Here is a 461,373-nt window from a genome sequence, read left to right on the forward strand (position 1 = left end):
ACTTTTCCCTGGTGTTGTGATCCCAATTACAGTTGGCAGGGATAAATCAATAAAACTAATCCGCGATGCCAATAAAGGCAGCCGCATGATTGGGGTGGTTTCGCAACAGGATGTGGGGATTGAAGACCCTACTTTTAACCAGCTTAACAAAGTTGGCACTATAGCACTCATTATAAAAATGCTGCAAATGCCTGATGGTAACACCACCGTTATCATCCAGGGTAAAAAACGTTTTTATTTAAAAGAAGAAGTACAGAGCGAGCCCTATATAAAAGCCACAGTTGAACCCTTCCATGAAATAAAAACCAAGGAAGATAAAGAGTTTAAAGCCATGGTATCATCCATTAAGGATATGGCCATGAATATTATCCAGCTTTCGCCAAATATCCCGAGTGAAGCAGGGATCGCAATCCGCAATATTGAAAGCACATCGTTCCTGATCAACTTCATATCATCAAATATGAACGCTGATATGACGGCTAAGCAACACTTACTTGAAATTGCCAACCTGCGTGAACGTGCCAACCTTGTGCTTGAGCATTTAACGCTCGACCTGCAAATGCTGGAATTAAAAAACCAGATCCAGACCAAAGTACGCGTTGACCTTGACAAACAGCAAAGAGATTATTTCCTTAACCAGCAGCTAAAAACTATACAGGAAGAGTTGGGCGGCAATACGCCCGACCTGGAAATTGAGAGCCTGCGCCAGCGTGGCATCAAAAAGAAATGGGCAAAGGAAGTTAAAGATCATTTTAACAAAGAGCTTGAAAAACTGAGCCGCACCAATCCCGCAGCCGCCGATTACTCGGTACAGATCAATTATCTTGAACTGCTGCTTGATTTACCATGGAACGAGTTTACCAAAGATAACTTTGACCTTAAGCGTGCACAAAGGATCCTTGATAAAGATCACTTTGGTTTGGATAAGGTAAAACAACGTATTATCGAATACCTGGCCGTGTTAAAATTAAAGCACGACATGAAAGCTCCGATACTTTGTTTGGTTGGCCCCCCGGGGGTTGGCAAAACATCGTTAGGTAAATCAATAGCCAAAGCTTTGGGCCGTAAATATGTGCGCATGGCATTAGGCGGAATCCGTGATGAAGCGGAGATCCGTGGCCACCGTAAAACATATATTGGTGCCATGCCGGGCCGTATTATCCAGTCGATAAAAAAAGCGGGCGCATCAAACCCGGTATTTATTTTAGATGAGATAGATAAAGTAGGCAACGATTTCAGAGGCGATCCTTCATCGGCCCTGCTTGAGGTACTTGACCCCGAACAAAACGGCACTTTCTCTGATCACTATGTTGAAATGGACTATGACCTTTCAAACGTGATGTTTATCGCTACTGCCAATTCGCTGAGCACTGTCCAGCCTGCTTTGTTAGACAGGATGGAGATCATTGAAGTGAACGGGTATACCATTGAAGAAAAAATTGAGATAGCCAAGCAACACCTTGTACCTAAACAGCGCGAAGCACATGGCTTAAAAATAAAAGATGTAAGCCTTAAAGCAGATGTGATCGAAAAGGTGATAGTTGATTACACCCGCGAATCGGGTGTACGTTCACTGGAGAAAAAGATTGGCTCGGTTGTGCGCGGAGTGGCCAAGAGCATAGCGATGGAAGAGCCTTACAATAGCGTTGTTAGTAAAAAAGATGTTGAAAAGATACTGGGCGCGCCTATTTTTGATAAAGATCTTTATGAAGGCAATGATGTTGCAGGCGTTGTAACAGGGCTGGCCTGGACTTCTGTAGGCGGCGACATCCTGTTCATTGAAGCCAGTTTAAGTCCCGGAAAAGGCCGCTTAACGCTTACAGGCAGCCTTGGCGATGTGATGAAAGAGTCAGTAACCATTGCCCTTGCTTACCTGCGCGCCCATGCTGCCGATTTTGACATCAACCCTAAACTGTTTGATCAATGGGATGTACACGTACATGTACCGGCAGGGGCTACGCCTAAAGATGGCCCGTCGGCGGGTGTTACCATGCTTACAGCGCTGGTTTCGGCATTTACGCAGCGTAAAGTAAAGCCTAATTTGGCCATGACGGGCGAGATCACCCTCCGAGGTCGGGTTTTGCCTGTAGGCGGTATCAAAGAAAAGATCCTGGCAGCAAAACGCGCCAACATAAAAGAGATCATCCTGTGTAAATCAAACCAAAAAGATATTCTGGAAATTAAGGAAGATTACATCAAAGACCTTAGCTTTCATTACGTTACCGATATGAGAGATGTGATAACCCTGGCCCTGCTTAATGAAAAGGTTAAAAATCCGATAAATCTTACCGTTAAAGAAGACGAAAAAACAGCCATTAATTAAAGCGGGGCTATTTCCCGGCATAAAACAAAAAAGTTTTACAGGTACACGCTGTAAAACTTTTTTGTTTTAGAAGTTCTTCATGACAAGGTATCAAAATATAATGCCCAACTTAAAATAGTGTTCGCGGCTTGAAGTTTAATTTTCACTTGTAATCTCAACCCCGTCCCTTATTGCCGCTTCAAGTATATCAATGTTTATATCTTTTAAATTATTGAACTTAATACAATACCCCGTCACGCTCGCTTTACCTATTTCTTTTCCATATGTTTGGGATAAATAATTTTTATCCTTAATACCAAGTATGTAGATAGAAATCCCCGTAGTGTTGGCGCTCATACCAACCTGAAAAAACTCCCTGATTGTTCCGTTAGCATATTTTATGGTGTAAGATCCATATCCCACATTAGGGTTGCTAACAACCCGGCCGTCAGTGTTTCTACCATCCTCAAACCATAATTTACATCCCGGTAATACTTGAAGTATGCGCCTATGCAAAATTTGCATATCACTACGTTTTGGTTCAGGTTGGCTGGTGATGTACTCTTCGGTTTGTTGCTGCACGTTCATATAAATATGGGATTATGGTTGCTTACTTGTCTTTTAAATTTCGTTTTATTTTTAGTAAAACCCTAATTCATTCTTTTACTTTTTATCGTTGTAATTTTCTCTTTGTTTTGATTCATCAGGCAAATTTTGAACTGAAACATTAGCTAAATTTATAACTGCTTTATTTGCATCGGGTTTTTTATATATTAGCGCACATATATACTATTATACTATATAAACCCCAATGCCTAATAAACTATTTTTAACACTGGTATGCCTGCTAAGCGCTACCTGTTTATTTGCACAAACCCGCGGTCATGAATTTGGTATCCAATCTGACAATGATTCATTCCTTGGTCAGGGATCTGACAGGTACTACACCAATGGTATTTTCTTTTACTACCGAAAGGCGTTAACCGTAAAGCCATCCGAAAATTCGCTCCAAAACAAAGTTTTAGGGTTCGAGTTAGGGCAAAAAATGTTCAATCCCCAATCGGGCTTTGTACGCGGGCCATTTGATATTGACAGGCCGTTTGCTGCATATACTTATTTAGGCTCAACCCTTAACTTACTGTACAAAAACGAAAGTAACCTGAAGCTTGGTGCCCAGATAGGCCTGGTAGGCCCGGCCGCAGGCGGCGAACCTGTGCAAAAGCTTATTCACAACACCTTTGGTTTTTACAAACTTAACGGCTGGCAATACCAGATCAAAAACGATGTGGAGCTCAACCTTTCAGCCGAGTATAATAAGCTGCTGGCCCGTGCCTCATGGATTGACCTGAGCTTTAGCTCGTATGCCAGCCTGGGTAACGGCTTTACAGGCGCGGGTGCCGGGGGTATCGTACGCCTGGGAAATTTCAACCAACTGTTCAATTCCATCAGTACCCAAAGTACGGTATCAACCGGCGGCGAAGAAAAATTACTGCACAAGCACGAGATCTTTTTTTACTACAAGCCTTTAGCTAATTTGGTTGGTTATGATGCAACCATCCAGGGCAGCCTGTTCCGCAAACATGACGACCCAAACAGTCTGGAAGTTGTTTCAGAAAAGAAACCGTTTATATTTAGCCAGCAGGTAGGTATAGCTTTTACAACCAGCCGTTTTGCGTTTGATATAGCAGCTATATTCCACACCAAAGACACTAAAGAAATGCTCCGCTCGCATCAATGGGGATCAATTACCGGATTTTATAGGTTTAAGTAATGTCGTAATTTGAAAATGCGTTGATTTGAAATTTGAAGATAGTCCTGCCATTTTTCACAGAATCGGTGGCTCAATTTAAGCTTACATATGCACTTTTCATTTTCAAATTTCCAAATTGGCGAATTTTCAAATTAACTACTCCCTAAAATCATTTTTCCTATTCTCCTTCTTTACCGATTGCATTTTCTTGCTGTCCAGCCTCGCAGCTTTGGCGGCTTTACTTACTTTAGTGGGTTTACGCATTTTGGGCTTTTGAAGGGCTTTTGTTAGCAGCGATGTTAACTTTTCAATTGCTTTTTCTTTATTGAGATACTGGCTTCGCTCTTCATCACATATTACCTGCACATAACCATCTTTGTTAAGCCGGTTTTGAAGTTTTTCGGTTAGCAGCAGCTTTTCCTCATCGTTAAACAAAGCGGACGAACCAATTGAAAATAACAGTTCAACCTTGCTCGAAACCTTATTTACATTTTGGCCGCCCTTTCCCCCGCTTCTTGATGTTTTGTAGCTCGTTTCCTTTTGGAGATCGGCTTTGTTAAAATTCATCTTCAAAAATAAGTCTTATTGACTTACCACTATCGGGCCATTTGCTAATAATTTACTATTTTAGCGGCTCTATGAACAACAATATCGTAGTAGCCATTGATGGTTATTCTTCGTGCGGGAAAAGCACCCTGGCAAAAGCCTTAGCAAAAGAGCTTCATTTTATCTATGTTGATAGCGGCGCTATGTACCGTGCCGTAACCTTATACTTTTTAAGGCATAACATTGACCTTGAAGATCATGCCCAGATAGCGGACGCGTTGCATAATATCCATCTTAATTTTCATACGCAAAACCATAAAACCTTTATTACCTTAAATGAAGAGGACGTGTCTGAAGAGATTCGCCAGATGCACGTAGCTGATAAAGTTAGCTCGGTAGCAGCTATAAAAGAAGTGCGCGCAGCCATGGTAAGGCAACAGCAGCGTTTAGGCCGCTCCAAAAATATTATTATGGATGGCCGCGATATCGGTACAGTAGTATTCCCGGATGCCCAGGTGAAACTGTTCATGACTGCCGATCCGAAGATCCGCGCCGAACGTAGATATAAAGAGTTGTCACCAACCAATCCTAATATTACTTTAGAAGAAGTTTTTGATAACCTTGCACACCGCGATTACCAGGACACCACGCGCGAGGAAAGTCCCCTTACCCGCGCCGAAGATGCCATTATATTAGATAACACCGACCTGAGCCAGGATGAGCAATTGATGTTTGCCATAAGCCATATTGAACCGTTTATTGCGGAGTAGCGGTTGGTGATTGGAGGTTAGAGATTGGAGATTAGTTTCTTTTCAGAGATAAGAGATTAGATTTACCCTTGAATAAAAAAGCGTCATAAGCAAAAACCTTATGACGCTTTTTTATTCAGAAACTGATGATTATATCAGAAGCCAATCTCCCCAATTAATCAGTGTAATCAAAAATCAATCGGTGAAATCTCGGAAAAAAATCAACGTAATCAAAAAAATCAACGGTTAAACTTCTCCGCCTTCACCCCAAACCTATTCAAAAAATCTACCCCCTCGTCGCTCGCTAAGCCTTTATATTCGGCATATGATTTATCATAATAAACCTGGGTAATCCCGGCCGAATAGATGAGCCTTGCGCAAGGCAAACATGGCGACAGCGTGGTATACAAGGTAGCGCCTTCAAGTCGCGCGCCATTTTTTACCGCATAAAGTATCGCGTTTTCTTCGGCATGCAATGCAAGTGAACAGCTGCCTTTTGAATCGCGCGCACAACCTGTCTCCGGCCATTCCACATCACAATTATGTGTACCCGCCGGCGGGCCGTTATAGCCTATGGAAATAATCCGCGTATCACGCGTTAAAACCGCCCCCACATGCGCCTTAACACAATGCGACCGCTCGGCCAGATCAGTGGCCAGGTTCATGAAAATCTGATCGAAGCTGGGTTTTGTCATCGGTGATCGGAGGTTAGAGATTTGAGATTAGTTAAAATTATTATAAAAAGAAAGAGGTTGAAAATTAAAGGCCTAACCTCTAATCTCCAACCTCTAATCTCTAAAAATATTAATGTCCGCCTTTAACTTCAACGTGGTCAAGGTCGATACCCTGATGACGGAGTTCGCGGCTAACTTTCCATGCAAAATAAGCAAGATATGCAAAGCCTAATACAGGTACTATGTAAGAGAAATGGATCCCGCTCATACCTGGTATAACATTACTTGCGCCATCGGCAACTTTGCCTTGCAACGGCGGGATGATAGAACCCCCTAAGATCATCATGATCAAAAATGCCGAGCCCTGGCTGGTGTATTTACCCAAACCTGTAATAGCTAATGAGAAAATTGATGGCCACATGATAGAGCAGCATAAACCACCGCTAATAAAAGCAAAGGTAGCTACCTTACCTGTAGTAAATAAACCAATAAGCATGAACGCAACGCCCAGCAAACCAAGTACAGATAAGGTACGGGTTGGCTTTTGCTGACCGATAAAGAAAGCAACGATCAGGATAGCTACGCAAATTGCATAAGCGTAAAGATGGCTTACATTAGCACCTGAAAAAATATTCACGAGCAATACTATGCCAAATGCAAGGAAAGGAATTAAAACATATAAAATGTACTTAACCGATTTTGAGAGATTGAACGCGTCGATAGATCCGGCAAAACGCCCGATCATCAAACTACCCCAGTATAATGAAATATACGGTGCAATATCCGATTCGGCGAAAGAACCAAACTCCGGGGTTTTCAATAATGAACCCATGTTACTTTGAATAGTTACCTCGGTACCTACATAAGTAAATATGGCCAGCATACCTAATATTAACTGTGGATATTGCATGGCGCCCCAGCCTTCCTTACTCTTTTTAGCGGCGAAAATAGTACCTATCAGTGTAAATACAATTATAGCTAACGAAGCATATACAAAATATTGGCTTGGTATGCCTATAGCTTTGCTGATAGGATCGGCTGCAAGTATCAAACAAAACGCTACAAACATCACCAGCAATGGTGTATTTGCTTTTGAGCTTGATTCGATCTTTTCATCGCTGGTAACCTTTGGCAGGTTCGAAAACCAGAAGAACAAAGCAACTGCTATGAACAAGCCTGCTAACAGATAATACAGGTTATTGATTGATGATATTTTAACATCAGCCGCGGCAGTTTTAGCCGTGGCCGAACCAAATAATACCACACTTACTACCACGGGGCCCAATAAAGCGCCAATGTTGTTGATACTGCCTGCAAAGTTTAAACGATTTGAACCGGTTTCGGGAGGTCCTAATGCAACAACAAATGGGTTTGCAGCTGTTTGCTGTAACGAAAAACCAACAGCGATAATAAAGAATACAGCCAGGATAAAACCAAACGCGCCAGAAGCTACGGCAGGGATCATAGCCAATGCACCAACAGCCGAAACAACGAGGCCTAAAATGATACCATTTTTGTAACCTAACTTGTTCATGATATCAACCTTGCTTGCCTGAGAAGCAAAGTAAAGTATCAATGAACCGATGAAATACCCACCGTAAAATGTAAAGTCGATAAGTTGTGATTCGAACTGGGTAAGGTGAAAGTGCTCTTTACAGAAAGGTATGAAAATACCATTGGAGGCGGCTAAAAAGCCCCAAAAGAAAAACACGGTAATCAGCGTATACAGGGCTGTACCGTAGTTCTTAGCATTGTTTTGTTCCATTTTAAAATAGGTTGTACAGATTTGATTTTTGAATTTCTAAACATAATTCAATTTTGGTAAAACTCTCTGGTCTTTTTTTAAATAAATTAAATCACAATTTTAACTTTCGTTGTTTATGAGATAAAATTGCATATTCGCAATGTTCAAAAAAGAACAAAGCTTAACTTAATGATAAAAGCCATTGTTTCGGGTATCGGGTTTGGATTAGTACTTACATTTATTACCGGCCCGGTTTTTTTTGCGCTCATTAAAACCAGTATCGAAAAAGGGTTTCATGCCGGTGTTTCGCTTGCCCTTGGTGTGGTTTGCAGCGATGTGGTTTTTGTAGGAGCAATCCTGTTTGGTTCGCAATATATCGATGTATCTGACCATACCAAAGTTATAGCAGGCGTTGTAGGCAGCGCCATATTATTCGCGCTTGGCCTATATTACATGTTCAAAAAAAGCGAGATCAATTATGAAAACAAAGTCCCATCAGGCGCCGACCGCTTTGGTTACGTACTTAAAGGTTTCCTGATGTGCATTTTTAACCCTACCCTCCTCTTCCACTGGACGGTAGTGATCGGCGCGGCCAGTACCACATTCCTGGTGGGTACCCCGCACAGGTCGTTTCATATAGCTGTTATGTTTTTAACCATACTGATCATCCAGTTTGGTATGGATACCCTCAAAGCCTTTTACGCCAATAAGCTCCGGGCACGCATTTCGGTTAAGTTTATCCACCGTTTAAATGAGGTTGCAGGTATTGCCCTTATTATCGCCTCGCTGGTGTTGATTGATAAGCTGGTTACCCATTTTGTATTTGCGGCACCGGCAGGATCATAGGAAACTTTTCTATCAGTATTCACTACATTTACTTTAAACCATAAACCTTATTGTCATGTTCCAGGAAAGCATTTATATACTTCTTTTTATTGCGGTTGATTTAGTTGTTTATTCAAAACTGAATAAAACCGGATGGGTAAATGCAAAACAATTCAAGCTATTTCTTATAGGCACTATATTATTGATTTTACTACATTTTTTCAACCTGCCATTCCTAATCCTAATGCCAATGCGTACTTTTTCAGGGCTTATTTTCTTTTCATTATTTCCCCTGTTCGCTTATTTCTGGTTTACTTATTTTGCGGTCAAAAGAATACACAGGATAACAACACCGCAAAACGAAAACTTTATTTCTACCGGCCTAAAAATATTCTCCTTCTTTTTTTTAAAGCTTGTTTATGCAATGACTTTGATTATGCAAGTATCGATTATCCTTTCACTCATAAAATAAAACTTTCGTGGTTGTTGGTATTGTCACTACGTGCGCTGTGACATATTTCTCGTCATTACCTAAACAATGATTTTCTTTTAAAACAAAAAAGGCGATGAAAAACTCATCGCCTCGTATATCATTCCCCCTTTAGGGGGTTAGGGGGCATTACATATAAGCTCTTTGGTTTTTACCTTCCATCCAGTTAACAAAGGCGCGGTTAACAACCTTGTTACCGCCCGGAGTTGGGTAATCACCACTAAAATACCAATCGCCAAGGTTATCAGGGCAAGCAATATGCAGGTTGTCTAATGTTTGATAAATTACCTGTACCTCGCAATTCACATTTTTAGGTGTGATGATCTGCGCAATACGGTCAGAGATCTGCTGATCGGTAAACAAGGCATAAATCTCTTTCACATAATTTTCAACTTCTTCCTTCGGCAGTTTCTGGCTGTCTTTACATTTTTGATAAACATCCAGGATCACATCTTCCCTGTCCATCTCTTTTAACAGGCTGATTGCTGCCTCAAAGGCCACAAACTCACCCATACGTGACATGTCAATACCATAGCAATCGGGGTAACGGATCTGCGGAGCAGACGAAACCACAACTACTTTTTTAGGGCCAAGCCTGTCAAGAATTTTCAGGATACTTTGTTTTAGTGTAGTACCACGAACTATAGAGTCATCCAATACCACTAAGGTATCGGTGCCTTTTTTGATCAATCCGTAAGTAGTATCGTATACGTGTGCCACCATTTCGCTGCGATCCGCGTCCTGGGTAATGAAAGTACGCAGTTTAACATCCTTAATGGCTATTTTTTCAACCCTTGGAGCTACCTGTAATATTTCGGTAAGCTTTTCTTCGGTAATGTCGCTTCCAAGCTCAAGCAGTTTTTCGTGCTGATATTTCTTTACATACTTATGCATGCCCTCAACCATGCCATAAAAGGCAACTTCGGCGGTGTTTGGTATGTAAGAGAATACCGTGTTTTTAATATCATGATTCACGAAATCCAATATCTGCGGGCAAAGCAGGCGACCTAATTGCTTACGCTCACGGTAAATGGCCGAATCGCTGCCGCGCGAAAAGTAGATCCGCTCAAAAGAACAGGCTTTCTTTTCTTTTGGCTCGCTGAACATATCCTCGGTTATCTTACCATTCTTTTTAACGATCAGCGCGTGGCCGGGCCTGATTTCCCTGATCTCCTCCATCGGCACGTTAAATGCCGTTTGGATAGCGGGGCGTTCAGACGCCGCAACAACGATCTCATCATTATAATAATAAAATGCCGGACGGATACCCACCGGATCGCGCATTACAAAAGCATCACCATGGCCCAGGATCCCGGCAATGGTATAGCCACCATCCCAGTTCTTTGCAGATTTACGGAGGATCTTGGCAACATCCATATCATTAGCTATAAGCTTACTGATCTCCCTGTTATCGTCCAATCCTTCGCGTTTGTACTGATCAAATAAGCCCTGGTTTTCGGTATCGATAAAGTGCCCTATTTTCTCGAGCACTGTAACCGTATCGGCTTTTTCTTTTGGATGCTGGCCTAATGCATACAGTTGTTGCAGTAATTCATCAACATTGGTCATGTTAAAATTACCGGCAATAACCAGGTTACGGGTCATCCAGTTGTTTTGTCTTAAAAACGGATGGCAGCTTTCAATGCTGTTTTTGCCATGGGTACCATAACGCAGGTGCCCTAACAAAACCTCGCCGGTAAAGCTAACATGTTCTTTAAGCCACTCAGCGTCCGCCATTTTTTCGGGGGTCTCTTTCTGAATGTCCGCAAATTTCTTTTGGATATATTCAAAAATATCGGCAACGGCATTTGAGGCCATTGAGCGGTGACGGCTGATGTATCTTTTGCCAGGTTCAATATCCAGTTTAATGGTAGCAACACCTGCGCCATCCTGGCCGCGGTTGTGTTGTTTTTCCATTAAGAGATAAAGTTTGTTCAGGCCGTACAGTGCAGTTCCGTACTTTTTCTGATAATAAGATAGTGGCTTTAGTAAGCGGATAAATGCCACACCGCATTCATGTTTAATCTGATCGCTCATGATTCGGAATGAGGCTGCAAAGGTATCATTTTAAAATGAAGTATCGGTAAAATCTATTGTCATAAATTAGTAGTTTATTGATTGCCAGGTTGATTTGGTGAATGGTTGATTTAGTGAGTAGTTATTACACTGAAAACCAACCATTAATCTAATCAACCCAATAAACCACACACCTATTTCTTAAACCCAACCATCTGGTGCAGCTTAACCGGGTCATAGATCCTGCCCTCTTTTATTACTACTGATACCTTCCTGATCTCCCTGATATTGCGCAGTGGATCACCATCGATAATAACAAGGTCGGCTTGCTTTCCCGCTTCAACCGAACCTGTTATTTTATCAAGCCCCATAACTATAGCAGGTGTTATCGTTGCTGTTTTGATAGCCTGCGCCGGGGTAAGACCGGCTTCAACATATAATTCAAGTTCGCGGTCAAGACTATAGCCGGGGAACCCCATATCTGTGCCCGCGACAATAGTAACTCCGGCATCATGCAATACCTTAACGGTTTTCTTCATGCTTTCATACAAGGGTTTCAGCCCAGCGGCCTTCTCCGGTTCTTCGCCCATGTTTTTAAACAATGCCTGGAGCGGCAACGGTAGGGTATAATAGTTAGGCTCCAATTTGGTTATATCATCCTTAACATTGCGGAACGCAAGCTCGAAAACACCTATGGTAGGATCAATTACCACGTGATGGTCTTTTATAAACTTAATAGCCGCGATACTTACCGAATCATCGAAAATAACCGATCTATCCTTATCCCGCTTCATTATGGAATACACATACTGAATATGGTTAACCATATTCATCCCCGAATCAACCCCTTGCTGCAGGGTCATCCCCTGCGGGATATGGCCTGTTACGGTTAAACCCAATCGGTGTGCCTCATCACAAATAACTTTAACTATAGCCGGTTTTACCGAACTATAGATCTTGATCTGCTGAAAGCCATTTTCTTTATAACGGTCTACTGCCTTTATAGCCTCTTCCTTAGTATCAGCCTGGATTATCCCCAATGCATAAGGCCCTTTGCCGTCAATAATGCCGGCTTTAATAATGTTAGGGCCAACGCCTTTGCCGCCATCAATAGCGGCTTTTATAGCATTAATATACCCAAATTCGTTGCCGCAATCGCGCACGGTAGTTACCCCTGCTGCAAGGTAGGCCGGCCCCCACTCGGCCTGCTCAAAGTGCGAGTGCATATCCCACAGGCCCGGTAAAATGGTTTTCCCTTTGGCGTCAATGAGCTTAGCCCCTGCCGGTATTTTAACCTCACCAACCTTGCCTGTTTGTTTGATAATGCCATTTTCTATCAATACAACAGCATTAGGTATGCTTATACCTGTATTTACGTCAATTAGATTGCCACCAGTAACAGCTGTCACTTTATCAGCCATACCTGGTGGTGAAGCTGCCTTGGCAAACAGTTCCATACCGTAGGTAGCCGCCTTGCTGATGAGCTGCGGTAACAGCTCTTCGTAAGGCACCCGCATCATTTCCAGTTTGTCGCCTTCGGCATCATTAGTGATCAGGCAAATAAGTTTACCTTCATTATCAGTCCAAACCAATTCGTTGCCCCAAACCAGTCCGCTTATGGTGAGCCGGTTAAGTGTAAGCGGTTTACCGTTAAACGTAAGCTGATCAATGCCTGCTTTTTTGATCTGTACCGCGCCAAATGGCAGTGTATGGATACTTGCAGGTTGTTTATGTTTATTCCAATATTGGATGAGCACCTGCTGCACAGTGCCCGGCGAATAGCCCGCTACCGGGAAGCTGAGCGGCAGTACTTTTTGTGTATAAGATGAATCATTAACCCTGATAGCTGCTTTAGATCCGCGAATGGTCACCTGATCATCAATGGTCGAAAACCTTGAAGTATTGCCTTTTATGGTCAATTCCAGCGGATCGGCTACGGGGTTCACCTTCAACTCGGCAGTAAGCGGCACCGGCGAACCGCGGTCAACGAACTTAAAATCGATATTATAATGAATAGCATCTTTATACTTGTGCACGTAATAGGTTTCCTTACCAATGTGTTGCTCAAACTTATGCAGAAAAAAGGTACCACTATCGGTTGGCAAATCGGTTTGGGCGTTGGCGTTTGTTATTAAGGCCGAAAAGGCGGCAAATAATAATAAAGGTGTTTTCATAAGGTCAGTAATGTTAATGTAAGATAGTGGTTTGTTTAGGATGTTACAAAACAGTTTTTTTGTGCAGAGATGCATAATTGCGCCTTCCGTTTTCCGACCAACCACATCATCAAAGCAGAAAATTTTTACCCAATTCTTCTAAACGTTATATTAATCCTTGCCCCCTGCATCCTGCTTGTTTTGGGTACCTGATGAAGCCAGTGATGCTGTGTTTGCCCCTGCATGATCAGCAGATCACCGTTGTTAAGTACGACAGAGGCTTTAGCATTCTTTTGCCGCTTATGTTTAAACTGAAAAACCCGCGAAGCACCAAATGATACCGAAGCTATGACAGGGTTATCGCCAAGTTCGCTTTCATCATCACTATGCCAACCCATGCTATCGCTGCCATCACGATAATAATTAAGCAGCGCTGTATTAAACCGGTGACCGCACTGCTGCTCCGCCGCCTGCTTAATGCTATTAAGCAGCGGACTAAACTTAACCGGCACATTTACCACACCTGAATATACATATACTTCATCGCGCTCTCCGTACCAGGCCGTAAGCCGCGGGAAGTTCACCTCCTTGCCATAGATCTTCATTTTATCCTGCTTCCATGGGGTTTCCTCAACCAGCCGCGTAAATACATCGTCCTTATAAAAATGGGGATAAAGCAATACCTCACCATTAAAAGGTAATAGGTTTTTTGGCGCACCAAACAGGTTCAGCTGGTCATTATTGAATAGATCCATGTTCAAATATCAGTAATACATAAATAAAACGCGATGGCCTGTCCTATTATCAGAATGATAAAACCTATCATTTTGATAGCTTTTCCTCATATTGATAAAATCTTTCTCATTTTGATAAACTCCTATAAAACAAGGCTCTAAATAAAACAAAAACGCTGTGGCATGCTTATTGGCCATGCGGCATTCACAGTACAAAATATAATTTACGATGGCATTGTTTATCGCTGCTACAACAAAATTCACAAAACGGACAATAAGTTCCTTCATTGCAGTTGGTATCATCTCCTCTTTTTCCCCTAACAATTTATACACTTCATGAATTCGCACGTTAAGCAACTCACTTTCGCGGGTATGATCGTTACCCTCGGTATTATTTTTGGCGATATCGGTACCTCTCCTCTTTATGTTTTTCAAACCCTGTTGGTTGAAGGCGGTAAGGTAAACTCCGCGCTGGTATTAGGCTCTATTTCCTGTATCTTCTGGACACTCACTTTGCAAACCACATTCAAGTATATCGTTATTACGCTGCAGGCTGATAACAAAGGCGAGGGCGGTATTTTTTCATTATATGCGCTGGTAAGGCGTTATGGCAAATGGCTGGCCATTCCTGCCATTATAGGCGCGGGTACTCTACTTGCCGATGGTATCATCACCCCGCCCATCTCTGTAACCTCGGCAATTGAGGGTTTAAATTTAGTACCGGCATTTTCAACCGTTATTGTCCCCGGCAATAACCTGATCCTCATTATTGTAATTACCATCATTTTATTGCTGTTCTTTTTTCAGCAGTTTGGTACCAAGGTGGTTGGCTCGGCATTCGGCCCGGTTATGCTGATGTGGTTTATCATGCTGGGTGTATTGGGCAGTATACAGGTAGCACATTTCCCCACTATTTTTAAAGCTCTCAATCCTTATTATGGCGCCCATTTACTGATGGACCATCCTAAAGGTTTCTGGCTGTTAGGCGCGGTATTTTTATGTACTACAGGTGCCGAAGCCCTGTACTCCGACCTGGGCCATTGCGGCAGGCGTAACATCCAGGTAAGCTGGATCTTTGTAAAAACAACCCTGATATTAAACTACCTGGGGCAGGGCGCCTGGGTGCTGTCACAAGCTCCGGATAAGAACTTTACCGGCGTTAACCCATTCTTTGAAATCGTTCCTCATTTCTTCTTATTACCCGCGATAGCTTTGGCAACATTGGCAACCATTATTGCCAGCCAGGCTTTGATCAGCGGCTCGTTTACGCTCATCAGTGAGGCGGTAAGCATGAACTTTTGGCCAAGGATCACCATCAAATACCCGTCAAATATCCGCGGGCAGATCTATATCCCCAGCATTAACTGGATGCTGTGCATCGGCTGCATCCTGGTATCGCTGTATTTCCGTACCTCAAGCGCTATGACAGCTGCTTATGGCTTCAGCATCACCATTGCTATGCTTAGCACTACCATTTTAATGTATTACTTTATGCGCTATGTAAAGCACTGGCCTGTATGGCTGGTTACCATTATCCTATGCTTATTTGTAACCGTTGAATTCTCCTTTTTTGTAGCTAACGCCGTTAAGATCTTAAAACGTTTGTTTTTTGTGGGATTTGAAGTTGGCCTGATCTTTACGATGTACACCTGGTTTAAGGCCCGTAAAATCAATAACCGCTTCCTTAATTTTACCGATATTAAGGAGAAACTGCCTTTACTAAATGCGCTGAGCAATGATACTACCATAAACAAATACGCTACGCATCTGATCTATCTTACCAAAGCCAATAATGGCAAACAAATTGAAGAAAAGATCATCTACTCCATCATGAGCCGCCGTCCTAAACGCGCCGACACCTATTGGTTTGTGCACATTGAACGTACCGACGAGCCATATACCATGGAGTACAGTGTTGACCAAATTGAGCCGGGCAAGGTGATCCGGATCGAGTTCCGCCTCGGGTTCAGAATCCAGCCAAGGGTAAACGTACTATTCCGCAAAGTGGTAGAAGATATGGTTGAGCGCGGCGAAGTGAACATTACCAGCCAGTACGAATCATTGAAGCAATACAATATGGCTGCCGATTTCAGGTTTGTGATCATGGAAAAATTCCTGTCGTACAATAACCTGTTCAATGTATCGGAAAGCTTTATCCTCAACAGCTATTTTGCCATTAAAAAACTGGCCCAGTCGGAAGCTAAAGCTTTTGGACTTGATACCAGTGAAACACGAATTGAAAAGATCCCGCTGGTGGTAAAACCGGTTAATAATATCCACATAAAAAGGGTTGACCCGGTTACGCATAAAGCGGTTGAAGGTATGGGTAAGAAAGTTTTTGCGTAGCGCTTTTGATTCACCCCCACGTCGCTATACTTATTAGGGGCTGTCTCAAATAGACTGCCCCTTTTTGCGCTCATTTTAAACGAGTGCTTATTGCGGCTGGGCAATTGTACTGCTTTTCGCGTTTTAAACGCCCCCTGTTAAACATTCGTTGCAAATGAGCGCGGGACGAATACTTCTAAAATGTCGCAATCATAACGGTATAATGTCGTGATCATGCCTTATTCTGCAGCCGCTGGGCCTGTAACTTTGTAATATCAATTTACCCTAAAACGGATCGGCATGAGAAAGTTAAAATTACAAATGAACCTTGCACTCAACAATAAATGGGACAGCGGAATGTCTGATTTCAGTATCGACAATCTTAAGAATGTGGACTGTATTTTACATGGACGAAAAACAGGTGAAGGTTTTATTCCCTATTGGACAGCAATAGCAAACAACCCCAATGACGCTGAATATAAGCTGGGAAGGCGTTTCGCGGATATTCCAAATGTTGTTTTTTCAAACACCCTCAAAGTAAGCCCATGGGACAACACAACAATTATAAGCGGCGACATAAAAGCGGCGATAGAAGCATTGAAAAAGAAAAATGGTAAAGACATCCTTGTTTATGGAGGAGATTCGTTTGTATCATCCTTAATTCAGCATGATTTGGTTGATGAGTTTTATTTGCTTGTAAACCCCGCTGAAATTGGTAACGGACAACAAACCTTTAACCCTTTAAAAAATGATTTAGAGTTAAAATTGGTGAATTGTAAACCATTTGCCTGTGGTGCGGTTTTGCTTTCTTATACAAGGGCGTAAAAAGAGGCTCACTCCTCCGCGCCCCATCTCAAGAGGAGATTTTTAAGTTTTTCTCCCCAATGGCGTCACGCTTACCATAATATCAGGGGGCGTGTATGCTCCTGTTAAAAAGTCATTCAAGCGTGGGCGCTTGAACCCGCGTTAATATTTTAAATTCCTCCCTAATCGAGTAGGAAGTAAGGGAGTGAAATTCTCCCTTACCGTCCGCTCACACCACCGTACGTACCGGTCTGGTATACGGCGGTTTGTCAGAATATAGATAACTGGTGTTTAGTTTTCCAAAAGTATCTGTTCTCGAACCCTGTGTATCCTAAGTTATTAAAGTACAGATTGTTAAGCGTGGTTTGCAGTATGGGGCTGTGGGCTACCCGACAGTATCCCTTACTGCTATTTCCCCACTCATAAGCTTTCCTTTTCTTAACGCCCAGCTTTATTAGCCGCTTCACCCTTGCTTTTGGTAGCTTCCATTGTTTCCATTGGCATATCCGTAAACGGGTTCGTACCAGTTCATCCAACATTCGCATCTGCGATTTTGCCGTGGCTATCCAAAAATAATTTATCCAGCCCATGATGACCGTCTCCAATTCTCTTATCTTTTCGGCTATTGGGTTCGGGTGCTTCCGCTCCGTATGCCGGCGAATCTTACCTTGAATCCGTTTTACCGTCAGATTCGATAGCCGTATCTCCCATTTTCCTTTGCTGCGATAGAAAGAGAAGCCTAAAAGCGTGCTTTTCGCCGGGGCGCTGACTTTCGTCTTTGTCCTGTTCACTTTTAGCTTAAGCTCCTTTTCTACGTACCGGATAATACTGCCTTCTACCCTATGAGCTGATTTCCAGTTCTTAAGGTAGATGCTGCAATCGTCGGCGTACCTCACAAAGCTGTGCCCGCGCCGTATAAGTTCTCTGTCCAGTTCATCTAACATAATGTTGGAAAGTAGAGGGCTAAGCGGTGAACCCTGTGGGGTGCCTTCCAATCGGACGCTTGAAACCCCGCCTTCCATAATACCGCTGCGCAGATAGCTGCCGATCAACGCAAGGATGCGTTTATCTTTTACCTTTCTTGATAGCGATCCCATGAGTTTGTCGTGGTTGACACGGTCGAAGAACTTTTCCAAGTCCAACTCTACTATCCTTGTTTTACCTTCATTGAGGTACTCCTGGGCCTGCATGACCGCCTGACGGGCGTTCTTGCCTGGCCTGAAACCGTAACTTGTTTTGGAAAACTCCGGTTCGTATTGCGGACTTAGCCATTGACTGATGGCTTGTTGAAGGAGCCTGTCGATTACGGTTGGTATGCCTAACATCCGGCGACCGCCTGTGGGCTTGGGGATTTCTACTTTCCGTACCGGGCTTGGTTGATAACTGCCCTCTAAAATACTTGTTTTGAGCGGACGCCAGTGCTCGTTCAGGTAGTCGCGAAGTTCATCGGTCTGCATACCGTCAACCCCACCAGCGCCTTTATTGCTCATTACCTGTTTCAGCGCTTTGCTGATGTTCCTGTAATCAAGTATTTCTTCGAGCATACTTCTTTTAAAAAAAAACATTTGTTTCCGGCTTACAGCCGCCTTGTTCGCATGTCGCACCTCAACTCCTCCTGCACTTTACTTTCGGCTTCCGGCCTATCCTCCTGCAGGCAGTTCGCTTATGGGGTTCCGTTGTTAGCGGTGACGACACAGAGCCATCAGCGTCTTGGCCAATTCTAACATGCAGTCCTTCATCCTTTTGTGAGACCTCTCCGCTTTGCGGAGCTCGTTTCGGAACTAATATGACGTTTGCTGACTTCTGCGCTTTACGAACTCGTCGTTACGCAGACCTCCCAGGGTAAGTGTGTCCGCTTTCCGTTCATGTAGCCTCTGCATTTACGTTATAGTATCCTGTACAGTGTCGGGCTTTTGCTTCTTTTGCAGCATCACCCATACTATCCCGCCTGATATGCAGTTTCTGTTCGTAGGCTCGAACTTTTGCCGCTGGCTTCCTTCAGATTTGTGTTCACACACTTTCTCCTTGCCTTAAGCTAAGACTTCCCACTGTAATGCGTCTTCGGGACTTGCACCCTATAGATGACACACGTGCCTGGCACACAAACAAAAAACCCGGCCTTGCGGCCGGGAGTTTCATTAGATTTATTGGATTGGTTGGAAATACTTGATTATAATTTTTCGCCGTGCTGGCTGAGGTCAAGGCCTTGTTCTTCTTCTTCGGCAGAAACTCTTAACGGCGAGATCATGTCGGTGATCTTTAACAATAATAATGAACCAAAGAATGCGAATATCGATACGCACACCAATGCTACCAACTGTACAAGGAACAGGTGCGTCTCGCCAAAAAACAAACCGTTGCCTGTTGTATTATTAGCATTTACATGCTGACTGGCAAATACACCGGTTAACAGCATCCCCACCATACCACCAACGCCATGACAAGGGAATACATCAAGCGTATCATCAATAGAAGTACGGGTACGCCATTCCACAACCAGGTTACTCACCACGGCCGATATGATACCGATAGCCAGCGAGTGCGGTACAGATACAAAGCCGGCCGCTGGTGTAATAGCCACCAAACCTACAACAGCGCCAATACAGGTACCCATTGCAGATGGTTTGCGGCCGAGCAGCATGTCAAAAAAGATCCAGGTAACACCTGCAGCTGCCGAAGCAGTGGTACTGGTTGCCAAAGCGGTAACGGCCAACGCGTTAGCCCCAAAAGCCGAACCTGCATTGAAACCAAACCAGCCAAACCACAACAAGCCCGTACCTATCATTACATAGGTAATCCGGGCGGGGGAATGATTAGCCTCGTTACGACGTTTTAAATATAAGGCCGATGCCAGGGCAGCCCATCCGGCCGACATGTGTACTACCGTACCGCCTGCAAAGTCAAGCACACCAAATTTGGCTAATATGCCATCCGGGTGCCAGGTGCAATGCGCCAGCGGCGAGAATATGAAAATAGAAAACAGTACCAGGAAAATAATATATGAGTTAAAACGGATCCGCTCGGCAAATGCACCGGTGATAAGCGCCGGGGTAATAATGGCGAATTTTAACTGGTACATGGCAAAAAGCAGTAAAGGAATAGTTGGCGCGGCTTTCCAGGTGGCGTTACCCAACATGCCCTTCATCATGAAATAAGTTCCCGGGTTACCGATCAGGCCATAAAAGCTATCGCCAAAGGCCAGGCTGAAACCAAAGATCCCCCACATTACCGTAATGATCACCATACAAATAATACTTTGCAGCATGGTGGAGATCACATTCTTCTTATTAACCATCCCTCCGTAAAAAAACGCGAGACCGGGTGTCATGATCAAAACCAGCGCCGTCGACATCAGCATCCAGGCGATATCACCCGTATTAAAATTCGGATGACCGGAGTCCTTAAAATCAACCGACGGAAAAATGAAAGTAAGTGAAAGTATAATTAAGATCAGGAAAAAAGGGAAATACCTCTTCATGTATTCAGAAAAAATATGTTTTAAATCAGCACGAAAGGTATGATTTTTTCTAAAAACAAAAGAAACTAATTAACTTTTGTTGAAAAAAACATCAACTACAGATATTTCAGGATAGAATTAGGGAGAATACCTAATAAAACAAGCAGAAAACTTATAACAATAGCCAAAACAAGCAAATTATAAGATCTTTCACTGGCAACTTCGGCGTTTTCTATTCTTTTCAGAAATAAATACAAAGGAATTTTAAGGTAATAAAATAACGATACTACCGTGGTTATGGCGCCCGTTATCATCAGCGACAACAGCCAGATACTGTGCGTTTGCTCATAAGCGCTATAAGCCGCCGAAAACACAAACAGTTTACCCGTAAACCCGGCAGTAACCGGGATGCCGGTTAAAGAAATGAGGATAATTACAAAACAAACCGACGCTACAGGGTATTTTAAGCCCAGCCCTTTGTAAGCTTCCACCTCTTCAGCGTTCACAATATTACTGAAGTACGATGCCAGTGCCAGCGCCCCAATATTGGCTAACGCGTAAACGGCAAGGTAATAGGTTAATGATGATAAGCCCTGTAAATTGAACGTAACTACCGCCATTAAAGCAAAACCGGTATGGCCGATGCTTGAATAGGCCAGCATCCTCTTTACATTACTTTGCAAAACAGCCGCAAAATTCCCAGCCATCATGGTAATAATACCAATAGCCGATAAAACGATCCCAAAATCAATCCCTTTCCAATCCGCCGAAAACAGGAACAAAGGCATCACATTTACCAGCAATGCAAAGGCAGCTATTTTAGGCACGGTTGACAGGTATGCAGTAACCGGCGTGGGCGCTCCCTGGTAAACATCGGGCACCCAAAAATGCATCGGCATAAATGATAATTTAAACCCTAAACCCATCATCACCAGCACCAAAGCAAATGAAACACTTACCGGGTTTACGTTGGGTAACTGTGCTACAATACCCGGCAGATCGAGCGAGCCGCTGAAGCCGTACAGTAAGGAGATTCCGTATAACATAACAGCCGATGATGCCGCGCCGAAAAGCACGTATTTTAAACCGGCTTCGGTACTTAAAGCAGTTTCAGACCGGTAAGCCACCATCAGGTATGACGCTATGGATACCATCTCGATGGCAAGATAAACAGAGAGCAGGTTAATAGCCATCGCCATTAAATGCAGGCCTAAAATGGATGCTATAGAAATGGTATATAGATCGGATAATCCTTTTGGATGGTTTTTCAGCTTGTCATCCCAGGTGAAATTTAATAACAGGATGAATGATAGCAGATCGATAATGATCTTGAAAAATACCGCCGACCTGCGCAGCAGTAACATACTGCCGAAAATAACATGATCGCCGTCAAGGATCAGGGCTACCTGCTGCAGATCTTTAAACAACACCAACAGCAAGCCGGCGCAGGCTACTATTTTACAAAGCTTTACAGATCTGCGCCCAAATATCAGGTCGGTTATCAGCACTACCAAAAACAGCCCGGTTAAATAAATTTCGGGCATAAAATAGGGTATGCTGCCAAAAACATTGGTTAACTGAACTGATATATGGGGGAGCAGATCGTGCATTTATATTTTATTGTACTATTACTGATTGATTTTTGGGGTATTTAACCTGATATTTTAGTTTCACCTTCTTTTCATCGAGCGAATTTAACATGAAATTCCATGAAACCCTACCTGTTGTTGCATCAGGTTTTGCGCCAGATGTTTCCTGCGCCTCTACTTCGATATCTTTATTTTGTGAAACCGGCACCTGGTCTTCCACCAATAAATTAACCGACTGGCTTTTCCTGTTTTTCACGTCGATTAGCCAGTTACGGGTTTCCTTTTGGTTGGAACCTGATGACTGGCGCATAGCGAAACCTTTCTCCAATGTACGGGTAACTACAATGTTTTTATCCATACCTAACGATAGGTTCAGCGTATCCGTAGTAGCATCGGTATTAATCAGCGACTTGCCAATGTATGTTCCTTCAAAAAACAGGTTGGCCTCGCCCGAAAGAAAACTGTATTTATTCCAGTTGGTAAGCTGCGCGGTAAGGAATACATCGGTACTCAATTTTGGCGCCACGTAATATTGATAAGTAGCATCGATATTATATTGGCTAATTTCAACCGCATATTGTTTGCCATCGCTTGGTACCGTATAAGGGTTGGCGATATTAAACTCGATATTGGTTTGGTTCTCTTCTTTTTTTACTTCGATAGGAACCGTGTTAATTATATTTTTATCTTGTATTCTCGCAACAGCGCCGGTCAAATCCCTTTTATATTCCGTGCCATAACCTGCAACAACCACCTCGTTAAGCTGTCGTGAAGACGGATTTAGCGCCACGTTGAGCATTGGCGCATTGGCCTGCCTTTCTAATGTTTCATATCCAATAAAACTGTAAGTAAGCACAGCATTGGCGTTAGGGATCTGGATGCTGTAATTTCCACCGGCATCACTTACGGCCCCTATTGATGTACCTTTTACCCTGATGCTTACACCAGGTATTGAGCTGTTATCATCCTTACTCACCACTCTACCCATTACTTTAGTTATTGGAACACCAGTACCTGAATAGTACATACCAAAGTTAAGATAGGTAGGCGTAAGCTCGGGCTTCGCCCCATTTACGCTTGGGTTACCGGTTGATAAGGTAAGCTTAGCGCTTTTCCAGTCCTCACCAGTTTTCTGCGACACGTTGGCTTTGTAAACGATAGTTATTGGACTGTTAACATTTTTAGCACGGATATCGTAGGTAGGGAACCAGCTCGCGTTTCGCACCAGATAACTTAAAGTAAAATTTGCCTGCAAGGCTACTTTTGCCGATACAGTGACCAAAACATTACTGGTTGTTTTAACACCTGCTTTGTTAATCTCTGCAATTTGTTTGTTATAATCTTCCAGCTGGTCGTTAAACAAATCTATCTGATCATTTACGGCTTGCTGATTCTTTTTGATCTCGTTTAAGCGAGCTGTCTGAAAGTCGAGTGTCTGTTTCAGCTTAACCGGATCCAGCGCAACATTAGTACCATTGCTCACCGGGTTTTTAGCCAGTGTATTAGCTTCTTCCTGGTAAATAGAGAGCACGTTGTTTTGCAAGGCTATTTTGTTTCTTACCAGCTTTGCCTTCGCTTCAATAGCCTGTATATTTTTTTGCCTGATGTCATTATCGGCAAAATCAAGTTCGTGATTAACCGACAGAATGGTAAAATCGCCGCCTGCATTTACCTGGATGCTCTGCACATCAATTCCAGGCGACAGGTTTTCAAACACCAGCGTTGATGTGCCGGGGCTGATATTGACCAATGCGGTACGACTTACCTGTGCCCCATTCAAAAACACAGTTACTTTCTGAACTTTGGAGGCTACTTTTTGGCCTTCATCGGCCCTGGTTGCTGCAGCAATAAAAAGCAATACTGCTGCGATAGATAATTTTCTTAACATAATTCCTTCGGTTAAATACATACCATCTGTTATTTCGCTTATGCCCGGGTTGCCGGGGGCAGCGTAAATAAAAGATGCAGGTGTATGCACTTTTCCATAAATGAATTTATGTTGAAACACTATTTTTTTATTTAGCCTGTAAAAACTGTATCAATGCCAGTACCGAATCATTGATTTTTCCAAATACCAACGATGGCATCAAACCTAAAGCAAGCGCCGCAGCAGCCATTGGTATCAATGCCAGCTTTTCGCGAATGCTTACATCGGTAAGTGCTATTTTCCAAACCTCGCCGCCTTTAAGAGATACTTTTCCGAAGAACATGCGCTGCAGTGTCCACAGAAAATAAGCTGCTCCCAACAGGATACCAACCGAACCGCAAACAGCCATCCAGTATGGCAGCAAACCGTTAACCGTTGGCGATTTAAATGTACCCGCCAGTGTAAATGCTTCGGCCACAAATGCCGAAAAGCCCGGCAAGCCTAAGGAAGCAAAAAAAGCCACCATAACAAAGGCTGTATATTGAGGCATCTGCATGCCCAATCCGCGGAAATGATAAATATCCCTGTCGTGCACGCGGTTATAAACCACACCCACTAAAAAGAACAGCATTGATGATAAAAAGCCATGGCTTACCATCTGCATCACTGCGCCGCTTACACCTTCGGCAGTTTGCGAGGCAATGCCCAGTAACACAAAACCCATGTGCGATACCGATGAGTAAGCGATCATCCGCTTCAGATCGCGCTGGGCCAGCGCGTTGCAGGCACCATATAATATCGAAACAACCCCAATCAACCCAAGCCAGAAAGCTCCGGATGATGCTATCTCCGGGAAGATCCCCAGGCAAATACGGATAATACCATAACCACCAATTTTAAGCAATACCCCTGCAAGAATGATAGATACCGGTGTGGGCGCTTCAACGTGCGCATCGGGCAGCCAGGTATGTAAAGGCACAACCGGTACTTTGATGACAAATGCAATAAACAATACCACAAAACCAACCGTACGCGCAGGCATCCCCAATATAGTTTGATGTGCCGCCACTGAAAATACCGAACCTTGGGCATAGTTAGCCGGGTTCATCATCTGGATAATATTAAAAGTATGGCTGCCTGTTGCCGGGTCGCTTACCGAAAGATATAAACCTACCATCACCAGTAACATAAATACGGAGCCAAACAGCGTGTAAAGGAAAAACTTGATGGCTGCGTATTCCCGGCGAACGCCGCCCCACATCCCTATCAGGAAATAAAGGGGCAGTAACATGAGCTCATAAAACAAGTAAAACAGGAAGAAATCCAAGGCACAGAACACACCCATTACAGCCATATCCAGCAGTAAAAACAACAGGAAGAAACCTTTGAGATTACTTTTGATCTCCCAGGAAGCCAGCGTAGCAACAACCATCACCAGTGCCGACATTACCAGCATTGTTACAGAAATGCCATCTATCCCTACAAAATAATCTATCTGCATTTTGCCCATGCTGCCCAGGTTAAGGGCAATCCATGGCAGTTTCTGTACAAACTGAAACTGATCTTCATGATTAATACCGGCCGTTGCCGCACCTGTTTTAAAGTTAAGGTAGATCACGATGCTGATACCAAGTTGTAAAAGCGTAGCCAGCAGGGTAATATATTTAAAACTCCCCCGAACCGACGATGGCAGCAATACGATCACCAGCGCAAACAGTACAGGTATGAATATGAGTAGGGTTAGTAGGTTCATTAAATTCAGATCAGTATTTTTAAAATAAAGAGTACCAACACAATGAGCAGCATGCTATACAGGTAGTACTGCACTTTTCCGTTTTGAAATTTACGTGCAAAATTGCCAATACTTTGCACTAATGCAGCCATCAAATGCAAAAATCCGTCGACAATATATTTATCACACCAGGCGGTAAGGTCTGCTATCTTCCGGCTCAGTCGTTCAATTGAATGGATTAGTCCGTCAATAATATTCCTGTCGAACCAGAAGCAGGTTTTACCCAGGCCAAGGATTGGTTTTACGATTACTTTTTTATAGATCTTATCCAAATACCATTGATTATAGGATAAGCGGTAAAAGAAGCCGGTTTGCGGAAACGAGAACGTATTTCTTTTTACGTAGATAGCATAGGCCGCGTACATTACAAAAACGCTTAAGATATTCACCCCTATCGGAATAATGGTATGGTAGATATTTTCGCGGGCCATGAATTCGGCAGGTTTTAAGCTTTCGAATAGCCAGGCTTTTTCATAAAAGAAAGGATTAAGCGAAAACAAGGGAAACAAACTACAAACCGCCAGCAGGATCAATGGCACACGATATTGCCAACCTCCATCGCTGATATGTAGTTTAATGTCAGGGTGATGTTTCAACAAGCGAAACTCTCCAAAAAATACTTTCACTATTAACCTTGATACATAAAAGGCAGTAAGCCAACTGGTAAATAATGCACCTGCCGGGATCAGTTTAAGCCATGCGCTTCTACCCTCGGTCCATTCAAACGCCTGGATCAGGATCCCATCTTTTGACAGATAACCCGATGTAAGCGGAATACCGATCAGCGCAAGCGAGCCAACAACCGCGACCATAAAAGTGAGCGGCAGCTTTTTACGCAAGCCACCCATATGCAGTATATTCTGCGGGTCGATATCCAGGCCATTTTCCTCTTTAATATGCTGCATTTCATGGATCACGATTCCGGCTACCAAAAACAGCAGGCATTTGAAAAAGGCATGCGTAGCCAGGTGGAATAACGACGAACCATAAGCCCCAACCCCCATCGCCAGGATCATGTAACCCAATTGCGATATAGTTGAATAAGCAAGTACACGTTTCAAATCGTTTTGCGTAAGCGCGATGGTGGCGGCCATAAAAGCTGTAAAGCAACCTATAACGGCAAGAACCGTTAACTCTGTATCGGTAAACAAAGGATAAACCCTGCCCAGCAGAAATACACCGGCAGCCACCATAGTAGCCGCGTGGATCAGCGCCGAAACCGACGTTGGCCCTTCCATGGCATCGGGTAGCCAGGTATGCAATGGGAATTGCGCCGATTTAGCCGCAACAGCCATAAATACACCAATGCAGGCCACATATTGCCATATAGCGGGGATCTGCCCTGAAGCAGAGATCCACAAACCATCATGAATAACGGATTTAAACACCAAATTATCGTTAATGAAAAGTGTGGCAATATCAAATGTATGGAACTGGGCAAAAAGGATGATGATGGCGCTCAGTAAACCAATATCGCCAATACGGTTCATGATAAAGGCTTTTTTATTGGCCTGTACCGCTTTATCCCTCGTAAACCAAAAACCGATAAGCAGGTATGACGAAAAGCCCACCAGCTCCCAGAAAGCGTAGAACAGCACCAGGCTATCCGCCACCACCAAAGCCAGCATACTGAAACAGAAAAAGCTGAGGTAAGTGAAATAACGACTGTATCGGTCGTCATGCTTCATGTACGCAGTAGAGTAGACATGTACCGGTAAAGCGACCAATGATACCAGCAGCAACATCATCACTGAAAGGTTATTAAGCAGGATGCCCGCGAAGACTTTGGTATTGCCTATAGTAAACCAAAGCTTTTGTGTATGCAACGGTTGCCGGTTCCAAACTGTGGCAAATACCATAGCCGATAATACACAACCCGCTAAAATAGCCAGCGTCGATATCCAGCCTGCTGCTTTACTTTTTACGGGCAGACAAAAGTTGATGAGCGAGGCCGCCAACGGTAAAGCCACAGCTGCAATGGTGTAGCTGATGATAGTTGGCTCGGTATATGGTATAGCGTTGTTCAATTATCTTTCTGTCTCTTTATTTTCTGTAGAGACACATGTGATGCGTCTCCAAATATGCAAATCTTATTATGATTGCTCGTCCTAAGGGAGACGCATGTGATACGTCTCTACAATATTTTAATCCCTCAAATTTTTAATCTCATCCGGATCAATGGTTTTATATCTCCGGTAAACATTCAGGATAATGGCCAGGGCTACTGCCGTTGTTGCTGCGGCCAACACAATAGCAAACAGGGCGAACACCTGTCCGCCGTTGTTTAGTTTATCATATTTACCGAAAGCCACCAGGTTTAAAATGGCAGCATTCAGCATCAGTTCAATACCTATTAATACCTGTATGGAGTTGCGTTTGGATACAATCATGTACATCCCGGTACAAAATAACAGGGCACCTACCAGTAAAAAATCGGTTAACGTGATCATGCCCTGCCCTCCTTACGTGATAAATGCGCCGCACCCACCAAAGCCATCAGCAGTAAAACAGAGATGGCCTCGAAAGGTAACAGGTAAGTGGTCATTAAATTAATACCGATATTTTCGGTCATCAAAGTAGTTGGTACGATCTCATTTTTTTGCGCGATGGACTGCTTTACCCATGGCAGGTTATCAGCATCGGCCTTAAGGATAACATTTATGATCACCGCAAAAAACAGTACAGCCAGTATAACAGCCGGCACTTTAGCCATATTAATGAATTTCCCTTTTTGCTGTTGGATCACATTCAAAGTTTCCCGACCGGAGAGCATAAATGCAAAAAGGATGAGCACCAGGATGCCTCCTACATAAATCACCACTTGCGTTACCGCCACAAAATCGGCAAGGGCCAATACATACAAGCCGGCCAGTGCAAACAACGTCACAAAAAATATAAAAATACTCCTTACCAGGTTCTTGCTTAATGCCGCATAAAGGGCCGAACTTACCGCAATAAAGCTCATCACATAAAACAACATACGCACTGAGCTCATGCCCCGCCCTCCTTTTGTTTCATGGCAGCTAATTTGGCAGCCTGTTTTTCGGCCTGTTGTTTGTCAAAAAGGGCACGCTTTTCGGCGGCATCTTCGGGTGTCATATCCGAAAACTGGTAAACCAGGTCGCTTAGCTGAAAAACAGTTTTATCATACTGGTTAGTCATGGTAATGCATTCGGTTGGACACACAATGGTACACAAGCCGCAATACATACATTTGGCCATATCAATATCAAATTTGGCTGCATACAAACGCTTGGTTGTACCGTCGGATGTTTGCCCGATAGCTTCCGTTGCCTTGATCGATTCAATATCAATACAATTAACCGGACAAACCTTGGCGCAAAGGTCACACACTATACAATCGTCCATTTCCACATCCAGTTGGTACCGGCCTACTTCGGGCACCGGCAACTGCTGTTTAGGATATTGAATGGTATTGGTGCCATACTCCAGCTGTTTAAAGTAATTGCTGTCGCTCACGGTCACGATCTCCCTTTTGCCGTTGCCCGCAAAAAGGTGGCGTACGGTAAGGCTTAAACCTTTCCATGCCGTTGTAAACGCGTTAATTACTTTCTGAACCATGATTTTTAGGATTTTAGGATTGCCAGGATATTGCCCTTTCTCTTCGTTAAATCCGTTATTTTATATTTTAATAAATTCTATATTTCAACTTTTCCAAATCCGAAATCGAACATCCGACATCCGAAATTAAAAATCACATTAACCACAACCTCCATACACCCGATATCAGCATACAGGCGAAAGCCAGCGGGGTTAATACTTTCCAGCAAAGGTTCATCAGCTGGTCTACCCGTAAACGGGGCAGTGTCCACCTGATCCACATTTGAACACCCACCAGGCTCAATGTTTTTATTACCACCCATAGTATCCCCCAGGCCACCCCGGTTGTCCAGGTTGCCAGCTTAACACCGCCAATATTAGGCAGCGGCGTATTCCAGGCCCCTAAAAACAATATCACCGCTATCATGGATACCAGGAACATCATCGAATATTCGGCCAAAAACACAAGTGCAAAGCGGATGCCAGTAAACTCGGTATGGAAACCGGCTACCAGTTCCGATTCCGCCTCCGGAATATCAAACGGAGCCCGGTTACTTTCGGCTAATGAAGCTATGAAATAAATTACGAATGCGATGAGCAAATGCGGCGCCCTAAAAACATTCCAACTAAATAAACCACCTATTTGAGATACATCCCAAAAACCGGCGAATTTTATCTTTTCAGCAGCCAAAATGCCCTGCTGGGCCGAGATCACCTGCAAGTCGAGCGTTTGAGCAATCATTACAACAGATATGATGGCAAAGCCCGCGGGAATCTCGTACGAAATGATCTGTGCCGCAGAGCGCATAGCACCCAGTATGGAGTATTTATTGTTCGATCCCCATCCCGCCATCAGGATGCCCAATGTCTCGATAGAGATAATAGCGAAAATATAGTAAAGACCAATATTTGTTTTTGAAGGGATAAGTCCGGGGGCCCAGGGTAGCGCGGCGAAACCAAGGTACACGGCAATAAATATCACCGCCGGTGCCAGCATAAACAACCACTTATCTGCCGCTGCCGGGACGATCAGCTCTTTCTGAAGCATCTTTAAAATATCGGCCAGCGTTTGCAGCGAACCATATTTTCCCGTTTCCGTTGGACCGAGCCTGTCTTGTATAAACGCTGATATTTTACGCTCGGCATATACACCGAATAAAGCGAAAAAGGCCGAAAAACTGAACAACCCAATTGCTGCAATAAAATATGTAAAATAATAGTTCAACAGGAATATTTGCTTAAGGGTGCAAACTTACTAAATGTTGAGTTATTTAGAATGATTAAATTATATATTAAGTTGATAGGGTTTGTTGTTTTTTGAGTTTGGTGAATGGTTGATTAGCTGAGTGGTTCTGATTTGTTCGTCTGAACTCGAATTTAATGAATTTCCGTTTTTTAGCGCAAGTCTTGTGTGACGGGATTAGGGTGGCTGACTTGTGCTTTTACACTCACTTGCAAGCCACCAAATCATTTGCCGATATAAACGTTGATTTTACCGGGGCCGAGAAGAATAGCGACGCGTGATGGTCAAAATCGGCAGTATCGTCGGTAGTGGTATAAAACTTATTTTCGCCATTCCGGCTCAGCTTTTGCTCAATTTCGGGATGGCGGTTTAAGTAATTAACCAGGCTTTGGGCAACTATATCGCCCTGGCCAACTACATTCACGCCTTCGGGTAAATGCGCTTTAATTTTTCCCTGGATGATAGGGTAATGTGTGCAAGCCAGTAAAATGGTATCGATGTTGGGCGATTGCGCCATGATCTGGTCCAGGTACAACTGCACAAAAAAATCGGCACCGGGTTTGTCATATTCGCCGTTTTCAATTAACGGCACCCAAAGCGGGCAAGCCTGTTGGTAAACTTTTATGTCGGGGAAAAAATTCTGAATCTCCAGCAGGTATGAGCCAGACTGTACTGTGCCCTTTGTACCAAGTACTCCAATTTCTTTGGTTTTAGTATAATCGCCAATAACCTCGGCCGTAGGGCGGATGACACCCAATACCCTTTTCGACGGATCACCTATCTGTTTAAGGTCCTGCTGTTGAATGGTACGTAATGCTTTGGCCGATGCCGTATTACACGCCAGGATCACTAAGGGGCATCCCTGGTCAAACATCCACTGTACGCATTCCCAGGTATACTGGTGTATGGTGCTGAATGAGCGGTTGCCATAGGGTGCACGGGCATTATCGCCCATATAAATATAATCATAGCCGGGCAGTTGCTCAATGATAGAACGGAAAACTGTTAACCCGCCATAACCCGAATCAAAAATACCAATTGGTTGATTTGACATATACAAACATAAAAAAAGCGCCCCGTAATTACGGGGCGCTTTTGTATAATTTACTTAAAGGTGATTTTATTTTAAACCCAATTTCAATTTCACGGCAGCCATCAGGTCGTCGCCTGCAGGAGATACGATCATGCTAACCTGTGATGAATCCAGTACATAAGCATAACCTTTTTCTTTAGCTACTGCCTGTACAGCCTGGCTAACTTTATCAATAATGGGTTTGCCTAATTCTTGTTTTTTAGCATCAACTTGTTGCTGAGCGTTGTTTTGGTAATCGTTCATGCGTTTCTGGATATCCTGCAATTCAGAAGTTTTTGCTGAACGGGCAGCATCTGTCAAAGTTGAACCGTTTTTTTCCAGATCGGCACCTTTGGTTTGTAACTCATTGTTCATAGTGGTTAACTGATCAATGAATGTTTTTTGATAGGCCTGTAATGTTGTAGAAACAGTTTTAGTTTCAGGCATCTGATCAATAACCTGGCTAAAATTAACATAACCTATTTTTGTTTGCGCTTTAGCGAAACTACCCACGAACAACATACCTGCTGCAACTAAGGCGACTTTAAATAGTTTTTTCATTTTGTTTTGTGTCCTGTGTTTAATAATGGATAATAATTATCTGTTTGTTTTTGTAACGTGTATCAGCAAATTACTTATGAACTAACCGCAGGAGAGCTTACAATGAACAGGAACATTTGACAGCTACCCTTACCCCGGCTAAAATAACAATGTGTAATTTAAATGGCAAACATAAAAAAAGCGTCCCGTTTAATCAGGGCGCTTTTTTTATGTCATTTGTATTTCTTATTTCAAACCTAATTTTAATTTCACAGCCGCCATCAGGTCATCAGCATCAGGAGATACCAATAAAGTGATCTGTGATGAATCCAATACATAAGCATAGCCTTTTTCTTTAGCTACAGCCTGTACTGCCTGGGTAGCTTTATCAATAAGCGGCTTACCTAATTCCTGCCTTTTAGCATCAACCTGCTGCTGGGCATTGTTTTGGTAATCATTCATACGTTTTTGAATATCGGTAAGCTCGTTTTCTTTAGCAGTACGTACAGCATCGGTCATGCTTGCCCTTTTTGACTGGTAGTCCTGGCCTTTTGTCTGGTACTCATTATTCATTGTAGTAAGCTGATCAATAAATGTTTTTTGATAAGCCTGTATCGAAGCAGTTACAGTTTTAGTTTCGGGCATCAGATCAATCAGCTGATTGAAGTTGATGTGGCCGATCTTAGTCTGAGCATTTGCAAAGCTGCCCGCAAATAACAAACCTACTGCAACTAAGGCAACTTTAAATAGTTTTTTCATTTTCCTTTTTCTGTGTTTAAATAATAGTTCGATTTATTTTAATTCAAATTATTTAGCAAATACCCCGGGTTTTAGTCCCAATCTGGTTATAACATCCGCGCTTTTATCATACCGCGGGTTAGCATATAACATAATTACCTCGCTGTTTTTATCAAAAATCATATCCAGGTTATCGCCTTCGGCAATTGCTTGTACAGCTTTAGACACCCTATCCTGAATTGGTTTAATCAGCGCTGTGCTTCTTTGTGAAAGCTCACCATCCGGACCAAACTTCTGGCGTTGAAAATCTTTCGCGGCCTTTTCTTTATCAACAATTTCGGCCTCACGGCGTTTTTTCATATCAGGGGTCATCAACACCTGGTCGGCCTGATAAGCTTTATACAGGCGGTCAATTTCCTGAAAACGGCCATCAACTTCCTTCTGCCACTGATCAGATAATGCAGCTAATTGCTTTTGTGATGAGGCATACTCGGGCATGTGCTTTAATATATACTCCGAATCAACATAAGCAAAACGTTGCGCATAAGCGCCTGCAAAAGCAGTTAACGTTAAAAAGGCCACTAAAATTATCTTCTTCATATATTCGGTACGCAAATTAATTAAAACCGCCGGATAAACTCTGAGAAATTGTAAAATGGAACTGGCCTTTATTTGCATCCGGTTGTCCCGGTATTTTATCAAAGCCATAACCATAATCTAACCCCAATAAGCCAAATATAGGCAAAAATATCCTTGCGCCCACACCTACCGAACGCCTTACGTTAAACGGATTAAACTGGCTAAACTGGTTCCACGCGTTACCGCCTTCGGCGAAGGCCAGCAAGAAAATTGTTGCCGACTGGCTTGCAATAACCGGGTGGCGAAGTTCCAGTGTGTATTTATTATAAATAGCGCTACCGGTGTTTGTATTTTGAGTTTCGTTTGAGCCTTCAGGTACAATTGAGAAGTTTTGGTAACCACGTAAACCGATGATCTCGCTACCCTGTAAAAACTGGTAGCTCTGCATACCATCGCCGCCTAATTTAAAGCGTTCAAATGGCGATGGGCCAACTTCATGATTATACTGGCCAAGGAAACCAAACCTTACCTGCGACATCAATACAAATTTGCCTACCAGTTTCGAGAACCACTGTGCATCGTATTTAAACTTATAGTACTCAACAAAATGGTAACGATCTTCGGGGGTTGCTATTTTATAATTGATGTTATTAAACAATGAGTATGGTGGTGTAGCCTGTACCGTAAATTTAATGTTTGAGCCCTGGGTTGGGAAAATAGGCGCATCTATTGAGTTACGTGTCAGCTCCTGGGTTAATTTAATGTTATAAGAGGTACCGTTGGTAAACAGGTAACCGGTATAGTTATCAAGGCTGTAATGATCAAAGTTAAGTGAGTAGTTTAACTGGAAATAGTTATCAGGCCATTTTAAGCGTTTACCCAACGTAACGCCCACACCGTTAATACGCAATTTGTTGTAGTATGGGCTTGTTTTTGGATAATACTGCCCTGTTGAACTTCCCTGTGTATAAGCCGACAATGCAAAGTAGATTGGTTTTTTGCCACCTAACCACGGCTCGGAAAATGTGAACGAGAAGTTTTGATAAGTACGACCGCTCGATTGCCCCCTTAAGCTCAGTTTCTGACCATCGCCTTTTGGTAGCGGTTTGTAAGCTTTAAGGTGGAAGATATTACGGATAGAGAAGTTATTAAAGGTTAAACCCAAGGTGCCTACCAACTGGCCGCCACCAAAACCACCCGAAAGCTCGATCTGGTCTGAAGGTTTTTCAACTACGTTGTAAACCAAATCAACAGTACCATCCTGCGGATTGATGTTGGTTGGTTTAGGTTCGGTTTTTTGCTCGTCAAAGTTGCCCAGCTGGCCAATTTCACGCGCACTGCGAATCAGTAGCTCTTTGTTGAACTTTTGACCCGGTTTTGTCTGGATCTCACGCATTACCACTTTATCGTTGGTAACGTCGTTACCTTTTAACATAACGCGGTTAATGGTATACTGAGGGCCTTCATAAATCCTAACATCAACATCTACAGTATCATTATAAACCCTTGTTTGTACCGGATCGGCATTAAAGGTTAAGTAGCCATCATTAAGGTAAAGCGATGAAACGTCATCGTTACCCGGAGTTGGGCCGCTTAAGCGCTTGTTCAATTCATCTTCGCTAAATACATCGCCTTTTTTCACATGAAGGATCCTGTTTAACAGATCAGTGGTATACTTGGCATTACCCGAAAACTTAACATTACCAAAGTAATATTTAGGGCCTTCGTATACCTTCAGCTTTACGTTTACGGTTTCATCGTCATGCTTCCAAACAGAATCGCTCAGGATCTCGGCATCACGGTATCCCCTGGCCTGCATTTTTTCAACGAGGTTCTGCTTATCTTCTTCGTATTTATCCTGTTTAAACTTCTTCGAACCAAACAGGTTATACCATTTACGCTTGCGGGTTTTACTTAAAAATCCGCGCAGGGTTCCGGTGCTAAATGCTTTGTTGCCTTCAAAAATAACGTCGTTAATTTTAACCTTGGTCTTTTTATCAATGGCAACATCCAATATAACGCTGTTAACATCGCCCTGATCTTTACGCTGGGTAATGGTAACGGTAGTGTTTAAGAAACCTTTTTCGTTAAAATGCTTTTTAATTATAGCTGTAGTTGTGCTGATAAGATTTTCATTTACGATCTTGCCTACACGGTCGTTCAATTTTTTCTGAACATCTTCAATTTCGCCTTTGCGAATGCCGGTTAAGTGCATGCGTGACAAACGCGGACGCTCCAACACAGCAATCTCCAAATAAATAGTATCCATATTAATTTTGGTGATGTTTAACTGAACATCATCAAATAAGCCCTGTTGATATAAGGTTTTAATTACCTCGGCATTACGTTCGCCCGGCAGGTTGATACGATCGCCTTTGGTTAATTTGGATAACTGGATCAGGATGTCTTTATCAAGATATTTTGCGCCACTAACAGAAATACCACCAATAATATAATCTTTAGGATTAAGATAACTTAAACTATCAGCAGGTATCGATTTTGTAAGCGTAGGCCTCGGCCCATTGGATATCTGGGCGAAAGCCGTAGTAGCCAAAACCGAGAAAAGAATAGCAAAAAGAAATTTATACATTCGAATATTTTAGTGGGCTAAAAATAATTTATACAGTTGTTAAAATTTGTTAAAAGTAAAAATTTAGTTCACCTGCTCACTTGTTAAGCCAAAACGGCGCTCGCGTTTCTGGAAATCGATCACTGCTTCATACAGGTCTTCTTTCCTGAAATCGGGCCATAATTTGGTTGTAAAATACAACTCGGCGTAAGCAATCTGCCATAATAAATAATTACTTATACGGTATTCACCGCTGGTTCTGATCAGCAGTTCGGGGTTTGGCATATCGCCTGTAAAAAGGTTTTGTTCAAAAACCTCTTCATTAATATCTTCCGCATTCAACTCGCCGTTTTTTACCTTTATGGCTATATTTTTTGCGGCCCGTACAATTTCGCGGCGAGAACTATAGCTTAAAGCAAGCGTAAGCACCACACCGGTATTGCCGGCTGTTGTTTCAATAGCATTATTAAGTTCGCGAAGGCATTTTTCGGGCAGTGTGTCCAGATCGCCGATGGCATTTAGCCTGATATTGTTTTTCATAAAGCCGGGAACCTCTTTATGAATAGTGGTTACCATTAACTCCATAATAGCCATAACCTCCAGCTTGGGCCGGTTCCAGTTTTCGGACGAAAATGTATATAAGGTGATATATTTAATACCTAATTTATCGGCCCCCTCAACAACATCCCTAACAGATGTTACACCGTTGTGATGGCCAAATATTCTTAATTTGCCTTTCCCTTTTGCCCAGCGCCCGTTGCCATCCATAATAATAGCTACGTGCTGCGGTAGTCTCGACAAATCAATCTGATCCAAATAATCCATATTACTCCTTATCAAAAGCCACCCTGTACAAACACAATTGTGTAAAATTTTTCATCAATACTATGGTCTGCGATATTCGGTTGTTAGACTAATCAATTATTAATTACCCGTATCTGCCATTTTTGCTACGCAAATTGACGGATTTTTCAGGGTACAAAGGTAAAACTTACTTTGTATTTTTTTAGTATCCCGTGTTAAAAGAAAATGTTATTGCGAATAATATATTAAAACTGCCTAAACAGCTATCAAAACAATGATTTTTCATAATATTTGGTTTAAAGCTTAAAAAAACAAGAAGCCGGCAGCCATTATCTGCCTGATAATGAAAGCTGCCGGCTCCGAAAAGCTGCCCGCAAATTTGCTTACAATTGCATCACACTATTATATCCCTTTTTGTTTAAGCGCATCAACATCGGCTGGCGCAATATCGACTATGGCATATAGCTGAATGCCGGTAATAGCCAGTTCATCAAGCGTACTCACCAAATTACTGTATTGCGATTTATCGCTTGGTTTTACCAATACTATCATACTCTTGCCTGAGCTACCGTGTACTTTTTTATTGGTTTCGATGATGGCCTTTCGAATGCCATTGGCACTAAAGTCGGTAACCAAGGGCGCGATGATGGGTTTCTGTAACTCGCCCAAAAAATACATGACCTTGTTATTTTTTCCTAAAACAACAGTTAAAGTGCGGCTCGCCGGAACAGGCAGCCCTGTATCGATACCCGTTTTATCCGGCATGGTCAAATCCATGGCCTTAGGTTTAGCCAGCGTGGTGGTCATGATAAAAAAAGTAATGAGCAGGAATGCCAGGTCGACCATGGCAGTAAGATCAACGCGGGCATTTATTTTTTTGCGTTTGTGCTTTCCGCCGCCATTTTGGGGAGATGAGTTTAATTCGGCCATGACTTTAAAAGATTTTAGGTTAATAATTAATTACAATACTAAATTAGCAAATACAACACAAAATTGAAATTAAATATCGTTTTTTAAATTTAAAACGAATTAAATATTGAATTATTACCTAAAGAGCAGCAATAATTCCACAGCATGTATTGCAGGCCTGGTGTAATTAGTAGTAGCAGTTTGCCGTTACAAAAGTAAACGAGATAGTAAAGTTGAGGAAGAAGTAGGTATCATGCGATTTAAAGTCGCCACGCTGAGAACCAACGGTACCGATATAATTACCCGTTTTTTCGCCCGAACGATCAGAAAGTAAAGCGCCGGCCGTGGTCATTTTACTTTTATCGGCATATACCCCGCTTACATCATCCAGGTAATCTGTAAATGCATACCGGTAACCCATATCGGCCATAACTGTAAACTTACCGGATAAATTATACTTGATACCTAACCCATATGGTATTACGACAGTGTTATTACCATAAGGCTTAGCCTGGCCTTCGGTTTTTAGCTGCCTTAAGCCAACCTCGTGCCCGTTAAAATCCTGTGCACGCGGCGCGTAAGATGTAATACCTATACCTGTAAATATATAAGGCGTGTATTTGTTTCGTCCGGCATCGGGGATATAGTTCATAAAGTTAAACTCGCCCACGAGACTTACCTCCCGCAATTGATCTTTAAAATTGAGATTACGATCACGAAACTGCTGATAGCCGGACCGGTTGTCATAAGCCGATATATTACCAACGCCGATATTCAGTTTAGCCGAAAAATAGCCATCAAAATTTCTTTTACCAAAGATACCTGCCGAAACACCGCTCACTTTAACAGGGTTATTAGGGTTAAGATCACCTATATACCCCGCGCCGCCTATCGATCCGCCTATTTCCCAGGTTTGGGCCTGCAGCTGATAAGTAAAAAACAAGAATATGGTAAGAAGTAGAAATTTAGGCATTAATCAAATTTAGTAATTACGGGCGTCAAGGCCCCAAAGCAGTTTATTCCTTAACGTAGTTAAATAGCTTTCATTACTAAGGCGAATTAAATTTAACTGAAAACTGGCTTTTTGAACATGAAACTTAACTGTTTGATCTAAAACTTCCGTCCGCGAATCGCAGGAGATGATATAATTAGCACTGCGGCTTTCCACCTCAAAACAAAGTTTGCTGGTATCAGGGATCACTATAGGCCGCACGTTAAGGTTATGGGGCGATACCGGGGTTACCACTATACTATTTGATTGCGGAAAAATAATAGGCCCCCCGCAGCTTAATGAATAAGCTGTTGAGCCGGTTGATGTTGAGATGATAATGCCATCGCCCCAATATGAATTTAAAAACTCATCGTTCAAAAACACATGGGTTATGATCATGGCGGCATCGTCGCGCTTATGGATGGTTACATCATTAAGGGCGAAATTATTGCTGCCAAAAACATTAGGGTCCGAGTCGACGGTAAGCAATTCGCGGCAATCGCAGGTAAACTGCCTGTTCACCACGGCATGAATGGCTGCCGTAATATCACTTTTATTAACGCTGGCCAAAAAGCCCAGGCGGCCAAAATTGATACCGATAACAGGGATCCCCGAATCACGAATCAAGGTAACCGTATCAAGCAGGGTGCCATCGCCCCCAAGCGTTATAAAAATATCTATAAAGCCTTTTAAGGTTTCGGCAGGGCGCAACACATTATATTGCACTGTGGTTAGTTTATCCTGCAAATATTCGTGGAGTTGCTGGTGTACATAAATATCAACACCGTGCTGTGCAAGGCTATCAAAAACCTGCTGTATAAAAGGTAAAACAGATGGCTCATTAAACGGCCTGCCGTAAACTGCTATTTTCATTTTTTAAAAAAGCGAATATCGAACTTTGAAAGTACATTAATGCAGCAAGGCATAAATAATTAATACCGGCATAAACTAAACATTACAATCCATCCATCACCATACATTTTTCTTATAATGGCAAATTGCGCACTATTGTTTGCTTATATTTCCTAATAAAGCCATTTTAATTGCTTTAACAGATAAATAACTTCAAAGTAAAATAATTAAGTTTAACTATTTTGGCCTACCTTACCAATATTAAACAACGGTTATTTTATTGATGGATAAAACTTTTACCCAAAAACTATCGGAGATACAATCAATAGCTGATGACCTTCCTTCTGCATTAATAATTCATGAGGTTGAAACGCTGCAGATAGTATATATGAATAGTGTAGGCCTCGATATACTGGGTACCACGCTCGATGAACTGCAGGCCATTGGCCCTGACGCTTATTACGTTAAATATTTTAACACCGAAGACAGCAACGAATACGTACCCAAAATTTTGCACCTGATAAAAAGCAAAACACAGGAGCAGGTATCCTATTTTCAGCAGGTACGTGTACCTGACAACCCCGAATGGCAGTTATTTGTGAGCAATACCAAAGTTTTTGCACGCAATGAAGCGGGCGATGCTGCATATCTGTTAACCATTGCCAGCAGGCTTGATCCTGTGCATCATATCACCACCAAGGTAAACAGGCTTATGAATGAGAACGCTTTTTTACGCCATAATAACCTGTTATTTTTAACGCTTACCCGGCGCGAAAAAGAAATTCTGAAATATATTGCCATGGGTATGAGCTCGGCGGAGATAAGCGCGAAATTGTTCATTGCCCCGGCTACGGCCGAAACGCACCGTAAAAACATCAAAAATAAACTGCACCTGAAAAATAATTATGATGCAGTGATGTTTGCGCAGGCTTATAATTTGGTTTAAATTATAAGTCGTAATTCGTAAGTTTTAAGTCTCAATATTTGGTAAAAATAATCCGTGATATCGACTTAAGACTTTAGGCTTAGGACTTAAAACTTCCGACTAAGACTTCGGACTTAATACTACAAATTAAGGTAATTCATGAGCGAATCATACCTGTCGCGGGTGGTATCGTTGATATCGGTATGATTAAAGGTAGCTTTGATATCATACTCATACCGAAGGAAGCTGGCAGTTATAGCCGAAATATCCTGCTTGTTGACCTTAAGGGTAACTTCCATCCGGGTTGAATCGGGAAAGGACTGAACATAAGAGCTCAGGATCTGCGCGTTGTCTGACTCAACTATTTGCGCCATGTGCGCAAGCGAATTATTTTTATTACTGATCTCCAGTACAATAATGCCTCCCGGTTGCGATACCGAAGTTATTTTTGCGAAATATTCTGTAATGGCGTTAATGGATATCAACCCAAGATAGTTGCTTTTAGCGTCAAGCACCGGTACAATCGTAAGCTGCTGCTCATAAAACAGGCGGATAACATCATAAATATGCTGATCTTCCAGCACGTAGGGATTAACCAATGAAAGGGCCAGCGCACCTATGGGTGTTTGATAATCACTTTCGGCTATCAGGTCATCCTCGGCAAGCAAGCCTAAAAACTGCTCTTCATTTACAATAGGCAAATGCCTGAGGCGAAACTCAATCATACGGTCAAGCACTTTCTGAATGGTATCAGAAGTGTGTACCGGCGGTATCGAGTCAGCTATCAGGTCAAGTGCTATCATCTATGCATTTACTTTGGTTTCTAATTTAGCTAAAAACTGCTTAAGTAAAGTATTAAATTCTTCCGGGTGCTCCATCATAGGTGCATGACCGCATTTATCAATCCAATGAAGTTCCGAATCGGGCAGCAGCTCATGAAATTCAACAGCTACCTCGGGCGGGGTGATCTTGTCATTTCGTCCCCATATCAAAGATACCGGGATAGTGATCTTATGCAGATCTTTTTTCATGTTGTGCCTGATGGCCGATTTTGCCATGGCAAGCAAGCGGATCACCTTATGCCTGTCGTTAATGGTCTGAAAAACATCAAGTACCAACTCATCGGTGGCTATAGCCGGATCGTAAAATGTAAATTGCACTTTTTCGCGCACAAAATCAATACTTTCCCTGCGCGGAAAAGAGCCGCCGAAAGCATTTTCATATAAGCCCGAGCTACCAGTTAAAACAAGGGCCTTTATGTTTTCGGGATGCGTGGTTAAATAAACCAGTGCCACATGCCCGCCAAGCGAGTTACCCAATAAGGTAATATTGCTAAGCTTTTTAAACTTTATAAACTTATGTACAAATTTCGATAAACTTTTTACCCCGGTGCTGATCAGCGGCATGTCATAAACAGGCAGCATGGGGATAATAACCCTGTACTTTGATTTAAACTCATTAATAACACCATCCCAATTGCTCAATGCCCCCATTAAACCATGCAGCAGTAACAGCACCTCTCCTTCGCCCTCATCGATGTAACTAAAACCGTGTTCCTCTTTAAGCACGAACTCCATATAAAATACTAAAAATTAATTTTTCAAACTTATCTTATACCAAAATCGCTTTCAGTACAAATTCCTGTTATTCCGCTGTAAAATTAGTTTATTACGAACGACATTTAGCAAGTATAGTAATTATTTACCAATGTAGTAATGTTAAGCTTTTATTAAATAAGATTAACATTAACATAACATTGCGCAAAAAAGCGCCGTACTAATTAAATGGTAAAAACTTAACCCAATAACTGTTTAACCACCTCTGATATTGTTTTACCATCAGCCTTGCCTGCAAGCTCTTTACTGGCCATACCCATTACGCGGCCCATGTCTTTTACCGATGTAGCGCCTATCCGGCCAATGAGCTCTTCAAGGTAGCCTTCAATTTCGAACTTGCTCATTTGCTGCGGAAGGTATTCTTCAATAACCAGCATTTCGGCTATTTCAACCTGGTAAAGGTCGTCGCGGTTTTGCTCCTTATAAATATCGGCCGATTCCTTACGCTGTTTTACCAGCTTTTGCAATACTTTAATTTCAGCTTCCTCGGTTAGTTCATCTGCAGCGCCTTTTTCGGTTTTAGCCAAAAGCAATGCCGATTTGATGGCACGCAATCCCTGTAAACGATCTGCCTGCTTGGCAAGCATGGCCAGTTTAATGTCCTGGTCTATTTGTGTAATTAATGACATATCTTTAATTAGTGAATTATTGATTTAGTGAGTTAATGAATTTTGATGTGCAAATTTCAGATATGCAAATGTGCAGATTATTAAAATTCACATTTTCAAATCTTCAAATTGGCAAATTATCAAATTAAATCTGCTCATCTGAAATTTGCACATCTGCACATCCACTACCCCCTGAATATTGTACCGGCATTTGCCTGTGCTGCAGGCATGATCACGAGGTCGTTAATGTTAACATGTGCCGGGCGTGATACTATGAACCAGATGGTTTCGGCCACATCTTCGGCCACCAATGGTTTAAAACCATCATACACTTTTTTAGCCCTTTCCTTATCACCCTTAAAGCGCACCTCCGAAAACTCGGTTTCCACAGCCCCCGGATGTATCGCCGTTACCTTAATACCATGAGGTAAAAGGTCAATCCGCATACCTTTATTTAAAGCATCAACGGCATGTTTGGTAGCGCAATATACATTTCCGTTGGCATAAACTTCCTTACCGGCAATCGACCCAAGGTTTATAATATGCCCCGTACCATTTTCTATCATCCAGTTTGATACTACGCGACTTACATACAGCAAGCCCTTAATATTGGTATCAATCATGGTTTCCCAATCGTCAATGTTTCCTTTTTGAATTGGATCAAGGCCCTGGCTTAAACCGGCATTGTTTACCAGCACCGTTACTCTTTTCCATTCGGCCGGCAAAGCTTCCAGGCTGTTAATGGTATCTTCGCGGTTACGCACATCAAATGACGAAACCGCAACTTCTACGTTATATTTATCATTCAGGTGTTTGGCCAGTTTCTCCAACCTGTCTAACCGGCGACCGGTTAATACCAAATTATATCCCCCACGGGCAAAAACGTGCGCGCATGCCTCGCCGATGCCGGCGGTAGCTCCTGTAATTAAGGCAATCTTACTCATAGGTATTGATAACTATAAACAGCGAAATTATGTTTTTTAGTTTAAAATATTGTCGGTTGTGGGTAAGGATGTTTTTGTATGGGGATTTTCACCGTTTGCGTTAAAAACGCAAACCCACTTTAAGCACTCATTATAAATGAGCGCAAGAAAACCCCAGGAAAGAAAAAGCTTTGCGCCTTTGCGAGAAATGCTCCTACTCAAAAATCAAACTAAACATAATGGTATGTAAGCCCAACCTGCTGAGGGGCGCCGAATAGGGGTTATACTCGCGCATCAGTACGTTGCCTAATGAATTGGAGATCTTAATCTCGGGCGAAAGCTTAAAAAATTCAAAATAGATATCACAACCAACGCCCGCCTCATACGAGGCAAAGCCACCTACATTTTTAACCAGCTTCTCTGAAAGGTCGAGATTGGCATCCGCGTTTTTCTTAGAGCCTATGGCCTGGGTATATTTCAGGCCGCCTACAACATAAGCCCTGAAATCGCCCAGCCTGTCTGATTTTAACTTCAATTGCAAGGGAACGTCTACCGAAGTGGTTTGTACTTTTTTATCCACATCTTCTGACGGATCTACATAAGAATAATGCAAAGCCCTGTCGGCAAAAATTAATGATGGTGTGGTGCGTACCTCCAAATGCTCGGTGATCCTGTACCGGGTTAAAAAACCTACTCCGAAAGCCGGTGAACTTTTTGAGCTGATGCTGTTAAGCGGTCCCTTAACCTGCACACCATTCTCATTTAAAAACGCGTCGCGAAAATTGGGCTGGTTAACAATTTTAAAATCAGTGCTTACATAAGTAAAACTGAAACCAAAGCTCAGATCCTGCTGATCGGCACCGCCACCCCATGCAGGTACACCCTGAGCAAACAATAAATTGCTGCTAAAAATAAGTACAACTACAAGCAGGTAACGGTTTATAATCATTTAATACCGGTGTATATTGAACAGATACCAAACGTTAAAGGCCGGCATTTGGTATTCTTAAAGCCCACTTTATCCATCAAACCCACAAAAGCCTGCCCATCCGGAAAAGCAGCTACCGACTCAGGCAAATAGCTGTATGCCCTTGCATCTTTACTAAACAGTTTACCAATCCCCGGGGTAATATAGCTGAAGTAAAAATTATACAACTGCTTTACCGGGAATACTTTAGGCTTCGAAAATTCAAGCACCACCACCTTCCCCCCAGGCTTTAGTACCCGGATTATATCAGCAAGGCCTTTTTCCAGGTTTTCAAAATTACGTACGCCGTAGGCAACCGTAACAGCATCAAACTCCGCGCCCTCAAACGGCAGTTTCTCCGAATCGCCCAGCTTTACAGCAAATTTATCGCTCAAACCCCGTTTTGCTATTTTTTGCTCCGCGATGTCAAGCATGCCCCTGGAAATATCTACACCAATAATTTTTTCAGGTTTCAGGATAGATAAAGCCTCAAAAGCAAAATCGCCGGTACCGGTAGCAACATCAAGTATCAGTTTGGGTTTATCCTTTTTTAATTCGTTGATGGCTTTTTTACGCCAGATGATATCAATACCAAGCGACATGAAATGGTTAAGGAAATCATACGTTTTTGATATATTGTTGAACATATCTGCCACCTGTTCTTTTTTGGTAGCCTGCTCGTCATGGTATGGTGTTATGGTTTTGCTCATCGCGGCAAAGATAATGATTGTATACCGAATGCATTAACACTAACAAGGGTGAAAAACGAATACTGAAACAGGGCTGACAAGTTAACTCACCCCGACTTCGCTACGCTCGCCACCCTTCTCTGCTTCGCAAAGAGGGGATTTTAATTTATATATTTTCTTACCCTCTTTATCCGAAGGATAGAGGAGGGTGGCCCAACGCAGCGCAGGCCAAATGGACCACCTATGCGTTACGCTGTAACTAAACCGATTTTATATTACTACAATTATGTAAATGTTAAGTCAATTCATTATTTTTAAAAACCAATTTCGGCCGGTAGTCCCGGCAAATCACATTTAAAATTTGTTTCCTTATCCTTATGAAAGACGAACAAGAATCCTCGCGCCGCAGTTTTATTAAAAAACTAACCACTGCAACCGCGGCCGTAGCTGCCGGATCGGGCCTTTTAGCCAGCCAAAGCCAGGCCAAAACTTTTTCCATCCAGAAACGCCTCATCGGCAACAGTCCTAACGACCAGGTAAACATCGCCCTCATTGGGGCCGGTGGTATGGGTACTCAGGATACCATCACCGCCCTGCAGGTGCCCGGTGTTAAACTGGTAGCTGTATGCGATTTGTATGACGGTCGCTTAAAAGATGCCAAAACCCGCTGGGGAGCCGACATTTTTACTACCCGGGTTTACAAAGAGATCCTGAACCGTAAAGACATTGACGCGGTAATCATTGCCACGCCTGATCACTGGCACCAGCAAATTTCTGTTGATGCCATGCACGCCGGTAAACATGTGTATTGCGAAAAACCAATGGTGCACGCCATTACCGAAGGTCCGGCGGTGATCAAAGCGCAAAAAGAAACAGGAATGATATTCCAGGTAGGCAGCCAGGGGGTATCATCATTAGGCAATGAAAAAGCACACGAGTTATTAAAAAGCGGCGCTATTGGCGAATTAAACTATGCCGAAGGTTTCTGGGCCCGCCGCGCGCCGCTTGAGGTTTGGCAATACCCCATCCCTGAAGATGCCTCGCCTCAAACTGTCGACTGGGAAACTTATATCAGCAATACCAAAAAGCGTCCGTTTGATGAAAAACGCTTTTTCCGCTGGAGAAATTATACCGACTATGGCACCGGCATGGCAGGCGACCTTTTTGTTCACCTTTTTTCAAGCCTGCATTTTATAGCCGATTCAGTTGGCCCTAACAAAATCTATGCATCCGGCGGCTTACGTTTCTGGAATGATGGCCGCGAAGTACCTGATGTACTTTTAGGCACTTTTGATTATGGTAAAACACAGGCACACCCGGCCTTTAATCTTTCCTTACGTTGCAACTTTGTGGATGGCACCAGCGGTACCACTTATCTTAAACTGGTAGGCAGCGAAGGCTCAATGGATATAACATGGGATAAAGTGACGCTTAAACGCAATAAAGTGATGGACTCTGATGATCCATTCTATCTTGATAAACTCAAAAAAGCAGGCAGCGGTTATGCCGAACGCAAAAAGATGCTACCTCCCGAAGAGATCACGTATGATGCCGAAAAAGGATACAAAGGTGGCCCATATGATCATATGGTGAACTTTTTTACTGCTATCCGCAATAAAGACAAGGTAACCGAAGATGCGATATTTGGCTATCGCGCGGCGGCCCCTGCCCTGCTGTGTAATGACAGCTATTACAATAACAGCCCCATGTTCTGGGATCCGGAAAAAATGCAGGTTGTCAAAAAATAACAGATCACAGCAAATACCTTATTATGAAACAACAGTTTAAAAAATTGGGTTTGGCACTGGCTGCTGCAGGCTTAGTTTGCGTACAAACGTCAGGGATTCCGGTTCATAACGCTAAACTTCCTAAACAGGCTACTCCTGCAAAAGGTACCTGGATAAATTTATTTGATGGCAAAACACTAAAAGGCTGGCATGGCTTTAATAAAAAAGGTCCGGTAAAAAACTGGACTATTATTGATGGTGCCCTGGTTTGCCTTGGTGCAGCGCAGGGCGATACCGGCGGTGATATAGTAACCGATAAAGCTTACACCAATTTTGAGCTTTCATGGGAATGGAAGATAGAAAAAGGCAGTAACAGCGGTGTAATATACCATGTGGTTGAAGATCCAAAATATCATGGCCCCTATGAAACCGGTCCCGAATATCAAATCATTGACGATGCAGGCTGGCCTGAAAAACTGGAAGACTGGCAAAAAACAGGCTGTGATTATGCCATGTACCTGCCAAACGCCTCAAAAAAGGTAGCCCCGGTTGGCACCTGGAACACCAGTAAAATTATTTTCAACAACGGCCATGTTGAGCACTGGCTCAACGGCAAAAAGATTTTAGCTTTTGAAGCCTGGACCAGCGACTGGAAAAGGAAAAAAGCCGAAGGTAAATGGAAAGATTATCCCGACTATGGCAACGCCAAAACCGGCTTAATCGCTCTGCAGGACCATGGGCATAAAGCTTATTTCAGGAGCATTAAAATAAAGGAATTATAAAATTTATAGTTTTTGCTTCGTACCTTCGCGCAACAGTTTTATCTTTATCAAAAAACTCATTGGGGGTACGAAGCAATCCTTAACAGCAGGCAACCATGCAATATCGCCGGCAGAGGACCGCTTCGCCGTTCCGCCTCCCAATGATCGGGAAAGATGAATTATCTTTTTAATCCCCCGTTGAATATATAACCCACAATGAGTTTTTTTGTTTGCTTTTTATCTGTTAATTAGCCAGTTGCAGTAAATTTTCTATATCCAACCTGCGGGTAAACATGGTCAAATTCCCTTCCTGATCTACAGGCCATTGTTCTTTGGGGCGATCCCAGTAGAGCTCAACCCCGTTTTGATCGGGATCGTTAAGATAGATGGCTTCAGATACACCATGATCAGATGCTCCTGTAATATTGTAACGGGCATCAATCAGCCTTTTAAGTATAATGGCCAGGTCTTTTCTTTCGGGATATAAGATGGCAGTATGGTATAAGCCTGATGCGTATTCCGGGGCCGGTGAAGCGCCTTTGCTATGCCAGGTATTTAAGCCAATATGATGGTGATAACCACCTGCAGATATAAATGCAGCCTGATCGCCGTACATCACCATTTTTTCAAAGCCTAACAAACCACAGTAAAAATCAAGAGATTTTTGCAGGTCGCTTACTTTTAAGTGTACGTGACCAATGTGGGTTTGGGCGGGTATTTTATAATCGTTCATATAATTGCATGTTTAAACATCAAACTTAATTATTATTGCGCTACTTTTTGTTTTCCTATTGTAAAACAAGCTTATAAATAAGCAATGGCTATTTACTCCATACTATTACCACAATGAACGCATTAAGTAAAAATACTACCTTTGCAGAATGATCGTAAAATCGGCCGAATTTATTTGCAGCAACAGCCAGGTAAGCAAGTTACCTCCACCCGTTAAAGCGGAGTACGCTTTCATCGGGCGCTCAAATGTGGGCAAATCATCCCTTATTAATACCTTAACTGGTAAAAAGGGCCTCGCTAAAACGTCGCAAACTCCCGGCAAAACGCAGCTGATCAATCATTTCCTGATCAACGAGAGCTGGTACATTGTTGATTTACCCGGTTATGGCTATGCCCGCGCATCAAAAACGGAAAAAGCCAAATGGGATAAGTTCATCCATACTTACCTGGACAAGCGCGAAAGCCTTCAATGCGTAATGGTGCTGATCGACAGTCGCCTCGAGCCACAAAAGATCGACCTTGAATTTTGCAACTGGCTTGGCGAAAAAGGTCTTTCATTTGTGCTGGTATTCACCAAAGCAGATAAACAATCGAGCATTAAAACAGATCAAAATATAGCTAAATTCAAAAAAGCCCTGCTGGCTACATTTGATGAAATGCCACAGTTTTTTGTCACATCATCAGAAACACAGCAAGGCCGCGAAGAGATCCTTGAGTTTATTGATGTAGTAAATCAAAATTTTGAAGTACCGGTTTTCTTTGGCTCCCCTCTTGAGAGGGGGCGCGAAGGATAGCGCGATGGCAGGGGTGTGTTGTGCAAGCGATAAGTAACATGCTTGAGAAACACACCCCTACACCCCTCTCAAGAGGGGAATCGCACGGGGCCTCGCTTTTGAAAAAATCAGAAAAGACAGTTCCCCTCTTGAGAGGAGGCGCGAAGGGATAGCGTGATGGCAGGGGTGTGTTATGCAAGCGATAAGTAACATGCTTGAGAAACACACCCCTCCCCCCCTCTCAAGAGGGGAATCGCACAGGGCAACGCTTTTGAACAAATCAAAAAAGAAAGCTCCCCTCTTGAGAGGGGGCGCGAAGGATAGTGCGATAGCAGGGGTGTGTTATACAAGCGATAAGCTCAGCAAATGAAGAAACACACCCCTACACCCCTCTCAAGAGGGGAATCGCACAGGGCCTTTTAATTATTTTTAATATTGAGCAATATGCCCCGCACAATCATTTCATACAATCCCCGGTTAAAAGAGCTGGCCCGGAAATTAAGGAATGACAGCACAATTGGCGAAATATTGCTTTGGAAAGAGTTAAAAGGCAAACAAGGTTATGGATATGATTTCCATCGCCAAAAGCCTCTGTTAAATTATATTGTAGATTTCTATTGTTTCGAACTAAATTTGATAATAGAGATCGATGGTCAATATCATAACCACGAAGAGACATATAAACTGGATTTGATACGTGAGCAAGAACTCGAAAAATACGATTTAACAATTATCCGTTTTACTGAACTGGAAGTAAGAAAAGACATGTTCAACGTTTTAAGAACAATTGAGCAACATATAGAGAAATTTAAAAACAACGAAGTAGATCACACCTCTTACCCCTTTCAAGAGGGTAGCCGAATATCATGAAAAAATATTTATCTTTAGTAACCTTTGCCCATACCATCTTCGCCATGCCGTTTGCATTTATCGGCTTCTTTTTGGCAGTAACTACAACCCAGTATCATTTCGACTGGCTAAAGCTGGTTTTGATGGTTTTATGTATGGTATTTGCCCGTAATTCGGCAATGGCCTTTAACCGCTACCTTGACAGGGATATCGACATTCAAAACCCACGTACCAAACAGCGCGATATCCCAGCCGGCCGGATCAGCCCAAAAGCTGCTTTAACATTTGTTATTATCAACTGCCTGCTGTTTATTACAGCTACCTGGTTCATCAACAGGCTTTGTTTCTTTTTATCGCCGGTAGCTTTATTTGTGGTAATGGGCTACAGCGCAACCAAACGTTTTACCGCGCTCTGCCATCTGGTATTAGGATTGGGTTTATCGCTTGCCCCTATCGGCGCTTATTTAGTGGTTACCGGTCAGTTTGCTATTACACCCATATTCTTTTCACTATCCGTACTTTGCTGGGTAAGCGGCTTTGATATTATTTACGCCCTGCAGGATGAAGATTTTGACCGAAGCCAAAACCTGCACTCTATCCCGGCGTACTTAGGTAAAGTGAACGCCTTAAGACTCTCCACGTTTTTACATGTGCTTTCGGCCGTTTTCATTATGATGCCGGCATTTGAAACTCAGGTAGGCTTCCTGTACTACATTGGTATCGCGTTTTTTTGCGCCATGCTTGTTTACCAGCACTTGCTTGTAAAACCAAACGACCTGAGCCGCGTTAACTTTGCTTTTATGACTACCAATGGCATTGCCAGCGTAGTATTTGCTGTATTGTTTTTGCTCGACAGGATATGGATTCACTAACCGCCCTCCAAAAGTTTCGGCAGTATTTTGAAAGATATGTTCCGCTTATCGACGGAGAGTGGCTGGCTTTATCGCAATATCTAACGGTAGATGCCTTAAAAAAGAAAAGGTTTTATGTAGAAGCCGGTAAAGTGTGCGATCATATCGGCCTTGTGGTAAAAGGATCCGTGCGCTATTACCACGTTAAAGACGGCGAGGAAATAACCGGCTATTTCAGCTTTGAAGATGAGATGTTAAGCTCATACAAAAGTTTCCTCACCCGTACCCCGGCAGCAAATTATATCCAGGCGCTTGAAGATTCGGTAATTGTGAATTTAAGCCACAAAAATCTGAAAGAAGCTTGCATGAATGAGCTGCTCGGTTTTAAGATGGAGCGTTTTGGAAGATTAACAGCCGAACACTATCTCATCTGTTACGAAGAACGTATTACTTCCTTTATCACCCAATCGCCCGAAGAGCGTTACAGCGATCTTTTACAAACAGGTGGCGAAGCATTATACCGCATCCCCCAGCATTATATTGCCAATTATTTAGGGATTACCCCGGTTTCGCTCTCGCGGATCAGGAGAAGGATCATGAAAATAAGCGCTTAAACCTCACCCCAACCCTCTCCAAAGGAGAGGGAGTAAAAACATAAATTTTAAAGTCCTCTCCTTTGGAGAGGATTTAGGAGAGGTCAATTCCTTATCTTTTGTTAACGTTTTGATTTACAAAGGGCACCTACCTTTGTTATACACAAAACGAAAAAAGTCATGCATACTATATTAGGAGCCGGCGGTCCGGTAGCAAACATCCTCACCAAAGAATTAATCAACCATAACGAAACCATCCGTTTAGTTAGCCGCAAACCGGTTAACACTACTAACGATAAAGTAACCTGGCAAAAAGCCGATCTGCTTAATTACGATGAAGTACTTGCGGCAGCAAAAGGATCGACAGTAATTTATCTCGTTGCCGGCCTGGTTTATGATAAAGACATCTGGTGGGCGCAATGGCCGGTGATCATGCAGAATGTGATCAATGTTACCAAAGCCACCGGTGCCCGCTTAATATTTTTTGATAACGTTTACATGTACGGGCTGGTTAACGGCACTATGACCGAGGATACTCCCTACAAACCCAATAGCGCCAAGGGCGAGGTTCGTGCAGCAATTGCCGAAATGCTGATGAACGAGGTTAAAGCCGGAAACATCCGCGCCACTATTGCCCGCGCTCCCGATTTTTATGGCACCGACTCAACCAATAGCTTCATTGATATGCTGGTATTGAGCAACTACGCCAAAAAACAAAACGCCAAATGGATTGGCGATCCTAATTGTAAACACAATTTTATTTATGTGCCCGATGCGGGTAAAGCCATGTTTTTGCTTGGACAAAATCCGGATAGCGACAACCAGATATGGCACCTCCCTACTCCGCCTGCCATCACCGGTAAACAGTTTTTAACTATTACCGCCGGGGTTTATCGGGTTGAGCCCAAATATTCACGCCTTAACAAGGTGATGCTTTGGCTGGCCGGTTTGTTTAAAAAAGTGATCATGAGCACCGTGGAGATGTATTACCAGTACGATCACGATTATATTTTCGACAGCAGCAAATTTGAAAAAGCGTTCAACTTTAAACCAACAAGCTATGAGGATGCGATAACTGAGATATCGAAAACGCTTCATAAGTCTTAAGTCAAAAGCCTTTAGTCTTAAGTTTTTTTAATTTATTAAAGTCCGCGAGTTGCTGTTGCTCCTTGCGGACTTTTTACTTTTCTTTTATCAAATAAAACACATTTAAACGTGTATTATTTGCACTTCTCCAACCATAATCTGCACATTTGCAAATACGCATATCTGCACATCTAAAAATCATGATCCACAAAAAAACGAGAACATATATCCCGGCTTCCCTTGATATTAAATGGGAAACCCTTGAACCTTTTTATAAAGAATTATTAGATCGTCCAATTCACTCAGTTGAAGAATTGGAGAAATGGCTGCGCGATAAAAGTGAGCTGGAAGCAGCTTTGGAAGAAGATTTCGCATGGCGCTATATCCGCATGACCTGCGATACCACCAGCGAAGACCTGCTTCAAAAGTTCCAGTACTTCGCTACCGAAATTGAGCCTAAAATTGCTCCATATAGTAACGAACTAAACAAAAAGCTGGTGGCCAGCGAATATGTAGATAAACTGGACGGCGAGAAATATTTTGTATTCCTCCGCGCTGTAAAAAAAGCGCTTGAACTTTTCCGCGAGGAAAACATCCCGGTACAAACAGAGATCCAGGTGGAGCAGCAAAAGTATCAATCTACCACCGGCGCAATGTCGGTTCATATCGATGATAAAGAGTTTACTTTAGAACAAGCTTCTGTATTTTTAAAAGGTACCGACCGTGTCAAACGCCAGGAAGTTTGGGAAAAGATCACCAGCCGCCGTTTACAGGATAAAGACAAACTCGATGAACTTTTCGACCATTTGCGCAAGCTTCGTCATACTGTAGCAACAAACGCCAATTTTGAAAACTTCCGCGATTATATGTTCCAGGCGCTTGGCCGTTTCGATTATACCCCGCAGGATTGTTATGCTTTTCATGCAGCCATCGAAACTGAGATTGTTCCAATCCTCAGGGCACAAGCCGAAAAACGCCGCGAAGCTTTAGGTTTATCTGTCCTTAAACCCTGGGATATGGACGTAGATATTTCAGGTAAACCAGCCCTCAAACCATTCCAAAATGGTGATGACCTGATCGAAAAATCTATCCAGTGCTTCAGCAATATCAACCGCTATTTAGGCGAGCGTTTGGAGATCATGAAAGATAACGGCCTGTTTGATGTGGAAAGCCGTAAGGGCAAAGCCCCGGGTGGTTACAACTATCCGCTGGCCGAAACAGGTGCGCCGTTTATTTTCATGAACTCGGCCAATACCTTCCGCGATTTAACTACTATGGTACATGAAGGCGGTCACGCGGTGCACACTTTCCTTACTGCCGATCTGGAACTGAATGATTTTAAACATTGCCCATCCGAAGTTGCCGAATTAGCCTCCATGTCGATGGAGCTGATATCGATGGATAACTGGAATGTGTATTTTGATAACGAAGAGGATCTTAAACGCGCCAAACGCGACCAATTGGTTGATGTACTGAAAACCCTGCCCTGGGTGGCTGTGGTCGATCAGTTTCAGCACTGGATCTATACCAACCCCGCCCATACCGATGCCGACCGTACAACCGCCTGGATCGAGATCTTTGAACCATTCGGCGCAGGCTTTGCCGATTGGAGCGAACATCGCGAAGCATTAGCAAATCTTTGGCAAAAACAGTTGCACATCTTCGAGGTGCCATTTTACTATATCGAATACGGCATGGCCCAGTTAGGAGCTATAGCTGTATGGAAAAACTACAAAGAAAATCCTGAAAAGGGCTTGCAGCTGTATCTTAATGCCCTTAAACTCGGTTATACCAAAACCATTAAAGAGATTTACGAAACCGCCGGCATCAAGTTTGATTTCAGCGCGACTTATGTAAAAGAGTTGGCCGAGTTTGTTAAAGCTGAACTGGATAAGTTGAATTAAAATTTTCTCCCATAAACAACAAAAGCGCCAAATGGCGCTTTTGTTGTTTTATAAAATCTGCCGCGGGTTTAGCGTAGCGTAACCCGTGGTTAGCTATGGTTAAAGCTTTCAGCTTAACCGCTTGGGCTGAAAGCCCAATTATGAATTACCACAGGTTACGCTTCGCTAAACCTGCGGCAGTTAATTTTACCCCAATACCCTATTATACAACTCCCAATAATCCTTCACCATTTTATCGCTCGAAAACTGCGAATTTGCCCAGTCGTAACAATCAGCCCTGCTAATCTGATCGAGCCAGTCAACTGCTTCGGCGGCTTCATCAACCGTATTAACCAAAAAGCCGGTCTGTGCGTTTTTGATTAATTCTGGCATCGAGCCGCGGTTAAAAGCTATGACCGGCGTACCGCACAGCATTGCTTCAGCCACGCTCAGGCCAAAAGGTTCATCAAAGCTAATGGGATGCAACAGTGCATAAGCTCTGCCTAAAAGTTCCTGCCTTTTATCAGGCCCGGCATGGCCTACATACTCCACATCGGCACAAAGCAATGGTTCTATCTTTTCCTTAAAGTACTTGGTATCCTGAACTATACCGGCTATAAGCAATTTTCGTTTACTTTTCCTGGCGATATCGATAGCTTCGGCGGTCCCTTTATCGGGATGGATGCGACCGAAGTACAACAGGTAATCATCCGGCTGCTCATAAAACTGAAAATCACGGGTATCGACGCCGTTGTATACCGTGGCTAAATAATCAAGTTCTGGACTACGGTCGGCATTGCTGATGGAAACGTAGTGCCCCCGGCTATTATATTTTTTATAAACCGGGATGATCTTTGATGATGAAAACCCATGAATGGTAGTGATCAGCGGCGTTTTAATCAGGCCCGAGTATGTGAGCGGCAAAAAATCAAAATTATTATGAATGATGTCGAACTGATCGGCCTTTTCCATCAGGTTACTGATATGCAGGCATTCCAGCACTTTGGCATCCTGTGTTCTGTCTTCCTCATAACCCGTATCACAAATAGCATCAAGTTTACCCGCCGTTATCGAATCACCCGTAGCGAAGAGGGTTGCCTCCGCGCCCATTTTGATGATCCCTTCGGTTATGTTTGATGCTATCTGCTCCCAGGGCCCGTAGTGCCTGGGCGGTGTGCGCCAGGCAACAGGGGCTAATACAGCTACCTTCATTTAACAGATCTGCATTTTCTGACCATATTTATTGTACTCGTATTCCAGCTCAAAAGCTTTCAACACCGTAAGGTGCGATATCAAATAAGCCAGTGTACTTTCGGCTCCCTGGTTACGGTTAATACCACTGGGCAATAAGCCATCGCAGCAACCTTTGGTTTCATGGTCATACAACGGCGCCCGCAAAGTATTTTCGCCCAGAAACCACTTATAGCTCAGGAACATTTTTTCGATATACTGCGGTATCCTGAAGATCTGGTATGCCTGGAAATGCATCAACACCATAGCCATGGTTTCAATAGCCTGCTGATCAAACGTAGGGAATGTACCGCCACGGTAATACCAGCCATCGTTACCAACAGGACTTAAATACCCGTTTGATAAAGTAAGCTGATCAAGGAAAGCCATGGTTGCCAAAGCTATTTTCCTGGCCTCTTCATTACCGGTGATCTCGCATGAGTGCAGTAAGGCCAACGGAAGAATAGCGTTATCGTAAGTCATCTTTTCCTCAAACCATTGCCAATCATCAGACTGGGTGTTGTTATAAGCATCAATCAATGGCTGGGTGAGGTTGGCTAATATTTTAACCATACCCTCATCTGTAGGATAAACCTGCAGGTAAAGACTGATACCAATTATAGTATTGGCCACACCCCTTAAATGTTTCAGCGCTGAAAAATGCGGCACCGATTTATGGAAGATCTCCAGGGCGAATTCACGGTATGAATTGCTGGCCGCGCAGCCAATCAAATGGCCAAGGGCCCAAATGGTGCGGCCAAATGAATCTTCCGACCCAACCTCGTCCAGGTAGCGCCTGTCAAAACTCAGGAAGTTGCGGAAATTACCATCATCTGTTTGCATATAGTGAATATAGCTCAGGTAAATGGGGAGCAGTTCAAATGCTTCACGGCTTCCGTTGCGTTGGTAGGCCATCAGCGCCATAATGAGCGCACGGGCATTATCATCCAAACAATACCCTTCTTTTAAATTCGGGATCCCGTATTTGGCATGTTGTACAATCCCGGTATCATCGGTTAGCCGCAGTACGTGGGTTAAGCTGAATTTCGGCAAGATCTCCGGGTCAACGATGCTGTTGCGCAGAATTTTATCGCTGAAATCAAAACGTACCAGTGATTCCCGGGCCACTTTAATAAATTCGGCACCGATAACCGGCCAGCGTAAATGCAGGCCATATTGGTAAGCGTTTTCTTTCAGTTCGTTCAGCACACGGTCCTGATCAAGCAATTCAATAACGGTATCGGCCAGCGCTTCCGAATTTTTAAAATCAAATAACCTGCCGCGCTTTTCGGCCAGCAATTCGGTAGCATGCCAGTATGGGGTTGATACCACAGCCGCGCCTGCACCTACCGCGTATGATAACGTGCCGCTGGTGATCTGTGCTTCGTTTAAATATGGTGTTACATAAATTTCGCAAGCTGTTAAATAATTTACCAATTCCTCTTCCGACACAAACTTGGCAATAAATGCCAGGTTCTTCGAAACCCCTAACTGCGCCGCAAGCGATTTCAAATGATCACGATATTCTTCGCCCGAGCTTTTGATAACCCCGGGATGTGTATTACCTAATACCACGTACATCACATCAGGGTGTTTCTCTACGATCTTGGGCAATGCTTTTATCACGGTTTCCAAACCTTTGTTGCGGCTTAGCAAACCAAAGGTCAACATCACCCTTTTGTTTTTAAAAGACGACAAGCTTTTAACCGGGTTTTCGGCAGGGGCTTCCACATCAGGTACGCCATGCTCTATGATCTGGATCTTATCGGCAGGGATCTCATAAATATCGGTCAGGAAATCTACAGCGCGTTTGCTCATCACCACAACTTTTGATGATTGCTCAGCAATTTCGCGGATAATGATGCGCTGCACATAACTCGGGTCTTTCAATACCGTATGTAAAATGGATATCAGCGGCTTTTCAAGACGATTGATCAGCGGTAAAATATAAATGCCGCTTTCGCCGCCGTAAATACCAAACTCATGCTCCATGATACACACATCGGCATTACTGGTGTTGATATAATTGGCCGCACGGATATAATCTTTCTGGTGATTTTGGCGAATAATATATTTTACCTCCTCCGGATATTCATACTCCTGCAGGTTTTCAGAATCATTGAGCGCTACAACGAAGCCATTTTGTGCTAAGGTGTGCCTTTCAGGAAAATTTGAACTGATGGCACGCATCAAATTATTATTAAATGTTGCAAGACCGCATTCGCGGGGGGGATAGGTTGATATATATGCTATTTTCATATGTAGATTGTGTATAGATGCTTTGATAGTCGTTTTACAACATTTAATTAATTGTAAAAGCAGGGTGACCTTAAAAAGATGCATCAGTGACCTTATTTATTGCCTTTAGAACACCGAAAGCATTGTTTTTATAGGCATTGCTATAAATACACAAACCATACCAATTTAACTCAAACTATAATCCATAAGAATCATGGAGGGGTTGTAACAGGCAATTTACAGGGAAGAATAGCGCAGGATCGCCCCGCCACCCAACGTCGATGCGCTTGCCGGCCATCTCTGCTTCGCAAAACAGGGAAAAAAATACTTGTTGGCATTTCGATAGCGCAGTAGTGGGATTGCGCGTTAGGCGAAAGAGAAACCCCATACGCCATCGAGGCTGGATTTGCATGGTTTCTGTTCGCAGAGGATTTCTCCCCATTCGACAAGGAGGAATGTTATATTTTTATTTACAGGTGTAGAAATCAATTGCTTCTATGATCACCCCACAAGCTTTCCTGATCTCGTCATGGGTAATGATCAAAGGAGGCGCCAAACGCATAGAGTTGCTGCAATGTAAAAACCAATCGGTTATTACACCATTTTCGATACAACGGTCAATTATCTTTTTATTAAGGTCGAAGTTTTCCAATTCGATGGCCATCATGAGGCCTTTGCCCCGTATCTGTTGCATAGCCGGGTTTACAAGCAAATCCCGAAACAAAGCTTCCTTTTCAGCTACGCCGGATACCAGGTTATTATCCAACAAAAACTCCAATGCGGCCAAACCCGCCGCGCAGCATACCGGGTGCCCGCCAAAGGTAGTGATATGACCAAGGATTGGGTTTTCCTTCAAGGCATCCATGATCTGGTTTGATGAAATAAATGCCCCTATCGGCATTCCACCGCCTAAAGCTTTTGCCAGTAACAGGATATCTGGTACGATACCAAAATGCTCAAACGCGAAAAGCTTTCCTGTGCGTCCAAACGCCGCTTGGATCTCATCCAGGATCAACAGCGTACCGGTTTCGGTACAACGGGCTCGTAAAGCCTGCACATATGCAAGATCCGGCACACGGATGCCGGCCTCACCCTGGATGGTTTCGATAATCACGCAGGCGGTTTCTTCAGTTATCAGCATAAGATCTTCCGGGTTATTAAAACGGATAAAATTTACGCCCGGTAATAAAGGACGATAAGCCTGTTTAAACTCCTCATTGCCCATAACACTCAATGCGCCATGTGTGCTGCCATGATATGAGTTAAGACAAGCCACAACCTGCTGCCTGCCTGTAAAACGCTTGGCAAGCTTTAATGTCCCCTCAACGGCCTCGGCACCCGAGTTGGTAAAATATACTGATTGGAGAGGTGCCGGTAATACCGAAACAAGCTTTTCGGCAAAGCGCACCTGCGGGGTTTGTACATATTCGCCGTACACCATCAGGTGCATATATTTATCAACCTGCTGCTTTATCGCATCAATAACATAACGATTGCTATGCCCAAGACTGCTTACCCCGATGCCCGATATCAGGTCGATATAGGCTTTGCCCTCCGCATTGTACATATAAATACCTTCGGCACGCTCAAATTCAAGCAATAAAGGAAAATTAGTGGTTTGCGCGTTATTGGCTAAAAAAAGCTGGCGAAGAGTAGACATAGCAATTAGTGAATTAATGAGTTAGTGAATTAGTGATTGCCTAATCGTCGCAAAATTCAACATTTCGTTCAATAAGCCACAAATAAAAAAGCGAACTTAAAATTCGCTAATTAAATAATTCACTAAATCACTAATTAATTCCCCGCTCTTTCGCTGCGTTCGCTGAGTTGTTTGATGAGTTCGTCGTTAAACTCCTGTTCGCTTTTGTACAGGATACTCACCTTTTCGGGCGGAAGGATCTTGGCAAAAGAATCGCGGTAGCGTTTACGGATCCCAACCAGCTGGCTTTCGTAATAAATTTCCTTATCTATTTGCTCGGTGCCGTTGGTTGATGAAGTGGAGTTATTTAAACGCTTCAGAATGCGCACAGCAGTAAGCTCCTGCTGGTACTGATTATAAAGCGGCCAGAATTTGTTAGCCTCTTCATCAGTAAGATCAAGCTGGCGGCTGATATACCTGTTACGGGCAGCCTCAAGTCTTTTACCCATAGCGCCCTTTTTGTTGCCATTAGGGCGTACCGGGTTAAGCTGGGGCCTTGAGGGCGTTTGAGCCGGAACAAAGCGGTTAACCTGTCCTACAGCTTCATAGCCTATTGCCATAACAAATAACACAATACAAATATGCCTGATCAATTTACTCATTAAATTTTTTCCTCTGTTTAATTATCTATATAATCCGACAGATCTTCGTCTGCATTACTTGTGTTGCTTTTTTGATTAGCATCTATCAGTGTACGGGTGTCACTTGCGTCCATGTGTAACTGAAGATAGTTTTTTATTTCATCAACCGGCACCGATGATACCTGCTCATGCAAGTAAGAATGATTATGATCCGGCGCCTGGATATCTCCCCTGAAAATAACACCTACACCTAATATCAAAGCAAAGCAGGCCGCTGTAGCATACCTGATGGTAGGCGACAACCAAAGCCTCCTCACCATACTTTTGTTCTGTACAGGTTTAGTTTTGTTAATGCTTACAACATTATCAAACTCCTGCTCCTCTTCAACTTCTGCATTAACAGTTTTATCCAGGATACGCTGGTTAAGCTGATTAAAGTAATCTATCGGTACAACAAAGCCTTCGTGCTCAGCATTCACTGCTTCCTCAACTGCTATACGGCTTTGAATGTTGACGCTTAGTTCCTCAAAATAATTTTCAGGAACAGTAAACCCTTCATCACCCATAACCTCCTCAACCGCTATACGGCTTTGGATGTTGCTGCTCAGTTCATCAAAGTAGTTTTCGGGTACGGTGAAGCCTTCATCAGCCAGGTTCATGGCCTCCTCCACCACTATGCGGCTTTGGATATTGCTGCTTAGTTCGTCAAAATAGTTTTCGGGCACCGTGAAACCCTCACCCGCATCCATGGCTTCATCAACCACAATACGGCTTTGAATGTTGCTGCTCAGCTCATCAAAATAATTTTCGGGAACGGTAAACCCCGAATCACCGGCGCTAAAAGCACGTTCAATATTTATACGGCTCCGGATATTGCTATTTAACTCGTCGAAGTAATTTTCGGGTACCGTGTACCCTGCAGATGGATAGTTCTTTAATCCCTCAAGCCTTATGCGTGTTGTTATGTGCTGCGCTAACTCTTGGAAATAGCCATCAGGCACTGTGAACGGGTTAGTTTTGCTAACCTGTTTCAGCGCGATGAAATCATCCAGCCATTCCCTATTGTCCATATCGCTTTTCATACACAACTATAGATTGGTATAGTGCTAAAAGGTTTAACGTAAATTAAAAAATTAATCCCTGCCAAGCAAATGGGCTTCTATCTTCTTGACTGCCAGGTGAAAAGAAGCCTTTAAAGCCCCCACACTGGTACCCAAAACCTGCGACATTTCTTCATACTTCATGTCTTCATAATATTTCATATTGAAAACAAGCCGTTGTTTTTCGGGCAGGGTAAGCAATGCTTCCTGTAGCTTACGCTGCGCCGCATCGCCGTTAAAATAGGTTGAGTCGGCCAGTGTATCGGCCAGCTCATAAGCAACATCATCCAACGAAACATTATTTTTTTGTTTTTTCTTATTCAAAAAAGTAATGCATTCGTTGGATGCTATCCTGTACATCCAGGTGTACAGTTGCGCGTCGTTTCTGAAACCGGCCAGGTTTTTCCAAACCTTTACAAAAACATCCTGAACCAGATCATCAGCATCGTCATGATCAACAACCATGCGCCTGATGTGCCAGTATATTTTTTGCTGGTATTTTTTCAACAACAGGTTAAATGCCTCATTCCGGGTTTTTTCGTCCTGAAACTTGCTTAATATCTCTGAATCTTCAACCTGTACCGACATTTTTAGAATTTTATTAATGTTAAAGGTTTAATTAACCTTTTTTGTTTTTTCTTTCTATCACCTTTTTCACCGCTGCCACAATATGATCGGCATCCAGGCCGTACTTGGTCATCAGTTGTTCAGGTGTACCGCTTTCGCCAAAGCTGTCATTTACAGCTACGTACTCCTGTGGTGATGGGTTGTGCACTGCAAGTACCTGTGCAACGCTATCGCCTAAACCACCCAAACGGTTGTGTTCTTCGGCAGTAACTACGCAGCCTGTTTTAGCAACCGATTTCAAAATAGCTTCTTCATCCAGTGGTTTAATGGTGTGGATGTTGATGATCTCGGCATCGATACCCTGCTCAGCTAAAATTTCGCCGGCAAGGATAGCCTGCCATACCAGGTGACCAGTAGCAAAGATACTTACATCGGCACCTTCGTTCACCATCCATGCTTTACCAATTTCAAATTTTTGATCAGGATCAGTAAAGATCGGAACAACCGGGCGACCAAAACGTAAGTAAACCGGGCCGTCATACTCAGCAATAGCAACAGTAGCGGCTTTAGTTTGATTGTAATCGCAGGTGTTAATAACGGTCATGCCTGGTAACATTTTCATCAGGCCAATATCTTCCAGGATCTGGTGGGTAGCACCGTCTTCACCCAAAGTTAAACCGGCATGTGAAGCGCAAATTTTAACGTTTTTGTTTGAATAAGCTACCGATTGACGAATCTGATCATAAACCCTGCCTGTTGAAAAGTTGGCGAAAGTTCCGGTAAATGGGATTTTACCGCCAATGGTCATACCGGCAGCAATACCGATCATGTTAGCCTCAGCAATGCCTACCTGTACAAAACGCTCAGGGAATGCTTTAATAAAATCGTTCATTTTTAACGAACCGATAAGGTCGGCGCAAAGTGCAACAACCTGGTCATTTTTCTGGCCTGCTTCCAGCAACCCGGCGCCAAAGCCCGAGCGGGTATCTTTTTTATCTGTGTAAGTGTATTTTTTCATGATGGGCGTCACCCTGCCCTCTCCAGAGGAGAGGGTTTTGGAATTTTTAATAATGATAATTAATTTGATGTTTTAACTCTCCCCCTTTGGGGGAGCTGGAGGGGGCTACGCTTAATAATCGCCCAGTGTTTCCTCTAACTGATCTAAAGCCAGTTTAAGCTGCTCATCATTTGGCGCAACACCGTGCCATTTGTGACTGCCCACCATAAAGTCAACACCGTAACCCATTTCGGTATGCATCAGGATCATGATCGGTTTGCCCTGACCTGTGCGGCTTTTTGCTTCTTCGAGCACCCTAACCACATCGGCCATATCGTTACCTTTCATATCCAATACATCCCAGCCAAAAGCTTCCCATTTAGCGCGAAGATCGCCTAATGAAAGTACCTGTTTGGTTGGACCATCAATTTGCTGACCGTTAACATCAATAGTTGAGATCAGGTTATCAACATGATTGTGCGGGGCAAACATCGCAGCTTCCCAAATCTGGCCTTCCTGGATTTCGCCATCGCCATGCAGGGTAAACACCAATGATTTATCACCGTTTAATTTTTTTGCCAATGCAGCTCCGATAGCTACCGATAAGCCCTGGCCCAATGAACCCGAAGCAATACGGATGCCCGGAAGGTGCTCATGTGTAGTTGGGTGACCTTGTAAACGCGCGTTCAGTTTACGGAAAGTTGCAAGCTCGGCTTTATCAAAATAACCTGCGTGTGCCAGCGTACTGTAGAACACAGGCGAAATATGGCCGTTTGACAGGAAGAAAATATCTTCGCCAACTGCGTCCATATTAAATTTAGGATCGTGGTTCATTACCGAAAAATACAATGCGGTAAAGAAATCGGTACAGCCCAATGAGCCGCCCGGGTGGCCTGATTGACAGCCATGTACCATGCGTACAATGTCGCGCCTGATTTGTGACGCGGTTTTTTCTAATGTTTGTAAGTCTGCTTTCATTAATGGAATTTAGGAACTGCTAAAGTAGCTATTTTAATTGTGTTTTCAACACTTATTTTACAAGATCGAGCACCTGCTGAGAGGAGGCCTTAGTATCAACCTTATTGATCACATGCGTAATAATCCCCTCTGCATCAATTACAAATGTGGTACGGGCTGTACCCATATATTTTTTGCCATACATGTTTTTTTCAATCCATACACCGTAAGCTTCAACAATTTTAAGCTCATTATCGGCTATTAAGGTAAATGGCAGGCTATATTTGGTTTCAAATTTTTTGTGCGATTTTTCATCATCCGTACTTACCCCTATCACCTCAAAACCTTTGCTTAAAAGCGATTGATAGTTATCCCTGAAATCGCATGATTCGGCAGTACAGCCGGGGGTATCATCTTTAGGATAAAAGTAAAGGATCACATTTTTCCCTTTGTAATCGGCAAGGGATACTTCTTTGCCGTTTTGATCTTTAGCGGTAAAAGCAGGAGCTTTATCGCCTTCTTTTAATGTTGCCATGTTTTATTTAGGTACTTATCTGTAAAAATCGGCGGAAAATTCCGAAAAATTATTCTTGTTATCAACTAAAGTCAACTTAAACACGTGTTTACCGGGTGCAATATCGCTATTAATGGTGTAACTTAATATTTTAGTTTTATAATCATGCTCCATTAGCACCCATTTACCGTCAATTGTACCTGTATAGCTCTTAATTCCTGATAAATTATCACTTATTCTAAAATTAACACTGCGGGCAGCCTTCATATTGCTCCCGTTTTTGATATTGAGCGGGCGAATAACCGGGGCTACCGTATCTACCTTGATATAATAGTCGCCAAAGGCACTCACCTGCGATATCACATAGCCATCTTTAAAGTAACCGCCCTGGCAGCCTCCCCATGAACTTACAATAACCGCCTTATCAGTGTACTTACCCAGGTCAACATCTGGTTTGATCCAGATCTCATAGCTATCATGAATAGGTGTTAGCCTGTTATGGATATGATGCATGGCTGAATATGCCCCTGCAGGTTTAGCCGAAGCCGAATATTGAAAATCCAGATCATCATACAAATTGCCAGGCATAATGATCACTTTCACTTTATCGTTGGCAAACTCGCTCCGCTTATCATAGTAAAACATAGTACCGCTAGGTTTTACAGGCTGGAGATTGGCAAATGGTGATGACTTTACTTTTAATTTCAACGAGGAGGTATTGCCCGCAACATCTTTCACCACATATTCCACATCATGCGTGGCATTATCGTCAAACGTAATAATACCATTATTTACCGATTGCGGATACAGCGAAATGCGGCTACCGGGCAGGATGAAACATTTCTGCATCCACCTGCGCGATGATTCAAATGCGGGGTAATCTATATAGGCATTAATAGCATGGGTTTGATCAAACGCGAAACGTTCAACAGCAAAGGTATAAACGATTTTACCGTCGAGTTTTAGTTCGATAGAGTAAACGCCATTATGATTAAACGACGTGCTATTCATATCGGTGGCATTGATCCCGAATCCGATATTACCGCTCAACTCCAGCGTTTGCGATTTAATGAGGTGATAATTACCGCCAGCTCCGGTAACGCCTAAAAACTCTTTAGGTGTTTTTTCGCTGAAAGGTTTCCCGTTCAAGTGATAGATCCCGATAGAAGTGATTGTTGGCGGTACTTTATCCGGAATAGTTAAACCAAACAGCTGCGCATTAATGGTTTCCTCTGTTTTAGTGTCCCTGATCTCAAAGTGCACATGCGGCCCGGCCGATGCACCGGCATTTCCTGAAATGGCTACAACCTCATCTTTTTTAACCGGCACCTGTGTTGATGTAAGTTTAAAATCAGCTTCGTAGGTTTGATGCTCATATTGATATTTCTTTACCAACTCAATAACCGCCGGACTAAAACTTTGCAGGTGACCATAAACCGTAGTATACCCATTGGGATGGGTAATATAAATAGCTCTTCCAAAACCGCCAAACTGTACACGTACCCTTGATATGTAGCCTTCGGCAGCGGCATGTACAGGGTAGCCGGTACGCTGGTTGGTTTTAAAATCGAGCCCGGAGTGGAAATGTGACGGCCTTAACTCGCCAAATGAACCGGCTGTAGTGGGGGGCGTAAGATCAAGCGGATACCTGAAATAACTTTGCGGGTATTGCCTGCTTTGTATAATATCACTTTGTGCAAACGCGTTTGAATAAAGCGCCAAACACATTGCACCTGTAACCAATAGTTTTTTAATCATGCTTATTTAACGTAAAAATCGAGCATTTTCTCATCTTCGAGGTATCCCTCAAGTTTGTCGCCGATTTTTACTTTTGATACACCTGGTGGGGTGCCGGTAAATATTAGGTCGCCCTTTTTAAGGGTGATGTATTTTGAAACAAAGGCGACGATGCTCTCAAACGAGAAAAGCAGATCGCGGGTGTTGCCCTGCTGGCGGGTTTCGCCGTTAATATCCAGCTTAAAGTTGATATCATACACTGATTCAAACTTTGTTTTAGGCACAAAAGTGCTGATGGGTGCCGAGCCATCAAAAGCTTTGGCCAATTCCCATGGCAAGCCTTTTTCCTTATGACGCGCCTGAACATCGCGTGCGGTAAAGTCAATACCTAAGCCAATTTCTTCATAGTAATTAGCGGCAAATTTCTCGCTGATGTGCTTGCCCTCTTTACTGATCTTCAAAACCAGTTCAATTTCATGGTGAACATCTTCCGAAAAATCGGGATGGTAAAAAGGCTTATTCTCTTTTAATAAAGCCGTGTCGGGCTTCATGAAGATAACCGGCGTTGTGGGTACCGGGTTATTGAGTTCTTTGGCGTGTTCGGCGTAGTTGCGGCCAATGGCAATAATTTTCATAAATGAACGCTATAATCGCCAAAGCTAAAAAATTTGATGGGTTTGGGGGAAGGTTTATAATGTTGTATTAATAATTTGACGTTCCCCTCAAGTAAAACTTACGCAGGCAAGTTGCGTACCTCTGGCACGCCCAAAATGGGGTTCATTCAATTGCTACAAACCTTTTGCCCCTCCGGGGCAGTCAAAAATGAAAAAATTAAGTTTAATCGATTTTAATTAATAACCGAAATCCTTTTAATAACGGATTCGGTACCGGCCACAACGCGCACAAAATAAAAGCCGCGGACCAGCTTATTGCTGATAGGGTAATTTAAATTATGATCGCCGGATTCAACCCTTTGCGAAAACAGGGTAGAAATATCGTTGCCCAACACATCCATTATTTTAATGGTTACGTTGGTATTGCGCGAAATGGAATATTTAAGGTTGATCTGGTCGGTTACCGGGTTAGGGTACAATTGTACATCGCTTAGCAACTTGTCATCCGGTCGGGATACATTCAATTTTACACTTGAAGTAACAGCGGGCTTTAACGGAGGAAGCGAAAGGTGCAGGCCATTCTTTAAATAAGACGTTTTGGCGGCTTTAGTTTTACCCCTAAGATACACGGTATCAGACTTTAGCGAATGGCCATCAGCAACAAAGGCGAAGTTCACGAAAATTGCCATCGCAATTATCACGACCCATGTGTAGGTATAAACATAAAAATATGTAAAATTTCGCCTCATTATTTAGTATGATTCTACAAAAGTATAAATAATGCCCTCATCCCATTAAATATTAATGTTTTTGTAAAACTTTTTAACAAATTTTAACAAAATGCACAGCCTTATTGTATAACAGACACATAATTTCCTTATACGTTTAATCATTGTAATGGTTTAACCAAAAAAATTAATATTTTTGCCATCTCTAAATCATAAAAGTGTCAAATCATAAAGATCTGCATAAACTGTCGGCCGCGGGCTTTCTAATCAGTTTAGGAATAATTTACGGTGATATTGGTACCTCCCCATTATACGTATTCAAGGCTATAGTTGGCCAGCGTCAAATTTCAGAAACATTAATTCTTGGAGGTGTTTCGCTCATTTTTTGGACATTAACCCTGCAAACCACTTTAAAGTATGTGGTGATAACCCTAAGGGCTGATAACAAGGGCGAAGGCGGCATTTTCTCGCTGTTTTCATTAGTACGGCGTAAAGCAAAATGGCTTATTATACCGGCGGTTGTAGGGGGCTGCGCCCTTCTGGCCGATGGCATTATTACCCCGCCAATTACCATATCATCGGCCATTGAAGGTTTGCAAACCTATTATCCTAATTTGCCTACTGTATATGTGGTAATGGCCATTATTACCGCTTTATTTATCATACAGCAATTTGGCACATCACTGGTAGGTAAGGCATTCGGGCCTATCATGTTCGTTTGGTTTACGATGATGGGCTTTTTAGGTGTTACCTACATTGTACATGATCCATGGATTATCCGCTCTTTAAACCCGTACTACGCAATTAAACTGCTTACCTCAAGCTCAAGCGATGGCGCGTTTATTATATTAGGTGCGGTTTTCCTGTGTACTACAGGTGCCGAAGCATTGTACTCCGATCTTGGTCATTGCGGTAAAGCCAATATCCGCGTAAGCTGGGTTTATGTAAAAATATGTCTTATCCTAAACTATTTAGGCCAGGCAGTTTGGTTGCTACAACGTAACGGCCACGTCATGGACCTTAACGCTCAAAACCCTTTTTATCAAATCATGCCAACATGGTTCCTGATATATGGCATCGGCATAGCTACAGTAGCGGCTATCATTGCCAGCCAGGCGCTGATATCAGGTTCGTTTACGCTCATTGCCGAAGCTGTAAGGCTTAACCTTTGGCCAAAAGTTAGGATCAACTATCCATCAGAGCAAAAAGGACAGTTATATGTGCCCAGCGTTAACTGGCTGCTTTGGGCCGGTTGTTTAGGTGTAGTGCTGATATTCAAACACTCGGACAAAATGGAGGCTGCTTACGGTTTAAGTATTACCGTAGCCATGCTCATGACTACCATACTGGTATCCAAATTCCTGAAACGCAAAAAAGTACCTAACTATATCATCAATACGTTTTTGGCGGTTTACCTGCTTATTGAAGGAACCTTCCTTACCGGTAACCTGCATAAGTTTTTAGATGGCGGTTGGTTTACACTGTCGATAGGTTTTGTGCTGTTTACTGTAATGTGGACCTGGCATACCGCCCGCAAGATCAGGAACCGTTATGTGAAGTTTGTTGAGATAGAAGATTATTTTGACATCATAAAAGAGCTAAGCTCCGACGAAAGTGTGCCTAAATATGCTTCGCAGTTGGTTTATTTAACCAGCGCCAACTTCAATTCTGAAATTGAATCAAAAATTGTTTATTCCATACTGCAAAAGCAGCCTAAACGTGCCGATGTTTACTGGCTGGTACACGTTGACGTAGTGGACGAACCTTACAAACGCGAATACGAAGTTGACCATTTAGTGCCAAACAAACTCATCCGGATTGACTTTAAGCTCGGTTTCCGCGTTGAACAGCAAATAAACCTGCTATTCAGGAAAGTGGTAGAAGATCTTGTTAAAAAAGGTGAGGTTGATATTACCAGCACTTATAAATCACTGAACAGGCACAAAATTGTCGGCGATTTCCGTTTTGTGGTGATCGAAAAGATCTTCTCACGCTCACACAACCTGTCCTTCATCGAAAGATTTATAATGGATTACTACAAGCAGCTTAAAAAAGTGAGCTTATCCGAAGAGCGCGGTTTCGGCCTCGACCTGAGCTTTGTAACGGTTGAGAAAGTACCGCTGGTGCTTGCCATACCTGAAGCAATTGAAATCCACAGGGTTAATTAAATTTCCCTTTCAAATATTGAAAGCCTTCCGAAAACGGGAGGCTTTTCTTTTTGCATTCTGCCGCGGGCTTCCAGCCCGTGGTGCGCTATGGTTTGAGCTTTCAGCTCAAGAGAAGTGTAAGCTGAAAGCTTACCTCATGTTACCCACAGGCTGAAAGCCTGCGGTAGTTTTAGTATTAGTTTTATTGCCCCGTTTCCCAGGCCATCCGCATATATTTCCGCACCTCATCATTAATATCTACCTTAAAATACATCCTGAAATAATGGTTGTATTGATCGGTGCCGGGCACTTGTTTTATTTTGCTGAAGCACAGGTTATCGTCATAAACCTGTTTAAAGGGAAATACCACATCAATAAAGTTTTTACCTAATTGGGTAACATAGGCAAAGTTTACCCTTGCTCCCAATGCGATCATGCTTTTGGTAGGATAAACTTTAATTTCGGCAATTTGCAGGTATTCGTCAACCAAATGATCAAACAGCGTTATCGTATGTGACGACTTACCACTTAGCGCTTCCGATAGCTCCCTGTCGCGGCATGAATGTACCTGGTTGGCAGCGGTAAATTCACGTTCGCATAAGGGGCAGGTCCACATAAGTTTACGCGGTTTTGGTTTCTTTGCCCAACACGCTGTTTTTATAGCTGTAGGTGGCATAAATTACCAAACCGATCACCAGCCATATTAAAAACCTGAGCCAATTGGTGTAGCCAAGCTCGGTCATGAGGTAAAAGCAGCTCATTAGCCCCAAAACAGGGATGAGCGAGAAGTTTTTAATAAAGCTATAAACCGCAATTACGATGATCAGGATAAAGAAGAGATAATTAGGGAAATTGTACAGGAAACCATCAAACCCTAAATAATATTTCTTGGCCTCGCTGATATCATTAGTTTGCCTTAGCGCAGTATTGAATTTATCCTCCTCTATATCCTTAAAATATTTTTTAGCCGAGTCGGGCTGGGCAGTTACATTAGCGTTATACAGCTGATTGGTAGTTTTAAGCAGGCTCAGCTTGTCATTGTTATCCATATTATCAATGATATCGCTACGGTCTTTTAGCTTCTTAAACTGCATCATTTCAACCTGCGCGGCCGGTTTAAACCAGGCAACCGAACCCAAAATCACCAGGGTGATAATTGGTATAATAAATTTACCATTCACATACGGTAAATGGAATTTGCCTTTAACGGCCTCTTCACGCGGCAGCAGCAGCACACCGCCGCAAACCAGTACAAATGCAAACAGGGTACCTATACTGGTCAAATCGGTTACTTCGGTAAGGTTCATGAACAAAGCAGGTATCGCCACTACAAAACCGGTTACTACCGTGGCAAAGGCTGGTGTTTGATATTTTGGATGGATACGTGAGAATGCTTTGGGCAATAAGCCATCGCGGCTCATGCTCATCCAGATCCTCGGTTGACCTAACTGGAAGATCAGCAATACACTTGCTGTAGCAACAACCGCACTGATGGAGATCACATAGCTTATCTTGTTTAAACCCACTTTTGCAAAAACAAAGGCCAGTGGGTCGCCAACCTGCAGGTCTTTATAGCTTACCATGCCGGTGAGCACCAATGCTATCAGGATATACAATACTGTACAAATCACCAGCGAATAGATCATGCCGCGGGGTAGGTCGCGCTGGGGCCTTTCACATTCTTCGGCTGTGGTTGAGATGGCATCAAAGCCGATATAAGCAAAAAACACCCCTGATACGCCTTTCATAACGCCACTGAAACCGTTAGGCATAAATGGGTGCCAGTTGGCAGGTGTTACATAAAAAAAGCCAACTACTATAACTGCTATAACAATCACTATCTTCAAAACCACCATAGCATTGGTGGCCTTTTTTGTTTCGCGGATACCAACATAAACCAGGTAAGTGATGATGATAACAATTAAAAGGGCCGGTAAATTGGCTATGAGTTTAAAACTGCCTATGCCCGGCGCCTGGTCCCAGGCCAGTGCTTCAACTTTTACTTTATCACTGATATCGGCAAGGCTTGCCCCTGCTGCCTGAACCTGCTCATGCCCGCGCAGGGCCGAAACATAGTCCATAGTCAGAAACTTGGGCATATGGATATGAAAACCCTCCAGCAGGTTTACAAAATATTCGCTCCAGGAAATGGCTACCGCGATGTTACCAATGGCGTACTCCATTAACAGGTCCCAGCCTATGATCCAGGCTATCAACTCGCCAAAAGAGGCATAAGCGTAGGTATATGCACTACCCGCGACCGGGATACGCGAGGCAAACTCAGCATAACAAAGGGCCGAAAAGCCGCAGGTAACGGCAGTTAAAATAAACAGGATGGAAACCGCCGGGCCGCCGTGAAATGATGCTTCACCAATTGTCGAAAATATACCTGCCCCCACAACAGCGGCTATGCCCATGAGGGTGAGGTCTTTTACGTTAAGTTCTTTTTTGAGTTGGGATGACGTTGTACCGGGATGCTCACTATCACTAAAACCACATTCAACATCATTTAAAATTTTTGCTACCGACTTTTTACGAAAGATACTTTTCGACATGTAGTTTAATTAATAAGTGCTAACCAATCTCAAAATTAATCATTTTTTTGCATTGAATAAGTATATGCTTACTTTGCAACATGAAGATAGGAATAAAAGACGTGTTGCACAGGATCCGCCCTTTTTTTATCCTTTACCTTATCGTTTTAGCCACCTGCCTGACTATCAAACTGCTATTTACCCGTGAAGCTATTTTTTTTACAGTAAATGGTTGGCACCAACCCTGGCTTGATACCATTGAGCCTTATGTTACAGATATCGGCGACGGCGCCACAGCCGTAATAGTATCACTTGCTATGCTTTTGTTCAGCTACCGCAGCTGGCTATTGATGGCCTCAAGCTATGCCATAACATCCATCGCGGCACAAATCCTTAAATACATTTATATAGCTCCCCGGCCAAAGCTATTCTTTGCCAGCCAGTGGACCAGGGTACATACCGTAGAAGGGGTTTATATATTGGAGAAATACAGCTTTCCGTCCGGACATACGGTGAGTGCTTTTTCTGCTGCACTGGTAATAACGTACCTCTGTAAAAACAAAGGCTGGGGAATCCCAGCCTTGTTTGTTGCCATAATGGTTGGCTATTCAAGAATTTATTTAACCGAACACTTTTATGAAGACGTGCTTGCCGGCTCGGCTATTGGTGTGTTTGTTACTATATTTTGGTTAACATGGCTTGATGGTAAGCAGTTCATCAATTCGGCCAAATGGAACAGGGGCCTGCTTGACAGCGTATTCAAAAAAGCCCCTGTCGCCAATTAAACTCCAGCTTCCAGTTGACTGTTTTTACGTTTGATCACGGTTAATACGATAATCAGTATGATAACGGCGCCGCCACCATAAATACCTATTTTGGCCGGGGCAGACATGCCTTTTGCGTCAGACAAATACTGATCGCGGCGATCTAAAGTAGGTGCGATTTTTATAGAACCCGAAAATTGTTTCAGTTCGGCCTTTGCCAGATCAAGTCTTTGCTCCGGATAGTTATATTCAAAAGTATAGGTTACGTCCTGGGTATATAGCAGAATAAAATTTCTTAACTCCGGAGATTCGCCGGTTGAACCGCTGTTATCAATCCGGAGGGTAAATACCTTTCCTTCCAGTTTGCCGATAGTGGTATCACGCGGATACATTACACTGCCATTAACAGATTGTTTTTGAATCCCTTTGATGTAGGTTTTAAATACATCCTTCAAGTCGCTCTCTTTATTTAAAGGTTTGGTATTGGCGTTTGGCACGCGTAAAACAAGAATATTACCTAATGATGCACTACCCTGGTAGATCTGCTGCCCTAATGTATCCTTCTTAGTAAAGCCTTCGGGTAGCGAAACCGTGACAAGGCTATCTATCTTTACAGGTTTGAGTGCCTGGCTAAAACCTGTAAGCGAAAACAGTACTATGCTTAAGCTTAAAATTATCTTTTTCATATTTATTTAACTTGAAAAAGAAGAATAAGTTTTAACTAATAATATATTATGAGATTTATATGAAAGTTAAATGACTTATAATCAACAATATAAATACGAGCTGAAAGCTTAAGGCTGAAAGCTTTTCAAACACAAAGCTTTTCGCTTTCAGCCTTCGGCTTTGCGCTTAAATAAAGGCTTTAAGCTTTTTTAAAAGCTCATCCAGGCATACTTCGGCGAAGGCAGTTGATGAGTCGGAAACACCGTATGGAATAATGAGCTTATTATTGTGCACAATAACCCCGCATGAATAAAGCACGTTAGGTACATAGCCTTCCCGCTCATCACTGTTGGGAATCAGCAAAGGCTCATGCAGACGGCCAATTTCAACCGTTGGGTCATCCAGTTTAAGCAGGCTTGCACCCAGTACATAACGGCGCATGGGGCCAACGCCATGAGTTATCATGATCCAGCCATCGGGTGTTTCAATGGGCGAGCCGCAATTACCTATCTGCACAAACTCCCAGCTAAATTTTGGCTGTTGCAGCATTACCGGCTTTTCCCAGATATTGATCTTATCCGAATACATGATATAGTTATTGCAGCCGTCTATCCGCGATATCATCACATATTTGCCATTCACCTTGCGCGGAAACAAGGCCAGGTTTTTATTCTGTGCGCCGGCACCGTACAAAGGCATGATCTTAAAGTTATAAAAATCAGTTGTTTGCAGTAGCTTAGGCATAATCAGCGAGCCATCGTAGGCTGTATAGGTAGCATAGTATAGTTTGCTGCCGTCATCGTTGGTAAACTGTACAAAACGGGCATCCTCAATACCCTTACGTTCATATTCGGATATTGGGAAGATTACCCTGTCGGAAATATCGGTATCCAGTGAAAAAACAATTTCATAATAGGAGTCTGCAAGCCAAAGTACCTTATCATACTCCAGCCGCTTCATATCGTCTTCCTGCAGTTTTTGCGAATCCATAATGATCCGGCGCAGGTTGGCGTACTCAAAATGATGATCGAGCTTTGATTCCAGCTCGCTTATAACATCAATATTGATTTGCGTGATGGCTGCTTTTTCAAAAAAAAGCTTTTTATTGTAAACGGCATTCCTCACAATTTCGGCCTCATCAATATAGCTGCCGGCAGGTTGTATGCTGATGTTGTTATCCTTATCTATCCAGGCCCGGCGAAAAGTTATGGAAGAGATATGCCCCTCGCCTACCGCCCGGAAGCTGATGATCACCCTGCGCTGGCCGTCTTCAAGCTCGGTTTGGTCAGGATCTTCTACTATCGAGGGATTAAAGAAAGCGGCCGATTCTATTGAATACTCATGCGTAAAATAAGAGCCAATGAGCAGCTTGCGGTAAACGGTAAGCGTATCAAAATCAATGTTCAGTTCTAAAAACAAGGGCTTAAGCTTGCTGCAATGCCTGTTGAGCACCCGGGTAATATTACGGTGCCTTTTGGAATACTCCTGCAGCAAGGGCGATACGATGCCAAAAGCATCATCCTCGCTGATTAGCATTACACGTTCAATAACCTCTTTGGCACGGTCGTTCCCATTAAAAAAAAATCTTGCTATTACACGTTTCGGATCTGGATTTACCCGGATGGGTTTGCGTTCGATAGAAAGTCTCATACAATGAAGTGGTAGCTTTTAGTTTGTAACACCAATCGGCGCAAATTGATTTGCGCTTTTTTAATTTAAACGCAAGATTTAAAAAATGACACTTTACAGGCCACTATAAAAACCTATCTTCATATTTTATTAATCTTTGGTACGGTACTTTGCCTGCCATGAATAATCTTGATCCTGTAACCCTTATTGATAGTTCCTGTAAATGCACAATTATGAACGTACTAATTGTTGAAGACGAAAAAGGCCTTGCGCTTGAGGTTGATGAATTTTTAAGCCACGAAGGTTTTACGGTTGAACATGCCCGCACCAAAAAATCGGCATCTGAAAAAATCTTCGTAAACAATTATGACTTTATCCTGCTCGACCTCGGCTTGCCTGACGGTGACGGCTTCGACCTGCTTAAAATGCTGAAAGGCATGAACGAGCGCGAAGATGCCGTAATTATTCTCACTGCCCGCGGCGCTGTTGACGACCGGGTATCGGGTCTTGAACAGGGTGCCGACGATTACCTGGCAAAACCATTTTCATTAAACGAACTATTAGCCCGCATGCACGCCATTACCCGCCGCAAACACCGCCTGGAGAGTAATGACATTAATGTAAAAGGCTTAAAGATCAACATACAGAACCGTACCGTTACCTACAACGATGAGCGCATAACCCTCACCAAAAAAGAGTTTGAGATTTTCAACTACCTGGTGCTTAACAAAAACAGGGTAATATCCCGCACTAACCTTACCGAACACGTTTGGGGCGATGTATTGGAAATAAATTCCGACTCCAACTTTGTAGATGTGCACGTTAAAAACCTGCGTAAAAAGCTATCGGTATATATTGCTATAGATTGGTTTGAAACCGTAAGGAGTATCGGCTACCGTATCAACATCTGAAATTACCAGCCTCATGAAATTACAGGTAAAACTGGCCCTTTATAATACGTTAACCAAATTAGCCATTATACTTTTCACTGGCCTGCTTATCCTGCTTTCTATCGAGAAGATCTCGTATAATCATGTAGAGCTCAGGCTTGAGGAAAATGAAAGGCAAACACTTAAAAACCTCAGTTCAAAAGAGATTAGTAGCAAGCTCGCTAATCAAAAGCCTTATACCGATTATAATATTTTAAAAGAGGAATTCATTATTATAACCCCTGTTAAATTTGAGCCCACCGAAACCAAAGCTGCAAAGTTCACAACCGAAACCCGTACCAGTGACCTGGTCACGCAAACTTATCGTATCCTAACTCACCAGTTTAATTTTAACAACCATACCTATCTGCTTGAAATTGGCGTGTCAGTTACCTCCATTGAAGAATTAAAATCCATCATTAAACGGTTTACCCTTTTAACACTGGTGATAGCACTCGCCCTCACACTGGTAAGCGACCTGGTGTTTACCAAATTTTTGCTTGCCCCCTTTTATAAGATCATCGACCGCAAACTGATCAAAGTAAATGATCCCATGAACTTTGATTATGAAAAGATCCAGACCACCACCCAGGATTTTGAACTGCTTGATGACAGTATCAGTACACTCATGAAAAAGATCAGTAACCTGTTTGCTCTGGAAAAACAGTTCATTGCCAATGTATCGCATGAGTTACTTACGCCCATATCAATTATCAGCTCCCGGCTGGAGAATATTTTATTGCAGGAAGAACTTAGCGAAGCCGGCGAAAACAAGATGCACGCTTCGCTGAAGACATTAAACCGGCTTAAATCTATTATTAACAGCCTGCTGCTCATCTCAAAAGTTGAAAATAATCAGTATGACAAGGCCGACGTAGTGATGATAGCAGGCGTAATTATGGAGATCCAGGAAGAACTGGAAGACCGCCTGGAGGAAAAGCACCTCACTTTTAACAACAACATCAAATATATTTACTCCATTATGGGTAACCGCCCGCTGATGCATACCCTGCTATTCAATCTCATCAACAATGCAATCAAATACAATAAACCCAAAGGCAGCATAACCATTGCCGATGAACTTAAGGATGATATTTATATACTTGAAATTACCGATACAGGCCCGGGCATGGACCAGCAACAAATAGAAAACGCTTTTAACCGTTTTGAAAAATTTGAAACTGAAGAAAAGGAAAGCTATGGCCTTGGTTTAGCCATTGTAAAAAGCATTACCGCCTTTCATAGCATCAGGGTAAAAATAGACTCGATAAAAGACCAGGGCACCAGTATATTCCTCATATTTGACCGCGGACCGGACTTCACTTAAACTTCATATTGTGCCCATACATTTACACAGTTTATTTTATAAGTAAATCCCCCTATTTAACTATAGAGGCCGTTATCCTGATGGAAACGGCCTTTTTTTTCAGAGACGCATCACATGTGTCTTACTAATGAATATCGGCGCCGCGTATTCGGAGACGCACATGATGCGTCTTAATAATGAAAATCGTGTTATATCATCTTATTGCGCTTAACCAGGTAGGTATTCAGGATATGATGATAGCCTTCATGAATATCAGCATCAACCAGGTCAATATGATACTGCGCACATTTTAGCTCCAACTGATGCCGGTATTCTTTTAACGATGCTTTATAAGCATCGCGGATGCGGGCCGGGTTTACCTTCAGCTCGTCGCCGCTTTCAATATCGACAAAGTGATGTGGGCGGTTATCAAAATTAAACTCAAGTTCTTTTTGCTTATCGGTAACATTAAAAATTACTACCTCATGCTTATTAAACTTTAAATGCTGAATTGCCGCAAATAAAGCTTGCTGCTTTTCCATATCCAGGTTATTCTCCAGCATATCGCTAAAAATGATCACCAACGAGCGCTGGTGAATTTCCTGGGCTATATGATGCAGTACATTGGTGATATTGGTTTGGGTATTTGCTTTAGGGCTGGCATACATTTTTTCCAGTTCGGCATATAAATAAAACAGGTGCGTAGTTGTTGATTTTGCCGCGCTGATCCAGTCTATTTTATCCGAAAAAAGGCAAAGTCCAAAAGCGTCACGTTGTTTTTTAAACAGGTACATGAGCGATGCTATGGCATAAACAGAAAACTGAAGTTTATTAGTACCCGTTTCAGGAAAGTTCATGGATGATGAAGTATCCAGCAGCAAAAAACAGCGAAGATTAGTTTCCTCTTCAAACTGCTTTACAAACAATTTATCGGTACGGGCCAGCAGCTTCCAGTCGATATTTTTTACCGATTCGCCATTATTGTACAAACGGTGCTCGGCAAACTCCACAGAAAAGCCGTGAAAAGGACTTTGGTGCAGGCCGGTGATAAAGCCTTCAACCACCTGTCGGGCCAGCAACTCGAGATTGGCCAGTTGCCTTATTTGCTGATCATCGTTTAATTTGGGCATAGGCTAATATAGGCATAAAAAAAGCGCTGCAAAATTGCAACGCCTTTTCAAAAAATATGTTGTGTTAATGCTACAATGTGTAGCATTAAATAAGCTTAAGGGTTATGCTAACTGTTTTACCAGTTTATCAGTTAATACTGATTTTGGCACAGCACCGATTTGTTTATCCACAATTTCGCCATTTTTGAAGAACAATAAGGCAGGGATGTTACGGATACCGTATTTTACAGATATGCCTGGGTTGTTGTCAACGTCTACTTTACCAACAACAGCTTTGCCTTCATATTCTTTTGCAATATCTTCAACTACCGGACCTACCATCCTACACGGACCACACCATTCTGCCCAAAAGTCAATTAATACCGGTTTGTCTGATTTCAGGACAAGCTCGTCAAAGTTTGCATCAGTTATTTCTAAAGCCATGATTTCTATTTTTTTAAATTTTGTACTTACAAATATATGCTATTCAAATTGCTTGCCACAAGTGTACTACTGACAATGTGACAATTATATTATTATAATCCATGCACTTAACTCGGGTATGACCATTTGTCGCATTTACACCCTCAAATACAGTTTTGCGACATGACGTATTAACACAAATTACCTGTTTCCGAACGATATTTACAACTACACCGGCGGGTTACTTTTTAACATTGGCGGTATTAATTAACATTAATTGTCTGAATCAGAATTTACAAAATTAAAAAATTAACAGAATGAACTGTTTAGTAAGGAAGCGACTTGTATAATTTGCTGAATCTGCTAAGTATTCTGAAAATTCACTAATTCTGTAAATTCTGATTCAGACAATCACGGCAATCATTAAATCAACAGATAATGACATGGGCGTTGCCTGCGGCCAGGCTATCCGCTCATACGCCTGCAGGCATTGCGCTCGTGGCCGGTATCCGCTACTATCCTTAACGCAAAAAAGCGATAAATGTAAATTCATCGCTCTTCTATTTTATATTTTATAAAGTCTCCCCTTCAGGGAGAGATTATTCGCAATTAATTTGTTTTGGTGCCCATGAGGGCTACGCCGTTTAGAGGGGGCTTATGCACCTTTCAAAGTGGCCATACCGCCATCTGCAATCAATTCAGCACCGGTTATAAATGTTGAATCATCAGAAGCGAAGAAAGTAACTGTTTTGGCAATTTCTTCGGCCAAACCAAAACGGCCCATCGGGATCTGTTTTATCAGTTCGGAACCCATGCCTTCTAATTGTTCCTGGGTTAAACCTAATTTATCGGCAGTATGTAAAGGTGTTACAACAGGGCCAGGGCTTACAGAGTTAACCCTGATGCGACGAGGCAACAATTCGGCCGAAATGTTTTTAGCTAATGAAAGCAATGCTGCTTTACTTGCTGCATAAACAGTTGCCCCGGCCATACCAATATGTGCGTTTATAGAAGTATTAAGGATGATAGAACCACCACCATTAATTAAAGGTAACAATTGCTGAATGCTGAAATAAGCACCTTTAAAGTTGATGTTCATGATATCATCAAACATCTGCTCGCTCATTTGCTCTGTTGAATTAAACTGACCGATACCTGCGTTAACAAATACGATGTCAATTTTTTCGGCAATGGCTTTTACTTTTTCGCCAAGTTGTTTTACCTGGTTCATGTCGCCGCTGTCGGCAATTACGCCTTTTGCATCGGCACCAAGTGTTTCAAGTGCTTCGTTGATTGATTTTTGATTCCTGCCGGTGATGATCACTTTTGCACCTTGTGCGATGAATTCCTGTGCTGTGGCCAGGCCTATACCACTGTTGCCGCCTGTTATTACTGCTGTTTTTCCTTGTAACTTTTTCATTATCTTTGTTATTGATACATCAAATGTACAGTGAGTTACAGCTCCCCACAAGAATGCACCATTTTGTGTGCAACATACTTTTTGGTAGGTTATGAGCCGGTTTGATGCAATCGACATATCGCTTTTTTCATTATGACAAAAAACAGACATTCCGATCACTCCTGCACTATGGCAGCAGCTCTAAGTGTGATTAGTGGTAAGTGGAAACTGAGTATAATAAACCAATTATTAACCGGCCAGAAGCGTTACAGTGAGATAAACCGGGCAATCCCCGGCATGACCGAAAAGATGCTTTCACAACAAATTCGCGAACTGGAAGAAGACGGCATAGTATCCCGCCATATTTTTCCCGAAGTACCGCCAAGGGTTGAATATTCCCTCACTCCCATCGGCCAGGAGTTATCATCTATATTTTACACCCTCGAAAGATGGGGCAGCCATTACATGACCGTTACTAACGCCAACGGTGAAGTGGTTCAGCCAGATTATACTTGTTATACTTTGGTTAAACAGGATGATGAGGTGGTGAGAGTGGAAGTGTAACACAGCTTTAAGATCCTTGCGCTCGTTTATAACGAGCGCGAGTTAAAGATCGCTTCTTTTCTTGAAATGACGACAATATTTTTAATTATCTTGAGATTGATCATCAGAACGGCATCTCATTTTGACTTTTACTTCTTCCCAAGGAATACCTTTCTCCTTCCCGCTTTCATAATCATCAACGCGCCATTGCATTTCATTTACAAAATCTTCATCATCCCAATGATCTTGTGGTTCGTTTTGATTCTTTTCTTCCATGGTAGAAAACTTTTTAACTCAGCACCGGTTCTTCATTAGTTAAACTATGTATCCCTGCCATAAAATCATCGCTTGGGTTTACCTTGAATGATTTGGATGACAGTTCAACCAGCATTACCTCTTCCCTATCCCTGATCTGGAAACGAAGCTTACAGTTTTTTACCGGGTACTTTTGGTTATTATCATCAATCATGTGTTGAATATCATCAAGCAGTTTGCTGTTAAGCATGTTCATATCAATGCAAACCGTTAATGATTTGGTGAGCTTATCACGCATTTCTGATAGCAGGTCCATCACCGCTATGCGCAGGTCCCAGTTATCTTTCTGGCGGAATTTTTCTTCGATAGTTCCTTTAATATGCAGGAAGTATCCCTCCATCATCATATTACGGAACTTCACATAGTCATCGCCAAACAGCGCAAACTCGTACGATTCATTGTAATCTTCAAACACAAAGGTACCGAATGGCTTACCCGTTTTGGTCATTTTATGCTGAACGCTTGATACAAGGCCGCCTATCCTTAACTCGCCGCGACGGCGTAGTTCATTGAACGCGGCCGTTACATCTTCGCCACCTTCCCCCGAGCGGGCTTTTTGCATCAGTTTCAGGTCGCTGATGGTGGCATTACAGAAGCGTTTAAGCTCAACTTTATAATTATCCAACGGGTGACCGGTTAAATAGATCCCGATTACCATTTTCTCGTACTTCAGCTTTTCTATCAGCGGCCATTCTTCAACATCGGGCATAGCCGGCTCAGGTACATATGACGCTACCGAACCGCCAAATAACGACGATTGCGAGCTGCTTTGCACGTTTTGATAATCATTGGCGTACTTAATGAGCCGTTCAACACCGGTTAAGGTGCCCAGCTCAGTTTTGGCAAAAAATTGTGAGCGGGCTATCCCAAAACCATCGAACGCACCACCATAAACCAGATTTTCGTACGATTTACGGTTAACGCTACGCGTATTTGAGCGCCGTGCAAAATCATACACCGTTTCAAACGGACCGTTGGCATTACGTTCTTCAATGATACTTTCTACCGCTTTATCACCCACACCTTTTACACCGGTTAAACCAAAGCGCACCTGCCCACGTTTATTCACCGCAAAGGCCATGTCCGACTCGTTAATATCCGGCCCCAAAACCTCGACGCCCATACGGCGACATTCCTCCATAAAGAAGGTAATTTTTTCAATGTTATTCTGGTTATTTAAAACCGCCGCCATATACTCTGACGGGTAATGCGCTTTTAAATAAGCTGTTTGGTATGCCACGAAAGCGTAGCATGTTGAGTGCGATTTATTGAACGCGTACTGGGCAAATGCCTTCCAGTCGGTCCAGATTTTGGTAAGCTTATCTTTTGGATGGCCTTTAGCTACCGCCCCATCCATAAACTGGGCTTCCATCTTGTTCAATACCTCAATCTGCTTTTTACCCATCGCCTTACGCAAAACGTCGGCATCACCTTTACTAAATCCGGCTAACTTTTGCGACAGAAGCATCACCTGTTCCTGGTATACGGTAATACCATAGGTTTCGCCAAGGTATTCCTCCATGTCGGGCAAGTCGAACACTATCGGCTCGCGGCCATGCTTACGGGATATAAAGTTTGGAATGTACTCTATCGGCCCCGGACGGTAAAGGGCATTCATGGCTATCAAGTCTTCAAACTTATCGGGCTTAAGCTCGCGCAGGTACATTTGCATACCGTCACTTTCAAACTGGAAAGTACCATTGGTATCGCCACGCTGATAAAGCTCGTAAGTTTTAAGGTCATCAAGCGGAATGTAATCGATATCTATCACCACACCGTGATTTTGCTTGATCATGCGCAGGGCATCCTTAATAATGGTAAGGGTCTTCAAACCCAAAAAGTCCATCTTAATAACACCTGCGTCTTCGATTACACGTCCGTCATATTGGGTAACCAGCAGGTCCGAATCTTTGGCAGTAGCTACCGGTACAATATCGGTCAAATCGTACGGGGCAATAATGATCCCCGCGGCGTGTACACCGGTATTACGTACCGAACCCTCCAGCTTTTCGGCTTCGCGAAGTACCTGGGCTTTAAGATCGTTGCCGTTTAGGATCTCTTTTAGTTCGGGTACTTGCTCAATAGCATCCTTCAGGGTGATACCCAGCGTTTCGGGTACCAGCTTCTTCATAGCACTTACATCGGCCAGTGGCATATCAAGCACACGGCCTACGTCCTGGATACTGGTACGGGCAGCCATGGAACCATAGGTGATGATCTGCGCCACCTGGTTTTTACCATATTTATCAACCACGTAGTCAATAACCCGTTGGCGACCGGCATCGTCAAAGTCCGTATCAATATCGGGCATCGATTTACGGTCGGGGTTCAGGAACCTCTCAAACAGGAGATTGTACTTCATCGGGTCGATATTGGTGATCCCGGTACAGTAAGCCACCACCGATCCCGCCGCCGAACCACGGCCCGGGCCAATGAACACGCCCATATCACGACCAGCCCTGATAAAGTCGGCCACGATAAGGAAGTACCCTGCAAAACCCATAGTACGAATGGTGAACAACTCAAAGTTGATCCGCTCTTCGGTCTCCGGGCTAATATCTCTGTAACGTTCCTTAGCACCCATAAAAGTTAGATGCTTTAGGTATTCCCATTGGTTTAGGGTATCGGCATCGTGTGTTTTATGGATCTTAAATTCGTCGGGGATAACGTAATTGGGCAGCAGGATATCGCGTTTCAGTTTTAGCGTCTCTACCTTATCAACAATTTCGTTGGTATTATCCAATGATTCGGGCAGGTCATGGAACAATTGTCCCATTTCTTCCTGGGTTTTAAAATAAAACTGATCATTGGGAAAACCGAAACGATAACCTTTACCACCCTCTTCGTCGGTAGCAATTGGGGTGCTTTGCATATCACCTGTATTTACGCAAAGCAAAATATCATGCGCGTTCGAGTCCTGCTGATCCACATAATGCGAATCGTTTGAGCAGATCACTTTTACGTTATACTTTTTAGCATACGTAAGCAACACATTATTAATAGTTTGCTGTTCGGGGATCTCGTGGCGTTGCAGCTCGATATAAAAATCCTCGCCGAACAGATCAAGCCACCATCTGAATTCTTTCTCAGCGTTCTCAGGTGTATCCCTTAAAATTGCCTGCGGAACCGATGCACCTATGCAGCAGGTAGTAGCAATAATGCCCTCATGATATTTTAAGATCAGTTCCTTATCAATACGGGGCCATTTACTATACAGCCCTTCCATATACCCCAACGAGCATAGCTTTACCAGGTTTTTATAACCTGTAGGGTTTTTAGCCAACATGAGCTGGTGGCGCCGAACATCCTTATTTTCTTTGGTGAACTGCTTTTTATGCCTGTCTTCAACCACGTAAAATTCGCAGCCTACAATGGGTTTTACATTGTGCTTGCCGGCTTCGGCCACAAACTTAAATACGCCGAACATATTACCATGATCAGTAATAGCAAGGGCCTTCATTCCGTCCTTAGCGGCTTTTTTATACAGCTTGGATATATCGGCTGCCCCATCAAGCAATGAGAACTGGGTATGTACGTGGAGGTGAGAAAAATCAGGCATAGTTAATCCGTTTCGACAAAATCTTTATGAAGTACAAAGTTAAAACAAGTTAGGGATGTAGACTGTTAAAAAGTAGCGCTGTGGAAATTTAATTAAAGCCGGCCCCATTTTGTAAATTATACAACAACATGCAGCGAACTGCTATACTTAGCATGTTATTTGTTTATATTGATCAACAGCATCTTCACCTTTGAAATACAAATACAATTGAAAAAAATACTACGAATAACCCTTAAAACGATACTTTGGATACTGGTGAGTGTAGTTCTGCTGGTTATCCTTGTAGTAATTTTGATACAGGTTCCCGCTGTACAAAACTTCGCGAAAGATAAAGCCGTAACTTTTTTACAAAATAAAATCCACACCAAAGTTAAGATTGGCCATATCAGCCTCGGCCTGCCCAAACTGCTGGTGCTGGAAGATGTGTATTTTGAAGATCAGAAAAAAGATACCCTCATAGCCGGCGAAAAACTAAAAGTTGATATCAGCATGCTCAAACTGCTGCACAGCGAGGTTGAGGTGAACGAGGTAAACCTGCAGGGCATCACCGCCAACGTAAACCGGAGCGCCGACAGCGTATTCAACTTCGGATATATCATCAAAGCTTTTGTTGGCGAACAAAAGAAAGAAGTTAAACCTACCGATACTACGTCAACCATGAAATTTTCTGTTGATAAGATCATCCTCGATAAAATCAACGTAAAATATAAAGATGTCATTACCGGCAACGATGTAAAATTTTTGCTTGGCCATTTTGATACCCGCGTTAAGGATTTTGATATGGATAAAATGAAGTTTACCATACCAAAAATTACCCTGAGCGATGTAAATGCTAAGATCATCCAAACACCAACCGGCCCGCCCCCTCCTGATACGGCCACAGCCCCACTTAATATGGATTTGAATTTAGGGGTGATCGATATCTCCAAAATCAAAGTCGATTATCAAAGTTCCGAAATGGGCGCCAAGGTAGACCTAAGTAAGTTTTTGGTAGAGATGGATAAGATCGACCTGAAAAACCAAAAGGTTGGCATCAAAAACATTGAATTGAGCAATACCACCGCCGGATTGACCCTTGCCAAGCCCAAAACAGTGGTTAAAGAAGTTGTTAAAACAATTAAAAAACTGGATACACTGGTATCATCACCAACCAAATCGGCATGGCGGGCTACCATTAGCAAAGTTACCTTCACAAACGATCATATTAAGTTTGATAACGAAGCGCAGAAGGCTATCCCCAAAGGCCTTGATTTTGGCCACATGGACATCCGCGGCCTTAATGCCGAAGCCGAAAATATCTCCTATAGCCCCGATACCATTTCGGGCAAAATTAACTCCTTTACCTTTACCGAAAAAAGCGGTTTAAAGATCAATAAGTTTCATACTGCCTTCCTGTACGGGCCAACTAACGCGTACATGAATGATTTGTTACTGGAAACGCCGAATACCACATTGCAAAAGTCGGTACAGGTACGTTACCCTTCTATTGATGCCATCACCAAAAACATTGGCGTGCTGGGTATCAATGCCAATTTGGATGGCAGCCGTCTGGGCCTAAAGGATGTTTTACTGCTGATGCCAACCATGGCAACTATGGAACCTTTCAAATCTTCGCCGGGTACGGTGCTTAAGATCAATGGCCGGGTGAGCGGTCAGGTGAACAACCTCGAGATCCCCAACCTGGAAGTTACAGGTTTAGGCAGTACCCATATTAAGGCATCGGCCAAAATGAAAGGCCTGCCCGATGTAAACAAAGCCAATTTTGATATTAACATTGCTGATTTCAGCACCAGCCGCCATGATATTGCTAAACTGGCCCCGGCAGGCAGCATCCCGCCCAATGTGAGCATTCCTGAAAAAATGAACCTTAAAGGTAATTTTAAAGGCAGCATGTATAGCTTTAATACCAAAATGATACTCCGTTCAAGCTATGGCGCGGTTGACCTGGTTGCTGCCTTAAAGAACGGACAGAATAAAAACGCGGCAATCTATACTGCCAACATCAAGGTAAATGAACTTAATGTAGGTGCTTTAACCAAACAACCACAAATGGTTGGCCGTATAACCATGAATGCCAATTTAAAAGGTAAAAATCTCGACCCTAAAAAGGCAAGTATAGCTTTTAATAGCAATGTTGCAAAGGCTTATGTTAAAGGTTATACTTACCAAAACCTGGTAATGAAAGGCACTTCAAGTAACGGCGCTTATACCGCCATAGCGACAATGAAGGATCCTAACATTAATTTCAGTCTGGATGCCAAAGCCAATCTCAACAAAAAATACCCGGCAGCTAAAGCCACCTTAAATGTGGATAGCATCAACCTCAAAAACCTCAATTTTGTTAAGGACGATATGCGTTTTCATGGCAAGATCGTAGCCGATGTACCAACTGCCGATCCCGATTACCTGAATGCCGATATTAAAGCAACTGACCTGTTGGTAGTAAATAAAGGTCAGCGCATCCGGATGGACACTATCAGCCTCATCTCTACAGCCAGTACCGACAGCAGTACGCTTCGTTTAAAAACTGCTGTTATGAGTGCTCACATGGCTGGTAAATACAAGCTTACACAGATAGCTCCCGCCGTGCAGGATGTGATCAACAAATATTTTAATACTGCAATCGCCGGTGGGCAGCAGGTAGTTGTAAAAACTAAAGGCGGCAAAACGATAAAAGCCAAACCTGCGCCTGCGGTTAAATATTCTCCGCAACAGTTTACTTTTGAAGCCAAACTGGTTAAAACGCCATTGCTTACCCAGTTTGCTCCCGACCTGAAACAACTCGACCCTGTTTTACTGAACGGCAGCTTCAACAGCCAAACCGGCGAACTTATTGTTAAAGGCTCCATACCAAAAGTGGTTTACGGCACCAACACCATCAACAAAGCATTACTCAATATCAATACCAGCGATAACGCCCTTAACTATAATTTTTCAGTTGATGAAGTTAAAGTAGGTTCGTCCGTCGATCTGTTATATACCAGCATTTCCGGCGCTGCACAGGATAATAAAGCAGGCCTAAGTTTACAGATCCGCGACGCGACTAAAAAGGAACGTTTCCGTATAGCGGGCACCTTCAGCATATTGCCTGATGAATACCAGTTCAGCTTTAATAAAGACGGCCTCCTGCTGGATTACCTCTCATGGGCAGTTAGCGACGATAACTTTTTGCAATACGGATCAAAGGGTATATTGGCCCATAACTTTACCATTACCAATAACAACCAGGTACTGAGCGTTAACAGCAGCACACAAGAGTTTAACAGTCCGCTGAATATCAAGTTCAACAATTTCCATATTGAAGCGCTTACCAAAATGGCCAAACAGGACTCGTTACAGGTAGGCGGGACCATTAATGGTGATGCTATCGTAAGCAACTTCCAAACCAGTCCTGTATTTACCGCCGCCATCAACGTTAATGATTTTAATTTTAAAGGCGATACGGTGGGCAATATTGCCCTCAAGGTAAACAACCAAACTGAAAACGCCTACGCCGCCCAAATGAGCATTACCGGCAAAGGCAACCAGGTTGATTTGAATGGAACGTACTATGCCTCGCCCGAAAGCCGCTTTGATCTCGACCTGAATATTGTGAACCTGAGCATGAAGAGCATCGAAGGATTTAGCTTTGGCAACCTGCGTAATGCTACGGGTAATATTACCGGGGCGCTCAAAATATCAGGCACTACAGATGCACCTTCGGTACGGGGAGATATCAACTTTAATAAGGTTGGCTTTAATGTAGCTATGCTAAACTCCTACTTCCGCATGCCGCAGGAAAGCATCACTTTCAACAACGAAGGGATCCGCTTTAATGACTTTACTTTGGTTGATTCGACCGGCAACAAGGCTGTGGTAAGCGGCAGTATCTACACTAAAACTTACACCGATTTTGCCTTTGGTATGGATATTAACGCCAATAATTTTAGGGTCACCAACTCAACCCAGGCTGATAACAAACTTTACTACGGTAAACTGTATGTGGATACCCGCATCAAGATCCGCGGCAATATGACTAAGCCGGTGGTTGATGCCAACCTTACCGTTAATGACAAAACCGACATGACCTTTGTGCTGCCCACCAATGACCCGGCGCTGGAAGACCGGAAGGGTGTGGTTGACTTTATTGATAAGGATGCCCCTAAAATGGACTCCATTCTGCTGGCCAGGCAACTGGATTCGCTCAAAAAATCGGATGTTACAGGGTTGGATGTTTCTGCGACTATCAATGTAAATAAAAATGCCGCGTTTACTATTGTAGTTGATGAGCGAAACGGCGATATCGTACACCTCAAAGGCGAGGCCAGCCTGAATGGCGGCATTGACCCAAGCGGTAAAATAAACCTTACTGGTACTTATGTGGTTAACTCAGGCTCGTACAACCTGGCTTATGCAACTGTTAAGCGCACTTTTAACTTTAAAAAAGGTAGTACCATTGTCTGGACCGGTGACCCAACCAGTGCCAATATTGATCTTACCGCTATTTACATAGCCAATGTACCGCCAATTGACCTGGTTTCAAACCAGCTTTCGGATGCGCAAAATAGTACAATGTACAAGCAAAAACTACCTTTCAACGTTAACCTTAACCTGAAAGATCAGCTGCTCACGCCAACCATCAGCTTTGACATCGTACTGCCAGACAGCTCTTATTCTGTATCATCCGATGTGGTAAGTACGGTTAATACCCGCCTAACTCAGATACGACAGGACCCCAACGAGCTTAATAAGCAGGTATTAGGTGTACTGGTATTGGGGCACTTTATTGGCGACAACCCGCTGCAAAGCCAGGGCGCAAGCACCACTGTTGAGGGCACTATCCGCAACAGCGTAAGCAGCCTGTTATCCGATCAGTTGAACAGGCTGGCAGGAAGTTTAATATCAGGAGTTGATCTGAATTTTGGTTTAACCTCAGGCGAGGATTACTCATCGGGCACGGCCACCAATCGCACCGACCTCAACGTTGGCCTGTCCAAGCGCTTCCTGAATGACAGGCTTACCGTAAGCGTTGGCAATAACTTTAACCTGGAAGGCAATCAACCAGGTCAAAAAGCATCGAACATCGCGGGTGACGTATCCATAGCCTATAAACTTAGCAAGGACGGCCGCTACACCCTGCGTGCTTATCGTCGCGACGAATTTATTGTGATCCAGGGCCAAATCATTGAAACCGGCGTAGGCTTTACCTTAACGGTTGATTATAACCGCTTCCGCGAGATCTTCCGCAAACGTACCCCTGAAGAACGCAGGTTGCGCCGCCAGTATCAGCAGGAACAAAAGGAGAAAAAAGAAAAACAGGACGAGGCAGATAAAGCATTGGAGCAAAAGAACATGCAGCAGCAACAGGAAAACAAACCGCAAACTACTTCAAACTAAGCCCATGACCAAACATTTAAAATATATATTGCTTTCATCATGTGTTTTACTGAGTGCCTGCAGTACGACTAAATTTCTGGCTCCGGGCCAAAAGCTATATACAGGCGGTGAAGTAGTGATACAGGATTCGGTTTTAAAAAAGAGCGAGAAAAAAGCTTTAAGTGAAGAACTTGAGGCTTTACTAAGGCCCGTGCCTAATAGTACTATATTAGGCATGCGTTTTAAACTTTGGCTGTACTTTAAAACCAAAACCAATAAAACCAAGGGGCTGGCCCACTGGCTTAATAAAAAGGGTGAGCCTCCTGTACTTGTAAGTTCAGTAAACCTTGAGCAAAACAGCAATATCCTTCAAAACAGGCTGCAAAACGAAAGCTACTTTCAGGCGCAGGTAAGCGGCGATACGATAAGTAAAAAACCAACCTCAAAAGTTGCCAAAGCGGTTTATACAGCAGTAACCGGGCCGGGCTATAAAATCAGGAAGGTAGTATTTCCGCAGGGTAACCGCACTATCGATACCGCCGTAGCCGGAACATCGGCAAAAACGCTGCTAAAAGTTGGCGATAAATACAACCTTGATGTTATTAAAACCGAACGGCTGCGCATTGACGCTAAACTTAAAGAAGAAGGTTTTTACTATTTCTCACCCGAAAACCTCATCATGCATGTGGATAGCACTATAGCCGGGCACCAGGTTGATATTTTTGTGGCTGTTAAAAATGAAACACCTGGTCGCGCCCAAAACATTTATACCATCAATAATATTTATGTGTATCCGAGTTACTCGTTAAGAGATACTTCGCTGATGAAGGATAAAGCTGTTTTTTATAAATGGTATAATATTGTTGAGCGTCGTAACACAGTACATACTTACACTTTTGCCAATACCGTGCTGATGCGCCCCGGCCAGGTTTATAACCGTACCGCCCATAACAATTCGCTTAACCGCTTCATTAACCTGGGCCCTTACAAGTTTGTAAAAAACAGGTTTGAGGATGTATCAGCCGATTCATCGAAGCTGGATGTTTATTACTTCCTGACCCAGTACAAAAAGAAATCACTATCGCTTGATATTTTAGGGCGCACCACATCAGCCAATTACACCGGTACACAGGTAAATTTAAACTGGCTCAACCGTAATGCCTTTAAAGGAGCCGAGGCCCTAAAAATAACTCTGTTTGGTAGCACCGATGTTCAGGTGGGCGGCCAAAATGCAGGCTATAATGTATATCAGGCCGGTATCCAGACAACGCTTTCATGGCCGCGCTTTATCGGGCCTATCTATCCAAAAGCAGCTGATGCCTATATCCCGCATACTAATCTGAGTTTAGGATATTCGATAGTAAACCGCCAAAAACTATATAACTTAAATTCATATAACCTATCTTTCGGCTACCAGTGGCGCGAAACAGAACACCGTTCGCATGAGCTTAACCTCATCAATTTTCAGTTTGTAAATCCGCTGAGTGTCTCGCAGAAATATAAAGACAGTATCGACAGAAAAGACGTTCCGGTTAATCCTGCCCTAAAGCATGTTATCGATAAACAGTTCATCCTGGGCCCAAGCTATAGCTTCACTTATACCAATACCAACGAGGATTATCGTACCAATACGCTTTATTATAATGGAAAAATTAGCCTTTCAAATAATATATACGGATTGGTTACCGGTGCAGATAGCGCAGGCGGAAAACCTAAAAAGCTATTCGGAGCTATATTTAACCAGTTTGTAAAACTGGAAAATGAGATCAGGTATTTTCATAAAACCGGGCCGAACAGCACAATAGCCAGCAGGCTTATTGTGGGCGTAGGTTTACCCTATGGCAACTCAACACAGTTACCTTATAGCCAGCAATTCTTTATTGGTGGCCCTAACAGCTTACGGGGTTTCAGGGCAAGGGCCATCGGGCCAGGTTCATTTGACCCGAGCAGCGGCGTAGGCACAGGCGGCTTCCTTGCCGATGAATCGGGCGATATCAAGATAGAAGCTAACATTGAGTACAGACCAAAACTATTCAGCATAGTACGCGGAGCTTTATTTGTCGATGCGGGTAACATCTGGCTACTGCACTCCAACGGATCACAGCCAGGCGCCGTGTTTACCAAAAGCTTTTTAAATGATTTTGCTGTTGATGCCGGCTTCGGTTTAAGGTTTGATTTAACGGTACTCGTGCTTCGCACGGATTTGGGCATCCCCATTCGTACACCGTATGTTCGTGCTAATGAGCCGCGCTGGGATTTCAACTTTAACCGTAGCGTATTTAACTTAGCTATAGGATATCCATTTTAATTTTACTGCCCAACATAACTAAAGTTAAGGCTTAGCATATAGCATAGGCGTCAAAACAGCACAATTAACCAAAAGCGATTGTACTGTTGCTTTATATGCAATCATTCACATGCGTCGTCTATTTTACACTGGATCGGCTCCTTCGCCGTTTTCAAACTGTGTTTCAATACATATCATTTCTTTTTAAATTTATTACATATATAGCAACACAAAAGCCGTATACGCCGTATCATTGCGTATTGATAAAAGTAGCGATGTTAAATTGATACAAATTATAGAATGCCGCTAAAAAACCCTTTTTTTAAACTTTTAATATTAACACTGTTTTTATTCCCGGGCCGGGTATATGCCGACACTCCCTACCAGGTAGTTTACCTTAAAAATTATAGCGCGCCTGATGGCCTGCCCAGTTCAAGGGTCAACTATTTAATGCAGGACAGCAGGGGCTTTATCTGGCTGGCCACGGATAAAGGCGTGAGCAGGTTTGATGGCCAGCATTTTAAAAACTTCACATCGGCCGACGGGCTGGAAAACAATGAGTGTTTCCGGATTGCCGAGGATAATTACCACCGGATCTTTTTTTACTGTAATAACTACCGGGTTTGTTATTATGAAAACGGACTTATACATAAGATTAATTCATCTCAAAAAATAATCGTTTCGCCCTTTGCCAATTTCTTTTTTAACCGTTATAATGAGCTCTGTGTAAATTACAGGCTTAGTACCAAAGTATACCATTTTGACGAGCTGAAATCGGAAAGACATGCTATCCGGTATTTGAACGGGTATATTTATGGCACCGGCGGAGAAGAGATCGCCTTGTCTGAAAACGATCTTGACATCCTCGAAGAAGAGCTTAAGGCCGGGAAGTTAAACTTTCAAACCGCCAATAACAATACCAAACCTTACCGGTTGGCTTTACAGCAAAATTATTTGTTATTGATTACTAAAGATTGGGTGCATGTTTATCAGTATCAAAAAAGCGGGATCATCCCGCTCCATAAAATCTATTTTACCGGCAATGTGACTTCGGTGTACCTTACCGGCAAAAATACGTTTGCCGTTACAACGGTAAAACAGGGAACGTACATTATCAACTATCTTACCGGCGAACGGAAAAATTACCTTAATAATAACATCACTACCGCTACGGTTATTGACCAGGAAAATAACATATGGTTTGGCAGTTATGATAAAGGCTTTTTTCTATGTACCAATCCCGAAGTAAAAATCATTAACAAAGAAAGCGGGCTGGCCAATGAAGATGTTTTAAAACTGGGCATTGCAGGAGGCTATCTTTTTACCGGGCATGTTTTAAGCACTCTCAGCTATATGAAGCTTGGGACAAATCAATCGTCATCAATAGGCACTATATCCATCAATCAAAACCGGTCGGACTTTAACCGGATAACCAGCCTGGTTACAATTCCGGGCAACAGGCTCATGATTGGTACCGACTATGGTATGTTTGGGTTAGATGTTTCCAATGGCAACCCGGCGTTATGGCACCCTGTAAAATACGCCAATGGTCCTATAAAAGCAATCACTACACGACATGATACAGTGTGTTTTGTTTCACAAAACAATGTTGTTGTATTATCAAATGAGCTCAAACATGAGCAAGGTTATAGATTCAAGCCTATACGCACGACATCTATTACCAGGTATAAAAATAGCTTGCTCATAGGTTCACTTTATGGGCTATATCAGTTTGCACCCGCCCCTAACAATCTGATCTATTTCCGGATCCTGGCCGGGAACGGAATAAATGTTATTAAGAGCCTGGCATCAAATAATGAAGTATGCGCCATAGGTACTGAAGCCCAGGGGGTGTTTTTGTGGGCCGGTAAAAAAATTATTCAATTTAAATCTCCTGCTATTTTTTCAGGCGATATCCGTAAACTGGTATGGACAGATGCCCATACTTTATGGGCCTGTACCGCAAACGGTGTAAGCATTATCCGCTTCAATAATCATCAAAACTACCGCATAAGTTTACTCAATACCAGCAACGGGCTCCCCTCTGATAACGTTGCCGATGTAGTGCAGAACGGCCCTGATTACTATATAGCCACCGATCAGGGCATAGCCGTCACTCAAAATTTAGGAAATACCACCCTGCCTAAACCGATATTGATTAACGACGGAATACCCGGTACTCAAAGCAGCTTTACTTACGGCCGGCCGGTTGTATTTAACTGCGTTGCCTTATCCTACAAAAGCATGGGTAAAATACAATACCGCTTCAGGCTTAAGGGGGTTGATAAAAATTGGAGCGTCGCGCCTTCCGGCGAAAAACGGTTCGACCTGCTCCCCCCCGGAAACTATGAGTTAGAAGCCCTGGCTGCCGACCGGTTTAACCAGTTAAGCCGGCCCCTCATTTTTAAATTTACCGTTATGCCTTTATGGTACCAGCAGTTATGGCTGCAGGTGGCGGCTGTATTAAGTGCTATAATTATCGTTTTCCTGCTGGTACGCAAATATTATCAGTCTATCATCGGCTTACAAAAAAAGGACTATGAAAATGCACTTGCCCTGCAGCGCGAACGACAGCGGATCAGCAGTGAGGTGCATGATGATTTAGGGGCAAGCATCTCCGGCATTAAGCTCAGGACCGAATTGCTCAGCCGCAAAACCGCCGATCAGCCTGCCTTTAAGGAGATAGATGCTATTCATGAAGCCATTACCGATATATCTACCCAGGTAAGGTTAATTATCTGGAGCCTTGATGCCGAAAACGACGAGGTAAGCAACCTGGCCGGTTTTATTCATAAACAAGCCATTAAAATATTTGAATACAGCAATATTGACCTTCATGTAAACGCCTCCGTTAGCGAAACCCAGGCTATCATCAGCGGCGAAAAAAGACGACAGGTATACCTCCTTGTTAAGGAAGTATTAAACAATATTGTTAAACATTCGGAAGCGAAAAACGCGTTTCTGGAAATCAGCCTTTACAAAAACCGCCTGCAGATCAGTATCCGTGATGACGGGCGCGGCTTTGACCCAGACATTCGCAAACACGAAACCATGGGCATCCGGAATATTTACGCCCGCGCAAAAAGAATGAACGCCGAACTCAAAATTGATACCGCCCACGGTAAAGGCACAGCCATCGGCCTTAAACTATTCCTTTAGCGTATACCCCATAATAGGTATAAAGAAAGCCGGGATAATTTAGGAAATTAGCATTTTATATTTACCGCAAAGCATGCTCCAGATAGTTTTATTAGAGGATAATTTACATTACCGGCGCGGGCTGGAACAGATTATTCATGATATGAGCGGCGTAACTTTAATTGGTTCTTATACCAATGCCGAAGCCGTATTAAAAAAAATTGACCAGCTTAATCCGGATATCTTTATCGTTGATATAAACCTTGAGGGCATGTCGGGCATTGAGTTTATACGGCGGGCCAAGCCTTTTGTCCCCGATGCCGAATTTTTGATGTGCACCATCAACGACGACAATACCAATATTTTTGAATCCTTAAAGAGCGGCGCTACCGGCTATATGCTCAAAGAATCTTCGGCCGATGAGATCAGAAATGCCATCACCGAAATCGCGGCCGGCGGTTCGCCCATGAGTGCCTATATCTCGCGAAGGGTCATTGCTTCATTCAATACCGACGCTGATAAACCGCCCGCCCCTGCCACCGAAAACCTCACCGAACGCGAGGTTGAAGTACTTAACCTCCTGGCGCGCGGACTCCAGTACAAAGAAATCGCCGATCGCCTTGATATCTCCACCGGAACCGTTAAAAAACACATCCGCAATACCTACATCAAACTGCAGGTTCAAAACAAAGTAGAGGCTATTAATAAATTCCGCGCAATCTGATATACCACTTTTTCAGTATTGCAGGCCTTAATGGTTAATGATAATTTAGCCTCATAAAGAAACTAAAAGGCCTTGTTAATATTAACTTCCCTGTTAGTGCCTTTTAAAGCCTAAACCTTATCACAATTGAAAGACCGGGCCGTGAAAGATGGCCTTTAATAAATCTTAAAATTACCGCTGGATTTTTTTCTAACAGTACCAATAATAATCACTGCTTTAATCTGCACATTTGCACATCTGTAATTGGCATATCTGCAATGATTATATCTGTCCCGCTTCGTATTATCGACCTGCATGACGATGGCTTTCACCCGCTGGTTGAAGTTTTGTTGTTTGGAAAAACTTTTATTATGGTGCTGGATACCGGTGCGTCAAAAACCGCCTTCGATCAAACGATGCTTTCCGAAGCCAATGAAACCATGAACATCCTAGCCAGCGATAAACTCTCCACGGGCCTCGGCACCAATACCATGGAATCTTTTACAGCAACAGTAAGTGACCTGCACATCGGCAACTTACCTATCGCCGAATTTGAAGTAGCCGTGCTTGATCTTTCCACCATTAATACGGCCTACGGCCAAATGGGGTACCCGCAGGTATTAGGTGTTTTGGGCGGAGATATTTTAATGAAATATAAAGCCGTTATTGATTATGGGAAACGGGTGCTGAAACTAAAAAAGCCTATGCCAAGCATGAGCAGGGCCTTGTATATCCAAAGGTAATTTTAAAAATCACCAGGGCTGTGCTCCCAAAAACACTCCCCCAGTTAAAACAAAGCTATAATTGGCATAATAGTCAAAATGACAATTATAATTTCGATATCAATCGAATAAAAAGATAATAATTCCTAAAAAGAATATTTTTTTGTTATTTTATATTAATAAATTCATAACATTTTATTTATACATTGCGTATAAGTTAATAGCGCTGGCCGGCTGCTGAAATTAATTCTTCTTTTACATCTAAAAACGTAACGAAAACAATGAAAAGAAAACTATTATTAGGGATCGGACTAAGTGTGCTTGTCGGAATCTCTGTATTATTCTCCTGTTCAAAAGACAAGGCTGCAAAAACTACGACCACCAGCCCAACCGCTATCCCAGACGATGTACTGAAAAGCATTACAAACTTAGGCTTCAGCACCGATGAAGTGCGCAGGCAAGGCGATGGCTATCTTGTTGAGGGCGATATCCTGCTCACCAAAGCCAATTTAGCCGAAGCAAGCACCAGCCCTACTTTAAGAATTGCTGATGTTGAGCAGTACCGTACCACAAACCTGGTTAAAAACCTGCCCCGAACAGTAACCGTATCAGTTACAAACTTGCCTACTGTTTACCTTAACGCGGCTACCGCCGCAGTCGCACGTTACAATGCTTTAAATCTTACGCTTAAATTTCAAATGGTTAGCAGCGGCGGCACAATCGACATCATAGGCTTTAACGAAGGGCCAAGCGGTGGTTATATCACTTTAGGCTCATCAGGCTTCCCTACTTCATCGGGCGACCCGTATAGCCAGATCCAGATGAACACCAACGAACAAGCTTATGGCACAAACCCTGATCTGGGTTATGTAACATCAGTTATTCAACACGAGTTGGGCCATTGTATCGGTTTCCGTCATACCGATTATATGAACCGCGCGTTCAGCTGCGGCGGCCGACATGTAAACGAAGGTTCGGCAGGTATTGGTGCTATCAACATTCCGGGCACACCAACCAAAGCCGATGCCGGCTCATGGATGTTAGCCTGCTCAAGCGGTACCGACCGTACGTTTAATGCCAACGATCAGATAGCGTTGAATTATTTATACTAATAACGCCTATAGTTGTTTTTTACATTTCAACTAAATAGCTTTATCAATAAAGGGGATGCTGCAGCTCCCCTTTATTGGTTTGATCACATTACCGCCTATGACAAAAAGAATACCTGTTACCGTATTACTCCTTTTTTTATGCCTTAAAGTGTCATGGTCGCAAAAACACATGAGCGACGAGGCAGTTGTTTCACTTTATAAGGCAACATCTTTATCTCCGCAAAAAAATCCCAACCAGTATTACCTTGTAAAATTTAAAGATCCGGCGCATATCGATAACCGGAAATACAATATCATCAAACGGGTTTCCTATAACTATTACGTAGTATCATCAGCCCTGGCTCTCAAAAGCGATCCTAATATTATAAATAACAGCGCCGCTTCCCCCATCTGGAAAGCTTCGGATAATCTTGCGAAAAACTGGAAGCAGCATCCCGCACGCACACAAGCCATTGAGATTGCGGTTACCGCTGTTAATGACACCGTTATTAAGCACTTCCAACAATCCGGAGCCATTATCGGCCAAACCGGCAACTTAATACGTCTTAACATCAAATTAGAAAGCCTACCTGCCTTACTTCAGCAGGACTATATATTATTTGCCAATGAGGTGCGCCTGCCCCATGAAGAACTTGCCATTAGCGATATTGACCTCGGTTTAAATACCATGTCGGCCATAGGGGCTAATTTTCCGGGCGTAACCGGATCCGGCGTTAATGTTTCTGTAAAAGAAGACCGCTACGACGATGATCTCGACCTTTTAGGCCGCAGCTTCACATCCTTTAAAACCTCCGATATCACATCGGGCCATGCTACCACCATGGCAACACTCATAGGCGGCAACGGCAACTCATACATTAAAGGTTTGGGAGTTGCTCCCAAAGTAAATTTCACCTCATCATCTTTTGCACAATTAATGCCGGATAGCGCCGCCATTTTTAAATCATTCAGGATTTCGGTGCAAAACCACTCATATGGTACCGGCATCGAAAATTATTACGGAGCTGAAAGCGCCGCTTATGATCAGCAGATTTTTGAAAATGATTCGCTGGTGCATGTATTTTCATCGGGCAATATCGGCACATCTGCACCCGAAACCGGCGTTTACAGCGGCATAAGCGGGGTAGCCAATCTCTCGGGCGACTTTAAGCAGGCTAAAAATGTATTGGTGGTTGGCGGCACAGGCAGGACGGGTGCCCCCGAATCCTTAAGCTCGGCCGGACCAGCATATGATGGCCGCATCAAACCCGAATTGATCGCGGATGGAGAAGATGGTACGTCTGGCGCGGCAGCCCTGGTATCAGGCACAGTAGCTTTGCTGCAGCAAGCTTATAAAACACAATATAAACAGATGCCATCTGCCGGGCTTATAAAAAGTGTACTCATTAACTCGGCCGATGAAACAGGCTCATCAGGTCCCAGCCATAAAACAGGTTATGGTTCGTTGAATGCATTGGAAGCATTACGCACCATCAATGAAAAACGCATTTTTACCGGCTCCGTTAGCAATGCTACACAAACAGACTATTCCATAACGGTCCCCGCGAATTGCAGGGAGCTTAAAGTTTCGTTGGCCTGGAATGACCCCGCGGCGGCCGTTAACGCACCATGGGCATTGGTAAATGATCTCGATCTTACTGTTACCACACCATCCGGGCAGCAAATTTTACCATGGGTGCTCAGCAGCTTCCCCTCTGCCGATTCGTTATCCGCCCCGGCAGAAAGACGAGTGGATACATTAAACAACACAGAACAGGTAAGCTTACAAAACCCGGCAGCAGGCATCTACATGGTGCATGTTAAGGGCAGAAAGGTTACTGCCGGTACACAAAAATTTCATGTTGCCCACCAGGAGACCATATCAAACCGATTTGAATGGATCTACCCATCGGCCGGCGACCAGCTTTTTGCCGGCGAGGATAATTACCTGCGATGGCAAAGCTCATTCAATACCGCATCAAGTACAATAAGCGTTAGCTATGATCATGGCCAAACCTGGCAGGTTATTAATAATGCCACTCTTAAAAACCACTATTATACCTGGACAGCGCCCGATGTTTTTAATAAAACCATGCTTAAAATGGATATCGGCGGTCAAACTTTTACCAGTGCGGAATTCAGCATTTCAAAACCTCTAACACTTGATATAGGATATAATTGCGCCGCCGGTACGCTTCTGCAATGGAAACCTCAGCCGGGCAGCACAGGCTATAGCGTTTATACTATTAAAGATAACCTGCTTCAAAAATTTGCATCAACCGCCGATACCAGCATCATTATACCGGCGCAGCAGCAAACTTCAACTTATTTTGCGGTGAGCGCCACAGGTAATGGCTTTGAAGGCATAAAAAGTTATACCATTAATGCTACAACACAGGGGGTTGGCTGCTATGTAAAAACATTATTGGCAAATGTAGTTAACAACACCGTTGTGCTCAACCTGCAGTTGGGCAGCGTTTATAATCTTAAATCCATCACCTGGGAAAAAACAACCGCCGCGGGCCGATACGTTACTTTAAATGTCATACCGGTTAGTACATCGGTAGCTTACCTGTACACCGATAATAATCCCCGGCAGGGCAAACAATATTACCGGGCAAAACTCACCACAATCAACGGCGATATCATTTATTCCAACGTAGCCGATGCCGTTTATTTACAGCCCAGTCAATTTGTTATATACCCCAACCCTGTTGCCGGCCAAATCAATATCATCAGCGGCGATATTAACAACTACGAATTTAAATTGTACAGTACCGATGGCAAGCTAAATATGGTTAAAAGCATTAACGAGTTACAAAACACTATCCCGGTAAAGCTTATAGCAGGAGTGTATGTTTACACCATCGAGCTAAATGGTAAAGTAATTTATAATGGCAAACTGATAAAGATTTAAATAATGCGATTGTCGGCCAGCTCAAACCTGCGGCAGCGCTGCTAAGCATAAAAAAAGCCGATTATTCGGCTTTTTTTATGGCTTTTTTTGCTTTTGCTTTTGGAGCTGCTGATTCGGCTTCCGGTTCAGCTGTTACAGCTTCGGCAACGGGCTCTTCAGCAACCGGAGCCGGGCCCTGGGTTGGATCGGCCTCTTCAAAAATTGGAAGCGGCTTTAATATCTGGAACCAGGCTATTACCTTTTTAATATCAGATGAGTAAACTTTCTCCTCATCATGATCTGGCGCTACTTCATAAAAGAAGGTACGCAATGCTTTACCGTCGGCTTTAACATCCGGTATGTTTGATGCCGATTTCATGCGCTCAAGTACATCAGTTAGCCTGATATCATCCTCAACACCAAAAATGGTGATCTCGCTCAAAGCAGCTAATTTAGCTGTAGAAAGGTTAGCTATCAGTTTTGTTTTCTGTGCATCTAAACTTTCCAGCACATAGCCGGTTTTATTTTGTGCCAAAGCTTTCCATAAACCTGGTTTTCCTGATACCGATACAATTCCCTGTAAATTCATATATTTTTTGTTGGGTTGATTGGCTGAGTAGTTTATGATGTTTAAACAATAAACTACTCACCTCATCAACTATTCACTTAATCCTCAATAACTTCGATACCTAAAATTTTATCTCCCTGGCGAATAGCGTCAACAACGTCAACATTTTCAATCACTTTACCAAAAACGGTGTGGTTACGGTCAAGATGGGCAGTGTTTGTGCGATTGTGGCAGATGAAAAACTGTGAGCCACCAGTGTTGCGGCCTGCATGGGCCATTGAAAGCACACCACGGTCATGGTATTGGTTGTTGCCGGTAAGCTCGCAATCAATTTTGTAGCCTGGGCCACCAGCACCGGTACCGGTTGGGTCGCCGCCCTGAATCATAAAATTAGGGATAACACGGTGAAATATCACGTTATCATAAAAGTTTGATTTTGCTAATTTTTTAAAGTTAGCAACGGTATTAGGGGCATCCTGATCGTAAAACTCTACGGTCATGTCGCCTTTTTCGGTTTTGATTATTGCTTTGCTCATGTTTTTGTTTTTTAGAAAACAGTTGGCAAAGGTAATAAAATTGAGGATTAAAGAAAAAGGTTAAAGATGAAAGGTAAAAGGCGAAAGGTTTGTGATATTTATTAATTACCAGAGTGTAAAAATCTCCTTGTTAGGTGAGTAATTGGTTCTCACCTTTTCTTTTTCAATCGGGAAAAACACCTTTGATGATAACGGATAAACTCATGTAAGCCGAGGATTTAACAGCACCATAAAACTAAAAAATGTACCTGCGCCAGAAGCCCACAGGTGTTAAAATTGAATAAAATACATTAGCCGTTTATTCGTTACATTTGATAACCCGGCAGTAAACAAATCAACAAGGATCGTGAATAATTCATCAGGCAATAACTTTTCACCTCTTACATTTCGTCTTTTACTTATAAAGCTAAAGTTCCTTTTACCTTTCGCCTTTTACCTTTTACCTTTAACATCAAGGGCCGCATCCATCTTAATCCCTATGGATGATGAGCAAAAGGACCATCTCAAATCATACGGGATAGCTTTCTGGGTACTCAAAAACGGCGAGGAGGTTGACTGGCTGCTCAACTATCGTGGCGGCAGTTTCATGATGAAGTACGGGCAAAAAGTTGAGGAAGAATGCAAGATCCGCGGGGTAAGCTACGAAGTTATTGCCGACGCCAAAGCCACCGAAATTATTACCGAAGTAAGCGATCCATCAGTAAATATGGACCTTGTTAAACTGGAAAAAGCGCCCCGTATGGCAGTCTATTCGCCAAAAAACAAGCTACCCTGGGATGATGCTGTTACGCTCGTACTGAAATATGCCGAAATTCCGTACGACGTAGTTTACGACGAAGAGGTGATCCACGGCGAATTGCCCAAGTATGATTGGCTGCACCTGCACCATGAGGATTTTACAGGGCAGTACAGCAAGTTTTACGGTGCTTTCCGTTATGCGCAATGGTATACCGATGATATCAAGATCCAGGAGGCTATGGCCCATAAACTTGGCTTCAGCAAAGTATCAAAAATGAAACTGGCCGTAGCCCAAAACATCCGCGATTTTTGTGCAGGCGGCGGCTTCCTGTTTGCCATGTGCTCAGGTACCGATACTTTTGACATCGCACTATCGGCCGCAAATACCGACATCTGCGAACGCATGTTTGATGGTGATGCTGCCGACCAGGACGCACAATCCAAGCTCGACTTTAGTCAGACTTTCGCCTTTCAGAATTTTACACTGGATATGAACCCCATTTCGCATTCCTTTAGCAATATCGATGTTACTACTACCCGCCAGGTAGACCGTACACGTGATTTCTTTACGCTGTTTGATTTTTCGGCTAAATGGGATGTGGTGCCAAGTATGCTTACGCAGGATCATGACAAAGTAATTAAAGGTTTTATGGGTTTAACTACGGCTTACAACAAAAGCATGCTCAAACCCGGCGTTACCATCATGGGCGAAATGAAAACCGCCAATGAGGCCCGCTACATTCACGGCGAATACGGCAAAGGTCAATGGACATTTTACGGCGGCCACGACCCTGAAGATTACCAGCATGCCGTAAATGATCCGCCGACAGATCTTAAGCTTCACCCTAACTCACCGGGTTATAGGCTGATATTGAATAATGTGCTGTTTCCGGCGGCTAAGAAGAAAAAACAGAAAACGTAATTTTTTTAGCCTAAAGCCAAATGCGGAAAGCTTAAAGCTGTAATAGCCACTCGCGCTTGATACCCGCGCTCGTTTGTAAAGCAAGGGCGATACAATCGCCAAACCATATTAAGCGCTCGTTACAAACGAGCGCAAGGTTAAAAGGTAATAATCGCTTCTAAATAAAAAATCCCGGCCAAACATGACCGGGATTTTCAAATATTATAAAGCCTTTCGCTTTCGGCTTTCCGCCTTAAGCTCCTTAAGCTAACTTAGCCAATTCTTCTGCCATGGCAGCGCCAATTTCGGCTGGTGATTCAACCACGCGGATCCCGCACTCGGCCATGATTTTCATTTTAGCAGCAGCTGTATCATCGGCACCACCTACGATAGCACCTGCGTGACCCATACGGCGGCCCGGAGGCGCAGTTTGGCCAGCAATGAAACCAACAACCGGTTTAGTACCATTTGCTTTGATCCAGCGGGCAGCATCAGCTTCCATGTTACCACCAATTTCGCCAATCATGATGATACCATGAGTTTCCGGATCGTTCATTAATAATTCAACAGCTTCTTTGGTTGGTGTACCAATGATCGGGTCACCACCGATACCGATAGCTGTAGTGATACCCAAACCGGCTTTAACCACCTGGTCAACCGCTTCGTAAGTTAAAGTACCTGATTTTGAAACCACACCAACGTTACCTTTTTTGAAGATAAAGCCTGGCATGATACCAATTTTACTTTCATCAGCAGTGATGATGCCAGGGCAGTTAGGACCAATCAGGCGTGCGTCCTTATCTGTAAGATATTCTTTAACCGCAATCATATCCTTTGTTGGGATACCTTCGGTAATACAAACAATAACCTTAATGCCGGCTTCGGCAGCTTCCATAATAGCATCTGCACCAAAAGCAGGAGGTACAAAAATGATGGACACATCGGCACCGGTTGCAACAACGGCGTCTTTAACCGTGTTAAAAACCGGCCTGTCTAAATGGGTTTGACCACCCTTACCTGGTGTAACACCACCAACTAACTGAGTGCCATAAGCAATCATTTGCTCAGCGTGGTATGAACCCTCTTTACCGGTGAAACCTTGTACAATAACTTTTGAATCTTTATTTACGAGTACACTCATTGGTTTTTTCGTTTTAGTACGGCAAAGCTAAAGTTTTTGCCCGAATGTCAAACCCTATTGTAATCTAAATTTATATGTTAACATAAAAGTGACTTTTAATGGGATTGGATGTGGTTATAGGGTGTTTATGTGTTTTAAATTTTTTATGATTATAAAGTTCCCGTTGAATAAAACTGCCAACTGAAAACTATCTACTGCCAACTAAATTAGGGCGTTGCCTGTGGCCCAGGCTATTCGCTCATACGCCTGCAGGCATTACGCTCATTGGCCGGTATCCGCTACTATCCTTAACGCTGCCTGTCTGAATCAGAATTTTCAGGATTTAAGAATCTACAGAATGAAAAGCCAATTCAATAAATTCTAACAATTCGTTTAATTCGGGTTCAGACAAAATCGGCGTAATCAAAAATCAATCGGTGTAATCCCAATAAAAAAATCCGAAATCGAACATCCGAAATCCGAAATCATTCCTGTTCAACAAACTCCCCCTCACTCTTCGCAATCACAATTGTAGCAACCCCATTACCTATCACATTGGTTATAGCCCGTGCTTCCGACATAAACCTGTCAACCCCTATCAATATCGCCAAACCTTCAACCGGGATTATTTTAATGGCCGTGAGCGTGCTGGTGAGCACTATAAAACCACTGCCGGTTACACCTGCGGCGCCTTTGGAGGTGATCATCAGTATGCCGATAATAGTTAACTCCTGCCCCAGCGAAAGCGGGATATTGAACACCTGCGCCAAAAATATCACGCACATGGAAAGGTAAATGGTAGTGCCATCCAAATTAAAAGAATACCCCGTGGGGATCACCAAACCAACCACCGATTTGGAACAGCCAAACTTTTCCATTTTCTCCATCATGGCAGGCAAAGCCGATTCGGACGAGGAGGTGCCCAGCACGATCAGGATCTCCTGCCTGATGTATTTCAGGTACTCCCAAAGACTGAATTTAAACAACCTGCAGATAATATTCAATATCACAAATATGAACAGGAACATAGTCAGGTAAACAGAGCCCATCAACAGGGCCAGCGGTTTCAATGTTTGGATACCATATTTGCTCACCGTAAAAGCCATCCCTGCAAAGGCCCCTATCGGCGCCACCTTCATCACTATTTTCATGATATTAAAAAACACTTTCGAAAGCTTATCAAATAGCTGAATAACCGCTTCGCCACTTTTACCCATCCTGCTTAACCCAAAACCAAACAGTATCGCAAAAAACAGGATCTGCAAAATATCGCCTTCAGCAAAAGCTTTAAACATATTTGAGGGGACTATATGGGCAATAAAATCGCCCCAGTGCATTTCGGCGGCGGCTTTTTCGTAAACGGCTAATTTGCCGGTATCCATTTTTGCAGCATGGTTTTCAAAACCTGCACCAGGCTTAATAATATTGGCTACGGTAACGCCGATGACAAGTGCGAACGTGGTTACGATCTCGAAATACAACAAAGCTTTACCGCCTACCCGGCCCACTTTTTTCATATCGCTCATGCCGGCTATGCCCAGCACAATGGTTAAAAATATGATAGGCGCGATCAGCATAGTGATGAGGCTGATAAACGTTTTGCTGATCAGTTCGGCAGTCGGGGCAAAGCCTTTAAGGTATAAGCCGGCCACTACCCCAAGGGCAATGGCAATAAGTACCTGGAAAGTAAGGTTTGATAAGAGGCGTTTCATAATTCCCCCCGGCCCCCTAAAGGGGGAGCAACAGGTTGGGGCGGCAATATAATAAGTTATTGTTTCAGGCACAAAAAAGCCCCGTACCGGAAACCGGCACAGGGCATAATTGATTGATTGAAAGATCGTGATTATGCAGGCGTTGATTTACCGGTTAGTAAATCAATTAAGAAAATTTTATTAAGGAAAGTCAGCTTTGCCTTGTGGTTGCCCAGGAAAACAATGGTACCGCTGTAGTCCCAGCCGCCGCCGTTTGTTTTTCCTTCCGAACGGAAAGTAGCTGTACCGCTGGTGATGTCAAAGTTATCGGCGCCATGTACATACAGGTTAGTGAATACGTAGGTATTATGCACCCTGCTAAACGTTTTGTATTTAGTGTATTCGTTATCGACATAGGCTTTCATCGGGCCATCAAGCGAGAAGTTTGAGTTATTGGTGTTAAGGCCTCTAACTTTATATTTCTGCACAATATTGTAAACGAATGAATAGCCGGGACCGCTTCCTACCGTGTTTAATGAATCAACCGAATCGTAACCAACAGTTTTGTTGCCGTCACAAATAAAATAATATTTGGTACCGCCTGTTTTGGTTGCTTTTAAAGTATCACCTTGATTAAATACTCGGTTCAGGCTGGTATCAATATAAAAACCGCAACTATATGTACTCTGTACTTTAAGCTTTGATGAGGCATTGGTTGAGGGGGTAACACCGTCGTTAAGGCTGGCCCCTCCAAATGAACCGGCCAACGATTTTGCCAGGTTATCTGCAATTGCCGAACTGGCTACATTATCGCTTGCTTTTACAGTTGATGGATCGGATTTTACATTAATTCCTGTTTTTGTACAGGCCGAATAAAGAACAGCTACACCTGCTAATAAAGGCAATATACTGCGTAGATTTAGTTTCATAAACGTATCAGATAAAGTTTAGATCTCTTTGCCTCATTCGGCAATAAGCATACCACAGATGAAACACTTCGCCAAAAAACGCACTGGTATATGTTTTTAGGCTCATTTTCCTTTTTAATAAAGCGGCTATAGATTTACGCTGCTGATAGCAATGAAACACAAACCACACCCATCACCTGCTTTCCCCATTTCGAGGAAAAACATGTAGAAAATATTCCCCGTTTTTTTATCAATTACACAGGCAATAAAAAGTATGCCGTATCAAAAACGGCAACATATAAAAAGCCCTGCATCCGGTTTAGGGAGCAGGGCTTTTCATATATTTTAAAACCGGGTTAGTTAACTTCACCGGTCATCAGATCGGCAGTGTAAACCGTACCGTCGATAGTGATCTTAGCTTTGTGACCACCCAAAAACGTTATCGTCCCTTTATAGTTCCATGTGTTTTTTCCAATACTTCCTTTACTCGAAAAGGCAGCACTTCCGCTTAAAATAAAATCGGGGTCTTTTGTAGGATCAACAACAATTGATTTAAAATTGTAGCTAAACGTGCCTTCAACATTTGGCTGATCTGTTGTTGGCTTGGTATAGTTAACCCTGGCATAATAATTCACAGGGCCATCAAAAGAATATTGCGCGTGTTCAACACCCGGATTAAGGCTTCTGAGTATCAGGTTTTCGCCCATTCTTAAAACCATTGTAAAACCGCTGCCTGCCATGGTCATATTTAAACTATCATTAGCGGTAACACCTGAAGGTACTCCATTGGTACAGGTAAGCTCATATTTAACCTTAGCCCAGATATCGATTTTAGAGGTATCGCTTTGATCTAAATTAAATGCTATCGTGGTATCCATTTTAGCGCCACACTGTGGCTGAGGGTCAACAGATTGTACTTTGATCTTACCTTTTTTGTTCAGGGAAAGATCGGTTGGCATACTTAAACCGCTCTTAAAATCAAACCCGCCGTTTTCGGGGTTAAAAATACCAACAAGGCTTTGCGCAATTTGCACACTCGCTTCTTTTTTACTTACTGTACTTTGATTGTTAGGCGCCATGTTAAGTTTATGGCACGAGGTGTAAATGGCAGTAATACCGGCAAGCAGCAATACTATAATTTTGTACTTGTGTTTCATGTTTAGGATTTTAGTTCCGCGCAAATTTAACTTATTATCAATTAATTAAAGAAATTTTAAAAACATTTAGGAGCAGGGGCTTATAATGTTATTTACCCTCATTTTGAACAATGAGTACCGGCAAAAGGTTAGCCAATGTTGAAACCTACCTTTGTAATGACAGATATTTGGAAGAAAAAGCATGAAATTGTGCAATGCCCCCCTCACCAGGAGTATATAACGCAAGCATCATTAAGCTAAGGAATTTACAGGTTGCACCAGAGGTGCAAAAGGTTTGTAGAAATAAAAAGAATGAAATCTTAGTGTGCCAGAGGTACACAACTCCGGTGTTCCGTACCTCTGGCACGGCTATTTTGGGTATATATATTGCTACAAACCTGTTCCCCCTCTGGGGGATTTTTTCACCCCAATGAAATTAGGGTTTGTGAAGCGCTCATCAATAAACCCATTCTTCTGAAATGATGCATAAACCCCTCCCTGCCACTATACAGCCCACCAACCCGGGCCAAAAAACATCGCTACCCTCAACTAATCCATTAATAACTACTAAACTAATAGGGAAATGCTTAATTTCGCAACCTCATACGCGTAAAACATCAAATGGACTACCAATTTAAAGAGATAGAGCAAAAATGGCAGCAGTTTTGGGCACAAAACCAAACTTTCAAAGCCGAAGACAAAAGCAGTAAACCCAAGTATTATGTGCTGGATATGTTCCCTTATCCATCAGGGGCCGGCCTGCACGTTGGGCACCCGCTGGGCTATATCGCTTCTGATATTTTTGCACGCTACAAACGTTTAAAAGGTTTTAACGTGCTGCATCCCATGGGTTACGACAGCTTTGGCTTACCGGCCGAGCAATACGCCATACAAACCGGTCAGCACCCCGCTATAACTACCGAAGATAATATTGCTACATACCGCCGCCAGTTAGATCAGATCGGTTTTTCGTTCGACTGGAGCCGCGAGGTACGTACCAGTTCGCCCGATTATTATAAATGGACGCAATGGATTTTCATGCAGCTTTTCAACAGCTGGTATAATAAAGATGCCGGCAAAGCCCAGTCAATTGATCAACTGGTTGCGCATTTTGAAACTAAAGGTTCTGCCGGTATTAATGCTGTTTGCGATGATGAAATTTTAAGTTTTACCGCCGATGAGTGGAAAGCGTTCAGCAATGAGGAACAACAGTCCGAATTGTTAAAATACCGCCTTACTTACCTGCGCGAAAGCACCGTAAACTGGTGCCCCGCCCTTGGTACCGTATTGGCCAATGATGAGGTAAAAGACGGCTTTAGCGAGCGCGGCGGTTACCCTGTTGAACAAAAGAAAATGACCCAATGGAGCATGCGCATCACCGCATATGCCGAAAGGTTGTTACAAGGCCTTGATACAATTGACTGGCCGGAGCCTTTGAAGGAAATGCAAAGGAACTGGATTGGTAAAAGTACCGGTGCTTCAGTAAAATTTCGAATTTCGGATTTGGGAATTCGGAATTCAGATAAATCCGAAATCGAAAATCCGACATCCGAATTCATCGAAGTATTCACCACTCGTGTTGATACTATTTTCGGTGTTACATTCTTAGTAATTGCACCAGAGCATGAATTGGTAGCTTCATTAACTACAGCCGAGCAAAAGGCAGATATCGAAGCATACATCGCCCAAACCAAAAAGAAATCTGAACTGGACAGGATGGCTGATGCCAAAACTGTATCGGGCGCATTTACCGGCAGCTACGTGCTTAACCCATTAAACGGCCAGCCAATCCCAATCTGGATTGCTGATTATGTTTTGGCAGGTTACGGAACAGGGGCGGTTATGGCTGTACCATCGGGCGATCAGCGTGATTACCTGTTTGCAAAGCATTTTAACTTGCCGATAGTACCGATCCTCGATATTCAAAACATTGAAACCGAAGCTGATCCAACCAAAGAAGGCACCTACGTCAATTCCGACTTTATTAATGGCTTAGCTTACAAAGAAGCAACTGCCGCCGTGGTTGCTAAACTGGAAGAAATTAACGCCGGTAAAGCTAAAGTTAACTTCAGGATGCGCGATGCCATTTTTGGTCGTCAGCGTTACTGGGGTGAGCCGGTGCCGGTTTATTTTAAAGATGGCTTGCCATATTTAATTGACGAAAGCCACCTGCCATTGTTATTGCCCGAAATTGATAAATACCTCCCAACCGAAACCGGCGAACCACCACTGGGCCGTGCTGAGGATTGGAAATATGAAGGCGGCTTAGCTTATGAGCTAAGCACCATGCCGGGCTGGGCCGGTTCAAGCTGGTACTGGTACCGCTATATGGATGCCCAAAACGATAAAGAATTTGCATCGCGCGAGGCTATTGAATACTGGAAAGATGTTGACCTGTACATCGGCGGCAGCGAACATGCTACCGGTCACTTGCTGTACAGTCGTTTCTGGAACAAGTTTTTGAAAGATCTTAACCTTGTTGTTGAGGAAGAACCTTTCAAAAAGCTGATTAACCAGGGCATGATCCAGGGTCGTAGTAATTTTGTTTACAGGCTGATTGACGATGAAGGCAAAGGTACCAACACCTATGTATCGCATGGATTGATCAAAGAACATAAAACTACGCCAATACACGTTGATGTTAACATTGTTGAAAACGAGGTATTAAACATTGCTAAGTTTAAACAATGGCGACCTGAATTTGCAGATGCTGAATTTATCCTGGAAAACGGCAAATATATCTGCGGCGTTGAAGTAGAAAAAATGTCAAAACGGTATTACAACGTTGTAAATCCGGATGATATAGCAACCCGTTTCGGCGCTGATACTTTGCGCATGTATGAAATGTTCTTAGGCCCGCTGGAACAGAGCAAACCATGGAATACCAATGGGATCGAAGGGGTGTTTAAATTCCTGCGTAAGTTCTGGAGGTTATTCCATAATGATGCCTGGGAATTTGGCGTAAGCGATGCTGTTCCGTCAAAAGCTGAGTTGAAATCATTACATAAGATCATCAAAAAGGTTGAGGAAGATATCGAGCGCTTCTCGTTCAATACTTCAGTTTCAAGCTTTATGATCGCTGTTAATGAATTAACCGATTTGAAATGCAACAACCGTGCGATATTGCAGGATATGGTGATCATCCTTTCACCTTATGCACCGCACATTTGCGAAGAGCTTTGGTCGCTATTAGGTAATGCCGATGGTACTTTATCATACGCGCCATTCCCTAAATTTAACGCCGGGTATTTGGTTGAGGATGAGTTTGCTTACCCGATCTCTATCAATGGCAAAATGAAAATGAACCTGAGCATCTCGCTAAGCCTTGATGTAAAAGAGATAGAAGCAGCCGTTTTAGCCAGCGCCGATGTACAAAAATACCTGGATGGCAAAACACCTAAAAAGGTGATTGTGGTAAAAGGCAGGATTGTAAATATGGTGGTTTAGTCGCCCTCCGCCCCCTGAAGGGGAAACTTTAAAATCTAAGCCCCGGTATCGCTTCGCGATACCGGGGCTTTTTTTATTATGCTTCTAACAAAAGTAAGGGGGCGATCACCCTGAGCTTGTCGAAGGGTCGTGCGCAGAGGCCCCACCCACCATGCTTCGACGAGCTCAGCATGACAGCCGTTTTTCATTTATCATTTCTTATACAGTTCCACCTTTCTGCCATCCGGATCAACAACTACTACTGCCATAAAACCAAAATCCGTTTGCGCCGATTCAGATGCAAACGAGACGTTGGCTTCTTTTAATAAATGAATCTTCCTATCAAAATCATCTAACTCAAAACCTAAGCGTAAGTTTTTATCCGCCTCCGTTTGAGTTTTTGTAAGCGGATATATCTCAATCACCGTCCCATCAATAATAGCTGAATAATGATAAGGAGAGTTGCCATGTTTATGATAATCAAAACCAAAGCCCAATAACGCATAAAAATCAACCAGCTTCTGCATATCGGCAGTTCTTATAACTAATAATTTAAGTTTGATCATGACTTTCTTTATCGCTATTACAAACCCAACTCCTTTTTAACCTTGCCCGGCAGCTTATCAGCGATAAGCCTGTACGATTGCCTGATATAGTGCTCCCATTCCTTTTCACCCAAACTACTGATATCACGTGCCAGCACCCATTTATAGCGGGCAATGTAAGGCTGCGGTTCAAGCCCTTCTTTGGAGATGATCTCCTCAAAATCTTCGGCGGGCACTTTGAATGATGCCGATGGCGGTACGCCGTCGGGATGGGTAAACAGAAAAGACTTTCCGCCAACATTAAAACACAGGTGTTCGCCCAGTTTAATATCTTCGGTTACACCGGGCAACGTGTGGCAAATGGCTTGAAGGGTTTCGATGGTCATGATCTATGAAAATACCGTAGAGACGCATAATTGCGTCTCCCGCTTTGCAAAGTAATGAACAGTTTGCACACCTGCATATTTCAGAGACGTAATTATGCGCCTCTACACAAAAACTATCGCTTCTGCTTCGGCAATTTAATCAATCCTGTTCTATACAAATCAATAGCTTCATTTAAAATAAACCGGATAGTATCAACAGGTAAATCCTCTTCGGGATTTAAAATCATGATCTTGATCCGGGCACGATCTTCAAACGTTAAATCGGGATGGTGCAGATGTTTTCCTTCAACCATACCTAAAAATGGCAGTTGCGTCTTTTTATGAATCCACAGGTAGCAACACATTTTACCTTTATAGTAAAAGAAAGGCATGCTGTATTTCCACTCTGCTGTGATGTCAGGATCTTGTGCAAGAATAATATCGCGCAGGGCTAACAAGCAGCTTCGGTTGGGTTCATCTTTGGTGAGGTAGAAGTGGTCGATGGGGATGAGCTGCATAACTTTTTACGATAGATGTTCAATAATGTCATCGAGCTGGTTTACAAGTGCTGGTATATATATTTGATCTAAATTTAGCTGAAATCTCAATTCATTTCCATATCCAACCTGCTCCATTGCTATGCCATCTGCAATTAAGAGCCCAAAGCCATCGCCCTTAATCTCTATTTCTAATTGTTTTTCCAAACTAACAAATTTGGCAACTCCGTTCAGGTCATTATAAATTAATTTTAGACCATCTCTAAAAACACTAAAATCATACAACATAAATGCAGCTTTATAGTTCACCTGCTTTGATCTCAACATAACTTTACAACCAATCATCACTTGTAATTGATTTTATTGTGATTGAAATCATATCGCCGTTGCTGGCTAACTTAAAAGATAACCCGTCAAGTTCGTTCATATTTATAAAAGTAATAATTTCGGTCTCCTTCTCCCCACCATTATTTTGACATTCCCCTACCCAACCTTCCCCTGCAAAATCCCTATCTTTGCGGCAACATAAATTATCATCTATGCTTAAAGGATTTTTTAATGTTCCGGCACCGGTAAATGAGCCCGTTTTAAATTACGGTCCGCGGAGTTTGGAGCGTGTGGCGCTTAAGGCAGCTTTAGAAGCCGGTCGTGCCCAACAATTAGATATACCTATGTACATTGGCGGCAAGGAAGTACGTACCGGCACCAAGCTGGAAATTCGTCCGCCGCATGATCATAAACATTTACTGGCAACCTTCAGCGAGGGAGATGCAAGCCACGTTACCGCAGCGATTGATGCTGCCCTTGCAGCTAAAGCCGACTGGGAAAACCTGGCCTGGGAACAACGTGCCGCCATTTTCCTGAAAGCAGCCGAGCTGATAGCCGGCCCGTACCGTGCCGAAATTAACGCGGCTACCATGCTTGGCCAGTCAAAGAACGCTTACCAGGCCGAGATTGATTCGGCTTGCGAGCTGATCGACTTCCTGCGTTTTAACGTAGAGTACATGACCGAGATCTACAAACAACAGCCGCCGGTATCGGGCAAAGGTGTTTGGAACCGCGTAGAGCAACGCCCGCTGGAAGGATTTGTGTTCGCGCTTACGCCGTTCAACTTTACGGCTATTGCCGGGAACCTGCCTGCGTCTGCGGCCATGATGGGCAATGTTGTAGTTTGGAAACCTGCTTATCCGCAAATCTATGCTGCTAACGTGATCATGAAGATCTTTAAAGAAGCCGGTGTACCTGATGGCGTTATCAACCTTATTTATGTTGATGGCCCTGTTGCAGGCGAGGTGATCTTTAACCACCCAGATTTTGCAGGAATCCACTTTACCGGTTCAACCAAAGTATTCCAGAATATCTGGCAAACTATCGGCACCAACATTCACAAATACAAAACCTACCCGCGCATTGTAGGCGAAACCGGCGGTAAAGACTTTGTACTTGCCCACCCGAGCGCCAACGCCGATGTGGTGAGCACCGCTCTTGTTCGCGGCGCTTTTGAATACCAGGGACAAAAATGTTCGGCTGCTTCAAGGGCTTATATCCCGGCTTCATTATGGCCGGCGGTAAAAGCAAATATGCAGCGCGATATTACCTCATTTAAAATAGGCCCGGTTGAAGATTTTGAAAACTTTATCAATGCCGTGATCACCGAAGTATCATTTGATAAACTGGCCAAATACATCGACGCTGCTAAAACCGACGAGGGCGTTGAAATTGTTGCCGGCGGTAACTATGACAAAAGCAAAGGCTGGTTCATTGAGCCAACTGTGCTAAAAGTTGAAGACCCATATTACGTAACCATGTGCGAGGAGCTTTTTGGCCCGGTATTAACTGTGTACGTTTACGAAGATGATCAGTTTGATGAGATCCTAAATATTGTAGATAAAACATCTATCTACGCGCTTACAGGCTCAATTATCTCGCAGGACAGGTATGCTATTGAAAAAGCTACCACCCGTTTACGCAACGCGGCAGGTAACTTCTATATTAACGACAAGCCAACAGGTGCGGTAGTAGGTCAGCAGCCATTTGGCGGCGCCAGGGGGTCGGGCACCAATGATAAAGCCGGTTCAATGATTAATCTGCTTCGCTGGGTATCGCCACGCACCATCAAAGAAACCTTTGATCCGCCGAAGGATTACAGGTATCCTTTTTTGGCGAAGGAGGTTTAGCCCCCCGGCCCCCTAAAGGGGGAGGTTAAAGAAAGACTTTATATTAAAAAGCCTGTTTCTCAATTGGAAACAGGCTTTTTCTTTTGCACCATTCCTCCCCCTTCAGGGGGCCGGGGGGTTACTTAAATTTAAACACAGCATCCATGTTCTCATTGCTGGATGTGCTTACTTTCATATCATTAATAAGCCCTGTGCTGAGGCTGTAAACCCAGCCGTGTACCGCAAGTTCCTGCCCATTTTTCCAGGCATTTTGTACTATGGATGTTTTACAAAGGTTATTCACGTTTTCTATCACGTTCAATTCAACCAGGCGGTTACTGCGCTCAGTTTCATCGGCAATGGCGTCAAGCTCATCGGCATGTAAACGGTAAACGTCTTTGATGTGGCGCAGCCAGTTATCAATCAGGCCAAACTGGGTATTGCCCATGGCTGCATTAACACCACCGCAGCCGTAGTGGCCGGTTACAATTACATGCTTCACTTTCAATACGTTCACGGCGTAATCGAGCACACTCAGCATGTTCATGTCCGAGTGGACAACCATGTTGGCAATGTTGCGGTGCACAAAGATCTCGCCCGGGGCGGTATTGGTGATCTGGTTGGCAGGTACGCGACTGTCGGCACAGCCTATCCAAAGTATAGGGGGCTTTTGCCCGTTAGCCAGTTTATCAAAATATTGAGGATCTTCGGCTAAAGCACCTTCAATAAATTTTTTGTTTCCTTCCAGTAAGCCTTCATAGGTAATATGGCTGGTATCATGAATTTGAGCACACATATATTTTTAAGATTGATGTTTTAGGATGCGGTTTGACGTTTTCTGCCCGATGCAAACATACGGCTAAGTTTATGCAAAGCAAGCGGCGAAACATCATAATACATAATGGTGAGCAAAATAACCGGGATAAAATAAAAAATGGCAAACTCATACAGGTTAAAAAAGTATCCGCCTGCCAGTGCGCCGAACAGGTAAAAACCAAGCACCGTAAACCTGATCAGTATTTTATTACCGGCGGCTTCCGTATTTTTGGTACGCGGATGGAACCATTCGGCCACCTCACTGCCCAGGTCGGTAAATAAACCGGTTAAATGGCTCGATTTGATCAGTCCGCCTGAGATATTGGAAACCAGGCTGTTCTGCAATCCCATCGAAAACAAAATAGCACTGATCACTATTTCGCGTTCCAGTTGTGTTTCCTGGTAAAAATTATGCCCGTAAATGGCAACTCCCAGTAAAATAGCAGCTTCAATTATCATTGGGGTAGAGTTTGCCCGCCACCTGCTTTTATCATCAAATGAACGTACAATGAAACTGGATACAAAAGCCCCGACAAAGAACATCAGCAGCCAAACTAAAAAGATGATCATCTGGTGGTAATTCTGCTGAACTATATGCTGAGCCAAATTAGCTACATGCCCGGTTATGTTAGATGTAAAAGCCAGGAAAGCAAGCATACCCGCCACATTGGTAACCCCGGCCACAAATGCCGTCGACGAGGCCAGCATAAGATTTTCTTTAAGGGTACGTTGTTCTTTTATTGCTTTAAGCATAGATATTTCACGGCAGAAATTTTATTTAAATTACAAAAAGACTTAACCGAATTTATGCCTGCTTGTTTGATGCGGCGGATAAATATTTTAAACAGATAGGGAATACATTTTTCAATTCCCCTCTCAAGAGCATAGCCGTCAATTTAAGCGAAAGCAATAAAAAAGAGTTTGTTTTTTTGAGATTGAGGGCAGAACGTAGTTTGCCCGTAAAGGCAAACTTTATGTATTTTTGCTCTCATAGTTTTATTTCTATTTTTTTGAAAGGCAGATCGGTAAAGGGTTCTGCCTTTCTCTTTGTTTACACCTAAAGATAGCATTTAATATATTGATTATCAAATAATTATTACAATTTCCTCTGTTTTGAGCCGTCCTTTTTTCTGCTCTTTAAGCAGTTTGTAAAACGGAAGCTGTTCGAGCATATCCAGCCACTTACTGCTTAATCCCCACAATTGCAGCCTTAGCTCCTGCATACCTGATGCTATAAAACTGTGTACCTTGAGGATACTTACCTCGCCGATCTTACCGATTGACATTGTTATCTTCCAGCTTAACATAGCCCATAATAGTTTGCTGTAAAGTGCACAGGTGATACGGTGGGTATTTCCTTTAGGCATCTGATGGATCTTCAACGATGATTTCCAGCCTTTGAACACCAACTCGATCTGCCAGCGGAGATGATAGAGTTTCCGGATCAGTTCGGCACTGTAAGTGCTATCCAGGTTGGTTACAATGAAATTAAAGCCTGCTCTGAGCTTGAAAAGCGCTGTTGTCTGATGGCCTTTCTTTTTGTTGTATTTATCGGTATGGCTTATCCGGTTATTTTTTATTTCATCACTTACCGGTTCAATAATCATCCGGACAGGTAGCTCGTCTTTTCCAATATAAACTAAACCGTCAAATGCTTTTCCTGATTTTTGTAAAGCGGTCAGGTCCAGCTCCTGGTATACTTCATTACGCAGAATGTGTATCGATGTTTTGGGGCTTAACTTATTGACAAAGAATGCCTTCTTTTCGATAATGTTGCTCATATAAGCAATATGGCTATAACCCAGGTCTCTCATGTATAATACACCCGGTCGAATCATCTGCTGATCGAGGTGGCTTTCTTTCTGGTCATTGCAATTGCCCGGTGTTAGCCTGATATCACAACTTCCACTTTTGATCCCAAACTCAAACTGCAGGGCCGCGCCAGCTTTTATCCCGCAGCCTTTTGTCCCCGGATAAACATCCGCCATTGCCTCCGGTAAGGCAAAACGTGTGGAATCTTTGATGTTGATCTCAAGCCCTTGTATCTCTCTACAAGGCAATTCTATCGCTAAAAGTCGCTCCAGAGCCCCTTTGATAAACTCCGTCAGCCCTTCATTATACTTTTGATGCAGAGCCTGTTTTGATATATTAAGTGAATGCCTTAACATCAGCTGCATACTCATGCCATTAAATGATTGATTGCTGTCAAATAGCAGCGTATCCAGAAGATCTGATCCGCTTATCTTCCTTAAACGTTTGATCACTCCCGTGTTTTTAGCAAGGGTATCAAGAAATCCATGGTCAAATAATTCCGCTTTTAAGCGTTTAAATAACCCTGTCAGGTTTGGTTGGCCGATTCTTGCTCTTAAAAATTTTTATACTACTCCTTAAATTGACGGCTATGCTCTCAAGAGGGGGTGCGGAAGGCGAGAGCGGGAGCAGGGGTGTGTTTCAGCGCTCTTTGTTGACATGAGGCAGAAAACACACCCCCTCCACCCCTCTCGAGAGGGGAATCGCACAATCCCGTCCTTTTTTAACGCCGCCACCGTTTAATTGCGGCTTAAGTCGTACAAAAAAAATCCCGGCCACTTCCTAAGAGCCGGGATCAACTTAACAATCAAACCTCCCTCCGCCCCTTACAGCGTCGGAAGCTCCAATCAAATTATATTTTAGTGTGCAGCTACAGCTTCAACATCAAGCTCATACACATAGCCTAAATTGTGCGGGCTGCTGCTGGTCACTTTCAGATCTTTAACCAGGCCGCTGCCCAAATCAATTACCCAACCGTGCACTTCAAGGTCATGACGTTCTTTCCAGGCATTTTGAATGATGGTGGTTTTGCACAGGTTATATACCTGCTCGGTAACGTTAAGCTCAACCAGGCGGTTAACTTTGGTTGTTTCGTCGGTAATGCGGTCAAGCTCATGGCTGTGTAAGCGGTAAACATCTTTAATATGGCGCAGCCAGTTATCAATTAAGCCAAATTGTTTGTTGCTCATAGCGGCAGCGACACCGCCGCAACCATAATGACCGGCAACAATAACGTGTTTTACTTTAAGCACGTTCACTGCATAATCAAGCACGCTCAGCATGTTCATATCCGAGTGTGCGCATACGTTGGCAATGTTACGGTGTACAAACACTTCGCCGGGCTTGGTACCGGTTACTTCGTTAGCCGGAACACGACTGTCTGAGCAGCCTATCCACAGTACTTCAGGGCTTTGACCTTTGGCCAGGTTCTTAAAATACTCGCTATCCTCGGCAAGTTTACGCTCAACCCAGGCGGCGTTGTTTTTAATTAGAGCGCTGTAACTGCTTGACTGGACCAGTTTAATATTGTTTGTATCTATTACGGCTTTGCCGTTTGTTTTTTCTTGTGTTGACATTGTTTTTCGATTTTTTAGTTAGGGTTATAAACCAGTTCTTTTAAAGGAGGTACGTCATACTTGTCCTTTACATCGTGCAGTTGCACAATAATGCCCTTGGTATAGGCATTGTGCTTGTAATTGTGGATGATCTCCAGCACATCCGGATCGATGTACCTTGAGTTCGATCCGTCGATCACCACTTCGGCGCCTTGCGGTAAGCTGGTAAGCGTTACCTGTATGGCAGCCTTGTTCAGGAAGGATACTTCCTCGGCCAGCTTAATCTTAATAACTTTTTTGCTGCCATTTTTTTCAATGTGATAGAAGTAGGGATTACGCAGGTTGGTACGCAGAATATAAAAGATCCCCACCAGCATACCTATACCCACACCTATAAGCAGGTCGGTCATAACAACGGCCACAATGGTAACTACGAAAGGGATAAACTGGCTCAAGCCCTGATGCCACATGTGCTTGAAAAGGCTTATCCGGGCCAGTTTATACCCTGTCATAAGCAGGATCGCTGCCAAACACGACAGCGGGATATGGTTAATTAAAGACGGTATCGCCAGTAAAGCAACCAATAACAATATACCATGCAGTATGGCACTCACTTTAGTGCGGGCACCGGCATTTACGTTTGCCGATGAACGAACAATTACCGCGGTCATGGGTAAGCCGCCAAGCATACCGCTAACAATATTGGCCGTTCCCTGCGCAAGCAGTTCGCGGTTGGTGGGCGAGATGCGTTTGATAGGATCTATTTTATCTACTGCCTCCAGGCTCAGCAGTGTTTCTAAACTGGCAACCACCGCAATGGTGAAGGCCGTTATCCAAACCTGCTTGTTGCCTATCTGGCTAAAATCAGCCGATTTAAACAGCGCAAAAAATTCGGCGCTGCTGTTTACCAGCGGTATGCGTACAAACTGCTTATCAAGCAAGGCGAAGCTTGTGCCGGTAAAGGCAAGGCTTAAACCTATCCCGGCCAGCACCACCAGCAAGGGTGCCGGAACAATAGCCAGCTTTTTAAACTTAGGCCAGTAAATCATGAATGCCAGGGATACCACGCTAATGATCACCGCGCCGTAGTTGATCCGGGCGAACGCACGGGTTATACCCGAAAAAGTATTATGATCATCAATTTGTCTGAAGCCCTCATCACCCTCAAAATCGGCATCATAGCCAACCGCGTGCGGAAACTGCTTCATGATCAAAATAATACCTATCGCTGCCAGCATTCCCTCAATAACCGATGACGGGAAGTAATTGGCAATGGTGCCGGCTTTAACAATTCCAAGTATGATCTGGAAAACACCCGCCAGCACCAGGGCCATTAAAAAGGTTTCATAAGCACCAAGTGTAGTAATGGCATTAAGTACAATTACCGTTAAACCGGCTGCAGGACCAGCCACACTTAATTGCGAGCCGCTAAGTGTACCTACTACTATACCGCCAATAATGCCTGTTAATACGCCCGCGAAGAGCGGCGCGCCCGATGCCAGCGCTATACCTAAACACAGCGGCAAAGCCACCAGGAATACAACGACACTTGAAGGAATATCCCTTTTTAAATTTTTTGGCAGAAAATATTTTTTTAGGTTGAGATTGCCCATAGCAGCCTCACCTTGCTTGATTTGCATAAGAATGAAAGATTGAGTAAAACTTTAAAATGAATTAAATAGCATTGCTATCCGGATAGGGAAGTATCCGGTTAATCATTTTAAACGTTGGGCGGCGGCGTGGGGACCACAGGGTGATATACCTGCTTGTATAAGGCGTTTTCCTGGTTATGGAGAACCTTGGTTTCGGTAATAAATGTGATGAAGTTTATGGTATGAAGGTCATACTCATCGAAGATTTTTTTCTCCTTCACAAGGTCTTTTTCGGGGCTGTCTTTTTCAGTTTTGCTTTCCTGCTCCAGCTGAAGGATCACAGCACTTACCGTTTTATTATCAAGATATAAAAAAACAGGTGCAAGCGAAATGCCCATCTTTACTACAAAGACGGTCATGAACAGCGCCACTACCCATATTTTATTATTCCTGATCTTCATCAACACAAATATATAAAAATCCGTTATTAAACCACCAGAATAAGTAAGCAAAAGCTATTCTTACAATATAATTACTATTTTTAGACAATTACTAACAACCTGAATTGTGGATAAAAAGCTTGATCTGTTAAGGCTAAAACGTCATGAAGCCATGCAGGGCGGAGGCCCGGTACGTATTGAAAGTCAGCATAAAAAAGGAAAATTAACGGCACGTGAACGTCTGCATTTTTTATTGGATGAAGGTTCGTTCCAGGAGATAGGGATGCTGGTTACCCACCGCTCCATTGATTTTGGCATGGAGAAAGAAAAATATCCCGGCGATGGCGTTGTTACAGGTTATGGCACCATAAACGGGCGGCTCACTTATGTATTTTCCCAGGATTTTACAGTGTTCGGCGGCTCGCTTTCCGAAACCCATGCCGAAAAGATCTGCAAGATCATGGATCTCGCCCTTAAGAACGGCGCTCCCCTTATCGGCCTCAATGATTCGGGCGGAGCACGCATCCAGGAGGGTGTGGTATCCCTTGGCGGTTATGCCGATATCTTTTATCGCAATACCATGGCATCCGGCGTTATCCCGCAAATCTCGGCCATTATGGGCCCATGTGCAGGCGGCGCTGTTTACTCGCCCGCCATTACCGATTTTATTTTAATGGTTGAGCATACCTCATATATGTTTGTTACCGGGCCTAACGTAGTAAAAACAGTTACCCATGAAGTGGTAACTTCCGAAGAGCTGGGCGGCGCCAACACCCACGCCAGCAAATCAGGCGTTACGCATTTTGCCTGTGCCAATGAAATAGCCGCCATTCAGCATATCAAAAGCCTGCTGAGCTATATGCCTCAAAATTGTGAGGATAAAGCTCCTGCCGCTCCCTACGAAAACGGCGACGAGCTTAGGCCCGAGTTAAACACCATCCTGCCATCAATAGCCTCACAACCCTATGATATCCGCGAGGTTATTGACCATATCATCGATAAAGCTTCGTTTTTGGAAGTGCATAAAGATTTTGCCGAAAACATTGTGGTAGGCTTCGCGCGCCTGGCAGGCCGCAGCATTGGCATTGTGGCCAATCAGCCCGCTTTTTTGGCCGGGGTACTGGATATTCACTCATCAACCAAGGCTGCCCGTTTTGTGCGCTTTTGCGATTCCTTCAACATTCCGCTGCTGGTGTTTGAAGATGTTCCCGGCTTTTTGCCGGGTACCGACCAGGAATGGAATGCCATTATCACCAATGGCGCTAAACTATTATATGCTTTTTGTGAGGCCACCGTTCCCCGCGTTACGGTGATCACCCGCAAAGCCTATGGTGGTGCTTATGATGTAATGAACTCCAAACACATCGGTGCCGATATGAATTTTGCATGGCCGTCGGCCGAAATTGCTGTGATGGGCGCCAAAGGTGCCGCCGAAATCATTTTTAAACGGGAGATCACGAAGGCCGAAGATCATGAAGCCAAGTGGCTGGAGATGGAACAACTATATTCGGATACTTTTGCCAACCCTTACCGCGCTGCCGAACGCGGATTTATCGACGAAGTAATTGAACCCGCCGAAACGCGCATTAAACTGATTGCGGCATTTAAAATGCTGGAAAATAAAGTAGTTAACAACCCGAGGAAAAAGCACGGGAATATTCCGCTTTGATTTGGGATTTTCGATTTCGGATTTATTTTCTTTTTTATTGTAGATGCCGTAATTGCCTTTCTGGCTGTTTATGGCGTAAGTATTGTGCGGCCGCCGGTGCTGTGATTACTTGTGCCTTCGGCTATAGAAAATCAGATTTGTTTACCTTTGCGTTTCTAATTCCGAAATCGAACATCCGAAATCCGCAATGAAAAACATCTCTATCGAACAAATCCGTCCGGAGCTTACCTGGCGGTTAAGGCAACGTATCTTATATCCCGAAAGCAAGCTTTATGAAATGGAGATGGAGGAGGATAACCAAGGCTATCACTTTGCTGCTTTTAAAGATAATCATATCATAGCGGTAGTATCCCTTTTTAATAAAGGAAACGACTGGCAGTTTCGCAAATTTGCTGTTGATCAATCAGTTCAAAAAATGGGCCTCGGTAAAGCGATGCTGGAGCATATAACCGATTTTGCCCTTACCAATGGAGGTGTGTTGTTATGGTGTAATGCCCGGGTATCGGCCATTGGTTTCTATTTAAAACATGGCTTCACACATACCGGCAAGCTTTTTTCAAAAAACGGCTTCGACTATGAGATCCTCGAAAAACAACTTATTCCTTCTCCGGGTCAGCAATAACAAGAGTGGTAAGCTGCCGAGCCCACAACAACTGCTTTAGGCCCTGTGCATTTTGCTTTCCGCTTTTAATTACTCTTTCATCAAATCAACAATAATAGCTTTGGCAAAATCATTGGGCTGTTTCTGGTTGGAGATCTTGGCCACATCAAGCGCGGCGTCAATATCACCCTGCGCTTCATAAACCACCGCAAGGTTGTAAGCAGCTCTGCTGGCCAGTTTTGAGTCCGACCCGTCAATAAGTGGGTTTAGTATCTTGAAAGCCTGATCAAATTTTCCGGCTTTGATCAGTTCTACCGAGCTGCTCAACTGATCGCCATTGGTATACAGGGGCCTGTCGTGGTAATCGGTATATGGCAGGTAATCCTTAAGCGCATCCAATGCCGAATTACGGATAGCATCAAATAAAGGCCCGCCGTGGGCAAGTAAGCTGGATGCATTACCATAAGGATTATTATCATTTATTTCGGCCTCGCCGTTTAGCTTTTTAAAGTAGATGCCATTGGCTTCATAAAGGGTGAAACTGGTTTTAACCACCGATACCCGGTAAACCGATGGCACGCCGTTGTAATAATCCTGCTGCAATTTAGTTTCGCCTTTAAAATCCTCAAACGCGAGCACATAAGAAGCGTTGTATTTTTTTGCCAGAAATTTCACCGAATCGGTATTGGCGGTAAAGTTAACCGAATCAACCAGTTGTACAACTTTTACACCGGGCAGCGCATGCAACTGTACAGCGGCATTGTTTATGGCGGTATAAGCGGCGGCTTTAAATGTAGTCAACACGCGTTTATTACGATTACGGGCCGAATCGGGCAGGTAGTGGTTAATGACTACGATGGTTGTTTTTGCCCTGTTAAAATTCAGCTTCGGCGCGTAATCAACCGGAACATTTACATATTGAGGTACGCTGCATGCCGCTAAAAAACATGCAGCAAATAAGATACAAATTAGCCTGAATAGTTTCACCTTATTAAAAATTAAATATCGCGGAAAGGTATAACATAAGCATGAAAGCTTTATGAAATAACCGGTCATTTTTGTATCAAAACAAACCAGCGCCTTCATTGTGACTAAATATTTTCAAAAACGTTTAATATTGATTTTATATAATTGATATACTGCTTATATCCGGCTTAATTTTAGTGCAATGTCATGAGCTTTGTTATATTTGCTGTATTACTACATTTAGATTGAAAACATTAATTCAATATGGCTAAAAAGAAATCTGACGCCCCACAGCATACTTCCGTTGTAAACGAAACTTCACTCGCGTTCTTTGAAAAATATATCAACAACCCCTCACCTACAGGTTTTGAATGGAAAGGCCAGGAGCTTTGGCTCGAATATCTGAAACCTTACATTGATACCCATTATGTTGATAATTACGGCACCGCGGTTGGCATCATCAATCCAAAAGCCGATTACAAAGTGGTTATTGAAGCTCATGCCGATGAAATTTCATGGTTTGTGAATTACATCACTAACGATGGCTTAATATATGTTATCCGCAATGGCGGCTCCGATCATCAGATAGCGCCTTCAAAACGTGTAAATATCCATACCGATAATGGCGTAGTTAAAGCTGTTTTCGGCTGGCCCGCTATCCACACCCGCCTGGGCGGTGACAAGGAAGAAGCGCCTACCCTTAAAAATATCTTTTTAGATTGCGGCTGCACCTCAAAAGAAGAAGTTGAAAAACTGGGCATTCATGTAGGTTGTGTTATCACTTACGAGGATGAATTTATGGTGCTTAACGATCGCTATTATGTTGGCCGCGCGCTTGATAACCGTGCAGGCGGGTTCATGATTGCCGAGGTAGCCCGTTTACTTAAAGAAAACAATGTAAAACTTCCTTTCGGTTTATATATAGTTAACGCTGTGCAGGAGGAGATAGGTTTACGCGGCGCCGAAATGATAGCGCATAAAATTAAACCTAATGTGGCTATTGTTACTGATGTTACGCATGATACCCAAACGCCAATGATCAACAAAATTACCCAGGGCGACTTAGCCTGCGGTAAAGGCCCAGTTATATCATATGCCCCGGCAGTACAAAACAACCTGAACAAGCTGCTTATTGAAAGTGCCCAAAAAGCAGGCATACCGTTCCAGCGTCAGGCGTCATCACGGTCAACAGGTACCGATACCGACGCCTTTGCTTACTCAAACGACGGTGTACCATCGGCATTAATCTCATTACCTTTACGTTATATGCATACCACCGTCGAGATGATCCACAAAGAGGATGTTGATAACGTGATCCGTTTGATATATGAGTCTCTGCTAAACATCCAGGCCGGTCAGGATTTCAGGTACATCAAATAACAAAAAGTACAATTTGTGAAACAATAAGGACAAAAATCCATTCCCTATTAACATAATTATAAAATAGCTTTTAAATAAAATACCCCAAATACTATCTATGAAACCCACGTTATTAATATTGGCCGCCGGGATGGCCAGCCGTTATGGCAGTATGAAACAAGTTGACGGCTTTGGCCCCAACGGCGAAACAATTATTGACTATTCAATATATGATGCCATAAAAGCAGGCTTTGGCAAGGTAAGTTTTATTATCCGCGAAGAGTTTGCCGAAAACTTTAAGGCAATCTTTGAGCCCAAACTCGCCGGCCGCATTGAAACAGACTATGTATATCAAAGCTTTGATCTTAAACCATTTGGGATTGATAAAGAGATTGAACGTGCCAAACCATGGGGAACAGCCCATGCTGTGTTAGCTGCCCGCAACCAGATCAACGAGCCTTTTTGTGTGATCAATGCTGATGACTTTTACGGTTATGATTCATTTGAAAAAATGGCTAAATTTTTAACCACCGACGTTAAAGACGATCAGTATTCAATAATCGGATACCAGATTGACCGTACATTATCTGACTATGGCTCGGTATCACGTGGTGTTTGCAGCGTTGATGATAATGGTAACATGGTTGAAATTAACGAACGTACTGAAGTTTATTTTAAAGAGGACGGCAGCGTAGCTTATAAAGACGCAACCGGCGAACATCCGCTTGATAATGAAACACGTGTATCGATGAATTTCTGGGGATTTACACCCGCTATTTTTAAGCAAAGTGAGGATATGTTCAGGGAATTTGTTGCAGCTAACGAAAACAACCCGAAATCGGAGTTCTTTATTCCCCTGGTTGCCGATAAGCTGATCAAAAATGGAACAGCCTCCTTTAAGGTGATCCCAACCGGTGCAAAATGGTTTGGAGTTACTTACAAGGAAGATAAACCAATAGTGCAAAAATGTATCTCCGACCTGGTAACAGGCGGCGTTTACCCCGAAAAACTTTGGGACTAATTAATAGTTGCTCCTTCAAACAAAAAGCTCCCGTTCCAACCGAACGGAAGCTTTTTGTTTGATATGGCTTCCTAAATTAGTCCTGGTAAATAAAGAATGTTTTTTGATCACCGTCTTCATAAACGTGCAGGGTTTTCTTAACCACCTGATTATTGGTTTTAACTTCCATAATGTAATCGCCATCTTCAAGATTGGTTAAAACATAGCCCCTTTCAACATCGGTTTTGGTTGATACAACGTCTTTTAGCAAAAGTTCATTTTGTTTGCTGTAAACGCGTACAAATGAACGGCCGTTTTCTGATTTTGCAAGCGTTAATTTAACACCGCGGTCGTGGTCAAGCGCTTTAAAGGTAACAACCTCTTTTGCTTTTGGGGTTACATCGGCGGCTTTAGCTGCTGTAGTAGCAAATACACCTGCGCTTAATAAGAAGAATAATGCTGATAATTTTATTGAAGTTTTCATGATTTTGAGCTTTTAAGTATGTTAAATATTTTTTGTTTGTTATTTTCAATGATCAAATGAACAACATTAATTTTAACTGCTAAAAAGTGTTATACCAGCACCGAAAAGATATAGACCAATACCCGAAAACGTTCGGCAAACACCAAAAACACACTAATTATCAGCATTTTACATTTGGTCGAAAATTAAAGGGCGTTGATCGGGCAGGAAAGCGGGTTGGTCGTTTTTGGGGATGAAATAGAAAAATCCATGCGTTTTTGAAGCTCAATTAACAACCATGTCGTTGCGAGGAGCCGCAGGGGAAGAAGCCCCTGGAGCGACGTGGCAATCTCGTAGCTATACAGATCGGACTTGCATTGGCTACGAGATTGCCGCGCTGCGCTCGCAATGACAACTTAAAACGGGTGTCATGCTGAGCCTGTCGAAGCATGGTGGGTAAGCCTCTGCGCGCGAGTCTTCGGCAGGCTCAGACTGACAGGCCCTCTTTTGTCATTTCACCTTCAGAGGCCTCCGGATTTAAACGTAATGACATGGTTTCTATTTGTTTTCCAAAGCAACTTTCCCCTTCCCAATACCTATGGTTACAAACGAGCGAGAGTTAAATGAAAAGAGGAAAATCCGTTGACGTTTATCTCAAACTCACATTTAACAAAACCAACCTAACCAAACAACGTTGCCTTTAAGTACCTTTATCTATTCCGGGTACCCCACAGGCATGAATTTAGAAATTGCAGGCAACGTACAGGGCTTTAAACAGCAGGATGGTATTTTAACAATTAAAACCGCCGAAGCTGAAGCAAGGGTTTACATATACAGCCCTACAATTATCAGGGTAAGCATCAGCAAAAATTTCAACCCGGGTGAGACTTCTTTCGCGGTAATCAGACAGCCACTGGCCGATTTCGATTTTGACGAATCATCAGCCAATATTGATATTACTACACCAGCCTTAAAGCTCAGCATTCAAAAATCGCCATTACGATTCAACTTTTTCACATCTGCAGGTATCTCGCTGAGTGAAGATCACGCCCGCTTTGGTACAAACTGGCAGGGCGAACGGGTGACCTGCTATCGCCGGTTGTTTGAGGGTGAACGGTTTATTGGCCTGGGCGAAAAAACCGGTAACCTCGACAGGCGTAGCGCGGCCTATGTAAACTGGAATACCGATGCGCCAAACCACACGCCCGAATCCGATCCGCTGTATAAAACCTTTCCGTTTTTTATAGGATTACACAGCGGGTTAACTTACGGTTTGTTTCTTGACAATACCCATAAAAGCTACTTCGACTTTGGTGCATCCACAGATGAGGAAACAAGCTGGTTCGGGGCAGATGGCGGCGATTTGAATTACTACTTTTTCGGGGCACAAGGTGTTGCGAAAATAATTGAAGATTATACCTGGCTTACCGGCAGGATGGAAATGCCGCCGCTCTGGAGCCTGGGCTATCAGCAATGCCGATGGAGTTATATGAGCGCCGATGAAGTATTGAACATCGCCCAAACCTTCCGCAAAAAACAGATCCCTGCCGATGTAATGTACTGCGATATCGATTATATGGACGATTTCAAGATCTTCACCTGGAACAAAAAAACTTTCCCTAAACCCAAGCAAATGCTCGATAAACTAAAGGCGATGGACTTTAGGCTGGTTACCATTGTTGATCCGGGAATTAAGGTAGAAGAAGGTTATAAGGAATACGATGAGGGTATTGAGCAGGATTATTTTGCCAAATATCCCGACGGCGAAAATTATACCGGCTATGTGTGGCCGGGCCGCTGTCACTTTCCGGATTTTTTCAGGGGAGAGGTACGCGAATGGTGGGGAGCAGCCTTCACCGCTCTTACTCAACCCGGCGTTGAAGGTTTCTGGAATGATATGAACGAGCCTGCCGCCTGGGGGCAAAATATCCCCTGGATAGTAAAATTTGGAGATAAGTTTATGCCGGAAGTGCGTAATGCCTATGGCATGCAAATGGCCCGCGCCACTTATGATGGCACAAGAAAGATCATGGGAAACAAACGGCCGTTTGTACTTACCCGGGCCGCCTATTCGGGCACGCAGCGCTATTCGGCCGTGTGGACGGGCGACAACACCGGCACCGATGCCCATATGCTTTTAGGACAACGACTGGTAAATAGTTTGGGTATTACAGGTGTGAGTTTTATCGGGGTGGATATAGGTGGCTTCAGCGGCAATCCTACGCCTGAGCTCATGGTACGCTGGAACTCGTTGGGTACTTATACGCCCATGTTCCGCAATCATGCCATACAAGGCAGTAAAATGCGCGAGCCCTGGGAATGGGGCAAGGATAATGAACAGATCATCAAAAAAGATATCGAACAACGGTATAAACTCCTTCCCTACCTGTACAGCAGCTTCTATCAGTCAACGCAAACAGGTTTGCCGGTAAGCCGCACATTAGCCATTGAGCACAGTTTTGACGGGAATGTTTTTGATGAGCGTTTTCAAAATGAATTTATGTTTGGCGACGCGATGTTGGTTGCTCCTGTTGAAAGCACTAAACTAACCGAAGATGTTTACCTGCCCCGAGGCTCGTGGTATAGGTTAAGCAGCGATAAGTTTTATGAGGGAGAACAGATTGTTAATATTCAGGCGCCGCTAACAGATTTGCCGGTATTTGTTAAGGCCGGCGGTATTATCCCCATGCAAAGTGTTGTACAAAGCACCAATGAAAAAGGCGACGGGATATTGCAGGTACACGTATGGAACGGCAGGGAAGCAAATAGTTTTATTTATTACGAAGACGATGGCGTATCATATGATTATGAGCAGGGTGTTTATTATAAACGTACTATCAGTTTCAATCCCATAGAAAAGAGCCTCAGTCTATCATCAGTTGAAGGCTCATCTAAATCGAGGTTTACACATCTGAAATTTGTTTTGCATGGGTTTGAAGATGTAAAGCTGAAAGATGAGATGGTTGTGAATGAAAATGGAGCGGCTGAAGTAAGGTTATAATTGCTATCGGTGGTTTTGAAATTCTGGTGATAGTATTTACATTCGGTTAAGTATCTCAATAATGGCCAATACCTTTTCACAAATCTATCTTCAATTTGTTTTCGCGGTTAAAGACAGGTATTGTCTTATATCAAAAAATAACAAAGAAGAATTGCATAAGTACATTACCTCATTGGTTCAGGCCCGGGGTGCAAAATTGCTTGCAATAAATTGTATGCCCGATCATATACATATTTTTATAGGTTTTAAACCAACGATATTAATCTCCGATTTCGCTAAGGAAATTAAGGTGCAAAGCAATGAATTTATTAATAGCAAAGATTGGATAAGAGGCAGATTTCAATGGCAGGAAGGATATGGAGTGTTTTCCTATTCGCAGTCACATATCGATTCAGTAATTAATTACATCCAAAACCAGGAAATTCATCATCACAAAAAAACATTCAAACAGGAATATATAGCGTTATTGGAAAAATTTGAAATCCCGTTTGAAGAAAGATATTTATTTGATTTTTTTGAACAATAGCACATTTGCAAAGCGAAGATTACGAGGCACCTACGGAGCCGAAAACGCTTACCAGATTCCATGCTATAAACACGTGACTCCTACCGGAGTCCTTAGCAGATTGGTTAGAAATAAAAAATGGCCTATATATTAATCCTGTAGGAGTATCGTGTTTATAGTGTAGAACACGAGGTGGAGCTGGGAACGTCTTTTTAAATTGCTATAAACACGGTACCCCTACGGGGTCGATCTATAAAGACCATTCTGCTTCACTTGGCGACTCCGTTAGGAGTCACGTGTTTATACGAGTTTTCCCGGCTCCGTAGGTGCCCCGTTCTCCTCTATGCTTCTACAACAAAACAACCTACGGCAACAAAAAAGCCCGGTCTGGAATTAACCAAACCGGGCTTAAATATTATCGAAACAAAATTAATTATTTCACTTCTTCAAAATCAACATCTGTTACGGTGTCAGAGTTATCTTGCGCGCCTGCACCATTATCACCGGCACCTGGTGCGCCTTGAGCACCTTCGGCAGAAGCTTTGTACATATCTTCAGATGCAGCAGTCCAAGCTGTGTTAAGCTCGGTTTGTGCAGCTTCGATAGCGTCAAAGTTTTTAGCCGAATAAGCTTCTTTCAATTTAGCTAAACCGGCTTCGATAGGAGCTTTTTTATCAGCAGGGATCTTGTCGCCGTATTCTTTCAATTGTTTTTCAGTCGAGAAGATCAGGGCATCGGCAGCGTTCAGTTTTTCAACTTCTTCTTTTGCCTTTTTGTCAGCATCAGCATTAGCTTCAGCTTCGTCCTTCATCTTTTTGATCTCGGCATCTGTTAAACCTGAAGAAGCTTCGATACGGATCTTTTGCTCTTTACCTGTAGCTTTATCTTTGGCAGATACGTGCAGGATACCGTTAGCATCAATATCGAAAGTAACTTCGATTTGTGGAACACCGCGAGGTGCTGGTGGGATGCCATCCAGGTGGAAGCGGCCTATAGTACGGTTACCCGCAGCCATTGGGCGCTCACCCTGTAATATGTGAATCTCAACTGAGGGCTGGCTGTCGCTGGCTGTCGAGAAAGTTTCAGATTTTTTGGTAGGGATGGTAGTGTTTGACTCGATCAATTTGGTCATTACACCACCCATAGTTTCAATACCTAATGAAAGCGGGGTAACGTCAAGCAATAATACGTCTTTAACCTCACCGGTTAATACACCACCCTGAATAGCAGCACCAATAGCCACAACTTCATCAGGATTAACACCTTTTGAAGGAGCTTTACCAAAGAATTTTTGTACAGCTTCCTGGATAGCAGGGATACGGGTTGAACCACCTACCAGGATCACTTCGTCGATATCAGAAGTGCTTAAACCGGCATTTTTCAAAGCCGATTTACAAGGCTCGATAGTACGTTTGATCAGGTTATCAGCCAGTTGCTCAAATTTAGCACGGGTTAAAGTTTTAACTAAGTGCTTAGGCATGCCGTCGGCCGCAGTGATGTATGGCAGATTAATTTCAGTTTGAGCTGAACTTGATAATTCAATTTTAGCTTTCTCGGCCGATTCTTTTAAACGCTGTAAAGCCATTGGGTCCTTACGCAGGTCAATGCCTTCGTCGCTTTTAAATTCTTCTGCCAGCCAGTCAATAATTACCTGGTCAAAGTCATCACCACCTAAGTGCGTATCACCATCGGTTGATTTTACTTCAAAAACGCCATCACCCAACTCCAGGATAGATACGTCATGCGTACCACCACCACAGTCAAACACAGCAATTTTCATATCCTTGTGCGCTTTATCAAAGCCATAAGCTAAGGCAGCAGCAGTAGGTTCGTTAATGATACGGCGTACTTTTAAACCCGCAATTTCACCGGCTTCTTTGGTAGCCTGGCGCTGAGCATCGTTAAAGTAAGCAGGAACGGTAATAACTGCTTCAGTTACTTCGGTACCTAAGAAATCTTCAGCAGTTTTCTTCATTTTCTGAAGGATCATTGCAGAAATTTCTTGCGGGGTATACTTACGGTCGCCAATTTCAACACGAGGGGTGTTGTTGTCGCCTTTAACTACTTTATAAGGTACACGTGCCGCTTCACTTGTAACTTCGCTAAACTGGTTACCCATAAAGCGTTTAATTGACGAAATGGTTTTTGTAGGGTTTGTGATAGCCTGACGTTTTGCAGGATCACCAACTTTACGTTCGCCATTATCAATAAAAGCTACTACAGACGGCGTAGTACGTTTACCCTCGCTATTGGCTATAACTACAGGCTCGTTACCTTCCATTACAGCAACGCAGGAGTTTGTTGTTCCTAAGTCGATTCCAATTATTTTAGACATATATGACTGTTTTTTCTTTTTGATTTATTGTTTACTTACCATTGCTGTTTATCAATGCCTGTGCCAATATGCCAATGGCAGTAAAAATTGCCTGTAATTGTCAGTTCATGAACAAGGCGACAGGATAGCTTACTTTGTGATGACAGGTTGGCAGGGATTGTGGAGGCGAAAGGTAAAAGGCAAAAGGTTGTTCTGCATTTGCTAATTGGCAGTATATCGCTTAACTTAAAACACGTAATTATAACACCGTTATGAAATATATCAGGGAGGGCAACAATAAGTTTGGAACCGTACTATACACCATCGATGGCAGCTATGTGCGCAAAGGCCAGGGGCGGTTCGGTGATATATTATATACTATAGATGGCAAGGTAGTTAAAAAAGGCCAGGGGATGTTTGGCGACGTAGTTTGTAACCTTGACAACAACCTGATTAGAAAAGGCCGCAGCCTCTTTGGCGACGTGCTGTATAATATTGATGGAAATTTTGTGCGGGAAGGCCGCAGCCGGTTTGGGGATATCAAGTTTTATATTGATGAGTGATGGTAAACCGATTGTCTGTCAGATAAAAATCATCTGCCAACTGCCTACTCAAAACTGCCAACTGATACGGGCGTTGCCTTCGGCCCGGGCTATACGCTCATACGCCTGCAGGCATTACGCTCATTGGCCGGTATCCGCTCCTATCCCTAACGCACTTTTCGGTTTTATAAAATGTCGTGGATTTCCAACTAAAATCCCTTATATTTATCCTAATCAAACAATCGCCTCTGTTACTTAACAAACCAAACAGGCTTATTCTATTGCCTGGAATTGCATAACAAACAGCCTTATTTACGGCTGTGCCTTCACTTTAAAAAAAGCGAACTGGTTTCTTATTGTTATTTAATTCCAAACACCAAATGTTTTCTATACAATCACAATGGTTGCAAATGATACCGTTAACACGCGAACAACTATTACTGCTTAAACAGGATCGTAAGCTTATGGAGCTTTCATTAGGCCTCAATCCGTCTGCTATGCTGATCGATCCGTTATATGTTAGGGAAATTGACGATGCCTTTGATAATTTCTGGCTACCCAACACACTTGCTTTTCCGGATAAACACCTTTGGTATACAGCCTGGGAGATAGTTCTTAAAAGTACCAATACCATTATCGGAGGAATGGGATTCGCCGGATATCCAAATGAAGCCGGAGAAGTTGAGATTGGTTATATGATCGACGCTAACCAGCATAACAAAGGCTACGCTACAGAAGCATTACAGCTGCTTTCGCAATGGGCATTTACACATGAATTTGTGAAAGCTATCATAGTGCACACTTATGCAGATAACCTGCCATCGCGAAGGATATTGGAAAAGTGCGGTTTCACGTTGATGAATGATGTTGAATGCTTATTGACTTATAGCCTGACCCTCGAGTAAACAGATCAGGGAATCACCACGATTTTTACCTAAAACGGCGGTCAATTACATAAAAAACGGCCCACTCAAATGAGTGGGCCGTTTTTAGTATCTGTTAAACCGAATAATTAACTATTCGCCTTTTTCAGCGTTTTCTTCGTTTTCAGAAGGTGCCGGTGCTTCAGCAGCCGGTTCTTCTTTAACGTCTTCAACTACTACAGCTTCTTCTGCAGCTACCGGGGCAGCAGCTTTAGCTTTTGCACCAGAACCACCACGACGACGGGTTGATTTCTTAGCAGGAGCAGCAGCGTCAGCACCGTAAACAGTGTTGTAATCAACAAGCTCGATGATTGCCATTTCAGCGTTATCGCCTAAACGGTTTTCTAACTTGATGATACGGGTGTAACCACCTGGGCGGTTAGCAATTTTCTCAGCAACCTCACGGAACAAGATCGAAGTTGCATCTTTATCCTGCAGGTAGCTGAATACTGTACGACGTGAGTGCGTAGTATCGTTTTTTGATTTTGTTAAAAGTGGCTCAACATAACCGCGTAAAACTTTTGCTTTTGCTAATGTTGTAGTGATACGCTTGTGTAAAATAAGCGAAGATGCCATGTTAGCCAACATCGCTTTACGATGGGCTGTAGTACGGCCTAAGTGATTGTTTTTGTTTCCGTGTCTCATTGTTTTATATATTTCACGTGCATACCGTTGGGCGATAGGCTCAAGCCCTCGGAATTATGCTTTCGCTTAATTATTAGATTTGAGATGTGAGATATCAGATGTGAGAATTTAGCTTCCTGATCCATTATCCTGATCTCGTTTGTTACAAAATAAAAAATGTTAGATTCTGAGGCGAGAAAATCTCATGTCTCAAATCTAACATCTCATATCTTATTCTTCGTCTAACTTAAATTTAGACAGGTTCATACCAAAAGATAAGCCTTTTGATTTAACCAGGTCCTGGATTTCAGTTAACGATTTTTTACCAAAGTTCCTGAATTTTAACATGTCAGCAACATCGTACGATACCAGATCAGCAAGGCTGCGGATATCAGCAGCTTTAAGGCAGTTAAGGGCACGTACAGAAAGGTCAAGATCAACCAGTTCGGTTTTAAGGATCTTGCGCATGTGCAGGATCTCTTCATCCACTTCTTTGGTTTCTTCTTTAGCCTGTGCTTCAAGCATCATGTTTTCATCGCTGAACAGCATGAAGTGCTGGATCAGGATTTTAGCTGCTTCTTTCAAAGCATCTTCAGGGTGGATCGAACCATCGGTAGCAATATCCAATACTAATTTCTCATAGTCGGTTTTTTGCTCAACACGATAGTTCTCGATGGTATATTTTACGTTTTTGATCGGCGTATAGATCGAGTCGATAGCGATCACACCTACGTTAGCGTCAGGATTTTTATTCTCCTCGCTTGGTACGTAACCACGGCCTTTGCCAACAGTAAGCTCAACTTCAAGCGTTACAGCCGGGTCCATATTGCAAAGTACCAAATCAGGATTTAATACAGTAAAGTTGTTAGAGAATTTGGTGATATCTCCTGCTTTAAATGCATCCTGGCCATTTACAATAACAAATATTTTCTCGCTGTCGCCAGATTCACCTGTTTTCTTAAAACGAACTTGTTTAAGGTTCAGGATGATCTCGGTTACGTCTTCAACAACACCTTTGATGGTTGAAAATTCATGAGTTACTCCCGAAAAACGAACAGAAGTAATTGCATAACCTTCAAGTGATGAAAGTAAGATACGACGCAGAGCATTACCAATGGTTACACCAAAACCTGGTTCTAACGGACGAAATTCAAACGTACCATCAAAATCATTTGCTTTTTGCATGATAACCTTGTCTGGTTTTTGAAATGCTAAAATTGCCATTTATATCCTTTATTTATTGTTTACTTGATAATTGATTTGAGATATGGGATTTGAGATGTGAGATTTCCTCTGTTGTTCAAACGCTTATTCAAATCTTTTGTTTGTGATTTGCATATATACGAAAACCAGAAATGAGATTTGAAAAAACTCTCAAATCTCACATCTGATATCTCATATCTTATTTAGAGTACAACTCGACGATCAGGTTTTCCTTGATGTTTTCAGGGATCTCATCGCGGTTAGGATAGTTAAGGAATTTACCTGTAAGGTTGTTCGCATCCCACTCTAACCAGCTGTATTTGTTGATTCTTCTTCCGGCTACTGAAGTAGTGATAGCCTCTAATGATTTAGATTTTTCACGTACCGCAACCACGTCACCAGCTTTCAATGCATATGAAGCGATGTTTACAACAGCACCGTTAACAGTGATGTGTTTGTGGTTAACCAATTGACGTGCTGCCGAACGCGTAGGAGCAATACCTAAACGGAAAACAGCGTTATCTAAACGTGCTTCCAGGAATTTCAACAGGTTTTCGCCTGTGATACCCTCTTTAGCAGAAGCGCGGTGAAATAAGTTTTCGAACTGACGCTCTAATACACCATAAGTGTATTTAACTTTTTGTTTCTCTTGCAACTGAGTTGAATACTCTGATTGCTTTCCACGGCGTTTTGAAGCACCATGCATTCCCGGCGGGTAGTTTTTACGTTCTAACGCTTTGTCCGGACCGAAGATCGGCTCACGGAAACGACGGGCAATTTTGGATTTTGGTCCTGTATATCTGGCCATTTTTGTGTGTTCTTAAAGTATCATGCAGCCTGCAGCTGCCGAATCTTAGCTTTAAAAAATATGTTAATTAAACTCTTCTTCTTTTTGAAGGACGGCAACCGTTGTGTGGAAGCGGTGTAATATCTTTAATCGTAGTTACTTCGATACCTGCAGTTTGCAAAGTACGGATAGCTGACTCACGACCGGCACCTGGGCCTTTTACAAATACTTCAACTTTACGTAAGCCTAAGTCATAAGCAACTTTACCGCAATCGGCAGCAGCTTGTGAGGCAGCGTAAGGAGTATTCTTTTTTGAACCTTTAAAACCCATTTTACCAGCTGATGACCATGAAACTGCCTGGCCGGTTTTGTTGGTAAGGGTGATGATGATGTTGTTGAAAGTAGCATTGATGTGTGCTTCGCCAACCGGCTCAACAATCACAATGCGTTTCTTGGTTACTTTTTTAGCTTTAGCCATTTCTTTAATTTTTGAATTAATGAATTACTGAATTAGCGAATAATCCGGACCCATTAATTATACTGTCAAAATGAGGTATTCCTGATGATCTTAAAGCGACAACTACTCACCGCTCTCTGCTCACCAATCACTTACTACTTAGTAGCTTTTTTCTTGTTAGCAACTGTTTTACGTTTACCTTTACGGGTACGTGAGTTGTTTTTAGTACGCTGACCACGTAATGGTAAACCTTTACGGTGACGTGTACCACGGTAACAACCAATATCCATCAAACGCTTAATGTTAAGCTGCACTTCTGAACGTAATGCACCTTCAACCTTAATTTGGTCGTTAATAATTCCGCGTATAGAAGATAATTGCTCATCGGTCCAGTCTTGTACTTTGATATTAAAATCAATACCAGCCTCAGTCAAAATTCTTTGAGCTGTTGAGCGGCCAATACCGAAAATGTAAGTAAGTCCGATTTCTCCTCTTTTATTCTTTGGTAAATCAATACCTGATATCCTTGCCATATTGTTTATTTAGTGATTTAGTGACTTAGTGATTGGGTGAGTTTTTGCTTTTAATAAATTCAGCAACTCACTAATTCACTAATTCAAAATTAATTTTTCTTAGCCCTGGCGTTGTTTAAACTTCGGGTTCTTTTTGTTAATAACGTAAAGTTTCCCGTTACGGCGGATGATCTTGCAATCAGCGCTGCGCTTTTTGATGGATGCTCTAACTTTCATCTTTTTATTTATATCTATAGGTTATTCTACCCTTTGTTAAATCATATGGACTCATTTCCAGTTTCACCCTGTCGCCAGGAAGAATTTTAATGTAGTGCATACGCATTTTGCCCGATATGTGCGCTATAATCTCATGACCATTTTCAAGTTCAACTCTGAACATTGCATTTGACAATGCCTCTCTAATTGTACCGTCTTGCTCAATCGAAGATTGTTTAGCCATATTTTGTTGATTATTACTTAATTATCCGCCCTAAAACCGGGATGCAAAATTAATAAAAAATTATTTAATTATTATTTTTTTCTTTTAAAACATTTTCTACGTAATCAAACGTCGATAAAATGTCTGGAGTACCTTTGCGTACCGCTACAGTATGCTCATAATGTGCCGAAGGTTTCTTGTCAGATGTTGAAACTGTCCAGCCATCATCCCAAAACTTAACACCGGCACGGCCGGCATTGATCATGGGCTCAATAGCTATCACCATGCCTTCTTCCAGTTTGATACCGGCACCGCGTTTACCATAGTTAGGTACTTCGGGTTTTTCGTGCAGTTTTAATCCTACACCATGGCCAACCAGTTCCTTTACTACACCAAAGCCGTTCTTTTCGGCATGCTCCTGTACCGCGTATCCAATATCACCTATCCGCATCCCTACAACCGCTTTCTCAACACCCAACTTTAAGCATTCCTGCGTTACCCGCATCAGCTTTTTAACCTGGTCGTTAACCTCACCAATGGCAAAGGTATAAGCCGAGTCGCCGTAGTATTTATTTAAAACAACACCGCAATCAACTGATACCAGGTCGCCTTCAGTTAAAACATGCGATCCGGGGAAGCCGTGTACAACCTGGTCATTCAGGGAAATACACAGTGAATAAGGAAATCCGTGATAGTTTAAAAAGGCAGGCACGCCGCCGTTGTCCCGTATAAAGGTTTCGGCAAGCTTATCCAGTTCAATTGTTTTAACACCCGGAGCAATAACCTTAGCTATTTCTCCGAGTGTTTTTGAAACAAGTAAAGAACTTTCTCTTATGAGTTCTATCTCTTCGACAGACTTATAATTGATTTTTGACATTGCTAATTAAATCGCTGTCGGACTGGTACCGGCAGCGGCAGGCATAGCTGTACGTCCCTTAATCCGTCCGGTTTTCATTAAACCATCATAATGGCGCATCAACAGGTGACTTTCTATTTGCTGTAATGTATCCAGCACAACACCCACCAGGATGATCAGCGATGTACCGCCGAAGAACCTTGCGAATATTGGAGATACACCAACCAAACTGGCCAATGCCGGGATGATTGCTATAATAGCCAGGAATACTGATCCTGGTAAAGTGATCTTTGAAATTACGCCATCAATAAACTCAGCAGTAGTACGGCCTGGTTTGATACCCGGAATAAAGCCACCGTTCTTCTTCATATCATCGGCCATTTGGTTAGGGTTAACCGTAATAGCAGTATAGAAGTAAGTGAACAGGATGATCAGGATCCCAAACAACAGGTTATGCTCCCATGAGTTATAGTTAGCTAAAGCTATCAATATACCGCTTGATGATACATTAGGGAAAAATTGCGATACGGTTTGCGGGATGAACATTAACGCCTGAGCAAATATGATTGGCATTACACCGGCAGCATTTACCTTTAAAGGTATGTACTGGCGTACACCGCCATATTGTTTGTTACCCACTATACGTTTAGCGTACTGTACCGAAATTTTACGTGTTCCCTGTACTATCAGTATAGTAAACATTACCACACCAATCAAACCTACGATCTCCACAATGAAAGCGATCAAACCACCGGCACCGCCATTACGCGAAATGAACTCGGTTGTAAAAGCGCCAGGTAACTGAGCAATGATACCCACCATGATAATAAGTGAGATACCGTTACCGATACCTTTATCGGTGATTTTTTCGCCTAACCACATTACAAATAATGTACCTGCCGTTAATACAAAAGTATTAAGGAAGATGAAGGTGAAAGGATCGGCAATAGTTCTTGCATCAGCAGCAACCTGCGATTTAAGGTAACCTATAGCCTGTAAAAAGGTAATACCTATTGTTAGGTAGCGGGTCCATTGGTTAAGCTTGTTGCGACCGCTTTCACCTTCTTTTTGCAATTTGGTAAAATACGGAACGGCAATACCCAGCAGTTGCACCACAATTGAAGCCGAAATGTAAGGCATAACACCTAACGCGAAAATAGAGGAACGTGAAAACGATCCTCCTGCAAACATATTCAGCAATCCTACTAATCCTTCTGCTTTTTGGGTTGATGCTACCGCGGCGTTAACGCCCGGTAAAACCACGAATGAGCCTACACGATATATTAAAAGAAATAAGAGTGTGTTAATAATACGCACTCTCAGATCTTCGATTTTCCAGATATTGGATAATGTGGTGAAAAATTTCTTCATCGAAATTATAACTTAACTATGGTACCACCTGCAGCTTCAATAGCTTTCTGAGCTGTAGCAGTAAATGCATGTGCTTTAACTTCTAATTTGGCAGTAAGCTCACCACGGCCCAGGATCTTAACCAGGTCGTTACGTGATACCAAACCGTGCTCTTTCAAAGTATCAAAATCAACAGCAGTAAGCGAAAATTTTGTTACTAATTCCTGAAGTACGTCAAGGTTTACACCTGTGTACTCAACACGGTTAGGGTTTTTAAAGCCTACCTTAGGCACACGGCGCTGTAAAGGCATCTGACCGCCTTCAAAGCCTACCTTGGTGCTGGTACCTGAACGTGAACCGGCGCCTTTGTGGCCACGGGTTGACGTACCGCCACGGCCAGAACCTGTACCACGGCCAATTCTTTTTCTATTTTTGGTTGAACCTTCTGCAGGTTTTAAATTACTTAAATTCATGATATTAAATATTTTCAACCGCTACCAGGTGGTTCACTTTCCTAACCATCCCAACTATAGCAGGTGTAGCCTCAACTTCCACACTGTGGTTAATTTTACGCAATCCTAAAGCCTGGATTGTTTTTTTCTGGCGTTCCGTTCTGTCGATCACGCTCTTAATCTGTGTTATTTTGATCTTAGCCATGACTGATTATCCGTTAAATACTTTACCTAAACTGATACCGCGCTGTTGTGCTACTGTATTTGCATCACGTAACTGGGCTAATGCCGATACGGTTGCTTTTACCACGTTGTGCGGGTTTGATGAACCTTTTGATTTTGCCAATACGTTGTGTACACCTGCCGACTCTAATACGGCACGCATAGCACCACCTGCAATTACACCGGTACCGTTAGCAGCTGGTTTAATGAAAACAAAACCACCGCTAAATTTACCAATTTGCTCATGAGGTACAGTTCCGTTAATGATCGGAACTTTTACCAGGTTCTTTTTAGCATCATCAATGCCTTTAGCAATAGCTTCAGTTACCTCTTTAGCTTTACCTAAACCGTAACCTACAACACCGTTTTCATCACCTACTACTACGATAGCAGAGAAGCTGAAAGTACGGCCGCCTTTGGTTACTTTGGCAACACGCTGTATGCTTACCAAGCGGTCTTTTAATTCGATCTCGCTTGTTTTTACTCTTTTTATGTTGATTGTTGACATTTCTCTTTTCGATTAAAAGTTTAAACCACCTTCACGTGCACCTTCGGCCAATGACTTAACACGGCCATGGTACAGGTAACCGTTCCTGTCGAAAACCACATCTTTAATACCTGCAGCGATAGCTTTTGAAGCTACTAATTTACCAACAGCTACTGATTGATCTGATTTTGTACCTTCAGCGGCAAAATCTTTTGATAAAGATGATGCTGAAACTAAAGTTTTACCGGTTACATCGTCAATGATCTGCGCATAAATACCTTTATTACTTCTAAATACTGACAGGCGGGGACGTTCTGTTGACCCTGAAAGGCGTTTCCTGATGCCTTTTTTAATCCTGTCTCTTCTTGATAGTTTAGCTCCCATGACGATTATTTTTTAGATGCTGATTTACCTGCTTTTCTTCTCAAAATCTCGCCCTGGAACTTGATACCTTTACCTTTGTAAGGCTCTGGTGCACGTAATGAACGGATTTTAGCTGCTACCTGGCCAATTAACTGTTTGTCAATTGATTCAAGGATGATGGTTGGGTTTTTACCCTTATCAGCAGTGGTTGTAACTTTAATTTCTTGAGGTAATTCAAATACATAGTGGTGAGAGAAACCCAACACTAAATCTAATGTATTACCGGTATTGGTGGCACGGTAACCTACACCCACTAATTCCTGGGTTACTTTGTAACCTTCAGTTACACCAATTACCATGTTATTTAAAAGCGCGCGGTATAAACCATGTAACGCTTTGTGACGTTTTTGATCAGACGGGCGTTGAACCAGTAACTGACCGTCTTCCTGTGCAATAGTGATATCGCTATCAATTGCCTGTTGCAACTGGCCTTTAGGGCCTTTTACGGTAACAACATTATCTGCTGAAACTGTAATGGTTACTCCCTGTGGCAGTGCTATCGGTGCTTTTCCTACTCTTGACATTGCTTAAATTTCTTCTGTTAATAAACGTAGCATAAAACCTCACCACCAACATTTTGCTGACGTGCTTCTTTATCAGACATAACGCCTTTAGAAGTTGACAGGATGGCGATACCTAAACCATTTAATACACGTGGCATGTTTTCCATACCTGCGTATTTCCTCAAACCTGGTTTGCTGATGCGCGAAATGCTGCGGATAGCAGAAATTTTAGTTATCGGGTGGTATTTCAAAGCAACTTTGATAGTGCCCTGAGGACCATTATCCTCAAACTTATAATTTGCAATGTAACCTTTGTCGAAAAGCACCTTAGTGATTTCCTTCTTCAGATTTGATGCAGGAATTTCAACAACCCGGTGGTTGGCTTTAATAGCATTCCTTACTCTTGTAAGATAATCTGCGATTGGATCTGTATTCATTTTATTGTGTTATGACGGTGGTTTCCTTCCCGTAACATCCGGGACGACCTTCCATCGGTTAATTCATTTTGTATTTGAGATTTCGGATGTTCGATTTCGAATTTGCCACAATCTCAAAAAAAATTAAAAATATCGAAATTCCGAAATCGAAATTCCGAAATCCGATATTTTTATATCTTCTTACCAGCTTGCTTTTTTCACTCCCGGGATCTTGCCTTCAAGAGCCATTTCACGGAATGTAACACGTGAGATGCCAAACTGACGCATATAACCACGAGGGCGGCCGGTTAATTTGCAACGGTTGTGCAGTTTTACCGGTGATGATGCTTTTGGTAATTTATCTAAAGCAGCGTAATCGCCAGCTTCTTTTAAAGCAGCTCTTTTTTCAGCGTATTTAGCTACTAATTTTGCGCGCTTTACTTCACGTGCTTTTACACCTTCTTTAGCCATTGCTATTTTGATTTTTAAATGGTAAACCAAATTGTTTCAACAACTCCAATGCTTCAACATCGTTTGTTGCGGAGGTTACAAAGGTAATATCCATACCTTGGATTTTATTGATTTTGTCAATATTTATCTCAGGGAAGATAATTTGCTCAGTAATACCTAATGTATAGTTGCCGCGGCCATCAAAACCTTTATCGTTGATGCCTTTGAAGTCACGGATACGTGGCAGGGCTACAGCGATTAAACGATCCAAAAACTCGTACATTGTGTTGTCACGCAGGGTAACGCGTACGCCAACCGGCATATTTTTACGCAATTTAAAGTTTGAGATATCTTTTTTAGATTTTGAAGATACTGCCTGCTGACCGGTGATGGTAGTTAACTCGGTGATGGTGTTTTCGATCAATTTCTTGTCGGTAGTTGCACCACCTACACCCTGGTTAATGGCAATTTTCTCCAATTTAGGAACCTGCATTACGCTTTTGTACTGAAATTTATCTTTCAGCGCGGTGCGGATTTCGTCCTTGTATTTTGATTTTAATCTTGGTACGTAAGTCATTACTTAATTTCCTCCCCTGATTTTTTTGCTACCCTTACTAATTTGCCGGCGTCATTTTTTTGACGGCCAACACGGGTTGTATTACCTGTTTTAGGATCAACCAGCATTAGGTTTGAAATATGTATAGCAGCTTCTTGTTTAACAATTCCGCCGTTAGGGTTAGCAGCATTAGGTTTAGTATGTTTTGATACCATATTGGCACCTTCAACAATAGCCCTGTTCTTATCTACCAAAACCTCAACGATTTTGCCTTGTGATCCTTTTGAATCGCCGGCGATAACTTTAACCAGGTCGCCTTTACGGATCTTTAATTTTACTTTCTTTTCCATGTTACAATACCTCCGGTGCTAATGATACAATTTTCATAAATTGTTTCTCGCGCAGTTCCCTTGCAACAGGGCCAAAGATACGTGTACCTCTTGGCTCGTCCTGGTTGTTTAACAACACAGCTGCGTTATCGTCGAAACGGATATATGAACCGTCTTTTCTGCGGATCTCTTTTTTAGTACGCACAACTACGGCTTTTGATACGGTACCTTTTTTCACGTTACCTGATGGTAAAGCGCTTTTTACGGTAACCACAATTTTATCGCCGATTGATGCATACCTTTTACCGGTACCACCCAATACACGGATCACTAAAACTTCTTTAGCGCCGCTATTGTCGGCTACTGTTAATCTTGATTCCTGTTGTACCATCTTATTTAGCCCTTTCTAAAATTTCAACTAATCGCCAGTTTTTGGTTTTGCTCAGCGGGCGGGTTTCCATGATCAATACTGTATCGCCTACGCCACAGGTATTGTTTTCATCATGAGCCTTGAATTTGGTAGTTTTCTTTACGAATTTACCATAGATAGGGTGTTTCACCTTACGCTCAACGGCCACAACAATAGATTTTTCCATCTTATTGCTTACTACAAGGCCGGTACGTGTTTTTCTTAAATTTCTTTCCATTTTTACTAATGTTTAAAAAATTAATTCTTTTCAGAAGCGGCCGCCGCTTTACGTTTTGTTAATTCAGTATTTAACTGAGCAATTCCTTTGCGTACTTTGGTTATACGGGACGGGTTCTCAATAGCTGAAACTGCATGAGCAAATTTCAATTTGGTTAGGGTAGCCCTTTCCTCGCTGATCTTAGCAACAATCTCTTCAGTTGATAGGCCCAAAATTTCTGAGTTCTTCATTTTTCTTTGTTATTTGTTGTCTGTTGGTAAGTTTAAACGTTGTATTGTTTTTATTTGAATGGTGAAATTCGGCATCTAACTTCACAACATTAAAACTTTACAACTCTTCAACTAACTCCTCAATTTATGCTTCTACGTAATCCCTACGTACAATAAATTTAGTTTGCACCGGTAATTTCTGTGCTGCAAGGCGTAAAGCCTCTTTAGCAACTTCCAAAGGCACACCTTCGGCTTCAAAAATGATCCTTCCGGGGCGTACTACCGCAACCCAGTATTCAGGAGCACCTTTACCTTTACCCATACGTACCTCTGCAGGTTTCTTGGTTACAGGTTTGTCAGGGAATATCCTGATCCAAACCTGTCCTTCACGTTTCATAAAACGTGTTACAGCGATACGTGCAGCCTCGATCTGACGGCTGGTGATCCATGCCGCTTCGAGTGATTTAACACCAAAAGATCCGAATGAAAGTTCAGCACCACGGGTGGCTAAACCTTTCATCCTGCCTTTTTGCATCTTTCTGAACTTCGTTCTTTTTGGCTGTAGCATTTTCTTAAGCTTTTATATCGTTATTCGATATTTGTCTTGTACTTTAATTATTATCTCTTACCTGGGCCACCCGGACGGTTTCCACCTTGTCCACCCGGACGGTTTCCACCTTGTCCGCCCGGACGGTTACCACCGCCACGACGATCGCCACCTGGTTTCCTGTCGCCACGACGCTCACCGCCGCGCTCGCCGCCTCTTTCGTTACCACGGCCACCAAAGCCTGGTGCACCGCCCTCTGGCCTGCCACCTTTGCCGCTTGCGCTGCTGGTACCGCCAATGTTTGGAGAAAGATCGCGTTTGCCATAAACCTCGCCTTTGCAGATCCAAACTTTAACACCTATTTTACCATAGGTAGTTAATGCTTCTGCTAATGCGTAGTCAATGTCAGCACGGAAAGTGTGCAAAGGAATCCTGCCTTCTTTATATTGCTCGCTACGTGCCATCTCAGCGCCGCCTAAACGGCCTGAAGTCATTACCTTGATACCTTCGGCACCCATACGCATGGTTGCAGCGATTGTGGTTTTCATGGCACGACGGAAAGAGATACGTGCTTCTAATTGTTTTGCAATGCCTTCTGCTACTAATTGTGCATCAAGCTCAGGACGTTTGATCTCGAAAATGTTGATCTGAACTTCTTTCTTGGTAAGTTTTTTCAACTCTTCTTTGATCTTGTCAACTTCCTGACCGCCTTTACCGATCACAATACCCGGACGGGCAGTGTGGATAGTTACGGTAATGCGTTTTAAAGTACGCTCGATAACTACTTTAGATACACCACCTTTAGCAATACGAGCTGAAAGGTATTTGCGGATTTTTTCGTCTTCAACTAATTTATCGGAGTAGTTGTTGCCACCGAACCAGTTAGAATCCCAACCTCTGATGATTCCTAACCTGTTACCTATTGGATGTGCTTTCTGTCCCATTTCAAATTAATTGTTATCGTTTTTACTATCCACAACAAGTGTTACGTGGTTTGAGCGTTTGCGGATACGGTATCCCCTTCCTTGCGGAGCAGGGCGTAACCTTTTTAACTGACGGCCACCGCCTACAGATACTTCCTTAACAAAAAGGTTGCTGTCTTCAACACGTTTGCCTTCGTTTTTTGCTTCCCAGTTTTTGATAGCTGATAACAAAAGTTTCTCTACACGAATAGCAGCTTCTTTGTTAGTAAATTTTAATATGTATAACGCTTTCTCAACGTTTTCACCGCGGATCAAGTCAACCACCAAACGCATTTTGCGTGGTGAAGTTGGGCAGTCCTGTAACTTAGCAACAGAAGCGCCGCCTACAAGAGCTTTCGCAGCTTCTTTTTGTTGCCTGATCAGTACAGACTTTTTAATTTTTGTTGTTGCTTCCATTGCCTGTTATTTTTTCTTTTCTGCGTGTCCGCGGAATGTACGGGTTGGGGCAAACTCTCCCAGCTTGTGTCCAACCATGTTTTCTGTTACGTACACAGGGATAAACTTGTTACCGTTGTGTACTGCGAATGTATGACCAACGAAATCAGGAGAGATCATGGAACGACGTGACCATGTTTTTACAACTGATTTTTTATTTGCATCATTCAGCACCATAACTTTTTTATCTAAGTTATGATCGATGTAAGGTCCTTTTTTTATTGAACGAGCCATTATTTCTTCCTTCTTTCAATGATGTAACGATCCGATGTTTTCTTCTTGTCACGGGTTTTGTAGCCTTTAGCCAATAAACCTTTACGTGAACGTGGGTGACCACCTGAGGCACGGCCTTCACCACCACCCATAGGGTGATCTACCGGGTTCATAGCTACACCACGTACCCTTGGCCTGCGGCCTAACCAGCGTTTGCGGCCGGCTTTACCTAACACAGCGTTTGCTCTTTCGCCATTTGAAACGGTACCGATAGTTGCCAAACAAGTTGACAGGATCATGCGGGTTTCGCCTGAAGGCAATTTGATGATAGCATATTTGCCGTCACGTGCTGATAACTGAGCGTAAGTACCGGCGCTGCGGGCAATTACACCACCCTGGCCAGGGTTTAACTCAATGTTGTGAATGATCGAACCAAGAGGGATATTCTTTAATGGTAAGGTATTACCTACTTCGGGAGCTGCTGTTTCGCCTGCTGTTACTATTGTACCAACTGTTAAGCCTTCCGGAGCAATCATGTACCTTTTCTCGCCATCGGCAAAGTGTAGCAGGGCTATACGTGCCGAACGGTTAGGATCGTACTCGATAGTTGCAACTTTTGCCGGGATATCAAACTTATTACGTTTAAAATCAATTAACCTGTATGCTTGTTTATGACCACCACCTAAGTAGCGCATAGTCATTTTACCGCTGTTGTTACGACCGCCCGATCTTTTGTTTGATGCTACAACCAACGATTTTTCAGGAACGTTTGTTGTGATATCTGAATTAGATACATCAACTCTGAAGCGGGTACCCGGGGTAACCGGTTTAAATCTCTTTACTGCCATTTCTATAATTATATATTGCTGTAAAAATCAATTACTTCTCCGTCCTTTAACGTAATGATCGCTTTTTTGTAAGTAGCTGAACGGCCCTGAACGGCGCCTGCCTTAGTATTGCGAGTTTTAAGTTTGCCGACGTATTTCATGGTGTTTACCGCCGTAACGTTTACACCGTACATTGCCTCAATGGCACTCTTGATCTGAATTTTGTTAGCCCTGTGATCAACTTTGAAAGCATAACGGTTAAGCTTGTCAGTTAACTGAGTAACTTTTTCAGTAAGTAGGGGTTGTTTTAAAATTTCCATAATTACTTAGCTAATGCTTCCTCCAAAGTTTTAACAGCACCTGTAGTTAACAACAGCTTGCCTGCGTTTAACACATCATAAGTGTTAAGCTGCTCAACTGAAATTACTTTGCTTTTCTTCAGGTTCCTGCTTGATAAATAAACGTTGTTATTTTCAGCGCCTGCTACTACTAATAATGTTTTATCATTAGTAACATTCAAATCGGCCTCCAATTTAATGTAGTTTTTAGTTTTGATGCTATCAAAATTAAAGTCTTCTAACACTAAAATGTTGTTATCCTTTGCTTTGTATGATAAAGCAGAGTTACGGGCCAGTGATTTAAGCTTTTTGTTTAATTTGAAGCTGTAATCGCGTGGTTGCGGACCGAATACACGGCCACCACCGTTAAATAATGGTGATTTAATACCACCAGCACGGGCACCGCCTGTACCTTTTTGCTTATATAGCTTGCGGGTTGAACCTGCAATCTCATTACGCTGTTTTGATTTGTGTGTACCCTGACGTTGGTTAGCAAGATATTGCTTAACGTCAAGATAGATAGCGTGATCATTTGGCTCAATACCGAAGATCGACTCAGGAAGCTGCACCTTGGCACCTGTTTCTTTACCTGATACGTTTAATACGTTAACTTCCATCTTATTTATCCACTATTACAAATGAACCCTTAGCTCCAGGGATGGAACCTTTAACTACTAACAGATTCTGCTCCGCGAAAACCTTAACTACTTCAAGGTTTTGTATTTTAACACGGGCGTTTCCGGTTTGACCTGCCATGCGCATACCTTTAAATACACGTGATGGCCATGATGACGCACCCAAAGAACCTGGCGCACGTAAACGGTTGTGCTGACCGTGAGTTTGCATACCCACGCCGCCAAAACCATGACGTTTTACCACACCCTGAAAACCCTTACCTTTTGAGGTACCTACCACGTCAACAAAATCTCCCGCAGCAAAAATGTCGACAGTAACGGTGTCGCCTAATGCTTTTTGATCTTCGAAAGTTTTGAATTCAACCAGTTTACGCTTTGGAGCGCTACCGGCTTTCTGGAAGTGTCCTTTTAGAGGGGCAGAAGTGTTTTTTTCCTTTTTGTCGCCATACGCTAACTGAACAGCAGCGTATCCGTCTGTATCCACAGACTTAACTTGTGTTACCACGCAAGGGCCAGCTTCGATTACTGTGCAGGGAATGTTTTTCCCTGTTTCGTCGAAAATGCTGGTCATTCCTACTTTTTTACCAATAATTCCTGACATTTTTTTAATTGTTTTTGTGCCCATCGAAGCAGTAGGGCTTCGTTCAAGGCATATTTCTCCCCCGAAAGGGACGGCAAAGATAGAAACTTTGTATTAATTATCAAATAGTTAGTAAGTTATTTTTTTATAATTTTTGCATCCGCGTTTTAACATATGTTTGAAAGGTATTTGGCTAAGCATTAGCCGCTTTGATTTTTCGACTTTTCAGAGCCTTTTTGGGTGGCATGTTACCGCATCATCCAATTGGCGGCGTAAAACCGGAGATGTTGAGGAAATTTTTAAAGATCATCAGAAGTTACAGAATCAATTAGCATGGTGCATTTGGTGTAATAAATGCACATTAATTACCTTTCAAAATGATTCAGTAACTAAAATTAATGACCGGAATTTACCTGAAAGAGGTATGCTTTGGATGAATGATGTAATTAATGAAACCCCTGTTGTTTCAGTAATTGTAAAAATTGAAGTATTAGGTTACAAAACCCACCTGAAACTGAAGCATTATTAAATGAATTTATTGATGCCAGTATAATGATTCCATTATCGGATGAAATCATAGACCAAACTATTCAATTTAAAAAGGCATATAAGATAAAAACTCCCGACGCGATTATAGCTGCCACTGCCAAATCACTTGGACTTACCTTAATCTCACGTAATGTCGGTGATTTTAAAAACGTAAAAGGGCTAATGATGATTTACCCATGGGCTGTTTAATTCCTTATAAATGGCGCATTTTGCATGCTTCTGTTTAGTAAAGTACATGCACACTTAATTTAGTCCTTTATCCTCCCCCATTTATTCCTTATACTTATACCCGAAAAACAGGTATGATCTACTTAGAACCACAGGGGGGACTGGCCAACAGGCTACGGGTTATTGCCAATGGCATCTGGCTTAAACACAAGCTTAATACCCGGCTGTGCGTAATCTGGACCGAAACGCAAGAGCTTAACTGCCCCTATCACCTGTTGCTTGAGCCAATTGCCGATTTTACCATTATCCCCAAAAAGCGGGTATTTGATTTCGTAACGCGTACCGTTCAGCCCGATAATAAAAGCCGGTACAAGGCCAAACTTAAAAACCTGGTAGCCAGGGTTGATATCTGCATTACCGATGCAGACCACCAGCTTACCGATGTTTATGAAACCGTGCGCCATCATAAACGCGTCTACATCAAAACCTGCCAGCGCTTTACCGATAGCATTGACGAGTTTAAACTTTTTAAACCCATTGCCTCGCTTAACCTTAAAATTATTGAACTGTTACATACACTGGGCCCAACTGCAGTGGGTGTACAGGTTAGACGGACAGATAACATCTTGTCAATTGCTAACAGTCCGCTGGAGCTGTTTATCGTCCGGATGAAGGAACTCCTGGATATCGACGATACAACCCGCTTTTTCCTTGCAACAGATGATATTAATGTTGAACTTGAATTGAAGCTAACATTTGGCAACAGGATCATCAGCCCCCTTAAAGACCTGAGCCGCCAAACAGTTACCGGCATCCAGGCCGCTGTAGTCGACCTGTTTGTACTTGCCGGTACAGGGCGCATCCTGGGCTCGTACTGGAGCTCATTTTCGGAGGTGGCAGCCTGGATGGGGGATATTCCTTTGGAGGTAATTAAAAAAGATAGCATAAACGTGTAAAATGAAAGCTTATCTAACCGTTATCCTTACCACTTAATTCATCAGGCGTTTGCGCAGCCCAATGCCATTATTCCCCAGGGGGCTGTCGTTAACTTAAGTAATCGATTGAACAAAAGACTTTAAAAATCCCCTCTTGAGAGCAGGGCGCTGAGAAATGAGCGGTAGCAGGGGTGTGTTTCTACGGTAGACTTATCAAAGTAGCCCCCCATCCGCCTCCCGAATTAATTTCTGGACAGGCTCTCTCAAGAGGTTTAAGTTTACCCACAAAACTTGTTTCTTAAACAGCAAGGCGTTGTGTTTTGGCCCTCTGGGGCAAAAGATATTCTTTAACTTTACGAGCTACAACCCTTTTGCACCTCTGGTTCACCTGTCCTTGAGCAATTAATACATGATTATTAAATAGTAAAAATCCCCCGGAGGGGGAAAAGGTTTGTAGAAAATAACGTCACACCCATTACCTGAACCCCAGAGGGGTTCAACTTATAAAGATTACCCAATTTGACTATTGATTTTGTGGGTAAACTTAAACTCAAGAGGGGAATCGCGCGTTACCCCGCTTTTTCAACCTTTTGCACCCCTGGTGCGGCCCATCAATCTCTTAGCTTAATAGCCTTGTAGCCTGTACCCCCACTTTCATCAATTCATAACCACCGAGCTCGCAGGCACCTCATCGGCATGCGAAAACGAGCGCATGAAGCCCGCCTTGTAATAGGGTAGCTTTTCCGTACGGTTTTGCGCCTTTAAACTTTGGTACATGCCCAGCATCGACCAGCCGTTACCCGGGTTACGTTCCAGGTCTTCGCGGAAAACTTTTTCGGCCTGCGGGTTATAATCGGTTTTGAGCAGGTAGGCCCCCAGGAACTGCCGTGCCGGGATAGGCCACTCAGCAGGTTCCGAGTAAATCATGTTATCTTCTGTCTGCACTGCTTTTTTTAATGCCGCCATACCATCATCAAACTTATTGCGGCCAAGCAAAATAGCACCATCCAATATATTTTCGGCAACCGTGGCGCCATCCAGCGCGATATTAAAAGGAATATGCCGCTGTTTTAAAGAGGCATCATCAAGCCTGCCACGCAATAAAGCAAGCTGGGCCACGGCCGAATCCTGCCCGCCCGTATACAGAAATGCCATTCCGCGGGCAAAATGGTATAACACCCGCGCATAGGCCCAGTCGCGATTGGGGCCAACGCTGTCTTTGAGCAGTTCGTGCCATTTGCCAAGGCGCATCATGGTAAATACCGGCATCATGTACAGATATTGCGAATAAGTATCACCTGCCGAAGGTTTTACCGCATTGCGGCAGCGTTGGGCCGCTTCCATCCCCCGCTCGTACATAGCCCCGTTAAAGGCACAAAGTGTTTCGACAGCGTAAAAGTGAGAGTTTATTTTTGTGAGCTTTAAATTGGGCGCCAGGGCGGCATAATTAACAATACATTTGGCTGCTTTTTCATTAACGTCAACACCCTGAAAATACAAACCATTGCGCTGATAAACATGACTGGCCATATGCACCATATGCCCGATACCGGGGAACAACCTTTTTAAAGCCCCTGCATTGGCCAGCGCGGCGCCGGGGTTACGCGAAGCCTCGGTTAAATGGATATAATAATGCAGCGCCGCCGGGTGCTCCGGATTGGTATTTAAAACGCCTTTACACAAGGTAACCAGTTCGGCTGTCCAGGGTTTATCGGTACCGTCGGGCGCCCAAAAATCCCAGGGGTGAATGAGCATTACCGCGTCGATATACAGCATTTTAAGGTCGGCATCGGTTGGGTAAGCCTGCATCAGTTTCTTCAGATCCTGTGCATAAGCTTCATTATCACTTGCGTTGGTGCCCTCCTGCGGGTAACGAAGGTTCATCGCCGCTATCAACGCTTTTTCTTTTTCGGGAGCGCTGCCGGCAACGGCGTTCATTTGTTTCAAAACAGCAGGCAAACCGGCAGGAGCAACATAAGGTCCGCCTGCGTTATAGTAAGGGCCCAGGCTTAAAGCCTGCCCCCAGTAAGCCATGGCAGCCGAGGGGTCAAAGCGCGACGCTTCTTTGAACGACGCGAATGCCTCCTTCATGTGATAGCTGTAATACATGGTTAAGCCCTGGTTAAAGTAAAACCGGGCGCTGTCATTACGGGCAGCAATGGCATAGCTGTGATGCCCCCAGCCGGGTAAGCGCTGTATAAATTTGCCGTTCCGTGCCGTATCTGCATCCTGTACTATACCCGATCCGCACATTACCGGGATTACCGGTTTTGTTTTGCCCGATACTTTAATTTTTTTTCCCTGGAACGCAAACAAATAGGTAGCGAACAACACCACAGGGAACACAAATAACAGCGATACCTTTTTCATGTTCGGCTTTTTTAAATAAGGGCTATAATTGGCTGGTTATGAAAACCTATACTAATATAAGGTATTATAGGCGGGAATGGATGGAAAAGTAGCAGGGTTGCGGGGAAATCGCGTTTAAAATAATTCGATCTGTTTTACTGATCTTATACTGAAAAATTTTTACACAAATGCTTTGCAAGCTCTCCACAATTAATCGAATTACACGAATCTTAAATTGATTCAATTCGTGTAATTCGATTAATACGTAAAAATTAGTGTAGAATCTTCATTTATTGTTTTTCAATCAGCAGGTGATTAAGACGATTCGTCGCTACCAAGTGCAATGTCATTAAGTTAAAGTTAAGGAAGATCCCCCAGAGGGGGAACAGGTTTGTAGTAACATAGATACCGAAAACAACCGTGCCAGAGGTACGGAACACCGGAGTTGTGTACCTATGGCACCAGGAGCCTATTTGAATTTATTTCTACAAACCTTTTGCACCTCTGGTGCAGCATGACAATCTCTTAATCTGCAAATTTATCTCCCCCAATTATCGCGTTAAGTACCCTCACTTGTGGCTCGCGTTTAGATAATCAAGCTAATATGAAACCATTGTTTTCGTCGAAAATCATTTCCATGAACTCAACTCCTATCCATCACGTCTTTCGCCCATTTTTCAAACATCCCCTCCTCAAAATTATCCAAACCTTTAATTCTGAATAACCCAAGCAGGAGTAAAAACAGCATTGCTCCGATGATAAATGAGCCGCCAATCCATGCAAGCTTATTGCCATTCCGTTTTTCAAACGACTCATAAACAGGCGAAAGCATTGTTTGCTCTCCTTCAGCAACATCATCACGCGAGTTTATGGCTGCCTCGTAGTTGGCTACCTCATTGTCATTAGGTAAGCGGGCCAGGTATATGAATTTGTTTAACGGCTTGTATTTGAAAGCAGTGTCGCAATCTTTTGCAAACTGACTGAAATAGGAATTCTTTTCACTCGTGGATAAACTATTGCTGATAGTTTTGTGGTATTTAAAAACAAACCACGCGGCAGGCTCTATTTTCGGGATTATAGGCTTTATCTTAAATTTATAACTCCGGGTTACAACCGCTAACGCGCCGTACTTACCGGCCTCCCCGTATTTAGGCATCACCATAGTAGGATTGACATAACGCATCATCATTATCGAGTCGGCAGGTAATTTTTTTAAAAACAACATATTGCGCAGCGTATCATTAATGATCACCAGTGTTTTAGGGTTTACCCTTTTTCGCATAGCAGCTATCTTGCTGGTATCGGGAAAAACACGGTCAAAAACCGGCACCGCGGCATAAGCATCCATATTAAAATCTACGTTATTTTTACCACTAACTGAAAGGATAACCTTAAAGCGGGCCATATACTTGTTAGGATACTTCTGTTTAACGGTATAGTACTTAGTCGCCGGCAAATAATGTACCTCGCTTATGCTATCCAAACGGGTTAGCTTACCGGTAGCTGATTCAAGATAATTTTGTGCGATACAGATAGGTACAGCAAATGTAAAACCGCCTACCATTAACAAAATAGTTATTGGATCACGACTGGTTGCTTTATATGCCTTTAATTGCCTCAACTTAGGAAAAAGTAAAAGCTGTGGCAAAACGAGACCTACAATACCGGGAATAAGAAAATCGGCGTCTTTATCTTTCAGCGTAAAAACATTAAACCTGATAAGCAGCAGCCAATGCAAAAAGGTATAAATAATTATGGTGCAAAGACCTATAAAAACAAAGGGTAAAAAAATGTACTTAAACTTAGCTTTGAACTGGCGCATGTAAAGTTCAGGTTGTGATCAATAAGTTTTAAATATACTGAACGAAAAATTACAGGCAAAAAATTGTTCTGATTTATCAAACACTTGCGGTAGCGGTGCTGCGACACACGCCTAAACCCTCAAAATGAGGAGATAAAAAATTTTCAGAAAAAATTGCGTAACTCAAAAGTTACCTATACATTTACGTAACTTTAAAGTTACCCATTTTAACAAGGCCTGTTAAATAATGAATTATTCAACTTAAAGATCAAAAAAATGACAACTACAGATTTCACAACAACCTTATTAGTAAACCAAAGCCCTGAAGAAGTTTTTGATGCGTTAAAAAATGTCCGGGGATGGTGGTCAGGCTTGCATTCGGAAATATTTGAAGGCGAGTCGGAAAAACTTGGCGACGAGTTTTCATTCTTTGCCGGCGACGGGGCGCACTACACCAAACAAAAACTTGTTGAATTGGTCCCCAACAAGAAAATAGCCTGGCTGGTTACCGATAGCAAGCTCACCTTTGCGCAAAACCAAACCGAATGGACCGGCACCAAACTTTGCTTTGAAATTTTTGCAGAGGGCGATGCTACAAAAATTGTGTTTACACATGTTGGCCTGGTACCAGGATTTGAATGTTATCACGCCTGCGCACCGGCATGGACACAATACATCCAGGAGCGGTTGCTAAACTGGATAAATACAGCCACGGCAAGCAAAACAATGTCAACGGCGCAGTAAGGACTTAATTTAATACTGCTTACTTCATAGCGTCAGCTTGCGCGAGCGGCAAGCGTGGCAAGCTGATGCTATACTTTAAATTACAGCGAATAAATTTTAAAAACATTAGGCTCAATTACCAGCACGCACGTTTTGTCCATAACATTACCTCTATTTATTGAATAACTACTGATGAACTGCCGTTCAGGCTACTTAATTGCAATTATATAAAACCAACCGTTTCACTCCAGCCTAATTAAAGGTGACCTTGCTTATTTTGTGTACCCCGGAGTTTACTATATAAAGATTTCCGGTAGAATCAAAGGCAAGCCCCAAAGGACGGTTGGTAGTGGCTGTTCCAAGAGCGCCGTTAACAATGCCATTTGTTGTATTACCAGAAATAAGGGTTATCACCTGGCCTAATTTATTGAGCATCCTTATCCTGTAGAGATGGTTTTCAAAATCAGCATCGCTAAAAAATATATTACCTTCTGCGTCTGATACCAATGATTGAGGACCGAATATTTGTGCATTTGTTCCCTCGTCATCGGTAAGGCCAAATGCTCCATTACCTATAACAGTACTAACTTCGCCCTCGGGAGTAATTTTACGGATTCGGAAATGATCGGCATCAACTATATAAACATTACCTGTTGGATCGGCAGTTCCTCTGGTCATAACACCAAACCTCGCAGCACTTCCTTTCCCGTCAACATATCCCTGCTCTCCGGTTTTACCACCTGCAATAATTGTAGCAACTCCTGCGGGAGTGACCTTAAACACACAACCGCCACTGCTTAGATAATACAAATTTCCTGCCGCATCAATAGGTAAATCAATTGACTGAGAACCTAATTTTGCAACGGCTCCAGCACCCTCTGCTAATCCTGTACTGGTAGCACTACCAGCTAAAACAAATACATTTTTTCCGGGCGATACTTTCAATATCGTGCCTGCAACTGGTATGTATAAATTGCCCTGTACGTCGGCAGCGAAACCGGTGAAATTACTCACAGAAGTATTAGTGTAATATATCTCTTGCACACCCGGTTTTATTTCATACACGTTAGTACCGTCGGCACCAAACATACGTCCTGTGCCATCAAACTTAATTTGATCAATATTTATAGCTCCAAGAGATGCAAAATCAGTCATTGCTCCTGTTCTAACAGTAAAACCTGTAGCCGACGCCGCCTTTTTTCCGTTACTAAGTAATTCTATTTTACCGGTAGCTGCAGTTGCAGGTACCGTTGCTACGATTTGAGTTGCTGTTACCGAATTAATTTTGGCGGCAACACCGTTAAACGTAACCGTGTTGTTAGCTATAGTAGTGTTAAAGTTTGTTCCTATTATAGTTACAACGGTATTGGGTAAGCCTTTTGCAGGGGCAAATGCTGTTATGGTAACCGGCAATTCGGGATTAATGGGTGGCTTGGGTTGCGATTTTGAACAGGAGATGAGCAAAATTGAAAAAACGGATATAACAACGAGGTTTAAAATTGCCTTTACCGGATAAAAATTGTGCATATATAATTTATGATTGGTTTAGGCAACAAATGTAGCTATTTATTAACGGAGATAGATACAATCAAGTACTGACACCATCCTGTCAGTGTTCAATTTTTCAAAAACAGGGTGTTCAACATTTTACGAGCCAAAATTACAACCCATTGATTATCAATATCAACCTGTTCAAAACAGCGAATAGATGATTTTACAGACTTTATAAACAACTGATTATCAACAACAATCAAATTACAAAAAACAACAAGTGTTCACACCTTAAAAAATTGAACACCTGCCAATCAATCCCAAATCCGACATCGAAAGTCCGACATCCCAAATCAAAACTACTCCATCATCAACCTGCGGATCAGCTCCGCGCTCTGGGCTTTACCCTCTTCAAGCCGGTGACTAAAGAATGCCTGCGTATCGTTAAAGTGTTTCTTATACCCCTCCATATCCCCATATCCAATAATAGCCGACCATTCCCTCACCGCCGAGTGAAATTCCAGGTCATCCCCGCGGATGGTTTTATCGTACAGGGCTGTTTCCAGTGATTCTTCCAGCAGCTCTTCATTCTTGAACAGGTATTCGGCAATGCCCAAACGCAGGCGAAAGGGCGGGGTTTGGCAAATGAGGTTGTCATACGGATTAACCCCAAGATGGTACCAGGCATCAACCATACTTAAAATACTGAGGTGCGAGTTTGGCTTTTGATGATCGGCATGCTGCGAGAGCGAAAACTCCTTCATCACCGTATCATTAAGCATAATGGGCTTACGGCTCTCGTGAAAAACAAAGTCGCGCGCGCGGTAAAGGCGCTGCTTAAACGCATCGGCTTCTTCCTTGATCATCAGCTTAAACAACTCCGACTCCGATTCGGCATATCGCTTCACCTGCTGGCGGGCATAGGGGTTGAGGATGGCCAACCCGGCGTAAACGTGGGCCTTATAGCTGAAGATGCGGAGGGTGGTCAGGATCTTCACATTATCTATCCCCCCAATATATGAAGCGTTTTCCCAGGGGAAAAACCCGGCCGATTTCCAGGCGGTGCCCATGCTCTCAAAACCAACGTGGGTAACGGCCTGGGTATCGGCTACGATGCGGTCGTGCTCGTGGTAGTCGGCAATTTCAACTATATTGCTGCCGATGGCCGTAAACAGGTCGTACATGCGCTGGTAGGCATCGGGCGTTGAGCGGTGCGGGATCAGGATGAGCGTTTGCCCGGCGGGTTCAAATCCCGGGCCGTGCATCCCATGAAAGGTAACTATCTGAGCATCGGCAGGCAGGTGCTTTTCAAAGGTGGCAATCTCCGGGGATTTGACCGAAGTTTGCCCGGCCACTATAGCGCCGTACTTGGTTGAAGGGCCATACTCGGCAACCACACGCTCCATGCTATCGGCCTCAACCGAATAGACGATCAGGTCGTTGATGCGGGCAACATCGCTGCCGTGATCCATAACGGTGATGCCGTGGGGCGTAAGCTCTTCTTCAAGCTTTTCACGATTGGCCGGCAGGTCGCAGCCCGAAACGGTGTAACCGGCCTTTGCGAAAGCCTTTGCGTACAGGCGGCCCATGTCGCCTAACCCAATAATACCTATATTCATGCCGCTAATATAACTATGAGTAGGTTAATTACGTACGAAAGCTTATTTTAGCCTCAAAAACGCAGGGTGCATATAATAAAAACCGTAAACATCCTGTTTTGTTAATAGCATATACCTAATTTTACATTTGATGAACAAGCATTTACTACTTACGATAACGGTTTTAATAGCGATGATAACGGGCAGTGTTGCGGCAACTTTTGCACAGGACAGCACCAGGAAAAAAACCGCTACCTTAAAGCCCAATGCTATTCCGCCCATTGTAAGATCGAGCCCGGCAGCGCTTAAAAATCCGGCTGCAACGTCGCAGCAACCGGCTAAATCTGCTTATACCCTGCCCAAAATCAGTGCTGCTGCCGATTCGGCCCTGCAAAAAGATAAAAGCCTTAATGGCCAGTACAAATACCTGCTCAGCAAACTATACCACTATCAGCAGCCGCTGGTTGCCGCCCTGTGGAAAAACATGAAGGATACCCTAAACACCGAGCGCCGCCAGCTTAAAGAGGCCCGGGCCAAACTTGCCGAACAGGGTAAAAATGTTGAAAGCCTTAAATCTGACGCAAGCAATAAGGAACAAGCCCTCAACGAATCAAACGCCAAACGCGACGAGATCAGCCTGCTGGGGATTCCCTTCACCAAAGCAACGTACAACCTGGTAATGTGGGGCTTGGTTATTGTTTTTGGGGTGGTAGCCGTTATCGTGATAGCCCGCTCTGGCAGTCACAGCCGCGAGGCTAAATACCGTATCAAGCTTTATGAAGAGCTTGACGAAGAATATAAAGCCTATAAAGCCAAAGCCAACGAAAAAGAAAAGAAACTTGCCCGCGAACTCCAAACCGAACGCAATAAGCTTGATGAGCTGTTAGGCAGAGGATAATTTAAATTTCGGAATTGGGATTTTCGATTTCGGATTTCGTGGAGAGCCTCTCATCCTGAACCTGTCGAAGGATGTACGCAGAGGCCGCCCACCATGTTTCGATGTACTCAGCATGCCCCCCTTTTGGCTTCCAAAAAAACACACCTATTCTATTATGCCCAACACCAACCTGCTTTCCCTCATAACCCAATTACGTTCTGTTGCTGATACCGGTCTGCTATACGCCAAAAACGAATATGACATTGAGCGCTACCGGGAGTTGCAACACCTGAGCACTCAAATGTTTGATGAGGTAAGCCGCTATGGTGCGGAGACTATCAACCTGCTATTTCCACAGGCAACGGATTACCCTACTGCCAAAGTTGATTTACGCGGCATCCTGCTATCGCCGGATAATAAGATCTTGCTGGCCCGGGAGAGCGGGGATGGAAAATGGTCGTTACCGGGTGGATGGGGCGATATAGGTTATACACCTAAGGAAACCATTGTAAAAGAGTTTTGGGAAGAAACCGGCTTGCAGGTTACCGCCGACAGGCTGCTGGCTGTATTTGATAAAAAAATGCACGCGCATCCGCCACAGCCTTTTTATGTGTATAAAATGGTTTTCTACTGTAAAGCCATAACCACAGAAATTAATAAAGGCTTTGATGTGCTGGACGTGCAGTATTTTGACATCAACAATCTGCCCCCACTATCGGAAGACCGGATCCTGAAAAGCCAGATAGAACTGCTCTACCAAAAGATCATTACTAACGATATCAGTGTTTGGGCCGATTAGCCATGCCAACTGCCCACTGAAAACTGCAAACTGAATTTACTCTTTCAAATCAGGCAGCGTACGTTTATCAGCCGGCAGTGCCAGATACTTCTTGTACGAATCATTGATATAAACCGCCAGCGATGGACCACTGTTACTTTTGATGAACGCGTATGAAGGCCTGTAAAGCGTCATGAAATTTTCAAGCTCCCGGCCACGCAGCGGAATAATGCTTTGCACATAGTTCATGGTAAACACTTCGTCTACATGGCGCTCCTCTTCTTCGTGCTTAAAGTATTTTTTTAAGCGACGGGCATCTTTCGCCTCCTTGCTAAACCATGAGGTTGGGGATAGGGGATAAATTTTACTCCGGGTGTATACCTCGGGATATTCTTTATGAGCATCAAAAGTTTCGCGTTTGGCGTTGATGTTAACCTGCCTTAAAGCTATGGTTTGAGCAACTAATTCTATTTTTTTGTTGGTAAAATCGGTAACATATAAGGTATCCGATACATAACCCGGAGAACTGAAAATAAGTGTATGCCCTGTTTCGGTACGGATACTGAAATTACCTTTGCTGTCGGTAATGGTCATCTGCCGGTTCTGGTTATCGCGCACAAAAACATCCCCCATTTTATTGTTTTTACCAAACTCAAAAACAGTGCCTTTTACAACGGTTTGGGCATTTACGGTGCAAGCTAAAAACAGTAATGCGGATAATGCAAGGTATCGGTATTTCATAGTAGATTATTTGTGCTGTAAATTAAACTTATTTTTTGTACCAAAGGTTTTCAATTTAACACTTTTTAACCCCACCCTGGTCTTAAATGACAAACCCTGAACCAGCATTACAATATGGTGCAAAAAAAACGCTCCATCAAATTGATGGAGCGGATGGCAAGTCATTATTGTTGTATTATGTCCCGGTATCGTTTTACTCAGGATTTAGGTTAATATCGGTTAACTTTAAAATCAGAGATCCCACCACTCATATGGATCAGGATCCTGTTTTTTGCGGCATCAAAGCCATCGGTTTCGTAGTCGTTATCACTCTTTTTACTGAAGCCCTCAAACTCATTTGAGGAGAGGCCGGTATTGGAGGTGATACGGCATGCAACGCCCTTTGGTACCCTTATAGTAACCTCAGACGCGCCAGTTGACACCTCCACATTTGTGTTGGTAAGGGGGGGGCCAAGCTTCACATCAAACGATGCTGCACCACCCTTTAAAGATAGGCTTTTTATTTTGAATTTTGAAAGATCAAAATTTAAATCTGTTGCACCTGTAGTTACGTCAATATCCCATACCGGATTGGTGTTTAATTTAATATCAGCCTTATTGTTTTTGCGATCGTCGGAGTCAAAATGAAAGCCTTTATTATTTTTCAAATTAAGGTTAAGCACATATACTGAATCATCCTTACTTTGACTAAAAGTATACTTACCGTAAAGTTCCTGCGTTTGGGCATTGAACAAATCGGCAGTACTATCGCTTAAATTATATATGGTACCGCCGCCGCTGATGTTAAGGCGGGCATGTTTAATATTTGCATTATACTCCTGTTTAAAAGTTTTATCGCCACCTATTTTAACTACGCCCTGATCGGTGTTGGTGGTATCACTGTCGTCGTCATCATTGTCATTGTTATAATCATCGCTATGGAATGTCCATGCATTTGGCCAAAAATGATAGCGCTTGCCAAAGTTGCCAAATACCAGCAATGCAAAGCAGCCTATTACTACCGCCAGCTTAAGGATAGTAGCCAATGGCGACCGGTTACCTGCAAACACCAGGCTGATACCACCCATTATTAAAAATATAGGCCATAGGTACAGGAGGTTCATCCAGTCGAAATTTATTACGTGGAAGTTATCCAGCAGGAACACTACTCCCAACAAAACCAGGATCGCGCCCGGAACAAGTTTATCGCTTCTCATAATATTTATATAGTTGGAGGTGTATCTTTAGTTTCTGTTTCTTCTTTAACAGGCTCTGTTTTGGGGGCATCGGTTACCTCGTTAGCATGCCAGCTTTGTTTTTCCCATGGCTGTTTTTTTACGCCCGAAATTATTAGGGCAATACCAGCGCCTACCAGCATAACGGGCCAAAGGCTTTCAAAATCCCAGTCGGGCATCAGGTCAAGCTCGTTAAGCAGGAATATCGAACCCAAAAAGATCATCGCCACGCCAAATATTAACCCAACTGTTGAAGCCTGCTTTTTAGGAGGATTTACAAATGGCGGAGGATTAAAAGGCCGATTGGCAAATTTCGGGTCGTAAAATGGCCCCGATTGCGATGCATCTGTAAAAGGATTATCCTGGGGAGGCACCCTGTAGTCAACGCCGGGGGTAAAGTCAAAGCCTTTTTTAGGCAGCACTATCCACAGTACTATATATATAGGTAAGCTAAAGCCTTTTAAAATAAGGGTTACTAAAAATATAGCCCTGATTACTGCCACATCCGTGCCGAAATGCTCGGCAAGGCCTGCGCAAACACCGCCTATTACCTTTCGATGCTCGTCACGATGAAGTTTCTTTTCCATAATTTATGTTTATTTATGTTTTAAGTTGATTTATCATAACTGGCCCGGCGCAGGTTTTATGATGATTTCGTCGACATTGGCGCCGGGGCTCATCCTGTAAATATTGATGATTGCCGATGCTATGTCTTCGGGCAGCACCATGGTATTTGGGTCAACCACCGCGTCTTTCCATGAATCCGTTAACGTTGATCCCGGTATTACGGCGGTAACTTTTACACCATGCTCCTGCATCTCGAGCCTCATTACTTTTGTTAGACCTAACAGCGCATACTTTGTTACACTATAACTACCGGCTTGTGGTACAGGATTTATGGCGGCTACCGAACATATATTAAAAAAGTGGCCTTTACGTGCCTTTATCATGGTTTTACCAAAATAGCGGTACAACTCATAGGCCGGCATCAGGTTGGTATTCATCTGTACCTGCAAGGTATCATCGGTATCGTCCAGTATGCTCGAGGGGATAAACGTCCCTAAATTATTTACTACAACATCAATAAAGCCAAATTCAGCTTCCGCTGCAGCTGCAAATTTCAACAGTTCGGCTTTATTGCTGCCATCGGCCTTCATAGCGAAAACTTTTACCCCGGCATCAAATTGTTCAAGCTCATCTTTAAAATTCAATAATTCTTGCTCATTCCGCGAACAAATTGCCACGTTTAATCCTTCATTAGCAAAAGCAATTGCAATTGAGCGGCCCATGCCTTTAGTTGAACCGGTGATGAGTACGTTTTTCATATTGTTAAATTAATTTTTATTGTTAGTGAAGCTTTATGCCCGCAATTTACGTAAGCATAGTAATTGATACGCTTATAAATTGAATTTAAAATGACTTGTTTTAACACCTGACCATTTAGGCTTAAAGGTAAAAAGCGTATTTTTAACCGATTTTTATACATATAGATGTTTCATAGTTTAGGAAAATATATACTCTTACTGCGTTTAAGTTTCAGGAAGCCCGAAAAATTCAGTGTGTACTGGAGCGAGATCATGCGTGAAATGGTTTCGGTGGGCATTGGCTCGCTGGGTATTATTGCCATTATATCGCTGTTTATCGGCGCGGTAGCCACTATCCAGACAGCATTCCAGCTTATCAGCGATTTTATCCCAAAATCAATAGTAGGCGGCATTACCCGCGATTCAACTATACTGGAGTTTAGCCCAACCATTTCGGCATTGGTTTTAGCAGGTCGCGTGGGCTCAAGCATGGCTTCGCAAATCGGCACCATGCGGGTTACCGAGCAGATAGATGCCCTTGAGATTATGGGTGTAAATGCACCGGGCTACCTGATCTCTCCTAAAGTTATTGCCGGCATAACCATGATCCCCTTACTGGTCATTGTATCTGTCGGCCTGGGTTTAACCGGCGGCTATATAGCCTGCCTTGCATCAAATGATGTATCAACAACTGATTATATTGCAGGTTTAACAGATGGCTTTAATCCGGTTATTGTTACTGTATGTGCGGTTAAAGCTATATTTTTCGGCTTCGTTATCACGTCCATCTGTTCGTACCAGGGCTTTTATGTAAACGGCGGCTCGCTTGAAGTTGGGCAATCGGCAACGCGTGGAGTTGTTTGGAGCTGTATCATGATCCTGTTTTGTGACCTTATCATTTCACGCCTCTTATTATGATCGAAATACAAGACGTATATAAAACCTTCGGCGAAAACGAAGTTTTGAAGGGGATCACTGCAACTTTCCAGGCCGGAAAAAATAATCTGATCATCGGCGGGTCCGGATCAGGAAAAACCACTTTACTGAAATGTATTGTTGGTCTGCATGAACCTACAAAAGGTAAGGTGGTTTTCGACGGCGAAAACTTTACCGACATGAACTTTGAACAACGCGTACCTATCCGTACTCAAATAGGGATGCTTTTTCAAAACTCCGCCCTCTTTGACTCCATGACAGTTGAGCAAAATATTATGTTTCCGCTTAACTTGTTCACCAATCAATCAAAAGCCGAAAAACTCGACCGTGCCAACTTTTGCCTGGAAAGGGTTAACCTCGCCGGTAAAAATAAACTATACCCCTCCGAATTATCGGGTGGTATGAAAAAGCGTGTGGGTATTGCCCGCGCCATTTCCATGCAGCCCAAATATTTATTTGTTGATGAGCCGAACTCCGGGCTTGATCCTTTAACGTCTATCCTGATAGATGAATTAATCGCTGAACTTACACAGGAGTATAGTATCACCACCGTAGTAGTTACCCATGATATGAACTCGGTGATGGGCATAGGCGACAATATCATTTTCCTGTACCAGGGCAAAAAATGGTGGGAAGGATCAAACAAGGAGATAGCCAAAACCGACAACAAAGAACTCAACGATTTTGTATTTGCCAGTCCGTTTATGCGGGCAGCGAAAGCTACTTTGTAGTTGGCAGTTTTCAGTGGCAGTAAGCAGTGTGTGCAGAGTTATCTGCATGTATTTTTATAATAACTATATTTGCAACCAATTTATTGACTGGGGCATGCAAACTGCCAACAGCATACTGCAAACTGAATAAGAATGATCCAATTACTTACCCCAACGCACTGGAAAGATTACGAACTGATTGATTGCGGCGACTTTGAAAAGCTGGAACGTTTTGGGAACACTATACTTATCCGCCCCGAACCACAGGCGGTTTGGAACAAGACCCTGCCCGCTTCTGAGTGGCAGCGCTTACACCATATCAAGTTTAAAGGCCGTTCGGCAACTACAGGCGAGTGGTTGAAAAAAGATTCTAAAACTCCCGACCGCTGGCACATCGAATATAAAAACAAGGAAGCGGCTATTAAATTTAGACTGGGGCTTACCTCGTTTAAACATGTGGGTATCTTCCCGGAGCAGGCTGTAAACTGGGACTATATCAGCCAAAATGTAAAACGCTTTAAAACACCCGAGCCCAAAGTACTTAACCTGTTTGCCTATACAGGCGGCGCTTCATTAATTGCCAGGGCCGCAGGTGCCGATACCACTCACGTTGACTCTATAAAACAAGTAGTAACCTGGGCCAATGAAAACCAGGAGATCTCGGGTTTAAACAATATACGCTGGGTTGTTGAAGATGCTTTGAAATTTGTTAAACGCGAACTAAAACGCGGTAAAAAATATAACGGCATCATCCTCGATCCGCCAGCTTACGGCAATGGGCCAAACGGCGAAAAATGGAAACTGGAAGATAATATCACCGAAATGATGCGTGATGTAACCCAACTGCTCGACCCTGAAGAGCACTTCCTGATCCTGAATACTTACTCACTTGGCTTCTCTTCCGTAATAGTTGAAAACCTCATCAAAAGCTCGTTCCCGCAGGTGCAAAACCTCGAAATTGGAGAGCTTTACCTGCAGGCCACAGCCGGGCCAAAACTACCTTTAGGAGTTTTTGGAAAGTTTCATAAAATTAAAAGTAATTAATTTCCAATATCTATCTTTGGCGGCGACCGAACCAACACAATTGCTGCTTATAAGTAGCTGGAAATTGAATTAATTAAACACGCCTTACATACACCTGCATTATATTGAACGTTAAAACAATGAAATTAAAAACGCTTGTACTATCCGCTACAATTGTGGCATCGGCAGCTTTGCTTTTAAACAGCTGCTCACAAAATGGCAACAATGCCAAAACCGACGGTAAAAAAACCGCCGCTGCAGTTAAAGGTGATTCGGCCCAGGCTGAAACAGCAGATACCTTAAGCGTTAAAAAATCCACCTATCCTCCTATTGATAAAAAGCTGTACGATTCGTTGATGAAATTCAATGCGCATGGCGATACTACAGGCAGGTGGCCTGTTAAAAATACCCCGTACCCTATAGGCGGTGCCATTTTACCATTTAAACGTGTAGTCGCCTTTTACGGAAACCTGTATTCGAAAAGAATGGGCATTTTGGGCGAATTACCACCGAACGAAATGCTTGCTAAACTTAAGGGTGAAGTAAAACACTGGGAAAAGGCCGATCCTAAAACCCCCGTACAGCCTGCACTGCATTACATTGCGGTAGTTGCCCAGGGCGATGGCGGTAAAGATGGTAAATTCCGTTACCGTATGCCATTTAAACAGATTGACAGCGTATTGGTGCTGGCTAAAAAAGCCCATGCTATTGTGTTTTTGGATGTGCAGGTAGCTTTAAGCAACATCCGTGCAGAATTGCCACTGCTTGAAAAATACCTGGAATTACCACAGGTACATTTTGGTATGGACCCTGAGTTTTCGATGAAAGACGGAACCCATCCAGGAAAAAAGATAGGTACTTATGATGCAGAGGATATTAACTATGTGTCAGACTACCTGACCAAAATTGTTAAGAAAAATGGCCTGCCGCCAAAAATCCTGATAGTTCACCGCTTTACTAAAAAGATGGTAACCAACTATAAGAATATCAAGCTACATCCCGAGATCCAATTGGTAATGGATATGGACGGTTGGGGCGAACCTGATCTGAAAACCGGTACTTACCGTTACTTCATTAACCAGGAACCGGTACAGTTTACAGGCTTTAAATTGTTCTACAAAAACGACATCAAAAAACCACCTCACCACATGTTAACTCCTGAGGAGGTTTTATCAAGATACAAACCATATCCGATCTATATTCAATATCAATAAATCGGAAGTTTTAAGTCGAGAGTCTTAAGCCGAAAAGTCCTGAATAGATAATAAAACATTATTTACTCAGGACTTTTTATTTTAAAGCTATATTTTCGGTGACAGACTTAGAACTTTAAACTAACGACTTAAGACTTTAACAAAAATGATAAAATGGGGAATAATAGGATGCGGGCGTATTGCACACAGGTTTATGCAAGGCTTTGCTGCCGTTGAGGAGGTTGAACTGGTAGCCTCCTATTCCCGCCGAGCCGAAATCGTTGATGCCTTTGTTGCACAATATGGCGGTAAAGCTTGCCGTAGTATTGAAGAATTGCTTGCCAGTGATATCGACGCTGTTTATATAGCTACGTTACCCGATAGCCATGCAGCCTATAGTATTGCTGCCCTTAAAGCAGGCAAGCATGTGCTTTGTGAAAAACCGGTAACAGTAAACCTCACCGAATTTGACGAGGTACTTGCCGTTGCTAAACAAACGGGCTTGCTTTTCATGGAAGGCATGAAGCCTCCCTTCTTTCCCCTATACAGTAAGCTGAAGGAATGCCTGGTTAATGACCCCATTGGCCCGGTGGGTTATGTAAGAGCAGGTTCTGCTGTGGCCGATTGTCCGCACGGTCACCCAAATTATAATCTTGAGCTTGTTGGTGGCAGCCTGATGGGTATTGCCATTTATGAAGCTTTTTTAGCGCTCGACTGGCTTGGCCCCATGCAGGACATCCAAACCATGGGCAGGTTTGGTGAAACCGGGATCGATATGTTCGCCATTTTTCAAACGCTGCATCAAAATGGCTATGCACAATTGTATTGCGGCTTTGATATGCACGGCAAAGGCGATGCGCTGATAGTAGGAACATTAGGCCACATAACCATCCACAAAAACTGGTGGAACCCGGCAAAGGCAACTATCAGCTACCTTGATGGCCGCACGATAGAACTGGATGAACCATTTATCGCCGGAGGATTAAATTATGAGATCATCCATTTTTGCGAGCTTATAAAGCAAGGCCAAACGGAAAGCCCGGTATTACCACATGAGTTATCGAGACAAATGATTGCTATGATAGATCAGGCGAGGGAGCAAATAGGGTTAAAGTATCCGGTGGAGCGTTAATAAATAACTATCAGGACAGATCCGAAATTGGAATCCGAAATCCGATATCAAAAACTAAAGCTTAGCCGAGTTTAGTACTCTTAGCTGACGCTCCTCTGGCCCTGGCGCAAGGTACTGTCATTAAAAACAAGTTTATTTCGATAATATTTCATTTAACTTTGCCTTTGCGAAAGAAGGCATACGGCGATCAGTCGACGGATGACTATCTTGTGTAGCCTGGCTTTTGCCGGGCTACTTATTTTAGCCCGCTGGGCTAAGCGAAAGAAGGCTCCGTCTCCTTTTCTCCAGATATATTTTGTGTCGAAGCTTTATCAATTTTGAAAGCTTCATTTTTCTTCCATAATGTATAAATAAGTACCAATAATTTCTTTTGGACTGCAACATACGCTTTCATTTTCTGACCATGCCGCTTAAGAATACGATCAAAGAAACTCCTGAAATTGCCAACATCATAACGGATCATGTTAAACGCAGGTAAGTGTAATACCCGCCGAATATGACTGTTACCCTTTTTAGAGATTCTGGTTTTACCAGTGCGCTTGCCTGACTGATTTTCTACCACATCATAACCAGAGAAACTCACCAATTGGCTAATAGACCTGAATAAAGTAAAGCCATTGGTTTCTGCAAGGATTGTTGCTACGGTTATATTACCAAGCCCTTTTATATCGGTTATATGTTTTACTTTCTTGGCAATTTCCGGATCACTGAAAACCTGCTTATCTATTTCCTGTTTCATTTCCAACATCTCTTTTTCTATAGTCGAGATCAGTTTTTTGAGTTGTTTTGTTACCTTTTTATTGCTGTAAATGCTGTGTTCATCCGCATGCAACTGATTGCTTATATTAGTTTTCACTTCCTGAAGACTTTGATGATGGCGGGTAAGTGCGCGCAGCGTATAAAAAAAATCATCCATAGGCTGCCATAATTCCAGGCATTGCTCGGCACCCATACGGGCAAGGCCGATGGCATCTATCTTGTCATTCTTAGTTTTAAGCCCCAGGGCCTGCATGTACTTTTTCGCTTTGTTGGGTAATACTACGGCAAGCTCAAATCCAGCCTTAAACAAATACATTGCACAAGACTCGTAATAAACCCCTGTAGCTTCCATCACAATAAATAGCGGAATGTTTAACTCCTTTCTGTGATTACTAATCCACCCCAGCAATTCCTTATACCCTGTTGACTGGTTGGAAAACTTGTGGCTGGCTTTTACTTTTACTTGTTGATTGGCATCAATAACGGAGAGACAGGCATGAAAATCTTTTTGAGAAATATCGATGCCAAGAGAATACTTTAACATAAGCGATTTTGTTAAAAAGTAAAATATAAACAGGAACCTCTTATACGGCCTTTTCTCATAGCCTTATACAGGATGATAAACTATGTCTATCTCCTTAAGTACTGTTCTGGCTGGGTAAAAGAAACTAAAGACAGATTTATCTTGCGCCCAACATCCCATAAACGGTGTTTAGTATTGACTCGGTCAAAGTGCTGCCCTTAGTCCTGTTCGTTATCTTCAACAAAGATATGAGGTCTTGTGCGGTAGTCGGTGCAGGGCTAACTTGTGCCTTCTGCTCCATACAAAACATTTCAGCGATACAGCACAAGTCAACCACGCTCACACCCATGCGCTCAAGACTTGCGCTAAAAATATTCTCAAGCTGAAATATTCGAAATTGAAATTCCGAAATCCTATATACTAATTAAAGTTTCGCCGAGTTTAACACCGGATTCTGGCTCGCGTTTACCTGGTAGGTATAAATAGCATTCTGCTCATCAACTTCAACAATACGATACCCTTTGTAGTCGGTACCCCAGTCGCCGCCTATATGCGAATCAAAAAAATGCGGGAGTTTATCGGTATAGCGTACGCCATCTAACAAATGATCGTGTCCGTGAAAAACAGCTTTAACGTTAGGATAAGCATGCAGCAATTGGATTGTTTCCGGGCAATCAACAAATACATCATTCTTAACCCAGTTGGTAGGCGGGATATGCAGTATCACAAAAACAATCTTTTTATCGGCAAACTTATCTAATGATGCTTTGAGGAATGCATTATTGGGACAGGTATAAATGCCTTTAGTATCGGCGGTGTGGGCCAGTACGAAACCTATATCACCAAACTCTACCGTGTATTTATCTTCATAACCAAAAGCATTCTTCCAAACCATGGCATCCGCAAAATCATGATTGCCGGGGATGGTATGGTAGGGTACATTTAATTTATCAAGGTATTTTGTTTTGATCTCCGGGAGCAAATCCGGGCGGTTATGTACCAAATCCCCGTTAACGATCACAAAATCCAGGTGATTTTTGCTATGGTCCTCGTTAAGCCATTTAATCATATTGCCGGTATGTAAAGGAAAATCAGTATCCGGCTGACCGTAGTGGATATCAGAGGCTAAAGCAAACCTCAATTTAAGTTTAGCATTGGTACTGCGGTTATACCGGTTATCTTCGGCAGCAAAACTGTTAACAGCAGGTAAAAGACTTAAAGCGGCTACACCTGTTAAGGCAGTGCCAAAAAATTCGCGGCGCGAGGTCATAGGCTATTATTTGTTGGCAAAGGTAGGCTTGTGGTGTTAAATGAAAGTTAAGAATAATCGGGATCAGAATTTTCAGAATTTAAGAATGTACAAAATGTGCTGTGTTAATTTTGAAATTCAAACATTTTGAAAATTCTGATCCAGACAGTTTATCTCAATCCCTTCTCTTTCAAAAATTTCACCAATGCTGCAGGATGATCAGTTTGCAAACCTTTCAAACCTGCGGCAAGCGCCTTATTCCAATCTGCAGGCCCTTCACCGGCACTTTGGATATCCGGCCAAACCGGGATATGATATTCGCCGGCCAATTCAACCATCTCATTGGTGTATTGATTATATGAGCCGTCAAGGATATCGGGATGATACTGTTCGATGAAACTTTTCATACCGGTAGTATTTTTAACACTATCCGGAAGGCTCAGCATTAAGGGCATTTTAGGGGCAGCCTTGCGCCAGCCTGTAAACTGATTAGCACTGTTGATATAAACCAATACCTGCTTTTCCATGCCATATTCCTTGATCATTTGATAAGCCTGTTCAGGATCGGCAGCTTTAAAATCAAGATAGATCCCTATCCGGTTTTTACACAATTGCAGGATCTGCTTAAAGGGTGGGATCCGGAATGCCTGTTTACTTGCTGTATCTTTGCTCTTAACTTTTAACTGCAGCAATTCGGCAAGTGTAAAATCTTTTAATTGGCCTTTGCCGTCGGTCATACGGTTAATACTACCGTCATGCATGCTTACCAATTCGCCATCTTTAGTGGTACGCAAGTCTATCTCTACATAATCGGCCTCATTTTTTATGGCTTCCTTATACGCCTCTAATGTATTTTCCGGATAGATGACGTGATCACCGCGATGAGCAGCGACTATAAACTTATGCCTCGAAACCGGGGCCGGGTTGGGCAGCCATCCATCACCGGGCAGCAGCCATAGTAAACCCAAAATTGTTAATAATTGAAAACGCATCGTATTTTATTTTTTACCTGTAACACTATCTATAGCATCACCCACTTCATGACCTGCCACAGCTTTAAAATCAAAGCCCAATAAATTGGCTATGGTTTGAGCCAGTTGCTTATGATAAGTTGTTTCGGCCAGCTTCATTTCGCCCGAAGCAGGGGTGTCCGGACCTATAACAGCAAACCATGTTTGCTCTGAATGTACTACGTCCGATCCGTGATCATGCCATTTTTTCATTGGCTCATCTCCCCTGCCGTGGTCGCAGGTGATGATCAACGTAGTTTTGTTTTTATAAGCAGGTTCTGACTGGATATAATCCCAAAGTTGTTTTATAAAGCCATCTTCCTGTTTAATACGATCAAGGTAAAATTTATAGTTACCCCCGTGAGCCATATCATCCGGTTCATCAAACGATACATATAATGCACGCGGCTTGTATTGCATCATATAGTTTTTGGCAAACTCAAATGTCAGGAAGTCTATCCGGGTTGAATCACTGATATAACGTGGCGCTTCCAACTGCAACTCATTCAGATGTTTCAGGCGATCGTTCATGACAGGAACATCCAGGGGCATAAAACCTGCGTTAACTAAAATACCGGCACGTTTCGGGTTCAGGATCTGCGAAAAGCGCTCCCATGATGTAAATGCGGCAACTTTGTTTTCAAAACCTTTTTGCTTGTTCAGAAACTCAAGCACGTTCATGTTAGGGTTATAGATCCCATCATTGGTATTCATCCGCTTATCCGGGAAACCTGTAAATATTTCGTTATATCCCGGGTATGAAAAATGATAAGGGTTAGCTACTTCATCCTTGCTTCCCAAATCGCGGTTCCCGTACAGTTGCCCTTTTTCAACTACTGTACTCCAAAAGAAAGGCATCAGCAGTTTCCGGCGATCGCCTGCGGCATCGGCCCAGAAGTTTTTACGCACTTCATTCTTATCATGCGTATCATTTGAATTGATGATGGCCGAATCGGCGCCACGAAAAACTTCCTGCCAGCGTAAACCATCGATAGTGACGATAACTACATTTTGCGTTTTGTGCTGGGCGTATAACGCCGAAAACGACAATGCGAATAATACAAATAAGATAACTTTTTTCATGGCTTTTTTATTTAATGATAAAGGCCCCGGTTAGCGGGGCCTTTACGCAGATTAATCAAAACATATAAGCTGAGGTTATTTAAGTATGTACATGATACCATTAATATCATCGTTACCGCCATACTGACTCACTAACGCCTTGTTATAATTATCGGCATTTGAAGTACGCTCTGACTGCGGATACTGGAAACGGGTTGCTATACGACCACCGTTACCTGTACCTGGCCCGGTTGTAAAGGTTGGCACGCCGGTACGACGGTATGTGAAATATGATTCCAAACCTGAGTGACGGAACAACGCCAGGTATTTTTGCTGCAATATCTTAGTTAAACCAGTTGTACCGGTGGTATATTTAACACCGGTTTGTGCATAGTAGGTAGCCCAATCAACGTTAATGGTATAAGTATCGTAGTTAGATAAAGCCGCTACGTTGGTTGAACCAGGGCGGTAAAAATAAGCGGTGAAAGTACCTGAACCGGTTGGGATACTGTAGAAAGCAAACGAAGCTTGTATTCCTTTGATATAATAATCCTCCGCATTGCCTGTAGCCCAACCTCTGTTAATACCTTCGGCTATGTTAAACATCAGCTCAGGGTAACCTATTTGTATAGAAGGTTCGCCGGTATAAGTTGAGTAATAACGTTTCCTGTTAAGGAAAGAATATTTCTGCAAGCCTGCATTGTTATACATCACACCTAAATCCAGGCCCGGATCGGCACCGATAAATGATGAAAATGAGGTTGGACTTTCTTTCAGGTTATCAACATTGTACCGGGCAGGCTCAGCCGTTACAAACACGCGCGGATCTTTTAAGCTTGTTAACAGACCTATGTAAGTAGCTGAGGTGTTTTTACGCGACCCGCTCTGTCCAAAGTTATCGGGTGTTTGTGGGTAATAGTTAGTTGGCGAAACAAAGGTATATTGCAGGTTGTCAGCCGCACTGGTCATTAGCGGGTATTTTGTTGGGTTACCCAAAATGGCAGCAAATTGATTTACAACGTCTATATCAGCAGTTTTTTTGCTTAACTGTACAAGCAACCTGATCCTGAATGCGTTTACCACTTTTTGCCAGGCGGTTAAGCTATTGTTCAGGTAAATATCACCGGCAAGCGTATTGTCGCCTGAGGCAATTAACGTGGCAAGGTCAGCATTGGCGCTCTCCAGCCAGCTTAATGACTGGGTCATTACTGTTTTTTGAGCATCATAAGCAGGGGTAAGATTAGTTAAACCCTGTAATGCTTGGGTCATTGGAATATCTCCTTCTTCCATGCTCATTTTACTAAAAAAATAAGCCCGGAAAAATTTACCTAAAGCGCTATATGGGTTAACTGCTTTGGCCCCACCTTTAACGGCCTGATCTTCCATGGCCATAACATTTTTTAAAGCGTTGTAATAATTGTCGCCACTGCCAAAATCATACCGGTTATTTCCGTAATAATCGTAGTTATTGATGTAGTACTGCGAATAAGTTTCGTCCGAGCCATCGGGCATATCGGCCATGCTGTTTAAGAGGCCATTGAAAAGCAACGACGCCGGTACAGCGTTAGGTACGTTAGGGTTAACGGTTAACTCCTGGAAGCTTTTTTTGCAACCCGTTACCGTTAGTATCATAAATAACGGCAATAAGTAAATTAAAAATATCTTTTTCATATCCATCTGTTAATTAGAATGATAAATTCAGGTTAAATCCGTAGCTACGAATTGTTGGTGATTGCAATACGGTTTGTGCCTGGGCACCGTTGTATTGATCAAGATCCACGTCTTTAAAGCGTTTGTCGCCGTAGAAGTACAATAAGTTACGGCCATAAAGTGATGCAGATATTTTTTGTATAAAGCTTTTCTGCAACCAGGCTTTAGGGAAATCAAAGCCAAAGCTCACCTCACGCAGTTTGCTGAAGGTTTTGCTCATCAGGTTTGATTCGTCAACGTTATAATACTTACTAACATAATCCTGTACAAATGCAGTTTGCTTGTTAGGAGCATATTGCAGAGCGCTATAGTTCAACACCGCACCTGTTTTTGAATCGTAGTTGATAGCGGTACCATTAGATACTACCACGCCCTGACCTACATAAGTACCGTTGTAACCGGTTACGCCAAAGTTTTTCCAATCCTGGTAACGAGCGTCGCCAAGGGCGCCGGTAGCTGTTTCAATGTTTGCACCACCACGCATGGTTTTGTTGTGCATGTAATCGATAATTACACCACCAACCGAACCGTCAAACTGGAAACCCATGGTAAAGTTTTTGTAACGCAATTTGTTAGATACAGCCCAGGTATATTTAGCATTCTCGTTACCCAGGTATTGAGCAACCGGTTTAACTAAAGGCTTACCGGCAGCATCGTTGATGATCTGGCCTTCAGGAGTTCTTACAAAGGCTGATCCGTATAATTTATCGGTACGGTCGCCAACTTTAAAGAAGGTATTGTAAGTATCCTGACCGGCAGGTAACTCTTTGTAAACCTCTTTATTGGTAGCAACGTTTACTAACACATTCCAGGTAAATCCACCCAGGTTTTTGATAGGAGTACCTTCGATAGTTCCTTCATAACCTGACCTTTTGGTTTTCAGAGCGTTCAGATACAGGATGCTGTAACCTGAAGCTGTAGAAATTGGGTTAGCTAAAATTCGCGGACCATCGATGTATTGGAAAGCTGTTGCGCTTAACCCTAAACGGTTTTGCAGGAATTTGATATCAAAACCTTCTTCGTAGTTAACACGGGTTGATGTTTTGATGTTATTGATGTATAAGTAGTTGGTTGCATAACCAGCAGTTGTATTATTGTATGGTTTGCTGGTTGAATATGATGTATTTAAAGAATAATCCGGTCCGTTATATGGAGATGTATAGGTTGAGCCATACCCCAGCGGATTGTTAAATAACGAAGCACCGGTGCTGCCGCCAAACGCAGTGATTGAGCTGAATGGAGCCGGGCCTATAGTTGAGCTTGAAGCATCTGCTTTTACGTTAGCGTATGAACCACGAGCTTTCAAAAATGAAATAAACTCAGGCATTTTAACATAATCAGAAATTACAGTAGCCAAAGAAGCACTCGGGTAAGTGTAAGTTGTAGCGTTTTGGAAAGCGCTTGACCTGTCACGACGGTAAGTACCTGATAAGGTAGCGTATTTACCAAATGACATATCCAGTGAAGCATAAATACTGAATACTCTTTCAGACGCGTTGAAGCTGGTTGCCTGAATAGGGTTTTTTGAGTTGCTGAAGGCATAAACCTCAGGTACGTTCAAATAATCTGTTGATGTCCAGTTTGAATTATATGACATCTCACGTAAGTTAGAACCCACTAAACCAGACAGATTTAAGAATTTCTTGATGGTATAGTTATAATTCAGGATCAACTCCGTATTGTTATCAAATAAGTTCCTGCGATCCTCGCGATAGTCGCCCTGATTGCCTTCACGACCGTAAGGGTGGGCGCTGAAAGGAAGTTTTTCGGTACGTAACAGGTCATAGGTATCAATTTGTGAACGTAACCTCAAATTCAAGTTATCGTTGAATTTATAAGTAGCGCCTAAATAACCGTAAACGTCATTTTTGTAATGACCACGAGTCCACTCTTTTGTTAACAGGTATGGGTTATGGTAACGTTGATATTCGGCAAATACCGATTGCACACCAACTTTACCTGGCTGCCAGATTCCTTTGATATCAGGTGCGTCGATATTCCAGTCGGCGCCTGTCCAAACAGCTATATTATAGATGATACTGTTAGGACCGTACTGAACGTCGGGGAAATTATCAGTTGACTGCCTGTTAAAATCAATATTACCCTCAAAGGTTAATTTAGGAATAGGGGTAAATGATGCGTAAAGGTTAGCGTTAGCTATATTTAAATATTGCGAAGGGATATAACTTGTTTGATGTTGCTGCGACACCGAAAAACGGGTTACATAGTTATCACCAACGGCGCCGATTGAAACATTGTTGTTAGTTTGGCTACCAACTTGTAAAAAGCGCTTAAGGTTGTCTTTACCACGGGCAACCCACGGGGTTCCCTGGCGAACGCCGTTAACAACAGGGCTGTCATACTGGGGAATAAGCTGTCCGTTAAAATAAGGCCCCCAAACGTCGTAGTCACCGTCTACACCGCCTGGTGCACCACCTTTACCATCTACAAACTGGTAAAAAGTATTTTCGCCCGGACCAAATGAACTTTGTATACGAGGAAATGCCAGGAAACCTGTGTTTAATACCGTGCTGCTGTTTATATCAATGGTTAAGCCTTTCTTGTTTTTAGCACCATTTTTGGTGGTGATCAAAATAGCACCAAACTGTGCGCGGCTGCCATACAGGGCTGCGGCGGCCGGGCCTTTCAATACTGTATAGGTTTCAATATCGTCGGGACTGATGTTATAAGTATCTGTATTAATAGGGAAACCATCAACAACATATAGTGATACCTGGTTACCCCTAATCAATACGTTAGGGTTGCCCAATAACTCGGCCGATGGGCCTACCGATACACCTGCAACTTTACCTATTAAACCTGTAACAGGGTTAGGATCACGAGCCGTGGTCAACGCGTCGCCTTGCACTGTTTGAATTGCATAGCCCACTCGCCTGGTTTCTTTTTTGATACCAAGAGCAGTTACAACAACCTCATTAAGGGATTTATTATCGCCGGTAAGGCTTACGTTTATAATTGGTTTATCAGCTACTACAACGGATTGCGAGGTATAACCAATAAAAGAAAAAACGAGGGTTTGACCTGCGCTGGCGTTTATTATATAACGGCCATCAATATCGGTAACAGTGCCTTTATTTTGTTCTTTAATTCTTACACTTACGCCAGGGAGCGGCAAGTGTTTGTCATCGGTAACAGTACCGCTTATTTTGGTTTGTCCGAATAAAATAGATGGAGCTACGCAAAATAACAAAACCGTTACTACGATTTTTAATCTCTGGTAAATCTTGTTCATCTGCTAAAGTTTAAGGGTGAAATAGTTAAATTTTTCATGCAGCAATACTAAACTTTGTTTATTATTAGTAAACCAATTTAGTATTAAGCTATACTTAACTTGATGTTCACCCTGTGTTAAGCAGGTGATTTTTGTAACAGGCAGATTATAAATTAATCACAAAAACTTAATATAGTATTATTCATTTACCACTTGCAGATGCACCAGCGCAATAGCTTTTAAATGATTAAGGTTATTTACGGGTACATGCATTTCCTTGGCCATGTCGTCCCAGTAGCGCAGCCTGATGATAAGTTCGGCATCCTGGTTTAATTCAAATTCTGCAGCTTCGGCCGCAGTCATCACGCCTCCCTGAAATTCGAGGGTTGCTTTACTGGCATCCGACAGGCGATTATAGTATTCGGGGTATTTATAGGTAAGGTATCTTTTGGCAATTACATGGCCCTGCACCAGGTTGGCAACCCTTTCAGAAAACCCACGCTCCAACAGGTAATCGGCACCCAGGCGCTCATGGTCAACATTGCCCATGCCATCCATACTTTCTACTTCTTCAGCATCGGCACAAAGATGGCCTATATCATGGAAAAAAGCTGCAAGTACAACCTCATCGTCATAGCCTTCAGCCTCAGCAAGTGAAGCTGCCTGCGACATATGCTCCAGTTGAGAAACAGGCTCCCCGATATAATCGGCATCGCCAAATTTTTCGTATAAAGAAAATACTTCTTCAACTACAGCTTTCGGATTATATTGAGATGGTGCCATGCTATTAAAATTTTTAGGTGCAAATAAACAGCATACAGGTTAGGTAATTATTAAATATTCATGAAATATATTAATCAGAACCCATATTTAACATTAATTTTTAATACAACAGGCTCATCTTATATTAAGATAGACAATTTCAAAACTCACCTATTGTTTATGAAACTTAATTAATACAACAATATTATATAAACATCCGTTAACATTTACACTATACTGTTCAAAGCGTAACAAAAAAATCATTTTGGATAAATAGCCTGATTAATTACTTTGCGCACCAAATAACCCGCTATAAATGGAAGAAGACATACTGATACAGATCAGTAACCGGATAAAAGAACGCCGCCGGGAAAAAAACATAACCGTACAGGAACTTGCCATAAGGGCCAATGTAAGTAAAGGCCTGATATCCCAAATTGAAAATAGCCGCACTATCCCATCCCTTATCGTCCTGATAGATATTATTAAAGCACTGGAGATAGATTTGAACGAGTTTTTTAAAGATATGCGTTCAAAAAGCGACCATCTCCCGGTTTTAGTAAAGCGTAAACACGAGTACGATCATTTTGAAAAAGAACATGCTGAGGGCTTTCATTATCAGCGCATTTTTACCCAATCAATAAGTCAAAGTACTGTTGATATTGTAATACTGGAGCTTGAGCCCGATGCAACTCGTCCGCTTGTTGAAACCGAAGCATTTGAATATAAATATATCCTATCCGGGCAGGTGGCTTACCAGTTTAATGACGATACCATAACCCTTAACCAGGGCGATAGCATGCTCTTTGACGGGCGCATCCCCCACACCCCAAAAAACATGAGCGATACCACGGCCAGTATGCTGGTAATCTATTTTTTTGAAGAGAAGAAATAGAGGGGCAGTCCGGAAGTCCGAAGTCCGGAAAGTCCGAAAGTTGAAGAAGGGGATAGAGCAAAAAGCTTACAACCCTTCCGCTTCTATGCTTTTTACTTCCGACATCTGACTTTCGGACTCCCCACTTCACACAACTTTAACACTAATTTAGTTTAATTTTAATAAAAAAAGTTTAGTATTGCTAAACTATTATATTTGTTATTATGAGCATAAAATTAGTGGTATTTGATATAGCCGGCACTACGGTTAAAGATGATCATGAAGTTAGCAAGGCTTTCAGGGCTGCCATGCAGAAGTCTGGTTACGAGGTTGAACTGGAGAAAATAGACCCTTTGATGGGCTATGAGAAAACCCTCGCTATCCGCAAAATGCTTGCTGAACACGAGGCTGATCAATCAGTTATTACCGACGGATTGGTAACCACTATCCATAAAGAATTTGTGCAGCAAATGATTAACTTTTATCAGTTTGAGCCGGGTATTGAACCCTTGCCAAACGTAGAGGAAACATTTGCAAAACTGCATGAACAGGGTGTTAAAGTGGGCATCAATACCGGCTTCTCGCGCGATATAGCCGATACCATTGTTAACCGCCTTCAATGGCATGAAAAAGGCCTGATTGATTACGTTGTTGGTTCAGATGAGGTGGAACTTGGTCGCCCACATCCTTTCATGATCCGGAAAATGATGGAAGAAGCCGGCATTACTGATCCGCTGGAAGTTGCTAAAGTAGGTGATACCGAGGTCGATGTGCGCGAAGGGCAAAACACCGGCTGCAGGTACTCCATAGGTGTAACCACTGGCATTTTCACCCGTGCCGAGCTGGAAACCTATAATCCTACCTATATTATTGATGATATTGCACAAGTAGTTGAGATCATAAACCAATAGTATAATGAGGCTGATTGAAAGTTTACGTGCAAAAGTAGCCCAATTGCCTTATGCACTGATTTCAGTTTTGGCAGCAGTGTCAGCTTTTGGAACGTATACATCCATGTATGCTTTCCGTAAGGCATTTGCAGCGGCAACTTTCACAGGTCATGAGTATTTTCATGTTGATTATAAGGTTTGGCTGGTTATAGCACAGGTTATTGGTTATATGAGCAGCAAGTTTTACGGCATAAAATTTATAGCCGAAGTTAACAGCAAAACCCGCGCCCGCTATATTTTAACCCTTATAGGGATTGCCTGGGCGGCGCTGCTGGCCTTTGCTTTTGTACCCGCTCCGTGGAACATCGTCTTCCTCTTTATAAACGGCTTCCCGTTGGGCCTGATCTGGGGATTGGTTTTTGGTTATCTGGAAGGCCGCCGCTCAACGGAGTTCATGGCCTCGGTATTATCTATCAGCCTCATTTTTGCATCGGGCTTTGTAAAAACAACCGGACGTACCTTAATAACCGGTTTCCATGTAAACGAATACTATATGCCTTTTTTAACAGGGGCGGTATTTGCACTGCCACTGTTATTTTTTGTAGGTTGTATGGAGCTTATCCCCGCACCTACCGCCGAAGACATAAGTTTACGCTCCGAACGTACCCCAATGAACGGCGCCGAGCGTAAGCAATTTGTTATCCGCTTTTTACCGGGTATTATCCTTACCCTTATCGTTTATGTATTGCTCACAATCATGCGCGATGTGCGTGATAATTTTGAGGTTGAGATCTGGGCCAGCCTGGGCATAAAGGATAACAGCATTTTTACTACTACTGATATTAAAATTTCGCTGGTAGTTTTAGTCGCCATGAGTTTACTGATCCTTGTACGAAAAAACCTCCGTGCTTTTAGTATCATCCATTTAATGATCATTGCCGGTTGCGTGCTGGTAGGTATATCAACCATCATGTTTTCCTTTAAAATGATAGGCCCAACCTTATGGATGACCTGCGTTGGCCTGGGGCTTTACATGGGCTATGTACCTTATAATGCCATATTTTTTGAACGGATGATAGCCTCATTCCACTATAAAAGCAATGTAGGCTTTATCATGTACATTGCCGATTCGATGGGATACCTGGGCAGCGTAAGCGTCTTATTGGTAAAAGAACTTGGTCGCCCCTCAATAAGCTGGGGAGCCTTTTTTCAGGAAGGCGTGATGATAGTAGCCCTGGTTGGCGGTATTTGCGGCACATTATCGCTCATTTATTTTTTGCAAAGCGCTGCCCGTGATAAAAAAAAGATAATTGCAGATGAAACTGATGAGCAACAAACTCTAACTTTCAATCCAGCCAATTAAATCAATTGAGGTTTGAACAATTCAAACCAATGAACCAATGAACTATTGAACCAATGAACAATAACAAAAGTGCAATAATCATAGGCGCAGGCATTGTAGGTTTAGCTACTGCCCGCGCTTTGGCCATTCGCGGCTATAAGGTAGCGGTGTTTGAGCGCAATGAACGCGCGGTGGGTGCTTCCATCCGGAACTTTGGTATGGTATGGCCGATAGGCCAGGCTACCGGGCCCATGTTTGAGCGCGCCATGCTGTCAAAAAGTATCTGGAAAACAGTTTGTGCTGAAGCAAACATCTGGCATAATGAAGTTGGCTCCTTACACCTTGCGTATCATGATGATGAATTGCAGGTGATTGAAGAATATGTCGATGTAAACAAGCAATACCGTGATTGCGCTGTGCTAACTCCGGGCGAAGCTGTTTCAAAATCGCCGGCAATTAATCCCGATGGCTTGAAAGGCGCCCTGTGGAGCGGCGAGGAAATGATTGTTGAATCGCGGGTAGCCATGGGGCAGGTGGCAACTTATCTTGCCGAAAAATTTGGTGTCGAATTTCACTGGAACACTGCTATCAGCCGGGTCCAACATCCCAAAGTTAGCTCAGGCACCCAAAGCTGGGAAGCCGACGAGATCTATGTTTGCAGCGGTGCCGATTTTGAAACTTTATATCCGGAACTATTCTCGCAAACGCAGATCACCAAATGTAAGCTCCAAATGATGCGTCTGGTTACCCAACCCAATGAATGGCGCATAGGTCCGTCGCTATGTGGTGGCTTGTCTATGATCCATTACCCGGGTTTCCAGGCTGCAGCTTCGTTGCCTGCTTTGCGTAAACGCTATGAAGAGCAATATACTACCCACTTGAAATGGGGCATCCATGTTATGGTATCACAAAACGGCAGCGGCGAGCTTACTATCGGCGATTCGCACGAATATGGTTTGGTTCATGATCCCTTCGATAAAGAATTTATTAATAATTTGATAATTGAATACTTACATACGTTCGCCAATTTTAAGGACTGGAAAATGCTGCAGTCATGGCACGGCATCTACCCCAAAATGACCAATGGCGCGTACGAGCTTATCGTCGACATTGAGCCGGGGGTAACCCTCATCAACGGTCTTGGCGGCAATGGCATGACACTATCATTTGGCCTATGCGAGCACGAGATTGCCAGGCGGAAGGATAATTAGCATTTTTAGCCCATAGTCCATGGTCGATAGTCCATGGATGGAAAAAACTGTATATCTTGGTTTTCAATAAAATAACCATGGTCTATCGACCGTGAACTAAGAATAAATAACCATGGTCTATCGTCTATGGACCATCGACTAACAACAAAAACATGTCTGATTCAAGGAGAGATTTTTTAAAAAAAGCAGCCTTATTAACCGGAGCGGCCGGCCTCGCCAGCATTTTACCCGAATCTATTCAAAAAGCAATGGCCATTAACCCCGCACCGGGCAGCACTTACCTGGACGCCGAGCACATTGTGATCCTGATGCAGGAAAACCGTTCGTTTGATCATACCTACGGGATGCTGAAAGGGGTACGTGGTTATAATGACCCTCGCGCTATTGATCTGCCGAACAAAAACAAGGTTTGGCTGCAATCAAACAAAAAAGGCGAAACTTATGCCCCTTTCCACCTTGACATCAAGAACACCAAAGCAACCTGGATGAGCTCGCTTCCGCATTCATGGAGCAACCAGGTTAATGCCCGTAACGATGGCAAGTTTGACCAATGGCTTAACGTTAAACGTAACGGTATTAAGGAATATTCCAACATGCCTTTAACTATGGGTTTCCACAATCGCGAGGATATCCCATTTTACTATGCCCTGGCCGATGCCTTTACCGTTTGCGACCAGAACTTTTGCTCATCACTAACCGGCACCAACCCCAACAGGTTATATTTCTGGAGCGGTACTATCCGTGCCGAGCAGCATGAAAATTCACTTGCACACGTTTGGAATGACGATATGGATTATGGCAGCCTCAACTGGGCTACCTTCCCTGAGCGTTTGGAGGATCATAATATATCATGGAAACATTACCAAAACGAAATTGCCATTGATACCGGTTTAGAGGGTGAAGAAGATCCATGGTTATCAAATTTCCAGGATAACCCGCTGGAATTTTTTGGCCAGTACAACATTAAACTTTATGATAAACACATCGCCCATCTGCAAAAAAAATCAACTGTTTTACCTGATGAGATAGCAGCCCTTGAAAAACAAATTGCAGCTCTACCTGCCGGCGATGCCCATATTGATCACCTGCAAAAACAGCTTAAACAAAAACAGCGCGACCTGGAGAATACCAAAAAGGACATGGCAAACCTCGATCCTAATAAGTTTGCCAGCCTGTCGCAGCGCGAAAAGAACCTACACCAGAAAGGTTTTGTAACCAACACCAATGATCCGCACTATCGTACTTTGAGCCCGCTGAAATATAATGATGACGGTACCGAGCGTGAGGTATTGGTGCCCAAAGGTGATGTGCTGCACCAGTTCCGTGCTGATGTAAAAAGCGGCCAGTTACCAACTGTAAGCTGGCTGTCGGCCCCTGAACATTTTTCTGATCACCCAAGTTCGGCCTGGTATGGCGCGTGGTACGTATCTGAGGTACTGGACATCCTTACCCAAAACCCTGAAGTTTGGAAAAAGACAGTTTTCATTTTAGCTTATGACGAAAATGATGGTTACTTTGACCACGTCCCTCCTTTCACCGCACCTAATCCGCATAAACCGGGCACCGGTAAAGTGTCGGAAGGTATCGACCCAAGCGTTGAATTCGTTACATTAGAACAGGAAAAAGTACGCAACAACTTCCCGGAAGTGTTTGATCGTGAAAGCCCGATAGGCTTGGGTTTCCGTGTACCATTAGTAATAGCTTCACCATGGAGCCGCGGCGGTTGGGTAAACTCCGAAGTGTTTGATCATACCTCGACATTGCAATTTTTAGAGAACTTTTTAAGTCACAAAACCGGTAAAAAGGTAACCGAGCCTAATATCAGCGAATGGCGCCGTACGATTTGTGGTGATCTTTCAAGTGTTTTCCGCCCTTATAATGGCGAAAAGATCGAAAGCCCGGAATTTGTTGCAAGGGAAGCATTTTTAGAAAGCATCCACAAAGCTCAATTCAAAAAACTCCCTTCGGACTATAAGCTGCTTACTGCAGATGAAATTGCGCAGATCAATAAAGATCCACATTCATCACCGTACATGCCCCAGCAAGAGAAAGGGATTAAGCCATCATCCGCATTGCCTTACCAGCTTTATGCAGATGGCAAACTGAGTGCCGATAAAAAATCATTCGAAATCAAATTTACTGCGAGTAACAAAGCCTTTGGCGCAAAAGCATTAGGCTCACCTTTTAACGTATATGCCCCTGGCAAATACGCCACGATGAATGATCCGCAAAAAATGGAAGACCTGCGCACCTGGACCTATACCGTTAAAGCCGGTGATACACTGGCGGATGTTTGGCCTTTACATGAGTTTGAAAACAGCGAATACCATTTACGCACCTATGGCCCTAACGGCTTTTTCCGCGAGTATAAAGGCAACGCCGCCGATCCGTTAGTTGATATTGTTTGTGAATATGAACAGGTTGCAGGGAAATTAACAGGCAACGTTACATTGAAATTGATCAACCATACCAATAAAGCCCAAACTATAGCTGTAACAGATCATGGTTATAAAGCCGGTGATCATAAAGTTACTGTAAAAGCCGCCGCCAGCATATCTATTATATTAAACTTATCCAAAACCCATGGCTGGTATGATTTCAGCACAAAGGTTGAGGGATTTGATAGTTTTGCAAAACGTTTCGCAGGCCGTGTGGAAACAGGGAAACCGGGCTACAGCGATCCTTTAATGGGTAAAGCATTAGCATAATATTTAAAACTTTTATAATTCAAAGCCGGGTGTCTGACTCCGGCTTTTGCTTTTTATAGGTTTTTATGAATTGCAGATGACACTAATCTATAGTTTACCATTGTGATTTTTAAAATGCGATCATATATTTGCGTAATCAGTTACATAATTAGTTACTAATTATATGGAATTTTTCAATAAAGTAGGCAAAATGGCGATAGGCAGCAGGTTAAGGATGCTTACCGAAACCATGGTTGAAGACGCTGCGCGGATCTACAAATTATATGATATCGATTTCCAGCCTAAATGGTTCCCGGTTTTTTATGTATTGCAGGATGGTGGTGAATTTACAATTACCTCAATCGCCAGGGAGATTGGTCACTCCCACCCCTCTGTAAGCAAGATCATCGCGGAAATGGTAAAGAGCGGTTTTGTTACCGAGAAAAAAGATAAAACCGATGGCCGGCGTAATATGGTGAGCCTGTCGGCGAAAGGGATTGAGGTTGGAAAAAAAATCCAGGACCAGTATGCAGATGTGACTAATGCCGTTGAAGAACTTTTAGCCCAGGCGAATCATGACCTATGGAAGGCTATTGAAGAATGGGAATACCTGCTGGAACAAAAATCATTGTTGCGCCGGGTACAAGCACATCAAAAAATAAGGGAGAGCAATAAAGTACACATCGTGCCTTATGAACCTCAATATACGCAGGCTTTTAAAGCATTGAATGAAGAATGGATCTCCAAATACTTTGTAATGGAAGAGGCCGATTATAAGGCCCTTGATAATGCCGATAGTTACATCATTAACAATGATGGCCACATACTGGTTGCACTTTACAATAACGAACCTGTTGGTGTATGTGCCTTATTGAAAATGAACGATCCCGATTATGACTACGAACTGGCTAAAATGGCTGTTTCGCCAAAGGCACAGGGAAAAAATATCGGCTTTTTGCTCGGACAGGCTATAATTGAAAAAGCGAAAGCGCTTGGCGCCGATAAACTATACCTGGAAAGTAATACTATCTTAAAGCCGGCTATCAGCCTGTATCATAAACTGGGTTTTGTAAAAATAGCGGGCAGGCCTTCACCATATGAACGCGCCAATATCCAAATGGAACTTGAGTTGAAATAAACAGCCGAGCAAACACCTTTAATTAAAGACGTTCCGTTTTGCCTCCATTAATAAATATTTTAACTATTGTATAACAATTGTGAATAAAATCAACAAACAGTTTATAGTATTTTTTGTTTCTTGCAATTGAAACTTAAACACTATATCTATATGAAACATAAAAAACTCCTGCTCCCTACACTAATATTCCTATTATCTTTGAAAAACTTCAAAAAACATCTTATCATTTGTCTGGGTATCTGCCTATTTTGCAGCACTGCTGTACAAGCTCAGTTTGGCGGTTTTGGGAAAGCCATATTGGATAAAGGAGCCGATATGGTATCGGGCGGCAGCCTTAATAAATTGCTGAAACAGCCGCAGGCCATTACCACCAGTTTTAATGACGTTAACAAGGCAGGCTCCAAACCACCATCGTTTATGGAAGGGCAGGTGGCCGAGCCTTTATACCTTTTGCCAAAAGCACCCGGGGGCGGCTTTAAGCTTTGCGCCGGTTTTTATGAAATGACCAGCAAAAGCTATTGTCTGCATGCGGGTACCCGTGGCCCCAGTACAGGCGATGGTTATATGCTTGCCCCGGTGCTTGGGCCAAAGCGCGATGTGGTGATACTGATATTAAAACATGCTGAAACTCATCCCGAGGTTGACCAGCATAGCATCCAGATATTATTATGGTCGATTATTGCACGCACCAGGTTTGTTGATATGGGGTCCGATATTAAGCTTACCGCGACCAGGCTACTATCAGCTAATGAACTGTTAATGCTGGAAGGCGGTGCGCTTGGTGTATTGCCCGCCAGTGTAATGGATAAAGCTAAAAGCCAATTGCCGCCTGCGGTTCAAAGTGTTTTTGAGGCTGAAAACAATATCCGCCGATTAGCAGCCTCTGGTAATTCATCTTACGAAGAGATGGAAAAGTATGCCATGTTAGCCGGTTTGGCTCCGGCGCCTGATCCGGCGGTACCGTCAGGCATATGGTCATTACACCCTGATGGATATTACATCCGGTTTTATCCGCATAGCTATTCAAAAACCACTGTACAGATCTACGTGCCAAAAGAACTTCTCAGCACAAAACCCGGTTTGGTTTACGACGGGCCTAATGGCATTGCCTGTCCGGCCAATGTGGGTTCGCAGCGCCTGGCTCAAACCAATGAACCGCTAAATCCTGATTATAATCAAAAATTAAAAACGATCTGTAATCAATAGATAGAGGAAGGGTTAAAAGGAAAAGGCGAAAGGTTTTGTTACTTTTCGCCTTTTTTTGCTGGTGACCAATGCTTTATTCTTAAACAACCGGCGGATGAAAAAACTGAAGACTTACGAAGTTCTAAAAACTTCGTAAGTTTGGATTCCGAGGCCTCACATCACCCTTAACTCGGATCTTTATGCTGAAACTCGGGCTTCAGCAAGTTGTTCATAGCTTTACGCAGTTTCAATACTTTAGGTACCGAAACATGGGCGATATAGGGGCTATTCATATGCTGTCTGTAATATCCCTGGTGATAATTTTCGGCAGGATATAATACTTTAAACGGAACTACCTGTGTAACAATAGGGCTACTGTAGTGATGTGTAGTATTAACTTTAGCTATTACACTTTCTAAAGTTTTCTTTTCTTCCGGTGTCCGGTAAAAGGCTACTGAGCGGTAGTCGTCGCCCACATCCGGGCCCTGCCTGTCAACAGTAGTTGGGTCATGGGCATAAAAGAAAGCCTCGGCCAAAGCAGCATAGCTTATTTCAGCAGGGTTGTAGTATACCTGTACTGATTCGGCATGGCCGGTATTTTTGCCGCATACATCCTCGTATGTTGGATTTTTAGTTGTGCCGCCCGAGTATCCTGCTACTACCTTATTAACGCCCTTCAGCTCGTACAAACCTTCCGAAAGGCTCCAGAAACAACCACCCGCAAAAGTAGCAACCTTTTCGTCCGCCTTTGGGGCAGGCAGGCTTGCAAAACCGTTTCCGCCGGTTTGCGCATCGGCGCAGCCAACCAATATCAGCAGGCCAAGCAGGCATACATTCAATTTTTTCATTAACATGATCTTTTTAATTTAATGGTTTATTATTTAGCCGGAACAAACTTGAAAGCATATGAATCCATACAATAACGTTTACCGGTAGGTGCCGGACCATCATTAAAAACGTGGCCAAGATGTAAACCTGTGCTGGCTTCAACAACCTCTTCACGTACCATTCCGTACGATGTATCTTTAACAATTTTAATCGCTTTTGGATCGATAGGTTTAAAAAAACTTGGCCAGCCTGTGCCCGATTCAAATTTTGAATCTGAACTAAATAATGGCTTACCGGTAGCTGCACTTACATATATCCCTTTTTCGTGGTTATTCCAATAAGGGTTATGATAGGGTTGTTCCGTGCCTTTATTTACCAGGATCTCATAAGCTTCGGGCGTTAATACCTGTTTCCAGTAGCTGGCCGGCTTAGCTTGCGGATATGTTTTTGTATCAACGGTTTTATCGGCATGCGGAGTACTTTGACTGCAGGCACTCAAGGCCAATAATATCAATGGTATAATAAACAGATTTATCTTTTTCATACCCCTTTAGTCGTAGATATACGAAGAACCTTACAGTCGATAGCCGATTATTCTGTCATTTATTTGTCTGCATTTAGTTTGAACCGGAATATTAGATATTAACAAATCTTACAAACATCTCCTTTCATTAAGCCCTGGTTCAGAAAAATATAAAAAAGTTTGTAAGGATTCCCTCCCCTGCCCGACTAATGCACAAATCAAAACAGTAATACAATATGGGCTATAAACTTTTACACAAACCATTACCACCACATTGATTTATGCAAAGCCAAAACAGCACCAATCTTAACCTTGATAACAGCACCGAGCCCCGCGCCTGGGTAACGCGCCATGCCGACTATCTTTACAAGTATACCCTTACCCGCATTAACGACGAAGAATTAGCCCGCGATCTTGTACAGGAAACCTTTTTGGCCGCTCTTGAGCGGTTACAAAAATTTGAGGGCAAAAGCACCGAACGTACATGGCTTACCGCCATACTCAAAAACAAGATTATTGATATTTACCGCAAAAAAGCATCCGCTTTTGTTAAAGAACCTGCGGTAACATTCGCTGAATATGAAACAGACGATTTTTTTGAACCCGATGCCCACAACTGGAAACCCGATCACAGGCCTGCAGAGTTTGGTATTGAACAACCCGACCTACTCGAAAGCAAAGAATTTGAGCTGATACTACAGAAATGCCTGAAAAAGCTTCCATCGCTCTGGCTCTCAGTTTTCACAATGAAACATCTCGATGATGAGTCTACCGACACCATTTGCAGCGACCTTCGGATTACACCCTCTAATTTTTGGGTAATCATCCACCGCGCCAAACTGAGCCTGAGAGAATGCCTTCAAAAAAACTGGATTTAAAATATCGGATATGGACGAATTAACTAAAATAGCCTATAACTGCAAAAAAGCTACTTACCTGATTGAAAAACAGGAAATAGGAAAGATCTCCCTCCGCGAAAAACTGGAATTAAAGATCCACCTGGCGGGCTGCCAGGTTTGCAGGGTATTTCAGCAACAAAGTACCGCTATTAACCGCATGATCAAAAATATGTTCCATGAGCCTATTGCCGAAAACATCAAGCTTGATGACAAATTCAAGGATGAACTACAGCACCTGATTGATGAACAACTGGAAAAGTAAGCGCTATAGATAAAACTATACTTAACAACCTCTTTTATAACAAACAGTCAATAGTTAAATAATTATCGACTACGCTTTAAGCCTTACGCATTGTGCTTTTAGCTTTTATGTAAAACATTATACTAAAACAAAAACACAAACGTATTTATGCTAATCACACCGGGGTTAAAATTTTTAATCCAAAGTAGCGTAATGCCTGCTGGTTACGTAAAGTTAAAATATCAGTTTACTACCAATATTTTATTTTATGAAAACAGTTCAGCAAAAATTAACAAGGCGGGCAGGCATGATCGGGATGGTGTGTTTGCTGGCAGCAACACTCAGCTCGTGTTTAAAAGATCACAACAACTATGTTCAGCCGCCGGTGGCACTTGTTTCAGTCATCAATGCCTCGCCCGATTCTGATCCGGTTGATTTTTATCTTGAGCCCAACAGGGCGAACAATTTTCCAATTCGTTACGGTCATGGTATAGATTACATTAATGCTTATCCCGGTAAAAGAACAGCGACCTTTTATGTTTCGGGCACAAAGCAAAAAGTTGCAGACGATACCATCACCCTCGTAGCTAAAAAACTTTACTCGGTATACCTTGCCAACACAGCAGGCAAACGCGATGTAATTTTCGTTGCCGATTCTATCGTTCAGCCGGCCGCCGGGATGGCCAGTATCCGTTTGGCAAACCTCAGCGCCGATGCAGGTACGGTTGACCTGGTTACTTCAAAGGATTCGGTTCTGGCATCAAATAAAGCTTACAAGCAGGTATCTGATTTTGTGACTATTAAAGGAAATGTTACCTACACGCTTAACATTCGCCAAAAAGGCACCACTACGGTATTAGCCAGCCTTACCAATGTTAACCTTCGGGCTGGTTCTGTATATACCGTGTGGCTGCAAGGTATTAAAGCAGCTACCGACGATAAAAAACTAAGTGCAGATATTCAAACCAACGTTTACTATTATTAAATAACCTATACCTGTGTTGTAAGGCCCGGCCATTGTGCCGGGTTTTATTTTTTGCAGATCAACCTACAGGTTAACAATTTGATAATGTAAACTTCTCCATATTTAAACCTTACCATTATACATTTAACCCGGTTAATGTTTTTGATAAACCTCAAATTTTCGGAAAAGATGGATGAGCATGTAGTGATCATTGTGCCGGCCCGCATGGCATCAAGTCGTTTATATGGCAAAGTAATGCTGCCTATATTGGGTAAAAGTTTGTTAGCGCGTATGGTTGAACGGTTGGATATGATCCAGCACCAGGCCAGCATTGTCATTGCCACCTCGGAAGGTGCTGGAGATGATGTTATTGCACAAGAGGCCGAAAACCTTAACATTCCCTGCTATCGCGGCAGCCTTGGCAATTTGTTAGACAGGCATTACCAGGCCGCCAAATTTTTCCATGCCGACGTAGTGGTAAAAATCCCCGCTGATTGCCCACTCATCGATCCGCGGATCGTTGATAAAGTACTTGAATATTTTTTCAGCAACAGGCAAAAGTTTGATTATGTAAGCAACCTGTACCCGGCCACCTATCCCGACGGTAATGATGTAGAAGTAATGACCATGGCCTGCCTCAAACAAGCCTGGGAAAATGCCGGTCGCCCCCATGATCTGGAGCATACCTCGCCCTACATCTATGAAAATCCGCTTATTTTTAACATCGGCAACGTAACCTGGGAAACCGGCCTGGATTATTCCATGTCGCACCGTTTTGCACTCGACCACCCCGAAGATTTTTATTTTATCGAGCGTGTATTTAAAGAGCTGTACCCGGTTTGTAACCGTTTTTCATGCCAGGATATCCTTAACCTGCTGAAACTAAAACCCGAGGTCTACGAAATAAACGCCGGATATAACAGTACCAACTGGTACAACAAACACCTGAGCGAAGTAAAGCCCGAGTTTGCGATGGCTTGAAGGTAGAGATTAGAGGTTGGTGATTGGAGATTAGCGGAAGTTCATCTTATATCTCTCTTTTGGCGCAAGTGTTGTGTGGCTGCCTGTGGGATATGGCTCACTGGTGCCTAACTCAAAAGGTTTTTTTACTAATTATGGCGTTACCTTCGGCCCGGGCTATCCGCTCATACTACACAGGGCCTTAGCCACTTGGCCGGTATCCGCTTCTATCCCTAACGCAAATTTAACATCAGAATATTACCGCCAGTAAATTAATATCAGGCAATCCTCAAATCAGTTATATCAAGGTTCCTCATCAGCGAAATCAGCGTAATCATTTTAAAAATCAACGGTTATCTTTGCCGTATGTTGATATCGCCATCCACTCTACGCACATTTACCGAAAATATATTCAAAGCTATTGGCTGCAGCCATGAACATGCGGTATTAGCCGCCGACGTGCTGCTCAAATCCGATCTCCGTGGTATCGACTCGCATGGCGTGGCCCGCCTGAGCGGTTATGTACGCCTGTGGGAGAAGAAACGCATTAATCCTACGCCCAACATCCGGATAGTGCATGAAACGCCCACAACAGCCACTGTAGATGGCGATGCAGGGTTTGGTTTAGTAATAGCCCCCTTTGCCATGGAGGTAGCCATTAAAAAAGCTGAGCTATACGGCTCGGGTTGGATATCAGTACGTAACTCCAACCATTTTGGTATTGCCGGTTATCATGCGTTGATGGCTGTGGAGAAAAATATGATCGGTTTTGCCATGACCAATGCCAGCCCGCTGGTAGCGCCCACGTTTTCCAGTGAACGGCTTTTGGGTACTAACCCTATGTGTTATGCTTTTCCGGCAGGAAAATATCCCCCGGTAATTGTTGATATGGCCACCTCAGCCGCTGCTAACGGTAAACTGGAAATAGCCCAGCGCTTAGGCAAGCAGGTTCCCGAAGGCTGGATCCAGGATAAAGAAGGCAATTACACTACCGATCCGCATGCGCTAAAAACCGGCGGCTCTCTCCTACCCCTCGGCAGCGACCGCGACCATGGCAGTCATAAAGGTTTTGGTTTGAGCGCGACCGTTGATATTTTATCCGCAGTATTATCAGGTGCCAATTACGGTCCATGGGTACCGCCGTTCGTGGCCTTTCTTGATCCGCCGAATGATCCCGTTGGTGCAGGCATAGGGCATTTTTTAGGTGCTATGCGCATTGATGGCTTTCGGCCGGTAGATGAGTTTAAAGATCATTTAGATAACTGGGTAGAACGGTTTAAATCCTCGGCCACGGTTGATCCTGATCAAAAAGTTATTATCCCCGGCGAGCCCGAACTGAAAGCAGAAACTGACAGGATGGCCAACGGTATACCATTAGTTGATGCCGTTGTTGAAGATTTGAATAAATTGGCGGAAAGGTTCAATATTAGCCCGCTACCGCGGGTTTAGCGCAGCGTAACCCGTGGCAACCACAAAGTAAGCTTTCAGCTTACGGAGCTTCAGCTGAAAGCTGAAACCATGCTAAACCACGGGCTGAAAGCCCGCGGCAGTGATTTTATTAAAGTGAGAAGCCTGTTTTGCTAAGCAAAACAGGCTTCTCACTTTAATTCCCCCCTTCAGGGGGTTAGGGGCTAATGGATCAGATTAAACAACCTGCTCCAGCGGATCTTGTGGATGAACGATGCATTGTCGTCAACACTCATCCAAATAAACAGCGCTTTACCCACAATATGATCTTCAGGAACAAAGCCCCAGAAACGTGAATCTTCTGAGTTATGACGGTTATCGCCCATCATAAAATAGTAGTTGAGTTTAAAGGTATAGCTATCAGCTTTTTTGCCATTGATCAGGATGTCTTTACCGCTCACTTCAACCTTGTTGCCTTCATATACGGCTATCGCACGACCGTAGATGGGGAAAGTTAAACTATCCAGCTTTACTGTCCAGCCCTTTTTAGGTACAATGACAGGCCCGAAGTTGTCTACATTCCATTTATAGTCGGGAGTGTTAGCTCCTATTTTGTAGTTGGAGAAAATGGCAGGGTAAACCGGGTTCATCGGATCAGACGCTCCCGGCGGAGTTAGCCGCGGAGTAACTGACTTGATGTTTGAATATCCCCTCAGTGCTTTTGCCGATTCCTCGGTGGTATTGGTAATAAACTCAGTATTATTTACCGATGAAATATCCGACAAATGCAAATCCGTTGCTATCTGCGGGTTAAGCTCGTTCCCATCTGTTTTAACATCATAGGTGATCTCGCCTTTTGGTGGTGTAACAGCAGCTTTCCCATTTATAAATACCTGGGCCTTAACTACACTCAGCGTATCGCCCGGGGTACCCTGGCAGCGTTTGATATAGTTTTCGCGTTTATCAACCGGCCTGAAATAAGGCGAATCGGCATCCATAGGGTAATTGAACACTACCACATCGCCTTTTTTAATATCACTTAAACCAGGCAGGCGGTAGTATGGTAATTCGATACCATCCCAATAGGCTTTGGTGTTGATAAGCGGCATGGTATGATGTGCGAAAGGGAATGCAACTGGGGTCATAGGTAAACGCGCTCCATAGTTCACTTTGCTTACAAACAGGTAATCGCCAATAAGCAATGAACTCTCCATGGAAGCACTGGGGATCACATAAGCCTCAATAAACAGCGTGCGGATCAGTGTGGCAGCAATTACCGCAAAAATGATGGCATCAGCCCACTCACGTGCCTGGGTTTTCTTTAGGGCAATCTTATACTTAGTCCTGAACTCGGGGCTCGCCGACTGGCCTAAATATTTGGTATCCTTATCACCGCCCCATTTAGGGAAATATATAAACGGAAGGATCACACCCTGCACATGTTCAACAAAAGTGAACTTTCCGTACGATTTTAAAAAATCAACAATCAAGCCCAGCGCTATCAAAAAGTTTAAGCCTGGTATTAGCAGCATAATAAACCACCACGCCGGCCTACCAGTTAACTTAATGATGATGAAAAAGTTGTAGAGTGGCACAATGCCTTCCCAGCCTGGCCGCCCTGCCTTTTCAAACAGTTTCCATAAACCTGCAAATGGCAGTACTATAAAAAGAACAAATACTATTATTAATCCTATTCCGTTCACTTTGGTGTTTTTATATTTTCAATTAATGTATGCCCCTGAACAACCTGTTCCACCTTATTTTATCAAAGAAGCTGGCTGTACTGTCAATACTCATCCAGGTAAATAAAGCTTTGCCTACTACGTGATCTTCGGGAACAAAACCCCAAAAGCGCGAGTCTTCCGAATTATGACGGTTATCGCCCATCATAAAATAATAGTTGAGCTTAAAGGTATAAGTATCGGCTTTTTTTCCGTTAATCATGATATCCTTGCCAACAACATTTACCTTATTGTTTTCATAAATTTCAATAGCGCGGCCGTAAACCGGGAAAGTCAGGCTATCCAATTTAACTGTCCAGCCTTTTTTAGGGATAATGATTGGGCCGTAGTTGTCAACATTCCATTTAAAGTCAGGAAAATTAGGTGTGATCTTATAACGCGGGTACTTGGCAGGGTAAACCGGGTTCAGCGGGTCACTGGTACCCTTAAGCGTTAAAGCCGGCACAATTGATTTTACATTTGAATAAGTTTTCAAAGTAGCTGCCGATTCTTTTCCCATCATCATTTCATAACGGTTGCCGGTATTGCCCCTGATGTCTATCTTAAGTTCGTTCAAAATAGCCGGGTTAAATTCCTGCCCGTTGGTTTCAACAAAATAACCTTCCTTTCCCCTTTCCGGATTTGGAGCGGCCTTGCCGTTAATATAAACCTGCCCATTAACTACGCTTAAGGTATCCCCGGGAGTACCCTGGCAGCGTTTGATAATGTTTTCGCGCTTATCCACCGGCCTGAAATAAGGAGAATCGGCCTCAATCGGCGCGTTAAAAACCACGATATCCTGCTTTTTTATGTCGCTCAAACCCGGCAAACGGTAATACGGCAATTTTACGCCATCCCAATAGGCTTTGGTACCAAAAGGGGTAGTGTGGTGCATAAACGGGAATGAAACAGGCGTTATAGGCATCCTTGCGCCATAATTAACCTTGCTTACAAACAGGTAGTCGCCAATTAAAAGTGAGTTTTCCATCGAGCCGCTGGGGATAACGTAGGCCTCGATAAACAGCGTACGGATAAGGGTGGCGGCTATTACTGCAAATATGATAGCATCGCCCCATTCACGAAGCGCACTTTTTTTCTTTTTTACTTTAGTTGAATCTTTCTTTTTCCAGAATTTCCAGTTCATATTTTTGATGTGCAAATTTCAGATGTGCAAATGTGCAGATTGTTTTAAATGTGCAGATTACGGATGTGCAAATGTGCAGATTTTTTAATGTTTATATTTATGTATAAGATATATGTTACACGTTATATGTTACGCTCCTCAATAATAATTAAAAGATGTCAATCAAACCATTCATCTGCACATCCGGAATTTGCACATTTGCACATCTCTCTAATCAATCCTCTTAAATACCCTGTCCCATCTTATTTTACAAAATGAAGGCGAATTGGCATCCCAGCTCATCCATACCAATACGGCTTTACCTACAATATGGTCTTCGGGGACAAAGCCCCAAAAACGCGAATCTTCAGAGTTATGGCGGTTATCGCCCATCATCCAATAATAATCCATTTTAAAGGTATAACTATCGGCCTTGCTCCCATTAATAAAAACCGCGTTCCCTTTAACCTCCACCTTATTATTTTCATACACCTCAATGGCCCGGCGGTAAAAAGGCATGGTGATACTGTCCAGTTTAACTGTCCAGCCTCTTCGCGGAATAATAATTGGCCCCAGGTTATCCTCGTTCCACCTAAAGCGTGGATCATGCGGAAAAACCTCATGATCATACACCCCTCTTAACTTAACATCGGGCTTCACCGCCTTGATATAGGGATATGTTTTTAGTTTTTCGGCCGACTCCGCCGTTGTGTTTACTGTAAAATCAACCCGGGTAAATTGCTGAATATCTTCCAGGTGAAGATCATACCGCATATGAGGGCCAAACCCTCCTCCCAAGCCATTTGTACGCACCCGGTATTCCATTTCTGCGTTGGGCGGGTTAGCTATCAAACGGTTATTTACGTATACCTGGCCGTACTCCAGCTTTATGGTATCGCCGGGCGTGCCCTGGCACCGTTTGATATAATTTTCCTGCTTATCTACAGGGCGGTAAAACGGCGAATCGGCATCCATTGGATAGTTAAACACTACCGCATCACCCTTTTTTACTTCGCTGAAACCCGGCAATCGATAGTAGGGCAGCTTAATTCCATCCCAATAGGATTTGGTACCGGTGAGCGGCATAGTGTGATGTGCAAACGGAAATGCTATGGGGGTAATGGGCAGGCGGGCACCGTAATTGATCTTGCTCACAAATAAAAAATCGCCTACCATTAGCGAGCTTTCCATAGATGACGAAGGGATGGTAAAAGCCTCGAGGAAAAGCCCGCGGATAACCGTTGCCGCAATTACAGCGAAAAGAATGGCTTCCGTCCATTCCCTTAGTGGGGATTTATCAAGGTCACGGTATTTTTCCCTGAAATCGTCACTTGCCGACGGGCCAACATAACGGGTGTTTTTATCAAAGCCCCACTTGGGGATAAAAATAAACGGCAACAGCACCGACATGGTTATTTGCCCTATGCCCACCTTGCCAAACGATTTAATAAAATCAATAAGGATACCGATACTTATAATAAAGTTTATGCCCGGTATTAAAAGCAACAAAAGGAGCCACAACGGTCGCTGGCTCAACTTAAGCATAATGTAAAGATGGTAAACCGGGATCAGTGCTTCCCACCCCCGGCGACCAGCTTTTTCAAAAAGTTTCCAGTATCCGGCCAGTATTAAAATCAATAGCGGGCCTGTAATGATATAAAACCCTATATAGCCCGCTATTGCCATTTATATTAAAAAGCTATTAGCTGTTAAAATCAAACATGGCTTCAACAGAGTAAAAACCCTTCTTATCGTGCAGCCACTCGGCAGCCAGTACAGCGCCTAAAGCAAACCCATTGCGGTTATGGGCGGTATGCTTAAATTCGATGCTATCCACTTCCGAATCATAAATAACAGTGTGCGTACCCGGTACACTATCAATCCTTAATGATTCTATAAGCAATTGGTTAGGAGCAACATTCGCATCGTCATCGCTGTCGTCGGTGGTTAATACATTAACCCACTCGTTTTTGGTATCGGTGTTGTTAATGATGCCTTCGGCGATGGTTATTGCCGTACCGCTTGGCGAATCCATTTTTTGGGTATGGTGGATCTCTTCAACCTGTACTTCGTAATAAGGGTACTTGTTCATGACTTTAGCCAACAGCTTATTCACGTAAAAAAACACGTTAACGCCAACGCTAAAGTTTGAAGCCCACAATAATGATTTATTCCCCTCAATACATCGCTGTTTTACTTCCGGTAATTTCTCGTACCAGCCTGTAGTACCAATAACAACAGGTACATTGGCATTAAAGCAATGCTCAATATTTGATAATACGGATGCCGGGGTAGTAAACTCAATTACCACATCTGCTTTTTGCAGGTTTTCGGGTGTGAGGTCATGAAGGGTTTCATGATCAATGGTAAGTACAATTTCATGCTTGCGGCTAAGGGCTATCTTTTCAATGATCTTGCCCATTTTTCCGTAGCCAAGTAGTGCTATCTTCATTTCAGGTATTGTGGTTTTCCTTATTAAAACGTAAAGGTAACTTTTAAACCCGGAATATAAGCATTATTAGCCCCCTGCGCGTAAACCGGCTGATTAATTATACCCGGAGTTACTTTGAACGACAGGTTATTATCCACCGTGTATGAGTGGATGAACTTGGCATCGATATAAGCATCAATAGCCTGGATGCCCCATACGGCTAAAAAGCCAAGTATGCTCAAATCACGGTTACGCCTTGAATTTTCACGGGCATCGCTCAGGTTGGCGTCAGGCACGTCTTTATAAAGGTTATATTCTGTATAATAAGGGTCGCCTGGATTAGGAGGAGTACCCTGGCGGTATCTTGATAATGTTAAATATTCCTTGTAATAATGCTGGTTATATATAATGGCCGAGGTTAGCAAACCTAAACCTCCGTAAATTAACGGCACTTTCCACCATCTGTGGTTATACACCTGACCCCAGCCCGGTATCATCAATGAATGCATTACTGCTTTATGCGGAATATGGGTACTGTCAGGATGATAGATCTTTTCTTTGGCTGGATCAATCTTTGGGGCAAATGAGCCTGACGGGGTTTTAACAGGATGCTTTACTTTCAGCGTATCACTTTTTTTATTCCCCGTACTATCAATTACCTGACCCTGCGCGGCAGAAATAAAAAAAGTAAATACACCTAAAAAAAACAGATATTTATACATTATAGCTAACAATTACCAATCAAGCATTTCAAGGATGCGGCCAAGATCATCTTCCGAAAGGAAAGGAATCTCGATAACACCGCTTCCGCGGCTGCCAACTTTTAGTTTTACCCTTGTACTAAATTTTGAAGCCAGATCATCCTGGATCTTCTGCAACTGATATGATACCGGCTCAGGCTGTTTGCCTTCTTTTTTTACCGGCGACTTTTGCATATCTCTTACCAGTCCTTCAACCTTACGAACGGATAAACCTTCCTTAATAATATGCTGATGTATAAATAATTGTTTGGCAGGATCGGTTAGCGTTAAAATAGCTTTGGCATGCCCCATTGAAAGCTCGCCATCACGAATAGAGGCCTGGATAACCGGCGGCAACCTTAACAGGCGCAGATAATTGGTAACTGTTGAGCGGTTTTTGCTCACCCTGTCGCCCAGTTCTTCCTGCTTCAGGTTACATTCCTCAATCATGCGCTGAAAACTCAGGGCAACCTCAATGGCATTCAGGTTTTCGCGCTGAATGTTTTCGATAAGTGCCATCTCCAGCATTTGCTGATCATTGGCAGTGCGCACATAAGCCGGGATCTGGGTTAAACCGGCCAGCTTTGACGCGCGAAAACGACGCTCTCCTGATATCAGCTGATATTTATGCGCCCCAATTTTTCTGAGCGTTATCGGCTGAATTAAACCCTGCAGTTTGATCGACTCTGAAAGCTCGGCCAGTGCCTGCTCATCAAAATCGGTACGGGGCTGAAAAGGGTTTACTTCAATTTCGGCCAGTTTTATTTCATTAACCGAACCAAGGTCATTTACTTCGGCAGGGCTTGCTGTTTCTCTACTTCTGTTTTGGTATGGCTGTACATTAGGCGTGTCGTTCAATAGCGCACTCAGTCCCTTTCCCAGGGCATTTCTCTTTTCACCACTCATTTACTATACTGTTGCTGTAGCTGTTGCTTGTTCACCCTTTACCAATCCGTTTTTTTCCAAAATTTCGCGGGCAAGGTTTAAATAATTTATTGCACCCTTACAGGTAGCGTCATGCATAATTACCGACACGCCAAAGCTTGGCGCCTCGCTTAAACGGGTATTGCGCTGTATAATGGTGTCAAAAACCATATCCTCAAAATGAGTTTTAACCTCGTCAACCACCTGGTTGCTCAGGCGTAAACGCACATCGTACATGGTTAACAGGATCCCCTCAATCTCCAGTTGGGGGTTAAGTCGCGATTGAACAATTTTAATGGTATTCAACAATTTACCTAAGCCTTCCAATGCGAAATATTCACACTGTACCGGCACTATTACCGAATCGGCCGCGGTTAAGGCATTAATGGTGATCAAACCCAATGAAGGTGAGCAATCAATAATAATAAAATCATATTCGTCGCGCACCTTGTCAAATACCTGTTTCATTTTATACTCACGGCCGCTTAAATTGATCATTTCAATTTCGGCACCTACCAGGTCAATGTGTGCAGGTAATAAATCAAGATTGGGAGTTTCAGTTTTCTGAATGGCCTCATGAGGGTCAACCTCATTGATGATACATTCATAGATACTGTTTTTTATATTGCGGGGATCGAAACCAATGCCCGAAGTTGAATTAGCCTGCGGGTCGGCGTCAACCAACAAGGTTTTATAATCTAATACAGCTAAACTTGCAGCCAGATTTATAGATGATGTAGTTTTCCCTACGCCGCCTTTCTGGTTGGCTAAAGCAATAATTTTACTCATTCTATAGTTTAAAAAAATTTATAGTTCTGTGATTTATAACAACGTTAAATAGAAACAGAAATTTCTACTTTCGTAAAGTTTTTATCCGGTGATAAAGATACGGAATTAAATAATGCAGAATTCCACAGCTTTTGCCTATTTACAAACAATATTGATCAAATTAGTGAACTATCAGTGCGACAATTAATAAATATTATTACTTAATCATATTTATTACTAAAGCATTCATTAACAAAACATTACAAATTACTCAACAACGATATTACTAATCAGATCAGTCAGCAATTTACCAATAATAAATGATAACCATAATATCGTCAACCAACAGACCGGGAAGCTCAACGCTCAAACTTGCTAAGGTTTATCAGCAAAAACTGCAGGAAAAGGGTGTTGAAGCGGGCATCTTATCACTTGCTCAGCTGCCCCCAAACGTTATTGAAACCGACCTCTACAACAAACGCAGCGCAGCATTTGAGCCTATCCAGCAAATAGTTACCAATACAGATAAATTCATATTCCTTATCCCAGAATATAACGGCAGCTTTCCGGGTGTGCTTAAGGTTTTCATTGATGCCTGTAGTTTCCCCGAAAGTTTTTATGATAAAAAAGCGGCATTGGTAGGCTTATCATCGGGCAAATATGGTAATATCCGCGGGGTTGACCATTTTACCGGCGTTTGCCATTACCTGCACCTCAACATTATGGCGCTTAAATTACACATAGCGGCCATACACAAAGAGTTTGATGAAGAAGGGAACCTATTTAAACCCGATACCATCAAGTTTGTAAATGAGCAGATAGAAAAGATCATTAAGTTTTAACCTGTTTGATTTCTCCGATTGGATTGATTTCACCGATTATTTTGATAAAAGAAAGATTTAAACGTTGGACAGAACTAAACACCGACTATCTCCAGATCCGTTTTATAACATGAGCGTTGCCTGCGGCCCGTGCTATCCGCTCATACGCCTGCAGGCATTACGCGCGTGGCCGGTATCCGCTACTATCACTAACGCGGCCCACGCGCACCATCACTAAGATATATTTCATACGCCATAACAACTTTTTCCGGGATTCCCCTGATGTATAAAGTCTATGAATTAGTTTCAGTAATAACTTATAACTATAATTAATTTATTTACCTTAAGCTTTGTTCATTCTGCTTTTAACTTTATATAATCAGCGTACAATAAGCACCCAACCCGATAATAATGGTGCGTTGTTTTTAAGGTCAATCACATAGTAATAAGTGCCCGGGGGCAAAATATGACCTTTATAGGCTCCATTCCACGGTTTATCGTAACCTGTTGAGGTATATACTTTTTGCCCGCTACGGCTAAAAACATTCATGGTGCTTTTGGGGTAGGTTGATAAAGCTTCGATATCCCAGTAATCATTTAAACCATCTCCATTGGGCGAAAACGTTGATGGGATAACGATTTTTTTATAAACCCGCACAAAAACTGAGGCATTAACATATCCGCAACCAATACCCGATGAGGCTTTCAGGGTATAAGTAACATCATCGGTAGGGCTGGCAACAGGATTCAGTTTGGTAGGATCGTCGAGTCCCCCGGCCGGGCTCCATAAATAGGTCTCGGCATTGCTTGCCTGGGCGTCCAGTACTACAGACTGCCCTTCAAAGATTTTTTTCTGCGGACTTATACTTGCTTCGGGTGCAGGCATAACTGTTACAGTCACTGTTTGGGTTGCAGTACAATCCCCATTGCTTGTTACTGTTACTGTATAAGTGGTTGTTTCAGCAGGCTTGGCTATAGGGCTTGCCGCAGTTGGATCGGATAAGCCTGTAACCGGCGACCAGCTATAGCTTTTGGCATTGGGCGTAGTTTCATTGAGAATGATTAGGTCGCCCTTACAAATTGGAGCTGGGGTGAGAACAGGTATAACGGGTTTTAAGTTAACAGTTACTGTAACTTTATCTGATAAAGTAGGACAATCACCAGCCGAGAACACAGTAACCTGATAATCGCCATTAGCAGCAACAGTGGCATTGTCAATTACCAGAGGATTTTGAGCTTTATTATTAGCGGTAACGCCCGGCCCGGTCCATTCATACCTGATTGCTCCCGGCGCATTTGCAGTAAGTGTAAGCACATCCCCTTCGCATACAGCCGATGCAGTAATAGAAGGTTTGGCCAGGTAAGCATTAACCGTTATGGTGCGCACGTCTGAGTAAACGCGGCAAGTTGGCGAATTGATATTATCTCCTTCAGCAGCAGCCATCCTGTATTGGTAGGTACCTACCGGTTTATCCGCAGCAAATTGAAAAGCATAGCTAAGATCAGTAGCACCCGGAATGTTAGTCCAGCTACCGCCACCATCAGTACTGCTTTGCCATTGTACTTTAGGGTTGTTATAGCCGTTATTCAGATCGGCTATAAGTTTATAGTTTTGCACCTGCCCCTTGCAGATATTTTGCGGTTCGGTGTTGTCAACATTTGTAAATCCAACTTTAATGTTAGGTCCGCAAGCCCTGAATTCTATATCGTCAAGCAGCAAATCGTTTCCATTACCCCCCGGCCCATTATTCTTGATTTCCAATACAATTTGCGTAACACCGGCACCAGTTGAAAACGGCACACTATACTTGTTCCATTCAGGATTCGCGGTAGGCTGTATGGTATTTGTATCATACTGGGCTAACACCGTTCCATCCGGCTTTTTTATGGTAAACAGTAAATCGGGCTGAACAACACTTGCATCGCTTGATGAGAGTTTCATCAGGTTAAGCACATATGCGGAGAATTCGTAAGTTGTGTTTTCGCACAGATTAAGATCTTTTGTTTCAGTAAAAAAAACGCTCGGCGCATATGATGCATTCACGAGCATCATGTAGCCGCCCGCATTGCCTGTATGATCATGAAGTACATTATGCCATGTATTATAACATGAGGTATTGCTGCTTACAATCGAGTACTGACCATCTTTCGGACAACCAGAAACATAGGTCATAGTTGTAATATCTGCCGATAAAGAAGGGCCTGTACTACTCATCCCCGATCCGAAATCAAGTTTTACTACCGGATCGCCATAACTGCCATTACAAACAGCCGTTTTCACTTTAACTTTTGGAAAAGTAAAAGCAAATAAGATCAACAGAAATAATTTAATGAAATTAAAAGGCATTAACCGGTTGAAGGATATAAACATCGAACCATCAAAAATATATTTTTTTGGTTACCCAGGCGTATAAAGTCAATCAAATCATGAATATATTACTTACTGCAAAACATCCACTTATCCTAAACAATCTCAGCTTTTAAAAAGTTATTTGGCGGGTAAAGCATTAGCAGCATCTGTGATGGCTTTAAATGGCTGATTTACGAAGTTTTAGAAACTTCGTAAATCTTACTCTGCTAAGTGGTATTCTTTAATTAATGCAGAGGGAGGAATCCGAAGTAATGCGCTGAATTTCCGGATCATCGTAAGGGAAAGCGCCTGCTTATAATTTAAAACTTTACTTACTGTTCCTTTGTCGCCATATTGTTTAGCAAGATCGGCGGATTTATAGCCAAAATCCTCCATCCTGATTTTGATCAGTTCTATCGGATCAACATCAGGTAAGGTGCTATTTGCATTTTCATATTCCGAAATAAGGTGTGCCAGCAGAAGTTTTTCCTTATGCTCTTCTGTTCCTTTTGATGCTTTCCTTATTTCTTCAAACCGAGCAAGAGCTTTTGTGCATTCTTGCTCGGTTTCAATTAAAAACCAATGTGACTGTGCCATATTTTTATCATTTTGACTTCAATAATCCTATGTTATTAAGATTGTCTCAGCGTCAATATTAGTATATTCAGCGTGGGTTCCGATGAATCTAATCAGAACAATTCCATCGTCATAATCCACCTCAACAATCAGGCGGTATTTATTTCCCATAAGCTCAAATCTGGCTCTGTCATTTTTGATGATTTTAGCTTTAGGGAAACTGTATCGTACATCTGAACTTTTACTCCAAGTAACATCTTGTGTAATTTTAATCCAGGCATTTAAATGCTTACCTGAATCTGAATGTTTTCGAGCAAACTCGTATAGTCTGCTTTTGTAAATAATTTTCATTCGTTGAAATTTTTACAGTCGGTTTTAAAAGACTTCCCATCTACAAATTTTTTAGAAGTAAAACATATTGTTAATTATCCTGCGTAAGCAGCCATAGCCTTGATGACGATCTCACTAAACAAATGTAATAAACAGTTGGCAAAATACCAACTCTATTAATGTGGAAATAATTTACTCGAGGCTACCGCGGGTTTAGCGATAGCGTAACCCGTGGTTGGCATAGGGAAAGCTTTCAGCTTAACTGGCTCCACGATTCAGCTGAAAGCTGAAACCATAGTTACCACGGGTTGAAAACCCGCGGCAGTGGGAAATAATAAATAATGTTACCTACTCTTTCTTATAATCCTTATGTACAATCAGGAAACTCGCACGTTCTTCCTTATGAAAAGGAATATTCCAATTACCCTGGTAGGTGATTTTTGCAGGTAGCGGTTCGCCCTGGAAATTATTAAGCTCGATGTTCATCTGCACATTAAAATCAAGAAACATATTACTGAACTTCATATCAATATACCGGCCCAGGATCTGGAAAGTACGCTCATCAAAAATGGTGGTCATTTCCTTGATCATGGTATCACTGTCGGATGTGCTCGGCTTGCACCTCACCTTAAAGCGGTAAACAGGAATGGTGTCGAGGTATTTACCACGCGCGAATTCGTAATAATAATACTGGCGCATATCATTAGAGAAAATTTCCGTTTTGCTGCTAATGAAAGGGATTCCGCTTACCTTACGGCCCGGCGTAAAGATCAGCGTTTTGAGTTTGCTTTTATACGATTCATTTTTACCTCCCGATCCAGGCAGGGCATCACCCTTGGTAAAATCGGAATTATACGCGTTCATGAAAATAAAATCGAACATCTCAACCGTGTACAACTGATATTTGCCATTCTTTTTGTATACATCGCCGCTATCCTTTTTGGCAACATATTCAATTTTATGTTTACCGGCAGCGTTGCTATGGAGTATTTTGCGGTAGATGCGTCCGTTTACCTTGTTCTTATTATCGTAAGTAAAAATGCGGTTTTCGGCAGTAAAGCCGAACTGTTTCATATTTTGGAAAGCTTTGTAAAAGCCCGTATCAGCCAATACGGCATCAATAAAATCCTGCGCGTTGAGTTTATGCGAGCGGATATCAACCAGCGAATCAATTACGATAGTACGAATTGTATCCGGGTTAAAGCGATTGATCTGCTGCGCTTTTGTTAGCAGACTGGCAGAAATAAGGATAAGGATCAGGAATATTTTTTTCATAGTAAAATTAGGTTAAAGGCAAAAGGTTAAAGGCAGCTACACCTTTCGCCTTTAACCTTTCGCCTCAAATTAGTTACCTAACTGTTTAACCGCCAAATAGGCCATCAAACCGGTACTTATTTTAAATGCATCTTCTTCCACGTCAAAAGTAGGCGTGTGCACAGATGAAGTTATTCCCCGGGCTTCGTTACGGGTGCCGAGGCGATAAAAACAGCTGCTGGCAGCCTGCGAGTAATAAGCAAAATCTTCGGCAGCCATCCAGATGTCCAGGTCGAGCACGTTTTCTTTCCCCAGGTAAGCTTCGGCATGGCCGCGGGTGGCATGGGTTAATTTTTCTTCGTTAATCAGGAACGGATAACCACGCATGATATTAAAATCGCAGCTTCCGCCCATGCTTTCGGCAATGCCTTCGGCCATTTTTTTCATGCGTTTGTGGGCTTCCTCACGCCATTTTTCATCCATGGTACGGAAAGTACCTTCCAAATAAACCTCATTAGGGATTACATTGGTTGCACCATTGGCTATCACCTTACCAAATGATAATACCGACGGGCTTTTAGGGTCGGCAAAACGGCTCACCACCTGCTGTAACGCGGTTAATATATGTGCGGTGATGATAACCGGATCGATATTTTGCTGCGGCTGGGCGCCGTGACCGCCTTTACCTTTAACAGTAACATAAAGTTCATCAGTTGAGGCCATATATTTACCTGCACGAAAACCTACTTTTCCGGCATCAATTAAAGGCATTACATGCTGACCTAAAACGGCAGCCGGTTTTGGATTTTCCAAAACGCCCTCTTTAATCATGAGGCTTGCACCGCCGGGAAGTTTTTCTTCGGCAGGCTGAAAGATCAGCTTAACGGTGCCAGCAAACTGGCTTTTCAATTCGGTTAATATTTTAGCCGTGCCTAATAATGATGAGGTATGCGCATCGTGTCCGCAGGCATGCATCACGCCCGGGTTTTGCGATTTATACGGAACATCATTGGCTTCCAATATCGGAAGCGCATCCATATCGGCACGCAATGCAACCACATTGCCGGCATCCGACGGTTTTTCGCCTTTAATGAGGGCTACCAAACCTGTATCGGCCATCTTATGGTATTCCAGGCCAAGCTCTTCAAGCTTGTTGGCTACAAAAACCGAGGTTTGCAATTCATGAAATGAAAGCTCGGGGTTGGCATGCAGGTGACGGCGGTTAGCCACTACCTCATTGAATATTTTTGCGGATAATTCCTGTATTTGCTCTTTAATCATTATTAGGATCCGTTTTAGGAAGATTTATTTTTTCGGAAATGATGAATATGCTCGAAAACGACGAGCGCAGCTCCTGTACCAGTTTTTCGGCTTCAAGCCGGGTACGGAAATCGCCTGCCTTTACCTTAAAGTTGGGCTCGCGGTAACTGATGTACGTACGCAGTTCGGGGTATTGCTGCTGCAACCGGTTTTGCGCATTATAGGCATCCTTTCGGTTTGAGCCGCTGAAGAACTGTACGCGGTAGCCATAGGATGAATAACCGGCAGCATCGGTACCTGCTGTACTGTTCAGCGTAAATCTTTTAGCTATCAGGCTGTCAACCAGTGGGTCTTTGATTACTTCAACCTTGCCGCGTGTTTGGGCAAAGACCTGGCCTGATGTCAATAGTAATAATACAAAAAAGCAGTATCTGATAATGGCTGGTTTAGCTTGATGATCAAATACTGCTTTTTTCATATGATAAATTATTATTTGGCATTAATAGTGGATGAAACTTGCATAGAGGCCTGTCACCCTGAACCTGTCGAAGGGTCGCGAGTAAAGGCACTCCCACCATGCTTCGACAGGCTCAGCATGACACCCTTTTTTAACCGTCATTGCGAGGTACGAAGCAATCCCTGATTTGCAGAGCATCCATTAAAGTTTGCCCTGTATAGTTTGGGATTGCTTTATACCTCGCAATGACGTGATTATCATAGCCCGTTTTCACGAGCTTTATATTAATTCTGCCCTACGCCGTGGCAGTTTTTGTATTTTTTACCGCTACCACAAGGGCAAGGATCATTACGGCCAATTTTGTTTTCAACCCTTACCGGGGTAATTTTTTGCGGCTCCTGGAAATCATCCATAGGCACGCCGTTGCTTTCGCTCACTACTTCGGCCTTGGTAGTTTTCATTTTGCGCAGGTCAAGCTTCGGCTCGGGCCTTGCTTCCCTTACCTCTTCGGCCTGTTGCTGAACCGGGATCCCGCCGCGGAACAGAAAGCTTACAATTTCCTTGTTCACATTGGCCAGCATGCCGCGGAATAATTCAAAGGCCTCAAACTTGTAAACCAACAGTGGGTCCTTTTGTTCGTAAACCGCGTTTTGTACCGATTGTTTTAACTCGTCCATTTCGCGCAGATGCTCTTTCCATGCATCGTCGATCAGGTACAGCGTAACGTTTTTCTCGAAAGATTTAAATACCTCGTGACCGTGGTTTTCAACCGCTTTTTTAAGCGGAACAGCTACCTGGATGCCGTGGATGCCGTCACTAAAAGGAACAACAATGTTTTCGACATATTGACCGCGGGTTTCATAAACATCTTTAATAACCGGGTAAGCCTGTTGTGCAACTGCTTCCTGCTTGCGTTTATAAAAGTCCATTACGGTTTGGAACACTTCATCAGTAAGTGCCGGGATTGACTTAGCGGTGAATGTATCCGCGTCAATCTCCATATCAACCGAGAATAAACGGATAACTTCAAGCTTAAAGCCTTCGTAGTTGGCACTTTCTTTATATTCGGTAACGATGTCCTCAACCACATCAAAAATGGTGTTGCTCAGGTCAACATCTAAACGCTCGCCAAACAGGGCGTTTTTACGTTTAGTGTAGATCACCGTACGCTGTGAGTTCATCACATCGTCATATTCCAGTAAACGTTTACGAATGCCGAAGTTGTTTTCCTCCACTTTTTTCTGTGCACGCTCAATTGATTTGGAGATCATGGAGTGCTGGATCACTTCGCCTTCTTCAATACCCATACGTACCATCAGGCTTGAAATCCGCTCTGATCCGAATAAACGCATCAGGTTATCTTCTAACGATACAAAGAATTGTGAAGAACCCGGGTCACCCTGGCGACCAGAACGACCGCGCAACTGCCTGTCAACACGGCGCGACTCATGGCGCTCGGTACCCACAATGGCTAAACCACCGGCTTCTTTAACACCAGGGCCTAATTTAATATCCGTACCACGACCAGCCATGTTGGTGGCAATGGTCACAGTGCCGGCTTTACCAGCTTCGGCCACAATGTCGGCCTCCTTCTGATGCATTTTGGCATTCAGTACGTTATGTTTGATACCGCGCAGTTTAAGCATACGGCTTAATAATTCAGAAATTTCAACCGATGTTGTACCAACCAGTACCGGGCGACCAGCCTGGGTAAGTTTTACTATCTCTTCGGCAACAGCATTGTATTTTTCACGTACTGTACGGTAAACCAAATCCTGGCGGTCATCACGTACAATACCCGAGTTGGTTGGTATTTCAACCACATCCAGTTTATAGATCTCCCAAAACTCGCCTGCTTCGGTAACTGCAGTACCGGTCATGCCGCAAAGCTTGTGGTACATCCTGAAGTAGTTTTGCAGGGTAATGGTTGCAAAGGTTTGGGTAGCATCCTCAACCTTTACATTCTCTTTAGCCTCAATAGCCTGGTGTAAACCATCAGAGTAACGGCGACCATCCAATACACGGCCGGTTTGCTCGTCAACTATCTTTACCTTGCCTTCGTCAAGAATATATTCGGTATCTTTTTCAAACAGGGTATAAGCTTTCAATAACTGATTAACCGAATGGATCCGCTCAGATTTGATGGAAAAATCGCGCATCAGCTCGTCCTTACGGGCAATCTTTTCTTCGGTGCTTAATGCTGATTTTTCAATCTCGGCAATTTCGGTACCAACATCAGGCATTACAAAAAAATGTGGATCTTCACCAGATGCGGTGATCAGTTCAATACCTTTTTCAGAAAGTTCAACCTGGTTGTTTTTCTCGTCAATAACGAAGAATAATTCAGAATCAACCTTAGGCATTTCCTTACCCTGATCCTGCATGTAGTGGTTCTCTACCTTTTGCAGGATGGTACGGTTACCGCCTTCGCTCAGGAATTTGATCAATGCCTTGCTTTTTGGCAAACCACGGAAAGCACGTAACAAAGCTAAGCCACCACCATCAACATCGGTATTACCGTCGTTAATAGCTTTCTTAGCTTCGTTCAATACGCCGTTAACGTAGTTTTTTTGCGCATTAACCAAACGCTCGATGCGTGGTTTAAGCTCATAAAACTCATGCTCATCGCCACGTGGTATAGGGCCTGATATAATTAAAGGTGTACGGGCATCATCAATTAAAACGGAGTCAACCTCATCCACCATGGCATAATGCAGTTTGCGTTGTACCAACTCTTCAGGGCTGCGTGTCATATTGTCACGCAGGTAATCAAAACCAAATTCGTTGTTGGTACCAAAAGTAATATCGGCCAAATAAGCGGCACGGCGCTGCTCAGAGTTTGGTTCATGTTTGTCGATACAATCAACAGAAAGACCATGGAACTCATACAACGGCCCCATCCACTCACTATCGCGCCGGGCCAGGTAATCGTTCACCGTTACGATGTGAACACCTTGTCCGGCTAAAGCATTAAGATATGCAGGCAGCGTGGCTACCAGCGTTTTACCTTCACCTGTGGCCATTTCCGATATTTTGCCCTGGTGCAGTACGGTACCGCCAATCAGCTGTACATCATAATGAACCATGTTCCAGGTAACCTCGTTGCCGGCTGCTATCCAGGTGCTGCTATGCAAAGCCTTATCGCCTTTAATAGTAACGTTTGGTTTGCGGGCGGCAAGCTGGCGGTCAAACTCGGTAGCGGTAACTTCTAATGAACTATTGGCAGCCAGGCGGCTTGCTGTTTCTTTAACTACAGCAAATGCCTCGGGCAATATATTCATTAATATATCTTCAAGCTCTTTATTACGGTCTTTTTCAAGCTTATCAAGCTGAGTATAAAGCTCAACTTTTTCGGCTACATCCATATCAAGCTCGTTTTCTGTACGATCTTTAATGGCTTGTATTTCGCTGTCGATGCCCGAAAGGCCTTCGGCGATGGTTTCTTTAAAATATATGGTCTTAGCCCTAAGCTCATCATTACTCAGGGAGCCAAGCTTAGCATATTCAGCCTTAATTTTCTCAACTATAGGCTGTATACTTTTTACATCCCGTTCTGATTTGCTTCCGAAAAGCTTACTGATAAAATTTAACATATTATTTTATTATGATACAATTTGGTTCAACAATTGCGCCATAGCAGTCGTTAGAGCCAAATTGACAGGCAAATGTAAGATTTTGTGCCGAATGCCGAAAGGATAATGCTTTAAAGCGTTATGCGGGGATGTAAGATTGACATTACAGTGTTTGTATATGTTATTGTCTGAATCAGAATGTCTGAACTCGGATTAAACGAATTAAAGAATTTTGGGAATTTGCCTGGCATTCGGTTAATTCATTAAATTCTATAAATCCAGGGTCAGAAAACTCCCACCCCCGTTGCCGTGAGGGCACGACAACGGGGTAAAAACTGATCTTTAATTTTTAATCACTAACCACCCTATTCCGTTTTCAAACTTTTTACCGGGTTCATTGAAGCTGCTTTTATACTTTGATAACTTACCGTGAGCAACGTTATAGCGATAGCTCCTATTGCGGTGAGGCCAAATATCCACCATGATAAATCGGCCCGGTATTTATAATCCTGCAGCCAGCCCTGCATAAAGTAATAAGCTGTTGGTATGGCTATCAGTAATGATACCGACACCAGGAGCACAAATTCTTTCGACATTAATTGCCATAGGCTGAATATTGAAGCGCCCAGCACTTTGCGTACACCAATCTCCTTAGTACGTTGTTCGGCCATGAACGATGCCATCCCAAACAAGCCCATGCAGCTGATAAAAATGGCAAGCAGCGTAAAAAAGCCGGCCAGCTTGCCAATGCGTTCTTCATTGCTAAACTTACGGGCATACTCCTCGTCGGTAAATTTATATTCAAAAGGAGTACCGGGCGCATATTTTTTAAACATGGCTTCAATTTTGGCCAAAGCGTCATGCGCGCTCATCTTAGGGTTCAGGCGGATGTCAAGCAGGCTAAAATCATTTTTATCCAACAAAAACACCGATGGCTTAACCGGCTCATATGGCGACGACATCACCATGTCTTTGATTACACCAATGATCTTAAACTTCTTAAACCAATCTACCGTTTCGCCAACCGGGTGCTTAAAGTTCATGAACCTGGCGGCCGACTCATTAACGATAATACCCAGCGAATCGGCAAGGTTATTCTTTTCAAAATCACGGCCGTCAACAATTTCCCACTGGGCTACTTTTCCAAACTCGGGGCTAATAGTTATTGTACCAAAATCATCCTGTAAACCCGCTGGCTTATCCCGCCAGTTAAGGCCGCTGTTATTTGAATAAACGCCTGTAAGCGGACTGCCAGACTCGGCCATTTCAATAATAGCGCCGGATTTAAGCAGATCGGTCCTTACCGCTTCAAAGTGCTTATGGATCTCGTTCGTGCGCATGTCCATCTGCACAAGCCCCGTGCGCTCATACCCAATAGGCCTGTTCTTGGTAAACTGCACCTGCCTGAAAACAATGATGGTACCAATGATTAGGGTAACCGAAACTGTAAACTGCAATACAACAAGCACCTTACGTGGTATAGCGGCAAAACGCCCGGCCTTAAAAGTACCTTTAAGCACCTTAACCGGCTGAAACGACGACAGGTAAAACGCAGGGTAGCTTCCTGCTATTAAGCCTGTAAAGATGCTGAAACCTAACCCCATCAACCAAAATACAATATTGCCCCAAAGCACATGCATTGTTTTATCGGCTACGGTATTAAACCAGGGCAATATCAACTGTACCAGCAATATAGAAACTCCAAAAGCAAACACGGCGATCATGAGCGATTCAATAAAAAACTGGCTGATCAGCTGGCTCCTTAACGATCCTACCGTTTTACGGATCCCCACTTCCTTGGCCCGTTTCTCGCTCCGGGCGGTGCTCAGGTTCATGAAATTGATACAGGCCAGCAGCAGCACAAACACACCGATGATGCCAAACATCCATACAAATTTGATATCACCACCAGTATTAAACCCACCTTTAAACTCCGAGTACAGGTGCCATTTGCTCATGGGATGTAAGAAAACCGCAGCCTTAAAACTCACGCCCACATTATCGCCCTGGGCTTTAAGACCGTCAAGTTTTACATTCCTGATCTCTGCCGATACCTTATCCAAATTGGCACCCGGTTTTAGCTGAGCGAAGATTTGCCAGGAATTATTGCCCCAGCGCGTACGGGCATTTTTTAACCAGGGCATCGTGGTCATGTACAGATCCCATGGGGCAACAAAACCAAGATCCCGAAAATTGCTGTTATGCGGTATATCCTCATACACTCCCGTTACCTTAACATTCCACTCGTTATCAATTTTAATGGTCTTGAGCATCGGGTCGGCATCGCCAAAAAGCGCTTTAGCCAGTGATGCAGAAAGCATAACAGATGAGGGATCTGCCAGGCCCGAACGTGTGCCTTTCAGCATTTTGAGGCTAAGCAGGTCAGGTGCTTCGGCCTGCATGTAGTTCCCTTGTTTGGTGAGCTTTTTATCATCATAAGCCATAATATGCGTATCCGTCCAGGTTGAAAGCACTACATATTTAAAGTCATGCTTAAAATCGTCCCGGAGTTTATACCCGAGCGGCATAGGCATGGCTGTTTGCGCGTCGGTAACACCATTAAAGGTTTGATTTTGCCACACCTGCACAATACGGTCATAATTGTCAAAACTCTTATTGTATGATAACTCATCCCAGATCCAGAGGCCAATGAGTACGGCTACCGCCATCCCCACCGAAAGGCCCGTGATATTAATAAACGTATGCGCCTTGTTCTTAACAAGGTTTCGCCACGCAATGGTTAAATAGTTTTTAAACATGGTTCATTGGTTCAATTGTTCATTAGTTCATTGGTATCCCCTTCTCCTAACCTATAATCTCCAACCTCTAATCGCTTATTCCGATCGCAAATTCTTTACAGGGTTAGCCAGCGCTGCTTTTATGGCGTGATAGCTAACCGTTAATAAAGTGATTACCACAGCGCCAACTCCTGATGCCGCGAAGATCCACCAGGTTATGGTCGACCGGTATTCATACTTATGCAGCCAGTTGTTCATATAATAGTATGTTGCAGGAATAGCTATAAAGAGTGATATGGTAACTAAAACCACAAACTCGGAGGAGAGCAACCGCCACAAATTAGCCACCGAAGCACCCAATACTTTGCGTACCCCTATCTCCTTGATACGTTGTTCGGCAACAAATGAAGCCAGGCCAAATAAGCCGAGGCACGATATAAATATAGCCAGCACCGCAAATATGGTAGCAAGGTTACCTATCCGTTGCTCATCCGAAAACTTGCTCGCGTACTCATCATCATTAAACTTAAAATCAAACGGGCTGCCGGGGTTATATTTTTTGAACACCGGTTCTATCTTTTTTAAAGCCTCCTGCATGGGCATGGTTGGTTTAACCCTTAGTGTTATGAAATTAACCCAGCCCGGCAGCATCATAAATACAGTAGCTACAGGTTTTTTGTAAGGCGATTCCATCACCATATCCTTCACAACGCCCGTAACAATGTGATCCTGTTTATTCCACCTGATCACTTTGCCTACCGGATTTTTAATGCCGCTCATTTTCACTGCCGATTCGTTCAGGATAAAGGCGCCGGTATCCGTTGGGAAGTTTCTTGAAAAATCCCGCCCTTGGATAATTTTCCAGCCTACGGTATGCCCAAAATCATAAGTTGCAGCAACGGTACCAAAAGTTGGGTCGAACCCTGCAGGCTTGCCCTCCCAGTCAAAACCTCCGTTATTTGCCCAAATCTCTGTAGTAGTACTGTTTGATTCGGCCATATCCTCAACCGCACCGGTTTGGATCAGGTCGTTACGCATAGTTTCATAATGTCCGTAAATCTCAGGAGTCTTCATTTCGATAGAAAGCAAGCCCGCACGCGAATAACCGACCGGCCTGTCTTTAGCATACTGGATTTGCCTGAACACAACGATAGTACCTATAATCAGCGCTATGGATACCGTAAACTGCACAACAACCAAAACCTTACGCGGCAGAGACGCAAAACGGCCTACCTTGAAAGTCCCCTTTAAAACCTTCACCGGCTCAAATGATGAAAGGTAAAATGCCGGATAACTGCCTGCTATGACGCCTGTAAATAAGGTGAAACCCAAAGCCAGGAGCCAAAACCAAACATTGCCAAATGGCATATTTATTTGTTTATCGGCAATATGATTAAATGATGGCAGCGCAACCAAAACTATACCCACCGTAACCACCAGCGCCAAACATGCAAATATTACCGATTCGCTCAAAAACTGGTTGATGAGCTGTGAGCGCATGGAACCGATAGACTTTCTGATCCCCACTTCCTTAGCACGTTTCTCACTTCGGGCAGTACTCAGGTTCATGAAATTGATACAGGCCAGTAACAATACAAATACCCCGATAATACCAAACAGCCAAACCATTTCAATAAGTCCACCAACAGGTTTGCTGTTTTTAAAATCGCTGTACAGGTGCCATTTGCTCATGGGATGCACCTGTATACTTTCATCATTCATCTTAAAGTGCGGCTTGGTGATATTCCTGATCTTGGCCGATACTTTATCAAAATCCACGTTATCAGCCAGCTGAACATACAATGAGCAGCCATGGTTATCCCATGCTCCTGTTTGTGTGCCCCACCAATTGTTTTTATTAAAAAAAGGCATCAGGAACTTTGTTTCATAAAACGAGGTATTGCGCGGCAAGTCTTCATATACGCCTATAACTTTTAGGTTTGTTTTATTATCAGCCTTGATAGTTTTATTGACTGGATCTGCATTACCAAACAGCGCTTTGGCAATTGATTGAGATATAACTATTGATGAAGGATCCCTGAATTCGGTATAACTACCTTTTACCATTTTCAATGCGAGCATGGCCGGCAAATCACCTTCGGCCCAGGCCCCAATTTGTGATATCTTTTTATCACCTACCGCAAGAATATGCGCCCCACCCCAAAAAAGCGAAGTATGTTTAAAATCGCTGGCATACTTAGTGCGCAATTCGGCACTCAGCGGCACCACGGTCGATCGAAAAGTAGGCGTTTCTCCATTTGCCGTTTGTGTAACCATAATCTGCCCCATGCGGTTATAGGTGCTATGGTACTTATCAAACGATAACTCGTCCCAGATCCAAAGACCGATAAGCATGGCCACCGCCATCCCTACCGATAAACCCGCAATGTTAATAAAGGCATGCACCTTGTTTTTAACAATATTACGGAACGCGATTTTGATGTAATTCTTTAACATGATTATAGTTCATTGGTTCACTTGTTCATTAGTTCATTGGTGGCCTATCATTTAGTCATTGTTGGAGGATAACCGCATGCTAAGCAAATAGGCTCTGTATAGTATGCTGTTGCTTCGTCGCTTCTACTATAATGACATGATCATAAGCTATCAATTATTAGGTGTGTTTTTAATCTGCGTTATAATATGGGCGTTGCCTGCGGCCCGGGCTTTCCGTTGCAAGTCCTCGCCTTTCCTGCCCACAATCCAACCCGCGCTGTGGGCTTTACACTGCAATCCCTAACGCGCCCTCCGCACACCATCGCTAAAATATATTTTACATATCATCACGGTTTTTTCCAGGTTTTCCCTGATGGTTCCCTGCAATGACATAAATTGTTATTTGGTAATTCCGAAATCAAAAATCCGATATCCGAAATAATTAATCTATTATTCTGATCTCAAACTTTTTATCGGGTTGATCAGCGCTGCTTTAATACTTTGGAAACTTACAGTTGCCAGCGCTATCAAAATAATTAACGTGCCCGATAGTCCAAACATCCACCATTGTACCTGTGTACGGTAAGCGTAACCCTGCAGCCATTTTGAAGCAGCATACCATGCTATTGGTGAAGCAATAAGTAAGGCGATTACTACCAGTAACATAAACTCCGTTGATAAAAGCCTGAACAACGAGCCTACACTCGCGCCCAGTACCTTGCGGATGCCTATCTCCTTTACACGTTGTTCGGCTGTGAACATGGCTAAGCCAAGCAAGCCAAGACATGATATAAAGATGGCTAAAAAGGCAAATGCGTCCGATAGTTTACCAATCACCTGCTCGTTTTGGTATAACTTCTGATATTCCTCATCCGAAAAATTGTAATTGAACGGGAAGGCCGGATTTAGCTGTTTGCACAACTTTTCCATGCTGGCCAGTGCTTCGCGGGTTTTGCCGGGCTGCGTACGTAACAGGATACTGCCATAGTTTTCGTTTTCGGCACATCTTAACACCAATGGCTTAATTTCTTCATGCATGGAGTTAAAATGAAAATCTTTGATCACACCTACAATTTTGCCATGTTTGCCCCAAAAAGTCAGCGGCTGGCCTATTGGGTTTTTATACCCTATCCTTTTCAGCGCGGCTTCGTTAAGGATATAGCCAACAGAATCCGTCGGGAAGTCTTTCGAAAAATCGCGACCCTGCAATACTTTGATCTTCATAGTTTTCACAAAATCGTATCCTACCGATGCCTGGGTGAACTGGATATTAACATTGGGGTCCTTACCTATCCAGTCAACACCGCCCGTTCCATTCTGGATATTGGTTGGTGTATTGGTGATCCGCGTAATTGATTGCACCCCGGGCATTCTCAAAGCCTCTTGCTTAACGGTGCTGTATTTGGCTGTCAAATCACCTTCAAGCGGAATATAAACCAGGTTTTCGCGGTTATACCCTAAATTTTTCGACTGGATAAAATTCATCTGCCCCGCTATAACTATAGTACCGGTAATCAGCACAACTGATAGTACAAACTGAAACACCACCAACCCTTTACGGAACAAAGTAGTACCGGTATCAAGCTTCAGCGCTCCTTTGAGCACTTTAACCGGATTGAACGACGACAGGAATAAAGCCGGATAACTCCCCGATACTAAACCGGTTATTAGTGTAATTGCCACAAGTTTGAACCAAAAAGCAGCATCATGAAAGGGCAATTCAATTTGCTTTTGGGTTACCTCGTTAAACAACGGCAACAACAGTACAAGCAATATCAGGGAAACCAAAACCGAAAGTGCGGTAATGAGCATCGACTCGGCAATGAACTGGCCTATTAAAGCCGAACGCACGGCACCTACTACCTTGCGTACCCCAATCTCTTTAGCCCGCTTAACTGAGCGGGCTGTAGTTAAGTTCATGAAGTTGATACAGGCTATCAGCAAAATAAACACCGCCACTATGCTGAAAATACGTACATATTCAATACGCCCTCCTACAATTTTTCCATCTTCAAAATTGCCCCGCAGATAAGTATCGCTATAGCGCATCATCCCCAGGTCGATGATAAAAGTTGATGTTTTACGGTTTGTACCGTTATAAGAATCTAAAAAATGAGGGATCTTTTTAGCAAACTTCACCGGGTCGGCATCCGGGCGAAGCATAATAACAGCGGCTGGCCCCTGGTTGCCCCAGTCGCGCGCCCAGGTGTTTTCATCCAAAAAGTTATACCAGTTCATCACAAAATCAAACTTTTGCGAGCTGTTATTCGGCATGTCCTCATATACAGCAGTAACTGTAAAATCTTTAGCGTTTTCATAGCGGATTGTTTTACCAATGGCCGCCTCTGCGCTGCCAAAAAACCGGTTAGCCATTTTACGTGAGATGGACAAGCTCTTTGGGGTATTTAATGCGGTTTTGGCCGAACCCTGAAGCAGTTTATAACTAAAGATTTTGAAATAATCTTCGCCGGCGGAGGTACCGCCAATCTTTAATATTTTATCGCCTGCCTGGAAGGTATTCCACTGGTCGAAACCCATATTTGCACCGTACTGTACTTCCGGGAATACTTTTTTCATCTCTTCGGTAGTGTGGCCCGGAGTATTGTAACTACCATGCAGCTTATGGTCATACTTTTGTAACTCATAAACTGCATAGATCCGTGACCCATTTTTAAACCACGAGTCCATATCCAGCTCATTCTGCACCCAAAGCATGATGAGCAGGCTGCACACCAAGCCCACCGAAAGCCCCGCAGCGTTAATAAACGCATGCGTTTTATTACGCAGCAAGTTACGCCAGGCTACTTTTAAATAGTTTTTTATCATATGCTTAGTTCATTGGTTCACTTGTTCATTAATCCATTGGTCCTTTTTGCCAAACTATATCATTACGAGCGTAGCGCGGCAACTCCGCCGCGTTTGGATTGCCGCTATATAACTTCGTGCATTAGCTACGAAATTGCCGCATCGAGCTCATGCACTACCCATATTGTTGCACGACATATTTTATATTACTAATTCCGAAATCGAACATCCCAAATCCGAAATCAAAATCACTCCGCCTTCAAGCTCTTCACCGGGTTCATCCTCGCAGCTTTTATGGCTTGTGTGCTTACCGTTAGCAGGGCTATTACCATAGCCAGCACACCGGCCAGGGCAAACATCCACCAGCTTATAGATACACGGTATTCAAAGGCTTGCAGCCATTTGCTCATGCCCCACCATGCTATTGGCGTGGATATTACAAGGGCTATCAGCACCAGTTGTACAAAATCTTTCGACAATAACTGCACAATACCCGTTACACTGGCGCCGAGCACCTTACGTACACCTATTTCCTTACTGCGCTGTTCGGCACTGAAAGCTGCCAGGCCAAACAGGCCAAGGCAGGATATCACTATCGCCATCAGCGTAAAGGCATTAATAATTTGCGACAAGGTAACTTCAGTTTCATACTGCTTTTGCACCTCGGTATCTAAGAAAGAATATTCAAATGGTGCGTCGGCTATGTCTTTACGCCACAGCGCTTCCATTTTGCCCAGCAGCGATTTATAGTTTTTGCTATCTGTTGATACCACCATCACATTAAACTGCCTCGGATCATTACGGTAAACCAGCATAAACGGCTTTACTTCCATATGCAGGGAGTTATAGTTAAAGTCCTTCATTACCCCGGCCACTTCAACAAAGGTCACCGGGTCCGGATCATATTGGGTATACAATCGCGTCCCCGGAGCAGTCTGCGGGTTTAGTCCCAGGCGCTTACATAAGGTTTCGTTAATGAGTACCCGGGTAGTATCCCCTATCCGGAAATCCCGGCCGGCAATTATTTTTATGCCGTTCGCTTTGGCAAAAAATTCGTCGGTATTAATATTTTGTGCGTCGATAGCGGTAGTCATGTTGCCACCGGCTGGGTAAACCCCATGATCATGTGGTACAAACTGGCTCAGGTAATTATCAGCGTTGCTTACGGTTTTAACTTCGGCCAGTTGCCTTAAATCATTTGCAAAATTTTTCATTTTGCCTTGAGTAGTACCGGTATAAAAATTAAAGATGAGCTTTTGATTTTGGTCGAAGCCAAGATCTTTATTCTTTACGAAATTGAGCTGACTGTAGATCACAATAATGCCTGTTATAAGCACTATCGACAGCACAAACTGAAACACTACCAATGATTTACGGATCCCTGCTGCCGAAATATGACTGGTAAAATTGCCTTTGATCACCTTGATAGCCTTAAACGCCGACAGGTAAAATGCAGGATAGCTTCCGGCCACAAAGCCGGTAACCACAACTATGCCCATCAGCATTAGCCAAAGCCTGTAATTGCTAAAAAACGATAAATGAATATCGGTATGGGTTACCTGATTTAAATATGGCAGCAGCAATACGAGTAATGGTAAAGCTATGGCTACACCCATAAGCGTCAGCATAAATGATTCGCCTAAAAACTGCTTCATCAAATCGCCCTGGCCGGCGCCTATCACTTTACGTACACCCACTTCTTTAGCACGTTTGGATGCACGCGCGGTCGAAAGGTTCATGAAGTTGATACAGGCCACTACCTGTATCAGTACAGCCACCAATATCATGATATACAAAAACGATGGATCGAGTGTTTTTGTAAGCTCGTGCTCGCGCCCCGGCGTTGTATGTATGGTAGTTACAGGCTGCAGGTGCAATACTTTTTTCATGCCTATGGCTTTCAGTTGGTCGGCACCGTATTTATTTAAAAAGTCCGGAAGTTTTTTTTCCAGCGCAGCCGCGCTGGCATTGGGGCGGAGTTTTACATAAGCATATAAAAAGTTATTCCCGGCCCAGGCGGTATTCCGCCTTACATACTCGCCCAAACCACCGCCGTTCATGGCCATAAACATGCTGGCATGAATGTGCGACCGGCCGGCACTTTCGTCAACAACCCCCATAACCTTAAAATCATGCTTACCGAATGAATTGTCGATAGAGATCATCTTGCCCACAGCATTTTCGCCGCCGAAAAGCTTATCAGCAACCGGTTTCAACAATACAATACTATAAGGTTCGGATAGCACCTTATTAGCATTACCACTAACAAAATGGAAGTTGAACACATCAAAAAAGGTGGAATCCACATAAGCAGCATCCTGCTGATAAAATGATTTTTCTTTGTAGCGTAGCAGGTGCTGCTTGGCCCCAAATCCATCGGTGGTTACCAGGCGTGTAAACTGCAAAACCTCACCAAAATCATTTTTCATAGCTGGTGTAATGGGTGGCGAACTGGTAGCGCTGTTATGCTTATCGCCGGTTAACTCAAGCGAGGTAGTTATGCGGTAAATATCCTTAACATCTTTATGCTGCTTATCATAGCTATACTGATCCTGCACGTAAAGTAAAATGTACAGGCAGCACAGTGTACCTGTGGCTAATCCTACTATGTTTATCAAACTAAAGGTTTTGTTTTTCAACAAAAATCGCCATGCTGTTTTTAAATAACTTTTAATCATCTTATTGGTTCATTAGTTCAATGGTTCATTAGTTCACTGGTGCTTATCGCATAATTGTCTGAACCTGGATTTGAAGGATTTCCGGATTTTTGGATTTATTGATCAGGCCAAAATCCCGAAAATCAAAAAAAACCAGTTCAGGCAAATTCCAAAATCGAACATCCGATATCCGAAATCAATATTGGCGTTACCTTCGGCCCGGGCTTTACGCTCATACTGCACAGGCCTTAGCCACAGGCCGGTATCTGCTTCAATCCCTAACGCTGTCTGTCCGAACCTGGATTTGAAGGATTTTATTGATTTCGGGATTTCTCAGTCTGACTAATAAATCTTAAAATCCGGCAAATCCCGGTTCAGACAAATTCCGAAATCGAACATCCGATATCCGAAATCAAATCATTCCGTCTTCAAACTCTTTACCGGGTTCATCAGTGCTGCTTTAATACTTTGATAGCTTACCGTAACCAGCGCTATCATAATTGCCGCTATACCCGCCAGGGCAAACATCCACCAGCTCAATGGCACACGATAGGTAAAATCCTGCAGCCATTTGGTCATAGCATAATAAGCTATAGGTGTAGCTATTACAATGGCGATGAATACCAATTTTACAAAATTCATGGATAGCATGGTGGTGATGTTACCTATGGTAGCGCCCAGTACCTTGCGAATACCGATTTCCTTGCTCCGCTGCTCGGCCATGAAAGCAGCTAAGGCAAACAGGCCAAGGCAGGCTATGATAATGGCCAATACCGCGAAACTGGTAAAGATGCGGCCCATGCGCTGTACGTCGGCATACATACTGGCAAAACGTTCATCCATAAAAGTATAACGGATAGGCTGGTTTGGTGCAAACTGTTTCCAGGTTGTGGTGATCTGTGCCAGGGCGTTCTTTACATCGCCTGCTTTTATTTTTACCGATACTATCGACTCACTTGCCGACAAATGAAGCACCATGGGTTCAATGCCATCACGCATGGATTCAAAATTGAAATCCTGTACCACACCAATAATGGTTTTAGCCGGACCATAGTTGACGATCTTTTTACCTATAGGATTTTTGAGGCCAAGCTTTTTGGCCATAGTTTGATTAATGATCACCGCCTGCGAATCGGTTTTCATGTCGGGGTTAAAGTTGCGGCCAGCTACCAGCTTAATACCCAAGGTTTGCAGGTAATCATGATCTATATCCCAAAACTGGCCGCCAACACCGGCTTCCACTTTTTGCTTACCATCATTAAAAAACTGGTTTCCATTACGCTTGGTACCCGAAACCGGCAGAAAATCGCTGACAGAGGCACTTTTAACGGTCGGCAGTTTTAACAGTTCATTCTTAAATGCCTTTACCTGGTTATCAAGCGTATTAGTACCCTGGATCATTAACACCTGGTCTTTTTCAAACCCCACTTTTTTATTAAGGATGAATTGCATCTGGTTATAGATCACCACTGTACTGATGATAAGGATAATGGACGTTGCAAACTGAAAAACCACCAGCACATTCCTGAGCGCAGAACTTTTACTACCGGTGCTTAGCTTTCCCTTAAGCACCTCGGCAGGCTTAAAACCCGACAGGTAAAACGCGGGATAAATACCGGCCACAATGCCAATCAAAAATGCCGATGCCAATACCACCGGAACCAGCCACCATTGCGCCCAGGGCATATTTAGTGACTTGGATGCCAATACATTAAAATAAGGCAAGAGCGCCCATGCCAATATCAACCCTAAAACAAAAGAGCAAAAGCTGTATAATAACGATTCGGTAAGAAATTGCCTGATCAAACCGCTGCGTTGTGAACCAACCACTTTGCGCAGGCCCACCTCCTTGGCCCTGTTAGCCGACTTGGCGGTTGATAGGTTAATAAAGTTGATGCAGGCAATCACCAAAATAAAGCCTGCTACTGCGCCAAACAGCCAGATAAACCTGATATCTCCGTGCGCCATACCATCATGGATATCATATGAGCGCAAATTGATATCCTGGATATTCTGCACTTTCATGCTAAATATGTCCATTACCCGGCCTGCCCGCTTGTCGCCGTTTTTGGTCATGTTGGGCACATAATAGTTTTTAAGAATATTAGTGCTAACCTTTTTTTCAAAAGCCGGTATGTTGGTACCCGGTTTCAGTGCCATATAAATATGATAGTTATTGGCATCCCAGGTAGCTTGCTCTCCGTTCCAGAACTCAACACCGGCAAGGGTTATTAAAAATTTAAAATCGTGCAGGTGCGAATTATTCGGCATGTCCTGCATTACAGCGGCTATTTTAAAGGGCTTGGTTTTGTTATTGTTCAGGTACATCACCTTGCCTACCGGATTTTGACCGGGAAAATATTTATCGGCCTTGCTTTTTGAAATTACCATGCTCAGTGGCTCCGTGAGCGCATGTTTAGCGTCACCGTAAACCATCGGTACGTTCAATATATCAATCAGGCCCTGATCGGCATAGGCAAAACCGTCTTCGTGGGTATTGTCGGCCTGGTCGGCTCGTTTCAGTTCATTGCTGCCAGCGCCCCAAAACAACGAATTAGGCATTAAACGGCCTGATTTTTCCACTTCCGGAAAATCCTGGTTAATCACCTTTCCCATAACCGATGGCCAGTCAACACCTTTTTCATGTAAACCGCCATCATGATAGTCGCCAATTAAGCGGTAAACATTGGCGGCATTGGGGTAGCTTTTATCAAAGCTTAACTCATCGCGAATGTACAGAGCAATTAGCAGGCAGGCCGCAATACTAAACGCAAAGCCGCCGATTTTAATAGCAGTATACATTTTTTGCTTGCGCAACTGTCTTAAAGCGACCTTTAAATAATTTTTAATCATGGCGGTGCTATTTAAAAAGGGGCTATGTTGTTTTAATTTTTCAGTGCTGTTATAGTTAGTCTGCATAGTTTTCACCGGTTTAACCGGAGAAGGCGTTTCAACTACCGCTGATAACCCTGTGCCTTCCATATCTTTGATTTTTGCCTGGATCCTGCCAAACAAAGCCGAACCGTCACTCTTTGGCTTTTCCTCTCCATCATCCCACCATTTCGACATTAACCTTAGCTGGCTATGCAGCACCGGGTTTTCGGCCAGCAAGGCATTTAGCTCTTGCAACTCCTTTTCCGAAGCTTCATTAGCCAATTTCTTTGAAGCCAGGCTCCAAATGTGGTCATCCAAGTTCATCTCTCAAACAGGCGTTAGTTTATCAAAAGATAGAATACAACTGTTACTTTTGAATAAAACATGTGCCACTTATGAAACCATCTGAATATCAAATACTTATACAAAAACCACCGTTATTACTGTACGAAAGCGTACATCTGGTGTCCGGTTTTAAGCAAAGTATTCTTTAGCCTGACCAGTATGATAACACCTGTTACAAACTGAACATCTTTAACCATTCATTGGTGTAACCCCCTGCTTTTAATAAGTAGCTGATTACCAATTATTTATTTAACGTAATTCAAAATTGTGTTAACCCTGTTAACCCCCTCTGCCCTCGGCCGGCGCAAGTATTATTCGGCGGCCGGGCCGGGCTTACTTTTGCCTTCTGCCCTCAGCGTCTGTCAAAAATCAGTCACACCGCGTAACATAATCCTATCCCACGCGTCATAGGTGATTTACGCATAAAACATTTTGGCTGACAGGGTGTATATTTGAAAATTAACTATCCTTAACAGCTTGTAAAAAGCAAACTTTTTGTACTATATATGACTGATCGCAAACTAATTACAAAACTCATGCTGTCGTGTGTTCTTACCACAGCTATGACAACTGCCTACGGGCAGCAAACTCCTCCGCCAGATAACCCGGCATTAAAGATCTACCGGGCCGTACCAACTAAAATCAACGACCTTATTCACACCAAACTTGATGTGCGCTTCGATTACAAAAAACGCTACATGTACGGTAAGGAATGGGTTACTTTGAAACCTCACTTTTATCCAACTGATAGCTTAAGGCTCGACGCTAAAGGCATGGACCTTAAAAACATCTCGGTGGTAAAAAATGGTAAAAATGTGCCGCTTAAATTTACTTACCAGGACAGCCTTTCGGTAGCCATTAAACTGGACAAAGTTTACCGCAATAACGAAAGTTATACCATTTACATTGACTATACCGCCAAGCCCAATGAGCTGAAAGCTAAAGGCAGCGCGGCTATCAATGACGCAAAAGGGTTATACTTCATTAACCCCGACGGTACTGAAAAAGATAAGCCAACCCAGATCTGGACACAGGGTGAAACCGAAGCTTCGTCGGCCTGGTTCCCTACTATCGATAAGCCAAGTCAAAAAACTACGGAAGAGATCACGATGACCGTGCCGGCAAAGTATGTAACCCTGTCAAACGGTAAACTGACTGCTCAAAAAACAAATGCCGACGGTACCCGTACCGACACCTGGAAACAAGAACTTCCACATTCGCCATATTTATTTATGATGGCTGTTGGCGATTTCAAGATCTATAAAGACAAATGGAAAGATAAAGAAGTAAGCTATTACCTGGAGCCCAAATATGCTCCTTATGCCAAAGAAATATTTGGCTTTACCCCGGAAGCTATCGACTTTTATTCAAAAACTTTAGGTGTTGATTTTCCATGGGTTAAGTACTCGCAAATTGTAGTGCGTGATTACGTGAGCGGTGCAATGGAAAATACCTCAGCCACCCTTCATGGTGACTACGTACAGGCTACGCACCGCGAACTGATTGATGCTAATTTCAACAACGGCCGCAGCACCATTGTTCACGAACTGTTTCACCAATGGTTTGGCGATTATGTTACTGCCGAAAGCTGGAGCAACCTTACCGTAAACGAATCGTTTGCTAATTTCAGCGAAACCATCTGGGCCGAACATAAATATGGCAAGGACGAAGCTGATGCGCATAACTATGCAGATATGCAAAGCTATCTCCGTTCGCAGGGAGCCAGTACTAAAAACCTGGTGCGTTTTTATTATGCTGATAAAGAGGACGTTTTTGACGCAGTAACCTACCAAAAAGGCGGCCGCATCCTGAACATGCTCCGCAATTATTTAGGCGATGCCGCTTTTTATAAAGGCCTTAACATTTACCTGAAAACAAACGCATTCAAAAATGGTGAAGCTCAGCAATTACGTTTAGCGTTTGAAGAAGCCAGCGGCCAGGACCTTAACTGGTACTTTAACCAGTGGTATTATGGAGCAGGTCACCCAATATTGAACATTAGTTATAAATGGGACGAGGCTACCAAAACCGAAACGGTTTACCTGAAACAAACCCAGGACGGTCAAACTTTTAAACTGCCGATGGCTATCGACATTTACCAGGGTGGTAAAAAAGTGCGCCATAAAGAATGGATGAATGACAAGGTAGATTCTATCAGCTACCAACTGGCCGGCAAGCCTGATTTGGTGAACGTTGATGCCGATAAAATCCTGTTAACCAAGAAAACTGACAATAAAACAATTGACGAGTTTTCATTCCAGTATTTCAACGCCCCTAATTACCTCGACCGTTACGAGGCTATAGAAGCTGCTGCATCAGATCAAACCCGTCCGCAAGCGCAAAAAATCCTGATCGCGGCTTTAAAGGATAAGTATTATGGACTGCGCATTAAAACCATCAAGGCATTAAACCTCACTAAAGATGATGTGCGTAATGCGGCCCAGCCAATATTGATCGCATTAGCTCAAGCCGATAATAACACGCTTGTAAAAGCAGCTGCTATTACAGCATTAGGCAAATTGAAAGCAAGCGGTAATATGACTTTGTTTACCCAATCCATATCGAGCGAATCATACGCTGTACAGGGCGCTGCCTTAAACGCCATTGCACAACTTGACCCGGCCAAGGCATTAAGCTTAGCCAAAGGCCTTGAAAAAGACAACAAAGGCGCATTAACTGCCGCTATCATGACTTTATATACAACTAATGGTAATGATGCTGAATGGCCATTTGTTTACCATGCGTTTACCGAGGCAGGGATTCAGGAAAAATTCAATTCCCTTAAAAACTTTGCCGACATGACCGCTAAAGTTAACAAGCCCGAATATGCACAGCAAGGAATTGAAGAGCTTAAAAATGCAGGCATTAAATTTAAGGTTTACGGGGCTGCACCTTTTGTAATTACACAGCTGGAAGGGATCAAAGCTTCCCGTACCTCAATGAAGGATGATGCCTCGGCAAAAGCAGCCGATGACGCAATCAAAGCTATTAATGATGCCAAATAAGCAGAAAGCCAAAGGCTTAAAGCTAAAAGCTTTATAGCTTTGTGCATTCACCCTAAATACAAAAGGCCGCTCTTAACAAAGGCGGCCTTTTGTATTTAGCGTAAAGCGATGTGGTTTAGCTTAAGGCTTAAGGCCTAAAGCTAAAAGCGTTTTGAGTGTTAGCGTTATTAGCTTTGAGCTTTTTGCGTTCGGCTTTAAGCTTTAAGCCTTCTGCTTTTAGCTTAAATTATTTTACGAGCGTGCCAATATCTTCGCCTTTGGCAATTTTCATAAAGTTACCTTCCTTGTTCATATCAAATACAATGATAGGCAGCTTATTTTCCTGGCACAGGGTGATGGCGGTCATGTCCATTACGTTAAGGCCTTTGTCATATACTTCCTGGAAAGTGATCTCGTCGTAACGGGTTGCACTTGGGTCTTTTTCCGGGTCGGCAGTGTAGATTCCGTCAACGCGGGTACCTTTCAATACCACATCGGCTTTAATTTCAATGGCGCGTAATGAAGCGGCAGTATCAGTAGTAAAGTAAGGGTTACCTGTACCCGCACCGAAGATCACTATCTTGCCCATTTCCAGGTGGTGCATAGCACGACGGCGGATGTAAGGTTCACAGATCTGTTCCATTTTAATGGCCGATTGCAGGCGGGTTTCCACACCAATGCTTTCTAAAGCATTTTGCAGCGCCATACAGTTAATCACCGTTGCAAGCATACCCATATAATCGGCCTGCGCACGTTCCATGCCCGATTTTTCAGCACTTAATCCCCTGAAAATATTACCGCCTCCAACAACTACCGCAATCTCGATACCGGCATCATAAACGTTTTTAATGTCATGAGCATACTGCAAAACCTGGTTATTATCAATACCATATTGCCTTGCGCCCATCAGCGATTCGCCCGAAAGTTTCAGTAATATTCTTTTGTATTTCATTTGGTGTGATTTGCTAATAATAGAAAAAGATGAAACCTGCTTTTGTTTATATCAAGAATTGATAAAGCTCTGTTCATACGGGAGTAGTTCGCCAAAAATAGCGAATAAATTTCAGTGTTAAAATTTTATGTTGTCTTTGTTAAAAAATCACCCTTTAGTATAGTCCCAAGCACTTCAAAATCAGCATTAAAAATAACAAGGTCGGCATCAAAGCCTTTCTCTATTTTACCCTTTTTTGTTTGCGATGCTAACTCGGCGGGATATAATGATGCCATATTTACAGCCTCAGCCAGGTCAATACCGGCCAATTTAACGCAATTTTCAACTGCTTTAAGCATGGTAAGGTTTGAACCTGATAAAGTACCATCGGGCATGGTATACCTGTCGCCGCGTAACTCATGCTGGTATGCCCCCTCTTTAGTTGAGGTAACCGCATCAGTGATCAGAAAAAGCTTATCACCCAATTCGCGCTTCGCCAGGCGGATCATAGCAAAATCAACATGGATACCATCGGCTACGATACTGGTGTACGGCCGCTCTTCAAAAATAGCGGGAATATAACCAGGCTCACGATGGTGCATGGATGGCATAGCATTAAACAGGTGAGTTACTGCCTGTACCGGTTTCTTTAAAAATAATTTACCTTCGGCATAGGTAGCATTACTATGGCCGGATGATATGATAACACCCTGCTCATATAAATAATCTATCACATCCTGATCCTGCAGTTCGGGGGCAATGGTGATCATTTTGATAACGCCATCGGCCTTTTCAAGCCAGCCTTTAACTTCTGCAAGGGTAGCTTTTTTAATAAATTTTTCGGGGTGTGCTCCTTTTTTGGCAGGGTTTAAGTAAGGTCCTTCCAGGTGCAATCCCCAAAAAGCGCCTTTACTCTTTTCGCGATAGATCTTAGCAGCCTCTATACCCGTTTCCACAATATCATTGGTGTTGGTGCCGATGGTGGCAAACACCCCGATAGTTCCCTGGTTCAACAGGTCATTTTCCAGCTGTTCTAATGCTTCAACAGTGGGCTTACCTGCAAAAAGTTGCCCTCCGCTACCGTAAATCTGCAGGTCGATAAACCCGGGTGCAAGGTATGCGCCGTTCAGGTCTTTCTTCACAGCATTCGCGGGGATAACAGTATCGTCAATAATATCAGTGATAATGCCATCTGAGATCAAAACGGCTTTATCTTCGGCGATGGTGCCGGTTGAGATGAGTTTGAGGTTGTGGAGGGCGAGGATAGGCATGATTGCTTGATCAATGTAACTGTTAAAACCAATGCATTTTAAAGCGAGGGCCTGTGCGATTCCCCTCTTGAGAGGGGTGGAGGGGTGTGTCTGTCCGCTTTTACAAACACACCCCTACAAACGCTCTTTCCCGTCGCGCCCCCTCTCAAGAGGGGAACAAAACCGTCGTTTCAATTAAAAACAACAGGGCAAAAAAAATCCCCCGATTTTCATCGGGGGATAATATGATTAAGCTCCTAAAGCCACCCGCTTGAAGGCGGTTACTGTAAGGCCTTTTTCAACCGAGTCAAGGAATTGTGAAATGCTCTTAGATGAATCTTTCACAAACTCCTGGTTTAACAGGGTTGAGTCTTTGTAGAATTTATTCAATTTACCAGCAGCAATTTTTTCAACCATTGCTTCTGGTTTACCTTCTGCACGGATCTGCTCTTTAGCAATTTCAAGCTCACGCTCAATTACTGAAGCGTCAACACCATCTTTATCCAAAGCGATAGGGTTCATAGCGGCAATTTGCATAGCTACGTCTTTACCTGCTTCTTCCGCACCGGCACCATCAGCGCTCAAAGCCACCAATACACCTAAACGGAAGTTACCGTGGATGTAAGCAACAACCTTTTCGCCGCTAATAACTTCATATTTAGATACACCGATTTTTTCGCCGATTTTACCGGTTTTTTCGATGATAGCATCACCAATTTTAACGCGAACAGTTTCAACGTCAATTTCAAGGGCGTAAAGCTCTTCAATTGAAGCCGGTTTTGCTTCAACAGCTTTGTTAGCAATTTCGTTTGCAAAAGCGATGAACTCAGCGTTTTTAGCTACGAAGTCAGTTTCGCAGTTAAGCTCGATGATAACACCGGTTTTAAAATCTTCAGAAGTACGTGCAATAACAACACCTTCGTTTGATTCCCTGTCCTGACGGCTTGCTGCAACTTTAGCACCTTTTTTCCTTAAAAAATCGATAGCTGCTTCAAAATCACCGTTAGTTTCGGTTAATGCTTTTTTGCAATCCATCATACCGGCACCGGTTTGCTGGCGCAGTTTGTTTACGTCGGCTGCAGAAATTTGTACTGTAGACATGTTTTTTTGAGTTTTAAGATTTTTTATATCGGGTTACAAGTTACCGTTATGGTATTACGCCACTGTAACCTGCAACTATTTTTAATATTAAAAATCCTCCCTGATGCTTTTAACGGAATCAGGGAGGCTTTAAATATTTGTTCCTTGTTCCCCCTTCAGGGGGTTAGGGGGCTTATTCTTCTGTTTCAGCAGCCGGAGCTTCAGCTTCGCCTTCAGCAGCTACTTCAGCAACTTTACGGGTTCTTTTACCGCCTTCGTTAACTTCAGGAGCATCAGCTTTAGCTTTTGCAGCTACTGCTTCTTTTTCAGCTTCGTCTTCTTTCTCGCGTTTGCGCTCATCTAAACCTTCTTCAATAGCTTTGATGATGATGCTGGTAATCAAAGAGATTGATTTAGTAGCGTCGTCATTCGCAGGGATCGGGAAGTCGATATTTGAAGGATCAGAGTTGGTATCAACCATAGCAAATGTAGGGATGTTCAACTTTAATGCTTCTGAAACCGCGATGTGCTCTTTCTTAACGTCGATCAGGAATAAAGCAGCCGGTAAACGGTTCAAGTCAGAGATACCACCTAAAAGGGTTTCCAATTTGATACGCTCACGCTGAATCATCAGACGCTCTTTTTTAGAAAGGTTGCTGTAAGTACCGTCTTTAGTCAATTTATCGATGTTTGACATCTTTTTGATTGACTTACGTACAGTAGCAAAGTTGGTTAACATACCACCTAACCAACGCTCGGTGATGTATGGCATGTTTACGCTTTTTGCGTAATCAGCAACGATATCTTTCGCTTGTTTCTTTGTAGCTACGAATAATACCTTACGGCCTGATTTTACAATTTGTTTTATAGCTGCAGCAGCTTCTTCAACCTTAGTTAAGGTTTTATTTAAATCGATAATGTGGATACCGTTACGCTCCATGAAAATGTACTGTGACATTTTCGGATCCCATTTACGGGTAAGGTGACCAAAGTGTACACCAGCGTCCAGTAAATCCTGATAAGTTGTTCTTGCCATTTTGTTGTCCTCCTGTGATTAACGTTTACTGAATTGGAATCTCTTACGTGCTTTCCTGCGACCTGGTTTTTTACGCTCAACCATACGGTCATCGCGGGTCATTAAGCCTTTAGCACGTAATGCCGGTTTCTTTTCAGCATCAAGTTCAACAATAGCTTTAGCGATAGCTAAACGAACGGCTTCTGCCTGTCCTTTTACACCACCACCTGCAACGTTTGCTTTAACATCATATTTTCCGGTGCTACCAGAAACCTCAGTGCTCTGAGTAACGATGTATTGCAATGGCAAAGTAGGGAAATACTCTTTGTAATCTTTACCGTTAACGATGATCGCACCATTTCCTTCTGTAAGGTAGATGCGGGCAACGGCTGTTTTTCTTCTGCCTGAAGTGTTAGTTGTTGGCATTTTTTTTCTCCTTAAAAATTAAAAATTAAATGGCTGTTGGGTTTTGCGCTGCATGAGGATGCTCAGCACCTGCATATACATGCAAATTGCCGAATAATGCTTTACCCAAACGATTTTTAGGTAACATACCACGTACCGCTTTCTCGATGATGCGGGTTGGATGTTTCGCCAATAACTCCTTAGGAGAAATAAAACGCTGACCACCTGGATATCCAGTGTAACGAACATAAACTTTGTCGCTTAGTTTGTTGCCGGTCAGTTTTACCTTGTCTGCGTTGATAACGATCACATTATCACCACAGTCTACGTTTGGGGTGAAATCAGGCTTGGTTTTACCACGAATGATCATTGCGATCTTCGTAGACAAGCGCCCCAAAATCTCGCCTTCGGCGTCAACAACAACCCATTGTTTGTTAACGGTTTTTTTGTTGGCTGAGACAGTTTTGTAACTTAACGTATTCACTTGCTTTAAATTAAATTGTTTAAACGTTTATTATACCCCGTATTTTCGGGACTGCAAAGATAGGGTTAATTATCTTATTAGCAAATAGATTTTAAGGAAATTCTATGAACCTTGATTTTTAGGATTTGACGATTGGCGGGATGCTTAGTGTGAACCGGGACTTAGGTGGATTTTTGGTGGAATATGCAGGATTTTTTTCTCCCTGGCGGTCGTGTATTCACAACCGCGTGCCGGTACCTGTTTGAACCGGAATTCAGCTTATGGCCGGCGTTTTCACCGTACCACTTTTTACAGTTGCTTCAATTATTGCATCATGACCCAAATCAACGAGCAAATTCAATAAGTTAAAGGCGTTCAATCATCTGTTACAAGCGTAACTTTTGCATATTTATATTTATACTTTTTAATTATGCTTAACTCATTAGCAGATACAGCAGCCTCGCAGTTTCTCCAGTTTTTTGTGTAGTGCAAATTAGTCCAGTAGTTGGTTATACTTGCCGGGATTTCCCCTCGTAGTTGTGTATCAAAAATAACAATGGTATCGCTCAAAGCAGTATCTCGTTTATGTGATCTGCAAATAAATACATCCACAGCAGGTATAGTATCATTTTGGGAGCGTTTCGTAGTATTGTACAAATATGCAGCTAATATTCCTGGGCCATTAAAAGAAGTATCTATCACACTGCTATCAGCCTCGATCATTTGCGCGGTGTTCAAACTTATTGCAGCATACTCCTTTTTATCCAACGAACTACATGCAGTTATAAGCATCACATTCGTCAAAATAACCAACAACAGTAAACGTGTATTGAAATTTAAAGAGCGTCCCATACCTGTTTTTCTATTTAATACCGGTTATTTAAAAAAGTAACCTGATCATCATGATGGATTGGGCGTTGCCTGCGGCCCGGGCTATACGCTGCAAGTCCTCGCTTTGCCGGTGCGCAACGCCAACACTCGCTCCGGGCTTTACTCTTCTATCCCTAACGCAAATCCGTGTTCCATTAAAACTCACGGTTTATTTCGTAATAAGTTTTTTACATTCAGATGATATAAATATATTAGCAGGAACACTAATTAATCCCTGAATAATTGGCTCCCGCTGTTTACCGGCTCACCTTAACCTTGTTTGTACTTTTAAGTACCTGCAAGCTGTTTGCCCAAACCCTGGCCGATCCGGTTGATTCATTACAAACACAGGTAGACGCCAATGGGATCTTAGCTTCTATATTCAGCGGCAAAAGCAGCAAACCTGACGCGGCTACCGAACAGGTACGAAACCGTACCTACTGGTCGGTATTGCCATCGGCGGCTTATAACCCGAGCGTAGGTTTCGCCGGAGGGGTGATCTCATCAGGAGGAAAATACTTTGGCGATCCTTCAACTACAACGCTTTCGGTAATTAATGCCGGCTTTTACCTGTCAACAAGCGGGCTCTCTACTTTTGAATTTAAACAAAACGCTTTTTCGGCACAAAACAAGTGGAACCTGCAGGGCACTGTACAAATAGGGAAAACCGTTGCCATGGACAACGGCCTCGGCACCGGCAGGCGCAGTTTTGGCGAGGGCAACTTTTTCATGAACAACACCCATTTTGAAAATAATCCTGATGCATTTCCTATCCGTTATGTATACATCAAGGCTAACGAGCGCATCTACCGTAAACTGGCACATCATATATATGTAGGTGCCGGGCTAAGCTTTAATTATTACAGTCATATCGACGACAACCGTAAAGAAATCCCTATAACCCAAACACACAACTTTCGTTATAGTATTCGCAACGGTTTTCCCGTCAGTTCGTATCAGGCCAATGGCTTACTTTTTAATTTTCAATTTAATAACCGCGATCAGCCTAACAGGCCCTTTCGGGGTATTTATGCCGATATAGTTTTACGAAGCAACCAAACCTGGCTGGGCAGCAACCGCAACGCTATGCAGGTAAAGCTCGAATTCAGAAAGTACTGGAGCTTATCATCAACTAATCCCGAATGCGTATTTGCCGTTTGGCACTGGTCAAACTATTTATTTAGCGGTGCGCTTCCTTATCTTGAACTGCCAGGTACAGGCAGTGATGCTTACGGGCGTATAGGCAGGGCATTTATAATCGGGCGTTTTAAGGGCTTATCATTTGTATATAATGAGGCCGAGTATAGGTTTCCCTTAACTGCTAACAAACTATTAAGCGCTGTTACTTTCGTAAATGTTGAAACCGCCAACAACCAGCAAAGGGTAAAACTATTCAGATATTGGGAACCGGGAGCAGGCCTTGGCTTAAGGTTGTTGTTTAATAAATACACCCGATCAAACCTTTGTATTGATTATGGCAAAGGCACATATGGTTCAAGTGGTTTCTTTTTAGGACTTAACGAGGTTTTTTAACAATAATAGTTGCCTCTATCAGCTATAAATTTATAACTGGTGTCATTTTTGTACTTAATGCTTTTCAAAGGATTAATCTACTACAAATGCGCACTCCGTTAACCTCACAACTACTTGGCGATCTGATTGAAAAAGGCTATGAATATGTATTAGTTAAGATCAGCCTGAATCAACAGGAAGATGAGGCTGTCGACATAACACTTGTACCAATAAAAGAAAAACCGGAATTAAATAAATTACCAACAGGCTTTGAAACTTTTTACCGCATCACCCGCGAGCCCATGCAACTGGTTTGTGGTGTCGACAATACCAGTATTTTCATCGAATATCAAACCTTTGGTGACACTATAACCAGCCAGGACCTTTTCGACGACACTTATTTTAGGATGAGCGAGGACTTTTTCAGGCAGGTGTTGGACAGCCTGGAAGATTACGCGGTGATCACTACAGATAAAAATGGTGACGTTAACAGCTGGAATACCGGTGCCCAAAAAGTGCTTGGCTACACCGAACAGGAAGTATTAGGCCTAAGCGCCCGGATTTTTTTTACTCCCGAAGATATTGCCGAAGGTAAACCCGAAGCCGAATTAAAAAAAGCGCTGAGCCGGGGCAGAGCTATCGATGAGCGTTATCATGTACGCAAGGACGGCACACGCTTTTGGGGCAGCGGGCTGGTTTTCCCGCTGTTTGATGAACAGCACAATCATCGTGGTTTCACTAAAATCATGCGTAATCAACGGGAAGAACAGCGATCAAAAGAGCTTGGCATATAAAACAAAAGAGGTGCTCAAATGAACACCTCTTTTGTTTTATATCTTTTCGGGAAAAAGAATTAAGCATTGTAGCTTACGCCGTGATCTTCTTCTACCTGTGGGTTAATAAATGGTGAGCCTTTGGTAAAGCAACCTACAATTAAAAGGTAGGCACCAAAAATCAATTGCGGAGCTACCAATTTATCAGAAAAAGCATAAACCCATGGTGAGCAAAATAAAAATGATCCCATAATTACATCACCAACATTATGCATAACCATCGGGAATTGCTTGATAAAGCCCATTTCGTTTTTAGCAAAGATAGCCATGATAAGCTGTAACCAACCAATGATCAAAGGCAGGAACAAAGCAGCACCGCCAACATGAAGTGTATCAAACGTCCATAATGATGAAATCATTAACAGGGCTACAACGTAGTTTAAAAATCCGTAAGTTTTTGTTGAGATGAAGCCTTTCATTTTTAGCTTATTTATAAAGTATCAGTAAAATGATTTATATCTAAATTCTGTGCCAAAGGTAAACATTTGCACGGCTTAAGCACAGTAAATTTTAAAAAATTGAATTGCGTGGCAATCAATTAGCTACGAGGTCGCGAAATAACTGAATATGCCAGCTATCTTTAAACGGCACCTCCCATTTAGTTTCAAGCTCGGTCAAATTTTGAACCAGGTTATTATAAACAACTGTTTCCTTATTAATGCTGCCCTCTTTTAGTTTAGCCTCAAAATCATGCCGTGGTAACGAAAGCACTTCCTCACCCTCGCGATAAGCCAAATTAAACCTGTCGAAAAGATTAATCCCTAAATGCTGCTGCACCTGCTGCATAAAATGAACCGATTTATCGATAGAACATCCGCTGGCTCCAGCTTGGCTTTCATCAACAATCAATATAAAAAAGCGGTTGTACCTTACCTCGCCTTTGGCTTTTAGCTGGTTGTTGTGTGCTGTCCAGTTGGTGGTAAACCTGTCCAGCTCAGGCTGTATCTGCTGCACTTCCAGATCGGTTAATTTCCTGTCCGACTGATAGATCCAAACTCTTGACTGTGGAGAAAATTTCATTTCCAAAAATATCAATTTATTAACTTCGGGTTACATTTTGTTGTCATGAAAATATCAATTCTGCCATCAATTGGAAAAACTACGCTCATCACATCAATTTTAGCCCTTATTGGGCTAAATTACGGTTTTAAAGCCGAAATGAGCGAACAAGAATGGTTAAACTGGAGTAACAAGTGCCTCAACACCTCATTTAACCCCGCGCCTGATATCAACCTCAAAAAGTGGGAGATTACCCTTACCAGCGATTATTTTTTACGTTTGAGGAAAACTTATCAACATGGCAAACAGGAATATTTTTCTTTCAACCTGCACCGTTTAATCAATGTTGATTATGTGGGCAGCGACACCACAGGTGCAGTAAAATTCAACACCCAAACCGATGATATCATTGTACAAACCTACGAAGACCCCAATGGCAATATCGACTCAATGGCCACTACATTTGATTTACCGGTACATAACATGAGCTCCACCAAATTTGACAGTCTGAAGAGCGCGTTGAATTATTTCAGGACAAAAGGTTTATAACCCGTTAGCCCTAACCGTGATCTCTGCAATATCCAACACCTTTATCTCCTGTTCCTTATCCTGGTTTTTTACGCCATCAGTTAGCATGGTCATACAAAACGGACAGGCAGCGGCTACCACCTGCGCCTTGGCTTCTATAACATCGGCAATACGCTCTATATTGATATCCTTTTTGCCTGGTTCAGGTTCCTTAAACATTTGCGCGCCGCCCGCACCACAGCACAGCCCGTTTGATTTGCAGCGTTTCATTTCTACCAGTTCGGTATCCAATATCTCTAACGCCGCGCGCGGAGCCTCGTAAACATCATTTCCCCGGCCCAAATAACAGGGGTCATGATAAGTGATCCTTTTCCCCTTAAAACTTTCACCGCCCTCTGCCTTAAGCTTACCATCATTTATTAGCTGTTGAATAAGCTGCGTGTGATGAATCACCTCATAATCACCCCCCAGGCCAGGATACTCATTTTTTATGGTATTAAAACAATGCGGGCAACCTGTAACTATTTTTTTGATATTATAACCATCCAGCACCTGGATATTCATCATGGCTTGCATCTGGAACAGGAACTCATTTCCCGCCCGCTTTGCAGGGTCGCCGGTGCAATTTTCTTCTGTACCTAACACTGCGTAGCTAATACCCACATGCTGCAATATCTTGCAAATATCGCGGGTAATTTTGCGGGCACGCTCATCAAAGCTGCCGGCACAACCAACCCAAAACAATATTTCGGGTTCTTTGCCCTCAGCAGCCATTTCGGCCATGGTAGGTATCTTTATTTCGGATTTCGAATTTTCCATTTCGGATTTAAATTTGAATTTAAAAAGCAAACTGTTAACTAAAAACTGCTAACTGCCTACTGTTCCTCCGCCCAGTTAAACCTGTCGGCCTGGCTGTATTTCCATGGGGCGCCGTTGTTTTCGACGTTGCCAAACATATTATTTAAACTTGCCGGGGCCTGCGATTCTTCCATTACAATATAACGGCGCATTTCTGTTATGATCTCCAGCGGATTGATGTTTACCGGACAAGCTTCTACACAAGCGTTACAACTGGTGCAGGCCCAAAGCTCTTCGCGGGTAATGTAATTGTCAAGCAATGATTTATCATCTTGGTGGTCTTTACCGTGCTTATCAATGTTATTACCAATCTCGGTGATGCGATCGCGGGTATCCATCATGATCTTACGCGGTGAAAGCAGTTTCCCAGTAATATTTGCCGGACAAACCGAAGTGCACCTGCCGCACTCGGTACAGGTATAAGCTTCCATCAGGTTTTTCCAGCTAAGATCAGTAACATCCTTCGCACCAAAACGTCCCGGTTCACCGGTGTTTTCAGGCACGAATGACGGATCAAGCATTGCTTTCACCTCATTGGTAACCGATGTCATATTGGTAAATTTACCTTTAGGGTTAAGGTTTGAATAGTACGTATTAGGGAACGCCAGCAGGATATGAAAATGCTTTGAATAAGGCAGATAATTCAAAAAACACAGGATCCCTACAATATGGAACCACCAGCAAACGCGTTCGGTAATTACCAATGCCGAAGCGCTACCTGGCAGCAACGGCGCCAACAATGAACTTACCGGGAAGCTTCCGGCTGTAATATAGTGGCCAAAATGCTGTAGTTGTAATTTATAATCAGCCGCATTCATGGTCAGGAAAGCGGTCATGAGTAATATCTCGGTAATAAGGATGTAATTCGCATCAGATTTTGGCCATTGAGTCATTTCTGTACCCGTAAAACGTTTCAGATGCACAACATTGCGCCTGCACAGGAAAACGATACACGCCGTAAGTACCAATACTGCCAGTATCTCGAAAGCACCTATCAGGAAACCATACAAACCACCAAGCGGCTGCGAAAAGATGCGGTGCGAACCAAAGATCCCGTCAATCATGATCTCCAGCACTTCGAGGTTAATAATGATAAAACCTATATAAATAAAAAAGTGCATTACCGCTGCTACGGGGCGTTTAACCATTTTGGTTTGGCCAAGGGCAATTTTGGCCATCACTTTCCAGCGCAGGGCCGGCTGGTCGTTACGATCCGTGTCTTTACCCAGCAAAATATTGCGCCTGATTTTAGACACGTTCTTGCCGAAGAAGTAAACGGCAACCGCCAGGATGATAATAAATATAAGCTGAGCAATCATTATGCGTGCATAGTATTTTTCTCAAAGTTAAATGAATTGTTTAAAGCGCGAAATGTTTTGGGATTGAAAAAATATTTGAAAATTAATTAGCTGATTACCTGCATAATTATTTAAAACAAGCAGGCGAACAGAAACTTTTTTCAAAAAAAAGTTTTCAAACATAAAAAAAAGGCTACATTTGCACTCCCCAATCACGGGAACGGTTTGGTACCATAGCTCAGATGGTAGAGCAAAGGACTGAAAATCCTTGTGTCACTGGTTCGATCCCAGTTGGTACCACTTAAAAAATGAAGCCTTCAGATTAACTTCTGAAGGCTTTTTTGCTTTATATTAACTGTTTTAAATAGCTTTTCTCACTACACAGGTTAATGATTTTGGATCAAGCATAAAAATTGTGGGGGAGAAAAAAAAGTGTTTGCTTTGTGGATATAATAATCAACACGCGTCCACTTGTCATCAGCCCACGAAACCCTTGTCCATTTAATCTTACCAAAAGGCCTTTTAGACTATTTTGAACTTACCGATGTCCGTTCATCAGAGAATGGAGCGTTGAACATTTATCTGGAGGAGAAGAACCTTGCTCCATCCGGTTATGATAAGTCACAGTTAGAGTCAAAAGGCTTTTTACCAGAGACAGCTATTCAGGATTTTCCTATCCGCGGCCATAAAGTAGCCTTATGTATAAAAAGGCGCAGATGGGAAGTTAAAGCGAGTGGTGAGCTTATCACAAGAGACTGGGATTTAGTAAGAAAAGGGGCGCGAATGACAACGGAATTCGGCACTTTTTTAAAAGGAATATTTGGATAATCACCCGATCAGCAGCCATTTATTAGGCCGGCTATACCAGGTAGATGGCAAGCAGCTCGGTCAGCAATACAAAGATCACCTAAGTGATTTTCATAGCTGGAGCCAAAAGGACCATGCGGAAGACCTGATGCTGTTTGCAGATAACACAGGCCCTTATCTGAGTATAGATGAAACCGCGTTAAGCAATGGGGAACTCTATACCATTGTTACCAACAAACAAGCCAAAGGGAATAAAAAAGCCATAGTGGCGATGATCAAAGGCACACAGTCTGAACAAATCATCGCTGTACTGGAGAAAATACCCTTAAGGTCAAGGAATAAAGTAAAGGAGGTAACGATGGACATGGCGGCAAACATGATCAAAGCTATACGCAGATGTTTTAGCAATGCTGTGCGGGTCGTGGACCGATTCCATGTACAAAAGCGGGCTTATGACGCTGTTCAGGAAGCAAGAATAAAATATCGCTGGGAAGCTCTTGATGCGGAAAGTAAGCTGATTGAACAGGCCCGGAAAAACAAACAATCCTATCAGCCCGAAGTGCTCAGTAATGGCGATACTTTAAAACAATTACTCGCCCGAAGCAGATACTTGCTGTTCAAGCATCGATCTAAATGGACGCTATCACAAAAGGAAAGGGCTGATCTGCTTTTTTCAAGATATCCGGAACTGCTCAAAGCTTATAATCTTGCTATCAGCTTAGGTAATATATTCACTAATTGTAAAACCAAAGTGATCGCCTTTAAAAAACTGGCTATATGGTATAATGAGGTGGAAGACTCTGGTATTAATGCTTTTAAAACCGTTGCAAGGTCCGTTCAGCAACATTATGAATCTATCTTGAACTTCTTCGATAACAGAAGTACAAACGCATCTGCAGAATCTTTCAATGCTAAAGTTAAAGCTTTCAGAGCTACTCTCAGAGGTGTAAGAGATACTTCATTCTTTCTATTCAGACTTGCTAAAATCTATGCTTAAACTTTCATCCCCCCAACTTTTCCCCTTGATCCTATGAAACTCTACCGACAGCGGGTATGTACGGCTTTTAATGTGGTAAATGTTATAAGAGGGCTGCAAGGATTGCGATCCTCTTTTATTTTAAACCGAGATCCTCAGATTAGTCCGATGTTCTCCGGTGTTAGCTGACGATGGTCCGTTGTGCTTTAAAATTACCCTGCGCAGCCGTTCCTGATTTTCGTCACCCCAAAGGCCAATAGAACGAATAAGCGGGATCAGCGTTTTTCCGAATTCCGTCAATTCATACTCCACCTTTGGTGGCATCACCGGATAAATAGTTTTAGTCACCATTTCATGATCCTCCAGTTCCTTCAATTGCACATTCAGCACCCGTCTCGTCACGTCAGGAATCCTCCGCTGCAGTTCACTCGGTCTTAAGTAGCCTTCATGGATGAACCACAAAATGCGGATCTTCCATTTGCCATACAACACTTCACCAACCAGGTCAAGGCCGCAATTAAGTGAGGGAGTGATCTTTTTTACATACATCAACACAAATATACGTTCGCATCACGACGTGCGCAATACGGATAAATTTATCCCTATTTGATTCGTAAGCCCGTAATTGTATGGTATTCTGGTACTGTCGAGATTTGTACAATCAAAAACAACATTAAAAAATCATGATACAACAACTCAATTACGGCAATGAACTATCTGGCAAAATAGTCCTGGTAACAGGAGGTACAAAAGGCACGGGAAGAGCAATCTCCGAAAGGCTGTTGCAAGCTGGCGCAACGGTGATTATAACTGCAAGGAATGCTCCTGAAAAGGAAAACAGCAGCCTACATTTTATCCCTTCCGATCTAAGCAAGGCAGAAGACGCGCAAAAAGTGATCAGCGAAGTGCTGTCAACTTATGGCAGGCTCGATATTCTAATAAATAACCTTGGTGCTTCATCGACACCTGCCGGTGGCTTTTCAGCGTTGAGTGATGAGGATTGGCTATCAACCCTGCAAGCTAATCTACTTGCTCCTGTGAGGCTCGACAGGGGATTTTTACCGCAAATGATAGATCGGAGAAGCGGTGTTATTATTCACATAGCTTCCATCCAAGGCATATTACCACTATATGATTCAACCTTGCCATACGCAGCTTCAAAAGCAGGATTGATCAACTATAGCAAAAGCTTATCTAATGAAGTTACGCCAAAAGGTATCCGCGTGCTAACTGTTTCGCCTGGATGGATAAATACATCGGCATCCATAGCCTGGCTGGGCGAGATCGCGAGAAATGCAAATAGTACTGTAGAAGAAGCTCAGCAAGGTGTGATGGATGCATTGGGTGGAATACCTTACGGCAGGCCCGCTGAACCGGAAGAAGTAGCCGAACTGGTTGGTTTTTTGGTTTCGCCAAGAGCCAAATACTTAACAGGAACAAATTTCGTCATCGACGGCGGAACGGTGCCGACAATTTAAAAATCAAACAAATAAAAATCATGGAATTACCACAATTAGTAGCCAAATTTGTAGAGACGCAGAACACTTACAACAGCGGGGCCTACGCTGAATGTTTCACCGGGAACGCTATCGTTCATAACGAGGGCAAGACCCACACCGGCAAAGCAGAAATCCGGCAATGGATCGAAGAAGCGAATCAGAAATATAAGTCGGTGATGAAACCTCTCCGATATGAGGAATCTGGCTCAAACGGAGTATTAACCGCGGAGGTTTCAGGAACGTTTCCTGGCAGCCCGATCGTGCTGAAATTTCATTTAGGACTTAAGGACGGTCTTATCGATTCATTAAATGTGACCGAATAATTCAATTCTGATTGGCAGCATTGGTAAATATTATTAGAAAACCGCCTATCTTACATATGGAGGTTTTCTTAATTGTAAAGACAAATTAGCTTTCACTGTCTTAACATGGTCAAAGGATAACGGAATTGCCAGTTTGACATTTCGGAATTAGGTGGTCAAGGCCTCCGTATTCTCCATTTGTGCTATCTTGACGCAAGAAATATTTGAACAGTTTTCATTTTAGGTCTAAATTTGTTAATTTCTTTAAATCGTAAAAGAAATGTTGTGTTATAACTAAAGTCTGCACCACAGAAAGAAGAAGGTCATTTTTCGATAAGAAAGTGGCATTTTTGCGTTTAGAGGCATCTTTTCTCTCCGATTAATATTGATTCACATCTCATTGCTCCGTATTTAATTAAACGGCCTTCCCTCTCTTTAAATAATTCATCAACAAGCTTTTAATAATTCACTAACAAATTGTTTATGATATATATTATTTGTAAGTTTATGTAACCAATTGCATTATTTATGGTGATAAAATTTTAGGCATTATTTTGTCTTTACCTGGCTCTTTTTACCAAGAAGTCGTCGCCCTCCAAATAAAAACCGCTACCAGACGAAATAAAGCCTTATATCATATTAAACCTTAAGCATTATGAATAAGATTTTAATTTTCGCAGCTTTATTTAGTTTCTTTATTTTAGGATGTAAGAAAAAAGAGAAGTCGTCCGAGGCAGGCCTCTCGGGTGTGTATGAACTTGAAAAACAAGTACTCGACCGCGGAGGCAAAGACTCTGTTATTAAACGAACGCAAATTAAAATCTACACAGATCATAATTATTTATACGCCAGTATAGTTCCTGATTCATCTGTTGGGTTTGGTGTGGGCACTTATACACTTGACTCAGCTAACCGACTTAAGGAACATAGTATTTACACCAGCAGAGCGCTCGACTCATCCCTAACGTATAATCTTGAGGTTACAAAAAAACCTGATGGTTATACCCAAGTCATCCCCGACTTTGCCACGGTAAAAGGTGTAAAATATGCATTGAAGGAAGATTATAAAAAATTCCCGTCAGCGGATAGCTCAGTGCTTGACGGCTTGTGGAAAATGGAAAGAACCTATACCATAAAAGGCAAAGACACAATCCCGACTGATGTAACGCAGTATAAAATATTCTGGGGAGGGCATTTTATTTTCGTCCACAGGTTCGCTCAGAATAAGGAAAAAACCATCTTTAAAAATGGGTTTGGCACCGGGGTATTTACTTTTAGTAATGATACGCTCAGGGAAGAAGAGCAAATATCAAATTACCGGCTTCTTCAGGGTAATAAATTCACCGTTAAAGTCACGATGAATGGCCATGACCAATATACTCAGGTGATTAATAGTGCTACAAATGGCCAATCTGTAGAAATCTACAAACGAGTCAAATAAAAACTCTTTATTTAACCTTGTGTCACCGGTTCGATCCCTGTTGGTACCACAGAAAAGAAATCCTCTTAGTTAACTCTAAGGGGATTTTTTTCTTCTTGCAAATATCAATTTATTTTCAATAACTTTGTATTTCAAAGTACTTTTATAAACATCAATTACAGGTAAACATGCCCCTTTCTACCACACTCGATCAATTGCACTCTTTGGCAAAAGGAAATAAATGGATGCGGCTTTTTGCCGTTTTTAACAGGATAGTGCTGGCGGCCGGTTTTTTTATTGCCGGTAATGTTAAAATTATGGGCGAACGGTTCGCCAGTGGCTTATCGGCCAACCAACCAATGGGCCATTATTTAGAAGCGTTGCACCATACAGGTTATTATTACACTTTTATTGGCATTTTGCAGGTCGCAGCCGCTATCCTGTTATTGATTCCCCGTACCCGGCTCCTCGGGGCGTTAATCTATTTCCCGATTATACTGAACATTTGCATACTGGCCTATGCCGTCAGGTTTGAAGGCACCCGAATCACCACCTTAATGGTACTTGCCAACTTATATTTGCTGGGGTGGGATTATGACCGTTTAAAATTCATTTTGCCATTCAAGCAAAAAAATAGCTATACAACGCAACCTGAAATACGGAGTAACAAGTTTCCGTTCGTGTTTTTTGGAGGCGTTTTTGCAACAATTGCCGCAGTAATAGTAATTAACCAGTTCGTATATGATATCCGACCGGGCAATTCATTGATGGAATGCAATAATGGATGTGCTGGAAATGCCAAGCCGGAGGCTTGTAAGGTTTTTTGCGACTGCGTACACAACCTGGGCAAACCGCTGGACAGTTGCCTGGCCCAATATGATAAAGCTCCGGGTAAAACTATCCAGACATCAGGCGCGGGCAATGCAAACCATAGCAGGTGAGCAAGGGTATTTTATTTATCTCGTTACCTCTTCAGGCATCCCATGCTGTTGTGTAACCAGCAATTTGTGTAATAATATTTGATTAATTAGATCGCTTTTTAGCACCAAATTTGTCGCTTTAGCCGTATTTTTGAATATGTGGCATCCTTTTTTATGCCGCCGGCTATGAAAAAGAAGACGGAAAAGAAGTACGTAATTAAGACATGGCGAACCATGAAACGCCATCTCCGCTCTTTTGTCAAAAACGACGAACAGGAAGATTTGCATCGTTTTCGTACCGGGGTAAAAAAACTGCGGGCGCTTTTGATCTTAGGAGACAGCGCGGCAAAAGATACTGTGCTGGAGAAACGCTTCAAACCCGTTCGTAAGATATTTAAGCAGGCCGGGGAAATCAGGAATGCTTATATAAACCAGGAATTGGGCAAAGCAGTTGGTGAAAACATCGATTTTATCCGGGAGCAACAGCAGATCATGAAAATCACCACCCGGGCATTTAACGCCGATAAGGATCAGCACAGCGCATGGCTCCGAAAAACGCGCCGCAGACTGCTGAAGCGGATCAGGCCAATCAGTAAACATCACCTCTCCCTGTATTACAGGCAACACCTGGAAATCATCGCTGCGGCCTTAAACCATCCCAGTTTTAACGAGGAATTGCATACCTGCCGTAAACAACTTAAGGTACTGCTTTATAATTACCCCCTGGCCGGCCCGGAACTGGACCTCGCTTTTAATGAACCTTATCTTGACCAGGTGCAGGCGGCCATCGGCGACTGGCATGACAATGAACTGGCCATCGCACTTCTTTCGACAACTGAGACCCGGAACAGCAAAGAGACACTCAAAGGACTGAAGAGGCAGGCCACCGTGCTTAAAAGACAACTCACCAGGCTCACCCGGAATTTCCACGAACAGGCAAGCCCCCCGACCAAAATTTAACTATGGCGTAACGATGTGAGAAAATACACATTCGAATTATCCTATTATAGAACGCCTATAAAGATCGGGCTTCTACTGGCATATACAAATGGCTTAAGAAATCGGTGGTGTAGCCGGCTGGTGTATCTTGTGCGCAAAGCCTAATGCCGGAACGGAAAAACTTTAACTTCAGTATCTTTCTTCTCCGTTTTTATGGAGGCGGGCATTAATACTGCTTCGTTTTTTTAGCGGTAAAACGAAGGAAAAAGTCGATCCCATCCGGGGCTCACTTTCTACCCAAATGCGGCCCCCATGCCGTTCAATGATCTCTTTGGTAATGTATAACCCCAGGCCCAGGCCGGTAATGCTCCTGTTTACATCTTTTGCACGATAAAACTGGCTGAATATGTGGCTGATATTTTCCTTATTGATGCCCATACCGTAATCTTTAACAGATACCTGGATTTCCGTTTCTGACTTTTTTACTGATACTTCGATTTTATCAGATTCCGGCGAATATTTGATCGCGTTGGTGATCAGGTTGGTCAATACCTGCTCCAGCCTCATTTTATCCCCTTCTAAAATCATTTCTCCGCTTTCGTCAAAATAAATTTCATGTGATGTGTATGCTTCCCGAATAGCTTCAAGGTTTTCTTTGATAAGCTCCGTAAAATCAAATTCTTCAAAATAAAACTGCAATTTTCCGGATTGTATTTTTGAGATATCAAACAAGTCATTGATCAGGGCATTCAGTTTTTTTAACTGGGTTATTGCCTTTGCAACAAACGGCCGGTTTACATCAATTACCTTTCGTTCCAGCAGTTGTAAAAAACCGCTCATAGAAGTGAGGGGCGTTTTCAATTCATGGGAGGCCAAAGCGATAAATTCGTCTTTTTTCTGACTCAGTTCCTTTACTTCTGTGAACAGCCTGGAATTATCGAGCGCCACTGCCGCCTGGGAAGCCAGGCTAACCACGAAGTCTTCATGCTCTTGCAGGAAAACCCCGGCTTCCGGATGACCAAAGAATAGGCCACCAATAACATTGCCTGAACTGCTTATAACCGGCACGGCCAGGTAGCTTACTACCGGCAGATGCCCGTTGGGCATTCCAAAATATGGTGCATTTTGTCCATACCTGGGGTCTTTCGTTATATCATCTACCCTTAGTACGCCTTCACCGCTAAATGTGCGATGGAAAACTGCCGTATTCCAGGGCATTCCGAAATTTTCAAATGCCTCTTTTGGTGCGCCCGACAAAGAGTACAACATATAGGCTTCGCCGTCCTGATTGATGGTATTATAAAAAAATGCGCCAAAAGCGGCACCGGTAATTTGTGTAGTGGCATCCGTTACTTTTTGCAGGATAGATTCGGTATCAAGTTTCTCTGAAATGGCTTTCCCTATAGTATTCAGGATCTTCAATTTTGTCGCCTGGTGTCGGATAGCCGTTTCGGCTTTTTTTGCAGCTGTAATATCCCTGGCGATCTTTGATGCACCAATAATGGCTCCATGCCGGTCCCTTACCGGTGAAACAGTAAGGGATATATCAATGGCGCTTCCATTTTTATGTAACCTAACCGTTTGGAAATGATCAACTTTGTTACCGTTCCTGATGTTTTCAATGATAACATCTTCTTCGGACAGCCTGTCACGAGGAATGAGAATAGATATATGTTTACCGATAGTCTCTCTTTCCTGGTAACCAAAAATCTTTTCAGCACCACCGTTCCAGGTAGTGATGATCCCGTTAAGGGTTTTGCTAATAATGGCATCATCAGAATTTTCAACAATTGCAGCCAGCATGCCCCGTTTCTCTTCTGTCTCTCTTTCGTGGGTCACATCACGCATGATGTGTGATGCTCCAATAACCTCCCCCTGTTCATTTTTTATTGGAGAAATGGTAAGTGATACCGGAAAATCGACATGTAGTTTGTCGTTGCGGACAGTATATAAGTGATTGATTCTTTCACCTGACCATACACGTTCAAGAATAGCCAATTGTTCCTGACGGACGCTTTCGGGGATAAGGGTAAGGATGTTCTGCCCTAACAACACCGGCGCCGGGCAGCCAAACATTTTTTCAGCAGCCGGATTGCAGTTTAAAATAATATAGTCAAGATCATGGCTCAATACCGCATCTTCCATTCCTTCAAAAATGGCAGTTAGGGTGAAGAGGTCAGGTAATAAGTTATTTTTCATGAAAAGCTATCTTCGTTTTTGCCCTGTCAGTGAATATCCGGTCTTATTTAGATGTGTGGTTTATACATCTTATTCAATCATTGAAAACTCAACAGGCGGTTTCGATGCAGGAGTAACAGGGATTGGCAAAAAAGGTTTTAAGAACCGTGTATGCGGTGTTATCTTGTTATACAATAGCTAACGTTTATTCCTTCGTTAATGATCAGAAAATAAAGCCTATGAATGTTGCTGCTTGCGCTTGTATTCGCTTGGCGTACAGCCATATTTTGCTTTAAAAACCGTGGAGAAATAATTTGGTGTGGAGAAACCCACCATATAGGTTATTTCGGATATCGGATACCCTTCATTCATTAACAAATATTTCGCTTTTTTTAGCCGGCGGTTTAATATGTAATCAGAGATACTGCAGCCAAGCAATGCTTTAACCTTACGGTAAAGCTGGATCCTTGAAATACCTATCAGTTTGCATATTTCATCAACACTAAAGTTCTCATTCGCTAAATTTTGTTCTACAATACCCGCAAAATCATTCAGAAATTTTTTGTCAAGAGCTTTTGATACAGGCACAGTTGATTTACTTACATCACTGGTAAAATGTTCTTTAAGTGTTGCCCGGCTTTTGATCAAATTATTCACGGTCGCGAGTAAATAATCAAAGTTAAATGGCTTAACAATGTAGGCATCGGCCATGCAGGTAATCCCATCTATCTGTTGTTCAACGCTGCCTTGTGCCGTTAAAAGAATAATAGGGATATGAGAGGTGCGGATATCCGTTTTTAGTTTAACAGTTAATGTTTTACCGGACATGCCTGGCAGCACAACATCAGATATGATGAGGTCTGGCACGCGCTCAAAGGTTTCATTTAATCCGCTTGTGCCATTATCCGCTGTAAATATCTCATAAGTAGTTCCCAATTTTTCACACAGGTAGTTCAGCAGGTCCTTATTATCTTCGATGATCAATACAGATTGTTCCCTGGGAGTGCCGAATATTTGCCCTTCATCCGTTAATGTAACAGGTGCAGCCAGGTCTGTAACATAAATTTTTGCCCGCTCTTCAAGATCTGTTTGTTTTGTGTTGATATGCTCCTGCAAAGTTTGGCCAAAATGACCATTTCCCAATAGCAGGTTAATGGTAAAAGTAGTCCCTTCCCATTTTTTACTCTTAACTTCGATACTGCCATGATGCAAGGACACGATTTCTTTTGATAGCGCAAGCCCTAAACCGGATCCTCCTGAAGAGCTGTTTTCGGCCTGGTAAAACTGCTCAAATACATGGGCGGTGTCCTGCGGCTCCATTCCGATCCCGTTATCCTGGATGGCAATATCAACGGAGTTATCATCTCTGTTTTTGAAACTTACCTGGATACGGCCATTGTCGCTGGTAAACTTTAGCGCATTAGCTATGATATTAAAAAACACCTTATCTAACAGGTTAACATCATACCAAACAATTATCTGTTGCTCATCGCTTACCAGGCTCAGGCTGATATTACGCTTCTGGGCATTTTCCTGAAAACTTGTAACGATCTCCCGGACAAATTCAATAATATTATTAGGAGATACATTGATCTGCTGTTTATCATATTCTATTTTACGGTACTCGATCAACTGATTAACCAGGCGCAGCAAACGGTATACGTTTTTATGGATTAGTTTCAGACTTTTCCCTGCAACCAGGTTTAGCTTTTCATTACTCATCATATCTTCTACCGGCGAGAGGATAAGTGTGAGCGGCGTACGGAACTCATGAGAAATATTGGTGAAAAATTGCAGTTTAGCCTCCGTCGCTACTTCAGCTTTTGCCGACATCTCGATGAGCTGGTTACGCTGCTGCAGAATTTCATTATTTTTTACCTCAAGGCTTTTGTTGATCTTCCGGTTTTCCATGAGCCAGTAAAATGCAAGACCGCCAAAAACAATAGCTAACACCAGCGACATTACAATTACATTTAAAACCAATTGCTGGCTGTTGTACACCTCACGCTGCTCCGTCAATAATGATCGCTGCCGTTCAATATCTTTCTGCTGACTGCTGATCTTGCTCCATTGCATTTTCATTAGCTGTACATTGGCAGAGTCAATAACAACCGACTGTAACAGGTTTTCCCTTGCGAACGACTCTTTATTCAGGATCCTGAAAGCGGTCATAATTGCTTCTTTACCCCCTGTAGGATATAGCATACTGGCATTGATAGTTTTTGAAGCAACCATTTGCAGGCCACCTCCATGTCCGGGCAGGGCATCAACACCCAATACTTTAATGCCGTGCAAATTAAACCCGTCAAGCACCTCTCTTGTCCCGAGGGCCATTACGTCGTTATGCGCAAATATTACATCTGCATTTTTTATAACAGGCACTATCCTGGTCAATTGCTTTTTAGCGCTATCCTTTAACCAATCGCCATATATCCTGTCGGCTATATTAATATCAGCATATCGCCTTAACCCGTCGGAAAAGCCGCGGTCCCTTTCAATAGCCGGAGACGAGCCGGGCAGCCCCATAACTTCTACAACGCTCCCCCTTCCCTTTAAAAGGGCACCTGCATATTCACCCGCCATTTTACCTATCTGGTAATTATCCGCACCAACATAAGCTGTATATAAAGCTGATGATGTTTTACGGTCGATCACGATTACGGGGATACCTTTATTGTACGTTTGTTCCACTATCCCGGTGAGGGGCTGCGCTTCGTTGGGTGATATGATCAGCAGATCGACGCCATCATCCAGCATTTTTTTCACCTGTTCAACCTGTTTACTGCTGTTACCGTCCGCATCGGCATAAATAAACCGGGCGTCAGGGTGTAATGAAAGTTCCATCCTCATTTCATCAAGCATCGTACGACGCCAGAGATCAGAACCAATACATTGCGAAAACCCTATCGTATACTGTGATGTTTTATCAGCCCGCTTACAACCGGCAGCAATAAGCATCATAAAACCGATCAGTATGATACCGGTCCGTATGTTTTTTGCACGCCATTGATTAAGCAAGGTCATAAGCTCAGATTATTTGGAAGAAAAAGGTAATAAACAGGATTAATTATTGGTTTATTTTTTCCGTTTTAGGATTAAACAAAGTAAAGATATCTATAAACGTTCCTGAAAAACAAATTTATAGGGCCGGGCAACCTACCTCACAACCGGAGTGATGTAACCAAATTGAAAGTAACAGGTAACATAAACGAATATTTCAATTTCAAATTTTGCATTTTTTATTTTATCTAACTGAAAACCAACAAGATAAAACAAGATTGATTTTTATACTTTATTGATACAAAATCAGTAACCCTCACATGGCCCATTACCCTACTTTGGCCTCAATAAATCCAATATAACACCTTTTATAATTATTATGAGAAAACACTCCGTCCTGGCCTGGTCCATGGTCGTGGCCCTTGGTGGCTTCCTTTTCGGGTTTGATACTGCCGTGATATCGGGCGCCGAAAAATCTATCCAGCAATTCTGGCACCTATCCGTAGTGGAGCATGGGTTCACGATTTCTATCGCGCTAATAGGAACAGTCATCGGGTCATTGTTAGGAGCCCGGCCTTCAGATCTGTTTGGCCGTAAAAACACGCTCTACTTTGTAGCTGCGGCGTATTTGCTATCATCATTGGGCACTGCACTGGCCGATAGCTGGTATGTGTTCCTGGTTTTCAGGTTACTGGGCGGTCTTGGTGTTGGTATCTCATCAGTTACAGCACCTATCTATATTTCAGAAGTTTCACCTGCTGACCGCCGGGGCAGGCTGGTGGGCCTGTTTCAGTTTAACGTGGTGCTGGGCATTCTGATATCATATCTGTCCAACTACCTTATCAGCCAGGTTGGCGAAACTTCATGGCGATGGATGCTTGGCGTACAGGCTTTCCCTTCGGCTCTGTTTTTAATACTGATCTACTTTATACCTGAAAGCCCGCGCTGGCTTATTCTTAAAAAGGGCGAAATGGAAAAGGCCCTCGGGATCTTACGGATCATTAATCCGCTTAACTGTGAACAGGAGCTGGCATCTATCAAACACTCAACTTTAAATGATACTGCTTCCGGCGGCAACCTCTTCTCGGGTCAATATAAAACACCTATAATATTAGCTGTGCTGTTCGCCTTTTTCAACCAGGTTTCGGGTATCAATGCTATTATTTATTATGCACCCCGCATATTTGAAATGGCGGGCCTTGGAGCCCATTCATCGTTATTGTCAACAGTGGGTCTTGGGGCAATCAACTTTGTGTTCACCCTTGCGGCTATTAATATTATTGATAAAGTAGGTCGCCGGATTCTGATGCTCATTGGTTCGGTTGGTCTGATCATTTCCCTGTTCCTGGTAGCCTACACCTTTTACTCCGGAAACATGAGCGGCTTTGCCGTTCCCGCTTATATGATGCTGTTCATTGCATTCTTTGCGTTTTCGCAGGGTGCCGTTATCTGGGTATTTATTTCGGAAATATTTCCAAACCAGGTACGTGCCAAGGGCCAAACATTGGGCAGCTCAACCCACTGGATCATGGCTGCATTGATCGCTTTCTCCTTTCCGTATTTCGCCGAAAAGCTTGGCGGCACAATAACATTTTCCTTTTTCGGCACCATGATGATATGCCAGCTAATTTTTGTGTGGAGGTTGATGCCCGAAACCAAAGGCAGATCGCTGGAGCAAATTGAAACTAACATGGTAATGCATTAATCAAGATCTGCTATGATGAACCTACACACAAATACCATAACGCCGGCCATTTGCTATGGCGAGATACTTTGGGATGTTTTGCCGGATGGCCCCCAACCCGGAGGTGCTTTGCTGAATGTTTCATACCATCTTAATAAACTGGGTATACCCACCAGCCTGGTAAGTAAAATTGGTAATGACGCCGATGGTCAAAAGCTTGAAAACCTGCTCGACGACTGGGGCATAAAAAAACACCTGCTGCAAACAGATTCCGAACACCCAACCAGCCAGGTGATAGCCAAAATGAATAATGGCAACGAGGTATCCTACGAGATTATTTTTCCTGTAGCCTGGGATTTTATTAATGACAGCGAGCACATCAAAACACAGATCAGGCCTTCAACCTATTTCGTTTTCGGTAGCCTTGCGTCAAGGAACAACGTATCGCGCAACACCTTGTTTGAGCTGCTGGAAAGCGATGCTATCAAAGTATTCGACATTAATTTGAGGCCACCCTTTATAAGCCGTGACCTGCTGGCCGATCTGCTGCACAAAGCCAACATCGTAAAATTTAACCAGGCCGAGCTTGAGATGGTGCAGGGCCTGTTCAGGGGTTCATTCTGGAAGGAATCGGAACAGATCAAATTTATCCAGGATCATTTTAACATCCCTGAGATCATAGTTACCAAAGGCGAATTCGGCGCTTCTTATTATAAAGAAGATAAAGCCTATCACATTGCCGGGCGTGAGGTGAAAGTAAGGGATACCATAGGGAGCGGCGATTCCTTTTTAGCGGCATTCATAGCCAACCATTACCGTGGCGAATCACCAGAAATTTTACTAAAAAATGCAATAGCGATGGGCGGCTTCATTGCAACGAAGAAAGGAGGTTGTCCGGATTATAAAATCAAAGAATACCAAGACTTTATAAACAAAATGTTTTAACCAACCAATTACACTTAAACAAAAATCAATGAGAAAATTATTACTTATTTGTTCCTTTCTTATACTGCTCATAAGTGAAGGATATGCACAATCCCGCACCATAAGCGGGACCGTGTTAGACAACTCCTCGAAACCTATAGACGGAGTTACTATAGTGGTTGTTGAAACCCAAAAATCAACATTATCAGATGCAAACGGAAAGTTCAGTATCGCTGTAAAAAATGGTCAATCGGTGCGGTTTTCTTATGTAGGCGCCAAACCAATACTGGTTACTATCACTGCGGATACCAAAACACTTGACGTAGTATTTAAAGACGCGGAAAACAAGCTGAATGAAGTAGTTGTAACCGGTTACACTTCTGAAAGAAAGAAGGATTTAACAGGCGCGGTTGCGGTTGTTGATTTGGCACCGGTAAAAAACAATAGTTCGGGAAATACCATGCAGGCTTTACAGGGTCGCGTTGCCGGTTTATATATTGAAAAAGATGGCTCGGCAAATGGAGCAACCAGCAGGATCCTGATCAGGGGGGCCAATACTTTAGGCAATAACAACCCGCTGTATATTATTGATGGAATCCCTACCACCAGGCCGGAGGTATTTCAAAACCTGTCGCCTTCAAATATAGCGTCGGTTCAGGTACTGAAGGATGCTTCATCCGAATCAATTTATGGTTCACGCGCATCTAACGGCGTTGTCATCGTTACAACAAAAAACGGCGGCAACACCGAGGGCAAGGTACAGTTCCAGTTCAATAACAGTACTTCAATCCAGTCCGAAAAATCGTTACGGTTTAAAATGCTGAACTCTGTAGACAGAGGTAGGGCCTTGTGGCAAGCTTCAGTTAACGATGGGCAGGACCCCGCCGCGGGTTATGGAGAGATCTATAACTTTGATTGGAATAATAATTTCAGTAACCCTGTTTTAAACAGCGTTACGCCTAAACCGTTTGTAGGCGGCGACCCCAACACTCCCGCCGGCGATACCGACTGGCAAAGCGTGTTATATAAAACAGCTTTTGTCTACAATAATGATTTTACGGCTTCGGTAGGTAATAAAAACTCTTCTATCCAGATAAATTTTGGGAACATCAAGAATACCGGCCTTGTACGCTTTACCAAGTACGGACGCACCACAGGTAGCATTAATGCCATAACACGGCCTTTTGATGGCAAAGTTACCTTTGGCGTCAATATAAAAATCACTAACTCAAACGAAACCCTTACCACTAACGATCTGGGTGGTGCCTCGACCCCATTTCTGGCAGTTACGCTGGCGCCCACTATCCCCGTTTATCAAAAAGATGGTGTAACCTACGCCGGCGAATCAGGGGCTGGTTACTCTGACAGGAACAACCCACTGCACATGCAGGATCTTGCCAAATGGAATAACGCCAACAGGTTAAACACATTCGGCAACGTATTTTTAGAAGTACAACCCATTAAGAATTTATACTTCCGGTCAAATTATGGTGCCGATAATGCAGACTACCTGAGCAAGGTAATTACACCAACTTTTTCGGAGGGTGCATTAAACCGCACTACCAACAGCTTATTTTTTGATCAGAACCATTACCTGAGCACCACGCTTTCTAACACTTTGAGGTACAGCTATGATTTGAATAGCAGGCATCATTTTAAAATATTAGTTGGTACAGAGTATATTAAAACCTTTACTGATTTTCAAACTACCCTAAAACAAGGATACGCTATCCAAACAGAAGACTACTTTACCTTAGATGCTGGCACAGGAAATACTATTGTTACAGGCAGATCAACAGGTAACAGTTTGTTTTCGCAGTTTGGCCGCTTTGATTACAATTATGCAGGCAAATATTTAGTGTCGGCTACCGTTCGTCGTGACGGTTCATCAAGGTTTGGTGCCAATAACCAATATGGTATCTTCCCATCTGCATCTCTCGGCTGGAAAATAGACCAGGAAAATTTCATGAAAAACGGCACCCTTTTTTCTGAACTGAAATTAAGGGCAGGCATAGGCCGCGTAGGTAACCAGGAAATTGGTGATCTGTCACGTTATGCGCTTTACAATACACGCTATGGCACTACCCAAAACCAACTTACGCCAGGCTTTTGGGAGCAATATATGAATGTGGGCACTGCATATTCATTATCCGGCGCTAACACAGGTTCGTTGCCATCGGGCTTCGTTCAAACCCAGGCAGAAAACCCTGCTCTTAAATGGGAAACAACCGACGAATTGAATACCGGGTTGGACTTTGCTATATTAAACGGTAAGATCTCCGGTTCATTTGACTATTTTACCAGGAAAACCACCGGCATCCTGATTACGCCTCCCGTTGCATCGGCATTGGGCGAAGGACAATCTAAAACTGTTAACGGTGCATCAAAAACCAATAGAGGCTGGGAGTTTTTAGTAACCTATCACGGCCAACGGTCAGGAGATTTTAATTACAATGTAACTTTAAACTTTTCTCATTTCAGGGATAAGATCACCGATTTACCGGAGAACGTTAGACCAGCCTATCCGGGTAATATAGATAATACCATCATAGGGCATTCGCAGTTTGATATATTTGGTTATAAAACCAATGGCCTTTTCCAATCGCAAGCCGAAGTTGATGCTGCCCCAACGCAAATCGGCGCCGGGCCGGGCAGGATCCGTTATGTTGATATTAATCACGACGGAAAAATTGATGCCAACGATCAAACCTGGATAGGTACTACACTGCCGGCCTTAGAGTACGGCGCAAGAATTGACCTGACCTACAAAAAATTCGACCTATCTATATTCGGATCGGGTGTTGCCGGCCGAAAGGGATTTGACGTATATACCCTGTATAACAATTTGATGCATAGCCGGGAAAATGTAGGGCCGGGTGTATTTGATGGCTGGACACCACAGCATACCAACACCAACGTACCGGCATTAACACTAAAAGACAATAACAACGAAGGCCGTACTTCTGATTATTTCATTGTAAACACCTCCTATTTTAAATTAAGGAACCTTCAACTTGGATATACCATTTTACCTAAAGCTGTATTTACCAGGCTAAGGGTGTTTGCCATGGCCGAAAACATATTTACTGTAAAAAGCAGTAAATACCTGAGCCCTGATCCAGAGCGGATTGACCTCAACCCCATCCCAATTCCGCGGATCTTCAGTTTTGGCGTCAATGCATCCTTTTAACAATAAAAATCATTCAATATGAAATCGAAAATATTAGTAACAACTATTTTATCGGGGCTAATAATTTTTAGCTCCTGTAAAAAAGCATTAGATTATACTCCAAAGGGTGTATTATCTTCTTCAGATTTAAAGTCGCCAACCGCAGTTGAAGGTTTGGTAACCGCGGCTTATGCAGCTATTGGAAACGGTGATATGATAGGGCCTATATACAGCGACTGGGCTTATGGCAGCGTTCGTTCAGATGACGCTTATAAGGGCGGCGGCGGTACAGGCGATGTTGGCGAAGTTGACGCTTTGGAACATTACAACCTGGTAACGCCCTCGATGGATTCGTTTGTGTCACGCACCTGGAAAAATTTGTTTAAATCTATTTCAAGGGCAAATGTGGCGATTAGGGCAGTTAACTCCCTTTCGGATGCTGAATTCCCAAACAAAAAGGTCCGTTTGGCCGAACTGAGGTTTTTGCGGGCACATAGCTATTTTACCATGAAATTGCTGTACAAAAACATCCCCATTTTTGACGAAACCGCAACTGCTGCCGACATCCTGAAGGTTTCAAATACTTTATCAAATGACGATTCATGGAATAAAATTGCCGCTGATTTTCAATATGCAGTTGATAATTTACCAACTACGCAACCCGATCTGGCCAGGGCCAATAAATTAAACGCTCAGGCTTATTTAGCCAAATTAAGATTGTACCAGGCCTATGAGCAGGATGATAAACACCATGTGATCAATATCAATAAAACAAGGTTACAGGAAGTTGTTACGCTTACACAAGCGGTGATCGCATCCGGTAAATATTCCTTAAGTGCAGATATTGCTGATAATTTTTTACCCGAAACAGAGAACGGGCCGGAATCGGTATTTGCCATACAATTTACGATCAATGATGGCACAACTGCCGGGCGTTTAAATTTTGAAGATGGGCTAAACTATCCGCACGGGGCGCCTCAATATGGCTGCTGCGGGTTCCATGCTGCAAGTCAGAATTTAGTAAATGCCTATACAACTGATGCCAATGGTTTACCTAACTTTGATACATTCAATAACGGCATAGCCGATCTGTCGAAAGTCACTGTAGATACCAGGTTAGACCATACTGTTGGTATTGACGGGCATCCGTATAAATATGATAACACCAAACCATTCAGTAACAGTTGGGTGCGTGATCCGGGTGTTTATGGTAATTTTCATACTATGCGTAACCAGCAATTGGCTACAAGCGCATCTTATTTTAAACTGGGGCCGTTTATGGGCTCGGCAAAAAATTATGATATCATCAGGTATGATGACGTTTTATTAATGCAGGCTGAAGCTTACATTGAGTTAGGGCAACAAGCAAATGCACTGCCATTAATTAATCAAATCAGAAACAGAGCTGCAGCCAGTACAGGGCGACTTAAAAAGCTGGATGGAACTTTCCCTTCATCCTACAATATAAAACCCTATAGCCCGGCAAACTGGACACAGGACTATGCCCGCAAGGCTTTACAATGGGAAAGGCGATTGGAATTTGCTACCGAAGGGGCACGTTTCTTTGATTTAGTTAGATGGGGGATTGCAGAAAAAACTTTAAACGACTACATTAATGTTGAAAAAGTTAGGAGACCATTTTTAGCAACGGCTAAATTTACTGCCGGAAGAGATGAATACCTTCCGATTCCGCAATCGGAAATTACCTTCACCAACGGTTTATATAAACAAAACCCTGGCTATTAAACTATAATTAAACAACGGAAACCTGGCCTGAATTATCAGGCCGGGATTCCCTTTTTTATACCAAAAGTACCATAAGTTTTTGCATACCCTGCCAAATGTATAACCTATTAAAAGCTTAAATTATGAAAACAAAATGTGGCACATTTATATTGCCCCTCCTTATTGCTTTAAATTGTATTTGTAAGGCCCAGGATTCTTCCCAAAAACCTTATACAGATGAACATCGCCCTCAGGTACACTTTTCACCGGCCCAGCATTGGATGAACGACCCTAACGGTATGGTTTATTATAATCATACTTATCATTTATTTTTCCAGTATTATCCTAAAGACATTGTATGGGGGCCAATGCACTGGGGGCATGCGGAAAGTAAAGACCTAATCCACTGGAAACAGTTACCTATCGCATTGTATCCGGATAGCCTTGGATATATTTTTTCTGGTAGCGCTGTTGTCGATTCCAATAATACAACTGGTTTTGGTAAAAATGGCAAAATACCCCTGGTGGCCATATTCACCCATCATGATCCTAAAGGAGAAAAAGACGGCACCGATAAGTTCCAAAACCAAAGCCTTGCCTATAGCCTGGATGGCGGCGGCACATGGACTAAATACAGCGGCAACCCGGTTTTGAAAAACCCCGGTGTCCGTGATTTCCGCGACCCCAAAGTGATGTGGTATGGCCCGGAGAAAAAATGGGTAATGACCCTTGCAACTCAAGATCATATCTCCTTCTATTCGGCCCCTGACCTGAAAAACTGGAAAAAGGAAAGTGAATTTGGTATCAAAGCAGGTGCACACGGGGGTGTATGGGAATGTCCTGATCTGTTCCCGCTAAAAATGAACGGAAAAACCTACTGGATTCTGATCGTAAACCTTAATCCCGGCGGGCCTAACGGCGGTTCAGCAACGCAATATTTTGTAGGAAATTTTGACGGGAATAAGTTTAGTCCCCTTGATTCAAATACCAGGTGGCTTGACTACGGCCCCGACGAATATGCAGGCATTACGTGGAGCAATACCGGCAGCCGTAAAATATTTTTAGGGTGGATGAGCAACTGGCAATATGCCAACCAGGTACCCACAAAGGCCTGGCGTAATGCTGCAACCATTCCACGTGAGCTTAGCCTGAAACAAAGCAAAGGCCAAATTTTACTGGTATCCAAACCGGTGGCTGAATTAAAAAACATTGAAGAAAAAACAATTGTGTTAAAGCAGCCCGTGGTTACCAAGTCTCTTGATCTTACTTCAAAAATTAATAAGCTCAAAAGCCGATATGTTTTAAAATTGAGCTTTGCTACCTTAAAAGATTATAGCATCAGGCTATCAAACACCAAAGGTGAAGAACTGCTTATTGGTTACGACCCTGCAAAAGATGAATACTATATAGATCGTACCAAAGCCGGAAAAATGGATTTCCAAAAGAATTTTTCGGGCCGTTTTACCGCACCGCGGCAAAGCGCTGCTAAAAATTCCGACCTCATTTTAGTAGTCGACAAATCATCTGTAGAGCTATTTGCTGACGGAGGTTTAACTACTATGACTGCAATTTATTTCCCAACCGGTGATTTCAATAACCTTGCCGTTAAAACCACCGGAAAATTAGCCATTAATAATATTAGCATTTCCGGATTGAGGTCTATCTGGAAATAACCGGCAACAGTGAGCTAAAAAAGATTTGAAATGGTTTTGCACCCGTCATATGAATGTGTAATTCCATTTCAAATCTTTTTCTTGTGATAAGGTTTAGGTGAAATATTGTGTTTCCGAACTCCATTCAGTGTATTATCCCGTCTTGTCCATTGCAAATATACTAATATTTTTAGCATTTCAAATTCTAAATTTTAAAAAACAGAAATTCAGGATTAAGATCTGGTGATTGGGCTTCCGAAAAAGAATCATAAGCTCCGAAAGGTTGTTTTCATCCCAAAAACAACCTTTTTTATTTCCCGACATTTCCGGTTATTCTTTCCAATCGCTTTATCGCCTCGCTATATTATAATATTAATATATAAATAACCCCCATAAATTCCAGTTTTGCCCCCCATCCATGGGATTTTAAGTATGTTAATTTGTGTCACCAATTAACCAGTACTCTCATTAACTATCGGGAGAAGCACACCTATTAACCTAAAAAATCTTTATTATGAAAAATTTAACTTTTGTTTTAATTGCATTTATTGTGATTACATCGTTTTTTGCATGTAGAAAAGATAATGCAGCCACCGCTAATTCCGCGGTAACTACTTCAGCCAGTCATCTTGCAACCAATGCGGTATCATGGGTAAATGTTATTCCTTCTACCTCCTTTAGCTCGTACAGCACTTATTGGAATGACCTGTATCCATGGGGATCTGATCATAACGGGTCTGCCCGTATGCGCTCTCAAAATATTTCAGTTTCCGGAGGTGTACTTACATTAACCAGTGCACCCAGCGGCAGCGTAGGCAACAGCAATAAAGATCCATATTTACCAATCCATTATTATTCAGGGACAATTTATGCCAAGACCGTACCTGTGGTAACCGACTCCTGGCCTAAGTGGCATTTTAAAGGGGAATTTCAATGCGAATCACAAACCGGTACATGGCCTGCCTTTTGGGTAACAGGCGCCGATTCATGGCCACCCGAAAGCGACTTTATGGAATTTAAAGGGAGTGCTACCTGCTGGACAAACACCTACAAAAATGCGAGCGGAGGCTGGTCAAGTGTGGGTACAACTATTTCCAGCCCCGGAAACTGGCACACTTACTCAGTTTACATGACCAAGACCAATGCGACCGACGTGTCAATCGAATACTGGATAGATGGTGTTTTAAAAAGCACACAAACAGGCGCCAACTTTGTTGGTAAAAACCTGAATATCATTATCGATTACCAAATGGAAGGATCGTCAGGATCACCAGGTCCTACCGGCACCACTTATATGCGCGCAAGGAATGTAATTGTTGAAAAAAGCGCTACGTTATAACTTCAACCAAATTATAGGCTTGCTTCTCCGGTACCGGTGATATTGCTGGTTCATTAAAACTAAAAAGGGTATGTATGCGCAAAAGCGAAATACGTGCCCTTTTAGCTATTACTTCAAAAATGGAACCACGCATAATTTATAAATAAATTAATCAATACTATAATAACTTTTCCCAATTGAAGATTGAGCGTGGTAATACTATCTAATTTTTTTAAAAGCAGATAATATATCTTAACTTATGCAACAATATCATAATTGCCAATTATGTTCCGATTACTCTTTATTGATGACAGTAAACTTGACCATATTATATTGGATAAGCTTATTGCAGGAATCGAAGATTTTAACCCCATATCACATAGTTACGACGGTGAAGACGCGTTAAAATCATTAACAGATAACCCGGCGGATTGTCCTGATGTTATTTTTTTGGACATCAGGATGCCCAGGTTTGACGGCTGGGATTTCCTTGAAGGCTTTAAGGATCTGTACCCGGCATTACCGGTTAAACCACTACTCTACGTATTTTCCTCATCCATCGATCCGACAGACCGTGAGCGCGCGCTTAGCTATAGCTATGTCACCGGCTTTTTTAGCAAGCCGGTTTCACGGCCGGTGCTTGAGCTGGTATTGGCGGCATGTGGTGAGCGCTCGAAAACATAAGGATGATTACTCATTTCACAGGTGTTCAACTTTTAAAAGTGTGAACACTTTGTATTTTTCGCCAAAAAAATAGTGCTAATAATCAACAACTTACAGCTGTATTAAAATACACCAAACCGTGTTTTGAACAAGTCGTCATTGATAATCAAGCTATTACAAAATAGCATTTCCAAAAATTGAACAGCTGCTTTTTAAAAAATTGAACACTGACAAAATATTGTCAGTTCAGTGGCTGGATTATGAGGCAATCTTAAAAGTCACGGGTATCCAGCCCACAATCCCACCCTGCATACCCGCGCCTGAATGGGAACGGGATACTGCCGGGCGTAGCCGGTTCGGATTATCATAACCATAATAGAATATTGGCTTACCTATTTACAACAAAATCCCGGATGAAATCAACATCCGGGATTTGCATATGCAATACTTTGCAAACGAGCCACAAGCCAGAGGCTTGCGGCCCGCAATCATTTACGGCACGAAAACGCTTGCGGTAACGGGGTAGAAATGTTGGCTCAGTAAATAGCCCAATAAAAACACACTTAGGAAAAAGTACAAGAAAAACAACAAGTTTATGCGTTTGATTTCCTTCTTTTCCATATCATATTTTTTTAATTCTGTTTCAGGAATAAGTTTAGAAAGCATTATCATAATAATAATTGACAAAACAACCGTTGACGAAACAAATGAAATCTTTTCTTTCGGCATAATTGATATCTTGTAGATTTTTTCAAGCAATAGGCATAACGAAAACAGATTCAAATCCAAGCATATTGTAACAAATAACCTCATATTGAAATATGGCGTTCCATTTGGTCTTCGATGCTTAATTGCTAAATATAATCCAGTCATTGCATATTTTATTCCATTATTCATTTTATTCTATTTTAATTACAAAGTCATTGTTGGACCTGCCAAGACCTTTTTATCTGAAGGAGGTCCTCCCATTACTTTTTCACCAAGCCAATTATAGGCCTTATCGGTAACTCCAGTAGCATCTAAAATTGCCACACCTAATCCTATTGCAGGATTAGCATATTCACCAATTTCAACTCCCAAAAGTATACTTTTAACAACGGCCTTGGTAATATTCCCTGGTGTGGGATTATTAATTGCGTCATTAACCGATGATGCTGCATCTATGCCTGCACCTATAACACCTATAGTTCTTATAGTATTCGCTAACCCTTTGGCCCCTTTGCCCCATTCACCAGCTTTAACCATCTCATCAGTGACTCCAGCGCTTTCTTGAGCTCCTGCAAAGCCTGCCCCCATCGTGGAGTTTACTACACCAATGCCACTGTAAATACCATCAACTTTTGCTTTACTATCAGCGTCTACATTTACTTGATTTCTTGTTAAATAATCCCAGCTTTTTGTATCACCTGGATTTAACCGCACAACCATATTATTGCTTCCCGTATAAGTATATGCCTGATTATTTTCTGTTACATCAACTGCATCTTGGCCATATTTCTTTTGAGCGTCTTCGGTGCTTTTTACTTTGGCATCCCATTTAATCTCATTTCCTATTCTAACCCAATCATTTGGCCCCATGCCATCAGGATCGGTAAATCTCAGTGGATTATCAAATCCATAATTGTAAGGCGAATGCCTCCTCATTTTCTCCGCCAACGGATCAACACTTCCCCATCTCCCAATCACAGGATCATAAAACCTCGCTCCATAATCATACTGCCCCAATTCTTCCTGCAGCTCCTTCTTATTGTAAAGATACTCATTCTTAGGGCTTGCTGTAGTCCCCCTCGATATTTCCATACCAAACGGATAATAATCATCCTGCTGCCTGATCACTGTAGCCGAGTTTTGATCAAAGCTTAAACGATTGTTGCCCAAATGATCTGTCAGGGTGTATTCATAAATATAATTCCCCCCGCTATTGATCGCCCGGCCTTCTTCCGTTTGGATAAAAATGATGTTACCGTTTTCGTATTGAATGCCCTCAATATAATCCGTTATAGTTGCCCCGTTGTTTTTACGGAGCTTTTTACCTGCCGCATCATAGGTATAGCTCAGGTTAAAACCAGTTGCGGTTACACTCTGCGGCAGGTTCAGAAGGTTATACGCGATATTCTTCTGATTACGGGCATCAAATTTGACGTTCCCGTTCGGGTCGTATTGATATGTACCCGTGGTCAGCCCGCTTACCGACTGCAGCTGGTTGCCTGTATAATTATAAGTATAGGCTGAGCTTTGACGGGTAAGGTGCTGGATATTCCCTGCCAAATCATAATCAATGCCCTGTTCATTATAGTTCTCGGTAGTGGGACTGTAGATCCCTGCTGTCAACCTGTTCAGCGCGTCATAGGTATAATTATAACTTTTGCTTGCGCCGCCCTGGATCTGCCAGGTTTGGTTACTGATATTGCCATTAAACGGAGCGGTATTACCATTATTATAGGTTAATTGCATGGCAAACAAGGGTGAAGTACTGCTCTTTAACCATCCACGTTCATTATAGGCATACGCGATATTCTGCATAAACGGTGCTGCTCCTGTTGCTCCGTGCAGGTGTTTGGTTTGAACCTGGCCAATCTCGTTGTAATCTGTCTGGCTCAACAATATGTTCGCACCACTGTTGATTTGCTCTTTGCTCTGCACCTTGCGCCCCATGTGGTCATAGGCATAGGTGTTCAGTATCGTTACCGATTTTACCTTATCCGTATTGGTTGTGTTTTTGACATAATGTTCACGCTTACTGGTCGTCAGTTCGCTGGTAATGTTATTATACGTATTGGTAACCTGGTCATAGTTGTACTGGCTTATCGTGCCGCCTAAATAGTGCTGTTTAAACAGCTGTGTTTCCCTGCCCTTATCGTCATAGTAATGTACTGTCCACAAATAATCAGAGGGGTTGTTCAGCACCGCTGTCTTACTGGCTGTTATTAATCCTGTGGTCATTTGGCTGTTCCCCGATACGGTAAAATTGGTCGGGTAACCCGGTAAACTTCCCAGGTTATTGTAATCATCATAATAGTTAACCGTTAGCACCGTTCCCTGAGGGTTGATGGCGCTGTAACCTGTTGAGGTAGTGTTATCCCGGCTTAACCATAAGGTGCTTTGAGCTGCAGCCCAGCTAATCAGCCAGTTCTTCAGCGTATGGTCCGGCGTACTCAGATTCGTGTCGCCGTTACTTCCAGAAGCTCCTGTTGAGCTCCATAAACCTGTGATCACAACCCTGCCCAGCGCGTCGTATTGAGTATATGTCCATACCTGGGGCGTTTGGGTACGCTGGTTAGCATCCTGACTAAAAATCACCTGGTCTAATTTATTGTACACCATGAACTCCCATCCTTTGCCCGGCAGTTTCTTTTCGGTCATCCTGTTTCGCTCGTCGTAGCGGTACTGGTAACATAAATTATCCAGCGTAGTTTGATTGGCGGCGCTGGTGATACCCGCATCGGCATTGCTGTTAGGAGGCAGTACAAAAGCCAGGTTCCCCAAATCGTCGTACACATAATAGGTTGATAATACCTGTACCGTTGTGCCCACCAAGTTAAACGTCCGTTTTAGTATTACGTGCCCTTCTTTATCCTTATATTCTTCTGTGGTGCCCGGTTTACCGCTTACCCAGTTCTCATCTTTGCTGATCGTTACATACAACTGCCCCGCTGGATAATTCGCCCCGCTTACCCGGTTTAGCGTCCGGCTTTGGTCGCCATTAATCGCTACTGTGTACAAGGCTGCCAGGTAGCTGTTGTTTACATCTGTTAGCGCCGTGATATTATTGGTGGTGTATTCTATTTTATTGGTATGCCCGGCCGAACTACCCGCTACCGGCTGCCAAACGGCACCGGGAGCCCCCTGTTCCAGCACCCGGTTCAGTGGCGAAGGTTCAAAATTTGTCAGCGAAAAAGGGCTTGCAATCGCTGAAACGCCCGAGCCTGATGGCGGGGCGGTATAAAATGCGTTCTGGGCGCTCACCGCAGTGCTTTTATAGCTCCCGTCTGCTGCGCCCTGTGCCGCGTAAGGCAGGTACTTTTGTACTTCCCGTCCGAACTGGTCATACGCAAATGGCTGGACCATATCTTTACCCGCTGTCGACCCTTTTACCTGTACCGTTTGCAGTGGCCTGCCCAACCCGTCAAAGTATTGTACTGTTTGCATCAGGTCACAGGCCGTTTTACCGCTCGTGCTGAACGAGCTCATCGCCGTACGCGGCGTACTGGTAATAATATAGTTCTGGTTCTGGCTAAAACTGTTTGTTAGCAGCTGGCAGTCAGGATTGGCGATATACAGGTTCAGGCTGCTACCAGCTGCTGCCGTAAAGCTGAAGTTTGGGTTCAGCGTAATGCCCGTATAGTTATAATATGAGCCCGCTGCCGGTGCTGTTGTTAATGTTGCCGGAGGTGCTAAATAGGTTTGTGCTGCCAAACGCATACTGCCCATAAGCAGCGGTATAAGTAAGGAAACCGTAAAACGGTTTCTGTGATGAGCATTTCTTTTCATGCTTCAAGTGTTTAGGTGTGATATAGGTTCAGTTATTTTTTTGCTTTCCCTGACGCGGGCTTGAGTTGTTGCTTTAACTCGTTGATCTGTTCCTGAAGCGAGGTAAGTAACTTGTCTTTTTCCTTATCCTTCTGCTCGTTCTCTATCGCGTACAAGGTCAGTTCCTCTACTTTCTTCATCAAAAGTTTGTTCATTTCGCTTACATCCAGACCGTTTTTGATCATTTCGTTTTCCGACGGAATCTCGGGCAAATGCCGGTTTTGGTCGATGTAAGATTTTACGTCGGTTAAAGACGGTAACTGATAATCCTTTTGGAATACATAATCTGACCAACCGTCCAGATCAATTTTTACAGACTTTGCGTGCGCAGTTCCGTTGACATCCAGCTTATTTGTTGGATTAGAGATACCGATTCCCAGGTTGCCGTTCACCAGCGTCATCCGTAAATAGCTCGTTAATGTAGCGTTATTGATCGAATAGTTTGTCCCTGCAGTTGAAGGGGCGCTGTAGAAATTAATTGCACCGATATTACCGCCATTATTGTCCATTCTAATCGCAGCAAAATAATTGGACCCGCCATCACCCATTACAGTAAAAGTACCGTTGTTATTATCCTTAATGGCCCCGCCTAAAAACAGATTAGTATAACTATTCGCGGCCGCTCTCTGGGCAGAGATGAAGCCAAAATTATCAGCAGATATGACGCCGTTTACAGTGAGTTTAGACTGCGGGGTAATTGTTCCAATACCAACATTTCCAGATGCGTCAATTGTAAGTCTGCGGGTGTTAGCGGTAAGCAAGCTCAAAGAGGGCAGATTGGCATATCCGTTACTGCTTTCCAGGATCATTCCTCCCATTTTATCAGACTCAACTGTGCTGCTTTCACTCGATAATTTGAAAACAAGGCCGATCTGGCGCTGGACAGCATCGACATTCACACCAGAATGGTTCAGAACTACCAGATCAGCAAAGGTTGCCGGTCCGGTCCCCGTTACTACATTGAATTTGGACGTGACAGATGGAAATAAAGCTGCTGAAGCATTGACTACTGTTGGGGCTGTCGCCCCGATAACTACACTGCCTGCATTATTTGTATATATATTGGTGCCGCTGGTTGTCCATTGCGCAAAAAGATAGTTAGATATGCAAACGAATAAAATCGTGATTAAGGTTAATTTTTTCATGTCTCTGATTTGTAATGTTTTATTGTCCCTGATAATGATAATCAAAATGTTTAACGATATTACCGTCTTTATCCTTGATGTTTTGCAAACGTCCGAGGCCGTCATATTCGTAGTACGAGGCATTGTTCTTCGGATCTATCGAACCTGTGACACCAATTAATGGCGAATAAGTGTAAGTGGTCATTTGAGCACCTTTTGGATATAGCCGCAATTCATCTATGTTTCCTGATCCCGACACGGTTATAGTAGTTTGCCCTGTTACCTGATGTTCATAATATGTCCAGCCATTGATTGTTGTTCCTTTTATTGGGTAGCCGGTAATTGTTCCTGTGATTGTTAGTGCGGTTGGGTTCTTTGTCCAGTATGATACCACATAAGTGTTTGCTGCCGTTAAACCACTTTTGGTAATAGATCCATTGGATAGGTTATAGGATATACGCCCCGAAAACGCCGATGTGTTATCGCGTAGTGTTGAACCAATGGTCCACCCGCCGGTGCCATCCCATTCAAAACCGGCATAGGCAATATCGGTTACACCTGCATTAATTACCTGAGCTATGGGCGATGTTGAATTATAATCCCATACATATGAATTTAAAGCTCCGTTAAGCATATGCTGCTGAACGATATGCCCATAGTTATCGTACTGATCAAACAACACATATTGCTTATACCGCGTATCGATAGCTGCCGATGAGGCTGTTATACTTGATGGCGTAAAATCGCCGAGCGGCTGCACTGTGTTGGTTGCCTGTATCACATCGGGTAAAGGCAGCGTCGGCTTATACGAAGTGTAAACCGCACTAAGCGTTTTTTCGTTTGCCCCGTTGGCATCCGCCTTTTTTGTAATCTTTTCAACCACAGTGCCAACCAGGTTTTTATCAATTAAATTTTTTATACCCTGGGCAGTTGGGTTTGCAGGTGTCCCGGTTATGGTATAATCAAGCGGGTACTTGTTCTGGGTAATAATCTGCTCGCCTTTACTGTTGGTTGTTACCACCCGGGTAGGCTGATAGTGGAGGTAATTATCATAATAGTAACTGGTATTTACTTCCGAATATTTGGTGGTGTCATTTTGGGTATAATCCCGCTCTGTGGTAGTTCTCAGAGGCAAAAACTTCGATACAAGGTTAAAATAGCTCATCATACTGCCCGATTCGCATATATCGGTCGGCATGTCGCTGGTATAGGAGCCATTTTCTGCAAGTTCATAGGGGCGTTTTCGTACTTCCATGCCGTAAACCACATTATCATTCGTCAGCGAGTTTTCATATGTGTTTGTTACGCTTTTAGCTATCTGAAATTGACCGCCTTTATTGATATAATCTTTTTGCGCCAACAGTGAACCGTTCAGCAACTCAGGAACGTTGGAGGCATACGGTGGCTGAAGCGGTAAACCATATTCACTAAGCGGAGAGGAATAATCTGATACATGATCGGGCTGGTTAACATATTGATATTCGGTTTTACCATTTTCGCCGTTTTCGCCATATAAAACGGTTACACGGTCGTAACCCACCACCGCGCCGGCTGCCGAGCCATTTAAAGGTATGTCGCTATCAGCACTCCGCATAAGGCGTGGTGCCACAAACTGCCTGTCGATAGAACCCTGCGAAAGTACAACACGGCCAAGTACATCGTTTATCACAAAATAATTATACACCGGGTGCGACATCCTGCGGCCGTAGCTGTATTCTTTTTGCTGCCCGCTATTGTTTTTATCCGCAAAATAGTGGTAAACAAATTTTTTAACATTTACATTGGGACTACCATCTGCTTCGTGATCAATAATCCTGGCAATTCTTTGCCCTCCGCCTGTGGAAAAGGTAAGCGCATTGGCGTTGCCATAGAGTGTGGCCGTACCCACCTGGGTATAATAAGTAAAGTTGAAGTGGATATCCTGTAACGAGGATGCATAAGAAGGATCAACGTGAACCTTTAATTTGTACTTGCCTGGCGGCAGTAAAAGGTTACTGGAGTTATAACTTAACACAGGGCCTCCACAAACAGTACACCCCTCGGTGCTCCCGCCCGAGCACACCGGAAAGTAGGAGGCATCCTTATGCATTATAAGATTAGTGCCGGTTACATCGTAAATATCAAAAGTCATGATATCGGTTACCGGAAACGGATACGGATGTGTTGAACAATAATTATAATCCGAAAAGCGGAAAGCAACATTAAAATTAACGTATGTTGCATTTTGTGTCAAAGGATTCTCGGTGAAAATGTACTCATTAGAAAGATCGAGGGTATCCGAAGGAAAAAAAGGCGTTGTGTTTTGGTTATCGTAATTGATCGTTGCTATTTGTTGAATAATCGTATAAGTTTTATTGAAATAGCTTGCATCATTTACCTGCGATTGCTGTTCATCAAAATCATTGCTTTCATATTGAAACTCGGTTGAGCCGCCTGTTGGATATTGAATTTTCAACAGGGAGTATGCGTTAACATAGGAAGAATTTGGTTCCCGTTCGGGCCCGGGGACGCCGAGCGCCCGGGTTACCAGATTAGGCGAATTTACCTGTATTACGCTCGGAATAAGTGATGTATTTTCCAGTTTACCATTATAATACCCCCAGTGATCCCTGGCAAACGAGCCTTTGGACGGCATCCAGATATTTTCGTTATAGGTAAAAAGATAGGGCTTTTCGGCAGTGTTTACGTTATTGTATGAGCCCTTTTGCTGAACGCTGAGTAGTTTAAGCCTCGGTGAATTTCCGTTTCCTGCATCATTATCCGTGTTGCCGTTATCAAAATAGCTATAGCTTAAAGCAATGGTTTTTAATGGTTGGTTGCTTAAGGTACCGTTTTTATCTTTCATGAATACGGTCAGGCTATCCAACTTTTTATCGCCTGAAATGTCCAGCCTGTCGGAATAATTAAACTTTACTATGCCGGTATTAAAATCGATGTTATCAAGAACAACAAGGGTATAGTCCTTGCCGGGGATTGAACCTTTCTGCCAGCCGGTGTTATGTGCCGAGTAAAGCCTGTTTCCATCGGCGCCTCCGCCATAGGGCACCGGCAAATCCTGATAATCCAGTAACTCCGAGTATCCGCCTACCGAAGTTACATATCGCGGAACGGTAGTATAATTGAATGTAACCGTATTGCCTGTAGGCGATGTGATTTTTGTAAGATACCAGGCCGAATAATGATCTTCAAGGGAATGATAGCTTTCGGCGGCGTTAAAATCAAACGTATAACCATCGGCTGATTTAATTTGCCAACTGCTGCCATCAGTACCCGTATTAATAATCTGAATTTTTTCCTGCTTCTGTAATATTGCCTGCCGGTTTCGTTTAACTATAAACTTGCCACTTTTATCCAGGAAATTATAAAAATATTGATCCGGCTGAAAATCGACCGGCGTACTTTCGTGGAGATAATCGTAAATATCATAAGTATAAAGTGTGGGGCTATTGGCAATAGACTTATTAAACATGTTTAATGTACAGCCACGGCCAAGAAGATCCCTCGGCCCTTGCCCATCTGAAAAATCCATTACATTATTTTGAGCACTGTTAAAGTACACAGAACCATAAAAATCGTCATCGCCTATTATATTACGTGATATTGAACCCCCGGTATTGATCACCCATCCCAAACCTACCTGGCTGGCTTCTTCGGATACTTTAATGCCCGATGCATGATAACTTAATGAAATGGGCACCGTAATATCACGAAACTTAACATCATATAACGGAATAGATATATTCGGGATGCCTGTGTAAGGACTAACCGGAATATTACCATATTTTTGAAAGGCCTGCATATTGGGCGAAGGGGGAATTACTTTAGCCAAGGTGGGCCCGGTTGTTTGCGCTTTTATATTTATTGCAATTACAAATGCGCACAGTAATGACACTAAAAATTTGAATGATTTTATTGGTAACATGAGAGATAAGATTTAGGAAACGGAAAAATTGGCAGACTCTAATTAAGCGTTTTGAACGCTAACTATGAATAGCGGTGGCTTTTTTGTTGGCATGTGATAAGGTTTTAAGTGGTTATTTTTATTAAACAAAATTAATCGATTTTTTCACAGGTACAAGTTTTTCTTTCTTTTTTATACCCCATTAAAAGCGCCGATTTAGAACATACCTAAATCTAATCCTCTCACCTATATATCCATCCAACTCGTTATCCCTCTTGCAATCCACTCAAACACTTCGTCTTTCAATCGGCTAAGTTCACCTATTTGTTCTTTTGAATATTAACTCTCCTTTGGCCGGGGTTTAGCGATAGCCTTACTTTGCCGCCTCGATAATCACTTTAATTAACCCGGACAAGAGTAGTATGTATCCCAGAGCCATTGAGGCTGATATCCATCCCTACCGAGTCGCCGTAAAATTTACCGCTGTGCGGAATATCCAAACCGTTCACAGTTACTTTAAAATGAAAGCCGGCTGTATCAAGCTTTCCTTCTTCTATAGGAAATTCACCCTGCGGGCTTTTGGCCGTACCGGTTATAGAATCACCTGCAAGTGAAAGATTATATAATAAGGGGTATTCCGTTCCGTCGGCAGTGATAAGCTTACCCGACCATTTACCGGAAAGATCAGAAACCGCAGCTATAAAAATGGCGAAAGCGCTTAAAAGCAAAAAAAGTGTGAGAGTTTTCTTTTTCATGATATGGTTTATTGACCCTAAGGTAATATTTATTACACGAAATTAAAATTAAATTTTATAATGGCAGGCTGCTGCTGTAAGGATCAAAAATCATGTTATCAATTTGCATGCGGGCCACAAGCCGGGAGGCTTGCGGCAGCGAAAGAACATTGAGTATTTTCCATTAAATTATCATTGCTGATAATCAACAACTTAAGGTAAGTCTCAAATGCATTAAATCTTAATTTGAACAAAACGCTATTGATAATCAACCAATTGCAATATTGTATTTTCAAAAGCTGAACACCTGTTTTTTAAAAATTGAACACTGACAAAATGTTGTCAGTTCAGTGGCTGGATTATGAGGCAATCTTAAAAGTCACGGGTATTCGGCTTACAATCCCGCCGCTGCATACCCGCGCCTGAATGGGATGGATACTGCCGGGCGTAGCCGGTTCGGATTATCATAACCATAATAGAATATTGGCTTACCTATTTACAATAAAATCCCGGATGAAATCAACATCCGGGATTTGCATGTGCAATACTTTGCAAACGGGCCACAAGCCAGAGGCTTGCGGCAGCGAAAGAAAACAAAAAGCTTTATGAACGGCTTTTGCAGGCTGAACGCGAAAAGAACGAACTGCTGAAAGAAAGATAAACAGCAAAGCCCGGCGATTGCCGGGCTTTCTTGTCAAACTACTTTATTAGCTATGGTAAAATCTATTTGACCTAATCAAATTCTTTTATATAGTACTTTATTAAGGTCATAATTTTAGGATTGGTATATTTTTGGAACGTCAGGAATTGTCCGCTATGGATGTTATGAAAAAAGTATACTTTGCTGTCAGTTAAAATACCCCAATAGATATTCCCGTGATCTGATGTAGCTTTAAATTTAACAAGTAGGAAACTTGTATTTGAATCACCTTTATAGATCTCCAATTGTTTTTTTATGATAATTCTGTCTTTATAATTTTCCAAATTGAATTCTTTGCTCATATCAGAGAACTCTTTTTCGTTTTTTAGATAATTTAAAAAGTCAAATTCATACTTAGCAATACGAATGTCTTGATCGACCAATATTCCTTTTTGTGCTAAGCATTGTCCTGATAGTATCAGAAATAACACTAATACTATTGCCCGTTTTTCATATTTGAACATATTTATTTATGTGTTTTTTGTTTCATTGTTTCTCGATAATACTGTAGTTGTACTTTATATGGTTTACTTTCAGTCACTGATCGGCCTTCTTTATTTGTACTACTATTGTACGTTGGTTCTGTTGCATGAACTCCCTCGTGTGAAGCTACCGCACCTACATGTTCCTCTGTTGTATACATATTTGGTACAATATATGAGTTAGCTTCTTTACCACTCAAACTTACATTCATACCATCTTGATTCTGTTTGACGTATTCTATACTTTTTTCAAATACTGTTACGGTGAATGCTGCAGGCTTTGCAACTCCATTTTCATCTCTTTTAAAAGATGTCGCTTCAGTCAAACCGAGAGTCACTTTGCCACTTTCATCCTTCTTCAAATCTGTTGTATTATCTACAAGTTTAATACTTGCTTCTGACGATATCATGGCGTCGAGTTCTTTAGTACCTACCGAATTCTTCAACATAGCATTACCTATTCGTTTAGTATCTTCTGTTGCATTTACCCAACTTACATTTCCATCCTTGTCCTTAGTATAAGTTGCATTGCCTTGATTTACATTTTTGTCTGCGCCTTCGATTGTATACATTCCATCGGGATCTATAAATCGAATTGGGTTATTTCTGACATAATTATATGGAGACCATCGTCTATCTTTCTCCGCCAATGGATCCACACTTGTCCACCTTCCTATCACCGGATCATAAAACCTTGCACCATAGTCATACAGCCCCGTCTCTTCCTGTAATTCCTTGTGATTATAAAGATATTCATTTTTAGGTGAAGCTACGATACCCTGCATTGATTGTATACCATAGCCAAATGCATAGTAATCATTCTCCTGCAAAATTTTGGCCGTTTGCTGGGTTGGGTCATTGGGGTCCGGGGTTAGGGTTACCCTGGTGTTGCCCAGGTGGTCTTTCAGGTCATATTCATAGGTGTAGGTTGTTCCGCTGTGCCTGGCCCGGCCTTCTTCCGTCTGGATAAATGCTACATTGGTCGTGCTGTTATCATATTGGATGCCGTTATCATATTCCGTCGTCGTGGTTATCCCGCCTGCCGTGTACAGTTTTCTGAGTTTATTGCCTCCTGCACTGTAAACATAAACTACCGTGCTGCCGTCGTTTTTGGTGATCGTTTGCGGCAGGTTCAGCATATTGTAGCTGATGCTGCTGATCCCTTGTAAAGTTGCTGTTTAACTTACAGGTGTTCAACTTTTAAAAGTGTGAACACTTTGTATTTTCCATTAAATAATCATCGCTGATAATCAATAACTTAAGTTTAGCCTCAAATGTATTAAATCTTAATTTGAACAAAACACCATTGATAATCAATTAATTGCAATATTGTATTTTCAAAAGCTGAACACCTGTTTTTAAAAAATTGAACACTGACAAGATATTGTCAGTTCAGTGGCTGCATTATGAGGCAATCTTAAAAGTCACGGGTATCCAGCCCACAATCCCACCGCTGTATACCCGCGCCTGAATGAGAATAGGATACTGCAGGGCGTAGCCGGTTCGGATTATCATAACCATAATAGAATATTGGCTTACCTATTTACAACAAAATCCCGGATGTTGATTTCATCCGGGATTTGCATGTGCAATACTTTGCAAACGGGCCACAAGCCAGAGGCTTGCGGCAGCGAAAACGCTTGCGGCAGCAGGGGGCTTGCGGCAGCGATCACTTGCGGTAGCAGAGCGGTAGCTGGGCGGCAGCGAAAAGATAATAATAGCAAACATTTGGGCATAATTCGTTTGCGTGTATCAAGTATCTTAAATACCCCTCTCATTCCCTGCGCCCCCTTGTAAGCGAATTATCCAAGCACCGATAAACATAGTAAGAGCACTTAACAACCATAGCCAATATCCCAATTTATAACTCACAATGTTGGAATAGTTACCAGCTTCATCAGAAACTATTTGTTTAAAAAACAAAAAAGAAATCATAAATATCAGAGCACAACCAGAAGCAAGCATACTTTTTTGAGTGTTTTTCTTCCACAAAGACCAAGAAATAAATAGAATTGGATTAGCCAACCAAGTCAGGTTAGCTCCGCCAAAGACCAGCCCGACAATACCCATTATTAAGGCCATAAAAGAATTTCCACAAGAATCTGTAACGCAATAACAATCTTGAGTAAGTGATACAGAGTAGATGCCAATACTGAGTAAAATGACACTCTGTTTTAAGGTGATTTTTATATTATTTCGCATTTCTTAATCCTTTATCAACGGCTGGCATCAGGTGTAAAAGTATACCATTTATAAGTAGTGCCCCAGCATTATATGCAGGAGAATCAAAGACGGGCGCCTTTGGATGAATCGCAAGGGGAATAGGTAAGGATGCAGCTAATTCATGTTGAGTTCCTTCCGGGTGAATCCCTATTAAAGTTTGAGCCTTTATTAGCTGCCCGCCCACATCATAATTATCAATTTTACCACTTTTATTATTAAGGCCCAAATTCTCTTTTGTTGCTCCACTTAGCCCAGCGGCATTAAAGGTGATTGCATCTCTCCCGGTAGCTAACGAATTAGCTGCTGCTTCGCCACCGCCCAACGAATGCCCTGTGAATGTCAACTCACTTCCCTTGAGTTCGTTGTCTATTATTCTGGCATTTTGCACGGATTCTGCATATTGACCTGATCTTCCGAAAAGCTGAACGATATCTGTGCCAAGATCCAGAGGATTAAGGGGATTTGTTCCACCAGTCGCATAAGTGTATTCCGTTTTACCATCTGCATTAGTACGTTCGTAAAGTGCGGAGTTTAATCCATTGCTCGATTCGTTATATGTAATATTAGGGATATTCCTGTCAGAACGTTTCCAGCCTCCAATTAATCCATTGTTGCCGTTACTTTCTTTATATACGTTATTTGCCATTGCTGCTGCTTCTTCTACTGTAGGCTTAAATTCCATTCCGTCCGGATCAACAAATCTAATGGGATTATTACCGCCATAAATATAAGGACTAAAACGCCTCATCTTCTCCGCCAACGGATCAACACTTCCCCATCTCCCAATCACCGGGTCGTAGAACCTTGCGCCATAATCATACAAGCCCGTCTCTTCCTGCAGCTCTTTGTGGTTATAAAGGTACTCATTTTTTGGTGACGGCACAGATTGCTGCAACGACTGGATCCCGTACCCGAAAGCGTAGTAATCATTCTCCTGCAAAATCCTGGCCGTTTGCTGGGTCGGGTCATTGGGATCCGGGGTTAGCGTTACCCTGGTGTTGCCCAGGTGATCTTTCAGATCATACTCATAGGTGTAGGTTGTTCCGCTGTGCCTGGCCCGGCCTTCTTCTGTCTGGATAAACGCTACATTGGTGGTGCTGTTGTCGTACTCTATCCCGTTATCATATTCCGTTGTCGTGGTTGTGCCGCCTGCGGTGTACAGTTTTCTGAGTTTATTGCCTGATGCACTGTATACATAAACTACTGTGCTGCCGTCGTTTTTGGTGATCGTTTGCGGCAGGTTCAGCATATTGTAGCTGATGCTGCTGATCCCCTGTAAAGTTGCTGTTTAACTTACAGGTGTTCAACTTTTAAAAGTGTGAACATTGAGTATTTTCCATTAAATTATCATCATTGATAATCAACAACTTAAGTTTAGCCTCAAATGCATTAAATCTTAACTTGAACAAAATACCATTGATAATCAATCAATTGCAATATTGTATTTTCAAAAGCTGAACACCTGTTTTTAAAAAATTGAACACTGACAAGATGTTGTCAGTTCAGTGGCTGGATTATGAGGCAATCTTAAAAGTCACGGGTATCCAGCCCACAATCCCATGGCCGCATCCTTGCGCCTGAATGAGAATGGGATACTGCCGGGCATAGCCGGTTCAGGTTATCATAATTACAATAGAATATTGGCTTACCTATTTACAACAAAATCCCGGATGTTGATTTCATCCGGGATTTGCATGTGCAATACTTTGCAAACGGGCCACAAGCCAGAGGCTTGCGGCAGCGAAAGCCTAAATGAATTCTTCTTTCATTAGAGAAATTGCTATGCTTCTTATTTCTGCCCAGCTTTGATCGTCCAACGATTTTTCGTCCCACTCTTGTTCGTTATCGGAGTCACTTAAAGCATTGAGAATTGAATTTATCTTTTTTAATTTATTAAAGGCCGAAGTCGTTAAAAGACTTCCCTTTTGAGTGTGGAAATATCGGTAAGCATCATCAAACATAAGTGCGATTTCATCAATGCATGGAAATGATCCAGATTTTTTTAGATACTCTCGTTGTTCACTAGAATTCGCCGATAACAACTTAATTGCGTTGATTAATAATTCGTTCATATTTTTCTTAATTAGATGGTGCAGGCCTAATTTCACCACTTATTGAGCTGCCATTACTTACTTTCCAGTATGGATCGGGTCCATGATGTCCCCCGCCTGGATGCCAACGGATTACCCTGCCTGTTGCCTGCCCATTTCCAAAGTATTCTCTAAATACCCAACCTTGTCCCTTTTTAGATCCTTTTCCGAGCTTTTCAATCCTCCAACTAGTTGTACCGCCCACATCTCCCTCAACCTTTTTAGGGGATTTACCCCGTAAAAGATTTGGATTATCCATTACATCTTCTACGTGAAGCGGCACCATGTCAACGATCCCACTCAGTAAAGTAAAAATCCCTATTATATTGCTGGCTGGATCTCCCCAATCGTTACGTTGAGCAGTGAGAAAATCATAATAATCAGAACTATTACCAGTAGTTAAATATTTGGCTTGTGCATCCCTTGCATCCTCGCTTCGTAAATACCCGTAGCCTGCAATGTTTAATTGCGTTTCGCTAGCGACCTGTGGTAACGAATTACGCCAATAATCATTCCATTTTTTCGAATCAACATCTGAAGGACCACTACCGTATCCGCCGGCATTATTCACAGAATTCATAAATAAGGTATACATGTTCCAAGGTACTTTGTAAATATCGTTGCGGCCATCGTTTGTATTTAGAATTGTCCTACCTGTTGGATCGACATATCTTGTTGCTAGTCCGGGGTTATTATTTTCAAAAACATCTCTTCCATCAGGGTCGATATTTTTAATAGGATTTCCAATGCCATAATTATATGGAGACCAATGCTGATACATGTCGGCAAGGGGATCAACACTCGTCCACCTCCCAATCACCGGATCATAAAACCGCGCGCCATAATCATACAAGCCCGTCTCTTCCTGCAACTCCTTGTGATTATAAAGATACTCATTTTTAGGTGAAGCTACGATACCCTGCATTGATTGTATACCATAGCCGAAAGCATAGTAATCATTTTCCTGCAGGATCTTCGCCGTTTGCTGGGTCGGGTCATTGGGGTCCGGGGTTAGCGTTACCCTGGTGTTGCCCAGGTGGTCTTTCAGGTCGTACTCATAGGTGTAGGTTGTTCCGCTGTGCCTGGCCCGGCCTTCTTCTGTCTGGATAAACGCTACATTGGTGGTGCTGTTGTCATACTGGATGCCGTTATCATATTCTGTTGTCGTGGTTGTGCCGCCTGCCGTGTACAGTTTTCTGAGTTTATTGCCTGATGCGCTGTATACATAAACTACCGTGCTGCCGTCGTTTTTGGTGATCGTTTGCGGCAGGTTCAGCATATTGTAGCTGATGCTGCTGATCCCCTTGTTCTGATCACGCAACTGGTTCCCGTTGCCATCATAGGTGTATTCACTCGCCTGCTTTACCAGTTCGGTAAAACCGGCGGTACCGGTATAGGGGGAGGCATCGTCTACCTGGTTCACCCGGTAAAAGCTGTACGTATAGGTTAAAGTATCTATCTGCGTTTTGGTACCGCCTATGTTATCATATCTGCCCAGGCTGCTGATATTACCCATATTGTCATACGTTACGTTTTCGCCGTAAAAGTTATCCTTCGCTGTACTGCTGGTGGATACCGCGGCCCGCAGCCTGTTCAGGTGGTCATAGCCATAGTCATACGTCTGTTTTACCGGTGTTACTGTTGTCCCTCCCGCTACATAAGGTGCCGATTTCCATTGTACCGTGGCGATATTGCCATTATATTGCCGGCTGGCCGATGTCGCATCCTCGTAACTTAACTCTTCGCCAAACTGGTCGTTCGTATCGCTGCTGGTTATCCCGCCGTCGGCGGTCAGGTTCGCGTTATTGATGTTGCTCAGCCAGCCCCGCGGATTGTACCGGTAGTCGATGTTTTGCAGCCAGTTTGTACCATTATTAATCGAATGAACGTGCTTTACTTTTAACTGGCCAATCTCGTTATAATCGCTTTGCACCAATGGTATTGTCGTTTGCGAAGCATTGCTGCCGTCGCGCATCTGGTGCTGTGTGCGGCGCTTACGGCCCATATGGTCGTAGTTGATGTAATTCGTCTCGGTCAGCGTCAGCGTTGCTGCCGTCCCCCCTGCATTCTTAAGATAGTGTAAACGCTTTATTTGTGTCGGCAGTTTTAAAAAGTTGTATGTCGTCTGTACGTCGTCGTAGTTATAAATGCTTTTCGTTGTTGACCCGCCTACATAATGCTGGCTGAAAGTTCTAACCGTTTTGCCCTCATCGTCATAATAAGGTACCGTCCACAACGTATCGGTCGAGTTTAGCACCAACGTTTTCGACGCGGTAAGCAATCCCGTGGTTTGCCTGCTGTAGGCGGCGTTGCTGGTTTGGTTATAAGCCGCCGGGAAGCCGGGGATCCCCTGGTAACTGTCGTAATAATTCAGGCTCAGCGTCGTCAGCCAGTTCTTCGGCCAGGTGTTGGCTGTATAGCCATTGCTTGTTGAGAGGCGCGTTTCCCATTGCGCGCCCGTCGTGTCAGCTATCGCTTGCAGGCTTGCATGATAATCTACCCCGGCCGTGGTGCCGCTTTGCTGGTAAATGCCCGTCAGCACAACCCTGCCCATCGCATCGTATTTCGTGATCGTCCATTGCTGCCCGGCCGTCTTCATCCGCTGTACCGAATCCTGTGTGGCTACCGGCTGGTCCAGCTTATTGTAAATAATGTATTCCCAGCCTTTGCCCGGGATCTTCTTTTGCACCAGGCGGTTGCGTTCATCGTAACGGTACTGGTAGCAGCGGTAATCGATGGTGGACTGGCTTTGAGCCGAGCTGATCACATCCGGATTTGCCGCCGGGGGAACTACGAAACAAAGGTTCCCCAGATCGTCGTACACGTAATAGGTCGACAGCATTTCGGCCGTTTGGGTTTCTACGCCTCCGCTATAGGTTTTCTTCAGGTTATAGGTCCGCTTTACGATCACATGCCCTTCTTTATCCTTGTATTCTTCCGTGGTGCCGAAACAGCCCTCTCCCGGTTGCCAGTTCTCATTGCGGCTGATCGTTACGTACAGCTGTCCGCCGGTATAATACTCTACCGTCGAATTTACACCACGGCTCAGCGTACGGCTTTGGTTGGCATTAATGATGGCCCGGTAAATCATCACCCTGCGGCTGCCGTTGTTGGTAGTTATATTGGTTGTACTAAAAGCAGTCTGGTCGTTGGTGGTATAAACTATCCTTGATGAATGGCTGCTGCTGTTTGCATCCGGCGTGGCACCTGTTTGCCAGGCTGCGCCGGGCGCCCCCTGTTCTATAACGCGGTTCAGCGGGGAGGCCTCAAAACCGGTTTGGGCATAAGGGAACAAGGTGTTCGGGATCCCGTTGGTTTGCTGGGTGCCGGTGCTGCCTGCCGGATGATAGAATTTTGCTACGCCGGCACCCGCTGTCAGCGCGTCCGTTTTATAGCTCCCGTCGCCCGTTGCCGTGGTGGCATAGGGCAGGTATTTGAGCGCTTCACGGCCGTACTGGTCATACGCGAAAGGCTGTACGATGTCTTTAAATGTTGGCGAGGCCTGCCGCTGCACCGTTTGCAGGGGCCTGCCCAATCCGTCGATATACTGGATCGTCGTCTGCACCGAATCCCTGTTCGTGCTCAGCGTATCGAGCTTGCCGTTCCTCGTGATCGCCCGGTTCGGGGTCCGCGTCTTTATATAGTTTGTTTGAGCATGAAGGGCGGTCATGCCCAGCAGCATCAGCGCCGCCGCCAGGATCCCTTTTCTATATGGTTTATGGTAAAAGTGCATTTTCGGTTTGTGATTAAGGTTGGGAATTATTGTGCACCGTAATGATAGTCGTAGTTCTTGACGATGTTGCCATTCTGGTCTTTGATGTTTTGCAGTCTTTGGAAATTGTCATATTCGAAAGTCGTGTTTTCCCCTTTTTCGTCTTTGGTGCTGGTCACGCCAAACAACGGTTTATAAGTATAAGTAACGACTTGCGCGCTCGATAAACTCGGATTTGTTCGAAGCGGTGCCAAAAAGCTGCTTACAGTAGCGTCAGAGGGATTTAGATTATCCCGAAATGACTGGATAGCGGCCGCTCTACCAAGCGCAGTAACCACGGCGGAGTAATCAGCGTTTGTTGCCTGTGCAACTGGATATCCGCCGCCGTAGCCATAGATATAAGAGATTTTCGGCCCGTTTACTTTTGATACGCTCTGCACATTTCCAATATTGTCATATGCCAGGAACTGTATCCTCGGATCGTAATTAGCAGTTCCTGTTTTGGTTGATATAGTTACTGGATAGATCAAAGAATTGTTTCCATTCCAAACCTGGTAATCTGTTTTAGTAGATTGCAGAAAGGTCGAAGTGCTTGTCGCGGGGTCAAAGACGTATTCTTGTTGCTCAATACAGGGCTCCATATGTGCAGCGTGTTATACATTTGGTCGTACGGCGCTGTAGTTGCGAAATCAGCAGGGTACTTGAAGGTTGTCAATATGTTCTTACCATTACTTTTGACAATCGTTTTTTGAGTGGGCAATAAATGAATGGTATTGCCATATTGCGTTATTTCAGTTTCCGCAAAGCTATTTGATCCAGAAGATGCAAAAGTCGTAGTGATTACGGTATCGGGGTATATCCAGCGTGAATAGATATAGTTTTTCTTCACGTCAAAAGGACTGAATTGCGATTCTGTCGGCGGTGTGGTTGATGCACACAATAACTGATAACGCTTACGCACAGAATAGCCGTAAAACAGTTCACTTAACCGGCTATCGTCCTTGTATGTCATTTTTACAGTTTTCACTGATTGAAATACCGATCCTTTTTTAATAAAAGTATTTGTAAAAGTTTCCAATCCGCTTTTTCCAACTCCCCTGTTAGAAAGCGGGCTCGTAAGGATGTCATTGCCCATCACCACCTCACCAGGAGTATTAGGTTCGACTGTATAAATATGTTCGATCCCTCCGTTTTCAAAATTGAGGCCGCTGCTTTCTACGATGTACTGAAAATTGATGTGGTGCTGAGAATAGGCATATAAATTATTCATAGAATTTGACGACATACTCTTAAACTGGAATATAGTCCCGCAATCAATGACCGGATTCTGACTATCCTGTGGTTGACAGCTCACAGCAATTGAATAATCTGACATGTATGTCGGTGTTGCCACAACCGAACCGGAAGAAGTGGTCAAGTCGCTTAACTTTGAATAATAGTATTTTTTGAAGCTGCTGATTTTTTGCACTGGGTCGTATGTCCTGACGAAATCCACAATGACCCCGGCCGCCGTCTTGTTTTTTACTACTGGTACCGAGCCCTGGGTGTAATAAGAGAGATTAGCTGATCCTAAAGAATACTGACCGTAAGAGACACACCTCAAAATATAAGTTTTCCCTGCCTCAAGCGTAACGATATCATGAAGCTGCCGGTTCGAGGAATTTAAAAAGCCGGTATAAACGGTTTGCCCCGTTATTGTATTGATGAGGTATACATACACTTGTGCGTGGAAATCCTCTTCGCCGGAAGGTCCGTTAAATGTATAGGATGAGTTTAACGTGGTGGTTTGACCGCTCGTCATGGTGACCGGACTTGAATTCGTTGTCACGGCAGTGCTTAGATCGGCTCCGACTCCTGATACATATAGCGACTGAGAGACAGGGTCAGGCAGTTCCGTGACGGTATATGTTGGTGCTTTATACGCAATTGAATCGTATCCACCAGTTGGGTATTTTATTTTAGTCAGCAAGCCATATTGGGCATAGGTAAAATTGGGCGAGCGATCTGCCTGAGCATCAGGAAAAAATTGTTGATACGCTAATACAGGCTTCGGAATCAATCCTAAATTATTGGCACCATTAAAATAGCCATAATCGTCCTGAGCATAGCTTAGTCTTGGAGGCAGACCAGCAATATTGTTGTATTCGAATGAAAAAAGATGTTGTTCTGCTGTACTTGGTGCCGTTTCGGTTACTGTGGTAAGGAACGGCCTGAACTTCAATTGGGCATTGCCGGCGCTGTACTGATTTTGAAATGTCGTGCCAGATCCGTATATATAACTAAACCCAAAGGTCTTTATGGCTGTGGCGTTGCCATATTGAAAAACATTTACCGCACTTACCAGTTGGTCATAGGTTAGGTCTTGTCTGCCAGTGTAACTAAAAGTAAGATAGTTGCCGCTTGAGGCTGTAATCTTGGTAAGATATACGGAGTTGGTCGTAATAAGATTTTCACAATTTGTGTCATCAATAGTTATTGTCCCGCCCGTGGAACTGTTTGGACAATGCTGGGGGCCAACTACTGACTTCGTTTGGGATTGTGAAACGCTTGCCGGATACGAATACGGCTGTAGCGCTGCATATTCCAATATAATATTATCCCCGCTTGGGTCGGCCACTTTTGTAAGGTACCAGGCATTGTCTATAGCAATCGTGTGTGTCTTGCCGCAATTTTCTCCAATAGCCGAATTGTAGGAAGACTCTGTAGAATTCGCTCCGCCCGCAAAATAATAAACTACGCCTTCCGGGGTTGTGATGCGGAATCGCCCGCCAAAATCAGCTTGCCTTGTCGCGTTGAATTCTATCTTGAGATTGGTTTTCGTCAGCTGTACAGCTTGGCTACCGTTCAAAATAAATTGACCGGAATAGCCATTGAAATTAAACGAGAATATGTCCGGACTTGTATCTGTTCCGTTCAAATCAGTGTTTACCGCCTGGTCGAGGAAATTATACAGTTCAGTGGTATGCGCAAAGCTTGAAGGTGGAATAAGGCGGGTCGAGAGTTCGTCGGGTTGGTCGTACACGGTTCGAGTAATCGCTCCTCCAGATACGATAGACCAACTTATCCCAGATCGGGAACCAATTTCGTCTACTTTTACTCCATTGGAAGAATAGGACAGGCTTACCGGTATTTTCAACTTTCTTGATGAGAGCGTGTAAATCGGGAGATTATACAGAGCAGTTCCCGTTTGCATACCCAGGTTGATGCCACCGTACCTCGTCATCGCAAACGCAGCGGGCGAGGGTGGAAGAATGTCAGGAAGCTTTACATTTTGCTGTGCAAAGACGGAGCAACCGAGACACAGATAAAAAACGATCAATACCTGCTTATTGATCCATGTAAATGAGGTCATAGGGTTTTAATTTGAAATAACGATGATCTGATAGTTAATTTTTATAAAGAAAATAGGTCAGATGAATGGTCTGACGGTTTAAAAAACTTTTTGCGAGATTCGACAAGGATGCAAAAGATGGGCAATGTCTGTATTTCCTATAGAGTGCATGGTGATTGCACCAGTCGAAATGTGTGTTGCTCTTATTGTAAGTAAAAATTGATGAGGTTGAATGTAGTAATATGGCAATTGCATGTGATAAGTGAAGGTTATAAGCGTATTTTCTAAAATAATAATTAATATAATCTTATTCGTCGCGAATATAGTTATAAAGGATAAGGATGTAAATAGGGGTTTTAACGGGAAAAAGTACCGTGTAAACACCCATTAAATAGCTCTTTTGCAACCGCTGTTTAAATGGTCAGATGTAGGCAAATAGTACATCTGACAATCATAATTAGCGGCATTTTAAAAACTCCGCACTGCACACACAGTTGCATACGATGATATGAGGAATTGATCTGGTGCGTCGTTGACAGCATCGGTACCCAAACACCACGCTTCCCCGGCAACGGTGGTGGTCGAACTCCAAAAGTGTCCCGGTGCCAGTCCAAGCGGCATGTCATAGAGGTTTTTCTTCAATTGGGACAGTTCATCAATGGAGGGCAGATACCATCGCACTGGCAGTTTTTGTTGAGATAGTATACTCCCTCCAAATCTCCCCGCCATAAACAATGACCGTTTAATGTAACTCGGCAGTGCTGTACTGGTATCGATGTTTAAACCAGAGTACTTTAATTCCATATAATGACCCGCCATTACACCACAACCAACCATACCAATCAACTAAAACACCATCCCATTTCCACCCTCTAATTATTTTGCCTTCCCACGAGAATGCTCCCCGCCCCAAAAAGAATCTCATTCATTAATGAGTATAATAAAATCCTCCGTGTGTCTTTATGGTGACTGAGCGGACAAAGCCGGTCATTACACTAAGTCATAAACCTAAAAATTTAAAAACTATGAGTTTTTTTTACCAAAAAAAGTATTCGGCAAGGTGCCTTTTAGTTTTTTTGCTGCTGATAGGCATGGGTTATCATGCCGCGGCGCAAAGCCGTCAAATCAGCGGTACTGTAACAGATTCTGTATCCAGGGATCCTTTACCTGGCGTAACTGTGCAGGTTATTGGCACTACCAATGGCATTCAAACTGATGTAAACGGCAAATACAAACTAACCGTTAATCCCGGAGCAAAGTTATCTTTCGCTTTTGTGGGCTATAACACGCGTAAAGTGACCGTTGGCGACGACCCTGTTATCAACATTCAGTTATCAGGCAAAAGAAGCGATCTGGAAGAGGTTGTAGTGGTTGCTTACGGTACACAAAAGAAACCATCGGTGGTAGGCGCCATTGCCACGGTAAGCGCAAAAGTATTTGAAGACCGCGGGCCAACCAATAACCCTGTTGCCAATTTGCAGGGCCAGGTTCCGGGTATGGTGGTAACAAGAAGTTCGGCGCAGCCGGGGCGTGAAAACTGGAACTTCCAGATCCGCGGTGCGACCTCTGTTAACGGGCAGGACCCTTTGGTGATCTTAGATGGAGTTGCGCTTAACAACAACAATGAGCTTAACTCCATCAACCCTAATGATATTGATAATATTTCGGTTTTGAAAGATGGTTCGGCTTCAATATATGGTGCACGCGCTGCTTATGGCGTTGTACTGATCACTACTAAAAAGGGTAAAGCGGGTAAAATGCAGATCCAGTATGATCCTTCTGTATCTGAGAAATTTTTAGGTCTTCAGCCTAAAATGACAAATATTGATCAATGGGCAAACGGCCTGCTTCAGGCTAAAACCAATGATAATTATGGCGTAGCCCCTACAAGTGATCTTTGGTACCAGATGGCCAACTTTGCGCTGGCTAACAAAGGCACGGTGGTACTGGCATCGCAGATTCCGGGAAACACTACGGGAGGTATCACCGCAAATTCATTCTACAATGGTTTGCCCGTTCCTGCATTTCTTGATGTAAAAGAGCTTGATTTTATTGATGTATCCTTACAGCAGTATTTATGGGGAAGGGCGACATCGACACAGCATAACCTTGCCGTATCAGGCGGAACAGATAAAAATACGTATCGTGTTTCATTGGGCTACTTAAATGATGGCAGCCAGCTTCAGATTGGCAATAACGGTAATCAGCGCTATAACCTGAGGCTGAACAACAGTTATAAATTCAGTGATAGGGTGCAGTTGGAAACCAACATTGCGCTTGAGCAAAACAATATACAGCAACCAACCATGTATACTACAGGTAGTTACAGCGCGCTTGGTAACGGGTTTCAGGTGGGCTTGCCCATGTACACGCAATCAGGCAAACCATATCAATGGGGTGGTGTTGCAAGCCCGGCAGGTTTGCTGAGGGATGGCGGCGACAACCTGGAAAATAACAGCCGGGCCCTGTTAAACTCAACGCTTACCTATAATTTTATGAAGCACCTTACCTTTACCGGAACAGCTGGTTACAATGTTTGGTGGCAGGATGATCGTGTGCAAACCAAAACTGTACGCCTTTATTCATACGATGATAAGTACCTTACAGGCACCACCGCGCCGGCAGGTGGCACCTCAGGAGGGAGCCAAAACTATTTCCGTGCTAATATCAATGATAAATATTATAACCTCATCGGCCGTGTAACGTACGCCAATACCTTTAACAGGGTACATGATGTATCGTTAATGATTGGCAGCTCGTACGAAAGGGACGAGTATGATATGTTCAACACCCGTACCTACAATTTGGGAAGCGATGATGTACCTTCATTAAATTTAGGGTTGAGTAGTTTACAGGCGGGTTTTGTTTCCAATTTTGAACAACGCAACCATTATGCCCTTGGATCATATTTTGCAAGGGCTACCTATGCTTTTAAAGGCAAATATCTTTTTGAAGCAACCGGCAGGTATGATGGTTCGTCGAAATTTATTGCAGACAAACGCTGGAAACCATTTTACAGCCTTATGGGCGGCTGGCGCTTAGGCGAAGAAAGCTTTATCAAAAAAACAAATATTTTCAGCGAGTTAAAGCTGCGTGCTTCTTACGCTACATCGGGCAGCCAGGGCGGTATTGGCCTCTATGACTACCTGCAGTCACTGAATGTGAGCAGCAGCAATACCCTTTTAGGTACAGCGCTTGCAACTGTGACCACAACAACCGGAAACCTGGTTTCGCTTAACAGAACCTGGGAAACAGTAATTAAACGGAACATTGGTATTGATTTTGGTTTATTGAATGGTCGTTTAAACGGAACTTTTGAGGTATTCCGTAATCAAAATAAAAACATGCTGGTAAGTGTTACCTATCCGGCCGTTTTGGGTATCGGCGCGCCGCAGTCAAATAACGGCGATCTGAAAACCTGGGGATGGGAAGGACAATTAACCTGGCGAGACCATGTTGGGCAGGTAACCTATACCATTTCGGGTAATATAACTGATAGCCAAAACAAATTGGTATATTTTAATGGCGTTCCGGCATTAGGTGCCGGTTATAACGCCACTGTTGAGGGGTATCCGCTTGGCTCATATTTTGGCCTTAAATACGGTGGCCGTTTCCAGACACAGGCACAGGTTGATACTTATAACAATACCTACTATGCCCCGGGAGGAGTGATCAATACCATTGGCATCCCTATCGCTTCTGCCCTTACCAATTTGCCGGGTCAAAACTCAGGCTTACGCCCGGGAGATAATTATTATGTTGATGTTAACGGCGATGGCAAACTCACCACCGGTACATCAGCAAAAGATATGGGCGACCTTATTTATTTAGGCAGCGATGTGCCGCGTTATACTTTTGGTTTAACATTAGGCCTGCAATGGAAGGGCTTTGATTTTACAAGCATTTTTCAGGGTGTAGGGAAACGGACAATTTTCAGGGCCAACGGCAGTGCAAATAACTGGCGTGTACCTTTTGCGGCACTTGGCCAGGCACAAACTACACAATGGGTTGGTAATACCTGGACCCCTGAAAACACCAATGCATATTACCCTAATCTGCACAGCAACGGAATCAATGGTTACAACTACCAGATCTCCAGCTGGTCGGTTGAGAACGGGGCCTATGTACGCCTGAAAAACCTTGTTATCGGTTATACTTTACCTAAGTCGTTATTGGAGCGCACCAAAGCCATCAGCCGCTTAAGAGTTTACATTTCGGGAAGCGACCTGTGGGAATACAGCAAAGTACATGATGGCTGGGACCCTGAAATAACCCGTACCACCTCAGGCAACGAGCGTTATCCTTTTTACAGGTATGTAACCATAGGCGCAAACATTACTTTTTAATTGAAATGATTATGAAAAATATATACCGAAGGATCTTCAGTATCCTGTCAATCATTATTATTACAGGCTTGTCCGCTTGCAACAAGTCGCTTAACCTTATTCCGCAGGATCAGCTTTCAGAGGCTGCTTACTTCAAATCGGCCAATGACTTTAAAACATTTGCCAACCAATATTATGGTTATCTCCGTAATTTCAACAACTCGTTTGCAGATAACCCGCATTATGACGGGCGTGCAGATGTGTTTGGCGGCGGGGGCATTTATGGGGCAGGCATCAATACTGTTCCGGCAAGTGATAATTATTGGAATAATAATTATGTCAATATCAGGAATTGCAACTATTTGTTGGAAAAGGCCGCCACTTTTTCTGACCAGGCCAGCATCAGCCAATTTGTAGCGGAAGCTAAATTTTTCAGAGCTTACTGCTACTTTGAATTACTGCAATTGTATGGCGGGGTTCCGCTGATCACCAAAACGCTGAACCTGGATTCGCCAGAGCTTTATGGAGGCAGGGCAACACGCGACCAAATAGTTGATCAGATCGTAGCCGATCTGGAAGCAGCCATACCAAATTTGCCTGCATCCATCTTAGCCAATTCTGCAGATTTTGGCCGGGTGAGCAAACCTGCCGCGCAAGCATTTCTGGGAAGGGTTGCGCTTTATGAAGGTACATGGCTAAAATTCAGAAACGGTGATGCTGCCCGTTATAATATGCTGCTCGATAAATCAGCGGCAGCTTCTAATGCCGTAATTACCAGCAATCAATTTGCACTTTTCGGCACGCCTGCTTCAAATGCATTGGGCGGCAACAGCACCATATTGGGTGACTCTGCGCAGAAGTACCTTTTTATCCTCGAAAACCCAAAATCAAACCCGGCTTCAGTTACCAAAACTGCTAACCATGAGTACCTTTTATCGTACCGTTATGATGATGTGAGCAAAACAATCGGAACAAATATCAGCAGGCAGGGAACGCAAATTGGGCCTCAGCATAAATATGTTAACGCGTTTTTATGCCAGGATGGATTACCTATTGAAAAATCGCCGCTATTCCAGGGTTTTGAAACCTACGGTTCGGAATTTGTGAATCGCGACAACCGCTTAAAGTATACCATCAAAATAAATAACATGTATTACTGGTATGGTAATGCCAATTACCGTGTAACCTGGTTAAATGACGCCGCTGATATTGCTACGTCAACCGGAAAAGTTGTTCAGATCTCCGGGTATGGAAACCAAAAATGGGTAACTGAACGTAACTGCCCGGATACGAAAGAGTCGGAAGATTACCCGGTGATCCGTTATGCCGAGGTATTGCTCAATTATGCGGAAGCAGTTTATGAACGTGGCGGCGCTATAACAGATGCGGATCTTAACAAATCGCTCAACCTGGTACGTTTACGGGCTAATAAAAATATGCCGCCCTTAACAAATGGTTTCGCAGGCGCAAACGGATTAGATCTGCGCACAGAGATCAGGAGGGAACGTTTTATCGAGCTTTATTATGAAAACTTCAGGTTTGACGATATTAAGCGCTGGCATAGTGCTGCTACCGACCTGGTTACCAACACCGGGGGTACCGCTTATGGAAACATCAGTGCTTTTGTAAGCCCATGGCCGGTAGGTATTAAATTTAAAGGTACACAGGCCGATGTTGGGCCAAACCCTTTAAAGCCAGCTCCTACCAACGCTTTGGATGCCAACGGCCAGCTGATCCTTGACAATACAGCACGTAACTTTTCGGAAAAAAATTATCTATATCCGATCCCGGCGCAACAAATTACCCTTAATCCCGCGTTAACACAAAATCCGGGCTGGTAAATTTATTTAAACAATCAAAAGGCTGTCTCAGGGGCAGCCTTTTGATTGCTATGTTTTATCGCCCTATAATTAACCGACTAATAACTTTGGTTAAAGACTATTTGTTAATTTATAGCAGGCATTGCTCTACCTGATCCTGATCAGATAAAAATGATCCAAAGTAGTACTCCTCTTCTTTTTGATGATAAAGGGCAGGCTAAGGTTTTCATGAGGAAAATCCTGAAAAGCTTCTATTGTCGTATAGGCAATCCCTTTGTCTTTTAATTCGGCTACCGTTTTTTCATCAGCTACAACAATGCGGCTTTTCAGACTGTCGGTTTTCAGGATAGCATCAATATTAGTATAAGTAACGCTGCCTTTGTAATAAAAATCGAAGGTGTTTGATAAAACCGCGGCGCTCACTTTTTCCTGTGGATAGTTTTGATTGAGGTATTCAGCAGCCGAAAGATCTCCGCGGTAGTCAACGATAGTTGGATAAGCAACCGTTACGAGATAAGCATTCACCAGAACTGACACGGCACAGGTAAATAAGAATACGGACGGGTAAATCTGTGTTGGCTTTTTATAAATATAGATAGCCAAGCCAATAAACGCTATAATCAACACAACAAATACAGGCCAGCGCTCCGGCGCGAAAATGAAATTAAGCGCAATAACAGCAACCAATAAAAGCCCTGTCATGACATATTGAGTTATCTTGAAAAACTTAAATTCGGCGCCAATTTTTAATGAGCTAATAAATACCGCTGTTATAATAGCAAAAAACGGGAACAGGATATTAGTGTAAAATGGAAGCTGAAATTTGGAGGCCGAAAAGATCAGCAACATTAATACGCTTCCTGAGATACACAGATATTCGGGCAGGGCTATACGTTTAACCATTTTCCTGATGGTAGCATACAGCGCATAGAACAGGATAATAGCCCATGGCGCGAAAGCCCACAGCAAGGTATGAACAAAAAACAGTTTGTCGCCGTGTGTATTAGTAATATAACCGTTATTGTTGAAACGCCCGAACTGGCTATCCCACAAAAACCAGTGGATGCCTGAAATCCTGGTGCGACCGAAAACAACTTTTTCGGGGTGAAGATCAAACTGCGTGTATACCGAATAAATTTCGGGTAAAGTAAATATCACCACCAATATAAACGAGAGCAGCCATTTCCAATGGAATACGCCTTTGATGTTCCCTTTAAATAAATAGTCGCCGATGATGGACGTACCTATCGGGATAAGCAGGTAAATGCCTTTGGTCATTACGGCGCAGGCTGTAAATATGGATGCCAGCAGGACATTGGCCATGCTGAACCGTTCTTTTACCTTATAAAAGTGATAAACAGCACCCATGAGCAGGCCCATAATATAAGGCTCGGCACGTACATCCGTATTTGACATTACGCTGTGTTGAGCGGTAAGCAGGATCAAGATAGCGATAATAGCTGTTTCATCGCCATAAAACTTTTTGGCAAGCTTGTAAGTGTACGCCACCGACATGAAAAAAAACAGCAGGGCGGGCAATTTATAAGCAAAAGTATTGATGCCGAAAATCTTAAAACTGATGGCGATAATCCAGAAGGGGAAATGCGGTTTATCCAGCCAGTCGGCACCGTGATACATCAGATCGGTAAAGTTATTGCTTTGTGCCATGCTCCGGGCCAGGGCCGAATACAAAGCCCCATCATCAGTAAAGAATTTGATGCCGATACCGGCTACATTAAGCACGATAGCTAATAACAGCACAATAAAATAAGGCCGTTTTTGCGATGAAAAAATTGAAGCTGCTGTACTATCCACTAAAAATATTTATGCCCAAAAATAGCTGAATTTTAATTATTCCACGGAAGGTATTTGGGCTGATCATGGTTGATCAGTTCGGGCCTGGCCAAATTTAATTTTCGACCATTCAAAACCTGTTCATATAAGGTTAAATATGCCGCAGCCATCTTGCCGATATTAAAATTATCGACAGCATATTGATGGCAATATTGCTTATTAAAACTTTCAACGTTTTTAAGTCCGGCGGCTAATTCAGATTTACTGGCCGAAAGTAAGCCAACTTCAGCGGGCGCCAGTTCGGGCAACGATCCGTAAGGCGTACCAAAAACCGGGCAGCCAAAATAAAGGCTTTCAACAATGGCTATCCCGAATGGCTCATGCCACAGTACCGGGAAAAGCAAGGCTTTTGAACCGTTCATCACTATCGATTTTGCTTCATCACCAACCATTCCCTTAAAACGCACATTAAGGTTAGGCGTAAAGCGCAATCCCATTTTCAGGTTCAATCGTGTACCACCAAGTACAACAAGCTTATTCCCGCTCATCGTAGCTACATCAATAGCGCCTTTTACATTTTTAACGCGCCATGCTGCTTTAGCGAGGAAATGGGTATGGGTCCGTTTGTTGTTGAGATCGGGCTTTCGATAGTCGGCCGTATCTATAGCATTGTGTACAAATACCGCTGAACCGTGCCTTTGCGCATGATTGGCCGACACAAATACCGAGTTAACATCTAATTGCAAACCACCAGGGTTATTATGAACAGTTACGATATAAGGCTTTTTAGTAAAACCACTCACCTGAAACTGAAAATGTACCACATCAATATCATCAGGCACCTGCTGATTGATATCAACAGCCGGATCATAGATCAGCACCCTGGCAAACGGACAGGTTGAGCCCGCTCCTACCAAATAGGTAACCCTATGCCCCAACCGGTTCAACTCGCGGCCAAGCCACCAGATGATCCGCTCGGTGCCGCCATATTTTGTTGCCGGGATCGGGGTGTTGTTTACGATGAGGATGTTCATAGATGTTGGGGCAAAGGTAATCATCTGTAACAAAACACTTCTTATTACAAATAAAACAGAATCGTTATATTTGTTATATGGATACGCTAAAAATAAACATACTCAATCCGAAAGCTTTGAAGCTTTTGAATGATCTGGCAGAGCTTGATCTGATAGCTATCCAGGACGATTCCAAAGTTGGGTTTCAGGATGTGCTAAGGCGTTTACGAAACAAAAATGCGGATTTAACTCTCGAACAAATTACAAAAGAGGTGGAAACTGTACGTGCAAAGCGTTATTCCCGGTAAGTTGATTAAAGTAATTTTAGATACCAATTTATGGATAAGCTTCCTTATTAGGAAGGACTATTCTAATCTTGATACTTTACTTTTTAATAACCAGGTAAAACTTGTTTTTAGTAAAGAGTTATTGGACGAATTTTTAGAAGTTGCCAAACGTCCAAAGTTTCGGCGCTACTTTACATCGATCGATATTGAAGATCTCATCGAGACTATTGAAGAATATGCGGAATTTGTAGAGGTGAAAAGCACTGTGGAAGCGTGCCGGGACGAAAAGGATAATTTCCTCTTAGCCTTAGCTGTTGATAGCGATGCCACCTACCTGTTAACAGGAGATCTCGATCTTCTTGATTTAGGTTCGTTTAACGATACAACCATCACAACTATTACCGATTTTTTTAAAAGCGGCATCATTTCCTGAACCATTTCCTGCTGGCCACCAATAACCCAAATTCTTCCGATGGATATTTCTCCGTTGATTTATGATGGATTTTATGCGCCCGGCGGATCCCGGCCAGGTAGCGGTTGTTACTTTTGAAAGCTTTGAAACGATTATGAATAAACCAATCGTGGAAAATGAAATAAATGATACCGTAGATACTGATACCTGTACCTATCCAAAACCGGTAGTCCAGAGTTAAATGTCCTATCCACATCAGCCATAAAGCAAAAGCAGCAAAGCCGATACTGAACAGGTCATTCAGCTCAAACCAGCCATGCCTTTGTTGATGATGCGTTTTGTGAATAAACCACAATGGCCCATGGAAAAGGTATTTGTGCATGGCCCAGGAGATGAGTTCCATCAACGCAATGGTTAATACTACAATTCCTATATCTGCCAATACTATCATATCATTTAGCGGTTATGCTTCGGGCTATCAGGTTTTCCATCTTTTGTGTATTGATTTCTTCATGTTCACCATATCCCGTTTTTTTGAAGATCAATTTTCCCTGTTTGTTAAAAATAAAGACTGTTGGGTATCCTCTAAAACCAAACTGCCTGTCGGGGCATTTGGTTTTATCATCGGGCGTATATTTTGCTAATACCTTACCGGTGTAAATCTTTTCGTTACAACCTGGTATAAAATACACAGGTAATTTAAAATCGTCCCGCATACTGTAATGTTTATACAGATTAACAAAGTTAACCATCGATTTATCCTGTGCTATAAACCGCTTAACTATCCCGCTATCGGTTTGGCATAGGGTTATGAAACAAAATTTTTTATTGGCTTTATATTGGGCGTAAAGCTTGTGCAGCATGCCCATTTCACGAAAACAAGGCGGACAAGGCACAAACCAGCAATCAATAAACAGCACTTTGTTTTGGCCTAATTGCTTTAACGTGGTATGCTTTCCGTTGATGTCGTAAACCTCGATATCAGGTATTGATTTAATTTTTTTGGTTTGTGCATTAACTACACAGCCAAGCAAAATAAAAAATGCGAATAAGGAGCAGGTTATTACTTTCATAGCCGAAGTATTTACCGCTAACTTAAAATTAAAAAAGCGGCTATCAAATGATAACCGCTTTTAAATATTTCAAATTAAAAATCCGACATCGAAAATCCGAAATCCGAAATTATTAAATATGTATCGCCCTGTTTTCAGTAGCAGCCAAACATGCTTCACGCATGGCTTCAGTATAGGTTGGGTGGGCGTGGCTCATGCGCGAAATATCTTCGGCACTTGCACGGTACTCCATCGCTACAACGGCTTCGGCTATCATGTCGGCAGTACGCGGACCAATCATGTGTACACCTAAAATCTCGTCGGTAGTAGCATCGGCCAATACTTTCACAAAACCATCCAGATCATCGCTGGCACGGGCACGGCCGCTGGCTTTGAACGGGAACGAACCGGTTTTGTATTTAACACCGGCTGCTTTCAGTTGCTCTTCTGTTTGACCAACAGCGGCAACTTCTGGCCAGGTATAAACCACACCCGGAATCAGGTTGTAATCAATGTGTGGTTTCTGACCTGCAATGATCTCGGCAACCAGCGTACCTTCGTCCTCCGCCTTGTGGGCAAGCATAGCGCCTTTAATCACATCGCCAATGGCATAAACACCTTTAACTTTGGTTTCCAGGTGCTCATCAACCGTAATTTTACGGCCACGCTCTTCAACAGTGATGCCAATGTTTTCCAAACCTAAGCCATCGGTGTAAGCTATACGACCAACAGCTACCAGGCAGTAATCGCCTTTCAGTTCTTTCTTTTCGCCTTTAGGGGTATCAAAGCTAACGGTTACTTCTTTACCTTTTACGGCAGCGCCGGTAACTTTGTGGCCCAGGTAAAATTCCATACCCAGTTTAGTTAGTACTTTTTGCAGCTCACGGCCCAGGCCCTTATCCATAGTTGGGATAATGCCGTCCATAAATTCAATTACAGATACTTTGGCGCCTAAACGGGCATAAACCGAACCCAACTCCAAACCGATAACGCCGCCACCAATCAACACCAGGTGTTTTGGTACTTCGCTCAGGCTTAATGCTTCGGTTGATGTAATAATGCGTTTTTTATCGATAGGCAGAAATGGCAAAGCCGATGGTTTTGAACCTGTAGCGATGATCACATTTTTTCCGGTGATCTCGGTAACGGTACCATCACTCTTTTTAACGGTGATGGTATTTTTATCTTTAAATGATCCTACACCAAAATGGGTGTCGATCTTATTTTTCTTCATCAGGTAGGTGATACCGCTGGTGTTGGCATCAACAACTTCCTGCTTGCGTTTAATCATCTGTCCAAAATCTATCGAAAGATCTTTTAGATTGATGCCATGTGTTTTAAAAGCATGGGCAGCATTGTGGTAATGTTCAGACGAATCCAACAGCGCCTTCGAGGGGATACAACCTACGTTAAGGCAGGTACCACCAAGGGTATTATACTTTTCAACAATTGCGGTTTTTAAACCAAGCTGGGCACAGCGGATAGCGGCTACATAACCACCGGGGCCCGAACCTATAACTATAACATCATATTGCATAGTAGTGTGTATTTTATGGTGGGCAAAGTTAAGGATTTTAAAGTTGCTTTTGAGAGATTAGTGATTGGAGATTAGAGGTTAGCAATTATTTTCTGAACCATGATTTTAGGGATTTAATCCCGGTTCAGACAAAAATCCGAAATCGAACATCCGAAATCCGACATAAAATTTATCCCATACCAACAGCTTTTTACCCAGTTTGTAACAGAACCATTGATAAATCGGTTTATCGTTAACTCTTTATTAAATTTAACCCAATTTAACACGACTGATCTTATGAAGAAAATTAACTTATTTTTTGTGCTGGTATTGCTATATACCGGCGTTAATGCTCAAAGCACTTACGTAAAGGAGCATTTTACCAAAAAAGAGGTGTACATCACCATGCGCGATGGTGTAAAACTGTTCACCTCTATTTATACCCCAAAAGATGCTTCATCGCAAAATAAGTACCCGATGATGATGATGCGTACCTGCTACAGCGTCGCCCCTTACGGCGAGGACAAATATCCTCAAAGGCTTGGCCCGTCTGAAATTATGATGAAAGAAGGTTATATTTTTGTTTACCAGGACGTACGCGGCCGTTGGAAAAGTGAAGGCAGCTGGACTAACATGACGCCGGTTATCGATAACAAGAAAAGCAAAAAAGATGTTGACGAGGGTTCTGACACCTATGACACCATCGACTGGCTGGTTAAAAACGTAGCCAACAACAATGGCAAGGTTGGCCAGTATGGTATCTCGTACCCGGGCTTTTATACTGCTGCGGGCATCCTGTCAAACCACCCGGCACTTAAGGCATCATCGCCGCAAGCCCCTATTTCCGATTTCTTTTTTGACGATTTTCACCACAATGGTGCTTTCATTGAGGGGTACTTTTTCACCTTCCCGGTATTTGGTGTTCAAAAAACTGATACAACCAGCAAAGCCTGGTATACCATGCTTAAACCCGACAGCAAAGATGGTTACCAGTATTTATTAGATCTTGGCCCGCTTAAAAACGCCGATAAATTTTATCATGATAACTTCTTTTGGCAGGAAACTATCAATCATCCTAACTACGATGAGTTTTGGCAAAAACGTGGCCTGCTGAAACATTACGGCAAAGTAAAGCCTGCGGTGATGCTGGTTGGCGGCTGGTTTGATGCCGAAGACCTAACCGGTCCGCTGGCTATTTATAAAACCATCAACAAATCTGATCCTAACGCTTACAATACTATTGTAATGGGACCATTCGGTCATGGCCGCTGGTCGCGCGAAACCGGGCATACCATGCATAGCAATATTTACTTTGGTGATAGCGTGGCTACCTTTTACCAAAAAAACATCGAAGCCAAATTCTTCAACCACTTTTTGAAAGGTAATGGCGATAAAAATTCCGGCTTGCCAAATGCTTACATGTTTAATACCGGCAAAAAGGAATGGGCAACATTTGATAAATGGCCTGCCGCCAATGCCGTGCATGAAAAAATGTTTTTAGGTGCCGATGGTAAGCTTACTAATACTCAGCCTGCAACCGCAGGTTCAGTTTCCTATGTAAGCGATCCGCTTAAACCGGTTCCTTACACTGAAGACAACACCACTACCATGGGCTTCACCCCTCATAATTATATGAGCGAGGACCAGCGTTTTGCAGGTCGCCGTCCGGATGTATTGGTTTACCAGAGCGAGGTATTAAATGACGATGTTACCCTTGGCGGCGAGATCATGGCGCACCTTAAAATTGCCACAACAGGTACCGACGCCGATTTTGTTGTGAAACTGATTGATGTTTATCCGGCCGACGAACCAAACAATCCATACATGCCTAACAAAAACACCATCCTGAGCAATTACTGGCAAATGGTACGTTCGGAAGTAATGCCGGCCCGTTTCCGTAACAGCTTTGAAAAACCAGAGGCATTGGTAGCTAACCAAAAAACAGATGTGAACTTCCGCCTGCAGGATGTGCTGCATACCTTTAAAAAAGGTCACCGCATCATGATCCAGGTACAAAGCACCTGGTTCCCTATTGTAGCGCGTAACCCACAAAAATATGTGGAGAACCCTTATAAAGCAGATGAAAGTGATTACATCAAGGCTACCGAAACAGTTTATAACGATAGCTACATTGATGTACAGGTTTTGAAGTAGTTATTTAGAGGTTGGAGGTAAGAGGTTAGGTTTTTACTCCACTTTCCTTAAACCATTGGCCGGACTTTTTAATTCCGGCCAATGGTTTTATAAATAAGCTTTAACTTAGGTTTATGAAACTATCTTTCACCATCATATTGCTAATCATTATTACCCAGGTCTCTGTTGCTCAACTCAAAGTAATTAAGCTTAGCAAAGCAGATATCCCCAAACCCATTACTTACAAGGGGCATATCATCGATGCGGTTAAATACACGGATAAAACAGGCGATCATATAGTGATCACCACAGAAACCGGCGAAACCAAAACCAAAAACACCGAAAACAGTGACGGCCGCGATGCCGCTTTATATGCCTATCATTACAATATTACGGGTACCGATCAGTTTAAACTGAGCTGGCAGACTTATGATTTTGTTGCTGATTGTTCCTTTGATATAACGGCAAATTATGTTCCGGGAACATTTACAGTTACGGACGCAGATAATAATGGCGTAGCCGAAGTATGGTTGGTTTATCGTACCGTTTGCCGTAGTGATGTAAGTCCCTGTGATATGAAAATTATTATGCACGAGGGAGATAAAAAATACGCCGTTCGAGGCACTAACAAAGTAAAAATATCTGGTAAAGATTATAGAGGTGGCATTTATATTTTTGATGCAGCTTTTAAAGCCGCCCCGGCTGCTTTCCGGAAATATGCTGCTGATATCTGGCAGAAAAACATCATGGATACCTTTTAACCTGTTACAATTAAGTACATGAAAATAAAACAACTATATCTTGCAGCGCTCACCTTACTAAGCACTGCGACAATTAGCCAGCAGGCAAAGGCACAACTATTGAAAGAAAAAGAGCAGTTTACCCATGCCGATTCGCTTCGCGGTATGCTTACCCCCTTGCGTACCTGCTATGATATTAACTATTACCATTTAGATGTTAAGTTTGATATCGATAAAAAATTCATCAGCGGCAGTAACCAGTTTAAATTTACCGCCACGCAGGATTTTAACAAACTCCAGTTCGATCTGTTTGCTAACCTGAAAATTGAAAAGGTTGTTTATAAAGGTAAAGAGATAACCTTTACCCGCGATGGTAATGCGGCATTCATTACTTTCCCTCAAACTATAACTAAAGGCAGTAAAGATGAGTTTACCGTTTATTATTCGGGCAACCCAACAATAGCTATAAACGCACCCTGGGATGGTGGGGTGGTGTTTAAAAAAGATTCGTTGGGCAAACCCTTCGTAGCCACTGCCTGCGAAGGAATAGGTGCCAGCATTTGGTGGCCCACTAAAGATCACCTTAGCGATGAGGTAGACAGTATGATGATCAGCATCAGCGTACCTAAAGGTTTAAAAGATGTTTCGAACGGTCGCCTGCGTAAAGTAACCCAGCTTAAGGATGGGTACACCCGGTTCGATTGGTTTGTGGCTAACCCGATCAATAATTATGATGTGGTTGCCAACATTGCCGATTATGTTCATTTTGAAGATACCTACATGGGCGAAAAAGGCAAGCTCAGCCTCGATTACTGGGTGCTGCCTACAAGTCTCGAAAAAGCAAAAAAACACTTCCCCGCCAACGTAAAACCTATGCTAAAGGCTTTTGAACACTGGTTTGGCCCTTATCCTTTTTATGAGGACGGTTACAAACTGGTTGAAACACCTCACTTAGGTATGGAGCATCAAAGCGCCACGGCTTATGGCAACCGTTTTTTAAATGGATACCTGGGATATGATATGTCGGGCACTGGCTGGGGTACCAAATGGGATTACATCATTGTACACGAAAGCGGGCACGAATGGTTCGGCAACAATATAACTGATAAAGACCTTGCCGATATGTGGATTCACGAAAGTTTTACCTGTTATTCTGAATCTCTTTTTGTAGAGGATAACTGGGGCAAAAAAGCCGGACAGGAATATAACTACGGTTTAAGGCTCACCATTAATAATGACGGCCCTATAGTTGGCGTTTACAATGTAAACAAAGAAGGCTCGGGCGATATGTACTCTAAAGGTGCTGTGTTCCTGAACATGATCCGCACTATTATTAATGATGATGAAAAATGGCGTGGCATCCTGCGCGGGCTTAACAAAACTTTTTATCATAAAACGGTTACCTATGATGATGTATTAGGGTTTATCAACCAGCAATCAGGCATGGACCTTTCGGCAGTTTTTGATCAGTACCTGCATTACCGCAGTCTGCCCGTTCTTGAATTTACCAGTCATGAGAATAAGCTTTACTGCCGTTGGATAGCCGAAGCTAAGGATTTCAATATGCCTATCAGGATACGTGTAAAGGGTGGCGAATACAAATTTATCACCCCAACAAAACAAATGAGCCCTGTTGAAATTGCTGGTGCTACTAAAGACAATATCGAAATTGATTATTTAAATTACTACGTGGGTGCGCTCATGGATTAATCCCAATACATAAATGAAAAACAAACTACTGAATATATGCGCGTTGTCGATAGCAATTTTAGGCACCGCATTCCAGGTTACCCAGGCACAATTGGGCACCAACAGGCAAATATTTACCCGTGCCGATTCGCTTAGGGGCAGTTTAACAGCGCTGCGCACCTGCTATGATATTAACTACTATCACCTTGATGTGAAGTTTGATATCGATAAAAAATTCATTAGCGGCAGTAACCTGTTCAAGTTCACCGCTACCCAAGACTTTACTAAACTCCAGTTCGATCTGTTTTCTAATTTAAAAATAGAGAAAGTGGTTTATGAAGGCGCCGAAATACCTTTTACCCGCGAATTTAACGCAGTGTTTGTCACCTTCCCAAAAACGATAAAAAAAGGCAGCAAGGATGAGTTTACCGTTTATTACTCAGGTAACCCCACCATTGCCAAACGAGCCCCATGGGATGGCGGCGTAGTTTATGCTACCGATTCGCTTGGTAAACCTTGGATAGCAACGGCCTGCCAGGGTATTGGCGCCAGCATCTGGTGGCCTACAAAAGATCATCAGTACGATGAGGTAGACAGCGCCCTGATCAGTATCAGCGCTCCTAATGGTTTAAAAGATGTTTCAAATGGCAGATTGCGCAAAGTAACTGATTTGAACAACGGCTATACCCGCTTTGATTGGTTTGTAGCTAACCCTATCAACAATTATGACATAGAAGCCAATATTGGTGACTATGCTCACTTTGAAGGTACTTACCAGGGCGAAAAAGGCCCGTTAACGCTTGATTACTGGCCTTTAAGTTACAATGTTGATAAAGCCAAAAAGCAATGGGAGCTCGACGCGCCACGAATGCTCAAGTCGTTTGAATACTGGTTTGGCCCCTATCCTTTTTATGAAGACGGCTATAAACTGGTTGAAACCCCTCACCTCGGCATGGAACACCAAAGCGGCACAGCTTATGGCAACCACTATAAAAACGGCTATCTCGGTCGCGACCTTTCGGGTACAGGCTGGGGCCTTAAATGGGATTTTATTGTAGTACACGAAAGCGGTCATGAATGGTTCGGCAATAACATCACCTCAAAAGATGTGGCCGATATGTGGATCCACGAAAGTTTCACCAATTATTCCGAATCGCTGTTCATTGAAACCTACTATGGCAAGCAAGCCGGGCAGGAATACGTGAACGGCACCCGTAAAAATATCCGTAACGACAAGCCAATCGTAGGGCCGTATGGTGTAAACATGGAAGGTTCAGGTGATATGTATTACAAAGGCGGCAACCTGTTAAACATGGTACGTACCATCATCAACAACGATGACAAATGGCGCAGTATCCTCCGCGGACTTAACAAAACATTCTACCATAAAACCGTTACTTATGACGATGTCGTGGGTTATATCTGCAAACGGGCGGGCATGAACCTGGCGCCTGTGTTTGACCAGTACCTGCATTATAAAGATATCCCAACCCTGCAATTTGTAGTTAAAGACGGTAAGCTTTATTCCAAATGGCTGGCCAATGCCGATGGATTTAACATGCCGGTGAGGGTACGCGTTAAAGGCGGCGAATACCAGTTCATCAAACCTACCGATCAGTTTACCCCGGTTAAGATAGATGGTATCAACAAGGATAATGTAGAGGTGGATACATTCAATTATTACATTAAGGTTGATTGAAAGTTGATTGGGTGAATGGTTGATTCTTACCCCTGACAAAATAAAAAACAGGTGTCATGCTGAGCCTGTCGAAGCATCGCGGGTAGGGCCTCTGCGCGCGAGTCTTCGACAGGCTCAGACTGACAGGCCTTATTTAACCAACCACTCACCCACTCACCCCCACAAAAAAATCAGATCCCGTGCAACTTTCCTCCCCCTACCGGCGTCTAATTTGAAAACGAAACTAAAACAACTGTCATGAAATCAATCTCAAAAATATTATTAGCTGCAGCATTGGCAGCAGGAACAACTGGTTACAGCACTGCAAAACCATCGCACCCAATTGTTAAACACGCTGATCAAACCACGCAAGACCGTCATCTATCAGGCTTCAGTGCTATTGAGCTTGCAGGTTCATTTGATGTTTACTTTACACAGGGCTCAAACGAATCGGTAAAAGTCGAAGCGCCTTCGGATGTTATCGACAAGATCATTACCGAAGTTCAAGGCGGCGTATTGAAGATCTACAGTAAAAAAGGCACCAACTGGGATAACTGGAGCTTTGGCCGCAGCCGTAAAATGATTGTGCATGTGGTAGCTAAAGATATGACCAGCATTAACGTTGCCGGTTCGGGCGATGTTTATTTCAAAGATGGCATCAGCACTACCTCATTAAAATTAAAAGTTGTTGGCTCGGGCGATATGCTGGGCAAAGTGAACGCTAAAAACCTGGATAGCAGCATTTCTGGTTCTGGTGATATGAAACTTTCGGGCCGGGCCGATAATTCGAGAGTAAATGTTGTAGGCTCCGGTGATTTTACCGCCCGCGACCTGATCACCATTAACACCGAAGTGCACATAGCCGGTTCGGGCGATGCCACCATCAACGCCAGTAACAAAATTGAAGCTTCGGTGAGCGGATCAGGCGATGTGCATTATACTGGCGGTGCTAAAAATATTTCAAGCTCAAAAGCAGGTAGCGGCGATATTGAGAGAATATAAAAACCCAGCGAAATCCTTTCCGGAGAAGCACCTTGTTTAATATTTAGGAGCGTCATTGCGAATTAACAAAGCAATGACGCTTTTTTTATATATCCAATGAAGCTAATTTAGTGAGCTTCTTATTATCTTTATCTAAGATAATCACCTCCACCATTCCTATCGCTAACATGAAAAAGCTATTCTTCATCCTGATTGCTGCCTGCTTTTGCGCATGCAATAATCCGTCAAAACCAGCGGCAGATACCGCAACTGAATCATCAAACATTCCCTGCGAAATAAAAACCGGCGGTAATAAGCTCATTAAAGTTGCCGGTAAGTATAACGTATGGACGAAAAAAGTTGGCGACGGTAAAATAAAAGTGCTGCTACTGCATGGCGGTCCGGGTTTTTCACACGACTATATGGAATGCTTTGAAGATTTTTTGCCGAAGGAGGGCATTGAGTTTTATTATTATGATCAGCTTGGCTGTGGTAATTCGGATGCACCTGCTGATACCTCATTATGGAACATTCCGCGTTATGTTGAAGAAGTTGAAGAAGTGCGTAAAGGATTAGGACTTGATAATTTTTATATACTCGGACATTCATGGGGCGGTATGCTGGCTATGGAATACCTGCACAAATACCAATCGCATGTTAAGGGCGCCGTATTATCAAACATGACAGCCGGTGTTAAAGGCTATGTCGCCTATGCCGCCGAATTGAAAAAAAAGTTTTTTACGCCGCGTGATATCACTGTATTTGATTCGTTAGACAGGCTTAAACAATACGACTCGCCTCAATACAACGACCTGCTGATGAACAAACTATACACACAGGTAATCTGCCGACTGCCTTTAGAAAGCTGGCCCGAACCGCTATGGCGTGCCTTTAAAAAAGCTAATCATACCATCTACATACAAATGCAGGGCGTTGACGAGTTCCACGTAACCGGCAATTTCAAAAACTGGGAATTTTGGGATAAATTGCATGATATAAAAACTCCAATCCTTGTTTTAGGCGGTGTACACGATGAAATGAACCCCGAAGACATGAAAAAGGAAGGCCGTTTGTTGCCCAACAGTCGCACTTATCTATGCCCTAACGGCAGCCACATGAGCATGTACGATGATCAGCAAAACTATTTCAAAAACCTCATTGCTTTTTTGAAGGATGTTGACGCGGGTACATTCACTGCCGATAAAAAGTAGCACACCAATTATTAATCTTATATAACCACCACACACTTAATCATGAAAAAGTTATTTACCTGTATCATCACCATGATGATCTTCACTGCGGTAAATGTTTATGCGCAGTTAACGCCGCAACCCAGTTCAACCCAAAGTATTGTGCAGGATTTCGGCCTCGGCAAAATCAGTCTGGTTTACTCCCGTCCGGATGTAAGGGGCCGTAAAATATTTGGAGGCATGGAACCTTACGGAAAAGTTTGGCGCACGGGGGCCAATTCGGCCACGGTAATTAAATTTACCGACGAGGTAAGTATGGAGGGCAACAAGATCCCGGCGGGCGAGTATGGGCTGTTCAGCATTCCCGGCGAAAACGAATGGACCATCATCCTCAGCAAACAACCTAAACAATGGGGCGCGTATAACTATAAGGAAGCTGATGATTTTTTGCGTTTTAAAGTAAAAACAGAACATCTTAAGGTTTTAACAGAAACCATGACCCTCGCGTTCAGCAATGTAGCGGCAACTACCTGCGATTTGCAGATGATGTGGGAGCACAGCGGTTTCACGATCCACATGACCACCGATATTGATGCCAAGGTGATGGCCAGGATTGACTCGGCCATGAATACAGATAAAAAGCCATACTATGAAGCTTTGATCTATTATTACAACAATAATAAAAATCTGGACAAGGCCTTAGCCTGGGCAACCGAATTGGAAAAAGACAAGAACTTTCCGCCGTTTGTGCCCAAACTATGGAAAGCCCGGATCTTATTGAAAAAGGGCGATAAGGCGGCAGCTATAACTACAGCCCAGGAAGGTGCAAAAATGGCTGCCGATATGAAAACAGATGAGTACGTACGTTTAAATAATGAGCTGATTGCACAGGCGAAGAAGTGATGCATCGATATACTTATCATCGTTAAACAAAAAGACCTCGCCAGTGATATTGGCAAGGTCTTTTTATTGCGAAATAAGAAACAATCTTAAAAACGGCGGACTTGCGCGATTCCCCTCTTGAGAGGGGTGTAGGGGTGTGTCTCTGCTTTCAAAAAGCCAATCGTAGGTACACACCCCTGCTACCGCACAATCCCTTCGCGCCCCCTCTCAAGAGCATAGCCTTAGAAATCGCTTATTTATTAAAACCTTGTATAAAAAGCCAGCTGTGCTACATGATTTACCACATAAGCATCGGCTTGTTTAATGTATTGATTAAGATAACCCGCTTCGGCATCAAATGATTTGCTGAAGCGATAACCAACGGCTACATAAGCGCGGTTTTGATCAAAAAAGTGTTTATTTACCTTGTTCTTATTTTGCACGTTTACAAAAGCCTCGTTTTGCAGGGCGAGGAAAGTACCTTCTGTAAATACATCCGAATCTGGTTTCATTGGGATCACCGCGCGGGCAAAATACCTGAAACGCTGGGCAAAATAACGGTCATTTTTATTAGCGGCAGTATTCCCTAAAAAACGCTGCTCTAACCTAAAACGATGTGCCAGTTGCACATGTTTGGTAAGCTTATGGGTATATGTGTACTGCTGCCAGATGCGGTGTTCCGGGCGGAAAGTTTTATCGTCGCTGGCATTGCGGCCATAGGTAGCTATATAGGCATAACCCAAGGCTCCAACCTTGTTTTTGGCAAAATAATAATTAGCCGAAGGACGGAGCAGGATATGCTTTAGATAACTTACTTCATCATGCGAGCGCAATTGCCCGTCGAACGAATAGCCCCAATGTTCGGATAATTTTTGGCTGTGAAAAATAGCCGCCCAGCCCGAAAACTGGTTGTCTTGTGCAAGCAGCCTTGCAGGTGCCGCCAACAGTAGTACTGCAAAAATTAATAGTTGTTTTTTTAATTGCATGGATGATAAATATATGTGTTATAAAGGTTAACAAATTCCAATAACAGAAACTATGTCATTTCGATTGAGCAGCGGTGGTGCAAGCTCCGGGGCGAAAGAGAAATCTCCTACGCCATACAAAGCAATTACGCTCGGTTTAAAACAGGGCGTATAAGATTTCTCCTCACGCCCCACACATTTCCTTCAGTGTTCGTCGAAATGACAGTTTCTATATTTCAAATCAATCCTTAAACCTTACCAAAGTCTGGCGGCCCAGGTCAACCGTTATCCTGAAGGCCTCCTGATTGCTGCTGTACCCTGGTGTTTGGTGCAGGCTTAATATAAACTGTCCTTTTACCCGCTTGTATAAAAACGGCGTGTAAATAATATCAAGCCTGTTGTAAGTTTTCTTTTCAAAAAACGCGTCGCCATAAATAATGTGACTGCCCTGCCCCTTGTAAAATTCATCAAACAAAGCAAAACGTTTCCAGCTTAAATAAGCATTTGCTACAAAGCCTGCAGGTTTGTGAAAACCATCGACACCCCGTACCCGCTCAAACGACATCATGCCGCCTGCCTCAATAGATAACGAATCTAAAATGGTTTTATGACTTAAGTCGAGCCCCAATCTTATTTGTCCGCCACCATTATCCTGGATGTGGTCATCTGGTAAAAGCACCTCTGCTCCTGCATCATGCATCAGCAAAAAATAGTGCGATACATAAAAGGGCCCGGTTAAGGCTGGCCGATATTTACCCGAAAAGCCGAACAGGAACTGCTCGCGGTCGGTAACTGTTTGGCGGCTTACCCAGTCAATCCAGGCAGTTTCGGTAAAATGGGCATTATGAAAACGAGTAAGCAAACCCTCAACATTGGGGCGGTAGTAGCGTAATGTATCGTTCAATAAAGCCCGTGGATAATCATCCAGCAAACCCTCGCGCGGGAAAGCACCGGCATTGAACAGCCAGTTTTTACCGGTAAAGCTGTAATAGGCAACCGGGTTAACTTTCAAAAAATATGGTTTTGCGCCAAACTCGTGAATGCCGTTAACCCCCACAATAAAGTGGTTCATACTATCGATATTCAAGCCCAGGTCAAGCGCAGTACGTACGCCCGAATAGGTGCGTGAGCGGGCAACAAAGTCTTTATACTCACGGTTATCCATAAAGCCCAAACCGTTAAAATGGATATCAAGGCTACCCTGTGCAAGGGTGGCAGTAGTGGTTATGATCGAAAAAAGAACTAAAAAATATATCCGTTTAAACATAGTTGATTTATTATTTTACTGTAATGTTGATGATCTTATTATTACGGCCTCCCGGAAATGGTTCGGTACGGATGGAGAAGATCAGTTCGTACTTACCAGGTTGCATTGGGGCGGTCACGTTAAATTTAAAATGCCCGGTCTCGCCGGTTTTTAGTGAAATACGGTTAAACCTATCGTCAGATTGCTGCATACCTACCTGGTTGATACCCTTGAAAAAGCATGCCTCTAAAAACGCCTTGTGTTTTTGGTTGGTATTAGTAAAACTGATGGGAAAAGGGTATGGGTTTTTGAAAGTGAGATCAAAATCCTTTTTCTGTCCGGGCGCCAGGATTTCTTTATAAGATTCCACCTGAAAATCGATCTTCTGATAGGTGCGGACATCATCAACCCAGCCACCATACCAGGTACCTGCGTAAATTTTCATAGAATCGGTACTAATGGCGCGATCCGGAAAGGTATTGTTTACCACATAAACCCTTTTATGCTGAATGCTATCCTCAATAGGCCAGATATCATACTGAGTACGGCGATAGTAACGGGCATCGTAATCAAACCCACGTGTGGTATTGTTGTAGAAATTATATTTCGACGGGTTCTGGAACCCCTCGTTAAAAATCACAAAATTATCTCCGGCCTTTTCATGAATAAGATGGGCCCAATCTTTAAAACCAAAAAAGCTGCGCATGGCATCAACTTTTAACAAGGGAGGAAAAGCAATTATGAGCGCTACACGTAAGATAACTATCATGACAATATTGATCACAGCCAAGCGGTTAAACCATTTAGGTTTTGCCCCGGGCTGCGTAAAGCGGATAAGCACCATCATAGCCAGCGGAACGTAAGCGATCAGTGTCCAATGCAGTTGAACCTCTCCTTTAAACGATGTAAGGAAAAAGAATGCCAGAATCCCGATAGCGTTAACTAAAAGGGCCCGGGTAAAAGTATCCTGAACTTTTGCAGTAAACCCCTTATAAAATAATAGCCAGCCAATCAGCGGACCAGCCATCAGCAGTTGCCCTAAAGGGTACACGTAAGTATATTCAAAGTTATATTGCTCGTTTGAGCGTTCGGATAAGTGATAACTTAAGGATGGGAAGCCGTGTTTTGCCTGCCAAATGATATGCGGTGCATATAAAGCGAGTGCCAGCAATACAATGCCGTAAAAAGATCCCCGCTTAAGTAATTTTATATTAGATACAAGCGTGAAAGCAACCAACAAAATGCCATGGTACTTGCTATACAGCAGGCAAGCTATAACAACACCTAATATCATAGCCAGTTTTAAACTATCTTTTTCGATATACTGCTGATAAAAATAAAGGAACAGCACAGTGAAAAACAGCAGCGGCGCATCTGGGGTGGTAGTAAAACCATAAATATGGAATACAAAGATGCCCGAAATCACCAGTATAAAGTTAATGGCATCAACCTTATAGCGCTTTAGCATCATCCACATCAGGTATAAAGATGCGGTAGTACTGATCACCGTAAAGAGCCTCACCCCAAATTCATTATGAATAAGGCTGTAACCTGCTTTAATAAAAACGGCTACCATTGGCGGATGATCATAATACCCCCAGTCTAAAAAGCGGGAATAAACCCAATAGTAGGCCTCATCCGCATGGATCTCAAGGGTAAATGCCTGTACGGCATTTAGCAAAGCCCACAACAGTAAAAAATAAATTATTGGCTTGTTATATTTTACCGGCGTACTATTTAAAGAGGTATCCTGCATTAAAATGGATGAGTAAATGAATGGGCAAAGGTATGATAAAAGATATAAGCCATAAAACGTTGGCAGCGGCGATGTGATAATTTGACGAAAAACATACCACAATCTTCATAATTTAGCATGGCTGTTAAGCGTTAACCCTTCCCATATAAAATGAAACAAGAATTTGAAGTTATCAAAAAACCGCGCCTGATGCTGTTAAACGTTGTTAAAGATCTTAGCCCCGAACAATTTAACCACATCCCGGCAGGGTTTAATAACAACCTGATCTGGAACCTGGCGCATATGATTTCTGGCCAACAAGGTATTTGCTATACCCGCGCTGGTGTGCCCATTGTAGTTGATGACAAATACTATACCCCCTACCGCCCCGAAACAAAGCCGCAAGGTTTTATTAATGCCGATGATATTGCTGAGGTAAAAGAGCTGCTTATTTCAACTGTTGATAAGCTGGAGGAAGATTATCAGGCAGGTATTTTTGCAAACTATCAACCGATGACAACCCGTTATGGTGTTACCTTGAGCAATATAGAAGATGGTATTCGTTTTTTGCCTTTCCATGATGGTTTGCATACCGGTTATATCATGGCTTTGAAAAGAGCGGTTTTAGAGGAGATGAGCAAACTTGTTTAGTAAACAATTTTACTAAACGGGATCCCTATCGTTAACCCGATTGCTGTTTTATTGTAAGGCAATCGGGTATCTTTTAAGGAATTATTCATATCCTGAAGCAAAAGTTGTGCTTCAAAATTTATGGCCGGGACTCCTTTTTTATCGATCAATACAATAGGGATCCCGATGATAGAGTTGAGCGCCTTATAAGTCCCCCAGTTTTTTTCGATCCGGAAGCTAATGCCAACATGCGAGGTTCCGGGGATATACACCAACTTACCTGCCGCGAGGGGTGTTATAAAATTTTTGTATTGGCCTATGTACCGGTCGCCATTATTAATGGTGACGGTATTTGTTCCATCCAGTCCCTGTGCTCCTGTTACATCAGTACTGAATAGTGACCCACTTTGTACCGCGTTATTCACAAAACCTTTACCGGCAAAAGTTAAAAAGAACCTGCCCAATTTGGGGCTTTCCCAGAAACGGGTATGACTAATAAATAATTCGAGCGGATAATTGTAGTATCTGTTAACCTGTGTATTAACATCATTGCTCACCATAAATTTTTGTGGTATAACCGGGATGTAAACGCCCAGGCTTGTCCAGTTATCAGTTATGAGGTCATAATTACCTGTATTTACCAATAGATCTGATTGCTGTTCAGAAAATTGTTGAAGATAATCAGTGCGGAGCGAAGCGTAAAAAGTTTTCCTGAGTTTGCTTTTAACCTCAGTTAGATTCTGTCCAGATACCTCCTCCTGTTTCAAAAGATTAAGAGATAGCTCAAACTCTTCGGCTTTTTTTTTGATACTTTGAGCGATTGTATTTACCATTAATGCCCGGGCAGCATCCACCTCTTTCTTAAAATCACTATTGGCTGCATAATAAGTTTTCGGTTTTCCCATCCATGTTTTATGAATGGTAAAACCAAGTTGATTATCATAATACCTGTTAGCACTTTTTGCCGAATATGCGTTGGCAATATTTACCCTTGCTCCTACTACAACAAATGATCTTACCCAATCATCACTATCAATGGGCTGGTGAAAATTGTGATTGATGCTGATCGTCCCTTCGGCGGCATTGATATTAACATAGTTTTTATAGAGTGAAAGATCCTCGTTACCCGAGAGATAAGAACTCACTTTATTTGACAGGAAAATGTTCATCGCCTTGTTGGAGATCAACATTCCCTGTCCGTTACTATTAGGCCAATTGGTTACTTTATTGTTTATCGCTTTTATCTCATCGATAACCTGCCCAGTGGTCTGGGCTTTCAACTTCACCACGAAGCAACATACAAAGAGCAGACAGTATATTACTGCCTTCGCCGGATTTACATATTTCAGGCCAGCCCCCATTGCTGCGTAATTGGATTGGTAAAAACTTTTTGACAATCAGCATTGAGCAGAGTTTTCCGGGCGTTGATCCATCGGGTAGCTGCATCGCCATACATTCTTTGGATGCGTTGCGGGGTAATTTCGTTGGCTTTGCCCCAATGAAATGTAAAGGGGATATTTTCATGCTCAAGCATCAGCCATACCTGGGTATAAAAGTTATAAGCTTTGTCTGATAGCGGCGCGTCTAACTCCATAATGCAGGTATGTTCAAACCGGGTAAAGCCCAATGTGGCTTTGGTTTGTTTAACAAACCTGAATGAAAATACACCGCTGAAAGGGCCGATATCTTTATTGATCTTCAACATCAAATCGGCAACCCTTGGCGAAAGCTCTGCCGGGAAACCAATGGCAGAGCTCAATAGTTTGCCTCTTAACGTGGTATTGCTAAAAATTTCGCCCAGCGTACCAAAATGAGGATCAGTATTAGTTGTCATACTGGTATTTAACACCTTGGTAACTACAACCGGAACCAAAGCGGGCACAGCATCAGTAATAGTACCTATAAAACTGGCGGCATCATCTCCCGGGCCGATCCCTGCCGCATTATCAACCGGGGGCTGATAGTTGGTACGATACGGGCGCTTATACATAGTGGTTACAAAGGCCCCTTTGTCCAGATCGTACGGGTTAAGCAACACCGAAAAATGGCATGGACGCTCGTTGCCACATGGCAGCTTGTCGGTATCGCTAAAATCAAGTGTTGACATCATACCCTGAAGTTCGGCATCATAGGGCAATCGCTGTACATAAGTTTCTAATAAAAACAAGGGCTCTGTTTCCATTAATACACCATGTATAATACCAAAGCTCCCAAAACTCACCAAAGCGGCGTTGAAAAGTTCATCGTCCTGCACCAGTTCTGTCTGTAGCAGATCCATAAACCGTTGCGCTACAACGGGCGCGGAAGCCCTTTCCAACCAGATATGCCTGTCGGGACTTACTACAATATGGAGCCCTACTACAAAATCTGGTGTAGCACCAAAATCAAACGCCGAGCCATGAGTTCCTGTGCTAACCGCACCGGCTATGGTTTGTCCGTTGCTGGCGCCGGAAGTTTTAAGTGACATGCCCCTGTTTTTCAGAAACGCGCCGAGCTCCCAGATGCCATTGCCACTTTGTGCAAAAAGTAACTGTCCTTTGTTGCCTGTATAAGCCGGGTTTACGGCGGTATCTGCAACAGTAAACCGGGTATTAAGCGGCTTGGTATCCAGCATCACGCCATCTTTAACGGTAGCTATTTTTGTCCATGACCAGCCTGCGCCTAATGATCGTAACGGGGTATCGGTCTCAATAGCTTCTTTAATCAGGTTTTGAAGCCCTTTGGTAGCGTCATTATAACCTTCAAGGGCATCAAGATTGTCTTCGTTGCCCAATTCATACAGATCTTTAATTTGCTCTGTAAAAGTTTCGTGCCGGTTTTCCCAACTGCTGACCCCTGTTTTAATAACTTTCATAGCCGCTTATTTGATTACGCCATCTTTGGCGCAAGGTTTACCGCATTTCCACTCTACCCTTGCAGGGCTCCAGATACCTAAGGTTACAACAGTAAGCAAGGAATAACCAAAATTATTCTTCACCGTAACTTCGGCCATACCATTGGAGCCAAGGGAATCACATATAGGAGTAACGATTCGCTTGGGGCTTTGGATAGCCCCCCAAAAAAAGAAGTTTACATTCTGGTGCGATACCTCTGACCCAGCCTGCGCCTTTGTTTCGACACGGGCAGTGTAACAACTGCACAGCATTAATGAGATTAAAACAGCAGGGATAAGCTTCCTGTAAAAATACAGGGGCCTGTTCAAACGTGATGGCAACATATTGTAAGTATTTGGGAAATTTCCTAAAACACAATAAAGTAAATCCAAATACTTGATTTTCAAGCAAGTAAAAACACGTTTATTGAATACGTACTTTTACGTCATTTATTTGATTAATGAAAAGAAGGGGCTTATCTTATTGATTTGTACAATCCCAGATGCTTTGGCTTGGTTAAAACAATATGCCATAAATGGTTTTTTCTTGAGCGGAAGGATGCAGCGCTTGCACTAAGATAGTAGCGCCACATGCGGTAAAAAGTATCACCATATTTAGCATTAAGCTGCGGCCAGCTTTGCTCAAATTTTTTACGCCACTCCATACAGGTTCGGTCGTAATATATGCCGAAGTTATGCCAATCTTCCAAAATAAATAAGCCCTGCCATGCTGTTGAGAGCTGTGCTGCCGATGGCAGCATACCATTCGGAAATATGTATTTTGCAATCCAGGGATCGGTAACTTTAGTTGAGTAATTACCGCCTATGGTATGAAGCAGGCAAATACCGTCATCTGCTAAATTTTCGTTTACCCTTTCCATAAAGATGCGATAATTACGATAGCCAACATGTTCAAGCATCCCGACAGAAACTATCCTGTCGAATTTTTCATGTACATCGCGATAATCCTGCACCCTGATCTCCACAGGTAAACCTTTGTTAATCTCCTTTGCAATAATGGCCTGCTCTTCTGAAAGGGTTACACCAATTCCTTTTACGCCATACTTTTCGGCTGCATATTGAAGAAGACCGCCCCATCCGCAGCCTATATCAAGCAAGCTCATGCCGGGTTCCAATTTTAGTTTGCGGCAAATCAGATCAAGCTTAGCTTCCTGGGCCTCATCCAATGTTTGTGCAGTTTCCCAATAGGCACAGGAGTATATCATCCGCTTATCAAGCATCAACTCAAAAAGGTCGTTGCCAATATCATAATGTTTATGTGCAACCTCCTTAGCCTTTGATTTGGTTTGCTGATTACTAAATTTTGCCTTGAGAAAGTATTTAAGCGTATTTAAGTCGCGCGGGATCATTTTATCAACCCGGTGATACTGGACGCGGAAAAAGAATTCGTCAAGCGCTTCACAATCCCACCAGCCTTCCATGTAGGCTTCCCCAAAACCCAAGGACCCTCCTGCCAGCACACGATCATACAATTTAGGATTGTGTACCTGTAAGTCCCATGGGTTATTGCCATTCACGGTAATACCACCTGAAGCAAACATATTTGTAACAATCTCTTTTGATGATCCCATAGCTTTTTCCGGTTTATGCGGTGATAAAGATATTCTTTTTGCGGAAAAACGGGAACAATTGCTAACATAGTACTTGCCGCGGGTTGAGTGCGGTTTGCACTGCTACACTACTGCCGCGGGTTTAGCGCAGCGTAACCCGTGGTGTAACATGATTTAAGCTTCCAGCTTAAATCATGTTATAAATCAACACATCAATTCAATATCAATCAAGCCTTTATCATCCGCATAATCCCTGGCACTACTATAAAGAAAATGTTCTGGCTTATCAACCCAACCTGCGATAACAGGATTATTATGCAGGTAATGGAGTTTTTGATCAATCATTTTATCACCAAACAATTCTATAGGATGGTTCCCTGCCTGCCAAAATTGAAAATACTCGTTACCCGGATTATTCCGGTCTTCGCGTTCAAAGAACCAAAGCAACCAATCGCGCCTGCTTTCCTGTAAGTTTCCCTGAATCGCTTTTAAAATGGTTTTGGAAGTATGCCTTTTAATGTCCCTTAAAATATCCTGCATTGGCTTATCATTGTTCCAATAATTAAATGCACATGATTGCTCATGATAACCCATGCGTATAATTTAAGGCCTTTGTTTTTGATACAGTATTTGAGGCTTTCAACAAGGATATCCCTGTATTCAATTTCTTGTAAATACATCTATCCATTTAACAACGGTAAAGGTTACAAAATAAGGAAACTCCTGGTTGTGGAATTTATAGTTGCGGCTCATCAATTTAGGTTAGGTTGTTAGTGTTATTTAAGCTGAAAGCTTAAATGATATTACACCACGGGTTACGCTGCGCTAAACCCGCGGCAGTTTATATTTTACAACAAAAGCCTTCCGCATAGAAGGCTTTTGTTGTATTAGTTTAGTTTATCAGTGAAATCACACAATCAATCAGTATAATCCCAATTATACTTCTTCCATGCTTTCGCCGGTTACCGTTTCTTTGATCTTATTTTCCAACTCTTCCTGTAGCTCGGGGTTATCAAGGATCAGTTGTTTAACAGCATCGCGGCCCTGGCCTAAACGGGTTTCACCATAACTAAACCATGAACCTGCTTTTTTGATGATGTTATATTCAACACCCAGGTCAATGATCTCACCGGCCTTTGAAATACCTTCGCCAAACATGATATCAAACTCGGCAACACGGAACGGAGGGGCAACTTTATTCTTAACGATCTTAACCTTTACGCGGTTACCGGAAACCTCATCGGTGTCTTTAATTTGGGAGATACGGCGTACATCCAAACGTACCGAAGCATAAAATTTCAATGCATTACCACCGGTAGTGGTTTCAGGGTTACCAAACATAACACCGATCTTATCGCGCAGCTGGTTAATAAAGATACAGCAGCATCCTGTTTTGCTGATAGTGCCGGTTAGCTTACGTAATGCCTGTGACATTAAACGTGCATGCAGGCCCATTTTTGAATCGCCCATTTCGCCTTCTATCTCGGCTTTAGGAACCAATGCCGCAACAGAGTCGATAACCAAAATATCAATAGCGCCCGAACGGATCAGGTTATCGGCAATTTCCAGTGCCTGTTCACCATTATCAGGCTGGGAGATCAGCAGGTTTTCAACATCCACGCCTAATTTCTTGGCATAAAAACGATCGAAAGCATGCTCCGCATCAATAAAGGCGGCAATACCACCGTTCTTTTGCGATTCGGCAATGGCATGGATAGCCAAAGTTGTTTTACCTGACGATTCAGGCCCGTAGATCTCAATGATCCTTCCTTTAGGCAAACCGTTAACTCCCAAAGCAATATCAAGCCCTAATGAGCCGGTTGATATAACTTCAGTTTGTTCAACTACGGATTCGCCCAATTTCATGATGGTACCTTTACCGTATGATTTTTCCAGCTTATCTAACGTAAGCTGTAATGCCTTCAATTTATCAGCGCTATTTTTATCTATGTTAGCCATCGTATTAATTTCTTCAACAAATATAATTACATTTTTTAAAAATACTAATTTTTTTAGTAATTTATTTTTTATGTGAATGGTTCATTAAGTGAGTAGTTAATTAGGTTAGTATTGGCGAAGATAAGCAACTATTCACTTAATCAACTACCCACCTAATCAACCTTTATCCACACTTCTCTTCTTCAATTCCTTACCTATAATATTAAGGGCCTTTTTCTTTTTAGCTTCTTTGGCCTTCTTAAGTTTTGCAGCTTCAAGCCTTTGCAGCGCGGCTTCTGTATTATTGCGCTCATAATAGCGACAAAACCACGTTAGCGGACAAATATCGCATTTAGGGCTGCGCGCCAAACAAATATAGCGCCCATGCAATATAAGCCAGTGATGTGCAACACCTATATATTCTTTAGGGATATTTTGGACCAGCTGCCTTTCAACCGCCAGCGGGGTACGGGCATTATTGGTTAAGCCAATGCGGTTGGCCACCCTAAAAACATGCGTATCAACAGCCATGGCTGGTTCTTCAAAAATAACCGAAGCGATCACATTGGCTGTTTTACGGCCTACACCTGGTAATTTTTGCAGGTTTTCGATCCCGGAAGGTACTTCGCCGTCAAAAACTTCCATGAGCATTTTGCCCATGCCTACCAAATGTTTGGCTTTATTATTAGGATAACTTACAGACCGGATATATGCAAAAACTTCGTCGGATGTTGCGGCAGCCAGGTCTTGCGGAGTAGGAAAACGCTCAAACAGTGCAGGCGTTACCTGGTTAATCCGTTTATCAGTACACTGTGCCGAAAGTATAACGGCCACCAATAACTGAAATGGGTTATTATAGTGCAGCTCAGTAACCGGGTTAGGCTGGTTTTTAGAAAAATAATCAACAAAATAGCGATAGCGTTCGGCTTTTAACATTTTTAGTTCATGGTTGATAGTTCATGGATCATGGTTCAAGCACCCAGCTTAACGCAATGGCGATCCTGTCCAAAAGTATAGATATTCACAACAATAAAAAACCATGAACTATGATCCATCAACCATAAGCCATCTTAAAATAGAAAGGTTCATAAATCACTTATTGGGTTTGGGTTTTTCGATTCGCATCGGTAACCTTTTCAACAATCATGATCTATGAACCAGTGGGGGAATCCGCAATAAATACTAACGTAAGCTTTTTGAATAATCCAGGATCTGGTGTATAGTTTGCACTTTGGGTTTCCTGATCAGCAGGTCCAAATCAGCACGAATTGAATTGTAAAAAATCACTTCGTCGGCGTCCAGATTTTCTTGTGCGTTCCTGTTCATTTCAGCTTCGTTAGCTAATGCATTTAACGTTTTTGTAAAGGTTTCATCCATAAGCTTATTTTACTATAATTTTTATATGGTTTATAACGGTGGCTTAAAGATAATATTTTGTTAAATGAAAATTAAATGAAATTTTTATTTAAAGAAATTAGCCGCCGGAAGCTATGAATTACGTTATTGCAACAGTAAATAACTTTATATCAGCAACTAATGAAACAATATCAGAATTTTATACAAAAAATAAGGTTAGAATATTATTATCCGGTTTAACCTAAACAATAATATCCTAACCTTTTATCGCTAATCTCTTATACTAAAAAGCTAATTTTTCAGGCTTAGCTCTTTGCTCTGCATCATTTTGCGGAGGTTATTAAGGGCATAGCGCATACGGCCAAGAGCGGTATTGATACTAACATCGGTAATATCGGCAATCTCTTTAAAACTCATATCGCCAAAGTGGCGCATAATGAGCACCTCCTTTTGTTCGGATGGAAGCAGTTGGATCAGTGCTTTAAGATCCTTATGGGTTTGATCCCTAACCATTTTATCCTCGGTACTTTCATCATAATTACCAAGCACTTCAAAAATATCGAAATCATCGCCATTGCTGATCATAGGCGCACGTTTTTCACGGCGGAAATGGTCAATCACCAGGTTATGTGCAATACGGGTTACCCAGGGCAAAAATTTACCTTCTTCATTATATTTACCGGCTTTAAGTGTGTTAATCACCTTTATAAATGCATCCTGAAAAATATCTTCGGCAAGGTATTCGTCTTTTACCAGCAGGTAAATTGAGGTATATATTTTTGATTGGTAACGCCTTATCAATTCTACTAAACCGGCTTCGTCGCCGGCTACATATAGATGGATTAGATCCTGATCACTCTTCAATTGAAAATCCATAGAAAGTACTACTTAAAACTTAATTTTTAGTTAAAACCTTTTAAAGTAAAGTATATTCTATAGCGTGCTCCTTAGGGGTTAAAGATTTGTTTGTTCAAATAAAATAAATTATTGGTAAAAAAACAAATAAAATTTTTTTTTTTGCGTCCTACTTTACTATTAATCGGTATAATTACCTATAAAACCATCATTTATTTGGCACACTTCCGTTAGACTTATTTTTAATACCGAAGGTTTAATCATTCGCCAAAATAAATTTTTTAAAAAGTAGTTGTTAAAACAACATTAAGTTTTAAAAAGTCAGCAAACTGTAAACTCCAATATTTCACGCAGTTTAATCCAATAAACAATTAAAACCCATTTGGATTCTGCTAAATTTTTTAGGATTTTTGCATTCGCAAAAAGTTCATGGTTAATAGATCATGGTTCATGGTATAAATTTTGCGCCACTAACCTGCAAAGCGTCCTACTATGATCCATCAACCATCAACTATGAACTAATTCAATAGAATGAGTAAAGAAGCAGAAAAAGATCCGCAAAAACATATTATCATAAAAGGCGCAAGGGTACACAACCTTAAAAACCTTGATGTGGCTATTCCCAAAAATAAACTGGTGGTAGTTACCGGCATGTCGGGTTCGGGCAAATCATCGCTCGCTTTCGATACTTTGTACGCCGAAGGCCAGCGCCGCTATGTGGAAAGCCTTTCATCATACGCCCGCCAGTTTTTGGGCCGTATGAACAAGCCCGATGTTGATTATATTAAAGGCATTGCACCGGCTATAGCTATTGAGCAAAAGGTAATTACCTCAAACCCACGTTCAACTGTTGGTACTTCAACCGAGATCTACGATTATTTAAAACTGCTTTTCTCACGTATCGGTAAAACGATATCGCCCATATCAGGCAATATCGTAAAAAAAGACTCAGTGACCGATGTGGTTAACTTTGTGCTTTCATTGCCTAACGAAACCCAGGTAACCATTCTTGCTCCATTGCACCCGCACAATAACCGGAGCCTTAAAGAGGAGCTTGCCGTATTGATGCAAAAAGGTTTTGTTCGCGTTGAATACAATGGCAAACTTTCGCGTATCGAATCTTTATTAGAGGATGAAACAGTGGAGAACGTTCCTTTAATGGCGGCTGAACCAATTGTCGAGATCAAAAAAACAAAGGCAAAAAAGGGAGCTGCAGAAACTACCGAAATTGATCAGCAAATTGCAGTACGCATAGTTGTTGACCGCGTTACCAAGAATGAGGAAGACGAAACTATTAGCCGCTTAGGCGACTCCATACAGACTGCCTTTTTTGAAGGCAAGGGCGATTGTTTTGTTCGTTTCCAGGAACCTGACAACGATACCGAGCATGAGCGCTTTTTTTGCGACCGTTTTGAGTTAGACGGATTGAAGTTTGAAGAGCCTACGCCAAACTTCTTCAGCTTTAATAATCCGTACGGTGCCTGCAAAAAGTGCGAAGGTTATGGCAAGGTGATCGGTATTGATGAAGACCTGGTTATCCCGGATAAAAGTAAATCTATTTATGAGGGAGCCATTGCGCCCTGGCGCGGCGAAAAAATGCGCGAATGGAACGATGCGCTGGTAAGACATGCCTTAAAGTTCGACTTCCCTATCCACCGTCAATACAATCAACTAACCGAAAAAGAGCAGCGCCTGCTCTGGACCGGCAATAAGTTTTTCCGTGGTCTTGACGAGTTTTTCAAAGAAATGGAAGAACAAACGTATAAGATCCAGTACCGTGTTTTGCTGTCGCGATACAGGGGCAAAACTACCTGCCCGGAATGTAAGGGCAGCCGATTACGAATGGATGCCTCGTACGTAAAGATCAATAAAAAGTCGATAACCGATGTGGTACTGATGCCGCTGGATAAAGCCTTTGAATTTTTTAAATCGCTTGAACTCAGTGAAACTGAGGCCAAAATCGGCAAACGCTTGCTAATGGAAATAACCAACCGCCTCGGCTTTTTAAATGATGTGGGCTTGAGCTATTTAACGCTCAATCGTTTATCAAATACATTATCAGGCGGGGAGTCGCAGCGAATCAACCTCGCTACGTCATTGGGCAGCAGCCTGGTAGGTTCCGTGTATGTTTTGGATGAGCCAAGCATCGGTTTGCACCCGCGTGATACCCAAAGGCTGATCAGCGTATTAAAATCCCTCCGCGATGTGGGTAACACCGTATTGGTTGTTGAGCATGAGGAAGAGATCATGAAAGCTGCCGATCATATTATTGATATTGGTCCGGAGGCCGGTACCCATGGCGGCGAGCTGATTTTTACCGGTACTTATAACGAAATTATAAAAGACGATAAAAGTCTCACCGGCAAATACCTGAGCGGCAGGGAAGAAATAGCTATCCCCGCAAGCCGCCGCAAATGGCACGATTTTATCGAAATAAAAGGCGCGCGCGAAAACAACCTGAAACATGTCACCGCCAAATTTCCGTTAGGCGTGCTTACTGTTGTTACCGGCGTATCCGGCTCGGGCAAAACCAGTTTGGTAAAACGCATCCTTGCCCCGGCCGTTCAAAAGGCATTGGGCAATTATTCGGGCGAACAAACAGGCTCATATGATGCCATTGATGGCGATTACAGCAAAATTGAACAGATTGAACTGGTTGACCAAAACCCAATAGGCCGTTCATCGCGCTCAAACCCGGTTACTTATGTTAAAGCCTGGGACGAGATCCGAAACCTGTACGCCGCTCAGCCGGCAGCAAAAGCTGCAGGGCTGAAACCTTCGGCGTTTTCATTTAACGTTGAAGGCGGCCGTTGCGATGTTTGCCAGGGTGAAGGTGAGGTTAAGATAGAGATGCAGTTTATGGCAGATATCTTTCTTACCTGCGAAACCTGCGGGGGCCATCGTTTTAAGCAGCATATTTTAGATATCCAATACAAAGAAAAAAACGTATCGGAGATCCTGAACATGACCATCGATGAGGCAGTTGAGTTTTTTGCCAAAGAGCCAAAGATCATCGCCAAAATAAAACCGCTGGTTGATGTTGGTTTGGGATATGTTCAGTTGGGGCAGTCGTCAAATACCTTGTCAGGTGGCGAGGCACAGCGTATTAAGCTTGCATCGTTCCTGGTAAAAGGCAACAACACCAATAAAACGCTATTCATCTTTGACGAGCCTACCACCGGTTTGCACTTTGCTGATATTAAAAAACTGCTGAAATCATTTGATGCCCTGCTTGATCATGGCAATACCATCATTGTTATTGAGCATAACATGGATGTGATCAAATGTGCAGACTGGGTTATCGATATTGGCCCGGAAGGCGGCGACCGCGGTGGTAAAGTAGTATTTGAAGGCGTTCCTGAAGACCTTCTAAAACAAAAAGACAGCTATACGGGCAAGTTTTTAAAAGAGCGGTTTTAATTTAAAGTGCTCGTGTAATAAAACGGGCACTTTAAAATTTGCTTTATAAACATACTCCTACTTTAGGCCTTTCTCAACCAATGCCGGAATTGCCTTGAAAATCCCGGCCCAACTCTTTGAATATCAGCCTTGGTATTCCAAACGTGAATATTTATATTTACCTAAATCTTCCATACTTTTTTAATCTGAAACATCCGTTTACAGCAATTAATTTTATTACTAATACCTAAATTTCATTATCATGCCAGGTACAAAAGAATTTTATGATACTATCCGTGCGTCTGTATTTAAAGGCCACATTTCACAAAGCCAGGTTGATGGCATCGAAGCAATTTTAAAAGCCGCAGCAGATGCCGGCGTTACCGATCAGCGTAAGGTAGCCTACATGTTAGGCACCGTTTACCATGAATGCGCAGGCACTATGCAGCCGATAAATGAATTTGGCAAAGGCAAAGGTCATCCCTATGGCGAAAAATTTAAAATGGGCGGGGGGCCTGGTCACCGTGTTCCTTATACAACGCCCGATCAGCTTTATTATGGCCGCGGTTTTGTACAATTAACCTGGTACGAGAACTATGACGCCATGGGCAAGCATTTACACCTCGACCTGCTTAACCATCCCGAATTGGCGCTTCAACCTGATGTAGCTGCCAACATTATGATTGAAGGTATGACAAAAGGCATGTTTACCGGCGTTGGCTTAGGCAAATATTTTGACGCCACCCATGCCGACTGGATCAACGCCCGTCGTATTATTAACGGGAATGATCACGATGTGCTGATAGCAGGTTATGCCAAACATTTTTATAAGGGATTGACCGGTATTGATGCGTAAATTGAGTATGCGACTGTTTAGCTTTTAATTTCGAACAGTCGCACAACTTTTACTTTCGGCAATCAATCATCCCTGCGCAATAATCGACTAATAACCCACTCTGATATCGTGATATTTGATATATTAGCTTAAATGAATAAGCTGATCACTTACCTTTTTGTATTATTCTCCATTCAGCTTTGTTCCTGCCATACGGATACTTCTCCCGATCAGCACAAAACCGTTTTTAATATCAATCTTGAAGAGGGCCTTACCTCGCTTGATCCGGCTTTTTGCCGCAACCATTATACTATTTGGATGGACAACCAGCTTTACAACGGTCTGGTCCAGATCAACGATAGTTTAAAAACCATTCCCTGTATAGCCAAAAGCTGGGAAACATCAGCTGATGGTTTATTATATACCTTCCATCTGCGTAATGATGTATATTTTCATGACGACCCTCATTTTGCAAATGGTACAGGTCGAAAGGCAGTGGCCTCAGATTTTGCCTATAGTTTTAGTCGTTTGATCGATCCTAAAGTTGCTTCATCCGGCTCATGGATCTTCAGTGATAAGGTAAAGGACAAAAGCGCCTTCATGGCACCTAATGACAGTACTTTCCAAATCAGGCTTAAACAGCCTTTCGCTCCCTTTTTAAGCTTACTCACGGCACAATATTGCTCCGTAGTACCCAAAGAAGTGGTTGAGTTTTACGGCAAGGACTTCAGGAGCCACCCGGTAGGCACCGGCCCTTTCAGGTTTAAATACTGGAAAGAAGGCGAAGTACTGGTATTTTTAAAAAATGAGCATTACTGGGAAAAAGACGAAAAAGGCAACCGCCTCCCCTACCTGGATGCCATCCGTTCTACCTTTATTGCTGATAAGCAGACTTCGTTTCTGGAGTTTGTAAAAAAGAATATCGATTTTTTGAATGATATCGACGGCAGCTATCGCGATGATATCCTCACTAAAGCAGGCAAGGTAACGCAAAAATATAAGGGCAAGTTTATACTCAATACCGCTCCTTACCTGAACACCATTTACCTGGGTATGCTGGTGGATACCACTTTACCTATTGTAAAAAAATCCCCTTTAAAAATACTTAAGATCAGGCAGGCCATCAACTACGCCATCGACCGCGAAAAGATGATCAAATACCTCCGCAACAGTATGGGTACACCGGGCTACGGAGGTTTTGTGCCCGAAGGCATGCCCGGCTTTAACGGCACAGGGATAAAAGGATATACCTACGATCCCGAAAAAGCACGTTGCCTGCTTCGCGATGCCGGTTACCCCAATGGTAAAAACATGCCCGAAATTACCCTGGCTACCACCGTTGGTTACCGCAGTTTAATTGAGTATGTACAAGGCCAATTGGAACGCATTGGTATAAAAACAAATGTAGAGATAACCCAGGGCGCCAGCCTGCGCGAACTGATCTCAAAAAACGGCATCAACTTTTTTTATGGTTCGTGGATAGCCGATTATCCCGATGCCGAAAACTACCTTTCAGTTTTTTATTCCAAAAACAAAATCCCTTTCGGCCCAAATTATACCGGGTTTAACAATAAAAAGTTCGATGAGCTTTTTGAGCAAACCTACCAGGTAAAAGATGACGAAAAACGCTTTGCCATCTACCGCCAGATGGATAACCTCATGATGGAGCAATCGCCGGTTGTGGTATTATACTATGATAAACTGGTAAACCTTTATCAAAACAACATTAGCGGTTATAGCCTTAACGGGCAAAATTTATTGGTGCTTAAGAGGGTTGTAAAGAGGTCCTTTTAGAGATTCGAGGTTGGAGGTCAGAGATTAGTTGTACTTGGTTCGTCGCTACTTCTAATCACCTGACAAATTTCAAAACCTTGCAAAACCTATTACACAAAAAAAATCCCGGAGGGAAAACCTACCGGGATCTCTTTTATAAAGTTTTTGCAGGGTTATACACCTAACAACAACCTTGCAGGATCTTCAAGCAATTGCTTAACCCTTACCAGGAAGCTTACCGATTCACGACCGTCGATGATGCGGTGATCATATGACAGGGCAAGGTACATCATCGGGCGGATCACAACCTGTCCGTTTACTGCTACCGGGCGCTCAATGATATTATGCATACCCAAAATGGCCGATTGAGGCGCATTAATGATCGGCGTCGATAACATCGAACCAAACACACCACCATTGGTAATGGTAAATGTGCCGCCGGTCATTTCAGGGATGGTCAGTTTATTTTCGCGGGCTTTACCGGCAAGTACCACAATGGCTTTCTCAATTTCGGCAAGGCTCATGCTATCAGCATTGCGGATAACCGGAACAACCAAACCCTTAGGGGCAGAAACAGCGATGGAGATATCAGCAAAATTGCTATACACAATTTCTTCTCCTTCAATACGAGCGCCAACGGCCGGCCAATCTTTCAAAGCTTCAGTAACAGCTTTGGTGAAGAACGACATGAAACCTAAGCCCACACCATGTTTCTCTTTGAATTTATCTTTGTATTTACCGCGTAATTCCATGATCGGCTGCATATCAACCTCGTTAAAGGTGGTAAGCATTGCCGTTTCATTTTTAACCGATACTAAACGTTTAGCAACGGTTTTACGCAGTGAGGTCATTTTCTCGCGTTTTTCGTCCCTGGCGCCACCTGTAGAAGTTGCAACCGGAGCGGTAGCAGCAGGCTGAGCAGCCGAAGCAGTTGGTTTAGCTACCGGAGCTTGCGCGCCAAGGGCATCACCTTTAGTGATACGGCCGTCAACACCTGAACCTGATACTGATTTTGGATCAACACCTTTTTCGGCTAATATTTTGGCGGCAGCCGGTGATGGCGTACCTGATGCATAAGTTTTAGCACTTTCGGCAGCTGCACCACCACGTGGCGATTCATCGGCAGCGTTCACTACAGCCGGGGTTACCGGGGTAACTGCAGGTTGTGAAGCGCCTGCACCTTCAATAGTACAAACTACGGTACCAATAGCTAACACATCGCCTTCTTTAGCGATTGTTTTTAATGTACCTGCTTTTTCGGCGGTAAGTTCAAAAGTAGCTTTATCTGATTCCAGTTCAGCAACGGCTTCATCCATAGCAACAGCGTCGCCGTCTTTCTTAATCCAGCGGGATAAAGTAACCTCGGTGATAGATTCACCTACCGGCGGCACTTTAATTTCAACAGATGCTGCAGCCGGAGCGGCAGCAACAGGGGCCGGAGCAGGACCGTTCGCTACCACTTCTGGCTGTGGTTGTGCCGCGGGAGCAGCAGCTTCAGCGCCTCCGTCTTCAATATTGGCAACAACAGCGCCAATTGATAGCACATCGCCTTCATTGGCAACGATTTTTAAAGTACCGGCTTTTTCGGCAGTAAGCTCAAAAGTAGCCTTGTCTGACTCAAGTTCGGCAATAACCTCGTCCATTTCAACGTGGTCGCCGTCTTTCTTTTTCCAGCTCGAAAGGGTTACTTCAGTAATTGATTCGCCTACGGTAGGCACCTTAATCGCTAAGCTCATATTGTAGTATTGTAGATTTTATATTTTTTTTAATGGACTATATCAGGATACTTAATTGACGGATCAATCAGCACCGGCATCAGCCATTTTCTTTGTTGTTTTTTTAACAGCTTCTTTAACCGCTTTACCGGCAGGAGCCTCGAAAGCTTTTGAAACTATGTATAACTGCTGGGCGGCGTGCTGCTTGGCAAAACCGGTTGCAGTACTGCTGCCTTCTATCCTCGAAATAACGCTCAAATTAATCAGCTTATCGTTGTGGAACTTACGGCAAATGTAAGGCCATGCACCCATATTTTCAGGCTCTTCCTGTACCCATATAAACTCGGCCTTTTCATATTTGGCTTTAATTTTCAGGATTTGGGTAACCGGAGTAGGATAAAGCTGCTCTACGCGTACAATAGCTACATCCTTACGGTTATCAGCCTGTTGTTTGTCGAGTAGGTCATAGTAAACCTTACCTGTACATAACAGTACACGTTTTACCTTTTTAGGATCAGCGTAAGTATCATCTATCAATTCGTGGAACTTACCGCTGGTAAAATCTTCGATCGGCGATACACATTTAGGACTGCGCAACAAGCTTTTTGGAGTAAAGATGATCAATGGCTTGCGGAAGTCACGGTGCATCTGACGCCTTAAGATATGGAAGAAGTTGGCAGGAGTAGTACAATTAGCTACCTGGATATTATCATCGGCACAAAGCTCCATAAAACGTTCAACGCGTGCAGATGAGTGCTCAGGGCCCTGGCCTTCATAACCGTGAGGCAGCAACATTACCAAACCATTACCACGCTGCCATTTAGTTTCGGCGCTGGCGATGTACTGATCAACAATGATCTGCGCACCATTAAAGAAGTCACCAAACTGGGCTTCCCAAATGGTTAAAGCAGTTGGGTTTGCAAGCGCATAACCGTATTCAAAACCTAAAACACCATACTCAGATAATAAAGAGTTATAGATGCTCAGTTTAGCTTCGGGGTTAATGGATGCAAGCGGTGTAAATTCATCTTCCGAATCAACCAGCGTCAATACCGCATGGCGATGCGAGAAAGTACCACGTTTTACGTCTTCACCACTTAACCTGATCGGGTAGCCTTCTTTTAACAAAGTCCCATAAGCAAGCAATTCGCCCATGGCCCAGTCAAACACTTTGGTTTTGTTTACCATAGCGCTGCGGTCTTCAAACAGTTTCTCAATTTTCTTGAAGAACTCTTTGTTTGGTGGTAAAACGGTGATCTTATTACCAATCTCTAATATAGTTTCTTCGGCTACTGACGTATCAATAGCTTTTACAAGTTCTTTATGGCTTGCCAGGTGTAAACCGCTCCAGGCACCTTCAAACATGGCAATGGTATCAGTAAACCTTTCTTCTGATTTTACTTCGTCCAGCTTTTGCTGTAACTCATCTTTGAAGGTTTTTTCGATAGATTTCAAGAATTCAGCATCTATGCTACCTTCATCTATGAGTTTCTGATTGTAAATCTTTAACGGATTAGGGTGCGCATCGATAGCTTTGTATAACAGCGGCTGGGTGAATTTAGGCTCATCAGCTTCGTTATGGCCATAACGGCGATAGCAAAGGATATCGATAAATACATCCTCATTAAAGATCTGCCTGTATTCCATAGCCAGGTTTACCACGTACGCCAGAGCCTCAACATCATCACCGTTTACGTGAAAAACCGGCGAAAGCACAGTTTTGGCAACGTCGGTACAATAGGTACTTGAACGGGCGTCTTTATAGTTGGTGGTAAAACCTATCTGGTTGTTGATAACCAGGTGAATGGTGCCGCCTGTGCGGTAGCCATCCAGCTTTTCCATTTGTAAAACTTCATATACTATACCCTGACCGGCAATTGAAGCGTCGCCATGGATCAGGATCGGAGCGATCTTTGAATGATCGCCGCCATATTTAAAGTCGATTTTTGAACGGGTAATACCTTCTACAACCGGGTCAACAGCTTCCAGGTGCGATGGGTTAGGACAAAGGCTCAGGTGAACTTTTTTTCCGTTTTTGGTAAGCACGTCGGTTGAAAAACCTAAGTGGTATTTCACGTCACCACCAAAAGGCGATTCAGAATCGTAGTTTTTACCTTCAAACTCAGAGAATACCTCTTTATAGGTTTTCTCCATGATGTTGGTTAACACGTTCAAACGCCCGCGGTGCGCCATACCGATGATAAACTCCTCGATACCCAGATCGGCGCCTTTTTTTATTACCGAGTCCATGGATGGGATCAGCGCCTCGGCTCCTTCCAGTGAAAAACGTTTTTGGCCAAGGAATTTAGTGCCTAAAAAGTTTTCGAAAGTTACAGCCTCATTCAGCTTGTTAAGCATTTCCTTCTTTTCATCAAGGGTGAAAGAAGGAGCATTGCGACGGCTTTCCATCCGCTCTTCAAACCATTTTATTTTAATGGGATTGCGGATGTATTTATATTCCGTACCTATTGAACGGCAGTAAGTATCTTCAAGCAGTTGGCGGATATCGCGCAATTTGGCGGCACCTAAACCAACTTCAACACCGGCGTTAAAAACGGTATCAAGGTCAGCTTCGCTCAAACCAAAAGTTTCAAGCTCCTTGCCAGGGTAATAATGGCGGCGTTCGCGAACGGGGTTTGTTTTTGCAAACAAATGCCCGCGCGAGCGGTAACCATCTATCATGTTTAATACGTTAATTTCCTTTAAAAAATGTTCAGGAGTAGCTTCACCAACGACAGCAGGTGCAATTGCTCCGGCAGCATCGGTATCTTTACCAAAATCAAATCCTTCAAAGAATTTTTGCCATCCAAAATCAACCGATTCCGGTTCCTGTTTGTATTGTTCGTATAGGGAAGATATGTAGGCAGCGTTTCCGCTATTTATATAATTGAGACGATCCATGTGAAACTGATCTTTAAAACGGTACAAAAGTAATGATATACCGCTATATACTTCATAATTAATTGTAAAGAAATTTAGCCATTATTAGGCTTATTTTACCCATTGGGGTGAAAACTCAAATTATGGCGTGTTGTTTTGAAACGGATATAAAATATTTTGATACAGATAATATTTAAGTCCTAACCAAATCCCCGGCTTCATCTATGGATGATGGCTGCCAGGTATTCACAAAATCGGTTTTGGCTTCAAGCTCTTTGGGCAGCTTGGTAACTATAGCGTATTTGCTTTCCTTAGCATCGTTAACACCGGCAATAAAGGCCCAGTTGCCCCAATTGCTCGCCGGCGAATAATCAATAAGCTTTTCTTCAAAATAAGCAGCCCCCTGTACCCAGTCGGCTTTGAGGGTATTTACCAAATAGCCCGCTACTACCTGCCGGTTTTGATTACTGATATAGCCCGTAGCATTAAGTTCATGCATTGCTGCATCAATAAGGGGAACTCCTGTTTCACCGTTTTTCCATTTTTGGAGCAACAGGTCGGCGTCCGGTGCAAGGTCAGTGCCCTGAGCTTCGTCTTTAGCTTTGATAAATTTTTGGCCATGTTTTTTAAACATAAACCTGAAGTAATCGCGCCAAAGCAATTCAAGCTTTAACAGGCTGCTATTACTGCCATACTTCTGAATTTCCCAGTAAACCTGCCTCGGCGAGATACATCCTATCGAAATCCATGGAGAAAGTTTTGAAGAGCAATCAGAACCGTTACGGCCATTTTTTTGTTTCAGCAACTGGTCTGCATTGGCAAAACACTTATGCATTTGCACCAAAGCCGCTGTTTCGCCCCCCTGAAAATATTCGGTAGCGCGCATATCGTCAACAGGCTCGTTTAAACCTAATTGTTGCAAGGTTGGTAATTCGCCGGCATCGGTAATTTCCGGAACGCTGATATGATCGGGTTTGGGTACGCATGGGCGAACATTACTGTCACGTTCCACCTTCTTTTTAAAAACCGCGAAACTATCCGGGATATCCTTTATCGGGAAAGGAAGATCTTCCTTATGATACATGGTATGACCGATGAAATGCTTGAGGTTAAGCCTCATTTTCCATAGGGCGGTTTCAACCTGCTCGGAGATATTTGTTTCTTCGTAAGCTACTTCACGGTGATGGTAAACTTCATTTACCTGGTATTCCTGGGCAAGCTGGGGGATCACATCGGCAGGATTACCGATGCGGATGATCAATTCGGCACCAAAATCCTGTAAATTTTTGCGGAGATCGGCAACGGCCTCTAAAAGGAACCTCGCCCTGAAATCCCCTGTTTTTGAAGCGCCGCTTTCGGTATGCTGAAAATAATAAGGATCAAAACAATAAACCGGCAGTATTTTATCAGCCTTGCGTACAGCTTCTAACAAAATTTCGTTATCATTTATGCGCAAGTCATTTCTAAACCAAACCAGAATAGTTCTATCACTCATAGTTAAACGGGGGTTAACTGAATAATAATAATGCAGTATGCAAATTTGCAATTTATTTGCGCTTCATGCACATTTTACCGCAAGATTATGACATCACCCAAACATTCAATTATTTTATTAAACTAAGTAAAATGCTTTAGCTATATAAAATAATTACACCTACAGCGGGATCAGCGTGTAAATATACGTAAATACAGGCAATTAAGTTATATACCGTGCCCGGGCGGCTATCCCCTGTCAACCATTAAACTATGGCAGCTTCATTGATCGGCTTTGATCTTCGCCCTGATCACCGAATCTTTTTGGGCAGGGCTAAGCTTGTAATTAAACCGGAAAAGTGCCCCTTCAAAATCACCATATGAAGGATTGGGAATAACAATATACCTTTTGCCAAATTCCGTTCGCAGCTTTTGTGTAGTGGCTGTCCTGTTTTCTTCGGCCGGGTGATTATCATACAGCAGGTCAAAGTCGGGCAGGTTATCGCCGCAAAGCAGCAGGATGTTATGTGTTTTTAAAACGTTAAGACGGCGCGCTTCCTTGCTTGATGAAGTAGTTTTCAACTGCAGGTGTTCATCATCGGCATTAGGCAATCCATACAACTGTAGATTTTTAAGCGTACTTGCCCGCTCATTTTCATTACGGTTGGTGATGTAAAATATCGTGATCCCTTTTGATGCAGCGTACTTAAAAAAGGCAGGTGCGCCCGGCACAGTATCAGCAACGGCTTTGTCTGTCCATTGTTTCCAGGTGGCATCGCTGTAATCTAAGTTCTGTAAGGCGCGATGAGCATCATAGGGGCTATTATCCAGCACGGTTTCATCAATATCGGTAACAATAGCCAGCGGTTTATCACCGGGGTTCTTAATTCCTTCGTCAACCCTGAGCTTAGCTATATTATAGGCCTGAAAGCATAATGCTTTGTACTCCGCCGCCCGCTGCTGCCATAATGAAGCCCAGGCCTTACCATCGTTGGTAATGCTGGTATTAGGATTGGCAGTTTTTTTAACAGATGAGCAGGCGCTGAATAACAACAGGCCTGCAAATAGATAGCTATAGCTTTTTTTCATATGGGTTGATTAAAAAGAGTGCCGGTCGAGACCTTGTCGAAGACTCATGCGGAAAAAGTACGCCGGCATGCTTTGACGAACTACCGTTTAACTAAAACGAGTGTCATGCTGAGGCCCTCGAAGCATTGTGAGCAGGGCCTCTGCGCGCGACCCTTCGACGGGCTCAGGGTGACAGGCCCTTTTGCTTTATATTATTTCATCTTCAAAGTCGCTCGATTTGAACACTCCGTATGATGGGCATCTTATAACAGCTCCGGCTTTATTTTATCCTTAAACTCCTTGGCAAATTTATTGAGTTTCGGCTGGATAACAAACGCGCAGTACGACTTGTTAGGATTATCGTTGAAATAATTCTGGTGGTAATCTTCGGCGCTGTAAAATGTACTTGCCGGGGTGATTTCGGTTACGATAGGATCGTCAAAAACCTGCTCGTTGGTAAGCTTTTTGATCATCGCTTCCGAAGCCTGCTTTTGTTCATCTGTATAATAAAATATAGCCGAGCGGTATTGTGTACCCACGTCATTACCCTGGCGGTTAAGCGTTGTTGGGTTATGGGTTTTAAAGAAAACCAATAACAATTCATCAAACGAGATCACGTCGGCATCATACTCCAGGTGAATCACTTCGGCATGACCGGTAGCGCCCGTACAAACCTGCTCATAGGTTGGGTTTAAAACTTTGCCGCCCATATAACCCGAGGTTACTGATGTTACACCTTTAAGAGATTGAAAAACGGCTTCGGTGCACCAAAAGCAACCGTTGCCGAAAGTTATTTTTTGAATGTTCATATGACCTGTTTTATCAAAAGTAATGCCTGTTTAAATAGTTAGCTATGAGACAGATTTGAATATGTCAATTAAATTACCAAACTTAGTGTTTAACCTTATATTAAACCTATTAATTATGAAAATTGCAGTATTGATTGCCCGCGTTTTGCTGGGCCTGGTCTTCGTGGTGTTTGGTTTAAACTTCTTTTTCCAGTTTCTGCATATGGCCCAACCGCCCATGAGCGATAAGGCACAGGCATTTAGCGGCGGGTTATTTGGTTCAGGTTATTTTTTTCAATACATGAAGGTAATTGAAATAACCAGCGGCCTGTTTTTAATTATCAACCGGTATACGGCATTGTTTGTGTTATTGCTGCTGCCTATTTCGCTTAATATATTCCTGTTCCATGCCATTTTGGCACCGGCCGGTTTGCCAATTGGACTGGCGGTTATAATTTTAGAGGTATTTTTGCTGTTTGCCTATCGCAAGTATTACGCGAGTATTTTTACGGCCACACCAACAGTATAAGCACCCGGTGATTCTAAAGGCTTTATCGGCATATCCTATGTAACAAATAAGGTGTCCCAATTTTTTGATTCTCCATAAAAAAGTTAAAAATTGCCGGCGTTTCTTTTTTTGTAAATAAGAAATGTTCCATTTTTTGAGAATGAAACACCGGAACGGATTAAAAATGAAACACATTGATAATCAATAATTTAATATTTCAATCGAAACACTGTTAAATATTTGATTATCAGCAAATAAACCTTTTAGGAATATAAATTCAGCGTTTCAGATCCGGGCAAAATGTCCGGATTTTTTGTTTGTTTTTTTGCGTTTTTTTGGAGTTTTTTTGAAAATACACGCTGCTGATGATCATTGTACTGACAGTACATTGTCACCATTATTTTAATCTGGAATTAGTAGTAAAAGCAGCAAAATAAAAGCATAAATTGGCCTGTAAACCTTATCTTATGAACAGATACGCCGCCTTAATTATTTCCTTGGTTTTTATACTCTATTTCGATCATTCATCCGCACAAGATTGGTTAAAAACGGCTGAGGCAAAAGCAGCCAAAAGAGACACCAAAATATATCATCTTACATCCATCGATGGTAAAAATCAAACGGTGAAGATCGTTCCTGACTATGCAAACCATGTGCTTAAAATGATTTGCCTAAAGGATATTATTACAATAGATGATTTTTGGGGAGTGCCTCCGGAAATCAAGTTATTGAATAAAAGTTTTATCGAAATAAAATACGCGGTACGGGGAGGCTCAAACCTTGGTTTAGGCAATACGTTAATTTTATGTGTAAATAATACTCATCTGTATGAGGCAATGCATGTTTTAAGATATATAAACAGTGAGGCGCAGGACGAAAGGGAACACTATAAAGAAAACTATACTATAATATTCACCATGAAGAACAACAAACTTAAGGCCTATGTCCATCATGATGTTAATTCAAAAAGATCCCCCGAAACAAGCTACGTTTATGACAATGAAAGCGTTTTGGCCTTTGATACAAAGCAGAACGTTTTTTATAGTGTTAAAGAAAATTTATACGATCATTTTACCACCGCAAAAAACAAGACCAAACAAAAAGTTGCAGGTAATTTCCCTATGATCATTTTAGGTAAGGAAACTTATTACTTTATAAATGGCAGATGGTATACGGGTGGCCTTAGCAAAGACATGTTTGAGTTTCAATAATCACATGATCTTCTTTTGCCACGGAGGCCAGAGGCCGCCCCGATAGTTGCCACTCGCCGGAGGCGAGCGGCGGCGATTAGAGGCTTACACCATCTCCCGTTCAAAAATTTCCTGGATCATTGCTACCTGCCCGGCATAAATTGATTTTTTGCGGGTGCCGAAGTACAGCGTGTTCTCTATCTTATTATATCCCTCCCAAAGCAGTTTGATATTGCCGCTATCGCGCTCTTTTTTTGAAAGGAAATCCGGTATCACGGCTATACCCTTACCATTACTCAAACAACGAATAATAGAGCCCATGTTAGGGACGATGAAATTAGGCTTAAAATCAGGTCGTTTGCCAAAGTTGATATGCCAGAAGCGCCGCAAGTGTTCCATATCGCCCGATGAGCCGTACCAGGTTTGGGCTTTAAGCCATGCCTGGATCTGGTTAAGATCTTTAGTTTTCAATAGTTCATTAAACTCGTCGGTTGGTGTTTGCGCCCCGGCCAGTACCACTATGCGTTCCTTAAAAAAGGGTTTATACTCCAAACCTTTATAATCGCCTTTATGTGGCGTAACAATCATATCGAGGATGCCATTGTCCAGGTCGGCCAGCATTTCGGGGTATTCGCCAAATTTGATGATCACATTAAAAGGCAATGTGGGCAGGTAGGATTCGAGCGTGAATTGAAAAGTTTCAAAGCACATTCCTATACTTATAGTTGGTATATCTTTTTCGGTGCTTTTATGAAAGTGCCGTTCGGCATCCTCCAGTTTACAAATTGCCTCCAGGATATAGTTGTATAAGATCTTCCCCCGCTCTGTCGATACCATTTTACGCGAAGTACGGTCGAACAGTTTATAGCCTACATAGCTCTCTAATGAGCTTAAATGCAGGCTCACTCCCGGCTGCGAAATAAACAGCGCTTCGGCAGCCCCGGTTAGCGACCCGGTTTCATAGATCGCCTTAAACGTACGGAACCATTCAAAATTCACCATAGCTTATCTATTATAATTATGATACAAATGTATAAATTATACTATTTTAATAGTAGATAACATCGGTGTAATTTTGATGAAAATTAAACAAGAAAAAAATGACAAACATATTTGTAATAAACGGAGGGCAGGTCTTCGGCCACTCCGGCGGAAGATTTAACAAAACTTTATTGGATACTACCGTGCAGTATTTTACCCGTCATCCTGATTTTGAAGTTCGTTCAACCGACGTAAATAACGCTTACGATCCTATGCAGGAAGCCGAAAACTATAAATGGGCCGATGTGATCATTTACCACACCCCGGTTTGGTGGTTCCAGGTACCGCATGCCTTTAAAAAATATATCGACGAAGTTTTTACCGCCGGGTATCAAAACGGCATTTACCGCAGCGACGGCCGTACGGCCGAAAATCCAGGTATTAATTATGGTACCGGCGGATTGATGCAGGGCAAAAAATATATGCTTACCACCTCATGGAATGCCCCTATTACCGCTTTCACCTTACCTGGCGAGTTTTTTAACGAGCACAGTGTTGACGAAGGCCCCCTGTTTGGCTTTCACCGCATGAACGCTTTTACCGGCATGCAGCCTTTAGAAAGTATCCACTTTTATGATGTAATGAAAAACGCTAATATTGAGGAGAACCTGCAACGCTACCAGGAACATTTAAACAAACTATTTACCCAAAACAACCCAAGCCATGAAAATTTACTTAACAGCCTTAGTGAAGTGTAAAACCGGCACCACTGCCCAAATGAAAGATTTTTTGGATAAACTGGTAGCAGCATCCCGCCAGGAAGAAGCCTGCTTACAATACGAGCTATATCAATCAACCACAGATGAAACCCAGTTTATTTTTCATGAAACCTGGGCCAGCCAGGAAGGGCTTGATCAGCATGTTAAGCAGGAGCATTTCCAACTGTTCAGTAAGCAGATTGTTGATATTATAGATGGGCCGCTTGGGATATATAAAACCGATAAGGTTCATTAAAATTGATAGTTAACAAAACGGCCCCCGGTTTTCACCGGGGGCCGTTTTGTTATTTGCTGCAGGATTTATTGCAACCGCCCGAGGCTTTGCATGATTTGCTGCAGTTGTCTAAACACGTTGGCCTGGTGCATGACTTTGCACATTTGGTGCAATGGTTCATTTTGTTATTGCAGCAAGGCGTATTAGCAAACGAAATATTAAATATGGTAAACAGCATCACAGTGGTGATGAAAAGAAACTTTTTCATGATTTTTAATTTGAATTTTTAATAAAAAGATACACTATTAGAAACAGGCAGATGTCTTTTTATCAAGCTTTCGGAGGGTTCCAGCAGGCCTTGGCGTAATCGGATAAATTGCCTGCCAGGTAAAGCAAAGGGGCATTGCTCTTAATAATAACAGCAACAGGCCCGGCCTTGACAGGCTCAACTTTTAAAAAGCAGCAATTGTTGCACGATAGCATGGTCATGCACATACCACCGTCACATCCTTTTTGACCGCCATGCTGTTTCTGCGGCATATGATCCATATGACGACAGCATTCTTTCGACATATTATTCATAGGCGCCGCTTTCCCCGGTATTGTGGAAATGAGCACCATAAAAATTAACATGACAAAGGCGATTGCTTTCATTGAATTTTGAAACGGAATGTTAGAGAAAATAGTATTAAACACTGAGAAGCTGTTTAAAAATATATAAAAGCCGTCATTGCGAGTATCCATCAGGGAAGCCCTGAAAAAAAATGTAATGACATGTAAAATATATTTTAACGGTGTTGCGCGTGGGCCGCGTTAGGGATTGCAGTGTAAAGCCCGGAGCGTGCAAAGGGGTTGCGGGCGGGAAAGGCGAGGACTTGCAACGGAAAGCCCGGGCCGCAGGCAACGCCCATGTTATAAAATCCACCAAGAAAAATATACTTAATAATCAATAACTTACAATCACGTCATTATAAGACACGAAGCAATCCCTAAGAGGCAGATCCGCTAAGCAAATCCACCCTGTACAGTCAGGGATTGCTTCGCGCCTCGCAATGACGTGGCGGGTATAGTAGACTCATTTAATCGTTTTTAAACAGTTTCTTAGACGCCATTTAATATTTTACACATAATTTAGCATAAAGCGATCCCCCGGTTAATTTATACTATTCCTTTGCTTTTGGCCTATTATTTATAATTTAGTGTCCAAAATACATTTAATCCCAAACGATATTATGTCATCAATAAAAACCCACCGCGCCGGGGCTTATAAGTTTGCATGCATCCTTGCCGTCCTGACGCTGGCCGTGTTAAAACCTTTTGCCCAAAGCCGGCAGAAACTTGATTTTGATAAAAACTGGCGCTTTAACCTCGGCGCTGTTGAAAACGGCGAAAAAACAACGCTGAACGACAGCAAATGGCGCGTGCTCAATTTGCCGCATGACTGGAGTATTGAAGGTAAATTTTCAAAAGATAACCCAGCCACACCTGAAGGCGGCGCCCTGCCCGGCGGCATTGGCTGGTACCGCAAAACTTTTACTGTTCCTGCTTCATCAAAAGGCAAGCTGGTTTATATTGATTTTGATGGCGTATATCAAAAAAGCGATGTATGGATCAATGGCCATCACCTTGGCTTCAGGCCAAACGGGTATATCTCATTCAGGTATGAACTTACCCCCTATTTAAACTTTGGCGGCAGCAACGTTATTGCTGTTAAAGTTGATAATTCGGTGCAGCCAAACTCGCGCTGGTATTCGGGTTCGGGTATTTACCGCCATGTTTGGCTGGTTACCACCAACAAAACGGCTATCGATCATTGGGGCACCTATGTAACCACGAGCGATATCACCGGTGCCTCTGCCAAAGTAAATGTACAGGTGCAACTGCATAATGACCAGGCATCGCCGCAGGTGCTCATTACCACCAAACTTTATGACGCGGCCGGCAAACAGGTAGCTGCCGCCGGCGAAGCTACATCTGCAGCGCAAAATAAAAATGAATCTTTAACAGTAGCCAATACCCTTACGGTAAAAAATCCGGTGCTTTGGTCGGTAGAGAACCCGTACTTATATAAAGCCGTTACCCAGCTTATTGAAGGCAAAAAAGTAGTTGATGAATATACCACTACCGTAGGCATTCGCTATTTTAATTTTGATGCAGATAAAGGTTTCAGCCTGAACGGGAAGCCGATGAAGATCTTAGGTGTTTGTAATCACCATGACCTTGGCAGCCTTGGCGCAGCCATTAACAACCGCGCGTTGGAGCGCCAGTTGCAGATGCTTAAAGCGATGGGCTGTAATGGTATCCGCACCTCGCACAACCCTCCGGCACCCGAACTGCTCGACCTTTGCGATAAAATGGGTTTTATTGTGATGGATGAAGCCTTTGATTGCTGGGAATGGAAAAAGGCTACTTACGATTATCACTTGTACTTTAAAGAATGGCATAAACGCGATCTGGAAGACCAAATCAAACGCGACCGCAATCACCCAAGCATCATGATCTGGAGTATCGGCAACGAAATCCCGCAACAGGCGGATACCAGCGCGTTACGCATAGCGCCTGAGTTAGCGGCTATTGTTCACAACCTCGATAAAACCCGTCCGCTCACTACGGCTAATGACCGTCCGGATAGCACCAATAAAATTATAAAATCGGGTGCTATTGATTTGGTTGGTTATAACTATCACCAGTTCGATTATGCTAAATTTCACGACCGTTATCCGGGTAAAAAGTTTATTGCTACCGAAACTACTTCGGGTTTGGAAACGCGTGGTTATTATGAAATGCCTTCAGACAGCATCAGGGTTTGGCCGCCAAGCTATGATAAACCTTTTGTAAGGGAAGGTAACAATGTTTCGGCATATGACAACACCCGACCACCATGGGGATCAACACATGAAATGACCTGGAAGGTGATGAAAAAGTACGACTTCCTTTCGGGCATGTTCATCTGGACGGGCTTTGACTATCTGGGCGAACCAACTCCATATTCATGGCCATCGCGCAGCTCCTACTTCGGTATTATTGACCTGGCCGGCTTCCCTAAAGAGGTATATTATATGTATCAAAGCGAGTGGACCAATAAAAATGTGCTCCACATTTTCCCGCACTGGAACTGGGAGCCGGGAAAAATGATCGATATCTGGGCATACTATAACAACGCCGACGAAGTTGAACTTTACCTCAATGGCAAATCATTGGGCATCCAAAAGAAAACCGGCGACGACTTGCATGTAATGTGGCGGGTAAAATATGAGCCGGGAACGCTGAAAGCTATATCCCGTAAAAATGGCAAAACTATTTTAACCCGCGAGATCCATACCGCCGGAGCCCCTGCTAAAATTGAACTGACAGCCGACCGTTCACAGATCAAAGCCGATGGTAAAGACCTGTCATTTATCACCGTAAAAATATTGGATAAAGACGGCAATGTTGTGCCAGATGCTGATAACAAGGTAAACTTTAAGGTTGCCGGCGAGGGCTCCATTGCCAGCGTTGACAACGGCGATCCGGTTAGCCATGATCCGTTTAAAGCTGATTACCGAAAAGCATTTCATGGCCTTGCGCTGGCCATAGTACAGGCCAAAGAAAAAGCCGGCACGATAACTTTAACTGCTTCGGCTGATGGTTTGCAAAGTGCAACACTGGTGCTGAAAAGTAAATAACCTCAACCCGCTCCAAAGAAGCTACTATGTGTACACATCTTTTTAATTTTGTCATTAATTAAAAAAATGTCATTTCGAACGAACCAAGGGTGGGATTAGCGCGTCGGGGTGAGGAGAAATCTTCTACGCCCTGACTTTACGGATATAGTTGTAGAGCCTGATGTAGAAGATTTCTCTTTCGCTCCACCACCAGACCGCCCTCGCTCTATCGAAATGACATTTTCCTTTTTTAAATGATGTGTACGCGTAGCCAAAGCAGAGGGAGTTTAGAGCATAAAGAACAAAACCTGTCTCCATAAGACGGGTTTTGTTCTTTTATACATAATGAATTCCGTCGATCTTTTACGCTTAATGACATTCTCATTACCGATTACAAGCCCCCGCGTAAAAATGTATCATTGTTCCCCACTTCTGTATAAATCGCCCGGCTTTAATCACGCTAATTTTGTCTTAACATTTAAAAACAATAACAATGGCAAAGACAATTTTTATTACCGGAGCATCACGTGGTTTCGGTAAATTATGGGCCGAGGCATTACTGCAAAGAGGCGATAAAGTAGTAGCAACCGCTCGTAACCTGAGCGCTTTGGATGACCTGGTAAATAAATATGGCGACAGTATTTTACCGCTGCAACTGGATGTTAATGACCGCGCTGCAGATTTCGCAGCTATCAACAAAGCAAAAGAACACTTCGGCAGTATTGATGTGCTGATCAACAATGCAGGTTACGGTTTATTCGGCAGCGTTGAAGAAACTACCGAGCAGGAAGCCCGCGAGCAGATGGAAACCAATTTTTTTGGACTGCTATGGTTATCACAGGCAGTGTTACCTGTAATGCGTGAACAAGGCTACGGCCATATTATCCAGCTTTCGAGCGTACTTGGCCTCGTTACTTTACCTGTGCTGGGCTTATATAACGCTTCTAAATTTGCGGTAGAAGGTTTAAGTGAAACCCTGGCCGCCGAAGTAAAAGGCTTTGGAATAAACGTTTCCCTGATTGAACCAAACGGCTTTGCAACCGATTGGGCCGGTGCTTCTGCCGCGCAAACCGTGGCAATGCCCGAATATGATGCGGTACGGGCAACTTTCCAGGCTGGTTTAAATGACGCCGATATTTTTGGTGTACCGGAAGCAACTACAGATGCTGTGCTGAAACTGATTGACACCGAAAACCCTCCGTTGCGGTTATTCCTGGGTAAACACGCCCATCCGTGGGTTAAACAAACTTATGAAGGCCGTGCTGCCGAGTGGGATAGCTGGAACGAGGTAGCTGTAGCCGCGCACGGTAAATAATATCCTACAGTCTGTTAATTAATCAGACCATGCTTTAGGCTTTAAGCGTTCCGCTTTCAGCTTCTATATAAATGGTATTATCCTGACATAATCTACGCCGTAATTCGGCGTAGATTTGTTTAACTTTAATAATCATGCAGCATTTTAAAAATTTGGCCGATATGCACCGCTCCAATGGTTTCCCGATGCCGGAGAACCCGCTTTTCAGCCTGTACAGGTGCACTCATACCTGCGGCTTTGGCGATAGGGAATTTACATCTGATTTTTACATGATCGGGTTTAAAAAACTCAAAGCAGGTCAGATCATGTATGGTCGTACCAAATATGACCACGATAACGGCAGCATGATGTTCATCAAACCCCGGCAGGTGATCCAGTTTAACAGTGTGGAGTATGATGAGGATGCGTTCATCATGTTCATCCACGAGGATTTTCTGAACGGCCACTTTCTGCATAACGAAATTAGCAAATATGCTTTTTTCGATTACGAAGCCAACGAGGCGCTGCACCTTTCGCCATCGGAAGAGCAGATCATGTGGGACCTTTATTACAAGATAGAAGCCGAATATCACAATAACACCGATGAGTATAGCCGCGACATTATGCTTACGCACATTGATTCTATCCTGAAATACTCACAACGGTTTTACAAACGCCAGTTTATTAACCGCACAGAGCTTTCGGGTAAAACAGTATCAAAGTTTAATGAAGTGTTAGCAGCTTATTTTACCAACGGCTTATTGCTAAGCCAGGGACTGCCCTCTGTTAACGCGTTGGCCTCACAACTTAATTTATCTCCCCGGTACCTAAGTGACATGCTGAAGCAGGAAACAGGAAAAACTGCTATTGAACTGATCCATATTTACCTTATAAACGAGGCAAAAAACCGTCTTAAAAGTGATTACCAAAGTGTTTCGGAAATAGCATACGAACTTGGCTTTGAGAACCTTCCATATTTTTCACGGTTGTTTAAAAAGGAAACTGGTATCAGCCCTAATCAGTTTAAAAAACAGTTGGTAAATTGATGAGCTAAGGCACCTACGCGGGAAAGTCCAATTTATTCATATTAAGTTTCTGTTAACAACTCTTTCGGAATAAAACGATTTTGTAATTTTGGCTACAATCGTTTTCTTATGAAACTAAAACTCATCGCCGGCATTGTTCTTTTATGTGCGGCCTTACAATCCATCGCTCAAACTCCGGGTAAAATTGAACAAACAGGCCAGGTATTACTGCCCAACGGCTGGAAGCTTAGTCCCGCGGGCAGGTCTTTACCACTTGGCGATCTGCCGCTGAATATGCAGCTTTCCGTATCGGGTAAATTATTAGCCGTTACCAATAACGGCCAAAGCACCCAGTCGGTACAGCTCATCGACCCTAAAAATGAAAAACTGCTTGACGAGGTAATAGTTAAAAAATCATGGTATGGGCTTGCGTTCAGCCGTGATGAAAAAAAACTATACGCATCTGGCGGTAATGACAACTGGATCCTGGTATTCAACATAGCCGGAAACAAACTGGGCACCCCGGATACCATCAAATTAGCACCGAATGCCTGGCCCAAAAATAAGGTTTGCCCTACCGGCATGGTAACTAACAAAAGTAACAGCCGCTTGTATTCGGTTACTAAGGAAGACAGCACCCTTTATATTATCGATCCTGATAAAAAAGACATTCTGAAACAGGTAAAACTGCCGGCCGAAGCTTACAGCTGCATCTTATCGCCCGATGAAAAAACACTATACATTTCTTTATGGGGTGGTGATATGCTTGGTTTTTACAACATAGCTACGCAAACGCTCAGCACCATTAAAACCAGCAGCCATCCCAACGAACTGCTTTTAGATAAAAAAGGAAAGTTCCTGTATGTGGCCGATGCTAATGACAACGCGGTATCAGTAGTAAATACTTCAACTCATAAAATAATAGAAACCATTTCTACGGCACTTTATCCTACCCGTCTCACCGGCTCAACCAGCAATGGCCTGGCCTTATCGCAAAACGGGAAAACACTTTATATAGCCAATGCGGATAACAATTGCCTTGCTGTATTTGATGTTACTATGCCGGGCAGCAGCAAAAGCAAGGGTTTTATCCCGGTAGGCTGGTACCCAACAAACGTAAAAGTATTGGGCAATAAAATCCTGGTGTCAAACGGCAAAGGCTTTTCTTCAATGGCCAACCCAAAAGGGCCGCAGCCTGTTAAAAAAACAGATAACAGCGGTTACAAGCAAGGCGCCATCAACAGTCGGGAACAATATATCGGCGGCCTGTTTAAAGGTACACTATCATTTATCAACAGCCCATCTGATGCAGAGCTGAAAACTTATACCAAACAGGTTTATGCCAATACGCCGTTTACTGATAAAATTGCAAAAATTGCTAAGGGCGAAGAAGGTAACCCCATTCCACGCCGCCTGGGCGAAAAGTCGCCTATTAAATATGTGTTCTATATCATTAAAGAAAACCGCACTTACGACCAGGTTTTAGGCGATATGCCACAAGGCAACGGCGATACTTCGTTGTGCATCTTCGGCAAAAAAGTAACGCCTAACCACCACGCTATTGCCAATGAGTTTGTACTGCTTGATAACTTTTACGTTGATGCCGAAGTAAGCGCCGACGGCCACAACTGGAGCATGGCCGCCTATGCTACCGACTTTGTAGAAAAAACATGGCCAACCAGTTACGGAAGCCGCGGTGGTAATTATGATTTTGAAGGTACCCGCAAAGCCGCCTATCCGCGCGACGGCTTTATATGGGACTATTGCAAACGCGCCGGTGTAAGCTATCGTACTTATGGCGAGTTTGTGAGCGATGGTAACCCCGGTAAAGCAAACTTAAAATCGCTTGAAGGGCATTTTTGTATCAAGTCGCCTGGCTTTGACCTGAATATCAAGGATGTTAAAAGGACTGAGATCTGGGCTCACGACTTTGATTCGTTACTCACTATAAACGCCGTACCGCATTTTAACACCGTGCGTATTTCAAACGACCATACCAGCGGGCAGCGCAAAGGCGCTATATCACCCATTGCCGCCGTAGCCGACAATGATCTTGCCATAGGCCAGTTCATTGAGCATTTATCACATAGTTCGATCTGGAAAGAGTCGGTGGTTTTTATTTTGGAGGATGACGCCCAAAACGGCCCCGACCATATTGATGCCCACCGTTCACCGGTGTTTGTGGCCGGTCCGTATGTAAAACGCAACGCTGTGATCCATGGCATGTATTCAACCTCGGGTGTTTTGCGTACCATCGAGCTTATTTTAGGCCTGCCGCCGATGAGCCAGTATGATGCCGCAGCTATGCCGCTGTATGATTGTTTCACCAGCAAGCCCGACCTTACACCATATACTGCTAAGCCGGCACAGGTTGATTTGGAACAGCGCAACGTAGCGGTAAACGAAAGCAGCAAACGTTCAGAACTGTTCAATTTTGCCAGGGAAGATGCCGCACCTGATATCGACCTCAATGAAGTGGTTTGGAAATATGTAAAAGGCGAAGCATCGGTTATGCCTGCACCAAAAAGGAGCGCTTTTGTAATTTTAGAACCTAAAAAAGAACAGGATGATGATTGATTTGTTAACTTCGTTGAACCGGAAGTTGTCCAATTAACGAATTCTTAATACATTGGTTTAAGGCCCGGTTTATGATTTATAAAGCCGGGCTTTTACATTAATTATACACCTATGATCACTCATTTAGAAAACGACCACATTAAAGTAGCTATCGACACCAAAGGCGCTCAGCTGAGTTCATTTATCAATAAAGCCACAGGTATTGAACATATGTGGCAGGCCGATGAAAAAATATGGCCATGGCATGCCCCCAATCTTTTTCCGGTAGTAGGCGGCCTCATTAACAATGAACTTTTGGTTGATGGTGAAAAGTATGCCATGCCGCGCCATGGTTTTGCAAGGCAGTCGGAATTTTTCTTATTAGAGTCGGATGAGACATCGGCAAGCTATTCGTTACCAAATTGCGAAAACACCTTAAAGGTTTATCCTTTTAAATTTGATTTCCAGATCCTGTATCACCTTATTGATAACGCACTTCGGATTACCTATAAAGTGATCAACCTTGATAAAAAATCCATATATTTTTCTGTCGGCGGGCACCCGGCATTTAATGTACCCTTTAACAAAGGCGAAAACTACGAGGACTATTACCTGGAGTTTGAAACCGAAGAACATTTTAATACTCACCTTTTATCAAAAGATGGCTTTTTTAACGGTGTAACCCATCCTGTACCAACGCCAAACAAAAAACTTTACCTAACCCGCGACCTGTTTAAGGATGACGCGCTTGTTTTTAAAGATCTAAAATCGCGCATGGTAACTATTAAAAGCGATAAACATAATCAAACCTTAGCGCTTGAATTCCCTCATTTTAATTATCTTGGTTTATGGGCTAAACCGGGGGCTGATTTTGTTTGCATAGAACCATGGCTTGGCTGCGCCGATACCGAAGGCAAACACGTTGACATTAAGGATAAAGAAGCTATTCAAAAATTAAGCGTGGGGCATGTTTTTGAATCAGCTTATTTTGTTTGCTTATAAACATTTGGGTTACAATAATTTTATACTTCGGTAAAACATTTTTCGCATTTTTTCTCTTTCATAGAAAGAATCACTTAAATATTAAAACTATGAAAACTAAAGTTTATTTATTAGCCTTAACCATGCTGCTGTCATTTACAGCATTGAACACCTTTGCTGCTGATAGCCACGCGCTTACCCCGCTAAGCAAAGAAGAAATAGCAACCATGACAACCGAGCAAAAACAAGCCCGTGTTGAGGAGATCAAGGCCCGTGTAAATGAGATCAAAGCGATGGATAAATCGGAGCTTACCAAAGCTGAACGTAAGGAATTGCGTACCGAATTAAAATCAATGAAAAAAGAAGCTAATGCTCTTGGCGGCGGTGGTATTTACCTTTCAGTAGGTGCTATCATCATCATTATTTTGGTATTGATCCTGATATTATAATTTGAATTATCTTGTATAAAAAACGCCTCCGACGAAAATCAGGGGCGTTTTTTGTTGAAAAGTATCCTATGATGCTAATGTTACAACAACAGACAATCCTGCAGAAACCTACGATTGGAAACTAATCGTTATGTTTTACGTGCAAACTCACCACGAAGTACTTTAACGAAATCGACCTCTTTTCTTGGAAGAAAAAAACCGAGGATGCTATTTGGATTGCGGATGCATATTTGTATGTGGTTTTTGCGCTGAATGCCAGATCCGGGAAATGCTTCACCACCTTCCATAAAAGCGCCACGCACCGAGTCAAAAAGCTTAATATTGGAGTTCCCGTCTTTGATGAATTTTTCATGTAAGGCAAATATCCTTTCGTTCATGAACTCAATTACGGCACAGTCTAACTCCCGTTTAAGCTTATCCTTATGCTTATCACCTTTAATATCAGTATTTTCAGGCATTGGTTTACCAAGGGCATTATTGGAAAGCTTCATGAGGGTGTAGTATGCTGAAACAACCTCAATATATTTACTATCTAAAAGATCACAACAGTTACCAAGGTCAATCACGGCTCCAATAACCGCCGCTTCTTTAATCTTTTTCCGCTTTACGTAATCTTCCGCCCATTCTAACGCACGTGTTTCATTATACTCCCAAAAGTACATGCCATGCCCAAGCCAGTCGTAGGGCTTTTCGCTCTTTTTGATTTGATCGGGATGTGCTAATAATTTATCGCAGGTTTCGCGGTCGCAACCATGAAATCCTATAACCAGATTGGGCCTGCTATCATACATAATAATCAGGCATCGGCTTTCTCAAGTTCTTTGTAGGGTTGGGTATAGTTACCTGCTTTATCCAGTATACCAGCTGCAATAAAAGACTTAAGCGCCTCTTCCTTTGTCAAGGATTTCTCGAGCTCTTTAGCCAATTCTATTAATAACTGCAGATCTTTCTCACTCATATTCGAAGTCTTTCTCCTGGTTAATTAACACAAATCTACAGATATGGTTTAATATCTGCAATATCCCTCTTTTATGAAGAACCACACTATTGCATCGTTTAATAACCTATTCTTTCAATTAACAATGCCTCCGGCGCAAACCATGGTACACAAAAAAGCCCCTGAATATATATCCAGAGGCCTTCTATATCTTAATTAAATACTTTACTATTTTTTGCTGCTGTCGGCTTTAGGAGCAGCCGGTGTAGCAGACGGTGTTAATGCCGGAGTTGATGAAGGAAGCGCGTTGCTTGGTTTTGAAGCTTTTTCAATTTGCTCGCGCAGTGCCGGGTTATCATTGCTGCTTGAGGAGCCGCCTTTTACAGCAACGTTAATAGCCAATGATAACACCATAAGGGTGATAGCTAACGCCCAGGTGCCTTTTTCTAAAAAGTCGCCGGTTTTCTGTACACCCATTAATTGTGATGAGCTTGAAAAATTTGATGCCAAACCACCGCCTTTAGGGTTTTGGATAAGTACGATAAGCCCTAACAGAGCGCATACAATTACGGTAACAATGATTAAAACGATATACATTTCTTTATATTAATTAGTTTTCTTCTCTAACTCCTCAATTTGGCTTGCAAAGTAACGGCTTTTTTCCGGGAATTTCAACATCAATTTTTTGTAAGTTGCAATAGCTTTGTGATATAACATCTGGTCGATGTAAATTTGGGCTAATGTTTCACTTACCAGGTCATTTCTGTCTTCCGAGCTCTTCTTTGCTTTGTTTTCATTATCGAGCTTATCAATTGACGGCGGCCTGATCTGGGGCTCTTCTTTAATAAATTTCTCAATAATGATGTCTTCCTTTCTTTTTATCTCCGGCACATCGGGCTGAGGGGTTTTCTCCAGCTCTTCAAGAGATTGCGAATGGAAGATATTTTCATAATACTGATGCTGCAGTGCATCGGCTGTTTGGCTATCAGGCGCTACAGGTTTTTTTTGCTCTGCAACCGCTTCAATATTATAAGGCTGATAAGTTGATGCATATTCCTTACGGGTTTTATCTAACCACCACATAAAGGTATAAGGCATTTTCTCGTCGTTGTACTTTGATAAAACCTCCTGCTGTTCAGTGGCTTCAATTTCTGCCGACTGCGGAGCCGACTCCTGCGAGATGGCTTTATCATCATTCTTTGTGTCAACAACCGAGTTATCAAACAAAAAATAATCCGTTGAGGCGATATTACCGATTATCCATTTTTCAGTTACATCGTTCCTTACGTCTTTAGTTTCGTCAACTGTAACCGGCGGCTCATCGGCCACCTCTGCTTTATCGTTTATCGATGCATCGGTATTAACATCAGCAGCAACAGGCTCATTCCCATTAGCCTGCCCTATACTTATATTCTCGATGCCAACAATTTCATCGTAAACTTCATCATCTATATCATGGGTAGATGAAATTGATTCCCCGTTGGGTTCAGTTGCAACTGCTCCCGGATCAACAACCTCAGTTACCGGTTCTGCATCTACAGTTTCAGGTTCATGATCATCGGTATTGATAAAATCAAAACTGCTTTTATCCTGATCCGCGTCAGCGGCTAAATCTTCGGAGACAGGCGGCAGTGTGTCAGGCAGGTCATCAACAGCGGGACCGATATTAAAATAGTTTTCGGAGACTGGTGTATCATTTACCGGAACACCATCAAGCAGGTTAATTACCTGCAATGAATTTACCGGAGAAAGGCCTTCGGGCTCCTGAATTAATTTATGCAGTAAAACAGGCTTGTAATAAACGGCCGCGCGCTGTACATCTTTATTGGTACCTGCATGGGCAAGCAAGGCACGCAAAATACCGCTTTGCGGGTAGGCATCAACCAATTGCTGCAGGTTATAACCATAAAAAGAACCTGTCTCGGCCGGGTTGGCCAACAGTTCATCTAATATTTCGTATTGCCTGCTGTTCAAATATTGATCCACGTGGTTGAAAATACAAATTGCCTACCAATTAGAAAAGGCCCTGTTAAAAATATCGTCTATTAACTGCTTATTAATTTGCTGTATCAGGTTCTGTTCCTGCGAAGAAATATCCCCCCGGTAATCAGCAAACTTAGTAAAACTTTCTTCAAAGCTGAGTTTTTTATCTGCCGGAGTTTTTGCCGCATCAAATGAAAACTTAACCCTTACTGTGATAGTGAGCCTGTTAGCATCAGCGATGGGCGCAACATTATTTGCGGTAGCCTGGATAGATGCCGGCGAAATAGAATAACCGGTAATAGCACCCGACATGGTTGCATCGGCTTCGCCGCGGACTAAGCTTAGGCTGGTTTGTGTACGGATCCTGTCTTTTAACGATTCGGTGAAAGTTTGGCTCAGGTTATTAACCACCAGCGCAGCATTGTTTTCAAAAAACTGTACATTGATGGTCTTCAAACTGGGCGGGATTGATTGATTTTTGAGCGTGTAACATGATGGACATGTAAGTATCAGCACACACACTGAAATAATCCCCAAGAGTTTTTTCATCAATTTTATAAGTTTAATTCTTTTATTTTCCTGTACAACGTGCGCTCAGAAATACCTAATTCATTGGCGGCAAGCTTACGTTTGCCTTTATGTTTTTTTAAAGCCTTACGGATCAGGTCTGATTCCTTTTCAATCAATGATAATGATTCCTCTACCTCTTCGGCATCATGTGTTATATTAAAACCGTCGATAGTGTTGCTATTATTGCTATTGTTTGTAACGGTATTAACGGGTTGTTGTAAAGTAAATTGTGGTTCGTTATTACCATGCAGCTCAATATCGCGGTAAAGCTGATTTAAGGTTTGCGGATTATTGGCATAATGGGGCGAAACACCGCCATGCTCAATAATATCAGCCACCAGTTTTTTCAACTCTACCATATCCCGCTTCATATCAAACAATACTTTATACAGTATGTCACGTTCAGAAAAATCTTCTTTAGGCTGATTGTCCAAACGCATTGGCAGGTTACGCCCGCCGGCCTCGTGCGGAATGTAGGTAAGCAGGGTTTGGGCGGTAATGATCCTGTCGCGCTCCAATACAGCCAATTGTTCGGCCATGTTTTTCAACTGCCTTACGTTACCCGGCCATGAATAGTTTGTCAATACCTGCTGTGCTTCTTCATCCAGCTGGATGGGCGGCGTACGGTATTTGTCGGTAAAATCAGCCGTAAACTTGCGGAACAGCAGAAACACGTCTTCTTTCCTGTCGCGCAATGGCGGAATCTTTAACGGTACCGTGTTTAAACGATAGTAAAGGTCCTCACGAAATTTGCCGTTCTTCACCGCGTCATATACATCAACATTGGTAGCCGCGATAACGCGCACGTTGGTTTTCTCCACTTTCGACGAACCTACTTTGATATATTGTCCCGATTCGAGCACCCGCAGCAAACGGGCCTGGGTACCCAGGGGCATTTCAGCAATCTCATCTAAAAATATGGTGCCACCGTTTACGGTTTCAAAATAACCCTTACGTTCACCAACCGCGCCTGTGTAAGCACCCTTTTCGTGACCAAAAAGTTCCGAATCGATAGTACCTTCAGGTATGGCGCCGCAGTTAACGGCAATAAAAGGACCATGCTTGCGCGGGCTCATCTGGTGTATGATGTGCGAAAAAACCTCCTTACCACTACCACTCTCGCCGGTAATCAATACCGAGATATCAGTAGGTGCAACCTGGTTTGCTATAGTTATAGCCCGGTTAAGCAATGGCGAGTTGCCAATGATCCCGAAGCGTTGTTTTATTTCCTGTACTTCCATTGTTTTGTTAGTGAGTGGTTGATTGGGTTTATTAAGTGAATGGTAATCACCTAACAACTACTCACTCAATCAACCTAATAAACTCAATCAACCACTTTCCCTATCAACGTGGCCGTAGTGCTGCGCTCAATAAGTACGTTAACGTACTCTCCCGGCTTGTAATTTTCGCCAACCGGGAAAATCACCATCGCGTTTTGATCGCTGCGGCCACAATAGTCTTTGTCTGATTTTTTGGAGAAACCTTCTATCAGTACCCGCTCTACTCTGCCTATGCGGGCCTGCATCCTGTAAAAAGAATACTCCTGCTGTTTGGCAACTATTTCGGTTAATCTTTTCTGTTTTACTTCTTCAGGGATATCATCGGCATAACGTTTTGCCGCTAAAGTGCCCGGCCTTTCGCTGTATTTAAACATGTAGGCAAAATCATACTTTACATAGTCCATCATGCTTACAGTATCCTTGTGCTCCTCATCTGTTTCGCTGCAAAAACCGGTGATCACATCGGTTGATATAGCGCAATCCGGAATGATACGACGGATAGCATCGATCCTGTTGATGTACCATTCACGGTCATAAGTACGGTTCATCAGGTCAAGAATGCGGCTATTGCCCGATTGTACCGGCAGGTGGATATAATTACAGATGTTATCGTATTTATTGATGGCATACAGCACTTCATCGGTGATATCTTTTGGATGTGAGGTTGAAAACCTAACCCTCAGATCAGGATCGATCAGTGCAACCATTTCTAACAGGTTAGCGAAGTTTGTAGTAATAACATCCTCTCCGGTAGTTGAATATTTATATGAATCTACATTCTGCCCTAACAAAGTAACCTCACGATAACCTCTGTCAAACAGGTCGCGACATTCGGCAACTATCGATAAGGGGTCTCGGCTGCGTTCGCGGCCACGGGTAAAGGGTACCACGCAAAACGAGCACATGTTGTCGCACCCGCGCATAATGGATACAAATGCGTTGATACCATTGCTGTTTAAGCGTACCGGGCTGATATCGGCATAAGTTTCCTCACGGGAGAGCAGCACGTTAACTGCCTTTTGACCATCATCTACCTGGTTAATGAGGTTTGGCAGATCGCGGTACGCATCCGGACCAACCACAACATCAACTAATTTTTCTTCTTCCAGGAATTTTGATTTGAGGCGTTCGGCCATACAGCCCAATACACCTACTACCAGGCCCGGATTTTTTACCTTGGCAACGGTAAACTCTTTTAAACGGTTGCGTACGCGTTGTTCGGCATTTTCGCGGATAGAACAGGTATTGATGAAGATAACATCGGCTACGCTATAGTCGGCAGTGGTTTCAAAACCGCTTTCGGCCAATATGGATGCAACTATCTCACTGTCAGAAAAATTCATGGCACAGCCGTAGCTTTCAATATAAAGTTTGCGGCCATTATTTTTAGCTGTTTCGGCTTTTAACATTAACGCCTCACCCTGCCTGCTCTCATCATGTGTTTTATCCGGAATAAGCAAATCCATCATTTATATAAAAAATTAGTTTGCAAAAATAAACAAAATTTAAATACCTGAATGACATATTGTCAGTATTAAATAAAATCTCATTTATTTCATAAAAAACGGGTAACACTTTCGCGTTACCCGTTTATCCTATTCAAATAAGCCGTTACTTATTGTGTTAAAGCTACAGTGGTGATATTATTGATTTGCCAGATAGCTGCACCGGGCGTAGGGAAGCTAACACCCTTAGTACTACCTTTAACACCATTGTCCTGGCCAAAATAGTAAAGTGGATGCCCCTTGTACACCAGTTGTGTTTGTCCGAATACGGTTATCACATCAAAGTCGGCTTTATTTAAAATAGAAGGCACATTCTGAACCGTCGTTACCGCGTCAATTGGCCAGTTGGCGTCATGCGCCACCACACCGGTGCTGAATTTATTTGTCTTAAACGTATCCTTAGTAAACAGGTACAAAGTACGGCCGTTGGCATCTGTGATATATTGCGAGTTTTCGGTACCGGCGATACCTTTGCTTGTGTATTGGTTACCATCATGCCCTATCAGTTGCGCGTAGGAAACCATAACGGTGTAATCCGGCTTGGCTATAAACCATGATTTGCCAACACCATCACCGTTAACATCGGTAACTGCCACGTCTTTTGCATAATAATATAAAGGCCAGCCTTTATAGGTAGTTTGCTTATTTCCGTCAGCATTGGTGATAACGCCGAAGTCGGCAGCTGCCAGGCCGGTACCTATAGATGGATTTTCTTTATAAAAGGCAGGCCAGGCTACAGCGCATCCACCTGTACAGGTTGAAACGTTAGCAGCATCGTCAGAAAAAAAGTAAAGTGCGCGGCCATTATTATCTGTAATGATACTACCAAACGTACCGTTAGTAGTAAGTTGCACGCCGGTAACAACCGTAGACTTGGTTGGATTGTCGTGATTTTTTTTGCACGATGCCGCTAATAAAGTTAGGGCGATTGAGCCCGTCAGGGCTAAGTACATTTTTGTTTTCATCGGGAGTCTTATGATGTTAGTTATGGATATTTATAAACATAACGCCCTGAAATTCCCGAGGGTTGCTTTGCAGTTAAACAAAACCTTTATTTGAGTTAAACACCGGCATATAATCCCGCATTAACGATGATGAACTAAGTATGAGTTTTAACAAAAAATAACTTATCCATCCGCTACGCTATAACAAAAGTTGCTACCTTGCTGTTAAAGCATAAAACACAGGTAAAAAGTAACAACCGGTAAATGGCACTCAATTTTTTAAAGCACCAGTGGCAAAAAAAAACGTTCAAATTTGTGCTGATACCGGTTATAGTGATATTGCTGCTGGCTGTAGTAGTAAACAGGTATTGGTCGCCCATTTTGGCCGGCAAAGTAAAGGATGTGGTATTAAGCAGCAGCGACAGCCTTTACAAAGCCGATTTTTCGGATGCTGAACTTCATATCCTGCAGGGTAAGATCATTATTTACAATATAACCCTTAAGCCCGACACCACAGTTTATAATCAAAAAAAACGTTTACGCCTGGCCCCTAATACTCTGGTTGAGCTTAAGGTAAAACGGCTGGTGCTTAACCACGTGCATCCATTTAGTCTCTATTTTCAAAAAAAGCTTAATATTGGCCAAATCATCCTGAACGAGCCGCGCCTGAATGTAAGCTACCAGTTAAACCATACCAAAGATACTGTTGTTAAAGATCGCCGTACCGCCTGGCAGCGGATCTCCAAAAGCTTGAAATCGATCCACATCGGCAGCATCCTGCTTAATGACGTTAATCTGAACTATGAAGATTACTCGGGAAATAAGGTGGCCATTTCCAAACTTAAAGAGTTAAACTTAAGTGCAAACGACCTGCTCATTGATTCGGCTACACAATATGATAAATCGCGCCTGCTTTATTGCAAAGATATTATCACCGAATTGAACAATTACACCGGAGAAACACCGAGCGGTTTGCACACTTATAAGATCAGGCATCTTAAACTCTCCACCCTTACATCACGGCTAAATATCGAAGGGCTTGTTATGCAGCCAACTAAATCGGATGTTTTTTTCGATAAAAGCAAGAAGGACCGGCTGGGCTTACTGGCCGATTCTGTTCAGCTAAACAATTTTGACTATTTAAATTATCACAAATACCGCACAGTTTCTGCTTCAAGCCTAACCATGGCAAACGGCAAGATAACAGCTTTCACCAACCCCGGTAAGAAACCAGATCCTGTAACAGATAAGGTTAAAACGTTCCCCAATATGATGATCAGGAAATTAAACCTTGATTTAAGGATCGACACCATGAAAATCCGGCACGTTGATGTGATCTATAATGAGTTTAATAAAAAATCTCAAAAAACAGGCACCGTTACATTTAACAATACCAGCGGGCATATTTATAATATTACCAACAATCCATCGGCCATAGCCAAAAACAACATTACCCTTGTTAATCTGACAACCTATTTTATGAACCGCGGCCGGCTCGATGTGCAATTGAAATTTAATTTAAGCGATGCGGATGCCGCCTTCAGTTATAAAGGCACATTAGGATCAATGGAATTTGGAAGGCTAAATCCGGCTACCATGCCTTTAGCCATGGTAAAAATGACATCGGGCAGCGTAAAAAAATTCAGCTTTGATATCCAGGCCAACAGCAAGGTATTTAAAGGCAAGGTTGATTTTTTATATAACGATTTAAAGGTGGTGCTACTAAAAGCCGATACGGTTAATGATCGTTTCAAAAGGAAATCAATCATGTCGATATATGCCAACCTCTTCGTGATCAGGCGTAGTAATCCTGATGATAAAGGGAAGCTCACTTCATCATTAGTGATCTATAAACGGCCCAAGGATTCGCCATTTTTTAAAACTATCTGGAAAACCCTGCTTACCGGTATCAAACCATGTGTAGGCCTTGATGAAGAAAGCCAAAAAGCCACTAAAGACCGCATTGACGAGCACCTCAAAAACAAGGAAGAACGTTTAAAGAATAAAGCAGAGCGCCAGAAAAGAAAAGCGGAGCGGAAAAAGTTGATGGACCAGGGGAAGTTTTGATTTGAAAATTATTCAATTTGAAGATTTGAAAATGGAGCCCCTCGAGTTTTCTTCCGCCGCTGTTGGTGTTGTCGCCAACAGCTCCTTTGACTCTTGTAAGCATTAAATATTTGGAGAGGAGACTAAACAACACCAACAACGGCGGGGGCACGTTCGTGTCCCCTCATGATCTCTTTTGATTTAAGTTAACCCACGAAATTGCTTGTCGTTTAATCAGGAATCCGTCTTTGTTTTGCCCCTATGGGGCAAGGGAATACCGCTGAAATTATAGGCTACAAACCTTTTGCACCTCTGGTGCACCTATCCTTAGGTACATCCCAATTAATGCCCGTTTATTAATTCCGAAAAATCCCCCGGAGGGGGAAAAGGTTTGTAGAAATAATGTCTTACCCACTTGTACGAACCCCATAGGGGTTCAACTTACCCGGATTACCCATTAGCAATGACCATCTGACTAATTTGTGGGTTAACTTAAAAGAGCCCGGGGAGCAGAGTTTTCATTTTCAAATCTTCAAATTAACCCATCTTCAAATCAGCCTTATTGCAGCAACAACTTCAAATTAATCCCAAAATTGGTAAATGATGTATTAAACGTTTGCGAAGTATAGGGCTTGGTCAGGTTTGAATCATAAAACAAATTCAGGTTAAAACGCTGATTGATCACATAATCAACAGATGGCCTTACGGTAATATTTTGCGCCCCCGATGAGATCTCGGCCGATTCAACATCAGCCCGGTAAATGAGCGTTTTATTATCGCGCAATGAAAAATCGAGCTTAAAGTTCACGTCCTTATGCTGGATCCCTTCAAACCAGCCAAACGGAAAATGAAAATCTTTGGTGTGGTAACCAAAACCAAAAACAATGATTTTTTCATTTTGCTGTGCCAACTGACTGTTGAGCATACTTAAGCTTAACGAACGGCTTTGGCGATACTCGGCATTGGCGGTCATACTGTTCTTGAAACGTACGCTTGCACCCAGCAAAGGCACAAACTGCTCAAAAATGGTGACCTGCGAAAACTGGTACAAGGGTAGGAAATCATTATTTAAATCGCGCGAAGTGGCAGCGCCGTTTGCCTCGCGATATTGCAGTAGTGAGGTAAAGCCGCTTACATTATATGATGAACGGTAACCATGGCTCAGGTCAAACGAGTCAAAAATATCCTGGAACCAGGAGATCTTACCTAAACCATTGTACGTTACCTGCCAGTTAGGAATAGGAATTTTAGGAAATTGCGACAGGTTACTGCCCGAAGCATTTTTACCGGCATATGCTGCCAGAAACGCCGGCACCAATACGTTTTGCGAATTGGGCCCGTAGCCATCAGCATAACCATCGGCAACCCCGCCCGAATTTGGATTGGTACGTCCTAATCTTTGCGATATCACGGCGCGGGCATCCAAAAATTTCTGAAAAGTAGATGAAACATTGTTAATTCCCTTCGCCGATTCAAAGGCGGTGCCAATGGTGAGGAACGATACACTGTAATTACCCGATGTAACCGGGCTTAATGTTTCGATACTATTGCTTGAGGCCAGGTATTTGAAATTGGCCTGGTAATTATGATCCTGGGTTTTAAAGGCACTAAGCTCAATCCGCAGATCTTTAAATGGCTCTATAATACCCCTGAAATGCATATCCTCGTTTAGCGATGTGGTATACAACTGATTTTGAAGGGTATCGGTGGTGATCCAGCCATTAGCGACAGCCCTGGCTCGGATATCTGCCTGGCTGCCGAGTAAAAAGCCTAATCCGGGGGCATTACCATCTGCACCAAAAAAGCCCGACTGCGGTAAGTATCCCGGTAAAAACGTTCCCTGGGTACGGGTATAGGTCGCGCTCAGGTTTTTAACACTGGTTAGCAGGCCTATCAGTATGTTGCTTTTTTTATTGTTAGGATTATTGGCCTTACGGATAAAAGGGAACTTGTTATACAGCGAAACCATATTCAGGGTTGGGTTAAGCTGGATTGCCCTTGAGTTTTGAATACTGTTACCAACATCATAAGCGGTACTATTGATAGCAAACAGCGGCTGTGTTTGCCAGTTAAAGTGTGTACTGTAACGAGCCACTGCCGAAACCCAATCCAAGCCCGGAATTTTGTTAATCGGCACTGTATAGTTAAAGTTGATGGTGTGGTTATAATTGGTGGTACGGCCCAATTTTTTCAGGTTATCCCAAAGAGTATCCCGTTTTAAACCATTGATCCGACCTGCAGGCTCATCCACTACCGAAAGGTTTGTAGCATCAATATCCATTTGTAATGATTTTGACAGGTTCCAGCCTATGCCGTACACACGGGTTATGTTGAAATATTTATTGAATGTAGTTGTCGGGATTGGTATATAATTGTTGGGATCATTGTCGCGTAGGGTATTCTCCGAATAAAAGCGGTTAAAATTGATGCTAAAATTCAATCGCGACGGCAGCAAACTAAAGTTAAGGTCCCGGAACAGGGCCAGCATATTGCTTTTGATGATCCTGGCAAATGGGCTGTAGTATTTGGGCTGATTGGTATAGTTATAAGCGAGTGTGAGATTATAGGTTTTTTCCACATCATTCTGCGTCACAAAATCATGGTGATTGTATTCGGTGTAGGCATAAGTGGCATTAAAGTTTTCAATATCCCAAATATGATTGAGAGCATTTTGGTTTGTACGTGCCTTATGTACGTTGGTAAAGTTGATGCTTTTGCGGGTGGTAATATCAATAGCCGCGTTCCGGATAGAGTCGCGCTCTTTGGTGCTGGTTGCTGCCGCCAGCGATGCCTTCAGCTCAACATCCGGCGCTCCGGGATCATATTGCGGCATGCTCCTTTGTGATGACAAATTGATGTATGCCGGGATATGGATGCCGCTTTTATCCGGAAAAAACTTGCCCAGCTCAACATTAGCCGATACGTCATAGGTTTGATCATCACTCTGGCTCCGGTCGTTCAGCCTTGAATCAAGGGTACCGAAACCAATGGTTGTTTTACTGCCCGATACGGTAATATCGGCAAAGTCGGCAAGCTTGGCATCAATCCTCGCGGTAGCGGCCCATCCCCCGCGCTGATCAAAGTCTGTAAGGCGGAGCTCATCAAACCAAACAGTTCCTGATTTATCCAACCCATCATCCGGCAAAACGTTTGTGCCTTTATATGGATTGCGTACGCCAAGCATAATAGTACGCAGCTTGCTTAAATCGGGCTGGCCCTTGATATAAACTACCTTATCACCCTCGGTGTATTTAAAAAGCTGGTTGTAGGCCACGTTAGAGTGATTACGTGCAAGCTTTGCGCGGATCAGCAAATCAAGCTCCAGGTCCATTTCATTAACATCCGGCCATATTGCTCCTGCATCGCTGGTACCCGGCTGGGTTATTTTCAAAGGCAATTCGTACTCATAATAGTTATCCTGGTAATCAACCCCGAGGCGGATAAACGCGTTCAGGTCATTATCCTTCAAATAATCACCCTCGGCATGGATAAACATTTGCATGCGTTTGTATTTACGCAGGTCATTATAAAAAGTACGGAAGGCGGCCCTTGAATATCCATCGCGCAGGCTTTTTATATTAAGGGACAGTGATTGCTCGTTGAGCTTGGTATTGGTTTGCAGGTTATTGTAATTACGCTGGCGGTTAATACCGGGCGGCACCACATAAGGTATAGGCGTACGGTTACCGTTCTCTTCAATATTTACAGCCTGCACGTCGATGGTCGAATTATCTATCGGCGGGTTTTGGATAGCCGGATCGGCAATAACATTCAACGGATTTTTTTCGGTATTGAAAGCACGCCACTCGCCGCGCACCAGTTCCAGGGTCGCAAAACGAAGCACGGCGGTATCGACAAAATTGGTCATGAACATCCTCATAAAACGGATGGCCTTAAAATCCTGGATGTTGCCCACTTTTGATTGATAATCGGTAATCGGGATGCGGAACTGGTACCAGTTAACCGCCTGCGTTGTGCCGTTGGGCAGTTTTACCTGCGCGGTAACTTTATCGCTGATATAATTTTGCCCTACAACCATATCAGCCGGGCGCATGGATACTTTATACTGAAAGTATGAATCTTCCTGGCTCATGTTGTTGTCCCGGTTAATATCCTCACCATCGGGCAGGGATGTTGAAGCCGAGTTTTGCAAACCAAGTTCGGCCTGCGATTGCTGCGCCGTTTTCGAGTTACCATCCGTACCGTTGTATTTACTGTAACGCTCAAGGATGCCGGCGCGGGCCTGGTCAAGAGCCGGGCCCTGGTAATACTGATAATCATCTGACGACGGGTCGGAAGCGATGGCAGTTGCGGCCTGCGCGTTCAGTTGTCCTTTTATCTGCTGAACAACCGGGGCAAATTTGGTTTGCTCATCCTGGTCGTTCATGCCGTCCAAACCAACATCCTGCAGTTTACGGGCATCGGGATTGTTATCAAAAGCATTAATAACCGGCTGTAGTTTAGACACCCGCCCCCAGTTGGTTTCATCCACCTTGGTCAGGTCGCCATCAACAGGCAAACCATTTTCCAGGCTTTTACGTCCATCTTTTAAAATATCTTCCGATAGCGAACCTAAGTTAAAGTACAAATCACCACCAGCCGAGTTTGGTTTGTATATGAACGGATCAAGCATCCAAAATTCGATGTAGGATACGTTCAACGATTCAAAATCATTTGTTTCCAGCTTTCTGAACATACCACCCCAGCGTGTTTTAGGGTTTTGCAAGGTACCATCGGGATTAATACCTGTGGTAGCATAGTTGTACGGCCCACGGATAGTTGGATAAAAAGCCATGTTGAGCGTAGCCAGGCTAATCGGCTGCCCGGTAGCCGACTGCTTGTAAGGGAAAACTTCCTGCTCAATCACCTGCCTTACATAGTGGTTGGAAAGCTCGCTTCTTGATATAGGGATGGAACCTGTATTGGTATAAAATACGGGGTCGATATTATAAAATGCCAGCCGTGCACGGTTGTAGCCATAGCTCAGGTTATCAAATAAAGCCGATTCGCCAAATAGCTGCGGCGTCCCTGAAATTTGCCAGCTGTTAGCTCCTTTAATATCTATTACCGATTGACTGTTTTCAAAATCGTCAAGATAAGATGTGCCGTGTTTGGAGCCTGCAAAATTCAATGCACCGGGACTGCCCGGCATTAGTTTGGCAAACTCGCCATAAAAATTAATGGACGATGGCACCTTGGTATGGATGCCGGGGATCTTATCAACCAACCTGGTTAAAAACCTGGAGTTTGAACTGTAATTGGCATCAAAGCCCCAAATGGTATTAGAAATGGATTCTTCGCCGGCAATTTCATTTTGTGTGATAGGCTGCTCGGTAAGGTGCATCAAAGTAGCACCTAACTGAAGTTTATCGCTGGCATGATAATCAAGCCTGGTGCCGTACAATGACTTTTGCTGTACGCCGAACAATTCATTATTCTCCAGCTTTACGGTAATAGGCTGGCCGGAAGATAACAGTGCCTGGTTCAGGATCCTGATCCGTCCGGCATTGTAATCAACCGTGTAATCATTCCCCTCCTGCAACTTCACGGTACCGGCGGTTACATTTACCGATCCCTGCGGAATGTTAACTGCATTTAGTTGATACTCTGAACCACCTGTTGAGGTATAGGTTCCCTTGATCACATACCTGTTTAATGCCGGGAAATATTGCTGCGCGATGGTTTTGGTTGAGTCATACAATGGCTGATAAACATATCGTTTAACCAGGTCAGTCTCGCCCGGAGTAAATTTGGATGCCAGGTCCGAACCAAAAGGCTCCACCACCGGGAACGAAATTCGCCCGTTTTGCGAATCGATGGTGATTCCTTCTAAAAAATCAAAGTAGCCATCCGGCTTTTTATCGCTTTGCTGGTTGAGGTTATCAAGTCCTGCTACCTGGAGCCAAAGTTTGCCTTTTAGGTTTTGCCCCTCTTCCATTACCGTTTTTTCAATCCCCGTTTTATCATCGAGGCGGGTAACAGTTAACTTAAAATTGGTAGGGGCTATCTGAAAAGCTCCGAGGGAGTAAATGTTTTTCATCATCAAATCCCAGGTAGGCAGGTTGGTTTTCAATAACTCACCTTTCAGCAATTTCACAAAAAGCACATTAGGCGTATTTGGGTTAACCGCAACATCGCTGCTAAATTCACCCACCTGGTATTGCACACCGTTAACGGTATACTGGTAAGCAACCGCCAGCACCTCGTCATTATTTAAGGGATAATTTAGGGAGATATAACCTAACTGCGGGTGCAGGGTATATTCCTTATCAGTAAGCTTGCGGGCATAAGTTAGTTTGGAATAGTTATCTGTAGCACCCGATCCCTGGAAAAAGCTGGCAACATCATTGGAGTTGGTGAGCCTTGCATTTTGCGGCAAAACAGATAACAGGTTGTTTGATTGCAGGGCAAAGCCCGGCCCTTTAAAACCCGCGGGCAGGGCGCTGCCGCCGCCTACTATCCTGGTTTTATTGTATGGGTTATTTTCACCAAGGTCCATGAAAGCCAATATATCGCGCGAATCGGTAGTTACGTTGGTACGGTTAGTTGTCCAAACCTCAATTTTGGTAATGTTTACATTGGAGCTGATGATGGGGATATTGGCCAGCGCCCTGTTGTAATTATTCCTGAAATATTGCGACAGGAAGAAGTGCTTGTTGGCTTCATAATCGGCAGGGGTTAACCTAAACTCACCTTGTTGCGAACCATTGGTAATGGTGATGGTTTTTGACTGTGAGCGTTGCTGCGAAAAGATACTGGTAACATCCAGCCGCCCAAATTTCAGCTTGGTTTTAACGCCGAAAAGCGCCTGGCTACCGGTGATCAGCGTGGTATTAAGCGGCATACTAACCGTACCGGCCTCAATTTTCTGAATGATTTCATCCGGCGAGCCGGTATAATCCAGCTTGATCTGGTTTTCAAACTGGAACTGAGCGTCGGTATTGTAATTGGTGGTGATCTTTAACTTATCGCCTATATTACCGGTTACATTGAGCTGGATGCGCTGATCAAAATTAAAGTTAAACTGGCTGCGCTGGCGGGTGTTAAAAAGCGGGTTTTGGTTTTTATTTATCTGCCCGGCCATGATCATCTCTGCTGATCCTTGCGGACGGATATCAATCACCGAGCTGCCAAAGATCTGCTCAAACGTACGGCTCCTGACCTTTATAGGCGGTATAAAACCCGGCTGCTGCGAATCATAGGCATAATTATCTGCCAGCTGCTGAAAATAGCCCCGCTGGGCCGAACGTTCTTTAAGCTTTAAATATTGCTCAAACGTAAGATATTGCGGCGGGCGGTAAAGTAAATTACCTACCCTTTCGTATAAAATATATCGGTTTGTGGCCGGGTCATATTCAATGGTACGTACCAGGCCTGCCGGGTCAGTATTGAAAATACCTTCCCTCATCCGCTGGCTTCGTGGCGCGGTCAGGTTTATTGGTGCATTTGATTTGGTTGTATCATTTTTAGCCGCAGGCGAAGGCTTTTGTTGTGCATACACATTACCCGCCCCCCCGAACACCACAATGAACAACACACTTATAAGTGTCTTATAAGTAAATACTTTGGTCAAAAGTTAGTAGATATTTATCCGTAATTATAGCGTTTTTAACGCGAACTTAATAAGCTCTTCAACCGTTAGTTCACCATTATTTTTCTTGATCTCCTGGTCTAACACCTTTTCGGCAACATTACGGGCAAATCCCAGCATCACTAATGCTGATAGTGCTTCATCCTTAACCGTCTGGCTCACCGGCACAACAGTTAAGGTATCGGGGCCTTCCTTACGCAGCTTATCCTGCAGCTCCAAAATGATCCGCTGAGCCGATTTTGGCCCAATTCCTTTTATCCGCTGGATCAATGAAACATTACCGCTCACAATTGCCGCCTGGATTTCGGCCGGGCTGATGGACGATAACATCATCCTTGCCGTATTTGGCCCGATACCCGAAATGGAGATTAAATGTAAGAACAACCGGCGTTCACCATCTGTAGCAAAGCCGTAAAGTGTGTGCGCGTCCTCTTTTACGTGTAACCATGCAAAGAGTTTACATTTTTCGTCGTCACTAATGCCCGAATAGGTATTTACCGAAATATTAATATGATACCCTACCCCTCCCGCATCTATAACCACATACGACGGGCTTTTGAATATTAGTTTCCCACTAATATAATCATACATATATTATTACTTTATTAAGTTTATTAAACAATGATGTTAATGGCAAACAGCCTTTACAGTGATTATCCAAAGATAAAATTCCGGCGTCATTATGTTATATAATGACAAATAAAAAGCTGCAAGATACTCACCAAAAAAATAAAGACGCTAAGCATTTAAATACCAGCGTCTTTAGCCCCCTCTAAATCTCCCCCGGTAAGCCCCACCCAAACCCTCTTCGGAAGGGAGGGCTTTTAAGAAATCTCCATAAAGTCTCCCCTACCGGGGGAGATTTAGAGGGGGCTTGGCTTATTTAGCAGCAGCTTTTGCCTGGGCATCAACCACCGCAATAGTAACCATATTTACAATTTCACGTACCGAACTGCCTAACTGCAGCACATGCACAGGTTTCTTTAAGCCAACCAATATCGGCCCGACAGCTTCGGCACCGCCTATTTCCTGCAAAAGTTTATAGGCAATATTGCCCGACTCCAGGTTAGGGAAAATCAGTGTATTGGCCGGTTTACCATTGAGTGTTGAGAACGGGAAGTTATCATCAAGTAAATCAGCGTTTAGCGCAAAGTTGGCCTGCATATCACCGTCGACAACCATATCAGGGTATTTTTCGTGCAGTATCGCTACTGTTTCCCTGGTTTTTTCTGGTATCTCGCCTTCGTTCGATCCAAAGTTGGAGTATGATAACACAGCCACCCTCGGGCTGATATTAAACTGCTTTACCGAGCGTTCGATCAGCACGGTAATATCAACCAAATCATTCACACATGGGTTTACGTTCACCGTTGTATCGCCAAAAAACACAGGGCCTTTAGCCGTGATCATCATATACATGCCCGCAACACGGTTCACACCTTCCTCGGTACCGATAATTTGCAGGGCCGGTTTTACTGTGGTTACATAGTTTTTGGTTAAACCTGAGATCAGCGCATCGGCCCGGCCAAACTGCACCATACACGCGCCGTAGTAGTTACGGTCTACCAATTGCTTTTTAGCCTCGTACAGGGTAATCCCCCTGCGCTGGCGTTTGTTATACAGAAACTCGGTATACTCATCCATATGCTCACATCCTTCCCGTGGATCAATGATATGAACATCGCCCAAATCAAGGTCATTATCATGGATGATCTTCTTGATCCTGTCGATATTGCCCAGCAAAATAGGGGTGGCAATACCTTCTTCTTTCACGATCTGCGCCGATCTTAAGATCTTATAATTATCAGCCTCGGCAAATACAACGCGCTTAGGGTTCTGTTTTGCTTTAGCGGTAAGGTTACGCAGCAGCTTATCATTAGTACCCAGCCGCACCCTCAGCTCCTCTGCATACGCATCCCAATCGGTGATCACCTTACGGGCTACACCTGAAGCTATGGCCGCTTTTGCCACCGCCATGGATACCTCGGTGATCAACCTTTGGTCCATTGGTTTCGGGATGATATAATCCTTACCAAATTTCAGGTTAGTAAGGTTATAAGCCAGGTTAACTGCTTCGGGAACCGGTTTTTTAGCCATTTCGGCAATGGCGTGTGTCGCGGCAATCTTCATTTCCTCGTTGATAGCGGTAGCCCTTACATCCAGCGCACCGCGGAAAATGTAGGGGAAACCAAGCACGTTATTTACCTGGTTAGGAAAATCGGACCGGCCGGTTGCCATAATAATATCATCGCGCGTGCCGGCTGCAAGGTCATAATCAATTTCGGGTACCGGGTTGGCCATAGCAAAAACAATGGGCCTTTTAGCCATGGTTTTCAGCATATCGGGGGTTACTACGTTACCTGCCGAAAGACCAACAAATACGTCGGCATTTTTCATAGCATCGGCCAGTGTTTTAACATCTTTGCGATCAGTAGCAAACTCCATCCTGATCTCGTCAAGATCGGTTCGTTCCTGGTTTAATACCCCATTGATATCAAACATCACCAGGTTTTCTTTTTTAACCCCTAATGACAGGTACATCTTTGAGCAGGATACCGCGGCGGCACCTGCACCGTTAACTACCATCTTTATCTTATCCAGTTTTTTCCCCTGGATTTCGCAGGCGTTCATTAAAGCTGCGCCGGATATAATGGCGGTACCATGCTGGTCGTCATGCATTACGGGAATATTCATTTCCGCCTTCAGCCTGCGCTCAATTTCAAAACAGGTTGGGGCCGAGATATCTTCCAAATTTACACCGCCAAAAGTAGGCTCAAGCGCTTTTACGATGTTCACAAAGTCATCTACACTTTTAGCGTTCAGTTCAAGATCAAACACATCAATATCAGCATAGATCTTGAACAGGAGGCCCTTACCCTCCATTACAGGCTTGCTGGCCTCAGGGCCGATATTGCCCAGGCCAAGTACGGCAGTGCCGTTGCTGATCACAGCTACTAAATTGCCTTTGGCGGTATATTTATAAACATCTTCGGTATTATCAGCAATCTTTAAACATGGTTCGGCCACACCGGGCGAGTAGGCCATGGTTAAGTCGCGCTGCGAATTTGTTGGTTTGGTAGGTACAACTTGTATCTTTCCGGGACGGCCTTGCGAGTGGTAATTCAGCGCATCCTGTTTTCGGTTAGTTTTATTCATTTTTTTCAAATTGAAGCGCCCAAAATTACAATTCTTTTTATGGAACAAACATAAAAAAGCCCCTTTTTACGATTATGTTAAAAAGAGGGTAAAATATGGTTAATGTTTTGATAAGATGTGTTTAAAAGAACGGATTTGGCAACGTTCTATTTTTTCTTCTTAGTCTTCTCCATATTTTTCTGAACCCTGAACTTTACAATTTTGGTAATCAGATCCAGGGGCATAGGCTCATCAAGCGGAAACTGAACCGAGCCCTTGGCCCCTTTATAGCCCGAAAGCTCTTCTTTAAACTCTTCCAAACCCTGCGGTGCCGGATAAAAACCGATGTGATTTTTAAAACCGCCGAAGTGTACTAAATTGCCATTGAGCACAAAGGTAGGAATAGCATATTTGATAGCCTCCTCGGCATCGGGGGCGGCGGCTTTGATGGTTTCGCGCACCTGTTGCAGTTTCTGCTGTACATCCTCCGGGAAACCGGCGATATATTCGTCAATATTTTCCTTTGGCTTTTCCATGTTGATGAGTGATTGGTTGAATAAATCTACGAAGCTTTTTTGGCTTTTGGAATTACGTTACGTATACATCAGGGTTCTCTGCAAGTTTAAGTTTACCCATAAAATCAATAGTCAAATTGGGGTAATCTTGATAAGTTGAACCCCTCTGGGGTTCGGGTAAGGGGTGTAACGTTATTCTACAAACCTGTTCCCCCTCTGGGGGATTTATACAATTTAATAAACATGTATTAATTGCCCAAAGACAGATGCACCAGAGGTGCAAAAGGTTTGTAACTCGTAAAGTTATAGAATACCCTTTGCCCCAGAGGGGCAAAACACGACGACTTGCTGTTTAAACGACAGGCAATTTTGTGGGTAACCTTAAATCTGCGAGAAACCCTGAAGGGACATAACGGCTAAGCTGCTTTTGCCTCTCTTGCGCTCGTTAAAAACCTACCGTGTACCCATATCTTATCAAACCTTCTGATTAAACAAAAGTATTTGTCATTTCGAACGAACCCTGGGCGGGATTGTGCGCTGGAGGTGAGGAGAAATCTTCTACAAGCAGTAAACTCGCTATGTATGGCGTAGGAGATTTCTCCTCGCCCCCAGCTTTTCCCTGCGCTGGCTCGTTCGAAATGACATTTTATTTAATAAAAAGATATGGGTACACGGTAGGTTTGCAACGAGTGCTCAATATGGTTTGGCGATTGCATCGCCAGTCGCGTTATAAACGCTAACCCAAGTTAAGCACTCGTTGCAAACGAGCGCAAGTTAAATGGGACATAACGGCTAAGCTGCTATTGCTCCGGCGGCCAGAGGCCGCTTGATAGTTGCCACTCGCAAGGAGGCGAGCGGCAGCGAGGGGGTTAACAGGGTTAACACTTTTCGCAATTTGTCAATATAAAATCTTGATAATAAGATATATAATAAAAACAGGGGGTACACTAACAATCCGCTAAAAGTACTTTGTTTGCGGCCGCTGTACCATTGTAGCCATTAACCGGGCGGCGATTGAAGAACTTACAATAGTATAAAAGACAAGTCCGAAAGCTGGATCTCAACTTTTGGATTTGCGGACATCGGAATCTCCGACTAAAAAACTTAATTCTTTGAATACCCTCCGTCATCCGGCACATTGGCGGCAACTTCACCGGCCGATACTTTTAACATGGCCCCTACCGGCGCCCGGTTAGTTTTGAGATGGTTCCAAACTTTAAGGTCTGATACTTCGCAGCCAAACATATCAGCAATAGAAGCAAGTGTTTCGCCTCTCTTCACTTTATGATGGGTAGGGATTTTGCGTTCAGACTTAGCCGGTGTATATTGAACAGCGGCGTAAGCAGCCGGCTTAGCAGCAGGTTTCACCGATGCATCAACACCATTTAACACATTGTATAATGCCGCGTAATTATCTTTTGCGGTTTGTGGAATGATGAGCCTGCGGGGCGTTTTAGCGCTGCCATTAACCACAGCCATGCGGTAGGATGGATTAAGGATGGTGATCTCCCTTAAACTAACATCAAGCGCCTGGGCAACATTGCTCAACGGAACAACTCTTTTAACCATTACCGTATCGGTACGGGTAGAGAAATTGCAGGCCTGTGCAACGATGTTATGTTTATTAAAATAATGCATCACATAATTCATGGCGATGAAAGCCGGCACATAACCACGGGTTTCAACGGGCAGGTATTGGCGGATGCTCCAGAAATCGGTTACGCCACCTGCTTTTTCAACGGCGCGTTCCACATTGCTTTTACCGCAATTATATGAGGCAATGGCCAGCAGCCAGTCGCCAAATTCCTGGTAGGCATCTTTCAGATAGGCAGCCGCGGCATAGCTCGATTGGATAGGGTCACGGCGTTCATCAACATAGTTATCCATGTTTAAGCCATAAGTTTTTGCTGTGGTACCCATAAACTGCCAAAGACCTGTGGCCCCTACCCTTGATACCGCGTTTGGATCAAGTTTTGATTCAACAATCGACAGGAATTTTATTTCTTCGGGGATCCCCGCTTCGCGGAAAGCTTTTTCGTAAATGGGGAAGTAATACTTGGTTAGGCCCGCAACCTGGCCCATTTCATCACGGTTGTGCATATACAGGTCAATATAAGCCTGTACGTATTCATTGTAATCAAGCTGGATATCCTTGCGGATGGAATCTAACCTGCGCTTGTACAAACCGCCGTATGTACTTACTGGCAACGACTGATTAAGCACCGGTAAAATTGTAGTGTCGGCGTTTACAATATCGGGGTTAAATTTGGTTACCCGGTTTATTTGCTTAATTGACTTTGCCGAATTGGTTGTGTTTGTTTCGGCTTGTAAAACTTGGAGTGATAAGAGGCAAATGGTCAGCGTAAATAATCTCTTCATTTATTCAGGGATTTGATTAATTTATAATGCCCAAAGCATCAGCATATTTACTAAAATATCATTTTTATTACAGATCGAGAAAATATTTGGCAAAATCTAACAGTTGCTGTTCGCCAAAGTGCTTTGTTAATAACTGTAAACCTAACGGCAAACCATTGCTGTTATTGCCCGTGGGTATTGATATGGCCGGAACACCGGTTAGTGAGGCTTGTACGGTAAAAATGTCAGAAAGATACATTACCACCGGATCTTTCTCTTCCTTGCCTATTTCAAAGGCCGGTTCGGGAGCCGATGGTACCAATATAAAATCGTATTCTTCCAGTATCTCGTTGGTTTTTTCCTGTATCAGCCTGCGTACTTTTTGTGCTTTTGCATAGTAGGCATCGTAGTAACCCGCGCTCAAAACAAAAGTGCCCAACATAATGCGGCGCTTTACTTCCTTACCAAAACCTTCAGAACGGGAACGTTTATAAGTAGACTGCAGATCTGTCGCCAGCGGACTGCGATAGCCGTAATGCACACCATCGTACCTTGCCAGGTTTGATGACGCTTCGGCCATAGCCAGGATATAATAAGTTGGCACCAGGTATTCCAACAGCTCAAAAGCTATTGGGGTAACCGTATGCCCCTCGGCACGCAGCTTATCAATATATTGTACAAGATTATCTTTTACTTCGGTATCAACACCGGGGCTGGATATGGCTTCCTGCAGGTAAGCTATCTTCTTTTTTCCCGGCTTTTGAAGATTAGTATATGATGCAGGCGGCGGAGTTTGTGATAATGTACTGTCATATTCATCCGGACCTGCGAGTACTTCCAGCAATAACGCAGCATCTTCTACCGATTTAGTGATAGGGCCAACCTGGTCAAACGATGAAGCATAGGCGATAATACCGTGCCTTGAAATTGTTCCGTATGTTGGTTTTAAACCAACAACGCCGCAAAATGAAGCCGGTTGCCTTACCGAACCACCCGTATCCGTACCTAAAGCGGCATGGCACATCCCTGCTTGTACGGCCACAGCCGAACCACCCGACGACCCGCCGGCAACTTTAGTTTCGTCGGCATGGTTTTTTACCGGGCCAAAGTATGATGATTCGTTGGTGGCCCCCATAGCAAATTCATCGCAGTTACAGCGCCCAATGATCACCGCGTCTTCGGCCAGCAGGCGTTCAACCACGGTTGATGAAAAGATGGAAGTGAAACCGGTTAAGATTTTTGAGGAGGCACTAACCTGGTGCCCTTTATAGCAGATATTATCTTTAATGCCGATAACCATACCGGCTAATTTGCCGGCGGTGCCATTCTTTATTTTGTTGTCAACGTTTTTTGCAGCAATCAGCGCTTCATCAGCAAACACTTCATTAAAAGCGTTTAAATGAGCATTTTTTTCAATTTCAAGCAAATAGCCTTTTACAAGACCTTCAACAGTAATTTCTGCACGTTGCAACCCGCTCTTTATTTCGGTTAAAGAGGAATAAATATTAGCCATGGGGCTAAAATAAAAAACTTATCCGTTGAAATAAGAAATAAATCAACAGATAAGTTCATATACTCAATAAAAATGGCATTAAAACCTAATCCCTGTTAGGGTATTAAGCTTTTTTTTCTTCAGATGAAGAAGATGAGCCGTCGCTGTTTTGCGCGTCTTTAAATTCCTTAACGCCTTTCCCTAAACCTCTCATTAATTCAGGTATTTTTTTACCGCCGAATAATAAAAGTATCGCAATGATGATCAGAATAATTTCTGGTGCGCCTAATCCACCCATGATTTTAAGTTTTATGTATGATTAATATTATATTATGATTTGTATTCTTCTTCTTTTTCGGTATCCAGATGACTGCCGGTAATGGTCTTATCTAAATTGATATGACTTTGGTGTTCCGGCTCGGCCGGGGTATTTACATGATAATCACTGATAGCGATTGTATTTGGAACAGTATTTTCAACAACCGGCTTTTCGTGCTCAGCTGCAGTTTCCGGAGCTTCTGAAGCTTTTTCATCTAAAAGAGGCGTTTCTTCTTCTACCTTAGGTGCAGGTTTCTTTTCCTCGTAATTATTGATCTGGTTATTGATCTCACGTTTAACATCTTCAGAGGCATCTTTAAAGTCGCGGATACCTTTACCCAGGCTCCTCGCCAGGCCGGGCAGCTTTTCGCCGCCAAATAGCATCAATGCTGCAAAAAGTATCAGTACCATCTCGCCCGTACCAATATTTAAAAATAACAAAACTGAACTTAACATAGCATTCTGTTTAAGGATACAAATATATACAATTAAAATTTCTTATAGTTCATAACTAATTAGTTAGGCGCCAGCCAGATCTTGGGGTTAACCGGCGTTGCTCCCTTATAAATTTCAAAATGGGCTTCAGTTTCACCTGTCGACGGATCAGTTGCCACCACACCTATGGATTGTTTAGTACTTACTTTTTGGCCTCTTGCCACACTAACCGAACGCAAATTACTGTATGCAGTAAAATACTCGCCATGAACTATAACCACCAGGTAGGTACCGCTCACATCCATTACTTTTACAACGGTTCCATCAAATACCGCTCTTACCGCGCTACCCGAATTGGTACGGATATCCCAGCCGTTACTTTCACTCCTGATCCCTTCTGGTGTGGTATAAATACCAAAGCCCTGAGTTGGGATACCATTAGCAACCGGCCACGGCAAACTTCCGCGGTTACCTAAAAAGTCATTTGACAACTTAGCGGCTTCCGGCGTAGCATTTAACGCGCTTGAGTTTGTACGGGCAACCGGCTTAGGTGCCACAGGGGCAACAGGGGCCGGTTTATTTTCGGCTTTTGCCCTTGCAGCTGCCAGTCTTGCGGCCTCTTCGGCCCTGCGTCTTTCCTCTTCTTCAGCCCTGCGTCTTGCTTCCTCAATCTCCCTGCGGATCGCCTCCTTAATAGCACTGTTCGTTTTAGCTATCTTAGCCTGCAAATCCCTTTGTTGTTTTTTCAGGATCCCCGCATGCTGCGACAGATCGCTTACCACCCTAACCTGGTTGTTCCGCTCGTTACCCAGTGTTTCCTTTTCTTTTTGCTGATCTTTTAAAAGATCATTTTTTTCGTCTTTGGTACGGTCAAGCTCATTAATTTTAACATGCAGCTCTTTTTGCGTGCCCTGGATATAGTTTGCCTGCCGCTCGCGGTAGGTACCAAACTGCTGTAAATATTTTAAACGTTTATAGGCCTGGTTAAAGTCTTTTGACGCAAAAAGGAACATCATTTTATTATAGGCGCTCTGATTACGGTATGCAAACAGGATCATGGCTGCATACTCCTTTTTAAGCTGGTCTAACTGCGATTGTAAGCTACGTACGTTATTATTGCTCTCAGAGATTTGGTTATCCAGGTTTCTTACCTCCGAGTTGATATTCTCAATTTTTTCCTGGCGCAGGTTTATTTGCGCTTTAAGGATGCTTAATTGCTTTAATGAAGTTTTTTTATTGTTCAGGGTTTCCTGGTAGTCCTGGTTAAGCTGCTCAAGCTCCTTATTTAATTTATCGCGCCTGCGTTTCAGCTCATCGCTGCTTTGGGCATGCACCGTAAACGCCGTAAATACCAATACTAAAAAGAAAACTGCTTTTAAAAACTTCATCAAATAAACTTATTAATTATTTGCCAGGCTCGTATCCGTCAGGAATGCTGAACGGATAGTTTTGCTGTACTTCAAAATCGGCCTTAGTATAATGCAAATTAACTTGTATTTTTTTATCTTTTACTACTGATGCGATATCTATTTGTGCCGGCAATACCCGGTTTGTTGCTTCGATAAAGGTATTATTGGTAACCTGTAATGATTGCGCCTGGCGCTGGTTATCTAAATTGGTTTGCGTAACCTTATTATCCGGACCAAGTATCAGCTTGTAAACCAGATCGTTCAGGGTGCCGCTTAAGGTTGTGTTGCCATCGGCATGGTCAAAGGTCGACTGTTCGTTCAGCAGTTCGGGCACCGCGTTGCCAATCAGCAATGACTCGAGCGTTTTATAATTAACTTCTTTGCTGGCGTAAGTATATATATAGCTAAATGGCTTTTTAATATAAACGCTTTGCAGGCGGTTAATGATCATAATGCTGTCGGGCGTTATAACGGCGCGGGCCGCTTCAATGCCTAATACTGCCGTGATGGAAACCCAGATCCTTTTATCTTTTGCTATCCTGATATTCAGGGTAACATCATTGCTGTTATTATTGATGCTAAGCTTGGTTTTTGCCTTGCCCGCAAATGTTGTAAAATTTACCTGGTTTGCCCTTATTGCAGCCAGTTTGCTTGCAATATCGCTCGTCCTTGCGGTCGAATCGGCCTTACGGGTAACCAAAACTTGTTTACGTGCTTTACAGCTTACCATTACCAGCAGGCAGCAAGCTATAAGTAAACTATTCGCTATATTTTTTTTCATTTATCTTACGATCTAAAACTGGTGACTGCTCACCAAAGCCTTTCGCCTTTTTCCAGTTAGTTACGGCAGCATCGGTATTGCCAAGGAAGAACAATATATCGCCATAATGTTCATACTTAACCCCGCTATTGTCTTTATCATGCGTCAGGGCCTTCTCCATCCATTCTTTTGCCTGTGCATATTTTTTTTGTTTAAACAGGATCCAGGCATAAGTATCTTCAAACGATGCCGTATTAGGCTGCAACTCGTTGGAATGTGCCGACATTGCTGCCGCCTTTTCCAGTTGCTCATTCCTTAACGATAAATAATAAGCATAATTGTTTAAAGTGAATGCATTATCCGGATTGTAGGTTAAAGCTTTCTCATAACTCTCGTCAGAACTTTTTATGTTCTTCAGCTCATGATAGCAATCCCCCAATAATGAAAAACTTAACGAAAGTAGCTCCTTATCCTGAAGTTCTAATGAAGTAGCGTTTTTAAGATAACCAACCGCTTTATTGTTATCCTTTTTTTGTGCCCAGGCCACACCAACAAGATAGTTCATCCAGGCCTGGTTGGGGAATAATGACAATGCGTTTTCACCATCTTTAATTGCGGCGTCAAGGTCATTGTCGCCTAAATCCAGGCGCACCAGCTGTTCCTGAACATTGTACACCTGGTTATTAAGCTGGGCCGATTTTTTAAGTACCGGCTTTGCCTCCTTATATTTGGTATTCTGGATCAGCATATCACCATAAATGGCATAAGCCCTGGCGTCGTTAGGATGGGCAACGGTCAGGATCCGGCTTAATTCAAGCGCGCTGGCTTTAGCATTAGCCTCCGGAAACTTAGGAAAGTATCCCGATATAATATTAATTTTTTGATCGATGCCTATATCCGGAATGGCAAATCCCTGGGTAAGCTCATTAAAGCTGGCTTCATTATTCTTTTTATCGCGATAGATATCGGCCAGCGCGAAGTGCACCATACCATTTCGCGGATCAAGCTTTTCGGCTTGCTGCAATACTTTAAGCGCCTTATCGGCAAACCCGTTCGAGTTGTAAACTTCGCCAAGGGCCAGGTAGTAACGGATCTCTCCGGGATTAGCGGCTATCTGCTTTTCCAGTTCGGAAGTGGCCTGATCAATTTTGCCCTGCTTTAAATAGATCTTTTGACGATTGGCTAAAAGATCATCGCTCGGGCCGTTCAATTTTTCTATCTCATCATATACCTTAAGGGCATCATCGTACCTTTTCAGGATGGTAAAAGCATTGGCCTTGTCAAAATAATACGCTGATTTATCCGGGTTAAGCCTGATCAACTGGTTAAAAACATTTTCAAGCTTATCAATGGTATTGGTTTTTTCATAACTATCGGCCAATGCCGCCCAATACCATTCGTTATCCTTATTTATTGCTACAGCCTGCTCTAAAAGAGGCTCAGAAGCTGCAAAATCACTTTGCTGCCTCTTAAGGTTTGCCAGTTCATATAAGGAAGCATCATTTGCGGGGTCGGCCTGTAAAACGCGCTCAAACATTTCGGTAGCAAGCTTATAGTTCTCAACCGTTTTTTCGCGCAGGGCCGAAAAGAATAGCTGCTTAACCATGGCGCTGTCCTGGTAGCTCATTACTTTACCTGCCGATGCAAGGGCTTTATTATCGCCGCCCTTTTTGCGCTGAGCATTGGAGAAGAGAGGCAAGCATAAAGAAGCAAGAAACAAGACAGAAAACACAAGCTGCATCTTATCCTTATTTCTTTTTAAATATTTTGTTTCGCTGCAGATTTTCACCTTCTTGCTTCTTGACTCTTGTGGTCTTATTTCTATTCAGACTCTAATAGTCTTGTTTTTATTTCTTTCTTGTCTCTTGACTCTAATAGTCTTGATTCTGTACTTTCTTGTGTCTTGACTCTTGTCGTCTTATCTCTATTACTCTTGTCTCCTGACTCTAAAAGTCCTGACTCTAATTACTTCCCTGTGTGCCCGTAGCCGCCTTCGCCCCTTTGGGTTTCGTTCAGTACTTCTACCTGCTCCCAATTAACACGTTCGTGTTTGGCAACTACCATCTGGGCTATCCTGTCGCCGGTATTGATTTCAAAATCCTCTGTCGAGAAATTGATGAGCAATACTTTGATCTCTCCGCGATAATCAGCATCAATGGTACCCGGCGAGTTAACAATGCCAATACCATGTTTAAATGCCAGGCCGCTTCTCGGGCGGATCTGCGCTTCAAAGCCTTCGGGTAATTCAATATATAAACCTGTTGGAATGAGTTTACGTTCCATTGGTTTAAGCACTACCGTAGTTTCTACATCGGCACGCAGGTCCATGCCTGCCGCATGAGCGGTTTCATAGGCCGGTAAACTATTTTTTGATTTGTTAATTATCCTGATATTCATCGCTTGTTTAATATAGCTTTTAATTGGTTACGTTCAAAATAAAATGCACACGCTGCAAATAACAGTAAAAGCCCGTTACCAACAAAAATATTGCGCTTAAATACCGTAAACGACACAAAAACAAACACTATTGAGACAATTATATACGCCAGGTTCTTTTTTAAGTTGTACGGAATGGGGTAATTTTTTTGCCCCCACAGGTACGAGAGTATCATCATTGTTGCATAAGCTGTGAGTGAAATCCAGGCCGATGCGATATAACCATAATAAGGGATAAATATTAAGTTAAGCACGATGGTAACTATTGCACCAATGCCGGAGATATACAAGCCATATTTAGTTTGATCGGTCAGTTTATACCATACTGATAAATTCATGTAGATCCCCAAACTCACATAACCAAACAAAAGTACAGGTATAACTCCAATGCCCGACCAGAACAAGGCAACCTGTGCAGGGTCTTTACCTTTAATAAAATATTTCAGGATCTCAATATTGGCCACCAAGGCTACAAATATCAAACATACCGCTATTACAAAATAATTCATGATAGTGGCATAGGTTTGTGTCGCGTTTTTATTTTTAGCATGGCTAAAGAAAAACGGCTCGGCACCAAGCCTGAAAGCGTTAACAAAGATGCTCAGGAATATAGAAATTTTAGCACATGCTGTATAAATACCCACCTGCGTGGCACTCTCACCCACCGGCAGCAATTTACCCAATAAGATCTTATCGAGGTTTTCATTAATGAGGTATGAAAAATTAGCAACAAGAACCGGCCAGCTGTAAACCAGCATCTCCAGAAACAAAGCTTTATTAAATCTTGGCCTTAGTTTCAGAAACTCGGGCAGTAACATGAGCATAGTGGCCAAACTGGCTATCAGGTTCGACATAAAAACATAACCTAACCAGCCCTTATAGTACCATGTGCCGATCCAGGCAGTGCCGGGTAAATTATGTTTGATAAAAAAAGGCAGCCCGTAAATAAAAATAAGGTTAAGGCTTACAAATATTACAATATTTAAAAACTTGATCAGTCCGTACCTGCCGGGCCGTCCGTCGGCGCGGATCTTAGCGAAGGGTATTACACAAAGCGCATCTATAATTAATATGCCAATGAAATACTTGATGTATAAAACATACTCGGCAAAGGGGGTACTGGGATCAATACGGATCCACCCGGTAATAAAGTTGGCAAAAGGAAACGTGAGTAATAAAAATAAAATCGCTATGGCAAGTATAGCGCCGAATGTATTATTGTAAACCAGTTGCTTATCATCGGGCCTTTTATTAAGATACCTGAAAAAGGTGGTTTCCATACCAAACGCAAGCAAAGCGTTGAGCATGGAGGCATAGCTGTAAAGGTTGCCAAAAATTCCGTACACCTTAACCGAATAAGCCCTTGTATAAACCGGCGTAAGAAAGAAACTTAATACCCTGCCGGCAATAGTACTTAATCCGTACACGGCAGTTTGGCCTGCAAATTTTTTAGCGGTAGACAATGATGATATTTATTTATGAGCGTCTTTTAACAACCTCAAAATTACGATAGTTTTTCAATTCGCCTTCATGGCTTTCAATGGAAGATACCTCTGCATCTTCAGGGCCTTCGTTACACCAGTCAATGAACATGTCAAGAAATGTGTCATCAGCTTCGGCTTCAATGTACACATCGCCGTTAGGCTCATTCAATACAAAACCGCGTACACCGAGCTGGTCGGCAACCGCTTTGGTTGATTTACGAAAAAAAACGCCCTGCACCTTGCCTTTAACTGTAATATTAAGATGTTTTATCATCAGTTGTATCGGGTATTAAATAAAGCTGAAAGCGAAATGCACAAAGCCTAAAGCTGATAGCCTGATTATTGATATTGTTTAACCGGATTGTATGAAACAATCAACAGGTTCTATAAAACACCGCAAAGTTAACTTTTTTCCGGCTAAGCAACCTGTTTTACTTAACAAGCGTAATTACTACAAAACGCATTACATTTTATTTTGATTGATATAACTCTAAAAATCTATTTTATGAAAAAAATTATTTTTTCTGCCCTGATCATTGCTTTTACAACCTTTTCGGCATTCGCTATTTTTGGCAACTGGAAAGTGAAAGGCGATGAAGCGCAGGTAACTTTTGAAGGCCACAGGGTAAGCGGTTCATTCAGCGGTTTAAAAGCCGATATAACATTTGATAAAGACCATCCCGAACAAGCTAAAATTTCGGCAACTATTGATGTTACAACCGCGGCAACCGGTTTCTTTATTAAAACCAGCCACGTAAAATCGGCCCTGGGCGCCGATGATTATCCAACCATCAGATTCGAATCAACCTCGGTATCAAAAAGTGGTAACGGTTACGTAGCCAGCGGCAAGCTAACCATGAAAGGCAAAACCAATCCCGAATCGATCCATTTTACGTTTGATGAAAAAGGCAGTGAGGGCGTGTTTAAAGGTGATTTTAAAGTACAGCCACCCAAATATGGTATTGACAGAAGCGGCACACCACCCGAAGTTACCATACATTTGGTTGTGCCGGTGAGCAAAGTATGATATCTGCACGAATCCTTGCATAGATTGCTTACAATTTAATCGAATTACACGAATATCTCCTTGACGCTATTCGTGTAATTCGATTTGATTCGTAAAAATCAGTACCAATTATATCAGTTTCTTCACTTTGGTTTCGGGGGTGATCTTAAACCCATCAAGGCCGCTGATCAGGTTCAGGCCCGGGGTTTTGCCTGCTTCAAGCGTGCCTTTTTCATCGTCGATACCCAGGTATTCGGCTCCATTACGGGTTCCCCATTCAACCAGGCGCGGTAAGTTTATAGAAGGGAACTTTTGCTGAATAGCACGCATCTCGCTCAGTAAGCATAATTTGCTGTTTGATGCAAGGCTATCGGTACCAATGGTAATATTAAAACCCTGGTCAACAAAAAGATCAATTTTAGGTAAACGCCCTTCAATATAAAGGTTTGCATTAGGGCAAAAACACCAATTTATCTTTCTGTCAAACCGTTTGATGAAGTAAATATCCTTCAGGTTGGTACAGGTATTATGTACCAGCAAAACCTTTTGCTTGTTAGAGAGCAGCGGGATAATAGATTGTACCGAGTTACGGGCCTGCGGTTTGAAATAGGATATATCCATACCAAAATGCTCGTACAACTCTAAAAAAGCACCAAGTTTATACCTGTAAAATTTGTTCTCATCCTCACACTCCTGGTTATGGATACTGAGCAGGTTTTCATCGTTGGCATCGCTGTGCTTTTTAATCAGCTTAAATAGCTCCTTTGATACCGAATACGGTGCATGCGGGGTTATAGAACACGAGCCGGGCTTAAATTCACTAAGCAGGACCAGCGCTTTTTCAAAAACTTCAGCAGCCTTTTCGGGCAAAAAACCAAAAGTTTCAACAAAGGTATGATAGTATAACTTGCTTTGTTTTTTCATCGCAACACTATTATTAGTGTTGGAGATATCACCAACGGCTACAATACCGTTATCATACATTTCCTGATCGGCCTTAGCTATGGCATCAAGAATCTCCTGCTGATCGGTATTGCGTAAGGATTGAACGTCTTTTATAAAATTTACCAGGCCGCCTTTGGGCTTTACTTTATCTTTTAAATGAGAAAGTTCGGTATGGCAATGCGTATTGATAAATCCCGGGCAAATAACACCGCTTACCTGCTGTATTTGCCCGCCAGGGGACTTGGTATTATCGGTAACAGCTATGATCTTCCCCTGATCATCAACAGTAACTATTCCATTTTTAATCGGATCGGCATAAACAGGAAAAACGTAATCGGCTCTAAAACTTTTCATTAAAATTTAAACTTGGTATCGTAACACATAACGTTTTTCAAAACAATCTGTCCTGCAAAATAAGTACAATTAACTTTTAGTTATTGTTTTTTATTAGCCAAAAAGAATGACTTTAAAAAAAGATAGATTTTTTTAAATTTAAGTACTTTTGCACTGTGAACAATACAAAAGATAAAATTGACATCCGTAGCCTGAGCCTGAATGCTTTACAGGAGCATTTCATCCGTATGGATGAAAAAGGCTTCAGGGCAAAACAGGTGTATGAATGGCTTTGGAAAAAATCTTGCTTTTCTTTCAACGAGATGAGCAATATTTCAAAAGAACTCCGTGCTAAACTGGATGCAAATTTTGTAATTAATAATGTAAAAATTAATTCTTCACAGATTAGTGCTGATAAAACTATAAAAAATTCTTTTATTTTACATGATAACCACTTAATTGAGGGCGTTTTAATTCCAACTCCCGGCCGCATGACGGCCTGTGTATCATCGCAGGTGGGTTGCAGCCTTACCTGTAAATTTTGCGCCACCGGTTATATGGAGCGTAAAAGGAACCTCAACCCCGATGAAATTTACGACCAGGTAGTTTTAATTGATCAGCAAGCCCGCGAAAACTACAATCAGCCTTTATCAAACATTGTTTACATGGGCATGGGCGAGCCATTGCTTAACTATGCCAACATGATGAAGTCGATAGAGCGCATCACCTCCGAGGATGGGCTTAATATGGCTGCCAAACGCATTACTGTATCAACAGCCGGCATCGCCAAAATGATCAAAAAACTGGGCGACGACCACGTAAAATTTAACCTTGCCCTTTCCCTGCACGCGGCAAACGATGAAAAGCGTAATACCATTATGCCTATCAACGAACAAAACTCGTTAAAAGCATTGGCCGAGGCATTGAAATACTACTATGCTAAAACCAAAAACCCGGTGACCTACGAGTACATTATTTTTGATGGTGTGAACGATGGTATCCAGGACGCTATGGAGCTGGCTAAATTTTGCAAACACCTGCCCTGCAAGGTCAACATCATTGAATACAATCCTATTGCTTTTGCCAGCTACATCAACGCCGGCGAGGATAAAGTTGAAGCATTTGCCGATTACCTCACCAAACAAGGTATTAACACGCACCTCCGCCGCAGCCGCGGCAAGGATATTGACGCTGCCTGCGGTCAGCTTGCCATCAAAGAAAAAGATAAGCTGGCCGAAGTTTAAAAAATCCGTATTAAATTGAGGGCATGAAATTACTGCGTGCCTACCTTTCAGATTTTGCCGCCCTGCTGTTCCCGGAGCTTTGCCCGGCCTGCCAGGCCAGTTTGGTAGCAGGTGAGCATATCATTTGCAGCGATTGCCGCTTTAATTTACCGTTCACCAATTTTCATCAGCAGCCTGCTAATATTGTAGCCCAGCAATTTTGGGGTAAAATTAATGTTGAAGCCGCCTACGCGCTTTATTATTTCCACAAAGGAGGAAAGATCCAAAACCTGATGCACCATTTTAAATACAAAGGCATGCACCAGATCGGTAATCTGCTTGGAGCCATAGCAGGGGCACAGCTGGCCGCAAATGATATTTTTAATACAGCAGATGTAATAATTCCAGTACCCTTACATAAACGCCGCCTGCACGAACGCGGTTATAATCAAAGCGCCTGCTTTGCCTATGGCCTTGCCGAAAAATTAAACGCGGTTGTTGATGAGCACAGCCTTGTACGTATGGTGGCCACCAAAACACAAACCCAACGGTCGCGCTTTGCCCGGTTTGAGAATATGCAGCATGTATTCGCGGTTAAAGATCCGGCTGCGCTTGAAGGTAAACACGTTTTATTAGTTGATGATATAGTAACCACGGGCTCAACGCTTGAAGCCTGCGGGGCTGAGTTATTAAAAGTGCCGGGGTTGAAGTTGAGTATAGCGGCTATAGCTTATGCGGTGTAGAGTAGTTTACAATCCGCCATTGCGAGAAATGAGCCTGGGCGCGACGTTGCAATCGCATGCTATACAGGGTGGTCATGCTCCCGTTCGATCGCCTCGTTGTCGTTTATAATGACGTGATCGTAAGTTATTGGCTGTTGGGTGTGCTTTTTTATTAATTTTATAATATGGGCGTTGCCTGCGGCCCGGGCTTTCCGTTGCAAGTCCTCGCCTTTCCTGCCCTCAACCCCTCTGCGCGCTCCGCGCTTTTCACTGCAATCCCTAACGCGGCCCACGCACAACATCGCTAAAATATATTTAACGTTATCACATTTTTTTTTCAGGTTCCCTGATAATTATTCACAATGACATGGATTTTTCCGACTAACCTCTAATTTCCAGTCTCTAATCACTAAACTCTACTGCTGCTGGTACCTGCTTAATTTATCGTAAAGCACCCTCGGATCAAAGGGTTTAAGAATGTAGTCATTCATTCCGGCATCGTTAATCTCGCCCATTTGGTTGCTGAGCATAGAGGCTGTAAGGGCAATGATCGGCAACTGCTGGAAATAAGTTTCTGTTTTAGCGCGGATAATGCCTGTAGCTTCCAAACCGCCCATTTCGGGCATGTGGATATCCATCAGCACTACGTTGTAGTTGCGGTTGGTTTCAACCTTTTCAATAGCTTCAATGCCGTTTTCGGCAAAATCAGCACTGGCACCCCATTTCTTTAATATCTTATTAATGAGCAGGCGGTTAATCTGGTTGTCATCAACTACTAAAACATTTATCTTAAGTCCTTCTTCCACGTTATTACTATTTCTGTTTAACTGGTAATCTCCTTTTTTAAAGCCTATGGTAAACCAAAATGTTGATCCCTGTCCCGGTACGCTATCAACATTTATGCGCGAGTCATGCAGTTCAATTAACCGCTTGCTGATAGCGAGGCCAAGGCCCGTACCTCCAAACTTACGTGTAGTATCCAGTTCGGCCTGCTTAAACTGCTCAAATATAGTACCCAGTTTATTTGCGGCAATGCCTATGCCGGTATCAATTACTGCAAACCTGATGCGCACATCTCGCTCTGACTCCTGTATCACTCTCAGATCGATGGTAACTCCACCTTTTTCGGTAAATTTAATGGCATTACCAACAAGGTTTAGTAATATCTGGATTAGCCGGGTGCGGTCGCCCAAAATTACTTTGGGTATAGCCTCATCAATGCTTTTGCTAATATATATATTTTTTTCGGCGGCTTTATACTGCATGGAGCTTGTTATGCTTTGAACAAGCTCGGTTAAATCAACCCGCTCCTTCTCCAGCTCAACATTCCCGGTTTCGATCTTGGCAAAATCAAGCACATCGTTGATAAGTGTCATCAGGTTTTCGGCCGAGAATTTCAGAATATTAAGGTTTTCCTTTTGCCCATCAAGCGGATCATCCTCCAGTAACAAATGCGACATACCAATTACGGCATTCAGCGGTGTGCGGATCTCGTGGCTCATTACCGATATGAACATATCTTTAGCGCGGCTCAACTGCACAGCTTCCTCCCTGGCATTGATCAGTTCAATTTCGGCCTTCTTTTTAGCAGTTATATCAATGATAACCTCTATATACTTATCAACCTCGCCTTTACTGTTAATGATCACCGAATTAATTACCGAGATCCACAACGGCTGCCTGTCTTTCCGGTAAACCAGCAGGTCAACCTCAAATGATTGTTTATTGCGGGATAACTCCCGTGCCTTTTGAATAATAGATACGTCTGTAAGTTCCCCTTTTAGCACATCACCAAGATGATTGTCTTTTACATCAAGCAAAGTATAACCGGTTATTTGCTCAAAAGCTTTATTTACCCATTCAACCTTACCATCGCTGTTGTTAATTACAACTCCGCTGGCTGTACTACTGGCCACTAATGAAAGCATGGTTACCTGCTCTTCAGTTTTCTTTCGCTCCGTAATATCAACCATTACGGCAATCTGCCGTTCAACACTACCTGTTTCGTTAAACAACGGGGTATTTGATAAAAATACCCAAATTGGTGTTTTATCTTTTTTATAAATTTTTATTTCAACTTCGTAACCCCGCTTTTCTTCTACGGCTTTTACTGCCGCTTTAAACACGCTGATGTCGGTATCTTCGCCAAGCAGCATAGTGCCAAACATTTTACCACGCATTTCGTCGAGCGTATAACCTGTTATATTCTCCAGGGCCTCGTTCATCCAGATCACCTCGCCAGTATTACTGCGGATCAGGATGCCGCTGGGCGATTTACGGGCCGCGAAGGACAGGATCTCCAGTTCCTGTTCTATCTTTTTACGCTGGGTTATATCAATAATAACCCTGATAAATTTATCTGTTTGCCCGGCGCTGTCGCGAATCACCGAGTTAAATACAGAGATCCATACCGGTTCACCATCTTTTTTATCAATCAGCAGGTCCACTTCGTAGGATACCTGGTTGCGGATGGCTTCATCCAACCGTTTTACAGCTTCGGCATCCAGCGGTACGCCTTTAAGTACATCGCGCAAACGCCGGTTTTCTACATCGGCCCGGCTGTAACCTGTTATCTGCTCAAAAGCTTCATTGGTCCATATCACCTCATCGGCCGCATTGCTGATCACCACACCACTGGTAACTTTACTTGCAACCAATGATAGTAATGCTACCTCATCGGCTACCTTTTTTTGATAGCTGATATCGCGCCCGCTGGCAAACCATTTATCACTTTTAAAAGTTACCGACCAGCTAATGCATTTAACATCGCCCGATGGTGTTATGATATTCGCTTCTATTTCAAAATGGCGTTGCTGCCTGCTCAAGCCTTTTTTCAGTACCGACAGCAATGTAGCCTGCTCTTCTTCAGGAAAAAAACTCCAGATGGGCTTGCCTTTAACCTCAGCAGCTAAATAACCCAAAATCGGTTTAGCAGAGCGGTTGATTTGCTCAATATTAAAATCCCTGTCCATGATACAATGGATATCGGGCGAACTGTCAAAAAGATCGTGAAACTCCTGGTGGCTTTTCAAATTTTTCTCCAATTCAAGCTTCTGTTTCCGGAGTAGCAGGTGCGACATGACCTCATCAGCCAGCGTGCGGAGCGCGTCACGCTGTTCGGCTGTGAGCTTACGCGGCTTTGTATCGATCACGCATAATGAACCGAGCCTGTGGCCATCCGGATCAATCAATGGCGCGCCGGCATAAAAGCGTACGCCCATTTCACTGGCTATGGGGTTATCCTTGAATTCCTCATCCGCCTTAGAATCGGTTATTTCAAGAAGCGCGTCGGATTGGATAGTGCGGTTGCAAAAAGCGTCGGCGCGGGGTGTTTCCCCCACGTCGACGCCGTATGTTGATTTAAACCATTGCCTTTCGGCATCAAGCAGCGATATCAGCGCTGCCGGTACCTGGCATATATAGGAGGCTAAACGCGTAATGGCGTCGTACTCCTTTTCGGGCATGGTATCCAAAACATTGTATGATCTAAGCGCAGCTAAACGCTTATTTTCTATGTTTGATGGATCTTCCTGCCTTGGTGTCATTTTTATTCCGAATCCTTATCTCTGTACAACGGGAAGTCGTACATTAACTTGTGAACCCTTTTACGAATTTTCTTGATAGAATGTTCATTTTCAGGATCAGAAATTACAGCATCTATCAATTCAACAATATGCTCCATATGTTTTTCCTTCATTCCGCGGGTAGTGATGGCCGCAGTACCTACACGGATACCTGAAGTTACAAATGGCGATTTATCATCATATGGCACCATGTTTTTATTCACAGTGATATCGGCAGTTACCAAAGCATTTTCGGCAGCTTTGCCTGTAATATTTTTATTACGAAGATCGATCAGCATTAAGTGGTTATCGGTACCGCCGGATATGATCTGGTAGCCCAGTTTCACAAATGCTTCGGCCATAGCGTCGGCATTCTTCTTAACCTGCACAATGTATTTCATATAGTTTTCGCTCAAAGCCTCACCAAAAGCAACTGCTTTGGCGGCAATGATATGCTCCAACGGACCACCCTGCGTACCCGGGAATACGGCCATATCCAATAATGACGACATCATCCTGATTTCGCCTTTAGGGGTTTTGATACCAAATGGGTTTTCAAAATCTTTACCCATCATGATTAAACCACCACGCGGACCGCGTAAAGTTTTGTGGGTAGTGGTAGTAACAATATGGCAATGCGGCAGCGGATCTGTCAGTAAACCGCGGGCGATTAAACCTGCAGGGTGCGAGATATCGGCCAATACCAGCGCACCAACTTCATCAGCTACCTTGCGGATAAACTCATAATCCCAATCGCGTGAGTAAGCCGACGCGCCTGCAATGATCAGTTTCGGTTTTTCGCGCAGGGCTACTTCTTTTAACTGAGCATAGTCAACCAAACCAGTTTCTTTACTTACACCATAAAAATGAGGTTCATACAATTTACCCGAAAAGTTAACAGGCGAACCGTGTGTTAAGTGACCACCATGTGAAAGGTCAAAACCTAATATTTTATCGCCCGGCTGCAATACAGCAAGCATAACCGCGGCGTTTGCCTGCGCACCAGAATGTGGTTGTACGTTAACCCACTCGGCGTTAAACAATTGCTTGGCACGTTCAATAGCTATGGTTTCAATTTCGTCAACCACCTGGCAGCCGCCGTAATAGCGCTTGCCCGGTAAACCTTCGGCATATTTGTTGGTTGCAACAGAACCTGCAGCTTCCATAACCTGCCTGCTTACAAAATTCTCAGATGCTATAAGTTCAATGCCCTCTTCCTGGCGTTGCTGCTCTTCATCCAATAGCTTAAATATCAGTTTGTCTCTTTTCATTGTGTGTTTTTAACGGCGCTAAGTTACGCAATTGATATAGATTTGAGATGTGAGATATGAGATTTGAGACAAGAGTAATGTTAGATTTTACTTAGATAAGAACAAGCACAATATAATTTGCCACTCAAGGGTTTATAGCAAATAAATTATCCAAAATGAATAGATATACTTATACTATTGAAGATCAATTTAACCAATAAACAAGCATATAACTCCAATTATCGCTTTATTCACCAGGAAATCTGGATTTTATTCTTTCATCACCAGATCATGAGCAATCCCTTCGCCCATATCAAGTTGTTCTTTAGCTTTTTGAATAGCCCGCTTGATTTCCCCGGGAACATCAGTCCAAAAATCAGCCTCCGATAAACTAACCGATGGCCTCCTGTTTTTTAAAACACTTGGCTTATTCTGTCTCATATCTCAAATCTAATATCTCATATCTCTTTAGGCGAAATCCAAAAGTTATTATAACCCAATCCAATCTGGATATCTATCAGCTCCTGTTGCAACATTTCAAGCACCGCCAAAAAGTTGTATACAAAATGAACTTTGTTTTCAGATTCTTTGGCGATAGCTTTAAAATCGAGCATTTTATTGATCTTGAGCAGATCGGCAACTGCCTTCTTTTGTTTTTCAATGGTGTAGGGATACTGTACTACCGTGTGTTTCACCTCCTCGCTGCGCCTGGTGAAATTGCGGATCATCCGCTCATAAACAACCATAAGGCGGTAAAGGGTTAATTCGGATAACTCTTCGCCGGGCACGGCTACTTTCTCAACCTGTTCGAGGTCATGTTTGATATTGCCGCGCTTTTCCTGTTTAAAGCGCTCATCTTCCATCGGCCTGATCTCTTCACACACCTCTTTGAACTTTTTATACTCGATGAGTTTCCTTATCAGGTTTTCTTTGGTGTCCGGGTCATCGCCTGCTTCTTCGGTGCCATAACGCGGCAACAGCATCTTGGCCTTAATACGCATAAGCGTTGCCGCCACGAAAATAAATTCGCTGGCAATTTCCATATTGAGGCTTGACATCTGGTGCAGGTAGTTCAGAAAATCATCGGCAATTTTGGCTATCGGGATATCGTGGATATCCAGCTCATCGCGTTCAATGAAAAACAGCAGCAGGTCAAACGGGCCTTCAAACTGGGGTAACCTAATGGCAAAACTATCGTCGGTCATAAAATCCGGTCAAAAATAAACATTTCGGCCGGATTCATCACAGCAAGAATTAAGCTGCAAAACACAGGTTTTCAATCTTGAAAACCAATAATCCGCTGTTTCCGTCTGCCATCATAATATGCCTTAATGTGTCATTTTGTTTGGCATATCCTGTTTGTTAAGTAATTTAATATCTTTATATACCCAGAATTTAACAATAATTACCTTATTTTGCAGGTTAAATATCCTTACGAATGTCAATGCAGGTACCGGCCGGGAATTTATTACAAAAAATAAATTATCCATCTGATTTAAAGCTACTTAATGAAAATGAGCTTGAACAGGCATGCAAGGAGCTACGCCAGTATATTATTGACGTAGTATCAGTTAACGGCGGCCATTTTGCTGCCAGCCTGGGCGTGGTTGAACTCACCGTAGCCCTTCAATATGTGCTTAATACACCTTACGACCAGTTAGTTTGGGACGTTGGCCACCAGGCTTACGGGCATAAAATACTTACCGGCCGCCGTGATGAGTTTCATACCAACCGGATCCACGGCGGTATCAGCGGATTCCCCAAACGGTCGGAAAGTGAATACGATACTTTTGGCGTAGGCCATTCATCAACCTCTATATCTGCCGCACTGGGCATGGCTGTTGCCTCCCACTATAAAGGCGAAACAGACAGGCAGCACGTAGCCGTAATTGGCGACGGGGCCATGACCGCGGGTATGGCTTTTGAAGCACTGAACCATGCAGGCATCGAAAACTCCAACTTATTGGTGATCCTGAATGACAATAATATGTCCATCGATCCCAACGTTGGCGCATTGAAAGAATACCTGACTGATATCACCACCTCAAAGCCGTATAACCGTTTCAGGGATGACATTGCACATGTGCTTGCCAAACTATCATCAATTGGTCCGGATGCCTTTAAGATAGCCCAGAAGCTTGAAAAAAGCATTAAAGGCACCCTGCTTAAACGCAGCAACTTTTTTGAAGCGCTTAAGTTCAGGTATTTTGGCCCTATTGACGGGCATGATGTAAATCACCTGGTAAAAGTATTGAAGGACCTGAGGGATATCCCGGGCCCTAAATTGCTGCATTGCATCACGGTAAAAGGAAAAGGCTACGCACTGGCCGAAAAAGACCAGACCAAGTGGCATGCTCCCGGCTTGTTTGATAAAATTACCGGCGAGATCAAAAAAACTAAATACGATAAGCCACAACCTCCTAAATACCAGGATGTGTTTGGTCATAGTATAATTGAACTTGCCGGGCAAAACCCTAAGATCATGGGTGTTACCCCGGCTATGCCATCGGGCTGTTCATTAAACCTGATGATGAAGGCCATGCCAAACCGCGCGTTTGACGTGGGTATTGCCGAACAGCATGCGGTAACTTTCTCTGCCGGTTTAGCCACACAAGGACTTGTTCCGTTCTGCAACATTTATTCCAGCTTTATGCAGCGGGCTTATGACCAGGTGATCCATGATGTGGCCATACAAAAGCTCAATGTAGTGTTTTGCCTTGACCGCGCCGGATTTGCCGGAGCTGACGGCGCCACGCACCACGGTGCTTATGACATTGCATATATGCGCTGTATCCCTAATATGGTTGTATCAGCGCCAATGAATGAGGAAGAGCTGCGCAACCTGATGTATACTGCCCAGCAGGAGAACATGGGGCCGTTTGTAATCAGGTATCCACGCGGCAACGGTGTTATGGTTGACTGGCAGCGACCGTTCAAAGCCATCCCCGTAGGCAAAGGCCGTAAGGTTTCTGATGGGGATGATGTGGCGATCCTGTCTGTTGGCGCTATCGGCAACGAAGTAGTTAAAGCTACTACCGAACTTAATGCCGAAGGCTACAACCCGGCTCATTACGATTTGCGTTTTGTAAAGCCGCTTGATGAGGCTTTGCTGCACGACGTATTCAAAAAGTTTAATAAAATAATTACTGTTGAGGATGGCTGCATTGAAGGCGGTATGGGCAGCGCGGTGCTTGAATTTATGATTGATAACGGCTATACCAATATCCAGGTTAAACGCCTGGGTATCCCTGACAAATTTATTGAACATGGCGACCAGCCCGAACTATGGGCCGAATGCGGTTTCGACGCCCATGGCATAGCCGAACAGGTTCGCAATATGGCAGAGAAAAGGAATGTGAATACGATAGCATCGTAATGCAAAATTGTTATTACGTATAAAACATAAAAAGCGACCGATGGTCGCTTTTTATGTTTTGTTAAAATTCTTTAATCATGCAGAGCCCCAATTAATTCGCTTTATACCTCGCCAAATCATTATATATAGCACGGAATGAACTGCGGATACCAAAGGTTAACATTGATGTTTTATCATTAAACTGACTGTTCTTTTCACGGCGTACCAGGCCGCCAAGTTCAAACCTTAAGTTATACTTAGGGTTAATTAAATAGGCCACCTTTCCCTCCAGGTAAACCATATTGGTGGTTAAGCCCTGCCCGGTGTAGTTGCCATATAACCTTGCCGGGTCACGATAACCCTGAAAGGGGTCCTTACCATAGTTCAGGCCATCGATATCAAGCCCGTAATGCCCATAGTCGAGCTCTCCTGAAAAATCAAACCTTTTATATGAATAGTTAAGCAGTCCAACTACTTCGCGGAAATTGGCACCCCAGGGATGTCCTATCGGCTCGCCATTTTCAGTGTAATTGATCACCGAAGAACGCTCTGAATAGGTATATGGTTTAACATTATTTGTCTCGAGCAAATAGTTTAAGCCTTTAACATTAAACAGGTTAGCCCCTCTTACACCCAATTGAAATCCGTATTTATTACGAGAGCTCCCTTTACTTGAAAAGAAGCTTGAAGACTCAAACTCATCAAGCGAAAACTGACCATAAGCGGTGATGCCGTCAGTTAACTTATATTTAGCTGTAAATCCTATCAAAGCGTTATCGGGTGAGCCATTTGAAGCTTCAACCGGCCTTAAAAATATCACCGGGTTGATGTAAGTAAAATCAAACCCGCGTTTATGGCCCAAATCATCTTTTGCCGCCCATACCACCGCATCAAAGAAACCGAGTGATAGCCGGTTAGATACGTTCCAGTCTAAATAGTGAAATACACCAAATTTTTTCCTGTCCCCATTATCTACTTTTACCGAAAGCGGGTCGTTAAAATAAGTCCACATGGCCATATAACGCACATTGCCCAGCGTTGCCGTTAACTTGAAAAATGGGTAGGGCGATGCATAATCAGATAATAATAATGACCGGTAGCCATCGCCAACAAAGGTTTTATCGCGCCCCGCGCTGATGTTCAAAAACTTTATCGGTGTATACGAAACGTTAGCCGTGATATATGACCAGCGGTATTCATTGCCGTAAATACCGGCGTATGCCTGCCCGGGTGCTATGCCAACCTGGTTAACGTAGGTCTGTAAATAATTAGGTAATACCGCGCGGTTTTCATAACCAGCCACATTATATGAAAAGTTTTTTCCGAAGGTGCCGCCCAACTGGATCCCAAGCGTACCAAAATTGGTGTTCTTTTTGCCGGAGAAATCACGGCTCAGATTAAAATCGGGCAACAGATCGGCATAGAACGTGGAGTTGCTATTTTTAACATCAATCTGATGCTCATTAAAAAAACGCCCTTTAAGATCGTTTAAGTTCATCAATGAATCATAGTGAACTTTCAAAAGTGAGTCATCAACCATAAATGGTTTTAATGAACTATGTACCCTTGTTTTGGTGGAATAAACATCCTCATTTAGTTTCTGGTAAAACTGGTAGTTATAAGGTTGATATATTGACTGGGCCTTCGCAAACCCGCTTATCAAAAGCAGTAAGATAATGCTTGTAAATATTCTCTTCATATAATGGTTTATATGGTTTTATACTTGGTTATTCAAAATAATTAGGCGTACTAAACCCGCCTTTTTTCAGATATTCATCTTTTTTTACCAGTTGCAGATCTGCCAGTACCATATCCGTCACCAATGCCTGCAGGTCATATTTGGGTTTCCAGCCGAGCTTGTTATAAGCTTTGGCAGCATCTCCAATTAGCAGATCAACCTCTGTCGGCCTGAAATACCTGGGGTCAACTTTTACAACAGTTTGCCCAAACCTCAAAGCCTCCAGGTTCAATCCAAGCGCTATGGCTCTTTCCTCATCAATATCAATGATCACCCCACGCTCGTTTTCATCCTTTCCGCTAAACTCAATCTCAATGCCCAGTTCCATGAAAGCCATCCTTATAAAGTCGCGCACGGTAGTGGTTACCCCGGTTGCAATTACAAAGTCTTCGGCGGTTTCCTGCTGCAGCATCAGCCACATCGCTTCTATATAATCTTTTGCATGCCCCCAATCGCGCTGTGCCGAAAGGTTACCTACATACAAACAGTTTTGCATGCCCAGGGCTATTTTTGATGCTGCCCGGGTAATTTTCCGGGTAACAAAAGTTTCGCCTCTTATTGGGCTTTCATGGTTAAACAAAATCCCGTTGCAGGCATACATACCATAGGCTTCGCGATAATTAACTACAATCCAGTAGCCATATAGTTTTGCCACCGCGTAAGGAGAGCGTGGATAAAAGGGCGTGGTTTCACTTTGGGGCACAGCCTGTACCAAGCCATACAGCTCGGATGTGGAAGCCTGGTAGATGCGTGTTTTTTTGGTGAGGTCGAGAAGCCTTACTGCTTCAAGAATACGGAGTACACCAACACCATCAGCATTGGCGGTATATTCGGGGGTTTCAAAGCTCACTTTTACATGGCTTTGTGCTGCAAGGTTATAAATTTCATCGGGCTGAACTTCCTGGATAAGCCTGATCAGGTTTGTTGAATCGGTGAGGTCGCCATAATGCAGGCTGAATTTGGCGCCTGACTCGTGCGGGTCATGGTATAAATGATCTATCCTGTCGGTATTTAATAAGGATGAGCGGCGTTTAACCCCATGTACCTCATAGCCCTTCTTCAGCAAAAACTCTGCTAAATAAGCGCCATCCTGACCCGTTATTCCTGTTATTAAAGCCTTTTTCATTAATTATGACCGTAGATATTTTAGGTAGTACAATAATATCCAATTTTATTGTAATTACTCCTATGACGCTCAATATATAGGTTTATGCAAGGCGTTATACTACAATTTAATGAAAAAAATATCCGGCTTAAAAAGTTTTAAAAAAGATTAAATTCCGGCAACGGTATCTTCCAGCTCCCGGTACCAATCTGCTCCGTATTTACGGATAAGCGGGTCTTTCAAAAATTCGTGAACGCGTACTTTCAGTTCGTCCCCAAATGAACATGCAGGGCTGCAGATATTCCAACGGTCATAGTTCAAAACATCAAACTCTGGATAAGATGTTATGCGGATAGGATACAAATGGCACGATATGGGTTTTTTCCAATTAACGGCACCTTCTTCATACGCCTTTTCAATACCGCATTTAGTAATGCCGTTTTCCCATATTACATAGGCGCATTCTTTGTTGGTATCAACACAGGGCGTAGTATAATCGCCCTCAAAATCGGTTACGTAAACCCCCTCCTTTTCAATGGTTTTGATACCTTTCGCGGTAAGATAAGGTTTTACTTTGGGATAGATCTCTTTCAGGATGTCAAGTTCATCGGCATTAAGTGGTGCGCCCGAATCTCCTTCGAGGCAGCAGGCACCTTTGCATTTATTTAAATTACATACAAAATTCTCTTTTACTACATCCTCGTGCAGTAATACATTGCCAACCTCAATCATTATCTTTTAAAATCAATCTTTTATAGGGTTCAAAGGATATTTAAGTCCTGTAGCCGATTTCAGGTCCATTGTTACGCTGCCTATCAGCACCTCAACGTGGGCCTTTACCGGGATCCTGTTCTTATCGTTGGTAACCCAAAGGTACAACTTGCTGTTTTTCCGGAAAATCCGCCCCGGAATAATTGCCGGGCTAAATTTAAGACAATTAAATTTACCAAGCGAACACTCAACCGTTTCTGTGCCAACATAGGTTATCTGCATACTGTGAAACCCGTCTTCCAAAAAGTATTGCAGATCAAAGGTATCGCCCTGGTGCAGCTTTGAAACATCAATGGCCCGGGCAAAATAATAGGCTGATACAAAATCAAAGGATTCGCCCTTATACCCGAATGTTCCTTTATTTGCCGTTACCTTCTTGTCTTTCTGATCGAACGTCACATTGTCGGTATGCCTGTACTTGCCTTCGCGCCTGTTTTCGGTATAAAAATAAGGCATCAGCGTTGTTTGGTCAACGTACGATTCGTAACGGTTACGCACTTTATAAAACAGGTCAAAAGAGCCGGCTGTTTTGCCTTCGGCAACAAGATGAAATGTCGGGCGGTCATTATATTTCTTATCGCTGGCTTCTACTTTTATTGTAGCTTCGGCAGCAGTAAAAAAACCATATTTCATCTTGTAGTCCAATTGTTCACCAGCTTTAAAGATCGACTCGTTGATCTTTTTCAATTCCTGGGCAAATGCGCCCGGGCAACAGGCTATAAAAAGCAGTACAGTAAAAAAATATTTATTTATCAGCAGTTTCTTCATTGGTTAATAGCCCTTTTAGCAGGGCTTGTGATATGACAACTGCTATTATAAATGGTTTAAACTTGTTTTTATTGCGTACTGCCACTTAAATACTTAGTCCTTACGCTTATAGATGGGAACTGTTGAACACGGTTCACCAAACATGAGGCTTTTAACCACAGCACTTAGTTTTTTAGTCAACTCAACATAAGCAGATACCGGCACTTCGGTATCACCGCAGCCTTTAAGTACAATGCGCTGCCCGCGGTATTGTTCAAAATCCGCTTTGGCTATTTCCTTTTCAAAAAGTACGGTCTCCAATACCTCTTTATCACCAAAAACAATTTCGCGGGCGTAAGGGGCCATCCGGTTGGCCAGCAGCATATATGCCCAGGCAGGTACAATAGCATCGGCAGTGCAGGTGATACCTACATTTTTGCCCTCATATTGCGCCCAGTCATGTTCCTTTATAAAGTCCCTGAAATCTTTTTCGCGAAGGATCAGGCCATGGAACAGGTTATTTTTAATATCATAAATAACGCGATCGCCGGCAGGATAAAAAGAAGCCGGGTCTAAGGTAACAAGGCCGCTCTGAGCCACCTTGTTTATTATGTTTTCCTGGATATCCATATCTTTTATATGAAAGCTAAAAGCTGAAGGCATAAAGCCTAAAGCCACTTAGCTTGATTATCAATATTTTTATAAACAGCTGAAAGCAGAACGCACAAAGTTTAAAGCTAATACTACTTAACTGCTCTATATAAAAGCCTAACAGACCGTATATAAACAAAAATCCGGGAACGGCTTAACGCTGATCCCGGATGCAAATTTACCTTAAATTTTGTTTAGAAGAATTTAGCCCTGTTATCTTTTACAATTGCATTATCTTTTAATGCATCCAGCACCTGGCCTTGTGAACGTTGTAAAAGCGCCTGGTTAATTTGTTCTTTTTGTTTGATAGCGTTGGTAAGTGCCGGCGGGTTAGTGAAACCATTAACCAGGTATACATAAACACCTTGTGCACCATCAACAGGTTTTGAAATTTTGTTGATTGCCGAACCAAAGATTGAACCGATAACTTTATACTCTGCCGATTGACCCGGGATAATAGGATTGGCAAACACAATGTTTTCAACCGGAACTACCTTGCTGCCTACTTTTTGGGCAACCTGGTCAATTGAAGTACCACCGCTAAGGGCTGCGTCAAATTTCTCTTTCAATTGTTTACCTTTAACCTCATTACGTACCATTGGCTCAATTTGCTTTTTAACAGCCTCAAGAGATAATGTACCTTTAGGTTTAATTTCGGTAAGGCGGCTTACTATATACTGGTCGCCTACGGTAAATACTTTATCGGTAATATCGCCTTTTTCGGCTTTGTAAGCCCATCTAACCACGTCACGTGCGTTATCCAGGCCGGGAAGACCAGAAGCTATCGCAGTAACATCTTCGGCAGTACGGGGCTTCAAGCCTTCTTTTTTAGCTTCTGCCTCAAAATTATCAGGTGTTAATGAGGCTAAGAATGCCTGGGCTTTGCTGTAAGCTACCGTTTGAGTTTTGCTGCTTGCAGTTAACGGTTTATCAACTACACCAACTTTAACCAGTTTAACAGAACCTTTCTGATCTTCAACCTGGATAACGTGGTAGCCAAATTGTGATTTCACAACAAGGATATCGCCTTTATTTGCTTTATAAGCAGCATTGTAATATTCAGGAACTAAATTGCCCTGACCGCCCATTGAGCCATTGGCGTCAAATGAAGGAATTTCACCGCCTTTTACCGCGCTGCCTTTATCGGCAGAGAATGTAGTTGCCAACTCGGCAAATGATTTACCGCCCTGGATTAATTTCTTAATTGAATCGGCTTTAGCTTTAGCTTTTTCTTCACCGCCCGCCGACGCAAGGTCGATCAGGATATGCCTGGTTTTAACCGAATCGAAAGTGGTTTTGGTATCAACCAGCTTAGCTACTTTATAGCTGCCGTTTTCAAGGTAAGGGCCATAAACAAATCCCTTGGCCGCGCTAAACATGGTAGTATCCAGTTTTGGGTCAAGGCTGCCTTTACGCTGATAAGCTAAAGGGGCTTTTGTTTCGGCATTGATCTGTACAAAAAGCGAATCGTTAGGAGTAGTTTTGAATTCATTCGCTAATTTCTCTGCCTGTTGTTTAACTGCCGCCGAATCTTCTTTTGAAGGAGCCGCGTTAAAACTAACGTATTCAAAATTCCTTAACTCCTGCGGAGTTTTAAATGAAGCTTTGTGTGCATCATAATATGCGCTGTAATCAGCATCAGTTAAAGTAACTTTAGCGTCAGGGATTGAAGCATAATCAAGCGATACATATTTAAAATTGGCCAGCTTATTTTTTGCTTCGTAATCATCTGTAGCTTCAAGCGAGTTTACATACAGGCCGTTGGTAACCAAAGTCATGTATTTAGTAGCTTTTTTAGCTTCTATAAGGTCGATCACGAAATCACTCCAGGCTTTTTTCTGAGCAGGGTCGGCTTTGCCTGATTGCAGGTAGGCTTTGAACTGATCATACCTGCTGCGATCGAACTGACCGGTTTGCTGATCGGCAAACTGGCGGGCTATCTGCGGGTCGGGATTGTTATCACCGATCATTACGTTCATTTCATCATCACCAACTGTAAGGCCAAGTTTTTCGATTTCTTTGCCTATCAGCAACTGGCTTAAATACTGGTTCCAGGTAGTTTCCTGCAGATAGCTTGCTATTTGCGGAGAGATACTTTGTCCCTGTTGTTTAAACTGTGCTGAGTTTTGCTCCAGCTTTTCGTTGAATTTGTCATAGGGCACTTTTTCGCCATTAACAATGGCAAGCTCGTTACTATCGTCCCTGAAAAAGGAACCGCCCGATCTTACAACTTCGCTCACAATAAATGCAAGCAGCGCGAAACCAATAAAGAATGCGAGAATCTTCCCCATCCTTTCGCGCAAAAAACCCATTATACCCATATTACATTTATAATTATTCTATTCTTTTTAAGAGGGCGCAAGATACAATTTTTAACAAAATTCTATAACACAAAATTTTCGTTAAAAAAAGTCATTATTGTGTCGCTTTTTCATCTACGTGAAACAGCCCGGTGCTGCTTTTAAAAGTAGGGTTTAAAAGCTTATCATCACTTTCAAAGGTATTGCCGTTCATGACATTACCGCCGCTAAGTGTGGCCTGAACAGGTTTATTAGAGTAAACCCGCTTGGTTACCTGGTCCCAAAATAACTCGTTTGATTTAAAGGTTTCGCCTTTGGCGTTGGTTGCAACTACGTTACCATGAAATTCGATCAGTTTTTCCTGCTCGCGCTGGATACCTGTGTCGGCAATTATATCACCGGCAAACTGGCCTGTGCCGCGGTCATAGTAATCTATCTTTACACCTTTAGGCATAATTTTATAAGGCTTCTTGATTTGGTATTCGATCATCAGCGGGGCAGTAAGATGGATCTCAACCTTGGTCGAATCACTCATGATCAGATCAAGCCCGGTGGTGCGCTGGGCTACCGTATCAACCTCATTAGCTGAAATTTCCCTAACCTTTTTCAGGTCATTTTCGCATGAAGAGATGAAAGCCGCCAATGGCAACAGTAACAGGCATAAAGCCGGTATGTTAACTGCAGGGCGGCTCATGACAACAAATTAGTCGAATTTATACTTGGTAAACCACTTATCGTTAAGGGTAAAGCCGAGGTGAATGTTAACGTAGTTTTCTTTAACCAAACCGTTAACCAACGAACCGCGCTGACCTATCTCTGCCGCGATATTGATTTTGTAGTAACTGCCGTTATTTGAGCGTAAAGGCAGGCCCACACCTACAGTACCGGCATACCGTTTAATTGTAGTACCGTTAATGTGCATATAGGTTTGATCATATATGGCACCTATGCGGTAGTCAACAGTGGCAAGGTAGTTTCTGATGGTTGCTATGTTTGGGGTATATGAACCACCGATATTAAATGTTTTGCTATCCTGTAAGCCCTGGTTTACGCCAGCAATTGATAAGTCGGACCATTTACCCATGGAGTAATCGGCACCCACCAAAAATTTACCATCGCTTTGAAAAGAGATCCCGAACCTGTTGATCTGCGGTAATTTTAATTTTGATTTAGGCCCGGTTGTGCTAACCACGCTATCGGCAGCTACGTTCTGGTTGCCGTTTGCGTCATTAAAATACTGGCTGACAATAAAGCTGCTTTGCGTATGCAGTTTTGAACCCGCCGATGCCGAATAGCCAAATACAAGGTGCTTGGTTTCAGAAAAATCAAATGAATACTGCAAGCCGTAATCATAGTTTATACCGCCTATGGCATTGCTCGATTCAATTTTTGAGTTGATGGCACCTGCCAGGCCGGGAATTTCGGTAGTAGCGATATCTTTAATATTACCAAATATATACGATACGTTTGCCCCTAATAACAAGTGCTTACCGATGCCAAAACCATATCCAAAATATGCTTTTGATAAGCTGCCATCACCGCTGTAGGTATAGTTTGTAACGTTGGTATCCGCAGGTGAACCTGAAGTACCTAATTTATTTACCGTTTTTTTATAATTATAGCCGCGCTCGCTGTATGGCAATAAACCAAAGCTCAGTGCCGAACGTTTTGAGGTAGGGATAGCGAATGCGATGTGGTTAAGCCTGAAATTGCTGTTTTTTTGGCTTGCCGAACCGGTTTGCGACAGGTTTAAAAAGTTTGCATATAAGCCAACATCAATAGTTGTAAGATTAATGGCACCGTATGAAGCCGGATTTATTACGTTGATATTGTTAAAAAGGCTTATCCTGTTTGTAGCTACAGCTATACCGCCCATACCTATGTTTTGGCCCATCAGTTGAGGATCAATATCACCAATACCGTAACGTGAATATGGAGAGCTTGAAGTTGCCGTTGATTGCGCATGTGCTGAAAAAGCGGCAACAGCCAATAAAAGTGTTATAAAAAACCGGGTATATTTAATCATTATGCTTTTGTATAGCTGCGTTTAATCCTTTTAAAACCAAATATGGTTCAATTTTTATGTAGCGGGCAAAGATGCTATTTTTCAATAGAGTATCAAAAAAAATGCTGTCGCCCCCGCTTAGTATAATGTTCAGTTGCCCATCGCCGGTTTTATAACTTTCAATAAAACCGGTAAGCTCATATTTTATTCCGTTTTGCACTCCCGAACGGATGGCTGTGGTTGTATTGTTTCCGTATGGCGTATCAAAACCGGCATCGGGTTCAATAAGCGGCAAACCTGCCGTATAATTGTTCAAAGCCTTATAACGCATATTTAAGCCCGGCGATATGCTGCCGCCAAAATAATTTCCCGCGGTGTCAACACCATCATAAGTAATGGCCGTGCCCCCGGTTATTACCAGGCTATTTTGTCCCGGGAACATATGATATGCACCAATAACAGCTGCCAGCCTGTCGGGCCCAAGGGTTTCAGGGGTTAAATAATGGTTATTTATTCCGCTTGTCATTAATGTATTAAAATGCGTCAGCGAAATTTTTTGCCCCAGCCCGGCCTGCCATGCTTCTGCATTTTTTTTTACCGATGATATGATTGCCTTAACAGGATGGTATTTGTTAAGCAAAGCATCCAGTACCGGCATATCAATGGTTTCATATTGGCTAACCTCAAGTATTTCGTCCAGTTTAAAAACCGCGATTTTGATGAGTGTATTACCAATATCGATAACCAGGCTGGTCATCAGGCCCTAACTATTGATAATATTGATTCAAAAATAGCTAAACCATCTTCATTGGCTAACAAGCCGTCGGCAGCACGCTCCGGGTGCGGCATTAAGCCAAATACATTCCTGCCTAAGTTTGTAACACCTGCAATGTTTTCCAATGACCCGTTAGGGTTCGCGTCGGCAGTGATATTACCGGCCTCATCGCAATACCTGAACATTACCTGGTCGTTATCGTTAAGGGCTTTGATCACATCTGCATCAGCAAAATAATTGCCTTCACCATGTGCAATCGGGATCCTTAGGGGTTGCTGCGGATCAAGCTGAGCGGTAAGTAATGATTGTGTTGTTTGCGGTTTTAAGTAAATGTTGCGGCAAATAAATTTGCGGTTGGTGTTGTGCAATAAAGCACCTGGCAACAAACCGGCCTCGGTCAATATCTGGAAGCCATTGCAAATACCCATTACATAACCACCTTTGGCAGCAAACTGGATAACCTCCTGCATAATTGGCGAAAAACGGGAAATAGCGCCCGAACGCAGGTAATCGCCAAATGAAAAACCACCGGGTAAAACAACAAAGTCAACACCCTGCAGGTCATGATCTTTATGCCATAACCTTACCACTTGCTGACCCATCACTTTCTCTAATACATATATGATATCCTCATCACAATTAGAACCGGGAAATATAACTACTCCAAACTTCATCAGAATTATTTTTTAAATTGGGGTTGAACCTAAATAGCTTATTATATAGTTTCAGGCTACAAAACTAACATAACCGCCGAAATAAGGACGAATGTAAAAGTTAAAATTTGTTAAACTGAAAGTAAATGATGCTGATAAACAACAACAAATACAGTATTTCATAAAACCAGCGCTTGGTCGCATACAAAAAATAATAGGCAAAAAACACCGTTACCGGCACTGCGCAAAGCAAAAAATGGCTCAGGCGAAATTCCGAATTGAGATAAAATGAAAGTGCTGTGATCAGAAAAATAAAAAACAACAGCTGAAATGTTTTACGGATCTGCACGTAGCTTTTAAAGAAATTTTGCTGCAGCTTAAAAAAACAAAGCACTAATATTACAATTACCGGCACCAACAGCAGGTAGTTGTAAGAATTTATGCTGATATGATCGGGAAATTTTTTGCCTAAGGGCGACCAGATATGGCTAAACCGGGGCAGCATATCATTCATAAAATAAATAACCGCAAGAAAAAAGAACACGGTTACATAACCTAATATCGAAATAACCCACTCGCGCCAGTTAAACGGCCTGAATATCATAAGCGCTATCCATATAATCAGGAACAAATAAATAAACGGGAAATAAACAAGCGACCCCACCGCTACAATCAAACCCAGGTCATAAGTTGTTGATTTAACGTCCTCCCCCTTATACAGGTTGAATAATTTAAACAACATCCAGATGAGCAAGAAATTACATAAAAGCGGGGCACTTAAAGTTAAAAAGGGCGTAAACAAGCCCGAAAGAGTGATATACATCAGCGCCGGCAAAAAGGTTGGCTTGCCTAATAAATTATGATGATTAATTAACGAATTAAGCAATAAAGCCTGGATAAATACAAGCCCGCCGGCCAGTATCACATTAAGCAACGGCGAAAACGCGTATTCATATTTTACGGGTACCAGCAGCCGTGCAAAGGGTTCTACAAAAATAAACTCAACCTTTTCGGGAACCTGCACCATGAAACCAATCCGGAGCACGAACAGCAAAATAGCCAGCCATATAACATTAAGGGGATTATAGTTCCTGAAAAGATTGATCATCATGTGCGGCCGTGTTTGCGGTTGCAAAATTAGCAGAAAAACCGCTTAAGTTGCAATGCTTTACTACCTTGTATACTGCTTTACCAGTTTATCAACAATAGCGGCGGTTTCATCCGGAAAATCAACTACAATCTTTTTACTGTCGTTTATCCAGTGGTTTAAATGTCCGTTAAACTTATCATTTATTTCGCTCACCACCGGAACCCCCAACCTGGAGGCCGAAAGCGCGTTACACTGCTGTTCGTATTGCCCTTTCATGGGTATCATCATTACCTTTTTCTGTAAAAACAGGGCTTCGGCCGGCCCTTCAAAACCGCCCCCGGTAAGCAAACCTGTACAGCTTGCCAGGCTCTTATTAAAAGCTTCATTATTTACGGGGAAGATCTCCACGTTTCCTGATTTGTAGGCCTGCTTTTGCCGTTTTGAAAACACCTGCCATTTAACCTCTTTTTCGGCACTTAAATATTTCAGCAGGGTTTTGTCATCATAAGCCGGCAGGTAAACTGTATAATGGCCCAGGTCGGAGGTTTCCATCTGCCTGATCTCACTGCGGATTACCGGCGTATTGATAAAAGTGTCATAACGCTCAAAATGGAAGCCGACATGATAGGTAGTAGGCGAATAGTTTTTTAAAAGCCATTGCGCAAAAGGGTCTTTTTTTTCGGGGCGCGGTGTTTTAGGTGATACAAACGAACATTGATGACTTAAAGATACCGACGGTACACCCCGCAATTTACAAGCCCAGGCGCTTACAGGTTCAAAATCATTGATGATGAGGTCATATTGTTTCAGGGGAAGGCTCCGCAGATCCCGCTGAAACTGGCGCAGGTTCATGATTTTCCAGGTAGCCCAGTTATCCACCCCGCCATTGGTACCAAATACAAAACTTACGCCATGAAAGCGATATTTCAGGGGTTGTGATAATGATACTTCGGCTTCGGTGCCGCTTACCAGCAAATCAACCTCGCCGTATTGTTGCAGCAGGGGCACAATTTCCCTTGCCCGGCTTATATGCCCGTTACCTGTTCCCTGTATACCAAACAGTATCTTCATTAAAATAAATTGTTTTCAAATAGGATGATGATTGTGCGGCGCAGATACAACGGATACACTGATTTATCCGCACCAATATTCAGGGGCTTAATTTAATAAAGAAAAATGTTTTCGGTAAGTAATTTAATCGTGTTCGTGCTTAAAGCGCTCCAACAAGTTTTTAACATCGAGCATAGCGTTCAGATCTTCCGAATCGGTTTTGTCATCTTCATCAGCATCTGTATTGAAATCATCCGGCTTGTATTTAAACACTTCCCATTTGCCGTTGTGATATTCAAGAGCGCTTAAACTTTCCACCCAATCGCCCGAGTTGAGGTAAAGCACCGAGCCTGTATTTTGAGTGGAGGTAATTTCCCTGATTTCGGCATGGTGAATGTGACCGCAGATCACGTAGCCGTATTGTTTATCCACGGCCAGATCGGCCGCGGTTTGCTCAAATTGGTTAATGAATTTTACCGCCTCTTTAAAACTGGCTTTCACCTTTTGCGAAAAGCTCATTTTTTGCCTGCCAATAGCGGTAAGGAACCAGTTTACAAAACTGTTGATCAAAATCAATGTGTCATAACCAACAGCCCCGAGTTTAGCCAGCCATTTGGAGTGCTGCATGGTAACGTCAAACACATCGCCATGAAAGATCCAGGCTTTTTTGCCATCGATATTTAACACGAGCTTATCAAGCAGCTGAAAAGTGCCCATGTTAAAATCGGTAAACTTGCGCAGCATTTCGTCATGGTTGCCGGTTAAATAATAAACCGGGATGCCATCGGTAACAAACTTCAGGATGCGGCGCACCACTTTCATGTGCGCTTCGGGCCAGTATGATTTACTAAATTGCCAAATATCAATAATATCGCCGTTAAGGATAAGGATTTTGGGCTTGATGCTTTTTAAATATTTAAGCAATTCTTTTGCGTGACAGCCGTAAGTACCAAGGTGCACATCAGATATTACTACAATATCAACTTCGCGTTTTGCCATTAAATTAAGGGGGCTATTTTACAGGCCGGCAAGATATGCCGGAAAACAACATTTTCATTAATAAAGCAACGATTACTCGTCGTCCTCATCTTCGTTAACAGTCAATTCATATGGACTTGCATAGAAGCAGCCGACCAGGATCAGCAACCCTATAACTACCAAATAAGCATACTCAAAATTCATCACAAAGATTTTTACAAATGTCTGAAATTTAACATTATCCTACTGTTAAGACTACATTAAATATAAAAGGTTACTTTGCTGTATTAAATTTATTTTTGATCCTGTTAAGTTGTTTCAAGTGGTGCTGCAAATGAATGCGGATAAATTTAAACCATTGCCTGGCATTAAGCATTCCCATACGCGGGTGCTTGTATCTGTTAGCCGGCGATGATTGAGCAATGAGTGGCATAGTCGTTTCAATCCGTTTGCGGCATTTGATGATCAGGTTTTTGGCATCTTCCTTACTGATCTTATTGGCAGCCATTTTATCGCTTACCGCATTGGGCACCGTTGTTTTAACCGGCGGAAATTTACCTAACAACAGCAAGATCCGGCCTTCCCAATTAATGCCTTTTTTTGTTGGCTCGCAATTGCCGTGGGTGCAACGTTCAAGCGCGATTGATGACCCCAGCGTAGCCTGCATAATATGGCTGTAAACCTCGGCAAACGACCAGCCGCCATCCTCCGGGGTGACATCAAACAACTCATCGGGGATAACATCCAGTTGTTTGCGGTATTCATCAAGGGCCGCATCAATAGCTTTACGTTCTTTGGCGATGCTCATAAAAGTAAAGTTAACTCTTTTAAATGAGCAATCTGCACCGGCACATCCTGAGGTTTTTCCGCATTAAAAGGATTAAAATAAATAGCATCCATCCCAAAACCAAGCGCCCCGCGGATATCAGCTTCAATGCTGTCACCAATCATCACACTTTCTTCTTTTGATGCCCCGGCCAGGTCAAGCGCATGCTGAAATATGGCCCTGTCGGGCTTGTTCACACCTACATCTTCGGAGATGATGATATGCTGAAAGTATTTTGCCAGATCGGTCCCCGCGATTTTTATCCGCGTTGAATCTTTAAACCCATTTGAGATCAGGTGCAGGGTATATTTTGATTGCAGATATTGCAATGTTTCGTGCGCATGCGGAAACAGGTTGGTTTTGGTAGGGCAAAGTTTTACATAAGCATCCTCAAAATCAAGCGGCATCAGGTCGGGATGCAAACCAAGATCAGTAAAAGTTGATTTGAAGCGGGCCTCCCGCAGTTCATCTTTAGTGATCTCACCAATATGATACTGTGCCCAAAGACGGTGATTGTTACGGGTATAAGTTTCGATGAACAATTCGGCAGATTGCAGGCCAATTTCGCCAAGCTGGTGAATAACATATAACTCATGCAGGGCCTCTTCGGCATTTTTATCGAAATCCCAGATGGTATGGTCGAGATCAAAGAAGATGTGTTTATACTTTATATCGGATTTCATTTTTATTTCGGATTTCGGATGTTCGATTTCGGAATTTTTTTATTCCTTGATTTAAAAATCGAAAATTCAAAATTAAAAAATCTTAATTACTAAATCCGAAATCGGACATCCGAAATCCCAAATCAAATCACGCTTTTTCCCCAAATGCCAGGTCCCCCGCATCACCTAAACCCGGTACGATATATGATTTGCTGGTCATCTCGTCGTCAACAGCGCAGAGCCAGAGTTTGGCTTTTGGGAGATTGGCCTTAACATGCGCCACACCTTCGGTGCTGGCAATTACAGAGGCAATGTGCAGATCCTTTATTTTATACTGCGCCATTAACTCCTTACAAACCGTTACAATACTTTGCCCGGTAGCCAGCATGGTATCGCACAAAATAAAGATCTTATCGTCCAGGTTAGGGGTTGAGATATGATCAACCTGGATCAAAAAGCTACCGTTGCGTTTCACCTTGCGATAAGCTGTGATAAATGCAGAAGGTGACCGGTCAAAAAACTGCATAAAACCCTGGTGAAAAGGGAGCCCTGCCCGCAATATAATACCCAGCACCGGTTCATCGGCCGGCATGTTAACGCTGGCTGTACCCAAGGGGGTTTGAATTTCTTTGGTTTCGTAATGTAATGATTTGCTCAACTCATAAGCCAGTATGGCTCCTAACCTTTCCTGGTTCTGCCTGAAACGTGCCTTATCCTGCTGAATAACGGCATCCCGTAATTCGGCAAGGAACTGGTTGGCAATGGTATTGGTTTTATTGAGGATAAAAATCATGCTTAAATTTAAGCGTTTTTGAGCAATAGTATCACTATTTGTTTATTAAATGTCATACCGCACCATGGGAAGGATAATAAATTTTGAATATATGTAGTTAACTACGTAGATTTGTACATAAATATTAAAGTTATGGATACTACACCTGTTATCAGCTCACTCAACAATACTTATTGCCAGCAGATCATTGATATCATTTTACCAATTCAGCAAATTGAATTTAACGTGCCTATCACGCTTGAAGCCCAGCCCGACCTGCTTGATATTGAAACCAATTACCACCAAACCGGCGGAGATTTTTGGGGAGCGATATATAACGAACAACTTGTTGGCACCATTGCCCTTATTGCTTTTGATAACAATGCGGCGGCCATACGCAAAATGTTTGTGCTTAAAGAATACCGGGGAAAAGAGCTGGGCATCGCGCAGTTACTACTTAATAATCTTATTGATTATTGTAAACGCAACAACATTACCGACATTTATTTAGGCACAGTTGAGATGCTGAAAGCCGCTCATCGCTTTTATGAAAAAAATGGCTTTACACGCCTTGCCAAACAGGATTTGCCCGAATCATTCCCGCTTATGGCTGCAGATACCATTTTTTATCAGTTACATTTGAACAATTAACAGCGGTATAATGAATGTTATTGACGAATCGGGAATTTTAGCAATTTCAACAAGGTTGCAGCGCCTGGCCGAGCAGCTGCGCAAAGATGGTGTGCTCGTGTACAAAGCCAGTAATATTGATTTTGAACCCAAATGGTTCCCTGTTATTTACACTTTACACTTTAAGCCGCTTTTAAGCGTAGTGGAAATCGCCGCTGAAATTGGCTACACCCACCCTTCAACCATCAGTCTGTTAAAGGAATTGGAAAAAGAGAAATTGATCCGATCAAAAAAGGACAAGGCCGATGAAAGGAAGCGTCTTATCATGTTAACAACAAAAGGCCAGGAACTTATTGAACGGATGAAACCCGTTTGGGAAATTATGAAAGCGGCCGCCGCGGAAATTGCCGATACCCAAAACAACCTGATGAAGGCTATTATTGAAGCTGAAGAGAAAATAAAGCAACAGAGTTTTTTGGACAGGGCATTGCGTTTAAAGGCTGAAATGTGAGTTATTGTAACTAAAAACCATGTCATTTCCTTTGTTTAAATCCGGGGGCCTCTGAAGGTAAATGACAAAAGAGGGCCTGTCAGTCTGAGCCTGTCGAAGACTCGCGCGCAGAGGCCTACCCACCATGCTTCGACGGGCTCAGCATGCAATGTCATTAAGTTAAGAGATTGACAAGCTGCACCAGAGGTGCAAAAGGTTTGTAGAAACCATTTTGAATAGATTTTTGGTGTGCCAGCGGTACACAACTCCGGTGTTCCGTACCTCTGGCACGGTTGTTATCGGTATAATATTTTGCTACAAACCTGTTCCCCCTCTGGGGGATTTTCCTTAACTTAATGACATTGCTCAGCATGACACCCGTTTTAAGTTGTCATGGGTAGCGATAGCGCGGTAATCTCGTAGCTATGCTTAGCGGCTTTGCATATCGCACAGGCCTAACCACGAGATTGCCACGTCGCACCAGATGCTCTTTATCCACGCTGCTCCTTATAATGACATGGCTTTTAAGTTGGCTTTAACTTATGCTTGGCGTAATTTATTCCCCCCCGGCATAACAATGTTGACATACGGTTGTCATTACCATGTACTTATTTTGATTTACAAACCCTGTTTCTGGATTATTTGTATTTTTACATAACAACATGGATTTTCAATTAACATCTCAATATAAACCAACCGGCGACCAACCTGAAGCTATAAGGCAGCTGGTTGAAGGTATCAATAACGGCGACCCCTATCAAACCCTTTTGGGGGTTACCGGATCGGGCAAAACCTTTACAGTTGCCAATATTATAGCACAAACACAAAAACCTACGCTGATTCTGAGCCACAACAAAACATTAGCGGCACAGCTTTATGGCGAGTTTAAGCAGTTTTTTCCCGAAAACGCGGTGAACTACTTTGTGTCGTACTACGACTATTATCAGCCGGAGGCATTTATTCCTACAACAAATACTTACATTGAAAAGGACCTGCAGATAAACGAGGAAATAGAAAAACTTCGTTTACGCACTACCTCGGCATTAATGTCGGGCAGGCGCGATGTGATCGTAGTGTCGTCAATATCCTGCATTTACGGTATGGGCAACCCCGATGATTTTGCCGACTCGGTTTTCAAATTTGCCGTAGGTACGCGCATCAGCAGGAATGCTTTTTTACACCGGCTTGTAGAGATTCTATACGCCCGCACCACTGCCGATTTTAAACGCGGTACATTTAGGGTTAAGGGTGATACAGTGGATATTTTTCCGGCTTACCTGGATTATGCCTACCGCATCTCCTTTTTTGGCGACGATATTGAAGAGTTAAGCGCTTTTGATATTGGCACAGGCAAAACCATCGAAAAGATGACGCACATGGTGGTTTATCCCGCCAACCTGTATGTTGCCCCCCGCGAACGTTTTTTACAATCTATATGGGCGATACAGGAAGAGTTGGAAACCCGCAAAAAACAGTTTATTGATGACGGTCGGTTCCTGGAAGCCAAACGTTTGGAGGAACGGGTTAATTATGATCTGGAAATGATCCGCGAATTGGGTTACTGTTCGGGAATAGAAAACTACTCCCGCTTTTTTGACGGACGTAAGCCCGGTGCAAGGCCGTTCTGTTTGCTTGACTATTTCCCGGAAGATTACCTGATGGTGATTGACGAAAGCCACGTAACAGTTCCGCAGATCAGGGCCATGTATGGAGGTGACCGTTCGCGCAAGATCTCGCTGGTTGATTATGGCTTCCGCCTGCCGGCAGCTTTGGATAACCGTCCGCTTAATTTCCAGGAGTTTGAAAATCTTGCTCCACAAACCGTTTATGTAAGCGCCACGCCAGGCGATTTTGAACTGGAAAAATCAGGCGGTGTGGTGGTTGAACAGGTGATCCGTCCGACAGGTCTGCTTGATCCGGTGATTGACGTTCGCCCTGTAATAAACCAGGTGGATGACCTGCTGGATGAAGTAGATAAAACCATTAAAAAGGGCGACCGCGTACTGGTAACCACCCTTACCAAACGTATGGCCGAGGAACTGGCCAAATACATGGACAGACTGGGCATTAAATGCCGCTACATCCACTCGGAGGTTAAAACCCTGCAGCGTGTGGAAATTTTACGTGGATTGCGACTTGGTGAATTTGACGTATTGATAGGTATCAACTTATTGCGCGAAGGATTGGATTTACCTGAAGTATCCTTAGTAGCCATTTTAGATGCGGATAAAGAAGGTTTCTTGCGATCAGAGCGTTCATTGATCCAAACCATAGGCCGCGCAGCACGTAATGACCGTGGCCGTGTGATCATGTATGCTGATACCATAACCGATTCGATGCAGATCACGATGGATGAAACCAACCGCCGCCGCGAAATTCAGATCGCATATAACACGCAACATGGCATTACACCGCTAACGGTTGGCAAAACGCGCGAGGAAATTATGGAGCAAACATCAGTGGTCGACTTTAAGGGCGGTGTACAGCAGGCTTATGTAGAAACTGATACCCTAACCCTTGCCGCTGATCCGATAGTTCAGTATATGACCAAAGCCGACCTGAAAAAATCAATCGACAACACCAAAAAAGATATGCTCGCCGCCGCCAAAAACATGGATTTCCTGCTGGCTGCCAAACTACGCGACGAAATGTTTGCTTTGGAAAAAATGATGGAGGAGAAGTTTTAATCTTCAAATCTTCAAATTGTCTTATTTTCAAATTAAAGAAGCTACAGGTATCTTCAAATCATAATAAAACATTTTTAACGTTATATACCTTATATTTGTAAGCTCAAAATTAACAGTATGATTCTTATTCGTTTCCTGATCATATCTATTTGTATATTATACATTATCCGCAGCCTGGTACGCTACCTGCTGCCGTTCCTGTTTGAAAGTGTTGTAAACAAAGCTCAACAGCAATATCAGCAACAACAACGTAATTATAACGAAGGCCCAAAACCTGATGGAAAAATCAGGATTGATCATGTTCCGCAACCAAAAAAAGGCAGCGTACCTGATAGCGAAGGTGAGTTTATTGACTATGAAGAAGTAAAATAAATCAATAAATATGGACAATAATCCGGTATTTAACAGGCGGCAGAACCATAACAATACACCCGAGTCTATTACGCTGATTATTACCAATGTCATCGTATTTATAGTGGCCACTCAAATTTTTGCCAATTGCACTAAGATCAGCACTTTTTACTGGGTGATCATGGGTGCGCTGGGCGTTTATAACTTTTTCAACATCCGCAAATACCGCGAAGATTACGGCAAAGTGCAGGTTATTGCTTATGTGATATCTATTATTGTGCTGATTACCATGTTTTTCCTGCTGCGCAGCCGTGCGCAAACTTGTTAAGTTATTCCTTAACAAAACTTATAATTCCTATTCTCATTGTAATTTCTATTTTTGAGGAATATAATATCCATTTCAAAAAACTTAAATGAATAACTGGTTTAAGCGTAACGGCATTCATTTTGCCATAGCTGCAATTTTTTTAGTGATCTGCTTTATCTATTTAACCCCGGCTTTCCAGGGAAAAACATTAGGTGGTAACGACGTTACAAGGGCTCAATCAACCCAAAAAGAAATCAACGATTACAAAGCTAAAGACACTACGATACTCTGGACCAACCAAATCTATGGCGGTATGCCCACCTACCAGATATGGGCACCTTATAAAGCTAACTTAACATCATGGGTTGTAACCGGTATAAACTATACTTTCCCTGCTCCGGTTGGTACAGTATTGATGTTTTTATTAGGTACTTACTTTTTATTTATCGTGTTAAAGGTTAACCCATGGCTTGCGGCGGCGGGTGCGGTGGCGTTTACTTTTTCATCGTATAATATTATCCTGCTAACTGCAGGGCATGCCAACCAGGCGTTCGCCATTGCATTTTTTGGGCCGATACTTGCCGGGATTATCCTTACCCTTCGCGGTAAATATTTATTAGGTTTTTCTGTAACAGCTTTATTTCTTGCCCTGGAGATCAGGGCTAACCACGTGCAGATGACCTACTACCTGATGCTGGCCTTATTGATCATGGTTGGTATTGAACTTTACCATGCCATTAAAAACAAAACCTTAAATGCCTTTTTAAAATCGTTGGGATATATTGCCGCCGCAGTTTTATTGAGCATAGCAGTAAACGCCTCTATTCTTTGGAGCACTGCAGACTATGGCAACGAAACCATTCGCGGTAAATCCAACCTTACCCAGCATACTACTGAGCCGAGCAATGGTTTGCCTAAAGACTATGCTTATGAGTGGAGCCAGGGCGTTGGCGAATGTATCACATTCCTGATCCCTAATGCATACGGCGGCGGCGAGCAAGGTTCCACAGACCCTGATTCGCATGTGATAAAAGCTTTAAACGCAAGTGGTGCCGATCCTAACCAGGTTACCGGTATCTCTGCCAATTACCTGCCGCTTTACTGGGGTAATAAACCGTTCACCGCTGGTCCGTTTTATTTTGGCGCAGTAATTTGCCTACTGTTTGTATGGGGTTTAATGATTGTTAAAAACCGTATTAAATGGTGGCTGCTTGGCGCAGTGGTTTTAACCATGCTGTTATCTTTCGGCAGAAACTGGCCTTATTTATCCGATCTTTTCTTCAATTATTTCCCGCTTTACAATAAGTTCCGCGCGGTTGAATCAATACTGGCAGTTGCAGGTTTTTGCTTTCCAATCCTTGCTGTACTGGCGGTTAATGAGGCCATTGTAAATGAGGACAAAGCAAACCTGTTCAAAAAATTAAAAATCGCATTTTATATTACAGGTGGTATTGTATTGACTGTGGCTGTGGTACCTTCACTGCTTTTATCTTTCAGCGTAAGTGAGCAGCAGGCTGGTGTTATTGCACAAATAAGTCAGGCGCTTAAAACTGACAGCTCAGCCCTTACCCGCGCCCTAATTGCCGACAGGGAATCAATGGCGCAGGCCGACGCTGTCCGCTCACTTATCTTCATAGCTATTGCATTTGGGATTGCCTGGGCGTTCCTTAAAAAGAAGATCAATCCAACTGTTGCATCGCTTGCTTTCCTGGCGCTGATCCTTGTTGACCTTTGGGGTATCGATAAACGCTATTTAAATCAAGATCACTTTGCACCGAGACAGGATAATGAAACACCACAGCCGCGCGAAGTTGACCAGTTTATCATGAAAGATAAAGATCCTGATTTTAGGGTATTTGACGCCACACAATCAATCAAAGGCGATGGTCTTACACCATTTTTCTACAAGTCATTGGGTGGTTACTCGGCAGCAAGGCTAAAACGCTGGGAAGAGCTTGTTGATAATCAACTAAGCAAAAGCATTAACCAGGATGTTTTGGATATGATGAACGTGAAGTACATTATTAATTCTGATCCAAAAACACAAAACGTAGGCATGCAGGTAAATCAAACAGCCTGTGGCCACGCATGGTTTGTTAAAAGTATTAAATATGCCGACAATGCAGACCAGGAAATGGTAGCCATCAGCAGCTTTACACCAAAAGATGAAGCTATTGTTGATAAACAATACAAAAGCATTATCGACGAAAAAACTTTGGGAGCAGGTGCCGGCGAAGGCAAAATTGAGCTTACCAGCTACTCGCCCGACCATATGGTTTACACAAGCGGTTCTACCGCCTCACAAATTGCGGTTTTCTCCGAAGTATATTACAACAAAGGCTGGAAAATGTATATCGACGGTGTTGAAAAACCTTATTTCCGCGCCGATTATCTTCTGCGCGCAGCTCAGATCCCAATCGGCAACCACAAAATTGAATTTATTTTCCACCCGGCATCCTATTACACCGGCGAGAATATTTCGTTGGCGGGTTCAATTTTGCTGGTGCTTGCGCTGGGTGGTGCCGCATATACCGAAAACAAAAAGAAAGCTCCTGCTGCAAAACCGGCGGATAAGAAAAAAGCATAAGCAGCTTCATATTTAAAAGAAAGCGGTGGGTTAATACTCATCGCTTTTTTTGTGGGATTTTTTGTAAATTTACGATATGAGTAATCTACTTGACAGAATTACAGTTGATCCAAACATATGCCATGGGAAAGCGTGTATCAGGCATATGCGCTGGCCGGTTGAAGTTATTATTGACCTCATAGCATCTGGTATGTCATTTGATGATATCTTAAACGACCATCCGGAATTAGAAAAGGACGACATACTCGCTTCTTTATCTTATGCTAAGATTAGTTTATCGGGTAAATCTTTAGAAGAAGTACATTAATGGACTTCCTGATTGATGTGCATCTGCCAATAGCTCTTTCTAAATATCTGGACAAACAGAACGATTGCAGTTCTTTACACGTCAATCAAATACTTCAAAAATGGAATACTACAGATGCTGAAATCTGCAAATATGCGGATGAAAAGAATCTCGTAGTGATCACCAAAGATCAGGATTTTAAAAACTCACATTTCATAAATAAGACCCTAAAAAGATCATAAGGATAATATTAGGAAATATTTCAAACAGCGAACTTCTTCAACTTATTGAAGTAAACCTGCCTCTTATTCTGCAGTTGTCAACAAAAGACTCCTTTTATTTAGAATTGGGGACAGGACACATTATCGCGTTCGATTAATCATTCGTCCTCCTGTTCTTCAACCAGTACCAACCCAAATTAAAGGCGATAACAAAATGGTTAAAAACAGTGGGGATCAAGCCATAATTTCGCTTCATGATCTCAAAACGCTCCATCAAGCTTTGGCGGTGTTTTTTCTTCGACATGCCGCCTACCAGATATTTGGCCACGTAGCAGTTAACGTTGACTATCTTCGTAGCTTTTTTTGCTGCGCGGATTATCCAGTCGATATCTGAACTCAATTGATATCGGCGATCATAAGGTTCCGTCAGCGAACGCCTGATATAGATAGCCTGGTGGCTAATGCTCATGCCATATTTAAATCCGCGCCAGGTAAACGTTTCCGGTGCTTTGTGACGGCGCTGTCCTAAACTGCTGCCGTCTTCGGCTATCATTTCTGTCTCACCATAATAAATGTCGGCATCTTCTGCAGAAGCAAAAACAGCGGCAACAGTTTCGTGATCATAAAACTCATCTCCCGAGTTCATGAAGATCACATAATCACCGGTTGCCAGGGCAAGTCCTTTATTCATGGCATCGTAAATACCCTGGTCTTTTTCGCTGATGAACGCTGCAATTTGATTTTTGTATTTGTCGATTACCTGTAAAGTACCATCGTTGGATAAACCATCAACAATAACATATTCAATATTGGTATAAGTTTGATTAACTACCGACTGAATAGTACGCTCAATATCCCTTACGTTATTATAAACAATAGTGATAACGCTTAAGCGCGGATTAAACATTGCTACCTCCTTTGCTCAGTAATTGTTTATAAACTTCGACATGCTTTTTAGCGATCACCTCCTCTGAAAAACCGTCTATTACAGTTTGCCGGGCTTGTTGGTTCAACTTATCCCTTTCAGGATGTTTAATGATCCATTCCATCCCATCAGTAAAACTTTCGGACGAGCGATAAGTAGCAAGGTAGCCATTATACTGGTGCTGCACCATATCCGGGATACCACCTGTAGTAAAAGCGATTACAGGTGTACCGCAGCTCAGACTTTCCATTACGGTGTAAGGTAAATTATCCTCAAGCGAAGGGATCAAAAAAGCATCCGCCGCGGCGTAATGCACGGCGAGTTTCTCATCGTTATTGATGGTTCCTAAAAAGCTGGTTTTGAAAGGGAAGTCGGGCAGGTTCTCTGTGCCGCGGTTTCCAAAAACCACCAATTCTATCTGATCGGTTTCTGTACCCAAACGCTGCCTGAGCAATTCCATACTTTCCAACAGGTATTGAGTGCCTTTATGCAGATCCTTACGCGACGGCATAAATCCGCTTAAAAAAATAAATTTATCCGTTGGTAAGCCTGCCTTGGTTTTCGCTTCCTTTTTGTCTATCGGTTTAAAAACATCGGTTTCCAGCGTATTTGGAATATTGCTTGCGGCTTTGCCTCGCATCAAACTACTTTTCTTTACAGAAGCTTGCATCCATAAACTTGGGGCGATAATGTTGAAGTCGAGTTGTTGATAAGCCTTATTTTTTTGCTGCCAGATGCGGTGCGAAATATCATCATCGGCAGAGTTGATTAACAGCGGGCAGTTACCGCATTGTTGCTGGTAATGATCGCAGGTATAGCGCACATGACAACCACCGGTAAAGGCATTGCTGTCGTGAAAGGTCCACACCACAGGCTTGCCCAGCTTTCTAATTTCGGCTATATGTTTGGGATCCAGAAAGCCGTGATTAATCCAATGCAGGTGAATGATATCGGCGTTTTTAACATCGGGATATTTGATTACCGAACGGCCAAACCAGGTAAAGGAAAAAGGTGTACGGCTATGGGGTTTTAGAAACCGTTTAGCCAATATCCGCTCCAGAATAATAGTTGCGGCCGTATATGATTTTTGGATAATATTACGGTTAAAAGTCTTGATATCAGGATTATTTCCAAATTTATAATGTACTATAATTTTAGAATCGATATTTTGGCTAAGTAATGCCCGGTTAAGGCGCATGCAGGCCCTGCCCGCTCCGCCATTGCCGTCATACGTATTGAGGTGCACCACTTTTAACATGGCTCAAAAATACATTTATTCATAAAACTTAAACCATATGAAGAAACTATACATCGTATTGTTTTTGGCAACATTGTGCCAAACAAACCTTAAAGCCCAAACCACAAGCTATTTTACATCTAACCCAACCCTAACACCCGATGGCAAAACCGTAATTTTCACTTACGAAGGCGATCTTTGGAAAGCCGATATCAACAGCCCAGCCGCCACGCGATTGACCGCCATGCAGGGAGAAGAAACCAGTCCGCGGGTATCGCCCGACGGGCAATGGCTGGCCTTTTCATCAAACCAGTTTGGCAATAACGATGTATACGTAATGCCGCTTGCCGGCGGCGATATCAGGCAGCTTACCTATAACGATTCCGGCGATAATGTAGATTCCTGGACCTGGGACTCCAAATCCATTTACTTTAACTCAAGCCGTTACAATGGTTTCAGTGAATACAAAGTAGCGGCTACCGGCGGAACACCGGTGCGGTTGTTCGGTCATTATTTTAATACCATTCACGGCATTGTTGAACATCCGCAAACCGGCGAGCTGTTTTTCAGCAATACTTGGGAGAGTATTTATTTCCCAACCCGTAAGCATTATAAAGGCGCTTACAATCCCGATATTCAATCATACAATCCTAAAACCAAAGCCTATAAAAAATATACCGACTGGCAGGGAAAGGATTTCTGGACCACCGTTGATCAAAAAGGCAATATCTATTTTGTATCCGACGAGGGCAACGAGGAATATAACTTGTACACCTTTATCGACGGTAAAAAAACTGCTTTAACCCAGTTCCCGACATCCATTAAACGCCCGCAGGTTAGTGCCGATGGCAGTAAGGTTGTTTTTGAAAAGGATTACCAGATTTTTGTGTACGATGTGGCATCCAAACAAACGCGGAAGTTTAGCCTAAACCTGTTCCGCAATAATGTACTGCCTAAAGACCAATCGTTTGAAACAGGCGGTAAAATTGAGGGAGCAGCTTTATCACCCGACGGCAAAAAGCTGGCTTTTGTATCCCGCGGCGAATTATTTGTAAGCGATGCCGAAGGTAAATTCGGCAAAAAACTGGAGCGCAATACCACCGAACGCATTACTGAAGTAAGCTGGATGAGCGATAACAAAACCCTCATTTTTGGTCAAACCCTGGGTGGCTATCCCAACTGGTACACTATCACAGCAGATGGTACCGGAGCCGGAAAACAGCTCACATCAGATAAAGGCAGTAACCGCCTGTTGAGCATGAATAAAGACCGTACACAGGCCATTTATCTGAGCGGCCGTAATGAACTGAAACTTTTGGATCTGAAAACACTCACATCAAAAACTATTGTTACCGATGAGTTTTGGGGATTCTACAACCCTCCTCCGCGCTTTTCGCCAAATGGCGAGTACGTGGTATACAACGCTTACCGCAATTTTGAGATGGACGTTTTTGTTTATGAGATAAAAACCGGGAAAATACTGAACCTTACCAATAGCGGTGTTACAGAATCGGCGCCATTTTGGTCGCCGGATGGTAAGTATATTTATTTTGCGTCATCCCGTACACAGCCCGAGTATCCTTACGGCTCAAAAGATGCCCACGTTTACCGGATGCCTTTGCAAAAGTATGATGATCCTTTTAAGATGGATAAGTTTACGGCCCTGTTTAAAGAGGAGAAAAAAGACGACGATAAAAACAAAAAGGATAAGGACAAAAAAGCGTCTAACAAAAAGAAACCTTTATCTGAGCAGCCAACGCCTAAACCGCCTGCCGATATTGTGATAGACACCGAAGAACCGATGAAAAGACTGGAACGCATCAGCCCGGAGTTTGGCCAGGCCCAGGGACCTTATGTGATTCAAAAAGGAGATAAAACATTGGTTTACTATGCCTCAAACCATAGCGAAGGTAAGGGGGCGCTTTACCGTACCACCCTTGAAGCTTTTGAAAACCCTAAAACTGAAAAAGTTGGCAACGGCGACTTCGGCAATTACAACATTTTTGGCAATGGCGATAAATATTTTGTGCTGGCCGGAGGCAATATCTACAACCTAAACATCGATGCTAACAAAGTGGATAAGTTAGATATCAATTACAGCTTTACCCGTAACATGGCCGGGGAATTTACGCAGATGTTTGACGAAACCTGGGCCGGTCTGGATGAAAACTATTACGACGGCAATTTCCACGGGGCCGACTGGAAAAAGGTTCATGATTCTTACAAAGCATTTGTGCCCTATATTAACAATCGCTCAGATCTTCGCCTGTTGCTAAACGATATGCTTGGCGAGCTCAATTCATCGCACCAGGGCTTTTACTCAAACGGCAGCGAGGAAAAGAAAACCCTCAGCTACCGCACCATGGAAACCGGAATTATTTTTGACAATGATTCACCATACAAAGTCAGCAGTATAGTCATCCATAGTAATGCCGATAAAGCAGGTATCGATGTAAAACCGGGTGATATCCTGAAAGCAGTGAACGGCGTCACGGTTGATGAAAAACAGGACCGTAACTATTACTTCAGCAAACCGTCGCTTGATAAGGAAATTGAGCTAACCTTTAGCCGCGGCGGCAAAGATATTAAAGTGAAGCTACACCCGGAGTCAACCGGTGACCTGTCAGGCAATCTTTACGACGACTGGATCAAATCAAATGCTAAAACAGTTGCCGAAAAAAGTAAAAACCGCATCGCTTACTCATACATGAAAAACATGGGTGATGGCGCCCTGGAAGATTTCCTGGAAGATATGGTTGATGATGCTTATAATAAAGACGCGCTCATCCTCGACCTAAGATATAACACAGGCGGTAACGTGCATGATAATGTGTTGAGGTTCTTGTCGCAAAAGCCATATTTGCAATGGGCCTACCGCGATGGCAAAAAAACACAGCAATCAAACTTCGCGCCGGCGGCCAAACCGATCATCCTGCTCATGAACGAGCAAACCTTGAGCGATGGCGAGATGACCTCACAAGGCTTTAAGCAATTAGGCTTAGGCAAAATCGTCGGCACCGAAACTTACCGCTGGATCATTTTTACAAGCGGCAAAGGCTTAGTTGACGGTTCTTTTTACCGTATCCCTGCTTGGGGCTGCTACACCCTTGATGGCAAGGACATTGAAAAAACAGGTGTAACACCGGATATTTATGTAAAAACAGATTTTGCTGACAGGATTGAAAATAAAGACCCGCAGCTGGATAGGGCTATTGAGGAGATATTGAAACAATTTAAGTAATTAGTAGCAGTTTTTAGTGGCAGTAGCAGTTATAATAGTTTTATGAATTATTGTGACTGCTGCTATCATTTCAAGACAGCAGCAATGTGGTCTTGGTGGCTCCAAACTACAAATGCTACTAAAAACTGACGCTAATCGATTCCGACTGCCACTGCCACTACAAACTGCTACTGACCAATCTCTAACCACTAACCTCCAATCACTTATTTAGAACATATCCAAATAACATTTGTATAAAGCACTAACCGCTTTCAAATGTTATTTTTTGTAAATTCGCCGCTCTAAGGCCGGATAACGGGCTTAACGTCAATTTCTTTTACTTTTCACCTAAAAATCAAATACAAATGGCTTTTGATTTAGATATGATCAAAAAGGTTTACGACCGCTACAGCACACGTGTTGATGCTGCCCGTAAAGCGACCGGTAAACCCCTAACTTTAACCGAAAAGATTTTATATGCCCACCTTAGCGAAGGCGATGCTCAAAAAGCATTTGGTCGCGGGGTAGATTATGTTGATTTTGCACCAGACCGCGTAGCTATGCAGGATGCTACCGCGCAGATGGCCCTTTTGCAGTTTATGCAAGCCGGTCGCCCGCAGGTTGCCGTTCCATCTACCGTACATTGTGATCACTTAATACAGGCAAAAATTGGCGCTGTTGAAGATTTAAATACTGCTGTTGACGTTAACCGTGAAGTTTATGACTTCCTGGCTTCAGTATCTGATAAATATGGTATTGGTTTCTGGAAAGCCGGTGCAGGTATCATTCACCAGGTAGTGTTGGAAAACTACGCTTTCCCGGGTGGTATGATGATCGGTACCGACTCACATACACCTAATGCTGGTGGTTTAGGTATGATTGCTATTGGTGTTGGTGGCGCTGATGCTTGCGACGTAATGGCCGGCTTACCATGGGAGCTTAAATTCCCTAAACTTATCGGTGTTAAATTAACCGGTAAACTTTCTGGCTGGACTTCAGCTAAAGACGTTATCCTGCGTGTTGCTGGTATCCTTACCGTAAAAGGTGGTACCGGTGCTATTGTTGAGTACTTTGGCGAAGGCGCACGTTCAATGTCAGCAACCGGTAAAGGTACTATTTGTAACATGGGTGCCGAAATCGGTGCTACTACCTCTATCTTCGGTTACGACGAAAAAGCTGCTGCTTACTTAAAAGGTACAAAACGTGCCGATATCGCTGAACTTGCTGACGCTATCGCAGAACACCTAACCGGCGACGAAGAAGTTTACGCTAATCCAGAGCAATATTTCGACCAGGTTATCGAAATCAACCTGAGCGAGCTTGAACCACATGTAAACGGTCCGTTCACTCCGGATTTGGCATGGCCTATCTCTAAATTTGCAACCGCTGTTAAAGAAAACGGTTGGCCTACTAAATTAGAAGTTGGTTTGATTGGTTCATGTACCAACTCATCATACGAGGATATTACCCGTTCTGCTTCTATCGCTAAACAGGCTATCGATAAAAAATTAAAAACTCAGGCCGAGTTTACCATTACTCCGGGTTCTGAGCAGGTACGTTACACTGTTGACCGCGACGGTTATCTTGATACTTTTGCTCAAATGGGCGGTGTGGTATTGGCTAACGCCTGCGGACCATGTATTGGCCAGTGGGCCCGTCATACTGATGATCCTACCCGTAAAAACTCTATCATCACTTCGTTTAACCGTAACTTCGCTAAACGCCAGGATGGTAACCCTAACACCCACGCTTTCGTAGCGTCTCCTGAAATTGTTACCGCTTTCGCTATCGCGGGTGACTTAACCTTTAACCCACTTACCGATACTTTAACTAACGAAGCCGGTGAGCAAGTTAAATTTGATGAGCCTCAAGGCATCGAACTACCTGTAAAAGGTTTCGCTGTTGAAGATGCAGGCTACCAGGCACCAGCCGAGGACGGCAGCAAAGTTGAAGTTATCGTTTCTCCAACTTCATCACGTTTACAATTACTTGAGCCATTTAAAGCATGGGAAGGTACCGACATTACAGGCCTGAAATTACTGATCAAAGCTAAAGGTAAATGTACTACCGACCATATTTCGATGGCTGGTCCATGGTTGAAATTCCGCGGTCACCTGGATAACATTTCAAACAACATGCTCATTGGTGCTATCAACTACTTTAACCTTACTGCCGATAGCGTTAAAAACGAATTAACCGGCGAATACGGTCCGGTTCCGGCTACTCAACGTGCTTACAAAGCAGCAGGTATCGGTTCGATAGTAGTAGGCGACGAAAACTACGGCGAAGGTTCATCACGTGAGCACGCGGCTATGGAACCACGTCACCTTGGTGTACGTGCCATATTGGTAAAATCATTTGCCCGTATCCACGAAACCAACCTTAAAAAACAAGGTATGCTTGGTATCACGTTCGCCGATCCTAACGATTACGAAAAGATCCAGGAAGATGACAACATCGATATCACCGGCTTAACTACTTTTGCCCCAGGCCAGCAGTTAACCGTGGTATTACACCATAAAGATGGTTCAACCGAATCATTCCCTGTAAACCACACTTACAATGCTCAGCAGATTGAGTGGTTTAAAGCAGGCGGTGCGTTGAATATCATCCGCAAGCAAATGGCATCTTAATTTCGGATATCGGAATTTTGATTTCGGATTTAATATTGAAGGCCTTCCCATTTTGGGGAGGCTTTTTTGTTGGGTAAAAATATAAATAAGCGTCATTGCGAGGTACGAAGCAATCCCCGATTTGCAGAGCGACTATACAAGTGCCTCTGTACGGTTCGCGATTGCTTCGTACCTCGCAATGACGCGCGATAAAGCTTTGTCCTTTCCCTGGCCGTGTCCCTGCGGCCAACTATTTACAAAAAAAAACGCCCGTGATAACACGGACGCTGGGGGTAGATGTATTTTTCAATTCTATGAACCATCAACCATGATCCATGAACTAATTTTAGAATTTATATCTCACAAACGCTTCCATAGCTTCGTATTCAGCCAAACCAAGGCGGTCATAACGTTGAGCAGTGTCGCGGGTGCGGTCTTCTGCACGTACCCAGAACTCCCTTGCATCATCACCAGGGAACACCGGAGTATCTTTTTGCGACTGGTGTTTGAAGATCGCATTTCGCTTCCTGATCACTTCCTGTGGCGACAATGGTACGGCCATTTCTATCTCATAAGTCTCAAACTCATGCCATGCACCACGGTACATCCACAACCAGCAATCTTCTACCCAGGTTTCCTTGCCTTTTAATCGTTCTAATGCCGCTAAGATGATCTTGAAGCATACCAGGTGGGTACCGTTGGGATCTGCAAAATCGCCCGCTGCAAAGATCTGCTGTGGTTTTACTTTCTGAAGCAGGTCGATGGTCAACTGGATATCTTCCTCACCTACCGAGTTCTTTTTGGTTTTACCGGTTTCGTAAAACGGCAGCGCCATAAAGTGGATATGGTCATCCTGTAAACCTGCATACCTTGCGCCTGAAATCGCTTCTGTTTTCCTGATAAAGCCTTTTACGTTCCTGATCTCCTGGGTATCGATCTCGTTCGGCTGTTTGGTTGGAAAAAAGGTACGCATATCTTCATAGGATTTTTGAAGATGAGCAGTTTCTTCGCCGATGCTCTTTGTAAAGTCGATGGCAAATTCCATGTACCTCAAAACGTCGTCATCCCATACGGCGGTATTGCCGGATGTTTGGTAGGCCACGTGTACATCATGCCCCTGGTCTACCAAACGGATAAATGTACCCCCCATCGAAATCACATCATCATCGGGGTGCGGTGAAAAGATGATACTTCTCTTTTTGGCAGGCAACGCCCTTTCCGGTCTTTGCGAATCATCCGCATCCGGTTTACCGCCCGGCCAGCCGGTAATGGTATGCTGGATCTGGTTAAAAATATCAATGTTGATATTATATACCGGGCCCTGCTCTACCGCAAGTTGGGCCATGCCGTGGTTATTATAATCTTCTTCTGTTAGTTTCAGTACCGGTTTGTTAACCTCATTCGCCAACCAGATCACGGCCTTTTTCTTTAACCGGTTATCCCATACACAATCTTTCACCAGCCATGGGGTATCAAACCGGGTTAGTTCTGACGCTGCATCTGCATCCAGTACAAACTCTACATGTTGTGACAATTGCAGGTAGGTTGCAGGTACTTCGCCTGAGATCTCTCCTTCTACGGCTTTCTTGATGATCGGCGCTTTCTTCTTGTTCCAGGCCATCAATATGATTTCCCTGGCTTTGAAGATTGTGCCAATCCCCATGGTAATGGCCTTAGTTGGCACATCAGCTTTACCACCGAAATCGCGGGCAGCGTCACGTCTGGTCAGGTCGTCAAGCGTTACCATCCTTGTGCCTGAGTTTGGTGCAGATCCCGGTTCGTTGAAGCCGATGTGACCTGTACGACCGATACCCAAGATTTGAAGGTCTAACCCGCCAAGTTCTTCTATCTGCTTTTCATAGGCTAAACAGAACGCAACAACTTCGTCTTTATCCAAAGTACCATCAGGGATGTGAACATTGGCTTTATCGATATCTATATGGCTGAACAAGTTTTCGTACATGAAGGTTACATAGCTTTGCGCTGCTGTGGGTTTCATGGGGTAATACTCATCCAGATTGAAAGTGATCACATTCTTAAAGCTTAAGCCTGCTTCTTTGTGCTGCCTTACCAGTTCGGCATATACCCCTATCGGGGTTACACCGGTGGCAAGCCCTAATACCGCTTTTTCGCCTTTAGCTTGTTTCGCGCGGATCAGATCTGCTATCCGGTTCGCTACCGCTACCGAGGCTTCCTGTTGGTTGTTGTATACGCTTACCGGTAACTTCTCGTAACGTGTCTCTTCCAATAAATTTAATCGTGCCATAATTTGTTCAGAACCTATATGTTATATGTTAATGTTTAAAAAAGTCGCTATACAAAAAACCCCCGCCAAGGGCGAGGATTTTTATCAAACCAATTAACAAAAATGTTTATCCTCACCGACATGAGGGTAAAGTAAAGTGCGTATAATAATATGCTGTGCATTATCAATACAAACTTACTAAAACAAAATTTGAATTAAAAGAACTTTTTAAATTTTTTTAATAAGTATTTTATCCGGGAAAGGATAGGATGGGGTTCATTTTGGCTAAAATTCACACATATTAGTGAAGCTTATCCTAAGTAATAGTAAGAATCCTCTTTTCTTTCGCATCGTGACTTACGAAAATCATCATTCCCCTGGCTCAATCAAAATCGGGTGTCATGCAGAGCTCGTCGAAGCATGGCGGGCAAGGCCTCTGCGCACGACCCTTCGACGGGCTCAGGGTGACAGGCCTTCTTTGATTAATTTATTTTTCCGTTAGAGTCATATAATTTAACATCCCACTTAGACCCTCCCAAAAAAGGCAAAAGAGTTCCTGATGGGCAGGAATACTCTTTTTGCTAACCAATTATAAAACATAAATCATGAGATGAGAAGAGATGCAGGGGTGGAATCGAACCATCCATTTGCTGCCGGCCAGCTCCTGCCATTTAGTTTAAAATGAACCCCGTTCGCAAACTAATCTGTTACAAATATATAAATATTCTATTAAATCTATATATTTAGTAGAATTTATTCATAAAAAATTCATCTTATTTATAAAACAAGTCTATTAAGTATTAAATATCACTGATAATCAAAATATTAACTCTAAGCTTCGTGCATTCTGCTTTAGCTTTCGTATAAAAACCCATTAATTACCGGGGCTATTATCAGCGCGGGTCAGACTTATTAGAACAGATCTTTTCGAAGGGGACCGGGTACTCTTCGCCTAATGACTTTTCATATTCAGCGCTAAACTCCTCATAAATTTTTCGGGCATGTTCAATGCCTTTGGTACGCCGCAGGGCTTTGAGTTTAAACTTAATGCCGATATCATTAAACGGATCGATATTCAGCACAATGCGCGAAATCTCCAGCGCTTTTTTATAATCAAAGGCATCGTAAGCTTTTTTTATTACCGGCAAAATAACCGGCATCAGCACCTCTTCATACTCCTGCTTAAAATCATCAAGCCAAATTTCAGGGATTTGCTGCAACAGCCCGCCACGGGCAACTAAGTCGAGGTAACTGAACGCGGAAGGTTCACCAACATTAGTTTGTTTAAGTGCTTCCCTCACCACAAAATAATCGCAATAAAAATGTTCGGTGCTGATAAAACTATAGGTATCGTTTAAAAAAGCAAGTTCCAGGCCATCTATATCCGAAAGGATGTTACGAAGGTGATTGATGGTTACACCGCGAATATTCTTAGTTTTGACTACATCCTTATCCGGCCATAGTGTAGTGGAGATTTTTTTTGATACCACACCGTTCTTTTCGCGACTGTTCAACAAAATAAGGATAAACAGCTGCTTGATCTTGGGACTAAACAGGTAAGTAATATCCCGCTTATTTTTATCATAAACAGTGAACTCGCCAAGGAGGTAAACAGCGTTGGCCTTGTTGCCTATTTCAGGTTCTATTTTTTGTTCGGCAAAACGCTCTTCGTTAACAGCAGCAGGTTCATCGTTATCCTTTTTCCGCCTTAAGAAAAATACAACAATTCCGTATAACAACACAAATGCAGACGCGCCACCCAATATCCTGTATAAAGTAAAAGATTTGCTTTTGGGTTGGTGGGCGGCCACAAATGCCTCCTGGCTCACAGGCGGCGCGGTAAGTGCGAAGATTTTTATGGTAGACCGGGATGGTGTTTCAAACTCCTGGGTAGTGCAGTAAAATACATCCTGCCCGGCATTATAAAACAGGTTATGGTCAGTTTCTATCCGTTCGGACACAACCGGGATGGTACCGCTTACTACCTGGTACGAACCATCTTTTATTGAAAATTTGTACAGACGCAAACTGGTTTTAGGCCGTTCATGCGGATAGCATAGCACATAAAAAAACTGCTTATCTTTGGATACAATGAGATTATTGGCTGGTACAAATGCTTCTTCATCCGGTTTGATCTCCCAGAGCTTTTTAATGCTATGCTTATCCAGGTTAACCCGGTACAGGTCATAATAGTGCATCCCGCCTACTACCTGGTTGCCCGACTGGTTGCCGTAGCCGCCAAAAATGTAAACATCATTGTTTTGATCAGCTGTACTTGCTGCCGAAAAAAACCGGGGGTTGATCACATCGCCAGTAAAACTTTGTTGCTGCCAGGTATCTGCGGCTTTATCATATTTAAAAAAGTTATTATAGTATTTAAAAGAGCCGTACCCGCCAAAAAGGTAAAAGTTGTTAAAGTCCTTATCGTAAAAAATATTATGATGATGCCTTTGCTCCGTTATGGTCGCCTTACCATAAAAATCCCAGCTAAGGCTGTCCAGGCTAAAAGCAGCGATACTTGGAGCAGGTTGTGGGGCCTTGAGCACTTCATACAAATAACATTCATTCTCCTTAAGGTTTACGATACTTTTGCCCAGGTGCAAAGGCACTGCCAGTTTATTTTTGAATGGTTTTGTTCCTACTGCATCCCGCCCGGCATCATAAAACATCAGGGAATCACTTTTGAAGATAAAGAACTGTTCATTTCTTTCATTAAAGTTGATCCCTGCAACCTCGTTAAAAGTATGCACGAACTTCTGTTTCCAAAAGTATGATTCGTTGATAAGCCATGCCGGGTTATCAACATGCCCCAGGTTATCTCCCTCAACCGTAAAAACATCATTGCCGGTCCATTCACTAAGCAGAAAGGTATAGGTTTTATCATCGTTGCTGACAACCAGGTTTTTAATGGCCATATTCGGCACATCCGAATAATGTTCGTTTTTGCCAAAGGTGATCTTCGCGGTTAATTTACCGTTAAAACCCAATCCTGTAGCCCGGTGCCATTTTCCGTTTACGGAAATGCCTACTTTATCACCTTTGAGATCAAGATCAACTATCACCTTAAACCATTTACGCCGTTTCAGCATAGTATCGGCAAGGGGGATGCTGAGCTTATTACTCCGGCTATCAATATTGAAGTTGAGGAACGAGCCATGATTGTAAATCGCACTCAGGCTGTAGGAGTTACCCTTATCATCGGTTAAGTTTAAAATATAGCCAAGGTGCTGATTATCCCACAATGAAAGGTCGAAACCAATGACCAGGTGATCATGAAAGGTTGGCAGATCATCCTTAAAAACCTGGTAAGAGGTGCGCTTGCTCATCAGGCTGTCATTTGAACCAAACTGCAACCCCTGCCCCCTGCTCTCAGTTGCAGACAGCAGTATAATAAAAAGCAATACAAGCTTACATGCCCTTTTTGAAAGCATTAAAACCTTACTTTTTTCCACCATTTATAATACATGTTTAAACTTGCTGATCAGGACAGCATTACAGGTTAGAATAATGTGCTAAATTATACATTTTTTTGAGTACCGCAGGTGGGGGATTTTCATCATTTCGGCTGTCTGTTTGCCGCAACCGCGGCCCTTATATCCTAATACCGCAGTGCTGATTATTCAATCGTAAAAAACTTTTTACACAAGCGCGTTAAACCCGCCGCAAGCGCATCTAAGCGCACATTTTCAACTATAAACCTACCTGTCAGGCACTTACGGTAATAAAAATAATACATTACTTACAGGCCCTGGCGTAGTCATATTAAAACATTTTGCCCGAAGCCGATATTCTTACTTGCACAAATGAGTAAATATCGACCGCTACGGGTATAATTTTAAAAACTATGCCATTGAAAATAAAACATATCATAACGTTCTTTTTATTGCTCACGGGCAGTTCATATCTTCAGGCGCAGGATAGCACGCTGGTGGGTAAATCGCTTAAGTGGGACCTGGCTAAATGTATCGACTATGCCAAAAAGAACAACATCCAGATCAATTCGTTGCGCCTGTCGCAGCAAACCAGTCAGCAGGAATATTTATTAGCCAGGGCCGCCCGCCTGCCCGATCTTTCGGCCACGGGTTCACAAACCTTTGCGCATGGTAATAATTTCAGCAACGGCGATAACGGCAGGCATTCGGGTTATAACGTATCGGGCTCATACGGGATAAGCTCAAATGTTACATTGTATAATGGCAGTTACATCAACAACAATATCCAGCAAAAAAACCTGCAGGTGCAGTCGGCCAACCTGGGCATCCTTCAACAGGAAAACGATATTGTTTTACAAATTACCCAGGCCTACCTTACCGTACTGCTGGATAAGGAAACCGTAATCTACAATACCGATCTGCTCAGCACCACCCAGGCACAGGTTAAGTTGCAGCAACAGCGCTACAATGTAGGCAGCGTGGCCCGTAAGGATCTGATCCAGCTACAGGCCCAGCAAGCTACCGACCAATACACGCTGGTAAATTCAAAAAACGCCGTACGCAATGATCTGCTTACCCTAAAGCAATTATTGGTATTGCCAACTGATTTGAGTTTCGATATTATGCAGCCCGATACGGTGATGGCTCCGATTGACAGTATTTCCTCTTTTCGCGAAGCTGAACAAACAGCCCTGCAAAACCGCCCTGAAGTTAAGAGCGGCGAGTTAGGTGTTAAGATAGCACAATACGACGTGGAGAAAGCGAAGGCTGGTTATAAACCTACACTTACCGCAGGTGCATCACTTAATACCGGGTATGCCAACGGGCAGGGAGTTTCATTCGGCAACCAGATCAATAATAACTTTTACCAGCAATTGGGGCTTACCCTGGCTATCCCAATCTTCACCAAAAGGGTGGTAAAAACCCAGGTTGAAGAAGCAAAGATCAGCGTAAAGCAATCGCAGCTTGATCTTAAAAATACGAAGGTCACCTTATCACAAACAGTTGAGCGGGCTTACATCAATGTACAAAATGCGCGCAGCCAGTTTGATGCCGCCGCCGAAGAATATAAATACAGCAAGGAAAGCTACCGTATTGCCAGCGAACAGCTTAAAGTTGGCGTAGCCAATACCGTTGATTTTCTGTTGCAGAAGAACTTGTTTGTGCAGGCACAGCAATCATTTGTGCAGGCTAAATACAATGCCCTGCTCACGTTAAAGATCTATGATTTTTACAGGGGTGTACCTATTACTTTATAATACCGGATATCATGAAAAGCAGTTATAAAAAGATACTCATTATTGCAGGCATAGTAGCAGCACTGGTGCTCATCTGGTTCCTGTTCATCAAAAAAAAGGAAGAACCTGTTGTGCTGCAAACCCAAAAGCCGGCCAAAGGCTATATAGCCCAAAGCGTAACAGCAACAGGCCGTATCGAGCCGGTTGACACCGTAACAGTAGGTACGCAGGTATCGGGCATTATCAAATACGTTTATGCCGATTTTAATTCGAAAGTTAAAAAAGGCCAGCTCATTGCCGAACTGGATAAGTCGCTTTTACAGGCCACGGTTGATCAGGCTAAGGGAACGTTACTTAACGCACAAAGCCAGCTTGTATTTGCGCAAAATAACTTCGGCAGGCAAAACCTGTTGTTCAAAACCGATGCCATCAGTAAGGCTGATTATGATACTGCCCTGAATACGCTGAATGCCGCAAAAGCTTCGGTTAAAAGTGCCGAAGCGCAGATACGTTCGGCCGAAAAGAATTTATCATATGCGGATATCTACTCACCTATTGATGGGGTAGTGCTTAACCGTAACGTAAGCGTGGGCCAAACCGTCGCGGCAAGTTTTAGCACTCCAACGCTGTTTGTGCTTGCCAAAGATATCACTAAAATGGAAGTTGAAGCCAATGTGGATGAAGCCGATATAGGCGATGTAAAAGCGGGTAACAGGGCTTCATTTACGGTTGATGCTTTTATTAACGATCAGTTTGCCGGTACGGTTGAAGATATCAGGCTGCACCCTTCTGTATCATCAAATGTAGTTACTTATACAACCATTATTAATGCACCTAACGATGATATGAAACTGAAGCCTGGCATGACCGCCAGTATCATCATTTATACCAAAGAAGTTAACAGCGCCCTGCTGATCCCGGCCAAAGCATTAAGCTTTATGCCCGATTCGACATTGATGAAGGATTATGAGATAGTAGGTAAAATAGGGCACAAGGGCAATAAGAAAAGAAGTGGCGGACAAGGCGGAAATAGTACCGCGGGGAGTACCAGTAACGGTGGAGCCAATGATAACGCAGCAGCCATACATACCGCAAAAAGCCGCAAAGATAGCAGCGGCGTAAATAAACAAACAGCTATTGTATGGGTATTAAAGGGTAAAAAAATAGTGCGTAAAAAAATCCAGACAGGCTTGAATGACAATACCCAGGTTGAGGTATTGTCAGGCTTAACTGCCGATGATGCAGTGATCACCGGTATTACCGGTGGCTCTTCAAGCTCATCAACAGTTGCTGCTAAACCAGCCGGTAGTCCGTTTATGCCGCAAAGGCCGCGTGGCGGAGGGGGAGGACGCCGGTAATGAGCAAGAAGATTTTAGATATACGTGAGCTGAAGCGCGAATTTCAGATGGGCAGTGAAACTGTACGCGCGCTTAAAGGGATTTCTTTTGATGTAGAAGCAGGCGAATTTGTAACCATTATGGGAAGCAGCGGCAGCGGTAAAACCACCCTGCTTAATATTTTAGGCTGTTTGGACAAGCCTTCTATAGGTGATTATTTTTTAGATGGCGTAGACGTAAAAAAGTTATCGCGCGATGAATTGGCCCAACTGCGCAACCGCAAAATAGGTTTCGTTTTCCAGGCTTATAACCTGCTCCCGCGTACATCGGCATTGGAAAATGTGGAGCTGCCACTTTTGTACAACAGGGAGATCAGTGTAAGCGAGCGCCGTGACAGGGCTATTCATGCATTAGAAGCAGTAAAACTGGCCGAACGTTTGGATCATACACCAAGCCAGCTTTCGGGTGGGCAACAGCAACGTGTAGCCATAGCCCGTGCCCTGGTGAACGAACCTGTAATGATCCTGGCCGATGAGGCAACGGGTAACCTGGATAGCCGCACTTCATATGAGATCATGTCATTAATGCAGGAGCTCAACTCGCAGCAGGGCAAAACCATTGTGTTTGTAACGCACGAGCCTGATATCGCTTCTTTCAGTAGCCGTACCATTCAGTTACGCGATGGCAGGATCCAGAAGGATACCCCGAATACCAATCAACGCTCGGCAAAAGAAGTGCTTGCAGGCTTACCTGTTACCGATGATTATTAAAGTTAAGCAGCCATGAATTTATTTAACCTGATAAGGATAGCTTACAAAGCATTGCAACGAAATAAACTAAGGGCCTTTTTAACGATGCTGGGTATTATTATCGGTGTAGCATCGGTAATAGCGATGGTGGCCATCGGGCAGGGATCAAAACAAAGCATCCATGACCAGTTATCAAGCATGGGCTCAAACATGATCACTGTGCTGCCGAGCAGTAACCTCAACGGCGGTGTGCGTATTGCAGGTTCAAGCTTTCAAACCCTCACTCAAAAAGATATTGTTGCCCTGCAAAAAGCACAATATATTACGGAGCTTTCGCCTTCAATAACCTCAAAAGGCCAGGCTATTAATGGCGCATTAAACTGGCCTACAACTATACAGGGTGTCAGCCCGGATTACCTCGACATTCGCAAGCTGAGCTTAAAAGACGGCATCGCCTTTACCGAACAGGATGTCCTAACATCGGCAAAGGTTTGTTTAATAGGCCAAACAGTTATTGACAACCTGTTCCCCAATGGTGAAAACCCAATAGGCAAAGTAATCCGGTTTAATAAAATCCCGTTCCAGATCATTGGCATCCTCAATCCAAAGGGACAAAACGCCTTCGGCCAGGATCAGGACGATATCCTGATAGCGCCCTATACTACCATTCAAAAGAGGATCCTGGCAACTATCTACTATCAAAATATCTATGCATCAGCAGCCAATGAACAAGTGACAGATGCGGCCGTAACCGAAATGACCCGGATCATCCGCGATTCGCACCGTTTGCGCGATAGTGAAGATAATGACTTCACCGTGCGTACCCAGGCCGAACTGATCAATACCCTAAGCTCAACCAGCGGATTACTTACCGTGCTGCTTACTGTAATTGCCGGGATCTCGCTGGTGATAGGAGGTATCGGCATCATGAATATCATGTACGTTTCGGTAACAGAACGCACGCGAGAGATCGGTCTGCGTATGTCTATCGGAGCCCGGGGGAAAGATATTATGCTTCAATTTCTGATGGAAGCCATCCTGATTAGTATCACCGGTGGCATTATTGGCGTAGTGCTGGGCATTGTATCGTCAAACCTCGTTACCCTTACTTTGTCTTGGCCGACTATCGTATCTGAATCATCGGTATTGCTATCGTTTGTGGTTTGCGCAATTACAGGAATCTTTTTTGGGTATTACCCTGCGCAGAAGGCAGCAAGGCTGGATCCTATTGAGGCGTTGAGGTATGAATAGATTTTAAAAAATATACCACACGCTCGCTAAAGGCCGGGAGATAGTTGCCACTCGGTTGAAACCGAGCGGCGGCGGGGAAGTTTATCAATTTAATTGCTGTAACAGCGTAATAAAACAAAGGCCGCTGCCACTCGCGAGGACGCGAGTGGCAGCTATTAACCGCCGTGCATATCACCTACAAACAACATTTAACACATCCATCCACTACCAAATGTTAAATTTTGGCGATGAAATGTTAAATCTACAGTATAAAATGTTAAATCGCTTGCACAACTAATTATTTAGTTATATTTTGGCTTTCATAACAGACCTTATGAAAATCACAATTATTGGACTACTGCTATTTTTCGTGGGCACAGCAAGCTTATCAGCCCAAACCAATTACAGCATCAAAGGAACGATAGCCGATACCGTTTCCAATTCTAAGTTAGCCAACGCAAGCATCAGCGTTATAACTGCTAAAGATTCTATCCTCCAAAAATTTACGCGCGTTAAGGACGATGGTACTTTTACCATTAACAATTTAAGCAAGGGCAAGTTCATTGTACTGGCCACTTACCCCGGTTATGCCGACTTTGTAGAACGTTTTACTTTAGATTCGGCACACACCACCCACAATTTCGGCCGTATCAATATGCTGCTCAAAGAAAGGCTTTTGCAGGAAGTTATTGTAAAGGGAAAAGCGGCGGCCATCAAAATTAAAGGCGATACTACCGAGTTTAACCCGGCAGCCTACAATATCCAGCCCAACTCAAAGGTTGAGGACCTGCTGAAACAGCTGCCAGGTATCGAGGTAGATAAAGACGGCAAGATCACGGCACAGGGCCAAACGGTAAAAAAAGTGTTGGTTGATGGCGAAGAGTTTTTTGGCGATGACCCTACCCTGGTTACCAAAAACCTGCGCGCCGATATGGTGGATAAGGTACAACTTTATGATAAAAAGAGCGATCAGGCTGCCTTTACGGGCATCGATGATGGCGTAAAGGATAAAACCATCAACATTAAACTTAAGGAAGATAAAAAGAACGGCTACTTTGGTAAGCTTGACGGCGGTATAGGTACCGATGGCTATTACCAGGGGCAGGCCTTGTTTAACCGCTTTAAAGGCAAACAAAAATTTTCACTTTACGGCACTCTCGGCAATACAGGCAAAACAGGTTTAGGCTGGGAGGATAATAACAAATATGGCGGCGGTGGCGGCATGGAGTTTGGCGACGATGGTGGTATTTATATCTTCGGCGGTGGTGGTGATGATCTGGATAGTTTTGACGGCAGGTACAACGGAAAGGGGAAACCCGTAGCGCGTACCGGCGGTGCGCATTATGATACCAAATGGAACAGCGATAAGGAATCGTTAAACACCAATTATAAAATAGGTTCGTTAACCGTTGATGGAACGAGCAATACCCAGCAGCAAAATAATTTCCCGGGTAATGTATCAAACACCAACAGCGATCAGAACAATCATAATTACATGTTCCGCCAAAAGGTAGATGTAAACTATCAGGTAAAACTCGATTCGATGCAGAACCTGAAGATCACTGCCGACGGGACGTTAAGGAACAGCAATACCAGGAGCAATTTCGCAACGCAAACCCGTCGTTTGGATGGCAGCCTCATCAACAGCAACGACCGTGAAAACAGCGCCGATGTTGATGGCAAGGTATTTAACGCCAATGCCTTCTACACCAAAAAGTTTAAAAAGAAAAGCCGTACGCTTTCTGTAAACTTTAAAACCGCTTTCAACGAAAGCGACTCTAAAGGTTTCCTGAGATCAAACACCCAGTTTTATGATTCGGTTGGTACCTATGTGAGCAAAGACACCATCGATCAGTACAAGGTAAATAAAACCAAAAGCACCAATATCAATACCAACGTAACCTATACCGAACCATTGGCCAAGGATTTTACCCTTGCCGTTAGCTATGCCTTATCGGTAAACAACGCTACTGCCGACAGGCGCACGTTCAACAAAGATGCAGGCAGCGGGCCTTATAATATGCTCGATAACATTTACAGCAGCGATTATAAACTGAACCAGTTGTCAAACCAGGGGGGTATGGTATTTAATGTACAAAAACAGAAATATTCGTTCAACTTCGGTACAAAAGTGGCAGGAGTAAGGTTTAAGCAGGTTGATGAATTTGGACGGCTTGCCGATCTGGTGCGTAACTTTACGAACTGGTATCCGCAGGCCTCATTCCAATACAAATTCACGAAACAATCAAGCTTAAGGTTGAACTACAACGGGAATACCACACAACCCAATATAGACCAGATCCAACCGGTACGTGTTAATACCGACCCGCTGAACATACAGGTAGGTAACGCAGGGCTTAAGCCATCGTTCACCAACAGGTATAATATCAGTTACAACTCATACAAGGTGATCAGCAACCAGTATATCTGGATCAGCGGATCATACTCAACTACCAGTAATCCTATCGTGAGCAATGTAACGCGCGATACTACTACCGGTATCAGCACATATCAATCGTCAAATCTTAAAAACAAATCAACCAGCAATTTCTGGGTTAATGCTTACTTTGACAGAAAGATCCCCGGCCTGGACATTAACGCAGGGCTTGGACTTAATGGTAATGGCAATACATACTACAACCTGTCAAACGATGTGCTTAATGAAACTAAATCATATAGTTATTCGGGCAACATCAGGCTATCTAAATACAAGGAAAAAAAGTATGATGCCTGGATCTCGGCAGGGCCTACCTATACCATTAACTCTTCATCACTTAATACTGTACTGAATAACAACGGTCGCGGGTTTAATGCTAACGGAGGGTTCAATATTTACCTGCCCGGCAAATTCCAGATCGGTTCAGATGGCAACTATACTTATAACGCGCCTACAAAATCGTTCCCGCAAGATTTTAAAAGGTTTCTGCTGAATGCTAACATATCAAGAACATTCATGAAAGATGCTTTAAAAGCTACCGTATCAGGCAATGACCTGCTAAATCAAAATACCGGCTATAACCGCACAGGATCGGCCAATGTGCTTACCCAGGAGCGTTATACCACTATCAGGAGATATTTTATGTTTTCCCTTACCTGGGATTTTAACAAAGTTGGAGGCGGTGCGCCTAAAAAATAACCTATCATGAAAAAGATTTTAACCTTAACAACCATACTGCTATTAAGCGCGAACCTTTTGCTTGCGCAGGGCAATAAGCACTTTACTTTTCACGGTACCATTGAATATGACAAAACCTCAAATGTATGGGCAATGTTGCAAAAAGCCATTAATAAAGATAACGAAATGTGGTACCAGCCGAGGTATGAACAATATAAAAAAACTAAGCCCCAGTTTAAGGTATTAAAAAGCACCTTGAAATTTGGCAACAACCAAACGCTGTTTACACCTGTTGAACCGGAAACACCAACAGCCAATTTCTGGAGTGAGCCAATGATGACTGCTCAAAACAGCACCATATTTTCTGATTTTAATACCGGAATGAGCACCAGCCAAAAAAGTGTATTTGAAGAAACCTTTTTAGTGAAAGACACCACTCGTCATATCAAATGGAAACTTACCGGCGAAACCCGTGAAATTGCCGGCTATCCATGTCGCCGGGCTAACGGCCTGATTCTTGATTCGATTTATGTAGTAGCTTTTTATACTGAAGAGATCCCTGTTTCGGGTGGTCCTGAATCATTTAATGGCTTACCAGGGATGATATTAGGCGTAGCTCTCCCGCACGAAAACGTAACCTGGTTTGCCACTAAAGTTACCGAACAGCCTATCGATGAAAAATCATTAACAGCACCTAAGAAAGGCAAAGCTGCCACTAACAAAAGTTTCATGACTGTATTGCAAAATGCCATGAAAGATTGGGGTACGGAGGGAAAAGAGTATTTGAAGGGATTTTCATTGTAGAATTTCGAAAGACTTACGAAGTTTCAGAAACTTCGTAAGTCTGATCACAGTTCGTTTATACAATCTGGGTTAAAAATTTGCCACCAGAACTTGTTTCAACTTCAAATATTTCTTCATCTATTTCTTTATCAAAAAGCCTTTGCGTCTTAGCGCCTTCGCGTGCTTAAAACTATGCATTCGCCAGCGCCCTGTCCAAATGTACATAACCGCCATCAACATAAATTAGCTGACCGGTGGTATGGCTTGATACCGGCGACAATAAAAACGCCACGGTATTGGCAATTTCCTCGGCGGTGGTCATCCGGTTACCCAGCGGAATTTTTGATTCGATCTCCTTCAGCTTGGCTTCCGGGTCGGGCAGGGTTTTGATCCAGTTGGCGTAAAGCGGTGTCCAGCATTCGGCCACTACCAGCGCGTTTACACGGATACCGTATTTCAAAAGCTCAACCGCCCATTCGCGGGTAAGCGCGTTACGGCCACCGTTTGATGCCGCGTAACCTGAAGTATGCCCCTGACCGGTATCGGCAGTTTTTGAGGTAATGTTCAGGATAGCGCCTTTTGATTTTTTTAGCTCGGGCAGGGCATGATGCGCCATCAGGTAATAATGCACCACGTTCTTATGCAGAGAGGCCATGAACCCTTCATAATCACCGCTTTCCAGGCCAACCCCATCGTTAACACCGGCGTTGTTTACCAATCCGTCGATACGGCTAAATTTGGCTATAACTTCATTCACCGCGTTTTCGCATGCTTTAGGATCAGTAAGTTCGGCTACCACCTGGTATGCCCTGTGGCCTGCAACCTCGACAGCTTCAACCGTTTTCAGGTTATCAGCCTCTCCGCGACCTATTATAACCGGGATAGCCCCTTCAGCAGCTAACACCTTCACTATGCCCTCGCCTATGCCCTTGGCGCCTCCGGTAACTATAATTACCTTATCTGTAAGTTGTAAATTCATTTTTAGTATGATAGATATATTAATGACTGCCGGCCATTACCAGCTTCTTAACTTTGTGATTATTGATGGCAAATATTAAAATGCCCAGGAAACAAAAGCCCGGTACTATATAAGCCATCTGGATGTTATGTGTAGCGTCAGATACCCTACCCATGATCACCGGGAATATAGCCCCCCCCACAATCCCCATGATCACCAATGATGAACCGAGTTTGGTTTTAGCGCCCAAGCCACGGATACTTAACGAGAAAATAGTTGGGAACATGATCGACATGAAGAACCAGGTACACATTAACGCGTAAACAGCCACTTCGCCTTTTAGCGTTACCGCCATAGCTATCAGGAAAATGTTAATAATCGCATAAGTGATGAGCAGTTTAACCGGGTTAAAATAACGCATGAGTAATGTACCAATAAACCTGCCTGCCATGAAACCCGCAGAAGCTATAGTGAGGTAAAAAGAAGCTGGTTTTTCAGCAAATCCGGCTACTTTTTCTGAATAGCGGATAAAGAAACTGCTTATACCAGCCTGTGCCCCTACATATAAAAACTCTGCAAAGATACCGGCCCTTAAACTTTTCACGTGCAACAGCTCGCCTATCCTTACACCAAGCGAACGATTGTCGTTAACTGCCTCCTCACTGGTTTCTTCAACAATTGGCGGGAAGTGCGTACGATAAATTAAGAATGCAACTACAAGCACCACTGCGCCAATTACCACAAAAGGAATTTGTACAGACGATGCTTCATGATTAAGATATTCATTCAGCTGCTCGGGCGACATTTTGCTTGATTCCGCATCTGTTAATACTTTGCCCGATAAAATATATTTACCCCCAATAAGCGGAGCTAAGGTGGCAGCCAATCCGTTAAATGATTGTGAAAAGTTGATCCTTCTTTCAGCCCCAGCCGGGTCACCTAATACCGTTATATAGGGATTAGCGGCTGTTTCCAAAAAGGCCGCTCCCGAAAATACGATGAATAACGCTGCTAAAAAGAACGAATAGTTGCGCACCGCAGCAGCAGGGAAAAACAGGAATGCTCCTGTTGAAAAAAGTATCAAACCTAAGATGATCCCGCCCTTATAGCCATATTTTTTCATGAACTGCGCGGCCGGGATAGGTAATATGAAATAAGCTATATAAGATGCTGAATCGATAAGTGATGATTGCAGGTCATTAAGCTGGCAGGCTTTTTTTAAGTGCGGAATTAAGATTGGGTTAAGATTGAGCGCGAATCCCCAGATAAAAAACAGGGAAGTGATTAATGCGACTGCTACCAGGGCGTTGTTTTTTGACATTAGTGTTTATTGGTTGATTATATATTGATCTGTTATTTAAATGCTGCTGAAATACCATCCAGTGAAATCCCCAGTGTTTTTAATGCTATTTTGTTTAATGCGGCTTTATTACCGGTAAAATGGAATACGCTATGTTTATGTGTAAGCTTTTCGCCCGGTTTCAGGAAGGCGGCGGGTGATACGCTTTCTATCTCATAAAAAGGCCCCATTTGCTTACCATCGGCCAGTGGGCCATCGTTATAAGCATTTACCGCGTCGCCGCTGTAAGGCGCAGTATCTGTTTTCCATTCCTGGTTTAGGTAGGATGCTGTGCTATCCACATCAAACATAGTTATGGTTAAAACATCGTTCTCTGCATCATAGCTACCGGCCATATTTTTTGCCCGATGAGGAGGAATACCTAATTTCCCCCTGCTTTTGCCATCGGCCTTAAACAGCAGAATGCCGTTTTTATAAGTGATCCTGTCTTTCGGGATCTCGCCAAAATAATTGGTAGTAGCTATTTTACCGGTAGCACTTTCATTATATGGCACTACGATCACCACTTTTGGCGACGGGGTAAACATATCTAAATTCCAAAGGCATGGCGCACCGGTTATTTTATCCCAGGCCTTATCACCTGTATTTATGATAGTATTCAGCGTATTGAAGCCTACTGCCTTTACCGATGTGTCGGCATCAATACCAAGTACCTGCTGTATAGCTTTTGGCTCCATGATCTCCACATCCCGCTCCAGCTTTATTGATAATTCGGCACCGGCATAATTTTGCAGATGCGTGCTTTTGCTCATCGATACCTTTTTATCCGAAGCTGAAACGAGTTCCCAGCTTTCATTATCAACAGCAGCCGGCGTATGCCAATTGGCAAACTCCATTTTGGTGCCGGGCTTAAAGAAAAGCGAGAATTGCCCGCCTTCCGGCCCAAGCCACAGGCGATCTTCGCCGCCAAAGGCATTCATATGCGGGTCGGGCTGTTTCTGATCGAAAGTTTCGTATTTGATCCAACCGAAACTTTTACCGAAAGAGCCTTCTGCTGTTGATGTAAATACCTTGCCCTGATATTTTGGAGATACCATAACCATTCCTAAGCCACCGTCACTTAAAACTATCAGACTATCGTCCCTCTTCCGCAGAAACTCCTCGTCATATTCAAAACTTCCTTTTTTTACAGGTGGTTTATACATAGTGCATGCAGCCAAACCGGCAATCAGCAAAACTAATGATGACTTTTTTAAAAGCTGCATGATACTGCTTATTTATGTTTAGGGTTTAAACCGATAACATTTACCATAGTACCGATATGGTCAATACTGATTTCCACAACATCGCCGGCTTGCAAAGTAAAACTTGGCGGGGGCACCAGGCAGGTGCCCGTCATTAAAAAGCATCCGTTAGGAAAATCACATTCACTATATAAATAGCCGGTAAGTTCGGTAAAAGAGCGTTTGATCCGCGATACGGTAGTTTCATCTTCAAAAACCAGCTTTCCATCGCGTTTGATATTCATACTGATCATCGTTTCGCCGGGAATGGGCGATGAAGTAACATATAAGCATGGCCCAAGCGCGGCGCTTTTTTCATAAACTTTAGCCTGCGGAAGGTACAAAGCATTTTCGCCCTCGATACTCCGCGAGCTCATATCATTGCCAATGGTATATCCCTGGATATTACCATCGCTATTCACAAATAGTGTAAGCTCAGGCTCCGGCACGTCCCACTCCGAGTCTTTGCGGATGTAAACCTCGCCGTTATGCCCGGATACCCGATGAGCAAGGGCTTTGAAAAAAAGCTCCGGGCGCGGCGCATCATAAACCTTATCATATAAGCTCGCGCCTGTTTCTGATTCCTCCATGCGGGCATCACGGCTACGTAAATAAGTTACGCCGGCGGCCCATACTTCCTGGGTACCAATCGGCGGTAATATTTTGCCGTTTAGATATTCATTCTCCACCTCGGCGCTTAAAGCTGTAGTATCAGCAGTGATCGATTCCAGGTAAGCGGCTAAACCATCCCTGTTGATCAGTTTGTCCCATTCATCATCAATAATATATGATGAACCGTTATGTTGCAATAGGCTGCCCTTGGCAAGTTTGTATAGTTTCATTAGTTTACTTCCAGTTCGTCTTTTGAGGGAAATTTAGGGAAAGGGCCGTGTTCGCCGGTTTGATACCAAAACACGGTTGAAGCGATATCATCCTGCAAGGGCATGTAACGGCCATCATGCCGCCAGCCTAAGGCTTGTATGGTAACTTTTAAACTTTTTTCAAAGCGAATGGGGTCAACGATATGCCAGCGGTACATGCCGAAACGTTGCGCAATATTGTAATGCCCGTCACCACGGATCACCTGTGGCAAGCCGCTATAGGGGCTGCAAAATTCGGTGTATTCGGTACCCGGCTTCTCCTTTCCATCGGCATCTTTGTGGCGGGTATCAAAATCATATGATCCGCAGAAATAGTCCTCCGTACCGGTTCCGTTTATAGTAGGGAATTTGGTATCACCATCCATAAAAAATTTGATCTCTCCTTCGCCCCACCAGCCATTTTTATTTGAGCCATAAGCGATGTAAGTACCGACGTATTGTCCTTTGCCTTTAATGCTATCCACCAAAACAAAATCTTTTTTATACGGCAGTGGGTTTACCCTGCGAAACTGCGCATGAAAATACCCGGCATCTTCAGGTACATCGGTCAGGGTATAATCAACCTGGTAATAGAGCACCATATCCGCATCGTCGATGTTTTCCATAGTGATGCGGCATTTTTTTCGGAACGGCATTGGCCAGTAGCAATTAAATGCACTGCCAGGATTAACCGCCACTGCGAGGGAACTTACCGGTGCATATTTACCCCATCCCATACAAAAGAAATCGCCCACGGGCACCTCAACTGATGGGGTGGTTTCATCGTCCCAGTAAAAACGAATAATTGAATAGCGCCAGTTACCGGTAGGGGTCATCCAAATGTGCTGAATAGCGCCCGATCCATTAATTTCGGCAACGGTAAAAGTTGTATGTTTTTTGATGACAACGCTTGGGCTTACTTTCCAGGTCTGGCCTAAGTCGCGGGATGCGTTAGCGCCTGTACCTGTTGTGGCCATACCACCTTTACCTTTTTCGCCGGTAAAATTTTCCGGACTGATAGATCTTGTTTTGGCATCAGATGTACGATAAAGGTTGCTGAGCCCAACATCAAGACCATTAAATTTTTGCTGCGCATTAACAAACGAAGCAACAATAACACACAGGCAGATCGTTAAAAAATAATTTTTCACCATAAAACTTATCTTTAAAATCATTTAACGCAGTAATTGGTAATGCGCTCCAGGTTTATTTGTTTATGCTTCAGGCCTCGGTTAAAAAGCCATTCACAATCATATTGATAATTTTTTGCTATCCATACCGCTTTATAAGCATAACATGCGCATATTTTGGCATGGCTTACCTGCGGTTGATAAAGCTACTTTAAAAATTATTAAATACTGCCCTGTACCTGTAAAAAACAGGATAGATTAATTCTCCATTCTTCGGTAAATAAGCTAAATAAACCACATTTTTGCATATGCCGCTTAATCTGATACTTAACAATCTCGAAAAACACATCCACTTAACCCGCGAAGAACAGGAAATTTTTACGGCTTATTTACAGCCTAAAAAAATAAAACGCAAACAGTTTTTGCTAACTTATGGTGAAGTGTGCAAGTATTCGGCTTTTGTAACGGCCGGTTGTTTACGGGGCTACACGGTAGATAAAAATGGTATCGAACACGTGCTCAGCTTTGCTCCTGCCGATTGGTGGATTGCCGACATGTACAGCCTCATTTCGCAGAAACCAGGCATACAGAATATCGAAGCTTTAGAAGATACCGATGTGCTGTTGCTATCAAAAGCAAACCAGGAAAAATTATATATACAGATCCCTAAGTTTGAACACTTTTTCCGGGTCCTGACCGAAAACTCACTGGTAGCCAGTCAGCAACGCCTTATTGATAGCCTGAGCCTTACTGCCGAAGAACGTTACAATAACTTTTGTAAACGCTACCCCACCTTAATTGATCATCTGCCGCAAAAACAAATAGCATCTTATATCGGTGTAACCCCCGAATTTTTTAGCCGGATGAAAAGCGAAATGGTGAGGAAAAGATAGGTGAATGGTTGATTGGGTTGATTAGAGAGTGGTTTTATACGCAATAAACAACTACTCTCCACCCACCTAATCAACTACTCTCCAATTTTCTTAACCTACATCAAGTGCCGCCAACCAACGTCCCTTTAACTTTGTATTACAATTTAAAGGAAACACACCATGGCACAGACCATTTTACATAAAGCCAACACCCGCGGACATGCAGACCACGGATGGTTACACAGCTACCAATCATTTAGTTTTGCTGGTTATTACAATCCTCAACGGATGAACTTTGGCGCGTTGAGGGTGTTGAACGATGACACCGTTGATCCGGGTATGGGTTTCGGTAAACACCCGCATGATAACATGGAGATTATCTCCATTCCGCTGGAGGGTGATCTGGAGCATAAGGACAGCATGAACAATGTAGCTGTTATCAAAAACGGAGATATCCAGGCTATGAGCGCCGGCACCGGAATTTTTCATAGCGAATACAACTTTGACCGTACCAGCGAAGTTAAGTTTCTTCAAATCTGGATTTACCCCAACAAACGGAATGTTGAACCACGTTACGATCAGATTTCATTAAATCTTGAACACCGTCATAATAAATTACAGCAGGTATTATCTCCCAATCCGGATGATGCCGGTGTATGGATCCACCAGGATGCGTGGTTTCATTTAGGCAAATTTGACAAAGGGGTTAGTACCGAATATAACCTCAAGAAAGAGGGCAACGGAGTTTATGCATTTGTTTTAAACGGAGAAGTAAATATCAACGGAGAAACATTGAACAGCCGGGATGCTTTAGGTATTTGGGACACCGACAAGTTCACTATTGAAGCAGGTACCGATGCGGAATTTTTACTGATAGATGTACCGATGAAATTTTAAGATCATGGAAAAAATTCACATATTGGTAGTTGGCCGTCACCCCGAAATATTAGCTACGGTAGTGAGATTAGTGAATAATAATCCCGACTGGAACGCAACCGGCTGCCTCAGCGATGAGGAAGCCATTGCGGCGTTCAGCACGCAGGATTTCAAAGTGGTGTTATTAGGAGGCGGCGTTGATGAGGTATCGGAATATAAATTGAATGAATATTTTTTTGCCGAAAAACCCAACATTAAAATAGTTCAGCATTTTGGTGGAGGGAGTGGGTTGTTAAGTGCCGAGATCTTTGAGGCGTTAGATAGATAGACATTTCTATTAATCCCCACCGCTACAGCCTGAAGATGAGCAGCCCGAACAACCACTGCCGCAGCCGCTGTGTCCCCCGCAACCGGAATGTCCTCCGCTGTGACAGCCACTCCCCGAATGATCTGAATGATCACCATGATGCCCGGAATGAAAATTTCCGTCGGCACCGCAACTTGCTGAATTGCAGCTCGCACCGCCTTTATCATCCCTATTCTGCCCTCTCTTTTTATAGCTAAACGCAGCAATCAGTATAAAAACTCCTAAAAAGATCAGCGCAAAGATCTCATTGTCGGATGCCTGTATAAATATCAATCCGGTTATTACTACCGTTAATGCCGTGCAGATGGTTTTACTGACTCCAGGCTTACGAATAAGCCAATACCTATCCATATTTACCCGTTGAAAGTTGATCTCAGAAAATCGCGTTTGGTTGATAGGCCATATATCAGCTGGCGGAGAACCTGCAAAGCTTTTTTCATATAATTTATGAGTACCGGTATAAAATCCATCATATTTTAAAGCTTCGTTATTGCCCCCTTTAGTCGGGTTATGATGAATTTCTTTACCAAGTGTTTCGCGGCAAAAATCTCCCCAGTACGACTTTGTAAAAGTTAAATGCAGGTGCCAGGCCTGGTCAACCGCATCAGAAGGGGTAACTCCATTTTCAGCTATGCAACAAAGGAAGATAAAACGTTTATATTCTGTGATCACCCGATTAGTATAATCTTTGCTCCAACCATTCTCACGCGCCAGCCGTTCCGAAAATTTAAAAACAGCATCCGGGTCATCTATTTGAAAATCGAGGATCTTTTGCCAAAGTACGCCTTGTTCTGCTGTAAGCATATGTTTAGGTATATAGCTTAAATTTAGCAAAATAATATCAAATGAGAAATTGGGACATCACTCTTCGATTTTGAATTCTCATTTACACTTGTAAGATAATTATCAGGGCGTTGCCTGCGGCCGGGCTATGCGCTCATACGCCTGCAGGCCTTACGCACATTGGCCGGTACCCGCTACTATCCCTAACGCGGTTTTAAGGTGAGTGGTGAACAGAGAATGGAGAATAGTTAGCTTTCTGTAAAGTGTGTACCCGCGTAAACGCATTGCTTTGCGTCTTTGCGGGACTGGCTCGGGCGGCTACTGAAAAGCCTATCAACGCAAAAAGCCTTAGTGATTAGCTAAGGCTTTTGCATTTGTAGCACTATTGAAAGTGATAAAGGGTGGCACCGACCTACTCTCCCACGTTTTACCGCAGTACCATCGGCTCTGGCGGGCTTGACTTCTCTGTTCGGAATGGGAAGAGGTAGACACCGCCGATATAGGCACCTGAATTTCTTTTGAGCTTAATGCTCAAGGCTGAAAGCTCAAAGCTTTTTTGCCAATTCTTTTATTATTTTATTTGTTTCGCATCCCCGCTTTAAGCTTTACGCCTTTAGCTTTTTGCTCAACAATGACATATTATTGAAAGAAGTGATTGAAGTTAAGAGAAAACAACAGATCATTGTTGTTTATCTGTTTTTTTCGCGGATCAGAGGTAGCGACTAATCTCTTAATCTCTAACCTCTGATCTCTGATACGAAGAAAGCTTCGGGCAATTAGTATTACTCGGCTATGATGTCACCACCTTTATACCTGTAACCTATCAACGTAGTAGTCTCCTACGACCCTCTATGGAAGTCTCATCTTGTGGCTAGTTTCGCACTTAGATGCTTTCAGCGCTTATCTATTCCCAACGTAGCTACTCTGCAGTACACCTGGCGGCATAACAGATTCACCAGAGGTTAGTCCAACCCGGTCCTCTCGTACTAAGGTCAGCCCCACTCAAACTTCCTGCGCCCACAACAGATAGGGACCGAACTGTCTCGCGACGTTCTGAACCCAGCTCGCGTGCCACTTTAATGAGCGAACAGCTCAACCCTTGGGACCTTCTCCAGCCCCAGGATGTGACGAGCCGACATCGAGGTGCCAAACCTCCCCGTCGATATGAGCTCTTGGGGGAGATCAGCCTGTTATCCCCAGCGTACCTTTTATCCTTTGAGCGATGGCCCTTCCATGCAGAACCACCGGATCACTATATCCGTCTTTCGACCCAGCTCGACTTGTCTGTCTCACTGTCAAGCAAGCTTTTGCTATTGCACTCCGCGTACGGTTACCAAGCGTACTGAGCTTACCTTTGAAAGCCTCCGTTACCTTTTTGGAGGCGACCACCCCAGTCAAACTACCCGCCAAACAATGTTCTCCACATCGTAGAGTTAGACACCAAATACAGAAAGGGTGGTATTTCAACGTTGACTAACCAACTCCTAGCGAAGCTGGATCACAGTCTCCCACCTATCCTACACATCCTGTATCCGATATCAATGTTAAGCTATAGTGAAGGTGCATGGGGTCTTTCCGTCCCGTTGCGGGTAACCGGCGTCTTCACCGATACCACAATTTCACCGAGCTCATGGCTGAGACAGCGCCCAGATCGTTACACCATTCGTGCAGGTCGGAACTTACCCGACAAGGAATTTCGCTACCTTAGGACCGTTATAGTTACGGCCGCCGTTTACTGGGGCTTCGATTCAATGCTTCGCCTTGCGACTAACATCCCCTCTTAACCTTCCAGCACCGGGCAGGTGTCAGGCCATATACGTCATCTTGCGATTTTGCATAGCCATGTGTTTTTGTTAAACAGTCGCCTGGGCCTTTTCACTGCGGCTGACATTGCTGCCAGCGCCCCTTCTCCCGAAGTTACAGGGCCATTTTGCCGAGTTCCTTAGCCATGATTCACTCGAGCACCTTAGGATTCTCTCCTCGACTACCTGTGTCGGTTTACGGTACGGGTTTTTATTACCTGAAGCTTAGCGGGTTTTCTTGGAAGTCTGATTACCTGAACTATCACCTTGTCCGAAGATTCGGTGTACTATCAGCTTTCAGCAAAGTCTGCGTACTTAACTACAAACTCTATACCTACAGCCTTTAACGAACTATTCCGTCAGTTCGCGTCAGTGTCACTACTCCGTCACCGCATCGCAGTAATAAAAAGTACTGGAATATTAACCAGTTGTCCATCGGCTACGCCTGTCGGCTTCACCTTAGGCCCCGACTAACCCTGATCCGATTAGCGTTGATCAGGAAACCTTAGTCTTTCGGTGGGCGGGTTTCTCTCCCGCCTTATCGTTACTTATGCCTACATTTGCTTTTCTATTCCCTCCACAGTCAGTTACCTTCCTGCTTCTCCGACAAATAGAATGCTCCCCTACCAGTCATATTAATATGAATCCATAGCTTCGGTATACTGCTTGATGCCCGTTTATTATCCATGCCCGATCGCTCGACTAGTGAGCTGTTACGCACTCTTTAAATGAATGGCTGCTTCCAAGCCAACATCCTAGCTGTCTGTGCAATCGGACCTCGTTAGTTCAACTTAGCAATAATTTAGGGACCTTAGCTGATGGTCTGGGTTCTTTCCCTCTCGGCCATGGACCTTAGCACCCATAGCCTCACTCCAGCGTATATTATAAAGCATTCGGAGTTTATCTGGATTTGGTAGGATTTGACTCCCCCGCACCCAATTAGTAGCTCTACCTCTTTATAACTCAACCGCCAGGCTGTTCCTAAAAACATTTCGGGGAGTACGAGCTATTTCCCAGTTTGATTAGCCTTTCACCCCTACCCACAAGTCATCCGGAAACTTTTCAACGTTTATCGGTTCGGTCCTCCAGTACCTGTTACGGCACCTTCAACCTGCCCATGGGTAGATCACAAGGTTTCGCGTCTACCTCCCCTGACTATACGCCCTTTTCAGACTCGCTTTCGCTTCGGATCCGTGTCTTAAACACTTAACCTTGCCAGGGAAGAGTAACTCGTAGGCTCATTATGCAAAAGGCACGCCGTCACAGATTACTCTGCTCCGACCGCTTGTAAGTACACGGTTTCAGGTTCTATTTCACTCCCCTGTTCGGGGTTCTTTTCACCTTTCCCTCACGGTACTGGTTCACTATCGGTCTCTCAGGAGTATTTAGCCTTACCGGATGGTGCCGGCAAATTCCCACAAGGCGTCTCCGACCTCGCGGTACTCAGGATACCACTATCCTACTATTCATTACCCGTACGCAGCTCTCATGCTCTATGGCCGGGTTTCCCACCCCGTTCCGGTTCTGTTTAGTATTCATGTTGTGGTCCTACAACCCCCATACTGCCGTAACAGTATAGGTTTGGGCTTCTTCCATTTCGCTCGCCACTACTCTGGAAATCACTTTTGTTTTCTCTTCCTCTGCTTACTTAGATGTTTCAGTTCGGCAGGTTAGCGCATTTATGCAGTTAGTCTTCAACTAACTAGGTTTCCCCATTCGGAAATCTGCGGATCAAATCATATTTGCTAATCCCCGCAGCTTATCGCAGCTTATCACGTCCTTCTTCGCCTCTGAGAGCCAAGGCATCCCCCGTGTACCCTTTCTTACTTTCTTCTACTCTTGCGCCTTTTGCGCCGCAAGGTATGTCTTTATTTTAGTTAGTTGATTCGTTCATTTGTTCACTCGTTCATTTGTCCAAGCAGTATTGCTACCAATGAACTAATTTACTAATGAACCATTGAACTGAAAAAACTTCCTATCTGTTGTTTTCTCTTGTTTTCAATTACTTCTTCCAATATGTCAAAGAACGTTAGTTTTCATCTGTAGCGTAACCTATATTATAGTTACTGTAGAATACTTGGTGGAGAATAACGGATTCGAACCGTTGACCCCCTGCGTGCAAGGCAGGTGCTCTAGCCAGCTGAGCTAATCCCCCGAAGGATGCGATCAATTAGTGATTTAGTGATTTTTTGAATTAGTGATCCTTTTCAATTCACTAACTCACTCATTCTCTAATTCGCTAATTGCCTCTTGTAGTCCCGAGCAGATTTGAACTGCTGACCCCTACATTATCAGTGTAGTGCTCTAACCAAGCTGAGCTACAGGACTATTTGTTTTTAGTTGCAGTTATCAGTTGCAGTTTGCAGGACTTTTCTGCCTACTGCTGCTGCCACTGCTTACTGCCACTTGTCCTGTGCCTACTTTCGTTTGCACATTCCACAGATGGCTTCATCTTCTGGGTTTCCTTTTGTCTTTTTGTTTGTGTTTTAAGAAATTATCATGTAGCGAACAGTTCCGAGTCACTCAGAGATACTGCTCCAGAAAGGAGGTATTCCAGCCACACCTTCCGGTACGGCTACCTTGTTACGACTTAGCCCCAGTTACCGACTTTACCCTAGGACGCTCCTTGCGGTTACGCACTTCAGGCACTTCCAGCTTCCATGGCTTGACGGGCGGTGTGTACAAGGCCCGGGAACGTATTCACCGCGTCATTGCTGATACGCGATTACTAGCGAATCCAACTTCACGGGGTCGAGTTGCAGACCCCGATCCGAACTGTGAATGGCTTTAAGAGATTGGCATCCTGTTGCCAGGTAGCTGCCCTCTGTACCATCCATTGTAGCACGTGTGTAGCCCCGGACGTAAGGGCCATGATGACTTGACGTCGTCCCCTCCTTCCTCTCTATTTGCATAGGCAGTCTGTTTAGAGTCCCCACCTTAAATGCTGGCAACTAAACATAGGGGTTGCGCTCGTTGCGGGACTTAACCCAACACCTCACGGCACGAGCTGACGACAGCCATGCAGCACCTAGTTTCGTGTTCCGAAGAACTGTGACGTCTCTGTCACATTCACTAACTTTCAAGCCCGGGTAAGGTTCCTCGCGTATCATCGAATTAAACCACATGCTCCTCCGCTTGTGCGGGCCCCCGTCAATTCCTTTGAGTTTCACCCTTGCGGGCGTACTCCCCAGGTGGAACACTTAACGCTTTCGCTTAGACGCTGACCGTATATCGCCAACATCGAGTGTTCATCGTTTAGGGCGTGGACTACCAGGGTATCTAATCCTGTTTGATCCCCACGCTTTCGTGCCTCAGCGTCAATCATACTTTAGTAAGCTGCCTTCGCAATTGGTGTTCTGTGACATATCTATGCATTTCACCGCTACTTGTCACATTCCGCCTACCTCAAGTACATTCAAGCTCTTCAGTATCAAGGGCACTGCGATAGTTGAGCTACCGTCTTTCACCCCTGACTTAAAAAGCCGCCTACGCACCCTTTAAACCCAATAAATCCGGATAACGCTTGGATCCTCCGTATTACCGCGGCTGCTGGCACGGAGTTAGCCGATCCTTATTCTCAAGGTACATTCAACTTCTTACTCGTAAGAAGGTTTATTCCCCTGCAAAAGCAGTTTACAACCCGTAGGGCCGTCTTCCTGCACGCGGCATGGCTGGTTCAGACTTCCGTCCATTGACCAATATTCCTTACTGCTGCCTCCCGTAGGAGTCTGGTCCGTGTCTCAGTACCAGTGTGGGGGGTCATCCTCTCAGATCCCCTAAACATCGTCGCCTTGGTATGCCGTTACCACACCAACTAGCTAATGTTGCGCATGCCCATCTTAGTCCTATAAATATTTGATTATCCTGCGATGCCACAGCATAATGTTATGCGGTCTTAATCTCTCTTTCGAGAGGCTATCCCCCTGACTAAGGTAGGTTACATACGTGTTACGCACCCGTGCGCCACTCTCATGAAGGGCAAGCCCCTCAATCCCGTCCGACTTGCATGTATTAGGCCTGCCGCTAGCGTTCATCCTGAGCCAGGATCAAACTCTCCATTGTAAAATGTTTTGTTTAACCACTGACCCTATTATTAATTAATAGAATCTGTATTATATATCTTTATACAGTCTCTCTTCTTTTTTGTAACTCTTCAATCTTCCTCAGCCTTAGCTTTGGTTAATCTCCCGTTACGCTACATGATTTCCATTTCTTAAAAGAACTTCCTCGCTTCATCATCCGAATCAGCTATTATGTCGTCGCAATTCGCATTGCTTAACTTGTCAGTTTGTTTCCCCGAAAATCGCTTTCGGCTCTTTTGTTTTACTCATTAACCATCGTTAACTTTCTTCCTTCTTTTATTGACTGAACTCGCTCAGCCTCAAATCTTTCGCTCTCTCAAGCACCCTTCCGTTTGGGTCTGCAAAGGTAGAAAACCTTTTCTTATTTCCAAAACTTTTTTATTTTTTATTTCTGAAAGTTTTGATAGTGCTTATCTTCCTTCTCTTTCCCTATTCAGCACCGATTCTTTTACCCCTTTGTATGAACTACCGCTCCTGTTTGAAGCGGCTGCAAAGGTGCGAATTTCATTTTGATTTAGCAAGTGAAAATTTCACTTTTTTTAATCTTTTTATTCGCTCTTAATTTTCAAAAAACAACGCCTCTTTTTCTAAAGCGGTCACAAATGTACACAGAAAACCAGCTACCAACCAAGATATATTTTCAAATAATTAAACCTATTTTACAACTACCTGTAAATTAAGGCAAAATACATCCCCAAACACCCTCATAATTAGGTAAAGGCGGGCATTTAGCTAATGTGTATATTTGAAATGTATATGAATGAGCATAATTTCCCTCCGCATTTCATCGCATCATTGAGCGCGGAAAACGGTTTCGATGAAGAAAATTTTGTAAAAGCGCACCGGTTTGAGGAGGCTCCAACCTCTGTAAGGGTTAATCCTTTTAAACCATCTGCCTTAAAAAGCACACAAAATGTACCCTGGTGTGCCAACGGGTATTATCTTGAAAGCCGCCCGTCGTTCACATTCGATCCTCTTTTTCATGCCGGCTGCTACTATGTACAGGAAGCATCATCAATGTTTATTGATCATATTTTTAAAACAAAAAACCAAAATAATGATGATGCGGTAAAAGTACTTGACCTTTGCGCAGCCCCCGGAGGTAAAAGCACCTTGCTTAATTCGGCCCTGCAACCTGCCGATTTATTAGTGGCAAACGAGATCATTAAAACACGTGTACCTATATTAACAGATAATTTGAACCGGTGGGGTACAGCCAATACCATTGTCACCAATAATGATCCTAAAGATTTCAGCAGGCTGAAAAGCTTTTTTGATATCATACTCGTTGATGCCCCCTGCTCGGGCTCGGGCATGTTCCGAAAAGATCCGGACGCGATGAACGAATGGTCGGAAGGCAATGTGAATCTTTGCCACCAACGGCAGGAACGCATACTGGCCGACATTTACCCGGCCTTAAAAGAAGAAGGGTACCTTATATATAGTACATGCTCATATTCGCACCAGGAAAACGAGGACATCCTGGACTGGCTTTGCACCGAGTTTGAACTGGAAAGTGTACGTATCCCAATTAATAAGGAATGGGGCATTGTTGAAACCCAGTCGCCGGAAAAAAAAGCCTGGGGCTACCGCTTTTACCCGGGCAAAGTAAAAGGCGAGGGCTTATTTGCCTCCTGCCTGCAAAAAAAAGAAAACAGCGGCGATCTGGCCTCCTTTAAAAACAATACCCAGCAAAAACTACCGGGTAAGGAACTTGACCAGGTTCGCTCATATATTATTAACCCCAACGACTTTTATTATTTTAAGGTAAATGACGACTGGATGGCTATTAACGGCACACATAAAGAAACTCTTAATATATTACAGCGCCATCTTTATATTAAAAAATCGGGGGTAATTATAGGTAAGCTTGCCGGTAAAGATCTGATCCCTGATCATGAACTGGCGCTAAGCCTTATAATTAATAAAGATGCAGTTTTGGAAACGCCCCTTAATAAAGATCAGGCAATCCAATACCTGCGGCGGGATAATATCGAACTATCCACAACAGATAAGGGCTGGACGCTCATGACCTTTGAAGGGCATCCGCTTGGCTGGGCTAAGCTACTACCCAACCGGATCAATAATTATTACCCTAAAGAAATAAGGATCCTCTCGGCACATCCGCCAAGAGAATGGTAGTATACTATTATATTCAGGATAATTAAGCCATTCCAGCGTTAGGGATAGTAGCGGATACCGGCCCGTGGCTAATGCCTGTGGAGTATGAGCGAATAGCCCGGCCGCAGGCAACGCCATAATAATAATAATAATAATAATAATAGATTAACCTTACAAAAAAAGCCGCAAAGTTTGGAAATATCCTCCCTTTGCGGCTTAGCGCCTTTGCGCGAGAAACAAGTTCTGTATAAAAAGGACATTGCCCCTAATACCTGATAATTTATTGAAATTTAAACCCTAAACCAATTTGCCAAACCTGGTTACGGTAATCGGGCAGGTTTTGATCAGCATATGGACGGTTTTCGCCAAGGTCGATGTTATAACGGCCACGGATCTCCACATTGCGGTTAATATCAAAGCTTACACCAACTACACCGGCTACGTAGCTATGACTGGCATCGTTATCAATATGATCGACACTGGTACCCAAAGCGCTTTCATAGGTGTTTTTGGTTGACGTTAAGAAGGTAAGCTGCGGACCAACCAAAAGGTTAAAGCCTCTTACTACCCTAAACTTAGCCAGCAAAGGCACATCAATATAATTGGTGCGCTGCGTAAAATTCCCATCCCTGTCATTTACCTCATATCCTTTTTGCGAAAACAATACTTCGGGCGCAAATGATAGCGGGTAGATAATAGGCACATCAAAGGTTAAACCTGCATGCCAACCGGCAAGTGAACTCGAACTGTAATTGCTGTTATAAGCATCAACCGTGTTTGAAACATTTAAACCTACTGCCAAACCAACCTTGGGAGTGTAAAAATCATCATAACGGCGTTGGGGCTGGGATCTTTCAACAACCCGGCGGGGAGGGCGGCGATGACGCGGTCCATAGTAATACCCCTGCGCGCTAACTGTCCCTACGGTAAAAAGGCACATTGCCAAGAAAAGTAATTTTTTCATCGTATTTGTCTGTTTTAAATAAGTGGCGGGAAAAGCCGTTAGCCCGTTAGTTTACCGGTTGCCGCCGGCTTTTCCTTATATGTATGTTAATAACGTGATAGATTAATAAAAAACACAAAGGTTTATTAGCGGTTTGATTTTTGTAATAGTTGTAACATCATTTTCATCAAAAATTCAGAATAACGCTACATTTGGCCTATGCAAGCTTCTAAAACCCGCATTTTCTACCTGCTGATTATCATCTTCACATTTTTCACCGCCGATGTTTTTGCACAAAAAGAAAGTTATATCCAGTTGTTAAGCAAACAAAACCGCTGGGTCGACTCGGTGTATCATAAAATGAGCCGCAAGCAGCGGATTGCACAATTATTATTTGTACGGGCGCATACCAATAAAGGGAAAGCCTATGAAGATTCTGTTGGGCAGGTGATTAAAGAACAGCAATTGGGGGGCGTTGTATTTTTTCAGGGCGGACCGGTGCGCCAGGCCAACCTAATCAATAAGTATCAAAAACTGGCCAAAGTACCTTTAATTATAACTATGGACGGCGAATGGGGCCTGGGTATGCGCCTGGACTCTACCATATCATATCCATACCAAATGACCCTTGGTGCCATACAGGATAATAACCTGATTTACAAAATGGGGCAACAGGTAGCTTATGATTTTAAACGCCTGGGCATGCAAATGAACCTTGGCCCAGATATGGATGTGAACAACAATCCTAACAATCCGGTTATCAATTACCGTTCTTTTGGCGATAACATGTATAACGTGGCCAAAAAAGGTATTGCTTATTTTAAAGGCATGCAGGATGCAGGCTTGCTTACTTCGGCCAAGCATTTTCCGGGGCATGGCGATACCAATGTCGATTCGCATTTTGATTTGCCGCTGCTTCCTTATAGTCGTAACCGATTAGATTCATTGGAGATGTACCCCTTCCGGGAAGCCATCAATGCGGGTATCAGCGGGGTAATGATCGCTCATATGGGGATCCCTTCCTTAGATAATACGCCAAAACTACCCTCAACCCTTTCGCGCCCTATTATTACCGGAATCCTGAAAGATTCGTTAAACTTTAAAGGCCTGGTGATATCCGATGCGATGGAAATGAAAGGGGTAACCAAATATTTCCCCAACGGCGAAGCCGATGTAAGGGCATTTATTGCCGGCAATGATATCATTGAACTATCTGAAAACTCCGACCGGGCCATCGGCCTGATCCGCAAAGCTGTGAGGCATGGCAGCGTTAGTGCTGTTGAGTTTGAAGCGCGGATCAAAAAGATCTTAGTTGCCAAATACTGGGCAGGGCTTAATCAATACAAGCCAACTGCTTTAACCAATTTAAGCCGAGACATTAACAACGATGCAGCCAAAGCACTGGTACAACAACTAAGCGATGCCGCGGTAACCCAATTGAAGAACAATAATGTAAAGCTTAATCCATTTTTAAAAACAGCCATCGTGAGTATAGGTGTAAGCTCGCCAACGCTTTTCCAGATGGAGGTTGTAAAAAGTTTCCCGAACAGCCGCATATTTATAGTTAATAAAGATGCACCGGCGATTGAAGTTGCCAATATCCTGAACTGGCTTAAACAATACCGGCAAGTAATTGTGGGCATACATGATACCCGACAGCGCCCGCAAAGCAAGCTTGACTACAGCAGCGATGTAAAACTGATGATTGCCGATCTGGCATCACGCAAAAACACGGCATTCAGTGTGTTTGCCAATGCTTATACCATAGCTGGTTTGCCGGGGCTTGAAAAAGCTGGCAGTTTATTGGTTTGCTACCAGATGTCGCCCGAGTTACAACAATCGGCAGCGAAAGTATTGAGCGGTCGTTTAAAACCTACGGGAAAATTGCCTGTGAGTGTGAATGCTTTTTTCACAACGGGGATGGGGTTGTAGGAAAGAGATTAGAGACTGGCGATTAGAGGTTAGGTGCGCCGCAGTTATAAATAATCTAACAGCCCATAACTGTTATTTAAACTGGCTTTCAGTTAATACTTTTTTACTTTTCATAACATTCAACAGGTATTGTGCCTCTGGCTCATAAAGATCTTCTCCAAAGCAGAAGTTTCGCATGCCATAGTCAAATGCTATAGTTCCCTTTTCTTTATTCCGGTAATAAAATACGAACCAGAATTTCCGGTCAGATTCTGAATCTATTTCCCTGATCCTAAACTCCCTGCATTCATTAAGATCGTAAATCTTTTCGCGGGTAAAAAGATCATTTTTTCGGTTGATGCTGAAGGTGCCCATTCCAATTTCGATGATCTCCTTGCCCCAAAACAACCAAATTATCGTTTTTACTGCCATAACTCCGCCAAGGGCCCAACCGCTTATCCATAGCAACATAAATACGTGGCCAAATTCGTTAGGGGGATTGAAAAGTTCACCAAATGCAGATGCTCCAAAATATCCCCAAAAAGTTACCCAGCAACAAATCCATATAATGGAGATATAATTTCGTTTTACAGGAATAGTAATTTTGAGATACTCGAAATTATCCTCAACTATCGCCCGCCCCTGATAAGGTTTTTCCATGGTTAATATTATAGCCTAAATATCATATTTATTATCCTGTTTGCAAATGCAGCAGCATCCTTTTTTATCTTTACTAAATATTATGCAATCTACATTCAATAAATATAACGCTAAATTTCAGGAAGCCTTAGCCGGTTTAAACCCCGAGCAATTGGCCGCAGTTAACAAAATGGATGGCCCGGTACTTGTAGTAGCCGGCCCCGGTACGGGCAAAACCCAAATCCTGGCAGCGCGGATAGGCAAAATCCTGACCGATACAGACGCTTTACCCAGCGAGATCCTGTGCTTAACGTATACCGATGCCGGCGCAGTGGCCATGCGTAAACGTCTGTTTGAATTTATTGGC

The 461,373-nt window shown here is 43.1% G+C and carries 376 protein-coding genes, 3 tRNA genes and 3 rRNA genes (2 of these 382 running past the window's edge); 134 read left to right on the top strand and 248 right to left on the bottom strand.

From position 1 onward, the window contains the following. Positions 1–2,323, top strand: partial view of an endopeptidase La gene (gene lon / locus MusilaSJ_RS10540; protein ID WP_274989937.1) — the 3' portion only. Its footprint begins 152 nt before the window's first position; the window shows 2,323 of its 2,475 coding nt (coding positions 153–2,475); the start codon falls outside the window, past its left edge; its stop codon occupies positions 2,321–2,323. Between the two features lie 135 nt (positions 2,324–2,458). Here lon and MusilaSJ_RS10545 read toward each other — a convergent pair whose 3' ends face one another. Next, positions 2,459–2,890 carry a DUF1801 domain-containing protein gene (locus tag MusilaSJ_RS10545; protein WP_274989938.1) on the bottom strand — a complete coding sequence of 144 codons (432 nt, stop codon included), beginning with the start codon at positions 2,888–2,890 and terminating at the stop codon, positions 2,459–2,461. A 223-nt stretch (positions 2,891–3,113) separates the two neighbouring features. On the opposite strand from MusilaSJ_RS10545, the gene MusilaSJ_RS10550 reads away from it, so the two are divergent. Then, complete coding sequence (locus tag MusilaSJ_RS10550; protein ID WP_274989939.1) at positions 3,114–4,073, top strand: lipid A deacylase LpxR family protein; 960 nt, start codon at positions 3,114–3,116, stop codon at positions 4,071–4,073. 135 nt (positions 4,074–4,208) lie between these two features. On the opposite strand, the gene arfB is transcribed toward MusilaSJ_RS10550, so the two are convergent. Beyond that, positions 4,209–4,619 carry an alternative ribosome rescue aminoacyl-tRNA hydrolase ArfB gene (arfB, locus tag MusilaSJ_RS10555; protein WP_274989940.1) on the bottom strand — a complete coding sequence of 137 codons (411 nt, stop codon included), beginning with the start codon at positions 4,617–4,619 and terminating at the stop codon, positions 4,209–4,211. A gap of 71 nt (positions 4,620–4,690) precedes the next feature. Between arfB and cmk the strand changes: the two genes are divergently transcribed. Next, positions 4,691–5,368: a (d)CMP kinase gene (gene cmk, locus MusilaSJ_RS10560; protein ID WP_274989941.1), complete on the top strand. Its 678-nt coding sequence runs from the start codon at positions 4,691–4,693 to the stop codon at positions 5,366–5,368. Positions 5,369–5,586: 218 nt separating this feature from the next. Here the strand turns inward: cmk and MusilaSJ_RS10565 are convergent, their stop codons facing one another. Then, on the bottom strand, positions 5,587–6,042 hold the full coding sequence (locus MusilaSJ_RS10565) for a deoxycytidylate deaminase (RefSeq protein ID WP_112654786.1): 456 nt from the start codon (positions 6,040–6,042) through the stop codon (positions 5,587–5,589). A 109-nt stretch (positions 6,043–6,151) separates the two neighbouring features. After that, positions 6,152–7,786, bottom strand: coding sequence for an MFS transporter (locus MusilaSJ_RS10570; protein ID WP_274989942.1), 1,635 nt, complete (start codon positions 7,784–7,786; stop codon positions 6,152–6,154). A gap of 168 nt (positions 7,787–7,954) precedes the next feature. Here MusilaSJ_RS10570 and MusilaSJ_RS10575 point away from each other — a divergent pair, with 168 nt between their 5' ends. Next, positions 7,955–8,611, top strand: a complete 657-nt coding sequence (locus MusilaSJ_RS10575) for a LysE family translocator (RefSeq protein ID WP_090531882.1) — start codon at positions 7,955–7,957, stop codon at positions 8,609–8,611. 598 nt (positions 8,612–9,209) lie between these two features. On the opposite strand, the gene MusilaSJ_RS10580 is transcribed toward MusilaSJ_RS10575, so the two are convergent. The 3 genes from MusilaSJ_RS10580 to MusilaSJ_RS10590 form a co-directional block, all read right to left on the bottom strand. Continuing rightward, positions 9,210–11,117, bottom strand: a complete 1,908-nt coding sequence (locus tag MusilaSJ_RS10580) for an amidophosphoribosyltransferase (protein ID WP_274989943.1) — start codon at positions 11,115–11,117, stop codon at positions 9,210–9,212. Between the two features lie 173 nt (positions 11,118–11,290). After that, positions 11,291–13,270, bottom strand: a complete 1,980-nt coding sequence (locus MusilaSJ_RS10585) for an amidohydrolase family protein (protein ID WP_274989944.1) — start codon at positions 13,268–13,270, stop codon at positions 11,291–11,293. Between the two features lie 125 nt (positions 13,271–13,395). Further along, positions 13,396–14,004, bottom strand: a complete 609-nt coding sequence (locus MusilaSJ_RS10590; RefSeq protein WP_274989945.1) for an alpha-ketoglutarate-dependent dioxygenase AlkB family protein — start codon at positions 14,002–14,004, stop codon at positions 13,396–13,398. 315 nt (positions 14,005–14,319) lie between these two features. On the opposite strand from MusilaSJ_RS10590, the gene MusilaSJ_RS10595 reads away from it, so the two are divergent. Further along, positions 14,320–16,329 (top strand): KUP/HAK/KT family potassium transporter, encoded by a 2,010-nt coding sequence (locus tag MusilaSJ_RS10595; protein WP_274989946.1) that lies wholly within the window; start codon positions 14,320–14,322, stop codon positions 16,327–16,329. Between the two features lie 279 nt (positions 16,330–16,608). Then, a complete protein-coding gene (locus tag MusilaSJ_RS10600) occupies positions 16,609–17,133 on the top strand; it encodes a dihydrofolate reductase family protein (protein ID WP_274989947.1) in 525 nt (174 codons plus the stop codon). Positions 17,134–17,381: 248 nt separating this feature from the next. Here the strand turns inward: MusilaSJ_RS10600 and ltrA are convergent, their stop codons facing one another. The 19 genes from ltrA to MusilaSJ_RS10695 form a co-directional block, all read right to left on the bottom strand. Next, on the bottom strand, positions 17,382–18,656 hold the full coding sequence (ltrA, locus tag MusilaSJ_RS10605) for a group II intron reverse transcriptase/maturase (protein ID WP_274985539.1): 1,275 nt from the start codon (positions 18,654–18,656) through the stop codon (positions 17,382–17,384). A 626-nt stretch (positions 18,657–19,282) separates the two neighbouring features. Next, a complete protein-coding gene (locus MusilaSJ_RS10610; protein WP_274989948.1) occupies positions 19,283–20,590 on the bottom strand; it encodes an ammonium transporter in 1,308 nt (435 codons plus the stop codon). 95 nt (positions 20,591–20,685) lie between these two features. Further along, positions 20,686–22,179, bottom strand: a complete 1,494-nt coding sequence (locus MusilaSJ_RS10615; protein WP_274989949.1) for an NADH-quinone oxidoreductase subunit N — start codon at positions 22,177–22,179, stop codon at positions 20,686–20,688. A gap of 7 nt (positions 22,180–22,186) precedes the next feature. Further along, complete coding sequence (locus MusilaSJ_RS10620) at positions 22,187–24,046, bottom strand: DUF4139 domain-containing protein (RefSeq protein WP_274989950.1); 1,860 nt, start codon at positions 24,044–24,046, stop codon at positions 22,187–22,189. Between the two features lie 127 nt (positions 24,047–24,173). Beyond that, complete coding sequence (locus tag MusilaSJ_RS10625) at positions 24,174–25,778, bottom strand: complex I subunit 4 family protein (RefSeq protein ID WP_274989951.1); 1,605 nt, start codon at positions 25,776–25,778, stop codon at positions 24,174–24,176. A 5-nt stretch (positions 25,779–25,783) separates the two neighbouring features. Beyond that, complete coding sequence (nuoL, locus tag MusilaSJ_RS10630; RefSeq protein WP_274989952.1) at positions 25,784–27,844, bottom strand: NADH-quinone oxidoreductase subunit L; 2,061 nt, start codon at positions 27,842–27,844, stop codon at positions 25,784–25,786. 117 nt (positions 27,845–27,961) lie between these two features. After that, entirely contained in the window at positions 27,962–28,267 is a 306-nt protein-coding gene (nuoK, locus tag MusilaSJ_RS10635; RefSeq protein ID WP_091222011.1) for an NADH-quinone oxidoreductase subunit NuoK, read from the bottom strand. Then, on the bottom strand, positions 28,264–28,812 hold the full coding sequence (locus MusilaSJ_RS10640; protein ID WP_274989953.1) for an NADH-quinone oxidoreductase subunit J family protein: 549 nt from the start codon (positions 28,810–28,812) through the stop codon (positions 28,264–28,266). Before MusilaSJ_RS10640 ends, nuoK begins: the two co-directional genes overlap by 4 nt. Further along, positions 28,809–29,399 (bottom strand): 4Fe-4S binding protein, encoded by a 591-nt coding sequence (locus tag MusilaSJ_RS10645; protein WP_274989954.1) that lies wholly within the window; start codon positions 29,397–29,399, stop codon positions 28,809–28,811. The genes MusilaSJ_RS10640 and MusilaSJ_RS10645 overlap by 4 nt, the downstream gene beginning before the upstream one ends. Positions 29,400–29,532: 133 nt before the next feature. After that, positions 29,533–30,603, bottom strand: a complete 1,071-nt coding sequence (nuoH, locus tag MusilaSJ_RS10650) for an NADH-quinone oxidoreductase subunit NuoH (protein WP_274989955.1) — start codon at positions 30,601–30,603, stop codon at positions 29,533–29,535. Between the two features lie 223 nt (positions 30,604–30,826). Next, positions 30,827–31,675, bottom strand: a complete 849-nt coding sequence (gene murI, locus MusilaSJ_RS10655) for a glutamate racemase (protein ID WP_274989956.1) — start codon at positions 31,673–31,675, stop codon at positions 30,827–30,829. Positions 31,676–31,741: 66 nt separating this feature from the next. After that, positions 31,742–32,254, bottom strand: a complete 513-nt coding sequence (locus MusilaSJ_RS10660) for an OmpH/Skp family outer membrane protein (RefSeq protein WP_090531916.1) — start codon at positions 32,252–32,254, stop codon at positions 31,742–31,744. A 225-nt stretch (positions 32,255–32,479) separates the two neighbouring features. Continuing rightward, positions 32,480–32,992 (bottom strand): OmpH/Skp family outer membrane protein, encoded by a 513-nt coding sequence (locus MusilaSJ_RS10665; protein ID WP_274989957.1) that lies wholly within the window; start codon positions 32,990–32,992, stop codon positions 32,480–32,482. A 48-nt stretch (positions 32,993–33,040) separates the two neighbouring features. After that, a complete protein-coding gene (locus MusilaSJ_RS10670; RefSeq protein WP_090532069.1) occupies positions 33,041–33,571 on the bottom strand; it encodes an OmpH/Skp family outer membrane protein in 531 nt (176 codons plus the stop codon). 16 nt (positions 33,572–33,587) lie between these two features. Beyond that, positions 33,588–36,140, bottom strand: a complete 2,553-nt coding sequence (gene bamA, locus MusilaSJ_RS10675) for an outer membrane protein assembly factor BamA (protein ID WP_274989958.1) — start codon at positions 36,138–36,140, stop codon at positions 33,588–33,590. A 63-nt stretch (positions 36,141–36,203) separates the two neighbouring features. Next, positions 36,204–36,944 (bottom strand): undecaprenyl pyrophosphate synthase, encoded by a 741-nt coding sequence (locus tag MusilaSJ_RS10680; protein ID WP_090531922.1) that lies wholly within the window; start codon positions 36,942–36,944, stop codon positions 36,204–36,206. A gap of 381 nt (positions 36,945–37,325) precedes the next feature. Further along, complete coding sequence (locus MusilaSJ_RS10685; RefSeq protein WP_274989959.1) at positions 37,326–37,853, bottom strand: ExbD/TolR family protein; 528 nt, start codon at positions 37,851–37,853, stop codon at positions 37,326–37,328. Between the two features lie 166 nt (positions 37,854–38,019). After that, the gene (porG, locus tag MusilaSJ_RS10690; protein ID WP_274989960.1) at positions 38,020–38,805 is read right to left on the bottom strand and encodes a type IX secretion system protein PorG; all 786 of its coding nucleotides are present in this window, start codon (positions 38,803–38,805) and stop codon (positions 38,020–38,022) included. A gap of 9 nt (positions 38,806–38,814) precedes the next feature. Beyond that, the gene (locus MusilaSJ_RS10695) at positions 38,815–39,696 is read right to left on the bottom strand and encodes an NAD kinase (RefSeq protein ID WP_274989961.1); all 882 of its coding nucleotides are present in this window, start codon (positions 39,694–39,696) and stop codon (positions 38,815–38,817) included. 262 nt (positions 39,697–39,958) lie between these two features. Here MusilaSJ_RS10695 and MusilaSJ_RS10700 point away from each other — a divergent pair, with 262 nt between their 5' ends. Continuing rightward, entirely contained in the window at positions 39,959–40,621 is a 663-nt protein-coding gene (locus tag MusilaSJ_RS10700; protein ID WP_274989962.1) for a response regulator transcription factor, read from the top strand. A 119-nt stretch (positions 40,622–40,740) separates the two neighbouring features. Here MusilaSJ_RS10700 and MusilaSJ_RS10705 read toward each other — a convergent pair whose 3' ends face one another. From MusilaSJ_RS10705 to ubiE, 6 genes are all read right to left on the bottom strand, one after another. After that, positions 40,741–41,403, bottom strand: coding sequence for a CBS domain-containing protein (locus tag MusilaSJ_RS10705; RefSeq protein WP_274989963.1), 663 nt, complete (start codon positions 41,401–41,403; stop codon positions 40,741–40,743). Then, a complete protein-coding gene (locus MusilaSJ_RS10710; protein WP_091172581.1) occupies positions 41,404–42,177 on the bottom strand; it encodes an alpha/beta fold hydrolase in 774 nt (257 codons plus the stop codon). Positions 42,178–42,395: 218 nt separating this feature from the next. Then, positions 42,396–42,845 (bottom strand): GatB/YqeY domain-containing protein, encoded by a 450-nt coding sequence (locus tag MusilaSJ_RS10715; RefSeq protein ID WP_188832885.1) that lies wholly within the window; start codon positions 42,843–42,845, stop codon positions 42,396–42,398. 164 nt (positions 42,846–43,009) lie between these two features. Beyond that, positions 43,010–43,768 carry an SDR family oxidoreductase gene (locus tag MusilaSJ_RS10720; RefSeq protein WP_274989964.1) on the bottom strand — a complete coding sequence of 253 codons (759 nt, stop codon included), beginning with the start codon at positions 43,766–43,768 and terminating at the stop codon, positions 43,010–43,012. A 193-nt stretch (positions 43,769–43,961) separates the two neighbouring features. Further along, entirely contained in the window at positions 43,962–44,696 is a 735-nt protein-coding gene (gene porT / locus MusilaSJ_RS10725) for a type IX secretion/gliding motility protein PorT/SprT (RefSeq protein WP_274989965.1), read from the bottom strand. Beyond that, entirely contained in the window at positions 44,693–45,424 is a 732-nt protein-coding gene (ubiE, locus tag MusilaSJ_RS10730; protein ID WP_274989966.1) for a bifunctional demethylmenaquinone methyltransferase/2-methoxy-6-polyprenyl-1,4-benzoquinol methylase UbiE, read from the bottom strand. Before ubiE ends, porT begins: the two co-directional genes overlap by 4 nt. A 356-nt stretch (positions 45,425–45,780) precedes the next feature. On the opposite strand from ubiE, the gene MusilaSJ_RS10735 reads away from it, so the two are divergent. Further along, the gene (locus MusilaSJ_RS10735) at positions 45,781–47,151 is read left to right on the top strand and encodes a Gfo/Idh/MocA family protein (protein ID WP_274989967.1); all 1,371 of its coding nucleotides are present in this window, start codon (positions 45,781–45,783) and stop codon (positions 47,149–47,151) included. A gap of 23 nt (positions 47,152–47,174) precedes the next feature. Further along, a complete protein-coding gene (locus MusilaSJ_RS10740) occupies positions 47,175–47,912 on the top strand; it encodes a 3-keto-disaccharide hydrolase (protein ID WP_274989968.1) in 738 nt (245 codons plus the stop codon). A 223-nt stretch (positions 47,913–48,135) separates the two neighbouring features. On the opposite strand, the gene MusilaSJ_RS10745 is transcribed toward MusilaSJ_RS10740, so the two are convergent. Next, the gene (locus tag MusilaSJ_RS10745) at positions 48,136–48,624 is read right to left on the bottom strand and encodes a VOC family protein (RefSeq protein ID WP_274989969.1); all 489 of its coding nucleotides are present in this window, start codon (positions 48,622–48,624) and stop codon (positions 48,136–48,138) included. 148 nt (positions 48,625–48,772) lie between these two features. Between MusilaSJ_RS10745 and yihA the strand changes: the two genes are divergently transcribed. From yihA to MusilaSJ_RS10775, 6 genes are all read left to right on the top strand, one after another. Further along, positions 48,773–49,417 (top strand): ribosome biogenesis GTP-binding protein YihA/YsxC, encoded by a 645-nt coding sequence (yihA, locus tag MusilaSJ_RS10750; RefSeq protein WP_274989970.1) that lies wholly within the window; start codon positions 48,773–48,775, stop codon positions 49,415–49,417. A gap of 423 nt (positions 49,418–49,840) precedes the next feature. Beyond that, on the top strand, positions 49,841–50,266 hold the full coding sequence (locus MusilaSJ_RS10755) for an endonuclease domain-containing protein (protein WP_274989971.1): 426 nt from the start codon (positions 49,841–49,843) through the stop codon (positions 50,264–50,266). Continuing rightward, entirely contained in the window at positions 50,263–51,117 is an 855-nt protein-coding gene (locus MusilaSJ_RS10760; protein WP_090531948.1) for a UbiA-like polyprenyltransferase, read from the top strand. Before MusilaSJ_RS10755 ends, MusilaSJ_RS10760 begins: the two co-directional genes overlap by 4 nt. Beyond that, positions 51,105–51,710: a Crp/Fnr family transcriptional regulator gene (locus tag MusilaSJ_RS10765; RefSeq protein ID WP_274989972.1), complete on the top strand. Its 606-nt coding sequence runs from the start codon at positions 51,105–51,107 to the stop codon at positions 51,708–51,710. The genes MusilaSJ_RS10760 and MusilaSJ_RS10765 overlap by 13 nt, the downstream gene beginning before the upstream one ends. Before the next feature lie 159 nt (positions 51,711–51,869). Beyond that, complete coding sequence (locus MusilaSJ_RS10770) at positions 51,870–52,796, top strand: NAD-dependent epimerase/dehydratase family protein (protein WP_274989973.1); 927 nt, start codon at positions 51,870–51,872, stop codon at positions 52,794–52,796. Positions 52,797–52,975: 179 nt separating this feature from the next. Continuing rightward, positions 52,976–54,679, top strand: a complete 1,704-nt coding sequence (locus tag MusilaSJ_RS10775; RefSeq protein WP_274989974.1) for a M3 family oligoendopeptidase — start codon at positions 52,976–52,978, stop codon at positions 54,677–54,679. Between the two features lie 186 nt (positions 54,680–54,865). Here the strand turns inward: MusilaSJ_RS10775 and MusilaSJ_RS10780 are convergent, their stop codons facing one another. The 12 genes from MusilaSJ_RS10780 to MusilaSJ_RS10835 form a co-directional block, all read right to left on the bottom strand. Then, positions 54,866–55,870 (bottom strand): glycosyltransferase family 4 protein, encoded by a 1,005-nt coding sequence (locus MusilaSJ_RS10780; protein ID WP_274989975.1) that lies wholly within the window; start codon positions 55,868–55,870, stop codon positions 54,866–54,868. Beyond that, positions 55,871–58,147, bottom strand: coding sequence for a glycosyltransferase family 4 protein (locus tag MusilaSJ_RS10785; RefSeq protein ID WP_274989976.1), 2,277 nt, complete (start codon positions 58,145–58,147; stop codon positions 55,871–55,873). Positions 58,148–58,592: 445 nt separating this feature from the next. Beyond that, the gene (locus MusilaSJ_RS10790) at positions 58,593–59,786 is read right to left on the bottom strand and encodes an aspartate aminotransferase family protein (RefSeq protein ID WP_274989977.1); all 1,194 of its coding nucleotides are present in this window, start codon (positions 59,784–59,786) and stop codon (positions 58,593–58,595) included. A 134-nt stretch (positions 59,787–59,920) separates the two neighbouring features. Next, on the bottom strand, positions 59,921–60,427 hold the full coding sequence (locus MusilaSJ_RS10795) for a hypothetical protein (protein WP_274989978.1): 507 nt from the start codon (positions 60,425–60,427) through the stop codon (positions 59,921–59,923). A 17-nt stretch (positions 60,428–60,444) separates the two neighbouring features. Continuing rightward, on the bottom strand, positions 60,445–61,488 hold the full coding sequence (locus tag MusilaSJ_RS10800; protein ID WP_274989979.1) for a hypothetical protein: 1,044 nt from the start codon (positions 61,486–61,488) through the stop codon (positions 60,445–60,447). Between the two features lie 51 nt (positions 61,489–61,539). Continuing rightward, complete coding sequence (locus MusilaSJ_RS10805) at positions 61,540–62,094, bottom strand: RNA polymerase sigma factor (RefSeq protein WP_090531966.1); 555 nt, start codon at positions 62,092–62,094, stop codon at positions 61,540–61,542. Between the two features lie 31 nt (positions 62,095–62,125). Then, the gene (locus MusilaSJ_RS10810) at positions 62,126–63,091 is read right to left on the bottom strand and encodes a transketolase family protein (protein ID WP_090531969.1); all 966 of its coding nucleotides are present in this window, start codon (positions 63,089–63,091) and stop codon (positions 62,126–62,128) included. A 111-nt stretch (positions 63,092–63,202) separates the two neighbouring features. Continuing rightward, positions 63,203–64,048: a transketolase gene (locus MusilaSJ_RS10815; RefSeq protein WP_090531971.1), complete on the bottom strand. Its 846-nt coding sequence runs from the start codon at positions 64,046–64,048 to the stop codon at positions 63,203–63,205. 52 nt (positions 64,049–64,100) lie between these two features. Continuing rightward, complete coding sequence (bcp, locus tag MusilaSJ_RS10820) at positions 64,101–64,562, bottom strand: thioredoxin-dependent thiol peroxidase (protein WP_274989980.1); 462 nt, start codon at positions 64,560–64,562, stop codon at positions 64,101–64,103. A 15-nt stretch (positions 64,563–64,577) separates the two neighbouring features. Next, complete coding sequence (locus MusilaSJ_RS10825; protein ID WP_274989981.1) at positions 64,578–66,299, bottom strand: M23 family metallopeptidase; 1,722 nt, start codon at positions 66,297–66,299, stop codon at positions 64,578–64,580. Positions 66,300–66,301: 2 nt separating this feature from the next. Further along, a complete protein-coding gene (locus MusilaSJ_RS10830) occupies positions 66,302–66,913 on the bottom strand; it encodes a fumarylacetoacetate hydrolase family protein (RefSeq protein WP_274989982.1) in 612 nt (203 codons plus the stop codon). Positions 66,914–67,125: 212 nt separating this feature from the next. Continuing rightward, positions 67,126–67,581 (bottom strand): T9SS type A sorting domain-containing protein, encoded by a 456-nt coding sequence (locus MusilaSJ_RS10835; RefSeq protein WP_274989983.1) that lies wholly within the window; start codon positions 67,579–67,581, stop codon positions 67,126–67,128. A gap of 257 nt (positions 67,582–67,838) precedes the next feature. Between MusilaSJ_RS10835 and MusilaSJ_RS10840 the strand changes: the two genes are divergently transcribed. Further along, positions 67,839–69,788 carry a KUP/HAK/KT family potassium transporter gene (locus tag MusilaSJ_RS10840; RefSeq protein WP_129570997.1) on the top strand — a complete coding sequence of 650 codons (1,950 nt, stop codon included), beginning with the start codon at positions 67,839–67,841 and terminating at the stop codon, positions 69,786–69,788. Between the two features lie 181 nt (positions 69,789–69,969). Here the strand turns inward: MusilaSJ_RS10840 and MusilaSJ_RS10845 are convergent, their stop codons facing one another. Together MusilaSJ_RS10845 and MusilaSJ_RS10850 are read right to left on the bottom strand one after the other, a co-directional pair. Then, complete coding sequence (locus MusilaSJ_RS10845) at positions 69,970–70,383, bottom strand: DUF5655 domain-containing protein (RefSeq protein WP_274989984.1); 414 nt, start codon at positions 70,381–70,383, stop codon at positions 69,970–69,972. 4 nt (positions 70,384–70,387) lie between these two features. Further along, complete coding sequence (locus tag MusilaSJ_RS10850) at positions 70,388–72,322, bottom strand: amino acid permease (protein WP_274989985.1); 1,935 nt, start codon at positions 72,320–72,322, stop codon at positions 70,388–70,390. An 80-nt stretch (positions 72,323–72,402) separates the two neighbouring features. Between MusilaSJ_RS10850 and MusilaSJ_RS10855 the strand changes: the two genes are divergently transcribed. Continuing rightward, positions 72,403–73,086: a phosphatase PAP2 family protein gene (locus tag MusilaSJ_RS10855; protein ID WP_274989986.1), complete on the top strand. Its 684-nt coding sequence runs from the start codon at positions 72,403–72,405 to the stop codon at positions 73,084–73,086. Here the strand turns inward: MusilaSJ_RS10855 and MusilaSJ_RS10860 are convergent. Both MusilaSJ_RS10860 and MusilaSJ_RS10865 read right to left on the bottom strand, forming a co-directional pair. After that, a complete protein-coding gene (locus MusilaSJ_RS10860) occupies positions 73,083–73,751 on the bottom strand; it encodes a hypothetical protein (protein WP_274989987.1) in 669 nt (222 codons plus the stop codon). The genes MusilaSJ_RS10855 and MusilaSJ_RS10860 overlap by 4 nt on opposite strands. Positions 73,752–73,917: 166 nt before the next feature. Next, positions 73,918–75,381 (bottom strand): glycoside hydrolase family 130 protein, encoded by a 1,464-nt coding sequence (locus MusilaSJ_RS10865; RefSeq protein ID WP_090531990.1) that lies wholly within the window; start codon positions 75,379–75,381, stop codon positions 73,918–73,920. Between the two features lie 212 nt (positions 75,382–75,593). On the opposite strand from MusilaSJ_RS10865, the gene MusilaSJ_RS10870 reads away from it, so the two are divergent. Both MusilaSJ_RS10870 and MusilaSJ_RS10875 read left to right on the top strand, forming a co-directional pair. Beyond that, positions 75,594–76,271, top strand: coding sequence for a response regulator transcription factor (locus tag MusilaSJ_RS10870; RefSeq protein ID WP_274989988.1), 678 nt, complete (start codon positions 75,594–75,596; stop codon positions 76,269–76,271). 13 nt (positions 76,272–76,284) lie between these two features. Continuing rightward, the gene (locus MusilaSJ_RS10875) at positions 76,285–77,616 is read left to right on the top strand and encodes a sensor histidine kinase (RefSeq protein ID WP_274989989.1); all 1,332 of its coding nucleotides are present in this window, start codon (positions 76,285–76,287) and stop codon (positions 77,614–77,616) included. A 188-nt stretch (positions 77,617–77,804) separates the two neighbouring features. Here MusilaSJ_RS10875 and MusilaSJ_RS10880 read toward each other — a convergent pair whose 3' ends face one another. The 3 genes from MusilaSJ_RS10880 to MusilaSJ_RS10890 form a co-directional block, all read right to left on the bottom strand. Further along, positions 77,805–78,725 carry a DUF58 domain-containing protein gene (locus tag MusilaSJ_RS10880; RefSeq protein ID WP_274989990.1) on the bottom strand — a complete coding sequence of 307 codons (921 nt, stop codon included), beginning with the start codon at positions 78,723–78,725 and terminating at the stop codon, positions 77,805–77,807. Positions 78,726–78,827: 102 nt separating this feature from the next. After that, entirely contained in the window at positions 78,828–79,148 is a 321-nt protein-coding gene (gene trxA / locus MusilaSJ_RS10885) for a thioredoxin (RefSeq protein ID WP_090531998.1), read from the bottom strand. Positions 79,149–79,782: 634 nt separating this feature from the next. Then, complete coding sequence (locus MusilaSJ_RS10890; RefSeq protein WP_274989991.1) at positions 79,783–80,547, bottom strand: SDR family oxidoreductase; 765 nt, start codon at positions 80,545–80,547, stop codon at positions 79,783–79,785. Between the two features lie 132 nt (positions 80,548–80,679). Between MusilaSJ_RS10890 and MusilaSJ_RS10895 the strand changes: the two genes are divergently transcribed. Beyond that, the gene (locus MusilaSJ_RS10895; RefSeq protein ID WP_274989992.1) at positions 80,680–81,090 is read left to right on the top strand and encodes a winged helix-turn-helix transcriptional regulator; all 411 of its coding nucleotides are present in this window, start codon (positions 80,680–80,682) and stop codon (positions 81,088–81,090) included. A gap of 81 nt (positions 81,091–81,171) precedes the next feature. Here MusilaSJ_RS10895 and MusilaSJ_RS10900 read toward each other — a convergent pair whose 3' ends face one another. Beyond that, positions 81,172–81,345, bottom strand: coding sequence for an addiction module protein (locus MusilaSJ_RS10900; protein ID WP_274989993.1), 174 nt, complete (start codon positions 81,343–81,345; stop codon positions 81,172–81,174). Positions 81,346–81,358: 13 nt separating this feature from the next. Next, a complete protein-coding gene (dnaE, locus tag MusilaSJ_RS10905; RefSeq protein ID WP_274989994.1) occupies positions 81,359–84,943 on the bottom strand; it encodes a DNA polymerase III subunit alpha in 3,585 nt (1,194 codons plus the stop codon). 207 nt (positions 84,944–85,150) lie between these two features. Between dnaE and MusilaSJ_RS10910 the strand changes: the two genes are divergently transcribed. The 7 genes from MusilaSJ_RS10910 to MusilaSJ_RS10940 all read left to right on the top strand — a co-directional run bounded on the left by MusilaSJ_RS10910 (position 85,151) and on the right by MusilaSJ_RS10940 (position 101,156). After that, entirely contained in the window at positions 85,151–90,319 is a 5,169-nt protein-coding gene (locus tag MusilaSJ_RS10910; RefSeq protein ID WP_274989995.1) for a translocation/assembly module TamB domain-containing protein, read from the top strand. Between the two features lie 4 nt (positions 90,320–90,323). Then, positions 90,324–92,606 (top strand): translocation and assembly module lipoprotein TamL, encoded by a 2,283-nt coding sequence (tamL, locus tag MusilaSJ_RS10915; protein ID WP_274989996.1) that lies wholly within the window; start codon positions 90,324–90,326, stop codon positions 92,604–92,606. 279 nt (positions 92,607–92,885) lie between these two features. Then, positions 92,886–95,744 carry a sensor histidine kinase gene (locus MusilaSJ_RS10920; protein ID WP_274989997.1) on the top strand — a complete coding sequence of 953 codons (2,859 nt, stop codon included), beginning with the start codon at positions 92,886–92,888 and terminating at the stop codon, positions 95,742–95,744. A 73-nt stretch (positions 95,745–95,817) separates the two neighbouring features. Beyond that, positions 95,818–96,447: a response regulator gene (locus tag MusilaSJ_RS10925; protein ID WP_274985809.1), complete on the top strand. Its 630-nt coding sequence runs from the start codon at positions 95,818–95,820 to the stop codon at positions 96,445–96,447. A 257-nt stretch (positions 96,448–96,704) separates the two neighbouring features. Next, positions 96,705–97,169, top strand: a complete 465-nt coding sequence (locus MusilaSJ_RS10930; protein ID WP_274989998.1) for an aspartyl protease family protein — start codon at positions 96,705–96,707, stop codon at positions 97,167–97,169. A gap of 260 nt (positions 97,170–97,429) precedes the next feature. Next, on the top strand, positions 97,430–98,260 hold the full coding sequence (locus MusilaSJ_RS10935; RefSeq protein ID WP_274989999.1) for a M57 family metalloprotease: 831 nt from the start codon (positions 97,430–97,432) through the stop codon (positions 98,258–98,260). Between the two features lie 97 nt (positions 98,261–98,357). Further along, a complete protein-coding gene (locus tag MusilaSJ_RS10940) occupies positions 98,358–101,156 on the top strand; it encodes a S8 family peptidase (RefSeq protein WP_274990000.1) in 2,799 nt (932 codons plus the stop codon). Between the two features lie 61 nt (positions 101,157–101,217). Here MusilaSJ_RS10940 and MusilaSJ_RS10945 read toward each other — a convergent pair whose 3' ends face one another. After that, positions 101,218–101,724: a DUF5606 family protein gene (locus tag MusilaSJ_RS10945; protein WP_274990001.1), complete on the bottom strand. Its 507-nt coding sequence runs from the start codon at positions 101,722–101,724 to the stop codon at positions 101,218–101,220. A 77-nt stretch (positions 101,725–101,801) separates the two neighbouring features. After that, positions 101,802–102,239, bottom strand: a complete 438-nt coding sequence (locus MusilaSJ_RS10950; RefSeq protein ID WP_090534226.1) for a peptidylprolyl isomerase — start codon at positions 102,237–102,239, stop codon at positions 101,802–101,804. Between the two features lie 478 nt (positions 102,240–102,717). On the opposite strand from MusilaSJ_RS10950, the gene MusilaSJ_RS10955 reads away from it, so the two are divergent. After that, on the top strand, positions 102,718–103,899 hold the full coding sequence (locus tag MusilaSJ_RS10955; RefSeq protein WP_112652713.1) for an asparagine synthetase B: 1,182 nt from the start codon (positions 102,718–102,720) through the stop codon (positions 103,897–103,899). Between the two features lie 241 nt (positions 103,900–104,140). Here MusilaSJ_RS10955 and sucD read toward each other — a convergent pair whose 3' ends face one another. The 4 genes from sucD to MusilaSJ_RS10975 all read right to left on the bottom strand — a co-directional run bounded on the left by sucD (position 104,141) and on the right by MusilaSJ_RS10975 (position 108,754). Further along, a complete protein-coding gene (gene sucD / locus MusilaSJ_RS10960) occupies positions 104,141–105,019 on the bottom strand; it encodes a succinate--CoA ligase subunit alpha (protein ID WP_090534235.1) in 879 nt (292 codons plus the stop codon). A 464-nt stretch (positions 105,020–105,483) separates the two neighbouring features. Then, a complete protein-coding gene (dctA, locus tag MusilaSJ_RS10965; RefSeq protein WP_274990002.1) occupies positions 105,484–106,710 on the bottom strand; it encodes a C4-dicarboxylate transporter DctA in 1,227 nt (408 codons plus the stop codon). Positions 106,711–106,841: 131 nt separating this feature from the next. After that, complete coding sequence (locus tag MusilaSJ_RS10970; protein ID WP_274990003.1) at positions 106,842–107,618, bottom strand: hypothetical protein; 777 nt, start codon at positions 107,616–107,618, stop codon at positions 106,842–106,844. 335 nt (positions 107,619–107,953) lie between these two features. After that, entirely contained in the window at positions 107,954–108,754 is an 801-nt protein-coding gene (locus MusilaSJ_RS10975) for a hypothetical protein (RefSeq protein WP_274990004.1), read from the bottom strand. 600 nt (positions 108,755–109,354) lie between these two features. On the opposite strand from MusilaSJ_RS10975, the gene leuS reads away from it, so the two are divergent. Then, entirely contained in the window at positions 109,355–112,180 is a 2,826-nt protein-coding gene (leuS, locus tag MusilaSJ_RS10980; RefSeq protein WP_274990005.1) for a leucine--tRNA ligase, read from the top strand. Positions 112,181–112,371: 191 nt separating this feature from the next. Here leuS and MusilaSJ_RS10985 read toward each other — a convergent pair whose 3' ends face one another. The 4 genes from MusilaSJ_RS10985 to MusilaSJ_RS11000 all read right to left on the bottom strand — a co-directional run bounded on the left by MusilaSJ_RS10985 (position 112,372) and on the right by MusilaSJ_RS11000 (position 113,911). Continuing rightward, positions 112,372–112,725: a VOC family protein gene (locus MusilaSJ_RS10985; RefSeq protein WP_274990006.1), complete on the bottom strand. Its 354-nt coding sequence runs from the start codon at positions 112,723–112,725 to the stop codon at positions 112,372–112,374. Between the two features lie 17 nt (positions 112,726–112,742). Continuing rightward, entirely contained in the window at positions 112,743–113,090 is a 348-nt protein-coding gene (locus tag MusilaSJ_RS10990) for an MmcQ/YjbR family DNA-binding protein (protein ID WP_274990007.1), read from the bottom strand. 113 nt (positions 113,091–113,203) lie between these two features. Beyond that, the gene (locus tag MusilaSJ_RS10995) at positions 113,204–113,587 is read right to left on the bottom strand and encodes a DUF1801 domain-containing protein (RefSeq protein ID WP_274990008.1); all 384 of its coding nucleotides are present in this window, start codon (positions 113,585–113,587) and stop codon (positions 113,204–113,206) included. 6 nt (positions 113,588–113,593) lie between these two features. Beyond that, the gene (locus tag MusilaSJ_RS11000) at positions 113,594–113,911 is read right to left on the bottom strand and encodes a WapI family immunity protein (RefSeq protein ID WP_446725131.1); all 318 of its coding nucleotides are present in this window, start codon (positions 113,909–113,911) and stop codon (positions 113,594–113,596) included. 194 nt (positions 113,912–114,105) lie between these two features. Here MusilaSJ_RS11000 and pruA point away from each other — a divergent pair, with 194 nt between their 5' ends. Then, entirely contained in the window at positions 114,106–115,743 is a 1,638-nt protein-coding gene (pruA, locus tag MusilaSJ_RS11005) for an L-glutamate gamma-semialdehyde dehydrogenase (RefSeq protein ID WP_274990010.1), read from the top strand. A 118-nt stretch (positions 115,744–115,861) separates the two neighbouring features. On the opposite strand, the gene can (MusilaSJ_RS11010) is transcribed toward pruA, so the two are convergent. From can (MusilaSJ_RS11010) to MusilaSJ_RS11035, 6 genes are all read right to left on the bottom strand, one after another. Next, on the bottom strand, positions 115,862–116,518 hold the full coding sequence (gene can / locus MusilaSJ_RS11010) for a carbonate dehydratase (RefSeq protein ID WP_274990011.1): 657 nt from the start codon (positions 116,516–116,518) through the stop codon (positions 115,862–115,864). 20 nt (positions 116,519–116,538) lie between these two features. After that, a complete protein-coding gene (locus MusilaSJ_RS11015; RefSeq protein ID WP_274990012.1) occupies positions 116,539–117,291 on the bottom strand; it encodes a YoaK family protein in 753 nt (250 codons plus the stop codon). A 332-nt stretch (positions 117,292–117,623) separates the two neighbouring features. Then, positions 117,624–118,895 (bottom strand): IS4 family transposase, encoded by a 1,272-nt coding sequence (locus MusilaSJ_RS11020; protein ID WP_342457031.1) that lies wholly within the window; start codon positions 118,893–118,895, stop codon positions 117,624–117,626. A 312-nt stretch (positions 118,896–119,207) separates the two neighbouring features. Then, entirely contained in the window at positions 119,208–119,924 is a 717-nt protein-coding gene (gene can / locus MusilaSJ_RS11025; protein WP_274990013.1) for a carbonate dehydratase, read from the bottom strand. 14 nt (positions 119,925–119,938) lie between these two features. Further along, on the bottom strand, positions 119,939–121,543 hold the full coding sequence (locus tag MusilaSJ_RS11030) for a SulP family inorganic anion transporter (protein ID WP_446725132.1): 1,605 nt from the start codon (positions 121,541–121,543) through the stop codon (positions 119,939–119,941). Between the two features lie 80 nt (positions 121,544–121,623). Beyond that, positions 121,624–121,956, bottom strand: a complete 333-nt coding sequence (locus MusilaSJ_RS11035) for a hypothetical protein (RefSeq protein ID WP_274990014.1) — start codon at positions 121,954–121,956, stop codon at positions 121,624–121,626. Positions 121,957–122,062: 106 nt separating this feature from the next. Between MusilaSJ_RS11035 and MusilaSJ_RS11040 the strand changes: the two genes are divergently transcribed. Together MusilaSJ_RS11040 and MusilaSJ_RS11045 are read left to right on the top strand one after the other, a co-directional pair. Beyond that, positions 122,063–123,604, top strand: a complete 1,542-nt coding sequence (locus MusilaSJ_RS11040; protein ID WP_274990015.1) for an acyl-CoA carboxylase subunit beta — start codon at positions 122,063–122,065, stop codon at positions 123,602–123,604. Positions 123,605–123,791: 187 nt separating this feature from the next. Further along, positions 123,792–124,226, top strand: coding sequence for a GNAT family N-acetyltransferase (locus MusilaSJ_RS11045; protein ID WP_274990016.1), 435 nt, complete (start codon positions 123,792–123,794; stop codon positions 124,224–124,226). Between the two features lie 69 nt (positions 124,227–124,295). Here the strand turns inward: MusilaSJ_RS11045 and MusilaSJ_RS11050 are convergent, their stop codons facing one another. Further along, on the bottom strand, positions 124,296–125,192 hold the full coding sequence (locus tag MusilaSJ_RS11050; protein ID WP_274990017.1) for a DUF6340 family protein: 897 nt from the start codon (positions 125,190–125,192) through the stop codon (positions 124,296–124,298). A 243-nt stretch (positions 125,193–125,435) separates the two neighbouring features. Here MusilaSJ_RS11050 and MusilaSJ_RS11055 point away from each other — a divergent pair, with 243 nt between their 5' ends. Together MusilaSJ_RS11055 and MusilaSJ_RS11060 are read left to right on the top strand one after the other, a co-directional pair. Next, entirely contained in the window at positions 125,436–126,551 is a 1,116-nt protein-coding gene (locus MusilaSJ_RS11055; RefSeq protein WP_274990018.1) for a M42 family metallopeptidase, read from the top strand. Positions 126,552–126,648: 97 nt separating this feature from the next. After that, positions 126,649–127,551, top strand: a complete 903-nt coding sequence (locus tag MusilaSJ_RS11060) for a nucleotidyltransferase family protein (protein ID WP_090534248.1) — start codon at positions 126,649–126,651, stop codon at positions 127,549–127,551. Positions 127,552–127,627: 76 nt separating this feature from the next. Here MusilaSJ_RS11060 and MusilaSJ_RS11065 read toward each other — a convergent pair whose 3' ends face one another. Continuing rightward, entirely contained in the window at positions 127,628–128,014 is a 387-nt protein-coding gene (locus MusilaSJ_RS11065; RefSeq protein WP_090534246.1) for a hypothetical protein, read from the bottom strand. Positions 128,015–128,729: 715 nt separating this feature from the next. Between MusilaSJ_RS11065 and MusilaSJ_RS11070 the strand changes: the two genes are divergently transcribed. Both MusilaSJ_RS11070 and tnpA read left to right on the top strand, forming a co-directional pair. Beyond that, the gene (locus tag MusilaSJ_RS11070) at positions 128,730–130,994 is read left to right on the top strand and encodes a glycoside hydrolase family 31 protein (protein ID WP_274990019.1); all 2,265 of its coding nucleotides are present in this window, start codon (positions 128,730–128,732) and stop codon (positions 130,992–130,994) included. A gap of 61 nt (positions 130,995–131,055) precedes the next feature. Continuing rightward, positions 131,056–131,520: an IS200/IS605 family transposase gene (gene tnpA, locus MusilaSJ_RS11075; protein WP_274990020.1), complete on the top strand. Its 465-nt coding sequence runs from the start codon at positions 131,056–131,058 to the stop codon at positions 131,518–131,520. A gap of 412 nt (positions 131,521–131,932) precedes the next feature. On the opposite strand, the gene dnaK is transcribed toward tnpA, so the two are convergent. Further along, the gene (gene dnaK, locus MusilaSJ_RS11080) at positions 131,933–133,834 is read right to left on the bottom strand and encodes a molecular chaperone DnaK (protein WP_274990021.1); all 1,902 of its coding nucleotides are present in this window, start codon (positions 133,832–133,834) and stop codon (positions 131,933–131,935) included. A gap of 251 nt (positions 133,835–134,085) precedes the next feature. Between dnaK and MusilaSJ_RS11085 the strand changes: the two genes are divergently transcribed. After that, complete coding sequence (locus tag MusilaSJ_RS11085; RefSeq protein WP_274990022.1) at positions 134,086–134,376, top strand: 6-fold beta flower protein; 291 nt, start codon at positions 134,086–134,088, stop codon at positions 134,374–134,376. Between the two features lie 389 nt (positions 134,377–134,765). Further along, positions 134,766–135,260, top strand: a complete 495-nt coding sequence (locus tag MusilaSJ_RS11090) for a GNAT family N-acetyltransferase (RefSeq protein ID WP_274990023.1) — start codon at positions 134,766–134,768, stop codon at positions 135,258–135,260. A gap of 111 nt (positions 135,261–135,371) precedes the next feature. Here the strand turns inward: MusilaSJ_RS11090 and rplQ are convergent, their stop codons facing one another. The 29 genes from rplQ to rplC all read right to left on the bottom strand — a co-directional run bounded on the left by rplQ (position 135,372) and on the right by rplC (position 150,779). After that, entirely contained in the window at positions 135,372–135,923 is a 552-nt protein-coding gene (gene rplQ / locus MusilaSJ_RS11095) for a 50S ribosomal protein L17 (protein WP_274990024.1), read from the bottom strand. 210 nt (positions 135,924–136,133) lie between these two features. After that, positions 136,134–137,126, bottom strand: a complete 993-nt coding sequence (locus MusilaSJ_RS11100) for a DNA-directed RNA polymerase subunit alpha (RefSeq protein ID WP_090529218.1) — start codon at positions 137,124–137,126, stop codon at positions 136,134–136,136. A gap of 178 nt (positions 137,127–137,304) precedes the next feature. After that, on the bottom strand, positions 137,305–137,913 hold the full coding sequence (gene rpsD / locus MusilaSJ_RS11105) for a 30S ribosomal protein S4 (protein WP_090529221.1): 609 nt from the start codon (positions 137,911–137,913) through the stop codon (positions 137,305–137,307). Positions 137,914–137,980: 67 nt separating this feature from the next. Next, entirely contained in the window at positions 137,981–138,370 is a 390-nt protein-coding gene (gene rpsK / locus MusilaSJ_RS11110; RefSeq protein WP_090529224.1) for a 30S ribosomal protein S11, read from the bottom strand. A 134-nt stretch (positions 138,371–138,504) separates the two neighbouring features. Beyond that, the gene (gene rpsM / locus MusilaSJ_RS11115; protein WP_090529226.1) at positions 138,505–138,882 is read right to left on the bottom strand and encodes a 30S ribosomal protein S13; all 378 of its coding nucleotides are present in this window, start codon (positions 138,880–138,882) and stop codon (positions 138,505–138,507) included. 99 nt (positions 138,883–138,981) lie between these two features. Continuing rightward, on the bottom strand, positions 138,982–139,098 hold the full coding sequence (gene ykgO / locus MusilaSJ_RS11120) for a type B 50S ribosomal protein L36 (RefSeq protein WP_022833269.1): 117 nt from the start codon (positions 139,096–139,098) through the stop codon (positions 138,982–138,984). Between the two features lie 4 nt (positions 139,099–139,102). Further along, entirely contained in the window at positions 139,103–139,321 is a 219-nt protein-coding gene (gene infA, locus MusilaSJ_RS11125; RefSeq protein WP_022833270.1) for a translation initiation factor IF-1, read from the bottom strand. A 64-nt stretch (positions 139,322–139,385) separates the two neighbouring features. After that, entirely contained in the window at positions 139,386–140,177 is a 792-nt protein-coding gene (map, locus tag MusilaSJ_RS11130) for a type I methionyl aminopeptidase (RefSeq protein ID WP_112653531.1), read from the bottom strand. A gap of 6 nt (positions 140,178–140,183) precedes the next feature. After that, entirely contained in the window at positions 140,184–141,527 is a 1,344-nt protein-coding gene (gene secY, locus MusilaSJ_RS11135; RefSeq protein WP_274990025.1) for a preprotein translocase subunit SecY, read from the bottom strand. 5 nt (positions 141,528–141,532) lie between these two features. Continuing rightward, complete coding sequence (gene rplO / locus MusilaSJ_RS11140) at positions 141,533–141,979, bottom strand: 50S ribosomal protein L15 (protein ID WP_090529235.1); 447 nt, start codon at positions 141,977–141,979, stop codon at positions 141,533–141,535. 4 nt (positions 141,980–141,983) lie between these two features. Then, on the bottom strand, positions 141,984–142,163 hold the full coding sequence (gene rpmD, locus MusilaSJ_RS11145) for a 50S ribosomal protein L30 (protein ID WP_110585874.1): 180 nt from the start codon (positions 142,161–142,163) through the stop codon (positions 141,984–141,986). A gap of 6 nt (positions 142,164–142,169) precedes the next feature. Then, entirely contained in the window at positions 142,170–142,688 is a 519-nt protein-coding gene (rpsE, locus tag MusilaSJ_RS11150; protein WP_090529238.1) for a 30S ribosomal protein S5, read from the bottom strand. Positions 142,689–142,700: 12 nt separating this feature from the next. Then, entirely contained in the window at positions 142,701–143,051 is a 351-nt protein-coding gene (gene rplR, locus MusilaSJ_RS11155; RefSeq protein ID WP_090529241.1) for a 50S ribosomal protein L18, read from the bottom strand. 5 nt (positions 143,052–143,056) lie between these two features. Then, entirely contained in the window at positions 143,057–143,614 is a 558-nt protein-coding gene (gene rplF, locus MusilaSJ_RS11160; protein WP_090529244.1) for a 50S ribosomal protein L6, read from the bottom strand. A gap of 17 nt (positions 143,615–143,631) precedes the next feature. Then, positions 143,632–144,030 (bottom strand): 30S ribosomal protein S8, encoded by a 399-nt coding sequence (gene rpsH, locus MusilaSJ_RS11165; protein ID WP_090529247.1) that lies wholly within the window; start codon positions 144,028–144,030, stop codon positions 143,632–143,634. A 180-nt stretch (positions 144,031–144,210) separates the two neighbouring features. After that, positions 144,211–144,480, bottom strand: a complete 270-nt coding sequence (rpsN, locus tag MusilaSJ_RS11170; RefSeq protein ID WP_090529250.1) for a 30S ribosomal protein S14 — start codon at positions 144,478–144,480, stop codon at positions 144,211–144,213. Next, positions 144,473–145,036, bottom strand: coding sequence for a 50S ribosomal protein L5 (rplE, locus tag MusilaSJ_RS11175; RefSeq protein WP_090529254.1), 564 nt, complete (start codon positions 145,034–145,036; stop codon positions 144,473–144,475). The genes rpsN and rplE overlap by 8 nt, the downstream gene beginning before the upstream one ends. Next, positions 145,036–145,365 (bottom strand): 50S ribosomal protein L24, encoded by a 330-nt coding sequence (gene rplX, locus MusilaSJ_RS11180; RefSeq protein ID WP_090529257.1) that lies wholly within the window; start codon positions 145,363–145,365, stop codon positions 145,036–145,038. Before rplX ends, rplE begins: the two co-directional genes overlap by 1 nt. A gap of 1 nt (position 145,366) precedes the next feature. After that, positions 145,367–145,735, bottom strand: a complete 369-nt coding sequence (rplN, locus tag MusilaSJ_RS11185) for a 50S ribosomal protein L14 (RefSeq protein WP_090529260.1) — start codon at positions 145,733–145,735, stop codon at positions 145,367–145,369. 1 nt (position 145,736) lies between these two features. Beyond that, positions 145,737–145,991, bottom strand: coding sequence for a 30S ribosomal protein S17 (rpsQ, locus tag MusilaSJ_RS11190; RefSeq protein WP_090529263.1), 255 nt, complete (start codon positions 145,989–145,991; stop codon positions 145,737–145,739). 20 nt (positions 145,992–146,011) lie between these two features. Continuing rightward, positions 146,012–146,221: a 50S ribosomal protein L29 gene (gene rpmC / locus MusilaSJ_RS11195; RefSeq protein WP_090529266.1), complete on the bottom strand. Its 210-nt coding sequence runs from the start codon at positions 146,219–146,221 to the stop codon at positions 146,012–146,014. Positions 146,222–146,345: 124 nt separating this feature from the next. Next, complete coding sequence (gene rplP, locus MusilaSJ_RS11200) at positions 146,346–146,768, bottom strand: 50S ribosomal protein L16 (protein WP_090529269.1); 423 nt, start codon at positions 146,766–146,768, stop codon at positions 146,346–146,348. Positions 146,769–146,818: 50 nt separating this feature from the next. Then, positions 146,819–147,691 carry a 30S ribosomal protein S3 gene (gene rpsC / locus MusilaSJ_RS11205; protein WP_090529273.1) on the bottom strand — a complete coding sequence of 291 codons (873 nt, stop codon included), beginning with the start codon at positions 147,689–147,691 and terminating at the stop codon, positions 146,819–146,821. A gap of 6 nt (positions 147,692–147,697) precedes the next feature. Then, positions 147,698–148,126 carry a 50S ribosomal protein L22 gene (rplV, locus tag MusilaSJ_RS11210; protein WP_090529276.1) on the bottom strand — a complete coding sequence of 143 codons (429 nt, stop codon included), beginning with the start codon at positions 148,124–148,126 and terminating at the stop codon, positions 147,698–147,700. A 6-nt stretch (positions 148,127–148,132) separates the two neighbouring features. Next, positions 148,133–148,399, bottom strand: coding sequence for a 30S ribosomal protein S19 (gene rpsS / locus MusilaSJ_RS11215; RefSeq protein WP_022832979.1), 267 nt, complete (start codon positions 148,397–148,399; stop codon positions 148,133–148,135). Continuing rightward, positions 148,399–149,226 (bottom strand): 50S ribosomal protein L2, encoded by an 828-nt coding sequence (gene rplB, locus MusilaSJ_RS11220; protein ID WP_090529279.1) that lies wholly within the window; start codon positions 149,224–149,226, stop codon positions 148,399–148,401. Before rplB ends, rpsS begins: the two co-directional genes overlap by 1 nt. Before the next feature lie 8 nt (positions 149,227–149,234). Then, positions 149,235–149,525, bottom strand: coding sequence for a 50S ribosomal protein L23 (gene rplW / locus MusilaSJ_RS11225; protein ID WP_090529282.1), 291 nt, complete (start codon positions 149,523–149,525; stop codon positions 149,235–149,237). 2 nt (positions 149,526–149,527) lie between these two features. Further along, the gene (gene rplD / locus MusilaSJ_RS11230; RefSeq protein ID WP_274990026.1) at positions 149,528–150,160 is read right to left on the bottom strand and encodes a 50S ribosomal protein L4; all 633 of its coding nucleotides are present in this window, start codon (positions 150,158–150,160) and stop codon (positions 149,528–149,530) included. 1 nt (position 150,161) lies between these two features. Continuing rightward, the gene (rplC, locus tag MusilaSJ_RS11235; RefSeq protein ID WP_090529696.1) at positions 150,162–150,779 is read right to left on the bottom strand and encodes a 50S ribosomal protein L3; all 618 of its coding nucleotides are present in this window, start codon (positions 150,777–150,779) and stop codon (positions 150,162–150,164) included. A gap of 157 nt (positions 150,780–150,936) precedes the next feature. Between rplC and MusilaSJ_RS11240 the strand changes: the two genes are divergently transcribed. From MusilaSJ_RS11240 to MusilaSJ_RS11245, 3 genes are all read left to right on the top strand, one after another. Continuing rightward, positions 150,937–151,287 (top strand): PIN domain-containing protein, encoded by a 351-nt coding sequence (locus MusilaSJ_RS11240; RefSeq protein ID WP_274990027.1) that lies wholly within the window; start codon positions 150,937–150,939, stop codon positions 151,285–151,287. An 8-nt stretch (positions 151,288–151,295) separates the two neighbouring features. Further along, positions 151,296–151,496 carry a PIN domain-containing protein gene (locus MusilaSJ_RS28085; RefSeq protein WP_446725144.1) on the top strand — a complete coding sequence of 67 codons (201 nt, stop codon included), beginning with the start codon at positions 151,296–151,298 and terminating at the stop codon, positions 151,494–151,496. Between the two features lie 113 nt (positions 151,497–151,609). Further along, a complete protein-coding gene (locus tag MusilaSJ_RS11245; RefSeq protein WP_274990028.1) occupies positions 151,610–152,431 on the top strand; it encodes an O-fucosyltransferase family protein in 822 nt (273 codons plus the stop codon). 636 nt (positions 152,432–153,067) lie between these two features. Here the strand turns inward: MusilaSJ_RS11245 and MusilaSJ_RS11250 are convergent. After that, positions 153,068–154,780, bottom strand: a complete 1,713-nt coding sequence (locus tag MusilaSJ_RS11250) for a tetratricopeptide repeat protein (protein ID WP_274990029.1) — start codon at positions 154,778–154,780, stop codon at positions 153,068–153,070. Between the two features lie 622 nt (positions 154,781–155,402). Then, positions 155,403–156,581, bottom strand: coding sequence for a hypothetical protein (locus MusilaSJ_RS11255; protein WP_274990030.1), 1,179 nt, complete (start codon positions 156,579–156,581; stop codon positions 155,403–155,405). 255 nt (positions 156,582–156,836) lie between these two features. Here MusilaSJ_RS11255 and MusilaSJ_RS11260 point away from each other — a divergent pair, with 255 nt between their 5' ends. Next, positions 156,837–157,304 carry an SRPBCC family protein gene (locus MusilaSJ_RS11260; protein ID WP_274990031.1) on the top strand — a complete coding sequence of 156 codons (468 nt, stop codon included), beginning with the start codon at positions 156,837–156,839 and terminating at the stop codon, positions 157,302–157,304. Positions 157,305–157,535: 231 nt separating this feature from the next. On the opposite strand, the gene MusilaSJ_RS11265 is transcribed toward MusilaSJ_RS11260, so the two are convergent. Together MusilaSJ_RS11265 and MusilaSJ_RS11270 are read right to left on the bottom strand one after the other, a co-directional pair. Further along, a complete protein-coding gene (locus MusilaSJ_RS11265; protein WP_274990032.1) occupies positions 157,536–158,810 on the bottom strand; it encodes an IPT/TIG domain-containing protein in 1,275 nt (424 codons plus the stop codon). Between the two features lie 323 nt (positions 158,811–159,133). After that, positions 159,134–160,393, bottom strand: a complete 1,260-nt coding sequence (locus tag MusilaSJ_RS11270; protein ID WP_274990033.1) for a prephenate dehydrogenase — start codon at positions 160,391–160,393, stop codon at positions 159,134–159,136. A 130-nt stretch (positions 160,394–160,523) separates the two neighbouring features. On the opposite strand from MusilaSJ_RS11270, the gene MusilaSJ_RS11275 reads away from it, so the two are divergent. Both MusilaSJ_RS11275 and MusilaSJ_RS11280 read left to right on the top strand, forming a co-directional pair. Further along, complete coding sequence (locus tag MusilaSJ_RS11275) at positions 160,524–161,270, top strand: hypothetical protein (protein WP_274990034.1); 747 nt, start codon at positions 160,524–160,526, stop codon at positions 161,268–161,270. Between the two features lie 154 nt (positions 161,271–161,424). After that, complete coding sequence (locus MusilaSJ_RS11280) at positions 161,425–162,048, top strand: NUDIX hydrolase (protein WP_274990035.1); 624 nt, start codon at positions 161,425–161,427, stop codon at positions 162,046–162,048. Positions 162,049–162,084: 36 nt separating this feature from the next. Here the strand turns inward: MusilaSJ_RS11280 and MusilaSJ_RS11285 are convergent, their stop codons facing one another. From MusilaSJ_RS11285 to MusilaSJ_RS11300, 4 genes are all read right to left on the bottom strand, one after another. Next, positions 162,085–162,768, bottom strand: coding sequence for a carboxypeptidase-like regulatory domain-containing protein (locus MusilaSJ_RS11285; protein WP_274990036.1), 684 nt, complete (start codon positions 162,766–162,768; stop codon positions 162,085–162,087). Positions 162,769–162,977: 209 nt separating this feature from the next. Further along, positions 162,978–163,964, bottom strand: a complete 987-nt coding sequence (locus tag MusilaSJ_RS11290; RefSeq protein ID WP_274990037.1) for a toast rack family protein — start codon at positions 163,962–163,964, stop codon at positions 162,978–162,980. Positions 163,965–163,969: 5 nt separating this feature from the next. Beyond that, on the bottom strand, positions 163,970–164,569 hold the full coding sequence (locus MusilaSJ_RS11295; protein WP_274990038.1) for a PspC domain-containing protein: 600 nt from the start codon (positions 164,567–164,569) through the stop codon (positions 163,970–163,972). A 33-nt stretch (positions 164,570–164,602) separates the two neighbouring features. Then, positions 164,603–165,307 carry an SDR family oxidoreductase gene (locus MusilaSJ_RS11300; RefSeq protein ID WP_274990039.1) on the bottom strand — a complete coding sequence of 235 codons (705 nt, stop codon included), beginning with the start codon at positions 165,305–165,307 and terminating at the stop codon, positions 164,603–164,605. 165 nt (positions 165,308–165,472) lie between these two features. Between MusilaSJ_RS11300 and MusilaSJ_RS11305 the strand changes: the two genes are divergently transcribed. The 5 genes from MusilaSJ_RS11305 (at position 165,473) to MusilaSJ_RS11325 (ending at position 170,280) form a co-directional block, all read left to right on the top strand. Continuing rightward, positions 165,473–166,204 (top strand): MlaE family ABC transporter permease, encoded by a 732-nt coding sequence (locus tag MusilaSJ_RS11305; protein ID WP_274990040.1) that lies wholly within the window; start codon positions 165,473–165,475, stop codon positions 166,202–166,204. Next, the gene (locus tag MusilaSJ_RS11310) at positions 166,201–166,953 is read left to right on the top strand and encodes an ABC transporter ATP-binding protein (protein ID WP_274990041.1); all 753 of its coding nucleotides are present in this window, start codon (positions 166,201–166,203) and stop codon (positions 166,951–166,953) included. The genes MusilaSJ_RS11305 and MusilaSJ_RS11310 overlap by 4 nt, the downstream gene beginning before the upstream one ends. A gap of 132 nt (positions 166,954–167,085) precedes the next feature. Then, positions 167,086–167,976 carry a class I SAM-dependent methyltransferase gene (locus tag MusilaSJ_RS11315; RefSeq protein ID WP_274990042.1) on the top strand — a complete coding sequence of 297 codons (891 nt, stop codon included), beginning with the start codon at positions 167,086–167,088 and terminating at the stop codon, positions 167,974–167,976. Positions 167,977–168,095: 119 nt separating this feature from the next. Next, the gene (locus MusilaSJ_RS11320) at positions 168,096–169,169 is read left to right on the top strand and encodes a hypothetical protein (RefSeq protein WP_274990043.1); all 1,074 of its coding nucleotides are present in this window, start codon (positions 168,096–168,098) and stop codon (positions 169,167–169,169) included. A 145-nt stretch (positions 169,170–169,314) separates the two neighbouring features. Further along, the gene (locus MusilaSJ_RS11325) at positions 169,315–170,280 is read left to right on the top strand and encodes a Gfo/Idh/MocA family protein (RefSeq protein WP_274990044.1); all 966 of its coding nucleotides are present in this window, start codon (positions 169,315–169,317) and stop codon (positions 170,278–170,280) included. A 253-nt stretch (positions 170,281–170,533) separates the two neighbouring features. Here MusilaSJ_RS11325 and MusilaSJ_RS11330 read toward each other — a convergent pair whose 3' ends face one another. The 7 genes from MusilaSJ_RS11330 to MusilaSJ_RS11360 form a co-directional block, all read right to left on the bottom strand. Further along, entirely contained in the window at positions 170,534–171,583 is a 1,050-nt protein-coding gene (locus tag MusilaSJ_RS11330; protein ID WP_274986023.1) for an IS110 family RNA-guided transposase, read from the bottom strand. A 403-nt stretch (positions 171,584–171,986) separates the two neighbouring features. Then, positions 171,987–172,832 (bottom strand): metallophosphoesterase family protein, encoded by an 846-nt coding sequence (locus MusilaSJ_RS11335; protein ID WP_274990045.1) that lies wholly within the window; start codon positions 172,830–172,832, stop codon positions 171,987–171,989. Between the two features lie 149 nt (positions 172,833–172,981). Then, on the bottom strand, positions 172,982–173,803 hold the full coding sequence (locus MusilaSJ_RS11340; protein WP_274990046.1) for a glycerophosphodiester phosphodiesterase family protein: 822 nt from the start codon (positions 173,801–173,803) through the stop codon (positions 172,982–172,984). Between the two features lie 6 nt (positions 173,804–173,809). After that, entirely contained in the window at positions 173,810–174,904 is a 1,095-nt protein-coding gene (locus tag MusilaSJ_RS11345; protein ID WP_274990047.1) for an alkaline phosphatase family protein, read from the bottom strand. Between the two features lie 75 nt (positions 174,905–174,979). Further along, positions 174,980–176,554 carry a SusD/RagB family nutrient-binding outer membrane lipoprotein gene (locus MusilaSJ_RS11350; protein ID WP_274990048.1) on the bottom strand — a complete coding sequence of 525 codons (1,575 nt, stop codon included), beginning with the start codon at positions 176,552–176,554 and terminating at the stop codon, positions 174,980–174,982. A 13-nt stretch (positions 176,555–176,567) separates the two neighbouring features. Next, a complete protein-coding gene (locus MusilaSJ_RS11355; protein WP_274990049.1) occupies positions 176,568–179,846 on the bottom strand; it encodes a SusC/RagA family TonB-linked outer membrane protein in 3,279 nt (1,092 codons plus the stop codon). Positions 179,847–180,023: 177 nt separating this feature from the next. After that, a complete protein-coding gene (locus MusilaSJ_RS11360) occupies positions 180,024–180,608 on the bottom strand; it encodes a phosphonate degradation HD-domain oxygenase (protein ID WP_274990050.1) in 585 nt (194 codons plus the stop codon). Between the two features lie 295 nt (positions 180,609–180,903). On the opposite strand from MusilaSJ_RS11360, the gene MusilaSJ_RS11365 reads away from it, so the two are divergent. The 7 genes from MusilaSJ_RS11365 (at position 180,904) to MusilaSJ_RS11395 (ending at position 189,935) form a co-directional block, all read left to right on the top strand. Then, positions 180,904–181,482, top strand: coding sequence for a helix-turn-helix domain-containing protein (locus MusilaSJ_RS11365; protein ID WP_274990051.1), 579 nt, complete (start codon positions 180,904–180,906; stop codon positions 181,480–181,482). A 203-nt stretch (positions 181,483–181,685) separates the two neighbouring features. Beyond that, positions 181,686–182,372 (top strand): HAD hydrolase-like protein, encoded by a 687-nt coding sequence (locus MusilaSJ_RS11370; RefSeq protein WP_274990052.1) that lies wholly within the window; start codon positions 181,686–181,688, stop codon positions 182,370–182,372. A 4-nt stretch (positions 182,373–182,376) separates the two neighbouring features. After that, positions 182,377–183,714 carry a DUF5690 family protein gene (locus tag MusilaSJ_RS11375; RefSeq protein WP_274990053.1) on the top strand — a complete coding sequence of 446 codons (1,338 nt, stop codon included), beginning with the start codon at positions 182,377–182,379 and terminating at the stop codon, positions 183,712–183,714. Positions 183,715–183,767: 53 nt separating this feature from the next. Next, entirely contained in the window at positions 183,768–184,904 is a 1,137-nt protein-coding gene (locus MusilaSJ_RS11380; RefSeq protein ID WP_274990054.1) for a TIGR03364 family FAD-dependent oxidoreductase, read from the top strand. A gap of 152 nt (positions 184,905–185,056) precedes the next feature. Beyond that, entirely contained in the window at positions 185,057–187,612 is a 2,556-nt protein-coding gene (locus tag MusilaSJ_RS11385) for a phosphocholine-specific phospholipase C (protein ID WP_274990055.1), read from the top strand. 163 nt (positions 187,613–187,775) lie between these two features. Continuing rightward, on the top strand, positions 187,776–188,729 hold the full coding sequence (locus tag MusilaSJ_RS11390; protein WP_274990056.1) for a bifunctional helix-turn-helix transcriptional regulator/GNAT family N-acetyltransferase: 954 nt from the start codon (positions 187,776–187,778) through the stop codon (positions 188,727–188,729). A gap of 150 nt (positions 188,730–188,879) precedes the next feature. Further along, positions 188,880–189,935: a hypothetical protein gene (locus MusilaSJ_RS11395; protein ID WP_274990057.1), complete on the top strand. Its 1,056-nt coding sequence runs from the start codon at positions 188,880–188,882 to the stop codon at positions 189,933–189,935. 164 nt (positions 189,936–190,099) lie between these two features. On the opposite strand, the gene msrA (MusilaSJ_RS11400) is transcribed toward MusilaSJ_RS11395, so the two are convergent. Together msrA (MusilaSJ_RS11400) and msrB are read right to left on the bottom strand one after the other, a co-directional pair. Continuing rightward, positions 190,100–190,762, bottom strand: coding sequence for a peptide-methionine (S)-S-oxide reductase MsrA (msrA, locus tag MusilaSJ_RS11400; protein ID WP_274990058.1), 663 nt, complete (start codon positions 190,760–190,762; stop codon positions 190,100–190,102). Positions 190,763–190,791: 29 nt separating this feature from the next. Continuing rightward, the gene (gene msrB / locus MusilaSJ_RS11405; protein ID WP_274990059.1) at positions 190,792–191,286 is read right to left on the bottom strand and encodes a peptide-methionine (R)-S-oxide reductase MsrB; all 495 of its coding nucleotides are present in this window, start codon (positions 191,284–191,286) and stop codon (positions 190,792–190,794) included. A 260-nt stretch (positions 191,287–191,546) separates the two neighbouring features. Here msrB and MusilaSJ_RS11410 point away from each other — a divergent pair, with 260 nt between their 5' ends. From MusilaSJ_RS11410 to MusilaSJ_RS11430, 5 genes are all read left to right on the top strand, one after another. Next, positions 191,547–192,143, top strand: a complete 597-nt coding sequence (locus MusilaSJ_RS11410) for a sigma-70 family RNA polymerase sigma factor (protein ID WP_274990060.1) — start codon at positions 191,547–191,549, stop codon at positions 192,141–192,143. A 10-nt stretch (positions 192,144–192,153) separates the two neighbouring features. After that, entirely contained in the window at positions 192,154–192,426 is a 273-nt protein-coding gene (locus MusilaSJ_RS11415; protein WP_274990061.1) for a hypothetical protein, read from the top strand. A 247-nt stretch (positions 192,427–192,673) separates the two neighbouring features. After that, positions 192,674–193,390: a DUF4397 domain-containing protein gene (locus tag MusilaSJ_RS11420; RefSeq protein ID WP_274990062.1), complete on the top strand. Its 717-nt coding sequence runs from the start codon at positions 192,674–192,676 to the stop codon at positions 193,388–193,390. Between the two features lie 135 nt (positions 193,391–193,525). Continuing rightward, complete coding sequence (locus MusilaSJ_RS11425; RefSeq protein WP_274990063.1) at positions 193,526–194,350, top strand: cytidylyltransferase domain-containing protein; 825 nt, start codon at positions 193,526–193,528, stop codon at positions 194,348–194,350. Between the two features lie 345 nt (positions 194,351–194,695). After that, a complete protein-coding gene (locus MusilaSJ_RS11430) occupies positions 194,696–195,778 on the top strand; it encodes an Ldh family oxidoreductase (protein WP_274990064.1) in 1,083 nt (360 codons plus the stop codon). A gap of 182 nt (positions 195,779–195,960) precedes the next feature. On the opposite strand, the gene lepB (MusilaSJ_RS11435) is transcribed toward MusilaSJ_RS11430, so the two are convergent. The 7 genes from lepB (MusilaSJ_RS11435) to MusilaSJ_RS11465 form a co-directional block, all read right to left on the bottom strand. Beyond that, a complete protein-coding gene (lepB, locus tag MusilaSJ_RS11435) occupies positions 195,961–197,439 on the bottom strand; it encodes a signal peptidase I (protein WP_274990065.1) in 1,479 nt (492 codons plus the stop codon). Positions 197,440–197,461: 22 nt separating this feature from the next. Continuing rightward, positions 197,462–198,601 (bottom strand): signal peptidase I, encoded by a 1,140-nt coding sequence (gene lepB / locus MusilaSJ_RS11440; RefSeq protein ID WP_274990066.1) that lies wholly within the window; start codon positions 198,599–198,601, stop codon positions 197,462–197,464. Positions 198,602–198,811: 210 nt separating this feature from the next. Further along, positions 198,812–200,266: a signal peptidase I gene (lepB, locus tag MusilaSJ_RS11445; RefSeq protein WP_274990067.1), complete on the bottom strand. Its 1,455-nt coding sequence runs from the start codon at positions 200,264–200,266 to the stop codon at positions 198,812–198,814. A gap of 16 nt (positions 200,267–200,282) precedes the next feature. Further along, positions 200,283–201,032 carry a 4-hydroxy-tetrahydrodipicolinate reductase gene (dapB, locus tag MusilaSJ_RS11450; protein ID WP_274990068.1) on the bottom strand — a complete coding sequence of 250 codons (750 nt, stop codon included), beginning with the start codon at positions 201,030–201,032 and terminating at the stop codon, positions 200,283–200,285. A 23-nt stretch (positions 201,033–201,055) separates the two neighbouring features. Continuing rightward, entirely contained in the window at positions 201,056–201,733 is a 678-nt protein-coding gene (locus MusilaSJ_RS11455) for a DUF5683 domain-containing protein (RefSeq protein WP_274990069.1), read from the bottom strand. Positions 201,734–201,745: 12 nt separating this feature from the next. Next, complete coding sequence (locus MusilaSJ_RS11460) at positions 201,746–202,657, bottom strand: ParB/RepB/Spo0J family partition protein (RefSeq protein ID WP_274990070.1); 912 nt, start codon at positions 202,655–202,657, stop codon at positions 201,746–201,748. Positions 202,658–202,660: 3 nt separating this feature from the next. Continuing rightward, positions 202,661–203,464, bottom strand: coding sequence for a ParA family protein (locus MusilaSJ_RS11465; protein ID WP_274990071.1), 804 nt, complete (start codon positions 203,462–203,464; stop codon positions 202,661–202,663). A 299-nt stretch (positions 203,465–203,763) separates the two neighbouring features. Between MusilaSJ_RS11465 and MusilaSJ_RS11470 the strand changes: the two genes are divergently transcribed. Beyond that, positions 203,764–204,285, top strand: coding sequence for an NADPH-dependent FMN reductase (locus tag MusilaSJ_RS11470; RefSeq protein WP_112653485.1), 522 nt, complete (start codon positions 203,764–203,766; stop codon positions 204,283–204,285). Positions 204,286–204,349: 64 nt separating this feature from the next. Next, on the top strand, positions 204,350–204,502 hold the full coding sequence (locus MusilaSJ_RS11475) for a hypothetical protein (RefSeq protein WP_274990072.1): 153 nt from the start codon (positions 204,350–204,352) through the stop codon (positions 204,500–204,502). A gap of 141 nt (positions 204,503–204,643) precedes the next feature. Here MusilaSJ_RS11475 and MusilaSJ_RS11480 read toward each other — a convergent pair whose 3' ends face one another. From MusilaSJ_RS11480 to MusilaSJ_RS11535, 12 genes are all read right to left on the bottom strand, one after another. Then, positions 204,644–206,545, bottom strand: a complete 1,902-nt coding sequence (locus MusilaSJ_RS11480; RefSeq protein ID WP_274990073.1) for a T9SS type B sorting domain-containing protein — start codon at positions 206,543–206,545, stop codon at positions 204,644–204,646. A 288-nt stretch (positions 206,546–206,833) separates the two neighbouring features. Beyond that, positions 206,834–207,211, bottom strand: coding sequence for a helix-turn-helix domain-containing protein (locus MusilaSJ_RS11485; RefSeq protein WP_274990074.1), 378 nt, complete (start codon positions 207,209–207,211; stop codon positions 206,834–206,836). Between the two features lie 27 nt (positions 207,212–207,238). Beyond that, positions 207,239–207,541 carry a type II toxin-antitoxin system HigB family toxin gene (locus MusilaSJ_RS11490; protein ID WP_274990075.1) on the bottom strand — a complete coding sequence of 101 codons (303 nt, stop codon included), beginning with the start codon at positions 207,539–207,541 and terminating at the stop codon, positions 207,239–207,241. A gap of 327 nt (positions 207,542–207,868) precedes the next feature. Then, complete coding sequence (locus MusilaSJ_RS11495; RefSeq protein WP_274990076.1) at positions 207,869–208,795, bottom strand: hypothetical protein; 927 nt, start codon at positions 208,793–208,795, stop codon at positions 207,869–207,871. A gap of 69 nt (positions 208,796–208,864) precedes the next feature. After that, complete coding sequence (locus tag MusilaSJ_RS11500; protein ID WP_090529452.1) at positions 208,865–210,055, bottom strand: M20 metallopeptidase family protein; 1,191 nt, start codon at positions 210,053–210,055, stop codon at positions 208,865–208,867. Then, positions 210,048–210,512, bottom strand: a complete 465-nt coding sequence (locus MusilaSJ_RS11505; RefSeq protein ID WP_274990077.1) for an SPOR domain-containing protein — start codon at positions 210,510–210,512, stop codon at positions 210,048–210,050. The genes MusilaSJ_RS11500 and MusilaSJ_RS11505 overlap by 8 nt, the downstream gene beginning before the upstream one ends. A gap of 263 nt (positions 210,513–210,775) precedes the next feature. Beyond that, positions 210,776–214,084, bottom strand: a complete 3,309-nt coding sequence (secA, locus tag MusilaSJ_RS11510; protein ID WP_274990078.1) for a preprotein translocase subunit SecA — start codon at positions 214,082–214,084, stop codon at positions 210,776–210,778. Between the two features lie 344 nt (positions 214,085–214,428). Next, positions 214,429–216,822, bottom strand: coding sequence for an ABC transporter permease (locus MusilaSJ_RS11515; RefSeq protein WP_274990079.1), 2,394 nt, complete (start codon positions 216,820–216,822; stop codon positions 214,429–214,431). Between the two features lie 75 nt (positions 216,823–216,897). Beyond that, a complete protein-coding gene (locus MusilaSJ_RS11520; RefSeq protein WP_274990080.1) occupies positions 216,898–219,258 on the bottom strand; it encodes an ABC transporter permease in 2,361 nt (786 codons plus the stop codon). Positions 219,259–219,687: 429 nt separating this feature from the next. Beyond that, positions 219,688–222,063, bottom strand: a complete 2,376-nt coding sequence (locus tag MusilaSJ_RS11525; protein ID WP_274990081.1) for an ABC transporter permease — start codon at positions 222,061–222,063, stop codon at positions 219,688–219,690. A 227-nt stretch (positions 222,064–222,290) separates the two neighbouring features. Then, positions 222,291–224,660, bottom strand: coding sequence for an ABC transporter permease (locus MusilaSJ_RS11530; protein ID WP_274990082.1), 2,370 nt, complete (start codon positions 224,658–224,660; stop codon positions 222,291–222,293). Between the two features lie 456 nt (positions 224,661–225,116). Then, on the bottom strand, positions 225,117–227,897 hold the full coding sequence (locus MusilaSJ_RS11535; RefSeq protein ID WP_274990083.1) for an ABC transporter permease: 2,781 nt from the start codon (positions 227,895–227,897) through the stop codon (positions 225,117–225,119). A gap of 584 nt (positions 227,898–228,481) precedes the next feature. Between MusilaSJ_RS11535 and MusilaSJ_RS11540 the strand changes: the two genes are divergently transcribed. Beyond that, positions 228,482–230,923, top strand: coding sequence for a M1 family metallopeptidase (locus MusilaSJ_RS11540; RefSeq protein WP_274990084.1), 2,442 nt, complete (start codon positions 228,482–228,484; stop codon positions 230,921–230,923). Between the two features lie 226 nt (positions 230,924–231,149). Here the strand turns inward: MusilaSJ_RS11540 and pyrH are convergent, their stop codons facing one another. The 7 genes from pyrH to MusilaSJ_RS11575 all read right to left on the bottom strand — a co-directional run bounded on the left by pyrH (position 231,150) and on the right by MusilaSJ_RS11575 (position 236,898). Continuing rightward, complete coding sequence (gene pyrH, locus MusilaSJ_RS11545) at positions 231,150–231,854, bottom strand: UMP kinase (protein WP_090529473.1); 705 nt, start codon at positions 231,852–231,854, stop codon at positions 231,150–231,152. Between the two features lie 125 nt (positions 231,855–231,979). Further along, on the bottom strand, positions 231,980–233,104 hold the full coding sequence (nagA, locus tag MusilaSJ_RS11550; RefSeq protein WP_274990085.1) for an N-acetylglucosamine-6-phosphate deacetylase: 1,125 nt from the start codon (positions 233,102–233,104) through the stop codon (positions 231,980–231,982). Positions 233,105–233,332: 228 nt separating this feature from the next. After that, complete coding sequence (tsf, locus tag MusilaSJ_RS11555) at positions 233,333–234,184, bottom strand: translation elongation factor Ts (protein ID WP_274990086.1); 852 nt, start codon at positions 234,182–234,184, stop codon at positions 233,333–233,335. Between the two features lie 172 nt (positions 234,185–234,356). Then, positions 234,357–235,199 (bottom strand): 30S ribosomal protein S2, encoded by an 843-nt coding sequence (gene rpsB / locus MusilaSJ_RS11560; RefSeq protein WP_090529482.1) that lies wholly within the window; start codon positions 235,197–235,199, stop codon positions 234,357–234,359. Between the two features lie 18 nt (positions 235,200–235,217). Then, a complete protein-coding gene (gene rpsI / locus MusilaSJ_RS11565; RefSeq protein ID WP_090529485.1) occupies positions 235,218–235,604 on the bottom strand; it encodes a 30S ribosomal protein S9 in 387 nt (128 codons plus the stop codon). A 25-nt stretch (positions 235,605–235,629) separates the two neighbouring features. Further along, a complete protein-coding gene (rplM, locus tag MusilaSJ_RS11570) occupies positions 235,630–236,067 on the bottom strand; it encodes a 50S ribosomal protein L13 (protein WP_090529488.1) in 438 nt (145 codons plus the stop codon). A gap of 354 nt (positions 236,068–236,421) precedes the next feature. Next, positions 236,422–236,898: a hypothetical protein gene (locus MusilaSJ_RS11575; RefSeq protein ID WP_274990087.1), complete on the bottom strand. Its 477-nt coding sequence runs from the start codon at positions 236,896–236,898 to the stop codon at positions 236,422–236,424. Positions 236,899–237,159: 261 nt separating this feature from the next. On the opposite strand from MusilaSJ_RS11575, the gene MusilaSJ_RS11580 reads away from it, so the two are divergent. Together MusilaSJ_RS11580 and MusilaSJ_RS11585 are read left to right on the top strand one after the other, a co-directional pair. Then, positions 237,160–238,449 carry a BamA/TamA family outer membrane protein gene (locus MusilaSJ_RS11580; protein WP_274990088.1) on the top strand — a complete coding sequence of 430 codons (1,290 nt, stop codon included), beginning with the start codon at positions 237,160–237,162 and terminating at the stop codon, positions 238,447–238,449. An 86-nt stretch (positions 238,450–238,535) separates the two neighbouring features. Continuing rightward, entirely contained in the window at positions 238,536–239,222 is a 687-nt protein-coding gene (locus MusilaSJ_RS11585) for a PAS domain-containing protein (RefSeq protein ID WP_274990089.1), read from the top strand. Positions 239,223–239,281: 59 nt separating this feature from the next. Here the strand turns inward: MusilaSJ_RS11585 and MusilaSJ_RS11590 are convergent, their stop codons facing one another. After that, positions 239,282–239,680: an SPW repeat domain-containing protein gene (locus MusilaSJ_RS11590; protein ID WP_090529500.1), complete on the bottom strand. Its 399-nt coding sequence runs from the start codon at positions 239,678–239,680 to the stop codon at positions 239,282–239,284. A gap of 115 nt (positions 239,681–239,795) precedes the next feature. Continuing rightward, a complete protein-coding gene (locus tag MusilaSJ_RS11595) occupies positions 239,796–240,281 on the bottom strand; it encodes an ABC transporter ATPase (RefSeq protein WP_274990090.1) in 486 nt (161 codons plus the stop codon). A gap of 45 nt (positions 240,282–240,326) precedes the next feature. Between MusilaSJ_RS11595 and MusilaSJ_RS11600 the strand changes: the two genes are divergently transcribed. Continuing rightward, positions 240,327–240,809 (top strand): hypothetical protein, encoded by a 483-nt coding sequence (locus MusilaSJ_RS11600; RefSeq protein WP_274990091.1) that lies wholly within the window; start codon positions 240,327–240,329, stop codon positions 240,807–240,809. On the opposite strand, the gene MusilaSJ_RS11605 is transcribed toward MusilaSJ_RS11600, so the two are convergent. Together MusilaSJ_RS11605 and MusilaSJ_RS11610 are read right to left on the bottom strand one after the other, a co-directional pair. Continuing rightward, positions 240,804–241,607, bottom strand: coding sequence for a (Fe-S)-binding protein (locus tag MusilaSJ_RS11605; RefSeq protein WP_274990092.1), 804 nt, complete (start codon positions 241,605–241,607; stop codon positions 240,804–240,806). The two genes, MusilaSJ_RS11600 and MusilaSJ_RS11605, sit on opposite strands and share 6 nt — an antisense overlap. Before the next feature lie 56 nt (positions 241,608–241,663). Next, a complete protein-coding gene (locus tag MusilaSJ_RS11610; protein ID WP_274990093.1) occupies positions 241,664–242,965 on the bottom strand; it encodes a 4Fe-4S dicluster domain-containing protein in 1,302 nt (433 codons plus the stop codon). Positions 242,966–243,171: 206 nt separating this feature from the next. Between MusilaSJ_RS11610 and MusilaSJ_RS11615 the strand changes: the two genes are divergently transcribed. The 3 genes from MusilaSJ_RS11615 (at position 243,172) to MusilaSJ_RS11625 (ending at position 244,748) form a co-directional block, all read left to right on the top strand. Beyond that, a tRNA-Phe gene (locus MusilaSJ_RS11615) sits at positions 243,172–243,244 on the top strand. A 171-nt stretch (positions 243,245–243,415) separates the two neighbouring features. Continuing rightward, positions 243,416–243,772 (top strand): ISAon1 family transposase N-terminal region protein, encoded by a 357-nt coding sequence (locus MusilaSJ_RS11620; protein ID WP_274985558.1) that lies wholly within the window; start codon positions 243,416–243,418, stop codon positions 243,770–243,772. Next, positions 243,765–244,748: an ISAon1 family transposase gene (locus MusilaSJ_RS11625; RefSeq protein ID WP_446725133.1), complete on the top strand. Its 984-nt coding sequence runs from the start codon at positions 243,765–243,767 to the stop codon at positions 244,746–244,748. The genes MusilaSJ_RS11620 and MusilaSJ_RS11625 overlap by 8 nt, the downstream gene beginning before the upstream one ends. Positions 244,749–244,868: 120 nt before the next feature. Here the strand turns inward: MusilaSJ_RS11625 and MusilaSJ_RS11630 are convergent, their stop codons facing one another. Further along, a complete protein-coding gene (locus MusilaSJ_RS11630) occupies positions 244,869–245,276 on the bottom strand; it encodes a winged helix-turn-helix transcriptional regulator (RefSeq protein WP_274990094.1) in 408 nt (135 codons plus the stop codon). Between the two features lie 134 nt (positions 245,277–245,410). Here MusilaSJ_RS11630 and MusilaSJ_RS11635 point away from each other — a divergent pair, with 134 nt between their 5' ends. The 5 genes from MusilaSJ_RS11635 (at position 245,411) to MusilaSJ_RS11655 (ending at position 249,828) form a co-directional block, all read left to right on the top strand. After that, positions 245,411–246,205 carry an SDR family oxidoreductase gene (locus MusilaSJ_RS11635; RefSeq protein WP_274990095.1) on the top strand — a complete coding sequence of 265 codons (795 nt, stop codon included), beginning with the start codon at positions 245,411–245,413 and terminating at the stop codon, positions 246,203–246,205. A 20-nt stretch (positions 246,206–246,225) separates the two neighbouring features. Beyond that, positions 246,226–246,549, top strand: coding sequence for a nuclear transport factor 2 family protein (locus tag MusilaSJ_RS11640; protein ID WP_274990096.1), 324 nt, complete (start codon positions 246,226–246,228; stop codon positions 246,547–246,549). Between the two features lie 634 nt (positions 246,550–247,183). Then, the gene (locus tag MusilaSJ_RS11645; protein ID WP_274990097.1) at positions 247,184–247,969 is read left to right on the top strand and encodes a hypothetical protein; all 786 of its coding nucleotides are present in this window, start codon (positions 247,184–247,186) and stop codon (positions 247,967–247,969) included. Positions 247,970–248,136: 167 nt separating this feature from the next. Next, the gene (locus tag MusilaSJ_RS11650) at positions 248,137–248,889 is read left to right on the top strand and encodes a hypothetical protein (protein WP_274990098.1); all 753 of its coding nucleotides are present in this window, start codon (positions 248,137–248,139) and stop codon (positions 248,887–248,889) included. A 165-nt stretch (positions 248,890–249,054) separates the two neighbouring features. After that, entirely contained in the window at positions 249,055–249,828 is a 774-nt protein-coding gene (locus tag MusilaSJ_RS11655; RefSeq protein ID WP_274990099.1) for a CHAD domain-containing protein, read from the top strand. Positions 249,829–249,996: 168 nt separating this feature from the next. On the opposite strand, the gene MusilaSJ_RS11660 is transcribed toward MusilaSJ_RS11655, so the two are convergent. After that, positions 249,997–252,006, bottom strand: a complete 2,010-nt coding sequence (locus MusilaSJ_RS11660) for a PAS domain S-box protein (RefSeq protein ID WP_274990100.1) — start codon at positions 252,004–252,006, stop codon at positions 249,997–249,999. A gap of 216 nt (positions 252,007–252,222) precedes the next feature. Continuing rightward, a complete protein-coding gene (locus tag MusilaSJ_RS11665; protein WP_274990101.1) occupies positions 252,223–255,009 on the bottom strand; it encodes a hybrid sensor histidine kinase/response regulator transcription factor in 2,787 nt (928 codons plus the stop codon). Positions 255,010–255,364: 355 nt separating this feature from the next. Here MusilaSJ_RS11665 and MusilaSJ_RS11670 point away from each other — a divergent pair, with 355 nt between their 5' ends. From MusilaSJ_RS11670 to MusilaSJ_RS11700, 7 genes are all read left to right on the top strand, one after another. Then, complete coding sequence (locus MusilaSJ_RS11670; RefSeq protein ID WP_274990102.1) at positions 255,365–256,690, top strand: sugar porter family MFS transporter; 1,326 nt, start codon at positions 255,365–255,367, stop codon at positions 256,688–256,690. A gap of 12 nt (positions 256,691–256,702) precedes the next feature. Next, complete coding sequence (locus MusilaSJ_RS11675) at positions 256,703–257,614, top strand: carbohydrate kinase family protein (RefSeq protein ID WP_274990103.1); 912 nt, start codon at positions 256,703–256,705, stop codon at positions 257,612–257,614. 28 nt (positions 257,615–257,642) lie between these two features. Next, positions 257,643–260,783: a SusC/RagA family TonB-linked outer membrane protein gene (locus MusilaSJ_RS11680; protein WP_274990104.1), complete on the top strand. Its 3,141-nt coding sequence runs from the start codon at positions 257,643–257,645 to the stop codon at positions 260,781–260,783. Positions 260,784–260,801: 18 nt separating this feature from the next. After that, positions 260,802–262,508: a RagB/SusD family nutrient uptake outer membrane protein gene (locus tag MusilaSJ_RS11685; RefSeq protein WP_274990105.1), complete on the top strand. Its 1,707-nt coding sequence runs from the start codon at positions 260,802–260,804 to the stop codon at positions 262,506–262,508. A 122-nt stretch (positions 262,509–262,630) separates the two neighbouring features. Next, entirely contained in the window at positions 262,631–264,160 is a 1,530-nt protein-coding gene (locus tag MusilaSJ_RS11690; protein WP_274990106.1) for a glycoside hydrolase family 32 protein, read from the top strand. 493 nt (positions 264,161–264,653) lie between these two features. Next, complete coding sequence (locus tag MusilaSJ_RS11695) at positions 264,654–265,478, top strand: family 16 glycosylhydrolase (RefSeq protein ID WP_274990107.1); 825 nt, start codon at positions 264,654–264,656, stop codon at positions 265,476–265,478. A 264-nt stretch (positions 265,479–265,742) separates the two neighbouring features. After that, positions 265,743–266,141, top strand: a complete 399-nt coding sequence (locus MusilaSJ_RS11700; RefSeq protein WP_274990108.1) for a response regulator — start codon at positions 265,743–265,745, stop codon at positions 266,139–266,141. 891 nt (positions 266,142–267,032) lie between these two features. Here the strand turns inward: MusilaSJ_RS11700 and MusilaSJ_RS11705 are convergent. The 12 genes from MusilaSJ_RS11705 to MusilaSJ_RS11760 all read right to left on the bottom strand — a co-directional run bounded on the left by MusilaSJ_RS11705 (position 267,033) and on the right by MusilaSJ_RS11760 (position 288,968). After that, positions 267,033–270,611: a DUF6443 domain-containing protein gene (locus MusilaSJ_RS11705; RefSeq protein WP_274990109.1), complete on the bottom strand. Its 3,579-nt coding sequence runs from the start codon at positions 270,609–270,611 to the stop codon at positions 267,033–267,035. Between the two features lie 32 nt (positions 270,612–270,643). After that, positions 270,644–271,795 carry an autotransporter outer membrane beta-barrel domain-containing protein gene (locus tag MusilaSJ_RS11710; RefSeq protein ID WP_274990110.1) on the bottom strand — a complete coding sequence of 384 codons (1,152 nt, stop codon included), beginning with the start codon at positions 271,793–271,795 and terminating at the stop codon, positions 270,644–270,646. 19 nt (positions 271,796–271,814) lie between these two features. After that, positions 271,815–275,603 carry an RHS repeat domain-containing protein gene (locus tag MusilaSJ_RS11715; protein WP_274990111.1) on the bottom strand — a complete coding sequence of 1,263 codons (3,789 nt, stop codon included), beginning with the start codon at positions 275,601–275,603 and terminating at the stop codon, positions 271,815–271,817. A 470-nt stretch (positions 275,604–276,073) separates the two neighbouring features. Continuing rightward, positions 276,074–276,430 carry a hypothetical protein gene (locus MusilaSJ_RS11720; protein WP_274990112.1) on the bottom strand — a complete coding sequence of 119 codons (357 nt, stop codon included), beginning with the start codon at positions 276,428–276,430 and terminating at the stop codon, positions 276,074–276,076. Between the two features lie 711 nt (positions 276,431–277,141). Then, positions 277,142–277,573, bottom strand: coding sequence for a hypothetical protein (locus tag MusilaSJ_RS11725; RefSeq protein WP_274990113.1), 432 nt, complete (start codon positions 277,571–277,573; stop codon positions 277,142–277,144). 2 nt (positions 277,574–277,575) lie between these two features. Beyond that, complete coding sequence (locus MusilaSJ_RS11730; RefSeq protein ID WP_274990114.1) at positions 277,576–278,730, bottom strand: RHS repeat-associated core domain-containing protein; 1,155 nt, start codon at positions 278,728–278,730, stop codon at positions 277,576–277,578. A gap of 622 nt (positions 278,731–279,352) precedes the next feature. Then, complete coding sequence (locus tag MusilaSJ_RS11735; RefSeq protein WP_274990115.1) at positions 279,353–279,793, bottom strand: hypothetical protein; 441 nt, start codon at positions 279,791–279,793, stop codon at positions 279,353–279,355. Continuing rightward, positions 279,783–281,063: an RHS repeat-associated core domain-containing protein gene (locus tag MusilaSJ_RS11740; protein WP_274990116.1), complete on the bottom strand. Its 1,281-nt coding sequence runs from the start codon at positions 281,061–281,063 to the stop codon at positions 279,783–279,785. Before MusilaSJ_RS11740 ends, MusilaSJ_RS11735 begins: the two co-directional genes overlap by 11 nt. A 499-nt stretch (positions 281,064–281,562) precedes the next feature. Then, positions 281,563–281,886, bottom strand: coding sequence for a hypothetical protein (locus MusilaSJ_RS11745; RefSeq protein ID WP_274990117.1), 324 nt, complete (start codon positions 281,884–281,886; stop codon positions 281,563–281,565). Between the two features lie 7 nt (positions 281,887–281,893). Further along, positions 281,894–285,637, bottom strand: coding sequence for a DUF6443 domain-containing protein (locus tag MusilaSJ_RS11750; protein WP_274990118.1), 3,744 nt, complete (start codon positions 285,635–285,637; stop codon positions 281,894–281,896). Positions 285,638–285,663: 26 nt separating this feature from the next. Then, positions 285,664–286,146 carry a hypothetical protein gene (locus MusilaSJ_RS11755; RefSeq protein ID WP_274990119.1) on the bottom strand — a complete coding sequence of 161 codons (483 nt, stop codon included), beginning with the start codon at positions 286,144–286,146 and terminating at the stop codon, positions 285,664–285,666. After that, positions 286,143–288,968 carry a hypothetical protein gene (locus tag MusilaSJ_RS11760; protein ID WP_274990120.1) on the bottom strand — a complete coding sequence of 942 codons (2,826 nt, stop codon included), beginning with the start codon at positions 288,966–288,968 and terminating at the stop codon, positions 286,143–286,145. The genes MusilaSJ_RS11755 and MusilaSJ_RS11760 overlap by 4 nt, the downstream gene beginning before the upstream one ends. A gap of 1,004 nt (positions 288,969–289,972) precedes the next feature. Between MusilaSJ_RS11760 and MusilaSJ_RS11765 the strand changes: the two genes are divergently transcribed. After that, positions 289,973–293,293, top strand: coding sequence for a SusC/RagA family TonB-linked outer membrane protein (locus MusilaSJ_RS11765; protein ID WP_274990121.1), 3,321 nt, complete (start codon positions 289,973–289,975; stop codon positions 293,291–293,293). Positions 293,294–293,304: 11 nt separating this feature from the next. Continuing rightward, complete coding sequence (locus tag MusilaSJ_RS11770; RefSeq protein ID WP_274990122.1) at positions 293,305–295,113, top strand: RagB/SusD family nutrient uptake outer membrane protein; 1,809 nt, start codon at positions 293,305–293,307, stop codon at positions 295,111–295,113. A 126-nt stretch (positions 295,114–295,239) separates the two neighbouring features. On the opposite strand, the gene MusilaSJ_RS11775 is transcribed toward MusilaSJ_RS11770, so the two are convergent. Both MusilaSJ_RS11775 and MusilaSJ_RS11780 read right to left on the bottom strand, forming a co-directional pair. Next, entirely contained in the window at positions 295,240–296,907 is a 1,668-nt protein-coding gene (locus tag MusilaSJ_RS11775; RefSeq protein WP_274990123.1) for an ArnT family glycosyltransferase, read from the bottom strand. Between the two features lie 32 nt (positions 296,908–296,939). Then, positions 296,940–297,920, bottom strand: a complete 981-nt coding sequence (locus MusilaSJ_RS11780; protein WP_274990124.1) for a glycosyltransferase — start codon at positions 297,918–297,920, stop codon at positions 296,940–296,942. Between the two features lie 77 nt (positions 297,921–297,997). On the opposite strand from MusilaSJ_RS11780, the gene MusilaSJ_RS11785 reads away from it, so the two are divergent. Together MusilaSJ_RS11785 and MusilaSJ_RS11790 are read left to right on the top strand one after the other, a co-directional pair. Next, on the top strand, positions 297,998–298,207 hold the full coding sequence (locus MusilaSJ_RS11785) for a hypothetical protein (RefSeq protein WP_274990125.1): 210 nt from the start codon (positions 297,998–298,000) through the stop codon (positions 298,205–298,207). A gap of 1 nt (position 298,208) precedes the next feature. Next, positions 298,209–298,619, top strand: coding sequence for a putative toxin-antitoxin system toxin component, PIN family (locus MusilaSJ_RS11790; RefSeq protein WP_274990126.1), 411 nt, complete (start codon positions 298,209–298,211; stop codon positions 298,617–298,619). Here MusilaSJ_RS11790 and MusilaSJ_RS11795 read toward each other — a convergent pair. From MusilaSJ_RS11795 to lpdA, 3 genes are all read right to left on the bottom strand, one after another. After that, positions 298,609–299,049, bottom strand: coding sequence for a sterol desaturase family protein (locus MusilaSJ_RS11795; protein WP_274990127.1), 441 nt, complete (start codon positions 299,047–299,049; stop codon positions 298,609–298,611). The genes MusilaSJ_RS11790 and MusilaSJ_RS11795 overlap by 11 nt on opposite strands. A 1-nt stretch (position 299,050) precedes the next feature. Continuing rightward, a complete protein-coding gene (locus MusilaSJ_RS11800) occupies positions 299,051–299,671 on the bottom strand; it encodes a TlpA family protein disulfide reductase (protein ID WP_274990128.1) in 621 nt (206 codons plus the stop codon). A 112-nt stretch (positions 299,672–299,783) separates the two neighbouring features. After that, on the bottom strand, positions 299,784–301,187 hold the full coding sequence (lpdA, locus tag MusilaSJ_RS11805; RefSeq protein ID WP_274990129.1) for a dihydrolipoyl dehydrogenase: 1,404 nt from the start codon (positions 301,185–301,187) through the stop codon (positions 299,784–299,786). Between the two features lie 276 nt (positions 301,188–301,463). On the opposite strand from lpdA, the gene MusilaSJ_RS11810 reads away from it, so the two are divergent. From MusilaSJ_RS11810 to MusilaSJ_RS11840, 7 genes are all read left to right on the top strand, one after another. Continuing rightward, entirely contained in the window at positions 301,464–303,320 is a 1,857-nt protein-coding gene (locus tag MusilaSJ_RS11810; RefSeq protein ID WP_274990130.1) for a CocE/NonD family hydrolase, read from the top strand. Between the two features lie 113 nt (positions 303,321–303,433). Then, positions 303,434–304,060 carry a M949_RS01915 family surface polysaccharide biosynthesis protein gene (locus tag MusilaSJ_RS11815; protein ID WP_274990131.1) on the top strand — a complete coding sequence of 209 codons (627 nt, stop codon included), beginning with the start codon at positions 303,434–303,436 and terminating at the stop codon, positions 304,058–304,060. An 18-nt stretch (positions 304,061–304,078) separates the two neighbouring features. Then, positions 304,079–305,749, top strand: coding sequence for a M1 family metallopeptidase (locus MusilaSJ_RS11820; protein WP_274990132.1), 1,671 nt, complete (start codon positions 304,079–304,081; stop codon positions 305,747–305,749). A 13-nt stretch (positions 305,750–305,762) separates the two neighbouring features. After that, positions 305,763–307,427: a M1 family metallopeptidase gene (locus MusilaSJ_RS11825; RefSeq protein WP_274990133.1), complete on the top strand. Its 1,665-nt coding sequence runs from the start codon at positions 305,763–305,765 to the stop codon at positions 307,425–307,427. A 237-nt stretch (positions 307,428–307,664) separates the two neighbouring features. Further along, positions 307,665–308,408, top strand: coding sequence for a head GIN domain-containing protein (locus tag MusilaSJ_RS11830; RefSeq protein ID WP_274990134.1), 744 nt, complete (start codon positions 307,665–307,667; stop codon positions 308,406–308,408). Positions 308,409–308,575: 167 nt separating this feature from the next. Beyond that, on the top strand, positions 308,576–309,598 hold the full coding sequence (locus tag MusilaSJ_RS11835; protein ID WP_274990135.1) for a proline iminopeptidase-family hydrolase: 1,023 nt from the start codon (positions 308,576–308,578) through the stop codon (positions 309,596–309,598). A gap of 42 nt (positions 309,599–309,640) precedes the next feature. Next, positions 309,641–310,480: a DUF2911 domain-containing protein gene (locus MusilaSJ_RS11840; protein ID WP_274990136.1), complete on the top strand. Its 840-nt coding sequence runs from the start codon at positions 309,641–309,643 to the stop codon at positions 310,478–310,480. A gap of 239 nt (positions 310,481–310,719) precedes the next feature. Here the strand turns inward: MusilaSJ_RS11840 and MusilaSJ_RS11845 are convergent, their stop codons facing one another. The 3 genes from MusilaSJ_RS11845 to MusilaSJ_RS11855 all read right to left on the bottom strand — a co-directional run bounded on the left by MusilaSJ_RS11845 (position 310,720) and on the right by MusilaSJ_RS11855 (position 314,426). Further along, positions 310,720–311,445 carry a DUF2490 domain-containing protein gene (locus MusilaSJ_RS11845; protein ID WP_274990137.1) on the bottom strand — a complete coding sequence of 242 codons (726 nt, stop codon included), beginning with the start codon at positions 311,443–311,445 and terminating at the stop codon, positions 310,720–310,722. Between the two features lie 220 nt (positions 311,446–311,665). Then, positions 311,666–312,691, bottom strand: a complete 1,026-nt coding sequence (locus MusilaSJ_RS11850) for a lipid A deacylase (RefSeq protein ID WP_274990138.1) — start codon at positions 312,689–312,691, stop codon at positions 311,666–311,668. Between the two features lie 10 nt (positions 312,692–312,701). Then, complete coding sequence (locus MusilaSJ_RS11855) at positions 312,702–314,426, bottom strand: ArnT family glycosyltransferase (RefSeq protein WP_274990139.1); 1,725 nt, start codon at positions 314,424–314,426, stop codon at positions 312,702–312,704. A 150-nt stretch (positions 314,427–314,576) separates the two neighbouring features. On the opposite strand from MusilaSJ_RS11855, the gene MusilaSJ_RS11860 reads away from it, so the two are divergent. Then, positions 314,577–315,056, top strand: coding sequence for a DinB family protein (locus MusilaSJ_RS11860; protein WP_274990140.1), 480 nt, complete (start codon positions 314,577–314,579; stop codon positions 315,054–315,056). Here the strand turns inward: MusilaSJ_RS11860 and MusilaSJ_RS11865 are convergent. The 9 genes from MusilaSJ_RS11865 to MusilaSJ_RS11905 form a co-directional block, all read right to left on the bottom strand. After that, complete coding sequence (locus tag MusilaSJ_RS11865) at positions 315,053–316,324, bottom strand: hypothetical protein (protein ID WP_274990141.1); 1,272 nt, start codon at positions 316,322–316,324, stop codon at positions 315,053–315,055. The two genes, MusilaSJ_RS11860 and MusilaSJ_RS11865, sit on opposite strands and share 4 nt — an antisense overlap. Positions 316,325–316,380: 56 nt before the next feature. Further along, positions 316,381–317,889: an FAD-binding protein gene (locus MusilaSJ_RS11870; RefSeq protein ID WP_274990142.1), complete on the bottom strand. Its 1,509-nt coding sequence runs from the start codon at positions 317,887–317,889 to the stop codon at positions 316,381–316,383. Positions 317,890–317,895: 6 nt separating this feature from the next. Further along, positions 317,896–318,180 (bottom strand): Bor/Iss family lipoprotein, encoded by a 285-nt coding sequence (locus MusilaSJ_RS11875; protein ID WP_143020878.1) that lies wholly within the window; start codon positions 318,178–318,180, stop codon positions 317,896–317,898. Between the two features lie 203 nt (positions 318,181–318,383). Further along, on the bottom strand, positions 318,384–319,499 hold the full coding sequence (gene cfa / locus MusilaSJ_RS11880; RefSeq protein WP_274990143.1) for a cyclopropane fatty acyl phospholipid synthase: 1,116 nt from the start codon (positions 319,497–319,499) through the stop codon (positions 318,384–318,386). A 183-nt stretch (positions 319,500–319,682) separates the two neighbouring features. Then, positions 319,683–320,072 (bottom strand): hypothetical protein, encoded by a 390-nt coding sequence (locus MusilaSJ_RS11885; protein ID WP_274990144.1) that lies wholly within the window; start codon positions 320,070–320,072, stop codon positions 319,683–319,685. 342 nt (positions 320,073–320,414) lie between these two features. Beyond that, positions 320,415–321,437, bottom strand: a complete 1,023-nt coding sequence (gene recA / locus MusilaSJ_RS11890; RefSeq protein ID WP_090534412.1) for a recombinase RecA — start codon at positions 321,435–321,437, stop codon at positions 320,415–320,417. 156 nt (positions 321,438–321,593) lie between these two features. After that, the gene (gene nth / locus MusilaSJ_RS11895; protein WP_274990145.1) at positions 321,594–322,352 is read right to left on the bottom strand and encodes an endonuclease III; all 759 of its coding nucleotides are present in this window, start codon (positions 322,350–322,352) and stop codon (positions 321,594–321,596) included. 246 nt (positions 322,353–322,598) lie between these two features. Beyond that, the gene (locus MusilaSJ_RS11900) at positions 322,599–322,793 is read right to left on the bottom strand and encodes a hypothetical protein (RefSeq protein WP_090534406.1); all 195 of its coding nucleotides are present in this window, start codon (positions 322,791–322,793) and stop codon (positions 322,599–322,601) included. Between the two features lie 270 nt (positions 322,794–323,063). After that, positions 323,064–323,648: an RNA polymerase sigma factor gene (locus MusilaSJ_RS11905; RefSeq protein ID WP_090534404.1), complete on the bottom strand. Its 585-nt coding sequence runs from the start codon at positions 323,646–323,648 to the stop codon at positions 323,064–323,066. Between the two features lie 510 nt (positions 323,649–324,158). On the opposite strand from MusilaSJ_RS11905, the gene uvrA reads away from it, so the two are divergent. The 3 genes from uvrA to MusilaSJ_RS11920 all read left to right on the top strand — a co-directional run bounded on the left by uvrA (position 324,159) and on the right by MusilaSJ_RS11920 (position 329,655). Next, positions 324,159–327,047, top strand: a complete 2,889-nt coding sequence (gene uvrA, locus MusilaSJ_RS11910) for an excinuclease ABC subunit UvrA (RefSeq protein ID WP_274990146.1) — start codon at positions 324,159–324,161, stop codon at positions 327,045–327,047. 241 nt (positions 327,048–327,288) lie between these two features. Further along, positions 327,289–327,882 (top strand): glycoside hydrolase family 19 protein, encoded by a 594-nt coding sequence (locus MusilaSJ_RS11915; RefSeq protein ID WP_274990147.1) that lies wholly within the window; start codon positions 327,289–327,291, stop codon positions 327,880–327,882. A gap of 132 nt (positions 327,883–328,014) precedes the next feature. Continuing rightward, positions 328,015–329,655 (top strand): ABC transporter substrate-binding protein, encoded by a 1,641-nt coding sequence (locus MusilaSJ_RS11920; RefSeq protein ID WP_274990148.1) that lies wholly within the window; start codon positions 328,015–328,017, stop codon positions 329,653–329,655. A gap of 152 nt (positions 329,656–329,807) precedes the next feature. Here MusilaSJ_RS11920 and odhB read toward each other — a convergent pair whose 3' ends face one another. From odhB to msrA (MusilaSJ_RS11945), 5 genes are all read right to left on the bottom strand, one after another. Beyond that, positions 329,808–331,370 (bottom strand): 2-oxoglutarate dehydrogenase complex dihydrolipoyllysine-residue succinyltransferase, encoded by a 1,563-nt coding sequence (odhB, locus tag MusilaSJ_RS11925; RefSeq protein WP_274990149.1) that lies wholly within the window; start codon positions 331,368–331,370, stop codon positions 329,808–329,810. A 63-nt stretch (positions 331,371–331,433) separates the two neighbouring features. After that, the gene (locus MusilaSJ_RS11930; protein WP_274990150.1) at positions 331,434–334,250 is read right to left on the bottom strand and encodes a 2-oxoglutarate dehydrogenase E1 component; all 2,817 of its coding nucleotides are present in this window, start codon (positions 334,248–334,250) and stop codon (positions 331,434–331,436) included. A gap of 172 nt (positions 334,251–334,422) precedes the next feature. Further along, positions 334,423–335,724: a DASH family cryptochrome gene (locus MusilaSJ_RS11935; protein WP_274990151.1), complete on the bottom strand. Its 1,302-nt coding sequence runs from the start codon at positions 335,722–335,724 to the stop codon at positions 334,423–334,425. 260 nt (positions 335,725–335,984) lie between these two features. After that, the gene (locus tag MusilaSJ_RS11940; RefSeq protein ID WP_274990152.1) at positions 335,985–336,791 is read right to left on the bottom strand and encodes a 5'-nucleotidase, lipoprotein e(P4) family; all 807 of its coding nucleotides are present in this window, start codon (positions 336,789–336,791) and stop codon (positions 335,985–335,987) included. 242 nt (positions 336,792–337,033) lie between these two features. Further along, positions 337,034–337,579: a peptide-methionine (S)-S-oxide reductase MsrA gene (msrA, locus tag MusilaSJ_RS11945; protein WP_274990153.1), complete on the bottom strand. Its 546-nt coding sequence runs from the start codon at positions 337,577–337,579 to the stop codon at positions 337,034–337,036. Between the two features lie 115 nt (positions 337,580–337,694). Between msrA (MusilaSJ_RS11945) and MusilaSJ_RS11950 the strand changes: the two genes are divergently transcribed. Together MusilaSJ_RS11950 and MusilaSJ_RS11955 are read left to right on the top strand one after the other, a co-directional pair. Then, positions 337,695–338,087: a DoxX family membrane protein gene (locus tag MusilaSJ_RS11950; protein WP_274990154.1), complete on the top strand. Its 393-nt coding sequence runs from the start codon at positions 337,695–337,697 to the stop codon at positions 338,085–338,087. Positions 338,088–338,533: 446 nt separating this feature from the next. After that, on the top strand, positions 338,534–339,277 hold the full coding sequence (locus MusilaSJ_RS11955; protein WP_274990155.1) for a hypothetical protein: 744 nt from the start codon (positions 338,534–338,536) through the stop codon (positions 339,275–339,277). A gap of 84 nt (positions 339,278–339,361) precedes the next feature. Here MusilaSJ_RS11955 and MusilaSJ_RS11960 read toward each other — a convergent pair whose 3' ends face one another. Next, positions 339,362–340,258, bottom strand: coding sequence for a LysR family transcriptional regulator (locus MusilaSJ_RS11960; protein WP_274990156.1), 897 nt, complete (start codon positions 340,256–340,258; stop codon positions 339,362–339,364). Positions 340,259–340,356: 98 nt separating this feature from the next. On the opposite strand from MusilaSJ_RS11960, the gene MusilaSJ_RS11965 reads away from it, so the two are divergent. Together MusilaSJ_RS11965 and MusilaSJ_RS11970 are read left to right on the top strand one after the other, a co-directional pair. Continuing rightward, positions 340,357–340,995, top strand: coding sequence for an NAD(P)H-dependent oxidoreductase (locus MusilaSJ_RS11965; RefSeq protein WP_274990157.1), 639 nt, complete (start codon positions 340,357–340,359; stop codon positions 340,993–340,995). Further along, the gene (locus MusilaSJ_RS11970; protein WP_274990158.1) at positions 340,961–341,251 is read left to right on the top strand and encodes a putative quinol monooxygenase; all 291 of its coding nucleotides are present in this window, start codon (positions 340,961–340,963) and stop codon (positions 341,249–341,251) included. Before MusilaSJ_RS11965 ends, MusilaSJ_RS11970 begins: the two co-directional genes overlap by 35 nt. Before the next feature lie 309 nt (positions 341,252–341,560). Here MusilaSJ_RS11970 and MusilaSJ_RS11975 read toward each other — a convergent pair whose 3' ends face one another. Beyond that, entirely contained in the window at positions 341,561–341,974 is a 414-nt protein-coding gene (locus tag MusilaSJ_RS11975; RefSeq protein WP_274990159.1) for a hypothetical protein, read from the bottom strand. Between the two features lie 488 nt (positions 341,975–342,462). On the opposite strand from MusilaSJ_RS11975, the gene galB reads away from it, so the two are divergent. From galB to MusilaSJ_RS12005, 6 genes are all read left to right on the top strand, one after another. Beyond that, positions 342,463–344,895, top strand: coding sequence for a beta-galactosidase GalB (galB, locus tag MusilaSJ_RS11980; RefSeq protein WP_274990160.1), 2,433 nt, complete (start codon positions 342,463–342,465; stop codon positions 344,893–344,895). 472 nt (positions 344,896–345,367) lie between these two features. Beyond that, complete coding sequence (locus MusilaSJ_RS11985) at positions 345,368–346,189, top strand: SDR family NAD(P)-dependent oxidoreductase (RefSeq protein WP_274990161.1); 822 nt, start codon at positions 345,368–345,370, stop codon at positions 346,187–346,189. A gap of 134 nt (positions 346,190–346,323) precedes the next feature. Beyond that, positions 346,324–347,214: a helix-turn-helix domain-containing protein gene (locus MusilaSJ_RS11990; protein WP_274990162.1), complete on the top strand. Its 891-nt coding sequence runs from the start codon at positions 346,324–346,326 to the stop codon at positions 347,212–347,214. 108 nt (positions 347,215–347,322) lie between these two features. Beyond that, positions 347,323–349,770 (top strand): bifunctional YncE family protein/alkaline phosphatase family protein, encoded by a 2,448-nt coding sequence (locus MusilaSJ_RS11995; protein ID WP_274990163.1) that lies wholly within the window; start codon positions 347,323–347,325, stop codon positions 349,768–349,770. Between the two features lie 111 nt (positions 349,771–349,881). After that, positions 349,882–350,751, top strand: coding sequence for an aldose 1-epimerase family protein (locus MusilaSJ_RS12000; RefSeq protein WP_274990164.1), 870 nt, complete (start codon positions 349,882–349,884; stop codon positions 350,749–350,751). Positions 350,752–350,840: 89 nt separating this feature from the next. Further along, positions 350,841–351,179 (top strand): hypothetical protein, encoded by a 339-nt coding sequence (locus MusilaSJ_RS12005; protein WP_090534362.1) that lies wholly within the window; start codon positions 350,841–350,843, stop codon positions 351,177–351,179. Between the two features lie 128 nt (positions 351,180–351,307). Here the strand turns inward: MusilaSJ_RS12005 and MusilaSJ_RS12010 are convergent, their stop codons facing one another. The 8 genes from MusilaSJ_RS12010 to MusilaSJ_RS12045 form a co-directional block, all read right to left on the bottom strand. Then, complete coding sequence (locus tag MusilaSJ_RS12010) at positions 351,308–351,970, bottom strand: hypothetical protein (protein WP_274990165.1); 663 nt, start codon at positions 351,968–351,970, stop codon at positions 351,308–351,310. A 5-nt stretch (positions 351,971–351,975) separates the two neighbouring features. Continuing rightward, entirely contained in the window at positions 351,976–352,137 is a 162-nt protein-coding gene (locus MusilaSJ_RS12015; RefSeq protein WP_274990166.1) for a hypothetical protein, read from the bottom strand. Between the two features lie 207 nt (positions 352,138–352,344). After that, a complete protein-coding gene (gene secG, locus MusilaSJ_RS12020) occupies positions 352,345–352,713 on the bottom strand; it encodes a preprotein translocase subunit SecG (protein ID WP_091174641.1) in 369 nt (122 codons plus the stop codon). Positions 352,714–352,722: 9 nt separating this feature from the next. After that, positions 352,723–354,102, bottom strand: a complete 1,380-nt coding sequence (locus MusilaSJ_RS12025) for a hypothetical protein (RefSeq protein ID WP_274990167.1) — start codon at positions 354,100–354,102, stop codon at positions 352,723–352,725. Positions 354,103–354,123: 21 nt separating this feature from the next. After that, positions 354,124–354,555, bottom strand: coding sequence for an LptE family protein (locus MusilaSJ_RS12030; protein ID WP_274990168.1), 432 nt, complete (start codon positions 354,553–354,555; stop codon positions 354,124–354,126). A gap of 98 nt (positions 354,556–354,653) precedes the next feature. Beyond that, positions 354,654–355,910, bottom strand: coding sequence for a sigma-54 interaction domain-containing protein (locus MusilaSJ_RS12035; RefSeq protein WP_274990169.1), 1,257 nt, complete (start codon positions 355,908–355,910; stop codon positions 354,654–354,656). 83 nt (positions 355,911–355,993) lie between these two features. Next, on the bottom strand, positions 355,994–357,418 hold the full coding sequence (miaB, locus tag MusilaSJ_RS12040; protein ID WP_274990170.1) for a tRNA (N6-isopentenyl adenosine(37)-C2)-methylthiotransferase MiaB: 1,425 nt from the start codon (positions 357,416–357,418) through the stop codon (positions 355,994–355,996). Positions 357,419–357,564: 146 nt separating this feature from the next. Continuing rightward, positions 357,565–358,419 (bottom strand): hypothetical protein, encoded by an 855-nt coding sequence (locus MusilaSJ_RS12045; RefSeq protein ID WP_274990171.1) that lies wholly within the window; start codon positions 358,417–358,419, stop codon positions 357,565–357,567. A 243-nt stretch (positions 358,420–358,662) separates the two neighbouring features. On the opposite strand from MusilaSJ_RS12045, the gene MusilaSJ_RS12050 reads away from it, so the two are divergent. Then, a complete protein-coding gene (locus MusilaSJ_RS12050; RefSeq protein WP_274990172.1) occupies positions 358,663–360,465 on the top strand; it encodes a hypothetical protein in 1,803 nt (600 codons plus the stop codon). A 538-nt stretch (positions 360,466–361,003) separates the two neighbouring features. Here the strand turns inward: MusilaSJ_RS12050 and sov are convergent. The 14 genes from sov to MusilaSJ_RS12120 all read right to left on the bottom strand — a co-directional run bounded on the left by sov (position 361,004) and on the right by MusilaSJ_RS12120 (position 382,648). Then, positions 361,004–368,017, bottom strand: coding sequence for a T9SS outer membrane translocon Sov/SprA (gene sov / locus MusilaSJ_RS12055; RefSeq protein WP_274990173.1), 7,014 nt, complete (start codon positions 368,015–368,017; stop codon positions 361,004–361,006). 24 nt (positions 368,018–368,041) lie between these two features. Next, positions 368,042–368,626 (bottom strand): Holliday junction branch migration protein RuvA, encoded by a 585-nt coding sequence (gene ruvA / locus MusilaSJ_RS12060; protein WP_274990174.1) that lies wholly within the window; start codon positions 368,624–368,626, stop codon positions 368,042–368,044. Between the two features lie 288 nt (positions 368,627–368,914). Continuing rightward, the gene (locus MusilaSJ_RS12065) at positions 368,915–371,191 is read right to left on the bottom strand and encodes an NADP-dependent malic enzyme (protein WP_274990175.1); all 2,277 of its coding nucleotides are present in this window, start codon (positions 371,189–371,191) and stop codon (positions 368,915–368,917) included. A gap of 146 nt (positions 371,192–371,337) precedes the next feature. Continuing rightward, on the bottom strand, positions 371,338–371,706 hold the full coding sequence (locus MusilaSJ_RS12070) for an iron chaperone (protein ID WP_274990176.1): 369 nt from the start codon (positions 371,704–371,706) through the stop codon (positions 371,338–371,340). A gap of 1,083 nt (positions 371,707–372,789) precedes the next feature. Further along, positions 372,790–374,064 (bottom strand): lytic transglycosylase domain-containing protein, encoded by a 1,275-nt coding sequence (locus MusilaSJ_RS12075; protein ID WP_274990177.1) that lies wholly within the window; start codon positions 374,062–374,064, stop codon positions 372,790–372,792. A gap of 67 nt (positions 374,065–374,131) precedes the next feature. Then, positions 374,132–375,556 carry an Asp-tRNA(Asn)/Glu-tRNA(Gln) amidotransferase subunit GatA gene (gene gatA, locus MusilaSJ_RS12080; RefSeq protein ID WP_274990178.1) on the bottom strand — a complete coding sequence of 475 codons (1,425 nt, stop codon included), beginning with the start codon at positions 375,554–375,556 and terminating at the stop codon, positions 374,132–374,134. Between the two features lie 103 nt (positions 375,557–375,659). Further along, positions 375,660–375,833: a Sec-independent protein translocase subunit TatA/TatB gene (locus MusilaSJ_RS12085; RefSeq protein WP_175490113.1), complete on the bottom strand. Its 174-nt coding sequence runs from the start codon at positions 375,831–375,833 to the stop codon at positions 375,660–375,662. Between the two features lie 32 nt (positions 375,834–375,865). Continuing rightward, positions 375,866–376,309, bottom strand: a complete 444-nt coding sequence (locus tag MusilaSJ_RS12090) for a Sec-independent protein translocase subunit TatA/TatB (RefSeq protein WP_274990179.1) — start codon at positions 376,307–376,309, stop codon at positions 375,866–375,868. A 59-nt stretch (positions 376,310–376,368) separates the two neighbouring features. After that, entirely contained in the window at positions 376,369–377,676 is a 1,308-nt protein-coding gene (locus MusilaSJ_RS12095; protein ID WP_274990180.1) for a murein hydrolase activator EnvC family protein, read from the bottom strand. A gap of 16 nt (positions 377,677–377,692) precedes the next feature. Further along, on the bottom strand, positions 377,693–378,478 hold the full coding sequence (locus MusilaSJ_RS12100) for a lipoprotein insertase outer membrane protein LolB1 (protein WP_274990181.1): 786 nt from the start codon (positions 378,476–378,478) through the stop codon (positions 377,693–377,695). After that, positions 378,456–380,198, bottom strand: a complete 1,743-nt coding sequence (locus MusilaSJ_RS12105) for a tetratricopeptide repeat protein (RefSeq protein ID WP_274990182.1) — start codon at positions 380,196–380,198, stop codon at positions 378,456–378,458. Before MusilaSJ_RS12105 ends, MusilaSJ_RS12100 begins: the two co-directional genes overlap by 23 nt. A 224-nt stretch (positions 380,199–380,422) precedes the next feature. Beyond that, on the bottom strand, positions 380,423–380,854 hold the full coding sequence (gene dut / locus MusilaSJ_RS12110; protein ID WP_274990183.1) for a dUTP diphosphatase: 432 nt from the start codon (positions 380,852–380,854) through the stop codon (positions 380,423–380,425). Then, positions 380,851–382,356 (bottom strand): lipopolysaccharide biosynthesis protein, encoded by a 1,506-nt coding sequence (locus MusilaSJ_RS12115; protein ID WP_274990184.1) that lies wholly within the window; start codon positions 382,354–382,356, stop codon positions 380,851–380,853. Before MusilaSJ_RS12115 ends, dut begins: the two co-directional genes overlap by 4 nt. 13 nt (positions 382,357–382,369) lie before the next feature. Then, complete coding sequence (locus tag MusilaSJ_RS12120) at positions 382,370–382,648, bottom strand: acylphosphatase (protein WP_274990448.1); 279 nt, start codon at positions 382,646–382,648, stop codon at positions 382,370–382,372. A gap of 234 nt (positions 382,649–382,882) precedes the next feature. Here MusilaSJ_RS12120 and MusilaSJ_RS12125 point away from each other — a divergent pair, with 234 nt between their 5' ends. Beyond that, positions 382,883–383,404: a YceI family protein gene (locus MusilaSJ_RS12125; RefSeq protein WP_274990185.1), complete on the top strand. Its 522-nt coding sequence runs from the start codon at positions 382,883–382,885 to the stop codon at positions 383,402–383,404. 108 nt (positions 383,405–383,512) lie between these two features. Here the strand turns inward: MusilaSJ_RS12125 and MusilaSJ_RS12130 are convergent, their stop codons facing one another. Then, entirely contained in the window at positions 383,513–384,682 is a 1,170-nt protein-coding gene (locus MusilaSJ_RS12130) for an amidohydrolase family protein (protein ID WP_274990186.1), read from the bottom strand. 155 nt (positions 384,683–384,837) lie between these two features. On the opposite strand from MusilaSJ_RS12130, the gene rlmN reads away from it, so the two are divergent. Together rlmN and MusilaSJ_RS12140 are read left to right on the top strand one after the other, a co-directional pair. Continuing rightward, entirely contained in the window at positions 384,838–385,905 is a 1,068-nt protein-coding gene (gene rlmN, locus MusilaSJ_RS12135; RefSeq protein ID WP_274990187.1) for a dual-specificity RNA methyltransferase RlmN, read from the top strand. A 23-nt stretch (positions 385,906–385,928) separates the two neighbouring features. Next, a complete protein-coding gene (locus MusilaSJ_RS12140) occupies positions 385,929–386,627 on the top strand; it encodes a ComF family protein (RefSeq protein ID WP_274990188.1) in 699 nt (232 codons plus the stop codon). A gap of 395 nt (positions 386,628–387,022) precedes the next feature. Here MusilaSJ_RS12140 and MusilaSJ_RS12145 read toward each other — a convergent pair whose 3' ends face one another. The 4 genes from MusilaSJ_RS12145 to MusilaSJ_RS12160 form a co-directional block, all read right to left on the bottom strand. After that, on the bottom strand, positions 387,023–390,151 hold the full coding sequence (locus tag MusilaSJ_RS12145) for a PAS domain S-box protein (protein ID WP_274990189.1): 3,129 nt from the start codon (positions 390,149–390,151) through the stop codon (positions 387,023–387,025). A gap of 2 nt (positions 390,152–390,153) precedes the next feature. Next, the gene (locus MusilaSJ_RS12150) at positions 390,154–391,440 is read right to left on the bottom strand and encodes a serine hydroxymethyltransferase (RefSeq protein ID WP_274990190.1); all 1,287 of its coding nucleotides are present in this window, start codon (positions 391,438–391,440) and stop codon (positions 390,154–390,156) included. Between the two features lie 249 nt (positions 391,441–391,689). Beyond that, the gene (locus MusilaSJ_RS12155) at positions 391,690–391,860 is read right to left on the bottom strand and encodes a hypothetical protein (protein ID WP_274990191.1); all 171 of its coding nucleotides are present in this window, start codon (positions 391,858–391,860) and stop codon (positions 391,690–391,692) included. A gap of 17 nt (positions 391,861–391,877) precedes the next feature. After that, a complete protein-coding gene (locus MusilaSJ_RS12160; RefSeq protein WP_274990192.1) occupies positions 391,878–392,624 on the bottom strand; it encodes a segregation and condensation protein A in 747 nt (248 codons plus the stop codon). Between the two features lie 239 nt (positions 392,625–392,863). Between MusilaSJ_RS12160 and dxs the strand changes: the two genes are divergently transcribed. Beyond that, positions 392,864–394,795 (top strand): 1-deoxy-D-xylulose-5-phosphate synthase, encoded by a 1,932-nt coding sequence (gene dxs, locus MusilaSJ_RS12165; protein ID WP_274990449.1) that lies wholly within the window; start codon positions 392,864–392,866, stop codon positions 394,793–394,795. 91 nt (positions 394,796–394,886) lie between these two features. Here the strand turns inward: dxs and MusilaSJ_RS12170 are convergent, their stop codons facing one another. The 16 genes from MusilaSJ_RS12170 to upp form a co-directional block, all read right to left on the bottom strand. After that, on the bottom strand, positions 394,887–396,473 hold the full coding sequence (locus tag MusilaSJ_RS12170) for a gliding motility protein RemB (protein WP_274990193.1): 1,587 nt from the start codon (positions 396,471–396,473) through the stop codon (positions 394,887–394,889). A gap of 28 nt (positions 396,474–396,501) precedes the next feature. Further along, on the bottom strand, positions 396,502–397,638 hold the full coding sequence (gene gmd, locus MusilaSJ_RS12175; RefSeq protein ID WP_274990194.1) for a GDP-mannose 4,6-dehydratase: 1,137 nt from the start codon (positions 397,636–397,638) through the stop codon (positions 396,502–396,504). 147 nt (positions 397,639–397,785) lie between these two features. Beyond that, positions 397,786–398,349: a DUF3109 family protein gene (locus tag MusilaSJ_RS12180; RefSeq protein WP_091174567.1), complete on the bottom strand. Its 564-nt coding sequence runs from the start codon at positions 398,347–398,349 to the stop codon at positions 397,786–397,788. A 12-nt stretch (positions 398,350–398,361) separates the two neighbouring features. Next, positions 398,362–399,156, bottom strand: a complete 795-nt coding sequence (locus MusilaSJ_RS12185) for a DUF3108 domain-containing protein (protein WP_274990195.1) — start codon at positions 399,154–399,156, stop codon at positions 398,362–398,364. A 93-nt stretch (positions 399,157–399,249) separates the two neighbouring features. Next, positions 399,250–399,765 (bottom strand): DUF2480 family protein, encoded by a 516-nt coding sequence (locus MusilaSJ_RS12190; protein ID WP_274990196.1) that lies wholly within the window; start codon positions 399,763–399,765, stop codon positions 399,250–399,252. 215 nt (positions 399,766–399,980) lie between these two features. Then, the gene (locus MusilaSJ_RS12195; RefSeq protein WP_274990197.1) at positions 399,981–402,107 is read right to left on the bottom strand and encodes a peptidylprolyl isomerase; all 2,127 of its coding nucleotides are present in this window, start codon (positions 402,105–402,107) and stop codon (positions 399,981–399,983) included. A 94-nt stretch (positions 402,108–402,201) separates the two neighbouring features. Further along, entirely contained in the window at positions 402,202–402,780 is a 579-nt protein-coding gene (gene lptC / locus MusilaSJ_RS12200) for an LPS export ABC transporter periplasmic protein LptC (RefSeq protein WP_274990198.1), read from the bottom strand. Positions 402,781–402,789: 9 nt separating this feature from the next. Beyond that, the gene (locus MusilaSJ_RS12205) at positions 402,790–404,112 is read right to left on the bottom strand and encodes a BamG family beta-barrel-assembly machinery protein (RefSeq protein WP_274990199.1); all 1,323 of its coding nucleotides are present in this window, start codon (positions 404,110–404,112) and stop codon (positions 402,790–402,792) included. After that, positions 404,105–404,848, bottom strand: a complete 744-nt coding sequence (locus MusilaSJ_RS12210) for a type III pantothenate kinase (RefSeq protein ID WP_274990200.1) — start codon at positions 404,846–404,848, stop codon at positions 404,105–404,107. The genes MusilaSJ_RS12205 and MusilaSJ_RS12210 overlap by 8 nt, the downstream gene beginning before the upstream one ends. Then, on the bottom strand, positions 404,848–405,540 hold the full coding sequence (purQ, locus tag MusilaSJ_RS12215; protein WP_176627811.1) for a phosphoribosylformylglycinamidine synthase subunit PurQ: 693 nt from the start codon (positions 405,538–405,540) through the stop codon (positions 404,848–404,850). Before purQ ends, MusilaSJ_RS12210 begins: the two co-directional genes overlap by 1 nt. Before the next feature lie 100 nt (positions 405,541–405,640). Next, on the bottom strand, positions 405,641–406,630 hold the full coding sequence (locus tag MusilaSJ_RS12220) for a DUF6427 family protein (RefSeq protein WP_274990201.1): 990 nt from the start codon (positions 406,628–406,630) through the stop codon (positions 405,641–405,643). Positions 406,631–406,690: 60 nt separating this feature from the next. Beyond that, positions 406,691–407,680: a glycosyltransferase family protein gene (locus MusilaSJ_RS12225; protein WP_274990202.1), complete on the bottom strand. Its 990-nt coding sequence runs from the start codon at positions 407,678–407,680 to the stop codon at positions 406,691–406,693. A 123-nt stretch (positions 407,681–407,803) separates the two neighbouring features. Continuing rightward, complete coding sequence (locus MusilaSJ_RS12230; protein ID WP_090534944.1) at positions 407,804–408,658, bottom strand: UDP-2,3-diacylglucosamine diphosphatase; 855 nt, start codon at positions 408,656–408,658, stop codon at positions 407,804–407,806. A 253-nt stretch (positions 408,659–408,911) separates the two neighbouring features. Further along, a complete protein-coding gene (locus tag MusilaSJ_RS12235; protein ID WP_274990203.1) occupies positions 408,912–409,445 on the bottom strand; it encodes a DinB family protein in 534 nt (177 codons plus the stop codon). Continuing rightward, positions 409,442–410,146 (bottom strand): YjjG family noncanonical pyrimidine nucleotidase, encoded by a 705-nt coding sequence (locus MusilaSJ_RS12240; protein WP_274990204.1) that lies wholly within the window; start codon positions 410,144–410,146, stop codon positions 409,442–409,444. The genes MusilaSJ_RS12235 and MusilaSJ_RS12240 overlap by 4 nt, the downstream gene beginning before the upstream one ends. 127 nt (positions 410,147–410,273) lie before the next feature. Then, on the bottom strand, positions 410,274–410,918 hold the full coding sequence (gene upp / locus MusilaSJ_RS12245) for a uracil phosphoribosyltransferase (protein ID WP_274990205.1): 645 nt from the start codon (positions 410,916–410,918) through the stop codon (positions 410,274–410,276). 132 nt (positions 410,919–411,050) lie between these two features. On the opposite strand from upp, the gene MusilaSJ_RS12250 reads away from it, so the two are divergent. The 8 genes from MusilaSJ_RS12250 to MusilaSJ_RS28090 all read left to right on the top strand — a co-directional run bounded on the left by MusilaSJ_RS12250 (position 411,051) and on the right by MusilaSJ_RS28090 (position 418,477). Further along, positions 411,051–411,548 (top strand): GNAT family N-acetyltransferase, encoded by a 498-nt coding sequence (locus tag MusilaSJ_RS12250; RefSeq protein ID WP_274990206.1) that lies wholly within the window; start codon positions 411,051–411,053, stop codon positions 411,546–411,548. Positions 411,549–411,558: 10 nt separating this feature from the next. Next, on the top strand, positions 411,559–412,038 hold the full coding sequence (locus MusilaSJ_RS12255) for a MarR family transcriptional regulator (RefSeq protein ID WP_274990207.1): 480 nt from the start codon (positions 411,559–411,561) through the stop codon (positions 412,036–412,038). A 641-nt stretch (positions 412,039–412,679) separates the two neighbouring features. Continuing rightward, positions 412,680–414,704: an excinuclease ABC subunit UvrB gene (gene uvrB / locus MusilaSJ_RS12260; RefSeq protein WP_091174530.1), complete on the top strand. Its 2,025-nt coding sequence runs from the start codon at positions 412,680–412,682 to the stop codon at positions 414,702–414,704. Between the two features lie 117 nt (positions 414,705–414,821). Next, positions 414,822–415,076, top strand: a complete 255-nt coding sequence (locus MusilaSJ_RS12265) for a DUF4834 family protein (protein ID WP_274990208.1) — start codon at positions 414,822–414,824, stop codon at positions 415,074–415,076. A 10-nt stretch (positions 415,077–415,086) separates the two neighbouring features. Continuing rightward, positions 415,087–415,383, top strand: a complete 297-nt coding sequence (locus MusilaSJ_RS12270; RefSeq protein WP_274990209.1) for a hypothetical protein — start codon at positions 415,087–415,089, stop codon at positions 415,381–415,383. A gap of 85 nt (positions 415,384–415,468) precedes the next feature. Beyond that, complete coding sequence (locus MusilaSJ_RS12275) at positions 415,469–417,949, top strand: glycosyltransferase family protein (protein WP_274990210.1); 2,481 nt, start codon at positions 415,469–415,471, stop codon at positions 417,947–417,949. Between the two features lie 76 nt (positions 417,950–418,025). Further along, the gene (locus MusilaSJ_RS12280) at positions 418,026–418,256 is read left to right on the top strand and encodes a DUF433 domain-containing protein (protein ID WP_274990211.1); all 231 of its coding nucleotides are present in this window, start codon (positions 418,026–418,028) and stop codon (positions 418,254–418,256) included. Next, positions 418,256–418,477: a DUF5615 family PIN-like protein gene (locus MusilaSJ_RS28090; protein WP_446725134.1), complete on the top strand. Its 222-nt coding sequence runs from the start codon at positions 418,256–418,258 to the stop codon at positions 418,475–418,477. The genes MusilaSJ_RS12280 and MusilaSJ_RS28090 overlap by 1 nt, the downstream gene beginning before the upstream one ends. Positions 418,478–418,610: 133 nt before the next feature. On the opposite strand, the gene MusilaSJ_RS12285 is transcribed toward MusilaSJ_RS28090, so the two are convergent. Further along, positions 418,611–419,363 carry a glycosyltransferase family 2 protein gene (locus tag MusilaSJ_RS12285; RefSeq protein ID WP_274990212.1) on the bottom strand — a complete coding sequence of 251 codons (753 nt, stop codon included), beginning with the start codon at positions 419,361–419,363 and terminating at the stop codon, positions 418,611–418,613. After that, complete coding sequence (locus MusilaSJ_RS12290) at positions 419,356–420,639, bottom strand: glycosyltransferase family 4 protein (protein ID WP_274990213.1); 1,284 nt, start codon at positions 420,637–420,639, stop codon at positions 419,356–419,358. The genes MusilaSJ_RS12285 and MusilaSJ_RS12290 overlap by 8 nt, the downstream gene beginning before the upstream one ends. Before the next feature lie 37 nt (positions 420,640–420,676). Here MusilaSJ_RS12290 and MusilaSJ_RS12295 point away from each other — a divergent pair, with 37 nt between their 5' ends. Further along, on the top strand, positions 420,677–423,859 hold the full coding sequence (locus MusilaSJ_RS12295; RefSeq protein WP_274990214.1) for a S41 family peptidase: 3,183 nt from the start codon (positions 420,677–420,679) through the stop codon (positions 423,857–423,859). 344 nt (positions 423,860–424,203) lie between these two features. Further along, entirely contained in the window at positions 424,204–426,471 is a 2,268-nt protein-coding gene (locus MusilaSJ_RS12300) for an aconitate hydratase (protein ID WP_274990215.1), read from the top strand. Between the two features lie 325 nt (positions 426,472–426,796). On the opposite strand, the gene nagB is transcribed toward MusilaSJ_RS12300, so the two are convergent. Next, entirely contained in the window at positions 426,797–428,716 is a 1,920-nt protein-coding gene (gene nagB / locus MusilaSJ_RS12305; protein WP_274990216.1) for a glucosamine-6-phosphate deaminase, read from the bottom strand. Positions 428,717–429,588: 872 nt separating this feature from the next. Further along, the gene (locus MusilaSJ_RS12310) at positions 429,589–432,150 is read right to left on the bottom strand and encodes a Kelch repeat-containing protein (RefSeq protein WP_274990217.1); all 2,562 of its coding nucleotides are present in this window, start codon (positions 432,148–432,150) and stop codon (positions 429,589–429,591) included. Positions 432,151–432,545: 395 nt separating this feature from the next. Here MusilaSJ_RS12310 and MusilaSJ_RS12315 point away from each other — a divergent pair, with 395 nt between their 5' ends. The 6 genes from MusilaSJ_RS12315 to MusilaSJ_RS12340 all read left to right on the top strand — a co-directional run bounded on the left by MusilaSJ_RS12315 (position 432,546) and on the right by MusilaSJ_RS12340 (position 441,100). Then, on the top strand, positions 432,546–433,886 hold the full coding sequence (locus MusilaSJ_RS12315) for a TolC family protein (protein ID WP_446725135.1): 1,341 nt from the start codon (positions 432,546–432,548) through the stop codon (positions 433,884–433,886). A gap of 11 nt (positions 433,887–433,897) precedes the next feature. Next, positions 433,898–435,223, top strand: a complete 1,326-nt coding sequence (locus tag MusilaSJ_RS12320) for an efflux RND transporter periplasmic adaptor subunit (RefSeq protein WP_274990219.1) — start codon at positions 433,898–433,900, stop codon at positions 435,221–435,223. Further along, complete coding sequence (locus MusilaSJ_RS12325; protein ID WP_274990220.1) at positions 435,223–435,972, top strand: ABC transporter ATP-binding protein; 750 nt, start codon at positions 435,223–435,225, stop codon at positions 435,970–435,972. Before MusilaSJ_RS12320 ends, MusilaSJ_RS12325 begins: the two co-directional genes overlap by 1 nt. 12 nt (positions 435,973–435,984) lie before the next feature. Continuing rightward, positions 435,985–437,202: an ABC transporter permease gene (locus MusilaSJ_RS12330; RefSeq protein WP_274990221.1), complete on the top strand. Its 1,218-nt coding sequence runs from the start codon at positions 435,985–435,987 to the stop codon at positions 437,200–437,202. A 313-nt stretch (positions 437,203–437,515) separates the two neighbouring features. Then, positions 437,516–440,317, top strand: a complete 2,802-nt coding sequence (locus MusilaSJ_RS12335) for an outer membrane beta-barrel family protein (protein WP_274990222.1) — start codon at positions 437,516–437,518, stop codon at positions 440,315–440,317. Between the two features lie 6 nt (positions 440,318–440,323). Next, positions 440,324–441,100 (top strand): GLPGLI family protein, encoded by a 777-nt coding sequence (locus MusilaSJ_RS12340; RefSeq protein WP_274990223.1) that lies wholly within the window; start codon positions 440,324–440,326, stop codon positions 441,098–441,100. A gap of 169 nt (positions 441,101–441,269) precedes the next feature. Here MusilaSJ_RS12340 and MusilaSJ_RS12345 read toward each other — a convergent pair whose 3' ends face one another. The 5 genes from MusilaSJ_RS12345 to MusilaSJ_RS12365 are packed head-to-tail and all read right to left on the bottom strand — an operon-like array spanning position 441,270 to position 446,634. Next, entirely contained in the window at positions 441,270–442,058 is a 789-nt protein-coding gene (locus MusilaSJ_RS12345; RefSeq protein ID WP_274990224.1) for an SDR family oxidoreductase, read from the bottom strand. Positions 442,059–442,077: 19 nt separating this feature from the next. After that, complete coding sequence (gene fucP, locus MusilaSJ_RS12350) at positions 442,078–443,358, bottom strand: L-fucose:H+ symporter permease (protein ID WP_274990225.1); 1,281 nt, start codon at positions 443,356–443,358, stop codon at positions 442,078–442,080. A 32-nt stretch (positions 443,359–443,390) separates the two neighbouring features. Further along, complete coding sequence (locus MusilaSJ_RS12355; RefSeq protein WP_274990226.1) at positions 443,391–444,602, bottom strand: DUF6786 family protein; 1,212 nt, start codon at positions 444,600–444,602, stop codon at positions 443,391–443,393. An 8-nt stretch (positions 444,603–444,610) separates the two neighbouring features. Further along, positions 444,611–445,462, bottom strand: a complete 852-nt coding sequence (locus tag MusilaSJ_RS12360) for a fumarylacetoacetate hydrolase family protein (protein WP_274990227.1) — start codon at positions 445,460–445,462, stop codon at positions 444,611–444,613. Next, complete coding sequence (locus MusilaSJ_RS12365) at positions 445,462–446,634, bottom strand: glycoside hydrolase family 172 protein (RefSeq protein WP_274990228.1); 1,173 nt, start codon at positions 446,632–446,634, stop codon at positions 445,462–445,464. The genes MusilaSJ_RS12360 and MusilaSJ_RS12365 overlap by 1 nt, the downstream gene beginning before the upstream one ends. A gap of 284 nt (positions 446,635–446,918) precedes the next feature. On the opposite strand from MusilaSJ_RS12365, the gene MusilaSJ_RS12370 reads away from it, so the two are divergent. The 3 genes from MusilaSJ_RS12370 to MusilaSJ_RS12380 all read left to right on the top strand — a co-directional run bounded on the left by MusilaSJ_RS12370 (position 446,919) and on the right by MusilaSJ_RS12380 (position 448,686). Further along, entirely contained in the window at positions 446,919–447,503 is a 585-nt protein-coding gene (locus tag MusilaSJ_RS12370; protein ID WP_274990229.1) for a Crp/Fnr family transcriptional regulator, read from the top strand. 159 nt (positions 447,504–447,662) lie between these two features. Then, positions 447,663–448,379 carry a pirin family protein gene (locus tag MusilaSJ_RS12375; protein WP_274990230.1) on the top strand — a complete coding sequence of 239 codons (717 nt, stop codon included), beginning with the start codon at positions 447,663–447,665 and terminating at the stop codon, positions 448,377–448,379. Positions 448,380–448,383: 4 nt separating this feature from the next. Next, positions 448,384–448,686, top strand: coding sequence for a response regulator (locus MusilaSJ_RS12380; protein ID WP_274990231.1), 303 nt, complete (start codon positions 448,384–448,386; stop codon positions 448,684–448,686). A gap of 9 nt (positions 448,687–448,695) precedes the next feature. On the opposite strand, the gene MusilaSJ_RS12385 is transcribed toward MusilaSJ_RS12380, so the two are convergent. From MusilaSJ_RS12385 to MusilaSJ_RS12410, 6 genes are all read right to left on the bottom strand, one after another. Next, positions 448,696–449,529 carry a glycine-rich domain-containing protein gene (locus MusilaSJ_RS12385; RefSeq protein WP_274990232.1) on the bottom strand — a complete coding sequence of 278 codons (834 nt, stop codon included), beginning with the start codon at positions 449,527–449,529 and terminating at the stop codon, positions 448,696–448,698. A 378-nt stretch (positions 449,530–449,907) separates the two neighbouring features. Further along, a 5S ribosomal RNA gene (gene rrf, locus MusilaSJ_RS12390) occupies positions 449,908–450,019 on the bottom strand. A gap of 245 nt (positions 450,020–450,264) precedes the next feature. Then, positions 450,265–453,144: ribosomal RNA gene (locus MusilaSJ_RS12395) — 23S ribosomal RNA — on the bottom strand. 244 nt (positions 453,145–453,388) lie between these two features. Further along, a tRNA-Ala gene (locus MusilaSJ_RS12400) sits at positions 453,389–453,465 on the bottom strand. 98 nt (positions 453,466–453,563) lie between these two features. Next, a tRNA-Ile gene (locus MusilaSJ_RS12405) sits at positions 453,564–453,638 on the bottom strand. Between the two features lie 213 nt (positions 453,639–453,851). Next, positions 453,852–455,372: ribosomal RNA gene (locus MusilaSJ_RS12410) — 16S ribosomal RNA — on the bottom strand. Together the 16S, 23S and 5S rRNA genes with 2 tRNA genes alongside form the textbook arrangement of a ribosomal RNA operon. Before the next feature lie 776 nt (positions 455,373–456,148). Here MusilaSJ_RS12410 and MusilaSJ_RS12415 point away from each other — a divergent pair. Next, entirely contained in the window at positions 456,149–457,534 is a 1,386-nt protein-coding gene (locus MusilaSJ_RS12415) for a methyltransferase RsmF C-terminal domain-like protein (protein ID WP_274990233.1), read from the top strand. Between the two features lie 259 nt (positions 457,535–457,793). Here MusilaSJ_RS12415 and MusilaSJ_RS12420 read toward each other — a convergent pair whose 3' ends face one another. Beyond that, positions 457,794–458,477, bottom strand: a complete 684-nt coding sequence (locus tag MusilaSJ_RS12420) for a porin family protein (protein WP_274990234.1) — start codon at positions 458,475–458,477, stop codon at positions 457,794–457,796. Between the two features lie 198 nt (positions 458,478–458,675). On the opposite strand from MusilaSJ_RS12420, the gene MusilaSJ_RS12425 reads away from it, so the two are divergent. Continuing rightward, complete coding sequence (locus MusilaSJ_RS12425; protein ID WP_274990235.1) at positions 458,676–460,388, top strand: glycoside hydrolase family 3 protein; 1,713 nt, start codon at positions 458,676–458,678, stop codon at positions 460,386–460,388. Positions 460,389–460,460: 72 nt separating this feature from the next. On the opposite strand, the gene MusilaSJ_RS12430 is transcribed toward MusilaSJ_RS12425, so the two are convergent. Continuing rightward, positions 460,461–461,027 carry a hypothetical protein gene (locus MusilaSJ_RS12430; RefSeq protein ID WP_274990236.1) on the bottom strand — a complete coding sequence of 189 codons (567 nt, stop codon included), beginning with the start codon at positions 461,025–461,027 and terminating at the stop codon, positions 460,461–460,463. A gap of 82 nt (positions 461,028–461,109) precedes the next feature. Between MusilaSJ_RS12430 and MusilaSJ_RS12435 the strand changes: the two genes are divergently transcribed. Beyond that, positions 461,110–461,373: the start of an ATP-dependent helicase gene (locus MusilaSJ_RS12435; protein ID WP_274990237.1), read on the top strand. Its footprint extends 2,907 nt past the window's final position; 264 of the gene's 3,171 nt are visible here — the first part of the coding sequence; the start codon lies at positions 461,110–461,112; its stop codon lies off the right edge, out of view.

This window comes from Mucilaginibacter sp. SJ, assembly GCF_028993635.1.
In the GTDB taxonomy this organism is placed as follows: Bacteria; Bacteroidota; Bacteroidia; order Sphingobacteriales; family Sphingobacteriaceae; genus Mucilaginibacter.

Coding starts and splice junctions, on each gene's coding strand:
- MusilaSJ_RS11590 (WP_090529500.1), bottom strand. CDS start 239,680: ATGAAAGGCTTCATCTCAACAAAAACTTACGGATTTTTAAACTACGTT.
- MusilaSJ_RS10755 (WP_274989971.1), top strand. CDS start 49,841: ATGCCCCGCACAATCATTTCATACAATCCCCGGTTAAAAGAGCTGGCC.
- MusilaSJ_RS12265 (WP_274990208.1), top strand. CDS start 414,822: ATGATTCTTATTCGTTTCCTGATCATATCTATTTGTATATTATACATT.
- MusilaSJ_RS12280 (WP_274990211.1), top strand. CDS start 418,026: ATGAGTAATCTACTTGACAGAATTACAGTTGATCCAAACATATGCCAT.
- MusilaSJ_RS10935 (WP_274989999.1), top strand. CDS start 97,430: ATGAAAAGAAAACTATTATTAGGGATCGGACTAAGTGTGCTTGTCGGA.
- MusilaSJ_RS10985 (WP_274990006.1), bottom strand. CDS start 112,725: ATGATCAAACTTAAATTATTAGTTATAAGAACTGCCGATATGCAGAAG.
- rplF (WP_090529244.1), bottom strand. CDS start 143,614: ATGTCAAGAGTAGGAAAAGCACCGATAGCACTGCCACAGGGAGTAACC.
- bcp (WP_274989980.1), bottom strand. CDS start 64,562: ATGGCAACATTAAAAGAAGGCGATAAAGCTCCTGCTTTTACCGCTAAA.
- miaB (WP_274990170.1), bottom strand. CDS start 357,418: ATGATGGATTTGCTTATTCCGGATAAAACACATGATGAGAGCAGGCAG.
- MusilaSJ_RS11465 (WP_274990071.1), bottom strand. CDS start 203,464: ATGAGTAAAATTATTGCTTTAGCCAACCAGAAAGGCGGCGTAGGGAAA.
- MusilaSJ_RS10695 (WP_274989961.1), bottom strand. CDS start 39,696: ATGAAAATAGCAGTTTACGGCAGGCCGTTTAATGAGCCATCTGTTTTA.
- MusilaSJ_RS12430 (WP_274990236.1), bottom strand. CDS start 461,027: ATGGAAAAACCTTATCAGGGGCGGGCGATAGTTGAGGATAATTTCGAG.
- MusilaSJ_RS12070 (WP_274990176.1), bottom strand. CDS start 371,706: ATGGAAAAGCCAAAGGAAAATATTGACGAATATATCGCCGGTTTCCCG.
- pyrH (WP_090529473.1), bottom strand. CDS start 231,854: ATGAAATACAAAAGAATATTACTGAAACTTTCGGGCGAATCGCTGATG.
- MusilaSJ_RS11365 (WP_274990051.1), top strand. CDS start 180,904: ATGGAAGAAGACATACTGATACAGATCAGTAACCGGATAAAAGAACGC.
- MusilaSJ_RS12190 (WP_274990196.1), bottom strand. CDS start 399,765: ATGGATATCCAGGAAAACATAATAAACAAGGTGGCTCAGAGCGGCCTT.
- leuS (WP_274990005.1), top strand. CDS start 109,355: ATGGACTACCAATTTAAAGAGATAGAGCAAAAATGGCAGCAGTTTTGG.
- MusilaSJ_RS11970 (WP_274990158.1), top strand. CDS start 340,961: ATGAAAATTTACTTAACAGCCTTAGTGAAGTGTAAAACCGGCACCACT.
- MusilaSJ_RS10945 (WP_274990001.1), bottom strand. CDS start 101,724: ATGAATTTACAGGGAATTGTATCGGTATCAGGAAAACCAGGTTTATGG.
- MusilaSJ_RS10705 (WP_274989963.1), bottom strand. CDS start 41,403: ATGATAGCACTTGACCTGATAGCTGACTCGATACCGCCGGTACACACT.
- MusilaSJ_RS12420 (WP_274990234.1), bottom strand. CDS start 458,477: ATGAAAAAATTACTTTTCTTGGCAATGTGCCTTTTTACCGTAGGGACA.
- pruA (WP_274990010.1), top strand. CDS start 114,106: ATGCTTAAAGGATTTTTTAATGTTCCGGCACCGGTAAATGAGCCCGTT.
- MusilaSJ_RS11765 (WP_274990121.1), top strand. CDS start 289,973: ATGAGTTTTTTTTACCAAAAAAAGTATTCGGCAAGGTGCCTTTTAGTT.
- MusilaSJ_RS11730 (WP_274990114.1), bottom strand. CDS start 278,730: ATGCTGAACCTGCCGCAAACGATCACCAAAAACGACGGCAGCACGGTA.
- MusilaSJ_RS10815 (WP_090531971.1), bottom strand. CDS start 64,048: ATGAAAGCAGACTTACAAACATTAGAAAAAACCGCGTCACAAATCAGG.
- MusilaSJ_RS11740 (WP_274990116.1), bottom strand. CDS start 281,063: ATGCTGAACCTGCCGCAAACGATCACCAAAAACGACGGCAGCACAGTA.
- MusilaSJ_RS11380 (WP_274990054.1), top strand. CDS start 183,768: ATGAACAATAACAAAAGTGCAATAATCATAGGCGCAGGCATTGTAGGT.
- MusilaSJ_RS12160 (WP_274990192.1), bottom strand. CDS start 392,624: ATGACCGACGATAGTTTTGCCATTAGGTTACCCCAGTTTGAAGGCCCG.
- MusilaSJ_RS10900 (WP_274989993.1), bottom strand. CDS start 81,345: ATGGAAGAAAAGAATCAAAACGAACCACAAGATCATTGGGATGATGAA.
- MusilaSJ_RS11745 (WP_274990117.1), bottom strand. CDS start 281,886: ATGAACGAATTATTAATCAACGCAATTAAGTTGTTATCGGCGAATTCT.
- MusilaSJ_RS11100 (WP_090529218.1), bottom strand. CDS start 137,126: ATGGCAATTTTAGCATTTCAAAAACCAGACAAGGTTATCATGCAAAAA.
- lpdA (WP_274990129.1), bottom strand. CDS start 301,187: ATGCAATATGATGTTATAGTTATAGGTTCGGGCCCCGGTGGTTATGTA.
- MusilaSJ_RS12415 (WP_274990233.1), top strand. CDS start 456,149: ATGAATGAGCATAATTTCCCTCCGCATTTCATCGCATCATTGAGCGCG.
- MusilaSJ_RS11760 (WP_274990120.1), bottom strand. CDS start 288,968: ATGACCTCATTTACATGGATCAATAAGCAGGTATTGATCGTTTTTTAT.
- MusilaSJ_RS11505 (WP_274990077.1), bottom strand. CDS start 210,512: ATGAAAAAAGCAGTATTTGATCATCAAGCTAAACCAGCCATTATCAGA.
- lptC (WP_274990198.1), bottom strand. CDS start 402,780: ATGAGCCGCCCTGCAGTTAACATACCGGCTTTATGCCTGTTACTGTTG.
- can (WP_274990011.1), bottom strand. CDS start 116,518: ATGTGTGCTCAAATTCATGATACCAGCCATATTACCTATGAAGGCTTA.
- MusilaSJ_RS11595 (WP_274990090.1), bottom strand. CDS start 240,281: ATGAAATTTTCTCCACAGTCAAGAGTTTGGATCTATCAGTCGGACAGG.
- MusilaSJ_RS10810 (WP_090531969.1), bottom strand. CDS start 63,091: ATGAAAAAATACACTTACACAGATAAAAAAGATACCCGCTCGGGCTTT.
- rplQ (WP_274990024.1), bottom strand. CDS start 135,923: ATGAGACACGGAAACAAAAACAATCACTTAGGCCGTACTACAGCCCAT.
- MusilaSJ_RS11015 (WP_274990012.1), bottom strand. CDS start 117,291: ATGCTTAAAGCAATAAAAGAACAACGTACCCTTAAAGAAAATCTTATG.
- MusilaSJ_RS10955 (WP_112652713.1), top strand. CDS start 102,718: ATGGATGATGAGCAAAAGGACCATCTCAAATCATACGGGATAGCTTTC.
- MusilaSJ_RS11640 (WP_274990096.1), top strand. CDS start 246,226: ATGGAATTACCACAATTAGTAGCCAAATTTGTAGAGACGCAGAACACT.
- MusilaSJ_RS10790 (WP_274989977.1), bottom strand. CDS start 59,786: ATGTCTACTCTTCGCCAGCTTTTTTTAGCCAATAACGCGCAAACCACT.
- rpsD (WP_090529221.1), bottom strand. CDS start 137,913: ATGGCCAGATATACAGGACCAAAATCCAAAATTGCCCGTCGTTTCCGT.
- MusilaSJ_RS11390 (WP_274990056.1), top strand. CDS start 187,776: ATGGAATTTTTCAATAAAGTAGGCAAAATGGCGATAGGCAGCAGGTTA.
- rpsI (WP_090529485.1), bottom strand. CDS start 235,604: ATGCCAACAACTAACACTTCAGGCAGAAGAAAAACAGCCGTTGCCCGC.
- MusilaSJ_RS12295 (WP_274990214.1), top strand. CDS start 420,677: ATGAAGAAACTATACATCGTATTGTTTTTGGCAACATTGTGCCAAACA.
- MusilaSJ_RS11255 (WP_274990030.1), bottom strand. CDS start 156,581: ATGCGCCAGTTCAAAGCTAAGTTTAAGTACATTTTTTTACCCTTTGTT.
- msrB (WP_274990059.1), bottom strand. CDS start 191,286: ATGAAAAAGATAAATCTGTTTATTATACCATTGATATTATTGGCCTTG.
- MusilaSJ_RS11265 (WP_274990032.1), bottom strand. CDS start 158,810: ATGCACAATTTTTATCCGGTAAAGGCAATTTTAAACCTCGTTGTTATA.
- MusilaSJ_RS11495 (WP_274990076.1), bottom strand. CDS start 208,795: ATGAAAAAAATATTCCTGATCCTTATCCTTATTTCTGCCAGTCTGCTA.
- MusilaSJ_RS11710 (WP_274990110.1), bottom strand. CDS start 271,795: ATGAAAAAATTAACCTTAATCACGATTTTATTCGTTTGCATATCTAAC.
- tsf (WP_274990086.1), bottom strand. CDS start 234,184: ATGTCTACAGTACAAATTTCTGCAGCCGACGTAAACAAACTGCGCCAG.
- MusilaSJ_RS10845 (WP_274989984.1), bottom strand. CDS start 70,383: ATGTGGACCTGCCCCTTATGCGAACGTGAATTTACCGCTGCCAACCAG.
- rplV (WP_090529276.1), bottom strand. CDS start 148,126: ATGGAAGCAACAACAAAAATTAAAAAGTCTGTACTGATCAGGCAACAA.
- MusilaSJ_RS10625 (WP_274989951.1), bottom strand. CDS start 25,778: ATGAACCTACTAACCCTACTCATATTCATACCTGTACTGTTTGCGCTG.
- MusilaSJ_RS28090 (WP_446725134.1), top strand. CDS start 418,256: ATGGACTTCCTGATTGATGTGCATCTGCCAATAGCTCTTTCTAAATAT.
- MusilaSJ_RS11395 (WP_274990057.1), top strand. CDS start 188,880: ATGAAACATAAAAAACTCCTGCTCCCTACACTAATATTCCTATTATCT.
- MusilaSJ_RS12360 (WP_274990227.1), bottom strand. CDS start 445,462: ATGAAACTATACAAACTTGCCAAGGGCAGCCTATTGCAACATAACGGT.
- MusilaSJ_RS12270 (WP_274990209.1), top strand. CDS start 415,087: ATGGACAATAATCCGGTATTTAACAGGCGGCAGAACCATAACAATACA.
- MusilaSJ_RS11695 (WP_274990107.1), top strand. CDS start 264,654: ATGAAAAATTTAACTTTTGTTTTAATTGCATTTATTGTGATTACATCG.
- MusilaSJ_RS10615 (WP_274989949.1), bottom strand. CDS start 22,179: ATGCACGATCTGCTCCCCCATATATCAGTTCAGTTAACCAATGTTTTT.
- MusilaSJ_RS11540 (WP_274990084.1), top strand. CDS start 228,482: ATGACAACTGCCTACGGGCAGCAAACTCCTCCGCCAGATAACCCGGCA.
- MusilaSJ_RS11045 (WP_274990016.1), top strand. CDS start 123,792: ATGAAAAACATCTCTATCGAACAAATCCGTCCGGAGCTTACCTGGCGG.
- MusilaSJ_RS11315 (WP_274990042.1), top strand. CDS start 167,086: ATGATCCAATTACTTACCCCAACGCACTGGAAAGATTACGAACTGATT.
- MusilaSJ_RS11920 (WP_274990148.1), top strand. CDS start 328,015: ATGAATAAGCTGATCACTTACCTTTTTGTATTATTCTCCATTCAGCTT.
- MusilaSJ_RS10700 (WP_274989962.1), top strand. CDS start 39,959: ATGGATAAAACTTTTACCCAAAAACTATCGGAGATACAATCAATAGCT.
- upp (WP_274990205.1), bottom strand. CDS start 410,918: ATGATTTTTATCCTCAATAAAACCAATACCATTGCCAACCAGTTCCTT.
- MusilaSJ_RS10745 (WP_274989969.1), bottom strand. CDS start 48,624: ATGAACGATTATAAAATACCCGCCCAAACCCACATTGGTCACGTACAC.
- MusilaSJ_RS10925 (WP_274985809.1), top strand. CDS start 95,818: ATGCTCCAGATAGTTTTATTAGAGGATAATTTACATTACCGGCGCGGG.
- MusilaSJ_RS10835 (WP_274989983.1), bottom strand. CDS start 67,581: ATGGCAATTTTCGTGAACTTCGCCTTTGTTGCTGATGGCCATTCGCTA.
- MusilaSJ_RS11860 (WP_274990140.1), top strand. CDS start 314,577: ATGAAACAAGAATTTGAAGTTATCAAAAAACCGCGCCTGATGCTGTTA.
- MusilaSJ_RS11490 (WP_274990075.1), bottom strand. CDS start 207,541: ATGAAAATTATTTACAAAAGCAGACTATACGAGTTTGCTCGAAAACAT.
- MusilaSJ_RS11670 (WP_274990102.1), top strand. CDS start 255,365: ATGAGAAAACACTCCGTCCTGGCCTGGTCCATGGTCGTGGCCCTTGGT.
- rplB (WP_090529279.1), bottom strand. CDS start 149,226: ATGGCAGTAAAGAGATTTAAACCGGTTACCCCGGGTACCCGCTTCAGA.
- MusilaSJ_RS12285 (WP_274990212.1), bottom strand. CDS start 419,363: ATGTTTAATCCGCGCTTAAGCGTTATCACTATTGTTTATAATAACGTA.
- MusilaSJ_RS11770 (WP_274990122.1), top strand. CDS start 293,305: ATGAAAAATATATACCGAAGGATCTTCAGTATCCTGTCAATCATTATT.
- MusilaSJ_RS10770 (WP_274989973.1), top strand. CDS start 51,870: ATGCATACTATATTAGGAGCCGGCGGTCCGGTAGCAAACATCCTCACC.
- MusilaSJ_RS10895 (WP_274989992.1), top strand. CDS start 80,680: ATGACAAAAAACAGACATTCCGATCACTCCTGCACTATGGCAGCAGCT.
- secA (WP_274990078.1), bottom strand. CDS start 214,084: ATGTTAAATTTTATCAGTAAGCTTTTCGGAAGCAAATCAGAACGGGAT.
- MusilaSJ_RS12050 (WP_274990172.1), top strand. CDS start 358,663: ATGGCACTCAATTTTTTAAAGCACCAGTGGCAAAAAAAAACGTTCAAA.
- MusilaSJ_RS11735 (WP_274990115.1), bottom strand. CDS start 279,793: ATGCGAAATAATATAAAAATCACCTTAAAACAGAGTGTCATTTTACTC.
- MusilaSJ_RS11675 (WP_274990103.1), top strand. CDS start 256,703: ATGATGAACCTACACACAAATACCATAACGCCGGCCATTTGCTATGGC.
- MusilaSJ_RS11295 (WP_274990038.1), bottom strand. CDS start 164,569: ATGGAAAAGAAACTTCATCGTGACGAGCATCGAAAGGTAATAGGCGGT.
- tamL (WP_274989996.1), top strand. CDS start 90,324: ATGACCAAACATTTAAAATATATATTGCTTTCATCATGTGTTTTACTG.
- MusilaSJ_RS11855 (WP_274990139.1), bottom strand. CDS start 314,426: ATGCAGGATACCTCTTTAAATAGTACGCCGGTAAAATATAACAAGCCA.
- MusilaSJ_RS11810 (WP_274990130.1), top strand. CDS start 301,464: ATGAAGAAAATTAACTTATTTTTTGTGCTGGTATTGCTATATACCGGC.
- MusilaSJ_RS11645 (WP_274990097.1), top strand. CDS start 247,184: ATGAATAAGATTTTAATTTTCGCAGCTTTATTTAGTTTCTTTATTTTA.
- MusilaSJ_RS10995 (WP_274990008.1), bottom strand. CDS start 113,587: ATGCAGCTCATCCCCATCGACCACTTCTACCTCACCAAAGATGAACCC.
- rpsH (WP_090529247.1), bottom strand. CDS start 144,030: ATGAATACAGATCCAATCGCAGATTATCTTACAAGAGTAAGGAATGCT.
- MusilaSJ_RS10785 (WP_274989976.1), bottom strand. CDS start 58,147: ATGAAAATAGCATATATATCAACCTATCCCCCCCGCGAATGCGGTCTT.
- MusilaSJ_RS10570 (WP_274989942.1), bottom strand. CDS start 7,786: ATGGAACAAAACAATGCTAAGAACTACGGTACAGCCCTGTATACGCTG.
- MusilaSJ_RS12100 (WP_274990181.1), bottom strand. CDS start 378,478: ATGAAAAAAAATATAGCGAATAGTTTACTTATAGCTTGCTGCCTGCTG.
- MusilaSJ_RS10600 (WP_274989947.1), top strand. CDS start 16,609: ATGAGAAAGTTAAAATTACAAATGAACCTTGCACTCAACAATAAATGG.
- MusilaSJ_RS11650 (WP_274990098.1), top strand. CDS start 248,137: ATGCCCCTTTCTACCACACTCGATCAATTGCACTCTTTGGCAAAAGGA.
- MusilaSJ_RS11660 (WP_274990100.1), bottom strand. CDS start 252,006: ATGAAAAATAACTTATTACCTGACCTCTTCACCCTAACTGCCATTTTT.
- MusilaSJ_RS11425 (WP_274990063.1), top strand. CDS start 193,526: ATGTTTTTGATAAACCTCAAATTTTCGGAAAAGATGGATGAGCATGTA.
- MusilaSJ_RS12005 (WP_090534362.1), top strand. CDS start 350,841: ATGAAAACTAAAGTTTATTTATTAGCCTTAACCATGCTGCTGTCATTT.
- MusilaSJ_RS11825 (WP_274990133.1), top strand. CDS start 305,763: ATGAAAAACAAACTACTGAATATATGCGCGTTGTCGATAGCAATTTTA.
- MusilaSJ_RS11345 (WP_274990047.1), bottom strand. CDS start 174,904: ATGAAAAAAGTTATCTTATTTGTATTATTCGCATTGTCGTTTTCGGCG.
- gatA (WP_274990178.1), bottom strand. CDS start 375,556: ATGGCTAATATTTATTCCTCTTTAACCGAAATAAAGAGCGGGTTGCAA.
- infA (WP_022833270.1), bottom strand. CDS start 139,321: ATGGCTAAACAATCTTCGATTGAGCAAGACGGTACAATTAGAGAGGCA.
- MusilaSJ_RS10795 (WP_274989978.1), bottom strand. CDS start 60,427: ATGAGTAAATTGATCAGGCATATTTGTATTGTGTTATTTGTTATGGCA.
- MusilaSJ_RS11815 (WP_274990131.1), top strand. CDS start 303,434: ATGAAACTATCTTTCACCATCATATTGCTAATCATTATTACCCAGGTC.
- MusilaSJ_RS12045 (WP_274990171.1), bottom strand. CDS start 358,419: ATGAAAACAAAAATGTACTTAGCCCTGACGGGCTCAATCGCCCTAACT.
- MusilaSJ_RS11290 (WP_274990037.1), bottom strand. CDS start 163,964: ATGAGAAGCGATAAACTTGTTCCGGGCGCGATCCTGGTTTTGTTGGGA.
- MusilaSJ_RS11340 (WP_274990046.1), bottom strand. CDS start 173,803: ATGCGTTTTCAATTATTAACAATTTTGGGTTTACTATGGCTGCTGCCC.
- MusilaSJ_RS11035 (WP_274990014.1), bottom strand. CDS start 121,956: ATGAAGATCAGGAATAATAAAATATGGGTAGTGGCGCTGTTCATGACC.
- MusilaSJ_RS11960 (WP_274990156.1), bottom strand. CDS start 340,258: ATGGTGAATTTTGAATGGTTCCGTACGTTTAAGGCGATCTATGAAACC.
- MusilaSJ_RS11310 (WP_274990041.1), top strand. CDS start 166,201: ATGATCGAAATACAAGACGTATATAAAACCTTCGGCGAAAACGAAGTT.
- MusilaSJ_RS11070 (WP_274990019.1), top strand. CDS start 128,730: ATGAATTTAGAAATTGCAGGCAACGTACAGGGCTTTAAACAGCAGGAT.
- MusilaSJ_RS11955 (WP_274990155.1), top strand. CDS start 338,534: ATGAACAGATACGCCGCCTTAATTATTTCCTTGGTTTTTATACTCTAT.
- MusilaSJ_RS11690 (WP_274990106.1), top strand. CDS start 262,631: ATGAAAACAAAATGTGGCACATTTATATTGCCCCTCCTTATTGCTTTA.
- MusilaSJ_RS12075 (WP_274990177.1), bottom strand. CDS start 374,064: ATGAAGAGATTATTTACGCTGACCATTTGCCTCTTATCACTCCAAGTT.
- msrA (WP_274990153.1), bottom strand. CDS start 337,579: ATGAACATTCAAAAAATAACTTTCGGCAACGGTTGCTTTTGGTGCACC.
- rpsE (WP_090529238.1), bottom strand. CDS start 142,688: ATGTCAACAATCAACATAAAAAGAGTAAAAACAAGCGAGATCGAATTA.
- MusilaSJ_RS12000 (WP_274990164.1), top strand. CDS start 349,882: ATGATCACTCATTTAGAAAACGACCACATTAAAGTAGCTATCGACACC.
- dut (WP_274990183.1), bottom strand. CDS start 380,854: ATGAATATCAGGATAATTAACAAATCAAAAAATAGTTTACCGGCCTAT.
- rpsS (WP_022832979.1), bottom strand. CDS start 148,399: ATGGCTCGTTCAATAAAAAAAGGACCTTACATCGATCATAACTTAGAT.
- rpsC (WP_090529273.1), bottom strand. CDS start 147,691: ATGGGACAGAAAGCACATCCAATAGGTAACAGGTTAGGAATCATCAGA.
- MusilaSJ_RS11870 (WP_274990142.1), bottom strand. CDS start 317,889: ATGAAAGTTATTAAAACAGGGGTCAGCAGTTGGGAAAACCGGCACGAA.
- MusilaSJ_RS10970 (WP_274990003.1), bottom strand. CDS start 107,618: ATGAAACTAAATCTACGCAGTATATTGCCTTTATTAGCAGGTGTAGCT.
- MusilaSJ_RS12300 (WP_274990215.1), top strand. CDS start 424,204: ATGGCTTTTGATTTAGATATGATCAAAAAGGTTTACGACCGCTACAGC.
- rplN (WP_090529260.1), bottom strand. CDS start 145,735: ATGGTACAACAGGAATCAAGATTAACAGTAGCCGACAATAGCGGCGCT.
- MusilaSJ_RS10860 (WP_274989987.1), bottom strand. CDS start 73,751: ATGAAAAAGATAATTTTAAGCTTAAGCATAGTACTGTTTTCGCTTACA.
- rplW (WP_090529282.1), bottom strand. CDS start 149,525: ATGGAAATTTTAAAACAACCCCTACTTACTGAAAAAGTTACTCAGTTA.
- secY (WP_274990025.1), bottom strand. CDS start 141,527: ATGAAGAAATTTTTCACCACATTATCCAATATCTGGAAAATCGAAGAT.
- MusilaSJ_RS12220 (WP_274990201.1), bottom strand. CDS start 406,630: ATGATGATCAATCTTTTCAGGAACTATAATCCCCTTAATGTTATATGG.
- rplP (WP_090529269.1), bottom strand. CDS start 146,768: ATGCTACAGCCAAAAAGAACGAAGTTCAGAAAGATGCAAAAAGGCAGG.
- MusilaSJ_RS11905 (WP_090534404.1), bottom strand. CDS start 323,648: ATGGATTTTCAATTGAAGAGTGATCAGGATCTAATCCATCTATATGTA.
- MusilaSJ_RS11720 (WP_274990112.1), bottom strand. CDS start 276,430: ATGAAAAAGAAAACTCTCACACTTTTTTTGCTTTTAAGCGCTTTCGCC.
- MusilaSJ_RS11470 (WP_112653485.1), top strand. CDS start 203,764: ATGATAACCATAATATCGTCAACCAACAGACCGGGAAGCTCAACGCTC.
- ykgO (WP_022833269.1), bottom strand. CDS start 139,098: ATGAAAGTTAGAGCATCCATCAAAAAGCGCAGCGCTGATTGCAAGATC.
- MusilaSJ_RS12015 (WP_274990166.1), bottom strand. CDS start 352,137: ATGAGTGAGAAAGATCTGCAGTTATTAATAGAATTGGCTAAAGAGCTC.
- MusilaSJ_RS10590 (WP_274989945.1), bottom strand. CDS start 14,004: ATGGATCTATTCAATAATGACCAGCTGAACCTGTTTGGTGCGCCAAAA.
- MusilaSJ_RS11795 (WP_274990127.1), bottom strand. CDS start 299,049: ATGATAGTATTGGCAGATATAGGAATTGTAGTATTAACCATTGCGTTG.
- ltrA (WP_274985539.1), bottom strand. CDS start 18,656: ATGCTCGAAGAAATACTTGATTACAGGAACATCAGCAAAGCGCTGAAA.
- rpmD (WP_110585874.1), bottom strand. CDS start 142,163: ATGGCTAAGATCAAAATAACACAGATTAAGAGCGTGATCGACAGAACG.
- MusilaSJ_RS11885 (WP_274990144.1), bottom strand. CDS start 320,072: ATGGGTTATCATGAGCAATCATGTGCATTTAATTATTGGAACAATGAT.
- MusilaSJ_RS11575 (WP_274990087.1), bottom strand. CDS start 236,898: ATGGGACGCTCTTTAAATTTCAATACACGTTTACTGTTGTTGGTTATT.
- dnaK (WP_274990021.1), bottom strand. CDS start 133,834: ATGTCTAAAATAATTGGAATCGACTTAGGAACAACAAACTCCTGCGTT.
- MusilaSJ_RS12180 (WP_091174567.1), bottom strand. CDS start 398,349: ATGATTGAGGTTGGCAATGTATTACTGCACGAGGATGTAGTAAAAGAG.
- MusilaSJ_RS11705 (WP_274990109.1), bottom strand. CDS start 270,611: ATGAAAAGAAATGCTCATCACAGAAACCGTTTTACGGTTTCCTTACTT.
- MusilaSJ_RS12210 (WP_274990200.1), bottom strand. CDS start 404,848: ATGACCAGCCTGGTTATCGATATTGGTAATACACTCATCAAAATCGCG.
- MusilaSJ_RS11060 (WP_090534248.1), top strand. CDS start 126,649: ATGAAACCCACGTTATTAATATTGGCCGCCGGGATGGCCAGCCGTTAT.
- uvrB (WP_091174530.1), top strand. CDS start 412,680: ATGGATTTTCAATTAACATCTCAATATAAACCAACCGGCGACCAACCT.
- MusilaSJ_RS11685 (WP_274990105.1), top strand. CDS start 260,802: ATGAAATCGAAAATATTAGTAACAACTATTTTATCGGGGCTAATAATT.
- MusilaSJ_RS10720 (WP_274989964.1), bottom strand. CDS start 43,768: ATGAGTAAGATTGCCTTAATTACAGGAGCTACCGCCGGCATCGGCGAG.
- MusilaSJ_RS11935 (WP_274990151.1), bottom strand. CDS start 335,724: ATGAGTGATAGAACTATTCTGGTTTGGTTTAGAAATGACTTGCGCATA.
- MusilaSJ_RS10735 (WP_274989967.1), top strand. CDS start 45,781: ATGAAAGACGAACAAGAATCCTCGCGCCGCAGTTTTATTAAAAAACTA.
- porG (WP_274989960.1), bottom strand. CDS start 38,805: ATGCCTAAATTTCTACTTCTTACCATATTCTTGTTTTTTACTTATCAG.
- cfa (WP_274990143.1), bottom strand. CDS start 319,499: ATGGGATCATCAAAAGAGATTGTTACAAATATGTTTGCTTCAGGTGGT.
- dxs (WP_274990449.1), top strand. CDS start 392,864: ATGCAGGTACCGGCCGGGAATTTATTACAAAAAATAAATTATCCATCT.
- MusilaSJ_RS10575 (WP_090531882.1), top strand. CDS start 7,955: ATGATAAAAGCCATTGTTTCGGGTATCGGGTTTGGATTAGTACTTACA.
- gmd (WP_274990194.1), bottom strand. CDS start 397,638: ATGAAAAAGGCTTTAATAACAGGAATAACGGGTCAGGATGGCGCTTAT.
- MusilaSJ_RS10610 (WP_274989948.1), bottom strand. CDS start 20,590: ATGAAGAGGTATTTCCCTTTTTTCCTGATCTTAATTATACTTTCACTT.
- galB (WP_274990160.1), top strand. CDS start 342,463: ATGTCATCAATAAAAACCCACCGCGCCGGGGCTTATAAGTTTGCATGC.
- MusilaSJ_RS10920 (WP_274989997.1), top strand. CDS start 92,886: ATGCCGCTAAAAAACCCTTTTTTTAAACTTTTAATATTAACACTGTTT.
- MusilaSJ_RS11655 (WP_274990099.1), top strand. CDS start 249,055: ATGAAAAAGAAGACGGAAAAGAAGTACGTAATTAAGACATGGCGAACC.
- MusilaSJ_RS12235 (WP_274990203.1), bottom strand. CDS start 409,445: ATGAGCATCGCCAAAGAACGTAAAGCTATTGATGCGGCCCTTGATGAA.
- MusilaSJ_RS11635 (WP_274990095.1), top strand. CDS start 245,411: ATGATACAACAACTCAATTACGGCAATGAACTATCTGGCAAAATAGTC.
- MusilaSJ_RS10805 (WP_090531966.1), bottom strand. CDS start 62,094: ATGTCGGTACAGGTTGAAGATTCAGAGATATTAAGCAAGTTTCAGGAC.
- MusilaSJ_RS10620 (WP_274989950.1), bottom strand. CDS start 24,046: ATGTTAAGAAAATTATCTATCGCAGCAGTATTGCTTTTTATTGCTGCA.
- bamA (WP_274989958.1), bottom strand. CDS start 36,140: ATGTATAAATTTCTTTTTGCTATTCTTTTCTCGGTTTTGGCTACTACG.
- MusilaSJ_RS11280 (WP_274990035.1), top strand. CDS start 161,425: ATGCCCAACACCAACCTGCTTTCCCTCATAACCCAATTACGTTCTGTT.
- MusilaSJ_RS10740 (WP_274989968.1), top strand. CDS start 47,175: ATGAAACAACAGTTTAAAAAATTGGGTTTGGCACTGGCTGCTGCAGGC.
- MusilaSJ_RS11975 (WP_274990159.1), bottom strand. CDS start 341,974: ATGGATACTCGCAATGACGGCTTTTATATATTTTTAAACAGCTTCTCA.
- ruvA (WP_274990174.1), bottom strand. CDS start 368,626: ATGTATGATTATATTAGTGGGAAACTAATATTCAAAAGCCCGTCGTAT.
- MusilaSJ_RS11375 (WP_274990053.1), top strand. CDS start 182,377: ATGAGGCTGATTGAAAGTTTACGTGCAAAAGTAGCCCAATTGCCTTAT.
- MusilaSJ_RS11090 (WP_274990023.1), top strand. CDS start 134,766: ATGATACCGTTAACACGCGAACAACTATTACTGCTTAAACAGGATCGT.
- MusilaSJ_RS11990 (WP_274990162.1), top strand. CDS start 346,324: ATGCAGCATTTTAAAAATTTGGCCGATATGCACCGCTCCAATGGTTTC.
- MusilaSJ_RS11535 (WP_274990083.1), bottom strand. CDS start 227,897: ATGAACTTGGATGACCACATTTGGAGCCTGGCTTCAAAGAAATTGGCT.
- rplD (WP_274990026.1), bottom strand. CDS start 150,160: ATGGAAGTTAACGTATTAAACGTATCAGGTAAAGAAACAGGTGCCAAG.
- MusilaSJ_RS11285 (WP_274990036.1), bottom strand. CDS start 162,768: ATGAAATACCGATACCTTGCATTATCCGCATTACTGTTTTTAGCTTGC.
- MusilaSJ_RS10670 (WP_090532069.1), bottom strand. CDS start 33,571: ATGAAGAAGATAATTTTAGTGGCCTTTTTAACGTTAACTGCTTTTGCA.
- MusilaSJ_RS11055 (WP_274990018.1), top strand. CDS start 125,436: ATGGCTAAAAAGAAATCTGACGCCCCACAGCATACTTCCGTTGTAAAC.
- MusilaSJ_RS10830 (WP_274989982.1), bottom strand. CDS start 66,913: ATGAAAATTATTGCCATTGGCCGCAACTACGCCGAACACGCCAAAGAA.
- MusilaSJ_RS11995 (WP_274990163.1), top strand. CDS start 347,323: ATGAAACTAAAACTCATCGCCGGCATTGTTCTTTTATGTGCGGCCTTA.
- MusilaSJ_RS10680 (WP_090531922.1), bottom strand. CDS start 36,944: ATGGATTATTTGGATCAGATTGATTTGTCGAGACTACCGCAGCACGTA.
- MusilaSJ_RS10865 (WP_090531990.1), bottom strand. CDS start 75,381: ATGAGACTTTCTATCGAACGCAAACCCATCCGGGTAAATCCAGATCCG.
- MusilaSJ_RS10565 (WP_112654786.1), bottom strand. CDS start 6,042: ATGACAAAACCCAGCTTCGATCAGATTTTCATGAACCTGGCCACTGAT.
- MusilaSJ_RS10950 (WP_090534226.1), bottom strand. CDS start 102,239: ATGAGCAAAGCAATAATCAAAACCGAAAAAGGCGACATGACCGTAGAG.
- MusilaSJ_RS12335 (WP_274990222.1), top strand. CDS start 437,516: ATGAAAATCACAATTATTGGACTACTGCTATTTTTCGTGGGCACAGCA.
- MusilaSJ_RS11415 (WP_274990061.1), top strand. CDS start 192,154: ATGGACGAATTAACTAAAATAGCCTATAACTGCAAAAAAGCTACTTAC.
- MusilaSJ_RS12365 (WP_274990228.1), bottom strand. CDS start 446,634: ATGGTGAAAAATTATTTTTTAACGATCTGCCTGTGTGTTATTGTTGCT.
- MusilaSJ_RS12240 (WP_274990204.1), bottom strand. CDS start 410,146: ATGAAATCCGATATAAAGTATAAACACATCTTCTTTGATCTCGACCAT.
- sucD (WP_090534235.1), bottom strand. CDS start 105,019: ATGAGTGTACTCGTAAATAAAGATTCAAAAGTTATTGTACAAGGTTTC.
- MusilaSJ_RS12095 (WP_274990180.1), bottom strand. CDS start 377,676: ATGAAGTTTTTAAAAGCAGTTTTCTTTTTAGTATTGGTATTTACGGCG.
- MusilaSJ_RS11430 (WP_274990064.1), top strand. CDS start 194,696: ATGTTGATATCGCCATCCACTCTACGCACATTTACCGAAAATATATTC.
- MusilaSJ_RS11030 (WP_446725132.1), bottom strand. CDS start 121,543: ATGCAAATCAAGCAAGGTGAGGCTGCTATGGGCAATCTCAACCTAAAA.
- MusilaSJ_RS11850 (WP_274990138.1), bottom strand. CDS start 312,691: ATGTTTAAACGGATATATTTTTTAGTTCTTTTTTCGATCATAACCACT.
- rplC (WP_090529696.1), bottom strand. CDS start 150,779: ATGTCAGGAATTATTGGTAAAAAAGTAGGAATGACCAGCATTTTCGAC.
- MusilaSJ_RS12130 (WP_274990186.1), bottom strand. CDS start 384,682: ATGAAAAGTTTTAGAGCCGATTACGTTTTTCCTGTTTATGCCGATCCG.
- MusilaSJ_RS12225 (WP_274990202.1), bottom strand. CDS start 407,680: ATGAAGATACTGTTTGGTATACAGGGAACAGGTAACGGGCATATAAGC.
- MusilaSJ_RS10800 (WP_274989979.1), bottom strand. CDS start 61,488: ATGAAAAGCGATATGGACAATAGGGAATGGCTGGATGATTTCATCGCG.
- MusilaSJ_RS12330 (WP_274990221.1), top strand. CDS start 435,985: ATGAATTTATTTAACCTGATAAGGATAGCTTACAAAGCATTGCAACGA.
- rplR (WP_090529241.1), bottom strand. CDS start 143,051: ATGGGAGCTAAACTATCAAGAAGAGACAGGATTAAAAAAGGCATCAGG.
- MusilaSJ_RS10585 (WP_274989944.1), bottom strand. CDS start 13,270: ATGAAAACACCTTTATTATTATTTGCCGCCTTTTCGGCCTTAATAACA.
- MusilaSJ_RS11930 (WP_274990150.1), bottom strand. CDS start 334,250: ATGGATCGTCTCAATTATATAAATAGCGGAAACGCTGCCTACATATCT.
- MusilaSJ_RS12255 (WP_274990207.1), top strand. CDS start 411,559: ATGAATGTTATTGACGAATCGGGAATTTTAGCAATTTCAACAAGGTTG.
- MusilaSJ_RS12370 (WP_274990229.1), top strand. CDS start 446,919: ATGCCGCTTAATCTGATACTTAACAATCTCGAAAAACACATCCACTTA.
- nagA (WP_274990085.1), bottom strand. CDS start 233,104: ATGCCTATCCTCGCCCTCCACAACCTCAAACTCATCTCAACCGGCACC.
- murI (WP_274989956.1), bottom strand. CDS start 31,675: ATGTCAAATCAACCAATTGGTATTTTTGATTCGGGTTATGGCGGGTTA.
- rpsN (WP_090529250.1), bottom strand. CDS start 144,480: ATGGCTAAAGAAGGTGTAAAAGCACGTGAAGTAAAGCGCGCAAAATTA.
- dctA (WP_274990002.1), bottom strand. CDS start 106,710: ATGAAACGCCTCTTATCAAACCTTACTTTCCAGGTACTTATTGCCATT.
- MusilaSJ_RS12385 (WP_274990232.1), bottom strand. CDS start 449,529: ATGCTTACAGCAGAACAAGGCGTACTTTGGCAAAAGATCCTCGATTTT.
- rpsQ (WP_090529263.1), bottom strand. CDS start 145,991: ATGGAAAGAAATTTAAGAAAAACACGTACCGGCCTTGTAGTAAGCAAT.
- MusilaSJ_RS10685 (WP_274989959.1), bottom strand. CDS start 37,853: ATGGCCGAATTAAACTCATCTCCCCAAAATGGCGGCGGAAAGCACAAA.
- MusilaSJ_RS11335 (WP_274990045.1), bottom strand. CDS start 172,832: ATGACCTCGCGCCGCGAATTTTTTGGCACTGCCTTAACAGGTGTAGCC.
- MusilaSJ_RS11900 (WP_090534406.1), bottom strand. CDS start 322,793: ATGGATGAAACCTTTACAAAAACGTTAAATGCATTAGCTAACGAAGCT.
- MusilaSJ_RS11725 (WP_274990113.1), bottom strand. CDS start 277,573: ATGTTCAAATATGAAAAACGGGCAATAGTATTAGTGTTATTTCTGATA.
- MusilaSJ_RS11525 (WP_274990081.1), bottom strand. CDS start 222,063: ATGATAAAAAACTATTTAAAAGTAGCCTGGCGTAACTTGCTGCGTAAT.
- MusilaSJ_RS10580 (WP_274989943.1), bottom strand. CDS start 11,117: ATGAGCGATCAGATTAAACATGAATGCGGTGTGGCATTTATCCGCTTA.
- uvrA (WP_274990146.1), top strand. CDS start 324,159: ATGAGTAAAGAAGCAGAAAAAGATCCGCAAAAACATATTATCATAAAA.
- MusilaSJ_RS11305 (WP_274990040.1), top strand. CDS start 165,473: ATGTTTCATAGTTTAGGAAAATATATACTCTTACTGCGTTTAAGTTTC.
- MusilaSJ_RS12010 (WP_274990165.1), bottom strand. CDS start 351,970: ATGTATGATAGCAGGCCCAATCTGGTTATAGGATTTCATGGTTGCGAC.
- arfB (WP_274989940.1), bottom strand. CDS start 4,619: ATGAATTTTAACAAAGCCGATCTCCAAAAGGAAACGAGCTACAAAACA.
- MusilaSJ_RS11385 (WP_274990055.1), top strand. CDS start 185,057: ATGTCTGATTCAAGGAGAGATTTTTTAAAAAAAGCAGCCTTATTAACC.
- MusilaSJ_RS11000 (WP_446725131.1), bottom strand. CDS start 113,911: ATGATTGGTTGTAAAGTTATGTTGAGATCAAAGCAGGTGAACTATAAA.
- MusilaSJ_RS10660 (WP_090531916.1), bottom strand. CDS start 32,254: ATGAAAAAACTATTTAAAGTCGCCTTAGTTGCAGCAGGTATGTTGTTC.
- MusilaSJ_RS10765 (WP_274989972.1), top strand. CDS start 51,105: ATGGATTCACTAACCGCCCTCCAAAAGTTTCGGCAGTATTTTGAAAGA.
- MusilaSJ_RS10710 (WP_091172581.1), bottom strand. CDS start 42,177: ATGGAGTTCGTGCTTAAAGAGGAACACGGTTTTAGTTACATCGATGAG.
- MusilaSJ_RS10640 (WP_274989953.1), bottom strand. CDS start 28,812: ATGAGCTCAGTGCGTATGTTGTTTTATGTGATGAGCTTTATTGCGGTA.
- rplE (WP_090529254.1), bottom strand. CDS start 145,036: ATGACTTACGTACCAAGATTAAAATCAAAATACAAGGACGAAATCCGC.
- MusilaSJ_RS11320 (WP_274990043.1), top strand. CDS start 168,096: ATGAAATTAAAAACGCTTGTACTATCCGCTACAATTGTGGCATCGGCA.
- porT (WP_274989965.1), bottom strand. CDS start 44,696: ATGATTATAAACCGTTACCTGCTTGTAGTTGTACTTATTTTTAGCAGC.
- MusilaSJ_RS11785 (WP_274990125.1), top strand. CDS start 297,998: ATGGATACGCTAAAAATAAACATACTCAATCCGAAAGCTTTGAAGCTT.
- MusilaSJ_RS11065 (WP_090534246.1), bottom strand. CDS start 128,014: ATGAAAACTTCAATAAAATTATCAGCATTATTCTTCTTATTAAGCGCA.
- fucP (WP_274990225.1), bottom strand. CDS start 443,358: ATGTCAAAAAACAACGCCCTGGTAGCAGTCGCATTAATCACTTCCCTG.
- MusilaSJ_RS12290 (WP_274990213.1), bottom strand. CDS start 420,639: ATGTTAAAAGTGGTGCACCTCAATACGTATGACGGCAATGGCGGAGCG.
- MusilaSJ_RS11275 (WP_274990034.1), top strand. CDS start 160,524: ATGAACAAGCATTTACTACTTACGATAACGGTTTTAATAGCGATGATA.
- MusilaSJ_RS10855 (WP_274989986.1), top strand. CDS start 72,403: ATGAAGATAGGAATAAAAGACGTGTTGCACAGGATCCGCCCTTTTTTT.
- can (WP_274990013.1), bottom strand. CDS start 119,924: ATGTCAACACAAGAAAAAACAAACGGCAAAGCCGTAATAGATACAAAC.
- odhB (WP_274990149.1), bottom strand. CDS start 331,370: ATGAGCTTAGCGATTAAGGTGCCTACCGTAGGCGAATCAATTACTGAA.
- lepB (WP_274990066.1), bottom strand. CDS start 198,601: ATGAACTGGAAATTCTGGAAAAAGAAAGATTCAACTAAAGTAAAAAAG.
- MusilaSJ_RS12340 (WP_274990223.1), top strand. CDS start 440,324: ATGAAAAAGATTTTAACCTTAACAACCATACTGCTATTAAGCGCGAAC.
- map (WP_112653531.1), bottom strand. CDS start 140,177: ATGTCAAAAATCAATTATAAGTCTGTCGAAGAGATAGAACTCATAAGA.
- secG (WP_091174641.1), bottom strand. CDS start 352,713: ATGTATATCGTTTTAATCATTGTTACCGTAATTGTATGCGCTCTGTTA.
- MusilaSJ_RS11485 (WP_274990074.1), bottom strand. CDS start 207,211: ATGGCACAGTCACATTGGTTTTTAATTGAAACCGAGCAAGAATGCACA.
- MusilaSJ_RS10930 (WP_274989998.1), top strand. CDS start 96,705: ATGATTATATCTGTCCCGCTTCGTATTATCGACCTGCATGACGATGGC.
- nuoK (WP_091222011.1), bottom strand. CDS start 28,267: ATGATCACGTTAACCGATTTTTTACTGGTAGGTGCCCTGTTATTTTGT.
- MusilaSJ_RS12090 (WP_274990179.1), bottom strand. CDS start 376,309: ATGTTAAGTTCAGTTTTGTTATTTTTAAATATTGGTACGGGCGAGATG.
- MusilaSJ_RS11665 (WP_274990101.1), bottom strand. CDS start 255,009: ATGACCTTGCTTAATCAATGGCGTGCAAAAAACATACGGACCGGTATC.
- MusilaSJ_RS12170 (WP_274990193.1), bottom strand. CDS start 396,473: ATGAAGAGAATATTTACAAGCATTATCTTACTGCTTTTGATAAGCGGG.
- MusilaSJ_RS11680 (WP_274990104.1), top strand. CDS start 257,643: ATGAGAAAATTATTACTTATTTGTTCCTTTCTTATACTGCTCATAAGT.
- MusilaSJ_RS11610 (WP_274990093.1), bottom strand. CDS start 242,965: ATGATTGCTCAGCTTATATTTATTATCATCCTGGCGGTTGCCGTTTAC.
- rpmC (WP_090529266.1), bottom strand. CDS start 146,221: ATGAAGAACTCAGAAATTTTGGGCCTATCAACTGAAGAGATTGTTGCT.
- MusilaSJ_RS12230 (WP_090534944.1), bottom strand. CDS start 408,658: ATGGCAAAACGCGAAGTTGATATTGTAGTAATATCTGATGTGCACCTT.
- MusilaSJ_RS12310 (WP_274990217.1), bottom strand. CDS start 432,150: ATGGTGGAAAAAAGTAAGGTTTTAATGCTTTCAAAAAGGGCATGTAAG.
- MusilaSJ_RS10665 (WP_274989957.1), bottom strand. CDS start 32,992: ATGAAAAAACTATTTAAAGTTGCCTTAGTTGCAGTAGGTTTGTTATTT.
- MusilaSJ_RS12195 (WP_274990197.1), bottom strand. CDS start 402,107: ATGGGTATAATGGGTTTTTTGCGCGAAAGGATGGGGAAGATTCTCGCA.
- MusilaSJ_RS11700 (WP_274990108.1), top strand. CDS start 265,743: ATGTTCCGATTACTCTTTATTGATGACAGTAAACTTGACCATATTATA.
- MusilaSJ_RS11515 (WP_274990079.1), bottom strand. CDS start 216,822: ATGTTTAAAAACTATTTAACCATTGCGTGGCGAAACCTTGTTAAGAAC.
- ubiE (WP_274989966.1), bottom strand. CDS start 45,424: ATGAGCAAAACCATAACACCATACCATGACGAGCAGGCTACCAAAAAA.
- MusilaSJ_RS12035 (WP_274990169.1), bottom strand. CDS start 355,910: ATGGAAGTACAGGAAATAAAACAACGCTTCGGGATCATTGGCAACTCG.
- MusilaSJ_RS12185 (WP_274990195.1), bottom strand. CDS start 399,156: ATGAAGAAACTGCTGATAAATAAATATTTTTTTACTGTACTGCTTTTT.
- MusilaSJ_RS11750 (WP_274990118.1), bottom strand. CDS start 285,637: ATGCACTTTTACCATAAACCATATAGAAAAGGGATCCTGGCGGCGGCG.
- MusilaSJ_RS11780 (WP_274990124.1), bottom strand. CDS start 297,920: ATGAACATCCTCATCGTAAACAACACCCCGATCCCGGCAACAAAATAT.
- MusilaSJ_RS12105 (WP_274990182.1), bottom strand. CDS start 380,198: ATGCAGCTTGTGTTTTCTGTCTTGTTTCTTGCTTCTTTATGCTTGCCT.
- MusilaSJ_RS11605 (WP_274990092.1), bottom strand. CDS start 241,607: ATGGAAAATTCGAAATCCGAAATAAAGATACCTACCATGGCCGAAATG.
- rpsK (WP_090529224.1), bottom strand. CDS start 138,370: ATGGCTAAAGCTAAAAAAGTAACCAAGAAACGCATTGTGATTGTTGAG.
- MusilaSJ_RS11330 (WP_274986023.1), bottom strand. CDS start 171,583: ATGTTAAAGTATTCTCTTGGCATCGATATTTCTCAAAAAGATTTTCAT.
- MusilaSJ_RS11600 (WP_274990091.1), top strand. CDS start 240,327: ATGAAAATATCAATTCTGCCATCAATTGGAAAAACTACGCTCATCACA.
- MusilaSJ_RS11875 (WP_143020878.1), bottom strand. CDS start 318,180: ATGCTGTGCAGTTGTTACACTGCCCGTGTCGAAACAAAGGCGCAGGCT.
- purQ (WP_176627811.1), bottom strand. CDS start 405,540: ATGAAGTTTGGAGTAGTTATATTTCCCGGTTCTAATTGTGATGAGGAT.
- MusilaSJ_RS11800 (WP_274990128.1), bottom strand. CDS start 299,671: ATGAAAGTAATAACCTGCTCCTTATTCGCATTTTTTATTTTGCTTGGC.
- MusilaSJ_RS11300 (WP_274990039.1), bottom strand. CDS start 165,307: ATGAAAAACGTACTCATCACCGGTTCAACTAAAGGCATGGGCCGCTCA.
- tnpA (WP_274990020.1), top strand. CDS start 131,056: ATGGCCAATACCTTTTCACAAATCTATCTTCAATTTGTTTTCGCGGTT.
- MusilaSJ_RS10780 (WP_274989975.1), bottom strand. CDS start 55,870: ATGAAGGTAGCTGTATTAGCCCCTGTTGCCTGGCGCACACCGCCCAGG.
- MusilaSJ_RS10775 (WP_274989974.1), top strand. CDS start 52,976: ATGATCCACAAAAAAACGAGAACATATATCCCGGCTTCCCTTGATATT.
- MusilaSJ_RS10715 (WP_188832885.1), bottom strand. CDS start 42,845: ATGTCATTAATTACACAAATAGACCAGGACATTAAACTGGCCATGCTT.
- MusilaSJ_RS12150 (WP_274990190.1), bottom strand. CDS start 391,440: ATGAAAAGAGACAAACTGATATTTAAGCTATTGGATGAAGAGCAGCAA.
- MusilaSJ_RS11940 (WP_274990152.1), bottom strand. CDS start 336,791: ATGAAAAAAAGCTATAGCTATCTATTTGCAGGCCTGTTGTTATTCAGC.
- MusilaSJ_RS11585 (WP_274990089.1), top strand. CDS start 238,536: ATGCGCACTCCGTTAACCTCACAACTACTTGGCGATCTGATTGAAAAA.
- MusilaSJ_RS10875 (WP_274989989.1), top strand. CDS start 76,285: ATGAAATTACAGGTAAAACTGGCCCTTTATAATACGTTAACCAAATTA.
- MusilaSJ_RS11370 (WP_274990052.1), top strand. CDS start 181,686: ATGAGCATAAAATTAGTGGTATTTGATATAGCCGGCACTACGGTTAAA.
- MusilaSJ_RS12275 (WP_274990210.1), top strand. CDS start 415,469: ATGAATAACTGGTTTAAGCGTAACGGCATTCATTTTGCCATAGCTGCA.
- MusilaSJ_RS11985 (WP_274990161.1), top strand. CDS start 345,368: ATGGCAAAGACAATTTTTATTACCGGAGCATCACGTGGTTTCGGTAAA.
- MusilaSJ_RS11520 (WP_274990080.1), bottom strand. CDS start 219,258: ATGTTAAAGAATTACATCAAAATCGCGTTCCGTAATATTGTTAAAAAC.
- MusilaSJ_RS12140 (WP_274990188.1), top strand. CDS start 385,929: ATGAAATTACTGCGTGCCTACCTTTCAGATTTTGCCGCCCTGCTGTTC.
- MusilaSJ_RS12250 (WP_274990206.1), top strand. CDS start 411,051: ATGGATACTACACCTGTTATCAGCTCACTCAACAATACTTATTGCCAG.
- cmk (WP_274989941.1), top strand. CDS start 4,691: ATGAACAACAATATCGTAGTAGCCATTGATGGTTATTCTTCGTGCGGG.
- dnaE (WP_274989994.1), bottom strand. CDS start 84,943: ATGCCTGATTTTTCTCACCTCCACGTACATACCCAGTTCTCATTGCTT.
- nth (WP_274990145.1), bottom strand. CDS start 322,352: ATGTTAAAAGCCGAACGCTATCGCTATTTTGTTGATTATTTTTCTAAA.
- MusilaSJ_RS10645 (WP_274989954.1), bottom strand. CDS start 29,399: ATGGTTCAGAAAGTAATTAACGCGTTTACAACGGCATGGAAAGGTTTA.
- MusilaSJ_RS10545 (WP_274989938.1), bottom strand. CDS start 2,890: ATGAACGTGCAGCAACAAACCGAAGAGTACATCACCAGCCAACCTGAA.
- MusilaSJ_RS10890 (WP_274989991.1), bottom strand. CDS start 80,547: ATGAAAAAGTTACAAGGAAAAACAGCAGTAATAACAGGCGGCAACAGT.
- MusilaSJ_RS12065 (WP_274990175.1), bottom strand. CDS start 371,191: ATGAATAAAACTAACCGAAAACAGGATGCGCTGAATTACCACTCGCAA.
- lepB (WP_274990067.1), bottom strand. CDS start 200,266: ATGGCAATAGCGGGCTATATAGGGTTTTATATCATTACAGGCCCGCTA.
- MusilaSJ_RS11455 (WP_274990069.1), bottom strand. CDS start 201,733: ATGTATAAATATCTGTTTTTTTTAGGTGTATTTACTTTTTTTATTTCT.
- MusilaSJ_RS10975 (WP_274990004.1), bottom strand. CDS start 108,754: ATGAAACACAAGTACAAAATTATAGTATTGCTGCTTGCCGGTATTACT.
- MusilaSJ_RS11355 (WP_274990049.1), bottom strand. CDS start 179,846: ATGAACAAGATTTACCAGAGATTAAAAATCGTAGTAACGGTTTTGTTA.
- rplX (WP_090529257.1), bottom strand. CDS start 145,365: ATGGAAAAGAAAGTAAAATTAAAGATCCGTAAAGGCGACCTGGTTAAA.
- MusilaSJ_RS11840 (WP_274990136.1), top strand. CDS start 309,641: ATGAAAAAGTTATTTACCTGTATCATCACCATGATGATCTTCACTGCG.
- MusilaSJ_RS11950 (WP_274990154.1), top strand. CDS start 337,695: ATGAAAATTGCAGTATTGATTGCCCGCGTTTTGCTGGGCCTGGTCTTC.
- MusilaSJ_RS11410 (WP_274990060.1), top strand. CDS start 191,547: ATGCAAAGCCAAAACAGCACCAATCTTAACCTTGATAACAGCACCGAG.
- MusilaSJ_RS12320 (WP_274990219.1), top strand. CDS start 433,898: ATGAAAAGCAGTTATAAAAAGATACTCATTATTGCAGGCATAGTAGCA.
- MusilaSJ_RS10880 (WP_274989990.1), bottom strand. CDS start 78,725: ATGCCCAAATTAAACGATGATCAGCAAATAAGGCAACTGGCCAATCTC.
- MusilaSJ_RS12425 (WP_274990235.1), top strand. CDS start 458,676: ATGCAAGCTTCTAAAACCCGCATTTTCTACCTGCTGATTATCATCTTC.
- MusilaSJ_RS12325 (WP_274990220.1), top strand. CDS start 435,223: ATGAGCAAGAAGATTTTAGATATACGTGAGCTGAAGCGCGAATTTCAG.
- MusilaSJ_RS11270 (WP_274990033.1), bottom strand. CDS start 160,393: ATGAATATAGGTATTATTGGGTTAGGCGACATGGGCCGCCTGTACGCA.
- MusilaSJ_RS11325 (WP_274990044.1), top strand. CDS start 169,315: ATGATAAAATGGGGAATAATAGGATGCGGGCGTATTGCACACAGGTTT.
- MusilaSJ_RS11360 (WP_274990050.1), bottom strand. CDS start 180,608: ATGGCACCATCTCAATATAATCCGAAAGCTGTAGTTGAAGAAGTATTT.
- MusilaSJ_RS12125 (WP_274990185.1), top strand. CDS start 382,883: ATGAAAAAAATTATTTTTTCTGCCCTGATCATTGCTTTTACAACCTTT.
- MusilaSJ_RS11420 (WP_274990062.1), top strand. CDS start 192,674: ATGAAAACAGTTCAGCAAAAATTAACAAGGCGGGCAGGCATGATCGGG.
- MusilaSJ_RS11630 (WP_274990094.1), bottom strand. CDS start 245,276: ATGTATGTAAAAAAGATCACTCCCTCACTTAATTGCGGCCTTGACCTG.
- dapB (WP_274990068.1), bottom strand. CDS start 201,032: ATGAAGATAGCACTACTTGGCTACGGAAAAATGGGCAAGATCATTGAA.
- MusilaSJ_RS10850 (WP_274989985.1), bottom strand. CDS start 72,322: ATGTCGAAAAGTATCTTTCGTAAAAAGTCGGTAGCAAAAATTTTAAAT.
- MusilaSJ_RS12375 (WP_274990230.1), top strand. CDS start 447,663: ATGGCACAGACCATTTTACATAAAGCCAACACCCGCGGACATGCAGAC.
- recA (WP_090534412.1), bottom strand. CDS start 321,437: ATGGCTAACATAGATAAAAATAGCGCTGATAAATTGAAGGCATTACAG.
- MusilaSJ_RS11915 (WP_274990147.1), top strand. CDS start 327,289: ATGCCAGGTACAAAAGAATTTTATGATACTATCCGTGCGTCTGTATTT.
- MusilaSJ_RS11460 (WP_274990070.1), bottom strand. CDS start 202,657: ATGAGTGGTGAAAAGAGAAATGCCCTGGGAAAGGGACTGAGTGCGCTA.
- MusilaSJ_RS12085 (WP_175490113.1), bottom strand. CDS start 375,833: ATGGGTGGATTAGGCGCACCAGAAATTATTCTGATCATCATTGCGATA.
- trxA (WP_090531998.1), bottom strand. CDS start 79,148: ATGGCTTTAGAAATAACTGATGCAAACTTTGACGAGCTTGTCCTGAAA.
- MusilaSJ_RS11250 (WP_274990029.1), bottom strand. CDS start 154,780: ATGAAAAAGGTATCGCTGTTATTTGTGTTCCCTGTGGTGTTGTTCGCT.
- MusilaSJ_RS10940 (WP_274990000.1), top strand. CDS start 98,358: ATGACAAAAAGAATACCTGTTACCGTATTACTCCTTTTTTTATGCCTT.
- MusilaSJ_RS12145 (WP_274990189.1), bottom strand. CDS start 390,151: ATGACACCAAGGCAGGAAGATCCATCAAACATAGAAAATAAGCGTTTA.
- MusilaSJ_RS11835 (WP_274990135.1), top strand. CDS start 308,576: ATGAAAAAGCTATTCTTCATCCTGATTGCTGCCTGCTTTTGCGCATGC.
- MusilaSJ_RS11500 (WP_090529452.1), bottom strand. CDS start 210,055: ATGATTAAAGAGCAAATACAGGAATTATCCGCAAAAATATTCAATGAG.
- MusilaSJ_RS11245 (WP_274990028.1), top strand. CDS start 151,610: ATGATCTACTTAGAACCACAGGGGGGACTGGCCAACAGGCTACGGGTT.
- msrA (WP_274990058.1), bottom strand. CDS start 190,762: ATGAAAAAATTGAATGTATGCCTGCTTGGCCTGCTGATATTGGTTGGC.
- MusilaSJ_RS12155 (WP_274990191.1), bottom strand. CDS start 391,860: ATGAGACAGAATAAGCCAAGTGTTTTAAAAAACAGGAGGCCATCGGTT.
- MusilaSJ_RS11350 (WP_274990048.1), bottom strand. CDS start 176,554: ATGAAAAAGATATTTTTAATTTACTTATTGCCGTTATTTATGATACTA.
- MusilaSJ_RS11830 (WP_274990134.1), top strand. CDS start 307,665: ATGAAATCAATCTCAAAAATATTATTAGCTGCAGCATTGGCAGCAGGA.
- MusilaSJ_RS11085 (WP_274990022.1), top strand. CDS start 134,086: ATGAAATATATCAGGGAGGGCAACAATAAGTTTGGAACCGTACTATAC.
- MusilaSJ_RS11820 (WP_274990132.1), top strand. CDS start 304,079: ATGAAAATAAAACAACTATATCTTGCAGCGCTCACCTTACTAAGCACT.
- MusilaSJ_RS10760 (WP_090531948.1), top strand. CDS start 50,263: ATGAAAAAATATTTATCTTTAGTAACCTTTGCCCATACCATCTTCGCC.
- MusilaSJ_RS10825 (WP_274989981.1), bottom strand. CDS start 66,299: ATGATTAAAAAACTATTGGTTACAGGTGCAATGTGTTTGGCGCTTTAT.
- MusilaSJ_RS10990 (WP_274990007.1), bottom strand. CDS start 113,090: ATGACCATCGAAACCCTTCAAGCCATTTGCCACACGTTGCCCGGTGTA.
- rpsB (WP_090529482.1), bottom strand. CDS start 235,199: ATGGCAAGAACAACTTATCAGGATTTACTGGACGCTGGTGTACACTTT.
- MusilaSJ_RS10595 (WP_274989946.1), top strand. CDS start 14,320: ATGAATTCGCACGTTAAGCAACTCACTTTCGCGGGTATGATCGTTACC.
- rpsM (WP_090529226.1), bottom strand. CDS start 138,882: ATGGCAAGGATATCAGGTATTGATTTACCAAAGAATAAAAGAGGAGAA.
- MusilaSJ_RS10870 (WP_274989988.1), top strand. CDS start 75,594: ATGAACGTACTAATTGTTGAAGACGAAAAAGGCCTTGCGCTTGAGGTT.
- MusilaSJ_RS12205 (WP_274990199.1), bottom strand. CDS start 404,112: ATGATTAAATATACCCGGTTTTTTATAACACTTTTATTGGCTGTTGCC.
- MusilaSJ_RS11965 (WP_274990157.1), top strand. CDS start 340,357: ATGACAAACATATTTGTAATAAACGGAGGGCAGGTCTTCGGCCACTCC.
- MusilaSJ_RS11260 (WP_274990031.1), top strand. CDS start 156,837: ATGACAACTACAGATTTCACAACAACCTTATTAGTAAACCAAAGCCCT.
- nagB (WP_274990216.1), bottom strand. CDS start 428,716: ATGGCACGATTAAATTTATTGGAAGAGACACGTTACGAGAAGTTACCG.
- rplO (WP_090529235.1), bottom strand. CDS start 141,979: ATGAATTTAAGTAATTTAAAACCTGCAGAAGGTTCAACCAAAAATAGA.
- MusilaSJ_RS12380 (WP_274990231.1), top strand. CDS start 448,384: ATGGAAAAAATTCACATATTGGTAGTTGGCCGTCACCCCGAAATATTA.
- MusilaSJ_RS12355 (WP_274990226.1), bottom strand. CDS start 444,602: ATGCAGCTTTTAAAAAAGTCATCATTAGTTTTGCTGATTGCCGGTTTG.
- MusilaSJ_RS10550 (WP_274989939.1), top strand. CDS start 3,114: ATGCCTAATAAACTATTTTTAACACTGGTATGCCTGCTAAGCGCTACC.
- MusilaSJ_RS12345 (WP_274990224.1), bottom strand. CDS start 442,058: ATGAATTTACAACTTACAGATAAGGTAATTATAGTTACCGGAGGCGCC.
- MusilaSJ_RS11845 (WP_274990137.1), bottom strand. CDS start 311,445: ATGCAATTAAAAAAACAACTATTAATTTTTGCAGTACTACTGTTGGCG.
- yihA (WP_274989970.1), top strand. CDS start 48,773: ATGATCGTAAAATCGGCCGAATTTATTTGCAGCAACAGCCAGGTAAGC.